Origin of the sequence: Nocardia aurantiaca (genome assembly GCF_009708175.1) — a bacterium.
GTDB classification, from domain to species: Bacteria; Actinomycetota; Actinomycetes; order Mycobacteriales; family Mycobacteriaceae; genus Nocardia; species Nocardia aurantiaca.
Genome location: NZ_WMBB01000003.1, coordinates 173,014 through 588,854, shown reverse-complemented (window position 1 = coordinate 588,854; position 415,841 = coordinate 173,014). Strand labels below are relative to the sequence as shown.

352 protein-coding genes, 4 tRNA genes, 1 other RNA gene, 6 pseudogenes and 1 riboswitch (1 of these 364 running past the window's edge) are annotated in these 415,841 nt (G+C 68.0%); of the genes and pseudogenes, 179 read left to right on the top strand and 184 right to left on the bottom strand.

Translation table 11 applies throughout. From position 1 onward, the window contains the following. Positions 1-417 precede the first annotated feature (417 nt). Positions 418-1,011: a DUF7691 family protein gene (locus GLP40_RS08775; protein ID WP_154787272.1), complete on the top strand. Its 594-nt coding sequence runs from the start codon at positions 418-420 to the stop codon at positions 1,009-1,011. Positions 1,012-1,233: 222 nt separating this feature from the next. Continuing rightward, positions 1,234-1,593, top strand: a complete 360-nt coding sequence (locus tag GLP40_RS08770; protein ID WP_196054586.1) for a hypothetical protein — start codon at positions 1,234-1,236, stop codon at positions 1,591-1,593. A 195-nt stretch (positions 1,594-1,788) separates the two neighbouring features. Here GLP40_RS08770 and GLP40_RS08765 read toward each other — a convergent pair whose 3' ends face one another. Beyond that, complete coding sequence (locus tag GLP40_RS08765) at positions 1,789-2,547, bottom strand: SDR family NAD(P)-dependent oxidoreductase (RefSeq protein WP_154787271.1); 759 nt, start codon at positions 2,545-2,547, stop codon at positions 1,789-1,791. An 86-nt stretch (positions 2,548-2,633) separates the two neighbouring features. Between GLP40_RS08765 and GLP40_RS08760 the strand changes: the two genes are divergently transcribed. Both GLP40_RS08760 and GLP40_RS08755 read left to right on the top strand, forming a co-directional pair. Then, entirely contained in the window at positions 2,634-3,236 is a 603-nt protein-coding gene (locus tag GLP40_RS08760) for a TetR family transcriptional regulator (protein WP_154787270.1), read from the top strand. A gap of 390 nt (positions 3,237-3,626) precedes the next feature. Continuing rightward, positions 3,627-5,063 carry a caspase family protein gene (locus tag GLP40_RS08755; protein WP_154787269.1) on the top strand — a complete coding sequence of 479 codons (1,437 nt, stop codon included), beginning with the start codon at positions 3,627-3,629 and terminating at the stop codon, positions 5,061-5,063. 144 nt (positions 5,064-5,207) lie between these two features. Here GLP40_RS08755 and GLP40_RS08750 read toward each other — a convergent pair whose 3' ends face one another. Continuing rightward, the gene (locus GLP40_RS08750; protein WP_154787268.1) at positions 5,208-6,080 is read right to left on the bottom strand and encodes a hypothetical protein; all 873 of its coding nucleotides are present in this window, start codon (positions 6,078-6,080) and stop codon (positions 5,208-5,210) included. 392 nt (positions 6,081-6,472) lie between these two features. Continuing rightward, positions 6,473-7,345, bottom strand: coding sequence for an alpha/beta fold hydrolase (locus GLP40_RS08745; RefSeq protein WP_154787267.1), 873 nt, complete (start codon positions 7,343-7,345; stop codon positions 6,473-6,475). 87 nt (positions 7,346-7,432) lie between these two features. Here GLP40_RS08745 and GLP40_RS08740 point away from each other — a divergent pair, with 87 nt between their 5' ends. Continuing rightward, complete coding sequence (locus tag GLP40_RS08740) at positions 7,433-7,993, top strand: CGNR zinc finger domain-containing protein (protein ID WP_328289879.1); 561 nt, start codon at positions 7,433-7,435, stop codon at positions 7,991-7,993. A gap of 102 nt (positions 7,994-8,095) precedes the next feature. Further along, a complete protein-coding gene (locus tag GLP40_RS08735) occupies positions 8,096-8,524 on the top strand; it encodes a VOC family protein (protein WP_154787266.1) in 429 nt (142 codons plus the stop codon). 313 nt (positions 8,525-8,837) lie between these two features. On the opposite strand, the gene GLP40_RS08730 is transcribed toward GLP40_RS08735, so the two are convergent. Beyond that, positions 8,838-9,728 (bottom strand): LysR family transcriptional regulator, encoded by an 891-nt coding sequence (locus GLP40_RS08730; protein ID WP_328289878.1) that lies wholly within the window; start codon positions 9,726-9,728, stop codon positions 8,838-8,840. Between the two features lie 78 nt (positions 9,729-9,806). Between GLP40_RS08730 and GLP40_RS08725 the strand changes: the two genes are divergently transcribed. Both GLP40_RS08725 and GLP40_RS08720 read left to right on the top strand, forming a co-directional pair. After that, positions 9,807-11,234, top strand: coding sequence for an MFS transporter (locus GLP40_RS08725; RefSeq protein ID WP_196054585.1), 1,428 nt, complete (start codon positions 9,807-9,809; stop codon positions 11,232-11,234). Between the two features lie 79 nt (positions 11,235-11,313). Continuing rightward, positions 11,314-12,885 (top strand): molybdopterin-dependent oxidoreductase, encoded by a 1,572-nt coding sequence (locus tag GLP40_RS08720; protein WP_154787263.1) that lies wholly within the window; start codon positions 11,314-11,316, stop codon positions 12,883-12,885. A gap of 67 nt (positions 12,886-12,952) precedes the next feature. Here the strand turns inward: GLP40_RS08720 and GLP40_RS08715 are convergent, their stop codons facing one another. Both GLP40_RS08715 and GLP40_RS08710 read right to left on the bottom strand, forming a co-directional pair. After that, positions 12,953-14,449: a DHA2 family efflux MFS transporter permease subunit gene (locus GLP40_RS08715; protein ID WP_328289877.1), complete on the bottom strand. Its 1,497-nt coding sequence runs from the start codon at positions 14,447-14,449 to the stop codon at positions 12,953-12,955. A gap of 12 nt (positions 14,450-14,461) precedes the next feature. Then, a complete protein-coding gene (locus GLP40_RS08710; protein WP_328289876.1) occupies positions 14,462-15,154 on the bottom strand; it encodes a PadR family transcriptional regulator in 693 nt (230 codons plus the stop codon). Positions 15,155-15,405: 251 nt separating this feature from the next. On the opposite strand from GLP40_RS08710, the gene GLP40_RS34385 reads away from it, so the two are divergent. After that, positions 15,406-15,534 carry a hypothetical protein gene (locus GLP40_RS34385; protein WP_268867078.1) on the top strand — a complete coding sequence of 43 codons (129 nt, stop codon included), beginning with the start codon at positions 15,406-15,408 and terminating at the stop codon, positions 15,532-15,534. Positions 15,535-15,793: 259 nt separating this feature from the next. On the opposite strand, the gene GLP40_RS08705 is transcribed toward GLP40_RS34385, so the two are convergent. Next, positions 15,794-19,561 carry a multifunctional oxoglutarate decarboxylase/oxoglutarate dehydrogenase thiamine pyrophosphate-binding subunit/dihydrolipoyllysine-residue succinyltransferase subunit gene (locus GLP40_RS08705; protein ID WP_154787261.1) on the bottom strand — a complete coding sequence of 1,256 codons (3,768 nt, stop codon included), beginning with the start codon at positions 19,559-19,561 and terminating at the stop codon, positions 15,794-15,796. 111 nt (positions 19,562-19,672) lie between these two features. Then, complete coding sequence (locus GLP40_RS08700; RefSeq protein WP_154787260.1) at positions 19,673-23,383, bottom strand: ABC transporter ATP-binding protein; 3,711 nt, start codon at positions 23,381-23,383, stop codon at positions 19,673-19,675. 414 nt (positions 23,384-23,797) lie between these two features. Here GLP40_RS08700 and GLP40_RS08695 point away from each other — a divergent pair, with 414 nt between their 5' ends. From GLP40_RS08695 to fadD11, 6 genes are all read left to right on the top strand, one after another. Then, positions 23,798-24,691 (top strand): metal-dependent hydrolase, encoded by an 894-nt coding sequence (locus GLP40_RS08695; protein WP_154787259.1) that lies wholly within the window; start codon positions 23,798-23,800, stop codon positions 24,689-24,691. 35 nt (positions 24,692-24,726) lie between these two features. After that, a complete protein-coding gene (locus GLP40_RS08690; RefSeq protein ID WP_154787389.1) occupies positions 24,727-25,731 on the top strand; it encodes a PDR/VanB family oxidoreductase in 1,005 nt (334 codons plus the stop codon). A 188-nt stretch (positions 25,732-25,919) separates the two neighbouring features. Then, a complete protein-coding gene (locus GLP40_RS08685) occupies positions 25,920-27,383 on the top strand; it encodes a flavin-containing monooxygenase (protein WP_328289875.1) in 1,464 nt (487 codons plus the stop codon). Then, entirely contained in the window at positions 27,380-28,264 is an 885-nt protein-coding gene (locus GLP40_RS08680; RefSeq protein ID WP_154787258.1) for a short-chain dehydrogenase/reductase, read from the top strand. Before GLP40_RS08685 ends, GLP40_RS08680 begins: the two co-directional genes overlap by 4 nt. Continuing rightward, positions 28,261-29,259 carry an alpha/beta hydrolase gene (locus GLP40_RS08675; protein ID WP_154787257.1) on the top strand — a complete coding sequence of 333 codons (999 nt, stop codon included), beginning with the start codon at positions 28,261-28,263 and terminating at the stop codon, positions 29,257-29,259. Before GLP40_RS08680 ends, GLP40_RS08675 begins: the two co-directional genes overlap by 4 nt. A gap of 25 nt (positions 29,260-29,284) precedes the next feature. Then, positions 29,285-31,081 carry a fatty acid--CoA ligase FadD11 gene (gene fadD11, locus GLP40_RS08670; protein WP_154787256.1) on the top strand — a complete coding sequence of 599 codons (1,797 nt, stop codon included), beginning with the start codon at positions 29,285-29,287 and terminating at the stop codon, positions 31,079-31,081. 156 nt (positions 31,082-31,237) lie between these two features. Here fadD11 and GLP40_RS08665 read toward each other — a convergent pair whose 3' ends face one another. The 3 genes from GLP40_RS08665 to GLP40_RS08655 all read right to left on the bottom strand — a co-directional run bounded on the left by GLP40_RS08665 (position 31,238) and on the right by GLP40_RS08655 (position 33,934). After that, positions 31,238-32,023: a hypothetical protein gene (locus tag GLP40_RS08665; RefSeq protein ID WP_154787255.1), complete on the bottom strand. Its 786-nt coding sequence runs from the start codon at positions 32,021-32,023 to the stop codon at positions 31,238-31,240. Between the two features lie 250 nt (positions 32,024-32,273). Beyond that, positions 32,274-33,221 carry an ABC transporter ATP-binding protein gene (locus GLP40_RS34380; protein WP_154787254.1) on the bottom strand — a complete coding sequence of 316 codons (948 nt, stop codon included), beginning with the start codon at positions 33,219-33,221 and terminating at the stop codon, positions 32,274-32,276. Next, complete coding sequence (locus tag GLP40_RS08655; RefSeq protein ID WP_154787253.1) at positions 33,218-33,934, bottom strand: hypothetical protein; 717 nt, start codon at positions 33,932-33,934, stop codon at positions 33,218-33,220. Before GLP40_RS08655 ends, GLP40_RS34380 begins: the two co-directional genes overlap by 4 nt. A gap of 127 nt (positions 33,935-34,061) precedes the next feature. Here GLP40_RS08655 and GLP40_RS08650 point away from each other — a divergent pair, with 127 nt between their 5' ends. Then, a complete protein-coding gene (locus GLP40_RS08650) occupies positions 34,062-34,901 on the top strand; it encodes a helix-turn-helix domain-containing protein (RefSeq protein WP_154787252.1) in 840 nt (279 codons plus the stop codon). Between the two features lie 4 nt (positions 34,902-34,905). Beyond that, positions 34,906-35,325: a VOC family protein gene (locus GLP40_RS08645; RefSeq protein WP_154787251.1), complete on the top strand. Its 420-nt coding sequence runs from the start codon at positions 34,906-34,908 to the stop codon at positions 35,323-35,325. Positions 35,326-35,331: 6 nt separating this feature from the next. Here the strand turns inward: GLP40_RS08645 and GLP40_RS08640 are convergent, their stop codons facing one another. Then, a complete protein-coding gene (locus GLP40_RS08640; protein WP_328289874.1) occupies positions 35,332-36,357 on the bottom strand; it encodes a glutathione S-transferase family protein in 1,026 nt (341 codons plus the stop codon). Between the two features lie 218 nt (positions 36,358-36,575). Between GLP40_RS08640 and GLP40_RS08635 the strand changes: the two genes are divergently transcribed. Beyond that, positions 36,576-37,370, top strand: coding sequence for an enoyl-CoA hydratase/isomerase family protein (locus tag GLP40_RS08635; RefSeq protein WP_154787249.1), 795 nt, complete (start codon positions 36,576-36,578; stop codon positions 37,368-37,370). A gap of 335 nt (positions 37,371-37,705) precedes the next feature. Next, on the top strand, positions 37,706-38,944 hold the full coding sequence (locus GLP40_RS08630; protein WP_154787248.1) for a class I adenylate-forming enzyme family protein: 1,239 nt from the start codon (positions 37,706-37,708) through the stop codon (positions 38,942-38,944). A 6-nt stretch (positions 38,945-38,950) separates the two neighbouring features. On the opposite strand, the gene GLP40_RS08625 is transcribed toward GLP40_RS08630, so the two are convergent. After that, positions 38,951-39,685 (bottom strand): tyrosine-protein phosphatase, encoded by a 735-nt coding sequence (locus GLP40_RS08625; protein WP_328289873.1) that lies wholly within the window; start codon positions 39,683-39,685, stop codon positions 38,951-38,953. Positions 39,686-40,129: 444 nt separating this feature from the next. Between GLP40_RS08625 and GLP40_RS08620 the strand changes: the two genes are divergently transcribed. Next, complete coding sequence (locus GLP40_RS08620; RefSeq protein ID WP_230329337.1) at positions 40,130-40,615, top strand: TetR family transcriptional regulator; 486 nt, start codon at positions 40,130-40,132, stop codon at positions 40,613-40,615. A 234-nt stretch (positions 40,616-40,849) separates the two neighbouring features. Further along, on the top strand, positions 40,850-42,028 hold the full coding sequence (locus GLP40_RS08615) for an amino acid deaminase/aldolase (RefSeq protein ID WP_328289872.1): 1,179 nt from the start codon (positions 40,850-40,852) through the stop codon (positions 42,026-42,028). A gap of 3 nt (positions 42,029-42,031) precedes the next feature. Here GLP40_RS08615 and GLP40_RS08610 read toward each other — a convergent pair whose 3' ends face one another. Beyond that, the gene (locus GLP40_RS08610; RefSeq protein WP_230329336.1) at positions 42,032-45,616 is read right to left on the bottom strand and encodes a bifunctional RecB family nuclease/DEAD/DEAH box helicase; all 3,585 of its coding nucleotides are present in this window, start codon (positions 45,614-45,616) and stop codon (positions 42,032-42,034) included. Positions 45,617-46,122: 506 nt separating this feature from the next. Between GLP40_RS08610 and GLP40_RS08605 the strand changes: the two genes are divergently transcribed. Together GLP40_RS08605 and GLP40_RS08600 are read left to right on the top strand one after the other, a co-directional pair. Further along, on the top strand, positions 46,123-46,845 hold the full coding sequence (locus GLP40_RS08605; protein ID WP_154787247.1) for an alpha/beta hydrolase: 723 nt from the start codon (positions 46,123-46,125) through the stop codon (positions 46,843-46,845). 10 nt (positions 46,846-46,855) lie between these two features. Beyond that, entirely contained in the window at positions 46,856-47,020 is a 165-nt protein-coding gene (locus GLP40_RS08600) for a hypothetical protein (protein ID WP_154787246.1), read from the top strand. Here the strand turns inward: GLP40_RS08600 and GLP40_RS08595 are convergent. Together GLP40_RS08595 and GLP40_RS08590 are read right to left on the bottom strand one after the other, a co-directional pair. Continuing rightward, positions 47,014-47,661: a phosphoribosyltransferase gene (locus GLP40_RS08595; protein WP_154787383.1), complete on the bottom strand. Its 648-nt coding sequence runs from the start codon at positions 47,659-47,661 to the stop codon at positions 47,014-47,016. The genes GLP40_RS08600 and GLP40_RS08595 overlap by 7 nt on opposite strands. A gap of 207 nt (positions 47,662-47,868) precedes the next feature. Further along, positions 47,869-48,666: a carbon-nitrogen hydrolase family protein gene (locus tag GLP40_RS08590; RefSeq protein ID WP_230329395.1), complete on the bottom strand. Its 798-nt coding sequence runs from the start codon at positions 48,664-48,666 to the stop codon at positions 47,869-47,871. A gap of 278 nt (positions 48,667-48,944) precedes the next feature. On the opposite strand from GLP40_RS08590, the gene GLP40_RS08585 reads away from it, so the two are divergent. Then, on the top strand, positions 48,945-50,732 hold the full coding sequence (locus GLP40_RS08585; protein ID WP_154787245.1) for a DEAD/DEAH box helicase: 1,788 nt from the start codon (positions 48,945-48,947) through the stop codon (positions 50,730-50,732). A gap of 319 nt (positions 50,733-51,051) precedes the next feature. Here the strand turns inward: GLP40_RS08585 and GLP40_RS08580 are convergent, their stop codons facing one another. Further along, positions 51,052-51,798, bottom strand: a complete 747-nt coding sequence (locus tag GLP40_RS08580; protein ID WP_154787244.1) for a hypothetical protein — start codon at positions 51,796-51,798, stop codon at positions 51,052-51,054. Positions 51,799-51,959: 161 nt separating this feature from the next. Between GLP40_RS08580 and GLP40_RS08575 the strand changes: the two genes are divergently transcribed. From GLP40_RS08575 to GLP40_RS08565, 3 genes are all read left to right on the top strand, one after another. Continuing rightward, a complete protein-coding gene (locus GLP40_RS08575; protein WP_154787243.1) occupies positions 51,960-53,129 on the top strand; it encodes an acyl-CoA dehydrogenase family protein in 1,170 nt (389 codons plus the stop codon). A 9-nt stretch (positions 53,130-53,138) separates the two neighbouring features. Beyond that, positions 53,139-54,266, top strand: a complete 1,128-nt coding sequence (locus GLP40_RS08570; protein WP_154787242.1) for an acyl-CoA dehydrogenase family protein — start codon at positions 53,139-53,141, stop codon at positions 54,264-54,266. Positions 54,267-54,503: 237 nt separating this feature from the next. After that, positions 54,504-55,604 carry a hypothetical protein gene (locus tag GLP40_RS08565; RefSeq protein ID WP_154787241.1) on the top strand — a complete coding sequence of 367 codons (1,101 nt, stop codon included), beginning with the start codon at positions 54,504-54,506 and terminating at the stop codon, positions 55,602-55,604. 34 nt (positions 55,605-55,638) lie between these two features. On the opposite strand, the gene GLP40_RS08560 is transcribed toward GLP40_RS08565, so the two are convergent. Further along, positions 55,639-56,121 carry a hypothetical protein gene (locus GLP40_RS08560; protein ID WP_154787240.1) on the bottom strand — a complete coding sequence of 161 codons (483 nt, stop codon included), beginning with the start codon at positions 56,119-56,121 and terminating at the stop codon, positions 55,639-55,641. 303 nt (positions 56,122-56,424) lie between these two features. Here GLP40_RS08560 and GLP40_RS08555 point away from each other — a divergent pair, with 303 nt between their 5' ends. Further along, on the top strand, positions 56,425-56,670 hold the full coding sequence (locus GLP40_RS08555) for a hypothetical protein (protein WP_154787239.1): 246 nt from the start codon (positions 56,425-56,427) through the stop codon (positions 56,668-56,670). A gap of 15 nt (positions 56,671-56,685) precedes the next feature. On the opposite strand, the gene GLP40_RS08550 is transcribed toward GLP40_RS08555, so the two are convergent. The 3 genes from GLP40_RS08550 to GLP40_RS08540 all read right to left on the bottom strand — a co-directional run bounded on the left by GLP40_RS08550 (position 56,686) and on the right by GLP40_RS08540 (position 59,875). Further along, positions 56,686-57,609, bottom strand: coding sequence for a beta/alpha barrel domain-containing protein (locus GLP40_RS08550; RefSeq protein WP_154787238.1), 924 nt, complete (start codon positions 57,607-57,609; stop codon positions 56,686-56,688). Beyond that, entirely contained in the window at positions 57,606-58,817 is a 1,212-nt protein-coding gene (locus GLP40_RS08545) for a CaiB/BaiF CoA transferase family protein (protein ID WP_154787237.1), read from the bottom strand. Before GLP40_RS08545 ends, GLP40_RS08550 begins: the two co-directional genes overlap by 4 nt. Before the next feature lie 287 nt (positions 58,818-59,104). Continuing rightward, positions 59,105-59,875 (bottom strand): deoxyribonuclease IV, encoded by a 771-nt coding sequence (locus tag GLP40_RS08540; protein WP_154787236.1) that lies wholly within the window; start codon positions 59,873-59,875, stop codon positions 59,105-59,107. A gap of 225 nt (positions 59,876-60,100) precedes the next feature. Between GLP40_RS08540 and GLP40_RS08535 the strand changes: the two genes are divergently transcribed. The 6 genes from GLP40_RS08535 (at position 60,101) to GLP40_RS08510 (ending at position 69,133) form a co-directional block, all read left to right on the top strand. After that, a complete protein-coding gene (locus GLP40_RS08535) occupies positions 60,101-61,978 on the top strand; it encodes a protein kinase domain-containing protein (protein WP_154787235.1) in 1,878 nt (625 codons plus the stop codon). Positions 61,979-62,176: 198 nt separating this feature from the next. Then, the gene (locus tag GLP40_RS08530) at positions 62,177-63,892 is read left to right on the top strand and encodes a serine/threonine-protein kinase (RefSeq protein WP_328289871.1); all 1,716 of its coding nucleotides are present in this window, start codon (positions 62,177-62,179) and stop codon (positions 63,890-63,892) included. A 101-nt stretch (positions 63,893-63,993) separates the two neighbouring features. After that, positions 63,994-64,767, top strand: coding sequence for an ABC transporter ATP-binding protein (locus GLP40_RS08525; protein WP_230329335.1), 774 nt, complete (start codon positions 63,994-63,996; stop codon positions 64,765-64,767). Further along, positions 64,767-67,295 (top strand): ABC transporter permease, encoded by a 2,529-nt coding sequence (locus GLP40_RS08520; protein WP_196054584.1) that lies wholly within the window; start codon positions 64,767-64,769, stop codon positions 67,293-67,295. The genes GLP40_RS08525 and GLP40_RS08520 overlap by 1 nt, the downstream gene beginning before the upstream one ends. Before the next feature lie 173 nt (positions 67,296-67,468). After that, positions 67,469-68,455, top strand: coding sequence for a LysR family transcriptional regulator (locus tag GLP40_RS08515; protein WP_328289870.1), 987 nt, complete (start codon positions 67,469-67,471; stop codon positions 68,453-68,455). A gap of 111 nt (positions 68,456-68,566) precedes the next feature. Further along, positions 68,567-69,133 carry a hypothetical protein gene (locus GLP40_RS08510; protein ID WP_154787233.1) on the top strand — a complete coding sequence of 189 codons (567 nt, stop codon included), beginning with the start codon at positions 68,567-68,569 and terminating at the stop codon, positions 69,131-69,133. Between the two features lie 376 nt (positions 69,134-69,509). Here GLP40_RS08510 and GLP40_RS08505 read toward each other — a convergent pair whose 3' ends face one another. Further along, a complete protein-coding gene (locus GLP40_RS08505) occupies positions 69,510-70,169 on the bottom strand; it encodes a TetR/AcrR family transcriptional regulator (RefSeq protein ID WP_154787232.1) in 660 nt (219 codons plus the stop codon). A gap of 124 nt (positions 70,170-70,293) precedes the next feature. On the opposite strand from GLP40_RS08505, the gene GLP40_RS08500 reads away from it, so the two are divergent. Genes GLP40_RS08500 through mhpA form a run of 5 tightly spaced genes read left to right on the top strand, consistent with a single transcriptional unit; the run spans position 70,294 to position 76,184 of the window. Next, a complete protein-coding gene (locus tag GLP40_RS08500) occupies positions 70,294-71,427 on the top strand; it encodes a VOC family protein (RefSeq protein WP_154787231.1) in 1,134 nt (377 codons plus the stop codon). Beyond that, positions 71,424-72,362 carry a fumarylacetoacetate hydrolase family protein gene (locus GLP40_RS08495; RefSeq protein WP_154787230.1) on the top strand — a complete coding sequence of 313 codons (939 nt, stop codon included), beginning with the start codon at positions 71,424-71,426 and terminating at the stop codon, positions 72,360-72,362. The genes GLP40_RS08500 and GLP40_RS08495 overlap by 4 nt, the downstream gene beginning before the upstream one ends. After that, entirely contained in the window at positions 72,359-74,275 is a 1,917-nt protein-coding gene (locus GLP40_RS08490) for an acyl-CoA synthetase (RefSeq protein WP_328289869.1), read from the top strand. The genes GLP40_RS08495 and GLP40_RS08490 overlap by 4 nt, the downstream gene beginning before the upstream one ends. Beyond that, on the top strand, positions 74,272-74,628 hold the full coding sequence (locus GLP40_RS08485) for a DoxX family protein (RefSeq protein ID WP_154787229.1): 357 nt from the start codon (positions 74,272-74,274) through the stop codon (positions 74,626-74,628). The genes GLP40_RS08490 and GLP40_RS08485 overlap by 4 nt, the downstream gene beginning before the upstream one ends. Further along, a complete protein-coding gene (gene mhpA / locus GLP40_RS08480) occupies positions 74,625-76,184 on the top strand; it encodes a bifunctional 3-(3-hydroxy-phenyl)propionate/3-hydroxycinnamic acid hydroxylase MhpA (RefSeq protein ID WP_154787228.1) in 1,560 nt (519 codons plus the stop codon). Before GLP40_RS08485 ends, mhpA begins: the two co-directional genes overlap by 4 nt. Before the next feature lie 204 nt (positions 76,185-76,388). On the opposite strand, the gene GLP40_RS08475 is transcribed toward mhpA, so the two are convergent. Next, positions 76,389-76,787 (bottom strand): PPOX class F420-dependent oxidoreductase, encoded by a 399-nt coding sequence (locus tag GLP40_RS08475; RefSeq protein ID WP_154787227.1) that lies wholly within the window; start codon positions 76,785-76,787, stop codon positions 76,389-76,391. Between the two features lie 275 nt (positions 76,788-77,062). Here GLP40_RS08475 and GLP40_RS08470 point away from each other — a divergent pair, with 275 nt between their 5' ends. The 4 genes from GLP40_RS08470 (at position 77,063) to GLP40_RS08455 (ending at position 79,059) form a co-directional block, all read left to right on the top strand. Beyond that, a complete protein-coding gene (locus GLP40_RS08470) occupies positions 77,063-77,380 on the top strand; it encodes a hypothetical protein (protein ID WP_154787226.1) in 318 nt (105 codons plus the stop codon). Positions 77,381-77,477: 97 nt separating this feature from the next. After that, on the top strand, positions 77,478-77,909 hold the full coding sequence (locus tag GLP40_RS08465; protein WP_154787225.1) for a pyridoxamine 5'-phosphate oxidase family protein: 432 nt from the start codon (positions 77,478-77,480) through the stop codon (positions 77,907-77,909). A gap of 183 nt (positions 77,910-78,092) precedes the next feature. Beyond that, complete coding sequence (locus GLP40_RS08460) at positions 78,093-78,494, top strand: hypothetical protein (protein ID WP_230329334.1); 402 nt, start codon at positions 78,093-78,095, stop codon at positions 78,492-78,494. Then, a complete protein-coding gene (locus tag GLP40_RS08455) occupies positions 78,478-79,059 on the top strand; it encodes a hypothetical protein (protein WP_196054583.1) in 582 nt (193 codons plus the stop codon). Before GLP40_RS08460 ends, GLP40_RS08455 begins: the two co-directional genes overlap by 17 nt. Positions 79,060-79,288: 229 nt before the next feature. Here GLP40_RS08455 and GLP40_RS08450 read toward each other — a convergent pair whose 3' ends face one another. Both GLP40_RS08450 and GLP40_RS08445 read right to left on the bottom strand, forming a co-directional pair. Further along, positions 79,289-80,212, bottom strand: coding sequence for an NADP-dependent oxidoreductase (locus tag GLP40_RS08450; RefSeq protein ID WP_154787223.1), 924 nt, complete (start codon positions 80,210-80,212; stop codon positions 79,289-79,291). A 72-nt stretch (positions 80,213-80,284) separates the two neighbouring features. Beyond that, positions 80,285-81,010: an SDR family NAD(P)-dependent oxidoreductase gene (locus tag GLP40_RS08445; protein WP_328289868.1), complete on the bottom strand. Its 726-nt coding sequence runs from the start codon at positions 81,008-81,010 to the stop codon at positions 80,285-80,287. A gap of 48 nt (positions 81,011-81,058) precedes the next feature. On the opposite strand from GLP40_RS08445, the gene GLP40_RS08440 reads away from it, so the two are divergent. After that, on the top strand, positions 81,059-81,955 hold the full coding sequence (locus GLP40_RS08440) for a LysR family transcriptional regulator (RefSeq protein WP_328289867.1): 897 nt from the start codon (positions 81,059-81,061) through the stop codon (positions 81,953-81,955). A gap of 326 nt (positions 81,956-82,281) precedes the next feature. Here GLP40_RS08440 and GLP40_RS08435 read toward each other — a convergent pair whose 3' ends face one another. The 3 genes and pseudogenes from GLP40_RS08435 to GLP40_RS35025 form a co-directional block, all read right to left on the bottom strand. Continuing rightward, a complete protein-coding gene (locus GLP40_RS08435) occupies positions 82,282-82,722 on the bottom strand; it encodes a hypothetical protein (RefSeq protein ID WP_154787222.1) in 441 nt (146 codons plus the stop codon). Between the two features lie 327 nt (positions 82,723-83,049). After that, positions 83,050-83,436, bottom strand: a complete 387-nt coding sequence (locus tag GLP40_RS34745; RefSeq protein WP_328289866.1) for a hypothetical protein — start codon at positions 83,434-83,436, stop codon at positions 83,050-83,052. 120 nt (positions 83,437-83,556) lie between these two features. Next, positions 83,557-83,868: pseudogene (locus GLP40_RS35025) on the bottom strand (acyl-CoA thioesterase domain-containing protein); the annotation flags it as partial. Positions 83,869-84,435: 567 nt separating this feature from the next. Between GLP40_RS35025 and GLP40_RS08425 the strand changes: the two are divergent. Beyond that, positions 84,436-85,524, top strand: coding sequence for an alpha/beta hydrolase family protein (locus tag GLP40_RS08425; RefSeq protein WP_196054582.1), 1,089 nt, complete (start codon positions 84,436-84,438; stop codon positions 85,522-85,524). A 652-nt stretch (positions 85,525-86,176) separates the two neighbouring features. On the opposite strand, the gene GLP40_RS08420 is transcribed toward GLP40_RS08425, so the two are convergent. The 3 genes from GLP40_RS08420 to GLP40_RS08410 all read right to left on the bottom strand — a co-directional run bounded on the left by GLP40_RS08420 (position 86,177) and on the right by GLP40_RS08410 (position 89,023). Further along, positions 86,177-88,231, bottom strand: a complete 2,055-nt coding sequence (locus tag GLP40_RS08420; protein ID WP_154787219.1) for a WD40 repeat domain-containing serine/threonine protein kinase — start codon at positions 88,229-88,231, stop codon at positions 86,177-86,179. Positions 88,232-88,364: 133 nt separating this feature from the next. Then, positions 88,365-88,583, bottom strand: coding sequence for a hypothetical protein (locus GLP40_RS08415; RefSeq protein WP_154787218.1), 219 nt, complete (start codon positions 88,581-88,583; stop codon positions 88,365-88,367). Beyond that, positions 88,580-89,023: a DUF4254 domain-containing protein gene (locus GLP40_RS08410; RefSeq protein ID WP_154787217.1), complete on the bottom strand. Its 444-nt coding sequence runs from the start codon at positions 89,021-89,023 to the stop codon at positions 88,580-88,582. Before GLP40_RS08410 ends, GLP40_RS08415 begins: the two co-directional genes overlap by 4 nt. Positions 89,024-89,152: 129 nt before the next feature. Here GLP40_RS08410 and GLP40_RS08405 point away from each other — a divergent pair, with 129 nt between their 5' ends. Both GLP40_RS08405 and GLP40_RS08400 read left to right on the top strand, forming a co-directional pair. After that, positions 89,153-89,998 (top strand): helix-turn-helix domain-containing protein, encoded by an 846-nt coding sequence (locus GLP40_RS08405; protein ID WP_154787216.1) that lies wholly within the window; start codon positions 89,153-89,155, stop codon positions 89,996-89,998. 19 nt (positions 89,999-90,017) lie between these two features. After that, complete coding sequence (locus GLP40_RS08400; RefSeq protein ID WP_196054581.1) at positions 90,018-90,263, top strand: DUF397 domain-containing protein; 246 nt, start codon at positions 90,018-90,020, stop codon at positions 90,261-90,263. A gap of 39 nt (positions 90,264-90,302) precedes the next feature. Here GLP40_RS08400 and GLP40_RS08395 read toward each other — a convergent pair whose 3' ends face one another. The 5 genes from GLP40_RS08395 to GLP40_RS08375 all read right to left on the bottom strand — a co-directional run bounded on the left by GLP40_RS08395 (position 90,303) and on the right by GLP40_RS08375 (position 99,670). After that, positions 90,303-91,724, bottom strand: coding sequence for a serine/threonine-protein kinase (locus GLP40_RS08395; protein ID WP_154787215.1), 1,422 nt, complete (start codon positions 91,722-91,724; stop codon positions 90,303-90,305). Between the two features lie 175 nt (positions 91,725-91,899). Beyond that, positions 91,900-93,072 (bottom strand): VWA domain-containing protein, encoded by a 1,173-nt coding sequence (locus tag GLP40_RS08390; RefSeq protein WP_154787214.1) that lies wholly within the window; start codon positions 93,070-93,072, stop codon positions 91,900-91,902. 267 nt (positions 93,073-93,339) lie between these two features. Next, positions 93,340-95,628, bottom strand: coding sequence for a DUF5682 family protein (locus GLP40_RS08385; protein WP_328289891.1), 2,289 nt, complete (start codon positions 95,626-95,628; stop codon positions 93,340-93,342). Positions 95,629-95,660: 32 nt separating this feature from the next. After that, complete coding sequence (locus GLP40_RS08380) at positions 95,661-96,761, bottom strand: ATP-binding protein (RefSeq protein WP_328289865.1); 1,101 nt, start codon at positions 96,759-96,761, stop codon at positions 95,661-95,663. Then, positions 96,758-99,670 (bottom strand): SWIM zinc finger family protein, encoded by a 2,913-nt coding sequence (locus GLP40_RS08375; RefSeq protein WP_154787213.1) that lies wholly within the window; start codon positions 99,668-99,670, stop codon positions 96,758-96,760. Before GLP40_RS08375 ends, GLP40_RS08380 begins: the two co-directional genes overlap by 4 nt. Positions 99,671-100,075: 405 nt before the next feature. On the opposite strand from GLP40_RS08375, the gene GLP40_RS08370 reads away from it, so the two are divergent. Beyond that, positions 100,076-100,366, top strand: a complete 291-nt coding sequence (locus GLP40_RS08370; protein WP_154787212.1) for a SelT/SelW/SelH family protein — start codon at positions 100,076-100,078, stop codon at positions 100,364-100,366. Here GLP40_RS08370 and GLP40_RS08365 read toward each other — a convergent pair. Next, positions 100,363-100,581, bottom strand: coding sequence for an FmdB family zinc ribbon protein (locus GLP40_RS08365; RefSeq protein ID WP_328289864.1), 219 nt, complete (start codon positions 100,579-100,581; stop codon positions 100,363-100,365). The genes GLP40_RS08370 and GLP40_RS08365 overlap by 4 nt on opposite strands. 111 nt (positions 100,582-100,692) lie before the next feature. Between GLP40_RS08365 and GLP40_RS08360 the strand changes: the two genes are divergently transcribed. After that, positions 100,693-102,252, top strand: a complete 1,560-nt coding sequence (locus GLP40_RS08360; protein WP_407671552.1) for a carboxylesterase/lipase family protein — start codon at positions 100,693-100,695, stop codon at positions 102,250-102,252. An 11-nt stretch (positions 102,253-102,263) separates the two neighbouring features. On the opposite strand, the gene GLP40_RS08355 is transcribed toward GLP40_RS08360, so the two are convergent. The 3 genes from GLP40_RS08355 to GLP40_RS08345 all read right to left on the bottom strand — a co-directional run bounded on the left by GLP40_RS08355 (position 102,264) and on the right by GLP40_RS08345 (position 105,979). Continuing rightward, on the bottom strand, positions 102,264-103,559 hold the full coding sequence (locus tag GLP40_RS08355; RefSeq protein WP_154787370.1) for a cytochrome P450: 1,296 nt from the start codon (positions 103,557-103,559) through the stop codon (positions 102,264-102,266). 255 nt (positions 103,560-103,814) lie between these two features. Then, positions 103,815-104,531, bottom strand: coding sequence for a TIGR03089 family protein (locus GLP40_RS08350; RefSeq protein ID WP_154787210.1), 717 nt, complete (start codon positions 104,529-104,531; stop codon positions 103,815-103,817). Continuing rightward, the gene (locus GLP40_RS08345) at positions 104,519-105,979 is read right to left on the bottom strand and encodes an LCP family protein (protein WP_154787369.1); all 1,461 of its coding nucleotides are present in this window, start codon (positions 105,977-105,979) and stop codon (positions 104,519-104,521) included. The genes GLP40_RS08350 and GLP40_RS08345 overlap by 13 nt, the downstream gene beginning before the upstream one ends. 204 nt (positions 105,980-106,183) lie before the next feature. Here GLP40_RS08345 and rfbD point away from each other — a divergent pair, with 204 nt between their 5' ends. The 3 genes from rfbD to manB are packed head-to-tail and all read left to right on the top strand — an operon-like array spanning position 106,184 to position 109,136. Next, positions 106,184-107,083, top strand: coding sequence for a dTDP-4-dehydrorhamnose reductase (gene rfbD / locus GLP40_RS08340; protein ID WP_328289863.1), 900 nt, complete (start codon positions 106,184-106,186; stop codon positions 107,081-107,083). Further along, positions 107,080-108,000, top strand: a complete 921-nt coding sequence (locus GLP40_RS08335) for a glycosyltransferase family 2 protein (protein ID WP_328289862.1) — start codon at positions 107,080-107,082, stop codon at positions 107,998-108,000. The genes rfbD and GLP40_RS08335 overlap by 4 nt, the downstream gene beginning before the upstream one ends. A 44-nt stretch (positions 108,001-108,044) precedes the next feature. Continuing rightward, the gene (gene manB / locus GLP40_RS08330) at positions 108,045-109,136 is read left to right on the top strand and encodes a mannose-1-phosphate guanylyltransferase (protein ID WP_154787208.1); all 1,092 of its coding nucleotides are present in this window, start codon (positions 108,045-108,047) and stop codon (positions 109,134-109,136) included. Between the two features lie 119 nt (positions 109,137-109,255). Here the strand turns inward: manB and GLP40_RS08325 are convergent, their stop codons facing one another. Next, complete coding sequence (locus tag GLP40_RS08325; protein ID WP_154787207.1) at positions 109,256-109,678, bottom strand: DUF4267 domain-containing protein; 423 nt, start codon at positions 109,676-109,678, stop codon at positions 109,256-109,258. Positions 109,679-109,769: 91 nt separating this feature from the next. Between GLP40_RS08325 and GLP40_RS08320 the strand changes: the two genes are divergently transcribed. Together GLP40_RS08320 and GLP40_RS08315 are read left to right on the top strand one after the other, a co-directional pair. Next, positions 109,770-110,348 (top strand): TetR/AcrR family transcriptional regulator, encoded by a 579-nt coding sequence (locus tag GLP40_RS08320; RefSeq protein ID WP_154787206.1) that lies wholly within the window; start codon positions 109,770-109,772, stop codon positions 110,346-110,348. 47 nt (positions 110,349-110,395) lie between these two features. Next, positions 110,396-111,877 (top strand): phytoene desaturase family protein, encoded by a 1,482-nt coding sequence (locus GLP40_RS08315; protein ID WP_154787205.1) that lies wholly within the window; start codon positions 110,396-110,398, stop codon positions 111,875-111,877. A gap of 59 nt (positions 111,878-111,936) precedes the next feature. On the opposite strand, the gene GLP40_RS08310 is transcribed toward GLP40_RS08315, so the two are convergent. The 5 genes from GLP40_RS08310 to GLP40_RS08290 form a co-directional block, all read right to left on the bottom strand. Continuing rightward, a complete protein-coding gene (locus GLP40_RS08310) occupies positions 111,937-112,863 on the bottom strand; it encodes a cation diffusion facilitator family transporter (RefSeq protein ID WP_154787204.1) in 927 nt (308 codons plus the stop codon). Between the two features lie 74 nt (positions 112,864-112,937). Next, complete coding sequence (gene manA, locus GLP40_RS08305; RefSeq protein ID WP_328289861.1) at positions 112,938-114,179, bottom strand: mannose-6-phosphate isomerase, class I; 1,242 nt, start codon at positions 114,177-114,179, stop codon at positions 112,938-112,940. After that, entirely contained in the window at positions 114,179-115,360 is a 1,182-nt protein-coding gene (locus GLP40_RS08300; RefSeq protein WP_154787203.1) for a tobH protein, read from the bottom strand. Before GLP40_RS08300 ends, manA begins: the two co-directional genes overlap by 1 nt. 73 nt (positions 115,361-115,433) lie before the next feature. Next, complete coding sequence (locus GLP40_RS08295) at positions 115,434-116,810, bottom strand: phosphomannomutase/phosphoglucomutase (protein ID WP_154787202.1); 1,377 nt, start codon at positions 116,808-116,810, stop codon at positions 115,434-115,436. Between the two features lie 213 nt (positions 116,811-117,023). Continuing rightward, positions 117,024-117,437, bottom strand: a complete 414-nt coding sequence (locus tag GLP40_RS08290) for a DUF3499 domain-containing protein (RefSeq protein WP_328289860.1) — start codon at positions 117,435-117,437, stop codon at positions 117,024-117,026. Between the two features lie 209 nt (positions 117,438-117,646). Here GLP40_RS08290 and GLP40_RS08285 point away from each other — a divergent pair, with 209 nt between their 5' ends. Beyond that, complete coding sequence (locus tag GLP40_RS08285) at positions 117,647-118,126, top strand: metallopeptidase family protein (RefSeq protein ID WP_196054580.1); 480 nt, start codon at positions 117,647-117,649, stop codon at positions 118,124-118,126. A 162-nt stretch (positions 118,127-118,288) separates the two neighbouring features. On the opposite strand, the gene GLP40_RS33200 is transcribed toward GLP40_RS08285, so the two are convergent. Further along, positions 118,289-118,519, bottom strand: coding sequence for a WhiB family transcriptional regulator (locus tag GLP40_RS33200; protein ID WP_196054592.1), 231 nt, complete (start codon positions 118,517-118,519; stop codon positions 118,289-118,291). 629 nt (positions 118,520-119,148) lie between these two features. Here GLP40_RS33200 and cofD point away from each other — a divergent pair. The 4 genes from cofD to GLP40_RS08260 all read left to right on the top strand — a co-directional run bounded on the left by cofD (position 119,149) and on the right by GLP40_RS08260 (position 122,727). Then, positions 119,149-120,108: a 2-phospho-L-lactate transferase gene (gene cofD / locus GLP40_RS08275; protein ID WP_196054591.1), complete on the top strand. Its 960-nt coding sequence runs from the start codon at positions 119,149-119,151 to the stop codon at positions 120,106-120,108. Continuing rightward, the gene (locus GLP40_RS08270) at positions 120,105-121,469 is read left to right on the top strand and encodes a coenzyme F420-0:L-glutamate ligase (RefSeq protein ID WP_328289859.1); all 1,365 of its coding nucleotides are present in this window, start codon (positions 120,105-120,107) and stop codon (positions 121,467-121,469) included. The genes cofD and GLP40_RS08270 overlap by 4 nt, the downstream gene beginning before the upstream one ends. After that, complete coding sequence (locus tag GLP40_RS08265) at positions 121,466-121,984, top strand: NUDIX hydrolase (protein ID WP_328289858.1); 519 nt, start codon at positions 121,466-121,468, stop codon at positions 121,982-121,984. The genes GLP40_RS08270 and GLP40_RS08265 overlap by 4 nt, the downstream gene beginning before the upstream one ends. A 51-nt stretch (positions 121,985-122,035) precedes the next feature. Continuing rightward, positions 122,036-122,203, top strand: a riboswitch (FMN riboswitch). A 77-nt stretch (positions 122,204-122,280) separates the two neighbouring features. After that, a complete protein-coding gene (locus GLP40_RS08260; RefSeq protein WP_154787200.1) occupies positions 122,281-122,727 on the top strand; it encodes a 6,7-dimethyl-8-ribityllumazine synthase in 447 nt (148 codons plus the stop codon). 126 nt (positions 122,728-122,853) lie between these two features. Here the strand turns inward: GLP40_RS08260 and GLP40_RS08255 are convergent, their stop codons facing one another. After that, positions 122,854-124,218 carry a cation:dicarboxylate symporter family transporter gene (locus GLP40_RS08255; RefSeq protein ID WP_154787199.1) on the bottom strand — a complete coding sequence of 455 codons (1,365 nt, stop codon included), beginning with the start codon at positions 124,216-124,218 and terminating at the stop codon, positions 122,854-122,856. 129 nt (positions 124,219-124,347) lie between these two features. Between GLP40_RS08255 and GLP40_RS08250 the strand changes: the two genes are divergently transcribed. The 4 genes from GLP40_RS08250 (at position 124,348) to ahcY (ending at position 129,524) form a co-directional block, all read left to right on the top strand. Next, entirely contained in the window at positions 124,348-125,904 is a 1,557-nt protein-coding gene (locus GLP40_RS08250) for a sensor histidine kinase (RefSeq protein WP_328289857.1), read from the top strand. Further along, positions 125,901-126,644, top strand: a complete 744-nt coding sequence (locus GLP40_RS08245) for a response regulator (protein ID WP_230329333.1) — start codon at positions 125,901-125,903, stop codon at positions 126,642-126,644. Before GLP40_RS08250 ends, GLP40_RS08245 begins: the two co-directional genes overlap by 4 nt. 213 nt (positions 126,645-126,857) lie before the next feature. Then, positions 126,858-128,015, top strand: a complete 1,158-nt coding sequence (locus tag GLP40_RS08240) for an alkane 1-monooxygenase (RefSeq protein WP_154787198.1) — start codon at positions 126,858-126,860, stop codon at positions 128,013-128,015. A gap of 33 nt (positions 128,016-128,048) precedes the next feature. Continuing rightward, positions 128,049-129,524: an adenosylhomocysteinase gene (gene ahcY, locus GLP40_RS08235; RefSeq protein WP_154787197.1), complete on the top strand. Its 1,476-nt coding sequence runs from the start codon at positions 128,049-128,051 to the stop codon at positions 129,522-129,524. A 67-nt stretch (positions 129,525-129,591) separates the two neighbouring features. Here ahcY and GLP40_RS08230 read toward each other — a convergent pair whose 3' ends face one another. Both GLP40_RS08230 and GLP40_RS08225 read right to left on the bottom strand, forming a co-directional pair. Continuing rightward, entirely contained in the window at positions 129,592-129,861 is a 270-nt protein-coding gene (locus GLP40_RS08230) for a hypothetical protein (protein WP_154787196.1), read from the bottom strand. Positions 129,862-129,940: 79 nt separating this feature from the next. After that, positions 129,941-131,035 carry a glycerophosphodiester phosphodiesterase gene (locus tag GLP40_RS08225; RefSeq protein WP_230329332.1) on the bottom strand — a complete coding sequence of 365 codons (1,095 nt, stop codon included), beginning with the start codon at positions 131,033-131,035 and terminating at the stop codon, positions 129,941-129,943. Between the two features lie 101 nt (positions 131,036-131,136). Here GLP40_RS08225 and GLP40_RS08220 point away from each other — a divergent pair, with 101 nt between their 5' ends. The 8 genes from GLP40_RS08220 (at position 131,137) to GLP40_RS08185 (ending at position 140,130) form a co-directional block, all read left to right on the top strand. Further along, complete coding sequence (locus GLP40_RS08220; RefSeq protein WP_154787195.1) at positions 131,137-131,784, top strand: dTMP kinase; 648 nt, start codon at positions 131,137-131,139, stop codon at positions 131,782-131,784. Between the two features lie 78 nt (positions 131,785-131,862). Beyond that, positions 131,863-132,540, top strand: coding sequence for an MtrAB system response regulator MtrA (gene mtrA, locus GLP40_RS08215; RefSeq protein ID WP_029931579.1), 678 nt, complete (start codon positions 131,863-131,865; stop codon positions 132,538-132,540). Continuing rightward, positions 132,537-134,477 (top strand): MtrAB system histidine kinase MtrB, encoded by a 1,941-nt coding sequence (mtrB, locus tag GLP40_RS08210; RefSeq protein WP_407671551.1) that lies wholly within the window; start codon positions 132,537-132,539, stop codon positions 134,475-134,477. Before mtrA ends, mtrB begins: the two co-directional genes overlap by 4 nt. Then, complete coding sequence (gene lpqB, locus GLP40_RS08205; protein WP_154787194.1) at positions 134,474-136,273, top strand: MtrAB system accessory lipoprotein LpqB; 1,800 nt, start codon at positions 134,474-134,476, stop codon at positions 136,271-136,273. The genes mtrB and lpqB overlap by 4 nt, the downstream gene beginning before the upstream one ends. A gap of 16 nt (positions 136,274-136,289) precedes the next feature. Continuing rightward, positions 136,290-136,934, top strand: coding sequence for a ComF family protein (locus tag GLP40_RS08200; protein ID WP_154787193.1), 645 nt, complete (start codon positions 136,290-136,292; stop codon positions 136,932-136,934). Between the two features lie 249 nt (positions 136,935-137,183). Further along, entirely contained in the window at positions 137,184-137,837 is a 654-nt protein-coding gene (gene hpf, locus GLP40_RS08195; RefSeq protein ID WP_407671556.1) for a ribosome hibernation-promoting factor, HPF/YfiA family, read from the top strand. Between the two features lie 283 nt (positions 137,838-138,120). Beyond that, positions 138,121-139,413: an acetyl-CoA C-acyltransferase gene (locus GLP40_RS08190; RefSeq protein WP_154787192.1), complete on the top strand. Its 1,293-nt coding sequence runs from the start codon at positions 138,121-138,123 to the stop codon at positions 139,411-139,413. A gap of 291 nt (positions 139,414-139,704) precedes the next feature. After that, positions 139,705-140,130, top strand: coding sequence for a hypothetical protein (locus GLP40_RS08185; protein ID WP_154787191.1), 426 nt, complete (start codon positions 139,705-139,707; stop codon positions 140,128-140,130). Between the two features lie 421 nt (positions 140,131-140,551). Here GLP40_RS08185 and bluB read toward each other — a convergent pair whose 3' ends face one another. From bluB to GLP40_RS08155, 6 genes are all read right to left on the bottom strand, one after another. Beyond that, positions 140,552-141,184, bottom strand: a complete 633-nt coding sequence (gene bluB, locus GLP40_RS08180; protein ID WP_154787356.1) for a 5,6-dimethylbenzimidazole synthase — start codon at positions 141,182-141,184, stop codon at positions 140,552-140,554. Between the two features lie 113 nt (positions 141,185-141,297). Then, positions 141,298-142,548 carry a fatty acid desaturase family protein gene (locus GLP40_RS08175; RefSeq protein ID WP_154787190.1) on the bottom strand — a complete coding sequence of 417 codons (1,251 nt, stop codon included), beginning with the start codon at positions 142,546-142,548 and terminating at the stop codon, positions 141,298-141,300. 95 nt (positions 142,549-142,643) lie between these two features. Beyond that, complete coding sequence (locus tag GLP40_RS08170; RefSeq protein WP_328289856.1) at positions 142,644-144,071, bottom strand: fatty acid desaturase family protein; 1,428 nt, start codon at positions 144,069-144,071, stop codon at positions 142,644-142,646. Between the two features lie 206 nt (positions 144,072-144,277). Next, positions 144,278-145,441, bottom strand: coding sequence for a ferredoxin reductase (locus GLP40_RS08165; RefSeq protein ID WP_154787189.1), 1,164 nt, complete (start codon positions 145,439-145,441; stop codon positions 144,278-144,280). A 157-nt stretch (positions 145,442-145,598) separates the two neighbouring features. After that, positions 145,599-146,117, bottom strand: coding sequence for a DUF6912 family protein (locus GLP40_RS08160; protein ID WP_154787354.1), 519 nt, complete (start codon positions 146,115-146,117; stop codon positions 145,599-145,601). 52 nt (positions 146,118-146,169) lie between these two features. Continuing rightward, entirely contained in the window at positions 146,170-147,591 is a 1,422-nt protein-coding gene (locus GLP40_RS08155) for a WS/DGAT/MGAT family O-acyltransferase (protein WP_328289855.1), read from the bottom strand. Positions 147,592-148,160: 569 nt separating this feature from the next. On the opposite strand from GLP40_RS08155, the gene secA reads away from it, so the two are divergent. From secA to GLP40_RS08140, 3 genes are all read left to right on the top strand, one after another. Beyond that, positions 148,161-151,001: a preprotein translocase subunit SecA gene (gene secA / locus GLP40_RS08150; RefSeq protein ID WP_328289854.1), complete on the top strand. Its 2,841-nt coding sequence runs from the start codon at positions 148,161-148,163 to the stop codon at positions 150,999-151,001. A 393-nt stretch (positions 151,002-151,394) separates the two neighbouring features. Next, on the top strand, positions 151,395-151,634 hold the full coding sequence (locus tag GLP40_RS08145; protein ID WP_154787187.1) for a hypothetical protein: 240 nt from the start codon (positions 151,395-151,397) through the stop codon (positions 151,632-151,634). A gap of 360 nt (positions 151,635-151,994) precedes the next feature. Further along, positions 151,995-154,616: a helix-turn-helix transcriptional regulator gene (locus tag GLP40_RS08140; protein ID WP_154787186.1), complete on the top strand. Its 2,622-nt coding sequence runs from the start codon at positions 151,995-151,997 to the stop codon at positions 154,614-154,616. 42 nt (positions 154,617-154,658) lie between these two features. On the opposite strand, the gene GLP40_RS33195 is transcribed toward GLP40_RS08140, so the two are convergent. Together GLP40_RS33195 and GLP40_RS34740 are read right to left on the bottom strand one after the other, a co-directional pair. Then, on the bottom strand, positions 154,659-154,976 hold the full coding sequence (locus GLP40_RS33195) for a hypothetical protein (RefSeq protein WP_196054579.1): 318 nt from the start codon (positions 154,974-154,976) through the stop codon (positions 154,659-154,661). Positions 154,977-155,074: 98 nt separating this feature from the next. Next, entirely contained in the window at positions 155,075-155,275 is a 201-nt protein-coding gene (locus GLP40_RS34740; protein ID WP_196054578.1) for a hypothetical protein, read from the bottom strand. Here GLP40_RS34740 and GLP40_RS08135 point away from each other — a divergent pair. Further along, positions 155,178-158,258: an AAA family ATPase gene (locus tag GLP40_RS08135; RefSeq protein WP_328289888.1), complete on the top strand. Its 3,081-nt coding sequence runs from the start codon at positions 155,178-155,180 to the stop codon at positions 158,256-158,258. The two genes, GLP40_RS34740 and GLP40_RS08135, sit on opposite strands and share 98 nt — an antisense overlap. 57 nt (positions 158,259-158,315) lie before the next feature. On the opposite strand, the gene GLP40_RS08130 is transcribed toward GLP40_RS08135, so the two are convergent. From GLP40_RS08130 to aroA, 4 genes are all read right to left on the bottom strand, one after another. Next, positions 158,316-158,840, bottom strand: a complete 525-nt coding sequence (locus GLP40_RS08130) for a nitroreductase family deazaflavin-dependent oxidoreductase (RefSeq protein ID WP_230329331.1) — start codon at positions 158,838-158,840, stop codon at positions 158,316-158,318. 26 nt (positions 158,841-158,866) lie between these two features. Further along, positions 158,867-159,073, bottom strand: a complete 207-nt coding sequence (locus tag GLP40_RS08125) for a hypothetical protein (RefSeq protein ID WP_154787184.1) — start codon at positions 159,071-159,073, stop codon at positions 158,867-158,869. 80 nt (positions 159,074-159,153) lie between these two features. Next, positions 159,154-160,194 (bottom strand): ribosome small subunit-dependent GTPase A, encoded by a 1,041-nt coding sequence (rsgA, locus tag GLP40_RS08120; RefSeq protein WP_154787351.1) that lies wholly within the window; start codon positions 160,192-160,194, stop codon positions 159,154-159,156. After that, positions 160,155-161,447, bottom strand: coding sequence for a 3-phosphoshikimate 1-carboxyvinyltransferase (aroA, locus tag GLP40_RS08115; protein WP_154787183.1), 1,293 nt, complete (start codon positions 161,445-161,447; stop codon positions 160,155-160,157). The genes rsgA and aroA overlap by 40 nt, the downstream gene beginning before the upstream one ends. Before the next feature lie 195 nt (positions 161,448-161,642). Here aroA and GLP40_RS08110 point away from each other — a divergent pair, with 195 nt between their 5' ends. Next, positions 161,643-161,936, top strand: a complete 294-nt coding sequence (locus tag GLP40_RS08110; RefSeq protein ID WP_230329330.1) for a hypothetical protein — start codon at positions 161,643-161,645, stop codon at positions 161,934-161,936. A gap of 142 nt (positions 161,937-162,078) precedes the next feature. Here GLP40_RS08110 and GLP40_RS08105 read toward each other — a convergent pair whose 3' ends face one another. After that, positions 162,079-163,587, bottom strand: a complete 1,509-nt coding sequence (locus GLP40_RS08105) for an aldehyde dehydrogenase family protein (RefSeq protein ID WP_154787181.1) — start codon at positions 163,585-163,587, stop codon at positions 162,079-162,081. Between the two features lie 154 nt (positions 163,588-163,741). Here GLP40_RS08105 and GLP40_RS08100 point away from each other — a divergent pair, with 154 nt between their 5' ends. Next, entirely contained in the window at positions 163,742-164,509 is a 768-nt protein-coding gene (locus GLP40_RS08100) for an SOS response-associated peptidase (protein WP_154787180.1), read from the top strand. Positions 164,510-164,582: 73 nt separating this feature from the next. On the opposite strand, the gene GLP40_RS08095 is transcribed toward GLP40_RS08100, so the two are convergent. The 4 genes from GLP40_RS08095 to ybaK form a co-directional block, all read right to left on the bottom strand. Continuing rightward, entirely contained in the window at positions 164,583-164,936 is a 354-nt protein-coding gene (locus GLP40_RS08095; protein ID WP_196054576.1) for a hypothetical protein, read from the bottom strand. Between the two features lie 173 nt (positions 164,937-165,109). Further along, on the bottom strand, positions 165,110-166,726 hold the full coding sequence (locus GLP40_RS08090) for an MDR family MFS transporter (protein WP_154787350.1): 1,617 nt from the start codon (positions 166,724-166,726) through the stop codon (positions 165,110-165,112). Positions 166,727-166,797: 71 nt separating this feature from the next. Further along, the gene (locus GLP40_RS08085; RefSeq protein ID WP_328289852.1) at positions 166,798-167,349 is read right to left on the bottom strand and encodes a MarR family winged helix-turn-helix transcriptional regulator; all 552 of its coding nucleotides are present in this window, start codon (positions 167,347-167,349) and stop codon (positions 166,798-166,800) included. Between the two features lie 156 nt (positions 167,350-167,505). Further along, positions 167,506-168,000, bottom strand: coding sequence for a Cys-tRNA(Pro) deacylase (gene ybaK, locus GLP40_RS08080; protein WP_154787178.1), 495 nt, complete (start codon positions 167,998-168,000; stop codon positions 167,506-167,508). Positions 168,001-168,312: 312 nt separating this feature from the next. Between ybaK and GLP40_RS08075 the strand changes: the two genes are divergently transcribed. Together GLP40_RS08075 and rsrA are read left to right on the top strand one after the other, a co-directional pair. Beyond that, positions 168,313-169,044, top strand: coding sequence for a sigma-70 family RNA polymerase sigma factor (locus GLP40_RS08075; protein WP_230329387.1), 732 nt, complete (start codon positions 168,313-168,315; stop codon positions 169,042-169,044). Between the two features lie 8 nt (positions 169,045-169,052). Then, positions 169,053-169,310 carry a mycothiol system anti-sigma-R factor gene (rsrA, locus tag GLP40_RS08070; RefSeq protein WP_154787347.1) on the top strand — a complete coding sequence of 86 codons (258 nt, stop codon included), beginning with the start codon at positions 169,053-169,055 and terminating at the stop codon, positions 169,308-169,310. A 222-nt stretch (positions 169,311-169,532) separates the two neighbouring features. Here the strand turns inward: rsrA and GLP40_RS35020 are convergent, their stop codons facing one another. Continuing rightward, positions 169,533-169,607 (bottom strand): 50S ribosomal protein bL37, encoded by a 75-nt coding sequence (locus tag GLP40_RS35020; protein WP_154787346.1) that lies wholly within the window; start codon positions 169,605-169,607, stop codon positions 169,533-169,535. Between the two features lie 91 nt (positions 169,608-169,698). On the opposite strand from GLP40_RS35020, the gene GLP40_RS08060 reads away from it, so the two are divergent. Next, positions 169,699-169,914, top strand: coding sequence for a biotin/lipoyl-binding carrier protein (locus tag GLP40_RS08060; protein ID WP_154787177.1), 216 nt, complete (start codon positions 169,699-169,701; stop codon positions 169,912-169,914). Positions 169,915-170,000: 86 nt separating this feature from the next. Beyond that, positions 170,001-171,515, top strand: coding sequence for a sensor histidine kinase (locus GLP40_RS08055; protein WP_154787176.1), 1,515 nt, complete (start codon positions 170,001-170,003; stop codon positions 171,513-171,515). A gap of 288 nt (positions 171,516-171,803) precedes the next feature. Here GLP40_RS08055 and GLP40_RS08050 read toward each other — a convergent pair whose 3' ends face one another. Continuing rightward, the gene (locus tag GLP40_RS08050; protein ID WP_011211115.1) at positions 171,804-172,058 is read right to left on the bottom strand and encodes a WhiB family transcriptional regulator; all 255 of its coding nucleotides are present in this window, start codon (positions 172,056-172,058) and stop codon (positions 171,804-171,806) included. Positions 172,059-172,314: 256 nt separating this feature from the next. Further along, positions 172,315-173,253 carry a diacylglycerol/lipid kinase family protein gene (locus GLP40_RS08045; protein WP_328289851.1) on the bottom strand — a complete coding sequence of 313 codons (939 nt, stop codon included), beginning with the start codon at positions 173,251-173,253 and terminating at the stop codon, positions 172,315-172,317. Between the two features lie 209 nt (positions 173,254-173,462). On the opposite strand from GLP40_RS08045, the gene GLP40_RS08040 reads away from it, so the two are divergent. Next, a complete protein-coding gene (locus GLP40_RS08040) occupies positions 173,463-173,900 on the top strand; it encodes a hypothetical protein (RefSeq protein WP_328289850.1) in 438 nt (145 codons plus the stop codon). 141 nt (positions 173,901-174,041) lie between these two features. Here GLP40_RS08040 and GLP40_RS08035 read toward each other — a convergent pair whose 3' ends face one another. The 4 genes and pseudogenes from GLP40_RS08035 to GLP40_RS08020 form a co-directional block, all read right to left on the bottom strand. After that, entirely contained in the window at positions 174,042-174,521 is a 480-nt protein-coding gene (locus GLP40_RS08035; RefSeq protein ID WP_154787174.1) for a GNAT family N-acetyltransferase, read from the bottom strand. Continuing rightward, a complete protein-coding gene (locus GLP40_RS08030; RefSeq protein WP_230329329.1) occupies positions 174,518-175,135 on the bottom strand; it encodes an acid phosphatase in 618 nt (205 codons plus the stop codon). Before GLP40_RS08030 ends, GLP40_RS08035 begins: the two co-directional genes overlap by 4 nt. A gap of 171 nt (positions 175,136-175,306) precedes the next feature. After that, positions 175,307-176,530: an Rv3212 family protein gene (locus GLP40_RS08025; protein WP_328289849.1), complete on the bottom strand. Its 1,224-nt coding sequence runs from the start codon at positions 176,528-176,530 to the stop codon at positions 175,307-175,309. 1,152 nt (positions 176,531-177,682) lie between these two features. Continuing rightward, positions 177,683-179,239 (bottom strand): annotated as a pseudogene (locus tag GLP40_RS08020) (DEAD/DEAH box helicase); the annotation flags it as partial. Positions 179,240-179,665: 426 nt separating this feature from the next. Between GLP40_RS08020 and GLP40_RS08015 the strand changes: the two are divergent. The 3 genes from GLP40_RS08015 to GLP40_RS08005 all read left to right on the top strand — a co-directional run bounded on the left by GLP40_RS08015 (position 179,666) and on the right by GLP40_RS08005 (position 181,968). After that, positions 179,666-180,700: an alpha/beta fold hydrolase gene (locus GLP40_RS08015; protein ID WP_328289848.1), complete on the top strand. Its 1,035-nt coding sequence runs from the start codon at positions 179,666-179,668 to the stop codon at positions 180,698-180,700. 146 nt (positions 180,701-180,846) lie between these two features. After that, a complete protein-coding gene (locus GLP40_RS08010) occupies positions 180,847-181,548 on the top strand; it encodes a ferritin-like fold-containing protein (RefSeq protein WP_154787172.1) in 702 nt (233 codons plus the stop codon). Between the two features lie 192 nt (positions 181,549-181,740). Further along, positions 181,741-181,968, top strand: coding sequence for a DUF3107 domain-containing protein (locus GLP40_RS08005; RefSeq protein ID WP_181584114.1), 228 nt, complete (start codon positions 181,741-181,743; stop codon positions 181,966-181,968). 154 nt (positions 181,969-182,122) lie between these two features. Here the strand turns inward: GLP40_RS08005 and GLP40_RS08000 are convergent, their stop codons facing one another. Beyond that, positions 182,123-182,788: a TetR/AcrR family transcriptional regulator gene (locus GLP40_RS08000; protein ID WP_154787170.1), complete on the bottom strand. Its 666-nt coding sequence runs from the start codon at positions 182,786-182,788 to the stop codon at positions 182,123-182,125. Between the two features lie 298 nt (positions 182,789-183,086). Between GLP40_RS08000 and GLP40_RS07995 the strand changes: the two genes are divergently transcribed. From GLP40_RS07995 to GLP40_RS07985, 3 genes are all read left to right on the top strand, one after another. Beyond that, on the top strand, positions 183,087-184,268 hold the full coding sequence (locus GLP40_RS07995) for a DUF3152 domain-containing protein (RefSeq protein WP_407671548.1): 1,182 nt from the start codon (positions 183,087-183,089) through the stop codon (positions 184,266-184,268). Positions 184,269-184,506: 238 nt separating this feature from the next. Further along, the gene (gene moeZ / locus GLP40_RS07990; RefSeq protein WP_328289847.1) at positions 184,507-185,691 is read left to right on the top strand and encodes an adenylyltransferase/sulfurtransferase MoeZ; all 1,185 of its coding nucleotides are present in this window, start codon (positions 184,507-184,509) and stop codon (positions 185,689-185,691) included. 234 nt (positions 185,692-185,925) lie between these two features. Next, positions 185,926-186,777, top strand: a complete 852-nt coding sequence (locus GLP40_RS07985; RefSeq protein ID WP_154787341.1) for a TIGR02569 family protein — start codon at positions 185,926-185,928, stop codon at positions 186,775-186,777. A gap of 161 nt (positions 186,778-186,938) precedes the next feature. Here the strand turns inward: GLP40_RS07985 and GLP40_RS07980 are convergent, their stop codons facing one another. Continuing rightward, on the bottom strand, positions 186,939-188,399 hold the full coding sequence (locus GLP40_RS07980) for an MFS transporter (RefSeq protein ID WP_154787168.1): 1,461 nt from the start codon (positions 188,397-188,399) through the stop codon (positions 186,939-186,941). Positions 188,400-188,572: 173 nt separating this feature from the next. Beyond that, positions 188,573-189,256, bottom strand: a complete 684-nt coding sequence (locus GLP40_RS07975; RefSeq protein ID WP_328289846.1) for a FadR/GntR family transcriptional regulator — start codon at positions 189,254-189,256, stop codon at positions 188,573-188,575. 131 nt (positions 189,257-189,387) lie between these two features. On the opposite strand from GLP40_RS07975, the gene GLP40_RS07970 reads away from it, so the two are divergent. From GLP40_RS07970 to GLP40_RS07940, 7 genes and pseudogenes are all read left to right on the top strand, one after another. After that, the gene (locus tag GLP40_RS07970; RefSeq protein ID WP_154787339.1) at positions 189,388-190,614 is read left to right on the top strand and encodes an MFS transporter; all 1,227 of its coding nucleotides are present in this window, start codon (positions 189,388-189,390) and stop codon (positions 190,612-190,614) included. Positions 190,615-190,883: 269 nt separating this feature from the next. Continuing rightward, positions 190,884-192,371, top strand: a complete 1,488-nt coding sequence (locus GLP40_RS07965) for a nitrate/nitrite transporter (protein WP_154787167.1) — start codon at positions 190,884-190,886, stop codon at positions 192,369-192,371. A 40-nt stretch (positions 192,372-192,411) separates the two neighbouring features. Further along, entirely contained in the window at positions 192,412-194,964 is a 2,553-nt protein-coding gene (gene nirB / locus GLP40_RS07960; protein ID WP_328289886.1) for a nitrite reductase large subunit NirB, read from the top strand. Between the two features lie 65 nt (positions 194,965-195,029). After that, entirely contained in the window at positions 195,030-195,443 is a 414-nt protein-coding gene (nirD, locus tag GLP40_RS07955; RefSeq protein ID WP_154787165.1) for a nitrite reductase small subunit NirD, read from the top strand. Next, a pseudogene (locus GLP40_RS07950) lies at positions 195,440-196,585 on the top strand (uroporphyrinogen-III synthase); the annotation flags it as partial. The gene nirD and the pseudogene GLP40_RS07950, both read left to right, overlap by 4 nt. A 521-nt stretch (positions 196,586-197,106) precedes the next feature. Further along, a complete protein-coding gene (locus GLP40_RS07945; RefSeq protein WP_328289845.1) occupies positions 197,107-197,919 on the top strand; it encodes a sirohydrochlorin chelatase in 813 nt (270 codons plus the stop codon). A 133-nt stretch (positions 197,920-198,052) separates the two neighbouring features. Next, a complete protein-coding gene (locus GLP40_RS07940) occupies positions 198,053-198,271 on the top strand; it encodes a hypothetical protein (RefSeq protein WP_154787164.1) in 219 nt (72 codons plus the stop codon). A gap of 303 nt (positions 198,272-198,574) precedes the next feature. Here GLP40_RS07940 and GLP40_RS07935 read toward each other — a convergent pair whose 3' ends face one another. Beyond that, positions 198,575-199,231, bottom strand: a complete 657-nt coding sequence (locus GLP40_RS07935) for a TetR/AcrR family transcriptional regulator (RefSeq protein ID WP_328289844.1) — start codon at positions 199,229-199,231, stop codon at positions 198,575-198,577. Between the two features lie 116 nt (positions 199,232-199,347). Between GLP40_RS07935 and GLP40_RS07930 the strand changes: the two genes are divergently transcribed. The 12 genes from GLP40_RS07930 (at position 199,348) to GLP40_RS07880 (ending at position 213,476) form a co-directional block, all read left to right on the top strand. After that, the gene (locus tag GLP40_RS07930) at positions 199,348-200,730 is read left to right on the top strand and encodes a flavin-containing monooxygenase (RefSeq protein WP_154787163.1); all 1,383 of its coding nucleotides are present in this window, start codon (positions 199,348-199,350) and stop codon (positions 200,728-200,730) included. 62 nt (positions 200,731-200,792) lie between these two features. Then, entirely contained in the window at positions 200,793-201,932 is a 1,140-nt protein-coding gene (locus GLP40_RS07925; protein ID WP_328289843.1) for a serine hydrolase domain-containing protein, read from the top strand. Positions 201,933-202,062: 130 nt separating this feature from the next. Continuing rightward, positions 202,063-203,724, top strand: a complete 1,662-nt coding sequence (locus tag GLP40_RS07920; RefSeq protein WP_154787162.1) for a class I adenylate-forming enzyme family protein — start codon at positions 202,063-202,065, stop codon at positions 203,722-203,724. 6 nt (positions 203,725-203,730) lie between these two features. Further along, positions 203,731-205,494: an N-acyl-D-amino-acid deacylase family protein gene (locus GLP40_RS07915; RefSeq protein WP_154787161.1), complete on the top strand. Its 1,764-nt coding sequence runs from the start codon at positions 203,731-203,733 to the stop codon at positions 205,492-205,494. Positions 205,495-205,538: 44 nt separating this feature from the next. Continuing rightward, positions 205,539-206,318 carry an SDR family NAD(P)-dependent oxidoreductase gene (locus tag GLP40_RS07910; RefSeq protein WP_154787160.1) on the top strand — a complete coding sequence of 260 codons (780 nt, stop codon included), beginning with the start codon at positions 205,539-205,541 and terminating at the stop codon, positions 206,316-206,318. 479 nt (positions 206,319-206,797) lie between these two features. Next, complete coding sequence (locus GLP40_RS33185) at positions 206,798-207,202, top strand: hypothetical protein (RefSeq protein ID WP_196054575.1); 405 nt, start codon at positions 206,798-206,800, stop codon at positions 207,200-207,202. 17 nt (positions 207,203-207,219) lie between these two features. Continuing rightward, a complete protein-coding gene (locus GLP40_RS07905; protein WP_196054574.1) occupies positions 207,220-208,131 on the top strand; it encodes an SGNH/GDSL hydrolase family protein in 912 nt (303 codons plus the stop codon). Positions 208,132-208,260: 129 nt separating this feature from the next. Next, complete coding sequence (locus tag GLP40_RS33180) at positions 208,261-208,689, top strand: hypothetical protein (protein WP_196054573.1); 429 nt, start codon at positions 208,261-208,263, stop codon at positions 208,687-208,689. 18 nt (positions 208,690-208,707) lie between these two features. Next, the gene (locus GLP40_RS07895; RefSeq protein ID WP_154787158.1) at positions 208,708-209,610 is read left to right on the top strand and encodes an SGNH/GDSL hydrolase family protein; all 903 of its coding nucleotides are present in this window, start codon (positions 208,708-208,710) and stop codon (positions 209,608-209,610) included. Beyond that, positions 209,607-211,016: an acyltransferase family protein gene (locus GLP40_RS07890; protein WP_230329328.1), complete on the top strand. Its 1,410-nt coding sequence runs from the start codon at positions 209,607-209,609 to the stop codon at positions 211,014-211,016. The genes GLP40_RS07895 and GLP40_RS07890 overlap by 4 nt, the downstream gene beginning before the upstream one ends. Positions 211,017-211,199: 183 nt before the next feature. Beyond that, complete coding sequence (locus GLP40_RS34735; RefSeq protein ID WP_196054572.1) at positions 211,200-212,687, top strand: alkaline phosphatase family protein; 1,488 nt, start codon at positions 211,200-211,202, stop codon at positions 212,685-212,687. A 120-nt stretch (positions 212,688-212,807) separates the two neighbouring features. Further along, positions 212,808-213,476: a hypothetical protein gene (locus GLP40_RS07880; RefSeq protein ID WP_154787156.1), complete on the top strand. Its 669-nt coding sequence runs from the start codon at positions 212,808-212,810 to the stop codon at positions 213,474-213,476. On the opposite strand, the gene GLP40_RS07875 is transcribed toward GLP40_RS07880, so the two are convergent. The 6 genes from GLP40_RS07875 to GLP40_RS07850 all read right to left on the bottom strand — a co-directional run bounded on the left by GLP40_RS07875 (position 213,416) and on the right by GLP40_RS07850 (position 221,089). Further along, on the bottom strand, positions 213,416-213,658 hold the full coding sequence (locus GLP40_RS07875) for a hypothetical protein (RefSeq protein ID WP_154787155.1): 243 nt from the start codon (positions 213,656-213,658) through the stop codon (positions 213,416-213,418). The two genes, GLP40_RS07880 and GLP40_RS07875, sit on opposite strands and share 61 nt — an antisense overlap. Before the next feature lie 7 nt (positions 213,659-213,665). Next, a complete protein-coding gene (locus GLP40_RS07870; RefSeq protein WP_230329327.1) occupies positions 213,666-214,073 on the bottom strand; it encodes a hypothetical protein in 408 nt (135 codons plus the stop codon). Next, a complete protein-coding gene (gene narI, locus GLP40_RS07865; protein WP_154787154.1) occupies positions 214,070-214,804 on the bottom strand; it encodes a respiratory nitrate reductase subunit gamma in 735 nt (244 codons plus the stop codon). The genes GLP40_RS07870 and narI overlap by 4 nt, the downstream gene beginning before the upstream one ends. Next, on the bottom strand, positions 214,801-215,499 hold the full coding sequence (gene narJ / locus GLP40_RS07860; protein WP_154787153.1) for a nitrate reductase molybdenum cofactor assembly chaperone: 699 nt from the start codon (positions 215,497-215,499) through the stop codon (positions 214,801-214,803). The genes narI and narJ overlap by 4 nt, the downstream gene beginning before the upstream one ends. After that, on the bottom strand, positions 215,496-217,256 hold the full coding sequence (narH, locus tag GLP40_RS07855; protein WP_154787333.1) for a nitrate reductase subunit beta: 1,761 nt from the start codon (positions 217,254-217,256) through the stop codon (positions 215,496-215,498). Before narH ends, narJ begins: the two co-directional genes overlap by 4 nt. 71 nt (positions 217,257-217,327) lie before the next feature. Further along, on the bottom strand, positions 217,328-221,089 hold the full coding sequence (locus GLP40_RS07850; RefSeq protein WP_154787152.1) for a nitrate reductase subunit alpha: 3,762 nt from the start codon (positions 221,087-221,089) through the stop codon (positions 217,328-217,330). Positions 221,090-222,610: 1,521 nt separating this feature from the next. Here GLP40_RS07850 and GLP40_RS07845 point away from each other — a divergent pair. After that, the gene (locus tag GLP40_RS07845) at positions 222,611-223,393 is read left to right on the top strand and encodes a helix-turn-helix domain-containing protein (RefSeq protein ID WP_154787151.1); all 783 of its coding nucleotides are present in this window, start codon (positions 222,611-222,613) and stop codon (positions 223,391-223,393) included. 46 nt (positions 223,394-223,439) lie between these two features. On the opposite strand, the gene GLP40_RS07840 is transcribed toward GLP40_RS07845, so the two are convergent. Then, positions 223,440-225,188 carry an NTP transferase domain-containing protein gene (locus GLP40_RS07840; protein WP_328289842.1) on the bottom strand — a complete coding sequence of 583 codons (1,749 nt, stop codon included), beginning with the start codon at positions 225,186-225,188 and terminating at the stop codon, positions 223,440-223,442. A 346-nt stretch (positions 225,189-225,534) separates the two neighbouring features. Between GLP40_RS07840 and GLP40_RS07835 the strand changes: the two genes are divergently transcribed. Next, on the top strand, positions 225,535-226,344 hold the full coding sequence (locus GLP40_RS07835) for a helix-turn-helix transcriptional regulator (protein ID WP_328289841.1): 810 nt from the start codon (positions 225,535-225,537) through the stop codon (positions 226,342-226,344). Positions 226,345-226,431: 87 nt separating this feature from the next. Here GLP40_RS07835 and GLP40_RS07830 read toward each other — a convergent pair whose 3' ends face one another. Then, positions 226,432-227,307: an alpha/beta fold hydrolase gene (locus tag GLP40_RS07830; protein ID WP_154787150.1), complete on the bottom strand. Its 876-nt coding sequence runs from the start codon at positions 227,305-227,307 to the stop codon at positions 226,432-226,434. A 179-nt stretch (positions 227,308-227,486) separates the two neighbouring features. Between GLP40_RS07830 and GLP40_RS07825 the strand changes: the two genes are divergently transcribed. Together GLP40_RS07825 and GLP40_RS07820 are read left to right on the top strand one after the other, a co-directional pair. After that, positions 227,487-227,969, top strand: a complete 483-nt coding sequence (locus tag GLP40_RS07825) for a hypothetical protein (RefSeq protein WP_196054571.1) — start codon at positions 227,487-227,489, stop codon at positions 227,967-227,969. 48 nt (positions 227,970-228,017) lie between these two features. Next, the gene (locus tag GLP40_RS07820) at positions 228,018-228,302 is read left to right on the top strand and encodes a WhiB family transcriptional regulator (RefSeq protein ID WP_328289840.1); all 285 of its coding nucleotides are present in this window, start codon (positions 228,018-228,020) and stop codon (positions 228,300-228,302) included. Between the two features lie 126 nt (positions 228,303-228,428). Here GLP40_RS07820 and GLP40_RS07815 read toward each other — a convergent pair whose 3' ends face one another. From GLP40_RS07815 to GLP40_RS07805, 3 genes are read right to left on the bottom strand one after another with little or no spacing between them, the layout of a single operon-like run. Continuing rightward, positions 228,429-229,187, bottom strand: a complete 759-nt coding sequence (locus tag GLP40_RS07815; RefSeq protein WP_154787149.1) for a VOC family protein — start codon at positions 229,185-229,187, stop codon at positions 228,429-228,431. A 35-nt stretch (positions 229,188-229,222) separates the two neighbouring features. Continuing rightward, on the bottom strand, positions 229,223-229,525 hold the full coding sequence (locus GLP40_RS07810; RefSeq protein ID WP_154787148.1) for an MGMT family protein: 303 nt from the start codon (positions 229,523-229,525) through the stop codon (positions 229,223-229,225). 14 nt (positions 229,526-229,539) lie between these two features. Further along, on the bottom strand, positions 229,540-230,325 hold the full coding sequence (locus GLP40_RS07805; RefSeq protein ID WP_154787147.1) for an alpha/beta fold hydrolase: 786 nt from the start codon (positions 230,323-230,325) through the stop codon (positions 229,540-229,542). Between the two features lie 107 nt (positions 230,326-230,432). Between GLP40_RS07805 and GLP40_RS07800 the strand changes: the two genes are divergently transcribed. From GLP40_RS07800 to nudC, 4 genes are all read left to right on the top strand, one after another. Next, positions 230,433-234,284 carry an ATP-dependent helicase gene (locus GLP40_RS07800; protein ID WP_154787329.1) on the top strand — a complete coding sequence of 1,284 codons (3,852 nt, stop codon included), beginning with the start codon at positions 230,433-230,435 and terminating at the stop codon, positions 234,282-234,284. A gap of 41 nt (positions 234,285-234,325) precedes the next feature. After that, the gene (locus GLP40_RS07795) at positions 234,326-238,237 is read left to right on the top strand and encodes a UvrD-helicase domain-containing protein (RefSeq protein WP_328289839.1); all 3,912 of its coding nucleotides are present in this window, start codon (positions 234,326-234,328) and stop codon (positions 238,235-238,237) included. Between the two features lie 118 nt (positions 238,238-238,355). Beyond that, the gene (locus GLP40_RS07790; protein WP_407671545.1) at positions 238,356-239,414 is read left to right on the top strand and encodes a potassium channel family protein; all 1,059 of its coding nucleotides are present in this window, start codon (positions 238,356-238,358) and stop codon (positions 239,412-239,414) included. Positions 239,415-239,434: 20 nt separating this feature from the next. Beyond that, the gene (gene nudC / locus GLP40_RS07785; RefSeq protein ID WP_328289837.1) at positions 239,435-240,355 is read left to right on the top strand and encodes an NAD(+) diphosphatase; all 921 of its coding nucleotides are present in this window, start codon (positions 239,435-239,437) and stop codon (positions 240,353-240,355) included. 60 nt (positions 240,356-240,415) lie between these two features. Here the strand turns inward: nudC and GLP40_RS07780 are convergent, their stop codons facing one another. Then, a complete protein-coding gene (locus tag GLP40_RS07780) occupies positions 240,416-240,646 on the bottom strand; it encodes a mycoredoxin (protein ID WP_154787326.1) in 231 nt (76 codons plus the stop codon). A gap of 149 nt (positions 240,647-240,795) precedes the next feature. On the opposite strand from GLP40_RS07780, the gene GLP40_RS07775 reads away from it, so the two are divergent. From GLP40_RS07775 to GLP40_RS07750, 6 genes are all read left to right on the top strand, one after another. Beyond that, the gene (locus tag GLP40_RS07775; protein ID WP_154787146.1) at positions 240,796-241,218 is read left to right on the top strand and encodes an SRPBCC family protein; all 423 of its coding nucleotides are present in this window, start codon (positions 240,796-240,798) and stop codon (positions 241,216-241,218) included. Next, positions 241,215-241,637: an EVE domain-containing protein gene (locus tag GLP40_RS07770; RefSeq protein ID WP_154787145.1), complete on the top strand. Its 423-nt coding sequence runs from the start codon at positions 241,215-241,217 to the stop codon at positions 241,635-241,637. The genes GLP40_RS07775 and GLP40_RS07770 overlap by 4 nt, the downstream gene beginning before the upstream one ends. After that, complete coding sequence (locus GLP40_RS07765) at positions 241,637-242,104, top strand: MarR family winged helix-turn-helix transcriptional regulator (protein WP_154787325.1); 468 nt, start codon at positions 241,637-241,639, stop codon at positions 242,102-242,104. The genes GLP40_RS07770 and GLP40_RS07765 overlap by 1 nt, the downstream gene beginning before the upstream one ends. A gap of 96 nt (positions 242,105-242,200) precedes the next feature. Beyond that, positions 242,201-244,357, top strand: a complete 2,157-nt coding sequence (locus GLP40_RS07760) for an ATP-dependent DNA helicase UvrD2 (protein ID WP_196054590.1) — start codon at positions 242,201-242,203, stop codon at positions 244,355-244,357. A 207-nt stretch (positions 244,358-244,564) separates the two neighbouring features. Further along, entirely contained in the window at positions 244,565-244,927 is a 363-nt protein-coding gene (locus GLP40_RS07755) for a hypothetical protein (RefSeq protein WP_154787143.1), read from the top strand. A gap of 113 nt (positions 244,928-245,040) precedes the next feature. After that, on the top strand, positions 245,041-245,382 hold the full coding sequence (locus GLP40_RS07750) for a WhiB family transcriptional regulator (protein WP_407671544.1): 342 nt from the start codon (positions 245,041-245,043) through the stop codon (positions 245,380-245,382). Between the two features lie 238 nt (positions 245,383-245,620). Here GLP40_RS07750 and GLP40_RS07745 read toward each other — a convergent pair whose 3' ends face one another. From GLP40_RS07745 to GLP40_RS07735, 3 genes are all read right to left on the bottom strand, one after another. Next, complete coding sequence (locus tag GLP40_RS07745) at positions 245,621-247,009, bottom strand: ABC1 kinase family protein (RefSeq protein WP_154787142.1); 1,389 nt, start codon at positions 247,007-247,009, stop codon at positions 245,621-245,623. Between the two features lie 44 nt (positions 247,010-247,053). Continuing rightward, entirely contained in the window at positions 247,054-247,914 is an 861-nt protein-coding gene (locus GLP40_RS07740; protein ID WP_154787141.1) for a TOMM precursor leader peptide-binding protein, read from the bottom strand. 80 nt (positions 247,915-247,994) lie between these two features. After that, the gene (locus tag GLP40_RS07735; protein ID WP_154787140.1) at positions 247,995-249,407 is read right to left on the bottom strand and encodes a zinc-dependent metalloprotease; all 1,413 of its coding nucleotides are present in this window, start codon (positions 249,405-249,407) and stop codon (positions 247,995-247,997) included. A gap of 85 nt (positions 249,408-249,492) precedes the next feature. Between GLP40_RS07735 and GLP40_RS07730 the strand changes: the two genes are divergently transcribed. After that, positions 249,493-250,518: a YlbL family protein gene (locus tag GLP40_RS07730; protein WP_328289835.1), complete on the top strand. Its 1,026-nt coding sequence runs from the start codon at positions 249,493-249,495 to the stop codon at positions 250,516-250,518. A 2-nt stretch (positions 250,519-250,520) separates the two neighbouring features. Here GLP40_RS07730 and GLP40_RS07725 read toward each other — a convergent pair whose 3' ends face one another. Further along, entirely contained in the window at positions 250,521-251,129 is a 609-nt protein-coding gene (locus GLP40_RS07725; protein WP_328289834.1) for a PPA1309 family protein, read from the bottom strand. Positions 251,130-251,309: 180 nt separating this feature from the next. On the opposite strand from GLP40_RS07725, the gene GLP40_RS07720 reads away from it, so the two are divergent. Beyond that, entirely contained in the window at positions 251,310-254,294 is a 2,985-nt protein-coding gene (locus GLP40_RS07720; protein WP_328289833.1) for a UPF0182 family protein, read from the top strand. Between the two features lie 865 nt (positions 254,295-255,159). Here GLP40_RS07720 and GLP40_RS07715 read toward each other — a convergent pair. Continuing rightward, positions 255,160-255,699 carry a transglycosylase family protein gene (locus GLP40_RS07715; protein ID WP_154787137.1) on the bottom strand — a complete coding sequence of 180 codons (540 nt, stop codon included), beginning with the start codon at positions 255,697-255,699 and terminating at the stop codon, positions 255,160-255,162. Positions 255,700-256,234: 535 nt separating this feature from the next. Between GLP40_RS07715 and GLP40_RS07710 the strand changes: the two genes are divergently transcribed. Next, positions 256,235-256,308, top strand: a tRNA-Met gene (locus GLP40_RS07710). Between the two features lie 46 nt (positions 256,309-256,354). Here GLP40_RS07710 and GLP40_RS34375 read toward each other — a convergent pair. Further along, a complete protein-coding gene (locus GLP40_RS34375; RefSeq protein ID WP_268867077.1) occupies positions 256,355-256,477 on the bottom strand; it encodes a hypothetical protein in 123 nt (40 codons plus the stop codon). A gap of 285 nt (positions 256,478-256,762) precedes the next feature. Between GLP40_RS34375 and GLP40_RS07705 the strand changes: the two genes are divergently transcribed. The 5 genes from GLP40_RS07705 (at position 256,763) to GLP40_RS07685 (ending at position 263,145) form a co-directional block, all read left to right on the top strand. Further along, the gene (locus tag GLP40_RS07705) at positions 256,763-257,512 is read left to right on the top strand and encodes a PP2C family protein-serine/threonine phosphatase (RefSeq protein WP_328289832.1); all 750 of its coding nucleotides are present in this window, start codon (positions 256,763-256,765) and stop codon (positions 257,510-257,512) included. A gap of 94 nt (positions 257,513-257,606) precedes the next feature. Then, positions 257,607-259,601 (top strand): YhgE/Pip family protein, encoded by a 1,995-nt coding sequence (locus tag GLP40_RS07700; protein WP_196054569.1) that lies wholly within the window; start codon positions 257,607-257,609, stop codon positions 259,599-259,601. A gap of 64 nt (positions 259,602-259,665) precedes the next feature. Continuing rightward, a tRNA-Met gene (locus GLP40_RS07695) sits at positions 259,666-259,739 on the top strand. Positions 259,740-260,287: 548 nt separating this feature from the next. After that, positions 260,288-261,511, top strand: a complete 1,224-nt coding sequence (locus GLP40_RS07690; protein WP_154787135.1) for a GAF domain-containing protein — start codon at positions 260,288-260,290, stop codon at positions 261,509-261,511. Between the two features lie 260 nt (positions 261,512-261,771). After that, entirely contained in the window at positions 261,772-263,145 is a 1,374-nt protein-coding gene (locus tag GLP40_RS07685; RefSeq protein ID WP_154787134.1) for a cutinase family protein, read from the top strand. Between the two features lie 516 nt (positions 263,146-263,661). Here GLP40_RS07685 and GLP40_RS07680 read toward each other — a convergent pair. Next, positions 263,662-264,867, bottom strand: coding sequence for a L,D-transpeptidase (locus tag GLP40_RS07680; RefSeq protein WP_154787133.1), 1,206 nt, complete (start codon positions 264,865-264,867; stop codon positions 263,662-263,664). Positions 264,868-265,085: 218 nt separating this feature from the next. After that, positions 265,086-266,627, bottom strand: a complete 1,542-nt coding sequence (locus tag GLP40_RS07675; protein WP_230329326.1) for a DUF4185 domain-containing protein — start codon at positions 266,625-266,627, stop codon at positions 265,086-265,088. Between the two features lie 167 nt (positions 266,628-266,794). Here GLP40_RS07675 and hrpB point away from each other — a divergent pair, with 167 nt between their 5' ends. Together hrpB and GLP40_RS07665 are read left to right on the top strand one after the other, a co-directional pair. Continuing rightward, positions 266,795-269,254 (top strand): ATP-dependent helicase HrpB, encoded by a 2,460-nt coding sequence (hrpB, locus tag GLP40_RS07670; protein WP_196054568.1) that lies wholly within the window; start codon positions 266,795-266,797, stop codon positions 269,252-269,254. A gap of 292 nt (positions 269,255-269,546) precedes the next feature. Beyond that, the gene (locus GLP40_RS07665) at positions 269,547-270,524 is read left to right on the top strand and encodes a quinone oxidoreductase family protein (protein WP_154787132.1); all 978 of its coding nucleotides are present in this window, start codon (positions 269,547-269,549) and stop codon (positions 270,522-270,524) included. 215 nt (positions 270,525-270,739) lie between these two features. Here GLP40_RS07665 and GLP40_RS07660 read toward each other — a convergent pair whose 3' ends face one another. Next, entirely contained in the window at positions 270,740-272,302 is a 1,563-nt protein-coding gene (locus GLP40_RS07660) for an FAD-dependent monooxygenase (RefSeq protein WP_154787131.1), read from the bottom strand. Positions 272,303-272,357: 55 nt separating this feature from the next. Further along, the gene (locus GLP40_RS07655) at positions 272,358-272,978 is read right to left on the bottom strand and encodes a TetR/AcrR family transcriptional regulator (protein ID WP_154787130.1); all 621 of its coding nucleotides are present in this window, start codon (positions 272,976-272,978) and stop codon (positions 272,358-272,360) included. A gap of 451 nt (positions 272,979-273,429) precedes the next feature. Between GLP40_RS07655 and GLP40_RS07650 the strand changes: the two genes are divergently transcribed. From GLP40_RS07650 to GLP40_RS07630, 5 genes are all read left to right on the top strand, one after another. Then, positions 273,430-274,089, top strand: a complete 660-nt coding sequence (locus GLP40_RS07650) for a phosphate signaling complex PhoU family protein (RefSeq protein ID WP_196054567.1) — start codon at positions 273,430-273,432, stop codon at positions 274,087-274,089. 121 nt (positions 274,090-274,210) lie between these two features. Beyond that, complete coding sequence (locus tag GLP40_RS07645) at positions 274,211-276,706, top strand: MFS transporter (protein WP_154787128.1); 2,496 nt, start codon at positions 274,211-274,213, stop codon at positions 276,704-276,706. Positions 276,707-276,839: 133 nt separating this feature from the next. Beyond that, on the top strand, positions 276,840-277,742 hold the full coding sequence (locus GLP40_RS07640) for an SGNH/GDSL hydrolase family protein (RefSeq protein WP_154787127.1): 903 nt from the start codon (positions 276,840-276,842) through the stop codon (positions 277,740-277,742). Between the two features lie 270 nt (positions 277,743-278,012). Further along, the gene (locus tag GLP40_RS07635) at positions 278,013-278,417 is read left to right on the top strand and encodes a hypothetical protein (RefSeq protein WP_154787126.1); all 405 of its coding nucleotides are present in this window, start codon (positions 278,013-278,015) and stop codon (positions 278,415-278,417) included. A 241-nt stretch (positions 278,418-278,658) separates the two neighbouring features. Next, entirely contained in the window at positions 278,659-279,438 is a 780-nt protein-coding gene (locus GLP40_RS07630) for a DUF6319 family protein (RefSeq protein WP_154787125.1), read from the top strand. Positions 279,439-279,515: 77 nt separating this feature from the next. Here GLP40_RS07630 and GLP40_RS07625 read toward each other — a convergent pair whose 3' ends face one another. Further along, on the bottom strand, positions 279,516-281,036 hold the full coding sequence (locus tag GLP40_RS07625) for a GGDEF domain-containing protein (RefSeq protein WP_328289831.1): 1,521 nt from the start codon (positions 281,034-281,036) through the stop codon (positions 279,516-279,518). Between the two features lie 271 nt (positions 281,037-281,307). On the opposite strand from GLP40_RS07625, the gene galK reads away from it, so the two are divergent. Further along, complete coding sequence (gene galK, locus GLP40_RS07620) at positions 281,308-282,417, top strand: galactokinase (protein ID WP_154787123.1); 1,110 nt, start codon at positions 281,308-281,310, stop codon at positions 282,415-282,417. 88 nt (positions 282,418-282,505) lie between these two features. Here galK and GLP40_RS07615 read toward each other — a convergent pair whose 3' ends face one another. From GLP40_RS07615 to GLP40_RS07590, 6 genes are all read right to left on the bottom strand, one after another. Continuing rightward, the gene (locus GLP40_RS07615; RefSeq protein ID WP_154787122.1) at positions 282,506-283,228 is read right to left on the bottom strand and encodes a hypothetical protein; all 723 of its coding nucleotides are present in this window, start codon (positions 283,226-283,228) and stop codon (positions 282,506-282,508) included. Between the two features lie 131 nt (positions 283,229-283,359). Further along, positions 283,360-284,838 (bottom strand): PepSY-associated TM helix domain-containing protein, encoded by a 1,479-nt coding sequence (locus GLP40_RS07610; RefSeq protein WP_407671543.1) that lies wholly within the window; start codon positions 284,836-284,838, stop codon positions 283,360-283,362. A gap of 237 nt (positions 284,839-285,075) precedes the next feature. Beyond that, positions 285,076-285,651 carry a hypothetical protein gene (locus tag GLP40_RS07605; RefSeq protein ID WP_328289829.1) on the bottom strand — a complete coding sequence of 192 codons (576 nt, stop codon included), beginning with the start codon at positions 285,649-285,651 and terminating at the stop codon, positions 285,076-285,078. Positions 285,652-285,802: 151 nt separating this feature from the next. Beyond that, complete coding sequence (locus GLP40_RS07600; protein WP_154787120.1) at positions 285,803-287,464, bottom strand: acyl-CoA synthetase; 1,662 nt, start codon at positions 287,462-287,464, stop codon at positions 285,803-285,805. A 243-nt stretch (positions 287,465-287,707) separates the two neighbouring features. Further along, complete coding sequence (locus tag GLP40_RS07595; protein WP_154787119.1) at positions 287,708-289,369, bottom strand: acyl-CoA synthetase; 1,662 nt, start codon at positions 289,367-289,369, stop codon at positions 287,708-287,710. 350 nt (positions 289,370-289,719) lie between these two features. Next, entirely contained in the window at positions 289,720-290,556 is an 837-nt protein-coding gene (locus tag GLP40_RS07590) for an SDR family NAD(P)-dependent oxidoreductase (RefSeq protein WP_154787118.1), read from the bottom strand. 106 nt (positions 290,557-290,662) lie between these two features. Between GLP40_RS07590 and GLP40_RS07585 the strand changes: the two genes are divergently transcribed. Then, on the top strand, positions 290,663-291,448 hold the full coding sequence (locus GLP40_RS07585; RefSeq protein WP_328289828.1) for a helix-turn-helix transcriptional regulator: 786 nt from the start codon (positions 290,663-290,665) through the stop codon (positions 291,446-291,448). A gap of 189 nt (positions 291,449-291,637) precedes the next feature. Here the strand turns inward: GLP40_RS07585 and GLP40_RS07580 are convergent, their stop codons facing one another. The 3 genes from GLP40_RS07580 to GLP40_RS07570 all read right to left on the bottom strand — a co-directional run bounded on the left by GLP40_RS07580 (position 291,638) and on the right by GLP40_RS07570 (position 295,724). After that, positions 291,638-292,585, bottom strand: a complete 948-nt coding sequence (locus tag GLP40_RS07580; protein ID WP_230329325.1) for a serine hydrolase — start codon at positions 292,583-292,585, stop codon at positions 291,638-291,640. A gap of 421 nt (positions 292,586-293,006) precedes the next feature. Then, positions 293,007-294,257 carry an acyl-CoA dehydrogenase family protein gene (locus GLP40_RS07575; RefSeq protein WP_154787116.1) on the bottom strand — a complete coding sequence of 417 codons (1,251 nt, stop codon included), beginning with the start codon at positions 294,255-294,257 and terminating at the stop codon, positions 293,007-293,009. A gap of 78 nt (positions 294,258-294,335) precedes the next feature. Then, complete coding sequence (locus GLP40_RS07570; RefSeq protein WP_407671542.1) at positions 294,336-295,724, bottom strand: acyl-CoA dehydrogenase family protein; 1,389 nt, start codon at positions 295,722-295,724, stop codon at positions 294,336-294,338. Positions 295,725-295,956: 232 nt separating this feature from the next. Here GLP40_RS07570 and GLP40_RS07565 point away from each other — a divergent pair, with 232 nt between their 5' ends. Then, a complete protein-coding gene (locus GLP40_RS07565) occupies positions 295,957-296,220 on the top strand; it encodes a hypothetical protein (RefSeq protein WP_154787114.1) in 264 nt (87 codons plus the stop codon). A gap of 658 nt (positions 296,221-296,878) precedes the next feature. On the opposite strand, the gene hisN is transcribed toward GLP40_RS07565, so the two are convergent. Further along, positions 296,879-297,664, bottom strand: coding sequence for a histidinol-phosphatase (hisN, locus tag GLP40_RS07560; RefSeq protein WP_328289827.1), 786 nt, complete (start codon positions 297,662-297,664; stop codon positions 296,879-296,881). 116 nt (positions 297,665-297,780) lie between these two features. Continuing rightward, on the bottom strand, positions 297,781-298,377 hold the full coding sequence (locus GLP40_RS07555) for an NADPH-dependent FMN reductase (RefSeq protein ID WP_154787113.1): 597 nt from the start codon (positions 298,375-298,377) through the stop codon (positions 297,781-297,783). Positions 298,378-298,520: 143 nt separating this feature from the next. Here GLP40_RS07555 and GLP40_RS07550 point away from each other — a divergent pair, with 143 nt between their 5' ends. The 12 genes and pseudogenes from GLP40_RS07550 (at position 298,521) to ssrA (ending at position 308,707) form a co-directional block, all read left to right on the top strand. Next, positions 298,521-299,378, top strand: a complete 858-nt coding sequence (locus GLP40_RS07550) for a helix-turn-helix transcriptional regulator (RefSeq protein ID WP_328289826.1) — start codon at positions 298,521-298,523, stop codon at positions 299,376-299,378. Positions 299,379-299,534: 156 nt separating this feature from the next. Next, entirely contained in the window at positions 299,535-300,653 is a 1,119-nt protein-coding gene (prfB, locus tag GLP40_RS07545; RefSeq protein WP_328289825.1) for a peptide chain release factor 2, read from the top strand. 158 nt (positions 300,654-300,811) lie between these two features. Beyond that, positions 300,812-301,675: a mechanosensitive ion channel family protein gene (locus GLP40_RS07540; protein ID WP_154787111.1), complete on the top strand. Its 864-nt coding sequence runs from the start codon at positions 300,812-300,814 to the stop codon at positions 301,673-301,675. 1 nt (position 301,676) lies between these two features. Further along, complete coding sequence (locus GLP40_RS07535; RefSeq protein ID WP_154787110.1) at positions 301,677-301,838, top strand: hypothetical protein; 162 nt, start codon at positions 301,677-301,679, stop codon at positions 301,836-301,838. A 57-nt stretch (positions 301,839-301,895) separates the two neighbouring features. Next, positions 301,896-302,585 (top strand): cell division ATP-binding protein FtsE, encoded by a 690-nt coding sequence (gene ftsE / locus GLP40_RS07530; RefSeq protein ID WP_033090942.1) that lies wholly within the window; start codon positions 301,896-301,898, stop codon positions 302,583-302,585. Beyond that, positions 302,585-303,490 carry a permease-like cell division protein FtsX gene (gene ftsX / locus GLP40_RS07525; RefSeq protein ID WP_154787109.1) on the top strand — a complete coding sequence of 302 codons (906 nt, stop codon included), beginning with the start codon at positions 302,585-302,587 and terminating at the stop codon, positions 303,488-303,490. Before ftsE ends, ftsX begins: the two co-directional genes overlap by 1 nt. A 180-nt stretch (positions 303,491-303,670) precedes the next feature. After that, positions 303,671-305,494, top strand: a pseudogene (recQ, locus tag GLP40_RS07520) (DNA helicase RecQ); the annotation flags it as partial. 549 nt (positions 305,495-306,043) lie between these two features. After that, positions 306,044-306,364 carry a MazG nucleotide pyrophosphohydrolase domain-containing protein gene (locus tag GLP40_RS07515; protein WP_154787108.1) on the top strand — a complete coding sequence of 107 codons (321 nt, stop codon included), beginning with the start codon at positions 306,044-306,046 and terminating at the stop codon, positions 306,362-306,364. A gap of 126 nt (positions 306,365-306,490) precedes the next feature. Next, positions 306,491-306,563: transfer RNA gene (locus tag GLP40_RS07510), tRNA-Glu, on the top strand. A 359-nt stretch (positions 306,564-306,922) separates the two neighbouring features. Next, positions 306,923-307,600, top strand: coding sequence for a slipin family protein (locus GLP40_RS07505; protein ID WP_154787107.1), 678 nt, complete (start codon positions 306,923-306,925; stop codon positions 307,598-307,600). Between the two features lie 133 nt (positions 307,601-307,733). Continuing rightward, positions 307,734-308,210 (top strand): SsrA-binding protein SmpB, encoded by a 477-nt coding sequence (gene smpB, locus GLP40_RS07500; RefSeq protein WP_154787106.1) that lies wholly within the window; start codon positions 307,734-307,736, stop codon positions 308,208-308,210. A 124-nt stretch (positions 308,211-308,334) separates the two neighbouring features. After that, positions 308,335-308,707: a transfer-messenger RNA gene (gene ssrA / locus GLP40_RS07495) on the top strand. A 482-nt stretch (positions 308,708-309,189) separates the two neighbouring features. Here ssrA and GLP40_RS07490 read toward each other — a convergent pair. Together GLP40_RS07490 and GLP40_RS07485 are read right to left on the bottom strand one after the other, a co-directional pair. Continuing rightward, the gene (locus tag GLP40_RS07490) at positions 309,190-310,191 is read right to left on the bottom strand and encodes a hypothetical protein (RefSeq protein WP_154787105.1); all 1,002 of its coding nucleotides are present in this window, start codon (positions 310,189-310,191) and stop codon (positions 309,190-309,192) included. 94 nt (positions 310,192-310,285) lie between these two features. After that, a complete protein-coding gene (locus tag GLP40_RS07485) occupies positions 310,286-310,489 on the bottom strand; it encodes a hypothetical protein (RefSeq protein WP_154787104.1) in 204 nt (67 codons plus the stop codon). A gap of 680 nt (positions 310,490-311,169) precedes the next feature. Between GLP40_RS07485 and GLP40_RS07480 the strand changes: the two genes are divergently transcribed. The 5 genes from GLP40_RS07480 to GLP40_RS07460 all read left to right on the top strand — a co-directional run bounded on the left by GLP40_RS07480 (position 311,170) and on the right by GLP40_RS07460 (position 313,967). After that, positions 311,170-311,523 (top strand): hypothetical protein, encoded by a 354-nt coding sequence (locus tag GLP40_RS07480; protein ID WP_154787103.1) that lies wholly within the window; start codon positions 311,170-311,172, stop codon positions 311,521-311,523. Positions 311,524-311,642: 119 nt separating this feature from the next. Beyond that, positions 311,643-311,978 carry a WXG100 family type VII secretion target gene (locus GLP40_RS07475; RefSeq protein WP_196054566.1) on the top strand — a complete coding sequence of 112 codons (336 nt, stop codon included), beginning with the start codon at positions 311,643-311,645 and terminating at the stop codon, positions 311,976-311,978. Between the two features lie 14 nt (positions 311,979-311,992). Continuing rightward, positions 311,993-312,295, top strand: coding sequence for a WXG100 family type VII secretion target (locus GLP40_RS07470; RefSeq protein ID WP_154787101.1), 303 nt, complete (start codon positions 311,993-311,995; stop codon positions 312,293-312,295). After that, the gene (locus tag GLP40_RS07465; RefSeq protein ID WP_154787100.1) at positions 312,292-313,665 is read left to right on the top strand and encodes a hypothetical protein; all 1,374 of its coding nucleotides are present in this window, start codon (positions 312,292-312,294) and stop codon (positions 313,663-313,665) included. The genes GLP40_RS07470 and GLP40_RS07465 overlap by 4 nt, the downstream gene beginning before the upstream one ends. Continuing rightward, complete coding sequence (locus tag GLP40_RS07460; RefSeq protein ID WP_154787099.1) at positions 313,665-313,967, top strand: hypothetical protein; 303 nt, start codon at positions 313,665-313,667, stop codon at positions 313,965-313,967. Before GLP40_RS07465 ends, GLP40_RS07460 begins: the two co-directional genes overlap by 1 nt. Positions 313,968-314,412: 445 nt before the next feature. Here GLP40_RS07460 and GLP40_RS07455 read toward each other — a convergent pair whose 3' ends face one another. Next, positions 314,413-314,661 (bottom strand): hypothetical protein, encoded by a 249-nt coding sequence (locus tag GLP40_RS07455; RefSeq protein ID WP_154787098.1) that lies wholly within the window; start codon positions 314,659-314,661, stop codon positions 314,413-314,415. Between the two features lie 218 nt (positions 314,662-314,879). Here GLP40_RS07455 and GLP40_RS33660 point away from each other — a divergent pair. Further along, positions 314,880-315,599 (top strand): annotated as a pseudogene (locus tag GLP40_RS33660) (DUF5753 domain-containing protein). Continuing rightward, a complete protein-coding gene (locus GLP40_RS07440; RefSeq protein ID WP_154787095.1) occupies positions 315,589-315,798 on the top strand; it encodes a DUF397 domain-containing protein in 210 nt (69 codons plus the stop codon). Before GLP40_RS33660 ends, GLP40_RS07440 begins: the two are co-directional and overlap by 11 nt. 917 nt (positions 315,799-316,715) lie before the next feature. On the opposite strand, the gene GLP40_RS07435 is transcribed toward GLP40_RS07440, so the two are convergent. The 5 genes from GLP40_RS07435 to GLP40_RS07415 all read right to left on the bottom strand — a co-directional run bounded on the left by GLP40_RS07435 (position 316,716) and on the right by GLP40_RS07415 (position 326,273). Further along, on the bottom strand, positions 316,716-318,377 hold the full coding sequence (locus tag GLP40_RS07435) for an FAD-dependent oxidoreductase (protein ID WP_154787094.1): 1,662 nt from the start codon (positions 318,375-318,377) through the stop codon (positions 316,716-316,718). Then, complete coding sequence (locus tag GLP40_RS07430) at positions 318,377-318,844, bottom strand: hypothetical protein (protein ID WP_154787093.1); 468 nt, start codon at positions 318,842-318,844, stop codon at positions 318,377-318,379. The genes GLP40_RS07435 and GLP40_RS07430 overlap by 1 nt, the downstream gene beginning before the upstream one ends. A 55-nt stretch (positions 318,845-318,899) precedes the next feature. Next, entirely contained in the window at positions 318,900-319,928 is a 1,029-nt protein-coding gene (locus tag GLP40_RS07425; RefSeq protein ID WP_154787092.1) for an AraC family transcriptional regulator, read from the bottom strand. A 447-nt stretch (positions 319,929-320,375) separates the two neighbouring features. Further along, a complete protein-coding gene (locus tag GLP40_RS34730) occupies positions 320,376-323,741 on the bottom strand; it encodes a hypothetical protein (RefSeq protein WP_196054565.1) in 3,366 nt (1,121 codons plus the stop codon). 1,092 nt (positions 323,742-324,833) lie between these two features. Then, positions 324,834-326,273, bottom strand: coding sequence for an MFS transporter (locus GLP40_RS07415; RefSeq protein ID WP_154787090.1), 1,440 nt, complete (start codon positions 326,271-326,273; stop codon positions 324,834-324,836). Positions 326,274-326,375: 102 nt separating this feature from the next. On the opposite strand from GLP40_RS07415, the gene GLP40_RS07410 reads away from it, so the two are divergent. Beyond that, the gene (locus tag GLP40_RS07410) at positions 326,376-326,798 is read left to right on the top strand and encodes a MarR family winged helix-turn-helix transcriptional regulator (RefSeq protein ID WP_154787089.1); all 423 of its coding nucleotides are present in this window, start codon (positions 326,376-326,378) and stop codon (positions 326,796-326,798) included. Between the two features lie 3 nt (positions 326,799-326,801). Here the strand turns inward: GLP40_RS07410 and GLP40_RS07405 are convergent, their stop codons facing one another. After that, positions 326,802-327,302: a hypothetical protein gene (locus GLP40_RS07405; RefSeq protein WP_154787088.1), complete on the bottom strand. Its 501-nt coding sequence runs from the start codon at positions 327,300-327,302 to the stop codon at positions 326,802-326,804. Positions 327,303-327,513: 211 nt separating this feature from the next. Further along, positions 327,514-327,648, bottom strand: a complete 135-nt coding sequence (locus GLP40_RS34370; protein ID WP_268867076.1) for a hypothetical protein — start codon at positions 327,646-327,648, stop codon at positions 327,514-327,516. Positions 327,649-327,778: 130 nt separating this feature from the next. Here GLP40_RS34370 and uraD point away from each other — a divergent pair, with 130 nt between their 5' ends. Both uraD and uraH read left to right on the top strand, forming a co-directional pair. Continuing rightward, a complete protein-coding gene (gene uraD / locus GLP40_RS07400; RefSeq protein ID WP_154787087.1) occupies positions 327,779-328,276 on the top strand; it encodes a 2-oxo-4-hydroxy-4-carboxy-5-ureidoimidazoline decarboxylase in 498 nt (165 codons plus the stop codon). Further along, complete coding sequence (uraH, locus tag GLP40_RS07395) at positions 328,273-328,608, top strand: hydroxyisourate hydrolase (RefSeq protein ID WP_328289824.1); 336 nt, start codon at positions 328,273-328,275, stop codon at positions 328,606-328,608. Before uraD ends, uraH begins: the two co-directional genes overlap by 4 nt. A gap of 24 nt (positions 328,609-328,632) precedes the next feature. Here uraH and GLP40_RS07390 read toward each other — a convergent pair whose 3' ends face one another. Continuing rightward, on the bottom strand, positions 328,633-329,424 hold the full coding sequence (locus GLP40_RS07390) for a VOC family protein (protein WP_154787086.1): 792 nt from the start codon (positions 329,422-329,424) through the stop codon (positions 328,633-328,635). Positions 329,425-329,706: 282 nt separating this feature from the next. On the opposite strand from GLP40_RS07390, the gene GLP40_RS07385 reads away from it, so the two are divergent. The 4 genes and pseudogenes from GLP40_RS07385 to GLP40_RS07370 all read left to right on the top strand — a co-directional run bounded on the left by GLP40_RS07385 (position 329,707) and on the right by GLP40_RS07370 (position 333,037). Continuing rightward, the gene (locus GLP40_RS07385; RefSeq protein WP_154787085.1) at positions 329,707-330,393 is read left to right on the top strand and encodes a VC0807 family protein; all 687 of its coding nucleotides are present in this window, start codon (positions 329,707-329,709) and stop codon (positions 330,391-330,393) included. Then, the gene (locus GLP40_RS07380; protein ID WP_154787084.1) at positions 330,386-331,045 is read left to right on the top strand and encodes a TMEM175 family protein; all 660 of its coding nucleotides are present in this window, start codon (positions 330,386-330,388) and stop codon (positions 331,043-331,045) included. The genes GLP40_RS07385 and GLP40_RS07380 overlap by 8 nt, the downstream gene beginning before the upstream one ends. A gap of 37 nt (positions 331,046-331,082) precedes the next feature. After that, positions 331,083-331,583, top strand: a complete 501-nt coding sequence (locus tag GLP40_RS07375) for a VOC family protein (RefSeq protein ID WP_154787083.1) — start codon at positions 331,083-331,085, stop codon at positions 331,581-331,583. Next, positions 331,580-333,037, top strand: a pseudogene (locus GLP40_RS07370) (FAD-binding protein). Before GLP40_RS07375 ends, GLP40_RS07370 begins: the two are co-directional and overlap by 4 nt. Here GLP40_RS07370 and GLP40_RS07365 read toward each other — a convergent pair. The 3 genes from GLP40_RS07365 to GLP40_RS07355 form a co-directional block, all read right to left on the bottom strand. Then, complete coding sequence (locus GLP40_RS07365; protein ID WP_154787082.1) at positions 333,013-334,188, bottom strand: DUF4132 domain-containing protein; 1,176 nt, start codon at positions 334,186-334,188, stop codon at positions 333,013-333,015. The pseudogene GLP40_RS07370 and the gene GLP40_RS07365 overlap by 25 nt on opposite strands. A 110-nt stretch (positions 334,189-334,298) precedes the next feature. After that, positions 334,299-334,898 (bottom strand): TetR/AcrR family transcriptional regulator, encoded by a 600-nt coding sequence (locus tag GLP40_RS07360; RefSeq protein ID WP_328289823.1) that lies wholly within the window; start codon positions 334,896-334,898, stop codon positions 334,299-334,301. Between the two features lie 130 nt (positions 334,899-335,028). Next, positions 335,029-335,649: a TetR/AcrR family transcriptional regulator gene (locus tag GLP40_RS07355; RefSeq protein ID WP_154787080.1), complete on the bottom strand. Its 621-nt coding sequence runs from the start codon at positions 335,647-335,649 to the stop codon at positions 335,029-335,031. Between the two features lie 75 nt (positions 335,650-335,724). Here GLP40_RS07355 and GLP40_RS07350 point away from each other — a divergent pair, with 75 nt between their 5' ends. Together GLP40_RS07350 and GLP40_RS07345 are read left to right on the top strand one after the other, a co-directional pair. Next, entirely contained in the window at positions 335,725-337,068 is a 1,344-nt protein-coding gene (locus GLP40_RS07350) for a YhgE/Pip domain-containing protein (protein WP_154787079.1), read from the top strand. A 118-nt stretch (positions 337,069-337,186) separates the two neighbouring features. After that, on the top strand, positions 337,187-337,873 hold the full coding sequence (locus tag GLP40_RS07345) for a GAF and ANTAR domain-containing protein (protein ID WP_154787078.1): 687 nt from the start codon (positions 337,187-337,189) through the stop codon (positions 337,871-337,873). A 79-nt stretch (positions 337,874-337,952) separates the two neighbouring features. On the opposite strand, the gene GLP40_RS07340 is transcribed toward GLP40_RS07345, so the two are convergent. From GLP40_RS07340 to GLP40_RS07305, 8 genes are all read right to left on the bottom strand, one after another. Next, positions 337,953-339,503: an MFS transporter gene (locus tag GLP40_RS07340; protein ID WP_328289822.1), complete on the bottom strand. Its 1,551-nt coding sequence runs from the start codon at positions 339,501-339,503 to the stop codon at positions 337,953-337,955. Positions 339,504-339,579: 76 nt separating this feature from the next. Then, positions 339,580-339,975: a large conductance mechanosensitive channel protein MscL gene (mscL, locus tag GLP40_RS07335; RefSeq protein WP_154787077.1), complete on the bottom strand. Its 396-nt coding sequence runs from the start codon at positions 339,973-339,975 to the stop codon at positions 339,580-339,582. A 193-nt stretch (positions 339,976-340,168) separates the two neighbouring features. Next, positions 340,169-340,444 (bottom strand): hypothetical protein, encoded by a 276-nt coding sequence (locus GLP40_RS07330; protein ID WP_154787076.1) that lies wholly within the window; start codon positions 340,442-340,444, stop codon positions 340,169-340,171. A gap of 215 nt (positions 340,445-340,659) precedes the next feature. Beyond that, positions 340,660-341,049, bottom strand: a complete 390-nt coding sequence (locus GLP40_RS07325; RefSeq protein WP_154787075.1) for a hypothetical protein — start codon at positions 341,047-341,049, stop codon at positions 340,660-340,662. Between the two features lie 13 nt (positions 341,050-341,062). Next, positions 341,063-341,269, bottom strand: coding sequence for a hypothetical protein (locus GLP40_RS07320; RefSeq protein ID WP_154787074.1), 207 nt, complete (start codon positions 341,267-341,269; stop codon positions 341,063-341,065). Between the two features lie 70 nt (positions 341,270-341,339). Then, positions 341,340-342,638, bottom strand: a complete 1,299-nt coding sequence (locus tag GLP40_RS07315; RefSeq protein ID WP_154787073.1) for a D-arabinono-1,4-lactone oxidase — start codon at positions 342,636-342,638, stop codon at positions 341,340-341,342. A gap of 33 nt (positions 342,639-342,671) precedes the next feature. Beyond that, entirely contained in the window at positions 342,672-343,346 is a 675-nt protein-coding gene (locus tag GLP40_RS07310) for a TetR/AcrR family transcriptional regulator (RefSeq protein ID WP_328289821.1), read from the bottom strand. A 499-nt stretch (positions 343,347-343,845) separates the two neighbouring features. Continuing rightward, positions 343,846-344,046 carry a hypothetical protein gene (locus GLP40_RS07305; RefSeq protein ID WP_154787072.1) on the bottom strand — a complete coding sequence of 67 codons (201 nt, stop codon included), beginning with the start codon at positions 344,044-344,046 and terminating at the stop codon, positions 343,846-343,848. Positions 344,047-344,173: 127 nt separating this feature from the next. Between GLP40_RS07305 and crcB (GLP40_RS07300) the strand changes: the two genes are divergently transcribed. From crcB (GLP40_RS07300) to GLP40_RS07280, 5 genes are read left to right on the top strand one after another with little or no spacing between them, the layout of a single operon-like run. Then, complete coding sequence (crcB, locus tag GLP40_RS07300) at positions 344,174-344,605, top strand: fluoride efflux transporter CrcB (protein WP_328289820.1); 432 nt, start codon at positions 344,174-344,176, stop codon at positions 344,603-344,605. Continuing rightward, complete coding sequence (locus GLP40_RS07295; RefSeq protein ID WP_230329324.1) at positions 344,598-344,942, top strand: DUF190 domain-containing protein; 345 nt, start codon at positions 344,598-344,600, stop codon at positions 344,940-344,942. The genes crcB (GLP40_RS07300) and GLP40_RS07295 overlap by 8 nt, the downstream gene beginning before the upstream one ends. An 11-nt stretch (positions 344,943-344,953) precedes the next feature. Continuing rightward, a complete protein-coding gene (gene crcB, locus GLP40_RS07290) occupies positions 344,954-345,301 on the top strand; it encodes a fluoride efflux transporter CrcB (protein WP_328289885.1) in 348 nt (115 codons plus the stop codon). A gap of 47 nt (positions 345,302-345,348) precedes the next feature. Then, positions 345,349-346,989, top strand: a complete 1,641-nt coding sequence (gene pgm / locus GLP40_RS07285; RefSeq protein WP_154787069.1) for a phosphoglucomutase (alpha-D-glucose-1,6-bisphosphate-dependent) — start codon at positions 345,349-345,351, stop codon at positions 346,987-346,989. Positions 346,990-347,026: 37 nt separating this feature from the next. Further along, positions 347,027-348,247: an MFS transporter gene (locus GLP40_RS07280; RefSeq protein ID WP_328289819.1), complete on the top strand. Its 1,221-nt coding sequence runs from the start codon at positions 347,027-347,029 to the stop codon at positions 348,245-348,247. Here the strand turns inward: GLP40_RS07280 and GLP40_RS33645 are convergent. Further along, positions 348,234-348,413, bottom strand: a complete 180-nt coding sequence (locus tag GLP40_RS33645) for a hypothetical protein (RefSeq protein ID WP_230329323.1) — start codon at positions 348,411-348,413, stop codon at positions 348,234-348,236. The two genes, GLP40_RS07280 and GLP40_RS33645, sit on opposite strands and share 14 nt — an antisense overlap. Between GLP40_RS33645 and GLP40_RS07275 the strand changes: the two genes are divergently transcribed. Continuing rightward, positions 348,406-349,143, top strand: coding sequence for a DsbA family protein (locus GLP40_RS07275; RefSeq protein WP_328289818.1), 738 nt, complete (start codon positions 348,406-348,408; stop codon positions 349,141-349,143). The genes GLP40_RS33645 and GLP40_RS07275 overlap by 8 nt on opposite strands. A 16-nt stretch (positions 349,144-349,159) precedes the next feature. On the opposite strand, the gene GLP40_RS07270 is transcribed toward GLP40_RS07275, so the two are convergent. Both GLP40_RS07270 and GLP40_RS07265 read right to left on the bottom strand, forming a co-directional pair. Beyond that, positions 349,160-349,480: a hypothetical protein gene (locus tag GLP40_RS07270; protein WP_154787067.1), complete on the bottom strand. Its 321-nt coding sequence runs from the start codon at positions 349,478-349,480 to the stop codon at positions 349,160-349,162. Between the two features lie 206 nt (positions 349,481-349,686). Beyond that, positions 349,687-351,579 (bottom strand): DUF222 domain-containing protein, encoded by a 1,893-nt coding sequence (locus tag GLP40_RS07265; protein ID WP_154787066.1) that lies wholly within the window; start codon positions 351,577-351,579, stop codon positions 349,687-349,689. A 129-nt stretch (positions 351,580-351,708) separates the two neighbouring features. Between GLP40_RS07265 and GLP40_RS07260 the strand changes: the two genes are divergently transcribed. Continuing rightward, a tRNA-Ala gene (locus GLP40_RS07260) sits at positions 351,709-351,781 on the top strand. A gap of 245 nt (positions 351,782-352,026) precedes the next feature. Here the strand turns inward: GLP40_RS07260 and GLP40_RS07255 are convergent. The 4 genes from GLP40_RS07255 to GLP40_RS07240 are packed head-to-tail and all read right to left on the bottom strand — an operon-like array spanning position 352,027 to position 356,110. Next, positions 352,027-353,079 carry a polyprenyl synthetase family protein gene (locus tag GLP40_RS07255; protein WP_154787065.1) on the bottom strand — a complete coding sequence of 351 codons (1,053 nt, stop codon included), beginning with the start codon at positions 353,077-353,079 and terminating at the stop codon, positions 352,027-352,029. Continuing rightward, positions 353,076-354,089, bottom strand: coding sequence for a terpene synthase family protein (locus tag GLP40_RS07250; protein ID WP_154787064.1), 1,014 nt, complete (start codon positions 354,087-354,089; stop codon positions 353,076-353,078). Before GLP40_RS07250 ends, GLP40_RS07255 begins: the two co-directional genes overlap by 4 nt. Continuing rightward, positions 354,086-355,486: a cytochrome P450 gene (locus tag GLP40_RS07245; protein ID WP_154787063.1), complete on the bottom strand. Its 1,401-nt coding sequence runs from the start codon at positions 355,484-355,486 to the stop codon at positions 354,086-354,088. Before GLP40_RS07245 ends, GLP40_RS07250 begins: the two co-directional genes overlap by 4 nt. 60 nt (positions 355,487-355,546) lie before the next feature. Further along, entirely contained in the window at positions 355,547-356,110 is a 564-nt protein-coding gene (locus GLP40_RS07240) for a TetR/AcrR family transcriptional regulator (RefSeq protein ID WP_196054564.1), read from the bottom strand. Positions 356,111-356,340: 230 nt separating this feature from the next. Between GLP40_RS07240 and GLP40_RS07235 the strand changes: the two genes are divergently transcribed. After that, on the top strand, positions 356,341-357,396 hold the full coding sequence (locus GLP40_RS07235; RefSeq protein ID WP_154787061.1) for an AfsR/SARP family transcriptional regulator: 1,056 nt from the start codon (positions 356,341-356,343) through the stop codon (positions 357,394-357,396). On the opposite strand, the gene GLP40_RS07230 is transcribed toward GLP40_RS07235, so the two are convergent. The 34 genes from GLP40_RS07230 to GLP40_RS07065 form a co-directional block, all read right to left on the bottom strand. Further along, complete coding sequence (locus GLP40_RS07230) at positions 357,357-358,514, bottom strand: FAD-dependent oxidoreductase (protein WP_154787060.1); 1,158 nt, start codon at positions 358,512-358,514, stop codon at positions 357,357-357,359. The two genes, GLP40_RS07235 and GLP40_RS07230, sit on opposite strands and share 40 nt — an antisense overlap. Positions 358,515-358,523: 9 nt before the next feature. Beyond that, entirely contained in the window at positions 358,524-360,173 is a 1,650-nt protein-coding gene (locus tag GLP40_RS07225; protein WP_154787059.1) for a long-chain-fatty-acid--CoA ligase, read from the bottom strand. A gap of 10 nt (positions 360,174-360,183) precedes the next feature. Next, positions 360,184-361,389, bottom strand: coding sequence for an acyl-CoA dehydrogenase family protein (locus GLP40_RS07220; RefSeq protein ID WP_154787058.1), 1,206 nt, complete (start codon positions 361,387-361,389; stop codon positions 360,184-360,186). Beyond that, positions 361,386-361,631 (bottom strand): acyl carrier protein, encoded by a 246-nt coding sequence (locus tag GLP40_RS07215; RefSeq protein ID WP_230329322.1) that lies wholly within the window; start codon positions 361,629-361,631, stop codon positions 361,386-361,388. Before GLP40_RS07215 ends, GLP40_RS07220 begins: the two co-directional genes overlap by 4 nt. Continuing rightward, a complete protein-coding gene (locus GLP40_RS07210; protein WP_196054563.1) occupies positions 361,628-368,710 on the bottom strand; it encodes an amino acid adenylation domain-containing protein in 7,083 nt (2,360 codons plus the stop codon). Before GLP40_RS07210 ends, GLP40_RS07215 begins: the two co-directional genes overlap by 4 nt. Beyond that, the gene (locus GLP40_RS07205) at positions 368,703-370,061 is read right to left on the bottom strand and encodes a phthiocerol/phthiodiolone dimycocerosyl transferase family protein (RefSeq protein ID WP_196054562.1); all 1,359 of its coding nucleotides are present in this window, start codon (positions 370,059-370,061) and stop codon (positions 368,703-368,705) included. Before GLP40_RS07205 ends, GLP40_RS07210 begins: the two co-directional genes overlap by 8 nt. Next, positions 370,058-371,491, bottom strand: a complete 1,434-nt coding sequence (locus GLP40_RS34725; RefSeq protein ID WP_154787055.1) for a cytochrome P450 — start codon at positions 371,489-371,491, stop codon at positions 370,058-370,060. Before GLP40_RS34725 ends, GLP40_RS07205 begins: the two co-directional genes overlap by 4 nt. Positions 371,492-371,493: 2 nt before the next feature. Continuing rightward, entirely contained in the window at positions 371,494-372,390 is an 897-nt protein-coding gene (locus GLP40_RS07195; RefSeq protein WP_154787054.1) for an SDR family oxidoreductase, read from the bottom strand. Between the two features lie 274 nt (positions 372,391-372,664). Next, on the bottom strand, positions 372,665-373,294 hold the full coding sequence (locus GLP40_RS07190; RefSeq protein ID WP_196054561.1) for a hypothetical protein: 630 nt from the start codon (positions 373,292-373,294) through the stop codon (positions 372,665-372,667). Between the two features lie 244 nt (positions 373,295-373,538). Then, the gene (locus GLP40_RS07185) at positions 373,539-376,343 is read right to left on the bottom strand and encodes a DUF5682 family protein (protein ID WP_328289817.1); all 2,805 of its coding nucleotides are present in this window, start codon (positions 376,341-376,343) and stop codon (positions 373,539-373,541) included. Beyond that, positions 376,340-377,458: an ATP-binding protein gene (locus tag GLP40_RS07180; RefSeq protein ID WP_154787053.1), complete on the bottom strand. Its 1,119-nt coding sequence runs from the start codon at positions 377,456-377,458 to the stop codon at positions 376,340-376,342. Before GLP40_RS07180 ends, GLP40_RS07185 begins: the two co-directional genes overlap by 4 nt. Before the next feature lie 13 nt (positions 377,459-377,471). Further along, a complete protein-coding gene (locus GLP40_RS07175) occupies positions 377,472-378,806 on the bottom strand; it encodes a vWA domain-containing protein (RefSeq protein WP_328289816.1) in 1,335 nt (444 codons plus the stop codon). A 41-nt stretch (positions 378,807-378,847) separates the two neighbouring features. After that, positions 378,848-380,224 (bottom strand): hypothetical protein, encoded by a 1,377-nt coding sequence (locus GLP40_RS07170; RefSeq protein WP_154787051.1) that lies wholly within the window; start codon positions 380,222-380,224, stop codon positions 378,848-378,850. Continuing rightward, positions 380,224-380,667 (bottom strand): hypothetical protein, encoded by a 444-nt coding sequence (locus GLP40_RS07165; protein ID WP_230329321.1) that lies wholly within the window; start codon positions 380,665-380,667, stop codon positions 380,224-380,226. The genes GLP40_RS07170 and GLP40_RS07165 overlap by 1 nt, the downstream gene beginning before the upstream one ends. A 332-nt stretch (positions 380,668-380,999) precedes the next feature. Then, on the bottom strand, positions 381,000-383,198 hold the full coding sequence (locus GLP40_RS07160) for an MMPL family transporter (protein ID WP_154787049.1): 2,199 nt from the start codon (positions 383,196-383,198) through the stop codon (positions 381,000-381,002). Between the two features lie 5 nt (positions 383,199-383,203). Next, complete coding sequence (locus GLP40_RS07155; protein ID WP_154787048.1) at positions 383,204-384,136, bottom strand: SDR family NAD(P)-dependent oxidoreductase; 933 nt, start codon at positions 384,134-384,136, stop codon at positions 383,204-383,206. After that, the gene (locus GLP40_RS07150; protein WP_154787047.1) at positions 384,133-384,636 is read right to left on the bottom strand and encodes a DUF2505 domain-containing protein; all 504 of its coding nucleotides are present in this window, start codon (positions 384,634-384,636) and stop codon (positions 384,133-384,135) included. Before GLP40_RS07150 ends, GLP40_RS07155 begins: the two co-directional genes overlap by 4 nt. 2 nt (positions 384,637-384,638) lie before the next feature. Further along, entirely contained in the window at positions 384,639-386,447 is a 1,809-nt protein-coding gene (locus GLP40_RS07145; RefSeq protein ID WP_196054560.1) for an AfsR/SARP family transcriptional regulator, read from the bottom strand. A 66-nt stretch (positions 386,448-386,513) separates the two neighbouring features. After that, entirely contained in the window at positions 386,514-386,987 is a 474-nt protein-coding gene (locus tag GLP40_RS07140) for a DUF1772 domain-containing protein (RefSeq protein WP_154787045.1), read from the bottom strand. A gap of 205 nt (positions 386,988-387,192) precedes the next feature. Continuing rightward, a complete protein-coding gene (locus tag GLP40_RS07135; RefSeq protein WP_154787044.1) occupies positions 387,193-387,600 on the bottom strand; it encodes a hypothetical protein in 408 nt (135 codons plus the stop codon). Then, positions 387,590-388,576 carry an NADP-dependent oxidoreductase gene (locus tag GLP40_RS07130; protein WP_328289815.1) on the bottom strand — a complete coding sequence of 329 codons (987 nt, stop codon included), beginning with the start codon at positions 388,574-388,576 and terminating at the stop codon, positions 387,590-387,592. Before GLP40_RS07130 ends, GLP40_RS07135 begins: the two co-directional genes overlap by 11 nt. Beyond that, positions 388,573-389,280 (bottom strand): bifunctional 2-polyprenyl-6-hydroxyphenol methylase/3-demethylubiquinol 3-O-methyltransferase UbiG, encoded by a 708-nt coding sequence (gene ubiG / locus GLP40_RS07125; RefSeq protein ID WP_154787043.1) that lies wholly within the window; start codon positions 389,278-389,280, stop codon positions 388,573-388,575. The genes GLP40_RS07130 and ubiG overlap by 4 nt, the downstream gene beginning before the upstream one ends. A gap of 1 nt (position 389,281) precedes the next feature. After that, positions 389,282-390,499: an FAD-dependent oxidoreductase gene (locus GLP40_RS07120; RefSeq protein WP_328289814.1), complete on the bottom strand. Its 1,218-nt coding sequence runs from the start codon at positions 390,497-390,499 to the stop codon at positions 389,282-389,284. Beyond that, a complete protein-coding gene (locus GLP40_RS07115; RefSeq protein WP_154787042.1) occupies positions 390,496-391,035 on the bottom strand; it encodes an ester cyclase in 540 nt (179 codons plus the stop codon). The genes GLP40_RS07120 and GLP40_RS07115 overlap by 4 nt, the downstream gene beginning before the upstream one ends. Continuing rightward, complete coding sequence (locus tag GLP40_RS07110; RefSeq protein WP_154787041.1) at positions 391,022-392,152, bottom strand: 3-oxoacyl-ACP synthase III family protein; 1,131 nt, start codon at positions 392,150-392,152, stop codon at positions 391,022-391,024. Before GLP40_RS07110 ends, GLP40_RS07115 begins: the two co-directional genes overlap by 14 nt. 11 nt (positions 392,153-392,163) lie before the next feature. Continuing rightward, positions 392,164-394,575, bottom strand: a complete 2,412-nt coding sequence (locus GLP40_RS07105; RefSeq protein ID WP_154787040.1) for a beta-ketoacyl-[acyl-carrier-protein] synthase family protein — start codon at positions 394,573-394,575, stop codon at positions 392,164-392,166. Between the two features lie 18 nt (positions 394,576-394,593). Next, on the bottom strand, positions 394,594-395,871 hold the full coding sequence (locus GLP40_RS07100) for a beta-ketoacyl-[acyl-carrier-protein] synthase family protein (protein ID WP_154787039.1): 1,278 nt from the start codon (positions 395,869-395,871) through the stop codon (positions 394,594-394,596). Further along, on the bottom strand, positions 395,868-396,326 hold the full coding sequence (locus GLP40_RS07095; RefSeq protein ID WP_154787038.1) for a 3-hydroxyacyl-ACP dehydratase FabZ family protein: 459 nt from the start codon (positions 396,324-396,326) through the stop codon (positions 395,868-395,870). Before GLP40_RS07095 ends, GLP40_RS07100 begins: the two co-directional genes overlap by 4 nt. Further along, entirely contained in the window at positions 396,323-397,648 is a 1,326-nt protein-coding gene (locus GLP40_RS07090) for a beta-ketoacyl-[acyl-carrier-protein] synthase family protein (protein WP_154787037.1), read from the bottom strand. Before GLP40_RS07090 ends, GLP40_RS07095 begins: the two co-directional genes overlap by 4 nt. Further along, positions 397,645-398,097, bottom strand: coding sequence for a hotdog family protein (locus tag GLP40_RS07085; RefSeq protein ID WP_154787036.1), 453 nt, complete (start codon positions 398,095-398,097; stop codon positions 397,645-397,647). The genes GLP40_RS07090 and GLP40_RS07085 overlap by 4 nt, the downstream gene beginning before the upstream one ends. A gap of 21 nt (positions 398,098-398,118) precedes the next feature. Next, positions 398,119-398,901, bottom strand: a complete 783-nt coding sequence (locus tag GLP40_RS07080) for an SDR family NAD(P)-dependent oxidoreductase (protein WP_154787035.1) — start codon at positions 398,899-398,901, stop codon at positions 398,119-398,121. After that, entirely contained in the window at positions 398,901-399,326 is a 426-nt protein-coding gene (locus GLP40_RS07075) for an acyl carrier protein (RefSeq protein WP_154787034.1), read from the bottom strand. The genes GLP40_RS07080 and GLP40_RS07075 overlap by 1 nt, the downstream gene beginning before the upstream one ends. Before the next feature lie 78 nt (positions 399,327-399,404). Further along, a complete protein-coding gene (gene fabD, locus GLP40_RS07070; RefSeq protein ID WP_196054559.1) occupies positions 399,405-400,394 on the bottom strand; it encodes an ACP S-malonyltransferase in 990 nt (329 codons plus the stop codon). Positions 400,395-400,735: 341 nt separating this feature from the next. Further along, positions 400,736-403,018, bottom strand: coding sequence for a LuxR C-terminal-related transcriptional regulator (locus GLP40_RS07065; protein ID WP_196054558.1), 2,283 nt, complete (start codon positions 403,016-403,018; stop codon positions 400,736-400,738). A gap of 412 nt (positions 403,019-403,430) precedes the next feature. Here GLP40_RS07065 and GLP40_RS07060 point away from each other — a divergent pair, with 412 nt between their 5' ends. From GLP40_RS07060 to GLP40_RS07050, 3 genes are all read left to right on the top strand, one after another. Then, positions 403,431-404,393: a DNA polymerase domain-containing protein gene (locus GLP40_RS07060; RefSeq protein WP_154787304.1), complete on the top strand. Its 963-nt coding sequence runs from the start codon at positions 403,431-403,433 to the stop codon at positions 404,391-404,393. 355 nt (positions 404,394-404,748) lie between these two features. Next, positions 404,749-405,258 carry a DUF3558 family protein gene (locus tag GLP40_RS07055; protein ID WP_230329362.1) on the top strand — a complete coding sequence of 170 codons (510 nt, stop codon included), beginning with the start codon at positions 404,749-404,751 and terminating at the stop codon, positions 405,256-405,258. After that, positions 405,258-405,770, top strand: coding sequence for a DUF3558 domain-containing protein (locus GLP40_RS07050; RefSeq protein ID WP_154787031.1), 513 nt, complete (start codon positions 405,258-405,260; stop codon positions 405,768-405,770). Before GLP40_RS07055 ends, GLP40_RS07050 begins: the two co-directional genes overlap by 1 nt. 24 nt (positions 405,771-405,794) lie before the next feature. Here GLP40_RS07050 and GLP40_RS07045 read toward each other — a convergent pair whose 3' ends face one another. The 6 genes from GLP40_RS07045 to GLP40_RS07020 form a co-directional block, all read right to left on the bottom strand. Further along, on the bottom strand, positions 405,795-405,986 hold the full coding sequence (locus tag GLP40_RS07045; RefSeq protein ID WP_230329320.1) for a hypothetical protein: 192 nt from the start codon (positions 405,984-405,986) through the stop codon (positions 405,795-405,797). A 258-nt stretch (positions 405,987-406,244) separates the two neighbouring features. Next, positions 406,245-407,237 (bottom strand): AraC family transcriptional regulator ligand-binding domain-containing protein, encoded by a 993-nt coding sequence (locus GLP40_RS07040; RefSeq protein ID WP_154787030.1) that lies wholly within the window; start codon positions 407,235-407,237, stop codon positions 406,245-406,247. Positions 407,238-407,362: 125 nt separating this feature from the next. Next, positions 407,363-408,283 carry an AraC family transcriptional regulator ligand-binding domain-containing protein gene (locus GLP40_RS07035; protein ID WP_196054557.1) on the bottom strand — a complete coding sequence of 307 codons (921 nt, stop codon included), beginning with the start codon at positions 408,281-408,283 and terminating at the stop codon, positions 407,363-407,365. Between the two features lie 125 nt (positions 408,284-408,408). Then, entirely contained in the window at positions 408,409-408,600 is a 192-nt protein-coding gene (locus GLP40_RS07030) for a hypothetical protein (protein ID WP_154787028.1), read from the bottom strand. Positions 408,601-408,640: 40 nt separating this feature from the next. Next, positions 408,641-410,398: an AMP-binding protein gene (locus GLP40_RS07025; protein ID WP_154787027.1), complete on the bottom strand. Its 1,758-nt coding sequence runs from the start codon at positions 410,396-410,398 to the stop codon at positions 408,641-408,643. Next, entirely contained in the window at positions 410,395-411,987 is a 1,593-nt protein-coding gene (locus GLP40_RS07020; RefSeq protein ID WP_154787302.1) for an AMP-binding protein, read from the bottom strand. The genes GLP40_RS07025 and GLP40_RS07020 overlap by 4 nt, the downstream gene beginning before the upstream one ends. Before the next feature lie 160 nt (positions 411,988-412,147). Between GLP40_RS07020 and GLP40_RS07015 the strand changes: the two genes are divergently transcribed. Then, positions 412,148-413,008: a helix-turn-helix transcriptional regulator gene (locus tag GLP40_RS07015; protein ID WP_154787026.1), complete on the top strand. Its 861-nt coding sequence runs from the start codon at positions 412,148-412,150 to the stop codon at positions 413,006-413,008. A 108-nt stretch (positions 413,009-413,116) separates the two neighbouring features. Here the strand turns inward: GLP40_RS07015 and GLP40_RS07010 are convergent, their stop codons facing one another. From GLP40_RS07010 to GLP40_RS07000, 3 genes are all read right to left on the bottom strand, one after another. Further along, a complete protein-coding gene (locus tag GLP40_RS07010) occupies positions 413,117-413,464 on the bottom strand; it encodes a ribosomal subunit interface protein (RefSeq protein WP_154787025.1) in 348 nt (115 codons plus the stop codon). A gap of 153 nt (positions 413,465-413,617) precedes the next feature. Next, a complete protein-coding gene (locus GLP40_RS07005; RefSeq protein WP_154787024.1) occupies positions 413,618-414,826 on the bottom strand; it encodes a UDP-N-acetylglucosamine--N-acetylmuramyl-(pentapeptide) pyrophosphoryl-undecaprenol N-acetylglucosamine transferase in 1,209 nt (402 codons plus the stop codon). A 480-nt stretch (positions 414,827-415,306) separates the two neighbouring features. Continuing rightward, a protein-coding gene (locus GLP40_RS07000) for an SAM-dependent methyltransferase (RefSeq protein WP_328289813.1) crosses the window boundary here: on the bottom strand, positions 415,307-415,841 show its 3' portion. Its footprint extends 278 nt past the window's final position; 535 of the gene's 813 nt are visible here — the last part of the coding sequence; its start codon lies off the right edge, out of view — the gene reads right to left on this strand; its stop codon occupies positions 415,307-415,309.

Here is a 415,841-nt window from a genome sequence, read left to right as displayed (position 1 = left end):
GGCACCGGCCTGCTGCTGACCACCCTGGACCGCCTGCAACCCGGCTGACCAGCCCAAACCATCCCTACAACCACCGAAAGGACTTTCCCTCCGGGCCCGTGGAACCCGGCAGCCACCCGCTGACCGGGCCATCCCGCGTTGCCCACCGGTCGCCGATCGACGACCGGAAACCAATCCGAAACCGATCACGCCGGGCCGAAGGCCCGGCGAAAGATCGAGGCTAACTAGCCGATTTTCGTATATCTGACACCGGTGTGTGCACGTGTCCCGACATGGCCCAGTGAATCGATGCCGGGTTCGCGCACACCCGAGTCTGAACATGAAGGGCCACTGAGGGGTTCGGAAGCTGCGTCCTTACAGGACGTGTCGGAGACGGGTGTTACGGTCTGGCCCGGTGGTTGAAGGGATGGGTAACCCGTGGGTGCCGATATGCAGGCCTATAGCGTCGATGTAGAGGCGCTTCGTCAGATGGTTGGTAGCGGCGACCGTGAGTTGCTGGAGCAGTTGCTGACTCAGCTGGAAGGTGGGCTCGATCGTCTGGAAGCTGGAGCCGCAGGATGGGGAGAGTCGGTTCCCGCCCGGCAAGCGCTGACGAAGATGATCCTGGAGCCCGACTACTTGGATGGCGTGCCCAATCCTTCCGATGATGCCGCGATCTACATCTACGTCTTCAAAGAGATGTGTGAGCACTACGGCAAGTCGTTGGACAACGAATACGAGATGAGTTCCGAGTGGCTCGGTGAAGTCGAGGAAGCGCTCAACTCGGTGGGTGTGTATTGCGAGCCGAGTGAGTACTTCGTGGCTGGAGACGACTTGCCGCTGCCCGGTGCGTTTCCATACCCGATTGCTGGCTGTATCGACCTCGAGGTTATGGCCGAACTGCGGGACGAGCTGGAACCAGCCCTGTCAGCGGATGTTGATTCTGACGTGCTCGAGACCGTCACCGAGCTGTCGGAGTGGGCACATGAGTGCCTGCGAGAGCGTCGGGGACTCGTCTGGTTCTTTTACTGACGGCCATCTCTTGTAACAGCATTCCGGGTGGCGCTGCGATTGGCTCGCAAGCATCCGCTCATGCCGCATACCGCGTGCTCGGCAGACATGTCAGAGCGTATTCGCTGCCCCAGATAATGGTCTGTTATCCGGGGTAACATCGGAGTCGTGCTGCGGCGATCACGCTGCCGCGCAACATGAACCGGCCCCGTTATCCGGGGCAAGCCAGGAGAAGCGGGGGCGATGGCTGCGAAGGTGACCCGGCTGCGCACTCCGCCGGCGCGGACCCTGCGGACTGCCGCCGAGGCGTTCCTGGACACCATCGGATCGCCCAACACCCGCCGCGCCTACGGCATCGCGATCGTCAAGACCGTCGATGCCCTCGACGGGCCCGGCCCGGGGCCCGGCCCCGACGGGCTGATCGGCCGCTCGCGCGCCCTGGACTCGGTCACCGACGCCGAGATCGGCGCGGCGCTGAAATCGCTGTGGGGCCAAGCTGCGGTCATACTTGCCGAGAACCTGCGCCGCTACTTCAAACCATCGCCGCAGGCGATGCGCGATCTCACCGCGCTGCTCGGCCCGGGATCCGACCGCCGACGCTGAGCTGCAGCGTTTCCATCCGTTGTTTTTCGGCGATTGCTACCGGGACCCCAACACCTCCCCGGCTCCGCGCTCGGATTCCGCAACACCATCGACTACAGCGCCAGGTCCCTGCTCGAGACCGGCGGCTTCAGGCCATGACTACGCCCTGGTCTGTGAAGAGCCGGTTTCCGTGGCCTGGGACCGGGCTGCTCTTCATTACCACGGAACGCGTGTCCCGTCCCAGGACCATAGGGCGCCGGTGGGGCCGTCGTCGGGCAGGAGCGCGAGACGGACGGCTCCTGTGGCGGCTTCGGCGGGGTCTCCGCCGACGGTCATGCCGGCGATGAGGTTGGTGAGACGGAGGCCGGGTGCGAGGGCGTTGACCTTGACGTTGTCGCCGAGTGTCTGGGCCGTCAGAAGTGTGACGGCATTCACGGCGGTCTTCGAGCTGCGATAAGCGAGGCCGCCGCCCCGCACGCGTTCCCAGTCGAACTGCGGATTCGGGCCGCTGTTCCAGGTGAGCGACCCGGTGCCGCTGGAGACGTTGACGATACGAGGGTGCGCCGAGCGGCGCAGCGCCGGAAGGAAGGCCTGGGTGACGGCGATGAGCCCGAAGACGTTGGTCTCGTAGGCGATCCGCAACTGATCGAGTGTGGTGCCGGTGATGTCTGCGCCGCCGGGGTTCACTCCCGCGTTGTTGACCAGAATGTCCAGGTCGCCGACCCGACTTACTGCCGCGGCGACCGATGACGGGGCGGTGACGTCCAGATGCACGACGTGCGCGGTGGGGCCGAGCTCGGTCGCTGCCCGCCGCCCCTTGTCAATGTCGCGTGCCCCGATCCAGACTGTGAGGCCACGGTCGAGCAGCTGTCGTGCCGTGTCGAATCCGATGCCGCTGTTTCCTCCGCTCACCAGCGCGACCAATCCGGGCGCCGGCGGGCGGATCTGTGTGGGAAGACGGACAATGTCGGTCATGATGCTCCTTTCAACTCCAACGTTGCGGTTGGAACCGTACTCCGCTTCCCCTCCATCTCCAACCGGGGCGTTGGTATCCTTGTACGATGGCGTGGGACACGGATGGAACGCGGCGGCGACTTCGCGATGCCGCACTAGTCGAATTCGCCGCCCGAGGGTTCGACGGAACGACGGTCAATGCGATCGCAGCCCGGGCCGGGGTGAACAAGGAACGGCTCTACAGCTACTTCGGAGACAAGAAGGCCCTGTGGGACCTCGTCCTGTCCACCGAGCTGGAACGGCTCGCCGCCGCCGTCAATCTCGCGGGAGTCGGTCTCGGCGACATCGGGGAGTTCGCCGGAACGACCTACGACTACCACGCCGCCCACCCCGAACTGAGCCGCCTGCTGCAGTGGGAAGGCCTGCAGGGCGGCCCCCCTGCTGATGCGGCGGCGCGCACGACGCACTACCGCGAGAAGGTCGCACAGTTCGCCGCCGCCCAGCGCGACGGCATCCTCGATGACTGCATAGAACCCGCGCACCTCGTCTTCGCGCTCATCGCCCTCGCCGCCTGGTGGCAGACCGTGCCACAGCTCGCCGAGATGATCACCGGAACCGGACCGGATGACCAGCAAGAGCGTGCGGCACGCCGACGATTTATCGTCGAAGCGGCGAAACGGCTCGCTACGGCGCGCCGCCGACCGGCTTAGCAGCATCGTCATAGCGGAAACACCCCATCGTGACCGGGGATTGGGATCAGCGTCGTCTGCGCGGACCGCGCCGGCTCATCCAGCAACAGGTCATCGGCATCTGGATCGAACCCAGCCTGGCTTTGTCAACCTCCTGCCGGCTCGCAGGCCGCAGACTTCGACTACTCAGAGGCGAGACGACTCGGGGAGCTTCGCGATTCGCCGGCCTGCTGACAGTGGTCCCTCTACGGCCGAGGTCCGGCTGCCGGTCCATATCGACCATTCTGCTCCCCGGCCGTGCGCCGAGTGCCCGACCAGGGGCAACCATGAGGGCGGTCGCCTGTCCGTTGATGTCGTCAAATGGTCCTTTAACGACCTTCCCTCAAAGCCCGCCTTCGGCCCACCGGAATCATGCGGAAACAGCCCAGCACGCCAGACCCGGAAGCAGGTGGCGATCAGCCCGCCTGCGGCGGTCAGTACGGCGGCATTCGCTGCTCCGGCGACGACCAGGACAACGACGGTTGCAGCAATAACGGAGAGAGCAGCGAGGTCCAACACGCTGGAGTTTGCGCGTGGCGAAGGGTCTTTGTCGAGGTCATTGAGTGCCATGCACACATCGTCGGATTGAGCATCAATGGTTCTAACGTTGGTTTACAACGGTTTCCAACGTTCGAATGGGATCGGCGAATGCCCCGGCCGCTACGCTTTCCGAACCTTCCTGACGGCCCCCATCGGGAGCTCGTGCTGTTCCTTCACACCTTGCATCAGCAAGCGGGGAAGCCTGCCACCCGCGTGATCGCTGCGGGGATAGTCGCAGCTTCCCGGGGTGAAGTTCAGTGCAGTCATACGACAATTCACGCGCTGCTCACCGGCAGCAAGCTGCCTACCAACGGTGACCTGCTTTTCGAGTTGGTCAAGTTCCTCAACGACCGGAATCGACACCGCCGGGCCGACGAAGAGGCGCTTTTGGATGAACTGGATACCCTGTGGCGACCAGCCACCCGCCGGTACATGCTCGAGCTACCGACGACGGTATCAGTGCCGGTTGATAGTGGTATCGGCGGCGGGTCGAGGTCCCGCGTCGCGCAGGAACTCGCTAAGGCCCCGCTGGCTCACGGTTCAGCGGTGTTCCCAAACCCTGCAAATTCTCGGGCTATCCTGCTGGCCTGCGACTCCTTCACCGCAGACCCCGACCTGCCGTCGTTGCCCGCCGCAGGGCCCAGCATGTTCGATCTTGCGGGTCTCTTGGAAGTCGGCGGAGTGTTTGGACGGACCGAGCCTCTATTGAATCCGACGACGAATCAACTGCTGGCAGCCATCCAAGATGCAGCAGACCAAACTACGGACACACTGCTCCTCTACTACTGCGGTCATGGAGTCCTGTCGCGGACAGGCGAACTGCACCTGGCCACCCCAGATACCAGTGTTAGATTCCCTCACTCCGGTGCCGCCTACTCCGTGGTCCGCGATTTGCTGTCGGGGAGCCCATCGATCCGCGCCACCGTAATTCTGGACTGTTGTTTCTCTGGACGAGCTGCAGAGGCCATGGGGCCCTTGGATGGCATGACCGATATCCCCTCCACATACGTGCTGAGTGCAACCTCGCGCAACTCCGCCGCGTTGGCCCCAGCGGGTGCGCGGTACACAGCCTTTACAAGCGCGATCATCGACACTTTGCGTGACGGCGCGCCACCAGACCAGCCGGTCGTAACCGTCCATGACCTCTACCGCGGAACCCGACGGCTTCTCGAACAACGGGACGCGCCCCGTCCGTCGAATAGGTGGACAGGCCCGTCAGAGATCCCGATCATCCGTAACCCCAACTACATTGAGGGCCTGCCAAGCTGACCTACGAGACCTGGAAGACCAACTCCGGTCGCCACGCCGAACACCGGATTGGGGTCGTCGCGTGGGTCACCCGCTGCTGAAATCCATTCGGGGGCAAGCCAGCACAGCTGGCGCGGCAGCCTGGTGATCGCCGCAGAGGTGTGGTCAGCGTCCGTGATCGCGGTCGTGGCGTCGGTCCGGCTTGGAGGCCCGGTAGGGCTGGTACTCAGGGTGCTCGGTCTCCGGCGTACGGCCCGGTCCTGCAGAGGGTTTCGGCGCCGCATCGTCCGGGTTCGCGGAGTAGGTGTGTAGTTCCTCGGTGCCGTCGCGCATCGCCGCCCAGTCACCTGGCCGCCTCGGCTTGCCGAACAACGTCGGATCCACACCCCGCAGGCGTGACCGCCCCGTCGACGGAGTCAGTGGTCCGCTCGCAGCGTCCAGCGCCTCCTGGACGTCGGCGGTCCGCCGCGCGTCGCTCGGCCCTAGGATCCGGCCCTTCTCGTCGTAGCGCTCCCCGCCCGGCCGCACCCTGGACATGAGCCGCTGGATATCCCACTGCTTGGCTGCCTCGGCGATGACGCGCTCGTTCTCGCCCCGATCGCCGCCATCGACGACGACGGCCGCGCGCATCGCGCACGCCCACGCCGGCGACCCGGTCTCACGCCGGTACGGGCGGGTGGGGTCGATACCCTCGGCGCGCATATGGATCTCGGTCAGCGCGCGCCGCGCCGTGGACGCCATCGCCGCCGCCGCGTGCGCGCGGTCGCTGGCTTCGAGCATGCGCCCGATCTCGGTCAGGCACTCCACCAGCGCCGTAGCCAACGCGACCTGACTGGCCTGTGGCGACTGGGCCGCCCACAGCATCCGCGCCACCGACCGCAGCCCCGACCCGTGAACGTTGTGCGGGCGGCGGGTGTGGGCGGGCTGCTGCCCGGCGCGCGCCAGCCGCCGCGACAACCGGTCCAGCGGGCCCGGCCGGACTTCGGTGCGCATGCTCAGCGCCGCGAACGCGCCCGCGGACTGGGGATAGTGGCGCAACCGCTCGGTATCCGGCGCTAGTAGCGAAATATGCTGTAGCGCAACAGGATTCCAGGTCGCATGGACATTCGCGTGAAATCCGGCGATAAGGCCATTACCGCAGATAATTTCGGCACTATCTGTGGTAGCTCGATGTGCGACCTGCGGAAACGTGGTCCGCGCAGCGGCGCGACTCGGTGACTTATCTGTGGTAGTGGTGCAACCGCCGGATTCCGGGCAGTTGCACCACTACCCCCGGCCTCCAGGCATGCGGGCCTGGCCTGGAAAGCCCTCGGGAGATGGTTCGCCGGAGTCGGGGTCGGGCTTGTGACCGAGAAGGCATGGGGATCACAGGCTTTCGCTGACGACTTCTTCCGCCCGGGCTGTGTCGGGAGGGGTGGGATCGGGGGCGATTACGCGGCGGGGAGGCGGTCGAGGAAATCGGCGATGAGTGGGGCGATGTGGGGTAGGTGGGTTTCGAGGGCGAAATGGCCGGTGTCGAAGAGGTGCAGTTCGGCTTCGGGGAGGTCGGTGAGGTAAGCGCGGGCGCCGGAGGCGGGGAAGAAGGGGTCGTCGGCACCCCAGGTGATGAGGGTGGGTGGAGTGTATTTCCGGAGCCAGGACTGCCATTCGGGGTAGCGGGCCACGTTCGACTTGTAGTCGAAGGCGAGGGCTACCTGGGCCTCTTTGCGGCCGGGTAGGTCCAGGTAGTGCTGGTCCAAGGTCCAGGCGTCGGGATCGAGCAGGGCCGGGTCTGGGACGCCGGTTTCGTACTGGCCGCGGGTGCCCTCGAGGGTGAGGAGGCCGCGGATGACGTCCTCGTCGCCCGCGTGGTCGGGGCGCAGGGCCACGAAACCCTGTGCGGCCTCGGACAAACCGGCCTCATAGGCATTGCCGTTCTGGACGACGAGGCCCGCGATCCACTCCGGGTGCCGCGTGGCCAGGCGCAGCCCGATGGGGGCGCCGAAGTCGAAGATGTACATGGCGAACCGGGTCAGGCCCAGCCGCTGGACGAAACCCTCGGTGATATCGGCCAGCCGGTCGAAGCTGTACTCGAAATCCGCGGGGGCGATGGTGTTTCCGAAGCCCGGATAGTCGGGGGCGATGAGCCGGTAGCGGTCGCCGAGGGCGTCCATGAGCCGGCGGAACTGGTGGGACGCGGTGGGAAAACCGTGCAGCAGCAATAGGACCGGGGCCTCCGGGCGGGCGGGCACGGACTCGCGATAGAACACCTCGACGCGGTCGACCTCGAGGTGGCGGTGCAGGACCTGGGTGGGTGCGCTCATGGTTTCACATGCTTTCTGGCGGAGATGTTGCGTTAGTTGTACGTCAGCTCGGTCTAATGTGTCAACGCCTCGAGGTAGCATTAGCGCGTGGCTGGTCTCGAACCGTTGATCGGTGAACCCCTCGCGCTGGACCTGGTGAACACCCGGCCCGTCGGCGCCGACCTGCTGGAAACCCCTGAGCGGCTGGCGGAGTGGCTGCGCCTGGAGGCCGATCGACTACCGGAGCCGCCGCCGGACCATCTCACGGGAGCGGATCTGGCCGCCGTCCACGCGGTGCGCGACCACACCGCCGCGGCCCTCGACGCCCTGCTGCACGGCCGCCGCCCACCGGCCGCCGCCCTACGCGGACTCGCCGAGGCCCAGTCGGCCGCGCCCGCCATTCGCCGCCTGGATTGGAACGGCGATGCCGTCACCGAGACCGTGGCGCGCCTCGGTGATCCGGGCGCCCGCCTGGCCGCGCACCTGGCCGACGCCGCCGCCACACTGCTCACCGATCCGGCCATCGACCGTCTGCGCCGATGCGGCGCCGAGGACTGCGTCATGCTCTTCCTGCCTGCGCACCCCCGCCGCCAGTGGTGCTCGCCCGAGCGCTGCGGCAACCGCGTCCGCGTCGCCCGGTACTACCAGCGACACAAGGCAACCGACTGAATCGTCGAGATTCTTCTGGTGCGGGCCGATGATTTTCACGCGGTCCCCGCGTCCTATCTTCGGGTGCCGCAGCACCCGCCGATCACGATCGAGGAGGAATCCATGCCCGCTCTGAACCCGTACCTGCTGTTCAACGGCAATGCCGAAGAGGCCATCACCTTCTACCAGTCCGTCTTCGGAGGTGAGGCGAGCATCGTCCGTTTCCGCGACATGGGTGAGACCTCGCCCGACATGCCCGAGGACGTGCGCAACCGGGTCGCGAATGCCCAGCTGCCCCTGAGCGAGACCAATATCCTCATGGTCTCCGACTGCCCGCCCGGCTCCGAGATCGACAACTCCAAGCCCGGCTTCACCGTGCAGATCGAGGTCGAGTCGGCCGCCGAGGCCGAGCGCCTCTTCAACGAGCTCGCCGCGGGCGGCACCGTGACCATGCCTTTCGGCCCGGTCCAGTGGGCTGAGGCGTTCGCCATGCTCATCGACAAGTTCTCGGTGCCGTGGATGGTCAACTACACCGGTAACGCGCAGATGTGACTCACTCCGGTGCGCCGGGCCGGTTCCGTGGAAGCTCTCGGTCGCCAGGTCACGAAACCGCCCGGCGGCCAAGGAGAGACAGGTGTCGGTGCGGCAAATCAGCCACAGGTTGACCGCGGTACGGGTCGAGCGCCGTGTGAACGGCGTCCAGGCATGCAGGCCCGGCCTGGAAACCCCTTCGGGAAGTGATTCCTCCGAGTCGGGGTCGGGCTCGCGACCGAGAAGGCCGGCAGATCACGGGCTTTCACTTGCGCCTTCTTGCACCGGGATCGTGGCGGGCAGGTTGCATCAGGGGCCGGTTACGCCTGCCAGGCTACGGGTCGCCCGGCCGATCCCGGGCGAAGCGTTCGGCCGCCATCTCCCGAAAGCGTTGCGCCGCCACCGGAAGATAGGCATCCTGCCGCCACACCAGGTGCAAAGTACGGCGGCAGTGGATGTCGTCGATGCGCAACCAGGAGACGGGCGGCCCGGGATAGTCACGCGACATGGCCGGGAGCAGTCCGATGCCGAGACCCGTGGCGATGAGATGGCGGATAGCGGCGGGCTCATCGCCCTCGCAGGCGATGTTCGGCGATAGCCCTGCCCGGCAGAACACCCGATCGAGGAGCGTGCGCTGCCAGTAGTCGGCCGATGTGGTGATGAAGGATTCCTCCGCCAGCTCTGCGACCGCGACCCGATCCCGGTGTGCCAGTGGGTGGTTCAGGGAGACGGCCAGCAGCACCTCCTCGTCCAGCAGCTTCCGCTCGGCCAGTCCGGGGATGTCCAGCGGCTTGGACACCACCCCCAGATCGATCTCCCCGGCACTGAGCCGGGCCGCCACCTGCGCGGCGGTGCCGGAGAACAGCTGCACGCGCACACCGGGATACCTCTGTACGAAATCGGCGACCACATGCTGGACCACGATCAGGTTCTCCGCGCCGATCGCCACCGAGCCCTGATCGGGTCCGGCCAGGTCGGCGAGTTCGCGCCGGGCACCGTCGAGTTCGTCCAAGGCCCGCTCCACCCGTTCCAGGAACGCGGCCCCGAATCGGTTGAGCCGCAGCCGCCGCCCCTGCCGATCGAACAGCGGCACGCCGAGCTCGGCCTCGAGCCGGGTAATGGTGCGGCTCAGCGACGGTTGCGCCACCCGTAGCTCCTCCGCAACCCGGGAGACGTTCTCGGCATGCGCGACCATCCGGAAGTACCGAAGCTGCAAGAGGTCCACGCTCATAACCCTAAAGGCATTGCCGTGTTAGCAGATTTGGTCGTGGAAGGTGTCGTTTCACACTCCTACCGTCAGAGTATGACCGTCATGCACCCCGCCGAATCCACCCGCGATCTCGGCTTCGCCGCCCGCCACCCGGCTGGAGACGCGGCGACCGGCAATCCCTGGCTGACCCTGCTGGCCGTCACGGGCGGCCAGTTCCTGGCCGTGCTCTCTACCACGGTGATCAGCGTCGCCCTCCCGACCATCGGTCGTGACCTGCACGCCGACTCCGCCGCGGCCGAATGGATAGTGAACTCCTACGTCCTCGTTTACGCCAGCCTGCTCGTGCTCAGCGGTGGTCTCGGCGACCGCTACGGCCGCAAGGGCGTGTTCCTCACCGGCATGGTTATCTTCGGGCTCGGCGCGCTCATTGCCGGGCTCGCCCCGAGTATCCCGATGCTGTTGGTGGGCAGGGTTATTCAGGGCATCGGCCCCGCTCTGCTGGTGCCCACCAGCCTGGCCGTGGTGCGCGCGGCCTTCCCGGACGAGCGGGAGCGGGCCGTCGCCATCGGCGCGTGGTCGACCTCCTCGGGCCTGGCCCTGGCCGTCGGCCCGGTGGTGGGCGGCGTGGTGGTCAACGGCCTGGGCTGGCGCTGGGTGCTGCTGCTCAATGTGCCGCTGGTCGCGGTGTTCGCCGCGGCGGCGGCGCTGGTGGTGCCGCGGCTGCCCCGCACTGCGGCGCGGGACCGGTTCGACTGGCAGGGAGCGGTATTGACCACCGCCGCCATCGCGGCGCTGTCGTTCGGCCTGATCGAGGGCCACAAGCGCAGCTGGGATTCCGCGCCGATCCTCGCTGCCTTCGCGCTCGCGATCGGCGCGGCGGCGGTATTCGTATGGTGGGAGCGCCGCCACGGCGACCCGCTGGTGGATATCGCGCTGTTCCGCAACCGGCATTTCGTGGCGGCGAACCTCGCGGGCCTGGTGGCCTTCTTCGCCTTCATCGGATCGATCGTCTACCTGAGCGCGTATTTCCAGCAGCTGCAAGGACATTCGGCGGTCCGCGCCGGATTCGACGTGTGCGCCATCGGAGTCGCTTTCGCGACCGCGACGCCGATCTCCGGCCGTCTGGTGGCCCGCTTCGGCCCGCGCCTGCCCATGGTGACGGGGCTGGCGCTGGCCGGGATCGCGACCCTGGGCCTGCTGAGCCTGGACCGCGCGACCGGTATCGGCTCGATCTGGTGGCTTCTGGCGCTCGGCGGTTTCGGCATCGGCCTGTGCCTGACCCCCATGACCGCGACCGCGCTGGCCGCCGTGCACCCGCACCGGGCGGGCATGGCCTCCTCGGTGCACAATGCGATGCGGCAGCTCGGCCAGGTGCTCGGGGTCGCGGTGCTGGGCACGCTGGTCTATTCCGGGCCGGTTCTCGGCATGGCCGGGCTGCACCACGCCTTCCTGGTGGCGGGCGGCAGTCTGCTGGCCATGGCGGTGCTCGCCGCCGTGGCGCTGCGGGAACGGGCCCGCTGATCGGGCGCGAACCGGGTGTCATGGTTCCGTAATCCTTCGATCGACGTCACGAACCGACCCGCGCAATAGGGTCGGTTTCATGGCGAATCGCGGATTACGGATGGCCAGCGGAATCGTCGCCGGTGGAGTCACCCTGGGCCTGGCGGAGCTGGCGTCGGTGCTGGTCAGTCTCGACAGCACACCCTTGCAGGCGGTCGGAGCGTGGATCATCGACCACACGCCGGACGGGTTCCGGGAGTGGATCATCGGCATTGTCGGCACCAATGACAAATTGCTGCTGTTCGTGTCCATGGGCGTGGTCGCGGTGGTGCTGGCCGCGGTCGCCGGGATCGTGGAGCGGGAGCGCCGGCCGCTGGGGTCGATCCTGTTCGCGACCTTCGGGCTGCTCTCCACCATTGCCGCGCTCGGCCGCCCCCATGCGGCCTGGACCTGGGCCTTGCCCTCGATTATCGGCATAATCGCCGGAATCCTGGTGCTGCGCAGCCTGATTGGGCGGGTCACCCGGTTCGACGAACTTGCCGAGACCGCTGCGGACGCGGAAATAGCCGAGCCGCAGCGGCTTTCACCCGCCGAGCTGGCGGTGGAGCGGCGGCTGATGGTGCGTGCGATCGTGACCGCCGGCGTGGCCGCCGCGGTCGGCGGTGTCGCGGGACGGATTATCGGGCTGCGGTCGCGGGATGTATCGGCCGAGCGGGCCGATGTCCAGCTGCCGTCACCGAGCGTCACGCCGTCGGTCGAACCGGGCGCGGATCTGCGGATCCCGGGCCTCACGCCGTATCTCACGTCGAACGCCGACTTCTACCGCATCGACACCGCGCTCACCGTGCCGCAGGTCAGCAAGGACGACTGGTCGCTGCGCATCCACGGCATGGTCGATCGCGAGATCCGTTTGAGCTACGCCGATCTCGCCACCAAGACCCCCATCGAACGGCTGGTCACGCTGGCCTGCGTCTCCAATCCGGTCGGCGGCGAACTCATCAGCAATGCCCGCTGGCTGGGCTACCGGCTCGACGAGCTGATCACCGCCGCCGGACCGCATCCCGACGCCGACATGGTGCTCTCGCGCAGCATCGACGGCTTCACCGCGGGCAGCCCGCTCGCGGTGCTCATGGACGGACGGGACGCCATGCTGGCAGTCGGCATGAACGGCGAACCGCTGCCCACCGCGCACGGCTATCCCGCGCGACTGGTGGTCCCCGGCCTGTACGGCTACGTGTCCGCCACCAAGTGGGTGACCGAACTGGAGATCACCAGATTCGATCGCGCCGAGGCGTTCTGGACCAAGCGCGGCTGGTCGGCCTACGGCCCGATCAAAACCGAATGCCGCATCGACACGCCCCGCGGCCGCGGCACCATCGCCCCGGGCAAGGTCACCGTCGCCGGGGTGGCCTGGGCGCAGCACCGTGGCATCCGCGGCGTGGAAGTCCGTATCGACCAGGGGAACTGGCAGCCCGCCCGCCTGGCGGTGGCCCCGTCCATCGACACCTGGGTGCAGTGGGCCTTCGACTGGGACGCCACCGGCAGCACCGGCGTGCACACCGTCTGGGCGCGCGCCACCGACGGCGCGGGGGAGACCCAGACCGACAAGGTGCAGGACGTCGTCCCCGACGGCGCGACCGGTTACCCCTCGCTGACCGTGCGAATAGGCTGAGGACACAGCGAAAAGCGCTGCCCACCGGGAAAATACCGGCGGACAGCGCTTTTCGACTATCAGCGGATCAGTGCGCGCCGACGTTCGCCTTCGCCAGATCGTCGCGCTGACCGCCCGCCGCCTTGCCGTGCCCGATGAACAGCGCCGAGGCGGCGACACCGATCAACAGGATCAGGGCGGGCAGGTACATGGACTGACCCAGCGCGGTGCTGAGTTTGTCCAGGATGGGATCGCGGACCACGGCCGGCAGATCGCTCAGGCTCTTGCCTCCGGAGCCCTCGCCGATCGGCCCGCTCTGCAGACCCTGCGCCGAGATACGGGCCGACAGCAGCGCGCTGATCGCGGCCGAACCGAGCACCGAGCCGACCTGCCGGGTGGTGTTGTAGACGCCCGCGCCCGCACCGGCCTGTTGCACCGGCAGGTTGTGGGTTGCGGTGGTGGCCAGCGGGGCCCAGATGCAGGCGTTGGCGATACCGGCGATGCCGCCCATGATCATGAACAGCGGGATCGAGCCGTCCGGCTTCATCAGCAGCGCGAAGCCGAACAGGCTCGCCGAGAAGACCGCGAAGCCGATGGTCGGAATGACCCGCGGCGCGACCTTGTCGGAGATCTTGCCGATGATCGGCGCGAACACGCCGGTCAGAATGGCCATGGGCGCGAACACCAGCGCCGACTTCGTCGGCGTCATGTCGTGCACCTGCTGCAGATAGAAGTAGGCGGGCACGAACACGCCCGTCACCGCCGCGCCCATGGACGCGATAGCCAGGTTGGACAGCGCGAAGTTGCGGTCGGTGAACAGGCTCAGCGGCACCAGCGGCTCACCGGTATTGCGGGCCTGGTTCGCGATGAACAGCGCCAGCACCACCAGACCGGCGGCGATCATGGCCCAGATCCAGGCATCCCAGTGGTGGGTATTGCCCTCCTGAATGCCGAACACCAGCAGGAACATGCCGACGCCCGAGAGCGCCACGCCGACCAGATCGAACTTGTGCTCATGTGTGGGCAGTGTCGGCACCAGCCAGAAAGCCAGCGCGAAGGCGACGATGCCGATCGGCACGTTCACGTAGAAGATCCACTGCCAGCCCTGCCAGTCCACCAGCACGCCGCCCAGGATGGGGCCGACCAGGGTGGCCAGCCCGGCCACGCCGCCCCACAGGCCCATGGCCGCGCCGCGCTTGTCCGGCGGGAAGGTGCGGGTGATGACGGCCATGGTCTGCGGCGTCATCAGCGCCGCGCCCAGGCCCTGCACGGCGCGGGCCGCGATCAGCATGTTGATGCTGGTCGATTCGGCGCACCACAGCGAGGCCAGGGTGAACACGGCCAGGCCGCCGAGGTAGATGTTCTTGGGGCCGAAGCGGTCTCCGAGCCGACCGGTGACCAGCAGCGGCACCGCGTAGGCCAGCAGGTAGGCGGAGGTGACCCAGATGACCTGGGAGACGTCGGCCTGCAGGTCCTTCATGATCGCGGGATTGGCCACCGCGACGATGGTCATGTCCAGCAGGATCATGAAGAACCCGACGACCAGCGCGTAAAGCGCTAGCCACGGATTACGTTGAGTGGACACGGATCAGGGTTCCTATCTCGGATGGTTGGTGCGGTCGGCGGCGAGGTCCTCGGCGGTGAGTCCCACGCACAGATCGGGGCCTTCGGTGGTGTCAGGGAGGCAGCTGCGTTCGCCGGTCTCGGGATCGAAACTCGTCCATTCGAGTTCGCCGCTCTCGAGTTCGACGACGAATCCGCGCAGCCATTCGGCTTCGGAAGCGGCCTGGGCGCAGACGAAGTCGACGCGGAACCAGTACCGGCGGGGCACATCCCCGGCCGCGGCCAGATTGCGGAGCGCCGTGAGATCGGCGAGCCGTGATTCGATCCAGACAATGCGGTCGCGGAGGGCGGCGATGACCTCGGCCGCGGGCAGATTGTGCGCTTCGGCCAGTGCGGACACCACCGCGGGCTGCTCCTTGGCCGGTTCGCGCAGCAGCTCGGTGATCCTGGTCCGTAAGGCCTCGCGTCCGGCCGTGCGAATTCGGTAAGTGGTGCGTTCCGGCCGGTTACCGGCCCGGTCGGTGCCCTCGGCGGCCACCAGTTCCTGGTCGGCCAGCCGGGCCACGGTGTGGTAGAGCGAGCCCGGTTTGATCTTCACGAACTCATCCTCATGCCGGCTCAGGAGCAGTTGATACATCTCGTAGGGGTGCATCGGACGTTCCTCCAGCAGTGCGAGGACCAGCATCGCCAGGGGCGTGAGTGCCGGCACCGACTGCTTCTTCGTCACTGAACCTCCGTCTCCGGCGACGCTACCGCTCGCCGCCGACATCCTCCGTATCAAATATTCCACGTGGAATATACGATACGGAGCATCCCCGGCACAACCCCCTGTCCTCCGCTAGCCGAAGAGGTATCCGCTGTGAGACCCGTCACCGCGCGATGAAATGCCTTGTCGCAGGTGAATTCCCGGCAAGCCGCAACCAAAACTGGCCGGTAGCATCGGATTTCGCTAGGGAGTAGCAGAAAGAGGTACACGCAATGTCCGATCAGGAATCGAACACCCAGGACACCGCCGCCGCCGACGGCATCGCCGCGATGATGGCGGCCTGGGACATCAAGGGCACCAACGATTCCGCCGAGGCCGAAGGCAACGCGCAGGGTCAGTAATCCCTGGCTCCATCGTGACGACTCCGCCCGCCCGATTCCACGATCCGGCGGGCGGAGCCATGTCGGTCTCGGAATACAGGATCGAGCTACATCACAGTCGGCTGTGCGAGCAGCGCATCATGTCCGAACTGTTCGATCGGGCTCTCGATCTGCGTCTCGTCAGGAAGAGCGGCTCGCCGACATCGAGTCACGATATGTTCGCAAAACGGCGCGGGGCCGGATCTCGTGAGAGATCCGGCCCCGCACTGGGATTCGGTGATCAGACGGTCGGTGCGAACGCCTCTTCGATGATCTCCGCCTGCTCCACCGCGTGCACCTTCGACGAACCCGAGGACGGGGCCGACATGGCGCGGCGCGAGATGCGGCGCAGCTTGCCGAAGCGGGCCGGCAGGATCTCCGGGAGATTGAGGCCGAAGAAGGGCCATGCGCCCTGGTTGGCCGGCTCCTCCTGGACCCACGCCAGATCGATGGCGCCCGGATACTGCTCCAGGGCCTCGTTCAGACGGAACTTCGGAATCGGGTACAGCTGCTCGACGCGCACAATGGCCACGTCGTCACGGTTGTGCTTGTTCTTCTCGGCCACCAGCTCGTAGTAGATCTTGCCGCTGGTGAGCAGCACGCGCTTGACCTTGGAGCGGTCACCATCGCCCGACTCGTAGGTCGGCTCCTCGAGCACGGTGCGGAACTTGTTGTCCGTGAAGTCCTCGACCTCGGAGACCACGGCCTTGTTGCGCAGCATGGACTTCGGCGTGAAGACCACCAGCGGACGGCGGATGCCGTCCAGGGCGTGACGGCGCAGCAGGTGGAAGTAGTTCGACGGGGTGGACGGCACGGCCACCGTCATCGAACCCTCGGCGCACAGCTGCAGGAAGCGCTCGATGCGACCGGAGGTGTGGTCCGGGCCCTGGCCCTCATGACCGTGCGGCAGCAGCAGCACGACCTCGGAGAGCTGGCCCCACTTGGCCTCACCGGAGGAGATGAACTCGTCGATGATGGACTGCGCGCCGTTGACGAAGTCACCGAATTGCGCCTCCCACAGGACGAGCGCGTCCGGGTTGCCCAGCGAGTAGCCGTATTCGAACCCGACGGCCGCGTACTCCGACAGCGCCGAGTCGTGCACCGCGAACCAGCCCGGGTTGTTGGACCCGATGTTGTGCAGCGGTGTGTACTCGTCGCCGTTCTTGCGGTCGATGATGACCGAGTGGCGCTGCGAGAAGGTGCCGCGGCGCGAGTCCTGACCGGTCAGGCGGACGGCCTTGCCCTCATCGATGAGCGTGCCGAAGGCCAGCAGTTCGGCCATGGCCCAGTCGACCTTGCCCTCGTAGGCCATCTCACGGCGCTTCTCCAGCACCGGCTTGACGCGCGGGTGCACGGTGAAGCCGTCCGGGACGTTGAGGAACGCGTCGCCGATGCGCTGCAGCACCGTCTTGTCCACGGAGGTCACGAGATTCGGCGGCAGCTGCTGCTCGTCCTCGACCGACTCCGACGGCTCCGGCGGGAACTTCTCCAGCTCGCGCACCTCGTTGAAGATCCGCTCCAACTGACCCTGGTAGTCGCGCAGAGCGTCTTCGGCTTCCTTCATGGAGATGTCGCCACGGCCGATCAGGCTCTCGGTGTACGCCTTGCGGACCGAGCGCTTGGTGTCGATCACGTCGTACATGCCCGGCTGGGTCATCGACGGGTCGTCGCCCTCGTTGTGGCCGCGACGGCGGTAGCAGATCATGTCGATGACGACGTCGCGGTTGAACTTCTGCCGGTAGTCGACGGCCAGCTTGGCCACCCACACACAGGCTTCCGGGTCGTCGCCGTTCACGTGGAAGATCGGCGCGCCGATGAACTTGGCGATGTCGGTGGAGTATTCGGTGGAGCGCGAGTACTCGGGAGCGGTGGTGAAACCGATCTGGTTGTTCACCACGATGTGCACGGTGCCGCCGGTGCGGTAGCCGCGCAGGCCCGACAGGTTCAGCGTCTCGGCCACGACACCCTGGCCGGCGAAGGCCGCGTCACCGTGCAGCATGAGCGGCACGACCGAGAACGACCGCGCCTCTTCACCCTTGGTGACGATGTCTTCCTTGGTGAGCAGGTCCTGCTTGGCGCGGACCAGACCCTCCAGCACCGGGTCGACGGCCTCGAGGTGCGAGGGGTTGGCGGTCAGCGAGACCTCGATCTCGTTGTCGCCGAACATCTGCAGGTAGGTGCCGCGCGCGCCGAGGTGGTACTTCACGTCGCCGGAGCCGTGGGTGGCGGCCGGGTTCATGTTGCCCTCGAACTCGGTGAAGATCTTCGAATAGGGCTTGCCGACGATATTGGCCAGCACGTTCAAGCGGCCGCGGTGCGGCATACCGATGACGACCTCGTCGAGGTTGTACTCGGCGCACTGGTCGATGACGGCGTCCATCATCGGGATGACCGACTCGGCGCCCTCGAGCGAGAAGCGCTTCTGGCCCACGTACTTGGTCTGCAGGAAGGTCTCGAACGCCTCGGCCGCGTTGAGCCGGGACATGATGTACTTTTGCTCGGCCACAGTGGGTTTCGCGTGCTTCTGCTCCACGCGGTCCTGAATCCACTTGAGCTGCTCGGGATCCAGGATGTGGGTGTACTCCACACCCACGTGGCGGGCGTAGGCGTCGCGCAGGATGGACAGCACGTCGCGCAGCTTCATGCGCTCCTGGCCGTGGAAGCCGGCGACATTGAATTCGCGGTCCAGGTCCCACAGGGTCAGGCCGTGCTGGGTGACATCCAGGTCGGGGTGCGAACGGAACTTGTCCTTCACCAGCCGCAGCGGGTCGGTGTCGGCCATCAGGTGGCCGCGGCTGCGGTAGGCGTTGATCATCTCCTGCACGCGGGTCGACTTGTCGATGCCGCGTTCCTGAATGTCCTTGCGCCAGCGCACCGGCTCATAGGGGACACCCATGCCGTGGAAGATCTCGTCGTAGAACTCGTCGGAGATCAGCAGGTTGTGGATGGTGCGCAGGAAATCACCGGACTCCGCGCCCTGGATGATGCGGTGGTCGTAGGTGGAGGTCAGCGTCATCAGCTTGCCGACGCCCATCTCGGCCAGCTGCTGGTCGCTCATGCCCTGGAACTCGGCCGGATACTCCATGGCGCCGGCGCCGATGATCGCGCCCTGCCCCTGCATGAGGCGCGGCACCGAATGGTTGGTGCCGATGGTGCCGGGGTTGGTCAGCGAGATGGTGACACCGGCGAAGTCGTCGGTGGTGAGCTTGCCGTCGCGGGCGCGGCGCACGACGTCCTCGTACGCATTATGGAACTGCGCGAAGGTCATGCCCTCGGCGTTCTTGATGGCCGCGACCGCGAGCGAACGGTTGCCGTCCTTGCCCGGAAGATCAATCGCCAGACCGAGATTGGTGTGCGCGGGGGTCACCGCGTTCGGCTTGCCGTCGATTTCGGCGAAGTGCCGGTTCATGTTCGGGAAGGCCTTGATGGCCTGCACGATGGCGTAGCCCAGCAGGTGGGTGAAGGAGATCTTGCCGCCGCGGGTGCGGGCCAAGTGGTTGTTGATGACCAGGCGGTTGTCGATCATCAGCTTGGCGGGGATGGCGCGCACCGAGGTCGCGGTGGGGATGGCCAGCGACGCCGACATGTTCTTGACGATGGCCGCGGCGGGCCCGCGTAGCACCTTCGCCTCGTCGGCGGCGGCGGCCTTGGGGCCGCCCGAGGTCGGGGCCGCGTTGGAGGTGGGGGCGGGAGTGGTCTGGGGGGCGCGCACCTGGGCCGGGGCGGGGGCGGCGGGCGCGGGGGTGGTGATGGGGGCGGGCGCGGGGGCCCGGGTGGGTCCGGGGGCCGGGGGCACTGCGGCGGGGGCCGGAGCGACGACGGCGGCGGCCGCCTGGCTGTTGTTACCAATCTCGGCAGTGTTCTCCGGCGTGTAATCCGCCAGGAACTCGTGCCAGCTCTCATCGACGGACGAGGGGTCCTGTTTGTACTTCTGGTACATCTCGTCGACAAGCCACTGGTTCTGTCCGAACTGGTCTGTTGAGCTGCTCACAGCAGGTGTTCGCCTCATTTCGTTCTTCGCGCTGCGACGTTTGTGACGTGCCCGGCACGGGTAATCGGCGGATGCGCGCCGATGCGCCCCCACTGAGGATATGCCCACCCCGTTCGCCGTCGGGCATGGCTACCATCGAGCGGACACATTCTCTCGTGACGACTCGTCCGCGCCCGAGAATATTCCTTCGGTTGCTCGCGCCGCAGCCCACAGCCGGGAGTACGGGCCGCGTGCCGCGAGCAGTTCGTCATGGGTGCCGATTTCGCTGATCCGGCCGCGCTGCACGACCGCGATCCGATCGGCCTGCGCCGCGGTCGCCAGCCGGTGCGCGACGATGACCGAGGTGCGCCCGCGCGTCACCGATTCGCTCGCGACCAGCACCGACGCCTCGGCGGCTGGATCCAGCACCGCGGTGGCCTCGTCGAGCAGCAGCAGATCGGGGCGGACCAGTTCGGCGCGGGCCAGGGCGATGAGCTGCCGCTGCCCGGCCGACAGTCCGCGTCCGCGTTCCCCGACCGGTTGCCGCATCCCCTGCGGCAGGGCGGCGATGGTGTCCAGCGCCCCTACCGCCGCCGCGGCCGCCTCGATTTCCGCCGGGCTCGCAAATGGTTTGCCAAATGCAATGTTGCTGGCGATGTCGCCGGTGAAGAGGTGAGCTTCCTGGGGCACCACACCGAGCCGGGCGCGGAACTCGGAGAGCCGATAGTCGCGAATATCCACGCCGTCCACGCGAATTGCGCCGGTGCTGCTCGGATCATGGTCGCTGTCATGCATTTCCGCTATGAACAACGGCCCGGCGTCATCGGAAAGTCCGTGATCCCCGTCACCCGTCGTCCGGGGCATGTCATAGAGCCGGGCCAGCAGTTTCACGATGGTCGACTTGCCCGCGCCAGTCTCGCCCACGAGGGCCAGGCTGCCGCCCGCGGGGATGGTCAGGGTGACGCCCTCGAGCGCGGGCCGCACCGCACCCGGGTACCGGAAGTGGACATTGTCGAAGACGACCTCGCCGCGCAGATGCCCGTCGATGGGCGTCGCGTCCGCCGGATCGGGCGCGATGGACGATCGCGTCCGCAGCAGTTCCCCGATGCGCCGCAAGCCCACTCGCGCCTGCTGGTATCCGTCGAACAGCTGCGACAACTGCATGATCGGTCCGAACAGCAGTTGCAGATAGAGCACGAACGCCACCAGCGTGCCCGGGGTGGTGGACCCGTGCGCGACCGCCCACGCCCCGGTGAAGACGACCGATGCCAGCGCCAGATCCGCCCACATGCCGACGAAGGCGAAGAAGGTGGCGATGGCCCGCTGCGCCCGTATCCGGCTGACCCGGAAGTTGTCGGAGTAGCCCGCGAACCGGCGGGCGGAGCGGGCCTCGTGCCGATTGGCCTGCACCACGCGCAATCCCGCGACATTCTCCGCGAAGTCGGCATTCACGGTCGCCGAATGCTCGCGCGCGGCACTGTAGGCGGCGTCGGAGACTCTGCGGAACCGCCAGGTGGCCAGGAGCAGCGGCGGCAGTGTCACGAACACGACGATCGCCAGCTGGAAGTCGATCACCAGCAGCGCCACGGCGATTCCGGCCACGGTCAGCAGCGCGACCAGCGCGTCGGGCAACCCGGTCTGCATGAAGGTGGACAGCGCGTCGATGTCGGTGGTCATCCGGGTCATGATGCGGCCGGACAGTTCGCGCTCGTAGAAGTCGAGGCCGAGGCGCTGCAGGTGGGCGTAGCTGCGCACCCGCAGGCCGAAGAGCACGCGCTCCCCGGCCCGATTGCTCCATAGCAGCGAGGCGGCGGCGACCAGCCAGCCGAGGACGACCAGGACGACGCCGACGGCCGTGGCCCGCACCAGCGCCCAGCCGTCGTGCTTGCCGACGCCGGAGTCCACCGCGTACCGAACCACCGACGGGAACCCCACGCCCACAATCGCATTCAGGGCGAGCAGCGCCATCGTGCCGACGACCAGCCATTTCACCAGCCCGAGCGCATGCCGCAGCCGGAATCCCGGATCCGGCTCGCGCAACGCCGCGGCGTCCAGCCCGGGCTGCTCGGTGGCGGGCGGCAGATCGCCCAGCACCCGCCGCACCTCCTCCGGTGTGTCCCGATCGACCGGCTTCTCCCCGGCGGCATGCGTATGCCGAGCACCCGCCGTCACGAGTGCGCGCTCCTCGCCGGATTCCGGTGCGGGCAGCCGGATCACGCGGTCCGCGTGGGACAGCGTGGATTCGCGGTGCGCCAGGATGAGGGTGGTGCGTCCGGAATCGGTCGGCAGGGACGCGAAGATGGCGGCCTCGGTGACGGCGTCCACGGCGGAGGTGGCGTCGTCGAGGATGAGGATGCGCGGGTCGGCGAGGAGGGCGCGGGCGAGGGCGATGCGCTGGCGCTGGCCGCCGGACAGGGTCAGGCCGCGTTCGCCGACCACGGTCTGGTAGCCGTCGGGCAGGGCATCGATGAAGTCGTCGGCCGCGGCCTGTGCGGCGGCGGCGTGGATTTCGGCCTCCGTGGCGTCGGGACGGCCCAGGGCGATATTGGCGGCGATGGTGTCGGAGAGCAGGAAGGCCTCGTCGAAGACCACGCCCACCGCCTCGCGCAGGTCACCGGCGCGCAGCTCGGCGATATCCGCGTGGGAGTCCTTGCCGTACAGGGTGATTCGTCCCGAGCCGGGCGAATAGAAACGGGGCAGCAGCAGACTGAGCGTGGATTTGCCGGACCCCGCCGGGCCGATGATGGCGACCGTCTCGCCGGGGGCGACGTTCAGGGTGAAGTCGCGCAGCACGGGGCGTCCGGGTTCGAAACCGAAGGTGAGATGGTCGATTTCGATGCCGAGCGGCCCCTCGGGCAGGTCCACCGTGCGCTCGGGATCGACGCGTTCGGGCGCGCTGTCGATGACCTGGTTCACGCGTTCGGCCGCCGCCCGCGTCAGCTGCGCCATGACCACCACGTAGGACACGACGCGGGTGGAGTTGGTCATGGTCGACACATAGGCGACGAAGGCCAGGAAGGTGCCGAGCCCGATGCTGCCGTGGAAGGCGAGCAGTCCGCCGACGGCGATCACCGCGACCAGCCCGGCCTGGGGGATGGTGGCGAGGGTCGGGCTGAACCGGGCATCGATGCGCGCCGCGCGCATGCGCTCGGCGTACAGCCCGCGCCCGTGCTGCTCGAGCAGGTCGACCATGCGGGCCTCCTGCCCGAAGCCCTTCACCACGCGCACGCCGGTGACGGTCTCCTCGACGTGCTGGGCCAGGTCGGCGGCGCGCTGCTGTGCCGACCAGGTGGCCGCGTAGAGCCGGGGCCGCACCCGGTAGACCACCAGCGCCAGCACCGGCACCACCAGCAGCGCGGTCAGCGCGAGCGGCGGGGAAAGCCACAACATGACGCCCGCGGCCAGCACGAATTGCAGGGCCGCCACCGAGGACCAGGGACCCATGGCGAGCAACCCCTGCACCAGGGTGAGGTCGCTGATCGAGCGGGAGATGACCTGCCCGGTGCGCAGACCGTCCTGCCCCGGCCCGTCCAGTCGTTGCAGCGCGGACAGCAGGTCCACGCGCAGTTCGTGCTGCACGTCGAGGGCGAGTCGGCCGGCCAGCATGCGGCGTCCGAAGGAGGCGAGGAAACGGCCGGCCGCGAGCACGCCCAGCGCGGCGGCCATGGCCGCGATGATGCCGGTGTTCCCGGCGGTCGCGCCGTCGAGGGCGCGCTTGGCCAGCAGCGGCCCGGTCACCTCCACGATCGCGCCCAACACGATCGCCAGTCCCAGTCCGGCGAGCACCCACGGGTGCTCCGCGCACCGTCCCCACAACCTGCGCAACCAGCCGCGCGCGGTCTCCGCATCCTCAGAACTCATCCCGGAGAACAACGATCTCCCCACCCTCACTTTGTTCCCGTCGTCGTGCCGCTTCTCCAGTGTGCCGGGACAGCGGCTCGTGCCTGGAGCGGGCGGAGGACTCAGCGGTGACGTGTTCGCCGGCGGTGGATGTATCGGCGGCTGCCTGCCAGGGCCGGCTCGACATGGTTTGTCGGGCCATGCGACCCAGCTGCGGCGGATGACGCGCGAGCACCGGTTGGCGGTGCCGGCCCTGTCAATGCCGCGTCGAGGATGCGCGCGTCGACCCGGTCGACGGCGTTGTCCGGGTAAAGGCTGTCTTCGACGCGTGATCGAAACTTCCACGCTAGGAGGCGGACCTGTCTCTGCAACATTCTCAAGGAAAATGTTGCGCGCAACATTGCAATGGAAAATGTTGCGATGTACGGTCCCTATATGGCTCAGACAGCTGGCGCAACGAGGCGCCCCTACCGCGAAGAGGCGCATGCGATCAACCCGCGCGACGTGCACTTCGACTTCGCCACCGTGCCCATGCACTACATCCCCGGTGAGGCGCTGGCCACCCACATCATCAACGTGATGCATCTGCTGCTGCCGGAAGGCGAGCGGGCGATGGCGCAGGCCCTCGCCGAGTCCCTGCCCTACATCGACGACGAACGCCTGCGCGAGGAGGTGACCGGATTCGTCGGCCAGGAGACGATGCACGCCGCCACCCATGAGGCCGCGCGCAAGCACCTGCAATCGATCGGGCTGGACGTCGACTCCTACGTCGCCAAGATCGGCTGGGCCGTCGACCGGATACTCGGCGACCACGGCCTGACCGGCCGCGCCAAAGAGGAATGGCTCAAGGAACGGCTCGGACTGTTCGCCGGCATGGAGCACTACACCGCCGTGTTCGGCGAGTGGCTGCTCAATGCCGAGATGCTCGAGCAGAAGGGCATGCATCCGGCCATGCTCGACCTGGTGCGCTGGCACGGCGCGGAGGAGGTCGAGCACCGCAGCGTCGTGTACGACGCGTTCATGCACGTCGACGGAAGCTACGCCCGCAAGGCGCGCACGGCGGTGGTCGCCAGCGCGACGCTGCTGCCGCTGTTCGTGCTGTCCGCCGGATACATGTATCGCAAGGACCCCTCGGCCGACAAAGGCCGGTTCTGGGGATGGCAGTTCGTCAGCGCCACCCGCCGCAAGGTGATCCCGAGCTGGACGACGTTCTTCACCGAGATCCCGCGCTATCTGCGGCCGGGATTCCATCCCTCCCAGCTCGGTCCGATGGACGACGCGTTGCGCTACCTCGCGCACTCGCCCGCGGCCAGGGCGGCACAGCAGTGACGCGCGCGGCGACCGGCGTGCCCGCCGGGCTGCGGATGCTCGGCGGCGTCATCGACGTCTACAAACGCGTGTTCGTCTCGGGACCGGCCGCCACCGTGCTGTCGCGGCCGAAGCCGGTGCGGCGCACCGGCTTCGACCTGAACGTGGTGATCGAGTCCGTCGAGCAGGAAGCCGATGACGTGATCGGGCTGACGCTGCGGGCGCCCGGCGGCGATCCGCTGCCGAGCTGGCGTCCCGGCTCGCACCTGGACGTCTTCCTGCCGTCCGGCCGACAGCGGCAGTACTCGCTGTGCGGCGATCCGGCCGACCGCCGGCGCTACCGCATCGCGGTCCGCCGCATCGCCGACGGGGAAGGCGGCTCCCCGGAGATCCACGAGACGCTGCGCGTGGGCGACCCGCTGCGCATCCGCGGGCCGCGCAACGCGTTCACCTTCGTCGAGGCGCCCTCCTACCTGTTCCTCGCGGGCGGCATCGGGATCACGCCGATCCTGCCGATGGCCACAGCGGCCGGCGCGCGCGGACAGCTGATCTACACCGGCCGCACCCGCTCGGCCATGCCATTCCTGGCCGAGCTGCCCGCGCACGCGGAGGTCCGGCCCGACGACGAGCACGGCGTGCCCGTGGTCGAGGAGCTGATCGCGCGGGCCGAGCCCGGCGCGGCGGTCTACGTCTGCGGGCCGCCACCGATGCTCGAGGCCGCCCAGCGCTGCATGTTCGAGCTCAATCCCACCGGTTCCCTGCACACCGAACGGTTCTCCGCCCTCCCGGTCACCGACGGGAAGCCGTTCCGGATCGAGTTGGCCCGCTCCGGCAAGACGGTGCGGGTGGAGGCGAACGAGACCGCGCTGAGCGCGATCCGGCGCGTGTCGCCGGACGTGACCTATTCCTGCCGCCAAGGGTTCTGCGGAACCTGCAAGACAGGCGTGCTCTCCGGCGCCGTCGACCACCGCGACCGGCTGCTGCCCGACGCCCAGCGCGCCGACCAGATGCTGATCTGCGTCTCACGCGCGGCGGGCGACCAACTCGTGCTCGACCTCTGACACCGAGAAGGGACGACGTTGTCCAAGCTTTCCCCCAATCCGGCGGACGGCCTCCAGGAATTCGCCTACGCCAAAGCCACCACCCAGCAACGTGTTCCGCCGCTGCCGTTGACAACGTCCCGGCGGACCAGTGCCGTCGACGTTGACCTCGACACGTCGATCGCGGTACTGCACGGAAGGAACCCCCGGTGAGCGCAGCCATCGAGCACACCGACATCGCCATCGTCGGCGCCGGATTCGGCGGCATCGGCTTGGCCGTCAAACTCCGCGAGGCCGGGTTCGACGACCTGGTGATCCTGGAACGCGCGGACGACCTCGGCGGCACCTGGCAGGCGAACAACTACCCCGGCTGCGCGTGCGATGTCCCCTCGAATCTGTACAGCTATTCCTTCGCCCCCAACCCGAACTGGTCGCGCACCTACGGCAAGCAGCCGGAGATCCTCGAGTACATCCGCTCGGTCGCGCAGCGGTTCGACGTGGTCCAGCACATCCGGTTCGGCGCCGAGGTACTGGACGCCCGCTGGGACGAGGACGCCTCCGTCTGGCGGATCGAGACCTCCCGGGGCCTGCTCACGGCCGATTTCCTGCTGTCAGCGGCCGGGGTCTTCGCCGAAGCGAAGTATCCGGACCTGCCGGGGCTGGACACGTTCGCGGGCAGGGCGTTTCATTCGCTGCACTGGGACCACGGTCACGACCTCACCGGTGAACGAGTCGCGGTGATCGGCACCGGCGCTTCCGCCGTGCAGTTCGTGCCCGAGATCCAGCCGAAGGTCGGCGAGCTCCTGCTCTTCCAGCGCTCCGCCCCCTGGATCGTGCCCCGGATGGACCGCGCCACGCTCGGCGCCGAGCGATTCCTGTTGCGCACTCTGCCCGTGGTGCAGAAGGCGATTCGCGGCGGCTGGTACGCCACCATCGAGACCTTCGGCCTGATCTCATTGGTGGACAAGCGCTTCCGCCACCCCTACGAGGCCATCTCCAAGCTGCACCTGCGGCGGCAGGTGCGCGACCCGCGACTGCGCGCGAAACTGACCCCGGACTACGTGATCGGCTGCAAACGCGCGATCTTCTCCGACACCTATTTCCCGGCGCTGGACCAGCCGAACGTCGACGTGATCACCGAGTCCATCGCGGAGATCCGGCCGCACTCGATCGTGCTGCGTGACGGTTCCGAGCACGCGGTGGACACCATCATCTTCGGCACCGGTTTCAAGCCGATCCCGTCGGTCTTCGACCGCTACCACGGACGCGACGGCAGCACGCTGGCGCAGCTGTATCACCAGCAGCCACAGAGCTACCTCGGCATCGCGCTGGCCGGATTCCCCAACTTCTTCTGCACCCTGGGCCCGTTCGGGGCGGCGGGCAACCAGTCGGCGATCTACATGATCGAATCCCAGATCGCCTACATCGTCGACGCTCTGAGCACGATGCGCCGCAACGGCGCGCGCCGGGTCGAACTGCGGCCGCAGGTCCAGGAGCGATTCGTCGAGGAGATGCGGGAACGCAGCACCTCGACGGTCTGGCTCACCGGCGGATGCCAGACGTACTACACCACCCCCGACGGCCTCAACGCGGGCCTGTACCCGAACTGGAGCTTCGAATACCGCCGCCGCACCGCCGGTTTCGACGCCGAGTCCTACGCGGTGAACGCATGATCGACATCGGAGGGCTGCTCGGGCTGGTCGGTCTCGGCGGCGCCCGCTACGACGTGGACGGACGGGTGGCGCTGATCACCGGCGCCGGTCAGGGCATCGGCCGGGAACTGGCCGCGATCCTGCATCGGCGCGGCGCACGGATCGCGGTGGTGGACATCGATGTCGCTGCGGCCGAGGCCGCCGCGCGGGACCTCGGCTCGCACGCGCTCGGAGTCGGGGCCGACGTCGCCGACCGGGAGGGGATGGAGACCGCCGTCGCCCAGGTGATCGACCATTTCGGCCGCCTGGACATCGTGGTCGCCAACGCGGGTGTCGTGCCCGAGCCCGCGACCTTGCGGACCATGACCGGACCCGCGTTCGACCGGGTGATGGCCATCAACCTCACCGGCGTGTACAACACCGTGCACCCCGCGCTGGACCAGATCGTCGCCAATCGGGGACACGTGGTGGTCGTCTCCTCATGCGCGGCGTTCGCGCCGGGAATGGCCGGATCGCCGTACATGATCAGCAAGGCCGCCGTCGAGCAGCTGGGCCGCGCCTTGCGGGTGGAGCTGGCCGCGTTCGGCGCGAGCGCGGGCGTGTCGTACTTCGGCGTCGTGGAGACCGAGATGACGCACAGCACTCTCGACCGCGACAGCGTCGGCCGCGAACTGGACAGCCTACTGCCGTGGCCGCTCAGCGTCAGGATCACCGCGACCGAAGCGGCCGCCGTCATCGCCGACGGCATCGCTCGCCGCGCGCCGCGGACCATCGCCCCGCTGGGGTGGGAGCCCTACGCCCTGCTGCGCGGCGCGGTCAACGTCGTGCTCGACAGCCGTCTCGCCAAGGACGCGCGAATGCACGACTTGGTGCGGCGCGTCGAGCAGCGGGCCCGGCCGTGACCGACCGGGGCGGTGAACACCGGGAGGGGCACGAGGAACTCGTTACGGTGGGTGTGATCCCGCGGGATCACACCGTCACCGCGGCGCCGGCCTCGCCGGCGGCCCGGGCGCTTCGTCAAGTCTCGGTTCTGCTCGGTGTCCGGCACGTGCTGGCCGCCGTCCCGGTCGACCAGCGCACCCTCGCTCCCGCGCGCACGCTGCTCGAGCACGGCATGCGGGCGGCCGCGCCGGTGCTCGGCGGCACCAGCGTCGACGACGTCGCCGACGGCCCGGTTCGCGGCGAATGGGTGCGCGGACCGCGTGCCACACGCGACGACGCCGCCGTGCTCTACGTGCACGGCGGCGGGTTCGTCGCCGGCTCATCCCGGTCCTACCGCGGCGTCGCCGCGCGGCTTTCCACGGCCACCCGGCTGCCGGTGTTCACGCTGGATTACCGTCTCGCTCCGGAGCATCCGCACCCGGCCGCGTCCCAGGATGTCGTGGCGGCCTACCGATGGCTGCTGAATCGGGGCTGTCGTCCCGACCGCATCGTGCTGGCCGGCGACTCCGCGGGCGGATACCTGGCCGCGGACTTCGCGATAACCCATGCGGCGCAGGGTGATCCGCGCCCGGCATGCCTGCTGCTGTTCTCGCCGATGGCCGATCTCTCCTTGGACATCGCGGAACGGTCTGCCCATCGGGACACCCTGATCGGTCCTGGGGCGGCCCGCGCGGCCGTCGCGCAGTTCACCGCGGAACCACTGCGGCTGCGGCCCGTCGCGGGAACCCCGCTGCCGCCGACCCTCATCCACGTGGGCGACGACGAGTTCTTCACCGCCGACGCCGTCGCGCTCGCCGCCGGGCTGCGCGCCGCGGGAGCGCACTGCCTGCTGCACATCTGGCCCGGCCAGCTGCATGTGTTCCACACGCTGCCGGCCGTCGTGCCCGAATCACGATCCGCCTACCGCGCGGCGGCCCGTTTCGTCGCCGCCCATCTCGATCCCGCCGCCGCGTAGGCGGTCTGAGCCCGAGGACCACACCATGAGCACCCGTTTCGGTACCCTCTGCGCGGCGTTCCAGTACAACGCCGCGCTCGCCCCCGACGCCGTCGCCCTCCGCACGCCCGGCGACCGGCAGACCCTCACCTGGCGGCAGTACGCGGCGCGTGTGCGCGCGGTCGCGGCCGGGCTCGCGGGTCTGGGCGTGCGCCACGGCGACACGATCGCGCTGATGATGGCCAACCGAACCGAGTTCTATCCGCTCGAGGTCGGCGCCCAGCATCTGGGCGCCACCTCGTTCTCGGTGTACAACACGCTCTCCGCCGAACAGCTGGCCTATGTGCTGGACAACGCGGGCGCGCGGGTGGTCGTCTGTGAACCGCAGCATGTTCCCCGGCTGCGGGCCAGCGGCGCGAAACTCGACCACATCGTCTGCCTCGACGAAGCCCCCGCCCATGCCATGTCGGTGTCCGACCTCTTGGCCTGCGCGACACCGGATTTCGATTTCGAAGCCACGTGGCGGGCGGTGCGCCCCGAGGACGTGGCGACCCTGATCTACACCTCCGGCACCACCGGCGACCCGAAGGGCGTCGAGACGACGCACGCGAATCTGATGTTCGAGTGCTACGCCGTCGCCGAGGTCCTCGACATCGAGTTCGGCGACACCATCACCTCCTACATGCCCAGCGCGCACATCGCCGACCGGTTGACCTCCCTGTACTTCCAGGAGGTGTTCGGCACCCAGATCACCTGCGTCGCCGACGCCAAAGAGATCGGTTCCGCCTTGGCCGACCTGCACCCCACGATCTGGGGAGCGGTCCCGCGGGTCTGGGAGAAGCTGAAGGCCGGCATCGAATACGCGGTGGCGAACGAACCCGACGAAACTCGCCGGGCGGCGATGCGCTGGGCCCTGTCGGTGGCCGCCGAACGCAGCCACCACCTACTCGATGGACGGCCGCTCCCCGAGAACGCGGCCGCGGAATGGGCCAGAGCCGACGACCTGGTCCTCTCGGCGCTGCGCGCGAAGATCGGGCTGGACCAGGTGCGGTGGGCGATCTCGGGCGCCGCGCCCATTCCCCGGCAGACCTTGGGTTTCTTCGCCGGTCTCGGCATCCCGATCGCGGAGATCTGGGGCATGTCCGAGCTGACCTGCCTGTGCAGCGTGAGCCATCCGCGCGACGCCAGACTGGGCACCGTCGGCAGGCTGCTGCCCGGCATGGAGGCGAAGCGGGCCGACGACGGCGAGCTGCTGGTCCGCGGCCCGCTCGTGATGAAGGGCTATCGCGGCGAGCCGGAGAAGACCGCCGAGGCGGTGGACGACGACGGCTGGCTGAGCACCGGCGACGTGATCACGATCGATGCCGAGGGCTTCCTGAGCGTGGTCGACCGGAAGAAGGAGTTGATCATCAACGCCTCCGGCAAGAACATGTCGCCCGCGAACATAGAGAACGCGGTCAAGGCCGCGACTCCGCTGATCGGGGCGATGGCGGCCGTCGGGGACGGCAAGCCGTACAACACCGCGCTCATCGTGCTCGACGCCGAGACCGTGGGGCCCTACGCCGCGCAGTCCGGCCGCACCGACGTCTCTCCCGCCGCCCTCGCCACCGACGAGCACGTCGTCGCGCAGATCGCGGCCGGCATCGCCGCGGGCAACGCCACGCTCTCGCGGGTCGAGCAGATCCGCCGGTTCCGTATCCTGCCCACCTTCTGGGAGCCCGGTGGCGACGAGTTGACGCCGACGATGAAACTCAAGCGCCGGGTCATCGCGGAGAAGTATGCCGAGGAGATCGCGGCGCTCTACGCACAGGAACGTCCCGCGCACGTGCACGAGCCGGCCTGATCGCGGACTGCTCCACCTCCGCCGAGCAGAGGGGCCGATGAACCGATGAAGACCAACCACCGCCATCGGCCCTCACCGCGACGTACGGTGCGGACACCCGGCGGTCCGGGCACCGATCACGAGGTGTGGCGCCGGCCCTTCGCCGACCGGGTCCGATCAGATATCGCGGCGGGTGAGGAACCACCAGGCGCCCGCGCCCGCCGCGGCGCTCCACAGCACCATCAGCGCCATGGCGGCCGGGGTGGGCGCGATGAGTGCGTTCTTGGCGTAGCGGCCGCCGCTGATCGCCCCGACGGTGGAGGACACCGGCAGGAGCGCCGCCAGCCCGCCGAATCCGATGGCGCGCGCGGTGATCCAGACCAGCGGTTCGAGAACGGCCCACCCGAGCACGGCGGCCAGCGCCTGCGTCGGTGAGCGCAGCACGAAACCGACGGAGGTGCCGATCACCGCCCAGCACAGGGCCGCCAGCGCCACCCCGATCAGCACGCCGAAGAAGCCGCCGTCCATGGGCACCCGGGAGCCGCCGGCCAGCCGCATGGCGGCCCAGCCCAGCACCTCCATCACCAGTACGGTGCCGAGCGAGAATGCCGCCGCCACCGCCAGTTTCGCGCCGAGCAGCAGGGTCCGGTCGGGCGTGAACAGGGAACTCACCGCGAGCGATCCGTAGCGGAACTCCGATCCGGAACCGAGCGCCCCGAAGGCGGCGGCGGCCGCCACCGTCAGCACCAGCACCCAGGTGGTCAGCAGCGCGGCCCAGCCGGATCCGGTGGCGAACCCCTGCGCGTGCTCGCCGGGCTGGAAGCCGGTGCCGAGCGCCAGGAACGCCAGCAGTCCCGCCGCGACGACCCCGCCGCCGATCAGCCAGTTCAACCGCACCGAAGTCACCTTCCGCACTTCGGAATTCGCGGCCCGGGCCACCTCCGGCGGCACACTGAGGATCATCGAGCGTCCTTTCGTGGAAGGTCATCGGTCCGGCGTATCCGTGCGGCCCGGTCGAGCAGCCGACGGCCGGCCCGCCCCGGCCCGCACCTCGCCGTTCCGGTGTGGCCTCGGCTGGAACTCACGGCGGTGGCGGAGGTCCCGGCCGAGACCGGGACACGATGACGAGACGGGCTCCGCGAGCCGGGCGGGGAGGGGCTCTCACCCGTGGGCTCAGCCGGCCGGTGGCGGATACCGATGCGGCACAACGGCTTCACCGATAGGTCCGGTAGGCGGCCGGACCCGGGTAGGCGGGGGCCGGAGGCCCGGTGTGGGTGAGTGCGGCCAGGACCTGGTCGGGATGAATATGTTCGGGGGTGATCTCGGTGAGCTGGACGCGGGCGGTCGAGGCGGCCGATTCCAGTTGGGACAGTGAGGTTTCCGCGACGGCCAGGCGGCCGTCGGGTCGCATGACCGCATCGGTGAAACCCTGTGCGGCCAGCGTGGTCGCCAGCGCGATCGGGCTGGACGCCTTGACCAGCAGCCGGTCCGGGTGGCTGCGGCGCAGCCGGGCCGGGCTGCCCTGGAAGGCGATATGGCCGCGGTCCAGCACGATGAGCTCGTCGGCGATGGGCAGCACGGTGCTCAGCGTGCGCGAGGTGAGCAGCACGGTGCCGCCGCGACGGGCGTGGCCGCGCAGGTAATCGTTGAGCCAGGCGGTTTCGCCGATATCGAGACCGGCGGCAGGATCGTCGAGCACCAGCAGCGGCGGCGAGCCGAGCAGCGCGACCGCCAGCGCCAGCCGGGTCTGCATGCCCTCGGATAACGTGCCGATGCGCCGGCCGGAGGCCTCGGTGAGCCCGACCAGTGTCAGCAGCTCCTCGACCCGGCTCGCGGAAACGCCTGCGGCGCAGGCGTATACGCGCAGCTGGGCTTCCACCCGGCGGGCCGGATGCAGGCCGCGCGGGACGAGCATGGCGCCCACCACCTGGCGTCCGGCCCGTATCCCGGAGCCGGGGCCGCCCACGCTCGCCGTGCCGGAGGTGGGGGTGAGCAGTCCGAGCAGCATGCGCAGCACCGTGGACTTGCCCGCGCCGTGCGGGCCCACCAGGGCGGCCACCTTGCCGGCGGGCACCACGAAACTCACGTCCTCGACGGCGGTGACGGTGTCGAAGGTCTTGGTCAGGCCGCCGGCGGCGAAGGCGAGCGGGCGGGCGCTCATGGCTGCCGGTTCCAGGTCGGCGCCTCCACCGCGGGCAGCGGATCGGCGTCGATGATCAGGGGCTGCGGCCAGGTCAGCGGCGGCGCGCCGAAGGCCTTGCGGGCATTGTCGACCACGCCGCGGCCCAGCGCCCGGTTGCCCAATCCGCCGATCGCCGCGCCGATTCCGGCCGGGATCACCTTGCCGACCATGAGCGCGCCGCGTTTGGCGATGAACTGGATCATGAACCGCTTGAGCAGCGAATCGTTCATCGCGCTGAGACCCGGGATCTTGCCGGCCAGCAGGCTGCCCCAGTTCTTGGCCGAGTAGCCGACGCTCTTCTCCACGATCTCCATGCCGCTCTCGCCGAGCACCACGGCCAGCACCAGCGCGCGGCGGCGCTCCTTGTCGTGGGGCGCGATCCCGTGCACGGTCGCCACGGCCAGGGTGAACACCGCGGACGCCTCCAGGAAGAAGGCGGTCTCCGCGCTCATGGCCGCCACCGAGGCCACCGTTCCGACGCCCGGCACCGCCGCGGTCGCGCCGACCGCCGTGCCGGAGGTGGTCACGGTATTGAGGTAGAGCTTCTCGATGCGGGCGATGATCTGCCCGGGCGTTTCATCCGGGTGCGCGTCCCGCAGCTTGCCCACGTATTTCGCGACAGCGGGGGCCTGTACCTGGGACCCGTTGTCGAGCAGCGAGACGACCGCTTTTTCGAGCCCGGCCTTGAACATCGACGACAACCCTTCTCCGTGCGGTCCTCCGACCGAAACTCTATGGCACCCCGACAACGATTCGCGAGATAGACCGGTTCCGGGCGGGAGCTTCGCGCACCGGGGTGATCGTCCTAGGGTGGACCACATGGCAGGCGTGTCCGAAGGCGCGTCGGGAGTGCCCGACCCGCGATTGCGCGCGTACGTCCTCGGCTACGAGGGCTACCTGCTGCACGGATTCGCACCGGGCACGCATGTGGGCATGCCGGGGTCGGTGCTGACCGTGATCATCACCATCGACGAACCCATCCACGTGCCGGTGTCCTCGCATCCGGAACAGGCGGGCGGCCACTGGGACATGCTGGCCAGCGGGCTCACGGTGCGGCCCGCGGTGATCGCGCACCACGGATTCCAGCACGGGGTGCAGCTGAACCTGACTCCACGCGGCTGCCGCGCGCTGTTCGGGATGCCCGCGGCTGCGCTCGGGTCGTGGATCGTGAATCTGGCGGACGTGCTCGGGCCGCGCGCCGCGGAGCTGCGGGAGCGGCTGTCCCTGTTGCGCGCGTGGTCGCAGCGGTTCGCCGTCATCGACGAAATCCTGCTCCGCCGTGTGGATCCGGTGCACTGGGACGGCGAGCTCGCCCACGCCTGGACACTACTGTCCGGTCCAGACCCGGCGGTGCGGGTCGCCGAGGTCGCCGACGAGATCGGCTGGAGCCGAAGGCATCTGGGCAGTCGGTTCAGCGCCGAGTTCGGCATCACCCCCAAGGACGCCGTCCGGGTGGCCCGCTTCGAACGCTCGCACCGCCTGCTGCGCGAGTCCGTGCCGCCTCCGCTCGCCGAGGTGGCGGCCGTGGCCGGGTATTACGACCAGGCGCACATGGCCCGGGAGTGGCGGGAGCTGGCCGGCATGCCGCCGTCGATGTGGCGGGAGAGCGAGGAGTTCCCATTCGTCCAAGACCAGCGGGCCGCCGAGATCGGAGACTAGTCCCATGAGCGAAACGACAACCCCCACCAAGACCGGCACCGTCGTCTGGCCGACCCTGGTTTACCGCGACGCCCCGGCCGCGATCACGTTCCTGGAGCGGGCCTTCGGCTTCGAGACCACCGCCCGCTACGACGAAGGCGACACCGTCGCGCACGCCGAACTCGCCTGGCCGGGCGGCGGCGCCATCATGCTCGGCGGCGTCCGCGAGGGCATGGCGCTGGAATGCCAGCCGCCCGGGGTCGGCTCGGTATACATCGCCATCGACGACGCGGACGCGCTGTATGCCCGGGCCAAGGCCGCGGGCGCGATCATCACCCGCGAACTGCGCGATGAAACAGACTATGAGTCAAGGGGTTTCACCTGCCGCGACCCAGAAGGGGTCTACTGGAGCTTCGGCACCTATCGGGGTGCGGCGGGTGAGTAGGCGGTCTCAGGCCGGGGCGTGACCCGCGGGCACACGCTCGGCAACCGGCGGCGGGGGTGGCGGGGTTCCGTCCCCGAAGGGCTTGCCGCCCAGGGCTTCCCGGCCATGCGGGGTGAGCCAGTTCTCCAGTTCGGGCCCCTTCGGGACGACCCGCGTCGGATTGATGTCGGTGTGGACGATGTAGTAATGCTGTTTGATCTGCGTGAAGTCGACCGTGTCCCCGAAGCCCGGGGTCTGGTACAGGTCGCGGGCGTAGGCCCACAGCACCGGCATCTCGGTGAGTTTCTGCCGGTTGCACTTGAAATGGCCGTGATACACCGGATCGAACCGGACCAGCGTGGTGAACAGCCGCACATCGGCCTCGGTGATGGTGTCGCCGACCAGATAGCGCTGCCCGGCCAGCCGTTCCGACAGCCAGTCGAGGGCCGTGAAGAGCCGGTCGTAGGCGGCGTCGTAGGCGTCCTGCCCGCCGGCGAAGCCGCACCGGTACACCCCATTGTTGACCTCGGTGTATACCCGGCGATTCACCGAATCTATCTCCGCGCGAAGGTCTTCCGGGTACAGCCGCGGCGCGCCGGGCCGGTGGTGCGCGGTCCACTCGGTGGAGAAGTCGAGGGTCATCTGCGCATAGTCGTTGGTGACCACCGCGCCGGTGCGCTCGTCCACGATGGCGGGCACGGTGATGCCGCGCGGATAGTCGGGGAATCGCGCGAAGTAGGCGTCGCGCAGGAAGTGGATGCCCAGCACCGGGTCCACCTCGCCGGGATCCAGGTCGAAGGTCCAGCTGCGCTTGTCATGGGTGGGACCGCACAACCCCAGCGACAGCACCGATTCCAGCCCGAGCAGCCGCCGCACGATGAGCGTGCGGTTGGCCCACGGGCAGGCCCGCGCGGCCACCAGCCGATACCGTCCGGGCTCGACGGGATAGCCGTCGCGCCCGTCCGCGGTAATCCGCGTGTCGATGTAGTTGGTATCGCGCTTGAATTCGCCGGGTTCGACATAGGTGCCCGGCTCGGATTTGGACGTGGTCACTGTGCCATTCTGCCCACCGTTTCGCTCCGGGCGGGTTCGCAAGGACCCAAGTCTCGACTCGTCCCTCCTCCGAGACGAAGGTCTCTCGAGCCGCGGTCCAGAATCGAGCGATGCGCCTCCCGCGCGCGACCGCGAACATCGGGCGATCCCCACGGTCGCCGGTCTCGATGTCGTGCCCGCTCTTTTGCGAAAGTAAGCGGCCGCATACATTCAGGGTCATGACTGACTCGAAGCCCACGCGCCTGGAACGCATCGTCACCGATGGCGGCGCGGACGCGGCGATCCTGACCATCGACAATCCGCCGCTGAACCTCTTCGACAAGGCCCTGATGGAGACGCTCGGCTCGGATCTCGAGGAGCTGTCGGCGAATCCGCCCCGCGCGCTGCTGGTGCGGGCCGACGGCAAGCTGGTCTCCGGCGGCGTCGACGTCCACGTCTTCGACGGTCTGTCCGAGGCGGAGGGTGCGCAGTTGTGGCGAACCCTGTTCGCGCGCATCATCCACCCGCTGGAGGCGCTGCCCTGTCCGGTGATCTTCGCCGCCCACTCGCTGACCCTGACCGCGGCCTTCGAGATGGCGCTGGCCTGCGACATCATCCTGGCCGCGCCCAAGGCCAAATTCGGCCTGGTGGAGACCGTGGTCGGCCTGACCCCGTCTATGGGCGGCCCGCAGCGGCTGGCCGAGCGTGCCGGTTCCGGCCGCGCCCGCGAGTTCGTCATGACCGGTGACACGTACGACGCCGCGACCATGGCCGAGTGGGGCGTGGTCAACGCCGTGCACGAGGATGTCGACGTGGCCGCCCGAGCGCTGCTGGCCCGGCTCGCCGACGGCCCGACCCGTGCGCACGCCGCCACCAAGGCGATCATCGAGGCCTGGCGTTCCGGCGGTGTGGCGCACGCGGATTCGGTGACCCCGGATGTGTCCGGGCGACTTTTCGGCACCGAGGACCTGCTGGGAGCGGTGCGCAGCTTCCTGGAGGTCGGCCCCGGAAAGGCCGTGTACACGGGCAAGTAGGCCCCGGTCCGGCCCTTCGGCGGCCGATCGATCGTGCGCGCCCGGGCGTGTCTTCTGCCGCCCGGTCGTGTCAAGCCCGCCGATTGCGCCGGTGTGGGATCAGGGGGCGATACGAGACCGCCCGGCGGGGAATCCCGGATGCGGCTGCGCCGAGGACGCCGCGAATCCGATGTTTCCGCGGGCTCGGTCGGGGGAAGGCTGGGTTGACCGGCGGCGATCTGGCTCCGTGGTGTCAAAGCGTGACATCCGTTTGCCGACAATCCGCCCATCGCTGTGATCTGCATCATATAGTCACTCTTGCCCGGCAGGGCTTCGAGGTACTCGGAGGGACGACGATGTCGCAGTTACTCGTGGAATATCCGCAGACGCGAAACAGCTGGTGCGACAACCCGCTCGCACGCGCTGCCGATGGCGTCCTGCGCTATGGCAACCTCACGCCGGCGCTCACCGAATTCCTCGACGTCCAGGTCCATGCCTTCGCCGCTCGTGAGGCCGTCGTGGAGATCGGCGGGCCCCGGCTCACCTACCGCGAACTCTGGTACTCGGCCTCCCGCATCGCCGGCGGTCTCCAGGAACACGGCATCGGCTACGGCGACCGGGTGGCGGTGCGCATGCCGGTCGGCGCCCGCTGGGTGCAGGCGTTCCTGGGCGCGCTGCTCTCCGGGGCGGTGCCGGTCCTGGTCCACGACGGCCTGCCGGATGCGGTCGCGGACCGGGTGATTCACGACGCCTGCGCGGACTTCGTCCTCGACGGCGGTGGCAGCGCGGCCGGTTTCCGCGAGGCACTGCCAGACGGCGCGGCCTTCATCGACGACGGCGCGTCCCTGGGCGAGCTCGCGCTGCTCTGCTACACCAGCCCGGGCGCCGAGGCGGGCCCGCGCGGGGTGGAGCTGACCAACGAGAACCTGCTCTCCGCTATCCGTTCCGTGGTCGGCGCGCTGGATCTGCCCACCGACGGGCTGCGCAATCTGGTGCTGCTGCCACTCGCGCATGCCAGCGGCTGCGTCGACCAGCTGCTACCCACCTTCGCGGTCGGCGGCACCCTGGTGCTCACTCCGGACCGTTCGGCGGTGCCGCGGGCCCTTGTCGCCGAACACATCGACATGGTCGCCGCGACTCCGCGCATCTTCGCCGGTCTGCTGCCTTGCCTGGCCGGACTGCGGGTCGAGCACGTGCGCCAGCTGTGCACCGCCGGTCACCGCGCCGAACTGGCCGCCGGCGATCCGGCCACCTCCGAATTCGTGGCGAACGTCCTGCGCGAGGTCTTCCCGGCGGCCCGCCAGTGGTCGGTGTGGGGCGCCACCGAGACCTCCGGCATCGGCCTGGCCCGCGACGACGACGCCCCCGCCCGCGACGCCCTCGGATTCGCCTTCGGCGGCACCGAACTCGCGCTGTGGGGCCCGTGCGCGGACGCCGGCCATGGCGAATTGCTGTGTCGCGGGCCGAACATCACCCCCCGTTACTGGAACGACCCGCTCACCACCGAATCCCGGTTCACCGGCTCCTGGTTCCACACCGGGAACCAGGTCAGCATCGATGCGAGCGGCCTGGTCCGCCGGTCGGCCGGGGACTGAGCGGACTCAGCCGAGCAGCCGGGCGCGCAGGGAGTCGCGCAGTTCGGGTGTGATGCCGATTTCGGCGAGGTACCCGTCCAGGCCGCCGTACATCGCGAGCATGGAGTTGGTGGCCGACTCCAGGTATTCGGGCCGGACGCCGAGCAGGTCGTCGGAGAGTTCCTCGTCGGTGTCCCCGGCCATGAACGCGCGCAGGGTCGGGACGGCGTCGTTGCTGAGCAGGTAGTCGGCGTAGATCTCCTCTTCGGTGACGTCGACCGCGCGCAATATGGTGGCCACCGCCCAGCCGGTGCGGTCCTTGCCCGCGGCGCAGTGCACCAGCGCGGTGCCCGCCAGCAGGGATTCGGCCAATGACTTGATGGCGACGTGCGCCTCGGGCATCGCGGGGAAGAGCCGGTAGACCTCGAGCATGTGGCGGGAGGCGGTGACGTGGCGGCGTGCCTCATGCGGCGGGGTCTCGCCGATACGGGGGTCGAAGGGGGTGATGTTCAAGCGCACGCCGTCAGGGATGAGGTCGTGGCCGATGTAGTCGATCTCGGCAAACCCGCGCAGGTCGTGGACGTCGGTGACGCCCAGCTCGCCCAGGGTGGCCAGGCCCGCTTCGTCGACGCGGCTGAGTTGGGCCGACCGCAGCAGCACACCTTCCCGGACCGTGGAACCGCCCGCTGTGCGGGCTCCGCCGAGGTCACGGAAATTGAAGGTGCCGGAGATCAGGAATTGGTCGTAGCGCGCAGAAGTCACCCGCTCAGGCTATCGGTGGGTGGGTGTCGCCATGGTGTCCGCGGCCGATCGAACCGGCGAATTGTGCGCTGTGAGCGGGGCGCGTTTGTGTGTGGCGAGGAAGGATCGGAATGCGTGCGGCGTTGTGGGTTCGCACACACACGCTATGTTTCGTCACGCACGCGTCACCGAAAATACCGTTCGGTCCCAACAACGTCTTTACCGGGCGATCGTTCAATTTGATCATTCCTATCCGGTCGCGGGTCTGTTCCAATTGGGTAACAAAACATTCCTGAGGTATGGAATCGGCTATCGAAGCTGGTTACGGGGATAGGAAACGGCGTAGCATTAAAACCCGTTGAACGGGTACGCCGGTGTACTGCCGGAGATCGGCACTGGTCTACTACCCGTTGAGCGAGCCGCGCAGGCGAGGTGCGCGAGTTCTTTCGCCAGAGGGAGTCGTCGTTGAGCGCAAGTGGAGAAATAATCACCCAGGTCGGACTTCGTCCGGCCATGACCGAGGCCATCGAGACCGCGGCCGGGTCGCTTGATTTCAGGGGTAATCGCGCGCTTCGTGTCCTGCTGCATGCGGGTGTCAGCACGCTGTGGCCGATCTTGAAATCCTCGCCGGACCGTCAGTTGCGTGCCTATGAGTCCACCCTGGCGGTGTTGCGGCGGCGCTGGGAGAACCAGTCGGCCTGCATTCCGGACCCGGCCGCCACGGCCATGTTCCGCGAAATGGATGCGGACGTGACCGACTTCCTGGATCTGTGCGCCCGCCGCTCGGGCACCCAGTGGCTGGAACCGGTCGACGCCATCGCCGCCTATCTGCTGGCCGTCATCCAGGGCATGGTGCTGCGCTGGCTCGCCGACTGTGATGACGAGACCACGCTGGTGGTGCTGGACGACCTGGTCTCGTACCTGTCGACCAAGGCCGTCGACCTGCCCTGAACATCGCTCGAATGGTTCGCGGTCGTATCGATTCTGGACCGCGCTCCGCCTCCCCGTGCTTGGAGCGGGGAGCGAACGGCCCATAGACCTGCGCCTTGGGGGGAGCGGAGGGCGGAAGAATCGAGACCTTCGGCTCGATGGACCCGCGCCTTGTCCGCGAACCCGCCCGGAGTGAAGCGAAGGGCGAGATAGACACCACTGGACGCATGACCAGGTTCGTGGTCGAATGATCCGGTGACCGATTCGTCGCCGATCAGCGGGCTGCACGCGGCCACCGCCGACCTCGAACCTCCACTGGCCGCGGTCGACCTGACCGCCCTGCGCGCCAATGCCGCCGATCTGGTGAGCCGCGCCCGCGGCGTGCCGATCCGGGTGGCCAGTAAATCCGTGCGCTGCCGCGCCGTCCTCGAGGAAGTGCTGGGTCCTGAGCTCACCGCGTCCGGCGGGTTCGCGGGCATCATGGGTTACTCACTGCGCGAGGCCATCTGGCTGGTCCGGGAGGGCGCGCGCGACGTCCTGCTCGGCTATCCCACCGTGGACCGGCACGCGCTGGCCGAACTCGCCGCCGATCAGCTGCTGCTCGACTCCATTACCCTCATGGTCGACGACACCGACCAGCTGGACCTGATCCGCGATGCCGTCGGCAGCGAAAAGGTCGCTCCCCGTGTGTGTCTGGATGTCGACGCCTCCCTGCGCATCGGCCCGCTGCACCTGGGCGTGCGCCGCTCGCCCATTCGCACGCCCGAGCAGGCCGCCCGGCTGGCCGCCGAAACCCTTTCCCGCGGTTTCCGGGTCGTCGGCATCATGACCTACGAGGCGCAGATCGCCGGCCTGCCGGACACCAATCCCGCTGTGCGCCTGGTGAAGTGGGCCTCGGCTGCGGAGATCGGGAGGCGCCGCCGCCAGGTGCTGGAGGCCGTCCGGTCGACGGTCGGCGAGCTCGAGCTGGTCAACTCCGGCGGCACCGGTTCCATCGAGGTCAGCATCACCGACCCGGATGTCACCGAGGTGACCGCGGGTTCGGGCCTGTACCTGCCGACGCTGTTCGACGGCTACCGCAATCTGGCTTCGCGGCCGTCCATGTACTTCGCCACGCCGGTACTGCGCCGACCGGCGCCGGGCATTGCCACCGTGTTCTCCGGCGGCTACATCGCCTCCGGCCCCGCCGGGGCCTCGCGGGTGCCGAAGCCGGTGTGGCCCTTGGGATTGAAGCTGATCGGGACCGAGGGCGCGGGCGAGGTGCAGACGCCGCTGACCGGAGCCGACGGCCTCGGGATCGGTGATCGGGTCTGGTTCCGGCACGCCAAGGCGGGCGAGCTGTGTGAACGCTTCACCGAGGTGCACCTGGTCGACCAGGATGGCAGCCGCACCACCGTGCCCACCTATCGCGGTGAAGGGCATTGCTTCGGCTGAGGCCTAGACGCGGTCGAGTTGCAGCACCGCGGCCAGGTCGGACAGTTCGACGGTGGTGGCCGGGAGGTATTCGGTCAGCAGCGGCGAGCGCACGATGATGGCCGACCACATGGCGCGCGAGATCGCGCTGGTGAGCCAGTGCCGCGACAGCAGCGCGCCGATGCCGTGCGGGGCGTCCTCGGGCGCGGAGGTGGTCATGGAGACCAGCACCATCGCGGCCTCGCGGCCCTGGAAGTGGTCGGGGGTGCCGACCAGTACGTCCTCGATGCGCGCCCGTGACAGCAAGGTCCGGATGCGCGCCACCTGGGCGTGGTAGGGCGCCACCACCAGGATGTCGTGCGGGTGCAGGCGGCGGGTGAGCGCGCCGGTGTGCCAGGGCAATCCGAGCAGGGTGCGCACCTGGCGCACGATTTCCCGGGCCTCCTCGGCGGATTCGGTGCTGTTGCCGTGGTGCTCCACCGGCACGGTGCGCACGCCGGGCGGAATGCCGTCGAGTTCCCTTGCGAGGGTGACTGTTTCATTGGAACGCAGTCGGTTGTCGTAGCGCAGCCGCGACACCGGGCCGCATATGCGCGGGTGCATGCGCCAGGTGCGGTCCAGGAAGTAGCCGTAGGCGGCGGGCAGGGTGCGGTGCGCGCCCAGTAGGCGGCCCAGCACGGATTCAGCGATGGGCTCCGGATGCAGGCCGTGCCCAGCGGGCGGCGCGGGGTCGCCCACCAGCAGCAGATTGCGCGCGCACACGGCCACCGCCAGCGCCTCGGCCAGCGGGAATTTCCCGGCGTCGACGATGACCAGCAGGTCCAGGCTGTGGCGCGCGATGCGCTCGGGATCGGCGAAGTCGCTCGACAGCCCGCCGACCACGCAGCCGTTCACGGCATTGTCGAGGAAGCGCGGATAGCGCGACGCCTCGATGGGCAGCCATTCCGGCGCCACCGCCCGGCTGTCGGCCTTGGCCACCAGCTCCGGTAACACGCCTACCCGCACCACGGCGTCGAGCACGTGTTCGACCACCTGGTGCGAGCGCGCCACCACGCCGACCCGCCAGCGGTATCGGGTGACGAGCCGTTCCACGGCCCGCGCGGTGGCGTCGGTCTTGCCGGTGCCGGGCGGACCCTGCACGGCCACATAGGAATTGTCGAGGTCCAGCACGGCCGCGGTGACCGCGGCGGCGTGGTCGCCGAACACCTCGGGCAGCGCCGCGCCCGCGCGCAGCCGGGGCGGGCGGCGGCAGAGGATGTCGAAGACGGCCGTCTCGGGCACCTGAGGAAGGGTCACCAGCAGCTGATATGCGGTGTCCTCCAATGCTTCCGCGAGATGGACGTCGTGGTCCGGCGGGCAGGGTGCGATGGCGGAGGGCAGCTCGCCGTAGGGTTCACAGCCCTCCGGCAGCATTTCGACCACACGCACGACATCCTCGAAATTGGTGTCCAGCGCGCAGCCGAGGACGGTGGCATACGTGGTAGCGCGCAGGCCCGGGGCGACGGTCATGCCCGGGGCGGGACGGTCGTAGAGGGCGAGAACCGGGGTACCGGGTGGCGGCGCGTTGCCGGTCCCGAGCCGCCCGGTGAGGGTCAGGTAGCGCCGCATGGGCCGCTGCCCGGTGCTGTGCCAGTCGGTGTCCACCGAACCGGAGTCCGCGACGAGAACGCCCGCGGTGTCGGCCCATTCGGCGACCGGGTGGTCGAGGCGGTCGTCGTGCGCCCAGCGCAGCGGCCGCCGCTCGCGCCGGTGATAGCCCAGGGCGGCGGCCGTGAGCCCGGCCGCCTCCTGCGCCGGGCCGCGCTGCGCGCCGTCGCTCTCGGCGAATTCCCGTAGCGCCGCCTCGATTTCGTCGGGTCCGGTCTCGGCGTAGTCGTAGCACCACCGTCGGCTCGGCCGGACCCCATGCTGTGCGGCCAGCTCCAGTAGCCAATCTCGCAGTCGTAGTACGGCTTCCGCGCCGCCGTCGTTCTCCTCCTGATTGGGCGGCAGCTGGTGCAGGTCATAGGACCGCTCACCGACGACCAGGGCGGCCCGCACCACCGGGTACAGATCGACCAGGGCGGGGAGCAGTTCGGCCACCACGTCCTCACCCTCGCAATCACGTTCGCCGATGGCGTCCAGGAGTTCGCGCAGAGCGCCGCGGTAGTGATGGATTCGCAGGTCGGGGCATTCGCGCTGCCGTTCCATCAGGAAATCCAGCAGCGCGTCCGCGTCATCGCGGCGGCGGGTGATCGTGCCGCGCCCGAGCGGGTCCCGGTCGTCGGCTCGGATGACGAAGGTGCGCTCGGGTTTCGGCGACGCGGGCGCGGGAACGAACCCCAGCGCGACCGTGCTCACCCCGGGGCCCTGCTCGAAGGTCGCGACCGCGGCGCTGCCGCGCTGTTCGGCGACGTGTTCTCCTTCGGCCGATTCCGTCGTTTCGGAACCGGATATCACTGGCGCGGAGGAGGTTTCGAGCAGCCGGTGCGCCGGCATGCCGCCGTGATCCGCCTGCCGCTGATCGGGTAGCGCGAGGGTGCTGATCTGCACGGTCAGATCGCCTGCCGGACGGACGATTCCGGTCGCCGCACGCGGGAACTCGCCGCTCTCGGGAGCAACGGCAGCGGTGACGGACACGAACAGATCGCCCCGGGTCGGCGCGGGGAGTGCGGCGAGGGCGGCCGGATCGATGAGGGCGTGCACCGGACGGCCGGTGCGCTCGCGCAGGATCTGGACCTCGGCCTGGCGGCGCAGCGTGGTCAGGGTGGTGGCCGGAATGCCGGTGACGGCGGCGTCGGCGACGGCCAGCCGGTCCAGCGTGGTGATGCCGGCGTCGCGCAGATGGGCGCGGGTGGCCGGGCGCATGCCGGCCACCAGCAGCAGGTCGCGGCGGGCCTCGAGCTCGGCCGTGCAGGTGGGGCAGTGGCCGCAGGCCAGATAGCGCCGGTCTCCCCACTGCACCGGAAGCAGCTCGCCGAGCTTGGTGTCGACGATGAGGTTCAGCCGGGCCCGCCGCGCCTGGTACACCACCGCCATGTCGGCCAGCGTGTAGGTGACCGCGACCCCGTCCTCCCATACCCGCGCCAGCGGTGCGGCTCGGAATCCATTGCGCCGCAGGGCCTCCGCCGCCGCGGCCAGTCCCAGCAGGGTCGCGATCCCGCCCCGCCGTCCGGCCACCCCGGCCACGAGATAATCGTGTCCCTCGGGCGCGTGATCGCGCACCAGGAACTCGCACCGGGCCACGAAGTCACCGTCGAACATCACGCCGCCGGCGACGGCCTCCGCGTCCGCCCGCAGGGCGGTCAGCGTCTGATGGTGGGCGTCGCGCAGTCCGGCCAGCGCCTGCTCGCGCAGGTCCTCGGAGAACAGCGCGCCGGTGGCGAGCGCGTCGGCCGCGGGCCCGGACAGGCGGATGCGGGTGACGTCCGTACCGTAGCGGTCGCGCAGATCGGCGAGGCGGTGTTCGACGGCCGGGCCGGGGGTGCGCGTGAGCGTGCCGGGCGACGGGAACTCGACCGGTGTCACCAGTCCCAGTTCGGCGTCGAGTGCGCGCAGCAGCGCGAACTCACAACGCGCCGCCGCCACCAGGTCACCGGTGCTGCACACGACACGATCACCGAACAGCATCAATCGCGGCCCTCCTGCGCCTCTCCTCCGCCGACACCCGCACCCGGCGGGGGTCGTTCATCACGTGGCCGAGTCGGGCATAGCGTAATGATTGCGGGCGGTGAGATGTGCCGCCAGGTGCGGCCCGCGCGCCGGTTCGGACACGCCGCGACTCGCCCACGTCAGCACGCGTGTGCGGGCGATGTTGGGAGACAACGCGACTCGCGCGCACAGATTCCGCCGGCGGCGGCTCGAGGCCCGGTCATACGCCCCAAATCGCCTCGCCATTCCGGCGTGTCGCCCCTTGTCGGAGGGCGAGGAAACGGCCCCGGCGCACAACGGCGAACCGAGCTGTCCGAACTCGGCGCTGTCCGCACCCCGGTCGGGTCACCGTCCTGCTATCGCGGCAGTTTCGACGCCCTGGGCCGCACCTACTCCGCGCCGCCGTTCGGCAACGTCGGTAATTACTCGCCAGTCGCTTGTTCCGAGTGCCCCCGTAACGCGTCCGGGTCTGTCACAATCTGCCGATGCTCTACCTCGCGGGCGCTCGCGGCCGCCTTCACTACCGCCGATGGCAGCTCGACAATGCGCAGGCTGTCCTGGCTTTCTTACCCGGGATCGGGCAGCACAGCGCGCACTACCACCGGTTCGCTCGGGCGCTCGCCGCCCACGGCATCGAACTGTGGGCCTTGGACACCTCCGGGCACGGTCTCAGCGAAGGGGACCCGGAGCGTCCGGGCACCATCTACGAACTCGCCGCCGATGCTCGGCTGTTCCTGGATCAGGTGCGCGCGCACGCGAATTCCACGCTCTTCCTGATGGGCCATTCGCTGGGTGCGGCCACCACCCTGGCCGTGCTCCGCGAGGCCGAGCCGGGCGAGTTCGCCGGGCTCGTGCTGTGCGGGACGCCCGAGGCGGTGCTGGAGGGCAGGTCGCCCAGGTCCGCCCGCGGCGCCGAGGCCCCGAATCGCGCACGCGCGCAAGGCGGTTCCCGATCGCGGGCCGCGCTGGCGACCGAGCAGGAGTCGGACTGGCCGGGCCCCCGGCTACCCGAGGGCCTGCCGGTGCTGATCGTGCACGGCGCGGACGATCGCCGCGCCCCCGTCGATCCGGTGCGGGACTGGTCGGCGCAGGTCGGCGCGCGATTGCACACCTACCCCAATGCCGGGCACGACCTGCTGCACGAGCCCGTGCACGCCGAGGTCACCGCCGAGATCGTCGATTTCGTGCACGCTCGTTCCCTGGCCTGAGGGCGTCGCGGTGAAGGGCGTGCTCCGTGGCGACGATGTGCCGGCCGCGGGCTCGCCCGCCCAGGTGCGGAAGCCGCTCGAAGGCACCCCCGCCGAGCCGTGGGTCGAGACCGATCCGAGTTTCTACGCCGGCCTCGCGCAGCGACACCGCAAGGGCATCACCGAGGTTCACTGATCCGCATCCCGGGAAGCGGTGGGGTGCAACAACTCCACCACTTCCTGGTCGGTGAGCTGATGGAAATCCCGGTACGCCCCGCCCACCCCGCCGAGGGATCGCGGTACCAGCGGGCACACCACCTCATCGGCGATCGACCGGATCCGGTGCAGCGCTTCGACCGATGACACCGGCACCGCCGCCACCACCCGGCGCGGCTCGTGCAGTCGCGCGATCTCGCACCCCGCGGCCATGGTCGCACCGGTCGCCATGCCGTCGTCCACGATCACCACGGTCCGGTCCTTCAGCGCGAGCGGCGGATCCGTCCGCAGCACCCGCCGCCGACGCTCCAGCTCGGCCCGCTCGACGGCCTCGATGTCCGCCAGCTGTTCCGCCGTCACTCCGGTCTGCCACATGACGTCGTCATTCAATACCCGGACGTCATCCTCGCCGATGGCTCCCATGGCCAACTCCGGGTGCCACGGCACTCCGAGCTTGCGGACCAGCAGCACATCCAGATCCCCGCCGATGACTTCCCGCACTGCCACGGCCACCGGCACCCCGCCCCGGGGCAGCGCCAGCACCACAGGATCCGCCGCGCGCAGGTGCACCAGTGCCCCACCCAGCGCGCGCCCGGCAGCCTCCCGATCCGGATAGAACATCGCTTCGTCCATTTTGCCCCTCCGCTCGGCTCCGGGGCGGGTTCGCGAGCCCGAGGTCTCGATTCTCCGCTCCTCAGCTCCCGAGTCACGGGTCTACGGAGCCGTCCGCGCCCCGCGCCGACGCGGAGGCCGAGGCGGAGGTCTATCGAGCCGCGGTCCAGGATCGAGCGTTCCGCTTGGCTCGTGACCGCGAACCTCTGGGCGTCCCTACTCTCCGCGGATCGTGTACCGGCGCAGCGCGAGGCTCGGATTGGTGGCGCGGACCTCGGCGAGATGGCGCAGATCCACGTGGGCGGTGGCGATGCCCGGCTGGTCGCCGAGCTCGGCCAGCACCGCGCCGGTGGGGGAGACGATCATCGACGTGCCGGAGCCGCGGGGAGCGGCCTGGTCGGCGGCGGCCACGTACATGGTGTTCTCGATGGCCCGGGCGCGCAGCAGCGTCGTCCACTGATCCACCTTGCCAGGACCGGGAATCCATTGGGCGGGCAGCAGCAGCACGTGCGCACCCGCGGCGGCCAGGCGGCGAATGCCTTCGGGGAAGCGCAGATCGAAGCAGGTCTGCATGCCGAACACCACGCCGTCCACGGTGAAGGTCTGCGACTGCTCCAGGGGGCCGGCGATGAGCAGATCGGATTCGCGAGAGCCGAAGGCGTCGTAGAGATGCACCTTGCGGTAGACGGCCGCGAACTCGGCATCGGGCGAGGCGGCGACGAGGGTGTTGTAGACCTGCCCGGCGGGCTCGTCGGGGCCGCCGGTCTCGACCACCCCCGCGACCACGTACACGCCGAATTCCGCTGCGATACCGCGCAATCCGGTGACAAACGGTCCGGTCAGCGGTTCCGCGGCGGCCAGCACCCGCTCGTCCAGGCGCTTGGTGGCGAACATCGAATATTCCGGCGCCACCACCACCTTCGCTCCGAGTTCGCTGGCCGACTTGACCTTCGCGCGCAGGGCGGTGAGATTGGCCACGGTGTCGGTGTACGGATCGAACTGCACCACCGCCATGTCCACCGACCCGGCGGCCTCGGTGCCGGTGGGCAGCCCCGTCGCCGCGGCCGGTTCGTGCACGGCCATCGCCACTGCTCCGGAGCTGCCCGCATCGGGGGTGGCCAGGGTTGCGGTGACGTAATTGCGGACGGGAGCCGGTTCGGTATTTCCGGGTCCGGACGGGGAACTCGAGGGCGTCGGGACGGAGGGCGCGGGCGGGTTGTCCGGTTGCACGACCCCCAGGGTATTCACCCGATGGTCAAGCCCGCAGCTAGCAGGCAGTAAAATCCCTGGCAATGAGTACCTCACCGGCCGACAGCGCTCCCACTGACGACGAGAGGGACGTTTCCGGCCCGTCCTTCGCCGATCTGGGCATCGATGACCGCATCCTGCGGGCCATCGCCGATGTCGGCTACGAATCGCCGTCGCCCATTCAGGCGGCGACTATTCCGCCGTTGCTGGACGGCGCGGACGTGGTGGGCCTGGCCCAGACCGGTACCGGCAAGACCGCCGCCTTCGCCATCCCGATCCTGATGGGTATCGAGATGCAGGGCAAGGCGCCGAAGGCCCTGGTCCTGGCCCCGACCCGCGAGCTGGCCATCCAGGTCGCCGAGGCGTTCGGCCGATACTCGGTGCACATGCCCGGCCTGCACGTGCTGCCCATCTACGGCGGCCAGAACTACGCGGTGCAGCTGTCGGGCCTCAAGCGGGGCGCGCAGGTCGTCGTCGGCACGCCGGGGCGCGTCATCGACCACCTCGAGCGCGGCACCCTGGACCTGTCGCAGCTGCAGTATCTGGTGCTGGACGAGGCCGACGAGATGCTCAAGATGGGCTTCCAGGACGATGTCGAGCGCATCCTCGCCGACACTCCCGATGAGAAGCAGGTGGCGCTGTTCTCGGCGACCATGCCGCCGGCCATCCGCAAGATCTCCAAGCAGTACCTGAAGAACCCGATCGAGATCACCGTCAAGGCGAAGACGGCCACCAACACCAACATCTCCCAGCGCTGGGTGCTGGTGTCCTATCAGCGCAAGCTCGACGCGCTGACCCGAATCCTCGAGGTCGAATCCTTCGAGGCCATGATTATTTTCGTGCGCACCAAGCAAGCCACTGAGGAGCTGGCCGAAAAGCTGCGCGCGCGTGGGTATTCCGCGGCCGCCATCAACGGCGACATCGCGCAGGCGCAGCGTGAGCGCACCATCGGCCAGCTCAAGTCCGGGGTGCTCGACATCCTGGTCGCCACCGACGTGGCCGCGCGCGGCCTGGACGTGGAACGCATCTCGCACGTCGTCAACTACGACATCCCGCACGACACCGAGTCCTACGTGCACCGCATCGGCCGCACCGGTCGCGCGGGCCGCACCGGTGAGGCGCTGCTGTTCGTGGCCCCGCGCGAGCGCCGCCTGCTCGACGCCATCGAGCGCGCCACCCGCCAACAGGTCACCGAGATGCAGCTGCCCAGTGTCGAGGACGTGAACGCCCAGCGTGTCATGAAGTTCCACGACGCCATCACCGAGAACCTGAACTCGGCCAACCTGCCGCTGTTCCGCAAGCTCATCGAAGAGTACGAGCGCGAGCACAACATTCCGCTGGTGGACATCGCCGCGGCGCTCGCGGTGGGTGGCCACGACGGCGACAACTTCTTCATGGAGCCCGAGCCGGAGCCCGCCGAGCGGCCGCGTCGCGACCGCGAACGAGCCCCGCGCTCCTTCGACGAGCGTGGCCCGCGGGAACACCGCGAACCGTCCCGCCACCGCCAGACCGGTGCGGAGCTGGTGACCTACCGGATCTCGGTCGGCAAGCGGCACAAGGTCGCGCCGGGCGCGATCGTGGGCGCCATCGCCAACGAGGGCGGCCTGCGCCGCAGCGACTTCGGGCACATCAGCATCCGGCCCGACCACTCGCTGGTGGAGCTGCCCGCCGACCTGTCCAAGGAAACGCTGAATGCGCTGAGCCGCACCCGGATCAGCGGTCAGCTCATCGACCTGCAGCTGGACCAGGGCCCGCCCGGAATGCGCCCGATGAGCCGCGCGCCCCGGCGTGAGGGCAAGCGGCCCGACAACCGCCGCAAACCGCGCTTCTGAGCGCGAGCCCCTCGTCATTCCGGGTCATTCCGGCATGCCGCTGGGCAGCAGAATGTTCGACGAAATGTGCTGGGGCACAAAGTTCGGAAACGGCCTGCGGTCTTCCTAGAAGTAGTCAGTGAGCCGTTGCAGCGCACCGCGATCCGGGTTGCGCGCTGGGTGGACATCGCGGGACGCGGCCGATCCGCGGTGTTCTCGGCCGGAATCCGCGCGGTGGCCGTGGATCCCAGAATGCCGGGGTGACCTGAGGACTTGTACGGTCGCCGAGAACGACCGACGCCCGCACCCGAAACGGGTGCGGGCGTCGCGTTTTCGGGAATCAGTTGGCGGCGCCGCCGGAACCGGAGTCGGCGGAGACATCGGGAGTCTGCGCCCGAGTCGTCGGTGCGGGCGAGGTGGTCGGGGTCGAGGCATTCGGTGCGTCCGGGGCGGCCTGCTGGGCGGGTGCGGTGTCGGACACGGTGAACAGGCCGACGGTGGGCAGCACCACGCAGCGCGCCCCCGGGTAGTCGATGGTTCCCCACAGCGAGGCGACGACCGTGCCCGCGCCGGCGTCCACGGTCTTGGTCAGCGAGGGGAGGTTGTACTCGGTCCGGTCGTCGAGCGGCGTGACGCCGCCGCGGCCGTTGTTGACGTTCAGCCAGGCGACGGTCAGACCGGAGGCGATCGGAAAACCGTTCTGCTGCACCATGGCCTGGAAGCTGACATTGCCCGGCGGCAGCGCCACCGAGGCGTTCGGGCCGGTGACACCGGTGACGGCCAGGGCCGAGGTGAGGCTGAACGGCATGTTGAATCCGCAGCCGAGGGTGGGCGCCAGGTACGAGAACGGCGTGAACTGAACGTTTTCCAGCTTCGCGGCGGCGACCAACTGGGCGGCCTTGGCGATGTCGGCGACCGCGGTCCTGCCCGCCGCGTCGTCGCCGACGGCCCGGGTGAGCTGGTCGAGGCCGTTCGCGGCGGGCGGCGTCGGCTCGTCGGCGGTGGCCGTGGATGTCGCGCCGAGGACTGCCGTGGCGGTGAGGGCGGCGATCGCCAGGGCACGCTGGGACAGGGTCCAACCGTTCACTCGTGCTGCTCCTGCGTCGGGTGTGGATTCCACGGCAACGTACCAGCTCGGCCCGGACGTCGCCCCGGCGAGCCGCCCGGCCGGTGCGATCCGGGTGACGGCCGGATCATTACCGGGGGGTAGGTTTGATGGCGACATCACAGCGACGCTCGGGAGAAGCAATGAAGCTGGCCCTATCACCCGATGAGGTGAAGTTCCGGGATGAACTGCGCGAGTTCTACCGGACCAAGATCCCGGCGGAGATCCGCGACCGCGTCAAATACGGCCTCGAGCTCTCACGAGATGACATCGTCACCACCCACCGCATCCTCAACGAGAACGGCTTGGCGGTGCCGAAGTGGCCGGTCGCCTGGGGCGGGCGCGACTGGACGCCCATGCAGCGCCACATCTGGGAAGACGAGATGCAGCTGGCCTCGGTCCCCGAGCCGCTCACCTTCAACGCCCAGATGATCGGACCGGTCATCGCCCAGTTCGGTTCGGAGGAGCTCAAGCAACGCTTCCTGCCGCCGACCGCCAACCTCGACATCTGGTGGTGCCAGGGATTTTCCGAGCCGGACGCGGGCTCGGACCTGGCCTCGCTGCGCACCACCGCGGTGCGCGACGGCGACTCCTACATCGTCAACGGCCAGAAGATCTGGACCACCCTGGCCCAGTACGCCGACTGGATCTTCTGCCTGGTGCGCACCGACCCGAATGCCAAGAAGCAGGCGGGCATCTCGATGCTGCTCTTCGATGTGAACACCCCCGGGGTGACCATCCGGCCGATCAAGCTCATCGACGGCCACCACGAGGTCAACGAGGTCTTCTTCGAGAACGTCCGCGTCCCCGCCGATCAGCTGGTCGGCGAGGAGAACATGGGCTGGACCTACGCGAAGTTCCTGCTCGGCAACGAGCGCACCGGCATCACCGGCGTCGGCCGCACCAAGGTGAAGCTGGGCGTCGCGAAAGAGTACGCGGCGCAGATTCGTTCGGGTAGCGGCACGCTGCTCGAGGACCCGGTGTTCGCGACGCGCGTGGCCGAGATCGAGAACGAGCTGCTGGCGCTGGAGCTCACGCTCATGCGCGTGATCTCGAATTCCAGTGACGGCAAGCCGAATCCGGCCTCCTCGGTGTTGAAGCTACGCGGTTCCGAACTGCAGCAGGCCGCCACCGAGCTGCTGCTGGACATCGCCGGCCCGGATGCGCTGCCGGTGAACGCCGGCGACATCGCCTCGCCCGGCTGGGCGCAGCGCAGCGGCCCCGGCTACCTGAACTACCGCAAGACCACCATCTACGGAGGCTCCAGCGAGGTGCAGCGCACCATCATCGCCTCCACCATCCTCGGATTGTGAGCCGCCGCCATGGATTTCGAACTCACCGATGAACAGGTCATGCTGCGTGACACGGTCCGGGATCTGCTGGGCCGCGCCTACGACCCGGAGACCCGCCTGAAGGTCACCGACACCGATCTCGGCTGGAGCCGCGACGTCTGGCGTCAGCTCGCCGAATTGGGCGTCCTCGGACTGGCTTTCGACGAGGAGGACGGCGGCGTCGGCGCCGGGCCGGTCGAGACCATGGTGGTCATGGAGGAGATCGGCCGCCGCAACGCGCCCGAACCCCTCCTCGACGCCGTGCTCGTCCCCGGCGGGCTGGTGGCCCGCGCCGGTACCGCCGAACAGCGGCAGCGGGTGCTGCCCGCGCTGGTCGGCGGGGAGACGCTGCTGGCGTTCGCGCATGAGGAACCCGGCACCCGATGGCCCGCAACCGAACTCGCCACCGCCGCGATCCCGGACGGCGACGCCTACCGGATCACCGGCGTCAAGAACCCGGTTCCGCACGGTGACTGCGCCGACCAGCTGGTCGTCAGCGCCGCCCTCCCCGGCGGTGGCGTCGGCCTGTTCCTGCTGGCGGCGGACGCCGAGGGCGTCACCCGCACCGCCTACCGCACCTTCGACGAGCGTCGCGGCGCGCAGATCGAATTCGCCTCCGCCGCGGCCGAACTCCTCGGTGCGGGCGGTGACGCCCAACCGGTGGTGGACGCGGTCACGGTGGCGGCGCAGGCGAGCCTGTGTGCCGAATCGCTCGGTGCGATGGAGGAGGCCATGCGGCTGACCACCGACTATCTGAAGACGCGCAAGCAGTTCGGCGTCACGCTGTCCAAGTTCCAGGCCCTCACCCAGCGTGCCGCCAATATGTACGTGTCGCTGGAACTGGCCCGCTCCATGAGCCTGTACGCCACCGCCGCCGTCGCCGACGGCTCCGCCGACCAGGTCGCGGCCTCCCGGGCCCGGCTCCAGGTCGGCCGCTCCGCCCGCCATATCGGCCAGGAGTCCATCCAGATGCACGGCGGCATCGGCATCACCACCGAATACCCGGTCAGTCACTACGTGGCCCGCCTCACCGCCATCGCCCGCACCCTGGGCAGCGACCTCGAACATCTGCGCGTTCTGAGCGACCGCGTGGGCGACTACACCCTCGTGGAGTTCTGACTCGTCCGGCTGACGCTGCGCCCCGCTCCGGATCGGAGCGGGGCGCAGCCATTTCCACCCGACGTCAGCTCGCGTCCCCGCCGAGCGGTTCCGCGGCGCGCACTCACGCGTGCGACCCACGAGAACCTACCGGCGCGGGAGGGTTCTCGGCATTCGTCTTCTGGCGGCGGTGGATTGGGGGTGCGAAGGTCGAATTTCGGTGTCGGGGAGGTGCGGAGCGGGCGTAGGGTGCGGAGCATGGGAGGAGAGGCAGTACGGCTGGACGGGAACACCCTGGTGTTGCCCGGTGGGGTGGGAGTGCGGTTCATTCGCACGCTGAGACTGCCCGAGCAGGGGACGCATCCCTTGCCGCCCGGGCTGGGAGATTTCCCGGTCCGGCGGGTGGCGGACTACGCGGACTCGGTGCCCGAGGAATGGAGCAAGCGCGGCGGCGTCATGCTGCCCATGTATCTGCGGGAGGCGATGTGGCTGTCGTTCTCCGCGAAAGAGCCTGCGGCGCTGCAGATCGGCGTGGGCAAGGTGTGCGCGGTCTCCGGGAAGCCGTGGAGTGATCGCCTGGCCCGCGACCCGCAGAACTATGTGGTGCTGCCCAAGCAGCCGTGGCTGGACGGTATCAACTCCGGCAAGGGCACCATCCGCCAATTCGTCGCGGTACCACTGGGATCGGGTGCGACGGTGGAGGGCCAGGTCACCGGCGAGGAGACCCACGGCGGCATTCAGCTCCAGAACTTCGCACTGAACGAGGTCGAACTCGCGCGCTGGCGCAAGGCGATGGAGGAGGATCGCGAACGGGTGCGGGCGATCTCGCACGGGGAGACTCCCGTCCCGCTGTCCCTGCCGCCGCAGGGCATGCCCGCCCCGGGCGGCGCCATGCCGCCGGGCTACGGGGCGCCGCCGCCCGCGCCGGGCAGTGGCGGGCTCGAGCGATCCGCGCGCGCGAGGTCGAGCCGTCCGGCTGTCGCGATGGGGCTCGGCGTCGGCGGCACCATGCGGCAGGAGATCTACAAAGACGAGCGCGCCCTGGCGGATTGGGCCACCAACCCCTCCGGCCGCATCTTCGTCCATTTGGTGACCCCGCCCGACTGGCGCCGGATCACCGGCGAGGCCGCGCCCCCGTCCCCGGTCGACCGTAAGGCCTACACCGAGGCGGGCCTACCCTGGTTCGACTACTTCGACTCGGACGCAACGGATCTGGCCCCGGCCGCCTCGCTCGCGGCAGTGGTCCCGGTCGGGGATTGGCTGGGCGACGACCACGAACCCTGGCAGGACCCGACTCCCGGTCAGGTCCATCAGCTCGGCGACACGAAGGGCACACTGGTCGAAGACGGCGACTGGTGACCCGCCGGGCCATTGCCCGCAGCGACCGACCGGGTCACCCGTCGGAGTCGTCGGAGGCCGCGTGATCTGTGGTCGCGAGGGTGGTCGCCGGAACCGTGGTGGCCGGGAGTTCGGTTGTGGGGCGCGTGCTTTCGGTGGTGGTCGGGCGCGACGGCGTCGTGCGGGCGCTCGCGCTCGGGTCCGCGGCCGGGTCCTCCGGGGTCGCGGTGACGGTGGAGATGGGGGCGCGCCGGGAGGGCATGTCGGCGGCTACTCGCCAGGTGGGGGACGGCGGGATGATGACGCCGGGGGTGGTGCTGGAACCGCTCTTCGTCGAAGTTGACGGTGCCGCTTGCAGATCCGCGCTGATGGGCGGGGGAGCAACGTAGGTGTCATCGTGGCCTATGCCACAGGCGCCGAGGAGAATGAGCCCGGCCGACACCGCGCCGACCGCCGCGGCGGCGCCCGCCACAGGCTTGGGCAGGTGGCGCAGCGGGGTGACCGCGCGCTCGTCCGCGCCGGCGTTGCTGCCGTCCATTGGTGGCACTCCTGATTCGTGTCGAGTGGGCTCACCCTAACGGAGGCTGCGAGGCGGGGCCAGGCGGGTGGTCGGTTCGATCACGCGAGGGCGCAGGCGATTCCGTAGGTCTCGGAAATATCTCAAACAGCGATGATTCAGATATCGAATTAGTAAACTCGGCGCGTTTTGCGTACGTGTCGTCTGGACTTTCCGTTGCCGAGCCGTAATGTGTGTCCAAAGTTACACGTGAGACGCTCGAAATTAGCCGAGGGGCGCGCCGAAGAATCGCGAGACCCGGCGGGCGTCATCGAGGAGTGGATGATGGGTGCATTCTCGGCATCTCCGCTGCGCACGTCGGCGCGCGCGGGAGACCCCGCGGCCTCCGGGCTGCGGATGTCGGCAATTCTGGCCCGCGCCGTCGCCTGGCTGATCTTCCTGGGAGGGCTCACCGGCGCGGTTCTCGGCATTGCCGGGCTACGCGTCGAAATCACCGTCGCCGGACTGATTCTCGCCTGCACCGCCGGGTTGGTATTGCTCAAGCTGAGGGCCGACGCGCACGCTGGCTAATTGTCCGCGAATTGCTCAGCGAGCGGCAATTACCCATTCGAACGCTTCGGCTTTGGACCTCGCGCCCTCGGCCGTCCGTGATCGATTGGGCTCGCCGAGTTCTTTCAGCAACTCCTCGGAAAGCCGCACCAGATCCGACAACACAAGCGGCGTAAGCCATTCCGGGCGGGTGGCGAACAACAGGTCCTCGCTCGAGGTGTTCCCGGATGCGCCCGGCGCGAACGGGCAGCCGCCCAGTCCGCCGAGCGAACCGTCCACCACCGCCGCACCGGCGGCCAAGGCCGCGAGCGAATTCGCGACGCCCATGCCCCAGGTGTCGTGGCCGTGGAAGACGATGCGGTGCTCCGCCGTCCCCCAGTGCCCGGTCTCGGCCACCGCACCCACCAGGGCTCCGACCTGACCCGGATGCGCCTGGCCGAGGGTATCGGCGATCACGATGTCCGCCGACCCGGCGGTGCGCGGATCGGTGGCGATGGCCAGCACCCGCGCCGGATCCACGGACCCGTCGAACGGACAGGTGAAGGCTGTTGCCAGGCAGAGCTGAATGCGCCCGCCCGCTTCCGCCGCGAGGCGGACCGCCTCGGGCATGGCGGCCAGGCTGTCCTCGGTGGTGCGGCCGATATTGGCCTTGTTGTGCGCGTCCGACACCGAGAAGCAGTACTGGAAATTGCGCACGCCCGCCTCGGCGGCCCTGGCCACGTGCCGCGGCGTGGCCACCCACACCCAGCAGCGCTCCAGTTCCGCGGGCGTCAGCTGCGCGACCAGCTCGAGGGTATTGGCCATGGGCGGCACCAGATCCGGCCGCGCCATGGATCCGATCTCCAGCTCCGGCACGCCCAGCGCAAGCAGTTGGCGGGCGATCCGCACCTTGCGCTCGGTGGGCAGGACCTTCCCGGTGAGCTGCAAACCATCGCGCAGCGTGACATCCCGCAGGGTCATGAGTTCGCCTCCAGGGCATCGATATCGGCGTCGGTCATGCCGAGCAGGCCGGAGAGCACCTCGCGGGTGTGCTCGCCGAGGTCGGGACCGACATTGCGGATGGGCAGCGATTGTCCGCCGATGACGGGGACGATGCCCGGGAAACCGACCTCCCGGGGCTCCGGCTCGCCCACGTCCACCCGGAAGGGCTGGATCATATTGCGCGCCTTGTACTGTTCATCGGTGACGATATCGGCGGCCGTGTAGATGGGGCCGCACGGAATCGCGGCCGCCTCCAGCACCCGCAGCGCCTCCGCGCGGGTGTGCACCCGCGTCCATTCGGCGATCGAGGCGTCCAGCCGCTCGCGGTGGCGCCAGCGACCGGCGTTGTCCTGCAGCTCCGGATCGGCGGCGAGATCGGGACGGCCGATGACCTGCATGTACCGCTGGAAGATGGCGTCGCCATTGCCGCCGATGATGATGCTGGTGCCGTCGCTGCACGGGTAGGCGTTGCTGGGCGCGATGCCCTCCATGCGACCGCCCACGCGCTCGCGGTTGATGCCGTACGCCAGATAATCGGGCACCAGCGATTCCATGACCGAGAGGATGGATTCGTTCAGCGCGACGTCGATGACGCGCTGCTCCAAGGGAACCCGCTGCACCCGTTCGCGCTGGAAGAGTGCCATGACGGTGCCGAAGGCGGCGTAGATCCCCGCAATGGAATCGCCGATGGACACGCCGACGCGCACCGGTGGCCGGTCCGGATCGCCCACGAGTTCGCGCAACCCGCCGACCGCCTCGGCCACCGCAGCGAAGCCTGGGCGCTGCGCGAGCGGACCGGTCTGCCCGTACGCGGAGATGCGCGTGATCACCAGATTCGGATTGACCTCGTTCAGTACCTCGGGCCCGAGCCCCCACTTCTCGAGCATTCCGGGGCGGAAGTTCTCCAGCAGCACATCGCAGTGCTCGAGCAGCTCCAGCACGATCCCGCGCCCGGCCTCGGTGCGCAGATCCAGCGTGATCGACTTCTTGTTCCGGTTGACAGTCCGGTACAGCATCGAGGTATTCCCGCCGTACAGCCGCCAATTCCGCAGCTCATCACCGGTTTTCGGCCGTTCGACCTTGATCACCTCGGCCCCGAAGTCCCCGAGTATCCGCCCGGCCGTCGGCGCCGCGACATAGTTACCGAGCTCCAACACCCGCACGCCATCCAGCGGCCGAATATCCATGCCCACAGTCTGGCCTAGACACCCGCGCCGTGGGACAGACACCCACAGGTTCGGGCCGAGCGCGGGGAGGCCGGAGTGCGGGGCTGGTGGAGCGCGGAGCGAAGCGGAGGACGAAGAGCAGAGCCGGTGCGACATCGGGAGAGGTGAGAGTTGTCATGGCGTCGGCCGGCCATCGGTTCACGGTGTGCGCAGGTGCACCGCGACCGACGAGCATCGAGTTGTGCCGGGCCGTGAGTCCGAGCGGCGCGTCCGCCGAAACAGGTTCAGGGTCAGCGGATCGGAAGGCCTCAGCCGACGTGTTCCCTCAGATAGGCCAGGTCGTCGGCGACACCCTCGGCCGGGGTCTCCAGAATCACCGGGGCCCCGGCGGTGCGGCACACTTCGGCCAGCAGCTGCGGATCAATGGTCCCGTCGGCGAAATTCGCGTGCCGGTCCGCACCCGAGTCGAAGGCGTCCCGTGAGGAGTTCAGGTGCACCAGGTCAATGCGCCCGGTGATCTGCTTGATCCGCTCCACGATGCCGACCAGCTCCTCACCGCCCGCCCAGGCGTGGCAGGTGTCCAGGCAGAATCCGGCCCCGAAGTCGCCGACCGCGTCCCATAGCCGCCCGATATTGTCGAAATGCCTGGCCATGGCGTGGTTTCCGCCGGCCGTGTTCTCGATGAGGATGGGCACCGGGAACCCGCCCTTGTCCGCCTGCCGCTCGAACAGCTTGCGCCAGTTGACGAATCCCTCCGCCATCTCCTCGTCCGAGCGCACGTGGCCGCCGTGCACCACCAGCCCGAACGCCCCCAGCTCGGCCGCCGCCTCGGCCTGCTGCGCCACCGCGTTGCGCGAGGGCATGCGCAGCCGGTTGTTCAGGCTGGCCACATTGATCTGATAGGACGAGTGCACCACCAGATCGATATCGCTGGCCTTGATCTCCTCGGCCCGCGGGTGCGGTGCGGGCTTGTCCCAGCTCTGCGGATCCACCACGAACATCTGGATGACATCGGCCCCCAGCTTCTCGCCGAAGCCGATCGGGTCGCTGTCCATTCGGACGTGAGCTCCAATGCGCATGCGGCCAGCGTATCGCCGACCCCCGACACCGCACGCCGCGTCATCCAGGGTTGCAAGCAAACATTGAGTGTTGCGTAAGCGGGCTCGGCGTAGATAGTTCGGTAGGCCGCGAATCGGCTACAGTTTCGGTGTTTTCGGATCGGCCCGACACGATCACATCGATCGTCTGTGGTACCTCGCGCGCTGGTGGGTCCCGGCACACGGAGTGGGAAGTGGGAGATCGTCATGCTGTCCAACGGTGACGTTTTTGCAGGGTATGTCATCGAGCGGCAGCTCGGCCGGGGTGGCATGGGTTCGGTGTACCTGGCCAAGCATCCGCGACTGCCCCGGATGACGGCGCTCAAGCTGCTGAACCGGGAGATGGTCTTCGACAAGGAGGTCCGCGCCCGCTTCGAGCGCGAGGCCGACCTGGTCGCCCAGTTGGACCACCACAACATCGTCACCGTCTACGACCGTGGGCTCGAGGACGGCCAGCTGTGGATCTCCATGCAATATATTGACGGCATCGACGCCGCCAGCGTGAATCCGCAGACGCTGCCGCCCGAACGGGCCGTGCAGATCGTCGCCGAAATGGCCGACGCCCTGGATTACGCGCACCGCAACGAGGTGCTGCACCGGGACGTGAAGCCCGCCAATATCTTGCTGGCCCGCTCCACCGGCGGTAAGGGCGAGCGGGTGTACCTGACCGACTTCGGCATCGCGCGGCTGCGTGACGACAGCGGTCACCTCACCCAGACGGGAACGTTCACCGCGACCCTGGCCTATGCCTCGCCGGAGCAGTTGACCGGTTCGGCGCTCGACGGCCGCTCGGACCAGTACTCGCTGGCGTGCACGCTGTTCTGGCTGTTCACCGGTTCGGGCCCGTTCTCGGCCACCAATCCGGCCGCGGTCATCCAGGGGCATCTGCAGAATCCGCCGCCGCCGCTGAGCGGTTCGCGCTCCGGCCTGCCGCCGAGCCTGGACCTGGTGATCGCCAAGGCCATGGCCAAGCGTCCCGAGGACCGCTTCGCCAACTGCAGCGACTTCGCGGCCGCCGCCCGGCGCGCCCTCGCGCATCCGAGCGCACCGGCCATGCCGCTGGTGCAGCGCACCGCGCCGCCCATGCCGGTGATGCCGCACACCGCCGGGCCGACCCAGGTGGCTACGCCCATGACCAGCGGTGCCATGCCGACCGGTATGCCTATGTATACGAGCGGCGCCATGCCGATGGGCGGCCCGATGCAGACCGGTGGCCCACTTCCGACCGGAATGCCGATGACCGGCGCGCCCATGCCGACCGCCGGGCCGCGCCCGCACACCGCGCCGCCGTCCCCGGCCGTGCCGTATCCAGCTTCGACGCAGGTCAATTCGGTCCCGCCCAAGCCGGTGACCGGCAACTACACCGGGCACGGGACCGCTCAGTACACCCAGTCGTCGTCCTACGCCTACGCGAGTCCGGGCCAGCAGCGCCCGCCGGTCGCGGCGCCGCGGCCGACGCCGCCGAACAAATCCAATACCGGACTCATCGTCGGCATCGTGCTGGCGGCGGTGGTGCTGCTCATCGTGGTGATCGTCGTGGTCGCCGCGGCGGGCAGCAAGGCCGGTGGCAAAACCAAGGCCGCGCCCAGCGTGGTCACCACGGCGGGCGCCGCGCCGGCCGACGACAAGCAGATCGACTGGTCGGTCGCGGCGCAGGAGTTCCCGAAGCTGTTGCCCGCCGTCAAGACCGGCGGCAAGGGCTTCAACGGCGCGACCTGCTGGGTCGCCGACTCCCCGGTCTCCACCGACGCCACCGACGGCACACCGGACTTCGGCGACTGGGAAGTGCAGTGGCGCTGCTACGGCGGCGGCAATAACAACGACCCCTTCTACCGCATCTTCGCCTACTCCTCGGCCGCCGACGCGCAGTCCGTGCTGAGCGACCTGACCCCGGACGCCAAGTCGCAGGACGCCAATGGCGGCAAAACCTACACCAACTACCAGATCACCAATGACAGCCACCCGCGCCTGGTGACCGCCTTCACCGGCGACAACAATCGCACCCAGTACCTCATGTACACCGACGGCCTCACCGGCAGCATCGATCCGGTCCTGAAGTGGTGGAAGAACGCCCCTCTCAACTGACCTGGGGGATTCGAAACCCCGGTCCGATCAGGCTAGGGTCGGCGAAGTATCTGGTTCGCGGCCCCAGCACAGGTCGATGGAGCGCTCGTTCTGGTCCGACGTAGCGGGGAAACGAAGCGGAAGAGGGAAGAACGAGACCTACGGGTCCGCGAACCCACCACAGCGAAGCGGAGACAAAGAGATTCGGGAAGGGTTCACGTGCTGCGCGTTGGGGAAGTGTTCGCCGGTTATGAGATCGAACGCGAACTCGGCCGCGGGGGTATGGGATCGGTTTACCTTGCGCGGCATCCCCGCCTACCCAGGCTCATCGCGCTGAAGCTGCTGAGTCAGGATCTGTTCGGCGATATCGAGATCCGGCGGCGGTTCGAGCGTGAGGGTGATCTCATCGCCCGGCTCGATCACCCCAATATCGTGCCGGTCTACGACCGCGGCATCGACGACGCGCAGCCCTGGATCGCCATGCGCTACATCGACGGTCCCGACGCGTCCCAGCTGGAGGCGGCGAATCTGCCGCCGCGCCAGGCCATCCGGATCATCGCCGAGACCGCGCGGGCGCTGGATTTCGCGCACCGGCGCGGCGTGCTGCACCGGGATGTGAAGCCCGCCAACATTCTGCTCGAACAGGTGGACGGCGAGGAGCGAGTCTTCTTGGCGGACTTCGGCATTGCCCGCCTGCGCGATGACGCCACCAAGCTCACTCAGACCGGCTCGTTCACCGCGACGCTGACCTATGCGTCCCCGGAACAGCTTTCGGGTCAGCCGCTGGATCCGCGCTCGGATCAGTATTCGCTGGCCTGTACGCTGTTCCGGTTGCTGACCGGGGACGTGCCGTTCGCCGCGGAGCATCCGGTGGGCATCATCCACGGTCACCTCAATCAGCCGCCGCCGCCGGTCAGCGCGCTGCGGGCCGGACTGCCGCAGGCGCTGGACGCCGTGCTGGCCCGCGCGCTCGCCAAATACCCTGAGGGACGGTTCGACTCGTGCGGTGAGTTCGCCGCGGCGGCCCAGCAGGCGCTGGAGAATCCGGCCGGAGCCACCGTGGTGGCGCACTCGCCGTTCGTTTCGCAGTCCGGCGGATCACCGGCGGCACCAGGGCAATTCGGTCCCGCGTCGACCACCCCGTACGGTGTCGATCCGAATCGCGTTCCCGGACAGCAGCCGGCCGCGACCATGCGCTACACCGCCCCGGCGCCGGCGCCGGCGCCCGCCCCGTCGCCGCCGCCGCGGGAGAAGCGTTCGAAGTTGCGGGGCTGCCTGCTCGGCGTCACGGCCGTCGTGGTGTTGACGCTGATGGCGGTCGGTGGCCTCATTGCCTGGCTCGATGAGAACGGGACCTCGCACACCTCGGCGACCACCTCCGAAGCGCCAGTGCCGACCACCGAGGTGGACGTCACGCCGACCGAGACCACCGATCCCGCCGCTGGCCTTACGGAGCACTCGGGCGCCGACGCCCAGGTCCTCAGCCAGCGCTTCCCACAGATGCTGCCGCAGGCCGACCCCGCTGCCGACGCCAACACCGGCACCGGCTACCAGGGCGCGGCCTGCTCGACCTATCAGCATTCCTCGCCCCCGCCCGACACCGGCTCCGGCGACCCGGACCTGGGCAATTGGGCCGTCGCCTGGAACTGCGTGGGGGGTGTCGGCCACCCGGCGTACCGCTTCGTCATGTACCGCTCGGCCGCCGACGCCGAGGACGCGCTCAACGCCCTGTCCGGCTACACCAAGACCGACATCAAGGTGCACGGCAACCTGTACACGAATTACCAGATCAGCGGCAGCGCCCTGCTGCGTCCGCGTCTGGTGACGGAGTTCCACTCGCAGGACGGCAAGCACGCCTTCCTCATGTACAGCACAGGTTTCCTCGCCACCGACGACCAACTGCTGGATTGGTGGCGGTCCGCCCCCATCAATTGAGGGCTGTTCGCAGCGGGCTTTTGTGTGGAGTCTGTGAGGACACGGCGCCTCAGGGACCTCCCGGATGGCATCGATCTCAGAACCTCGACACACTGGACACCATGACTTCGAACGTCTCGGAATCCGCCATCCTCGAAAAGGGCATGGCCGCGGTCGCCGCCCGAGCGACCGATCTTGTGAAGATCTATGGATCGGGCGACACGCAGGTCCGCGCGCTGGCCGGGGTGACGGCCGAGTTCGAGAAGGGTGAGTTCACCGCGATCATGGGGCCCTCGGGCTCGGGCAAGTCGACGCTCATGCACTGTCTGGCCGGCCTCGACGCCGCCACTTCGGGCACGGTCCACATCGGTGACACCGATCTGACCAAGCTCTCGGACAAGCAGATGACCCAGCTGCGCCGGGACCGCATCGGCTTCGTCTTCCAGGCGTTCAACCTGGTCCCCACCCTGACGGCGCTGGAGAACATCACCCTGCCGCTGGACATCGCGGGCCGCAAGGCCGACGAGGAGTGGCTGTCGACCGTGGTCAAGCGGCTGGGCCTGGGGGACCGGCTCACCCACCGACCCGCCGAGCTGTCGGGCGGCCAGCAGCAGCGGGTGGCGTGTGCCCGCGCGCTGGCGGGCAAGCCGGACATCATCTTCGGTGACGAGCCGACCGGCAACCTGGACTCGCACTCCTCCGGCGAGGTGCTGAACATCCTGCGCGCGGCGGTCGACGAATTCGGGCAGACGGTGGTGATCGTGACCCACGATCCGCGCGCGGCCGCCTACGCCGACCGCGTCGTGTTCCTCGCCGACGGCGTGATCGTGGACGAATTGCGCGAGCCCACGGCCGATTCCGTGCTCGACAAGATGAAGTCGCTGGAGACGCTCTGATGGCAGCCAACCCGATGCGCAAGGTCGCCTTGCGCAATCTCGCCGCGCACAAGGTGCGCTTGGTGCTGACCGTGCTGTCGGTAGTGCTCGGAACCGCCTTCATCTCCGGGTCTTTCATCTTCACCGACACGCTGCAGAGCACCTTCGACGGCATCTTCGCCTCCCAGGCCAAGGGCGTGGACGTTCGGGTGCAGCCCAAGGAGCAGCAGTCGCTGGGCGTGCCGAACGACGTGGTGGACAAGCTCTCGCATATGGACGGCGTGCAGACTGTCGCGCCCAGCGTCAACGGTCCCGTCGTGCTGCTGAAGGACGGGCACGCCGTTCAGACCGGTGGTGTACCGAGTTTCGGCCAGTCGTATCTGCCGCCGGGCAAGTCGGTGGCCGAGCCGGAAACGTTCATCGAGGGCGCGCCGCCGAGCCAACCGGGTGAGATCGCCGTCAACAAGGGCGGCGCGGAGCGGGCCGGGCTGAAGGTCGGCGATCACACCACGGTGCTGGTGCCGTCCAAGGGCAATATCGATGTGACCGTCTCCGGCGTCTACGACATCGACGCCTCCGATACGGGTGGGTTCATCTCGCTGCGGTTCGAGGATTCGCAGGCGCGCCAACTGTTCACCGACGGACTGCATGTGGCGTTCGTGGACATCGCGGCCCAGCCGGGTGTGCAGGCCGACGATCTGCGTGATCAGATCAAGGCCGCACTGCCCGACTACAAGGTGCAGGACGCCCAACAGGTCCGCGACGACTTCAAGCAGCAGTTCGGCAATGCCCTGAAGTTCATCAACTACTTCCTGCTGGCGTTCGGATCGATCGCGCTGCTGGTGGGCACGTTCATCATCTACAACACCTTCTCCATGCTGGTGGCGCAGCGACTGCGCGAACTGGCGCTGCTGCGGGCGGTCGGCGCGAGCCGACAGCAGATCTCGCGGTCGGTGGTGGGGGAGTCGCTGATCGTCGGATTGATCGGCAGCGCACTGGGTTTGGCGGCAGGTGTCGGTCTGGCTTTCGGTTTGTCCGGACTCTTGAACGCGTTCAAGCTGGGTCTGCCCACCGGGACGATGTCATTGGAGCCGCGCACGGTGCTGGTGGCCATCGGCGTCGGCACCCTCGTGACCGTGCTCAGCGCGTACGCGCCGGCGCGGCGGGCGGCCAAGGTGCCGCCGGTGGAGGCCATGCGCTCGGAGTCGAACTCGGCCGGAGAGTCGTTGCGGCTGCGCACCATTATCGGCGCCGTGCTGGCGGTGGCCGGTGTGGTGCTGGTGGTGCTGGGCGCTCGCGGCACCGGTGGCGGAGCGGCCACGGTGGTCGGAATCGGCGCGGCCGCACTGATCTTCGCGGTGCTGTTCGCCTCCCCGGCGCTGTCGCGGCCGGTGGTGACCGGGCTCGGCGTCCTGGTGCGCCCGTTCGGGACGGTCGGAAGGATGGCGCGCAATAACGCGATTCGCAATCCGCGCCGCACCGCGGCGACCGCTTTCGCCCTGACGCTGGGCCTGATGCTGGTGTCCGCCATCGGCATGCTGGGCTCCTCGGCCAAGGCGAGCGTGAGCGACCTGGTCGACAAGGGCGTGAAGGCCGACTACATCCTGGCGGGCCCGCCCGGCGGCCTCATCGGCGTCCCGCTGGCGGCCACCGGCACCATCGAGCAGGTGCCGCAGGTCAAGGATGTGGTGGCCTTCCACGGCGTGGCGCTGAAGGTCGACGGTAAGCAGGTGATCGGCACCGCGCCCGAGGGCCAGACCGCCAGGGTGCTCAATTACACCATGAAGCAGGGCACCGACCAGCTCGGCGACAATGACATCATGGTCTCGGAAACCTATGCCTCCGACCATGGTTGGAATCTCGGCGACAGCGTCGAGATCACCAGTATGGACTACAAGAAGTTCGAGGTCACCGTCGCCGGCATCTACAAGGACACCCAGCTCCTGCAGAACATGGTCACCCCCATGGCCCTGTACGAGAAGACCGTTCCGGTCAGCTACCAGTCCAGCTTCCTGGTCCTGGTCGCCGCGCAACCGGGCGCCGATCTCCCCGCCATGCGCAAGAACCTGGAGAAGGCCACCGAACAGTACGTGATCGTCCAGGTCCAGGATCGCAACGACTTCAAGGGCGCTCAGGGCAAACAGATCGACACCCTCCTGGCCATCTTGTACGGCCTGCTGGCCCTGGCAGTGGTCATCGCCATCCTCGGCATCGTCAACACCTTGGCCCTCTCGGTCGTCGAACGCCGTCGAGAAATCGGCATGCTCCGTGCGGTGGGCATGCAACGTCCCCAGGTCCGCCGCAGCATCTATCTGGAATCCATGTTGATAGCCATCTTCGGCGCGGTGGTAGGCGTAATCCTCGGCATCACCCTGGGCTTCGGCTTCCTCCGCACGCTCGCCGACCTCGGCATCGCCACCATCGCCATCCCCTGGGCTCAAATCGTGCTGATGCTCTTGGCCTCCGGTTTCGTGGGCATCCTCGCGGCCCTCTGGCCCGCGGTCCGCGCCGCCCGCACACCCCCGCTGGCCGCCATCGCCGACGTCTAGCTCGGTAGGCGGCAAACCACCTGGGCCCCTCGGGTTTTCGTCCCCGAGGGGCCCGCCTCTATCTCCGATGTCTCGAGAAGCGCGCCGCAACGAAGTCGATGATCAACGCGCGGAGACTGTTTCGAGGCGCGGCGCCGTGCGCACCGCCCGCGCCGGCCACAACCGTGGGTTGTGTGAGTAGGGTTCGCGGGGTGGATCTCAATGCCGTGCGCACCTTCGTCGCCGCTGCGGACGCCGGCCAGTTCCAGGAAGCCGCCGCCACGCTGGCGATCACTCAGCAGGCGGTGTCCAAGCGCATCGCGACGCTGGAGAAATACCTGGATGTACGGCTGTTCGCCCGGACGGCCCGCGGCGCCGAGCTCACGATCGACGGCCAGGCCTTCCTGCCTCACGCGCGTGAACTGCTTCGGGTTGCCGAGCGCGCCGACGCGTCGGTGCGTCCCGGGCGGCGGGTGCTCCGGGTCGATGTCGTCGCCCGGCGCATCGTCACGGCGGTGCTCCTCCAGGACTTCCACCGCGCGCATCCCGATATCGAGCTGGACGTCGTCACCCTCGATGTCGACGTCGACGCGGCGATCGCCGCGGTCGAAGCCGGGACGATCGACGCCACCTTCCACGCCGTCCCCCCACAGCGGCCGCTGCCCAGGGGGATCAGCACTGCCCGAGTGATCGACGAGCCGCATGAGCTGCTGGTCGGCCCCCGTCACCCGCTCGCCGATGCCCGCTTCGTCACACCCTGGCAACTGGCCGGATACCGAATCTGGATGCCCGGCCTGCCTGTCCGTGGCGAGGTAGCGGACTATTACGCCGAACTCACCGCCACCTTCGGGTTCGCCATCGACATGCTCGGCCCGGTCTTCGCCAAAGAGGCCCTGCTGGACGACATCGCCGACTCATCCGACCTGGCGACCCTGATCGGGGAAGGCTCGCGGTATCTGTGGCCGGACAGCTATGACCTGCGGCGCATACCAGTGTGTCAACCGACGCCTATCTACCCGATGTCGATAGTCTGGCGTGACGACAATCGGCATCCGGCGCTCGTCGAACTCCGCGAGTACCTGGATTTCAGGCGAGCGGACACATCCGACATCGAGATCTGGATCCCGACATGGGCGCAGGATGGCCTGAGCGGCGCATCTGGAAGGGCCACTCGGTCCTGAGGGAGAATACGGACGTGAGCGACGTAATCACGAAGAAGTTCAGAGATCGGCTCGGGGTACCGGCGGTCGTGGAGCCGACGGGTGCCGAGGCACCCGTCGGAGGCTAGTTCGATGTCGGACCGGGAAGTGCCGGGACGGGGATCCTTGCCGGGTCCCGGCGGCAACAGGTTCGATGCGGTGGAACGGTTACGCAGGAAGCTGGAAGAGCTGAGGGCCGCCGAGACGGGCTCTCCCGAGGCGGACGAGGGCAACTCGAAACTCACCCGGCTGCCGCGTCGCCCGCGGCGTATGACGGAAGAGGTCAGCGACCGCCCACGCAACGCGTGGCGCCCGGATGGCGGTTCCATCTACGATCCGGCACCGACCAGGCCGGTACTGCGATCCGAACTGCAACGCGAGACCGGCTGGTGGCCGGTCGACCCTGGCCCGGCCCGCCATCCCGCCCCGGCACATGATCCGGGCAGAGCCGACAATGACGGCAATGTCATCGACCTCGGCGCGGCCCGGCGGAAACGAGCTGGTGACGACGCCCCGGTCACCGGCGTTCGACGCCCGGCCAGACCGCGCCGAATCGGATCCGGTGCGGCCGAGGGACGCGACGCCAGCGGTGATCAGGACAATGACCGCACCGATGACCCTGATTCCCCACGCCCGGATGGACCAGCTCCGCGGCACTGACTCTCCGCGCTGCCGTCGCCGGTCGTCACCCCATGTCTCCTGGAGATCCGCGCCCACTGCGTGAACTCACGCGCGAGAAGCCGATCCCGATATGCGGGTTCGGCTCGGCACAGCGAAAATTGTTGCAGCACAACAGTTATCGTTTCACGCAGGCCGACGGTCGGAACCGGGCAGCGGCAACTTCGATCGAACCCTTCCCGCCTGACCGTCGAGCATGCCATCGGCATCGAGGGTGATTCCTCATGTCAGCAGCGGTCGACGCGATGTGATTTTCAGGCCGTCGCGTATGTCATGTCCGCGGTGGTCGGTCCGGGGCTGCCGCGTCGCACGCCGACGGCGGCTGTTGACCGGGCTTCCCGGCAATTCGGTTTCGAGCCTAAGTGGCCGAGCCGTCTCGCGGCGGGTCCACAGTGGGCAGCGGGCGCTGGCAGATTTCGTGGGCTTCCGCGGGCGAGAGACCGAACATGCGTAGCAGATCCTCGGCGACCTGGTCGGTGGCCGCGGCGTCATCGCGTTCCGGATGCTCGTGGAGCAGCCGTCCGAGGCACAGGGCCGCGCCGGCGACGACGGTCATCGACAGTTCCGGGTCTCGAATGTCGAATCGCCCGGCTTCGGCTGCGGCCTCGATATCACGACGTGCGCGGGGCGCGAGCCCCCGGTCGGAGTTCGCGAGGTTGAGCCCGTCGTTGAGCAGGACCTTGCTGAGGGTGGGATGCAGGCGGTGCAGGCGGCCGGTGAGGCGGAAGCTCTGCGCGAAGATCTGAGCCGGATCGTCGATGTCTTCGCACAGCAGGTCGAGGAGCGCGCCGTGACGGTCCAGCGCCTCCTCGACGGCGGCTTGGAACAGCTCCTCGCGGCTCTGGAAATGGTTGTAGAACGATCCCATGCCGACGTCGGCGGCCTGGGTGATCTCGAGGATCGGCACGTTGAGTTTGCCCTCGGCAAGCAGTGATTGCGCCGCGCCGACCAGCGCGGCGCGCGTGCGGGCCTTGCGGCGTTCCAGGCGGTTGGGTTCCGACCCGTTGCGTGCGGTCATCTATGCCCCTCTCCTTCCGATTCATCGTAGCCGCCCGGATCAATATTGACGGAATCGTCAGACATGCTTGACTGAGGCCCTTCTCGTAAGTGACGATATCGTCAGCAAGTGAAGGGAGTGGTCGATGAGCGGCCATCACGATGTGCACAGCGGGGTGCACAGCGAACACGGGGCATCGGCGGGCGAGCATTCCGGCCGGGCACGCAATCCCGTGGTCAAGGTGCTCGATCTGGCCTGGCTGGAGTTCGAGAAGCCCGATCTGGACCGAGCGGAGGCTTTCGCCCACGCCTTCGGCTTCGCGACCGCGCTGCGAACGGCCGACGGGTTGCAGCTGCGCGGGACGGATCCCGGCTCACCCTGCGTGCTCATCCGCCGCGCGGCCCGCTCGCGTTTCGTCGGTCCGGCCTTCCGCGCCGCCGATGCCGCCGATCTGCGGCGGCTGGCCGAGGCGACCGGCGCGCGGCCCGTGCCGTTGCCGGAAGCATTGGGCGGACTGACCGTCGATCTCGCGGATCCGAGCCGCCTGCGGGTGCGGGTGGTCGCCGGGACCCACGAATTGGCGTCCTTGCCGGCCCAGCAGCCGCACCTGTTCAATTTCGGGCACGACTTGGTGCGGGCCAATGCCACCCAGCGACCGCCGCGGGCACCGGCGCGCGTGCAGCGACTCGGGCATGTCGTGTTCCAGACGACGAGGTACCGGGAGACCCTCGACTGGTACCTGCGGAATCTGGGCCTGATCGTCAGCGATTTCCTCTACTATCCGGGCCAGCGTGAGCGCGGACCCGTCATGAGCTTCATCCGTTGCGACCGGGGCGCGGTGCCCGCCGATCACCACACGCTCGCGCTGACGCTCGGGCCGTCCAACCGATATGTGCACTCCGCGTATCAGGTCGCCGACCTGGACGCGCTCGCGGCCGGTGGCGAATACCTGCGCGAGCAGGGCTATCGCCGATCGTGGGGGATCGGACGCCATATTCAGGGCAGCCAGATCTTCGACTACTGGCGCGATCCCGACGGCTTCATGGTCGAGCATTTCAGCGACGGCGACATGTTCGACTGCACGCTCGAGCCTGGCTGGGCGCCGATGAGCGCTTCCGGTCTGGCGCAGTGGGGCCCGCCCGCGACGAAGGACTTCCTCGGCCTCGAGCCGGGTGTCGAATCGCTGCGCGAACTGCGCGCGATCGTCGGCGCGCTGCGCCGGGACAACGAATTCGATCTCCGCCGCCTGCGCGGCCTGTTGAAAGTGGCCAACTCATGAGCACATCCGTACTCCGCACCGCCGACGCCTGGTGGGTGCAGACCCCTGCGGGCGCGGCCCGCATCGACACCGCGGCGACGACCACGCGGGAACTACTGGCCGATCGTGACGCGATCGCCGCCGCGGCAGCCGGCGCGGACGTCGTCGCAGTGGACGGTCTGTCGCTGATTTCGCCGGTGACCGCGCCGTGTCGTGTGGTGGCGCAGATGACGAACTTCGCCTCGCACGTACAGGACTCGGGCATGGACCCCGAGTCGGTGCCGCTGACGTTCTTCCGGAAGTCGTCCGGATCGATCAGCGGGCCCTACGACGATGTCATCCGGCCCGCCCACGTGCGACTTCTCGACTACGAAGTGGAGATCGGCCTCGTCTTCGGCCGCGACATGCCCGTCGGTTCGGACGTCACGGCGGAGAACCTCGCGGACTACATCGCGGGGCTGGTCATCACGAACGATGTCTCCGCGCGCGATGTCCAGTTGCCGAAAACCCAGTTCTACGAGGCGAAGTCGTACCCCACCTTCACTCCGGTCGGACCGGCGCTGGTGCTGCTGGACGCCGACGAGCTGACGCGGTTCGGCGACCTGCGGCTGCGACTGTGGGTCAACGGTCAAGCGCGCCAGGACATGACGGTCGCGGACATGATCTACCGGCCCGTCGAGACGCTGGCCGCGCTGACCCGGTTCCAGCGGATGGACTCCGGGGACCTCCTGCTCACCGGCACCCCGGTCGGCACCGCGATCAGCGCACCGCCGAAGGCGGTGGAGATCATCGCCTCGCTGCTGCCGCCGAAGGTCAAGTGGAAGCTGTTCTTCCAAGGCCAGGCCAAGAATCCGAAGTATCTGAAGGACGGGGACGTGGTCGAGGCCGCGATCGGCACCGATGACGGCGCCATCGACCTGGGGCGCCAGCGCACGGTCGTGAGGCACGCGCGGTGACCGACAACGCGACCCTCGCGACCGCCTCCGAGGAACTGCTGTGGCCCCGCTACGCCGACCCGGAGGACCTGGCGGACATCGAAGCGGTGCCCCTCGCGGCACGTGGTCTGCCCGAATCGACCTACGCCCTGCTCACCCGGGCGGCGGCGCGATGGCCCGAACGTATCGCGCTCACTGTGCTTCCGGAGGCAACACGCTGGCGAGAACCATTGCGGCGCAGCTACTCCCAACTGCTGGCCGACGTCCACCGGTACGCGAACCTGCTGCACGAGTTGGGGGTGCGCCGCACCGACGCGGTCGCGCTCATCGCACCCAACTGCGCGGAGCTCATCCCGGCGACTCTGGCCGCACAGCTGGCGGGCATCGCCGCGCCGATCAACGGCGGCCTGTCACATGATCACATCGCCGAACTGCTGCGCCGCTCGGGTGCACGGGTCCTGATCACCGCCGGCCCGGAGCTCGCCCCCGACACCTGGGTCGCCGCACGGGAACTGGCCGCCCGCGGTTTCTTGGATGCCCTGCTGGTGGTGCGTCCGACCTCCGCCCCGGCGCTGCCACCGGCACTGCCTACGATCGCGGACCTCAGGGTCGGCTACCTCGATGCCCTGGCCGCCGACCAGGATTCGACTCGTTTTCGCGGAAAGCCGCCGGCTGCCTCGGATCTGGCGGCGCTGTTTCACACCGGCGGGACGACCGGGGTGCCGAAGCTTGCCGCGCACCGCCATTGCGGCGAGGTCGCCAACGCGTGGATGATCGCCGCCAACTCCCTGTTCGACGAGGAGTCGGTGATCTTCGCCGCGCTGCCGCTGTTCCACGTCAACGCGCTGGTCGTGACCCTGCTCGCGCCGCTGTTCCGTGGTCATTCGGTGGTGTGGGCCGGTCCGCTGGGGTACCGGGACCTCGCGCTGTACGCGGAGTTCTGGAATATCGTGGCGCACTACCGGATCGCCGCGATGAGCGCGGTGCCGACGGTGTACGCGGTGTTGGCCCAGTGCCCGATCGATGCCGATATCTCGAGCTTGCGCTATGCGATGGTCGGCGCGTCGCCGCTGCCGCTCGCGGTTCGTGAGGATTTCCAGGGGCATACCGGGATCACTCTGGTGGAGGGATACGGCCTCACCGAGGCCACCTGCGCGACCGCGCGCAGCTTCCCCGAAGCTCACCGAATCGGCGCGGTGGGGCAGCGTATGCCCTACCAGCAGGTCGCGGTCGTCCGCACGGCCGAGGACGGGCCGTGGGAGCGACTGCCCGCGGGAGAGACCGGCATGTTGGTCATCAGCGGCCCCACGGTTTTCGCCGGATACGTGGCCGGCCGTGACGAACACGGCTATCGCCTCGACGGTCTGGGCACCCTGGTCGAGGGCTGGCTGAGCACCGGCGATCTGGCCCACATCGACGACGACGGTTTCATTCATTTGCACGGTCGCGCAAAGGATCTCATCATCCGCGGCGGCCACAATATCGACCCCGCGAGCATCGAGGACGCCTTGCTGAGCCACCCGCAGGTCAGTGCGGCCGGGGCGGTCGGCCGACCGGACGTGCACGCCGGCGAGATCCCCGTCGCCTATGTCGCGCTGACCACGGGCGCCGATGTCACCGAGCGCGAACTGGTGGCGTGGGCCGCCCAACGGGTACATGAGCGCGCCGCCGCGCCCAAGACGGTCACCATCCTCGACGCGCTGCCCGTCACGGATGTCGGCAAGCCATACAAGCTGGGTCTGCGCGCGGATGCTACCCGCCGTGAACTGCTCGACGCGCTCGCCACGCTCTCCGGAGTCGCAGGTGTCGCCACCGCGGTGGAGGACGGCGCGATCGCCGCCACCGTCACGCTCGACTCCGATGCCGAGCGCGGCACGGTCGAGGCGGTCCTGGGTCGCTATGCGATCGACTGGAATGTCGAGGTGCGGCGATGAAAACCGTGTCGAAAGTGCTCGCGGGCGTGCTGGCGGCCGAGTTCCTGTCCCTGGGGGCGGCCAAGCTCGCGGCTGTCGCGTCAATGCGCGAACGCGCGGAGCATCTCGGGTACTCGACAGCCGCCTATCGCTGGATCGGCGCGGTCGAGATCGCCGCGGCCGGCGGAGTACTGCTGGGGCCGGTCCGGCCCGCGATCGGCAGGGCGGCAGGGATCGGACTGGTCATGTTGATGGCCGGTGCGGCCGCGAGCCACCTCCGAAACGGTGACGGTACAACGGAAGTCGCGCCTGCCGCCGGTACGGCGCTGGCGGTCGCGGCATACGTTCTCACGTTGACGGGTGAGCCCTCATGAGCTCACCGACAATTCCGGTCGTGATCGTCGGTGCGGGTCCGGCCGGGCTCACCGCGGCCACGCTGCTCGCGCAGTACGGCATCGAATCGCTGGTGCTGGAGCGGTGGGAGGGCGTCTACCCGCAGCCGCGCGCGGTCCACCTCGACGGTGAGATCCGGCGGATCGTCGAATGTCTGGGTATCGGCGAGGAATTCGATGCGATCACCCGGCCCGCGCTGGGGCTGCGCCTGGTGGATCCGAGTCATCGGGTGCTGGCGCAATTCGATCGCGATCCGACCGGGGGACGCAACGGGTTCCCGGAGGCCAACCTGTTCGACCAACCGGAGCTCGAGGCGCTGCTGCGCGCCAACCTCGAGCGCTACCCGGCCGTGACGCTGCGAGGCGGCGTGGAAGTCGCCGCCGTCAAGTCGGAAAATGGTTGTGTTCGAGTAGATTTCGATGATCGGATCACTGGGCGCGCTGAATCCGTTCGGGCGAACTATGTCCTGGGGTGCGACGGCGCGAACAGCCTGGTGCGCGACGCGATCGGCGCACGCATGCAGGACCTGCGATTCGAGCAGCGCTGGCTGGTCGTCGACATCGCCACGACGGCCGAACCGGGACACTGGGAAGGCGTGCACCAGGTCTGCGACCCGAGGCGCGCAGCGACCTATATGCGCATCGGCGGGACCCGCTACCGCTGGGAATTTCGATTGCGGCCCGGCGAGACCGCCGCCGATTACCCTGATCTCGCCCGACTGTGGCCGCTGCTCGCACCGTGGCTCGAGGAAACCGACCGCGAGGGACTGGAATTGGTGCGGGTCGCGGAATACACCTTCCGCGCACAGCTGGCCGACCGGTGGCGCAGCGGGCGCGTCTTCCTGCTCGGCGACGCTGCCCACCTCACGCCGCCGTTCGTCGGGCAAGGCATGGGCGCGGGTTTGCGCGATGCCGCCAACCTCAGCTGGAAGCTGGCCGGAGTGCTGCGCGGCGAGCTGCCCGACAGTGTGCTCGACACCTACGAACCCGAGCGAAAACCGCACGCGCGCGCGATGATCCGGCTGGCGAAAGTCACCGGTGTGACGATGACCGAAGGCGGCGAACTGGGCAACCGGCTGCGCGACCTCATCGCGCCGCGACTGCACCTGATGCCCGGACTCACCCGAATGGTCACCAGCGGCGAATCCCCGCCTCTGCACCGTTCCGCGTTGGTGGCCGCACCGCGGATACGGCGGGGTCTGGCCGGCCGATTGATCCCGAACGAGCGACTGGCCGAGGGGCTGCGAGTCGACGACATCATCGCGGGGCGCTACGCCGTCATCACGACGCTCGACCTGTCGCCACGCGACCGCACGATCGTGGAACAACGCGGCGGTGCGGTGCTGCGCCCCGAGCCGGGTACGGCACTGCATCACTGGCTTCGCCGTGCCCGCGCGGTCGCCGTCCTGGTTCGGCCGGACGGCACCGTGCAGAACTGCGCGGGAACTCCGTCGGCCCTGTGCGCATCGCTTCCGCGGTTCGCGCCGAGCGCGCGGCGGGCACACACCAGCTCGGCGTCACCGGAAGGAACCGACTGAGCCACACTCACGAACATTTCGTCAGGTGCAGGGGAATTGTGCCGTCAGTGATCGATGGTCCTGCTGGATCAGATCCCCACTACGTACCGAAGGTCGACGTAACCGATGTCGTGGTGGCCGGTCTCACTCGCCGACGTGGTCGATTCCGTGCACTACCGGATGGCCGGTGACGGCCTTTCTTACGGGATCGCCCACGATGGCTGACTAGTCGACGCCGCGACTGGTGAAGTCGAAGGATCCGCCGTCGATGCCCCAGGAGATGACCCGTTCGGGGTGAATTCGGATGACCGCGCGTTCCTGGGGTTGGAACGGTGGCTCCTCGTCATCGAGCGCCTCTGCCGTGCCGCGTACCTCGATGCCGCGAATCACATACGGCTCCAATGAAACCTGTTGGTCGATGACGAACGATACCCGGCTGCCCGCCTCGACATTGCGGTACTTTCGGCTGGCACGCATCCGCATGCCCCCGATGTCGATCGTGCCGTCGGCGTTCACCCGATAGCTGGTCGGGTTGTTCTGCACAACGCCGTCGGACGAGACCGTGGCCAGCCGACCGATCCCGGCCTCCGCGAGGAACTGTAGTTCGTTGATGGTGAAGGTCATGTCAGTTACTCCTCAGTGATTCGATATCAGGTGTGCCCCGGCGATCATCCGGAAGTTGTTGGGCGGGAAGCGCACGCTGTTGCCTGCCGCGTCCCGCGCGTCTTGCGTCGGCGGTTCGGCGGCACTGCCCAACCCGTGCCCTGAGATCAGAACAGGATCAGCGCGGCGCAGTCCGGCAATGGCAATGAACCGGTGCCAATGAGCATTTTCGGCCCCCCTTCCCAAAGTCTAGCGGAGCTAGAAACTGGAGCGACGTTAACATTCGTCTCAATGGCTTGTCCAGCGTTGCTGGATTTCAGATCGCTCCCGCAGGATCGCGCTCGGATCAGCAAGCTGCACATGCCGTTTCGGCCGAGAGGACGCTATCGCCCGGCAAGCCGGTCGCCGAACGCTGGCAGATCGTCGGCCTGGTGGTTCCGCTGGGGCTCATCGCGGTCCCGGTCCTCGTCGACCGGGTCGCGGGCAGCCTGACCGCGTCGCGGTCGGCGCCTGGCAACCCCCGCCCTGACTACGGTGAGCTGACCCGCCGCCCGTCACCGCCACGTACCGAGGCCACCCGCGGAAACGCACTCATCTGCCGCGTACTGCGCTGACCGAACCGGCCAGCGCGCGTGGCGGGCAGCGAGACCAACTGCGGCCCAGGACATCCTATTCTGCCGATGACACGACGGCAGGTAGTGTCCAGACATCATGCGCCGTCTGGAAGTCGCCGAGATCGGGGAGCTACTGGGTCTGGATGTCGTCGCGCATCTGTCGACGATCGACTCGCAAGGGTATCCCCACGTCACCCCGATCTGGTTCTTGTGGGAGGACGGGCGTATCTACCTGACCAGTTATCCAGGCCGTCCGCATCTGGGCAGGATCATGCGGAATCCCAAGGTGGGGTTGGTGATCGACGTCGAGGCCGAACTGCGCGCCGACGGCGAACGGCCGAACAAGCAGGTGCGGCTGGTCGGGGATGCGACCGTCTCGGTAGATCCGGATGAGACCTGGACTCGGCGTATTCAGGCCAAGTACATCGACAACACTGTCGCGCCGGGGGCGGTTGATCGTGCGATGGCTCGGGGGAGAGTGGTAGTTGCGATCGCCCCGCGCAAGATCACTGCGGTTGCCAGCGTTTGATGGGACGAACGCACTATTCTGCCGCGACCCGGGCGTTCAGAACCAGCTGCGGGCCCGGCTGGCGGGAGCACGCACATGCTGAGTTCGGTGCGCTGCGCTGCGTCCGGGGTGGACTGGCAGTGGCGAGCTCTCATGTATCCACGGTCACCGTCGGCATGGTGAACTCGCGGAATGGAGAAACCCATGGACATCGATACTCACTTCGCCCGGCGAGCAAGAGAGATCGAGCCGAAGCCGATGGACCCGAACAGCCTCACCGAACGTGAATACCTCCGTCAGTTCGCTGCGCGCCCAGGCTTGTTCATCGGCTTCACAAGTGTTCGTGGCGTGACGTGCTTCCTCGACGGTTACGACTACGCCGCGCGTCGGTCGGGCGGTGCAGGACTGGATGGCTTCCGTGACTGGCTTGTCGCCAATCACCTTCGTCGCCAGAGCAGCTTCGCCTGGCCTGTTTTGATCAAGCAGATCGCGCTGCCCGAGTGGGACTTTGTCACAGATCTCAGTCCCGGGCAGGAAATCCGCATCCTCGAAGTGCTGTTCGACCTGCTCGATCGATTCCTTGCAGAACGTGAAACTGTCGGCTGAACATCTGCTCATGCTGCTTCCCGCGCTGACCACACCGGCCAGCGCAGTGAGGCAATGGTCAGCCGTTCATGCCGATCCGAAGGGGCTCGATGATCAACGGCCCGGCCGCATCCGGGTCGTTGCCCGATGGTGGTCGCGGTGGCACGAAGATCTCTCCATGCATGTTTTCGCGAGTTCGCGCACCTTCGAGGTTTGGCAATGGGGTCCGGGGCATACCGGGCTATTGCTGCGCAGCTGGGGCGGCTCCGCTGACGAGCCCCGCATCGAAGTTCTGTTCAAGCCCGCCGACTTTGTATGCCTGCCGAATAGGTTGACCGGCATCGACATCGCCATGGTGACCGACGGTGACGTGTATGCAACCGTCACGAGGGTTCTCGGACGCGATCTGAAGCGGTGGGAGAACCTGTTCGTTGTGACATCCGAAGAAGTGCCGGGTTGGGTGGTCGGAGGCTCTGCGAATGGCCGCAGCGGTCCTGAATCCGGCTCCCGTGAGCCGATGTTCGACGGGTGGGAGGCCAGAGAGCCGGTCAGGGACCTCTTCACCACTAACACCGCTCCACGCTGACGGTCCGGCAGAACGCACTAATCTGCCGCATACCGCGCTGACCGAACCGGCCAGCGCGGCGCCTCGAAAGATCAACGAGCTCTAGGTCTTCGACGTCGGCGGAACGCACGGTGCTGCCGAATATCGGATGTGTCGTCGGGTTGTAGCGGTCCCCAGGGTGGCCGACTGGACAGTCCCGACGGGATTCATCCTGCGGTTCTTGGAGCGGGCTGCATTGTGTTGGTACAGGTTAGGGCTCGAGCACGATTTTGCCGTGAGTGTGTCGGCGTTCGAGTTCGGTGTAGGCCCGGCGGACCTGTGCCAACGGGTAGACGTTCGCGATAGGAACTTCGAGGTGTCCCTCGGCGATCAGGGCGGCCAATTCGGCGAGTACCTCGGCGCCCGGCCTGGCGTTGGTTCCGGGTTCGGTCTTGACTCCGTACTTCGCGGCCGCTGCGAAATCGGCGATGGTGTCGATCCGCTCGACCGCGACGCCGAGGGCAAGGGCCAGTTCGACGTACCCGCCGCCGTGGGTGTCGATGAAGGCGTCGATGCCGCCCGGTGCGGCGGCCTCGATCCGGTCGAGGGCGCGGTCACCGTATGCGACCGGGATCACGCCGTGGCTTTGCAGCCACTCGTGGTTGTGATGGCTCGCGAGGCCGATGACCGTGGCTCCGGCACGGCGAGCGAGCTGAACGGCGAGCGAGCCGACTCCTCCGGCTGCTGCGGAGACGACAACGGTCTCCCCCTTGTCGAGTTGCACGGAATGTACTGCCCCCCAAGCGGTCACCCCGGCGACGTACAAGCCGCCGGCCACCTCCCAAGGGACGCCGTTCGGTTTGGGTGTGAGGTTGTCGACGTCGACCAGGACCAACTCGGCCTGGGCGGCCCGCTTCTCGGAGAACCCGATCACCTTGTCGCCGACCGAGAATCGGTCGACTCCGACACCGACCTCGGCGACAACCCCGGCGAGATCGCTGCCTTGCCCGGACGGAAACGTCGAGGGAAAGATGCCGGCCATCGCGCCGGTTCGAATGGCCGCCTCACCAGGGTTGATGCCTGCCGCCTTGACCCGAACCAGGACCTGCCCGTCGTCGGGTACGGGGCGGTCGACATCGTCGACCCGCAAGACCTCGATTCCGCCGAACTCGTCGTATCTGACTGCCTTTGCCATGGTCTTTCTTGTCCTCCGATGTGTGACGCGCGGCTGATCTCGAGAACGGGAATGGTGGCGCCGGTGTGCCCGTCACCAGGGCACCGTTCCGGCGTCGTCGAAGAATCCGCCGGTCGGTCCGTCGCCGGGCAGGGTCGCGAGGCGAATCGCGATGGCCGCACCCTCTTGCGGTGTACGGACGCCGCGAAAGCCGTTGAGGTCGGTGGCGGTGAAACCGGGACAGCCGGAGTTGATCAGGATGTTGGTATCACCCAGTTCCTTGACGTATTGGATAGTGAGGGCGTTGAGGAAGGTCTTCGAGGCCAAGTAGGCGGCGGGAACCGGGCCCATGTCGATGTCGGGTGTGGTTTGCAGGGCGAGCGAGCCGACGCTGCTGGACATGTTGACGATCCGCGGTGAGGCCGAGGCGCGCAGCATCGGCAGCATCGCGTTGGTGACCCGGATGACCCCGATCACGTTGGTTTCCACGACAGCTCGCACGGTCGCGGGATCGAGCGTGGTCGGTGTCTGCGGCGAACCGCCGGTGATCGCGGCGTTGTTGACCAGAACATCGAGCCCTCCGGCATGGTCGGCGATCAATTCGGCCGCCGCGGCCACATTTGCGTCGTCGGTCACGTCGAGCGGCACACCGAACGCATCGGTCCCGGCCGCGCGCAGCTTCTCCACCGCGGTGTCGCGGCGTTGCCGATCGCGCGCGCCTACACCGATTCGCCAGCCGAGCGCGCCCAGGCCAGCGGCGATCTCGTATCCGATTCCCTTGTTCGCGCCGGTCACCAGCGCAATCGTCTGTTCACTCACATCGCCGATCCTGCTGCGGCTCCGGGTGCAGCGTCCAAGACCGATCGGGTGGGCGGCGATACCGCACGGGTATTGGTCGTGGTCATCGCCGGATACCATGACCTGGTGGAGACGCGGGAGATGCGATACTTCGTCGCCGTCGCCGAGGAGTTGCACTTCGGGCGGGCTGCACAACGGCTCGCGATCGCGCAACCACCACTATCGCGAGCCATCCAGCAGCTCGAACGGCGGCTCGGAGTCGTCCTGCTGCACCGCACCGCTCGCGCCATCGCCTTGACCGAGGCCGGGGCGGTGCTGCTGCGGGAGGCCCGGACCGCGCTCGACGCGGTCGAAGCCGCCGAGCGGCGAACCCGCCGTGCCGCGGCCGACCAGCCCGGTGTGGTGCTGGCCACCAAGGCCGGAGCGTCCAGCGAACTGTTGTCGAAGCTGCTGCACGCCTACGCCGCCGAACCGGGCGCCGTGGCAGTCGAGGTGATGCTGTGCGGGCCAGGCCAGCCGGAAAATCTGCTACGCAACGGGCGTGCCGACGTTGCTCTGCTCCACCGGCCTTACGACACGACAGCCGGATTCGACACCGAGGATCTGCACACCGAACAGCAGGTCGTGGTCCTGCCTGCGGGTCATCCCCTCGCCAACCGGAAGCATGTGCCGTTGGCCGAGGTCAACACCCTGACGAACCCGCCCCTGCCGCGCTGGCCTGGACGGGATGGCAGCTATCCGGACGGCCCCGGCCCGCAGGTGCGCGACCATACCCAACTATTCCAACTGATCGCGCTCGGACTGGCCTGCGCGGTCGTGCCCGAGTCGCTGCGAACCCAGCTACGCGACGATCATGCCGTCGTGCCCGTGCCAGACGCACCGGCCGTCACGACCGTCATCGCTTGGCCACCACACAGCAGATCCAAAGCCGTTGCCGACCTCGTCCACACCGCGACACGCCTCTAACCAGGTCGACACCACTGTTCGCCCGCCGTATCGAGCATCACCAATCTTTCGGAATACATCCGGATTCGGCATACATCCGCAAATGCCGGCCGGTGAATCCTGATGTCGGCTATCGGGGAATTCGGACGTCACCAGCGAGCGTGTTCCGGGGCTGCTTGGGCGCGTCATGCGAACGCACGGCGACCGGAGAGCCGTTGGGCCACATCAACTCTGGGACCGCATCACCAAGTTGTTCTTGCTGGTGGAGCGTCTGCGGTCCGGCTGGCGCATGCCGGCCGGGTCGGTAATGCCTCACATCGAGATCACTGCGGTGGCAGTGGTGAACGTCAGCCCGTGACAGCGCGGCGGACCAGGGCCAGATCCCACTGGCCATGCTCGTCGGACCACAAGGTCACGACCTCGCCGACACCGACCGGATTGTGCTGTGGCGCCGTATCGGTCGCGTAGTCGCCATCCTCCTCGACCACCGCCATGACCCGCAGTGCATCCTCGTGGGTCCCGTCGGTGGCCACCAGGATCTGCGCCACCTGCCAGCGCGCGTCGCCCAGATCGCGTCCCACCAGGTCGCGACCCTCGACCCGCTGCCCGTCGACGGTGAAGATCGTGCCCGGTCCGTCCACCCGCAGCGTCTCGGTATCCCCGATCATCAGTTCCTCGCTGACGACGTCCCGCTCGCCCCGCAGCAGCGCTGCGTCGAGCCAGCCGGGGTCCCGGTCCAAACCGACTTCGTCGATGAAGTTCCCCCAGGCATACAATGCATACGTCATGGCGAGATCATAAGCACGCCTGACGCTTTCGCTTCTTGCGCACCGGCCCCGATTGGCCGGTCCGAGCGCAGAGCGCCACTTGCTGGCCTACCGCGCCGCCGCCGGAGACATCAGCTGTAACCACCTTCCTGGGGCATGTTGTCGTGTACACCGATTCGCGCAGCCGGAACACCTGCGGCTCGGTCATCGCCGCGCAGTGTCTCGCGGCATACCGCGCTGACCGAGCCGACCGGGGCGAGGTGGCGGAGGATCAACGGGTTGCGTCGAGCCGCGGTCGGCCAAACGCACCATCATCGATGAGTGCATCCGTGGAGTCTCGCGTGAGTGCTAGAAGCGAACCCGGCGTTGGGTGTTGGCCACTGCGGTAACGGAAGAGACTCCGAGGACGCCGAATTCGTCATAGAGCGTAGCGGAACCCACTGCTACGCCGTGTGCCGCATGCTGACCGTTCGATTCCAAACCCAATCCATCGGATTCAGGCATGCGGCACAGGTTCAGAGTGACATCGGCATTGATGAAGGGCACGCCGTCCCCGCTCCAGTTGGTGACGAAACTCGTGGCCTCGGCCAGGGTGGCGACACGTGTGAAGGGGGTTGCTTTCTCACCTGCGACGGCGGGGATCATCGTGGCGGTCCACATCCGTTTGCGGGCGTTGTTTCGGTGGTCGGCGAAGTCGGCCGACCAGTCGTCGGGATATCCCGCGCTGCTGATCATCGAGGCCGGTGTAGTTGCCTCCGGAGGACTCACAACGATGCCAGGACGGGAGAAGTCCAGGGCGGGTGTCCAGGCATTGCCGTCGGCCTGGTCCGTCTCTAATGGACGCACGAACAGCGCCGATGCTCGGACAACGACGTGATCGGACTGGAGCAGGTCCAGATGTAGGAGCGCCAATCGCGTGCTCGATCGGATGAGTTCGGTCCGTGCTTGGATCGCGTCGAAGGTGGTGGGTCTGATGAAGTCGAGGGTGAGGCGACATCCGGACGACTCGATCGGACAGTGTCGTTCCAGTTCCCGGGCCGCGAGCGCGGTCAGGGCTTGGCCGCCGATCGAGTCGGGTCTCCACGGCCCTCGTGCTGCTTCGAGTGCAACGAACCCATCGTCGAGAGATTCGAAGAACCCGGTTGGCAACTCATCAGCATTCGACATCTCGCGCCCCTACCTGCCACGTTCTGTATCGCTACGATGCGTATCGCCATACTAGAACACGTTTCAATATCTCGTTGTTGCGCCGACTTGAACGCCTTGCAACACAACGAAATCCGGATGCTGTAGCACCTCGCCGGAACAGACACGAAGACGATCGACTCGCAGTCTGCGTACACCGCCAAGTCATCGGCTCCGCGCCGGGAACGCACTACTTTGCCGCATACCGCGCTGACCAAAGCGGTCAGCGGGGGCCTCGGAAGTTCGACCGGCCGTGCTCGATCTGTGGCCCAAGCCAGTTGGGCGGACTACCTCGCAGGCGAGGTCATCGAAAGTCATGGTTACGCCGGGTCTTGATCTGAACTCGACGATCAGTGGCCCCATGTCGATATCCGATCTTGTATGGTGGCCAACCGAGGCCCATACCTACTCGGGGGAATTATGTTGGAGCACAGGGGTTTACGTCGTCGTATTCTGGCCGTTGCCGCAGCATCGATAGCTGCCACAGCTGCCGCTGGCGTCGCGGAAGCGAGCCCCGGCACACCCACAGGTCCGGCTATCACGATCACTTTGCCCGCTCCGACCGGGCCCGATCCGGTTGGCGTCACCGAATTGCATCTCATCGATGCCAATCGCGCCGATCCATGGGATCCCAGCCGCCGACGCGAACTGATGGTGCAGATCTGGTATCCAGCTGACGACGCCAACTCCTCACCTCTAGCACCGTGGATGCCGCCGGGCGGTCGAGAAGAACAGAGCTACTACCTCACCCAGAGCGGTGTCGCTTCCGGCAGCTGGGCGCTCGCGCCCAGCCATAGCCGCAGCGATGAGCCGGCCCGAGCCGGCAGCGGGCAGTTTCCGATCCTGCTGAATTCTCCAGGAATGGACGACACCACCGGGTTGAGCACCGCCCAAGCCGAAGATCTTGCCAGCCATGGCTACGTCGTGGTTGCCATCAACCACACTCACGAAGCGTTCGCCGTTCAATTCCCCGATGGGCGCACCGAACACAGTGCGGTGCCATTGGATTCGCCGCCGGACATCCTGCCCGACCTGTTGGTCCCAACCCGGGTGGCCGATGCGCGATTCGTTCTCGATCAACTCGCTGCCGCGGCCGGACACTCCACCGATGCGGGTCCTGCGCTACCGCCGCGCCTCGCCGATGATCTGGACCTGACAAAGGTCGGCATGTTCGGCCATTCTCTCGGCGGGTCGACCACCGCTCAAACCATGCACGACGACTCGAGGGTCGCCGCCGGCGTCGATCTGGACGGGCCGATACTCGGCTCCGTTTCCACCGACGGTCTGGATCGGCCGCTGCTGATGCTTGCCAGCGACACCTCGCCGTGGTTCGGACACGCGGGCTGGGAACCGTATTGGGTAACCAACACCGGATTGAAGCTGCCCCTCCGCATCACCGGCACCCGGCACATGTCCCTCACCGACGAACAGGTGATCGTGTCAGCGCTGGCCACGGCGGGCCTTCTGAGCGCAGACGTGAAGAACGAGGCGATCGGCTCGATCGATGCAAGCCGCTCGGTCGACCTCCAACGCTCCTGCCTACTGGCCTATTTCGATGCTGTTTTCGGTCGCAGCGATACGAGCCCCGCGGAAATCATCAAGCGACTCGCGCAGCCCGAGATACTTCCGCATCTGTGATCTTCTGCCATGCGTATCTCGACAACCATTGCCCCACTCCGTGTCCGGACCGCGCTGCAAGCTCCCGTCACCTTCGCGCCGAAATAGTGCCGGGCACGAATATCTACCCTCCACTGGTTGGCGACGGCCGCGGGAACCTCGAAGTGCGGCAATGGGACACACAACGCGCCTTCACACCCGACCAGCAGACCGGCCCAAAAATTCTTGTTACGTTCTTGAAGCGACACGCCACTAGTGCAGACGAACATCCTGTAATGACCGGAAGAGCCGCATCCACGCTGTCGCCATGGGGGCTAGCTTTTGCACGTGCCGGTGCATATCGAGCTCCGCTCGTGGGTGAGATGGTTTGCGGAAATTATGTGTGAATTGCCGACGCACGAACGACACTGGCGAAGTTCTCGATGGTCGGCTGGCCTGTGAAAGCTCCGTAGCTCGGCAACGCCCGATGAACGACCACCAGCACATGCCACATGGCGCGCTGAGCGAACCCGTCAGCGGCCTTCCGGAAGATCCATGCACCGTGCCCATTTGGCGGTCAGCAGCGCCCCGTATTGCACGGTGTCCGTGCCCGTCTCATGGCCTGACTACACCATAGGAGGCACATTTTCATGAATTGATTATCGAAATATCGGCGATCTTGTACAGAAGCTTGTCAAAGCTTCCACAATCGCACCGTTTTGTCGCGGCTGCCAGTGGCGAGAAGAGTACCGTCCGGACTGAATGCCACGGACCATACTTCGTCTGTGTGGCCGGTGAGTGGTGTCCCGGCAGGTTCGCGGGTGAGTAGATTCCAGAGTCGAACTGTTTTGTCGTGGCTGCCGCTCGCGAGAAGGGTGCCGTCCGGGCTGAATGCTATCGAGTTCACGGTATCGGTGTGGCCGGTGAGGGGTGAGCCGTCCTGTGCGCGGCTGCGCTGCTTCCATACGCGTACCGTCTTGTCGGTACTGCCGGTGGCGAGCAGGGTGCCGTCTGGGCTGAACACCACGGATGAGACGGTTTCCGTGTTGTCGATGAACAGCGGCGAGTCGTATATACGGGATTGCACGTTCCACACCGGCACCGAATTGTTCCTGTCGTAGGGGGCGACGTCCGCGAGGGCTGTGGCCAGCTCGGTGCCATCCGGACTGAACGCGACCGACATTATTACGCGGCCTTCGTAGGAAAGCGGCCGGCCGTCGGGTTGACCGGTGCGTGTATTCCATATGCGCACTGTCTTGTCCCCGCTACCAGTGGTAATCAAGCTACCGTCTGGGCTGAACGCCACCGACGTGACACCGTCGGTGTGACCGGTGAGAGGTGATCCGTCGGGTTTGCCAGTGTGTACGTTCCACAACCGGGCGGTTCTGTCGCCGCTGCCTGTCACGAGCATTGTGCCGACGACCGGATTGAATGCCACCGAGTTGATATCACTGGTATGGCCAGTGAGTGGGGGACCGGCGGGCTGGTGGGTATGTACGTTCCACAACCACACTGTTTTGTCCCAGCTACCTGCGGCTAGCAAGCTACCGTCCGGGCTGAACGCCACCGACACGACCGCGTCGGTAGGGCCAGTGAGAGTGGCGATCAGGCTTGGCGATTTGCGGGTGTCGGACCGTGACGCGATAAGTGCGCCCGTCACTCCGGCCGCAGTGGCGGGGATTCCAACCACCCCGGCTATCAGCAGTCGCCGCCGGCTGATCTGGTGTCGTCCGTATGGTGGTGTCTCGGCCGCCGCGCGGACCTCAACAGTGGGTGTGATCCTCGCAGCTGCATCCGGAGGGAGAATGACTGTCGGCGAAGAGGTTTCGTGCTCGCCGTCATGATGCCGATGATCAACCACGAGTGCCATTGGGGCAGTGGATTTTACAGCACGAGCGGCGTCTTCGGCGAAGGCGACGCAGCTGGGATAGCGGTCTTCTGGGTCTTTAGCCATGGCGGTAGCGATCACTGTGTCCAGAGCAACAGGCAGCCCTGGCCGCCGGGCGCTGGGGGCTGGGGGCGGCTCGGTCAGATGGGCCGTGATGACGGCCGCCTGGTCTGCGCGCGGGAAGGGCGGTTGACCAGTGAGCAGTTGGAATAGGGTGCATCCAAGGGAGTAGATGTCGGCGCGATGATCAACAGGCCGATCGGTGAGCCGTTCTGGCGCAACATAGGCGAAGCTGGCTGCCATTCCGGACAAAGTAACTGTGTCGTCCAGGGTCCGGGCGATCCCGAAATCGCTCAGCAGGGCACGCTCGCCGCCGCGAGGGTCGTGCTCCACGAGCAGGTTCGCAGGTTTGACATCACGGTGAAGAACACCCCGCTGGTGAGCGAAATCCAGGGCGTGTGCTGCGTCGCTGATCAACCGGACGGCTCGTTCGGCCGCCAAACCCTCTGGCTCGGACGCCAGCAACGCCGTCACATCACCGCCATCGATATAGCGCATCGACAGCCACGACATTGAATCGTTGGGGCCGCTGCGGTCATAGACCGCAACGATGTTGGGATGATCCAGCCGAGCGGCGAGAGCCGCCTCCCGGTCGAACGCAGCACGAGCCTTCGCGTCCACTGGACCGCCATTACCGAGAACCTTCAATGCCACGAGCCGTTCCAGCCGCGGATGCTGTGCCAGATACACCCTTCCCATACCGCCAGTGCCCAGGAGCCGTTCGATGGTGTAGCCAGCGAAAACCCTCCCCCTTTGAAACTCCAACCCCCGACTCCCGTCCATTTCCGATATCACCACCATGAGACCAAATGTGGTGTAGCTCAGCGGGAATCTAGCGCAGTCCCCGTCGACCGGCGAGTCACCATCGCCCGGTGGAGGCGAGCTTGTGCGGTGACGGCGGGTGGATCGATCGGAATGGGGGCGGAGGTTGGGTTCATGCTCGTACTCGCCTCGGCGGGCGGGAGTTTGCGGGCGCGGGCTTGGGGCGGCGTTCGCGTTCCAGGCGGGCGGTGATGGTCGCCACGGTGTACTGGTTGTGGGGAAAAGTGTTGCTGTGGGCGGGTTTCGGGGTAGAGGGGAGATGGTGCAGGAGCCAGGCGCAGAGGGCTGCGGTGGTGGCGCCGGTGGGGAACGGGATCAGCATGGCGGTCATGAGGGGTTCCGTTCGGGTTCGGGGGTGGGGAGGCGGCGGCGACCGGTGGAGACCTCGAAGGCGAGGTCGGTGTAGCCGATCGTGAGTTCGGCGAGGCGGTGCCAGGCGTCGTGAAGTTCGAGGTCCGAGATGTCGTGGCGTAGAGCGGCGTAGGCGGCTACCGAGAGTTCGGCCAGGCGGTCCACCACCGTGCCGATCGTTTCGGTATGGAGGAAGGATGCCGCGGCGCGGGCCGGTATCGCGGTCGCGATCCAGCGGTCGATGTCATGCACCAAACGTAAACGACAGCAGTCTATTTCGGCGGCAGTGCCGGGATCGGCGTTGGCTCGCGCTTCGTGGAGGCTGGCTAACTCATAGGCGGCCAAGAGGATTGGGTGGGGCTCATGGATGGCCCCGGCGCAGGCTTCGAGAATCAGGTCCTTCGATGGCAACAGCGTCATGGTGACGACTCCGGAATGAGGATTATGCCAAGCGGCTGAGCCTCCAGTTTTGCTCGAGCTGTGCAATTTTGCAAGCGCGGCGCAATGTAGACTCGAGCGGCGAGGCGCGGTGACGACGGAGGTTGTGAGATGGCGGGGAAACCGGGTCCGACACTGCGGGCGCAGTGGCTCGGCCAGCAGCTTCGGCAGTATCGGGACGAATCCGGCATGACATTGAAGGATGCCGCCGCCTACCTCAAAAGGGATTCTTCGACGGTCAGCCGATTCGAGGCCGGGCTGTACCCGCCGCGCGAGGATGATGTGCGGGAGCTACTGACCCTCTACGGCGTGGCCGACGAGCATGTGCGCGAGGCGCTGCGGAAGTTGAGTCTGGAAGTGTGGCAGAAGGGTTGGTGGGAGGGCTACGCCAAGGACATCGATCCTTCGATCATCGATTACGCATGGCTCGAGGCTCGGGCCTCGGAGATCAAGTCGTTCAATACGATTGTGGTGCCCGGACTCCTGCAGACGCCATCCTATGCCGAGGCGGTGATCCGTGCGGTCGATCCGGACGCCGATGACGCTCAGATCGATCGCTGGCTCGAGGTTCGGATGATCCGGCAGCAGGTCCTTACCAGGCCGCGACCAGTCCACCTGACGGTCATTCTGGACGAATCAATCCTGCGCCGACCGATCGGTGGAGCCAATGTTCATGTCGAACAGCTTGCGCACCTCGCGAATATGAGTGAGCGACCGAACGTCACCGTTCGGCTGCTGCCCGAGGCGGTCGGCGCGCACGCGGCCCCGGATGGCTCGTTCAAGATCTTCGACCTGCCGGACCCGTATCCGACCCTCGCCTGCGTCGAGACGCCGGCGGGTGTCATCTACGTGGAAGCCGATGGAATTCAACGATTCATCGCGGCCTTCGAGCGTCTCGAAGCCGTCGCCCTGAGCCCGAAGGAGTCCGCCGCCATCCTGCGCAAGCAGCGCCGTTGAGTTTGAAACGCGCTCGCTTATGCTGGGTGTGGTCATGAGTTACGAGCGTGGATGGCGGAAGAGCAGCCGCAGCGGAGACGGCGGTGGCGGCAACTGTGTGGAAGTGCTGCTCACCGATGAGGCGGTGCTGATCCGCGACAGCAAGTACTTGCGCGACCCGGCGAACGATCCTGCACACCAGCCGGTTGTCAGCGTTCCCGGGCCTCAGTGGGATGCGTTCCTGGCCGGAGTTCGGGCGGGTGCGTTCGACCTTGTAGTTCGGTGACGCACGGCGTTCGCGTTGCGAACATGTTCGATCTCTGATTCAGAGCGTTATGCGGAATGCCTTGTCGCCGAGAGCACTGTCGGGGGTCAGGTAGTTCGCGAAGGCCAAGGTTACGACTGTGTCGGGGTGCTGGGGGGCGTCGGCCTTGGATTTGCTGCTCTTGATGATCACCGCTATCACGATGATGACGATGACCAGGACCGTGACGATGGCGGCGATGAGCCAGGCGGTGGTGTTCGAATTGCCCTGCGGGGGAGTGTAGGTGGGACGGGGCACATAGGTGGGGGGTGGGGTATAGGTGGGCGCCTGGTTCGTGAAGGTCTGGGGGGCTTGCTGATTCGGGTAGGCCGGGGTGGAGATCGGCTGGTTCTGAATCGGCTGGTTGGGGTAGGACGGGGTCGACGTGGGTGGGACAGGGTACATCGGAGTGGGGCCCTGGCTGGGATAGGACGGGCCCGGGCCTACCAGGGGCCGGGGGGTCGAGGGCGTGGGGGTGGGCGGGCGCTGGATCACCGGCTGCGGGTGGACCGGGGTCGGCGGACGCGGGGTGACGATGGGCTGGGGGTGCGCGGGGGTCGGCGGGCGCGGCGGAGCAGCCGTGGGCGGGGCCTGGAGGGCGCGTTCGGCGGCCGTGGCGAATTCGACGCAGGAGCGGTAGCGATCGGCCGGGCGCTTGGCCAGAGCCTTCGCGAGGACGGCGTCGATGGTGCGGGGGAGGGCCTGGCGCAACGGGCTCGCCGGAGGCGAAGGCTGCTGGAGATGGCCGCGGATGACGGCGGCGGGGCTGGTGCCTTCGAAGGGGACCGTGCCGGTGAGTAGCTGGAAGAGGGTGCAGGCCAGGGAGTATTGGTCGGAGCGGCCGTCGAGGGACGCGCCGGTCAACTGCTCGGGGGAGGCGTAGGCCAGGGTGGCGGTGACCGTGCCGGTCTGGGTGAGGTGGCCGGTATCGTCGCGGAGACGGGCGATGCCGAAGTCGGTCAGGTAGACGCGTTCGCCGGCACCGGTTTTGGACGAGGAGCGGGCCAGCAGGATATTGGCGGGCTTCACATCGCGGTGCAGGACGCCCAGGCCGTGTGCGTAGTCGAGCGCCTTGGCTGTCTCGGTGATGATCTGGACCGCGCGCAGCGGCGGGAGCGTGCCGGGGGTGATCGAGGAGGCGTTGATGCCGTCGATGTACTGCATGGAGATCCACAGCTGTTCGCCCTCGTCACCGCGGTCGTAGACGGTGACGATATTCGGGTGGTCCAGCCGGGCGACGAGATCGGCCTCGCGGATGAAGCGGGCGCGAATCTCGTCGTCGGAGAACATCTCCTGATTCAGCAGCTTCAGCGCTGTCATGCGCGGCAGCCGTGGGTGTTTGGCCAGATACACCGAGCCCATGCCGCCGCGACCGAGCTCGCGTTCGATGACGTAACCGGCGAACACATCACCAGAGCGCAAAATCGAGCCCTCCGTATCCATTTGCCCTCCGCTTCGCTCCGGGCGGGTTCGCGGCCTGGAGGTCTTGTTCTGCCCTCCTCCGCTCCTCCGCTTCGCTCCCACGCTCCGTCAGTCCAGAACGAGACGGGCCGCGAACCTTTGGGCTTTCCATCATTCGGTGCATCTCGTGGCCGGGTCTCCACATGGTGCGTGCCCATTATGTCTGGCAGTGCAAAGCCTTGTGTGCCCACGCCCCAACATCGCCGCGGTCGAGCGCCACCGCGAGCAGGTCGGGGAAGCGGTCGGGCGTGCAGGCGAAAGCGGGCACACCCAGGTCGGTCAGCGCTGCCGCATTGTCGCGGTCATAGGCCGGGGCGCCCTCGTCGGACAGCGCCAGCAGCACCACCACCTGAACCCCCGCCTCCTTCATGGCGCGTACGCGCCGCAACATCTCCGCGCGCACCCCGCCCTCGTACAGGTCGGAAATCAGCACGAACAGCGTGTCGGCCGGGCGGGTGATGAGCGACTGCGAGTACGCGATGGCCCGATTGATATCGGTGCCGCCGCCCAGCTGCGTGCCGAACAGGACCTCCACCGGATCCGACAGCTTCTCGGTGAGATCGACGACCGCCGTATCGAAAACCACCAGCGAGGTGCGCAGCGACCGCATCGACGCCAGCACCGCGCCGAACACCGAGGCGTAGACCACGCTCGACGCCATGGATCCCGACTGGTCGATGGCCAGCACCACATCGCGTTTGACCGCCTGCGCCTTGCGTCCGTACCCGACCAATCGTTCGGGCACCACGGTCCGATGCTCCGGCAGATAGTTCGCCAGGTTCTTGCGAATCGTCCGGTCCCAGTCGATGTCCCGCAGCTTCGGCCGCGACACCCGCGCCGCCCGGTTCAGGGCACCGCCGACGGCGGCCACCGTCTGCGCCGCGATCCGCCGCTCGATCTCCCTCACCACCTTCTCCACCACCATGCGCGCGGTGGCCTTGGTGGTCTCCGGCATCACCCGGTTCAGGCTCAGCAGCGTCCCCACCAGATGCACATCCGGCTCGACCGCCTCCAGCAGCTCGGGCTCGAGCAACAGTTCGGTGAGATTGAGCCGATCCACCGCGTCCCGCTGCATCACCTCCACCACTGTCGACGGGAAGTACCGGCGAATATCGCCCAGCCACCGCGACACCTGCGGCGCGGAACCCCCGAGCCCACCGGAGCGCCGCCCGCCCCCGCCCTGGCCGCTGGAATCGTAGAGCGACCCCAGCGCCCGATCCATGGCCTGGTCGTCGGCATTGCCCAGCCCGCCGCCCCCGAGCCCGGCCTCGCCGGCGCTGCCCAGCACCAGCCGCCAGCGACGCGCCTGCGCCTCATCGATCTCGTTCATCGCATTCCCCTCGAGCTGCTCGAATCAGATCCGGCCACGGGCCGCGGATTTCTCTCGGGCGCACCGAGCGCCCGCGCGAATCCACTCCCTGTACTGCGGCTGTTCGCCCTGTCATCCCGGCGTGCTTCTGGCCGGAATCCAGCGCGCAAACTTGTACCCCGGCCACACGCATGCCGAGATGACGAGCGACCGTGCCCGGGCGACGGGTGAGTGTGCCGGGATGACGAGCCGAATTCTCGGACCTGCGCTCAGATGCGTTGGCTCGGCTCATCCCATGACCCCGAGGATCTCCGCGGTGGCCCGCATAGCCAGTACGCCGCGGCCAGTGTCGTAGTCGGCGCCGCCGGTGGCCGAAGCCGTTGGCGCGCCGTGCCGGACGGCCTGGCCGATGGCCTGCCGCTCGCCGGATTCGAACGCGCCGAAGGTCCGGCGCAGCAGGGGCAGGGTCGCGACGAACTGCCCTTCATCGAGCCCGCACAACCAATCGTCGATGAGCGACAACAGGTTTCGGTCGTGGACCAGGAGCAGGCCCCGCCCGCCCAGGAAGCCGTCGATCCAGGCCGCCTTGTCGGGCGCCGTCCGCCCGACCGACAGCGCCGCGGATAGTCGGCGACCGGATTCCTCACCATTGATGCGCTCCGCGTCGCAGAGCAGGCGCACGGCCCGGCCCACGATCGCGCCATTGACGTCGTCGCGGTCGGCCAGCGTCGCCAGCGTGGACAGCCATGTGCCGGTGGCCCATTCGTCGTCGCGGGCAGACAGCGCCAGGTGGACGGCGTCGATCTGGGCGCGTAGCGCGGCGGCCGCGGCGGCATCGAGCCCGGTGACCACGCCCGGCAGACCGGCGCAACTGCGGACCAGCAGGCTGTCCGCCACCCGCGTCAGCGCGGCGGTGTCCGTGCCGCGCACATCGCCGTAGCGCATGATCCGCAGCAATCCGGGCAGCGCCGACATCAGGTGCGTGACGTCGTGATCCAGTGCCGCAACCGATTCCAGCCGGGCGATCAGCCCGTCGGTCGCGCCGCCGAGATCGGCGAGCAGCGCCTCCTCCAGCGCCGACGCGACCTTGCCGACCGTGGCGTCCGGATCCTGAGCCGTATCAAGGATTTTGGCCTCGGCCGCCGACCGCAGCGTGGTACCCCACCGCGACGCCTCGACGATCGAGATCGCCAGCTCCGGCCGCCACCGCAGCGTCCAGGTCTCCCGGAAGGTGCCCGTACTGCGCACCTGACTGTCGGTCAACCGCCCCCACCCGATGCCCAGCAGCCGGAGTCGGTGCAGCAGACGCGATCTCGCCAGCCCGCCGTCGGTGCGCAGATCCAGATCCACCGTCCGTTCCAGCGCCTGCTGCTTCAATCGCAACGTCTTGATCTGGGCCCGCAGATCCGCCTCGAGCGGCACGGTCGGCGTCCCGTCCGGCACCGTCCCCAGCGCCTCGCCCACCACCAGTTCGGTGCTGACCAGCCGCAGCAGGGTCTCGTCGCCGTCGCACAGCACCGACCGGGTGGCCTCGGTGACCTCCGACAGCCCGGCCAGCGGCCGCCCCCGCAGGGTCGCGAGAGTGTCGGCCAGCCGGACGGATTCGATGATGTGCGCGCTCGACACCGGCAGATCGTGGGCCCGCAGCGTGCCCGCCACCTTGGTCAGCCAGCGTGCGATGGGCTGCTCGGTCTCGGTGAACAGATGGTGATACCACCCCGGCGACGTGATGCCCGCCCCATACCCGGACGAACTCGCCAGCCGCGAATGCGTCCACGGCACCCAGGTCAGCGTGGCCTTGACCTTCGGCATGCCCTTCAGCATCCGGGCATCGGCCGCAGCGGGACCCAGCTTGCCCTCCAGCGCCGGCGCGTGCCACGCACCGCACACCACGGCCAGCCGTCGCGCCCCGTCCTTCAAGGCCTTTCGCATGAGCTGCCGCATGTGCGCCTCACGCCGCAGCGTGTGCGCGTCCACCGTGATCCGCGCCGATTCGACCGAGACCGGCTCGTCCTCCTCCGCTGTCCCGGACCCCACGACCGGGACAGCGGAATCGGATTCCTGACCGGCGCCCTCGCCGTCCAGGTGCTCGGCGTGCTCCCGCAACGCGGCCATCGCCTCGTTGACCGCACCGAAGATATCGGCGTCCGAGGCGGATTCGACGATGGCGTCCCACCAGCGTTCGGCGTCGTCGTATCCGGCCGCCGCGGCCAGAATGGCCAGTGGATCGGTCCGGTCGCCCGGCTCGTCGGCCACCGCGAGCGCGACGGTGGCGGGCAGATCGCAGAACCCCACGGCCACACCGTTTTCCGTTGCGTACCGCAGCGCCACCCACTCCGGCGAGAAGGTCGCGAAGGGCCAGAACGCGGCCTTGGCCGGGCTGTCGGGCTGATAGGCCAGCAGCGCCACCGGTGGCGACATGCCCTCGGCCGCGAGGTAACCGATGAGCGGATCGGCGTCCGACGGCCCCTCGATGAGGATGGCGTCGGGCCGGAACCGCTCCAGCGCCAGGGCCAGCGAGCGTGCCGAACCCGGACCGTGGTGGCGAATGCCGAAGACGCGGGTCTCGGTCGCCACCGTGGTCCCGATCGACACCTCGACGGTGGCGGTCACTCGTGCACCTCGCGGCAGGCGCGGTAGAAGTCGGCCCAGTCGGGGCGCTGGCGCACCACGGCCTCCAGGTATTCGGTCCACACCACCTGGTCGGCGACCGGATCCTTGACGACCGCGCCCAGCACCGCGCCCGCGATATCGGCGGGTCGCAGCACGCCGTCGCCGAAGTGCGCCGCCAGCGCCATGCCATTGGTGATCACCGAGATCGCCTCGGCCGTCGACAACGTGCCCGTCGGCGACTTGAGTTTGGTGCGCCCGTCCTCGGTCGTGCCCGAGCGCAGCTCGCGGAAGACCCGCACCACGCGCCGGATCTCCTCGGCGGCCGCGGGCACGGCGGGCAATTCCAATGCGGCGCCGAGCTGTTCGACCCGGCGGGTCACGATGGCGACCTCTTCGTCCTCCCCGGCCGGCAGCGGCAGCACCACGGTATTGAAACGGCGGCGCAGCGCGGAGGAGAGCTCGTTGACGCCGCGGTCACGGTCATTGGCGGTGGCGATCACATTGAAGCCCTTGGCCGCCTGCACCTCCATGCCCAATTCCGGCACCGGCAGCGTCTTCTCCGACAGCACCGTGATCAGCGCGTCCTGCACATCCGAGGGAATGCGGGTGAGCTCCTCGAGCCGCGCGATGGAGCCGGCGCGCATGGCGGTCATGATGGGCGAGGGCACCAGCGCGGCCTCGCTCGGCCCCTCCGCCAGCAGCCGGGCATAGTTCCAGCCGTAGCGGATGGCCTCCTCGGCGGTGCCGGACGTGCCCTGCACCAGCAGCGTGGAGTGCCCGGCCACGGCGGCTGAAAGGTGCTCCGAAACCCAGGTTTTCGCGGTGCCCGGCACGCCGATCAGCAGCAGTGCGCGATCGGTGGCCAGGGTGGCGACCGCGACCTCCATGAGCCGGCGCGGGCCCACATACTTGGGGGTGATGACGGTACCGTCGCTCAGCGTGCCACCCAGCAGGTAGGTGACCACCGCCCACGGCGACAACTTCCAGGAGGGCGGACGCGGGCGATCGTCGGTGGCGGCCAGTGCCTTCAGCTCGTCGGCGAAGGCCTGTTCGGCGTGCGGGCGCAGCAGGGCGTCGCGTTCCTGAGTGATGATCACTGCAACTCCTCGAGCATCGTCTTGCGTTCAATGAGGTCATGGGCGAGCTGGTCGAAGGCCTGCTCCCAGTACGGATCCGCGCAGCGGCGGGCGACGCCGGACACGATGCCCGCCACCCCCACCGGAAAGTGAGCGGACGCCGCGCGGAACAGCGTCCGGTAGGAGCCGGGCACCAGGCTGGGCGCACCCGGCCGATCGGCGCACAGCTGGGCGCGCTCGGTGAGCAGCCGCAGCACGTGCTCGGCCATCGGGCCGGGCCACGGGTGCGGCACGGCGCGCAGCATGGATTCGATCTCGGCCAGCCAGCTGGAATCCAGGCCGCGCAGGTAGCGCACCTGATCGGTCTCCGGCTGGAGCGCGAACAGCTCGCGCAGTTTGTCGGTGTCGGCATCGCGGGCGTCGGTCCCGGAGATCGCGGCGAACAGCGCCCGCGCCCACTCCGGATTCCGTTGCGCCAGTGCGGCATCCGACCATCCCGCGATCATGGGCCCGCGCACGCCCTCGGCCATGGAAGCCCGCACCGCCTCCTCGGCGGAACCGAGCAGCCGCTCCCAGTGCCGCAGCGGAGTGGCGGCGACCACCCGGTGCAGCCATCCGGTGGCCAGATCGGGTGCGCCGTCGGCGCGATAGGCGGTGTAGCCGAAGGAATCCCCGACACCGTCGCGGCGAGCCGCGTCGTCGAGCACACCCGGTCCGGTGGTGACCAGCTGCGGGCGCACCAGCCGGGGACCGAAACTCAGCCAGGCCGAGGCGCGGTCGGCCATGCGCCGGGCGAAGGCCGACTCCGGCAACTGCCCCAGCAGATCCGCGGCCAGCCGCCGCACCTCGGCGCGGCGGTCGTCCAGTGCGGTCTCCAGCAGCGCCTCGTCCTCGAGTGAGAGCCCGTCGGCCAGCACCGCCAGCAGTTCCGCCTTGCCCGGCCCGGACTCCTTGCCCCAGGACCCGGCCAGCGCCGTCCGCGCGGCCGCTGGATCGCGCCGACGCAGCTGGGCCAGCCAGCCGCGCCGCTCCGCCGCCCGGCCGTGCGACCACACGCTCTCGTCCTCGGCGGCGGCCCGCACCAGCGACCGCCAGCCCGGATGCTGCGCGGCCAGCCAGCGACCGCGCGCTCCCGCGAGCCGCAGCAGCGGTTCCCGATGCGGCGCCAGCGCTTTGGCCCGATCCAGCAGCACGCTGACCAGTCCGTCCGGAGCGCGGAAGTCCCGCGGCCCGGCCAGCGCGAACCACTCGTCGAGGAACGGCGAATTGTCCGCCAGCATGTCGATCAGTCGCGCAGCCGCCGCGGCGGGCAGCTGCGACCGCTCATCATCCGCGGCGGTCTCGCTGCGTTCCGCCGACGTGGCGGTCACGCCGCCGCGTGCGAAACAGTCCTGCAGTGCAATGGATTCCAACAGCACCGCGGCGGGATCCCCGGTCAGTCCGGTCGCCGCGGCGGTTACCGGCGACGCCAATCCTGACATGTCGGCCTGACGTCGCGCCGTGCCGACGAGCGCCGCCGAAACCAGCTCGGCACTCCCGGCGTCCTCGAGGCCACCCCGCACCGGAATCGGATTCCCCTGCGCCACAACGACATCCACCATGGTGCCAGCGGCAAGCGCCGCCACCGGCACCAGCCCGTCCACAGTCCACTCCCCGAGCACGGTGACCGGATGGCCACCGGAGAGCCCGAGCAGCCGCCAGGGCTCACCCTCCGCGGTCGACATCGGCAGCGCATCCCCACCGGACTCCACGACGTACCAGCCCTTTTCACCCCGAACCGGCACGACCTCGGCCAGCAGCACCGGCCAGGACCGCAGGAACGGATCCGCGCCCAACGCCCGCGCCTGCTCGGTCAGAGCGGCGGCGATGCTGCCCGGCTGCCCGGCCGCCCGCACCGCACCGGCGTTCAGGGAACGGTCGGTGTGCAGCGGGACGGTGGTGAACGGTTCGGGGATATCGTCATGGCGCTCGCCCCAGAGGGCGCGCAGCGGTGCGGCACCGGGATAGAAGTGCACGCTCGCGTCCACCTGGAAGCCCGGGGCCGGAGTGTCGTTCGGGAAGGCCGGGCTGCCGTAGTGGTGGTCGACGACCAGGGCCCAGCGGCCGGATGCGCGGCCGCGCAACCAGACTCGGCGGGTGTAGAGGCCGTCCTCGGTGGTGGTTCGGATGCCCAGGACCAGCCAGTGGTCGCGGACCGCGGGCTCGGCGCGGACGGTGTCGGCCGGGGTGGGGTATCCGATGTGGGTGCGCACGCTGGCGCGCAGTCCGGGGGAGAGGCCGTCGAGACGGGCGTGCGCGGTTGCCAGCACATACAGCCGGGCGTATTCGCGCAGCAGTAGCCGGGGCCAGTCGGAATGTGTAGTGGCGAGCGGTAACTGGCGCAGGGTTGCGGCGATTCCGGGTGCCTGCGCGTCGACCATGCGGGCCGCCACGGTTTCGAAGGCCCGCAAGGAGCGGTCCGACTGCGCGAGACCGGTGCGCACCTGATCGGTGAGCCAGGTGTCCAGATCGGCCAGGCCCGCGGTGACGCGGGCGCGGCGCTGATCGGCGGTGGCCCCGGCGCCCCGGGCGGGTTTGGCCTCGGGCGCGGTCTGCCCGGCGGCGCGGGCGGCCCGCCCGCTCAGCCAGTCGGCCGCGAAATCGGCCACGGTGTCCGCGGCGGGCACCTCGCCCGCGCTCCACGACAACAGGAGCGACAGTGCGTGTTTGCACGGAAACTTGCGACTCGGGCAGGTGCATTTATAGGCGGGCCCCGACAGATCCACAATGGTCTGATACGGTCGGCTGCCACTGCCCTTACACAGCCCCCACAGCGCGGTGTCGTGAACGCCGGTGCCGCTCCACTTGCCGCGCAGCTTGCGGGCGGCGGTCAGCGACGCTGCGTCCGGTGCGAGCGATCCGACGTGATCGGCGGTCCAAGCGGTGGTCATCCATCCCCCTTCCTCGGTTGAGCAAAGTTGTATCCGAGGGCACCGACAGGTCCCGGCCGCGCGGCGGCCGTCTGTGAATGCCGGCTATTTGCCGATGAATTCGATTCCTGTAGTGCTGACATTTCGCTGAACAATCTGAGACATCGAATCGAGATGTGAATTCATTCTGTCAACGCCGATTCGAGCACTCGGGGTACGCCCGATCTACAGCGGCGGCGTAGCCCAGACCTCGCGCGATCGAAGGAGCGCGACGCGGACCCGTCGAATTCCACGCTCGATGCCTCGAGCCTCGGTTCGTCCGTCGCTCGGAATATTCTCGGCCTCCGCAGTCATGTGCCGGGCCTGCTCCGCTTGTTCGACCACGCACGCGGCTGCACGCGGCGGCGGCCCGGTATGGTCCCGGATATGCCCCGCGTCGCGATCGAATACTGCACGCAGTGCCGCTGGCTGCTCCGCGCGAGCTGGATGGCCCAGGAGTTGCTCACCACCTTCGCCACCGACCTGTCCGAAGTCGCCCTCGTCCCCGGTGAGGGCGGTGTCTTCCGCATCACCGTCGACGGCGACCAGATCTGGGAACGCAAGGCCGACGGCGGTTTTCCCGATATCGCCATCCTCAAGCAGCGTGTCCGCGACCGGGTCGCGCCGGACCGCTCGCTCGGCCACGCCGACCAGAAGAACGCCGAACCGGCGAGCTAGCCGCAGCAGCCCCCACCACAGCAGCCGCCACCACCCGACGGGGCCGGCGCGGGGGCGGAGCCGCCGCCGCGGGTGACCGTCCCGAAGGTGGTCAGCAGCTTGACGGTGTCGTCATGGCCTTCCGGGCAGGTCGCGGGTGCGGACGCCTCGGCCATGGGGCGAGTCAGCTCGAAGGTGTCGCCGCAGCCGCGGCATCGATACGCATAGCTCGGCACCTGCCCAGCCTAGACGACTCGCACCGCACCCGGCGGCGCGCTGAGGTCGATCCGACGGCGCACTCCGGGCAACCCAGTACCCTCGGTTTACGGAGTACGAGGAGGTGTGGTGTGAGCACTCGGTTCTTCGACACGCTGCCGGAACAGGATGGCACGCCGGTTGCGCGGACCGTGAACGGTGAGGTGTCCGGCGTGCTGGAGGGCACGGTGGCGGTGTGGCGCGGCCTGCCGTACGGGGCCAGCACGGCCGGGCCCAATCGGTTCCGGCGGCCCCAGCCCCCGCAATCGTGGACCGGCATCCGGGAATGCGTGCGCTTCGGCGACGTCGCTCCGCAGAGTCCGGGCTTCGTGCCCGTCGACGCCAACCTGCGCATGGGCGAGAACTGCCTGTGGCTCAATATCTGGGCCCCGACCGCAGCCACGGACGAACTCCGACCGGTCCTGGTGTGGCTGCACGGCGGCGCGTACTGCTTGGGCACCGCGGCCCAGGCCATCTACGACGGACGACGGCTCGCCGAGACCGGCGACGCCATCGTGGTCGCCGTCAACTACCGGCTGGGTGCGCTGGGCTTCCTCGACCTGTCCTCGCTCGGCGAGGAGTTCACCCCGAATCTGGGCCTGTACGACCAGATCGCCGCCCTGCAGTGGGTACGCGACAATATCGCGGCCTTCGGCGGCGATCCGGGCAATGTCACCATCTTCGGCGAATCCTCCGGCGCGGGCTGCGTCACCGCGCTGCTCACCTCGCCGCTGTCGGCGGGTCTGTTCCACCGTGCCATCGCCCAATCCCCGCCCGCCACCACGGTTTTCGGTCCGGAGCGCGCCGCCGTGGTGGCCAAGCGCTACCTGGAACTGCTGGAACTGTCGCCCGATCACGCGGCCGATCTGCTCACCATGCCGATCGAACGCATCGTCACCGCCGCCGGGACCCTGCTCGACGAAGTGCCGCTGCGCGAACCCGGCCGCCTGGCCGCCGCGCCCGTGGTGGACGGCAACCTGCTCCCCGCCTATCCGAGCGAACGCTTCCGGCAGGGCCGTTCGCACCGGGTGCCGCTGATCATCGGCACCAACAAGGACGAGGCCTCGCTGTTCCGGCTGTTCCGCTCGCCCATCATGCCGGTCACCCCGGACGCCGTGAACGCCATGCTGCGCGGGGTTGCCGCCGAACATCCGGGCCTGTCGCCGGAGCGGCTGGCCGAGATCGCCTCCGCCTACGAGTCCAGCACCCCGCGCGGCGCGCTCACCATGTCCACCGACGCCGCCTTCCGCATGCCCTCGCACTGGGTGGCCGACGCCCACTCCGCGCACTCGCCGACCTGGATGTACCGCTTCGACCACGCCACCCCGATGCTCAAGGCGGCCCGGGTCGGCGCCGGCCACGCCACCGAATTGCCCTACGTATTCGGCAACTTCGGCTCGTTCGACTACGACCCCACCTTCTGGCTGGGCGGACGCAAAGCGGCACAGGAGGTTTCGGGCCGCGTGATGCGCCGTTGGCTGGCCTTCGCCAGGTACGGCGTGCCCGCCGCCATCGATGGATCCAAGCACTGGCCGCCCTACAGCGCCGTGACGCGCACCACCCTGGTCATCGACAATGCGGACCGTGTCATCGACGATCCCGACCGCGATCGCAACACCGTGTGGGGAGATGACGTGGTCGGGTTCTACTGAGCCGCAACCGATCACACGGCAGCGGTGACCCGGCGGCCCAGCCGGGCGGGCATATGCGCGTACCCGTGCAGGGTGTAGAGCGGGCGGCGCTCCGGCGTGCCCGCCAGCGCCAGATCAGGGAAATTGTCGAACAGCGAGCGCAACGCGTACACGCCCTCCATGCGGGCCAGGCTCGCGCCCAGGCAGGTGTGTATGCCGCTGGAGAAGGTCAGGTGTTCGCGGGCATTGGCGCGGGTGATATCGAAGCGATTGGGGTCCTCGAACTTCTTCGGATCCCGGTTCGCGCCCGCGAGCGACATCACGATCACGGCGCCCTCGGGCAACCGGAAGTCACCGACCTCGGTGTCGCACAGGGCGATTCGCGCCGTCATGGTGACCGGTGGATCGAAGCGCAGGATCTCGTCCACCGCCTGCGCCCACAAGTTCGGGTCCGCGCGCAGCATGGCCAGTTGCTCGGGATGCGAGAGCAATTGGACGACGCCGTTGCCGATGAGATTCACGGTGGTCTCGAAGCCCGCGCCCATCAGCAGGCTCGCGGTCGCCTTCAACTCGCGCTCGTTCAGCTCCCCGGCGGTGACCAGGCTGGAGAGGATGTCCTCGCCAGGCGTGCGCCGCAGCGTGGCCAGGTGCTCGTTCAGATACTCGTCCATGACGCCCATGGCCGTATAGGCATCGCGCCACGACCGCCAGGAGATGCCGATGTCCAGCAGCGGGCTGGCGGCGTCACCCCAGCTCAGGAACTCGTCGCGGGAGGCGTGCGGGAAGCCCAGCATCTCGGTGATGATGGCGATCGGCACCTGCTGGGCGAAGGCCCCGACGAGATCGGCGGAGCCGTTCGGCGGCAGCGCGTCCAGCAGTTCGGCGGTCACCGACTCCACGCGGTCGCGCAGGCGGCCGATGGCACGCGGGGTGAACGCCGCCGACACCGACTTGCGGATGCGGGTGTGATCCGGTGGATCGATCATGAGCATGGACGGCGGTTCCACCGGATTCGGCGGAGTCTGCGCGCGCTTGAGCCGATCGCGCAGCCAACCCGGCACATCCACGCCGTCCGGCCCGAACGCGCCGAAGCGGCTGTCGCGCAGAATGGCGCGGGTCAGCTCGTAATCGGCGGTGGCCCAGGTATACGGGTTGTGCACCAGACGGCCGCGGCGGCGAATCTCCTCGATCTGGGGATACGGATCGTGCAGCGCGCCGGCGGTGGTGATCAGTTTCGCGAACGGATTGTCGCGGCGGGCCTGCAGCCGCAGCGCCCACCGCGGCGCACCGTGTTCGACCATCCATCGGGCCCAGTACCGGGGACTCATCATCGCGGGACTCCCTCGTCGTCGGATGGTTCCACGGTACGGAACCCCTCGAGGCCGAGGAACATCCCGAGGAGGGAAACAGACCTCCTACTCCGGTATGAGGCGACCCTCGTAGCTCTCAGCGGCAAGCCCGTGAAACCGCGGGAAATATCCGGGGGACAAGCCCCTGCGACCACGACTCTCCGAGGCCGAGCGTGCGGCCCGCGGGACTTTCGAAGGTGAGCGAGGCAAGCCCCGCGGGTGCGGCGTATTCGGTCAGCGGCGTTGGGCGGTTACTCGCTCCGAGGTGATGCGGCGTTCCTGGGCCGCCGGGTCGGGGTTGGCGACCTGGACCAGGGAGGCGCCCGCGGCCAGGACCGCGACGAAGCCGTCGATCAGTTCGGCCGGGGTGTCCCAAGCGGTCGTGGAGAGAACACGGTCCTCGGCCGTGAAGCCCTGGCGGGCAGCGGATTTGCGGGCCTCATCGAGCACGGCGGAGACCGACGTGCCGTCGAGGGCGCAGCCGATGCCGCGCGGATGGAACTGATCACCGTGGACGCGCACGGAGGTCGCGTAGTCGGTGACGCCGACCGGCAGGTCGCGCACCGGCATGCCCATCGGGTCCAGGGAGAGGGCGGCGACCTCGGCGATGCCCTCGGCCTCATCGATCCGGTCCGCCGTGACCAAGGCCAGCTCGGCGTCCGGGTCGGCGTGCAGCACCACCTCGACGCCGGCCCACCAGCAGCCCAGCAGCACGGCCGCGGTCTGCCAGTGCGCCGGGAGCAGCACCGCGACCCGGGCGCCGGAGGTCAACCCGAACTCGTCGCGAATCATATTGGCGGTCTTGGCCGCCCAGTTGGCCAGCGTCAGCGCGGACAGTTCGATCCGCGCGCCGGTGGCGTCGTCGTAATAGGTGATGCGCGGCCCCGCGGGGTCGCGGGCGAGGATGGGGTCGAGTACCGCTTCGGTGAGGGTCTCGTTCAATTCACGCATTTCGGTCCGTTCGTACCGGCGTCGATGGGTGGGGCGGGCGGCACCGGTGTCGCGGTCGTACTGCTTCCGGAGAAGTCGAACGTGGCGCCGCCGGTCGCCGAACCCGGACCAGAGTAGTCACTCGCCAGCACCACGCGAACCGAACCCTCGGGCAGACCAGCCTGCGCCAGCACCGGCAGCCCGCCCAGCACCTGCGCCACCGCGCGCGCCCTGGGATCGCCCGCGGAGGCCGCCAGCACCCGGCTGCTCTGCACCGGCCCGCCGATCCAGTTGTCCACCGTGCCGGTGCGGAAGCTCTTGGCCGCCAGCGCCTGTGCCGCCTGCGCGGCCAAGCCGCCGGTGCCGGAGGCGTTGTAGACATCGACGGTGACGGTGGACGGGTCCACCCCGCCCTGGCTCGGGGCCTCGTCGTCGCCGACCGCCTTGGCCACGAACCTGTGCACCGCGGCCGGATCCACCCGGACCACGGACTCGCCGTTGTCGGTCCAGCCGTTGAGGTCCTTGACGGGAATGGTCTCGAACTTCACCTGCCCGCCGGACAGGTCCCGCAGCTCGTGCAGGAAGCCGAGCACATCCCAGCCGTCGTCCAGCACCACCGTGCGCCCGACCGCATTGCTGAGTTCGGTCAACCGGCCGGGGCTGGTGAGCATCTTGGCGCTGAGCACCTGATGCACCAGCTGCGCCATGTACACCTGCTGGCGCACGATCCGGTCCAGGTCGCCGCGCGGCAGCTCATGACGCTGGCGCACGAAACTCAAAGCCTGTGCGCCGGAGAGCTTCTGCGATCCCGCCGGGAAGTCCGCGCCCGAAAGCGGTTCGTCCACCGGACTTTTCAGGCACACCTCGACGCCGCCGACGGCATCGGTGAGCAGCACGAAGCCCAGCAGCCCGACCTCGGCGTAATGGTCGACGGTGATGCCGGTGAGGTTGGCCACGCTCTTGACCAGCGCCTGCCGCCCGGCCTGCGTCGACCGGCGATCGGCCTCAGCCGGATCGGCGCCCTTGTCGATCAATTTCTGCTGCGTGGTCGCCTTGGTCACGCCGTACGCGGAGTTGATCTTTCCCATGCCGAGGCCGGGGATGTCCACGTAGGAGTCGCGGGGGATCGAGATGGCGGTCGCCGAGCTGCCGTCGTTGGGCACCCGGATGAGCACGATGGTGTCGGTATTGAGCCCGCCCTCGCCGTCGTCGCCGGCGTGCAGCATGGCCAATTCGTTCGAGGAGAGCGGATTTCCGTGCGCGTCGGTGCGGGAGTCGATGCCGACCATCAGGATGTCGGTCGCGCCGTCGGCCTTGTCGCCGCCGAGCCCCAGATTGCCGATCCGCTCGATGCCCGATATCAGGCGATCGACGCTGTGCCAGCCCAGCCCGGTCACCGTCAGCACCAGCACCGAGATCACGGCCACGAGTACCCGGCGCGCGCCGCCGCGCCCCGGTCGCGATCCCAGAGTGGAGCGCGACGGTAACGGCACGGATGCCCAGCGGTTGTCCGGCAACCCGATCTCCCTTTCGCGTGCTCGGCCGAGCGAACCCCGACGAACGAGGTCGCGTCGATGGAAATACCCCCGCTATGCAGGCTAGTGGCGGTAGCCGTGATGTTGCCGTATCGCCGGCTCCGTGAGTCGTGCGGGGGGCGTGCCAGACTGGCAGCCGTGACCGCCGATGACGTGACCTCGACCACCGATCGACCGCGCCCGGATTCCGCGCGGCTGCTGGTGACGGGTGGGCGCGGTCAGCTCGGCCGCGCACTCACGACCCTCGCGCCCGCCGCACGCGGGCTGGCTCACGCCGACCTCGACATCACCGATCCCGACGCCGTGCGCGCGTTCGTGAATCCCGGTGACGTGCTGATCAACTGCGCGGCCTACACCGCCGTCGACCGGGCCGAGACCGAGGTGGAAGCCGCCTTCGCGGTGAACGCCACCGGGCCCCGCGTACTGGCTCAGGCGTGCGCCGAGAAGGGGGCGCGGCTCATACACCTCAGCACGGACTACGTCTTCCCCGGCACCGGTGCGCACCCGTATGAACCAGACGATCCGACCGGACCGGCGACGGTCTATGGACGATCGAAACTGGCTGGGGAGCAAGCGGTTCTGGAGTTCGCGCCCGACGCGCAGATTGTGCGCACCGCGTGGGTCTACACCGGCGTGGGAGCGGACTTCGTGGCCACCATGCGGCGGCTGGAACGTGAGCGCGACACCCTCACCGTGGTGCGCGACCAGATCGGTTCGCCCACCTACGCGCTCGATCTCGCGGCCGGTCTGCTGGAACTGGCGGGCAAGCCCGGTACACCCCGGATCCTGCATGCCACCAATGCCGGACAGGCCAGTTGGTTCGACCTGGCCCGGGCGGTTTTCGCGGGCCTGGGCGCGGACCCTGAGCGCGTACAGCCCTGCGGCACCGAGGATTTCCCGAGACCCGCTCCGCGCCCGGCATATTCGGTCCTTTCGGGCAATTCGTGGGCCGCCGCGGGTCTAGCTCCCCTGCGACACTGGAAGCTGGCACTGAACGACGCACTGGCCGCCGTCTCCGACTATCCTGGCCCTCCGTGAGCCCCTCGGATTCTGTCGGACAGCCCCCCACCGCGGAGAAAAAACCGCAGCTGGCCGTCGTTACGGTGACCTACTCGCCCGGCGAGCACCTGGAACACTTCATCAGCACGCTGGCCACTGCGACCAGAGAGAAGCCGCAGGTCATCCTGGCCGACAACGGCTCGGTCGACGGCGCCCCGGAAATGGCCGCCGAGGCCAACGCCCATGTGCGCCTGCTGCGCACCGGCGGCAATATCGGCTACGGCGGCGCCATCAACCGCGCGGTCGCCGAGATCGACCCGGACATCGAATTCATCGTCATCGCCAACCCGGACGTGCGCTGGGGCACCGACTCCATCGACGAACTGGTGGCCGCGGCCCGCCGCTGGCCGCGCGCCGGCGCGCTGGGCCCGATGGTGCTCGAGCCGGACGGCAGCGTCTACCCGTCCGCCCGCTCGGTGCCCGGCATCGCCGACGGGGCCGGCCACGCCATTCTCGGCACGATCTGGCCCAAGAACCCGTGGACCCTGCGCTACCGTCAGGACAACGAGGAGATCTCCGAGCGTTCGGTCGGCTGGCTGTCGGGCTCCTGCCTGCTGGTGCGTCGCGCGGCCTTCGACTCCATCGACGGCTTCGACTCCCGCTACTTCATGTACATGGAGGACGTCGACTTCGGTGATCGCATGGGCAGGGCCGGCTGGCACAATGTCTTCGTGCCGTCCGCGGAGGTCACGCACGCCAAGGGCCACGCCGCGGGTCGCCACCCGGAGACTATGCTGCCAGCGCACCACGCCAGCGCCTACCGTTTCCAGGCCGACCGGCATCCGCACTGGTGGCAGGCCCCGCTCCGGGTCGCGCTGAAGGCTGGACTTGCGATCCGCTGCCGGCTTGCGGTTCGATCCGCACTGCGCGAACGTGATCGAAACGAGACTGTTTAACATCGCGGGCGCGCAGTCCTGACAACCTGACAACAGGGGAGAAGATGGCGAACAGCGGTAACACCGCCGGGTCTACGGACGCGGTGATCCTGGTCGGAGGCCAGGGCACCCGCCTGCGTCCGTTGACCTTGTCCGCCCCCAAGCCGATGCTGCCCACGGCCGGTCTGCCGTTCCTGCAGCATTTGCTGGCCCGCATCGCCGATGCCGGCATCACCCATGTGGTGCTCGGCACCTCCTACAAGGCGGAGGTGTTCGAGGAGCACTTCGGCGACGGCTCCGACCTCGGCCTCGAGCTCGAATACGTCACCGAGACCGAACCGCTCGGCACCGGCGGCGGCATCCGCAACGTGCTGCCCAAGCTGCGCGCCGACACCGTCATGGTCTTCAACGGCGACGTGCTCGGCGGCACCGACCTGGGTGGGGTGCTGGAAACCCATCACACCTCCGGCGCGGACGTGACCCTGCACCTGGTGCGGGTGAGCGATCCGCGCGCCTTCGGCTGCGTCCCCACCGATGAGAACGGCCGGGTCACCGCGTTCCTGGAGAAGACCCAGGATCCGCCGACCGATCAGATCAACGCGGGCTGCTACGTCTTCCGGCGCGAGTACATCGAGAAGATCCCCGCGGGCCGTCCGGTCTCGGTCGAGCGCGAGACCTTCCCGTCCCTGCTCGCCGAGTGCGCGCACATCCAGGGTCACGTCGACACCTCGTACTGGCGAGACATGGGCACCCCTGAGGACTTCGTCCGTGGTTCGGCGGACCTGGTCCGCGGCATCGCCCCGTCCCCGGCGCTCCCGGGCCAGCGCGGCGAATCCCTCGTCCACCCCGGTGCGGGCGTCGCTCCCGGCGCGCTCCTCATCGGCGGCACGGTCGTGGGGCGCGGCGCCGAGGTCGGCGCGGGCGCCCGCCTCGACGGCGCGGTCCTCTTCGACGGCGCCCGCGTGGAAGCCGGTGCCACCGTGGAGCGTTCGATCATCGGCTTCGGCGCCCGGATCGGTCCGCGTGCCCTCGTTCGCGATGCCGTCATCGGTGACGGCGCGAACATCGGCGCCCGCTGCGAGCTCCTGCGCGGGGCCCGCATCTGGCCCGGCGTCGACATCCCCGACGGCGGCGTCCGCTTCTCCACCGACGTCTAGCCGGCGCGAAAACCCTTGATCGGCCGTCCATCTTCCGGGATGGGCGGCCGATTACGTTGGCGCGGTGCGGCATTCGCCGCGCGCGCTCACCGATCGGTCCGAATCGGGTGCGACGCGGGTCATGCTGTGACGGCACGTCTTTCGGTGGCGGTGCGCTCGTTCACCAGGAGCAGGCCGGTGGCGGCGACCAGGGCGGCGGTCGCGCCGTGGACGCCGAAAGCCGTTGACGATGAGCCGTCGTGGCGCAGGATGGTGAGCATGTCGCCGGTGGGGATGGTGGCCATGACCAGCATGGCGATGCCGAGCGAGTAACGCTGGCGGGCGGCGAGCAGGGCGACGATGAGCAGGCCGGAGGCGACATCGCGGACGCCCTTGACGTTCAGGAAGTCGGCGGCTTCGCCGGTGGGGGAGACCCGCATGCCGAAGGTGGGCGCCATGGCCTGCGGGTCGGCCAGGTAGCGGACACCGATGTAGGTGATGAAGCCGGCGCCGGTGACGGCCAAGGTGGTGGCGATGCGGGAGGCGAGGCGCGAGGTGAACATGTCCGGTGCTCCAATTGCTAGTGACGCTAACTGATAGAGCAACGCTAACTTATGCGCCGGTAGCTTGTCTAGCGATGCTAGAGTTCTGACCATGAGCGCCATACAGACCCGCAAGGAACGCGAGCGCGCCGAACGCCGACAGCGCATTGTCGACACCGCCCGCGAGATCGCCGAGACCGAGGGCTGGGACGCGGTCACCGTGCGCAAGCTCGCCGACCGCATCGAATACAGCCAGCCCGTGCTGTACAGCCACTTCGCCGGCAAGGATGCCATCGTCTCGGCCGTCGCCGAGGCGGGCTGCGCCGAATTCGCCGCCACCGTACGGCAATTGCGCGCATCCGCCGCAACGCCGGAACAGGCGCTGCGCGCGGTCGCCCAGGGCTACCTCGACTTCGCCCGCGACAGCGCAGCCCTCTACGACGCCATGTTCCTTTTGCGCACCGACCTGAAGTTCGGCCCGGACGCGCCGCAGCCGCTGAAGGACGCCTTCGGTGAACTGCTGCACACCTTCGCCCCCTTCGCCGCGCCGCACGATGTCGAGACCTTCACCGAGGTCGCCTGGAGCGCCCTGCACGGCCTGGCCACCCTGGACCGAGGCGGCCGCCTGCGGCCCGACTTTCGTGACCAGCGACTGGAAATCCTGGTCGCCCAATGGGTTCGCGGAGACTGACCCCGCGGTTGCGCCGCCATCCGCCCGACCCGGCCTAGGCTGAATCCATGGCTGACGCTGTAGTGGTCGGATCGGGTCCCAACGGGTTGGCGGCGGCGGTGATCCTGGCCCGCGCCGGACTCGACGTCGAGGTATACGAGGCGTCCGAAAGCATCGGCGGCGGTTGCCGCACCGGCGAGGTCACGCTGCCCGGCTTCCACCACGACCTGTGCGCGGGCGCGCATCCCATGGCGGTGGCCTCCCCGTTCTTCCGCGCCTTCGACCTGAAGGCGCACGGCGTCGAACTGCTCACCCCACAGGTGTCCTACGCGCATCCCCTCGACGGCGGCCACGCCGGTCTGGCCTGGCAGGACCTCGATCACACCGTGGACGGCCTGGGTCGCGACGGCGGCTCCTGGCGTCGGCTGTTCGGCCCGCTGGTGCGCAAGTGGGAGGACCTGGTCGGCCTGGTCATGTCGGATCTGCGGCATCCGCCCATCGACCCGGCAAGCTTGCTGCACCTGGACCCCGGCGTCGAACTGCGCTTCGCTCGGCGCGTGCTCGAACAGTCGACGCCATTGTGGAATATGCGTTTTCGCGAAGACATCGCCCCGGCCCTGCTGACAGGCGTTGCCGCGCACGCCATCCGGCCCCCGCGCGGAATTCCGGGCGCGGGCGTCGCGATGCTGCTCGGCACCCTCGCCCACGTGGGCGGCTGGCCGGTCCCGCGCGGCGGCAGCCAGGCCATCGTGGACGCCCTCGCCGGTGATCTGAAAACCCACGGCGGCCGCGTCTACACCGGCCATCGCGTCGACTCGCTCGACGAGTTCGACGAGGTCCGCGTGGTTCTGCTGGATGTCGCCCCCGCCGAACTCCAGCGCATCGCCACCTTGCCCGCCCGATACAACTTCGCGCTCAACCGGTTCCGCTACGGCGGCGCGGCCTGCAAGGTCGACTTCGCGCTGTCGGGTCCGGTCCCGTGGCAGGCGAAAGGCTGCGATCGCGCCGGAACCCTGCACCTGATCGGTACTCGCGCCGAAGCCCTCGCCGCCGAGAAGGCCGTGGCCGCAGGCCGTCACGCCGAGCGGCCCTTCGTGCTGGCCATCCAGCCCGGTGTCGTCGACCCCACCCGGGCCCCCGAGGGCAAGCACACGCTCTACACCTACGCCCACGTTCCCAACGGTTCGGTCGAGGATCTCACCGCGGCCGTCACCGCGCAGGTCGAACGCTTCGCCCCCGGGTTCCGCGAGCTGGTCCTGGCCACCCATGTCCGCACCGCCGCCACCATGCCCGCTCACAACCCGAACTACATCGGCGGCGATATCTCCGCGGGCGCGATGACCCTGCGCCAGACCCTCTTCCGCCCCGCACCCCGCTGGAATCCGTACTCGACCCCGCTGCCCGGCGTCTATCTGTGCTCCTCGGCCACCCCGCCCGGTCCCGGAGTGCACGGCATGAACGGCTTTTTCGCCGCCCGCCACGCGCTGCGCACCGAGTTCGACATCCGCAACGATCCGCTCGAGCTGCTGACCGACCACTGGCGAATCTGATTGCCGCGCCCCCGGGCGCCCGGTCGGACCCGCGGTTCGTGGTCCGCTGGGATCGCCGACTACCGCTGAACCGGTTGTGTCCGATACAGATCCGGTTCCAGGTAGATGACCCGGGCCGCCGGGACCTCCGCGCGCACCCGGGCCTCGGCATCGTCGATGGCGGTCGCGATATCCGCGATCGCCAGGCCGGGCACGATGGAAACCTTTGCCGCCACCAGCATTTCCTCCGGCCCCAGGTACTGGGTGCGCAGGTGGATGACCCGGTCGATGTGCCGGTCGTCGACCAGCGCGGTCCGGATCTTGGCGTCCTCCTCGGGAGTCGCGCCCTCACCGATGAGCAGGCTCTGCATCTCGACGATGAGGATGACGGCGATGACGCCGAGCAGCAAGCCGATGGCCAGTGTGCCCACGCCGTCCCACACCGGATCGCCGGTGATCATGGTCAGGCTGATGGCCGTGAACGCGAAGATCAGGCCGATGAGCGCGCCCGAATCCTCCAGCAGCACCACCGGCAGTTCCGGATTGCGGGAGTTGCGGATGAACCGCCACCAGCTCGAATTGCCCCTGAGCGGCTTGGATTCCCGCATGGCGGTGATGAAGCTGAAGCCCTCGAGCCCGATGGCGATGCCGAGGATCACGATCGCGACCAGCGGACTGGACAGCTCCTCGGGGTGCTGGATCTTGTGGATGCCCTCCCACACCGCGTACAGCGAGCCGAGCGCGAAGATGACCAGCGCGACCACGAACGAATAGAAGTACCGATTGCGCCCGTAGCCGAAGGGGTGCAGCTGGTCGGCCTCCTGCTCCGCGCGCCGCTGCCCGAGCAGCAGCAGCGCCTGATTGGAGGTGTCGGCCACTGAGTGCACCGCCTCGGCGAGCATGGACGCCGATCCGGTGATGGCCGCGCCGACGAATTTGGCTGCCGCGATACCGGCGTTCGCGCTCAGCGCCGCCAGGATGGCCTTCTTACCGCCGCCCGCAGACAATGAACCGCCCTTTCCCGAACCGATGTCCGTTTTGCCCTAAACGCGTGTGATCGGGAGAGCCTACAGTCCGACCGTCACTCCTCGCCGACCGCGGCGCAGAACAGCTGCGCCGAACCGTCCGCGTCATCGTCTCCGGCGACCGCCCGCGCGCGAATCCCGCCGTCGGCGGCCGAGATCCACGCCGCGTGCCCGCGTTCCACGATCAGTTCGTGGTTGCCCTGGGACAGCTTCACCCGTCCGCGCGTGACCAGCGCGATCACCGGCCCCGATTGCACCGCCCGCACCGGCTCGGCGCCCGCGGCCAGTTCGAAACGGCTCAGCGCGAATTCGGGCGCGGGCGTGTGATAGCGGAAGACGCTGTCCGACACCCGCTGCGCCTCCACGATGGGCAGGTCCAGCGGCTCGAAGTCCAGCACCCGCAGCAGCTCCGGCACATCCACGTGCTTGGGGGTGAGCCCGCCGCGCAGCACGTTGTCGGAGTTGGCCATGATCTCCACGCCCACCCCGCGCAAATACGCGTGCAGGTTCCCGGCATCCAGGAACAGTCCCTCGCCGGGCTCGAGCGTGATGCGGTTGAGCAGTAGCGCCGCCAGCACTCCGGCATCGCCCGGATACGCCTCGGCGAGCTCGAGCGCCGTGCGCACCTCGGCTACGAACTCCTTGCCGTTGCTCCGGGCCTCGGACAGATACCGCACACAGCCGTCGAGCACCTTGGGCAGCAGCATGCTCAGGCTGCCCTGCGGCAGCGCGATCCAGGTGGTGAACAGGGTGCGCAGCCCCGCCGAGTCGGGCTGGGCGGCAAGCAGTTCGGCGTACTGGCTCAGCTCCGGCACGCCCAGGGCCTCGAGCAGCTGCACGGTCCGGCGCGGATCGCGGAACCCGGCCAGCGCCTCGAAACGGTCCAACGCCACCACGAGCTCGGGCTTGTGGTTCTCGTCGCGGTAATTGCGCATGGGAGAGTCGATGGCGACCCCACTGTGGTTCTCCCGCGCGAACCCGGCCCGGGCCTGTTCGATGCTGGGGTGCGCCTGCAGTGAGAGCGGCTCCTCGGCGGCCAGGATCTTCAGCAGGAACGGCAGCCGTCCGCCGAATTCGCCTGCCACCGGCCCGAGCTCGTGCTGCGGGTCGGCGTTGACCAGCGCCAGCAGGGATTCGCTGTGGCCGTTGATCTGTACGCGCGCCGGATCGGCGGGGTGTGCGCCGAACCAGAGTTCGGCTTCCGGGTGTGCGGACGGGACCGGTCCTCCGCGCAGCTGAGCGAGCGCGGTGCGCGAACCCCAAGCGTAAGAACGCAGCGCACCAACGAGTTCGTGCACTAGTAATTGCCCCCGTCGTAGGGTCCCGGTCCGGTGGCCGGGCGGGAACCGAGTAGTCGGAGATAGGCGGCCGCCATCTCCAGCCGAAGTGCGAGTACCGCAAGCCTTTCCAGCTCGCCGCTCTGGGTGGCGGGCGCGGTCGGCCCGGGCGCCTCAGCACTCGCGGCGCCGGCCGCCTCGGTGTCCACGGTGATCAGGTCGGTGTCGACCAGTCCGGCGTCGGAGCCGAACACGGCGAGCCGCCGGCGCACCGCCGCCTCGTCCGAATCGGCGCTCACCACGAATACGCGCACCTGCTCCACCGGCACCGGCCCGTCCAGCTGCTCGTCGTGGAACAGCGGATCGAATCCGGGCGCGGCGATCCCGGCGGCGCCGACCAGCTGGGCATGCGCCGCAACGGCTTCCGACAGCGTGACGGCCGTGGCGGTCTGCCCGGCCGTAGCCAGCAGCACCTCGGCGCCGTGCTCGGCGAGCGCGGCGGCGGCGCCGGAATCACCGGCCAGCACCAGGCGCTTGCGTTGCCGCATTCGGGTGGCCAGGGTCTTGGCGGGATTGTGGAAAACCTCGTTCTGCGGGCCGTCGCGCAGCGCCTCCTCATCGAGCAGGTCTGCGAGAGCGTTCAATTCGGGCACCAGCGGCCCGGTGCGATGTGGGTCGATGGTGGTCAGCACGGCCATGCCCGCCGCCAGATAGCGCAGCATGCGATTGTGGTCGAGAACTCGCACCCGCGGCGCGAGAACAGTGGCGCGCCCGGCGGCCGCCGCCCGGACGGGTCCCTCGTCCGGTGCCGCGACGATCACTTCGGCACCCCGTCGAAGCGCTCGGTCCACCGCCTCGGACAGCCGCGGATCACCCGCGTCGTCACCGGCGACCAGCACCACGTCCAGCGGCCCGACCCACGGCGGGATCGACGTCGCCGGCACCAGCGGCATACTCGTGCGATCACCCAGGGCCGCGATCAACAATGAGGCCGCGCGCGCGGCGCGTCCGCTGCCCGACACCAAGACCAGACTGCGCGGCCGCAGATCGGTCAGTCGGGATAGCGCATCCTCGGAAAGCGCCGCGGCGGTTGCCCTTACCTGGGCTCCCCCCGATGCGGCGGAGCGCAAGACACCCCCGGCGTCCGCCGCCTCCAGCGAGGCGACGTCATCGAGGTCGAGTACCGGTGTCCCAGCGATCATCGGGCGTTGCCACCTCCCCTCATCGGGTCACCAGACGCTGGTGAATCCAAGCTCTGTGATTCCACTATTCCAGTCAGGCGCGGACGATGCTCAGGATCTCGGTTACGAGTGCGTCTACTTCCTCCTGCGAACGCGCCTCGACGTTGAGCCGCAGCAGCGGTTCGGTATTGGAGGCGCGCAGGTTGAACCACGCGCCGTCGGCGAGCTGCACGGTGACGCCGTCCAGCCGATCGACCGATTTCGCTCGCTTGCCGAAGGCCTCCAGCACGGCGGTGGTCCGTCCCGCGGCATCCGCCACTGTCGAGTTGATCTCCCCGGAGGCCGCATATGTCGCGTAGGCGGAGGCCAGATCCGACATCGGGCGGTCCTTCTCGCCCAGGGCGGCCAGCACGTGCAGGGCCGCGAGCATGCCGGAGTCGGCGCCCCAGAAGTCGCGGAAGTAGTAGTGGGCCGAGTGTTCGCCGCCGAAGATCGCACCGGTGGCGGCCATCTGCTGCTTGATGAACGAGTGGCCGACACGGGTGCGCACCGGAGTGCCGCCCAGCTCGGTCACCAACTCCGGCACCGCCTTGGAGGTGATCAGGTTGTGGATGACGGTCGCGCCCGGTTCCTTGGTCAGCTCGCGCTCGGCGACCAGACCGGTGATGGCCGACGGCGAGACCGGGTCGCCCTTCTCGTCCACCACGAAGCAGCGGTCCGCGTCGCCGTCGAAGGCCAGGCCGAGGTCGGCGCCGGTCTTGCGGACGTGGTCCTGCAGATCCACCAGGTTCTTCGGATCCAGTGGATTGGCTTCGTGATTGGGGAAGGTGCCGTCGAGTTCGAAGTACAGCGGCTCGATGGTGAACTGCGGCAGCGTGCCCAGCACCGCGGGCACGGTGTAGCCGCCCATGCCGTTGCCGGCGTCCACGGCGATGCGCAGCGGGCGCGAACCGCTCAGGTCCACCAGCTTGTGCAGGAACTCGGCGTAGGCCGAGAGCAGGTCCTCGCGGGTCTCGCTCCCACGCGGGCCGTCGAAGGCCGGGACGCCCGCGATGACTTCCTCGGTGATGGTGGCCAGACCGGTGTCCTGGCCGACCGGCAGCGCCTTGGCGCGGCACAGCTTGATCCCGTTGTACTCGGCCGGATTGTGGCTGGCGGTGAACATGGCCCCGGGGCAGTCCAGGTGGCCGGAGGCGAAGTAGAGCTCGTCGGTGGAGGCCAGGCCGATGTGCACCACATCGAGTCCCTGGGCGAGCGTGCCGTCGGCGAAGGCGGCGGCCAGTTCCGGTGAGGAGTCGCGCATATCGTGACCGATGACGATGCGCTGGGCGCCCTCGGCGCGCATCAGCCGGGCGAAGGATCCGGCGACGTCCCGGACGAAGTCCGCGTCGATCTGTTCGCCGACCACTCCGCGAACGTCGTATGCCTTGATGACTGCTTGAACTGACTCGGCGGACCGGGCAACTGTCATGGGGACCACCCTAATAGCAGACTCCGGCGACGACTGACTTCCCCCGCCCCCTGCCGTCTGGACCACTGATTTCGTGAGGCGAGGGTAACTCGCCGGGTACGTCCGAGATGGGCAGCGCACCCCACCGCGGCGGGGAATGCCAACCGTTCACGGCTCTCGGCTGCCCGCTGAAGCGAGGGGAGGCGGAATCGTTCACGGCTCCCGGCCGCCCGTTCAACTCTCGGAGAGTCGGTCTGGCGGGTCGGGTAGGACGCGTAGATGGCCGCGTCTGCCGGTGCGACCCGCGCGGGTCGGGCGCTGCGGGGCGGGAGCGTACTCGGTATAGCCACGCGGATCGGGTTCTGGTGCGCGGCGGCGCAATCCGGCCTCACGAACGGCTTCGGCGAGCGCGGTGAGATCGTCGTCATCCGGGGTCGAGGAGGAAAACCCGCCCTCATGACGGACCAACTCCCATCCCTTGGGCGCGGTGATCCGGGAGGCGTGCGTTTCACACAGGTCCCAGGAGTGCGGCTCGGCGACCGTGACCAGTGGACCCACGACCGCCATCGAGTCGGAGTACACATAGGTCAGCGTCGCGACGGCCGGGTTCTTGCAGCCTGGACGGCAGCAACGACGCATGGGGATCACGCCATGCAGGGTAACCCCCCTCACGCGGTCGTGGACACAGACACGCTCAATGAACCCCGTCTCACTCGTGCCATGAGGGCCTCGGGTACCTGTGCGCTTGCGTGTCGCAAGCGGGTCGCGAGGGTGTCGCGGAGGCGTCGCCGCGCCGACCGCCGGGCCCCGCGAGCCGGGTGCGCGCACCCGCTCGGGGCAAGGGTTAGATTCAAGGTATGACCCGTTCACGTAAGAGGCGGCCGCCCACCGCGCGGTCGATCATCCGTCGCGGGCGGGGTGTGCGCGGGCCGATGCTGCCGCCGACGGTGCCGGCCCGGCGCACCCGCGGCCAGGAGTTCGACCGGCTGGTTCTGGAGGCCTTCGCGCCGCTGGAGAGCCGCTGGCACGAGCAGCTCACCAAGCTCGACATCGCGGTCGACGATGTCCCGAAAATCCGTCCGCTGCACCCGGATTCGGTCACCTGGCCGGAAGAGGTGGTGGCCGACGGACCGGTGCCGCTCTCACGCCTGATCCCGGCCGGTGTGGACCGCTACGGCATGGCCACCCGCGCCCGAGTCGTACTGTTCCGCAAGCCCTTGGAGCTACGGGCACAAGATCCCGACGATCTGGTCGACCTGCTGCGCGAGGTGCTCGTACAACAGATCGCGACCTACCTCGGGGTCGAACCCGACATCATCGACCCCGAGCCGGAGTAACGCCGAAGTCGTTGGCGGCCTTGCTTTTCCAGGTGGTGCCGCCTTCCGGCCGTGATCGAAGGCTCTCCCCGTCATTCCGGCGTGCTCTCGGCCGGAATCCAGCACGACCCGTGGATCCCGGCCGAACACGCCGGGATGACGAGGGGAACTTCTGTCCGGCCCCTAGATGATGCCGCGCTTCAGGCGGCGGCGCTCACGCTCGGAGAGGCCGCCCCAGATGCCGAAGCGCTCGTCGTTGGCGAGGGCGTACTCGAGGCACTCGTCGCGGACCTCGCAGCCCATGCAGATGCGCTTGGCCTCGCGGGTCGAGCCGCCCTTTTCGGGGAAGAACGCCTCGGGGTCGGTCTGGGCGCATAGCGCCCGTTCCTGCCACTGTTCGGCTTCGGTCATCATGCGACCGCTGCGCGGGAAAGTGTCGAGCGTGTCCTCACCACCGGTGACGATCAGGCTCAGCCGCGGTGGTTCGGGCTGGTAGGCAGCTCGCGCCCACTGTCCGCCCCCTGGCCGCGCGTTCGTCATCGGTTCACCCCCCTCGTATCCGATCCGATCGTCGGCGCAGAAACCAGGTGCTGCGCCAGTCGTGGAATCGGTTTGCGATACACCGCCCGGAATGCCCGACGGGGCCAGCTCTTCGGCCATCGCTCCGCCTCCTCACTGTGTGTTAGCGCAGAATGATTAATCCGCCGGAGCCGATCCCACCGACGGCCCAACACCGCGGCGTAGTCCCGCGGCCATCCCCGAGCTTGACGTCACTCCGGTGCGAACACCTGTTCGAAAACCCGTCCGCGCCTTGCACTCTCACGCGGACCCGGAATGACATGCTTGTGATTAGACACGCCGGTAGCGGCGATGGTCAAGCTGCCGAAGCAATTCCGTTACCATCTGTGACCCCTTCCAGACGCGTTCTCGCAGTTCAAATAGCAAATTCGTAGCAAATGGACTGCGGGCCATCTTCCCGCTCCGACCGCATAGGCTGTGCGGATGTGACTCGAGAACAAGCGGACACCGCGCCCGGCACCGGGCTGCGGATCGCCGTCCTGGTCGGCGGAGTCGGCGGCGCGCGGTTCCTGATGGGCGTGCGTGAACTGCTGCCCGGAGCCGACACCACGGCCATCGTCAATGTCGGTGACGACGTCTGGATGCACGGACTGCGCATCTGCCCTGACCTGGACACCTGCATGTACACCCTGGGTGGCGGCATCGATCCGGAGCGCGGCTGGGGGCATGCGAACGAGACCTGGAACGCCAAGGAGGAGCTGGCGAAATACAAGGCTCAGCCTGATTGGTTCGGGCTGGGGGATCGCGATATCGCCACCCATCTCATCCGCACCGAAATGCTGCGTCAGGGATACCCGCTCTCGGCGGTCACCGAGGCGCTCTGCAATCGATGGCAACCGGGTGTGAAACTGCTTCCGGCAACCGACGATCGATGTGAAACACATGTCGTAATCGGCGACCCGGAGAACCCTGGCGAACGCCGCGCGATCCATTTCCAAGAGTGGTGGGTTCGATACCGGGCCAATGTCGAGACCCATGGATTCGTGACTATTGGGGCAGATGCCGCCAAACCGGCTCCCGGTGTGACAGAGATCATAGATTCGGCCGATGTGATCCTGCTCGCTCCGTCGAACCCCGTCGTGAGCGTGGGCGCCATCCTCTCCGTTCCGGGTATTCGGGGCGCACTGCGCACAACGGCTGCGAAGGTGATCGGACTGTCCCCGGTGATCGGCGGAAAACCGTTGCGCGGCATGGCCGACGAGTGCCTCTCGGTGATCGGTGTGGAGACCACCGCCGAAGCGGTCGGCAACCACTACGGCGCGCGCTCGGGCACCGGCATCCTGGACGGCTGGCTCGTCCACACCGGCGACACCGCCGACATCCCGGGCGTCGAGGTACGCAGTGTCCCGCTGCTCATGACCGACCCGGCCGCGACCGCCGACATGGTGCGCGAGGCCCTCGATATCGCGGGAGTCAAACCGTGACAACGGATTCCATCCAGGCGCTGGGCGATCACGCGTCCGGCGGCGAACTGCGCATCCTGCCCATTCCGGGCTTGCCGGAATTCCGGCCGGGCGACGATGTCGCGGAAGCCATCGCGGTACAGGCGCCCTGGCTGCAGGACGGCGACGTGCTGGTGGTGACCAGCAAGATCATCTCCAAGGCCGAGGGCCGCATCGTGACCGTGCCCGGCGATCCGGACGAGCGCGACGCCGCCCGTCGGCGGCTGGTGCTCGAGGAGTCGGTGCGAGTCCTCGCGCGCAAGAACCGCACGCTCATCACCGAGAACCGGCTCGGCATCGTGCAGGCCGCCTCCGGGGTCGACGGCTCCAATGTGGAACAGGGCGAACTGGTCCTGTTGCCGGAGGATCCGGACGCCAGCGCCAAGGCGCTGCGCACCGCGCTGGCCGAACGCCTCGGCGTGCAGGTGGCCGTGGTCATCACCGACACCATGGGCCGGGCTTGGCGCAACGGTCAGATCGACGCCGCCATCGGCTCCTCGGGCATCCGCGTGCTGCACGACTACAACGGCGCGGTGGACAGGCAGGGCAATGAACTGCACGTCACCCTGGTCGCCGTGGCCGACGAACTGGCCGCGGCCGCGGATCTGGTGAAGGGCAAGCTGGGTGGCGTCCCGATCGCCGTGGTGCGCGGGCTCGACTACACCGACGACGGGTCCACCGCCGGTGACCTGCTGCGGCGCGGCGAGGACGATCTGTTCTGGCTGGGCACCGAGGAGTCGATCGACCTCGGCCGCAAACAGGCGGTGCCGCTGCGGCGTTCGGTGCGAAAGTTCGCCGAGACGCCGGTGGCCCCGACGATCATTCGCGAGGCCGTCGCCGCCGGGCTCACCGCGCCCGCGCCGCACCACACCCGCCCGGTGCGCTTCGTCTGGCTGCGCAAGCGCGGCCTGCGCGCGCAGCTGCTCGAGGCCATGGCCGAGCAGTGGCGCACCGACCTGACCGGTGACGGCCGCACGCCGGAGAGCGTGGAGAAGCGGGTTGCGCGCGGCCGCATCCTCTTCGACGCCCCCGAGGTGATCATCCCGTTCTGCGTGCCCGACGGTGCGCACGACTATCCGGATGAGCGCCGCCGCGCCGCCGAGAAGACCATGTTCACCGTCGCGGTGGGCGCGGCCGTGCAGGGGCTGCTGGTCTCGTTGGCCGTGCGGGGCGTGGGCAGCTGCTGGATCGGGTCGACCATCTTCGCGCCCGAGATCACCCGCGAGGTGCTGGGCCTGGAGGCGGACTGGAATCCGCTGGGGGCCATCGCCATCGGGTATCCGCTCGAGGAGATCGCTCCGCGCCAGGTGCGCGAGCCCGGCCTCGGGCTCGTCGAGCTGTGAGCGCGGAGTCGCTGCACGAATCGGCGACGGAACTGCTCGAAACCTGGTCCCCGGCACAAGGGCCGGAGCAGTCCCTCCGGGAGGCCATGCTGGCGTTCCTGGGTTCCGCGCCGCGCGGGTGCCTGCGCGAGCACGCGGCCGGGCACATCACGGCCTCGGCCATCGTGTTCTCCCACGACGAGCGCGAGGTGCTGCTGACCCTGCACCCGCGGGTAGGCCGGTGGATCCAACTGGGCGGGCACTGCGAGGAATCCGATCATTCGGTCGCGGCCGCTGCCTTCCGCGAGGCGACCGAGGAGTCGGGCATCGACGGCCTGGTGCTCGAGCCCGGCCTCTATGGCGCGCAGGCGCATCCCATCACCTGTTCGCTGGGCCTGCCGACCCGCCACCTGGATCTGCTGTTCAAGATCACCGCGCCGGAAGGCGCTGTGCCCGTGCGCAGTTCGGAGTCCACCGACCTGCGCTGGTGGCCGGTGGCCGGCCTGCCCGCGGATTCCGACGTGCTGTTGCGCTGACCGCCACGGGGGTTCCGCGTCGCGGAACCCCCGTGTTAATGTCCGCTGCGTACACGTTCTCAGGGCGGGGTGGAATTCCCCACCGGCGGTAATGGCGTCCGGACCGATCCGGAGCGCACGAGCCCGCGAGCGCCACGCGGTTTCCCGATCGCGTGGGTCCAGCAGATTTCGGTGCGATCCCGGAGCCGACGGTCACAGTCCGGATGAAAGAGAACGCGGCGTCGGCACGCCCGGACCGTCGGGCGGGCCCTGTTCGCGTCCTGCCCTGGGTGACATCGCGAACAGGAGGAATCCCCATGTCACCCAATCCCATTCGGATCGCCCTCGTCGCCGCGCGCTGGCACGGTGAGATCGTCGACAAGGCCGTCGAATCCTGCCGGGCCGGACTGCTCGAGCGCGGCTATCCCGAGATCGACGTGATCGAGGTGCCCGGCGCGTTCGAAATCCCGTTGCGCGTCAAGCGTTTGGCGACCAGCGGCGCCTACGCCGCCGTCGCGGGCTGCGCTCTCGTTGTGGACGGCGGCATCTACCGGCACGACTTCGTGGCTTCGGCCGTCGTCGATGCGCTCATGCGGGTGCAACTGGAGACCGACGTGCCGGTGTTCTCGGCCGTGCTGACCCCGCACCACTTCCACGAGCACGACGAGCACCTGGCCTATTTCGCCCGGCATTTCGAGGTCAAGGGCGCGGAGCTGGCCACTGCCATCGCCGCCACCCTGGCCCTGGACACGGTCGACGCCTAGACACAAGGGAAACCCTGCCCGCACGAGCCGGGAGGCGGCTGGACGTGCGGGCAGGGTGCGGGTTCCGTACGGCGCGTACGGGGGGACAACGCGCCGAACGGTCCGGGTTCCGCCTGGGGGTTGGGTTCAGGCCGGAACCAGGTCTTTGTCCTGCGAGTCCTTCTCTTGCGGAGCGGCGGGCGCCGCGTGGTCGTCGACCATGGCCTGCTCGTCGAAGGGGATCTCACGATCCAGCACCGCGCGGACGCGGGCCGGGTCGATGGTGCGGGTCCAGGTGCCGATGAGCAGCGTGGCGACCGCATTGCCCGAGAAGTTGGTCAGCGCCCGGGCTTCCGACATGAACCGGTCGATGCCGACGATCAGGCCGACGCCGTCCAACAGCTCCGGGCGATGACTCTGCAGGCCGCCGGCCAGCGTCGCCAGGCCCGCGCCGGTGACACCCGCCGCGCCCTTGGAGGCCACGATCATGAACAGCAGCAGGCCGATCTGCTCGCTCCACACCAGCGGCTTGCCCATGGCGTCGGCCACGAACAGGGTGGCCATGGTCAGGTAGATGGCGGTGCCGTCGAGGTTGAACGAATACCCGGTCGGGACAACCACACCCACGGTGGTGCGGTCCACGCCGACGTGCTCCATCTTGGCGATGAGCCGCGGCAGCGCCGACTCCGAGGACGAGGTGGCGAAGATCAGCAGGTATTCCCGGGCGAGGTAGCGCACCAGCTTGAGGATGGAGGTCCCGGCGACCAGGCGCAGCAGCAGACCGAGCACGCCGAAGATGAACACCACACAGGTGAGATAGAAGGCCACCATCAGCAGCGCCAGCTGCTCGACCGCGTCGAGTCCGGTGCGCGCCACCACATTCGCCATGGCGCCGAACGCGCCGATCGGAGCCAGCCACAGGATCGTGGTGAGGATTCGGAACACCAGCTTCTGCACCGAGGCGACGCCGCGCAGGATCGGCTCGCCCGCCGGACCCATGGCCTGGATGCCGAAGCCCACCAACAGCGCCACGAACAGCGCCTGCAGTACCTTGCCCGAGGTCAGCGAGGACAGCAACGTGGTCGGCACGATGTCCTCGAGGAATTGCCAGGTGCCGCCCGCCGCCTTGGCGTCGGTGGCGTACTTGGTGATCTCCTTCGCGTGGGCGGCCACGTTCAGGCCCGAGCCCGGGTGCAGCAGGTTGCCGACCAGCAGACCGATGGCCAACGCCACCGTCGACATGATCAGGAAGTAGCCGATCGCCAGGCCGCCGACCTTGCCCACCTTGGCGGCCGCGCGCACCGAGCCGATGCCCAGCACGATGGTGCAGAAGATGACCGGGGCGATCATCATCTTGATGAGGTTGACGAAGATCGTGCCCAGTTCACCGACGCTCTTGCCGAAGCCCGGGGCCAGCCAGCCGACCAGGACGCCGGCGATGACGGCCGCGATGACCGCCAGATACAGCCAATGGGTACGGTCTCGGCGCTGCCGTGTTGTCGTGTCGCTCATCTCGTCGGTGCCTCCGGGTCGCTGCCCGCGTGACGTGCTCCGCGCGGGTGGGTCGGAGAGAATCATCATCCGCCGAGTGACGCGGGTCACTGTTTCGTAAATTATGTTCATGAAGTACCCGGAGGAGTCGTGAGAGGTCGAAGAACCCGGGCCCGTCGCACGCTGGCCGGGCAGGTGTTCGTGGTGCAGGTGCTGGTGCTGGCGGTGGTGATCGCCGCCGCGGCGATACTGGCGTTCCTGCAAACGCGCCGGGTGCAGGATGACGCCACCCGCGCGGAGGTCATCGACACCGCGGTCGCGGTGGCGCAGTCGCCCTCGACGCTGGCGGGTGTGCGGAGTCCGGATCCCACGGCCACGTTGCAGCCGGTGACCGAGGCGATCCGGAAGGCGACCGGCATGGACTTCATCGTGGTGATGGCCCCCGACCGCACCCGGTTCACCCACACCGAGACCGACCGGATCGGAAAACCGTTCAGCGGCAATATCGACCGCGCGCTGGCGGGGGAGACCTTCACCGAGACCTACACGGGCACACTGGGCCCGTCGATCCGGGCGGTCACCCCGGTGCGCGATGCCGAGGGCCGCATCGTGGCGCTGGTGTCCGCGGGCGTCACCCGCACTCACATCGGCGAGCAGGTGCGCGCCCAGTTGCCGCTCATCCTGGCCGCGGCGGCGGGTGGTCTGGCGCTGGCCATGCTGAGTTCACTATTGTTGCGGCGCAGGCTGTTACGGCAGACACACGGTCTCGGACCGGCCGAATTGCGGGCCCTGTACGAGCATCACGACGCGGTGCTGCACTCGATTCACGAGGGCTTGCTGGTTTTCGACAGGTCCGGTGAGCACGCCGAGGTGGTCAATGATCAGGCCCGGCTGCTGCTGGATCTGCCGGACGGGTCGATCGCGCTCTCGGATCTGCCGGTGTCGTTGCAGCGCTTGGGAACCGGCGTGGTCCGCGATGAGATGCACGTGACGGCGGACCGGGTGCTGGTCGTCAACCAGGATGTGGTCGAGCACGCCGGTCGCCGTATCGGCACCGTGCTCACCCTGCGCGATCACACCGAGTTGCGGGACGTGCTGGGCGAATTGAATTCGGTGCGCGGCTTCGCCGAATCGCTGCGCGCCCAGGCGCACGAGGCCGCCAATCGGCTGCACACCGTGGTCACCATGGTGGAGTTGGGGCGTCCGCGCGAGGCGGTGAACTTCGCGACCGCGGAACTCGAACTGTCCCAGGCCCTCATCGACCGGCTCGCCGGCGCGGTGGCCGAACCCGCGGTGGTGGCGCTGCTGCTGGGCAAGGTGGAGCAGGCGGCCGAGTGCGGGGTGGAGTTGACCATCACCGGTGACACGCTGCTCGACGCCACCGACCCGCTCACCGCGCACGAGATGGTCACATTGCTCGGCAATCTCATAGACAACGCCCTGGACGAGGTCGGACACGAGGAGGACGCGTGGGCGGAGGTCACGGTGCGCCGGGACGAGTCCGAGCTGTACATCCGGGTGGCCGACAGCGGTCCGGGCATGTCCGAGGAGCTTTTCACCCGCGCCACCGAACGCGGCTACTCCACCAAGACCGACCACCACGGGCTGGGCCTGGCACTGGTGCGCCGGTTGGTGGCCCGGCACAACGGTGAGCTGCGGGCCCGCCGGGAACCGGAGTCCGCGGTGATCGTGAGGTTCTCGCGATGAGCGCCGCCGCGATGAACCCCGGCGCGATGAGCCCCGCCGCCGCTTCCGCGATCCGGGTGCTGATCGTCGAGGACGAACCGAAAATCGCTGCGGCACACCGTTCTTACGTGGAGCGGGTGCCGGGCTTCACGGTGGTCGCGGCGGCGCATACCGGACGTGATGCCATCTCGATCGCGAAACGGTCACAATCTTCCGGCGTCCCCGTTGATTTGGTGCTGATGGACATCGGCTTGCCGGATATGAGCGGGCTCGCGGTCGCCGCGGCGATGGCGGTGCTGCGGCCGCGCCCCGACGTCATCGCCGTCACCTCCGCCCGCGATCTGGCCATGGTGCGCTCCGCCGTCTCACACGGCGTGGTGCTGTATCTGTTGAAGCCCTTCACCTTCGCGGCGTTCCGCGAGAAATTGGACCGCTATGTCGAGTACCGGGCGGCGCTGCCGGCCGGGGAGACGGCGATCTCGCAGCAGGACATCGATCGCGCCTTCGGCGTGCTGCGCACTCCGGACCAGCGACCGACCTCGCCGAAAGGCATTGCGCCACAGACGATGGACGAGGTGTCGCGGGCGGTGCGGGCCGCCCCGGACGGTCTGTCGGCGGGTGAGGCGGGGCGCGCGGTGGGGGTCTCCCGGGTGACGGCGTGGCGCTATCTGGAGCGTATGGCCGAAGCCGGCATGGTGGAACGGAGAACCGACTATGGTCGGACCGGCCGGCCGCAGGTTCGGTATGTATGGTTGCGCTGAGTTTTGCGTGGTTGCGCTGGGCTCGGTTTCGCTACCCGTTTGCGCGCGAGGCGCAGTGACGCGAACCACATGGTCGGTTGCGCTAGAACCGACTGCTCATGATGTAACGGTTGCCACCTTTCGGTCCGACGAGGTGCTGTAACACTGACTAAGTTCCAAGATATGTAGCTGCGAAGTTCGACGTGGTATTTGATTAGCGGGGCAAACGTGCAAATGGTCGGCAAACGGTTGGGTTCGCCGGATCCGAAACGCCACCTGTGGGTATTAGGGTTGATCGCCCCCGGGTGCGCGCTGCTGCCTTCGCAGCTGGTGCTCCACACCAAGCTGGAGGTGTTCTGGTGGATCGGACCGATCATCATTCTGATCGTCATTCCGGTGCTGGACTGTGTCGTCGGGGAAGACGGCACCAATCCACGCGACGAGGACTACGAATTACTCTCCAATGACCGGTATTACCGCTGGTGCACCTATATGTTCCTGCCGATCCAGATGATCGGCTTGATCATTGCCGCCTACATGTGGGCCGGCGACGATCTGTCGGTGGTGGACAAGCTCGGGCTGGCGACCACCCTCGGGTTCGTCAGCGGCATCGGCATCAACGCCGCGCACGAGCTCGGCCACCGGGTCGAGCATCTGGAGCGCTGGCTGTCGAAAATGGCGCTGGCGCAGTCGGCCTACGGGCACTTCTTCGTCGAGCACAACAAGGGCCACCACGCGCGCGTCGCGACGCCCGACGATCCGGCCAGCGCGCGCATGGGGGAGTCGCTGTGGGAGTTCCTGCCGCGCAGCGTGATCGGGGGCTTCCGCTCGGCCGTTCACCTGGAAGGCGAGCGGCTGCGGCGAAGAGGCCACCGCTGGTGGAGCGTCCACAACCACATCCTGCAGGCGTGGACCATGACCGCCGCGCTGTTCGGCGCGCTGCTGGCGGTGTACGGCTGGCATATCCTGCCGTATCTGCTGCTGCAGGCGGTGATCGGCGCGGGCCTGCTCGAAACCGTCAACTACGTCGAGCATTACGGCCTGCTGCGGCGCAGACGGCCCAACGGCAACTGGGCCCGCTGCTCCCCGCGCGACAGCTGGAACAGCGACCGGCTGGTCACCAATATCTTCCTGTTCCATCTCCAGCGGCACAGCGACCACCACGCCAATCCTGGACGTCGGTACCAGACGCTGCGCACTTCCGAGGAGGCCCCGCAGCTGCCCGCGGGCTACGCCACCATGATCCTGCTGGCGTTGTTCCCGCCGCTGTGGCGCTCCATCATGGATCCGCGCCTGCTCGCCCACTACTCGGGCGATGTGAGCCAGGCCAATATTCAGCCCCGCAAGCGGGAGCGCATCCTCGCCGAGTACGCGTACCCGGCCGCCGCGTAGGGTTTGGGGGAACCAGCCGACCAGGAGAGGCAGATGACGACCGCAGTGTCCAGCAAGATGACCCCTGACGTCCGCAATGGGATCGATTTCAAGGTGGCGGATTTGTCACTGGCCGAGTTCGGCCGCAAGGAGATTCGCCTGGCCGAGCATGAGATGCCGGGCCTGATGGCGCTGCGTCGCGAGTACCACGACGTGCAGCCGCTGAAGGGCGCCCGCATCTCCGGCTCGCTGCACATGACCGTGCAGACCGCCGTGCTGATCGAGACCCTGGTGGCGCTCGGCGCCGAGGTGCGCTGGGCGTCGTGCAACATCTTCTCCACCCAGGACCACGCGGCCGCCGCGGTCGTGGTCGGGCCGCACGGCACCGTCGACGAGCCCGAGGGCACCCCGGTCTTCGCCTGGAAGGGCGAGACCCTGGAGGAGTACTGGTGGGCCGCCGAGCAGATGCTGACCTGGCCGGGCGAGCCGGCCAACATGATCCTCGACGACGGCGGCGACGCCACCATGCTGGTGCTGCGCGGCGCGCAGTTCGAGAAGGCCGGTGTGGTGCCGCCCGAGGACGAGACCCACTCGGCCGAGTACAAGGTGTTCCTGAACCTGCTGCGCGCGAGCCTCGCGGCGGACAAGAACAAGTGGGGCACGATCGCCGCGAGCGTCAAGGGCGTCACCGAGGAGACCACCACCGGCGTGCTGCGGCTGTACCAGTTCGCCGCCGCGGGTGAGCTGTCGTTCCCGGCCATCAATGTCAACGACTCGGTCACCAAGTCGAAGTTCGACAACAAGTACGGCACCCGGCACTCGCTCATCGACGGCATCAACCGCGGCACCGATGTGCTCATCGGTGGCAAGAAGGTGCTGATCTGCGGTTACGGCGATGTCGGCAAGGGTTGCGCGGAGTCGATGGCCGGCCAGGGCGCGCGCGTGCAGGTCACCGAGATCGACCCGATCAACGCGCTGCAGGCGCTGATGGACGGCTTCGACGTCGTCACCGTGGAACAGGCGATCGGTGACGCCGACATCGTCATCACCTCCACGGGCAACAAGGACATCATCCTGCTCGACCACATGAAGGTGATGAAGGACCAGGCCATCCTGGGCAATATCGGCCACTTCGACAACGAGATCGACATGGCCGCCCTGGAGCGCTCGGGCGCGACCAAGCTGAACATCAAGCCGCAGGTCGACCTGTGGACCTTCGGTGACTCGGGCAAATCCATCATCGTGCTGTCCGAGGGCCGCCTGCTGAACCTGGGCAACGCCACCGGCCACCCCTCGTTCGTGATGTCGAACTCGTTCTCCAACCAGGTCATCGCGCAGATCGAGCTGTGGACCAAGCCGCAGGAGTACGACAACGAGGTCTACCGCCTCCCCAAGCACCTCGACGAGAAGGTGGCTCGTATCCACGTCGAGGCCCTCGGCGGCACCCTGACCAAGCTCACCAAGGACCAGGCCGAGTACATCGGTGTGGACGTGGAGGGCCCGTACAAGCCGGAGCACTACCGCTACTGACGCAACAGACGACTGTGCCGCCGACCTCGGGAAGGTCGGCGGCACAGTGTTTTTCGCGTTGCCTCTGCTAGATGCAGACGTCGAGCAGCGGTATCCATTTCTTGCCCTGGATGGTGCAGATGGCGGCGTTGATCAGTTCACTGGCGCTCGAACCGGTGCCGAGCACATTGCTCGAGCCCGAGCCGCCCGAGCCCGACGTGGGCGAGGACGAACCGGAGTCGGCGATCGGGGCGGCGGGGTCCAAGGAGACCGGAGCAGCTGTCGCGGTCCCGGCCGTGGAAAGGGCCGCGGCGGTGATCGCGGCGGCGGCGAGGGAGTAGGTGAAGCGAGACTTCATCAGGTTGCGCTCCTTGCGGGGGGAGTGGTGGATCGGACCCTACAAGAGTTGAATGGCGAGCGTTTCGGATTTGCGCGGGTTATCTGTGAAAGGATTTCGGGAGGGGATAGCCCTTCTCCCGCATGACTTCCCGGGCGCGGTTCGGATAGTCGGTGATGATGCCGTCCACGCCCTGGTCGAGGATCAGGCCGATGGCGGTCTTGTCGTTCACGGTCCAGGGGATGACCTTGATGCCGCGATCGTGGGCCTTGCGGACGTATTCGGCGGTGGTGGTGAGTTCGACGTCCTCGTCGCCGACCTTGGCCGCACTGTCCCGAGGGTTCGCGTAGGCGGGCGACGAGATGTTCGCGCCCAGGGCCTTGATCGCGCCCAGCGGGTCGCCGGGGTGGTCCGCATAGCGAATGGGGCCGAGCCATGGGCTGTTCGGTGTGAATGTCGTGTCGTCGTAGAGGGCGACGGTGGGGATGGCGGAGTTCTTCGCCTTCACCAGCGGCAGGCTGCGCCAGTCGAAGCTCTGGATCTCCACGTTCCCGGTGGCCCCGGCCCGCTCGACGGTGTCGAGGATGACGTCGACGAATTCCCCGGGTGTGGCCGACTGTTCGGGGTGCGCGGCCTCGATCTTGGTCTCCACGTTGTAGCGCAGCGTGTCGAACGCGCCCGGGTAGGTCCGCACCAGATCGAACAACTCGGACAGCCTGGCGATCCTGTTGCCCGGAAGTGCCTGCGCCTCCGGGAAACCCGCGAGCTTCGTGCCGCAGTCGAGGGTGTGGACCTGGTCGTAGGTGAGATCGTGGACGACCTTGCCGACGTAGGGGTACTGCGGATCGCTCGGAAACGCCGGTGCGGTGTCGGCGCACTTCTCGGCCTGGACGATGGGGTCGTGCCAGATGAGCGGTACCTGATCCCTGGTCAGCACGATGTCGAGCTCCAAGGTGCTGACGCCCACTTCGATGGCCTTGGCGAAGCCCGGCAGGGACTCCTCGATGGTCAGACCGCGCCCGCCGCGGTGGGCCTGGAGGTCGAAGGCACGGTTCGGGTCGGGCGAGGCGGTGACCGAGGAATTCTCGTCACTCGAGCCACTCCCGCAGGCCGCCGTTCCGAGGATGGCAACCGCTGCTCCGAAGACCGCAAAAGTGCGCTTGAACTGCATCGACATGACATCGACGGGAGCCATGGTCCGGACTATAGCAATCGATCGGTTCCGGCAGATCCGGGCCTTTCGAATAAACGGGATCCCGCCGGGGCTCGGCGCGGCGGATTCGGTAGTCTCTCGGCATGGGTGCACTGGTTCCGGTGGAAGGCCTCGACGGCGCGGGCAAACGCACGCTCACCGATGCCGTCGTCACCGCCCTGCGCGCCCGCGGACTCCGCGTCGCCACCCTGGCCTTTCCGCGCTATGGCGTCTCCGTGTACGCGGACCTCGCCGCCGAAGCGCTGCGCGGCGGCCATGGAGATACCGCTCGGTCCGTGAACGCCATGGCGCTGCTGTTCGCCCTCGATCGTGCCGATGCCCGCGACGAAATCTCGAAACTGCTGGCGGACAACGACATCGTGCTACTGGACCGCTATGTCGCCTCCAACGCGGCCTACTCCGCGGCCCGCATGGAACAGGACGCGCACGGCGAAATCGTGGCCTGGATCGAGGAATTGGAGTTCGAGCGCTTCGGATTGCCCGCCCCGGATGTCCAGATTCTCCTGGATGTTCCGGTCGATGTCGCCGAGGAGCGCGCCCGCCTGCGCGGGCAGGCCGATGCCGCACGCGCTTTGGACGCCTACGAGAAAGACGGGGGACTGCAGCGTCGCACCGGTACTGTCTACCGTGAGCTGGCCGAAATCAACTGGCACGGACCGTGGTGGGTACATCGGAGCGGTGACGATCCGGCAACACTGGCCGCGCGCCTCGCGGAAATTGTTGCTGGATAGGGTTGGATGTGCGCCGACAGGTCACGAGTGTTGGCGTGGCGGCCGAATCAGAACCGGAGAGGTGACAAACTAGACGTTATGAAGCCGAAGATTCTGGTCGTCGACGACGATATGGCACTCGCTGAGATGCTCACGATCGTCCTACGCGGTGAGGGTTTCGACCCCCACGTCGTCGGCGATGGCACGCAGGCGCTGACCGCGGTCCGGGAGCTGCGTCCGGACCTCGTGTTGCTGGATCTCATGCTGCCCGGCATGAACGGCATCGATGTGTGCCGGGTGCTGCGAGCCGACTCGGGAGTGCCGATCGTGATGCTGACGGCGAAGACCGACACGGTCGACGTCGTCCTGGGTTTGGAAAGCGGTGCGGACGATTACATCGTCAAGCCGTTCAAGCCGAAGGAACTCGTGGCCCGGGTGCGGGCCCGTCTGCGCCGCACCGAGGAGGAGCCGCAGGAGCTGCTGTCCATCGCCGACATTGTCATCGACGTGCCCGCGCACAAGGTGACCCGCGGCGGCCAGCAGATCTCGCTGACTCCGCTGGAGTTCGATCTGCTGGTGGCGCTGGCCCGCAAGCCGCGCCAAGTGTTCACCCGCGAAGTGCTGCTGGAACAGGTCTGGGGCTATCGGCACGCCGCCGACACCCGCCTGGTCAATGTGCACGTGCAGCGGTTGCGCGCCAAGGTGGAGAAGGATCCGGAGAACCCCGAGATCGTGCTGACCGTCCGAGGTGTGGGCTACAAGGCCGGACCGCCGTGATCGCTGGCTCCAGAAACCGCGTTCAGCGGTGGCTGGCGGTAGCAGTGGCCTGGTTCCGCAATCTGGGCGAGCAACTGGGCCATGTGTGGCGGCGTTCGCTGCAGTTGCGTGTCGTCGTGTCCACACTCACCCTGTCGCTGATCGTCATCACGATTCTGGGCGTTGTGCTCACGAGTCAGATCACCGACCGGTTGTTGGACGCGAAGATCAACGCGGCCGTGGAGGAAATGGGCCGCGCCCGCAATACCGTTCAGAATCAACTGACCGGTGTGCACGATTCGGGCACTCAGCAGAGTCGTCTGGACGATGCCCGCCGCGCGCTGTTCAGCAGCGCCGGCGGGACCCAAACCGGCGGCGCCGCAGGCAGTTACGAGGCGGTCCTGGCCATGACGGGGGACAGCGGGCAGGAGATCACCTCGGGCGCCATCCAGGAGATCCCCGCCGAGCTACGCCAATTCGTCAAGCAGCGGCAGGTCTCCTATCAGTTCGCCACGGTCTCCAGCCCGGATGGATACAAGGGTTCGGCGCTGATCATCGGCAGCCCCTCGGCCGATATCGACTCGCTGGAGATCTACCTGATCTTCCCGCTCACCAATGAGCAGCGCAGCCTCGCGCTCATGCGCGGCACCATGCTCATCGGCGGCATCGTGCTGCTGGTCCTGCTGGCGGCCATCACGGCGCTGGTGACGCGGCAGGTGGTTCTGCCCATCAGATCCGCGGCGCGGATCGCGAGTCGTTTCGCCGACGGACGGCTCAAGGAGCGCATGCTGGTGCGCGGTGAGGACGACATGGCGAGGCTCGCCATGTCGTTCAACGAGATGGCCGAGAGTCTGTCCAATCAGATCACCCAACTCGAGGAGTTCGGAAATCTGCAGCGCCGCTTCACCTCCGACGTCAGCCATGAACTGCGTACACCGTTGACCACGGTGCGCATGGCAGCCGACCTCATCCACGGATCCAGCGACGATCTGGACCCGGCCCTGGCGCGCTCGGCCGAACTGCTCGTCAACGAACTCGACCGCTTCGAGGGGCTGCTCAACGACCTGCTCGAGATCAGCCGCCACGACGCGGGTGTGGCCGAGCTGCAAGTGGAATCGCTGGACGTGCGCATGTGCGCGCGGGCCGCGGTCTCCACGGTGCGGCACCTGGCCAAGGAGACCGGCGTCGAACTGGTGGTCGACCTGCCCGAGGAACCCCTTGTGGCCGAGGTGGATCCGCGCCGCGTCGAACGCGTGCTGCGCAATCTGCTCGCCAATGCCATCGACCACAGCGAGGGCAAGCCGGTGCTCATGCGCATGCGCGGCGACGCGGACGCCAACGCCCTCGCCATCGTGGTGCGCGACCAGGGCGTGGGTCTGCGGCCCGGCGAGGAGAAGCTGGTGTTCAACCGCTTCTGGCGCTCCGACCCCTCGCGCATGCGCCGCTCCGGCGGCACCGGCCTGGGCCTGTCCATCAGCGTCGAGGACGCCAACCTGCACGATGGCAAGCTCGAGGCGTGGGGCGAGATCGGCGTGGGCGCGAGCTTCCGGCTCACCCTGCCGATGGTCCGCGGCCGCAAACTCGGCCCCAGCCCACTGTCGTTGGAACCGCCCAGGATTCGCGGCGCGGTCTCGCCCGAACAGCTGGCCCTGGATATCGCGGGCTCGGACGCCGCCCCGGCGGCCATCGCCTCCGTCGCGGCGGTGCTCGAATCCGCGCCCGCCGCACTGGAACCGGGATCCGCGCCCGAGAGCGCCCCGGCCGAACGCGGATCCGAGGCGCCGAGCGCGGAAACCGGGGACGGGGAACCGGGATTCGACACCATCGCCCCGGAATTCCCCTCCGCCGTCGGAGAAAGCCATGCCGCAGAGGATGATTCCGCCGCAGACGGAACCGCTTCGGGCCGTGACGCTTCCGGCGGCTCGGTGCCGGCAGCTCAGGGCGACGGCCAATCATGAGGCGGCCGTCGGCGGGCCTACGCCGGGCCCTGGTGGTGCTCGGCTGCCTGCTCAGCGTCAGCGCCTGCGCGAGCATGCCGGATTCCTCGGCTCCGCAGGCGCTGGGCAGCCTGGATCACCAGACCACCAGCGCCGCGCCGATGCCGCCCGTCGCCGGGCGGGAGCCCGAGCAGTTGCTGCTGGACTTCATGGCCGCCACGGCCGATCCGTCCAACCGGCATCAGGCGGCCCGGCAGTTCCTCTCGCCCGCGGCCGATGCGCAGTGGGACGACTCGGCGAGCACCACCATCATCGACTCGCAACCCAACACCCTGCGAGAATCCCGCAGCGGTGACACGGCCACCTATGTGGTCCGAGCGCGCCGGATCGGCGAACTGGCCGCGGACGGCTCCTACCGGGTCAGCGATGGCACCCTGGAAACCAAGATCGACATGGAGAAGATCGACGGCGAGTGGCGGATCAAGGATCTGCCGTCCGGCGTGATCGTCGAACAGGCCGCGTTCGCCAAGTCCTACCACCGCTATTCGCTGTTCTTCCCCAATCTGACCGGGCTGGCCATGGTGCCCGACCTGCGCTGGATCTCCGCCCGCAAGGACCAGTTGGCACAGCGGCTGCTCGGCCTGCTCACCGAGGGCCCCCAGTCCGCCCTCGCGGCCGCCGTGCACAACCCCATGGGCGCGCCGGTGGCACTGCGCGCGCCGATCACCAAGGCCGATGGCGATCGCGACAATGTCGGCGTCGGAGGCGGCGGCCTGAGCGTCGACTTCTCCGGCGCGACTGCCCTCGACCCGGCGACCCGGAACCTGCTGGCCGCGCAGGTGGTGCTCACCCTCTCCGGCGCCGACGTGCTCGGGCCCTACCTGCTCAATGCCGACGGCAAACCGCTCGACGACAGATACGCCAACGGCTGGCAGCACAGTGACGTGGAGGCGAAGGGCCCGGACGCGATCGCGCGCAACCGCGTCGGCGTGCACGCCGTGCGCGACGGATCGCTGGTGGCCGTCACCGACAGCGGAATAACGCCCGCCCCGGGCTTCTTCGGCGCCACCCACACCCTGCAATCGGTGGGCCTGTCGCCGGACGGGCAGCTGGTCGCCGCGGTCGCCAAGTCCGGCCGCCCGGACCCGGAACCAGAGCGCACCCTGATCATCGGAACCTATGACGGGCAGGGCTTTCCGGTCGCCACCGGCGACACCTTCACCCGGCCCACCTGGCCCGCCGACGGCAGCTCGGCCTGGTCGGTGGTGGACGGCGACCGGGTGATCCGGGCCGTGCACGACCGCACCACCGGCAATGTGTCGGTGCAGGACGTCGACACCACCGCCTTGATCGCCGCGGCGTCCACATCGGCCTCGCCGCGCACGCCCATCACTGAGCTGCGCATCTCGCCCTCCGGGGCGCGGGCGGCCATCATCGCCAACGGCAAGGTGTACGTCGCCGTGGTGGTGCCGCAGGCGAACGGGAAGTTCGCGCTGTCCTCGGCGCTGCCGCTGGCGATCGGGCTGAGCACGCCCGCGGTGTCCATCGACTGGCTCACCGATGAGAAGGTCATCGTGGGCCGCGACGGCACTGTGGACCCGGTGGCCGGGGTCCTGGTGGACGGCTCCGAGTTCCGGGCCCAGACCTCCCAGAACCTCACCCCGCCGGTGCGCGTGCTGACCGCCTCCCCGGACCAGGAGTACGTGGCCGACTCGCGCGCCGTGCTCGAGTTGACCCGCAATCCCGAAGGGCGCGAGGACTACTGGCGCGAAGTTCCGGGATTGGGGGCCAACGCGATTCCGGTGCTGCCCGGCTAGGCGCAGACTGAGGGGCATGGGGGAACTGTTGGATCTGATCCTGCCGCGCGCGTGCGGCGGATGCGGGCGCGCCGGGACGGGGTGGTGTGCGGACTGCGCCGACGCGCTGTCCGGCCCGCCCATCAGGATCCGCCCGCGCGCCGATCCCGGGGTGCCGTGCTGGGCGCTGGCCCCCTACGCGGGCGCACCGCGGCGGGCCGTACTGGCGGTCAAGGAGCAATGCCGTCGGGATCTGGCGCGGCCGCTCGGCGCCGGATTGGCCAGGGGGCTGGATCATTTGCGGGACACCGCCCGGCCCCTGGTTCTGGTGCCGGCGCCGAGTCGCGGGGCCGCGGCCCGGCGGCGCGGAGGGGATCCGGTGGTGCGCGCCGCGGACGTCGCGGCGAGTTGGCTACCCGATTGCCGACTGGTGCGCATGTTGCGCATGCGGCCAGGTGTGCGCGACTCGGTGGGACTCGGGCACCGCGATCGTCAGCACAATCTGCACGGGCGGATCATCGTATCCACCACGTGCCCGCCGGATGTCCTTTTTCCGGCAAATGCCGAGGTAGTGGTGATCGATGACGTGTTGACCACCGGTGTCACCATGCGGGAATCGGTGCGTGCGTTGACCGACGCGCACGTGATGGTTCGTGCCGCGCTGGTTACTTGCGCGGCTTGATTCTCCAAAATTTGCGTGAACACTGGCGGACAGGTCGCTGGCGCTATAGGTTGGCGGTCAGACACCCGAACCGCAAGTTTGGAGGTGGCGCCTCGGACATATGTGCCGAGCGAGTTCATCGATCGGCACACGTTTCAACCCCGCCGCACGAGCGGCTTGTGCGGCCAGATCCGGGAGGTACGCGTGACGACTACTTCACGACTCTCAGCGAAAAACGCAGACACCACGGTGCTGCTCGATGACGAGGTCATCTCAGACGATTCATCCACTCGGGCCACCAATGCGGATGTCGTGGTCAAGGGCAGGACCCTCGGCTTGGGCGGAGTGCCCGACCATTTCCGAATTCACGTGGGGGACAAGCTCTCTCGTTTGGAGCGCTTCGACCCCACCATCTATCTCTTCGACGTGGAACTCACCCACGAACGCAACCGTCGTCAACGCAAGAATTGCCAGCGTATAGAGATCACCGCCCGCGGCAAGGGCCCCATCGTCCGGGCGGAAGCCTGCGCGGACAGCTTCTACGCGGCCCTCGAGTTCGCGGTCGAGAAACTGGAGAGCCGATTGCGCCGGCTCAAGGACCGCCGTCGCGTCCATCATGGCGACAAGTCGCCGATCTCGGTGTCGGAAGCGACCGCCGGTCTCATCGACGAATCCCTGTTCACTGCGGGCGAATCCGCTGCGCACGACCACACTGCCGATGAGAAGGCAGACGAATCCGCCGGTCCCGGCCATGTCGTGCGCACCAAACAGCACCCGGCGATCCCCATGACCGTCGATGACGCCCTGTATCAGATGGAACTCGTCGGCCACGATTTCTTCCTGTTCCAGGACAAGGAGACCGACCGACCGTCGGTCGTCTACCGCCGCCACGCCTTCGACTACGGGCTCATCAGGCTCGCGTGATCAGCGGCTGAGGAACTTCCCTTTCACCTTTCGACCGGGGTCGCGAACATGGCCCCGGTCGCAGTACCGCTTCCCCGCGATTTCGGCGGGTGGCTGGGAGCCGTTGGAGGGGGCGCCCATGCCGGCGGTCGGGGAGTGTCTGAATTCTGGGCGTATCCGCCGAGATGCCTCTGGCGCAACGAAATCAGTGGTCGCGTTCCGGGCGAAGCCAGCACTCGCTGTGACGTTGGGGTAATCGAATTCGTCACTTGCTGTGACGCTGTGTATCAGTTAAAACTTCCTTATGGCTACCAAGGGCGCTCGCCGTGCTGTCATCGTCGCCGGGGCGCGGACCCCGTTCGTGCGGGCATTCACCGATTTCACGCGGATGGACTCCATCGACCTCGCCGACACGGCCGTGCGCGGTCTGCTGGAACGGACCGGCCTGCCCAAGCAGGATGTCGAGGCCATCGTGTGGGGCGGGGTGATCCTGCCCAGTGCCGCACCCAATATCGCGCGCGAGATCGCGCTCGATCTCGCACTGGACCCGGGTTGCGAGGGCTACACCGTGACCCGCGCGTGCGCGTCCGGGCTGCAGGCGGTGGTATCGGCGGCCGCCGCCATCGAGCGTGGCGAGTACGACATCATGATCGCGGGCGGCAGCGACTCCACCAGTAATGCCGAGGTCAAGCTGCCGCAGAAGCTGGTGCACGCCGCCGCGCCGCTGGCGCTGGGCAAGCCCAAGGCCAAGGACTATCTCACCGCCGCAACGCAATTGGCTCCGTTCTTCGACCTCATGCCGCGTCGGCCGCAGATCGCCGAGCGCACCACCGGCGAGGTGATGGGTGAGTCGGCCGAGAAAATGGCTCGCATCCACGGCATTTCGCGCGGCGCGCAGGATCGGTTCGCTGCCGCCTCCCACCACCGGGCAGCGGCCGCCATCGAATCCGGTCGCTTCGACCGCGAGGTGCTGCCGGTGCGTACGCCCGACGGGGTCGCGGTCTCCCGCGACGGGCTGGTGCGCCGCGACACGAGCCTGGCCAAACTCTCCGGACTGGCGCCGGTTTTCGCCGCGGACGGCACCGTCACCGCTGGCAACGCCAGCCCCCTCACCGACGGCGCCGCGGCCGTGCTGCTCATGAGCGAGGAGAAGGCGCGCGCGCTCGGCATCGAGCCGCTGGCCGCCTTCCGCTCCTGGAGCTTCATCAGCGTCGACCCGCGGGACCAGGTCCTCATCGGCCCGGCCATCTCCATGCCGCGCGCCCTCGACCAGGCCGGAATGTCGCTCGCCGATATCGATTTCGTCGATATCCACGAGGCCTTCGCCGCCCAGACCCTGTCGGTGGTCTCGGCGCTGGCCAGCCACGAATGGGCCAAGACCCGTCTGGATCGCGACACCGCGGTCGGCGAAATCGATCCGGCGACGCTCAATGTCCACGGCGGATCGATCTCGCTCGGCCACCCCTTCGGCGCGACCGGCGCCCGCATGGTCACCACCATGGCCAACGAGCTCGCCCTCACCGGCAAGTCCACCGCCCTCCTCGGCATCTGCGCCGCGGGCGGCATCGGCGCCTCGGCGGTGCTGGAACGGGTCTAGCCGTCGCCCACCTCGAGCGCCGACACGCGCACACGCCCATTCATGTCTTGAGGCTGTGAATCGAATGCCACCGTCGACAGGTGCCCCGGCGGACGCGATCCGGGTGCGGTTTCGCGAATGCGCCGCTGTGCCGCGAATCGGCGCGAACACGCCTTTGCGCAGGTGAGGCCCCACACCGCGAGAGCGGGCCGCGGCTTTCGCGCACTACGCGGAGATTGGTGGTGGTGACCTGATGCCGAATGGGTATCCCTGGGGAAACGAGATGGGCGGAGGCGGATCATGGTCGGAAGAATGACAATGGCCGGTGCCGCGGCAATCGTGATCGCGGCCGGAATCGGCGGGACGGGAAGCGCTGTGGCGCTGCCACTTCCGGTGACCGGATCGGACGGCGGGCAGCAGCCGGTGGCGGACCATGACCTGGATACGCGGCTACGCAATGCCGAACAGCACGCCGGAGAACGGTATCCGGTGTACGGGTTGGTGTATTCCGATGCGGCCGTGTGGACTCTGGCGTTCGTGAACGGCGGGCCGACCGAGTACTACACCATCGACGGTGCGCGAGTGGAGCTCACCCGACCCACCAGCGCCGCGATCGCACAGGGTGACGTGTTCACCGGCACCATCACCATTACCGGTGAGCACGATTCCGGGGATCCGGTGGTCACCCTGGACGACGTCTTCGTCATCGGACACCGTCCGGCCGAAGCGCTGCGCTGACGGAAGGGGCGTTCCGCGGAGCCGCCGACCTTCTCGAATGATCGCAGCCTGAAGCACATCCGGTACAGAAGTTCGCTATGGGATTCCCGCTGGACACATTCGCGCTGCCGACCGGATCGGCGGTGGCTTGTCGAATCGGCGGCGCAAGCGCCGGTCCGGGGCGGTCGGTGGGCCAGCACGGGCAGGATGCGCGGGCCGGAGCCGGAACCGCCTCCGCCGCAACCGTTCCGCCGAACCTGCGCCCCTTCGGCGATGTGCCGCGTGACCCGGCCACCGGCATTCCCATCGACACCCTGAAACTCATTGCTGGGAACGCCGCCCTGGGCGCGGTCATCGGCGCCGTGGCCGGTGGCGCTCGTCGGCGGCGCCATCGGTGCGGGTGTCGGCTACGCCACCGTCCCGCAGCATTGACCGCCTCGGATCAGTCGTCCGCGCGGGCGGTGAACTGCTCCCAGTGGACGGCCGATTCGAGCGGGCGGCGATTGCGCCAGCCGAAGCGCTCCAAGTCGGGGATCCGCTGGAACTCGTGGACCGGACCGACACACAGCCAGGCGACGGGCTTCACCCCGGCGGGCAGGCCGAGCAGGTCGACCAGGAAGGGCTCGTCGTAGAAGCTCACCCAGCCCACGCCCACACCCTCGGCGGTGGCGGCCAGCCAGAGATTCTGGATGGCCAGGATGGTGGAGTAGATGCCGGTTTCCGGGACGGTCGCGCGGCCCAGCACGTGGGTGCCGCCGCGCGCCTGATGGTGGGTCACCACAATGCCGGTGCCGCTCTCCACGATTCCTTCGATCTTGATCGGATTGAAGGTCTCGGCCCGATCGGACGGCAGCGAGTCGTGGAACTGCTGCCGCTTCTCGGCCACATGGTCGGCGAACTTGGTCAGCGTGGCGGGGTCTCGCAGCACCACGAAATCCCAGGGCATGGAATTGCCGACGCTGGGCGCCCGATGCGCCGCCTCGAGAATTCTGAGCAGGGTGGCATCGTCCACCACCTCACCGGTGAATTCGGCGCGGACGTCCCGGCGCAATTTGATGGCGTCGTAGACGCTCAGACATTCGGTGGGGCTTTCGGGACCTGCGGAACACACGGCGTCCAGTCAACCATGGTGTCCGATCGGCAAAGAACGCCCCCGCCGAATCCTCGGCGGGGGCGTTCGGGCTTTGCTCAGTTCGCCATGGCGGGTTCGCGACGGGAGAGCTTGCGGCGGCCCTCCCGCAGCGCGGTGCGCAGACCGCGGCGGCGGCCGGTCATCGGGTCGATGCTGGCCTCGCCGCCGAAGATCTTCTCCGACTTGGTTTCCGGTGCGTCGTCGGTGGAGCGGCGGAGGTACTTGTTGGGCAGCGACAGCTTCATGATGGTGCGCCACGACTTGGCGTACTGCACCGGCAGCGAACCGGTGGTGTAGGGCAGGTCGTACTTCTCGCACAGCGCGCGCACTCGCACCGCGATGGCGGACAGATGGTTGGACGGAATGTCCGGGTACAGGTGGTGCTCGATCTGGTGCGAGAGGTTGCCGGTCATGAAGTGCATGACCGGGCCGCCGGAGATATTGGCCGAACCCAGCATCTGGCGCAGGTACCACTCGCCCTGCGTCTCGTTGTCGCAGTCGAACTTGGTGAACTTCTCCGCGCCATCCGGGAAGTGGCCGCAGAAGATGACCGCATTGGTCCACACATTGCGGACGATATTCGCGGCCAGATTGGCGGTCAGCGTGCCCAGGAAGGCCGGGCCGGTGAGCAGCGGGAAGATCAGGTAGTCCTTGGCGGCCTGCTTGCCGATCTTCTTCAGAACGGTCTTGCGGTCCTCCTCGAACTGAATGCGCTCGGGCGAACCCGGGGCCCACTTCTTCTTGACGACCTTGCCCAGCTCCAAATGCTGAATGGCGACGCCGTATTCGAAGAACATCTGCAGCAGCAGGTTGTAGACCGGCTGTCCGAGATAGAACGGCGACCAGCGCTGATCGCGGGTGACGCGCAGCAGGCCGTAGCCGATGTCGTCATCCATGCCCAGCACATTGGTGTACTTGTGGTGCAGGAAGTTGTGGGTGATCTTCCAGTGTTCGGACGGGCCCGCGTTGTCCCATTCCCATTTGGTGGAGTGGATTTCCGGATCGTTCATCCAGTCCCACTGCCCGTGCATCACATTGTGGCCGATCTCCATGTTCTCGATGATCTTGGCGGTGCCCAGCAGGGCGACGCCGGCCAGCCACGCGGGCGGGAAGAGACTCGCGAAAAGCACTGCGCGACCACTGATCTCGAGGCCGCGCTGGAGACGGATCACATTGCGGATGTAACGGGCATCCTTGTCGCCCAGGGACGATTCGACCTCACGGCGGATGGCGTCGAGCTCCGCCCCGATCGCTTCGACATCCTCCGGGGTGAGGTGCGCGTATTCCTTGACATCCGAGATCGCCATGGTGGTTACAGTACCGTAGGTTACGGCTCCGTAGGTTGGCTCGGATCGAAACTCTGGCGTGTCGAATCACGCATTGTTTTCGAGACCGGAGTCTGCTAGCGATTGCGACGCAGTCTACGCGAGAACCTGCCCTCACGCTGCGCTTTGGCCTTCAGCGATTCCTTTTCCTGCCTGGCCTTTTCCTGCAGCGCCAGCTTGGCCTCGCGCAGCACCGCCTTCTCGTGCCGTGCCTTCTCCTTGAGCACCACCCTCGCCTCCTGCAACGCCGACCGCAGTCCGCGCCGCCGGCCCGTCACCGGGTCCACGCCCCAGTTCGGCTGATGCTCGGCCAGCCATTCGCCGGCATTGTGTTCGGCCAGCCATTCCCCGCCATTCCAGGATGGCAGCGAAATACCGGCGAACTTACGCTCCGAGGAAGTTTCGGGCGCATCGTCGGACGTGCGCTTGAGCCACTGGTCGGGCAGTGCCAGCTTGTGGATCGTGCGGAATGCCAGCAGGTATTGCTTGCCCAGCGAGCCGGTGGTGTAGGGCAGGTCGTACTTGTCGCACAGTTCGCGCACTTTCACCGACACCTCGGCATACCGATTGCTCGGAATGTCGGGGAACAGGTGGTGCTCGATCTGGTAGCTCAGATTGCCGCTCATGAACGCCATGGCCGGCCCCGCGTCGAAATTCGCGCTGCCCAGCATCTGCCGCAGATACCACTCGGCCTGCGTCTCGTTCGCGAACTGCTCCTCGGTGAACTTCTCCGCGCCGTCCGGGAAATGGCCACAGAAAATGACCGCATAGGCCCACAGATTCCGGACCAGGTTCGCGGTGGCGTTCGCTTTCAGCGTCGACTTCCAAGCCGGGCCGGTGAGCGCCGGATAGATCACGAAGTCCTTGGCGACCTGTTTACCGGCCTTGCGCCAGAACGCCTTGTTGGGCTCGGAGAAGATCTGGCTGCGCGGCACGCCCATCTGGTCCTTGGTGGCCGACAGGTCGTGCAGCGCGATGCCCCACTCGAACAGCGCGGCCAGGATCAGATTCGCGAACGGCTGCACCAGGTTGATCGGCTTCCATTCCTCGTCGCGCGTCATGCGCAGGATGCCGAATCCCAGGTCGTCATCCATGTCGAGGATGTTGGTGTACATGTGGTGCGAGTAGTTGTGCGCCGCTTTCCACTGCGCCGACGTCCCCGTCATATCCCACTCCCACGTGGTGGAGTGAATCTCCGGGTCGTTCATCCAGTCCCACTGCCCATGGCTGACGTTGTGCCCGAGCTCCATGTTCTCGATGATCTTGGCGACCGACAGCAACGCGGTGCCGGCCAGCCACGCCCACCGCTTGCGCGAGGCGAACAGCGTCGCGCGCCCGGCCACCTCCAGAATCCGTTGCGCCGCAATGGTGCGCCGGATGTACTTGGCGTCGCGCTCACCGAGCGACTGCTCGATATCGCGCCGAATAGTGTCGAGCTCCTGGCCCAGGGCTTCGATATCGGCCGCCGTGAGATGGGCGAACGCCTTGATGTCGGTGATGGCCACGGTGTCTGATTTGCCCTTCGCTTCGCTCCGGGCGGGTTCGCGGCCCTGGAGGTCTCATTCTTCCCTCCGCTCAGTCCATAACGGGACCCCGCGAACGATTGGACGTGGCCGCTGGGCCTTCCGATTGCTCGGGTATGCGTGAGTGGGAGGAGATTGCTATCGAGAGTAGCGGTCGCCGGTCTGGCCGTGCTACCGGGTGGTGTGTGTCACACCTCCAGAGTGCAGTCGCCCGCGGCGGCCGAGATGCAGGTCTGGATCTTGTCCCCGGCCCGGTGTTCCTTGCCGTTGCGCAGGTCCCGCACATGGCCCTCGGTGACCGTGACCACGCAGGTCTGGCAGATGCCCATGCGGCAGCCGAACGGCATCTGCACGCCCGCGCTCTCGCCGGCCTGCAACAGCGTGGTCGCGCCGTCCACCTCGGCGGTGCGGCCGGCCTTGGCGAAGGTGACGGTGCCGCCCTCCCCGGTGGCGCTGCGCTCGATCTCGAAGCGCTCTACATGCAGCTTGTTCTCCAGACCCGCTGCGGCCCAATGCTTCTCGATCTCGTCCAGCATGGGCAGCGGGCCGCAGGCCCAGACCTCGCGCTCGCGCCAGTCCGGGACCACCTCGTCCAGATCGGTGAGCGCGAACTTGCCCTTGTCGCCGGTGAGGTGCAGGTGCGCGGTGAAACTCGGGTGCCGGTCGTGCAATTCCCGCAGCTCGTCGCCGAACATGACGTCGTCGGGGGTGCGGGCGGAGTGGATGTGCAGGACGTCCGGGACCGCGTTGCGGCGATCCATGGTGCGCAGCATGGCCATCACGGGGGTGATTCCCGAGCCCGCGGTCAAGAACAGCACCTTGCCCGGCGTGGGATCCGGAAGCACGAACCCGCCCTGCGGCGCGGCCAGCCGTACGATGGTTCCGGCCGGCACGCCGGAGACGATGTGGCTGGACAGGAAGCCCTCCGGCATCGCCTTCACCGCGATGGAGATGAGCCGCTTGCCCCGGTGGGCGCTGTCGCCGGTCCAATCCGGTGGACAGGTCAGCGAATATGAGCGCCAATGCCAGCGGCCGTCCACCAGGACGCCGATGCCGATGTACTGGCCGGGCTCGAAGCTGAAGTTGAACCCCCAGCCCGGCTTGATCACCAGGGTGGCCGAATCCGCGGTCTCCTTGCGCACCTCCACGATGCGGCCGCGCAGCTCGCGCGCCGACCACAGCGGGTTCACCAGGTGCAGGTAGTCGTCGGGCAGCAGGGGAGTGGTGATCCGCGCGGCCGCACCGCGCAGCGCGTCGAGGGGCGTCCGTCCGCCGGTGCCGCCTTCGGCCACGGGGGCTTCCAGCCAGTCCCGCAGTCCTCGCACGGAGAACCCACCACTCTTCGATGCCATATCCCGGAACGCTTCCTGTCATCGTGCGCGCTGGTCAGCGCGTCGTCGTACGCCTGCCGCTGCTGTGATGAGCGACCGTCACGACAAGGTTACGGCATCGTAGGTTACGGGGCCGGTACGACCTATTGAAGTTCGAGAGACCTCGTGAGCTCCGGGATCACAGCAGGTCGAGAAGGAACGGGAGCTCCTGGGCGGCATACCAGGCCAGCTGGTGATCTTCGGCGTCACCCAGCACGAATTCGGCGTCGGCGTCGCCCATGTCGGCGGCATCGATGACCTCGACGGCCTTGGCGACCTCGGGCTCGGCCTCGGCCAGATCCACGTGGATCGAGGCGATGCGGTCGTAGGGGATGGGACCGGACAACCGGACCACCGCGTCGTCCAGATCCGGGCGCAGGGTCGCGCCGTCCACGTCCGCGGCGATGACCGCGCGCCGGAACACCGGACCGGCCGGGGCCGCGCCGGATTCGTCACCAGCGTCGTCGTCACGCAGATCCGCGGCGGCCTGTTCCTCGGCGAGCAGCCGCAGCGAGGCTCGCGCGGCCTCGGCCATGGCGACCTCGGCGAGTTCCTCGTCGTCACCGGAGGCGTAGGCCTCGCGCAGCGCCGGCGTCACCGCGAAGGCGGTGTCGTTGAGCGCGCGAATCTCCCGGTCGGCGACCAGTTCCCGCAGCATCGGCACGGTCGCCGGAACGTAGACCCGTAGCTTCTTCGATACGCGGGACGACTCACTGGACGCAGGCACCGAGCATCTCCTCCATCGACTCGTGCACCGAAGCGGTCAGCACCGCGATGTCCGCCATGGCGTCGCGATCGGCGGTGAGCCCGTAGAACACCCGTCCGTCATAGGACGTGAGCCCGATGCTCAAAGCCTGAAAGCGCAACAGCGGCGACACCGGGTACATCTCCAGCATCCGCGCGCCGCCGATGTACATGGGCTGCTGCGGACCCGGCGCGTTGGTGATCACCAAATTGAACGTGTGCTCTGCAAAAGTACTCGCCGACCGCACGCTCATGGCATGCAGGCTCGCCGGGGCGAATCCGGCCATGTGCACCAGCGTGCGCGCCCGCACCCCGTGCTGGTGCCGGGAGTGCGCCTCGGTGGCGTGTTTGATGTGCTCCATGCGGATCACCGGATTCGGTTCGCCCACCGGCAGATCCAGCAATAGCGAGGTGACCTCGCCCGCGGGCTTCAACTCACCGTTCGGTCCGTCGGCGTACACCGACATCGGCACCACCGCCCGCAGCGCGTCGGCCTCGGTCAGCACCTGCCCGCGCGAGAGCAGCCAGTTGCGCAGCGCGCCCGTCACCACCGCGAGGATCACGTCGTTGATGGAGCAGCCGAACCGCTTGCGGATCTTGCGGTAGTCCTCGAGATCGGTGCGCACCACCTCGAACCGGCGATTGCGTGACGTGCGGGTGTTGAGGGGGCTGTCGGGCGCGCCGATGGCCGCGGTGCGGACCATGGACACCAGCTTGTGCACGGCCTTGCCGGTGGCGTCGACCATGGCGAACGCCTCGGCCACATGGTGGCGGGCCACCTCCAGGCCTTCACGCGGCTGGGTGGCCAGGTGCAGTACCGCGCCGAGAAGAAGTTCGATGTCGGCGGGCTCGTGTTGTGCGATCCAGGCGTCGTCGGCCACCTCGCGGGGCGCGGTCGAGGTGTCCAGGATCACATGCCCGATCTCGAGCGCGCTGTTCCCGTCGACCAGCGCCGAATGGGTCTTGGTGAAGATGGCGCAACGGCCCTCGGACAGGCCTTCGACCAGATACATCTCCCACAGCGGCCGGGTCTGGTCGAGCGGGCGGGAGGCCAGCCGCGCCACCAGGTCCAGCAGTTGTTCGTCGGTGCCCGGCTCGGGCAGCGCGGACCGCCGGATGTGATAGGTGATGTCGAACTGGCTGTCGTCCACCCATACCGGGCGGCCCAGCGCGAAGGGGATCTCGCGCACCTTGCGGCGGTACAGCGGCACCAGCGGCAGCCGCGATTCGACCAGTGAAACCAGGCGGTCGTAATCCAACGGACCGTGCCCTGAGTTACCGGTCGGCGCGGGATTGCGCAGGATGGCCAGGGAGCCGATGTGCATGGGGTTGCTGCTGGACTCCAGCCGGTAGAACGCCGCGTCCTGCGGCGTCAGTCTGGTGATCACGCTGCCCGCTACTTCCTAGTCCCTGCCTGCGCCCGCAGTGTCCCCCTGCCGAGGCGTCGGCGGTTCTTGTGTCAAATGCTGCCGCGGTATTCGCCGTCTTCGAAGGCAAGCTATCGCAATCCGATCACCTGAGGGGATGGATGGGCCGCACTGCCCGAGATCACACACCGTCTTCGGTGTCTCTGTTCCGGTGTGCGGGCGCAAGCCTCCGTACGCCGGAACTTATATATCGTACGTCAGGGGTAACGAAACAGCCCTGGACACAAAGGCATCGGCGTTTGATTGCCTCCGCTTCGCTGCGGCGAGCCGCAGGGTGGTCGCGGCGCTCGTGACCCCGGTGTTCCCTCCTCCGCCGCGAGAGTGGGGGCGAGTGCGGTCCAGACCCGGGCGGGCCGCGAACCCGCGTGTGCTCGTACTTTCCTGTGAGTCGCCTCCGTGCGCCGCTCCGTATTGCGCCTAAGCACCTACGATGGGCTCCGGATTACCATGGCTAGTGATTGCGCCCCGCGCGCAGGCTTCCCGCCATGGTGGGGGCTACCGACAACACCGACCAGAGGACTACAAGACCCGTGCCTGCGCTGAGTTTTTCAAGGTTGCTACGGATTGGTGAAGGTCGCACGGTCAAGCGGCTGTCAAGCCTGGCGGACGAGGTCATCTACCTCGACGAGGAGTACGCGGCCCTCACCGACGCGGAACTGCAGGCCAAGACCGCGGAGTTCAAGCAGCGCCACGCCGAGGGCGAGAGCCTCGACGAGCTGCTGCTGGAGGCGTTCGCGACCGCGCGGGAAGCGTCCTGGCGAGTGCTCAACCAGAAGCACTACAAGGTGCAGATCATGGGTGGCGGCGCCCTGCACATCGGCAATGTCGCGGAGATGAAGACCGGTGAGGGCAAGACCCTGACCTGTGTGCTGCCCGCCTACCTCAACGCCATCTCCGGCAAGGGCGTGCACGTCGTCACCGTCAACGACTACCTGGCCAAGCGTGACGCCGAGTGGATGGGCCGTGTGCACCGTTTCCTCGGTCTCGAGGTCGGTGTGATCCTGGGCGGCATGACCCCGGCCGAGCGCCACGCCGCCTACGCCGCGGACATCACCTACGGCACCAACAACGAATTCGGCTTCGACTACCTGCGCGACAATATGACCCACTCGCTGGACGAACTGGTCCAGCGCGGGCACAACTTCGCCATCGTCGACGAGGTCGACTCCATCCTCATCGACGAGGCCCGGACCCCGCTCATCATCTCGGGTCCGGCCGACGCCTCCTCCAAGTGGTACGCGGAGTTCGCGCGAATCGCGCCGCTGCTGAAACGGGATCTGCACTACGAGGTCGACATCAAGAAGCGCACCATCGGTGTGCACGAGGCCGGCGTCGAGTTCGTCGAGGACCAGCTGGGCATCGACAACCTGTACGAGGCCGCCAACTCGCCGCTGGTGAGCTACCTGAACAACGCCATCAAGGCCAAGGAGCTGTACACCAAGGACAAGGACTACATCGTCCGCAACGGCGAGGTCATCATCGTCGACGAGTTCACCGGCCGAATCCTGGTGGGCCGCCGCTACAACGAGGGCATGCACCAGGCCATCGAGGCCAAGGAAGGCGTCGATATCCAGCCGGAGAACCAGACGCTGGCCACCATCACGCTGCAGAACTACTTCCGCCTCTACGACAAGCTCTCGGGCATGACCGGCACCGCCGAGACCGAGGCGGCCGAGCTGCACCAGACCTACGGCCTGGGCGTGGTGCCGATCCCGACCAACAAGCCGATGATCCGCCAGGATCAGTCCGACCTCATCTACAAGACCGAAGAGGCCAAATTCGCCGCGGTCGCCGACGATATCCAGGAGAAGCATGAGCAGGGCCAGCCGGTCCTGGTCGGCACCACCTCCGTCGAGCGCTCGGAGTACCTGTCCAAGCTGCTGACCAAGCGCGGCATTCCGCACAACGTGCTGAACGCCAAGTTCCACGAGCAGGAAGCGCAGATCGTCGCCGAGGCCGGCCGACCGGGCGCGGTGACCGTCGCCACCAATATGGCGGGTCGCGGTACCGACATCGTGCTGGGCGGCAACCCGGACATCATCGCCGACATCCTGCTGCGCCGGCAGGGCCTGGACCCGGTCGACACCCCGGACGAGTACGAGGCACAGTGGCACCCGACCCTGGAGCGGGTCAAGAAGCAGGTCGACGAGGACGCCGAGGCCGTGCGCGAAGCGGGTGGCCTCTACGTGCTGGGCACCGAGCGACACGAGTCCCGACGCATCGACAACCAGCTGCGCGGTCGGTCCGGGCGTCAGGGCGATCCGGGCGAGTCCCGCTTCTACCTGTCGCTGGGTGACGAGCTCATGCGGCGTTTCAACGGCGCGGCGCTCGAGTCGATCATGACGCGGCTCAACCTGCCCGATGACGTGCCGATCGAGGCCAAGATGGTCTCGCGCGCCATCAAGTCCGCGCAGACCCAGGTCGAGCAGCAGAACTTCGAGATCCGCAAGAACGTCCTCAAGTACGACGAGGTCATGAACCAGCAGCGCAAGGTGATCTACGCCGAGCGCGCCCGCATCCTCAACGGTGAGGATATGGAGGGCCAGGTTCAGGAGATGATCACCGACGTGATCACCGCCTACGTCAACGGCGCCACCGCCGAGGGGTATGTCGAGGACTGGGATCTGGAGAAGCTGTGGGGCGCGCTGAGGACGCTGTACCCCATCGGCATCGACTACAAGGACCTGACCGGTGAGCGCGAGACCGGTGAGGTGGGCGAGTTGTCCCGCGAGGAACTCCTGGACGCCGTCCTCGACGACGCGCACGCCGCCTACGACAACCGCGAGTCCGAGATCGACGGTCTCGCGGGCGCGGGCAGCATGCGCAACCTGGAACGCCAGATCCTGCTGAGCGTCCTGGACCGCAAGTGGCGCGAGCACCTCTACGAGATGGACTACCTCAAGGAGGGCATCGGTCTGCGCGCCATGGCGCAGCGCGACCCGCTGGTCGAGTACCAGCGCGAGGGCTTCGACATGTTCGCGGCCATGCTCGATGGCCTCAAGGAGGAGTCGGTCGGCTTCCTGTTCAACCTCCAGGTCGAGGTGCAGCAGCCGCAACCGGTCGGCGTGAACGTGGCCGCGGGTCTGCAGTCGCCGGTCGGCAACCGCCCGCTCCCGACCGAGGAGGACGCGGCCCTGGCCGGCAGCGGCAATGGAGCTCCGGCGGCCCTGCGCGCCAAGGGCATCGACGAGTCCGGCCCGCGCGGCCTGTCCTACTCCGGTCCGGACGAGGGCGGCCACGCCGCCATTCGCAGTGACCGCGACGAGTACGGCGTCGAGGACGGCCAGGGCGGCACCCGCCGCGAGCGCCGCGAGGCCGCCCGCGCCCAGGGCAAGGGCGAGCGCGCCCCGCGGTCCAAGCGCCGGCATTAACCGCCTCTCTGGGACTTCGGCGGGTTGACCTGCCTTCCTGCGGGTTGACCTGCCTCCCGGGACTTCAGTGGGCGGCTTGGGTGCCGTCGGAGTTTGGTATCCGTGCCGGCGGTTGGATCGGTGCTCGGATTTTGGACGTACCCGGCGAGTTACCCACTCGCAGCGAGACCAGCGGTCACGTTCCGAAGGGATGCGCCGCAGGTGAATCGTCACCTGCGGCACATCCCCTCTCAGCTTTCTGTTTGTGCCCCAGTGTGTCCTGTCACCCCGGGGAATCTGTTTCGGGCTGGGGGCCAGGACATTTGGGGTGGTCATGAAACGGTCATGATGCGTTGGCTGGAATGGTTCCGGTTCGGTCGCCGAGGGGCGGCCGCGTAGGAAGGAATCACGATCATGCGCAAGATTTTCGCCGTCACCGCCATGGCTCTGGGAGTCGCGGGGCTGGGCGCCGCGACCGCGCACGCGGAGACCCTGACCGTGGATGGCAATTACGCCTCCGTCGAGGCCTGCGCCGCGGACGGCAACAACGGCCAGTTCCAGGCCGGCGGTGTGCAGCTGCGCGGCGAGGACGGCTGGCAGTGGCGGTGCGACCAGGGCAACGACGGTCTGTGGTACATGACCATCTTCCGTTGATCGACGGTCCCGGCTCGAACGGATCACCGCGCCCCCGGCGAAATCGCCGGGGGCGCTGTCGTTTTCGGGGCGGACAATCGGCTCGCTGCCCTGCGCCGCGAATTCTCGGGACGAAATTGCCTGCCGCTCAGGTGTTTCGACCGCTCGATCGTGGGTATTCCGTTTGCGACGGGCTGATCTTATTCGCCTCCCGCGCTTCACCGGAGCGCCCGGAGCGAGCGTCTTATATCGCCCGAACATCATTGTGCGTTAATCGAATTGCTCCTATTGAATTTGTGATGTGTGTCATTCAGGACATTTTGTGCCAGTTGCTCGTCTGCGTCTTGGTTGCACGCTATTAGCTGAGCTAAATTCCCGAACGTGCGGGAGGATCTGAAGCTCTATGGGCGGGAACGAGAACACAGTCGGGTGGATGGGGTTCTCGCGGCGGCACGGTCCGGGCGGGGTTCGGCACTGGTCCTGCACGGCGATCCGGGCATCGGCAAGACCGCGTTGCTGCGCGCGGGCGCGGATCGCGCCACCGACTTCCGGATCCTGCGCTGCCGGGGCATTCGCACCGAATTCGAACTGAATTTCGCTGCCCTGCACGAACTTCTGCTGCCGGTGGCCGACCGGCTGCCGATGCTGCCGCCCACCCAGGCCCGTGCTCTGGGCGTGGTGCTGGGCCTGCGGGCCGGTCCCGTCGATGTGTTCCTGGTCGGCGCCGCACTGGTGCGGCTGCTGTCGGCGCTGGCCGCCGAGGGGCCCCTGCTGCTGATCGTCGACGAGGCCGGGCTGGTGGATCCGGAGTCGACGCAGGCGCTCATCTTCGCCATCCGCCGCTTGACGGCGGTTCCGGTGACCCTGCTGGTCGGACTGCGCGACGATCCGGCCGACACGCTCTGGCGCGAACTGCCCGCGCTGCCGATCAGCGGGCTGCCGGACGCCGAGGCGCGCCGTCTGATCGCCGAGCGACACGGCCGGCTGGGCGCGTTGCGCCTGGCCCGGATCCTCGCCGTGGCGGGCGGCAATCCATTGGCCCTGCACGAATTGCCCGACGTCGTAGGTGATCTCGCGGGCACCGCGCCCGAGCCGATGACACTGGGGCCCGGACTGCGCGCGGCCTTCCGCGATCGCGTCGCCGCGCTACCGGCGGGGGTGCGCGCGCTGCTGACCGTGGCCGCCGCCGAGACCCGTGGCGTGCTGGGCATCGTGACCACCGCCGCCGCGGCCCTCGGGGTCGACTCGGGAGCGTGGGAATTCGCCGGCGCCGCAGGCCTGCTCACCGTGAGCGACGGCCGGGTGGAACAGACCCATGCCCTGCTGTGCGCTGCCGTCCACGATGCCGCCACGGCTGCCGAACGGCGCGCCGCCCAACTGGCGGTCGCGGCCGCGCTGACCGGGCCGGGTGAGGCGGATCTGCGCACCTGGCACCGGGCCATGGCTGCCGAATGCCCCGATGAGGAGCTGGCGGCGGCATTGACCGAGCGCGCCACCGCCGCGGATCACGGGTCCATAGCGGCCGCGGCCATGCTGCGCCAGGCGGCTGCCATCACGCCGGATCCGGAGCGCGCGGGGGAGCGGCTGGCCGCGGCCGGCCGATTCGCCTGGGCGGGCGGCGATATCGCCTCCGCGCGCGGCCTGCTCGACCGCGCCACCGCCCGGATCGGGCCGGAGCGGGCCGCGGCGGCCGGGCGCGGGCTGGCCGGGATGCTGGAATTCGTTGCGGGAGAGCCGGAACGGGCAAGCCGGCTGCTGCTGCGCGACGCCGAACTCGTGGATCCCGAGACTGCCGCGAATCTGCGCGCCGACGCCGAACGCGCGCGCTGGGTGGCCGGGCACGAGGCGCTCGACCTCGATCCCGCGGAAATTACTGTGCGCGAGGATATTTCGTGCTTCCACGCCATGGTCCGGCCGCTTCCGCCGGCGCCGCTGGTGCTGCTGTGGGGTCTGACCGACGTGGCGCTGGAGCCGTATACCCGGGCCGCCGCGTACCTGCGGGGCAGTTGCGCCCCGGCCGCAGTGTCGCTGCTTCCGCAGCTGGCGATCCTACAGTTCGCCAATGGCAGGTTCGAGGCCGCCGAGCAGACCCTCGCGGAGGCGTTCGAGCTGGCCGAGGCCGGCGGTGTGGAGAACGTGCTCGCCCAGTGCTGGGCGTTGCGTACGAAAATCGCTGCGCTGCAGGGTGATTCGGATGCGGTTCTGGACAGCGCGGATCGGGTGCTGGCGCTGGCGCGGCCGCGGCGATCGCACGCGCTCATCGCCGCCGCGCACTGGCATCTCGGCTTCCACGCGCTGAGCCTCGGCGATCCCGAGACGGCGTATCTGCGGCTGCGCACCCTGGTGCAGCCGGGCCATGACGCCCGGCATCCGACCTACGCGCGGCTGGCCGCGGTGGAGCTGGTGGAGGCCGCCGCCAGGGTCGGCCGCCAGGCGGAGGCGATCGGGTACTACGAGGAGATCCGGGACTGGGCGGTGCGTTCTCGCGCCGACTGGGCGGTCTCGGCCGCGTACACCTGTCGGGCCTTGCTCTGCGCCGACGATCGGGCCGACCGGTACTTCCGGCGGGCGCTGGCCGCCCGGCGCACCCGCCGCGACCTGGACCATGCGCGCACCCAGTTGCTCTACGGCAAGTGGCTGCGCCGGGCCCGTCGCCGCGCCGACGCCGCTGAGCAATTGCGGACTGCGGCCGAGTCATTCGAGCAGATGGGGGCGGCCCGGTGGTTGTTTCGCGCCAGGCAGGAGCTCGAGCTCACCGGCCGCCGGGTCGCACCGGTCACCGCATACGGTGAGACTTCGGTGCTGACGGCGCAGGAACTGCGGGTCGCCCGGCTGGCGGCCCGAGGCCTCACCAATCGGGAGATCGGGACGGATTTGTTCCTCAGCCCGCGCACGGTGGGGCACCATCTCTCGCGGGTGTTCGGCAAACTGGGGCTCAGCGGTCGGACGGATCTGGTGGACGTCGATTTCGACAATGGCATGCGAATCGTGCGCCCACGCTGAGTTTTCGGTCGACGCGGGGCTTTTCGGGTAGTGCGCTCCGGGTCATTCCCAATGGACCGACTCTCCCCAATAGCGCGGGTCCCAGTTGATGAGAATCATCCCGGCCACACTTCCGGCGCAGCCGCCGCAGGCATTCACCTGGATCAGACTGTCCACATCGGTGTCACCGGCGAGAACCGCCCGGGTGGAAAGCCACACCGCCCTCAGGTGCAGGGCGGCGGGCCTACCGCAGCGCACGCATTCCGGCAGCGTGCTTTCCGGGTCGTTGCGCCCTATCCGGACTTCCGGGGTGACGGGTGCTCCCGGGCCGAGGGCCGCGTCGAGGAGCGGCGAAAATTCCTTGCGCTCGCGGTCTTCCACCTCGGCAGGCTAACGACTTCCGGCACCATCCGCACCCCGTGCGCTCCGGATCGGCGACCCCCATCGGCGCCGATCCGCGTCGGCGCGCGAATGCCGGATCAGTTCCCGGTGGTGGTCGTGGTGGTGCCAGGGGTGGAGGCGCTGCCGGTGATCAGCGTCTTGATGACGTTGGTGAGGTTCTCGGCCGAACCGGTGGCCGGCGTGGTGGGTGTGGCGGTGTCAGCCGAAGCCGGGCCCGCACCGGCGACGAGCAGACCGGCGGCCGCGGCGGCCATACCCAGAACACGGATCTTGCGCACGGAAGCCCCTGGGAATCAAACGAATCTACGGAGATTTCTGACCTCGGATGTTTATCACTCTTTCTTCCGGGGAAGCAATGGATATCGATTGCGGAGAGTCCTTCGATTGCGGGGTCGAATTCGCGCCCGCATTTTAGCGGATGACGCGTGGATCAAAATCGGTCGCTGTATCGGTCATCGAATCTGTCATTGCCGAAGGTCGGAATCTCATACCCCCCTTGGCATCTCAGTCGCTGGGACGGTGAGCGATATCAGGTTTGTCTATTTCCCGCGAGTCGAGGTAGCTTGCGTCGTGCACGAGATCCGGGTTCTCCAGGGAAGGGAACGAGAACAGGCCGAACTGTCTCGTATATTGAGCGAGGCGCGCGCGGGTCGCGGCGGGGGATTGCTCCTTTGGGGTGAACCGGGGATCGGAAAAACCGCGCTACTACGAGATTCCGAACTGCGCGCCGCGGATTTTCGAGTGGTGATCTGTCGCGGATTTCCCGCCGAATCCGAATTGGATTTCGCGGCCCTGCGCGAACTGCTGCTTTCGCTGACCGATCGGATCACCGCGCTGCCCGGCCCGCAGGCTCGGGCACTGGCCGCTGCCCTCGGTCGGGAAACCGGCCGGGTCGACCGTTTCCTCGTCGGTGCGGCGCTGGTGACCCTGCTGGCGGCGGTCGCCAGGGAGCGGCCGGTGCTGCTCATCGTCGACGACGCCCACTGGGTGGACCTCGCCACCGCGCAGGCGCTGACCTTCGCGCTGCGCCGCCTGAGCGCCCACCGGGTGGCCCTGCTGGCCGCCATGCGGGAGTGCCCGGCCACCTCGGTGTGGCAGGCGCTGCCGATGCTGCGCGTCGCCCCGCTGTCCGATGCGCCGGCGCGCCGGCTGCTGGCGCTGCGCTCCGGCGGCATCGGCGCGCCCCGGGAGGCCCGTATGCTGCGGCTCGCCGACGGCAATCCGCTGGCGCTGCGGGAATTTCCCATCGACTCCGAGGACGGCGCCGGAATCGGCTGGGGGCCGATGCGTTTCGGACCGCGCTTGCGGGCCGCCTTCGCTGATCGGCTGGCGGCCTTGGACGAGCCGGTGCGCATTCTGCTGACCGTGGTGGCCGCCGAGGACCGGGGCACGCTGTCGCCCATCGTGACGGCCGCGACCGAACTCGGTGTCACCGCCGCGGATTGGGAGTCGGCGCTGGCCGCGGGACTCCTGAGCGTCACCGACGGACGCATCGAGATGCGTCACCGCCTGCTTTGCGGCGCGGCCTACGATGCCGCGTCCCGCGCGCAGCGCCGCGCCGTCCATGTGGCCCTCGCCGATGCCCTGCAGGGCTCCGAGAATGGTGATCTGCGCACCTGGCATCTGGCCGCCGTGCTCGACGGCCCGAATCCCGCCCTTGCCCAGGCCCTCGCCGACGGCGCGGAACGGGTGCGCGCCCGCGCCGGAGCGCTGGCCGCGGCGGCCGTGCTGCGCCGCGCCGCCGCCATCACCCCCGATCCGGATGCCGCCGGGGTCCGGCTGGCGACCGCGGCCCGATTCGCCTGGGCGGGCGGCGATATCGAGTCGGCCCGCCACCTGCTCGCCCTCGCCGCGACCCGCATACCCCCGGCCGAAGTGGCGGCGGCCAGTGGCGGGCTGTCCGGCCTGCTCGAATTCGTCACCGGCGATCCGGCCAAGGCGCACATCCTGCTCCTGCGCGACGCCGATGCCATTGCCGCGCCCCTCCCTCCGTCGGAAATCGCTGCCGCGGAACCGGATTCGGCGTGCCTCGGCGGCGGCGCCGATCTCGCGGCCGGGCTGCGGCTGCTGGCCGACCGGGCGGCCTGGTCGGTGGGCCGCGCCGCGGATCTGCCGCTGGCGGGTCAGCTGGAGGCGGTGGCGGCCGCGTCCTCGCCCATCGTGGCCGCCCATCTGCTGCCGCCCGCCGGGCAGCTGCTCGAGTGGGGTCTGGCCGAACGGGCTCTGGAGCCGTACCTGAAAGTGGCCGGGGGGCTGCGCAATTCCAGGGACCGGCCGGCGGCGCTGGGGGTCCTGCCGCAGCTGGCCGTGGTGCAGTTCGCCACCGGCCGCTGGGAGGCGGGGGAGACCACACTGGCGGAGGCGTTCGAGCTGGCGACCGGCGCGGGCGCCGACAATATCCTGGCGCACTGCTGGAATCTGCGGGCCCGCCTGGCCGCCCAGCGCGGCGACGGGGACGTGGTGGCCGACAGCGTGGATCGCGCGCTGTCCCTGTCCCGCCCGCATGCGGTGTCCGTGCTGACCGGCGGCGCGTACTGGCATCATGGCTTCCACGCGCTGACCGCCGGTGATGCCGAGTCGGCCTATCGCCGCCTGCGCGCCCTCTCTCAGCCCGGCCATGAGGCGGCGCATCCGACGATGGCGCGGCTGGCCACTCTCGATATGGTCGAGGCCGCCTGCCGGGTGGGCCGTTTCGACGAGGCCGCCGAGTACGCCGAGCTGATCGCGGCGTGGGCGCGGCGGTCGCGGGCCCGCTGGGCGCTGAGCGCCGCCTATTCCTGTCGGGCCCTGCTGGCCGATGAGGACCGCGCCGAGCGGTACTACCGCCGTGCCCTGGCGGTTGGCGACACCCGGCACACCAGCTTCGGCCGCGCCCGTACCCAGCTGCTCTACGGCAAGTGGCTGCGCCGGGTCCGTCGCCGCGCCGACGCCGCCGAGCAGCTGCGCACCGCCGCCGAGGCTTTCGACCTGATCGGCGCCACCGCCTGGGCCGCTCGTAGCCGCACAGAACTCGAGCTCACCGGCACCGGGGCCAAATCCGGCGGCGCGGGCGCCACCCCGCTCACCGCGCAGGAATCCCAGGTGGCCAAGCTGGCCGCCCAGGGCCTCACCAACCGTGAGATCGGAGCGGAACTGTTTCTCAGCCCGCGCACCGTCGGCCACCATATGTCCCGGATTCTGGAAAAGCTCGGTCTCACCAGCCGTTCCGAGCTACGCGGGATCGACTTCGACAATGGCATGCGCCTGAGCGGGCCGCACTGAGACGCGCTTGTGGCCGGCTGGAACAGCGGCAGTTAATGTTCAGCACTCTTCTATCGGTCAGGTCCGGGTGAGCTCGAACAACCGGAAGCGGCGGGCGCCCGCCAGCCGCTGCTCCATGGCGTAGCCCGGCCAGAAGTCCAGGGCCCGCCGCCAGGCGCGGTCGCGCTCGGCGCCGGTCAGCTGCCGCGCCCGGACCGGGAACCGTTCGCCTCGAACCAGCAGCTCGGCGCGGTCGGCGGCGCGTAGATTGGCCGACCAGGCGGGCTGTCGCGGCCGTCCCCAATTCGACGAGACGATCAGGAAGCGCTTCTCGTCGTACGGGTCGGGTACATAGAGCAGGCTGACCGTGCGCGGCAGGCCGGTGCGGCGGCCGGTGACTGTCAGCTCGAGTGCGGGCAGGCCCGCGACATCGAGTAATCCCTTGCGGCCCTTGGTTACTCGCCGCGTGAGCTGTTCCAGCGCAAAGACCGCCCGTGCGGTGTGCATGACGGCTCGGCGGCGGGCCAGGGCCCGGCCCAGCCGAGGCAGCGGATTCCAGCGGGCGGGCGCCTCGGGCCGACGCCGCCATTGCGCGAAAGACATCCCCCGATTATGTTGTGCTCGCGCCGCTAGGGGGCCCAACGCGCCCGATCCCAGTCCTCCTGCCAATCATTGGGGTCTACCGGTGATCGATCCTCATCGTGCTCCTGCGGCAGTCTTCCGTCGCGGTCCCGCGGCGACTCGTCGGCCCGGTCCCGTGCGGGCCGGGCATCGTTGTGCCGCCGTCCTTCGGTCGGCGGCATCTCGGGGAAATCCTCGCTGAGATCCTCGCTCATGACATCCCTTCGTGCCGGTTATGCACAAAAGGTATCGAATGGGCGATTTCTCAGCTACCTCAGGGTTGATTTCGGTCCGATCAGTCGCTGCTACCCCGGAACCACGGGTCGTTGGAATTCAGGGCGGTGAGCAGGCGGCGAATGGCCGCTACCCGCAGTTCCTTGCCCGGCAGCTCGTCCAGCGCGCACTCCGGGTCCGCGGGCGGGCCCAGGTGGGTGCACCCGCGCGGGCAGTCCTCGATGGCGTCGGCCAGATCGGAGAACGCCCCGATGACATCATCGGGTGTGATGTGCGCCAGGCCGAACGAGCGCACGCCGGGTGTGTCGATGACCCAGCCACCGTCGGGCAGCGGCAGCGCCACCGACTGGGTGGAGGTGTGGCGGCCCTTGCCGACCCCGGACACCTCGCCCACCGCCCGCTCCGCGTCGGGCACCAGTCGGTTCACCAAGGTCGACTTGCCCACTCCGGAATGCCCGATGAACGCGGTCAGCTTGTCGTCCAGCAGGTCCAACACCGGCTCCAGCGGATCCTCGATACCGCCGTAGACGATGGTCAAGTCCAGATCCTCGAAGGCCGAGGCGAATTCGGAATCGGCAGCCAGATCATGCTTGGTCAGGCACAGAATCGGTTGCAGCCCACCGACATACGCGGCCACCATGGCCCGTTCCACGAACCCGGTGCGCGGTGGCGGGTCGGCCAGCGCCACCACGATGAACAGCTGCTCGGCATTGGCCACCACCACCCGCTCGAACGGATCGGTGTCATCGGCGGTGCGGCGCAACACCGTTCGCCGATCGGCCACCCGAACGATGCGGGCCAAAGAGTCGGGCTTGCCGGACAGGTCCCCGACCACGTCGACCTGATCGCCGACCACGATCGGGGTGCGGCCGAGCTCGCGCGCCCGCATGGCGGTCAGCGGCCGCTCCGGATCCCCGTCCAGTACGCACCCCCAGCGCCCGCGGTCCACCGAAACCACCATGGCCGCTTCGGCATCCAGATGCTGCGGCCGGGTCTTGGTGCGCGGGCGCGAGCCCTTGCCCGGGCGCACCCGGACATCGGACTCGTCGTACTCGCGCCGCCTCAGTGTCCTGCTCCCGGCCCGCCGAGCATGCCTTCCCAGAGCTCGACGAAGTTCGGCAGCGTCTTGGCGGTGGTGCCGATGTCCTCGATCTCGACTCCCGGCGTCACCAGGCCGATGATCGCCCCGGCGGTGGCCATCCGGTGATCGGCGTAGGAGCGCCACTGTCCGCCGGTGAGCGGGTTGGGCACGATGGCCAGCCCGTCCTCGGTCTCGGTGACCTTGCCGCCGAGTCGGTTGATTTCGGTGGCGAGTGCCGCCAGCCGGTCGGTCTCGTGCCCGCGCAGGTGCGCGATGCCGCGCAGCCGCGACGGCGAATCCGCCAGTGCCGCAAGGGCGGCCACGGTCGGGGTCAGCTCGCCCATGTCATGCAGATCGATGTCGATGCCCGCCAGTCGCTCGGGCCCGCGCACGGTGAGTACCCCGTCGAAGATGCGCGCCTCGGCGCCCATGCGCACCAGGATCTCCCGGATCACGTCGCCCGGCTGGGTGGTGAGCCGCGGCCAGTGCGGAATGCTGACCTCGCCGCCGGTGATGGCCGCCGCCGCCAGGAACGGCGTGGCATTGGACAGGTCGGGCTCGACCTCCCAATCCACCGCCCGAATCGGGCCCGGCGCCACGGTCCAGGTCTGCGCCTTGCGGGGATCATTGGGCGCCTCCACGCGAACATCGGCCCGCCGCAACATCTCCACGGTCATCTCGATGTGCGGCATGGAGGGCAGCGCCGCGCCGTCGTGGTTCACGGTGATGCCCTGCTCGAACCGTGCCGCCGATAGCAGCAGTCCGGAGACGAACTGTGAGGAGCCCGACGCGTCGATGGTGACCGGCCCGCCGCGCAGCTTTCCCGTGCCGTGCACCACGAAAGGCAGCTGGTTGCCGTCGATGTCGAGGCCCAGCGCGCGCAGTGCGTCCAGAATCGTGCCGAGCGGGCGCAGCCGGGCCTGCTCGTCGCCGTCGAAGGCGACATCGCCGCGCGCCAGCGCCGCCACCGGCGGCAGGAACCGCATGACGGTGCCCGCGAGCCCGCAATCGACCATGGCGCTGGTGAATTCGGTCGGCGGGGTAATGGTGAGCGTCTCACCCTCACCCTCGATGCCGGCGCCCATGGCCCGCAGCGCCGCGATCATGAGGTTGGTGTCCCGGCTGCGCAGCGCGCCGGTGATGGTGGACGGCCGATCCGCCAGGGCGGCGAGGATCAGCGCCCGATTGGTAATGGATTTGGACCCGGGCAGGGTCACGGTCGCGTGGACGGGAACTTGAACGTGGGGCGCGGGCCAGAAAGTCACAAGGCCCATCTTCCCATCTCCGCCTCGCCGCGCCTTGTGCCGACCGATGATTCTCACGGCAAGTTGTGTTGCGGACCGGCGGACGGGTGCGGTGCCCAACCCGGCCCGTATCCGATGAGTTACCCCGGACTCACGAAGTCCGTTCATCTGGCGGGCGCGAGCAGATCGTGGACGCATGCGTATACGGGTACGTATATTGGATTGGTGATCGATCCTCTCAGCATCGTCCTCGGTGGCGTGCTCGTCGGCGGCGGCTGGCTTGCGGGCCGATTCGGTTCCAGGCCCATGAAGCCCGGCGCGACGCAGGGCCCGGCGCTCTGCGGCTGCGGCCACGACCTGGCCCTGCACGACCGCGAAGCGGGCCACTGCCACGCCGAGACCTTCCGTAAGACCGGTGTCGGCTTCAAGGCCTGGGCGCGGTGCAATTGCCAGCGGTACACCGGCCCGACTCCGCTCGAGGACTTCTTCGCCCCGCCGCCGTTGCCGCCGACCTCATGAGGCGCGATGCCGGTCCCCTCGGTGGGGGACCGGCATTGTGGCGGTTGAGGTTTCGTGGGTCACCTCCGGACACCAGCGGTTCGGAGTCAACCCGGCTTCGGGGTTTCCAGGATTGCCCCTGGACGCTCCGAGAGCGACCGAACTACTTGGCGCGCCCGTGAATCAGCGGCACGATCTTGCGCAGCAGCTTCATGGTGCGGTTGGTGCGGGTGTAGGACAGCAGCGCCATGCCCGGAATCGTGAAGCGCTGCACCGCGATCGAGTGCGGACGTGAGAATTCCAGCAGGCCCGGCGCACCGTGGATGCGGCCGATTCCGGAGTCGCGCACGCCGCCGAACGGCAGGCCCGAGATCGCCGCGTAGGACAGTACCGAGTTCACCGAGGTGCAGCCGACCTCCAGGCGACGGGCGATCTCCATGCCATGCTTCTTCGAGTACACCGCCGACCCGAGCCCGTACTTGCTCTTGTTGGCCAACTCCACCGCCTCGTCGACGCCGTTGACGGTGCGGATGGTGACGGTCGGCCCGAAGGTCTCCTCGCACACCGCCTCCGAGGACTCGTCCACGTCGACCAGCACGACCGGCTCGATGAAGGCCCCCTTGACCGATTCGGGCCCGCCCAGCACGGCCTTGCCGCCGTTCTTCAGCGCGTCCTCGATGTGTCGCCGCACGATGTCGACCTGGCTGGGCATGGTCATCGGGCCGTAGGCGGCGTCGGCGTCCGAACCCGGCTTGATGTCGGTGAGGATGCGCTTGACCTCGGTGACGAACTCGTCCGCGATGGACTTGTCCACGTACACCCGCTCCACACCAGCGCAGGTCTGGCCGGAGTTGGAGGTGGCGCCCCAGGCGACCGCGTCGGCGGCGGCCTTGATGTCGGCGTCCGCGGCCACGATCACCGCGTCCTTGCCGCCGCACTCCAGCAGCACCGGAGTGAGGGACTCGGCGGCGGCGGCCATGATCTTCTTGCCGGTCGCGGTGGACCCGGTGAAGGCCAGCTTGTCGACCCCGGACTTCACCAGCGCCGCGCCGGTCGCGCCGTAGCCGTTGACGGTGACGAAGACGCCGTCCGGCAGCTCCGGATTCGCCTCGGCGAACGCCTCGGCCACGAAATTGCCGATGCCGGTGGAGAATTCGCTCGGCTTGAAGATCACGCAGTTGCCCGCGGCCAATGCGTAGGCGATGGAGCCGTTCGGAGTGTAGATCGGGTAGTTCCACGGACCGATCACGCCGACCACGCCCAGCGGCCGGTACTCCAGGTGGGCGGCGAAGTTGGCCATGAAAGCGCCGGGCGCGACCTTTTTGGGCTTGAGCACCTTCTCGGCATTGGAGGCGGCCCACTTGATGTGCTCGAGCGCCAGCATGAGCTCGAGGAAGGCGTCGTCGAGAGGCTTGCCGTTCTCGGCGTGGATGAGCTCGCTCAGCTCATCGGACTTCTCGACCAGCTTGCTGCCCCAGCGCAGGATGTGCTTCTTGCGCTCGGCGTAGGTCAGCGCACCCCAGGTGGCGGCGGCGGTCCGGGCCTTGGCGACGGCCGCGCGCACCGCCGCCTCATCATCGATCTTGTAGGTGGCGAGGGTTTCGCCGGTGGCGGGGTTGACGGAAGTCAGCGTGTCGGCCTGATCGAGCGGGGCGGTTTCGGTTGCAGTCATAATTGGCGGCGATCCCTTGATGAGAGTGTGATGAGACGAACGTCTCATACCGTCCAAGTGATGTCAATTGCCATCACATCGAGGGCGATTCATGTGGGGGCGGCTGCCGGCGTCTTCCTGGTAGCCGTCGGTCCGCAGTGGCAGCATGGTCGGCATGTGCGGTAGGTACGCGACCACGACGAATCCCGCGAAGCTGGCCGTCGAGCTCGATGCCATCGACGAGACCGACGACAAAAGGTTTGGTCCCAACTACAACGTGGCCCCGACCAATCAGGTGCTCACGGTCGTCGAACGGCACGACCATGACCATCCCGAGGATCCGGCCACACTGCGCATCCGAGCCATGCGCTGGGGCCTGATCCCGCCCTGGACGAAGGCCGCCGAGCCGGGAGTCCCGGTCAAGGGCAAACCCCTGTACAACGCCCGCGCGGACAAGGCCACCACCACACCTTCCTTCCGCGACGCGGTGAAGAAGCGCCGGTGCCTGGTGCCGATGGACGGCTGGTACGAGTGGGTCACCGAAACCGATGCGCTCGGAAAGGCCGTCAAGCGGCCGTATTTCATGTCCCGCGCCGATGGCGGACGCCTCTATATGGCGGGCCTGTGGTCGGTGTGGCGTGATCGTGACCAGGGCGATGCGGCGCAGCCGCTGCTGTCCTGCACGATCCTGACGACCGACGCGGTCGGCGACCTGACCAAGGTCCACGACCGCATGCCGTTGCCCATGCCGCGCGAGCACTGGGACGCCTGGCTGGACCCGGATCGCCCGGTCCCGGAGGAACTGCTGGAAACGCCCTCCCCCGAACTGGTTTCGGACATCCTCATGCGCGAGGTGCCGTCGCTGGTCAACAGTGTCAAGAACAATGGCCCCGAACTGCTGGGCCGCGTGGACGAACAGGCCGGCCAGATCACTCTGATCTGAACCTCTTCATCGCTTGTCGAATACGTTGCCGCGCTGTGGACCGCAGCGGCGCAAGGAAGTCCGAAGGTGCGTGTCACCCGCACTTCACAGTCGGCAGGATGATATTCAGCGTGCACTTCAAGGTGTCGGCCCACGTGTCGATCATCGTGGTGATCACCCCGCCGCCGAGCTTCTCCGCCTTTTCGACGTGCTCGTCCTTCTTCCGCTGCCCGCCGCCTGAGGCTCCCGGATCGGGATAGCTCGAATCGGGGGCTCCGGGATCGGGGTAGCTCGGACTGGGCGCTCCAGGGTCGGGGTAGCTCGGGCCGTTGAGTGCTGCGGGGGTCGGTAGCGCGGTCGCGCTGGCGACCATCGATGGGCCGGTTTCCAGCGCCAGTACCAATGCTCCGGCGGCGACAGCCGTGCGAATACGCCGATGGTGGGACATAAACCGCATCACATCCTCAGGTTCGAATAGGACGTTGTGGACAAAGGGTTCACAACAAGTTCACTGCTCGCTCCCAAGTAACTCACAGAAAATAGCCCGAATTGTGAAATGAAGATGCCCCCGCCGCGTCTCCGCGACGGGGGCACCCTCACACTTCGATTTCCTTCGGGCGGTCAGACCGTGGCGGCGTCCGCCTCTTCGATGGCTTCCTTCCGGGCCTGGATGCCGCCCGCGGCGCGCAGCGGCACCTCCTTCCAGAACAGCACCAGGATGAAGCCGAGCAGCGCCACGACGGTGGCCGACATGAACACCCGGTCCATGGACTTGGCGAAACCCTCCTTGAACGGATGCGCCAGGGTCGGATCCAGCTTCTGGACGACCGAGCTGTCGTTGAGCACCTGGCCGGCGACCGCCGGATCCTTGTGCACCAGACCGGTGGCGACCTGCTTGTCGACCGGGTTGTCGCTGTTCACGCCGTCCTTGATGGCCTGCACGAAGGCCGGCTGCGCAGCGGCGCTCTCCAGCGAGCTGGTGATGTTCGGCGCCAGCTGAGTGAACAGCACCGACAGGAACACCGCCACGCCGAGGGTGCCGCCGATCTGCCGGAAGAAGGTCGCGGCCGCGGTGGACACGCCCATGTCCTTCGGCGGCAGCGCGTTCTGCAACGCCAGGGTCAGCGGCTGCATCAGGTTGCCGAGACCGAAGCCGGTGATGGCCATGAAGATCATGACGATCCACAGGCCGGTGTCCGCCGACACGAAGTGCAGCAGGAACAGGCCCGAGGTCAGCAGCGCCGCGCCGACCGGCGGGAAGAACTTGTACCGCCCGGTCCGGGCGATCAGCTGGCCGGCCAGGATCGAGCCGCTCATCATGCCCGCCACCAGCGGCAGCATCAGCAGGCCCGCCTTGGTCGGGCTCGCGCCCTGCACCACCTGCAGGTACTGCGGCAGCAGGGTGATGCCGCCGAACATGGCCGCACCGACCACCACCGAGATCACCACACCGAGGGCGAAGGTGGAGTTCCGGAACATGCGCAGCGGGATCAGCGCCGCGTCGCCCTGCTTGGCCTCGACGGCGATGAAGGACAGCACGCCGACCGCGCCCAGCACGTAGCAGAGGATGGAATGGCCACTGGTCCAACCCCATTCACGGCCCTGCTCGGCCACCACCAGCAGCGGCACCAGGCCGACGGCGAGCGCCGAGATGCCCATCCAGTCGATCGGCACCTTGGTGGCCGGGCGCTTGGGCAGCTTGAGCACGCGGGTCACCACGGCCAGCGCGATGATGCCGACCGGCACGTTCACCAGGAACACCCAGCGCCAGCCGGTGACGCCCAGGATCTCGTTGGTGCCCGACAGGATGCCGCCGACGACCGGGCCCACCACACTGGAGGTACCGAACACGGCCAGGAAGTAGCCCTGGTAGCGGGCGCGTTCCCGCGGCGACACGATATCGCCCATGATGGTCAGCGCCAGCGACATCAGACCGCCGGCGCCCAGGCCCTGGAAGGCCCGGAAGGCGGCCAGCTCGTACATCGAGGTCGCCATCGAACAGGCCAGCGAACCGATCACGAAGATGGTGATGGCGGCCAGGTAGAACGGCTTGCGGCCGTACATGTCCGAGAGCTTGCCGTAGAGCGGCGTGGCCAGGGTCGAGGTGATCAGGTAGGCGGTGGTCACCCACGCCTGCGCCGAGTAGCCCTGCAGCTCATCGGCGATGGTGCGGATGGAGGTCGACACGATGGTCTGATCCAGGGCCGCCAGCAGCATGCCCATGATCAGGCCACTCATGATGACCAGGATCTGTTTGTGGGTGAAGCCGGCCGAATTGGTTTCCGGCTCCACCGCTTCCGCTTGTGTAGTCACGAATTGCTCTCCGCGGGTTCGTAATAGGACTGAAGGTCTTTGTGCGCCGCGATATCGGCCAGCATGCGCTGGCGGGTCTCCTCGTAGCCGTCGACGAAGCGCCGCAGCAGCTCGGCGAAGATGTCCCGTTCGCCGGGAGCCCAGTCGGTCAGGATGTGGCGCAGGGAGTCGTTGCGGCGGGCCCGGAGCTGGGCGGCCACCTCGCGGCCGGCGTCGGTGACATCGAGGACGCTGACGCGGCCGTCGGCCGGGTCGGCGCAGCGCTCGATGAGTCCGCGCTTGACCAGCCCGGCCACCTGCCGGCTGATGGTCGAGGCGTCCGAGTAGAGGGCCTCGGCCAGCGCGCCCGAGCGTTTCGGGCCGCCGTGGATCAGCTGGAACAGGATGCTGAACGCCGCCGGTTCGATCTCGCCCTGGGTCATGGACGCGATCTGCGCATTGGTGCGATCACGCAACTTGGTGAGCCGGGCGATCTCGTAGGCGATGGCGTCGACAAGGCCGTCGTCGATGTCGGTCTTCGGGGTAATCGCCGGGTCATCGTCGGTCACGGTCGGTCTCACCTCCTTGCATCGGTCAACTGCTTGTATGTCTCAACTAGTTGTACGAAGCAAGTATTCCGACTGGGTCGTGCCACGGCAAGTCTTTTCCGGAGGTTGTGTCTCCGCTCACGCCAAAATTGGACAATTCGCCCTAAGATCGGCAGGTCAGGCCATCGCGACCGGGGCGGTCACCGCACCTGTGAGCCGCACCAGATCCGCGGGGGCGAGCTCGATCTCCAGCCCGCGCTTGCCCGCGCTGCACAACACCCGATCCCACTCCAGGGCCGACACGTCCACGACCGTGGGCAGCCGCTTCTTCTGCCCCAACGGCGAAATCCCGCCCAGCACATAGCCGGTCGTCCGCTCCGCCTTGGCCTTGTCGGCCATCGCCGCCTTGCCCCCGCCCAGCGCCGCGGCCGCCGCCTTCAGCGACAGTGTGGTCGGCACCGGCAGCACCGCCACCGCCAGTCCGCCCGACCCCAGCTCGATCACCAGCGTCTTGAAGATCTGCCCGGCGGTAACCCCGAGTTCGCCCGCGAGCGCCGCCACCGCCTCCGCCCCGTACGAATCACTGCGTGGGTCATGGGTATACGCGTGCACCCGGTGGTTCACCTCGGCCTGCACCAAAGCCTTGATCGCGGGGGTCGAAGCAGCAGCCATGGGCTCACCCTAACCATCGGGCGCAACCCGATTTCCCGTGCTGGGAACAGCGCGGGCATTCACCCTGTTGCATGCGGTACGCGCTTCGCAGCAACCGCAGGGCCCACGGTTCGCGGGCGCAGGAATCCATTCAGTCGAGGAGGATCGGTGACCGTTCTGGTCGAGGAGCCCCCGGTGCGGACCGGGCCGCTATTGTTCCGCAGGGGTTTCGCCGTCGTCGCGCCCCCGGCCGGTTTCCTGGCCGAATCCCTGTTCGCGGTAGATTCAGGTGCTACGGCGATCGAAGGGATTAGCGTGACGAGCGACGACGACATGGTCGATCGCCTGCGTGATGACGACGCGGACAGCGAGGGCATCGACGCCGGCGACGACCTAGCGGTCGACTATGACGAGGTGAGCGAATCCGGCGGTAGGAGCGCCGAATCCGCTACGGAACTGGCGGCCCGGTTCGAGCGGGACGCCCTGCCGCTACTGGACCAGCTGTACGGCGCGGCCTTGCGCATGACCCGCAATCCGGCCGATGCCGAGGATCTGGTGCAGGAGACCTTCGCCAAGGCCTACCAGGGATTCCGTTCCTTCCGTGAGGGCACGAACCTGCGGGCGTGGCTGTACCGCATCCTCACCAACACCTACATCAACTCGTATCGGAAGAAGCAGCGCCAGCCCGCGCAGTATCCGACCGACGAGATCACCGACTGGCAGCTCGCCTCCACCGCCGAGCACACCTCGACGGGTCTGCGCTCGGCGGAGATGGAAGCCCTGGAAGCGCTGCCCGACGACGACATCAAGGCCGCTCTACAGGAGCTTCCGGAGGAGTTCCGGATGGCGGTGTACTACGCCGATGTGGAGGGCTTCCCCTACAAGGAAATCGCCGAGATCATGGGAACTCCGATCGGTACGGTCATGTCCCGCCTGCATCGTGGCCGCAAGCAGCTCAAGGGTCTGCTCGCGGACGTTGCGCGGGAACGTGGATTCAATCGGTCAGGCGGTAATGACTCGAGCCGCTCCGCGGCGGATGCGGCGCGTGAGGAGGTAACCCAGTGAGCGACGAGATGGAAGAACTGGACTGCTCGGCGGTGCTCGCCGATGTCTGGCTGCTCCTGGACAACGAGTGCGACGACACCGTGAAGGCACGGTTGCGCGAGCACATCGACCGTTGCTCGCCATGCATCGAGGCCTACGGCCTCGAGGAGAAGCTGAAGTCGCTGCTGAACCGCAAGTGCGGCGGCGACCGCGCGCCGGATTCGCTGCGGCAGCGCCTGACCATGGAGATCCGCACCAGTTACACGCGGGTCGAGATGCGGGACTGACCCGCCTTCCGCGATCGCTTCGCCTCCACTCGCGGTGCACGGCCGAGAGCCGTCGCAGGTCGCGTATGCGTGCAGGTCCGGGTGCTACACCCGTTCCGGGCGTATCGGGTGAGTCACCCAGGTCGACGCGAAATCGGCTGTCTCGTTCCCGAACGACTGAGCGGCATGGCCTCCCCGTGGGAGACCATGCCGCTCAGCGGTTTTCGAGCTTTTCGCTACGGCTCAGGCGTTCGGCCGCTTGCCGTGGTTGGCGGCACTCTTCTTGCGGCCACGCTTCTTACGTCCACGCTTACCCATAGGTAATCTCCCTTCAGTCGGCCGCCATTCTTTCATGTGTGGTTGGCTGTACCTTCAGGGGCTACAGGTCACTCGAAAGCGAGAGGTGTTCATGGCTGAGGAAGTGCTGGCCGAGATGGTGTCGACCGTGCAGGAGATCCTGGTCTCGGTCGGCGACGAGGTGAAGGCCGACGACCCGGTGGTCATGCTCGAGTCGATGAAGATGGAGATCCCGGTCATCGTCGAGGAGGCCGGCACGGTTTCCTCGATCAGTGTCAAGCCGGGTGACGTGCTGCAGCCAGGCGATCTGATCGCCGTCATCTCCTGATCTCGAGCCCCCGATTGCTCTTGACGCACCCTGCGGGTGTCGCGTGGGAACATACACCCGACGTGGGAACAGAGGAGCGTGGGTGAATGTCGACACTGAGTGAGCTGCTGGCCGAGCACACCGATCTACCGGGTGCGGCCGTCGACCATTTGCAGCGGGTGGTGGGGGACTGGCAGCTGCTCGCGGATCTGTCGTTCGCGGATCTGCTGCTGTGGGTGGGTACGGGCCCGATCAGCGAGGGTGCGGAGGTGGTGTGCGTGGCCCAGTGCCGCCCCACCACCGCGCCCACCATCCACCCCGAGGACCTGGTCGGCACCTACGCCACCAAAGAGGCGAATCCGCAGGTGTTCGAGGCCCTGCTGACCGCCGACATCTCTCGTTTCGAGGCCGATACCGCCCTGACCGGCGTCTATCACCCGCATCCCGTGCACGCCATGCGCGAGGCGATTCCGGTGCGGGTCGGCGACGACATCATCGCCATTCTCGGCCGTGACACCGACACCCAGCGCCGAAAGATGCGCTCCAGCCTCGAGATCGCCTATATGTCCTGTGCCGACGACCTGTGCCAGATGGTCGCCGACGGCACCTGGCCGGCGCTCGAGGACCGCACGGGCTCGCACTCCAGCCCCCGAGCCGGCGACGGCTTCATCCGCCTCGACACCGAGGGCACGGTCGTCTACGCCAGCCCCAATGCCCTGTCGGCCTATCACCGCATGGGATTGCAGAACGATCTGGTCGGCCAGGATCTGGCGCTGACCACCCGTTCGCTCATCACCGACCCGTTCGACGCGCAGGAGGTGGTCGGCGACATCCAGGCGGCTCTGGCCGGAAAGGCCGGGCGCCGAATGGAAGTCGAGGCGCGCGGCGCGACCGTGCTGCTGCGCACCCTGGTGCTGCGCCCGCACGGCGAACTCGCCGGTGCCGCGGTGCTGGTCCGCGATGTCACCGAGGTGAAGCGGCGCGACCGCGCGCTGCTGTCCAAGGACGCCACCATTCGCGAGATCCACCACCGGGTGAAGAACAATCTCCAGACGGTGGCCGCGCTGCTGCGCCTGCAGGCCCGCCGCACCGAGAACGAGGAAGCCCGACTGGCATTGACCGAATCGGTCCGCCGGGTCACCTCGATCGCCTCGGTGCACGAAATGTTGTCCATGTCGGTTGACGAAGAGGTCGATCTGGACGAGGTGGTGGACCGACTGCTGCCGATCATGGCCGACGTCGCCACCGTGCACACCGCCCGGATCAAGGTGCGCCGCGCCGGATCGCTCGGCGTCTTCTCCGCCGAACGCGCGACGCCGCTGGTCATGGTGCTGACCGAGCTGGTGCAGAACGCCATCGAGCACGCCTTCGACGCCGGTGAGAACGGTACGGTCACAATCCGTTCCGAGCGCTCGGCCCGCTGGCTCGACGTCATCATCAGCGACGACGGCCGCGGCCTGCCCGATGGATTCAGCCTGGAAGCCTCCGACCGGTTGGGCCTGCAAATCGTCCGCACTCTCGTCACCGCGGAATTGGGCGGCTCCATCGGACTTCACCCCGGCGCCGATGTCGGCACCGACGCGGTCCTGCGAGTTCCCCTCGGCCGCCGCTCGGCCCGCTGATCGAAACATAAGGCCGGACGCTTAAGTCGGGCGCGCTGGAAATCTGCGGCTTTCCGCCTGTTCGCGCCTTTTGCCGACAAGCGGGTGCCCAACCATTCGCATTGCGGACAGGCGGTTGGTGCCCGCTTGCCTTCTGGGGCGTACCCGCGCCTACGAAATCAGTTGTCCGGGACGGCCCAATACGTTCGGACCCCGAACACATTGAAGCCCGGCACCGATATTGGTGCCGGGCCGAATTGCGCTGCGGCCGCGAGGCTGGGGTCGACCGAACGCCTGCCGTCTAGCTGGTTAGACGACGGTGCGGGTACGCGTACGCGCGTTGCGACGCTTCAGGGCGCGACGCTCGTCCTCACTCATACCACCCCACACGCCGGCATCCTGGCCCGACTTCAGGGCCCAGGAAAGGCAGTCAGCGGTGACGGGGCAGCGAGCGCAGACCAGCTTGGCATCGGCAATCTGCGCGAGCGCCGGACCACTGTTTCCCACCGGGAAGAACAGCTCGGGGTCCTCGTCGCGACAGATGGCCTTGTGGCGCCAGTCCATTCCTCTGCTCCTTTGCTAGGGCGCGCATGGCGCTGCCCCTTCGGGTTTGTGGTCCGTTCACTTGTGCGACTCGAATGTTTCCGCACGGTTGCTTGTGAATGCTTTCACGAACACCGTAGATGTCAATAGATACCCGGTGCACCGTGGGGAAGCTCACGCTGTAAGACCCCTACAAGGGGGTCCGCCGTGTCATTTGTACTCGGTCGAGCCAGTTTTCGCAGCGCAACAACGATGTTTCTCAGGTGTGTCGAACCGGCTAGGGCTTCGGCGCGACCACATCGAGGATATCCGGGACGGCTGTGAAATTCACCATGTTGCGGCGTCCGATGAAGTCGCCATCGATTTGCAAGCCGATCGGTTCCTCTGCCGTGATGGTCACGGCCGGAACATCGTCCTCGCGAAACAATTTGTGGCCCTTGGGATCTGCATCGGCCGACAGCAACTGCCGCGCGACCATCAGGGTGGGCAGGACATCCATGGTTCGCATGGCAAACACCCCGAGACCCGATTCGAACGCCGTCCCCGGGTTGGTGACCACGGGCGTGTTGTCGAGATAGGTCCAAGGACTGGCATTGGTGACGAATGCGTAATGCACATCCGTGACCGGTTCGTGACCTGGAATATCCAGACGTACGTGCGGGGCATGGCGTTTGGCGCGGAAGAACTGCCGGACCGTGGTGCGCAGATAGCGAGCGGGCGTGGCGGCCTTGCCATTCGCGCGCTTGGCGTCGATGGCCTCGCACACGTCCGCGTCGAGTCCGACGCCGGCGCTGAAGCAGAACCAGCGATCGTCGGCGACGCCGAGTCCGATGCGGCGGTCCGCCGCGTCGGCCACCAGATCGATGAGCTGATTGGTGGCGGTCACCGGATCCGGCTCGATGCCGAGTGAGCGCGCGAACACATTCGCCGAACCGCCGGGAATGATGCCGAGCCGCGGCAGCCATTCGCGCTGCGTCTCACCCGGCAGCGGCAGGAAGCCGTTGATGGTCTCGTTCACGGTGCCGTCCCCGCCGTGCACCACGATCAGATCCATCCGGGCGTCGGCGGCCCAGCGCGCCAGTTCGGCGGCGTGCCCCCGATGCTCGGTGTGGCGAACGGTCAGCTGGGTGCGGCTCTCCAGCGCGTGGGCGAGCAGATCGCGGGTGGATCGGGTGGTCGAGGTGGCATTGGGGTTCACGATCAGCAACGTCCGCACAGTGCCCATTTTGCCTTCGCTTCGGTCCGGTGGGTTCGCCGCCCCAAGGTCTCGTCCCGCGCACCTCCGCTCCGCTCCCCCTCCGAGGCGGAGGTCTGTCGAGCCGCTGTCCAGGACGAGACGGCCGCGAACCTTGAAGTGCCAGTTCCCAACTGGCGTACGGCAGTGCAGGTGCACTCGGCAACGACACTCGGTCGTAGGCTGGGACCGTGGCTGAGCAGAACAAGGGCGAGCAGAAGTCGGCGGACGAGACCGAGGCCGTGCCGGTGACGGTGCGCGTCGCGGGCGCGCTGGTCGCCCTCGAGGGCGCGTTGGGTCTGGTCGCGATGGTCGTGCTGATCATCGTCGGCGTGAACGGGTCTGCCCAGAGCCCGAAGAACAGCTACCTCACCGCCGGGTACGCGGCGATCCTGGGCGGTGCGGTGTTCGCCGCGGGGATCGGGCTGCTGCGTGGCAAGCGGTGGGGGCGGGCCATCGCGACCTTGACGCAGTTGCTGCTGCTCGGCGTCGCGTACTACATGTTCACCTCGGACCGGCCGGAGTTCGGGGCGCCGCTGGGTCTGCTGGCGTTGGGCGCGCTGGGCGGGTTGTTCGCGCCGGCCTCGAACCGATGGATGGCCGCGGGGTACGGCTCTCCGGCCGAGTGAGCGCCCGTTCAGTCGGGCTGCGATGCGCCGTGGCGCTCGCCGATGGGGCCGCGAAGGTCGCTCGGTGGCCCGTGAGCGACTTTTCGGACGCTTGCCCACCTCACGGGCGAGCGAGCGCTTTCCGGCGCTGCAGCGGCGAGATCAGTCGTCGGCGTGCGTCGCCAGGCGGGCCAGCGCCGCGCCGGCGAGGCGGTAGCCGGTCCACTCGTGCTGGTGCTGGGCCCCGATGGACTCGTAGAAGTCGATGCTCGGGGTGTTCCAGGTGAGCACCGACCAGTCGACGCGGGCGTAGCCCTGCTCGACCGCGTCGCGGGCCAAGGTGGCGAGCAGGCTCTTGCCCAGGCCGCGGCCGCGGGCGTCCGGCTTGACGTAGAGATCCTCCAAATAGATCCCGTGCACGCCCTTCCAGGTGGAGAAGTTCAGGAACCAGATCGCGCAGCCCACCACGCCCTGATCGCTCTCGGCCACATGGGCGTACAGCGCGGGCTCAGGGCCGAACAGGGCCGTCTCGAGCTGGGCCTCGGTGAGGGTGCACTCGTCGGATGCCTTCTCGTACTCGGCCAGGTCGTGGACGAGCTGCACGAGCGCCGGAATGTCGGCGGGTGTGGCGCGGCGGATCATTCGGCGGCCCCTTCCTGCGGGTCGAGCGGCGCCATCAGGTTGTGCGCGAGCACGGTTCGCTCCTGATGGTCGTGTCCCATGACGGTAACCGCGGCCGTGGACAGGAAGAATCGGCGGCCTTCGATCACCTCGAATTCGGCCCAGCGGGCGATGAGCGCGCGGGAGAAGTGGCCGTGGCCGACCAGCACCACATCGCGGGTGTCGAGTTCGGGGACGACGGTCGCCAGTATGTGGTCGGCGCGCTTGCGGACCTGCTCGGCGGTCTCGCCGCCGGGGGTCTCGCCCGTCCAGATGGTCCAGCCGGGAGACGTCCGCTGGATCTCGGGCGTGGTGCGGCCCTCGTAGTCGCCGTAGTCCCACTCCACCAGGTCGTCGTTCACGACGACCCCGGTGAGTCCGGCCAGTTCGGCGGTGCGCAGCGCGCGCTGCCGGGGGCTGCTGAGTACCAGCGGATTCCGCAAGTCCAAGTCGCGCAGCAGTTTTCCGGCGGCCCGGGCCTGGGCCTGGCCGGCGTCGGTGAGCGGCACATCGGTGCGGCCGGTGTGGCGGCGCGCGGCCGACCACGCCGTCTCCCCGTGCCGCAGGACTATCAATCGGAATTCGTCGCCGCTCATGAAACCGATCATGCTCCACCGCCTCCCCGAACATGTAGCGGGCGCCGCAGAGCCCTCGGGATCGGGCACCCGTGCCGGCGGTTGAGAGCGAACCGGTGCCGGCCGTACCCGGGAATTACCCGGTGCCTCGCGAAATCAGTTGTCGCGACGGCACGCCGAGGACGGTCGGGGTCAAGAGGCCGCGCCGACGCCGTACACCTGGGTGCCCCGGCGTTCCAGGAAGACGGTGCCCGAGACGCCCAGCGTGATGGGCTCATTGTGGTAGTCGCTGCGCTGCAGCGGGATTCGGGAGATCTGCGCGCCGGTGGCGGGATCCAGGATCCCCAGGCCGTCCGGGACCGGGACGACGAGCTGGCCGGACATCATGGCCGCGGTGCCGAGCACATGCTGGGCCTCCCACTGCGGGTCGAGGGTGGTGGGGTTGAGGGCGATCAGATTGTCGCCGGTGTAGACGAAGAAGGCGGTCGACAGCCGCGCCACGGCGGCGGTGTTCGCGAAGGCCGGAACCTGGTGGGTGGCAAGCAGATTGCCGTTGACGTCGTAGACGGTCAGCATCGGCGCAGTGGTCTGCGTAGCGGGTAGGTAGAGCGCGATCCGGGTGTCGGATACCGCGACGACCCGCGCCCCGTCCACCGCGCCGCCGGGCTCGTTGAGCACGTGGGAGCTGTACTCCTCCGGCGCGGTGCCGTCCTTGGGCGCGGGATTGAGGATGGACAGCCGGTCGGCGTTGTCCTTCGGGCAGCGCTCCAGCACCGCGACCCGGCTGGGGGCCGAGCCCGCGGACAGCAGTCGGCAGTCGCTGCGCGGCTGGGTGTGCGGGTTCACCGGGGCGTCGACATAGCCGTACTCCAGGGTGCGGACCAGATCCGAACGCCACATCTCCAGGCGATCGTCGCCCAGCGCGAGCACATAGGTGCCGTCCGGCGCCAGGGTGATCTGCTTGTCCATGTAGCTGGACCGCGCCGCGACCCGAGACCCGTTCTCGGCGTTGAGCAGAGTGGTCTGACTGCACCCGCGCTCATCCCGATAGGTGGCGATGACCGTTCCGAACTGCACCTCCACCGCGCACAGCGGCAGGTCCCGCTGGTACTTCCAGATCTCGTCGCCGGTGCGCGGGTTCCGCCCGGAGACGGTGCCGCCGTCGGCGGTGACCGCCACCCCGCCCACCGCGAGCGAACGCATGGCCGCCCCGTCCGGCGCGTGCCACAGTTCCTTGACCTGCGTGGGCACGGGTTCGTTCGAGGCCGGCGGGGCCACGGTGCGGCTCGCGGTCTGCGAATGGGTGCCGCGTACATCACTGGTCAGCACCACGACCACTGTCGCGATCGCCACCAGAGCGGCGATCGCGACAGCGGTGAGAATATCGGCGCGCGTCCGCCGCTCGGGTGCGAGCACGACAGCGAGAGTAGCCGATCCGTGCGGCTACGCCGAGGCCGCGACCGCGGTGTCGGTCACCACCACGGCGGTCTCGGCGTCCGCGTCAGCCTTCTTGCGCCGCGTCCGTCGCACCGGAGCCGCCGCCGCGGCCTCGTCGGAACCGCTTGCCGCAGCACCCGCCTCCGCCTCGACCTCCGCCTTGACGGCCTTGCGGACGCGCTTGCGGGGGGCGGCCTTCGGCGTTTCGGCGTTGTCCGCGGTTTCCGTGGTGGCCTCGGCCGATCCGTTCGCGTCCGTGGTGGCGGCTGCGGCCTTGCGGACGCGCTTGCGGGGGGCGGCCTTCGGCGTTTCGGCGTTGTCGGCGGTTTCCGTGGTGGCCTCGGCCGATCCGTTCGCGTCCGTGGTGGCGGCTGCGGCCTTGCGGACGCGCTTGCGGGGGGCGGCCTTCGGCGTTTCGGCGTTGTCCGCGGTTTCCGTGGTGGCCTCGGCCGATCCGTTCGCGTCCGCGGTCGCCGCTGCGGCCGTTCGAGTCCGCTTGCGCGGCGCGCTCGTCGGGGCCTGCGCCGTGACCTCGGCGTCGGTGCCGTCGGCGGACTCGGCGGCGGTCTGCGCCGTGCTCGCGGCACGGCTGGTGCGCTTGCGCGGAGCCCGCAGAGCGGGCTCCGCCGAGTCGCCGTCGGCGGCGGCAGATTCCACCGAAGCGGCGGAATCGTCGGCGCCGGTGGCGGATTCGGCCACGGCGGGCTTGGCTCGGCGGGTGCGCTTGCGCGGCGCGTCCGCTTCAGCGGTGACGGGCGCGTCGGCGACGACGGGAGGCTCGGCAATGACGGCCGCCTCCGCGGTGGCCGTGGCCTCGACGGCGTTCTTGCTCCGGCGGGTGCGCTTGCGGGGCAGGTCGGCCGTGACCGCGCCGGAGCCGGAGTCCGGCTCGACCGGCGCGGTGGCCACGCTCGCCTCGACAGACGCGGGCGCCTCGGCGACCGCGGGCTCCGCGACGACGTCGGCGGGCGTCGCATCGCTCACGGCGTTTGCGGCCTCGACGGAATCCTTGCCTGCGCGGCGGGTGCGCTTGCGTTCGCGGCGGGCGCCGTCCACGGCATCCGCCGGGACATCGGGGGAAACCTCGACGGGGCCGTCGGTGCCGAGTTCGGTCTCGACCGTCGTCGCGGCGGTGGCGTCCACCGGGGTGTTGCCGCCCTTGCCGCGGCGGCGACGGCGACGGCGACGGCCGGACTTCTCCGGGTCGCCGACGGCCGAATCGGCCTCGGCGGCAGGGGTTTCGGTGGTCACCACGGCCGCGTCGCCCTCGACCGGCCGGCCGCCGCGGGTGCGGCGGCGGTTCCGGGAGCGGGTGCCGCGGCGTTCGCGCTCGACGACCACGGCGTCCTCGTCGCGCTCCGGCTTGCGCTTGCGGACGACGCCGGTGACGCCCTCGGGGATGCCGAGCTCCGCGTACAGGTGGGGAGAACGGGAGTACGTTTCCACCGGCTCGGGAATGCCGAGGTCGAGGGCCTTGTCGATGAGGGCCCAGCGATTCAGCTCGTCCCAGTCGACCAGGGTGACCGCGACGCCGGTGCGGCCCGCGCGGCCGGTGCGGCCGATGCGGTGCACGTAGGTCTTCTCGTCCTCCGGGCACTGGTAGTTGACGACGTGGGTGACGTCGTCGATGTCGATGCCGCGGGCGGCCACGTCGGTGGCGACCAGCACGTCGATCTTGCCCTCACGGAACTTCTTGAGCGCCTTCTCGCGCGCGATCTGTCCCAGGTCGCCGTGTACCGCGCCGACGGCGAAGCCGCGCTCGGCCAGATCGTCGGCCACCTTCTGCGCGGTCCGCTTGGTGCGCGCGAAAATCATTGTCGCGCCGCGGGTTTCGGCCTGCAGAATGCGGGCGACCAGTTCGCTCTTGTCCAGCGCGTGCGCCCGGTAGACCAACTGGGTGATCCGGTCGTGCACCGCGGAATCGTGCGGCTCCTCGGCGCGGATGTGGGTGGGCCGGTTCAGGAAGGTGCGGGCCAGGGTAATGATCGGGCCCGGCATGGTGGCCGAGAACAGCATGGTCTGCCGGTGCTCGGGGACCATGTTGAGGATCCGCTCGATATCGGGCAGGAAGCCCAGGTCCAGCATCTCGTCGGCCTCGTCGAGGACCAGCACCTCCACCTTGCCCAGGATCAGATGCTGCTGCTCGGCCAGATCCAGCAGGCGACCGGGGGTGCCGACGACCACGTCGACGCCGGCGCGCAGTGCCTCGATCTGCGACTCGTAGGGACGGCCGCCGTAGATGGCGGTCACGCGGACCGCGGTGCCGTTGTCGTCCTTCAGATACTTGCTGGCGTTCTCCAGATCCTGGGTGACCTGGATGCACAGCTCGCGCGTCGGCACGATGATCAGGGCGCGCGGGGTGCCGTCCAGGGTCTTGGTGCCGGAGCCCTCCGAGGCGATCCGGTGCAGCAGCGGCACGCCGAAGCCGAAGGTCTTGCCCATTCCGGTGCGGGCCTGGCCGATGAGATCCTCACCGGCCAGCGCGAGCGGCAGGGTGAGTTCCTGAATGGCGAAGGTGCGTTCGATGCCGATGTCGGCGAGGGCCCGGACGATTTCGGGCCGCACGCCCAATTCGGCGAAGGAGGGAGCGGTGTGGGTCTCGTCGAGTTCCGCGGTCAGCAGCGTGTCCGCCACACCAGGTTCCTGCTCTACGGTGATCTTGCTCAGGTTCTTGCCTTTCCTCGTTATCGCGTCTCGCGCGCACGAGGCGTGGGGCGGACCCGGTCGGTCCGCGACGACCACTTGATCCGTTTCTCGCCGCTGCGGGATGCCTCTCCGGTGGATGGGCGTCGACCTGGCGCGGCGGTGCAGTGCTGCGGATCGGAGTGCGCGCACATTTTCCAAGGACTACGGGCATGAATTTCCGCCGTCCGCAGAGATTGTAGCGTGATACGGCCTTCGCCCTGTTTTCCGCCACCGCTAATGTGCAGCGTTATTGCGCTGGTAGCGCGCTTATCGATGGTGGAAGGCGGCCTGATCCGGGGTTTCGCATTGCCGTTAATGATTGCGGCGCACCATAATTCGTCCGGGGGCAACCGTGTGGACCACATCGGTGACCGTTGAGTTGCTCACATATGTGTTACATCATGTACCACTACCTGCGAAGGTTGTGCCGTGAGTTTGGCAGACACCGTGACCACCGCTGCGCGCAACGCGTGGGCCCTGACCTTCGGCGACGGCATCGAAGCCCCCGAACCGACCCCGTCGACGGTGCTGTCGGACGCGCCGCATCGAGAGCTGCGCCGCTACGACGGTGCGAGTGCCGAGGATCCGGCGGTGCTGCTGGTGCCGCCGCTGGCCGCGCCCGCCTTCTGCTTCGATCTGCGCCCCGACCAGAGCATGGCCCGCTTCCTCCTGGAATCCGCGCGCGCGCCCTACCTGGTCGACTACGGCGACATCACCTTCCAAGACCGCCGCATGGGCTTCGAGACGTGGATCGACGACATCCTGCCCGAGGCGGTCCGCGAGGTGTCCGCCGACCGCGGCGGCTGTCCGGTGGATCTGGTGGGCTGGTCCATCGGCGGCGTCCTGGCCCTGTTGACCGCCGCGGCCGACCAGACACTGCCCATCCGGTCCATCACGGCAGTCGGCGCGCCGCTGAGCTACGACCACATGGTCGGCGCGCGAGAACTGCGCACGCTGGCCCGTCTCGACGGCGGTCGCACCGCGACCGCCGCCATCCGCGCGGTCGGCGGCGTCTCGGCACAGCTGACCAGGATCGCCTACCGCGCCACGGCCTGGGATCGGGAACTCGAGCGCCCGTTCTTCATTGCGCGCAATCTCGCGGATACCGCGACCCTGGCCCGAATGGAGACCATCGACCGGTTCCAGAATTCGCTGCCCGGGTATCCGGGGCGCTTCTACAACCAGCTGTGGGGCCGGTTCATCCTCAATAACGACATCGGCAAGGGCGTCGTGCGCCTGGGCGAGCGAGAGATCGCGCTGGCCGACATCACCCAGCCGGTGCTGCTCGTCGGCGGGCCGAACGACGTGATCACCGCGGCCGCCGCCGTGGAGCACGGGACCAAGACGCTGACAGGCTCGCAGGAGGTGCGGTACGAGACCGCGCCCGGTTCTCACCTCGGCATTCTCATCGCCCGCGACACCACGTGGACCTATCTCGACAAGTTCCTGCGCGACCGGACCTGACCGCGCGGTCCCCGCAGTCCCGACTCGCCGGTTCGATCATGAATTGCGTTGTATAGCAAGATTTTACGAACGGATCGAAGGTGTGCCGCGGGTGTGGTCGCCGATGGGCGAATGCGCCGGGTGTCCGGCGGCTAGGGTGGGGAGCCATGGGAGCAAACTCGTCCACCGCGCTCGGCGCTGCCTCGGAGTCCTCCGACGGCCGTATCTCCGCCGAACACTCCGGAGTCACCGACCTGTTCGCGGTCCTCGCCTACGGTGAGATCTCCGCCTTCTATCGTCTCGCCGAAGAGGCCAAGCTGTCGCCCACGCTGCGCGGCCGGGTGGCCGTCGCCAAGATGGCCGGCAACGAGATGGAACACTTCAAGACCCTCGAGCAGGCGCTGGCCGATCGTGGCGTGGACGTCTTCGACGCCATGGCCCCGTTCGTGCGCGCCCTGGACGCCTACCACGCCTCGACCGACCCCTCCACTTGGCTGGAGTCGATGGTCAAGTTCCATGTCGGCGACGGTATCGCCGCCGACTTCTACACCGAGATCGCCGGCGCCCTGGCTCCCGAGGTCGCCGACGTGGTGCGCGACGTGCTGGCCGAGACCAGCCACTCCGAATTCGTCATCGAGGAGGTGCGCACCGCGGTCGCCCGGAATCGGTCCGAGCGGGATCGGCTGGCGCTGTGGGGCCGCCGCCTGCTGGGCGAGGCCATCACCCAGGCGCAGTACGTGATGGCCCAGCGCGACAGCCTCACCGAGCTGGTGCTCACCGCCACCGGCGATCTGAACGGCATCGCCACGCTGTTCGAACACATGCAGAACAGCCACGCCGAGCGCATGCGCATGCTCGGGTTGTCCTGAACGCCGAGGTGACGGCTGATTTCGCAACGATTGGGACTACTCGTCGGGTACGTCCAGAATCGGGTTGGCTCCCAACCGCCGGCACGCGTGCGCGACCGTCAACGGCTCTCAGCCGGGCGCTGAGGTTCCGGGGAGGCGGGATTGCGCTAGCGTGATCAGGACAGCACAGGACTCTAGGTTCGGAGGTTGGCCGTGGAGGTCAAGATCGGCATTTCGGATAGCCCGCGTGAGCTCGTCATCAACAGCTCGCAGACCCCCGCCGAGGTCGAGGCGCTGGTCACCGGCGCGCTCCAGGGCGACGGCGGCGTCGTGGCGCTGACCGACGAGAAGGGCCGCAAGTTCCTGATCCAGGCCAGCAAGGTCGCCTACGTCGAGATCGGGACCCCGTCCTCGGGTCGCGTCGGCTTCGCCGCCGTCTAGTCGAACCCGCTGGAATCTCTGGCGTTACGCCCTGAACCCCCAGGGACATAAAAGAATTGCCCCGCCGAAGTCGCTCGGCGGGGCAATTCTTTTGCTGTTGTCGGGTTTCAGGGGTTTACCTCCGAGAGCCCCGAGAGTCGAGAGAATTTCTCTCTCAATCGATCGGGTGCAGCGGCACGTTCTTGAGGCCGCCCCAGCACAGCGCGACGGTCGTATCCACGGCGTCGTCCTTGGGAATCGGGCGATCCGCCTCCAGCCAATACCGCGCGCTCAGCTGGCTTGCGCCGACCAGGCCGACGGCGAGCACGCGGGCGCGGTAGGGGTCCAGGCCGGAATCATGGGCGACCAGATCGAAGACCGCGTCCACGCACGCCTCGGTGGCCTGCTCGACCCGGCGTTGCACCTGCGGCTCATTGGTCAGATCGGATTCGAAAACCAGTCGGAAGCCCTGGGTTTCGTGATCGACGAAGTCGAAGTAGGACTGCACGGCGGCACGCACGCGCTGCTTGTTGTCGGTGGTGGAGCGCAGCGCCTGGCGCACGCTCGACACCAGGGCGTCGACATAGTTCTGCAGGACCGCCAGGTACAGCTCGAGCTTGCTCGAGAAGTGCTGGTAGAGCACCGGTTTGCTGACGCCGGCGCACTGCGAGATCTCATCCATGCCGGAGGCGTGATAGCCGCGTAGCACGAAGACCTCGCTGGCTGCGGCGAGTAGCTGCGCGCGGCGCGCCTCGCGGGGCAGGCGGGTACCGCGCTTGCTCGTCGCCATGGCCTCGGACGACATGCGGTGCGACGTCATCCGGTCCACGAGGTCAGTCATTGCCTTTTCTCCCAGTTGATTCCCGGTGGGAAGGATGTCACCGGTATCCCACGAACGATACTCGCTCATAGGGCCCGTGCCGATCCAGGTTCCGAATTTTGGTGTGCTGGTTGTTGTCGGTCAGCACCTGTGATGGTCGAGTGGTACTCGCGTCGATTATGCGAGGCCGATCACAACTGTGTAGCACATGTTCCGATTTGTGAGCTCTGCCGCATTATCGTGAGATATCTCGCAGCAATAGCGCCGCCTGACCACGGCCCTTCCGTGCGCGGAACCGGGCTGTGAGAGTCTGTCAGGCGTGACCGACCATGGGGGCAGTAGTTCCGGCGGGCGCGATTCGCGCCGCCCCGTGGGAACCGGTGTGCCGAAGGCGGCCGGCGACAAGCGACGGGGAAGACCCACCGGGCCGATCTACGATCCGCTCGGTTTGTACCCCGACCCCGACGCTTCGCAGACCGGCGCGCCGGTATCTTCCGAGCTCATCACCCCGCCCGATCCCAGCCTGCCCGCCGGTGATCAGCTGCCGCTGCCGCATCAGCCATTGCGCGCCCGCTGGGATCCCACCGCCCCGCCCGCCGACACTCGCAACCGGCAGCGCCCCGACCGTGAGACCAAGAGGCAGAGCCCGCTGGGCCGCTTCGTCAACACCTATGGCTGGCGCGCCTACGCGCTGCCCGTGCTGCTGATCATCACCGTCTTGGTCGCCGTCGACGCGCTGCGCCACAGCGGCGACAGCGATGCCGGACTGCCCGGCTTCGGCCGCCTCAGCGAGCACACCGACAAACCCAGCGGCATCATCGGCGGCGCGCCCAAGGGCGACGGCAAGTACGCGGCAGACCTGCCCACCGGTGCGGTCCCGCCCGGCGGTCCCTACACCGATACCGCGGCGGGCGCCTGGCATGTGGTGCCCGGCAATACCGGTCAGGTAGGCACCGGCTCCCAGCACGTGTTCACCTACACCGTCGAGATCGAGGACGGCGTGGACACCGCCAGCCTCGGCGGCGATCCGGCCATCGGCCAGATGGTGGACGCCACGCTCGCGAATCCCAAGTCCTGGACCCATGATCCGCGATTCGCCTTCCGCCGCGTGGACACCGGCACGCCGGATTTCCGCATTTCGCTGACTTCCCGCGACACCACCCGCAAGTCGTGTGGCTTCGAAATTCCGGTCGACTCCTCCTGCTACAACGCCGATCTGGGCCGCGTCGTGCTCTCGGAGGTGCGCTGGGTGCGCGGTGCGCTGGCCTTCGAGGGCGATGTCGGGTCCTACCGGCAGTACCAGATCAATCACGAAGTGGGACATGCCATCGGCTACCACGAGCATCAGCCCTGCGAGATCGACGGCGGCCTGGCCCCGGTCATGATGCAGCAGACCTTCGGGACCAAGAACAACGACATCGCGAAGCTCGATCCCGAAGGCGTGGTGCCCATGGACGGCAAGACCTGCCGCTTCAATCCCTGGCCCTACCCGAGGGCCTGAGCCGCCTCCGGCGCCGGCCCGGGCACGCCGAGGGACAGCAGCCCGCCGACCCGACCCGCCGCCTCAGACCTCCCCGCCCGGCTGTGTCTCTTCCGCGGACCTCGGGGGTTTCAGGGGCGTGAGCCCCTGAGAGCTTCGAGAGCCGAACCTCACCTAGGCTGGGGAAGAACGCCCCGCCTTGCGGTGTTGCAGGAATGGCCGCGAGTATCCGGCGAATTCGATTGAGGAGTCCGAAGACGTGTCATCGCATCCCTCCCTGCCGCCCCTGGTGGAGCCGGCGGCGGAGCTGACCCGGGACGAGGTCGCCCGCTACAGCCGCCACCTGATCATCCCGGACCTCGGGGTGGACGGTCAGAAACGCTTGAAGAACGCCAAGGTACTGGTGATCGGCGCCGGTGGTCTCGGCTCCCCGGCGCTGCTGTACCTGGCCGCCGCCGGTGTCGGCACGCTCGGCATCGTGGAGTTCGACGAGGTCGACGCCTCCAACCTGCAGCGTCAGATCATTCACGGCGAGTCCGATATCGGCCGCTCGAAGGCGGACAGCGCCCGCGATTCGATTCTGGAGATCAATTCCGGAATCACCGTGGAGCTGCATGAGATTCGCCTCGAACCCGACAATGCGGTGGAGCTGTTCAGCCGCTACGACCTGATCGTCGACGGCACGGACAACTTCGCCACCCGCTACCTCGTCAACGACGCCGCGGTCCTGGCCGGCAAGCCCTACGTGTGGGGCTCGATCTACCGGTTCGAGGGCCAGGTCTCGGTGTTCTGGGAGGACGCCCCCGACGGCCGCGGCATCAACTACCGCGACCTCTATCCCGAGGCTCCGCCGCCGGGCATGGTCCCCTCCTGCGCGGAGGGCGGCGTGCTGGGCGTGCTGTGCGCCTCCATCGGCTCGATCATGGTGACCGAGGCGATCAAGCTGATCACCGGTATCGGCGACCCGCTGCTGGGCCGGCTCATGGTGTACGACGCACTGGACATGAGCTACCGCACCATCAAGCTGCGCCGCGATCCCGAGCGCCAGCCCATCACCGAGCTCATCGACTACGACGCGTTCTGCGGCGTGGTGTCGGAGGAGGGCCAGGCCGCGGCCATCGGCTCCACCATCACCGCCCGTGAGCTCAAGGAGATGCTCGACGCCGGCAAGGATGTCGCCATCATCGACGTGCGTGAGCCCGTCGAATGGGACATCGTCCGCATCGAGGGCGCGAGCCTGATTCCCAAGGACCGCATCCTCTCCGGTGAGGCACTGGCCGAGCTCCCCCAGAACACCCCGATCGTCCTCCACTGCAAGACCGGAATTCGCTCCGCCGAGGCCCTCGCGGCCCTGAAGAACGCCGGTTTCTCCGACGCCACTCACCTCCAGGGCGGAATCATCGCCTGGGCCAACCAGATCGACCCCTCGCTGCCGGTCTACTGAGCGCCAACCGAACAGGCCCTCAGCATCGTGCTGAGGGCCTGTGTGCTCTCGGTTCTATGCACCGCCGAGTCTGTGCGCCACCGAGCTCGGTGTCGGACTCCGTGAGCGAGCATAGGCGTCGGCGGTTGGACTCCGAACGAGTCGGCGACTTCGCACCCCCTGGAACGGCGTGTGGGATGCGCGGCGCGGCTTCTGATCTGAAAACCTGGCCAGCGGTACCGTACGCGCGTGACCATGACTGCTGTGGAACCCCCCGAGCATGTGCGCTCGACCTTCGGGTTGCGCGAGGAAGCGCCGGTTCCGCTGGGGAACTGGGACGGCGGCTGGCGGTGTGGCGATGTGGTGTTGAGCCCGGTGACCGATCACGCGCGAGCGGCGTGGTCGGCGAAGGTGCGCGAGACCCTGCGGGTGGACGGGCTGCGCCTGGCGCGACCGGTGCGGGCCACCGATGGACGGTATGTCGTATCCGGTTGGCGCGCCGACACCTACCTGGACGGTGTGCCGGAGCCGCGGCACGACGAAGTCGTGTCGCTGTCGCTGCGTCTGCACCAGGTGACCGCGCATCTGGAGCGCCCGCGTTTCCTGGCGGCGCAGCCGGTCGCCCCGTGGGCGGACGTGGATGTCTTCGCGGCCGCGGATCGTGCTGCGTGGGAAGCGGTTCCGCTGCGCAGTCTCAAGATCGGCGGCATGCTCCCGTCGACCTCACCGGACGGCGATCACAGCCTGACCCTGATCACGCAGCTGTCCACCCTGCGCAAGCCGGTGACCACGCCGTCGCAGTTGGTGCACGGGGATCTGTTCGGAACCGTCCTGTTCTCGGGCAATTTCGCGCCCGGCCTCACCGACATCACCCCGTACTGGCGACCCGCCCCGTGGGCGGCGGCGGTCATCGTGGTCGATGCCCTGTCCTGGGGCGGGGCCGATGACGGTCTGCTGGAGCGCTGGGGCGATCTCCCCGAATGGCCTCAGATGCTGGTGCGCGCGGTCATGTTCCGCCTTGCCGTGCACGCCCTGCACCCGCGTTCCACTCCCGATGCGTTCCCGGGCCTGGCGCGCACCGCCGACATGACCCGCCTGTTGCTCTAGGGGTGTGAACAGACGAAAAGGCCGCGCCGGGCGACGAATCCGGCGCGGCCTTTTCGCTCCCCTGAGGATGGGGATCTTCGGAAGGACGCGCTTCCGAAGCTCATTGCCTGGGCCCACGTGTTTCAGGGTTCAGCCCTGAGAGTCCCGAGAGTCGGGCCTGCTCAGACGTTGGCGTGGGCCAGGGAGGGCACGCGTCCGACGGCGAAGGACGAGCGCAGGTAGAACCACCAGCAGATCGCGCCCATGCCGAGATAGGCCACGACGTAGCCCCAGAAGGCCGGGTTCATGCTGTGGTAGTGGGTGTTCGACAGTCGCAGGGCCTGCTGTAGCACCCAGCCGCCCGCCGCGCCGATCGCGCCGATGACGCCGATGGCCGCACCCGCCTGGCGCTTCGCCGAGATCAGTGCCGTGCCGATGTCCTGGCCGGTCTCCGAGGCGTGCCGGCGCGCCTCGGCGGTGAAGATCATCGGGATCATCCGGTAGGTCGAGCCGTTGCCGACGCCGCTGAGCACGAACAGCAGCAGGAACGAGATCAAATACAGCGGAAAGTTCTTGGCGGACAGCGAGGCCACGATGAGCGCGGTGGCGATCGCCATCGCGCCGAAGACGTACAGCGTGATCTTCGCGCCGCCGAGTTTGTCGGAGATCCAGCCGCCGAACGGACGGCTCATGGAACCCACCAGCGCGCCGAGGAAGGCCAGGTTGCCCAGCGTGCTCATCCAGCCGATCTTGGCCAGGTCCGGGAAGTTCGCTTTGAGCAGCGTCGGGAAGGCGAAGGAGAAACCGATGAAGGAGCCGAAGGTGCCGACGTAGAGAATGGCCATCACCCAGGTGTGCCGGTTCTTCAGGGCCAGCTTGTAGGACGTGCCATCGGATTTCGCACCGGACAACGAGTCCATGTAGCGGAGCGCGCCGGCCAGGGCGACCAGGATGAACGGAATCCACACCAGCACGGCGAGCGTGATGCCGAACCGGTAGCCGCCCGCGTCCTTCGCCATGATGTGGGTGCCCAGCGTGATGATCAGCGGTACGAACAACTGTGTCTGTGCCACACCGAGATTGCCGCCCGCGGCATTGATGCCCAGGGCCGCGCCCTTCTTGCCCTCGGGGAAGAAGAAGTTGATGTTGGCCATCGAGGAGGAGAAGTTGCCGCCGCCGACACCGGCGATGGCGGCCAGCACCATGAACACCCACATGGGGGTCGAGGGCTGATTGATGAAATAGGCCAGCCCCAGGGTGGGGACCAGCAGCATGGCGGCGCTGAATGCGGTGAAGGCACGGCCGCCGAAGCGTGGGATGGCGAAGGTGTAGGGCACTCGCAGCGCCGCCCCGACCAGGGTCGGGGTGGAGGTGAGCAGCAGCGCGTTGTTGACCGCGTCGGGATTGTTCTTGCCCAGGAAGGCGAATCCGGCCGAGCCCATGGCGGTGACCACGCTGGCCCACAGCACCCAGACGCTGAATCCGAGGTTCTCCGCGAATACCGAGAAGATCAGGTTCTTCCGGGCGGTCTGTTTGCCGCCGTCTTCCCAGAATTCCTTATTGTCCGGTTCCCAGTGGTCGATCCACCGTCCGCGTTTCCGATAGCTGAAGGTCGTATGCGGCGCGTCTACTACGGTTGCCATGAGCGGCTGTCCTCTCGGCTGTCGCGACCGCCCTCATCATGGGTTCCCGATTGTCGGTGAACCGCTGCGGTCGCGTCCAACCGTAGGAAGCGCGTTTTACGTCCGAGTGTTTTTCCGTGACGGAGAAGGTAATTCGGCCTCACCTAGCGGCGTTTCGCGTGGTGACCTTTCGGTTACTCGAAATTCGTATCAAGTGTCCGGTATTCGGCCATGAGCGAGTCGAGGAAGCAGTTGGCGGCGCGGGCCGCCCGGTCGGGATCGCCGTCGATCACCGCCTGCACCAGCTCGGCGTGCTCATCGTGGTACGTCTCGCCCTCGCGCTCGGACCGGAAGCGGATACCGGCCGCGATGACGGGCAGCAGCGAGTCGTAGAACTCCAGGTATACCGCATTGTGGCTGGCGACCACGATGGCGCGGTGCAGTTGCACGTCGGCCTCGATGGCGGCGTCGAAGTCGGTGTCCCAGTTGCGGGTTCGGTCCTCGAGCAAACGCCGCAGGGTCGCGATGTCGGTGTCGTCGCGGCGTGTGGCGGCCAGCCGGGCGGCGGTGGTGTCGAGGGCCTGCCGCAGTTCCAGGACGTCGCGTTGCTGGGCGTCGGCGAAGTACTCGGTGAGGGTGCCGCCGAGGGTGGAGGTGGAGATGACATAGGTGCCCGAGCCCTGTCTGCGTTCGAGCATGCCGGCGTGCACGAGCGCTTGGACGGCCTCGCGGACGGTATTTCGGCCGGTGCCGGTGAGTTCGGTGAGCTCGGGTTCGGTGGGGATACGCGAGCCGACGGCCCAACGGCCGGAACGGATTTCGGCACGAAGCTGCTCGGTCACCTGGGCGATGAGGCTCGTGCGACGGACTGGTTGCACGGCTGACAGCGTACCCTGCCTCACATCCGTTGCATCATATCATCGGGTCATCCTATGATTTGTCGGTGACTGTGGCGATGAATGAGACGACGACCCCGGCGCGGGGCCTTGCCGATGCCCCCGGCGAGACGATGACAGGGCTCCGCCCCCAGCTGTCGAAGCGCGCCCTGTTCGAGGGCCGCCTGCTCGTGTTCGCCGCCATCGTCATGTCCGCCCTCACCCTTCGCGTCGCCGTCACCGCGTTCACTCCGCTCGCCGCCCGCATCGGGCGAGACATCGGCTACTCCACCGCGGTGGTCGGCGTCTTCGGCATGCTGCCGACCGCCATGTTCGCTCTCGGCGGGCTGTTCACCCCGGGGCTGTCACGTCGCCTGGGCCTGGAGCTGACCGCCCTGGTGGCCATGCTCATGACCGGTCTCGGCTCGGTGATCCGCGCGCTGGTGCCCGAGACCTCCGAGCTGCTGGTCTTCTCGGCTCTGGCCCTGGGCGGCATGGGAATCGGCAACGTGGTGATCCCGCCACTGGTCAAGCGCTACTTCTCGGATCGGTTGGCCGTGCTCAGCGCGGTCTACATCGTGATGGTCCAGTTGGGCACGGTCTTCCCGGCGCTGATCGCGGTGCCGATCGCCGACGCGCACGGCTGGCGGCTGTCGCTGGGCATGTGGGCCGGGCCGGCCTTCGCCGCCGCGCTGCCGTGGATCGCGGTGCTGCGGGTCCGGCGGGACCACGCTCGCGTGGACACCACCGCATTGCCCTCGGACGCGGTGGCGTCCACCGGCGCGGTGTGGCGCTCGCCGCTGGCCTGGGGCATGGCACTGATGTTCGGCATGACCTCGCTCATCACCTATTCGCTGTTCACCTGGATGCCGACGATCTTCAGCGACGCCGGGGCCAGCGCATCCTTCGGCGGCAGCATGGTCGGCGTCTTCGCCCTCATCGGCCTGGTGGCGGCGCTGAGCGCGCCGATCGTGGTGGGCCGCATGGCCAATCCGTTCCCCGTGGTCGTCGGTTGCGCGGTGTTCTTCGTCGTCGGATTCGCCGGTCTGCTGCTCGCGCCCATGAGCGCCCCGCTGGCGTGGGTCCTGGCGGTGGGCCTGGGCCCGTCGACCTTCCCGATGGCGTTGACGCTGATCAACCTGCGCACCCGCACCGGACCCGGTTCGGCCGCGCTGTCGGGCTTCACCCAGGGTGTCGGCTATTCCGTGGCATGCGCGGGCCCGCTGCTGTTCGGCGCTCTGCACACGATGACCGGCGATTGGCCGGCCTCCTTCGGCTTCCTGATGGTGGCCGTCCTGATCCTGATGGCGGGCGCCTGGGTGGCGTGCAAGCCGCAGATGCTGGAAGACACCTGGGTATAGCGCGGAGATTTCACCGCTCGAGTTGCCGAGCCGTGAGGTTGGGGTCATGCTGTGTGGCAAGGCTCTCACCTCACGGCTCGGATTCGTGTTGTGGGGCTTTTCGTGACGAGCGGAAACCGTTGTGTCACATGGGCGAAACATGACGTCACTTCTCACGCCGTGTGCCGGGTAATCGTGAGCAACCGTTGATTTGACGGTCATTTCACGCAGCATCGCCGCAATACCCGTTTCTTACCTTGGGTCCCATCCAGATTTCAGGAGGGCCCTTGTTGACGACGCTGACTCGCAAACACGACATCGAGCACTGGGATGCCGAAGATGTCGAGGCTTGGGAAGCCGGTGGTAAGGACATCGCGCGCCGCAATCTGATCTGGTCGGTGTTCGCCGAGCACGTCGGGTTCTCGGTGTGGTCGATCTGGTCGGTCATGGTGCTGTTCATGCCCCAGAACGTCTTCCACATCGACACCGCGGGCAAGTTCTTCCTGGGCGCGGTGCCGACCCTGGTGGGCGGCTTCATGCGGATTCCCTACACCGTCGCCACCGCGAGGTTCGGCGGTCGCAACTGGACCATCTTCAGCGCGCTGGCGCTGCTGGTGCCGGTGCTGTTGACGCTGTACTTCATCAACCAGCCGGGCACTTCGTTCACCACATTCCTGGTGGTGGCGGCCTTCGCGGGCCTGGGCGGCGGCAACTTCTCGTCGTCGATGTCCAACATCAACGTCTTTTACCCGCAGCGGCTCAAGGGCTGGGCGCTGGGTATGAACGCCGGCGGCGGCAATATCGGCGTGCCGGTGATCCAGCTGGTCGGTCTCGCGGTCATCGCGACCCTGGGCAATACCTACGGCAATGCCTCGGTGGTGTGCCTGGTGTACCTCGCGCTGGTCATCGTGGCCGCGCTGGGCGCGGCGCTCTACATGGACAACGTCAAGAACCAGAAGGCCGACCTGTCCTACATGATCACGGCGCTGAAGGTGCCGCAGTCGTGGGCCGTCGCCTTCCTGTACATCGGCACGTTCGGTTCGTTCATCGGTTTCAGCTTCGCATTCGGTCAGGTGCTGCAGATCAACTTCAAGGCCGGTGGCGCGACCGTCGCGGCCGCCGCGCTGCACGCCGCGCAGATCGCCTTCATCGGCCCGCTGCTGGGCTCGCTGGCCCGTCCTTACGGCGGCAAGTGGGCCGACCGCATCGGCGGCAGCAAGGTGACCGCGTACATGTTCGCCGCGATGACCGCCGCCACCGTGCTGGTCGCGGTGTCCAGCGCGCTGGGTGACCGGACGGGCCGTCCGACCGGTGCGGTGCTGGTGCTGATGATCATCGGATTCGTCGCGCTGTTCGTCATCTCCGGTATCGCCAACGGTGCGGTCACCAAGATCATTCCGTCGGTGTTCGAGGCGAAATCTCGCGGCCTGGAAGGTGATTCGGCCACCCGGGCGGCGTGGGCGCAGAACACCTCGGGTGCGCTCATCGGATTCGTCGGCGCCATCGGTGCGCTGGGCGGCGTCGGCATCAATCTGGTGCTGCGCTCGTCCTACGCCGCGACCAAGTCCGCGACCACCGCGTTCTGGGTGTTCATGGCCTTCTACGTGGTGTGTGGCCTGGTCTGCTGGGCGGTCTTCATGCGCCGCCCGAGCCTGCGCTCGCTGACCGCCGAATCCGCCGACTCCGATGTGGTGATCGAGGCCGAGGCGCTGGTCCTCGAGGCCGAATCCGACTCCACCGCAACCGATTCCCAGTCCACCTCGTCGGCGCGAGCCTGATCTTCCCATAGCTGAGAAAGGGACCGTCATGACCCACAGCATCGAACGCAAGACCGTCGTAGTGGTCGGCCACGGCATGGTCGGACACCGCTTCGTGGAGGCGCTGCGCTCCCGTGACGAGGCCGGAACCTGGCAGGTCATCGTCCTCAGCGAGGAGAAGCTGGCCGCCTACGACCGTGTCGGCCTGTCCTCCTACGTCGGCATCTGGGAGGCGTCCGCGCTGGCGCTGCCCGGCAACGAGTACGAGGGCGACGACCTGGTCGACGTCCGGCTCGGTGTGCGGGCCGACGGCATCGACCGCGTCGCTCGCAAGGTCACCACCTCCACCGGCGAGGTGATCGGTTACGACGCACTGGTTCTCGCGACCGGCTCCTACGCCTTCGTGCCGCCGGTGCCGGGCCACGACGCGGCGGGCTGCTTCGTCTACCGCACCGTCGAGGACCTGGACGGCATCCGGGCCGCGGCCGAGGCGGCCGGTCCGGGCGCGGTGGGCATCGTGGTCGGCGGCGGTCTGCTCGGCCTGGAGGCGGCCAACGCGCTGCGACTGCTGGGCATGACCCCGCACGTGGTCGAGTTCAACAAGTGGCTGATGCCCGCCCAGATCGACGAGGGCGGCGGCGCCATCCTCGAGAAGCTGGTCACCGAGCTGGGGCTGGCGGTGCACACCGGCGTCGGCACCTCGTCGATCGAAACCGTCGAGGGCGCACCGGCTTCCGACCGGCTGTTGGTGAAGTTCTCCGATGAGAGCGAATTGCGCGCCGGGGTCGTGGTTTTCGCGGCGGGCGTCCGGCCCCGTGACGAGATCGCCCGCACCGCCGGGCTGGACGTCGGTGAGCGCGGCGGCGTCCTCACCGATCTGGGCCTGCGCACCTCGGATCAGAACATCTACGCGATCGGTGAGGTCGCCGCGGTGGAGGGCGTCTGCTACGGCCTGGTCGCCCCCGGTTACAGCACCGCCGAGGTGGTCGCGGACCGCCTGCTCGGCGGTGCGGGCGAGTTCCCGGGCGCGGATCTGTCCACGAAGCTGAAGCTGCTGGGTGTGGACGTGGCCTCCTTCGGTGACGCGCACGCTCGGACCGAGGGCGCGCTCTCGGTGGTGCTGCACGATGCGGCCAAGGGCACCTACGCCAAGCTGGTCGTCTCCGATGACGCCCAGACCCTGCTCGGCGGTGTCCTGGTCGGTGACGCCACCCAGTACTCGGCGCTGCGCCCGCTGGTCGGCCGCCCGCTGCCCGCCGATCCGGCGGCGCTCATCTCCCCGGCCGGCGCCGAACTGGGCGCGGACGCGCTGCCCGACGACGCGCAGATCTGCTCCTGCAACAACGTGTCCAAAGGATCGATCTGCGGCGCCATCGCCGCCGGCGCCTGCGACGTTCCGGCCATCAAGAGCTGCACCAATGCCGGAACCTCCTGCGGCGGCTGCGTTCCCATGCTCAAGAAGCTGCTGGAGCAGTCGGGCGTGGAGGTCTCCAAGTCGCTGTGCGAGCACTTCTCGCAGTCGCGGGCCGAGCTGTTCCACATCGTCCAGTCGACCGGCATCCGCACCTTCTCGGCCCTGATCGCCAAGTACGGCAAGGGCACCGGCTGCGACATCTGCAAGCCGACCGTCGCCTCCATCCTGGCGTCCACCTCGAGTGATCACATCCTCGACGGCGAGCAGGCCTCGCTGCAGGACACCAACGACCACTTCCTGGCCAACCTGCAGAAGAACGGCACCTACTCGGTGGTGCCGCGCATGCCCGGCGGCGAGGTGACCGCCGAGCAGCTCATCACCATCGGTGAGGTGGCCAAGGAGTTCGACCTGTACGTGAAGGTCACCGGCGGTCAGCGCATCGACCTGTTCGGTGCGCGGGTGGAGCAGCTGCCGCTGATCTGGAAGCGACTGGTGGACGCGGGCATGGAGTCCGGCCACGCCTACGGGAAGTCGCTGCGCACCGTGAAGTCCTGCGTGGGCTCCACCTGGTGCCGCTACGGCCAGCAGGACTCGGTCGGCATGGCCGTGCTGCTCGAAAAGCGTTATCGCGGTTTGCGTTCCCCGCACAAGCTGAAGCTGGCGGTCTCCGGCTGCGCCCGTGAGTGCGCGGAGGCGCGCGGCAAGGACGTCGGCGTCATCGCCACCGAGAACGGCTGGAACCTGTACGTCGGCGGCAACGGCGGCCTGACCCCGAAACACGCGGTGCTGCTCGCCGGCGAACTCGACGACGAGACCCTGATCAGGTACATCGACCGCTACCTGATGTTCTACATCCGCACCGCGGACCGGCTGCAGCGCACCGCGCCGTGGCAGGAGGCCCTGGAGGGCGGCATCGACTATCTCCAGCAGGTCGTGTGCGAGGACAGCCTGGGCATCGCGGCGGATCTGGAGGCGGCCATGGCCAAGCACGTCGAGGGCTACAAGGACGAATGGGCCGCGGTGCTCGAGGACGAGGGCAAGCTGTCGCGCTTCGTGTCCTTCGTGAACGCACCGGAGGAGTCCGACCCGACCATCGGCTTCGACGAGACCGGCGAGCGCAAAGTGCCCGTCCTGCTCGGAATTCCGGACATTCCGGTCGGTGCGGTCGGCGCCGCGGAGACCGCCACGCACGGGAAATGACTGCTTAACCGCGAGGAAACAGGACGCCGGTACCAATAGGTAAGGCGTTCGGAGGAGAGTTACCGATGACCGTGATCGACACAGCCGGCACCGCAGTCACCACCGCATCTTTTGACGAAGCTACAGCCGGTTGGACCCAGGCCTGCCGACAGGACTATCTGATTCCCGGCCGCGGCGTGGCGGTTCTTTTGAAGAACGGCCGCCAGGCGGCGCTGTTCCTCACCGACGACGGGACGCTGTTCGCCGTCGGCAATATCGATCCATTCGGCCGCGCGGCGGTCATGTCGCGCGGCATCGTCGGCGATCGCGGCGGCGTGCCCGTCGTGGCGTCGCCGCTGCTCAAGCAGGCGTTCTCGCTGATAGACGGGCGCTGCCTGGACGACGACACCATCTCCCTGCCGATCTACGCGGTCCGCGTGTCGGACGGTGTGGTCTCGGTGTCCAACGACCCCGTGCGATTCGTCGGCGGTACGGCATGACCGAGGTTGACGGCGGTACCCCGCTGGCCGGCTTCACGGTCGGCATCACGGCGGCCCGGCGCGCCGAGGAACTCGGCACGCTGCTGGCCCGCAGGGGCGCGAATATCGTTTCCGCCCCGGCCATCCGGATCATTCCGCTGGCCGACGACACCGAGCTGGAGCGGGTGACGCGGCAGCTGGTCGCGGCTCCACCGCAGACCACCGTGGCCACCACCGGCATCGGCTTCCGCGGCTGGATGGAGGCCGCGGAGGGCTGGGGCCTGGCCGAGGAGTTGCGCGCCACCCTGTCCTCGACCCGTATGCTGGCCCGCGGTCCCAAGGCCAAGGGCGCCATTCGGGCCGCCGAGCTTCGCGAAGAGTGGTCTCCCGCTTCGGAATCCAGCGCCGAGGTGCTGGACCACCTGCTGGCCCAGGGGGTCGAGGGGGTCCGGATCGCGGTGCAGTTGCACGGCGCCACCACCGAGTGGGAGCCGGTGCCGGATTTCTGCGAGGTATTGCGTTGCGCCGGAGCGGATGTGGTTCCGGTCCCGGTCTACCGGTGGATCCCGCCGGACGACCGCACCCCCATGGATCGCCTGATCGAGGGGATCGTCACCGCCGGACTGGACTGCGTGACCTTCACCAGCGCCCCGGCCGTGGCGTCACTTCTCATGCGCGCCAAGGAAACCGGTCTGCTGGAGGCGGTTCTGCACGCCTTCCGCACCCGGGTGCTCCCGGCCTGCGTCGGTCCCATCACCGCCGCGCCGCTGGAGGAGCTGGGTGTCTCGACGTCCATGCCCGGCCGCGCCCGCCTGGGCGCGCTGGCCCGCCACGTCGCCGAGGAACTTCCTCGACGCGCCAACCGGATTCAGGCCGCCGGCCACATTCTCAGCGTCCGCGGCGGCTGTGTCGTGGTGGACGGTCAGGTTCGTCAGCTGGCCCCCGCGCCCATGGCGCTCATGCGCTCGCTGGCCCGGCAGCCCGGTCGCGTGGTCTCCCGCGAGGACCTGCTCGCCGCCCTGCCCGGCGGCGGTGACGACACCCACGCCGTGGAAACCGCCATTGCCCGCCTGCGCGCGGGGCTGGGCACGCCGAAGGCCATCCAGACCGTCGTCAAGCGCGGCTACCGCCTGGCCCTCGACCCCGCCGAGTGCACCGACAATCCGCACCCGGATGCTTCGAGTACGGCTGTGCGCCAAACGGTTCCGGCGCGATCCTCCGGGTTGGGCACCCGTCGGGACGTGCCCCCGCGCATCCCCGGCACCCGCCCGCCTCTCACCGAGACGCCGCCGGTCTCGGGCGGCCCCCGCCGCCCGGGCGCTCCGTCCGCGGTCAACGGCGCCGCCCGCCCGGCGGTCGTCGCACCGTCTGCGAATGCCGTGCGTCCCAACGGATCTCCGGTGAGCGGTGTCGGTCGAACGCTCGCCGGCACGGCGCCCGCAACGGCCCACTCCGTGCAGTCGGCGACACCCGGCCAGCCCACGGCCAACGCCCGGCCCGGCGCGGCTCAGGCGGCCAACGCGGCCCGCTCGGCCGCCGCCGCCTCCCGGCCGGCCGCTACCGGCCGGACGCAGCCGGATGGTGCTGCCCGCCAGGCGTTTCCGACCCGGCCGCTCGGCTCTGCGAGCGCCCTGCCGGGATCCGGTGCTGGGATTCATCCCGTTCGTCCGGCCGGAGGTGTGTGGTGAGCGCGCCGACGCTGGTCCTGGTCGCGCACGGCACCAGGAGTGCGCGGGGCGTGGAGATGATCGCCGAACTGGCGGGGGCCGTGACGCGGGAGCTGGGTGCGTCGGCGCTCGCGCGCGAAGTCCGCGGCGGGTTCGATCGGACAGGTGCCGGTGCCGATTTCGGGGCCGCATCGGCATCGTTGCGTGAGTTGGCGATCGCGGGCGCGCCGCGGGTGCGCACCGCGTTCGTGGACGTGCTGGGGCCGACCCCTGCCGAGGTGTTGCGGGATCTGGATCCGGGTCCCGCCGTGGTGGTTCCGGCCTTCCTGGCCTCGGGCTACCACGTGTATCAGGACGTGCCGCGAGAGGTGGCCGCGAGTGCCCATGGGGCGGTCGCGGTCACCCAGGCCATGGGGCCGGACCCGGCGCTGGCCGAGGTCATGCACCTGCGGCTGCGAGCGGCGGGCTGGCGGCCCGGCGACGCGGTGGTGTTCGCCGCCGCGGGGTCCTCGGACGCGCGGGCGCGCCGGGATGTGCAGCGCGCGGCGAACCTGCTCTCCGACCGCATCGGCTCGACCGCCCACCTGGCCTATATCGCGACCGGCGAGCCCAAGGCGCCCGACGTGGTCGCGGCGGTACGGGCCTCCGGTGCGCCTCGGGTCTTCGTGGCCTCCTACCTGCTGGCTCATGGCCTGTTCCACCAGCGCCTGCATGAGGCGGGCGCGGACGGTGTCGCCGAGCCGATCGGTGCGCACCCTTCCGTGGTGCGATTGCTCGCTGATCGCTACGACGCCGCCATCGACACGCTCACGGCCGCCAGGGTGGCCTGAACCGGGCGAGCCGGGCCCGAGCGGATTCGGGCCCGGCTCGGCTGGAAACGCCGAATTCCCCTACCGCTTGGCAATTTTCGGATTCACGTGGCAATCTGTACCGAATTTCGGTCACCTTTCGGAGGATTCCCACGTGAAGAAGTTTGTCGTCGCCGCGCTGATCGCGGGCGGTATCGCCGGTCCGGCCGCCACCGCCGCCGCCGATCTCCCGGCCCCGGGTATTTACGACCCGTGGACGGCCTGCATCCAGTCCGGTCAGACGGTCGAGCAGTGCCAGGCGCTGACCAACAACACCCAGCCGACCGATCAGGGCGCGGGTTTCGGCTGGACCGGCTCCGCGGCCGCCCGCTGATTTCCTAAACAATTTAATTTCAGATTCCGGGCCGACGCCGAAAGGGTGCCGGCCCGAAGTCGTCTTCCTGTGCGGCGCTTCTAAATAGCCATGCGATGACCGGAGGCGCGATCGCGGCTTGTGTAGCGTCAGCCCGTCCGCATCCCGGTCCGTCCATCGGGATGCGCCGTGAATGGTCGTCGAGGTCGATCCGATTGTCGTTCACCGCGCGAATGCCGACGGGAGAATCCTTGCGCTGCGCGCGTTCTGGGGATTGGAGCGCGCCCGCGTCGCGCCGATTGCGAACCGATCCTCGGGATCGAATCAGCCCTTCGGGGTTTGCAGCGCCGGATACCAGATGTCGGTGAGGACATTCGCGGCTTCCTCGGCCGAGACATCGATCGTGCCCTGCATGGCCCAGCGCGTGAAGAACCGTTCCAGCTGAGCCACCAGTAGTTCGATGCGCAGTTTCGCCTCGTCCTGCCGGTCGATGGGCCATCGGGACAGGTACGAGGTCATGACATTGGGCAGCGACAGCATGCCCTCGCGCGCCACCTCGCGGAATTCGGGTTCCAACGTGGTCGCCTCGTCCCAGGCGGGCAGCAGATCCTTGTATTCCTGGAACCAGTCGATGGCCCGCCGCATCCAGGCGGCGAATTCCTTCCGCGAGCCGGTGTCGAGCACGTGGTCGAGGTCCTCGTAGAAGTGCTGGACGCTGGGCAGCGTGCCCTGTTCGGCAATTGCCCGCAGCACATCGGGTTTTCCGGTGAAGTGCAGATAGAAGGTCGCGCGGCTGCATCCGACGGCCGCGGCGATGTCGTCGACGCGGACCGGCGCGTAGCCCTGCGTGGTGAACAGCTGCTTAGCGGCGTCGATGAGCCGACTGCGGGTCAGCCGCTTCTGTTCGTCGCGCAGCGAGGTGCGGCGTGGCGGTTCGCTGTCGGCGGGCGTCTCGATGTGGTCTACGTCGGATCGGGTCACGCCTGAATGATAGACGCAAGTTCACTCACTAGACACTCTGTCTAGCGAGTGTTAGCGTGTGTGGCACATCACGTCCGGCCGGGCCCCGTGGCCCTTCGCCGAACCAGGAGAGTGAATTGGCTGCGCAATCTGCACACGATCGTGAGCTGCCCCGGGTCGCCGTCATCGGCGCCGGTCCTTCGGGCATCACCGCCGCGAAGCGGCTCGCCGAGTACGGCATCCCCTTCGACTGCTACGAAGCCTCCGACGAGGTGGGCGGCAACTGGTACTACAAGAACCCGAACGGGATGTCGGCCTGCTACCAGAGCCTGCACATCGACACCTCGAAGTTCCGGCTCCAGTTCGAGGATTTCCCGGCGCCCGAGGAGTGGCCGGACTTCCCGCACCACAGCCAGTTGCACCAGTACTTCAAGGATTACGTCGACCATTTCGACCTCCGGGACCGAATCATCTTCGGCAACAAGGTGATATCGGCCGAGCGGGCCGCCGACGGCCTGTGGACCGTTGCCACCGATCGCGGCCGTGTGGAGACCTATGACGCGCTGATCGTGGCCAATGGCCACCACTGGGATCCGCGCATTCCCGACTATCCGGGCGAATTCGACGGCACGTTGATGCACTCGCACGCCTACAACGACCCGTTCGATCCGCTCGATATGCGCGGCAAGCGAGTCGTGGTGGTAGGCATGGGCAATTCGGGCCTGGACATCGCCACGGAGCTGTCGCAGAAGTTCATCGCCTCGAAGCTGTGGGTGTCGGCCCGCCGGGGTGTATGGGTGCTGCCCAAGTACGTCAACGGCAAGGTCGGCGATACCCGGGTGGTGCCGTCGTGGATGCCGCAGAAAGTGGCGCTCAAGCTCAAGCAGCGCTTCGTGGTCAAGAACCGCGGCCGCATGGAGGATTACGGACTGCCCAAACCGGATCACCTGCCGTTCGAGGCGCATCCGTCGGCGAGCGAGGAGTTCCTGCACCGGGTCGGTTGCGGCGATATCGATTTCAAGCCCGCCATCACGAAGCTGGACGGCACGACCGTGCACTTCGCGGACGGCTCGTCCGAAGAGGTGGACGTGGTGGTGTGCGCCACCGGGTATCACATCAGCTTCCCGTTCTTCACCGATCCGGCGCTGCGGCCCGACGAGAACAACCGACTGCCGCTGTACCGGCAGATGGTGAAGCCCGAGATCGACAATCTCTTCTATCTCGGTCTGGCCCAGCCCATGCCGACCCTGGTGAACTTCGCCGAGCAGCAGTCCAAGCTGGTCGCGGCGTACTTGTCGGGCAACTACCGGTTCCCCTCGCAGGCGGATATGGCAGCGGCGGTGGCGAAGGCGGAGGCCGAACGTGCCGCGCGCTACTACAACTCGCCGCGGCACACCATTCAGATCGACTTCGACATCTATGTCCGCGAGCTGAAGAAGGAACTGGTCGAGGGTGCGCGCCGGGCCGATGCGGCCGGGAACGCCCTGCCGGTTCGCAGCCGCGCGCTGGTGCGGGCGTAGAGGGGACGACAGTGAACACGGCATCGGGAAGCGATTCCCGCGGGGATGGCTGCGGGCACACTGTGACTGGATTCTGTGCCGACGAATTCGACTCTGTCCGCGCGGCTTTCGCTGAGCAGGTGGAGTCGGGCGCGGAGCTGGGAGCATCACTGTGCGTGACCGTGGACGGCGAACCGGTGGTGGATCTCTGGGGCGGCTACGCCGATCCGGAAAAAACGCGGCCCTGGGCCTCGGACACCCTGGTGAACACCTTCTCCATCACCAAGACCATGGTCGCGCTCAGCGTCCTGCTGCTGGTCGACCGCGGCGAGCTGGACGTGCGCCAGAAGGTGGCGCACTACTGGCCGGAGTTCGCCGCCTATGGCAAGGCCGATATCGAAGTGCGGCACCTGCTTTCGCACACGTCGGGCGTCTCCGGCTGGGAGGCCCCGATCGTGCTGGCGGACATCTACGACACCGACGCGGCAGCGGATCGCCTTGCGGCGCAGCAACCCTGGTGGGTGCCGGGCACCGCCTCGGGCTATCACGCCATGAACTACGGCCACCTGCTGGGCGCTGTCGTCAAGCGCGTCACCGGCCGTCCACTGGGCCGGTTCTTCGCCGAGGAGTTGGCGCAGCCGCTGGGCGCGGACTTCCACATCGGCACCGCCGCTGAGGATCTCGGCCGCATCGCCACCCTGGAGCCGCCGGAACTGCCGGAGTTCGATCAATCGCTGCTGCCGCAGGACAGCGTCATGTTCAAGACGCTGTTCCAGCCGCTACTGGACTTCGCCGAGTGCGGCACGCCCGCCTGGCAGCAGGCCGAACTGGGCGGTATGGGCGGCCACGGCAATGCCCGCTCCATCGCCCGCCTGCAGTCGCTGGTCAGCAATGGCGGCGAGCTGAGTGGCCGGAAGTTCCTGTCGGACAAGACCATCGACCTTATCTTCGAGCAGCAGTCCGACGGCGTGGACCTGGCCATCATGCTGCCCTTGCGCTTCGGCATCGGCTACGGCCTGCCGCAGCCGCAGACCGCCCCGCACGTGCCGGACGGGCGGGTGTGCTGGTGGGCCGGGCTTGGCGGCGCGATGGTGGTCAACGACCTCGACCACCGCGTCACCTTCGCCTACGCCATGAACCGGATGGCGCCCGGCCTGATCGGCTCCGATCGGGCCGACGGTTATCTGAAGGCGACCTTCGACGCGGTCCGGGGGCCGGCATGAGGCGCGCCGGGAGTGCCATCATCCCAGAAAATGGTACGCCTGCACCAAAAGTTTGCGGTTCACTCTCGCGCCACCGGTCGGCTGGGGCAAGCTGCGAAGGTTGGCGCATCGACACCCGAGGACTTGATTCATGACCAATACTGTTGACCTGCAGGCACTGGCCGCGCAGGTGGCCGGGAAACTGACCGGGCCGGGTGGGCCGTTCGAGATGACGATCGAGCCGGTCCTGGGTGCTGCGCTGCCGGTGTTCAAGCATCGCCACGGTTCGCTGCTGGAGCTGCTGGAAGCCTCTCGTGAGCTGGGCGATCTCGATTACCTGGTGTCGGCGCGCACCCGCTACACCTTCGACGAGCATTACGCGGCAGCGGGTGCGCTGGCTGCGGCGCTGGCCGAACGGTACGGCGTCGGCAAGGGCGACCGGGTCGGCATCCTGGCCGCCAACGCCCCCGAGTGGGTGCTGACGTTCTGGGCCGCGCAGCGGCTGGGTGCGATCCCGGTCGGGTACAACGCCTGGTGGGTGCCGCGCGAGATCGCCTACGGTCTCGAACACGCCGCCCCGAAGGTGGTGATCGCCGACGCCAAACGGGCCGCGCTGGCCGCGGAGACCGGTACCGACATCCCGGTGCTGACCATGGAGACCGATCTGCCCGCGCTGATCGCCGAATTCGCCGGCGGCAACCCCGGTGCGGAAGTGACCGAGGACGATCCGGCGGTCATCCTCTACACCTCCGGCACGACCGGCCGCCCCAAGGGCGTGGTCCACACCCAACGGAACATGGTGGCCGTGGCCGACTACCACCGGTTCATGGATGCCCTCGCGACCGGTTTCCGCGGCCAGGCCTGGAACGGTTCCCCGGCGGGCCGCCGCTACCTGGCAACGATGCCGCTGTTCCACATCGCGAGCCTGCACAACCTGTCGATCCCGCGTCTGACCACCGGTGACGCGGTAGTGTTCCCGACCTCGGGCGAGTTCGACGCCGCATCGCTGCTGAAGCTGGTCGAGACGGAGAAGGTCACCAACTGGGCGGCGGTGCCGACGTTGGCGAGTCGCATTCTGGGCGTGGACATCTCGCAGTACGACCTGTCGTCGCTGACGGCGTTCTCGCTCAACTCCGCGCCGTCGTCCCCGGCGCTGGTGCAGCGGCTGCGCGAACGGTTCCCCGTCGCGTTGCAGGGCCTGACCACCAGCTATGGCTGCACCGAGTCCGGCACCGCCGCGACCGTGGCGACCCCGCCGGAGCTTGCCGCTGACAATGAGACCGTGGGTCGTGCGGTGGTCGGCGTCTCGGTCGAGGTGCGCGATCCGGACGGTAAGCCGGTACCCGACGGCGAGGAGGGTGAGATCTGCATCCGCAGCCCCTACGTCATGCTCGGCTACTGGAACAACGAGGAAGCCACCAAGGCCGCGATCGACGAGAACCGCTGGCTGCGCACCGGCGATTACGGCACCTTGCGCCAGGGCAAGCTCTACATCTCCGGCCGCCGTTCGGATCTCATCCTGCGGGGCGGGGAGAATGTCTATCCGCAGGAGATCGAGAACGTCCTCGACGAGCACCCGCTGGTGCGCGAATCGGCCGTCATCGGCGTCCCGCACGAGGATCTGGGCCAGGAGGTCGCCGCCATCGTGGTCGTCGACGACCCGGAGTCGTTGTCGCAGGACGAGCTTCGCGATCACGTCGCCCAGCAGCTGGCCTATTTCAAGGTGCCCGCCCGCTGGCTGGTCACCGCGGACCCCCTGCCGCGCAATGCCACCGGCAAGGTGCTACGCCGCGACCTGACCCTCGGAAAGTGAATTCCTTTGTACGACACCATCATCAAGAACGGCCGCTGGTTCGACGGCACCGGCGCGCCCTCGGCCATCCGCAATCTCGGCATCCGCGACGGCCGGGTGGCGACCGTGTCGGCCGCGCCGCTGGACGAGACCGGCTGCGCGCGGGTGATCGACGCGACCGGGCGCTGGGTCGTGCCGGGCATGATCGACATCCATACCCACTATGACGTGGAGGTGCTGCTGGACCCGACGCTGTCGGAGTCGCTGCGGCACGGCGTCACCACGCTGCTGCTCGGCTCATGCTCGCTGTCGACCGTGCACGTGGACGGCTCGCAGGCCGGTGACCTGTTCGGCCGGGTGGAGGCGATCCCGCGCAAGCACGTGGTCGAGGCGGTGGACGCGCTGAAAACCTGGAGCAGCGCGCACGGCTATGTGGCGGCGCTGGAGTCGCTGCCGCTGGGGCCCAATGTCGCTGCCTTCATCGGCCATTCGGATATCCGGGCCTCGCAGCTGGGATTGCGGCGGGCCACCGATCCCGATGTGCGGCCGACCGAGTCGGAACTGACGGCCATGGAGCACAAGCTCACCGAGGCGCTGGACGCCGGTTTCGTCGGCATGTCCTCACAGCAGCTGCTGTTCGACAAGCTGGACGGCGAGGTGTGCCGGTCGCGGACGTTGCCCTCGACCTATGCCGGCACCGGGGAGCGGCGGCGGCTGAATCGCATTCTGCGCGATCGCAAGCGGGCCTTGCAGGGCGGTCCCGACGTCGCCAAGCCGCAGAGCCTGATCGCCATGGCGGCCGGCAGCCTGGGCATCTTCCGGCCGAAGCTGAAGGTGAGCCTGCTGTCCGCGGCCGACATCAAGGCGATTCCCGGTGTGGTGAAGGTGTTCCCGCTGCTGGGCAAGATTGTCAACCGGCTGGGCGGGGACTTCCGCTGGCAGCATCTGCCGGTTCCGTTCGAGGTGTACTCCGACGGCATCGACCTGCCGGTGTTCGAGGAATTCGGTTCCGGCGCAGCCGCTCTGCATCTGTCCAATCAGTTGGAGGCGCGCCGCGAGCTGCTGTCGGACGAGAACTACCGGCGCTGGTTCCGCAAGGACTATGACAAGAAGTGGGGTCCGCGGGTCTGGCATCGGGACTTCTTCGACGCCGAGATCACCGAATGCCCCGACGCGAGCGTGATCGGCAAAACCTTCGGTCAGGTCGGCGTTGATCGCGGCGGCGTGCACCCGGTGGACGCCTTCCTGGACCTGGTGGTGGAGCACGGGCCCAAGGTGCGCTGGCGCACCACCATCTCCAATCATCGGCCCGAGGTGCTGGATGTGCTGGCCGCGGATCCGAGTGTGCAGCTGGGCTTCTCGGACGCCGGCGCGCATCTGCGGAACATGGCCTTCTACAACTTCGGGCTGCGGCTGCTCAGGCGCGTGCACCAGGCGCAGCAGGCGGGGCGGCCGTTCATGACGGTCGAGCGCGCCGTGCACCGGGTGTCCGGTGAGCTGGCGGATTGGTACGACCTGGACGCCGGTCATCTGCGCGAGGGCGACCGGGCCGATGTGCTGATCATCGATCCGGCGCGTCTGGACGACAGCCTGGAATCCTATGCCGAGAACCCGATTCCGGAGTTCGACAACCTCTCCCGCATGGTGAACCGCAATGACGACACCGTCACCGCGGTCCTGGTGAACGGCGAGTTCGTCTTCGGGCTGGGGGAGAAGGCCGACATCCTGGGCCGCGAGCGCACCGGCGAATTCCTGCGCGCGGGCCGCCGTTCCCGCGTCGGTTCCCACTGAGCGCCCGCCCGCTCCGATCCGAGATCCCCTGAGGAGCAACAGCTATGAACGCCCGCAGATTCGACGGCCGCACCGCGGTCGTCACGGGTGCGGCCTCGGGCATCGGCGCGGCCATCGCCGCCGCGCTGATCACCGAGGGCGCGCACGTCGTCGGCCTCGATATCGACCAGGCCGGTATCGGGAGGAAGGCGGCCGAACTCGGCGACGCCTTCGTCCCCGTGGTCACCGACGTCACCGACGAATCCCAGGTGGAAGCCGGGATCGCCACCGCCGCATCGCGCTTCGGCCGTCTCGACGCGGCCTTCAATGTGGCGGGCGCGTCCCGCATCGGCGCGGTCACCGATCTCACCGAGGCCGACTGGGACTTCACCATCGACCTGATCCAGAAGAGCGTCTTCCTGTGCACCAAACACGAAGCGCGCCTGATGAAGTCGAACGGCGGGGGCGCGATCGTCAATATCTCCTCCCTCGACGCCCGCGTCCCCATGCCCGGCGGCAGCCCGTACTCCACCGGCAAGGCGGGCGTGGTCATGTTCACCAAGAACGCGGCCCTGGAACTGGCCCAGCACCGCATCCGCGTGAACGCCATCCTGCCCGGCCTGGTGGACACTCCGTTGGTCGCCGCGGTCATGGGCTATGAGCCCGCGAAACAGATGTTCCTGGAACGCATTCCGATGGGCGCGCCCGCCACCCCGGAACAGATCGCGGCCCCCAGCCTCTTCCTCGCCTCCGACGACGCCTCCTACATCACCGGCATCGACATGGTCGTGGACGGCGGCTGGGAACTGAGCAACTTCCCGAACTTGGCGAAGCTCGCGGGTTGAGCCGAGAACCTGCCCCGGGTACCGAAACGCGTTGCTGCCCCGGGCGGGTCTGTGTCGATTGACAACCGCGGCCTGTCATCGGCCGGGCGATCGGGCCTGTGGTGAATCCTGTACCGCGGCGAGCGCGCCGGTCAGCGCAGGGATCCCACCGGTTGGGGTGGGCGCGTGATGGCAGTGCGACAGAGCTGGGTCACGGGGGTGCGGGTCGGGCCGTCGAGCCGAGGATCTCGATAGTCGGCCCGCGTGGGCGGAATGTGTGCTTGGATACGCGGATTCGGATGGCCGGTCCGGCCGGCTCGAGGCAGCCTCCCGTTGTAACCTGTTTCACCGAGCTGGGTAGCTCTGACCAGGGGATATCGAATCGGATGCCCTGAGATTTCGGGGCAGTTTGCCGAATCGGGGTGGGTTGGGGGAGTGGGTTTTGTACACTGCCCGCTGGAGTGAATTGACAGCACTTCAAATTCGGATTCGAGGTACCCATGAAGTCTGCTACACCCGGGGTGTTCACCCTTCGTGCCGCCGCGGCTGTGATCGGCGGGGCATTGCTGTTCGCGGGGGTCACGGGGTGCGGCAGCGACAAGTCATCGGACGGGTCGCAGGGCGGCGCCACCAGTACGGTCGCCACTCCGGCGGGTGCCTCGAGCTCCACCGCCGCGCCCGCTCCGACGACCGTCGCGCCCGCGCCCACCACCGCGGCGCCCGCACCGCAGCCCGCGGCCACCGAACCGGCCGCACCGCAGCCGGTGGCACCGGAAGCCGTTGCGCCGCAGCCGGTTGCGCCGCAGCCTGCCGCGCCGAAACCCGCGCCGCAGACGCAGCAGCAGGAGAAACCCGCACCACCGACCCTCGACGCGCCGGGATTCGAGCCGCGCGCGGGCTACTGAGAAAGCTGGACGATCTGGTGCTGGGTAATGGTGGGCGGTGGCTGTGCGCCGCCGCGGTAGCGCTCGCGGCCTCGGTGTCGGGCGCGGGCGGCGCGGGCGCCGATCCGGCCCCCGCGGGCAAAGAGCTCGTGGTGCTGGGTGATTCGTTCTCCGCGAACGCCTGGGACTTCTTCGACGAGGGCAACAGCTGCCTGCGGCACGGCCGCACGGCCTGGCCGGTGCAGCTGGGCAAGCTGATGGGTGTGTACGGGACCGACGAGATGTCCGATCCGTCCTGCCCCGGCGCCTCGATCGACAGCGGGCCGGGGTGGAGCCTCGCCCAGGAGGCTCAGAAAGCGGACAAGGCGGGCGCCTTCGGGCCGAACACCAAGGTGGTGACACTGCAGTTCGGGCTCAATGACAAGTGGGGCAAGTCCGATCAGACGCTGTGGAAGTCCTTGCAGGTCTGCGTGTTCAACCTTGTCGACGGCTGTGATCCCGAAGCGATCGACCAGGGCCGGATGCCCGACTACAACGGCGTGTCCGGCACCCTGATGGCGCAGCGCATGCGCAATGCCGTCACCTATATCAAGTACTACGCGCCGAACGCGCACATCGTGTTCGTCGGCTACCCGGAGTTGTTCACCCCGGGCAGCAGCACCGTCTGCCTCAGCATCGGCGGCATCGTGCCGTTCATCCAATCGCGCGGCCGCGCGGTGGTCGAGTACTTCGACCGGATCGATCAGGCGCAACGGGAAGCCGCCCAAACCCTCGGTATCGAGTTCCTCGACGCCCGCGCGCTCACCACCGGCCATGGCCTCTGCTCGTCGCAGCCTTGGCTGAACGGGGTATTCGACCCGCGCACCGATCTCGACGGCCTGTTCTTCCACCCGTCGAGCCAGGGCGACGCCGTCGTCGCCAACGCCATCTATGACCGCTACGGACACTGATGCGATCGGATCGATCGCGATTTGACCGCCGATAGCTTCCTCGTCGAGTCTGCCGATTGCCCAGGGGTTTTGCGGTTTGCCAAATCCCGCGTCTGGGCCCTCGCGGTCTCTTGTACACTCCGCGCAAAAGTGAAAATTCCGCAGTTCAATTTTCCATTCGAGGGTTCCATGAAGTTCCGTAATCCAGGCGCGCCGACCGCGCGCACCGCGGCGGCCGCCATTGGCGGGGTGCTGCTGATCGGCGCGCTCGCGGCGTGCGGAAGCGACAAGGCAGCCGACACGCCCGCCACCCCCGTCAGCACGACCGTCGCCGCCGTGAGTAGCTCGACGGCCCCAGCCCCGGCGCCGAGCCCGGCCCCCGCGCCGGCCGCGGCCCCCGAGACCACTACCGCGGCGCCCGCGCCCAAGCCGGAGGCCCCGGCGGTCCAGCCCGCCGCGCCCGAACCGCCTGCGGCACAACCGGTCGCGCCCAAGCCCGCGCCGCAGACCCAGCAGCCGGACAAGCCCGCGCCGCCGACCCTCGACGCCCCCGGGTTCGAGCCCCGCGCAGGCTACTGACGAAACCGGAGTAGGCACGTGTCGGGAAACAACGGACGGTGGCTGTGCGCCGCGGTGGTGGCGGTCGCGGCGGCCATGACGGGAACGGTGGGGGCGCAGGCGGATTCGGCTCCGCAGGGCAAAGAACTTGTGATCCTGGGTGATTCGTTCACGGCGAACGGCTGGAACCCGCTGTCCAAGGAAAAGAAATGCGACCACGGGGACACCGCCTGGCCCGTACAGCTGAGCGGGCTGATGGGCGTGCAGAACGATGATCTGTGGAACCAGTCGTGCCCGGGCGCGTCGCTCGACACCGGCGACGGCTACACCCTGAAGGTCCAGGCGAGCAACGCCGACAAGGCGGGCGCGTTCGGGCCGCGAACCAAACTGGTGACGGTGCAGTTCGGTCTCAACGATGTCTGGGGCGGCGCCACGCAGTCCCCGTGGGCCTCGATCGAGCACTGCTTCTACGACGTGGCCGGTGGCTGCGGGACCGACGCGGTGGCCGCCGGGCGAATGGCCGACCCCCAGAATGTGACCGGTGCGGAGTACGCCACCCGCATCAGCAAGGTCATCACCTATATCCGGTATTACGCCCCCAACGCGCACATCGTGATCGTCGGTTACCCGGAACTGTTCCGACCCGACCAGGACTCCATCTGCTTCGATATCGCGGGCGTCCCGGTCACCCAGCCGCGCGGACGCACCGTCGTCGAGTACCTCAATCGATTCGACCAGGCCGAGCGGGAAGCCGCCGCGCAGCTGAACCTGGAGTATCTCGACACCCGCGCGCTCACCGCCGGGCACGGCCTGTGCACGCCGGAGCAATGGGTCAACGGAGTGTTCGATCCGAAGGTCAACGTCACAGGTCTGCCGTTCCACCCCGCTCCGCAGGGCGACGCCGTGGTAGCCGACGCACTGTACGAGAGGTACGCACGATGACCCGCCCACCCGAACTCGCCCCGCGCGAGGCGTCCGCCCTCGCGGTGGAGCCGCTTCCCGCCCAGCTCATCCAGTCCGCCCAGGCCACGCGGACCGCCGAGCCGATCCGGACCGCTGAGTCCGTCCGGACCGCTGAGCCCAGCCGGACCGCGGGCCTCACCGAGACCGCCGCCGAGAGCGCACGGCGAGAGCGGCCCGCGCTGCCCTCGCTGACCGGGGCGCGGTGGTGGGCGGCATTCGCGGTATTCGTGTTGCACGCCTTGGTATTCCTGCCGGTGTACCCGTTCCAGAAGTCGGAGCTGTTCCGCCACATTCACGAGTGGATCCCGATGCAGCTCGGGGCCGCGGGCGTCACCTTCTTCTTCGTGCTGTCGGGCTTCATCATCTACTGGTCGTTCCGGCCGGGGATGTCGGTGAGCGCCTTCTACCGGCGGCGCGTGCTGAAGATCTATCCGACGCATCTGCTGGCGGCCGCCGCGTTCATCGTGGTGGCGAGCGTGCCGCTGCACCGAGCCGTGGTGTGGGTGCCGAACCTGCTGCTGGTGCACACCTGGGTGCCGAAGTGGACCACGGTCGGCGGTTTGAACGTGCCGTCCTGGTCGCTGGCCGCGGAAATGCTGTTCTACCTGAGCTTTCCGCTGTTGCTCCCGCTGATCATGCGGATCCCCACCCGCCGGCTGCTGCTGGCGGCGGGCCTGTTGATGCTGGGCATCATCGCGCTGCACACCTCGTACTTCCTGTGGGTCGACGGCCCGAAGGGCATCGCGAACGCCTTCGCGCCGCGCCTGGTTCCGGGCAACGCGTCGCCGTACTACGAACTGCACGCCTCCCCGGCGTGGTTCAAGCAGCCGGACATCCCGGTGTCCCTGTCGTATTGGCTCAGCTACACCTTTCCGCTGTCCCGTCTGCCGGAGTTCTTCCTCGGCGTGCTGGCGGCCCGCATGGTGCTCGAAGGCCGTTGGCGGAACACGAATCTCGCCTGGCCGCTGCTGGCCCTGACCGTGTCGTACGCGGCGACCTGGGTGGTGCCGGTCAACTACAAGATGTCGGTGCTGATGCTCGCCCCGATGACCGCGGTGGTGGCCACCATGGCGGCCCGGGATCTGGCCGGCATCCGCGGCCTCAATGCCCATCCACGCATGGTGTGGCTCGGCAATGTGTCCTTCGCCTTCTACCTCATCCAGTTCCCGGTCATGGTCCTGGTCACCCGATACCTGATCGGCGGCAAGGAGTTCGGAATTCTCGGCTGGGCGGGTTTCTCCCTGCTGTGCCTGGTTGTCGCCACGGCCATCGCCGCGGTGCTCTACCACTGGGTGGACCTGCCGATCATGCGCAATTTCGCCCGCTCGAAGCGGGACTCTCGAGCGAAGGTCCAGCAGTCGTCGCGGGAATCGCCTGCCGCATAACTGTTTCCGTACGGTGAGCGCATGTCCATTCTGCGGGCGGTGTTCACCGTCCGGCCATTGGTGTACGGGTGATTCGACACCTGAAACTTGTTCTATTTGTGGCGCATCTCGGTGTCGACTCGCAAAGGAACACGTATGCGCCACAACGGCGTTGGAAACTACCGCAGCAAATCATTCGCGATCGTGACTGCGGCCACGCTGGCCGTATTGGGGGTCTCGGCGGTCACGCCGACCGGGGCCCACGCCGCGGTCACGAGTCCGAATCTGATCGTCGACGGCGATGCCGAGGCGGTGGCGCAGTGCTCGCCGAAGGGGCTGGACGGCATGACGCTGCCGGGCTGGAACATCGGCAAGGGTGAGCCGAACGCGGTGTGCTATGGACAGTCCGGATGGCCGAGCGCGTCCTCACCAGGTCCGTCGAACCGGGGTTCGAAGTTCTTCGCCGGCGGTGGCACCGGTAACGCCGAGATGGATCAGACCGTCAGTGTCTCGGCCGCGGGTGCGGCCATCGACCAGGGCGGCGTGAGCTTCGATCTCAACGGCTGGCTGGGCGGATTCGGTGCGCAGGACGACCGGGTCAATATGACGGCGATTTTCCTGAGCGCGTCCGGGTCCCAGCTCGGTTCGGCCGAGTGCGACGACGTGAGCAGTATCGATCGCGGACTGCAAACCGGTCTGCTGCAGCGTGATACGAAGGGCACCCTGCCGAAGGGTACGCGCGCGGTGAAGATCCAGCTGAACTTCAGCTGGACCGATGGCGACACCAATGACGGCTACGCCGACGACCTGTCGTTCACCATCGGCGCCGCACTGCCCGCTCCGGGGCTGAGCGCACCCGCCTCCGCCGTGCCGGGTTACGACCACGTCTTCGTGGTCTACATGGAGAACCAGGATTACGACGGCCTCACCGGAATCATCGGCAATCCGCTGGCCCCCTACATCAACGGCCTGCGGCCGCAGGGCGCGACGCTGAGCCAGTCCTACGCCACGACGCATCCGAGCGATCCGAACTATGTCGCGCTGGCGGCGGGCGGACTGTACGGGTTGGTCGACAACAGCGTGGGCGCCACGACCCTCGACGCGCGCCACATCGGTAACCGAGTCGACGCGGCGGGCAAGACCTGGAAGGGCTACGCCGAAGACGCCAACGGCAACTGCGACCAGGCCGCCCACGGCCAGTACTACCCGGATGACCTGCCGTTCTTGTACTTCAAGAACATGAAGTCCGATCCGTCCTACTGCGCGGCGCACCTGCAGCCGCTCACCCAGATGACGACCGATCTGACCTCCGCCGCCACCACCCCGAACTTCGTGTGGTTCGCCGCCAACGAATGCCACAACATGGAAGGCTGCGGCGTCGCCTCGGGTGACAGCTGGCTGAGCACCACCCTGCCGACGATCCTCAACTCCCCGGCCTGGAAGCAGCAGCGCTCCCTGCTGATCCTGACCTGGGATGAAGGCGCTACCAAGTCGTTCGGCCCGCTGTTCTCGAACCGGGTCCCGACCATCGTGCTCGGCTCGCAGAACTCCGTGAAGTCCGGCTACACCAGCTCCCAGCGCACCGACCAGTACGGTTTGCTGCGCACCATCGACATCGCCCTCGGTCTGCAACCCCTGACCAACAACGACGGTTACGCGGCGACGGTGAACGACATCTGGCCCGGCCACTGACGACCCGATCGCGCAGGCACACCCGGTGTGCCTGCGCGGCGTGTTCCGCGCGGGCGCGCGGCATCCTGGACGGATGGTGAGTTGCGGGATCCTGTCGGTTCGCGCGACTACTCTGCGGGGATGGTCAAACCGGAGTCGGCGCTGCGCCGCCTGATGCGTGATACGGGGAAATTGCTGCAGCCGTACGGGTTCGAAGGTGCCGAGCCCACCTGGGTGCGGGTCATGCCGGGCGGTGTGGCCACGGTGGCGCGGACGCGGACATTCCGCAGTTTCACCGGCGGGCAGCAGGTGCTGCGCTTCGGCCTGGGCGCCTGGGCGACGCCGACCGTGTGGTGGGAATTCCGCAACTGGCGAAACGAGCGGCTGGGTCTGCCACCCGTCGCGATCGAGACGGCCGCCGGACCCGGTCTGCTCCCCGACGAGGGCCTGCCGGAGGATCCGGACCGGCTGTGGTCGGTGCGCCTGGACCCGGATCAGCCGGGTCACCTCCTGCCCGGCGATATCGACGTCGTCCGAGAGGAACTGCCGCGCCGTGTGCACGCTCATGCCCGCCGCGCCCTCCGCCTGCTCGAACCGGACAGTTATCTCGAAGAGCTACTGGCCCAACCGAATCCGACGGCCGGCGTCCGGGAGGTCATCGCCGTTCTGCTCGCCGATCACGGCCCGAGCGCCCGCCTCGACGACGCCCTCGACCACCTCTTGTGCGCCGCGAGGGAACAGTCCGCGCCCTACCCCCAGGACGTGGTCGACTTCATCGCCGCCCGCACCTTGTCGAGCCGATCGGCATAGAAGAACACCCGCCCGCACCCCAGACACAGCAGGGCGGTCAGGTCCGAGAGGGCCCGCCCGCCATTGCGCTGCACCAGGTACATATCCATACATCCGCTCACCCGCACCCGCCGCTCTCCGCAGTCGGGGCAGGGCGTGGACGGCGGCGTAACCCGCTCGGGCTCCGTCTTTTTCGAGAACATCGCGCTATTATCGCCCGGCGGAGCGCTGATATTCGCGCCAGGCCTTCTGCGTTTCGGTCAGCTTCGGCTGTGGGGTGCGATTGCGGAAGAAGTTCACCACCATCACCACCGGCAGGATGAACGCCTGAAAGAAGATCAGGTAGGAGCCGCCGTCGAAAAGGAAAGCGAGATAGAAGGCGTACCCGAGGTAGACGGCGCCGAAAATGCCGTTGACGGTTCGCGACGTATTGCTCTGTCCCTGTCGCAGCGCCGCCAGCGCCAGCATGATCACGCCACTGAGTGCGAGCAGCCCGACATACCAATTGAACATGGTTTCCCCCGAAAATAATTCAACGCCCAACCGGTTCGGCTCGGCCGCGCCGAACGATAGCACCGGCCCGGAACGGGCGCCATCGATAAAGCGAGGCACGTTCAACGACGCGGGATGGCGGGGGTTTCCCAGGCGCGAGCGTAGCGGGTCTTGTCCGCGGACTTGTTCGGCTTGGCGCGGTAGACGACGTAGGGGCGTACGAGGTAGCCGATGGGGGCGGAGAACATGTGGACCAGGCGGGTGTAGGGCCAGAAGGCGATGAGTGACAGCACGATCAGGCCGTGGGCTTGGAAGGTCCAGGGGGTGCCGACCATAAGGTCGGGGTGGGGGTGGAGGGTGAAGAGGCTGCGGAACCACGGGGAGACGGTTTCGCGGTAGTTGTAGGTGCCCCAGAGCAGGTTGCTGCCGACGGTGTTGAGCAGGCCGGTGATCAGGGCGGCGGCGAGCAGGATGTACATGGCCTTGTCGTTGGTGGTGGTGGCCTGGCGGACGGCGGAGACGGTGAGGCGGCGGTAGAGGAGGATGGTGATTCCGGCGATGACCGCCAGGCCCGCAACCGATCCCGCGGACACGGCGACCACGTGGTACAGGTGCTCGGAGATGCCGATGGCGTCGGTCCACGACTGTGGGATGAGTACGCCGAGCACGTGCCCGCCGATCACGCCGAGCATGCCGAAGTGGAACAGTGGGCTGCCCAGGCGCAGCAGCCGGGACTCGTAGATCTGTGAAGACCGTGTGGTCCAGCCGAATTGGTCGGTGCGGTAGCGCCACAGGTGCCCGAGTACGAAGGATGTGAATGCGATGTAGGGCACCATCAGCCAGAGCGTGGAGCTCATCGGCGGGCCTCCGATCCGGTGAAGGCGAGCGGGTCCATGGCGAAGGGATCGAGACCGGCGGTGCCGCCGATGCCTACAGCCTCTTCTGGCGGGCCCTGGGCGGCGAGTTCGGCGATGCGCCGGCGGTCGGCGGTGGTGACCGGTGGCAGGGTCGCCACCACCGACGCCAGCACCCCGGAGTAGGGAGATTCGCTGTCGGACAGTGAGAGTCGCAGCAGTTCCAGCACCGGGACGTGTTCGCCCAGCAGTCGTTCGCCGCCGACGGGATCGACGGTGGCGGCGAATTCGAGCAGGACGGGCAGGTGGTCGGGTAGTTCCTGGTCGCCGAGTTCGACTCCGGCGTGCCGGTAGGCGTGCTTGAAGCGCAGCAGCGCCATCCCGCGCTTGCGGGTGTCGCCGTAGGCGTAGAAGGTCAGGTGCAGGCTGGCGCGGCGGCGCATATCGAAGGTCTCGACATAGTCCTGGGCCAGCGCGATCGGATCGGCGGTACGCAGGTGGGCCAGGAACCCGGCCAGCAGCGGACGCACCGAATCCGGCAATTCCGCTGTGGCGGAGTCGAGTTCATCGAGCATGGCAAGGGTCTGCGCGCTCGGATAGTCGAGCAGCAGCGCGCTCAGCCGCCACACCAATCGGCGATCGCGTTCACTCATGGCGACGGCGGGTTCGGGCCGCCGCCGCAGTTTCAGCAGGCTCATCGTGTGGCTCCGGTGGGTTCCGGCTCGGCGGCGGCAGCGCCATTGCTGACGCCGTCGATGCCGGAACCATGGTGGCCATCGCCGTTCCCGGACGTGGCGATGGGTGCGCCGGCGCCGCTGCCGTTCGCCCCGTTTCCGCCATGGCCATCGGCACCGGAGCCATTGGCACCGCTTCCGTTGGGCACCAAGCCTTTCGTGCTCTTGCCGTCCCAGTTCAACAGGTTGATGCGGTTGGTTTTCTGGTCGGGGGTGGCGCCGTTGGTGTCGGTGAGGTGGAATTTGTCGGCCATGTAGTCGAAGGCCGTCATGCCGGGCCCGCCGTCGGTGTCGAGCGAGCAGCCGGTGGCCAGCGAATCCAGCTCGTGGGCACGGGAAGTCGCGCCGGAGGGGATCACGTAGCGGTGCTCGTATTTGGCGATGGCGAGCAGCCGGTACATGGCTTCGATTTCCTCGGGCTCGAGTCCGACCGCGTCGGGGATGGTCAGGTTGGGTTCCTGGCCGAGGTTGATCGAGCGCATGAACGATCGCATCCCGGCGAGACGCTGCAACGAAGCTCGGACCGGGCCGATTTCACCGGCGGTGAACAGTTCGGCCAAGTACTCCAATGGGATTCGCAGGGCATCGATGGCCCCGAAGAGGTTGTTGTGGTTCTCCCCGTCGTGGCCGGTCTGGGTGAGGGTGTCGACGACCGGGGACAGGGGCGGCACGTACCAGACCATGGGCATGGTGCGGTATTCCGGGTGCAGTGGCAGGGCGATCTGGTAGTCGACGATCAGTTTGTAGACCGGTGAATCCTGCGCGGCGGCAATCCATTCCGGTGAGATGCCGGCGCGTTCGGCTTCGGCGATGACGCGGGGGTCGTGGGGGTTGAGGAACACGCCCAGTTGCGAGGGGTAGAGGTCCTGGTCGTTCTCGACCGACGCGGCTTCGAGGACCTTGTCGGCGTCGTAGAGCATGACGCCGATGTAGCGCAGGCGTCCGACGCAGGTTTCCGAGCAGACGGTGGGGATGCCGACTTCCACGCGTGGGTAGCAGAAGGTGCATTTTTCTGCTTTGCCGGTTTTGTGGTTGAAGTAGATCTTCTTGTAGGGGCAGCCGGTGACGCATTGCCGCCAGCCGCGGCATGTGTCCTGGTCGACGAGGACGATGCCGTCCTCGGCGCGTTTGTAGATCGCACCCGACGGGCAGGAGGCCGCGCATGAGGGGTTGAGGCAGTGCTCGCAGATGCGCGGCAGGTAGAACATGAACGTCTGCTCGAACTCGAGCTTGACCTGCTCGGAGAGCTTGGCCAGCAACGGGTCCTTGCCCACCTGCTCGGGTCCCGACCCCAGCGAGTCGTCCCAGTTCGCGCCCCAGGTGACCTTGGTGTCCTCACCGGTGATCAGCGACTTCGGCCGCGCCACCGGCGTGGTGTCCATCTGCGGCGCGGACAGCAGGTTGTCGTAGTCGTAGCTCCACGGGTCGTAGTAATCGCTGACCGTGGGCAGGTCCGGGTTGGCGAAGATATTGAGCAGCCGCTTCATTCGCGACCCGGACTTCAGGGTCAGGCGGCCCCTCTTGTCGAGGGTCCAGCCGCCCTTCCACTTCTGCTGGTCCTCGTAGCGGCGCGGATACCCTTGTCCCGGACGGGTTTCCACATTGTTGAACCACACGTATTCGGTTCCGGAGCGGTTGGTCCAGGCCTGCTTGCAGGTGACGCTGCAGGTGTGGCAGCCGATGCACTTGTCCAGGTTCATGACCATGGCCAGTTGCGCCATGACGCGCATATCAGTACTCCACTTCCTGCGAGCGCAATCGGATGCCGTGTGGTGGCCTCGTCGGAGTCATGTCAGTACTCCACCTCTTGGTCGCGTTTGCGGATCGTGGTGACCTCGTCGCGCTGATTTCCGGTGGGGCCGTGGTAGTTCAGCGCGAACGACTGTTGCGCGTAACCGCCGATGAGATGCGAGGGCTTGATCATGATCCGGGTCAGGGCGTTGTGGATGCCGCCGCGTTTGCCCTTGCCGACGAAGTCGGAGCCATCCGTCGCGGCCCCGTTGACCTTCGCGGTGCCTTCGACGCGGGGCACGTTCACCGTGCGGTCCTGGGCGTGGTACATGAAGACCGTGCCCTCGGGCATGCGGTGCGAGACGATCGCGCGCGCCACGACGACGCCGTTGCGGTTGATGGCCTCGATCCAATCATTATCGGCCACACCGATTTTCGCGGCGTCCTTCTCCGACATCCAGATCGCCTGCCCGCCGCGTGAGAGCGTGAGCATGTGCAGGTTGTCCTGGTAGGCGGAGTGGATCGACCATTTCGAGTGCGGGGTCAGGTACCGCACGGTCACCCCGTGGTCGGACACGTCGCCGATGCCCGGCTCGGAGAACAGCGCTGTCATGTCCAGCGGCGGCCGGTAGATGGGCAGCTGCTCACCGAGTTCGATCATCCAGTCATGGTCGAGGTAGAAGTGCTGCCGTCCGGTCAGGGTGTGCCAGGGCTTGGAGCGCTCCACATTGATGGTGAACGGCGAATAGCGGCGCCCGCCCGTCTCGCTCCCGGACCATTCCGGTGAGGTGATCACCGGAACGGGCCGGGCCTGCGTGTCGGCGAAGGTGATTCGCTTTCCCTCGTGTTCGGCGGCCAGGTCGGCCAGCTCGGTTCCGGTGCGCCGTTCCAGCGCATGGAACCCTTCCACCGCGAGCCGGCCGTTGGTGGTACCGGACAGTGCCAGGATCGCCTCGGCCGCGTGGATGTCCTTGGCCAAGGACGGACGGCCTTGCGCGACACCGGAAACCACAGTGCCGTTGACGCCGCGCAGGTAATCTACCTCGACATCGGGCAGTGTGGTGACACCCTTGGTGGTGAGTCCCAGTGTCTCGACCAGCGGTCCGAGCGCGGCCATCTTCTCCGCGACCTTCGGGTAGTCGCGTTCGACGACAACGAGTTTCGGCATGGTGACACCCGGTACGGGCTCGCATTCGCCGTGCTTCCAGTCCAGTACCCGCCCGCCGGCCTGCGCCAGCGCGTCGGCGGTGTCGTGCTGCAGGGGCACCGCGACCAGGTCCTGGCGCACGCCCAGGTGCTTCTCCGCCAGCCAGGAGAACCCGCGGGCGATGCGGTGGAACGCCTCGAAGTCGGTCTTGGCCTCCCAGGGTGGGGAGATGGCCGGGGAGAAGGCGTGCACGAAGGGGTGCATGTCGGTGGAGGACAGGTCGTGCTTCTCGTACCAGGTGGCGGCGGGGAAGACGATGTCGGAGAACAGGGTCGTGGAGGTCATGCGGAAGTCCAGCGACATCAGCAGGTCCACCTTGCCGGTGGCGGCCTGCTCGCGCCATTGCAGTTCTTGCGGGCGTACGCCGGTGGTCTCGGTGGTCTGCAGGTTGGAGTCCGCGCCGAGCAGATGCTTGTGGAAGTACTCGTTGCCCTTGCCGGAGGAGCCGAGCAGGTTGGCGCGCCAAACGGTGAGTACGCGCGGGAAGTTCTCGGGCGCGTCGGGGTCCTCGCAGGCGAAGCGCAGCCGGCCCGACTTCAGGCCGTCCACAACGTAATCCGCCGGGGTCTTGCCCGCGGTCTCCGCCTCGTCGACGAGGTCGAGGGGGTTGCGGTTGAGCGTCGGGTAGGAGGGCATCCAGCCCAGACGCGAGGCGAGCGCGATGTTGTCGGCCGCCGTGCGCCCGGCGAACGCCCCCTTGCTCAGGGGGGAGGCGAACGACTCGCTGGTGAACGGGTCGTAGCGCCACTGGTCGTTGGCCAGGTACCAGAACACGGTGCCCTGCATCTGGCGCGGCGGGCGTTGCCAGTCCGAGGCGAAAGCCAATGTGGCCCAGCCGGTCACGGGACGGCACTTCTCCTGGCCGACGTAATGCGCCCAGCCGCCGCCGTTGACGCCCTGGCAGCCGGTGAGCAGGGTGAGGGTGAAGAAGGAGCGGTAGATCTGGTCGGAGTGGAACCAGTGGTTGGTGCCCGCGCCCATGAGGATCATGGACCGGCCCCTGGATCGTTCGGCGTTGTCGGCGAATTCGCGGCCGAGGCGTTCGGCCTGGTGGGCGGGGACGCCGGTGATCGATTCCTGCCAGGCGGGCGTGTATGGCCGGGTCGCATCGTCGTAGCCGGTCGGCCAGTCGCCGGGCAGCCCGGACCGGGCCACGCCGTACTGCGCCAGCAGCAGGTCGAACACCGTCGTCACCCGTCGCCCCGCCACCACGGTGGTCGGCACGCCGCGGGTGAGGACATCCGCTGTGGCGCCATCGCGCCCGCCGCCGTCGAAGCGGGGGAACTGCACGGCCGCAACATCATCGGTGCGCTCGTGCAGAGTCAGCAGGGGATCGGTGTCCCCCAGATCCAGGTTCCAGCGTCCCTTGCCCGCCTCGGTGAAGCGGTGACCGAGGGACCCATTGGGCACCCGCGGAACGCCGTCCGCGTCCAGCAGCACCGTCTGGTGCTCTACGCCCTCGCCGGTGTGGCCGAGGTCGGCGGCGGTGAGGAACTTACCGGGGGTGAAGGTGCGGCCGCTGTAGTCTCCCTCGGTGGACCAGCCGCCCTCGTGCTCGTCCAGCACGACCAGATACGGCAGGTCGGTGTAGCGCTTGACGTAGTCGGTGAAGTACGGAGTCTGCTTGTCCACGAAGAACTCTCGCAGCACTACGTGGCCCATCGCCATGGCCAGGGCGGCATCGGTGCCCGGGCGTGCGGGCACCCATTCGTCGGCGAACTTGGTGTTGTCGGCGTAGTCGGGGGAGACGACCACGACCTTCTGGCCGCGGTAGCGGGCCTCGGTCATGTAGTGGGCGTCCGGGGTGCGGGTGACCGGGACGTTGGAACCCCACATGATCAGATACCCGGCGTCGAACCAGTCCGCGGACTCGGGCACGTCGGTCTGGTCGCCGAACACCTGCGGCGAGGCCACCGGCAGGTCGGCGTACCAGTCGTAGAACGAGAGCATCGACCCGCCGATCAACGAGATGAATCGGGCGCCGACGGCATGGGAGACCATCGACATCGCAGGAATCGGCGAGAATCCCGCGACACGGTCCGGCCCATAGCGCTTGATCGTGTAAACGTGTGCGGCGGCGGCGATTTCGGCGGCTTCCCACCATTCGGCGCGCACGAACCCACCCTTGCCGCGCGCGGACTTGTACGCGGTGGCCTTGTCCGCGTCCTCGACGATGGATTCCCACGCCAGCACCGGATCCTTGAGCCGGGTCTTGGCCTCGCGGTACAGCTCCAGCAGCGTGCCGCGCACGTACGGGTAGCGGATGCGCGCGGGGGAGTAGGTATACCAGGAGAACGACGCGCCACGCGGGCAGCCGCGCGGTTCGTACTCGGGCTTGTCCGCGCCCACGGACGGGTAGTCGGTCTGCTGGGACTCCCAGGTGATCACACCGTCGGAGACGTAGATCTTCCACGAGCACGAGCCGGTGCAGTTCACACCGTGGGTGGAGCGCACCACCTTGTCGTGCGACCAGCGCTCCCGGTAGAACTCATCGGCCTCGCGCCCGCCCACCTTGTGCAGGGTACGCAGGTCCCCGGACACCTCGCCGCGATTGAAGTACTTCCCCAGTCGAAGCAGCGCATCGGCGGACGAGTGTCCGTTCTGCGAAATAGCCATGACGCCCCCTTCGAGCTGGATAACCGGGCTGCTGGCTCGACTGTAGGGACGCCGGGGGGAGGCATCAAAACGATTTGCTCACAGTGCTCGGGACGAGATTGTGAGCTGTGAGATCGCCGCAATGTTCCGGTCACTGCGGGGTAGCGGCCGAGGTCACACCTTCCGGACGCGACCTGGGAAAACTCCTTACTGAGCGGTGAAACATGTTCCCGGAAGGGTGTTTCGGAGCAAGACGGTGAAGCTTCGGAAACGGTCGGTTCTCGGTTACTTAATATTTGTTAACACACCTTCGGATTGCTGAACGATCGCTATGGGGCATGCACGCATGCAGCGGTTCGACGGCGTCATCGAAGCCGCCAACGGCGGCGCCCACATCCGCGTCCCCGCGAACGTCATCGCCGCACGCGCCATATCGGTTGGGGCGTACTGCGGATCGAATGAGTGCGGGAACTGCGCCTGCGTGGGCGGCATGGGTGGGATGGGTGCCTGCGGGTCCCAGCTGCCCCCTTATGCCGTAGGAGCGGGCCCGAATCCCCCGCCCTTGCTTGGTCCCTGTTGAAATCCACCGCTGTACCACCGCCGACCGCCACCGGCACCACCCCGTCCGCCCAGGCCGGGACCCGCCGCCGATCGCAGTTCTGTTCGGGAGCTGGCTGTCGGCGAGCGCTCTGCCGGGACCCTGCTGTCGGTGAGTGTTCTGTCCGCGACCCGGCTGTCGGTGAGTGCTCTGCCGGGGAGCCGGCTGCCGGTCAGTGTTCTCTCCGAGAGTCAGCCGCCTTCGTACAGCCACCCCAGCATCGGGATATGAGAATCACCCCCGGCAGCGACCCCGGCTCACGGCTTCAAAGGCGTGTGGGCTGGTAGGCGAGCTTCGGCCTCCCGAACCCGCCCCCTCCCTCCTCCTGGCGTCTTTTGTCTTTGGTCCTTTGTCTCTCCTTCTTGACCTCGCTACTCCGCAATCACCCCGGTTTCCGAATCCAGCGCTCGCCGAGCCTCTTCCGACAGCCCAACGACCCCAAGCAGGTAGGCATCCGACCGGAGAACCCGGAATACCGCAAGACCCCTCGGCGCTCGCGAAGATCCCAGGAACGTCGCGCATCGAGGCAAACAAACGCTCCAGGAAGACACGCCCACCGCCGCGATCGCCGACCGGGCATTGGCTACGCGGGCAAATGAAATCGTCGAAACCCGACCGTACGAGAGCTTTTCAGCACCAAGCGCTAGGATTGCACCCGTCGCCTGCTCGACTCAGTGCCCGCCCCGATCCGGCCCGCGGGCCGCGACGACAACCGGCCCTGGCATTGGGTGCATGAGAGTAGTTTGGAGAGCACCCCTCCACGCCGCCAGCCACGGACACACCGGAACTCATACCGATAGGAGCATCCGGTGATACTGATTGGATTCGCCGCGCTGAGCGGTTCGTATCGAAGTCTGTGTAAGTATCCCTCCCGAAGGAGATCTCGGCGGTGCCTCCACGGGGAGGCGAGTTGGGCCGCTGGGGTTCCGTGAGGAGGACACCAGGTGGGCGCGAGAGCGGTATGCGGCCGGGATTTTCAGGAACTCGAAGCACCCACGTTCGGAAACCTGCTCCGCCGCCTGCGTGACAATCGCGGTGTCTCCCGCGAAAGGCTGGCATTCAATGCGGGTGTAAGCGCCAGTTACATAGCGCATTTGGAGAAGGGCGACCGCGGCAACCCGACTCGTGAAGTGGTCGAGGCGCTCGCCCGCTACCTGAACCGGCTGCACCCGCTCTCCACCGAGGACCGCCGCCAGCTGGGCGATCTGGCGGGCTTGGGCACAGGCGGGCTTCCCAGCGCACGGGAGCTGCGCGCCGCCGTCACCCCGGAGATGAAGCGGACCCTGGAACTGCACAGCCCGAATATGGCCGGCCTGCTCGATGCCCGGGCCAACCTGCTGGCCAGCAATGGCAGTTGGGACGCCGCCTTGCCGGGCCTGACCGCCGACGGCAATATGCTGCGCTGGTTCTTCGGGAATGAACTGGCGACCCGCGTCATAGTCCACTGGGACTCCGATGCCCGCCGGATCGCGCACTGGATGCGCGGATTGATCGGACGGTCGGGCAATGCCGACGGATTCACCGAACTCATCCGCGAACTCGGGAAATTCCCGAAATTCCGACAGGCATGGTCCGAGGGCGGCGTGGAATTCGCGCCGCATGTGTGGACCCTGCATCTGCGCAATCCGGTGACCGGCGCACGGCGTAAGGTTGTCGCCCAGACCGGCTGGCTCGACAGCGGCGTCCATCACGGACAATTGCTGACAGTTCTTGGATTGCCCGTGTGAGACGGTGTGGTATGCGGTAGTCGTCGCGGCGCTGTCCTGGACCGAATCACCCACGCAGCGGGATGAATTCGGCCATCGCGCCGTCCTCGGCATCGGCCGGGACGACCACCACGCCCTCCCGGTGCAGCAGATCGGCCAGGTGGGCCGTGCGCAGCCGCAGATCGCCCTCGAAGCCGCCCGTCGGGAGCGCCCGGGCCGGGACGATGCGGGCCACCGGCGCGGTCAGTTCGGAGGCATTGACCAGCGGGCCGATGATCGGACGGGCCGGAACCGCGCCGGTCATGCCCTCGACGGTCGCGCCGATCAGCGTCAGCAGCGTGGCGACCGCCGCGAACGGATTTCCCGGCAGGCCCAGAACGACTGTGCCGGAAGACAATTGCGCGGCCACGGTGGATCCGCCCGGCCGCAGCCGCAGCCGGCGCAGCAGCATCGTGGCGTCGGTGCGGTCCAGGGACGAGCGTAGCTGATCGGCCGCGCCCGCACCGGTCGCGCCGACGACCAGCAGCAGATCGCAGTCAGTGGCCGCGGCCAGTACCCGGTCGAAGGCATTCGCGGTATCGCGCAGGTGCACCCGGTCGACGGTGGCCACGCCGTACCAGGCCAGGACATCGGGCAGGATGGGACCGATCGAGTCACGGGTCTGGCCGGTGTGCAGTGGACCGTCCCCGCGAATCTCGTCGCCGGTCATGACGATTCGCGCCCGTACGGGGCCACGCACATCGGCCGCGGCGACCTCCGCGCTGGCCGCCACCGAGATCAGCGCCGCTGTCACCGGCATGCCCGCTGCGGCGACTTCCGCACCGGGGAGCCAGTATTCGCCGCGGCGGCGCACATCCTCGCGAACCGGGGTGTCGGGTAGTCGGTACAACGTGCCGTTATCGCCGATGCGGATGAACTCGTCGCGCACCACCGAGCTGGTCCCATCGGGCACGTGCGCGCCCGTGGCGATCCGCACCGCCTCGCCGTCCAGCAGACCTACCGGCCGCTCGCCGCCCGCGAACCCGATATCGCGGCGCAGCCGCCAGGGTCCGTCACCGCTGACCGCGTATCCGTCCATGGCCGAGACGTCGAACCGCGGCAGGGCGTCCGCCGCGAGCAGGGGCGCGGCCAGCGTCGCACCGCGCGCCGAGCGCAGCACCGCCCGGCGCACCGGCAGCGGGGAGATACTGCCGCGCAGCACATCCCGCGCTTCGTCCAGCCACAGCGGCGCGGCGGTGCGCGCCGCGCCGGTCCGGGCCCGCCGGACGTCCTCGGCGGTGTCGCAGTCGTCCACCCCTGGCAGCGCCACCATCGCCGTGTCCACCGGCACCAACGCCTTCATCGGCCGATTCACCAGGGAGTCCAGGCCTTTCAGCGCGTCGGCCAGCGCGGCGCGGCGCCACACCCCGACCAGATACTGCGGGCGGCCCGAGGCATCGGCGGCGAACACCGCGTCACTGCCGGATTCCCTTGCATGGGAAAGCAGTTCGTCCACGGCCCGCGCGGTGAGGAACGGCAGGTCGGCGGCCAGTACCACGATCAGTCCGGCCGGGAATTCGCACCCGGCCAGAGCGCCCGAGCCCGCGGCGATGGCCGCCACCGGACCGGCTCCGGCCGGTATTTCCTGCGCCTGAAGGACTTCCGGCGGCAACTCGGGCCGATGCGGACCCACCACCACGATGCGCGCGCACCCGGCCACCGCCGCGAGCGCCGCGTCCAGCATGGACCGCCCGCCGACCACGATGGCCGGTTTGTCCACCCCGCCCATCCGGCTGGCCTTTCCGCCGGCCAGCACGATGGCGTCCACGGGTGTCACGAGCCCGATCCGGGGTAGGGGCGTGTCCTGGGTTCACTGCGCATGGTTGAAGATCGTAGTGGCAGGCTGTTCGCAGCTTGCCGGGCACGCCGGAAACCTGCGCTTGCTCAGCAATTGCCGATACTCGTTACGTTATGAGATGTGGCGCGACACATAGTAGGAATGGTCTTGTTTTAACCTTTGGAACAATCACATATGGCAGTATCCGACCTGAGAACTGGCGGAGTACGCGGCGTTCGTCACAGCTCAACACCAGGCGTCACACCGGGTCCCACTGTCCGGTACCGGGAGGACTCAGGGCGATGAAGGTTGGTTGGCTGAATGTTTGCGGAGAGGGAGTGGCGTGGTGCTGGGAGTGAAACCGGATAGGGACTCCGACGATCTGAAGCCGCCGACATTCGGACTGCTGTTGCGCCGGCTGCGTGATGCACGAGGCGTATCACGAGAAAGGCTGGCCTTCAATGCCGGGGTGAGCGCCAGCTACATCAGCCATTTGGAGAAGGGTGATCGCGGCCACCCCACCCGTGAAGTGGTGGACGCGCTGCTGCGATATCTGGACCGAATAGCCCCGCTGTCCGCCGTCGAGCGTCGTCATCTGCTCGATCTGGCCGGACTCGGCGTGGGCGAATTTCCCACCGTGGAACAACTGCGCGCCGAAATCACCGACGACATGCGCCGCGCCCTGGAGCTGCACGAGCCCAATCTCGCCGCCTACGTCGACACCCGCTGGAATGTGCTGGCCTGCAACGAAAGTTACTCCCGTGCTTTCCCCGGGCTGGAACGCGATATCAATATCCTGCGCTGGTATCTGGGCAACGAGGCCGCCCGGGATGTCATGGTGGAGTGGGAGGAGGAGGTCCGGTTGACCGTGCACTGGCTGCGCGGTCTGATCGCGAGCTCAGGAGATACCGCCTGGTCAGTTGAATTCCTTGCGGAACTCGGGCGTTTCGGACTTTTCCGCGAAATGTGGGACGAGGGCATCGCGGCCTACGGCCGCCCCCGTGCCACCATGCGGCTGCGCGACGGCGAGAGCGGTCGCCGCTTCGATATCGCGGTCCAGTTGTTCAGCGTCTTCAATGCGGCCTACCCCAGCCAGATTCAGATCTTCCTCGGCATTCCGAGCTGGCATGAGGCTGGGGAACCCGGCCGGCCGTGACCGCCGTGGGCACGGCCTGCGTGGCTCCAACCATCGGATAGCGGGTGGTGCGTGGCGGCAGGCGTCACTGCGCGTGGCGAGCAAGCGTCACCGCGCGGCCTGGATCTCGCGCCCCCCGCGCGCCCGCGGCGCCGACACCGTCCGGGCCGGCCTGTTCTCCCGCCGGGTGGTGCACCGCTCGACCAGCCGGATCAACAGCGGCGCAACCACTTCCGGATGAGTCCAGGCGGCGCCGTGCCCTGCGCCCGGAATGGTGACCACGCCGTCCGCGCCGACCAGACCGCCGGCCAGTGCCTCGGACTTCTGGGCGGTGCTGTTGCCGTCTTGACTGCCGCGTATCACCAGCGCCGGCACGGCGATCTCGGGAAGTCGATGCAGGATCGAGCGCCGTTCCATCAGACACTGGGCGGCCGGCATTATGGCCTGGCGGTCGGAGCCGTACCAGCGACTGGTCCAGGTGCGCCACAACCGCGGATCGGAGCCGCCGATGAGCTGCGGAGCCAATTCGGCGACCAGCGGGGCCAGCGGCTCCGGACCGGTCCAGCGGTCGAAGAATTCGCGGTAGTAAGCCAATTCGGCCGGACTGCAGGCCGTGGCCTCGGTATCGATCAATGCCAATCCCTGCACCCGTTCCGGCGCCAGCAATGCCGTGCGCAAAGCCGCATAACCGCCCTGACTCATTCCGCCCACGACCGCCTTCTCGATTCCGAGTTCGTCGAGGACGGCCAATCCGTCGGCCGCCAGATCCCAATAGCTGAACGGTTCGCCATCGGGTGACTGGGTGCGTCCGTGGCACCTCGCATCGACCGTTACGAGATTGATACCGCTGGCTGCCAGAGGTTCGCGCAGGGGCTCGAACATCGACTCGTCCATGAAGAAGCCGTGGGCGAGCAGCAAGGCCGGGCCGTCGATCTGGCTGGATGTGAAATGGACTGTGGCTGAACCTGATCGCGCATAAGGCATGGTCAGACCCTAAACGGCGGAAGCGTCGATGCCCTAGTCGTTTGCCCGTGTGGTGCCGGGCACCGTGTGGTGCGGTTCCCGACGGGTACCCACACTGGTCAGTGTCAGTACTGCTAGGGGTTTGCCCCAGATTGCCCCAAAACTGGACAACAAGATCACGCGGCATTTTTAATCAGGCCGTGGCGCTTTTGGGACAAGCGCATTTTCAAGGGAGGAAACTAATGTTCGACGTCACCACCGCAACCCGCCGGAACGACTTCCGGGTCGATCGCGGCGCGGGATTGCGGGAGTCGCTCGAAGGTCTGTTGCTGCACGATGGGTCCGGCCTGGATGCGCGCATGCGCCACGCGATTTCGGCGGTGGTGCATCTCGCCGTCGACGCCCCGCTCGGACTTCCGGAAGACGCCGAAGAATTCCTTGGCCGGCTGGATGCATCCTGGCTCTTCGCGGCCTGGAATGACAGTGATCAGGAACTGTCTCTGCTGAATACCCTCGCGATCGGCGAGGTTCCGGCATTGAGCTGGTGCGAACTCATGTTCACTACGGCGCTCGCGCCGTGGTCGGGCGCTCCGGCCGCCGTGCACGCCCGTCGCATCTTCGTCAATGGTGAGCAGGCCCGGCTCGCTGCGGTCAGTGGTGACTGCGGCATGGGTCGCGCGTAAAACAAACCGCACGTTTTCTTTCTGAATCGAATTGAAGGGATAGAAAAAGTGAAGCTGCTTTTCACCAATTTCGACGCGATGTTCGAATCCCTGGCCCGCCGTGATGGATTCGAGAGCGAATCCTGGCATCAGCAGGCGCTGTGCACACAAACCGATCCGGAGGCCTTTTTTCCGGACAAGGGCGGCTCCACCCGCGAGGCCAAGCGCATTTGCTCCTCCTGTGAGGTGCGCAAGGAATGCCTCGACTACGCGCTCGTCCACGACCAGCGCTTCGGCATCTGGGGCGGACTCTCGCCGCGCGAGCGACGGCGCTACGAACGCGGCGCGGCCTGAGGGGTCACCGCGACGCGGCCCGAGGGTAGCGGCCCGAGGGTAATCGGACGCTCCGGGTAATCCGGCTCAGCGCGGAGCACGGAATTGCGGATCCTCCGGCGGGGAAGCGGACAGGATCGGCAGCGTTCAATCGATAGTCTCCCGGAACAGACGGAATTCATTGGTCTCCGGATCGGCCAGGACCAGGACCGGCTCGACGGCCGGGGATGTGCCGCCTGCGGGCGTCGCATCGGGGCCGACCGGGACCGCGCCCGCGGCCCGCAGCCGGGCCGCCTCCTCGACGGGATCGTCGGTGGGAAAGGCGATCAGATCCAGATGCAGGCGGCTGCGCCCACTGGACGCCTGCGGCTCCAGCAAGAACTCCAGCCACGGGCCCTGCCCGGTGGCGGCCCGGATGCCCGCATAGCGCGGCGTCCGGTGCGTGAGCGGCCAGCCGGAGGCCGCGGACCAGAACTCGGCCAGCCGCAACGGGTCCCTGGTATCCACCACGATGGCCGCGACCGCGCCGGTGTCCACGTACTGCTCGCGCGGCTCCAGCACACAGAACTCGTTGCCCTCGGGATCGGCCAGCACCGTCCAGGGCACCGCACCCTGACCGATGTCCAGCCGCCGGGCGCCCAGGGCCAGCGCCCGGTCCACCTGCAGACCCTGATGATCCAGCGAGCGGCTGGACAGATCCAGGTGCATACGGTTCTTGGCGGTCTTGGGCCGCCGCGCGGGGAGGAAGGTGAGCGCCACGTCCGAGCCGTCCGGGTCCGGTGCGGCGACATCGACCTTGCCGGGCCGATCCACCGTCACCTCCCAGCCCAGCAGCTCGGCCCAGAACCGGGCCGCTGCCCTGGGCTCGACCGCATCGAACACCACGCACGCCAGCCGGGTGGACATGTCTTCACGGTAACCGCCGCGCGGGGTGGCAGGTATCAGCTTTCGGCGAACCGGAAGCGAGCGCGCCGCAGCTCCACCCGGCCGTCGGTGATCGGACAGCCCTCGGCGGCCAGCTCGGCCAGTTGCCGATGCGCCAAATGTGGTGCGGGCGTACCGTTCGCGCGCAGCACCCGATGCCACGGCAGGTCCGCGGAATCGGTGCGCATGATCCAGCCGACCGTGCGCGGGGTGGACAGGCCCGCCGCGGCCGCGATATCGCCGTAGGTGGCGACCCGGCCGGGCGGAATGGCCGCCACCAATTCCCGCACCCGCTCGACTTCGGCATCGGTAGTTGGCATTTCGCGCCTTCCGGTCAGAGGACGGAACGGATCAGGGCGGCCGTCTCGGCGGGCCGGGACTGGGCCACCATGTGATCGCAATCGAATTCGCGCAGGGTGAGGTGCTCACCCACATGCGCGGTGAGCGCCGCGCGGAAAGCGGGCGACACCAGCGGCGGGTCCACCTTCATCGCCTGCACCATGACGGTCGGCAGCTCCCGCGGGGGCAGCACGAACTCACGCGCGATCTCGCCCCAGAAGGCGATGATCGCGGGCAGGGTCATGCGCCAGCCGACGCGGCCGTTGGCGGTGGGCACCAGGTGCTCGGCCAGCTCGGCCTCCAGGATCGCCGGGTCCACCTCGGCCCAGGAGGTTTCCAGCTTGTCGGAGCGGGCCTGCTCGACACTCGCGTAGTCCGGCGCCGCCAGCATGGCATTCGCGATCTGCAGCATGCGCTCGGGCTCGAGGCCGATGGCCGGGTCCAGCAGCACCAGCGCGCGCACCAGCTCCGGCCGGCGATGCGCCAGATGCACCGCGGTGGCCGCGCCGAACGAATGGCCGACCACCACCACCGGTTCGCTCGTCTCGCGCTCCAGCACCGCCGCGAGATCATCGACCAGGGTTTCGAAATCCCAGGGCGGCACGCCGGGCGACCTCCCGTGCCCGCGCAGATCCGGTGCGATGACCCGGACATCGGGGAGATGGTCGCAGGCCAGCGCCTGCCAGCGCCGACCGTGGCCCGTCAGCCCGTGCAACGCCAGCACGGCCGGACCGGTCGAGGGACCGAAACGATGAGTATGAAGCTCCACCACGCGGCCCATTCTGCTGCCTGCGCCCGACCTGAACGGCTCGCGGACTGTGATCGGCGGCACGGACAACTCATGGCAAACGAAATCTGTCGGGGCGGTCTGTTGAAATAGCCGACGTGATGCGATCGGATAGCTCGGTGCAATTGGTGCGCCGAGCCGAGTCGACGGAAACCTCCTCGCGGGAGTGGGACGCCGACCTCCGGCCGCTCTTCGACGAGCTCGGTGCCGACCCCGGCTGGCGGCCGTGGCAGGTGCTCGGCGGACCCGGGACCGGCAAGACCGCGCTGCTCGTAGATGTGGCCGCAGCCCGCATCCTGGCCGGGGCCGCGCCGGAATCGGTGCTGGTGCTCACCTACACCAAGCACGCCGCCACCGCCGTGCGCACCGCCATCACCGCCCGCGTCGCCGAGGCCGACCCGGACCTGGGCGGGGTGCCCGGAGCCACCCGAGGGCCGCTGGTGCGGACCATCCACTCCTACGCCTTCGGACTGCTGCGCTCTTTCGCGGCGGCGCACGGCAATCCGCCGCCGCGGCTGCTCACCGGGTCCGAACAGGACATCGTCATTCGCGAACTGTTGCGCGGCGACCTCGCCGACGGGGCGCACGGCTGGCCCGAACGGCTGCATCCGGCGCTGCCCACCGCCGGGTTCGCCGAACAATTGCGGGATCTCATGTTGCGGGCCACCGAACGAGGCCTGGGCCCCGAGGATCTCATCGAACTCGGCCGCGTCCACCGCCATCCCGAATGGATCGCCGCCGGCCGCTTCGCCGAACGCTACGAACAGATCATGATGTTGCGCTGGTCCGTCGGCATGGACGTGCCCGAGGCCAGCGCCCCCGCCCTCGACGCCGCCGAACTCGTCACCGCCGCCCTCGACGCCTTCCACACCGACCCGGAACTCCTTGCGGCCGAACGCAATCGCCTGCACTGCCTCCTCGCCGACGACGCCCAGCACCTCGATCCCCATGCCGCCCAACTCATCCGCCTCCTCGGCTCCGGCGCCGCCACCACCGTCATAGCCGCCGACCCCGACCAGGCCGTGTACACCTTCCGCGGCGCCGACCCCCGCTTCGCCTCCGACCCCGGGGCTCCCACCGACCGCCGCATCATCCTGCGCCGCAACCACCGTTCCGGCCCGGCTATCCAGGAAATAGCCGACCGTGTAGCCGCCCGCCTCCCGGGCTCCGCGGCGCACCGCACCCCACCCCCCGGCCACCACCCCACCCCGGCCGCGGCCGACTTCCTCCATGAGCTCGCCGCCGACCTCACGGTCGGTGACGGATCTCGCGATGCCACGGCCCGGCCGCAACGTGGCGGCCCCGGCGATGCGGTAGCACCGGATGGGGCGCGCTCCGGCACCGCCGATGGCGGCGTACGCCGTCCGAGCGCCGAGGCCCACGCGGGCGTTGACTCCACGGGCGCGAGCGGGAGCGGCGGCGCACCCACCGCATCGGACGGTGACCCGCTCACACGCACCGGCGCGGCGCGCGGCCGGGTCGTCGGCGATTCGGGACGGCGTTCGGCCGATCGGATCGGTGCGCGCGGTATGTCCGAGAACAGCTGGGGCGATACGCAATCCGCTGGCGAGGCGCGGGTGCAGGTGCTGACCACGCCGGCCAAAGAGGCGGCGCTCATTGCCGACCATCTGCGGCGGGCGCATCTGACCTCCGGGGTGCCGTGGTCTCGGATGGCGGTGATCGTGCGGTCGGTGCCGTTGTCCTTCGCGCCGCTGCGGCGAGCGCTGCTGGCCGCCGGTGTTCCGGTGCGGCAGCCACCCGCGGATGTGCCGTTGGCTCGCCGCCGTGGCGCGGCGTGGATGCTGCTGGCGCTGCGGGCGGTTACCGCGGGTGATCCGACGTCGGTCCGGCATCCGCGGCCCATCACGTTCACCGCGGACGAAGCGCTGGACCTGCTCTCCGGTCCCCTAGGGGGTGCGGACCAGATCAGCTTGCGGCGGCTGCGCCGCGGTATCCGGCGCACGGTCATGGAATTGGGCTACCCGGATCGCGCCGCGGAGCACGGGTCGGGCGAGAGCATGGAATCCACTGTGGCCGAATCGAATTCGTTTGACGGGCCGTCTTCCGAGTCGCCCGGACCGAATATCGGATCGCCGACGGCTCCTGCCGGGGCGGCGCCGCGCGGCGACAGCCCGGCCCGGCCCCGACAGGACGCCGAATACGACGGGGAGGCGGCGTGTTTCGCTGATCTGGATCGGTCGTCGGCCGAAATCCTGCGGGATCTGCTGGTAGGGGTCGGGAATCGGGTCGTGCTGGAGAAGCTCACCCCGGTGGAGGCCGCGCCATTGCGGCGGGTGCTGAAGGCGCTGGGGCGGGCGCGGAAAGTACGGCGCGATGGGGGTGGGCTGGAAGATGTGATGTGGGGGGTGTGGACGGCCTCGACGCTGGAGCGGCGGTGGGTGGGGCAGTCCGAGCGCGGGGGAGCGGTCGGGATGCAGGCCGATCGGGATCTGGACGCGGTCGTCGCGTTGTTCGAGGCGGCCGCGTCGTATGTGGATCGGCTGCCGCGCGCCACCATCGAGGGCTTCGTGGAATACCTGGAGCAGCAGGAGATTCCGCACGACACCGCCCCGGTCACCGATCCGGGGGAGGCGGTGACGATTTGCAGCGCGCATGCGGCCGCCGGGCGGGAGTGGGACACCGTCGCGGTGGCGGCCGTGCAGGAGGGAATCTGGCCCAATCTGCGGCCGCGCGGCACGCTGCTGGGCGTCGAGGATCTGGTCGATGTGCTCGCGGGCGTGGGCGGTTCGGGTGAAAGGGTGAGCCGTGTCGCACCGCTGCTGGCCGAGGAGCGGCGGCTGCTGTTGGTGGCGTGCAGCCGCGCGCGACGCTCCTTACTGGTGACGGCGGTCGAATCCGTCACGGGGGACCAGGATCTGGCGCCGTCCCGATTCCTGGCCGAGATGGGCGCCGATGCCGCCGACGGTCAGCCCGGCCGGATCCCGCCGCCGGTGGATCCCGGTCGCGCCCTGGCCCTGCACGCCCTCATCGCCGAATTACGCGCCGCCGCATGCGATCCCGAAACGACGCCGGAGCGCCGCATGCGTGCCGCCAGGCAGCTGGCCCGGCTGGCGCAGGCCGGGGTGCGGGGCGCGCACCCGGACGACTGGTACGGCGTCGCGGAGCTGTCCTCCGCGAATCCGTTGTGGGACAGCGAAGATGGAGCCATATCGCTCTCGCCGTCCACGGTGGACCAGCTCGAGACCTGCCCGCTGCGCTGGGCCCTGGAGCGCCACGGCGGCGGGGACGGCGAGAACCCGCACGCGCTCAAGGGCAATCTCGTGCACACCCTGGTGCAGGCGCTGGCCGGTCAGGTCAGCGAGGACCAGGTCAAGCAGGCCCTGGCGAAGGCATGGAAGAAGGTCGACCCCACCGCCCACGCCGGCGAGAACTGGCACTCCCGAGCGGAACTGCGCCGTACCGAGACCATGGTCGACACCTTTCTGGCCTGGCTGCGCAATACCCGCGACGAGCTCACGGCCATCGGGGTCGAGGTGCCGGTGGACTGCCTCCTGCCCGCCCGCGGCCCCGGCGAACAGCCGGTGCTGATCAGCGGCCGGGTGGACCGGGTGGAGCGAGACGCCCTGGGCCGCTTCGTCATCGTGGACGTCAAGACCGGCAAGACCCCCATCTCCAAGCAGGCCGCCGCGGAGCACGCGCAGCTGGCCACCTACCAGGTCGCCGCCGCCGAGGGGGCGCTGGGCGAGGGCGAGCCCGGCGGCGCGCGCCTGGTGTACGTGGCCAAGCCCAGCACGAAGGAGGGCGCGACCCAACGCACGCAGCCGCCGCTGGACGCCGCCGGAATCGAAACCTGGCGCACCATCGTTCACGAGGCCGCCGGTGCCTCCAAGGGCCCCAGCTACCTGGCCATGCGCAATGACGGCTGCCGCCACTGCAAGGTCGCCGGCAGTTGCCCCGTGCAGGACACCGGTCGGCAGGTGACGGACGAGTGAATGCGGCATCGCGCAGCGATTCCGTGGGGGGTGGTGGCAGGGTGACAGGTGGGCGCATCACCCCGCGTCAGCTCGCCGACGCGCTGGGCCTGCCCCCGCCCACCGACGAACAAGCCGCCGTGATCGCCGCCCCGCCAGGCCCAACCCTGGTGGTGGCGGGCGCGGGAGCGGGCAAGACCGAGACCATGGCCGCTCGGGTGGTCTGGATGGTCGCCAACGGCCTGGTCGAACCCGAACAAGTGCTGGGCCTCACCTTCACCCGCAAGGCCGCCCAGCAGCTCACCCAACGCATCCGCACCCGCCTGGCCCGGCTGGCGGGCTCCCCGGTGGTGCGCGACATCGACCCCACCGGCCGCCTGCGCGCTCAGCTGACCGCCTCCGAACCGGAGATCAGCACCTACCACTCCTACGCGGGCCGCTTGCTCACCGAATACGGCCTGCTACTGCCGGTCGAACCCACCGCCACCCTGCTCACCCAGACCCAGCTGTGGCAGCTCGCCTACCGTGTCGTCTCCACCTGGGACGGCGACCTCGAGACCGACCGCAGCCCCGTAGGCGTCACCGAGGCCGTGCTCGCCCTCTCCGGCCAGCTTGCCGAACACCTGGTGGAGCCGCGCCAGTTGGCCACGGCCCACGTGGAATTGGAGCGGCTCGTCCACACCCTCCCCGCCGGACCCCGGCAGAAGGGCGGCCCCAAGAAGGCGCTGCTCGACCTGCTCGAAGCCCAGCACGAGCGCGTCGCCCTGCTGCCCCTGGTGGATCGCCTCGCCGAGGAACTGCGCCGCCGCGGCGCGCTGGACTTCGGCGCCCAGATGTCATTGTCCGCCCGCCTCGCCGCCACCCACGCGGAAGTCGGTGCCGCCGAACGCGATCGCTTCCGCCTGATCCTGCTCGACGAATATCAGGACACCGGCCACTCCCAGCGCATCCTGCTGTCGTCCCTCTTTGGCGCGGCCCGCGTGGCGGCGCCGCAGGCGCGGGACGCGGCCTCGGGGCCGGAGGCGTCGCGACCGGTCGGCGCAACCGAGACACGCGGTGGCGATGTGGAGTTCGACGTCGATCGGCACGGCGACACAGGCGCCCGCGCACCGTCGCCGGGGCGCGGTCAGGGGGCCTGCGACGACCGGGCCGCCTCAGGTGGGCGCGGTCGGCCGCAGCCGCTGGCTGTCACGGCGGTCGGCGACCCCATGCAGTCGATCTACGGTTGGCGTGGCGCGTCGGCGGCCAACCTGCCGCGCTTCGCCACCGACTTCCCCAGTGCCCCAGGGGTTCCCGCGCCGATCCTGCCGCTGCTCACCAGCTGGCGGAATCCGCCGGAGGCCCTGCATCTGGCCAATCTGGTCTCGGACCCGCTGCGGAAACGAGCGGCCCGCGGCGGGGGCGTGACAGTCGACGCGCTGCGGCCCCGGCCGGATGCCACACCCGGCGTGGTGGCGTTGGCGCTCACGGAAACCGTCGCGGTGGAACGGGAATGGGTTGCGGAGCGGATCGCCGCCGAATGGGCGGCCGCGAGCGACGAGGGTGACCCGCCACCGACCTCCGCCGTGCTGGTGCGGCGCAATGCCGACGCCGCCCCGCTCGCGGAAGCCCTGCGGGAGCGTGGACTACCCGTGGAGATCGTGGGTCTGGGCGGGCTGCTGCACACACCGGAGGTCGCCGATATCGTCGCCACCCTGCGCCTGGTCGCCGATCCCTCGGCCGGCAGCGCGGCGGTGCGCATCCTGACCGGCGCGCGCTGGCGGATCGGCGTCTCCGATATCGCGGCCCTGTCCCGTCGTGCCCGGGAACTGTCCATCCGGCGGCCAGCCGGGCAGACCGATGCCATCACCGACAGCGCGACCCTGGACGAGGCGCTGCGCGAGGTCGCGCCCGAACCCGCCGAGAAGGCAGGACTCGGCGATGCCATCGCGGATCCCGGTGAGCCGGAGCAGTATTCGGAGCAGGGCTTCGCCCGTATCGTGGCTCTCGGCCGGGAACTGTCCGCCCTGCGCGAGCGGGCCGGGCAGCCGTTGGCCGAACTCGTCGCCGATGTGGAACGCACCATCGGCGTCGGGGTGGAGACCCAGGCCCGCCGCACCCACGCCGCCGCAGGACGCGAGCACCTCGACGCCTTCGCCGAGGTAGTGGCCGGATACTCCGCCGACCACCGCTCCTCGCTGTCCGGCCTGCTCGACTTCCTCGCTGCCGCCGAGGAGGTCGAGAACGGTTTGGAGCCAGGCGAAGTGGAGGTCGCGCACGACCGCGTGCAGGTGCTCACCGTGCACGCCGCCAAGGGCCTCGAATGGGAAGTGGTCGCCGTCCCGCACGTCGTCGACGGCACCTTCCCCTCCGGCACCGGCACCGCCACCTGGATGGGCGCGCTCGCCGAACTTCCCACCATCCTGCGCGGCGATCGCGAACAGGAGGACGCCGCCGACGGCGTTCCCGTCCTCGACTTGACCGGCCTCTATGACCGCGCCGACCTGGAACGCGCCCTCGACCAACACAAGAAGGCCCTCGCCGCCCGCCGCCTCGACGAAGAACGCCGCCTGTTCTACGTGGCCCTCACCCGCACCGAGCGCGCCCTGTTCGTCTCCGCCCACCACTGGGCCGAAACCGGATCGAAACCCAAGGGCCCCTCCGCTTTTCTGCTCGAGCTCAAAACCGAGACCGAGACCCCCGGCTCGGAGCTGGCGCGCGGTGTCCGCATCGACCGCTGGGACGATCCACCCCTGCCCGACACCCCCAACCCCTTCACCGACAACCCGCAGTCCGCCACCTGGCCGCGCGACCCTCTCGGCTCCCGCCGTGAATTCGTGGAGGAGGGCGCCACCCTGGTCAAGGCCGCCCTCGCCACCCTGCGCGCCGAATCCCGGCCGCAGCAGACCGAACTCGACTTCGGACCCGAATTCGGCGGCGCCGCAGCGGAGACCGAACCGGAACAGGGCGAGGATCCCGAAGGCTGGGCCGAGGACGTCGATGCTCTCATCGCCGAACACCGTGCCGCCGAACAGGCCGTGCGCGAGGTCGAACTGCCCGGCCAGCTCGCCGCCACGGCCCTGGTCGACCTGCGCGCCGATCCCGCGAAACTCGCCGCCCGCCTGCGCCGTCCGCTGCCGTATCCGCCGAGCCCGTACACCCGTCGCGGCACCGCCTTCCACGCCTGGCTGCAACGCTGGTTCGGAGGCGCGCGCCTGCTCGGTTTCGAGGAACTGCCCGGCGCCGCCGACCTCACCGAGACCGACGCCGATCTCATGCGCCTGCAGGAGGCATTTCTCGTCTCCCCATGGGCCGACCGCAATCCGGTCGAGGTCGAGATCTCCTTCGAAACCACCATCGCGGGCACCGTGATTCGCGGCCGCATGGACGCCGTCTTCCGCCGCCCCGACGGAGTCTGGGTCATCGTGGACTGGAAGACCGGCGCGGAACCTCAACGCGCCGACATGGATTCGGTCGCTATCCAGCTCGCCGTCTACCGGCTGGCCTGGGCCCGGCTGGAGGCCGCCCGCGCCGGCCGCCCCGAAGCCGACGTGCTGGGCGAGACGGTCGCCGCTTTCCACTACGTGCGCACCGGCCGCACTATCGCTCCCGAACACCTCCCCGGCCCAGCCGAACTCGCCGCCATCATCACCGAGGCGGCCCCGCGTCGGATCCCCCCGACCACGTTCGAGCCGTACTCGGACGACCCGGACCCGCCCGAACCCACCGGTGTCGAAATGCTGCGTCTCCCGGCCGCTTCCGTGCGACCCGAGCCCGCCGGGTTCGACGGCGACCCCGCGCTCGCCTCGGAGCCGCCTCCGGACACAGAAGCGCCAGGGGGCCCCGATGCGCCATCGCCCTTCGCGCCGTTACGGCCCGCGGGTTTTCCCGAGGCCGCGGTCGATGGCCGGGAACCGCTGCCCGCCTTCGACTTACCGCCCGATTTCGAGCCGCCGCCGGACCCGGAAACGCTGCCGCCGGACCCGCTCGGCTGAATTTGTCTGCTCCAAGACTTCGCGACGCGCCCCAGCGCGAACCCCGTGTGCACCGATTCGCCCGGTACGCTCCGGACCGTGCCGCAGCCAGAAGTGCCCGAAATGACCGGTGATTAGCGTGTTCGGTGATTCCTCCCGCGGACTGGCGGGGCTGACCGACCGGCCCGATTTCGCGCTCGTCGGAGTTCTGCGGATCCCGGCCGTCCAGGCCAGTCCCTGGTATTCGCTGCTGCGGCGGCTGGGCCTGGCGGTGGCGCTGCTGGTGGCGGCCACCCTGGTGGTCTACATCGGCCGCGACGGCTACCACGACAATGCCCGCGACAAGATGGACCTGCTCGACTGCGCCTACTACGCCACGGTGTCGCTGTCGACCACCGGCTACGGCGACATCACACCCGTCACCCCCACCGCACGGCTGATCAATATTCTCGTGGTCACACCACTGCGGATCCTGTTCCTCATCGTCTTGGTCGGCACCACCCTGGCGGTGCTCACCGAACGGTCCAGGCAGGCGTTCAAGATTCAGCGATGGAGGCGCACCGTGCGTAATCACACCGTGGTAGTCGGCTACGGCACGAAGGGCCGCACCGCCGTGGACGCCATGCTGGCCGACGGCGTACAGCCCGGCGACATCGTGGTGGTCGACACCGATCCGCAGGTGCTCGACTTCGCCGCCAATGCCGGACTGGTGACGGTGCACGGCTCGGCCACCAGGTCGGATGTGCTGCGGCTGGCCGGAGTGCAACACGCCTCGGCGGTCGTCGTCGCCGCCAACCGCGACGACACCGCAGTCCTGGTCACCCTCACCGCCCGCGAAATCAATCCCAGGGCAAAGATTTCCGCGGCCGTCCGGGAGGCCGAGAACACCCACCTGCTGCGCCAGTCCGGCGCCGACTCGGTGGTGGTGTCCTCCGAGACCGCGGGCCGACTGCTCGGCATCGCCACCACCACCCCGGCCGTGGTGGACATGATCGAGGATCTGCTCACCCCCGAGGCCGGCTTCGCCATCGCCGAACGCGACGTGGAAACCGAGGAGATCGGAGGCTCGCCGCGCCACCTGCGCGACATCGTGCTGGGCGTGGTCCGCGACGGCCGGCTCATCCGCGTCGGCGATCCCGAGACCGACGCTCTCGAAACCGGGGACAAACTGCTCTATCTGCGGCGGGTCCACGCGTGAGCACCGTCTAGTCTCGAGGTGTGTCAGGTTTCCAGCTGAATGCCGTTCCGGTGCTGTCCCGTACCTCCCTCGACCGGGCCGAACACCTTCGCTCCGACGAGCAAGCCCTGAAAGAGGGCTGGGCCCAGGCGAAACTGCTCCGAATGAACAAACGCGGCCAGGTCCGCATCGACAACGGGACCGTGGTGCTAGAGGCCGCGCTCACCATCGCTCCAGAACGCGCGCCCGAGGCCGTCTTCCTCGGTGTGGACGGCGAGACCCACCTGTGGGCCGTGCGCGACGACACCATCGAGGGCACGCTGGCCGATCTGCGCGCCTACGGCTCCACCCTGGAGCTCGACGATTTCGGCACCGGCCTGCTTTCCACCGCCATCGCCCTGCTCAACTGGCACGACAAGGCGGCCTTCAGCGCCGTCGACGGCAGCCCCACCACCTCTGCCAATGGCGGGTGGTCGCGCATCAGCGAAGCCGGGCACGAGGACTTTCCGCGCACCGACCCGGCCGTCATCTGCCTCATCCACGACGGCGGAGACCGAGTCCTGCTTGCCCGCCAGCACACCTGGCCACAGGGTTTGTTCTCGCTGCTGGCCGGTTTCGTGGAGGCGGGGGAGTCCCTGGAACGCTGCGTCGAACGCGAGATCAAGGAGGAAGTGGGCGTCGACGTCCGCGAGATCCGCTACCTGGGCAGCCAGCCCTGGCCGTTCCCCCGCTCGCTCATGCTCGGCTTCGCCGCCGTCGCCGACCCGGACCAGCCGCTCGCCTTCCACGATGGCGAGATCGCCGAGGCGCACTGGTTCACTCGCGGCGAGGTGCGGGACGCGCTGGCCGCGGGTGCATGGGGCTCGCCCACCGGGGCCACCGGCGGCGAAGCGAAACTGCTACTGCCGGGCTCGATTTCGATCGCGCGGACCATCGTCGAATCCTGGGCCGCCGAAGGCTGAGCGGGCGCAACATGAAGCCGCACACCTGCTGGTGTGCGGCTTCTTCTTCATCCCCGGGGCTCAGCCGATGGAGGCGAGGGCTTGCTTCACCTGAACCAGGGTGGGGTTGGTGGCGGTCGAGCCGTCCCGGTACTTCACGGTCGGCACAACGTGATTGCCGTTGTTGACGCTGCCCACGAATTCGGCGGCATCCGGGTGCTCTTCGATGTCGATCACTTCGTAGGTGATGCCGGCCTCGTCGAGCTGCTTCTTGAGACGGCGGCAGTAGCCGCACCAGGTCGTCGAGTACATGGTCAGATCGGTAGCAGTCACGGTCGGTGCAACATACTCGCCGCTGATCGTGTTCCCGCGCAGGGGCGGTTGTGAGCCGATCGACGCCGCTTCGAACCGATCGGGGATCCGGGGTTGACGGGAAGATAGTAAGCGCGCATACTAAATTCATGACGTTCATCGCTGAAGCCACCGCCACCTCGACCGCCGCTCCCGCCGCCTTCTTCGTCAAATGGGCCGACATGGCCACCTGGCCGGAGTGGAACCAGGACACCGAATGGGTCACCCTCGACGGCCCGTTCGAGCAGGGTGCGACCGGCACCCTCAAGCCCAAGGGCGGCCCCAAGACCAAGTTCGTCGTCACCAAGCTCACCGACACCGAATTCGTCGACTCCTCCAAGCTCGTCGGCGCGCGGCTGATCTTCGCCCACGAGGTCACCACCGACGGTCGGCGCACCACGGTCAAGGTCCGCATCACCATGGAGGGGCCGCTGCGCGGTCTCTGGATCAAGATCATGGGCGGCGGTCTCCGCGACTCCCTGCAGCGCGATGTCGACGCGCTGGTCACCGCCGCCGAGGCGGTGCTGGTATGACCAGGTACTGGCTCGCCGTCGTCTCCCGCGATCATGTCCGGCGCGGCGTGGAACTCGGCTTCGCGCAAGCCAATCACGGCAAGCGATCCGCCGTGGAACGCATGAAAGCCGGTGACGGACTCGTCTACTACTCGCCCCGCACCGGCATGCGCGAGGGTGAACCGATCAAATCCTTCACCGCCATCGGGACCATCGCCGATGGCCCGGCCTGGCAGGTCGAGGAACAGGGCGGATGCTTCCGCCCCTGGCGGCGCGCGGTCGACTACGACCGCACGGCCCGCGAGGTCGCCATCGATGACCTGCGCGCCGAACTCGACCTGACCAGCGTCCCCAACTGGGGTATGGTGCTGCGCCGCGGCCTGGTCGAGCTCACCGCGCACGATTTCGACGTCATCTCCCGCGCTATGGTCGGACAGTGATGGCGAATGAGGGATTACACACCGAATTCGAGCACGCCGACGAAAGTCCCGGTCTCTTGCTCTGGCAGGTGACCAATCGCTGGCAGGCCGCGCAGCGCGCGGCGCTGGCCCCCTTCGACCTGACCCACGTCCAGTTCGTCCTGCTCGCCTCCCTGACCTGGCTCACCGGCCGATCGGGGGGCGAGCCGGTCACGCAGCGCGATGTCGCCGACCAGGCCGCCACCGACCCCATGATGACCTCCCAGGTGCTGCGCGCCCTGGAACAGAAGGGCCTGCTGGAACGCCGCGACCACCCCACCGATCGCCGCGCCAAATCCCTGGTCCCCACCGAAACCGGTGCCGCCCTGGTCAATCGGGCCATCGGCGTCGTCGAAGCCTGCGACCGCGACTTCTTCGCCCCGCTCGGCGACCGCACCTCCCGCTTCACCGCCGCCCTGCGTCAACTCCGCGACCGCGAGCACGGCTGAGCGCTTTCCGGAGCCTCGGCAGGCCTGTGCCGGGAGTCCCTAGATTCCACGCCGCCAGGCCGACGGCTGCCCAAGCTGTCGGTGGGCGCTGTCATGATGGAGCGCGTGACTGCCGTCCCCACCCACGCCCAGCTCCGGCTCGACGACCTCGATGCCGAGCAGGCGGCGGCCGTGCGTGCGCCCCGGGGACCGGTGTGCGTGTTGGCGGGCGCGGGCACCGGCAAGACGCGCACCATCACCCACCGCATCGCGCACCTGGTCTCGGCCGGGCACGTGCGGGCCGACCAGGTGCTGTCGGTGACCTTCACCGCCCGCGCGGCGGGGGAACTGCGGAATCGGTTGCGGGCCCTGGGCCCGGGCGGTGAGGCTGGGCAGGTACAGGCGCGCACCTTCCACGCGGCGGCGCTGCGGCAGCTCAAGTACTTCTGGCCCCAGGTCGTCGGCGATGTGCCGTGGCGGCTGATCGATGGCAAGTTCCCCATCGTGGCCCAGGCCGCGGGGCGCGCGGGCGTGCCCACCGATACCGACAGCCTGCGCGATCTGATCAGTGAGATCGAGTGGGCGAAGGGCTCGCTCATCGCGCCCGAGGACTATGCGGGCGAGGCCGCTCGCCGCCACCGCGACGTGCCGTACGAGGCGAAGAAGGTCTCGGCGGTCTATACCTACTACGAGGCGCTGAAGAACACTCCCGACGGTCTGCTGCTCGATTTCGACGATCTGCTGCTGCACACCGCGGCCGCGCTCGAGGACTATTCGTCCGTCGCCGAGGAGTTCCGCGGCCGCTACCGGTGTTTCGTGGTGGACGAGTATCAGGACGTCACCCCGCTGCAGCAGCGGGTGCTCGACGCCTGGCTCGGTGACCGCGACGATCTGACCGTGGTCGGGGACGCCAACCAGACCATCTACTCCTTCACGGGAGCTACTCCCACCTATCTCCTGGACTTCTCCCGCCGCTTTCCCGACGCCACGGTTGTCCGCCTGGAACGCGACTATCGCTCGACGCCACAGGTGGTGTCGCTGGCCAACCGCGTGATCGGCGCGGCGCGCGGCCGTATCGCCGGCACTCGATTGCAGCTCATCGGCCAGCGCGCCGACGGCCCGGAACCGGTGTTCGCCGAATACGACGACGAACCCGCCGAGGCCGCCGCCGTTGCCAAGGCGGTCGCCAAACTGCTCGGAAACGGTGTTCCCGCAGCGGAAATCGCGATCCTCTACCGCATCAACGCGCAGTCGGAGGTCTACGAGCAAGCGCTCACCGAGGCCGGCATTCCGTATCAGGTGCGCGGGGGCGAGGGCTTCTTCAACCGCCCCGAAGTGCGCCAGGCGGTGTCCGCGCTGCGCACCGCCGCCAATCGCGACGATCTGCCCAACGCCCGCGGCGAACAGTTGGTCACCCTGGTGCGCGCCGCGCTGGCCCAGGTCGGGCTCACCAGAGAGGAGCCGATCGGCGCCCAGGCCCGGGAACGCTGGTCCTCGCTGGTGGCGTTGGTCCGGCTCACCGAGGAACTCACCGCGCAGGATCCCGACCTGGAACTCACCGGGCTGCTGCGCGATCTGGCCGCTCGCGCCGAGGCCCGGCACCCACCGACCGTGCAGGGCGTCACCCTGGCCTCTTTGCACGCGGCCAAGGGTTTGGAGTGGGACGCCGTGTTCCTTGTCGGCCTGGCCGACGGCACTCTGCCCATCCAGCACGTATTGGGCTCGGACGCAACGGTTTCCGACGAGGCCGCCCTCGAGGAGGAACGCCGCCTGCTCTATGTCGGCGTGACCCGGGCGCGGGAGTATCTCCAATTGTCCTGGGCCCTGGCCCGTTCCGAGGGCGGCCGCAAGGTGCGCCGCCGCTCGCGCTTCCTCATCGGCCTGGTCCCCGACGACTCCCCGGCCTCGCGCATCGCCACCCACACCACCGATCGACGCAACGGGCCCAAGCGCGCCCACCCGACCTGCCGTATCTGCGGCCGTCCACTGCTCAACACCACGGCCACCATGCTCGGCCGCTGCTCCCGGTGCCCTGCCGACATCGACTCGGAACTGCTGGAAGCGCTTCGGGAATGGCGCAAGGAGAAGGCCGACGAGCTGTCACTGCCACATTTTGTGGTGTTCAGCGACACGACCCTCACCGCCATCGCCGAACAGCGTCCGACCGATGACCGAGCCCTCGTGGCGATCCCGGGCATCGGCGCGAAGAAGCTACGCACTTACGGCGCGGATGTCCTGGCCATAGTCCGATCCACGCTTCGCGACCCTTCCTGACGCCACCTCGCATCACTCTCGACTCGTGCCCCGCCGCCGACAGACAAGCGGGACACGAGAGCCTCGACATGAGCAAGCCCCTAAAAGCGCAGGTCAAAAATGGGTTGTGCGCATCCGTACGGATACCTACTGTGGTTCTCAGCACCGGGGAAGAATCCGCGTGCACAAAGCACTGATCGCATACGAGTGAAGGAGGGAGGCAGACCGATGAACAACATTTCGAGCTTCGTTTCGACCGGCAGCATCGCCGGCCGTTTTGCGACGGCACGTGTCACGTCCGTCGCGTCCGTCTCCCGGGGGATCCTCGCGTCCAAGGGGATTCGTATGTCCGGCGTGAATGGCGATCTTGGTCTTCAGGTCTTTGCAAGCAAAGCCCAAGCCGATCAGCAGATCGTGATCAAGCAGGACAAGCCCAAGGGTGGCTGGCACCCGGCAGCCGTGTACGCGGCCGTCGAAACCCTCGCAGCCGCAACCGGAACCGAGCGTCCGGTGCATCTGCCGACAGTCCGCCCCAACACCACCGACCCAGCGACCGTGATCAGGAGTCGACACCGAAGTCGACTCAGGTAGGGAACCACTTCCAGACCTCCTGGCCACGGATCGCGAAACCCGCGAAACCGTGGCCATAGTTTTTACCGGCCCTCCAGCCGCCGGCACCGGTTTCGCGACACACCGAACGACCGATGCACGAGCTGAAGGAGCACGACGTGTCCACCGCGGTCATCCGTGAACGAGTGACATGCCGCAACACCGTGGCCAACACGACTTCCCGCACCCGCCGGGGAGTCACCATGACTCTGCCCTGCCGAGTCGGCAACCCGGACCTGTGGTTCGCCGAGTCTCCCGCCCAGTTGGAGGAGGCGAAGGCGCTGTGCGCTTCCTGCCCGATCCGCCAGGGCTGCCTGTCTGCCGCGCTGGATCGTGGTGAGCCCTGGGGTGTCTGGGGCGGTGAGATTTTCGACCAGGGTGTCGTGATCGCCCGCAAGCGCCCGCGTGGCCGCCCGCGCAAGGTCGCGGTGGCATGACCGCCCCGGCTTCCGGGGGAGTAGAACGCATACGACCCGCTTACCAGACGGTAGGCGGGTCGTCTTGCTTCCGAACGACTCTCGTAGCTCAGACGACTCCCGTAGCTATCAAGAGCTTCTCCTCGAACCCTTTTCAACCAGGGTCTCCAGGGTTCTCCTGGAACGCCGTTCGGCGAGAGTCTTCTCCAGGGGGCCTTCTCCTGAAACCCCTTTCAGCCCAATCGAATCGGGTTCGAGTTCAGCTCGCGGCGCGGAGGGTTTCGGCGTAGCCGGGGACCCAGTCCTCCATGAGCTTCATGAAGGGGACTTCGGCGTCGAGCTGGGCGCAGATGCCCACGGAGCCGCCGAGGACGCGGAAGATCATCACATGTTCCGCCGGGAGTTGCAGGGAGCGGGCGGTTTTCATCATGTCCGAGTTGGAGATGTCGGTGGCCTTGCCGGCCACGCGCTGCATCCAGCGACGGGTGAAGTGGAAGGTCTCGGTCTTGATGGGATCGGTGAAGGGGCGCAGGTAGTCCTGAATTTCCTGGATGCTCACGGACTTTCCGGGGATGACCCAGCCGTTGTCGTGCAGCAGCGCCGTCAGTTCGTCGTAGCGCTCCTCGACCCCGAGCGCCACCATCTGGCCCAGGATCGCGGGGAAGCCATTGGGCAAAGAAGCGCAGGCGCCGTAGTCGATGACCGCGAGGCGGCCGTCCTCGAGCACCATGAAATTGCCGGGATGCGGATCGGCATGCAGCAGGCCCGCGATGGCCGGTGAGCTGAAATGGAATTCGCCCATCAGCGTGGCCGTCCGGTTGCGCAGGTCGAGCGTGCCCGCCGGATCCTCCATGCCGCGCTGAATGATCTTCGAGACCGGCGTGGCGTCGTCCAGCCACTCGGTGACGATCACCTTCGGCGCGCTGGCCACCACCTTCGGCACCAGAAAGCGGGGATGGCCGTCGAAGGCCTTGGCGAACTGGCGCTGATGCCCGGCCTCGATCCGGTAGTCCAGTTCCTCCTCGGTGCGCTCGCTGATCTCGGCGAGCACCGGCTTCACATCCGCCCCCGGAATGAGCGAGCCCATCATGCCCGCCATCCGGTTCAGCGTCTTGAGATCGGCGCGCAGCGCCTCGTCCGCACCCGGGTACTGCACCTTCACCGCGACCACGCGGCCGTCGGACCAGACGGCCTTGTGTACCTGGCCGATGCTGGCCGACGCGGTGGGCGCGTCGTCGAATTCCCGGAAGCGTTGCCGCCAACCAGTTCCCAGCTGCTGATCCAGCTGCCGGTGCACCGCCGCGGCCGGCATGGGCGGCGCGGCGGCCTGCAGCTTGGTGAGCGCCTCGCGGTAGTGCTCGCCGAACTCCTCCGGGACGGCTGCCTCCATCACCGACAGCGCCTGGCCGAACTTCATCGCCCCGCCCTTGAGCTCACCGAGGACCGCGAAGAGCTGCTCGGCAGCCTTCTGGTTCAGCTCGGCGTTGATCTCCTGCTTGTCTCCCCCGGCAAGTTTGCGGCCGAAACCCACGGCTGCCCGCCCTGCGATGCCAAGTGGAATCTTGGCCAGCTTGGCATTGCGGGAAGAGCGCTTGCTCACAATCTCTGACACGTTCCCATCATGCCGATGTCCCAGACGGTCCGCCATGGGATTGAGGTGTTCTTCCGGGTGAGGAAGGATAGTGCTTTCCGTCACACTCGTGCGCTTTCGCCGCAACCGCAGTTCGGATGGGCCGGCCACGGCCGCCGATCCAGGTGCGGAGTATCCAGATCCACTTCCAGCGTGGCATTCAACGTGGCCGGTGGATGCTCCACCCGGCCGAAGGAGACGGTCTCGATCTCCTTCAGCGCCAGGGCCGCGGTCATGGCCACGCCCGCCGGGGATGCGTAGCCGACCCGCCCCAGCAGCTGCGCGGCGAGCTGAGGCCAGGCCGGTTCGAATTCGGCGCGACGCAGGTCCGCGCAACGCAGGCAGCCGGTCTGGCCCGGCAGCACCAGCGGGCCGACGATGCCGCGCCCGTCGCGGACGCGGACCTGCAGGTGGGGTACGCGGCGGCGCATGAGCCCGGTGACCAGACCCGGATCCGGAACCAGGGTGTCGGAGAGCACCAGCAGATCCGGGCGCTCGGTGTCGAGCTCCGCGATTCCCGGCTCGCACGGCCGCCCGAGGGAGTGCTTGGCCCGCAACCCGATGCGGCGCAGACCCTCCAGCAGTGCGTCCGCCAGCGGCCCGCGCCCGTGGACGCGCACCTTGCGCAGCCGGGCGCGCGGTTCGTCGGCGGCCAGCAGCTCGGCGGCGGCCAGCTGTGTCAGCAGCGACTGCGCGACCTCCGGTCCGAACCCCAATTCCCGTGCCCGCCAGAGAATCTCGCCCTCGGTCCGCGATCCGTCCAGCAGTCGCAGCAGCGCGGGCACCGCCTCGAGCGGCCCGGGCGGTTGCACGATGACCGCCTGCTCCGGATCCCACCCGAGCTGCACCGTGCCATTCGGGCGCACCAGCACGGTGATTCGAGGGTGGAGCATCGGTCCGCGGGTCGGCGTCACAGTCGTCATGCCACCAGCCTGCCCGCCCCCGGAAACGCGAAAACCCGCGAAAACGCTTGCTCATCAGCGCTTTCGCGGGTTATCCACAACTAGGCCGTGGCGTTGCCCTCGGGCTTGTCTCCCTTTGAATCCTCGCCCTTGCCTTCCTTCTCGGCCCGCTCCCGGGCCTCCGTCTCGGCCAGCTGCGCCAGCGGATCGTCGAATACCGTGGCGCCGCCGCCCAGCACCGAGTCGATGAAACTCGCCGGGGCGTCCAGGCTGGAGGAGTCGGGCAGCAGGTCCGGGTGCGCCCACACGCCGTCGCGCTTCTCCAGCCCGGCGTCGGTGGTCAGCCGCCGCCACAGTGCGGCGGCCTCGCGCACCTTGCGCGGTCGCAGCTCCAGCCCGACCAGCGTCGCGAAGGTCTGCTCGGCCGGGCCGCCGGTGGCGCGGCGGCGGCGCAGCGTCTCGGCCAGCGCGCCCGCCCCGGGCAGCCGATCGCCCACCGCGTCGGCGACCACGGTCTCCACCCAACCCTCGATCAGGGCCAGCAGCGTCTCCAGCCGTTCCAGCGCGGCCTTCTGCTCGGGAGTGGTCTGCGGTTCGAAAGTGCCCTGCGACAGCAGTTCTTCCAGCTTCGACGGATCCTGCGCCAGCGCCATGGGATCCAGGTTCTGGGCGGCCTGCTCGATGGCCGAGAAGTCCATTTTGATGCCGCGCGCGTAATCCTCCACCGCGCCCAGCACCTGCTGCCGCAGCCACGGCACATGCGCGAACAGCCGCTGGTGGGCGGCCTCGCGGGCGGCCAGGTAGACCAGGATCTCGCTCTCGGGCTGCTCGAGCCCGGCGCTGAACTCCGAGATCGCCGCGGGCAGCAGCGCCGCGGTGCCGTCGGGGCCCAGCGGCAGGCCGATATCGGTGGAGGTCAGCACCTCCTTGGCGAGCTGGCCCAGGGCCTGGCCCAACTGCGAACCGAAGGCGAGTCCGCCCATCTGGCCGAGCATGCCGAACATCGGGGCCGCGAATTCCCGGGCCTCGGCCGGCAGCGTCGCGGTCCACATGCCCGAAACCTGTTCGGCCACCGGATCGCACAGCCGCTTCCAGGTGGGCAGCGTCTCCTCGATCCAGTCGTTGGCGGTCCACGCGACGGTCTTGCTCGCGCCCGCGGGGAAGGTGGTGGCGGCGTCGAGCCACAGCTCCGCCAGGTGCGCCGCGTCGTTGACCGCGCTCTGGGCGCCGGAGGAGACGGGCGGAACGCTGGACCCGAGCTGCTGGCGGGCCAGCCGCTTGGCGATGTCGTAATTGACCGGACCGGTCTGCGTGCCCGGCTGTCCCATGCTCGAGAACATGGCACCCAGCTGCGTCAGCATCTGACCGAGTTGCGAGGGATCGAATCCGCCGCCGCCCGGACCGCCCATAGCGAATCCGAACGGGTTGTTCGCACCAGAATCGCTCGACTGGTCCCCGGGCTTGCGCTCCGGATCGTCGTCGCGATTCGAGAATCCGAACGGGAAATCACTCATACCCACTACGGTACTGGAGCCACGGATCACGCGAACCGCCGAGCGGAATGCGGCAATGGCCTCGATGACCAGTACCCTTGGCCGCGTGAACCGTCGGATATTCACCCTGCTCGCCGCTTTGGTCCCGATTCTGGCGCTGGTCATACTGGGCAGTGTCGTCACCGTTCCGTTCGTGGCGCTCGGACCAGGGCCGACGTTCAATACGCTGGGCGAAGTCGACGGAAAACAGGTGGTCGACGTGCGGGGCGCGGAGGTGAAACCGGCCTCCGGCAATCTCAATATGACCACCGTCTCCGTTCGCGATCGGCTGAATATCTTCGAGGCGATCGGCTTGTGGATCGACGGGCAGCATGGATTGGTGCCGCGTGCGGAGGTCTATCCCCCGGGACAGTCGCGTGACGATGTAGACAAATCCAATCAGCAGCAGTTCAAGGATTCCGAGGATTCCGCCGAATTGGCGGCCCTCAACTTTCTGAAGCTGCCGACCGCGGTGCAGCTGGCGAATGTCGCCGACGACGGTCCGGCCAAGGACATGCTGAAGAAGGGCGACGAACTCGTCACCGTCGACGGCAAGCCGATCGCCACCGCCAAAGACGTTGTGTCCGCGGTCTCCTCGGCCAAGCCCGGCACCACCATTCCGGTGGTCGTCCGCCGTGACGGCGTCGAGCAGACCGCCGAGATCACCCTGGGCGCGCGCCCCGACGACTCGAACAAGGGCTACCTCGGCATCACCCCCGACGAGATCTCCAAGGGCCCGATCAAGGTCGACTTCAATCTCGGCGAGATCGGCGGACCCTCGGCGGGCCTCATGTTCACCCTGGCCCTCATCGACAAGCTCACCACCGGTGATCTTTCCGGCGGCAAGTTCGTCGCGGGCACCGGCACCATCGATCCGGACGGCAAGGTCGGACCCATCGGCGGCATCCAATACAAGATGATCGCCGCCCGCGAGGCCGGCGCCGAGACCTTCATGGTCCCGGCCGCCAACTGCAACGAGGCCGCCCAGCGCACCCCGGCCGGCCTGCGCCTGGTCAAGGTCGAAAACCTGTCCGGCGCAGTCCAATCCCTCGAGGACCTCAACTCGGGCAAGGACGCCGCGAGCTGTAGCTGAGCTCAGTACTCGTCCGGATCGTTCTCGAGGGTGTGGCGCAGGGCCTCGACCAGGTTCGGGGCCAGGTTGGGCGCGGTGCGCAGGTCGAGGTCGCCGAACGGATCCTCCTCGTCCTCGCTGGGACGGACCTGGAGCAGCGACAGCGACGTGCCGTCGCGCAGGACACCGACGAACAGGCGGGCGTCGCGGCGCTCCGCGTGCGTCATGGCCGCGCGGCGCGCGGCCTGGTCGGCGGCGTCACGGTCGGCGAGCAAGGGCGCGATGGCGTCGTCGAGGGTCTGCTCGGCGGCGGGCGGCAGCACCACGATCTGCTGCACGAGAACGCAGCCCTCGACCGACGGCGGCCAACTGGTGGTGGCGAGGAACTCGTCCAGCGCCATGGCGTCGGCCTCACCCGCGATGTCCTCCGGGAAGGGCTCCTGCGCGATGGGAGTCAGCGCGTCCTGCTCGTCGAGCTGATCCAGCAGGGCGGGTTCGGCGGCGACCAGGTCGGCGGTCGGCACCAGCGCGAACATCTGCGGCGGGCGGTCCCAGCCCTCGCCGTCGACATACTCCGCGACTTCCCGAATACACCGGTACAGGGCCGACGCCGCCCACTGCTCTGGATTCACCCGGCAATCCTCGCATCCCGCCCGGGCGCATCCCACGCGGCAGGTGTTGGGTCGCGCGGCGGGCGTTTTACGTAGAGTGGGGCGCGAACGGTCCCCTGGGACCAACTCGCATCATCGGACTGCGACGCTGCGTGCCGGTATCCCGGCCGGGGCGTCGCCGGACCCTGGGAGAGTGGCATCGTGGGCATGCGCCCCCCGACCGGCTTACCTTCGCTGTCGCGACGCAGCCGCATTCTGCTCGTCACGGCCCTGGTGCTGGCCGCGCTGTTACTGGTCGGGCCCCGGCTCACCGACGCCTACACCAACTGGTTGTGGTTCGGGGAGGTGGGATTCCGCAACGTCTACAACACCGTGCTGCTCACCCGGATCCTGTTGTTCCTGGTGGTCGCGGTGGTCGTGGCGGGGATCATCTGGTTGGCACTGCTGCTGGCGTACCGCTCGCGTCCGGTGTTCGTGCCGATGAGCGGACCCGGCGATCCGATCGCCCGCTACCGCGCCACGGTGATGAGCCGGCTGCGCCTGTTCGGCATCGGCATTCCGGTGCTCATCGGCGTGCTGTCGGGCCTGGTGGCGCAGTCCAGCTGGGTGACGGTGCAGCTGTTCCTGCACGGCGGCTCGTTCGGGGTCAAGGATCCGCAGTTCCATCTGGACGTCGGCTTCTACGCCTTCGACCTGCCGTTCTATCGGATGGTGCTGAACTGGCTGTTCGTCTCCGTGGTGATCGCGTTCTTCGCGAACCTGGTAGCGCACTACGTCTTCGGCGGGCTGCGGCTGTCCGGCCGCGAGGGCACGCTGAGCACCTCGGCGCGCGTGCAGCTGGCCGTCCTGGCCGGAATCTTCGTGCTGCTCAAGGCGGTCGCGTACTGGCTGGACCGCTACGCGCTGCTGTCGAGCACCCGCAAGGAGCCGACCTTCACCGGTGGCTCCTACACCGATATCAACGCGGTGCTGCCGGCCAAGCTGATCCTGCTGTCCATCGCGGTCATCTGCGCTCTGGCCTTCTTCGCCGGAGTCGTGCTGCGCGACTTGCGGATTCCGGCCATGGCGGCGGCGCTGCTGGTGCTGTCCTCGGTGCTGGTGGGCGCGGTGTGGCCGCTGCTGGTGGAGCAGTTCTCGGTGCGCCCGAACGCGGCCACCAAGGAACAGACCTACATCGAGCGCAATATCGAGGCCACCCGGGCCGCCTACGGGCTCACCCAGGACAAGGTCGAATACGTCAACTACAAGGGTGAGGCGACGAAGGACCCGGTCACCGTCCCCGCCGACCAGCAGACCATCAAGAACATCCGGTTGCTGGACCCGAACCTGTTGACCCAGACCTTCATTCAGCGCAACCTGCAGCTGCAGAACTTCTACGGCTTCCCGGATCCGCTGGACATCGACCGCTACACCATCAACGGTGAAATCGGCGATTACATCGTGGCCGCGCGCGAGCTGCAGCCGCAGAACCTGTCCGGCAACCAGACCGACTGGATCAACAAGCACACCGTGTACACGCACGGCAACGGCTTCGTGGCCTCGCCGGCCAACAAGGTGAACGCGGCCCCGCCCAAGGAATCCCAGCAGGCCGGGCAGACCGCGGGCAGCGATTCCGGCGGCGGCTACGGCTACCCGGTGTTCAACGTCGGTGACCTTTCGACGGTCTCGGATCTGTTCACGCCCAAGGACAAGCAGGCCATCCCGGTCGATCAGCCGCGCATCTACTACGGCGAGCTGATCGCCAAGTCCGATGCCGACTACGCCATCGTGGGCGGCAACAACCAGCCCAAGCGCGAATATGACACTCCCACCAACCAGTTCACCTATGACGGCGCCGGCGGCGTGCCGATCGGCAACTGGTTCAACCGGCTGGCCTTCGCGGCCAAGTACGCCGAGCGCAACATCCTGTTCTCGGGCGCCATCGGGCCGGATTCGAAGATCATCTTCAATCGCAATCCGCGCGACCGCGTCACCCAGGTGGCGCCGTGGCTGACGGCCGACGGGGATGTGTACCCGGCGGTGGTGAAGGGCCGCATCGTCTGGATCGTGGACGCCTACACCACCCTCGACAGCTACCCGTACGCGCAGAAGACCTCGCTGGATGGCGTCGTAGAGGACAGCATCGACCAGACCACCGGGCGTCTACTGCCACGCAAGGAGGTCTCCTACATCCGGAACTCGGTGAAGGCCACCGTCGACGCCTACGACGGCACCGTCACCCTGTACGAGGTGGACAAGACCGACCCGGTGCTCGAGGCGTGGATGGGAGTGTTCCCGAACGCGGTGAAGCCGGAGAGCGCCATCTCCGACGAGTTGCGCGCGCACTTCCGCTATCCCGAGGACCTGTTCAAGGTGCAGCGGGAGATGCTGGCGAAGTACCACGTGGACGATCCGCGGGAGTTCTTCACCAACAACGCCTTCTGGTCGGTGCCCAATGATCCGACGCAGGAGGGCGCGGCCAGCGGCGCGCATCAACCGCCGTACTACGTCCTGCTCGGCGATTCGAAGACCGGCAAGCCCGCGTTCAACCTGACCAGCGTGATGGTGGGTTACAAGCGGAACTTCCTGTCCGCCTACATCCAGGCGCATTCGGATCCCGACAACTACGGCAAGATCACCGTGTTGAAGCTGCCCGCGGATTCACAGACGCCGGGCCCGGGCCAGACGCAGACGTCCATGACGACGGCCGATCAAGTGTCCCGAGACCGGAACCTGCTGACCGGCGGCAATGTCAACAAGATCAAATACGGCAATCTGCTGACCCTGCCGGTCGGCGACGGCGGCATTCTCTACGTCGAACCCTGGTACCTGGAACGCAATACCGGCGGGCCCAACGCGCCGTCGTTCCCGCAGCTGGTGAAGGTGCTGGCCAGCTACCGCGACAAGGTCGGCTACGGCTCGACGGTCAAGGAAGCCCTCGATCAGGTGCTGCCCGGAACCGGCAGCGCCGCAACCGATCAACCGGGGCAGGCGGGCACCCCGCCGACCCAGGGCGCGACCCCGCCGACCACGCCGGTGACCCCACCGGCCACCGGGTCCACCGGCAGGGACGCGGCGGTGAAACAGCTCGACGACGCCTTGAAGGCGGTTCAGGACGCGCAGAAGTCCGGCGACCTGGGCCAGTTGGGCAAGGCGCTGGAGCAGTTGCAGAACGCCGTGAACAACTACGAGAAGGCGGGCGGGTAACCAACTCGCGAGCGTGAAGGCGCTGTCACCCACCGGGTGACAGCGCCTTTCGCGTTCCCGAGTAGCCCCGCGATTCCCGAGCAGCCCCGCGATGTCTGGGGACTGGTCCCGGGTCGTGTGCCCGGGGCGGTTGGGTGACCGGGGCGCTTCGGATTTCAGGGCCACGGTCGAACGACAGGCGTGATCGGAGGCGCGGGTCCACCCGACGGTGTAGAAGGCCGGGGTGGTCTCGAGCGAGTGGACGGCATCGAAGGATCCCGGGTCGCCCGCGGGCGAGGATGCCGTCCGTGCGAGCGGGATCGCGTGGACCATGGTGTGCCCCTGCCGGATTCATATCCAGCGCACTGCAGTGGGCGCATTCGGTCCGCGAATCCGACACTGTGCGTGTGCTTTTCGGTCGGAACGCATCTCGGTCATCGATCCGCGCGGTCGCCGCCGTCGCGGTGGCGGCGCTCACCGGGCCCGGCCACGCTGGACACGTCTACGCGGGTGACCGGTCCCGCGGTGCTCTCGCCGCGAGACCGATGCCCTCGCCGAAATCCTCGGCTGCCCACTGCGATTCGAGGAGCTCGCGGGTGAGCGGTGCGCGGACGAGCCTGCTGCGCTTCGGCATCGACGCCGAGATGGCCGCGGCCATCATGGGCGTGCGCGCGACAGCGCCCGCAGTCCTTCGCCTCGGTGGTGCACCGGACCGTCGCGGAGGCCACGGGCCGGTTACCGCGAATCTTTCAATAATGGTCTTTCGATTATCGTGCGAAATTTACTGCCGCATAATAAGAATTGCTGCCCTCGAATAGCGAAAGGTGCTGCGTCGCCATTGACGCAGCACCTTTCGGTTTCTTCCGGTGCGGGAAGGAGATTCGGGTTACTTGTCCCAGGATTCGATGAGGGCGGCGTTGGACTGGAGGACCTGGTTGTACTGGTCCTGCACGCCGAACTGCTCGGCGAGGCCGCCGGCGACGCTCTTGGCCTGGTCGATCAGGGCCCGGCGGTCGGTCGGGGCGATGGGGGCGGGAGCGGGGGCCTCGGGCTCCGGGGCGGCCTGGGGCTCGGGCTCGGAGGCGCCCGCGCGCAGGTACTGGCCGCACACCGGCCAGGCGCCGACACCCTGGGTGGCCAGCACGTTCTCGGCGACGCGGATCTGCTCGGCCTTGCTGGCGTTGCTGGCCAGGCCATTGCCGCCGTTGGCGGCCCAGGTGCTCTGCGAGAACTGCAGGCCGCCGTAGTAGCCGTTGCCGGTATTGATGCCCCAGTTGCCGCCGCTCTCGCACTGGGCGACGCCGTCCCAGTCATGGGTGGGGGCGGCGGAGGCGGTTGCGGTGAAGCCGAACGGGACGGCAACAAGTGCGCCGGTGACGGCGGCGAAGCCGAGGGCGCGAGTGTTGATCTTCCGGTTCTGTTTCATGGTGTTTTCCCTCCCTGTGCCAACCGGCCCGGCGCAAGTAGCTCCGCCGTGTCCCTGTCCCCAGGAGTCGGGGTGCCCGACCGCGGGACAGGGTTTCCGGAATGCAGCGGTTCGGGTCGGAGCCCATCTCAGGTTTGATCCGGGCCGGAACTGACGATAACGAGGAAATCTCGGTAGATCACGTCTTGATAACTCTAGAATTGCATGAAGCGAATGACTGAAAAAACGGCGTTGATGCAGGTTGGCTATGCTGTAAATGCCAAACCCGAGCGGTCTGTTATCCCGTCGTGATGTGATCCAACTCACCGGGATTTTGTGACCTCAGTCACGTTTTATGGCGATTTCTGCGGCCGAACGCGCGCGCGAGTTTCTCAAATGGAAGATTTTCACCCTGATTGCTCCGGTTGGCGGGCAACCGTCCGGTCTGGTTCGCGGTGCCAGGCCCGTCGAACCTGCCGTCTCCATCCTCCGAATAGCCCTCTGGCCTGGCGATTTGGTGCACCTCATCGCCCGTGTGTAATGTTGTGTTCACCGACGCGGGGTGGAGCAGCTCGGTAGCTCGCTGGGCTCATAACCCAGAGGTCGCAGGTTCAAATCCTGTCCCCGCTACTACAGCGAACGGCCCGGAACCACACTGGTTCCGGGCCGTTGTCGTTCAGTCGGCGCCGAGCAGTAACCGCACCCGCGCCGAGAGCGCGACGGACAGTTCCTCGCGGCCGTAGAGGCCGCGGCTGCTGAGTGCGTCGAGCCTGAGCCCGTCGACCGTGGCGAGCGGCATCGTGGATCGAGTCGACGGGTCGGGGATAGTTCGCTTCGGTCAACTGGGCCGTCAGTTCCCGCCGTATCTCGGTCGGGGTGCGGCGCCGGATGTCGGCGAGGGTCTCGTGGGTCGCGGCGCGGGTGGCGAAGGGCAGCATCACCCGGGCCTCGCGTTCGCGTTCGATCGTTCCGGTTTACTTAGCAAGAACACAGGCGATTCGGGAGCGGCGCTCGGGCTTCGGCCGTTGAATGGGTAGTGCTGATTGGCAGCACGCCGTGAGGCCGAGTCCCAGGAGGTCGGGTCGTGCACACCGAAGCCATCGAGGTCGGAGATGTCGACGCCGACGCGCAGGTGCGGCTCGGCCTGGTGGCCGGGGCGGGGGCGAGCAGGCTGGGTCGGCGGACCATCAATGCCGACGCGTTCGCCACGTTCACCGATGCGCGCCTCGGGCGGAGCGCGTTCGTGGCGGCCGACGGGGTCGGTGATCATCTGGCGGCGGCCCGGGCGGCCCGACTGGTGGCGCGGGTCGCGGCACGGGTGGCGGTGAGCGAGGGTGCGCACACTGGAATCCTGGCGGCGCAGCGGGAATTGCTGCGGGGGCTACCCGAATCGAGCGCGGACAGCGTACTGGTGGTCGCGGTGCTGCCGAGCTCCGGACAATGGGATGGTCCCTGTGACATCGCGTGGGTGGGCGACTGCCGGGCCTACCGCTGGAACGGCCGCGTGCTGCACCGCATGACCACCGATCACACCGTGGCCGAGTACTTCAGGGCGCGCGGGCGCGATCCTCTGCCGGGCATGCGCCATCTGGTCACCACCTCGGTGCGGACCGCGCGGCCCGACGATATCGGGCGCACGGCCACCGGTTCCAGCGCGGGTCGATTGCTGTTGTGCACCGATGGGGTGGGTAAGAAGCTCGGCATGCCGATCATCAAATCGATTCTGGCCCATGGAGCTTCGGCGGGCCACGTCGCGGAGATGCTGGTCGGCGCGGCGCTCGGCCGCGGCGGCACTGACAACACCACGGCGCTGGTGGTGGACGCGACCCGTTGATCCGGGACGGTGTTTCCCGAATCCACCCAAGCTGGACGTGTGACCAGGTAGCTTGGGGTCCGAGATTGGCAGCATGCAGTATCGGGGATTCGCCGTGGCAGACAGATCGACATCCATTCGCGGTCGCATCGGCGGCCTGCTCCGGAAACCACCGGCAGGCAAGCCCGCGCGGGTCCTGCTCGTGCTGCTGCTGGTGGTGCCGACACTGGTCTCGGCCGTCTACATGTGGATCATGTGGGATCCGGAGTTGTACCTGAAGCAGATCCCGGTCGCCGTCGCCAGCGACGACGTCGGCGCGATCTCCGACGGCAAGGCCCAGAACATGGGCAGCGAGATCCTCGACACTCTCATCTCGAGCGGCGAGCTGCAATTCCATCGGGTCAGCAGTGCCGAGGCGGTACGTGGGCTGCGGGAGAGCCGGTATGCCTTCTCGGTCGTGATTCCCGCCGACTTCACCCGGAATGTACTGAGCGTGACCGATCCGGCGCCGCAGCACGCGCGAATCGCGGTCTGGTACAACGACTTCAACGGCACCATCGGGCCGGCGGTGGCCAATAGCGTTGTCACGGAAGCGCAGAATCAGATCGCGGCCACGATCGGACGAGGCTATGCCGGTCAGATCCTCGTCGGCGTCAACAGTCTCGGCTCCGGTCTCGGCGACGCCGCCAAGGGCGCGACCCAACTCGCCCAGGGCACCACACAACTCGCCGGCGGCGCCGGCCAGCTGTCCAACGGGCTCGACCAGGCCGTCACCGGCGCGGCGCAGCTCGCCGCGGGCACGGGTGAACTCCACACCGGTGCCGTCCAGCTCGCCGACGGCGCGAACCAATTGGTCACCGGCACCGACCAACTCGGCTCCGGCGCGACCCAGATCCGCGATGGCGTCGACCAGGTCGTCTCCCCGCTGCTGGCTGCCCTCGAACCCGCCGGGCGGTTCGCGGCCCAGCTCGATCCGCTGCTCGACCAACTGGGCAAGAATTCCGACCCCGCGGTGGTCGACGCGGTCACCCAGCTGAAGAACGTCATCGGTCAGGTGCGCCCCGGCGATCCCGACTCGCTGGTCGGGCAACTGACCCAATTGCGGGACGGCATCGAGGAATTGGCCCGCCAGCTCACCGACCCCAAGGCCGACTATCGCGCCGGGGTGCTCGCCCTCGCCGACGGCGCCGCCCAACTGCGTGACGGCGCAACCCAGCTCGGCAGCGGCGCGAACGAACTCTCCACCGGCCTGAACCAGCTGGCAGACGGGGGCCGCGAACTCCGCGCGGGTGTCACCCAACTCGGCGACGGCGCAACCCAACTCGACTCCGGCCTCCGCGACGGCGTGGCCGCCGCGCCCCACATCGCCGACCCCCATGCCTCGGCCGACGTCATCGCCCAGCCCGTCACCATGGACATCCGCAACCAGGAACCCAGCCAACTGGTTCGCGGCGGCGACCGCAGCCACAAGGACATCGCCCGCGGCGCGGGCCCCGCCCTCGTCGTCATGGGCGCCTTCCTCGCGGCCATCATTCTCTGGATGCTGTTGCGCCCCTTGCGCGGTGCCGCCACCGGCCGCTCACCCTGGCATCGCGCCGCCACCCCCATCCTCCGTGGCACCGCGGTCGGCGGCGCCGGCGTCATCGCCCTGTCCGCCTTGGCCGCCGGCTATGGCAGCCGACTCGGCTGGTCCCCGCAGCAGTGGCCGGTCATGGCGGTCGTCATCGCCCTGGTCGGTCTGGTGGCCGCCGTGACAACCCAACTGTTCGTGGTCCTCTTCGGGCGCGTGGCCGGTTCCATCGCGGCCTTCTCCTTCTATATGTTCCAAATCTTCGCCTTCGGCGGCGTCTTCCCGGCGGGCACGACACCAATGCTGTTCCGTCCCTTCAAGGACATCGCCCCCATGACCTACGCCCGCCGAGCCGTCATCCGCACCGACATAGCCCTCTACGACCGCATGTTCTGGACCTCGATCGCCGCCCTCACCCTCATGCTCGTGACCGCACTCGGGATCATGGTCGCTGCCCGATACCTACGGGCCACCGACAAGCCCCGATTCCCGTCCCCCGAACCCGCCCTCGACACCCCTCCGGCCCCCTCCGCGCCCTGAAAACCCCTTCTGACCAGTCGATTAGGTTCCCTGGCCCACCCGTGTGTAATGTTGTATTCACCGACGCGGGGTGGAGCAGCTCGGTAGCTCGCTGGGCTCATAACCCAGAGGTCGCAGGTTCAAATCCTGTCCCCGCTACTAAGCGGAAGGGCCCCGGAACCACTGGTTCCGGGGCCTTTTCGTATTGATTTCTGCCGGGATCGATATTGGCCGGCACCGATTACACGCCGACGCGTTGTGTGCCGAATCGCCGCTGGCCTCGCCGACGCTTCCCAGCTCACCGATGTAGGACAGGTCGTAGCGGGCCGGAATCTCGTTGCCTCACTTCATGACTGTGCGGATGAGACGGTGCTGGTGGTGTTCATTGGTCTCCGGGGTCGGCGGTCACGCGCTGGAAGATCACCGAAGGCGAGGACACGATCAAACGGACCGAGATCGCCCTGCTGGCCGGTCGAGTCGAGGCGGTGTAGTAGTGCCGGCCCCTCGTGGCGGGGTATTCGGAGTGTCCTCCTACACCTGGTGACCGGTTGGCGAGCGGACCGTAGACCAGAGGCATGTGCCCGGTGATCCGGCCGATGTCGGCGGTGCACCAATGCGTCCGCGTTCGGGCGGTGGTCGCACACGATGTGGTGCGGTGTGATGCATGATGGAATTCGCCGAGAATGTGACGAGGAAGACATCGCGAGATGGCAGACCGCAGCACCCTCTCGCAGCAACGAGCTGCATTGGAACAAGAATGGGCCCGCTGGATTCCGGGCCCGGCACCTGAGCCGCCGTCCACGGTCGGCTCCCTGGTGCGTGGCGAGGTGGCGCGATCGTGGATGCGTTCGCTGCCCAATGTCGATCCGGGAAGAGACTGCGCGCCCATCGAACCGGGTGATATCGCACCGCGCTGGGCCGAGTCGCCGCTGCGCGGGCCGGTGACCCAGCTGGCCGACCAGTTGCACGGGATAACGCACGATGCCGGCTACGTCGCCGCGGTGACCGATGAGGCGGGCACGATCCTGTGGTCCGACGGCGGCGCGGTCATGCGCCGCCGCGCCGAGCAGGTCAACTTCGCACCCGGTGGCCGGTGGGACGAGATCCATATGGGGACCAATGCGCTGTCGCTGGCCTTGCATACCGGTGAGCCGAGTCAGGTCTTCTCGGCCGAGCATCTGGTCGCCGCCCTGCACGGATGGGTCTGCTACTGCGCTCCCATCCGGGCGGCCGACGGTCGCCAGCTCGGTGTTCTCGATCTGTCGACGACCTGGGATCGTGCGCATCCGCTGGCGATGTCCATGGCACGGACGCTGGTCAGCGCCATCGAGACGCGGTTGTGGATGGGCGGTGAGGTGAGGCCCGAAGCCGGAATCCGGCTGACCAGTCTGGGGAGTGCGCGCGTGACCCGCGACGGCCGGCCGGTGCGGTTGCGCCCCCGGCAGATCGAGATCCTCACGCTCCTCGCGCTCGAGCCGGAGGGATTCACCCACGAACGGTTGCACTACGCCATCTATGGCGACCGTCCGGTCACCTCGAGCACCTTGAAGGCGGATGTCTCGCATCTGCGGCGGGCGACCGGCGGCGAGATCGCCAACCGCGTCTATCGACTGACAGTCCCGTTGGCATGCGACGCGGTCGACTTGGCCGCCGCGCTGGATGCCGGCGACACGGCCGAGGCCGTGCGCCTGTATCGCGGGCCGTTGCTACCCGATTCGGAGACGCCCGGAATCGTCGAGTGGCGAGAGTATTTCCAGGTCGGGGTGCGAACGGCGGTGCTGGCCGACGCCGATCCCGAGCATGCGCTGCGCTACGGCGAGCGGACGCCGGACGATGTCGCCGTGCATGAGCATGCCCTGCGGTTGCTGCGCCCGGACGATACGCGGCGGGCGGTCGCCGTGGCGCGCCTGCACGCCGCGTCGCGGGTCTGACCGGCCGGATCGCGCGACCAAGCCTGCTGTCGACCCACGCTGAGGGCGAGTGGTGCGCATCACGGCCCGCCGGGAGTTCTCACAAGGCGAAGGCGGGCGATGACGGCAGTCCGCGGCGCCGTGCATGGATCTGAAATGGGTATGTGTCTGAAAAGCCTGCGAAACCGCCGGTGAATGGCGAGAATCAGCCATGACTGTGCTACGGACCGAGCAGCCGTCGCATTGGCCCGAAAACCCATCGGCACCAGAGGAATTGGATAATGAGCAGGCTGGCGACATCGTGCGTGGCGATCTTGGTCGCCGCGACCGTCACGGTCGGGACCGCGGTTGTCGGCGATGCGCGGGCGGAGACGTCCGGCGCGCAGCCCTGCACCCCGTACACGGCGATTCTCGCGCCTGGGACCTGGGAGACGCATTCCGACGCGGATCCGACCGTGCCGGTCGGCATGCTCAGGCCGGTCGGCGATGGCCTGCAACGGCAGTTCGGCAACGACATCACCGTGCTGTATGCGCCGTATGCCGCGAGTGCTTTCGACCAGGGCCTGAGCTATGCGCAATCCCTGAGCACCCTCGAATCCCGATTGCACCGAATGGCGAGCAGCCTGTGCGGCTCGACGCGGGTCATACTCGCCGGGTACAGCCAGGGCGCGGACGGCATCGGCGATCTCGCGACCGAGATCGGCAATGGCGAAGGCCCGATCAGTGCCGATCGGGTGGTCGGCGTCGGGCTGCTCGCCGATCCGCATCGCGATCCGAATACCACACTCTCGCTGGGCAACCCGCAACCCGGTCATGGTATCGCCGGAACGCGGAGTCAGGATTTCGGTGCGCTGACCGACAGGGTGCGCACCCTGTGCGCCGACGGCGATCTGTACTGCTCGCTCAATGCCGCCGCCTCCCCGTTCCTCGCGGCGCTCGGCCGGGTACTCAGCGGCGATCCCGCACCGATCGCATCACTGATCCCGGCCGGCACCGACCCCGGCACGCTCATCGCGCAGGCCGTGACAGTAGGAGCGGGCTGGGCGGCGACCGCGGCGAACCTTCCCACCATTCTCGCCGGCCTCACCGACCTCCCGGCTTCGATCCAGGCGGGTGATATTCACGGCGCGCATCAGATCGCGAGCGACCTCAACGTCGCCTTGGCTCCGATAGTCCAGGCGGCCGCGGGCGTGAATCTGCCTCTCATCGGCTCGGTCATCCGTGCGGCGGCCACCGTCGACCCCTCGGGCTGGACCGCCGCCGAAAGCGTCATCGCCGATGTCCTGACCCAGATCGACATCCTGCGAATCGCCGGGGATGTCGGCCAAATGCAGGAAACCCTCTGGCGCGCAGTCGAATCCCTCGCCCGTAACGACCCGCTCGCCGCCGCCGCCGAAATGGCGACCCTCACCACGCCCGGACTCGACCTGGCCGACGCCGTCGTCGGCCCCTTCACCGCCGCCGTTCGCGGTGACCTCCGGGTAGCCGCGCAAACCCTGCTCAGCATCGGCGGCCCCGACTGCGTCAACGATCTGCTGCAACTGAGCCGTCAGGGCCTGGACATGGCCACCTTCTACGCTTCGAACGCCCACGTCGACTACGGCGACGACGCACAGATACTTCTGAGCTTCCTGGGCTCCCAAGCCATCTCATAGGACGACCGACCGCCTCATACGGTCCCGAACCTCGCCGAACAGCGATGCGGCGTAGAAGGACTCCCGCTGTTCGACTGAATCCTGGCCGCTCGCTGGAGTTCCTTCATGATCCGGGCCCGAGAGCGCAGGCGGGCGTGGGTCTTGCAATTCGAGCCGACCATTCTGGCGCGAAATGTCCCCTATCGGGCGCGTTCGATCCCCCCTCGGCTGCGTGAAGGCGATTAGATTTGCCCGGTCCGGGCCCGACGAGGGGTGGGTCCGCACATTCGTCACCGGGCCACGGAAGTGGAGGCTCGATGCCCGGCCGGGCGATGCGGGACATGATGGAGGAACGCCCGGCCGGGCACGCGGCGCGGACGGCCATCCCACTGGCATGAAAGTCTCCTCGCCCGGCGGCGACCGCGTCGGCCCGCCGTGGACGCAATAACCCGCCACTCCAACCGATTTCGCGACCATCATTCGGGAGGACCGGCGGTGCCGCCGATCACCGCTCCCGGGCCCGCTGACCCGGCCGGGTCAAGCGAGGGCGCTGCCGTGCTGCCAGTCGGGCCAGGATATGGTCCAGTCGCCGCCCTGCCAGATGTCGAGGGGGTTGCCGCCGGTGTTGCGGACTTCGACGATGTCGCCGGGTTCGGCGAAGTCGAAGTACCAGGCGGCGTCCGCGGGGCTGAGGTTGAGGCAGCCGTGGGAGACGTTCGTATTACCCTGGGCCCAGACGGTGGCGGCGAGTTCGTGCAGGTAGATGCCATCGTGGCTGATGCGGACGGCGTTGTTGATGGATTCGCGGTAGCCGAGGCCGGAGTTGACGGGTAGGCCGTAGCTGGAGGAGTCCATGCTGACGACGCTCTTCTTGTCGAGCACGGTGTAGACCCCCGGATGCGTCCAGAAGGAGAGGAGCCGGCCGCCCACCACGGCGGTGCCGCCCCTGCCCATGGAGGTGGGCATGGTGCGGACCAGGTTGCCGTTCTCGAAGACCTGGATGTGTTTGGTGTTGTCGTCGGCGATGGCGACGTGGGACGGGCCGATCACCACGGAGACGCGCTGGTCGTCCCGGCCGTACAGGCCCTCGCCGAGGCGGACGCCGAACAGGTTCGCCGCCACTGTGATTCGGGTGCCGGGGGTGTGATAGTTCTCCGGACGCCAGTGCGCGTTGCGGTCGTCGAGCCAATACCATGCGCCGGGCACCGCGGGCTCGGTGGCGACCTGGAGGGCGCGTTCCGCGGCGGCCCGATCGACGGCCTCGTCGAAGTGCGCGACCAGCACCAAGCCGACGCCGTAGGTTTCGCCGTCCTGGAGGTCGAGGAGATTGTTCGAGCGGAAGGCGACACCGGTCAGCGCGTCGGGCCGCACAGTGGTGAAAACGGCGGTGGCGTTGACCTCCCCGGTCTCGCCGTTCGCCACTGCCGACGCCGTGTAGGTATGGCCGTAGCCGAGTGGTTCGGAACTGATCCAGGTCCGGAGATCCGGAGAGAGCGCGCCCGGTAGCGGCCGACCGGTCTCGTCGATCCAGGCGACCGAGGTCAAGGTCCCGTCGAGGACATCGACCCGGCCGGGTCGGCGCGGACTCAACTCACGTCCGGCGGTCACCGGCGGAAAGACGAGGCGCGCGGGCCGCGAGCCGTATGGCAGCAGCCCATTGCCCCGATTCGGCACGCTGCTCGCGACGAAAAGTCCGCCCAGCCCCATGATCCCAGCCAACACCTGACGACGCCGCAACCCCATCGCCCGCTCCCTTCGGCCTGAGCCCGAACCCGGCTCGGTCGTGTCAGCATCGCCCCACCCGGCGACAAGATCACGGCGCCGGACGGAACCTCGACCGATCCGTCGCGGAACCGACACCTCGCGGCAATCCAGCCGGACCGCGGCGGGGCCGCGCTACACAGGAGCCCAGCCCACGAGGGCGCGGGTAGGAATCTCCGGCCTTCAGGCCGCGGCGGACATCAATTCAATGTCGCGTGCATGAGGTAGACGTTGTAGCTGTTCCAGGCCGACATGGTGAAGTACAGGTCCTTACCCGCGGACCACGGGTGAATGAATCCGCCGTAGGCGGTCGGGTAGTCCTGGGTGTTGAGCAGCGGCACCGGATCGGTCCATGCGCCCTGGGGTTCGGCGGCGGTGCGAAGGACGATCTGCTGGCGGACCGTGTCCAGGTACACCATCTGCCACTGGCTCGACTCGGGGTCGTAGTGCACGGACAGTTCGCTGGCGGTGCCGGAAACCAGTGGCGTGGCGAGCAATTCGTTGGCGCCGTCGGCCGGGATCCAGGCGCCGTTCACCCAGTACTGGTACGCGGACTTGTTGAGCACCTGATCGGCGGGGACGCGGGCCAGCCCGATGACGCCGAGGCGGCCGTTGGGGGTGCCGAACATGTAGACGTAGTCCCCGTGCGGAACCATGGTCGCGACCTGGAAGCGCCCGAGCCCGAACAGGTTGTCCCAGCGGGCCCACTGGGATTTGGTCCAGGTGCGCCCGTTGTCGTCGGACCAGGCGATGCCGCCGAGATTGGTCCACCACATACCGGGGATCTTGCTCCAGCGGTTGACCGACATGTAGGTCAGATACTGCCGGTCACCGACCGCGAATCCCGAGGTGGGAATGGTCGTGGTCTCGAAGTTCTTGATCTTGCGGCTGTCGAGGATCTCGGCGGCGTGGCAGCGGCTGTTCTGCACGAAGTCGTCGAGGACCAGGCCCTGGGACAGATCGCGATTGCTGCTGTAGGCGATGACGTTGCTGCGCCAGTCCTGCTTGTCGGTGCCGGCCCCGGTGGGTTTCCACCCCTTGCCGAAGGTGTCGCCGAACACGACCGCGACCTGACCGGGCTTGGTCTCCCACATGAGTCCCAGATCGGTGCCGTCGACCGACCAGCGGGTGTCGGTGCGGTTGACGGACCCGTGGCCGGTGACCTGATTGACCAGCTCGACGGAGTCCACCCGCACCGGGGCCACGGGCGCGGAAACCGGTGCGGGCGTGGCGGGTTGCACGGCCGGGGTGGGGGAGGCCTGCGGCTCCGGCGATTCGCCGCCGGGCACCACGATCGGGATGGGCTCGGGTTCGGTGGCGATCTCGAGCCGCGGGAGCGACGCGCTGCCGCCGCCGGGCTGGTCGGCCGGGCTCGGAGTGGTGTCATCGCGGATGTCCGGGCACGGGCTGGCGCACGGATCGGCGGGCAGCGTCACGGAATCGACACGCGTGTCGTCGGGTTTGGGACCGGGCACCTGGACCGTCACGATCTGCGGCACCGGAACCGGGATCCGAATGGTCACATTGCCCTGCGGTTCGGTGTCATGGGGGTTCGACTGGCGATCCAGCGGATCGAATCCCGTTTCTCCGCAGCTGTTCATGGGCGCCGGGGCCCACGGGTGCGGCGTGGCGCCGGCGGGCGTCGCGGGCAACAGCATCGCGCCCAGCGTGACCACCCCCGAGAGCGCCAGTGCCGCAGGAAGTTCGGTACGGCTCGACTGGCGCCAGGATCCAATTCCCATATGGTCTGCGGCTCCTCGTCCCAAGATCGGCTCACTCACCTTAGTCCGGTCAGTGGGACGGCGCGCGCAATGGTGAATCGGTCGCCGTCGAGCGGGCGGGGTGGGCGTGTCCCGTTGATCGCGGTCGCCGTCGGCGGTGTGAGACGGAGGCGGCAGACTGAACGGTAATGAAACTGCCTGATCTTCCCGACCTTCCCGTGCGTGCGGCCCTCGACGAGGTCACGGAGACCCTCGTCGAGCGTGGGACCGCCGTGCTGGTCGCCCCGCCGGGTACCGGCAAGACGACCCTGGTGCCCTTGGCCCTGGCCGCGAGCGCGACGGGGCGCGTGGTGGTGGCGGAGCCGCGTCGGCTGGCGGCGCGGGCGGCGGCCGCGCGGATGGCCGCATTGCTGGGAGAGCGGGTCGGGGAGACGGTCGGGTATGCAGTGCGCGGGGATCGCAAGGTGGGGCCCGCGACCCGGATCGAAGTGGTGACCTCCGGGCTGCTGGTGCGGCGCTTGCAGAACGATCCCGAACTCGGCGGCGTCGATGTGGTGGTGCTCGACGAATGCCATGAGCGGCACCTCGACGCGGATCTGCTGCTCGCGCTGCTGCTGGATGCCCGGGCCGGGCTGCGGCCGGATCTGCGGGTGCTGGCCACCTCGGCGACCGTTGCGGCGGAACGGCTTTCGGTACTGCTCGGCGGTGAGGGACAGGCCGCGGCACCGGTGCTGGAGGTGCGCGGGCGCGCGTATCCGGTCGAGTTGGAGTATGTGCCGGCGGCGGCCCGGGAGCGGACCGAACAGCAGGTCGCCCGAGTGACGCGCATGGCGCTGGCGGGCAGCGTGGGGGATGTACTGGTCTTCCTGCCGGGCGCGGGCGAGATTCGGCGGACCGCCGAACAGTTGTCGGGGCTGCCCGATGTGGATGTGATGCCGTTGCACGGCAGGCTCGCCGCCGCGGCACAGGACGCGGCACTGCGGCCGGGGCCGCGGCGGCGGATCGTGCTGTCGACGGCGGTGGCCGAATCGAGTCTGACCGTGCCGGGGGTGCGGGCCGTGGTGGATTCGGGATTGGCGCGGGTGCCGCGGATCGATCACCGACGCGGGCTGTCGGGGCTTGCGACCGTGCGGGTTTCGGCGGCGGTGGCCGAGCAGCGGGCGGGGCGCGCCGGTCGTGAGGGTCCGGGATGGGCGTGGCGGTGCTGGCCGGAATACGAGCACGCGACGCTGCCCGCCTATCCGGAGCCGGAGATCCGCACGGCCGATCTGACCCGGCTGGCCCTGGAATTGGCGTGCTGGGGGACCGGGGACGGGCAGGGGCTGGCGTGGTGGGACGCGCCGCCGGCGGGCGGTCTGGCGGCGGGGCGGGCGGTGCTGCGGGCGCTGGACGCGGTGGATGACGATGGGGCGGTGACGGATCGGGGGCGACGCATGGCGGCGGTGGGCCTGCACCCGCGGCTGGCGCGGGCCCTGCTCGACGGGGCGAGCGCGGTCGGCGCGCGGTCGGCCGCGGAGGTGGTCGCGATGCTCGATGACGACTCGCTGGCCTCGGGCATCGATGTGGCGGCGGCCATGCGCGGCCTGCGTCGTGAGCGGCCCGGCGGCTGGCAGCGCGAGGCGCGGCGGCTGGCCGAACTCGTCGACGGCGAGGGCGTCGACGATCCGGCGCTCATCGCGGCACTGGCTTATCCGGAGCGGCTGGCCCGCCGCCGGGGGCCGGGCTCGGCCAGCTATCTGATGGCGGGCGGCACCGCGGTGAGCCTGCCGCCCGGCAGCGGGCTGGGGGATGCGGAATGGCTGGCCATCGCCGTGGCCGGACGCGATCCCGGCCAGTCGGAGGGCCGGATCAGATTGGCCGCCAAGGCCGATGAACGGCTGGCCCGTCACGCCGCCGCGAATCTCGTGGACACCGCGGACGAGGTCGACTGGGTCGACGGCGATCTGGTGGCTCGCCGTGTACAGCGCCTCGGCGCGATCGTGTTGTCGCAGAAGCCGCTCGAAGACCCCGACCCGAACCTGGTTTCCGCCGCTCTGCTGCGTGGCCTGCGGGCCACCGGGCTGGACCTGTTGCGCTGGGACGAGGATGCCCGCAACCTGCGGCAGCGCCTGACCTTCCTGCACCGCACCCTCGGCGCGCCCTGGCCCGCCGTCGACGATGACACCCTCTTGGCCGCGGCCGAAACCTGGCTCGCCCCCGAGCTTTCCAGCGCCCGCCGCCGTGCCGACCTGGAACGCGTCGACGCCGGTCAGGCCCTGCGCCGCCTGCTCCCATGGCCGGAGGCCGCGCGACTGGAGGAGCTCGCCCCCGAACGCCTGGAAGTCCCGTCCGGCAGCCGGATTCGCCTCGACTACTCCGTTGACCCGCCTGTCCTGGCCGTCAAGGTGCAGGAGGTCTTCGGCTGGACCGAGCCACCGCGACTCGCGGGTGGCCGTACGTCGATTCTGCTGCACCTGCTTTCCCCGGCCCAGCGCCCGGTCGCCGTCACCGCCGACCTGTCGTCCTTCTGGCGCACCGGCTGGTCCCAGGTCCGCGCGGACCTGCGCGGCCGCTACCCCAAGCACGCCTGGCCCGAGGACCCCACCACGGTCACCGCGCACCGCGGCACGGCCCGCAATGCCGACCGCCCCTCATCACCGCCCAGGTGAACAGCCCGCGGGCCGCGCGTGATGCGGCCGGGTGGTGGGTGGCGTGGCCGCGTGGTGCGTGATGCGGCCGGGATCGTGTCGACGCGGCTGAGGCATGTGTGAGGCGGCTGGTCGTGTGTGACGTGGCTGGGCTGCCGTGCACAGTGCCATGCACGCGGAAGCTCCTGTGCGGGACCGATTTCCGGCGCCACGGAATAGCGTGTGACCCGAGAATGCTGGCTACCGGTGCGTCCGGTGTTCGGACGAGTGGTTCGACCCGCCCGGTGAGAGGGTGGAGAGGGAGTGTGACGGCATGCGTGCGATTCGATTCGACGAATTCGGCGGGCCGGAGGTCCTGAAGTCGGTGGAGCTGGAGGTGCCGCAGCCGCGGTCCGGGCAGGTATCCATCGATGTGGCCTACGTCGGCGTGAATTTCGCTGATTTGCAGGCGCGAGCCGTGGGTTACCGGGTGCCGGGGCTGCCGTTCGTGCCGGGCCTGGAGCTGTCCGGCCGGGTGCGGGCCGTCGGTGAGGGTGTGGAGGGTCTGAGCGTGGGGCAACCGGTGGCCGCCATTACCGAAGGCGGCGCCTACGCCGATGTCGCGGTGGTCTCGGCCTCGACCGTGTTCCCGGTGCCGGAGGGCGTCGATCTGCGCACCGCCGCGACCCTTCCCACGGTGCTGCCGACCGCCTACGCGCTGGTACACACCGTCGGCCGCCTGCAACCGGGGGAGACCGTCCTGGTGCAGGCCGCGGCGGGCGGCGTCGGCACGGTGGTCGCGCAGATCGCCAAACTGGCGGGCGCGGGCGCGGTGTACGGTGTGGTGTCCAGCCCGGCCAAGGCCGAGTACGCCCGCGAATATGGTTATGACGAAGCGTTTCTGAACGAATCCTTCGCCGCCGATGTCGCCGCCGCCACCGGCGGGCGCGGCGTGGACCTCGCGCTCGAGTCCATCGGCGGTGAAACCCTGCGCCGCACAATGGATTCCCTGGCTCGCTTCGGCCGCCTGGTCTCCTTCGGCAATGCGGGCGGCGAGGGCCCGTGGCAGATCGGCTCGGCCGACCTCTATCCGCAGGGCCGTTCGGTGGCCGGGTTCTCCATTCTGGGGCTGAGCGTCGCCGCCCCGGATGTCCTGCACGAGATCGCCTCGCAAGCATTCGAACTGGCCACCTCCGGCAAGGTGCAGCTCCCCATCACCGCCGAGTTCCCGCTCGCCGAGGCCGCGGAGGCGCACCGGCTGATGGAGGGCCGCGCCTCGACCGGCAAGTTGGTGATCGCCGTCAATCCCTGAGCGGCTGCGGCGAAGCGCCTACCACCGATACGCGGCGGTCCGGAGGCCGCCGTGCGCGGCCGGGTGAAATCATCGGCCGGCCAGGCCACGTAGCCGGCCGACCGGATCGACAGCACCCGGCCGAAGCAGTGGCAGCGGTCGCCGAGACGCGGTGCGGCGATCCGTTCAGCTTGCTGTGCGGGCCGTCGGATCCGCGGCGTCGCGGGAAGATTCCGTCATACGGCCGAGTGCGGGATATCCGGTGTGCCGAACCAGCGCCGCAAGGCGGTGCGGAGTGCGTCCTGGTCGGCCGGGGTGAAATCGTCGGCCGCCCAGGCCACATACCCGTCCGGGCGAATCAGCAGGGCCGCTGCGGGAGGTTCGGCGGCGGTAGCGGCAACGGGCGTGACGCGGTCGGTCCAGCCCGCGACGGCGGCCGCCGGATCGACGGCGCCGCCGAAAGCCAGCAGGACGGGGCGCGCGTCACGCAGAAGTTCGGCGATTCGGGTCGGGCCATCGTCTGTTTCGAGTGCGCAGTCGGGGAAGAAGTGGCCCGACAGCCGATGGCCGTCGCCGACGTCGTAGCGGACATCCGAGCCCGCCAGCAGCCCGGCGACATGGGTGGCTGCCGCTGGAAGCCGGAGCAGCTCACCGAAAAGCTCTCGGAGAGCGGTGATTTCCGGACCGGGGGAGACCAGCGCCGCCTGTGAGAGCGAGTACATCACCACGCGCTCGGCCACCGGGCGGCGTTCGGACTCGTAGGTGTCGAGCAGGCCCTCGGGAGCCCAGCCCCGAAGTTCGGCCGCGAGTTTCCAGCCGAGATTGACGGTGTCCTGCAGGCCGAGGTTGAGCCCGGGTCCGCCCATCGCCGAATGGACGTGCGCGGCATCGCCGAGCAGGAAGACATTGCCCTGCCGGTAGTGCTGGGCCACCCGGGTGTTCTGGCCGATCGTGCGGCGCAGGGTGTGCGGACCCGGGCCGGACGGCGGCGTGATGGGCAGCGGCACGCCCAGGACGCGCGCGACGCTGTCGTGCAGTTCATCGAAGGCCAGGGGCTCGTCCTCGGAACATTGTTCGCCGCCCTGGAATTCGATGGTTCCGACGATCGGCCGGCCCGGATCGAGTTCGGCGAAGATGAAGATGCCGCGTTCGAGCCGGTGATGCCCGAGTCCGAATCGGCCCACCCCGGGCACGTCGATGCCGCCGTCGCCGGCGCGGAACTCCTCCGGCAGGGTGGCGTGGCCGACCCGGCTGACGTGTCCGGCGCTGGTGATCCCCGGGAACTCGATGGCGGTTCGTTTGCGCACCGTGCTCTTACCGCCGTCCGCCCCGACCAGGAAGCGGGCGGTGAGCCGGTAGGGTCCGTCGGGGGCGGACACCGAGACCGAGATGTGGTCACCGGCGGGCTCGAAGTCGGTCAGCTCGTGTCCCCAGCGCAGGTCCACGCCGAGATCGACGGCGTGCTCGGTGAGAATCGTCACCATCTCCGGTTGCGGCTTGAAGACGAGGTGGACCGGATTCGGTTGTACCGCCGCGAGATCCAATGGCATCCCGCCGAAGATGTACCGCGGTGTGGGAGCGGGTGCGGCCGAACTTCCGCTGAACGCGCTGTACAGCCCCCGCATATCCAGCACCCGGACCACCTGTCCGGCCAGGCCGTTGGCCTTCGGTTCGGCGCTGGGCGCGGGCAGCCGGTCCAGCACGATCGGGCGGAGTCCGGCGAGTGCGAGTTCGCAGGCGAGCATCAGGCCATTGGGTACGGCTCCGGCGATGACGATGTCGACGGTTTTTTCGGGCATGGCAAATAGACCTCTTGTCGTTGAGGGTGTTCGAAGATCCGACGAAAGCGGGCTGCTAGGCCGGTGGTTGGGGCAGGCCCGCGGCGAAGGCGGTCAGGGCCTGCCGGAGCAGATGGGTGACGGGCACCGGAGGGGCGGTGCGCACATAGACCTCGAAGGCGGCCTGTTGCGCGGCGGCGACAGCCCCGGCCACCAGCCGTGGGTACAGGTCGAGTTCCGGGTCGGCGCCGCTGCGTTCGGCGATGGCGGCGACGAGACTGTCCTCGATGCCTTTGGACAGCAGGGCCCGAGTCTCCGGGGCGGCCAACAGTTTCCGGACTTCGGAGAGCTCCGTGGGGGAGGGCGCGTACCCGGGCGACTCGGCCAGTTCGTCCTCGAGCGGCTGGAGCAGGGCCGCTGTCAGCGACTCCCACAGTGGCTCGTTCGCCGGGCGGGAGCGCAGGATCTCGACGGCGCTGCGGATACGGGCGAGGTGCCGGTAGGCGAGGGCGTCGTACTTTCCGGAGAAGTAATTGTTGAAGGTGCGCACGGACACTCCCGCGCGTGCGGCGATATCCTCGCGCACCACGTTCTCCAGGCCGCGTTCGAACATGAGCTGAAGGGCCGCGTCGCTCAACGCTTTCCGAGTGTCGAGCTTCTTGCGTTCGCGGAGACCGAGGGGCTGTTCGTCCGGCATGAGTTCCAGTATGCCCAAAAGATTCCCGGTGGGCAATGTTTCCCACTGGGAAAGTTTTCGACTGCTCGTGGCTCGGCTGTTCCGACACCCAGCGGGCCGCATCGGCAGCGCCGTGTGGCTCGAAAGTCCTTCCCGTGGATGGCAGCCCATTGGGCGGGTTCGACCGGTCCGAGCATCATGGCCTGGGTCGGGCATGGATCCGGGTGGGCGTCTCGGTGCTGTCGGTGTCGCCCCTCGTCTCGGTATTCGTTTCGGCGGCGGGGTTGTCGGTGGCCACGGGCCCGGTGTCGGGCACGGGCATGGGTTTACCGGGATGACGCGCCGGGGTGGCCGAAACGTACAAATCTGGACAGTCGGTTCCCGACTGACGAAGAGGGCCGAGAGCCATTCGGGGATAAGGTTTTTGCCGCGATAGTGTGCAGGTATGCGGGTTGGCGGCCAAGATATGCGAGTGCGCACGAAATTCTCCAGCGAACTGATCGCGCTGACCGATGAGCTCGCGCATATGGCGAGACTGACGCGTGAGGCCTCCGAGCGGGCCACGGCGGCGCTTCTCGGCAGCGACCTGACGGCGGCCTACGAGGTGTTCGCGCTCGAGGAACAGGTGGAGATCGAGCACGCCAAATGTGAGGATCGGTCGGTCATTCTGCTGGCTCTGGAGGCGCCTGTCGCCCGTGACCTGCGCCAGGTGGTGACGGCCATGCAGATCGCCGACGACCTGCTCGCGGTCAGTCGAGCGCTGAGTCGGGTGGCCGACGTGGTGGTGCGTCGCTTCCCCAATTCCGTGGCCCCGCAGCATGTCCTCGACCTGATCTCGGAAATGTCGGACGCGGTCACGGATCTCACCGACCTGGCGGGGAAAGTCATTGCGGCGCCGAACCCGCCGCGCGACCGCGCGCTGGTACCGCGCGATGAGAACCTGGAGCGCCTGCGCGGTCGGCTGGTGGAGTTGGCGGCCGACGACGGATGGCAACACGGGTCCGCCATGGCCATCGACATCGCGCTGCTGGCCCATCACTTCGAGCGCGGAGCGGACCACTGCGTGCGCATCGGGCGGCTCATTCGCTTCTTCCACACCGGCATTCCGCTCTACGCGCAAACGGAGTCGTAACCACCACCTCCTGTGAGGGGCCCCGATCGGCGGGAGTAAGCTGCCCGAATTGCTTCATGGCGAGGTCTTTTCGAGTAGCACCGCACGCACGGACAGCCGAAATCCGACAAGGGCCCCAAACATGACCAACATCTCCACCCAGGCATCGGTGTCCACCCAGTCGCGGGTGGCGGCGCCGGTCCGGGTCGCCCCGGCACCGGCCGAAACAACGGCACCGACCGAGACGACACTGTCGCACCGCCAGATCATGACCATCCTGTCCGGCTTGCTGCTGGGTGTCTTCCTGGCGGCGCTGGACCAGAACATCGTGAGCGTGGCGATCGTCCGCATCGCCAACAGCCTGCATGGCTTCGACAAACAGGCCTGGGCCACCACGGCCTATCTCATCACCGCCACCATCTCGACGCCGCTCTACGGCAAGCTCGCCGACATCTACGGTCGAAAACCCTGCTATCTCATCGCCATCGGCGTGTTCGTGATCGGCTCGGTGGCCTGCACCTTCACCACCTCCATGTACCAGCTCGCGGGATTTCGCGCGGTGCAGGGCTTCGGCGCGGGCGGGCTCATGTCGCTGGCTTTCACCATCATCGGCGATATCGTGCCGCCCCGTGAAAGGGTCAGATACCAGGGCTATTTCATGATGGTCTTCGGCATCGCCACGATGCTGGGGCCGGTGCTTGGCGGGTTCTTCTCCAATGCCGACCACATTCTGGGACTCTCCGGCTGGCGCTGGGTGTTCCTGGTGAACGTGCCCATCGGCGTGCTGGCCCTGCTGGTGGTCGGCAAGGTGCTGGACGTGCCGTTCGACCGGCATCGCCACCGCACCGACTGGCTCGGCGCGATAACCCTTGCGGCGGGCACGGTTCCACTGCTCATCGTGGCCCAGCAGGGCCGGGACTGGGGCTGGCGCTCGGACCGCGCGCTGCTCTGCTACGGGATCGCGGCAGCCGGGCTGGTTCTGTTCCTGATCGTCGAATCCCTCATGCGGGATGCCGCGCTGATTCCCTTGCGGCTGTTCCGCAATCGCACCTTCAGCATCGCCATCCTGGGCGGCTTCATCGTCGGTGTGGCCATGTTCGGCGCAATCGTGCTGGTGCCGCTGTACTTCCAGGTAGTGCGCGGGTATTCGCCCACGCGCTCGGGGCTTTTCATGCTACCGCTGGTGATGGGCATCATGCTCGGCGCGCAATTGTCCGGGCTCATCACCAAGTTCACCGGTCGATACAAGGTGCTACCGATCCTCGGGTCACTGGTGATCGGCGCCGGATCGGTGCTGTTCGCGCTGGTGCACTACGACAGCCCGCTGTGGCAGCCGCTGCTGTACTGCGGCGTCATCGGTTTCGGCCTGGGCGGCTGCATGCAGACGCTCATCATCGCGGCCCAGAACGCGGGCCCGCGCGCCGATATGGGAGTGTCCACCGCCTCGGCCACCTTCTTCCGGCAGATGGGCGGCACGCTGGGTGTCGCGGTCTTCCTGACCATTCTGTTCAACCTGCTGCCGCACAAGATCCTGGCGGCCTTCGGCGGTCAGCTCCCCCCGGGGTTCGACGTCGGGGAGCTGGGCCGGATTCAGAGCAATACCAGCGGCATCGCGGCACTGCCGGAGCAGGTGCGCACGCCCATCCTGACCGGGTTCACCCATGCCATGGGCGGTGTGTTCTTCGTGGCGGCCGCGGTGGCCGTGGCAGCGGCGTTCGTACTGATGTTCATGAAAGAGGTCCCGCTGCAGGATGTTCCGGTGCGAGCGGCCGAGGAGATCGCCGAACCGCTACCCGAGTTCGAGCCGGAGCCGGAATTCCACTTCGTCGAGCCGTCGGGCCTGTCGGTGTCGGGCTGTGTCCACCGTGAGGACGGGCAGTCGGTGCCCGACGCGGTGCTCACTCTCATCGACCAACATGGACGCCAGGTCTCGCGGGCGATCGGCGAATCGGACGGGGCGTATGTCATCGGGGTGCCGCGGGCGGGCGAATACGTGCTGATCGTCTCGGCCTTCGGGTATCAGCCCGCCGCGGTGACCATTTCGGTCGGCAGCCGCCCGCACCGCCTGGATGTGGCCCTGCTCGGATCGGGCGAGGTGTCGGGCGTGGTGCGGTCGGCGGGACAGGGTGCGCCGCTGGGCGATGCCACCATCACCCTCACCGACGCGTTCGGCGATGTCGTCGGCTCGACCGTCACCACGGCCGAGGGCGACTTCACCTGCCGGGGCGTGCTGGCGGGCACCTACACGCTGGTCGCGGTGGCCGAGCACATGCGACCCTCCGCGGTCACCCTCACCGTGCCGGATAGCGGAATGCTGCGCCACGACATCGAATTGGCGCCGCGCGCGGTGCTGGCGGGGTCGGCGTGCAACGAGCATGGGACCGGCATCGCCGACGCGCAGATCACGGTGCTGGACGAGGCGGGGGATTTGATCGCGGTGACCCGCACCGACGACAGCGGCCACTATGTGGTGCCGGATCTCGCCGAGGGCCGCTACACCGTCATGGCCCGGGGCTATCCGGCGGTCTTCAGTCGCGTCACTGTCGCCGACGGCGAGGTCGCCCACGATGTGCTGCTCGGTTACGAGCGAGTGCAGTCGCGGGGGCGGGAGCGGGTGGAATCGGTGGACCGGGTCTGAACGGGGTGCGGCGGGAAACCTGGCGAATCGGAATCGATTCACTTCGCTGAGCGGGACGTGGTGTCAGCTGTTAGGTTTCGCACCGAAAGTGGTCCAGCATCCGGTGTTGGGCTGATCCAGGGGAAGAACGGACATGAAGACCTCGCGTGCCCTGCTGACCGTCGCCGCCCTCGTCGCTGTCCTCCCCGCCGGAGCAGCCCAGGCCGAACCACCGTCTCCCGGCACTGGTGCCCCGGCCGTCGACGAGTATGTGGCCCTGGGTGATTCCTGGGCCGCCGACGCCACGCTGAGTCAGCTCACCACCGCCTTCACGCCCGTGCCCTGCGTGCAGAGCGTCCACAACTACGCCAAGCAGGTGGCCGCGGCGCTGGCCGTGCCGGTGTTCCGTGACGCCACCTGCGGCGGCGCGGTCACCGCCGACATGACCAGGCCGCAGCACACCCCGCTCGGCGACAACGCGCCCCAATTCGACCGGCTGACCGAGTCCACCGATCTGGTGACACTCGAAATCGGCGGCAATGACGCGGATCTCGCCGCGATCGTCACCGACTGCATCACCTTCGACCCCGCCGTCAGCCCCTGCCTGAACGATATGGTGGTGGGCGGCGTCGACCGGATGTCGCAGAATATCGCCGGGACCGAACCGCGGGTGGCAGCCACCATCGCCGGCATCCGCGGACGCGCGCCGCACGCCCGCATCCTGCTACTCGACTACTTCGAGGGCATCGGCCTCGACGGCGGCTGCTGGCCCGAGATCCCCATCTCCGACCCGGACGCGGTCTGGCTGGGGCAGAAGCTGATCGAACTGCACGACATGCTCGGCCGCGTCGCCGCCGACACCGGGGTCGAGTTCGTGGACACCTACGACGGCAGCGACGGGCACGACGCCTGCAAGCCCGTGGGCACGCGCTGGGTGGAGGGTCTGCTGCCCTACTCCGGCAACCCGATCGGGCTCGCGGTGCCGTTCCATCCGAACCAGCTCGGCGCGGACTATCAGGCGCGCAGGGTGCTGGAGACGCTCGGCCGCATGGCCTGAGCGGTCCGGCCGCACGGCCGTCGCGCACGTCCACCACGCGGGAGCGGGCACCGGGCAGTCGAGGGCGCATGCTCACCACAACCGTCACCCGTTCGATCGTAGGCATGTGATCGCGAGCACGCGAAAGGCGAGCGTGCGGCTGGTTTCCGGGTGCGACACGCCTATGCCGTCATGTGACGACACGCGGGCGAGCTGGGGTAGTCTCGGCGCGCGGCTGATCAGCCGCAACAGGAGTGCGGGGGCGGAAGTGCGCGGTGGAATGGGAGATTCATGATCACCCCCGGCCGAGGTCTCGTCGGTGTCGTCTCGGGATGTGTGGCACTGCTCACCGGATGCAGCGGCCACGACGACGCCGCGCAGGTGCGCCAGTCCAATACCGGGGTGGCGGTGGCCGATACCGCCGAGATGCAGCGCAGCGCCTTCGTCACCGCCTGTGCGGGGACCTCCGCGGGCTGGCAGGCGACGGCCGTGGTGAGCAATCGGGATGTGGTGGAGCACAAGTATCTGGTGGTGATCAGCTTCATGACGCCGGAGGCCACCGATCTGGAGCGGACCCGTACCGAGGTCCTGGTGGCGCCGGGCTCGACGCAGGACTTCACCACCGAGACGCTGTTGGATCCGGTAACCCGGCCGCAGACCGTCCGGTGTGTGCTGCGAGGAGTGGAGCAGCTCTGACCGAAGTTCGTGAATCGGGCGTACGCGCGGCAGCACCGACCCGAAAGTTGCGTGGGGACAGGGGCGGACGCTTAGGATCACCAGCGCCGGCCATGCTCTGTGGGCCGCACCTCTAGGAATAGCCGAAGGTTCACTGGCCCCTGCGTCGGTGGCGATGCGCGTTCTCCGGATGTGGATTTGTCGGTGCCATGGTGCATGCTCTTGGCACGCAGATGTCCGCCCCGTCCGCTCGGAGTGCCCCATGTCGACCCGTACCAAGCCACAGCCCTTGTCGGATACCGAGATTCGGCAGATCGCCGAGGAAATCGACGCGGGCCGGCCACCGATGGTGTGGTTCACCGCGGCAGCGGTCGGCGTTCCGGAAGGTCGTTCCGGAAAGGTGATGTCCCTCGGGGATCCGTCCGAAGGGGACTTCCTGCAGGTGAAGCCGACGGGCTCGAAGGATGTGCTGTCCTTCGGTCCCACCGAGGTGACCCTGACCAAACCGGGCCGCCAGACCCAGGCCAAACCGGCCGCTGCGCCGGTGGCCGGTGCGAAACCGGCCAGTGCTCAACCGAAAACGGCAATCAGGAAGGAACCCACCGTGACGATGTCGTCCCCCACGACGGCGCCGGCCGCCGCGCCTAGCGCCCCCGCTCCGGAAGCCAAGGTCGAGACCTCGCAGCCGGCCGCGGATTCCGCGCCCGAGACCAAGGCCAAGCCCGCCGGCTCGCGCCCGGCCCGCGGTGCAGCCACCGCGGCCGCGGCCCGCAAGCCCAAGGCTCCCGAGGTGACCGTCACCCTCAGCGGCACCGCCGACGGGGAGTGGACCATCGATGTCGTCAATGGGAAGAAGCGCACGATTCGTGGCCTGTCGGTCCCGAGTTCGGCTGTCTCCCAGGCGGCCAAGATCCTGCACCCCGAGGTGTCCGAGGTCGTCGACAGCATCCTGGAGTCGGTGCGCTCCGCGCAGCGCGCCAAGGTCGAACAGCTGCAGGCCGAGCTCGAATCGGCCCGTCGGCTACTCGAAGACCTGGCCTGACGAATCCCCGCCCGAGCAAACCCGGCCCGAGGGCAAATAGCCCAACCCTTTTCGTGCCGGGTTGGCCTTCCTCCGGCTCACACGGCGGATTCGCGCTGCCAGGTGCGAGGGCCGGATTCGGGACGGCTGCGGCGCAGATCGTCGTGGAAGATGTAGCCGAGGGAGTATTCCTTGGCGTGATACATGGCCGAATCCGCCTCGCGCAGTAGCTCGTAGACCGTGGTCTCGGTCTCGCGGTGCTTCGTGCAGGCGATGCCGATACTGGCCGCGATGCGCACCTCGGCCGCGCTCAGCTCGAACGGTTCCCCGAGCGTGGCCAGCAGCCGCTCGGCCAGCTGGCGGGCCTGCTGCTGGGCCAGCGGAGCCAGCACAACGAATTCGTCACCGCCGTAGCGCGCGGCCGCGTCATCGCGGCGGATCACCCGGCGGATGCGGGCGGCCGCATTGGCGATGAGCTCGTCACCCACCGCGTGCCCGTAGTTGTCATTGACCCGTTTGAAGCCGTCGAGGTCGATGAACAGCAGTGCCAATGGTTGTCCGGCCCAACGCTCCCTATTACGATGCAGCGCCCGCAGCAGGGCGGCGCGGTTCAGGAGTCCGGTCAGCATGTCGTGGTCTGCCTGATACTGCGCTCGCCGTTCGCTGCGGGCGCTGCGTTCGATGGCGCGTTCACTGCGTAGCAGCACGCCCGCTAGTAGTAGGGCGAACAGCGAGGAGACCACGATGCGGTCCAGGGTATTGAGGCTCGAGCCCACCACCGGCACCAGCGAGGCCACGATCATGACGATGGCGATGATGCTGGCGCGCTGGCGGGATCGGTGCGGGTGGATGTCGCGCGGCCCGCCCAGCACCACCATGCTCGGGTGCAGCGCGGCCGCGCCGATCAGGGTGAAGCCCAGTTGCAGTGGCAGCAGTTGGATCTGACGGCCCAACACCGCCGAGCCCGCGGTCTCCAGGTTATAGGCCAGGTCACCGGCCAGAATCACCAGCATGGCCAGGTGTACCAGCCGCAGCGAGGTCTCCGAGCGCGCCGCGGTGATCACCGAATGCACGATCACGGTGAGCAGCAGGGCGTCCACGATCGGATCCGCGACGCAGGTGACGGTCGTGAAATCGATGCGGTGCGCCATGTGCAGCACCGGCGAGATGAGGAAGGTCCACGACAACAGCAGCGCGCCCAGGCCGATCAGCCCGGAGTCGAGCAGCAGATCGTGATCGGTGCTGTTCTGGCGTGGGCGCAGCCACAGCAGCGCGGCCACGCCGACACAGCAGTAGGCGCTCAGGGTGAACAGATCGTCGAAGGGGTGGCGCTGGGATTCGGAGATGTGGCGCAACGCGGTGCCGATGGTGAATTGCACGGCGGCCGCGGACAACAGATACCAGGGCAGGGGATGCCGGGGCCGGTACCTGCGCACCCCGAGGCCGATCATGGTGAGACTGATGGCCACCGAGGCGAAGAGGGTGCCCAGGGCCACGGCTCGAGTGTTGATCACCAGGGGCAGGCCGAGGATGAGTACGCCACCGATGAACAGCGTGGTGCGCCAGCAGATCCTGAAGCGTCGGCCGGACTGTTCGGCCGGTTGTGCGTCCGTTCCCACCAGCCCCCCTGTCCGAGCAGTACTCGAAAAGACACCGCCGATCATCAACCGTGTGTGTTGCGGTACGAGCATAGGTCCCCACGCAGCGGTGGCAGAGTGCCCGGTCGAGAAAGGCGCTGCCACTATTTGGGCAACCGAACCGATCATGACATGAAAAGGCCCGCTCCGGAGCGGAGTTCGTCGAACTCGCAAGACCGCTTTTCGCGAGACTCGTTATGCTCCCTGCGAATCGAACCCTACGGCCTGCACGACCCTGTGAACAGGAGCCCGAATGGAATCGACGGCGGGACGCTGGTGGGCTCCGGGCCGGGTCAATCTCATCGGCGAGCACACCGATTACAACGACGGCTACGTGCTCCCGATGGCGCTGCCACTGGGGATGACCTGCACGGCTCGCGCCAGACCCGATGGCGCCGTGCGGCTGAGATCCAGACAGGCGCCAGCGGAGGTCGACACCACCACGACCGCTCTGGCCACCGCCGGCTGGTCAGAATTCCCCACCTGGTCGCGCTACCCCCTCGGCGTGATCCGCGAATTCGAGCGCCGCGGCCATGAGGTCCCCGGCATCGATCTCGACCTCGACAGCACGGTCCCGATAGGCGCGGGCCTGTCCTCCTCCGCCGCCCTGTCCTGCTCGGTCGCGCTCGCCCTCCGCGACCTCTTCGCGCCCACGATCACCGCCATTGAGCTCATCGACATCACCCGCACCGCCGAAAACGTCTACGCCGGGGTCCCCACCGGCACCCTCGACCAATCGGCCGCCCTGCTCTGCACCCCCGGCCATCTCCTCTTCCTCGACACCCGCACCGCCGCCACCGAACAAATCCCCTTCGACCTCGAAGCCTTCGCCCTTTCCCTGCTGGTCCTCGACACCGGCACTCCACGCCAACTCGTCGACGGCGAATACGCCACCCGCCGCACCGAATGTGCCGCCGCCGCAGCCCAACTCGGCGTCCCCTCCCTGCGCGACATTCCCTACCCCTCCGAAGTCGGCCGCCTCCCCAACCCCCTCCTCCGCCGACGCGCCCGCCACGTGATCACCGAAAACGCCCGTGTCCTCCAAATTGCCGAACAATTGCGCAAACGTGCCGACCCTCGCCGAATCGGCCCCGTCCTCACCGCCGGCCACGAATCGTTGCGGGACGATTTCGAAGTCTCCGCCCCGCCTTTGGATACAGCTGTCGACGCGGCTTTGGCAGCAGGCGCCCACGGCGCCCGCATGACCGGCGCCGGCTTCGGCGGCAGCGTCATCGCCCTCGTCGACCGCGACCGCGCCGGCGCAGTTTCGTCGTCGGTCCGAGAAGCTCTCACCGCCAAGGGATTCCCTCCGCCTCGCACCTTCACGGTCACGCCATCGGCGGGCGCCCACCGCCTCGATTGACGAGGTGCGGACGCCGCTGAATATGGCTGTGCCGCTGCCGTCATCCGATCGCGAGTGACGAGACCGGATGACGGCAGCGGGGTTCGGGTTACTTGGCGGGGGCGATGGAGGGCTGGGTGATGGTGGTGAAGTACTGGACTGCGGCGGCGATGGCCACCGGTGCGGTGACGAAGAGTTGGCCGGCGACGGTACCTACGAAGCCGACTGCGCCGGCACCGATGAGGCAGCCGGTGCCTGCGGCGCCGAGGAGGGGAACGAACATGGCGGCCAGGACGCCCGCGGAGCCCAGGGTGACCAAGCCCGCGCCGCCGATGGCGCCCAGGAGGCAACCGAGCGCCGCGCCGCCCAGACCGCCGGCGAGGGTGCCGATGGTGGCGCCCATGGAGATGGTGCTGGTCATGCGGCTCCAGGCGGCCTGTTCACGTTCGTAGTCGGACTTCCAAGGGGCGCTGTTCTCGAAGGGGAGGGCGACCGGCTGGTAGACGGCGTGGGCGGTGTCGAACCGGGGGGTGAGGGTGGCCACGCGGTCATGGATGTCGGCTGCGATCGGGAAGACGTAATCATCGACACGGAAGGACAATTCGGTACCGGCGACGGTGGCGCCGTCGGCCGCCTTGATCTTGAAGACGCCGTCCTCCACCACCAGCGAGCCGGCATCCGTGCGGATGACCAGGTCCCTCTCGCCGACGGTAGCGGTGTAGTCGATGACACCCGCGTCGGCGGGGGTGGGTGCGGCGTTCACGGTTCCGGCGGTGATCCCCAGAGCGGTCGTCACGAGGGCGGCGGACACGGCGAACTTGTTGAGCTTCATCAGTTTTCGTCTTTCGTCGGTGCGGGTCAGGGTCCGCACGATCGGAAGCAGCTCCCGTTCGCGAGAGCTGCGAAAGGGTGTGGAAGGTCGGCGGCACGGCCCGGAGGCCGTGTCGCTCAGCGTTTCGGTGCCTAGGCGGTGGTGGCGCGCAGGCGGGCTCCCACACCCACCAGCACGTCGATCACCAGGAAGGCCAGCAGTGGCAGGCCGATCATGGGCGCGAACCAGCCGATCACCAGGGCAGCCGCTGCCAACGGCGCCAGGAGGATCAGCGGGGTCCGCGCCAGCGCCCGGCGCGGGGGCTTGCCCGCGGCGAGCTTCGACTCCCTGGTCGGCCGGCGTCGCCACCACATGAGGTAACCGCGCACGATCACCGTGACCAGCCCGGCCATGATGGCCAGCAGCAGCAGCTGATTGGCCGGGCCGAACATCAGGCCCATGTGGAACTGGATTCCCCAGTTGGTGAGCTGAGCCACGAGCGGCCAGTCGGCGTACGGCAGCTTGTCGGTGACATTGCCGGTCGCGCCGTCCACCGCGATGGCGTCGCGGGTGTACTGGCCCGGACGCCGCAGCTCCTGCGCGACGAAGGCGGTGCCGTCCTCGGCCGGAATGCTGATCTCCAGCGGCCCGGTCAGGCCATTGGCGCGGGCGACGCCGAAGACGGTGTCGACCAGTGCCGCCTTGTCGGCCGATGGCACGGCGGCGGGCGCGCCGCCACCGTGGTGATCGTGCTCACCACCGGCGGGCATGGCAGGTCCGGTCGACCCTGGCAGTGTGGCGCTCACCGCGGGAGTCGTCCAGCTCATGGTCTTCCGCAGCTGGGTCACGTTCTCGCCCGCGTACTTCGACCAGGTCATCCCCGTCGCCGACAGCAGCAGGAGCACAGGCAGGATCCAGACCCCCACCACCGCATGCCAATTCAGCGTGCGGGCCCGGGGCCGCGAGCGGTCGGGCCGCACCAGCCAACCGGGCGAACGCTTCTCGCGCCGCGCCCGCACCCGCCGGTACCAGAGCACCAGCCCGGCCAGGGCCACCAGCCACAGCCAGGAGGCCGCGATCTCGCTGTAGTAGCGGCCGAACGCGCCCAGGTGCAGATCCTTGTGCAGCTTGTCGATCCAGGTGCGCATGGGCAGCGCGCCCGAGCTGCCGTAGACGACACTGTCGCCCACCGGCTGCGCGGTCACCGAATCCACGAACACCGCACGGCGCTCGGACTCACCCAGCGACGGATCGCTGAAGATGACCCGCGTGGTGTCACCGGCGTTCTGGCCCGGAGCCACCGCCACCGGTGCCAGGTTCGGCTCGACCGTCTGTGCGGCCGCCACCTGCTCTCGCAACGGCTTGGCCGGTCCGGTCGAATCGGTATGCAGCAGACCGCTGGAGGTGATGTTCTCCAACGTCGGCGAGATCGCGTACAGCGCACCGGTCACGGCCGCGATCAGGATGAACGGCGCCACGAAGACGCCCGCATAGAAATGCAGTCGCAGCATGAGCGCCTGAAAGGCATTGCCCACGCTCCGTTTCGGAGATCTCCCGGGCGACGGTGGCTCCGTCTCCGGGGTAGGGGAGGGCGGCGGTGCCGTATCGACACCGCTGTCAGTGATTGTCACCAAGAGTCTTTCGGGTTCGAGGGAACACCCGGGACACGCGGCACAGGGGAAGGACACGTCGCAGCGACGCTGGTCCGGGCATGCCATGACCCCCTCATGGCGCGTACGCGACTGCCACCGCGTGCGCACAGCGGTCATGGGGATACCGGGACGCGCATGACACCACCGCGACGGCCGCGGACGTACAGCGCCGTCACACGGACGCGAAAGCCCGTGTGCCCGGGTGAAATAAGGGAATCAGCCTCGAACGAGCGCGGGTGGACCGCGGGTGTGGAAGACGTCGGCCGCGAAGATGCGCAGCACGACGAGATCCCGGTGCGGGATGGGCAGCAGCGGCGGCCCGGTGAGCACCGGCAGTATGATCGGCCGCGGCAGCGCCCAGGCCAGCACCGTGGTGCCGATCCGATAGGCCGCCTCCGCGCCCAGAATGACGACGGTCGCCGCGCAGGCCGCCACGATGTGCGCGGCCAGCATGGCCGGACTCCACATCGAAGCATCGTGGTGCTGATGGTGCATGCTGCCCGGCGAGCCCCACATCATGCTGAAGTGACCCAGCAGCTGCCCGCCGATCAGAGCGACCACCAGTCCGGCCGCCGTGGTGCGCAGCGCGTGCACGCTCGCGACCACCGCGCCGACCGCGGCCGAGGCGGCGACCAGCAGTGTCAACGGCCCCGACTCCAGGGGCGCGGCCCCCGAGATCCAGCCGTGCGCCGCCACCGCGAGCGCCCCGGAAACCGAACCGGCCGCCCCGCCACGCAATACCGCAGCATCGCTGCTGGTTTGCGCCGCACGGCGGCCGGACTCGAAACTCACGCGCTGATAATAGCCAGCGCTGATTCCCCGAGCTCTCGTGCCCCACCGCGGGGGCGGCGGGGCACGAAAGGAACTGGTGTTCAAGGTTTCTGTGCCCCTGCTTCGTGCACAGAAACCGCTGACCGATCGGCGACCGCGGTGGCGAGGCGCGCTAGTTCTCCGTGACTTCCATCTCGATCAGCGGCTTGCGCAGCAACTTGCCGGTGGCATTGCGCGGCAGCTCATCCAGGAAGATCACCTCGCGCGGCACCTTGTAGCGCGCCAGGTTCTCCTTCACGTAGTCCTTGATCTCCTGGACGTCGCGCTTGGAGTCCGGGCCCGGAACCACGATGGCGCGCAGGCGCTTTCCGAAATCGCGATCGTCCACGCCGACCACCGCGGCCTCCAGGATGTCCTGGCGGTTGGACAGCAGGTTCTCGACCTCCTGCGGGAAGACGTTCTCGCCGCCGGAGATGATCATGTCGTCGTCGCGGCCGTCGATGAACAGCAGACCGTCGGTGTCGAAGTGGCCGACATCGCCGGAGGACATGAAGCCGTCCACGTATTCCTTGGTGCGGCCGTCGGTGTACTGCTTGAACGAATGCCCGTTCTCGATGAAGATCGTGCCGGTCACATTGGGCGCGGTGATGCGCTTGCGGTTCTCGTCGTAGAGGGCGACGCGGATGCCGACCGGCGGCTTGCCCGCGGTGGTCGGGGCCTTGCGCAGTTCCGGCGGGGTTGCCACGGTCATGACCGCGCACTCGGTGGAGCCGTACACGTTGTAGAGCGTCTCGCCGAAGTAGTCGAGGGTGCGGGTGACCACATCCGGCGGGATGGCCGAGCCGGCGGCGAAGATGACCTTCAGCGTCTGCTTCGGGTCGTACTTGGCCAGGGTCTCCTCCGGCAGGTCCAGGATCCGCTGCAGCATCGTCGGGACCACGGTCAGGCCCTGGGCGCGGTACTTCTGGATGTTCGCCAGCGTGCCCTCGGGATCGAAGCGGCGCTGCTGGAACACCACGCGATTGCCCAGTGCGATCGACAGCGTGAACTGCGACAGGCCGGTGGCGTGGAAGATCGGGGCGGCCATCACCACGGTGCTGTTGCGCGGCAACGGAATTCGATCCAGGAACTGGGCCGTGATGAACGGGCTGACCTTGTCGCGCGGCGCGCCCTTCGGGGTGCCGGTGGTGCCCGAGGTCAGGATGACCATGCCGCCCGGCTTCTCCGGCGGGGTCAGCGGCGCGGTGGACTGCCCGGCCGCCACCGAATCGATGGTCGGAATCGACGGGTCGGCATTGTCCTTCTCGTCGACCCAGGTCAGGATGCGCGGGATCTCGGCCGGAATAGCGCTCATCAGGTCGAAGAACTCGCTGTCGTGCAGCACCGCCTTCACCTTTTCGCGGGCGGCCACATCGGTGAACTGCGGCTTGGCGAAGCCGGTGTTCATCAGCACCGCGCGCACGCCGAGCTTGCCGGCGGCGACCAGGCTCAGCACCATGCCGCGATGGTCGCGGGCCAATACACCGATCACATCGCCGGGGCCCAGGCCCTGGGCGGCCAGGCCGCGCGCGAAGGCATTGGACTGCTGGTCGAGCTGTTCGAAGGTCAGCTCGCCGCGCTCGTCGACAATGGCCGCGGATTTCGGATTGGTATTGGCCGCGTGCACAACCGCACCCGCGAACGGTCCGAACTTCAGCACATTGAGCGCCGAGCGCACCGCGTGATCCGGGCGCAGCGGATTGAAGAGTCCCCCTCGGACCATGGCGTTGACGCTGAGCGCCGTATCGCCGGCCTTGCGTAGAACCGTGCCAGCCGATGGAAGGGCAAGTGACATGGGTACAACCTTCCGCGATCGCCCGCCGGACGAGTCGCCGGACGGACCGCAACATCGAGATCCAGTGCGGTGCTAACACTAGCAAGCGCAGGCAGTCGCGGTGTGGCCGAGGTCTCCGTTACCGGTAGTAACGAATAGACCGTCCAGCTCGTGGCCGAGATCCCAGGATTGCCGCCGTATCGCGGCGGCCATTCGGGTCGACGTCAGGAGCGGACATGGGCCCGAATGTGAAGAGCGAGGCGCCTATTGGCGCGCGACAGGAGGTTCGTACTCCACGAGGACGCGGCGCAGGAGTTTGCCGGTCGCGTTGCGGGGGAGATCCTCGAGGAAGAAGACGTCCCGCGGGACCTTGTAGCGCGCCAGGTTGGCCTTCACATAGGTCTTGATCTCGTCGGGAGTGAGCGCCGCGCCGGATTCAGGAACGATGAACGCGCGCAGGCGCTTACCGAATTCCACATCGTCCACGCCGACCACCGCGGCGTCGAACACGTCGGGACGCTCCAGCAGCAGGTTCTCGACCTCCTGCGGGAAGACGTTCTCGCCGCCGGAGACGATCATGTCGTCGTCGCGGCCGTCGATGAACAGCAGCCCGCGATCATCGAAGTGCCCGACGTCGCCGCTGGACATGTAGCCGTCGATGACCTCTTTCTTCCGCCCGTCGGTGTAGCCCTTGAACGGTGAGCCGGAACGGATGAAGACCCGGCCGGTCACATTCTTGGCGAGAACGCGCCGCCCATCGTCGTCGAACAGCGCCACCTCACAGGTCAACGGCGCGCGCCCGGCCGTCCCCGGTGCGACGGTCAGATCCTCCGGCCGGGCGACCGAGGCGATCGCGCACTCGGTGGAGCCGTAGAGGTTGTAGAGCACCGGGCCGAACACCTCGGCCGTGCGCACCGACAGCTCCGGCGACAGCGCCGAACCGGCCAGCACGATCCCCTGCAGTGACGAGGCGTCATACTTCTGGCGAATCTCCTTGTCCAGCTCCACGATTCGATGCAGCATGGTCGGCACCGCCACCAGCATGTCGGCGCGATGCTCGGCGATCAGGCGCAGCGTCCGCTCTGCGTCGAAGCGGCGCATCACCACCACTTTGTTTCCGAACGCGCATCCCGTCAGCCAGGTCGCGAACCCGGTGGAATGGAAGATGGGGGAGACGATGACCATCGTGCCCCGCTGCGGGAAGTCGATGCGATCCACCATCTGCACCGTCGACAGCGGTCCGGTGCGCTCGCGCGGGGCGCCCTTGGGCAGGCCGGTGGTACCGGAGGTGAGGATGATGAAGCCGCCCGGCTTCTTCGGGGCCGGCAGCGGCGTCGGTGCGTTGGATTCGATGAGGTCGTCCAGAGTCTTTGCGCCGGAAGGTATTTCGATGCCTTCGTCGACCCAGGTCAGCACGCGCGGCAGATCCTCGGGGAGGGCGTCGAGCAGACCGAGGAATTCGCTGTCGTGCAACACCACTCGTACGTTCTCGCGCTCACAGACCTGTGCGAACTGCGGTTTGGCGAAGCCGGTGTTCATCAGCGCCAGTCGCGCCCCGAGCTTGCCCAGCGCCGCCATGGTCAGCACCAGGCCCCGGTGATCGCGTGCCAGCACGCCCACCACGGTGCCGGGCGTGATCCCCGTCCGCTGCAATCCGCGGGCCAGCGCGTTCGACCGCTCGTCGAGCTCCCGATAGGTCAGTTCGCCGCGCTCGTCGGCGAGGCCGGGCTGGTCCGGGAATATGCGCGCCGCGCGCCGCACGGCCGTGGCCGGGGGCCCGAAAACCCTGGAGTCCTTCAGTAACCGCATCGTCTCCACCGGATCGGATGGATCGCTCAAACCCAGTTCCCGCAACCGCCTCAGCCCCTTGAGCGCCTCACCGGTGTGCGCCATGCGCTGCCGAGCGGAATGCAGAACCGAGGCCATGCGGACCACCTCCATTGACGAGCCGCCCGCCGTCCGTCCCGACGGCGGTAGCGCCACCGTAACAGCGCACTGTGACGGTCGTTACACAAATTCGGTCACAACCGGCATAGCCGACGATGTGCGAATGGTCCGCCCCCGTTCACCTGTTGATCGCCAATCGTTAACCATGGTGGCCCAGGCTGCGGGTTCCTTCCCGATCAAAATGAGGTACCCAGATGGAATTGCTCGCTGTGCTTGCCAACATCGTCGCCACCATGAGCAGCGGCAGCGCGTCGCTCGCGTCGCTGTAGCCTGGCGTTTCGTGCGAACAGCCCGCCGGTCGACCGGCGGGCTGTTCGCGTTCCTGGAGCTCAGGCCTGGTCGAAACCGGTGTTCAGGCCCAGATCCGCGGTGGCATTCAGCTCGGCGGCCATGCTCGCCAGCTTGCCCCGGATGGCGCCCACGGCGTCGGGGCCCAGGGCCAGGCGCAGCGGCGGGTTCGCTTGGCCGACGGTGGCGAGGACCGCGGCCGCGGCTTTGCCGGGATCGCCCTGCTGCTGTTGATCGGAGGCGGGTAGGCCGTCGCGAACGGCGCCGACGGTATCGGCGTAGTCGGGGATGGCGGAGCCGATGGTGAGGGCGGCGGGCTTGGCGAAACCGGTTCGGAATTCCCCGGGTTCGACGATCAGCACCTGGATGCCGAGCGGATTCACCTCGGCGGCAAGGGCTTCGCTGGCCAACTCCAGCGCGCCCTTGGCGGCGCTGTAGGCGCCCACGCCCGCGAAGGACAGGAAGCCGCCCATACTGGTCAGCTGAACGATGGCGCCGGCGCGGCGCTCCCGCATCTGGGGGAGGACCAGCTGGGTCAGGCGCAACGGCCCGAAGAACATGACCTCCATGGCGTCGCGCAGGTCGGCCTCGGTGGTCTCCTCTATCGCGCCGACGATCCCGTAACCGGCATTGTTGACCAGCACGTCAACGCGTCCGGCCTCCTTCACGGCCCGCTCGGCGGCGGCCGGGTCACGCACGTCCAGGGTCACCACCTGAACTCGATCCGGGTGCGCGGCAACCACCTCCGCCATGGTCTCGGGGCGGCGCACCGCGGCCACCACCTCCTCCCCGGCGGCCAGTACGGCCGTGGTGAAGGCCGCGCCGAAACCGCTGTTCGCTCCGGTGATCAGCCAGCGGCGGGGGTTCTGTGCAGTCATGGTCGCTTCCTTTCGTCGTGTCTCCCCCCGGGTGCGCCGGGGCGTTGGCACAAGACTGCCCATGCGCGGCGTGTCCCGGTATGGCCCAAAGGTGGAATATGGACGGGTGACCGGAGCCCTCACCGACCCCACTCGCCGCCCGCGCCCGCTGCCCGAGGGCGACCCGTTGAGTGCCGAGGACCATCGGCGAGTGATCGGCGTGCTCGAATCCGTGGATCGCGCCGGGGATCTGACCGAGTTCCGGGAGCGGCTGCTGCTGGCATTACAGAGCTGGTTCGGATTCACCGGAGTCGCGGTGCTGCACGGTGATTCGCTCGGCGAGGCGATCCGGGAGGGCTGCGGAATCCAGGGCGGCTACACCTCCGAATTCATCGCCGAGTACGCCGCGCGCTGGATCGACATGGATCCCCTGCGTGGTGAAGGGGTCATCGAGATGCTGCGCGCCCGCGGCGTCATCCGGCTGAGCGAGGTGCCCGAGGCCACCCCGTTTCTCACGGACTTCCTGCGCCCCAATGGGATCGGCGACAAGGCCGCCACGCTGGTGGACGGCGGTCCGGCCGGTGTCCTGTATGTCGGTGTGGCCGTGGCGGACTCCCCGCGCGTGACCGAACGGGACGTGGCCGTCCTGCACGCTCTGCGGCGGCATCTCGCGCCGCTGGTCGCCGATCAGCTGGCCCGGGACCGGGAGCGGCGGGACGCCACCGCGAACTGGCGGCTGACGCCGCGGGAATGGGAGGTCGCCGACCTGGCCGCGCGCGGATTGACCAATCGGCAGATCGCCGAGCGGCTCTTCATCGGCGTCGACACCGTGAAGAAGCACCTCAGCCGGGTGCTGGCGGAGACCGCCTGCACCAGCCGGACCCAGCTGGCCGTCCGCTTCACCGCCGCCTGAGCCCGCCACCATCCGGTATCGAACCGGCCGATTGTGCGCTGATCGCCACGACATCGGATGATGAGAGACCTCTTCGCTTCGGGCCGGCGTCCCCGCTTGGCCATCTACGTCAACGACGGCTGGTCCCTGGGCGGCGCCTCCGAGGTCTTCAGCGCCATGCGGAACCCGCTGGCAGGCTGACGCTTCCGCTCAATGCCCGCCGGAGGCGATCTTCTTCGGATCGATGAACGACTGCAACGGCGACAGATGCGTATAGGTGTCGATCAAGGCCCGTCCCAGGGTGGCGTGCGCCTCCACCACCGGATTCGTGGCCCCGTAGTTGTCCGCGTCCGGCGCCTGATCGGCGAAGAACGAGAACACCACCAGCGGCGCGCCCGCCGCATCGAACATGATCCCCGTGTCGTGCCGCTTGTCCTCGGACGCACCGTGTTTGGTGGCGAACCGGGCCCGCTCGTCCGACGACATGTTCCGCCGAATCCCGTCCGTGTACCCCACGGCCGACCACGTCATGATGCGCAGCACCGCCTGCGTCGACTCCTTCGACAACAGCGTCCCAGACGCGAGCCGGTACAGCAGATCGTTGTTCTCCCGGGCCGTCGTGTTCCCCAGATAGAACCGGCTCTCCCCGGGCAGCGGCACCACCCGGGTCTGCTTGAACCCCAGCCGATCCAGCGTCTCGTTGATCTGCTCCCCCGACACGAACCGCGACATCAACCGCACCGCGGTGTTGTCCGACACCTGCAGCATCGTGGTCAGTAGATTCGCCACCGTGAGCTGATCCCCGAACGCCGCCTGATTCAGATACAGCCCACTGCCCTCGGCCACCATATCCGCATCGAGAGTCGTGGTGTCGGACAGCTTGATCCGCCCGGCGTCCACCTCACTCATCAGAGCCGTCATCACGGCCAGCTTCTGCACACTGGCCCCCTCGACGACGAAGTCCGCATCCTCCTCCACCACCGGCACCGGCTTCCCCGACCCCAAATCACTGACCAGGCAATGCCACCGCCCCCCGGCCACCTTCGCAATGGCCCGATACTGCGCATCGAACGCCGGCCCCACCACCGGCACACCCGCCCGGGCCGCCCCCGCCCGCATCATCCCCCCGGCGGCAATAGCGCCGGCCCCCAATAGCATCCGCCTACTGAATCCACGCACCGGCGAAACCTATCCGCCTAGATCACATTTCGGCAACCACAACCCCAATACTCCCAGTTTGCAGCCATTTCGGCAGTTCGTCGCGCCACATCCGCCTTGCTCCCCGAGCGCGGAGTGTCAACCGATACGCCTACCGATTCGTTCGGCTTCCCCTTGTCCTCTGGGGTGCCGGCATTCGCCAGCCCTTGCCTGGGCTGAGGAGATACAGGAGAAGAATGAGCACAACAGCACGCGGCCGTTGGATCGGCGGGGGAGTCGCGTCGGCGCTGAAGGCGCTCGGAGTCTGACCCGACCCGAATCAGGGTGATCTGATCCGACACGGATCAGAGCTAGCCGGAAACGAGAAGACCGGTGCGAGCCACGAACGCGGTCCGCACCGGTTTTCTCGTTGTGCCGCTTGCTACTTCAGCTTGTCGCTCGACAGCCCCAGCACGCGCCGGGCCACGATGAGCTGCTGGATCTGCTGGGTGCCCTCGAAGATGTCGAGGATCTTCGAATCGCGGCCCCACTTCTCGAGCAGGGTGCGCTGCGAGTAGCCGGTGGCGCCGGCCAGCTCGACGGCCTTCAGGGTGACGTCGGTGCCCATGCGGCCGGCCTTGGCCTTGGACATGGAGGCCTCGAGGGAGTTGGGCTTCTTGTTGTCGGCCATCCACGCCGCGCGCAGCGACAGCAGGTAGGCGGCCTCCCAGTCGGCTTCCAGGCGGAGGAATTCCGCCGCCGCGGCGTGCTGGTTGTTGGCGGGCTTGTCGTAGGAGATCTCGACGCCCGCGTCGGTCAGCACCGTGCGGAGTTCCTCGAGGGCGGCTCGGCCGACGCCGACCGCCATGGCGGCCACTAGCGGGCGGGTGTTGTCGAACGTCTGCATGACGCCCGCGAAACCCTTCTCCACGTTGACTTCCGGCGAACCCAGGATGTTGTCCTTGGGGATGCGGCAGTCCTCGAGGCGCAGCTCGGCGGTGTCGGAGGCCTTGATGCCGAGCTTGTGCTCCAAGCGGGACACGGTGAGGCCCTTGGCATCCCGCGGGACCACGAAGGACTTGATGGCCGCGCGGCCCAGCGACTTGTCGACGGTCGCCCACACCACGATGTGGGTGGCGCGCGAACCGGCGGTCACGAAGATCTTGGTGCCGTTGAGCACCCACTCGTCGCCGTCGAGCACCGCGGTGGTGGACACGGCCGCGGAGTCGGAGCCGAAGGACGGCTCGGTGATGGCCATGGCGGCCCACACCTTGCCGAAACGCGACAACTGCTCGTCGGTGGCGACCGCGGCGATGGCGGCGTTGCCGAGGCCCTGGTAGGGGATCGACAGCATGAGGCCGACATCGCCCCACGAGGTCTCCAGCGCGTTCAGCAGCGCGGACATATTGCCGCCGTTGGTGTTACCGAGCAGCTCGGTGGCGTGCGCGTCCTTGGTGGACCCAGCGCCCTCGGTCTTCTCGCCGGCCTTGCGGCCGCCGGTGGCGCCCGAGACGTCGGCCGAGCCGGAGTCCGACAGGCCCTCGACCATGGCGGCCATGGTGTCGAGCTCGACCGGATACGCGTGCTCGGCCAGGTCGTACTTGCGCGACGCGGGACGGAAGATCTCCTGCGCGACCTGGTGGGCCTGATTGGCGCTGGCCCGCAGCTTCTTGGGGAGTTCGAGATTGATCATTGGTGGTCTCTCCGGTTGAGGTTCAGCCCCGCGACGCGCAGCGTCTCGATTGAGGGTGGCCGCGGGGACGAGGCGGGCTCAGATGAGGACGACGCCTTCGGCCACGCCGACACCGCGCAGATCGCGGTACCAGCGCTCGACCGGGTGTTCCTTGGTGAAGCCGTGACCGCCCAGCAGCTGCACGCCGTCCAGGCCGATCTGCATTCCCTTGTCGGTGGCCAGCTTCTTGGCCAGCGCCGCCTCCCGGGCGAAGGACAGCCCCTGCTCCGCGCGTGACGCACCCCGCAGAGTCACGAGACGAAGACCGTCCAGCTCGATCGCCATATTGGCGACCATGAAGGCGACGGCCTGCCGGTGCGCGATCGGCTCACCGAACGCCTCGCGCTCCTTCACATACGGAATCACGTAGTCCAGCACGGCCTGACCGGTGCCGATGGCCAGCGAGGCCCAGCCCAGGCGGGCCAGCCGCACCGCGTCGGCGTACTCCTCGGCCCGCTGCGCGCCCTCGGCGTCACCCAGCAGGGCGGTGGTGGGCACGGCGACATTGTTCAGCACCAACCTGCCCAGGCTCGCGGCGCGCATACCCATGCTCGGGTCCGCCTCGATCACGACGCCTTCGGTATCGGACTCTACGATGAAGAAGGTGGGGCGACCGTCCAGCTCGGCGGCGACGATGAACAACTCGGCGTCACCGGCGGCGGGCACCAGGGTCTTCACGCCGTTGAGGCGGAAACCACTGGGCGAGCGAGTGGCCTTGGTCTTCAGGGCGAACGGATCGAACAGGGCCTGCGGCTCGGAGATGACCACCGACGCCTGCGGCACGTTCTCACCCGTGAAGGCGCCCAGGTAGGTCCGCTGCTGGGCGTCGGTGCCCCACTGCGACAGCGCGATCGCGACACCACTCGGCGCCAGGATCGGCAGCGCCAAGCCCATGTCGCCGTGCGAGAGCGCCTCGGCCACCAGCGAATTGGTGACCGCGCCGCGCTCGGACGCCGCACCCTCGAGCTCCTCGGGCACGTTGATCAGGGTGATGCCCAGTTCGGCGGCGCGCTCGAGCAGGTCGCGCGGGGCCTTGGCGGCATTGTCGGCCTCGTACGCGGCCGGGCGCAGGATCTCCCCGGCGAACTCGCGCACCGTCTCGACGATCATCTGCTGCTCGTCGGTGGGGGTGAGGTCGAAGTAGTCCTTCTTGCGAGACTCGTTGGCGGGCAGCCGCTTCGGAGCGCCACCGCCGGCGACCTTCTCGAACACACGGGTCGCCGCGCCCAGGGTGCGGAACCCGGTCTTGGTGCCCTCGTAAGTGATTCGTTCGATCGGCTTGCGCAGCTTGTACTTCTCCGCCAGCTCCGATCCCGTGATGGTCGTCATGACCCGCATCGCCGCGCCCATCCAGTCGCGTTTGACCGGGTTGAGGCCAACGGCGGAGGTATCCCGCTTTGGTGCGGTGTCTCGAGTGCTCATAATCACCAGTTTTCTATCGAGGAGGTGGGTGATCCTGCCCAGCAATCTTACTCCTGAGTAAGGCTATCTTACTTCAGAGTAAGAACTGTCGTCGAGGGTTGTCGAACCGGCAGGTCAGGGCCGTGGTTCGAACCTACCGATCGGTTTACTCGAATCTAGTGAAACAAACACGCTTCAGAAGCTCGCGGAGTGGGCTAGGGTGTCGGCGCATAACCCGCTCCTGATGGAGGTTGTACTTATGAAAATCGTGCTCGGCACCGCGGGCATCATCGCCGCCGGTCTCTTCCTCACCGCCCCCAACGCCAGCGCCGAAGCGCTGCCACTGCAGAACGTCGACATCGGCATCACCGGTTCCGGCATCGGCCCCACCGGTTCAGGCGCGGGTGTGGACTCGGGCGCCGGTCCCGAAGCCGTGCTGGGCCTCGGCTCGGTCAATGTGGGTTCGTCCGCTCTCACCGGGCCGTTCATCGACTTCGGCTCGGTCCGCGTGCCGCTCGGCTGATACATGAGGGCGTAGCAACGCCTCCGGCGTCGGGACCGCAGCCCGCGCCGGGTACACCCGCTGAACCGGTGGTCCGGCCGCCCCGGAAATGCGACCATGACGGGGATGGAAGAGCGGCCGGCCGATGCCGTGGGTGGCGAAACCTACTGGACAGCGGGGATTTTCGCGGCATTCATGACCGCATTCTCCGACCGTTGCGGATACCACCGAGACGAGCTCTACTTTCTGGCCGCGGGACGGCGATTGGACTGGGGTACCCCGATCAGCCGCCGCTGGTGCCGCTCCTGGCCCGCGCGATGTCGGCCATCGATCCGAATTCCGTTCTGCTGCTGCGTCTCCGGCAACGCTGGCCGCGGCTGTCACAGCTTCGGCGGGCGCTACGGCCTGCCGACCCCGCACAGCGTCCACAATGCGTACTGGTGGTGGGGCCCGCCGGCGGATTCACGCGCGGTGATCGTCGTCGGCATACCCGCGGAGCGAGTGAGCCGCTTCTGCGCCGACGCGGAACCCTTGGGGGACATCGACAATGGCCTGAACATCCACAATATCGAGCAGGGGCGCGCGATCATCCTCCGCCGCACGCCCCGCCGCCCCTGGTCCGAGATGTGGCCCGCCATGCGGCACAACTCGGCTGAGGCGCAACCCGCTAGAGGCCCGATCAGGCCTGCAAGGCCGCCAGCACCTGGTCCTGCAGGTGCGAATTGGTCGCCACCGCGCTGCCGCCGTGCGGCCCCGGAACGCCGTCCAGCGAGGTGAAGGTGCCGCCCGCCTCGCGGATCAGGATGTCCAGCGCCGCCATATCCCACAGCGACAGTTCGGGTTCGGTGACGATGTCGACCGCGCCCTCGGCCAGCAGCGTGTAGCCGAAGAAGTCGCCGTACCCGCGCACCCGCCATACCTCGTCGGTGAGCGCGATGAGCTTGGCCCGCCGCCCGATCGCCCGCCAGCCCGACAGGCTGGAGATCGCCAGGCTGGCCGCGCCCAGCTCGGCCACCTCCGACACCGAGATGGCCCGGGGCTCGGCCTGCTCGAAGGTGCTCCACGCGCCGTGGCCCGAGGCCGCCCACCAGCGCCGCGCCAGCGCCGGGGCGCTGACCACGCCCACCACCGGCACGCCGTCCTCGAGCAGCGCGATGAGCGAGGCCCACACCGGCACGCCCCGCACGAAATTCTTGGTCCCGTCGATCGGGTCGATGACCCACTGCCGCCCGCTGAATTCGACGTTCCCGCCGAACTCCTCACCGAGCACCAGGTCGCCCGGCCGTTCGGCCGCGAGAATCTCCCGCACCGTTTGCTCGACCGCCAGATCCGCGTCCGACACCGGCGTCAGATCCGGCTTCGAATCGATCTTCAGGTCGAGCGCACCGAACCGCTCACGGGTAATGGCGTCGGCCGCGTCGGCCAGCTTCAGCGCGAGTTCCAGGTCAGCGGAGTATCGGGTCACGCCCCAGCACGTTAGTCCGTTCCCGTTAACAAGTGGTGTCCCGCGTCCCCAACGCCGAGTGGCACATCGGTGAGGAGATTCGTCCGGAATCCTCGCGATGGTATGCCGCTCGACGATCAGGCGGCGAGGGTGGCGCCGCGGGCGGCGGCGAGGGCGGTTGCCCACCAATGCAGTTGGTCGAGCATGCGATTGGCGGAGTCCTCATGTTCGGCGGGATCGGACAGGCTGCCGTCGGGGGCGAAGTGGAGGTAGTAACGGGGGAACGCGACGTTGTCGCGGACGGTGTGGGCGTTCAACTCGTTGAAGACCGCGCGCAGGTCTTCGATGGCGAGAAGGCCGCCGGTATTGCCGCCGTATCCGACGAACCCGATGGTCTTGCGATCCCACTGGGTGTAATGCCAATCGATCGCGGTCTTCAGAGAGGCCGGGAAGCTGCGGTTGATATCGGGCGTGACGACCACGAAGGCGTCCGCAGCGGTCAGCCGCCGGGCAAGCTCCATGCCATTGCCGGGTCGTACCGGGTTCGGCTCCATGCGCGGTGACACCGCGGGCAGGGCGTGCGGCAGGTCATACTCCGCCAGGTCGACGAGATCGATCTCGAACGCGCCGTGCAGCCTCGCCTGATCGGCGAACCAGTTCGCCACTACGGGTCCGAATCGCCCCTCACGGACGCTGCCGATGATCACCGCGAGGCGCAGGGGACTGCTGGTCATTGTGGGTCTCCTTCGAGATTCGCGCGACCGGTCGGCCGCTCGAGATCAACTCTGCGAGCCGGCGAGGGCGGTAGGGAGACCACGCTGAGAGTGGTAGTGGCAGGGACATCATAAGAGCCGCGTCCGTTGCTAGCGTCGAAATCGTGAGCGAGAACGAGCTGGGACTGTTCCTGCGCCTGCGCCGGGAAGCGGTCACGCCTGCCGAAGTGGGCCTGCCGACCGGGCCGCGCCGCCGCACGCCCGGGCTGCGCCGCGCAGAATTGGCCACGCTCGCAGGGGTTTCCGTGGAATACCTGACCCGGCTCGAGCAGGGACGCGACCGGCATCCCTCCGCGCCGGTGCTGATCGCGCTGGCCGAGGCGCTGCGGCTGACCCCGGCTCAACGCGTCCACCTGCTCGGCTTCGCCAAGGCGGGCGACCCCAACTTCAACTGCCGCGGCGGTTCCGGACCCAATCGCCGCATCCGACCGGCCGTGCGGGCCATGCTGGACCAGCTCGAACCCGCGCCCGCCGCGCTCATGAACCGCCTCACCGAGATCCTCGCGGTGACCGACGGCTACCGCGCCCTCTTCGGCCCGACCGGTCTGCTCGACGGTGGCCTCCCCGGCAGCTACGCCCACTATGTCCTGTCCGACCCCCGCGCCCGCGACGTCTATCCCGACTGGGAACACAAGGCCGACAAGGTCGTCGCCACACTCAAACAGGGCCCCGGCCGCGCCGACCCGGACGTCAACGCCCTCGTCGACGAACTCGCCGCCACCGTCGGCCCCGAATTCACCCGACGCCTCGACACCATCCCCGGTCTCCCCGACACCAATGGCGTCGGCCGCCTCACCCACCCTGAAGCCGGCCCCCTCCGCCTGGCCTACGAAACCCTCCACCTCTCCGCCGACGACGACCAGTACCTCATGGTCTACCTCCCCGCCGACGACGCCACCGCCGCCGCCCTCGACCGCCTCGTCGGCCGCCGTCCGGGCGGCCTGCGCGCCGTCGCGGGTTGATTGTCGCCGTCCGGGCCTGCGGCGGGGCTATGGGCCGATGGGTCGTCAAAAATCGGTTCGGCGCTCAACCGCTGGTGCCTGATCAGCTACGGCCCTCAGCCGTCCGCCGAAGGCTCGAAGAGGCGGCGGAGCGGCGGAGTAGTAGATTTGAACATCGTGCATCCTGACGTCTCCGCTGACTTGGCCGAACTCGACACGACTCTGAAGACCATCGAGTCTGTGCTCGACATCGACGAGCTGGCTCGCCGCATCGACGAGCTGGAACAGCAGGCGGCCGACCCGGAGCTGTGGAACAACCAGGAACACGCGCAGAGCGTGACCAGTGAGTTGTCGCACGCCCAGGGCGAACTGCGACGGGTGCGGGATCTGCGGCAGCGGCTCGAGGACCTGCCGGTGCTCTACGAACTCGCCGAGGCCGAGGAGGGCGCGGACCGCGCCGCGGCGCTCGCCGACGCCGACGCCGAGCGGACCAGCCTGCACACCGATGTCGAGGCGATGGAAGTCCGGACCCTGCTGTCGGGCGAGTACGACAAGCGTGAGGCGCTGGTCAACATCCGCTCCGGCGCGGGCGGCGTGGACGCGGCGGATTGGGCGCAGATGCTCATGCGCATGTACATCCGCTGGGCCGAGAGCCACAAGTACGCGGTCGAGATCTACGACACCTCCTACGCGGAAGAGGCGGGGATCAAATCGGCCACCTTCGCGGTGAAGGTGCCCTACGCGTACGGCACGCTCTCCGTTGAAATGGGCACGCACCGACTGGTCCGCATCAGCCCGTTCGACAACCAGGGCCGCCGCCAGACCTCCTTCGCCGAGGTCGAGGTGCTGCCCGTGGTCGAGACCACCGACCACATCGAGGTGCCGGAGGGCGAGATCCGCGTCGACGTGTACCGCTCGTCAGGTCCCGGCGGCCAGTCCGTCAACACCACCGACTCCGCGGTCCGCATCACCCACATCCCGACCGGCATCGTCGTCACCTGCCAGAACGAGAAATCGCAGCTGCAGAACAAGATTTCGGCCATGCGCGTGCTGCAGGCCAAGCTGCTCGAACGCAAGCGCCAGGAAGAACGCGCGCAGATGGACGCGCTCAAGACCAATGAGGGCGCGTCCTGGGGCAACCAGATGCGCTCCTACGTGCTGCATCCGTACCAGATGGTCAAGGATCTGCGCACCGGCTACGAGGTCAATAACCCCTCCGCCGTGCTCGACGGCGATATCGATGCTTTCATCGAATCCGGCATCCGCTGGCGCATGCGTGAGCAGGCGACAAACTAAACCTTTGTTCGGTTGCTCACTCCGATGTTCGCGGCCCGCCCCGATCTGGACCGCGGCTCCATAGACCTGTGCCTTGGAGCGCGAGCGAAGCGGAGTAGCGGAGGAGAAAGAACCGGGGTTACGAGGGCCGCGAACCGCCGGAGCGAAGCGGAGGCGAAATGGGCACACTTTTGGCCGCGGGCACCGGAGCCGATCTCGGGAACTGGCTTCGGTCCAGCGGCCTCGAGATCGTGCTGCTGATCGTCGGCGCCATGCTGTTCAGTCGCGCCGCGAATTTCGTGCGCGACAGGATCACTCGCCGGATCGACGCCGGATTCCACAGCAGCGACTCGCTGGTGCGGTCCGAGGCGGCCAAGCATCGGCACGCGCTGGCGCAGGTCATCACCTGGGTGGTGCTGTCCCTCGTCTACTTCCTGGTCTCCCTGGAAGTGCTGCGGCGCTTGGGTTTCGAGCTCGGCGGACTGGTGGCCCCGGCGGCCGTGCTCGGTGCCGCGCTCGGTTTCGGGGCGCAGCGGATAGTCCAGGACCTGCTCGCCGGATTCTTCCTGATCACCGAAAGGCAGTACGGCTTCGGCGATGTCGTGCGCATCGCGGTCACTGGCAATTCGACCGATGCCGAGGGTACGGTCGAGGACGTCACGTTGCGCATCACGACGTTGCGTAGCGCCGACGGCGAAGTGATAACCGTCCCGAACGGTCAGATCGTGAAAGTGACCAACCTGTCGAAGGATTGGGCACGCGCCGCCATCGACGTGCCCGTACCCGCGACCGCCGACATCAACAAGGTCAACGAGATCCTGCACGAGGTGGGGGCCAGTGCCTTCGCCGATCGCAAGCTCAAAGCGCTGCTGCTGGACGAGCCGAGTGTCATGGGTGTCGAAGATCTCACCGTCAACCAGATGAACATCAAGATGGTGGCCCGGACGCTACCGGGCAAACAGTTCGAAGTGGGGCGCGAGCTGCGGGTGCGGGTAGCCGCGGCACTGCGCCGGGAGGGTCTCAGTGCCGGTGTTGATCAATAGAATGCGTAAGTCCACGGCGATCCTGATCGTCGTGTGGGTAGCAACCTTCATTCTCTACATCCTCGTCAAGCCCGCCCAACACGAGACCAACAGCACCCCGCCGATCGTGAACACAATGCTCAGCAACTATCTGCCGAATACTTCGGAGCACACCCGACGCTGAAACCGAGTCAGCGCGGTGTAGTCGGCCGCGGCGTCGTGCTGGCTACACTGGCTCCCCGTGATAACCCTGCGCAACGTCACCAAGTCGTATCAGACCTCGACGCGGCCGGCGCTGGACAATGTCTCCGTCGATATCGGAAAAGGCGAGTTCGTCTTCGTTATCGGGCCCTCGGGCTCCGGAAAGTCCACGTTCATGCGACTGCTGCTCAAGGACGAGAAGCCGACCACCGGTGAGGTGTGGGTCGCCGACTTCCGGGTCGACAGGCTGCCCGGGCGCAAGGTTCCCAAACTGCGCCAGCGCATCGGCTGCGTCTTCCAGGACTTCCGGCTGCTGCAGCAGAAGACCGTCGAACAGAATGTGGCGTTCGCGCTGGAAGTAATTGGCAAATCACGAGCATTCATCAACCGCTCGGTGCCCGAGGCCCTCGACATGGTCGGCCTCGCCGGGAAGGCCGACCGGCTGCCCGGCGAACTCTCCGGCGGTGAACAGCAGCGGGTCGCGCTCGCACGCGCCTTCGTGAACCGGCCGCTGGTACTGCTGGCCGACGAACCGACCGGCAACCTCGACCCGGAGACCAGCCAGGACATCATGACGCTGCTCGAACGCATCAACCGCACCGGAACCACGGTGGTCATGGCCACCCACGACAACACCATCGTCGACGCCATGCGTCGGCGCGTGGTCGAACTGGACCGCGGGCGCATCGTGCGCGACGACGAGATGGGCGTGTACGGGGTGGGCCGGTAATGCGCGCGGGGTTCCTGTTCAGCGAGGTCTTCACCGGCCTGCGCCGCAACGTCACCATGACCATCGCCATGATCCTCACCACCGCGGTGTCGCTCACCATGCTGGGCGGCGGTCTGCTGGCGGTGCGGATGGCGGACAAGATCCAGGACTACTACGTTCAGCGCGTCGAGATCCGGCTGTATCTCGACGATCAGGTCTCGCGGACCGACCCGGACTGCACCGGGCAGCCGTGCGCCTCGCTCATGACCGATCTGAAGAAGCACTCGGATGTGGCGAGTGTGCAGTTCGTCAACAGCCAGGACGCGGTGAAGGAGGTCAAGGAGACCACCTTCAAGGATCAGCCCGGGCTCGCCGACGAGGTGAGCAAGGACGGGCTGCCCGCCTCGTTCCGGGTGAAGCTGGACGATGTCACCAAATACCGGTCCATCTACGACGATTTCTCCAAGCGGCCCGGTGTCATGACCGTGCTCAATGACATGGACATCGTGGACCGGCTGGTCAGCTTCTTCGTCGGATTGCGCAATGCCGCCTTCGGTTTGGCGGCGCTGCAAGCGCTGGCGGCGCTGCTGTTGATCGCCAATATGGTTCAGGTGGCGGCGCTGGCGCGGAAGACCGAGGTCGGGATCATGCGACTGGTCGGCGCGACGCGGTGGTACACGCAGCTGCCGTTCCTGCTGGAGGCGGTGCTGGCCGCGCTGGTGGGATCGGTGCTGGCGGTGGCCGGTTTGTTCGTGGCACAGCCGCTGGTGATCAACCGAGCGCTGGGGTCGCTGTTCAACGACCAGGTGCTGCCGCGGATCTCGGGCGACGATATCGCGGCCGTCGCGATGATCGTCACACCGATCGGTATCGGATTCGCCGCTCTCACGGCGTATGCCGCATTGCGGTACTACGTTCGCGAGTGACTTTCATTCTGTGCCATTCGTGGAGTGCCCGCATTCATGTGGGCACTCCACGAAGACGTTTCTTCCCGTACGGGGCGCGAAGTTCGGCGCATACAGGCCAACGAGGTTCGGGTGTCGGATGGTGTCCGTAGGATTGCGGGCGTGAGTGCGCCGGAGGTCGAGACCGTGGTCGGAAACCTGATGGACGCCGGAAGTGATCCGGCACACCAGGTTTTGCGAAAGACCTTCGGGTACGACAGTTTTCGCGGGCCGCAGCGGGAGATCGTCGACCAGGTGATCTCCGGCGGCGATGCGCTGGTGCTGATGCCCACCGGCGGCGGTAAGTCGTTGTGTTATCAGATTCCGGCGCTGGTGCGGCCGGGTGTGGGCGTGGTGGTCTCGCCGCTGATAGCGCTCATGCAGGACCAGGTGGACGCGCTCAATGCCGTCGGTGTGCGGGCCGGCTTCCTGAACTCGACGCAGTTCCCCGACGAACGGCGCACGGTCGAGGCGCAATTCGTGGCGGGGGAGCTTGATGTGCTCTACCTCGCGCCGGAACGGCTGCGGCTGGAGGCCACGGCGCAGCTGCTGGACCGCGGCAAGATCTCGGTCTTCGCCATCGACGAGGCGCACTGTGTCTCGCAGTGGGGCCACGACTTCCGGCCCGACTATCTCGGCCTGTCGGTGCTGCACGAGCGGTGGCCGGATGTGCCGCGCATCGCGCTCACCGCGACCGCGACCGAGGCCACCCGCAAGGAGATCGCCGAGCGGCTGGATCTCACCCGTGCCAAGCACTTCGTGGCCAGCTTCGACCGGCCCAATGTCCAGTACCGGATCGAGGCCAAGAATCGGGCCGAGCACCAGCTGCTTTCGTTCATCCAGAGCGAGCACGCCGGTGACGCGGGCATCGTGTACTGCCTGTCGCGGAACTCGGTGGAGAAGACCGCCGCGTTCCTGACCGCGAACGGCGTGGAGGCGGTGCCGTACCACGCGGGCCTGGACAATCGCACCCGCGCGACCAACCAGGCGCGGTTCCTGCGCGAGGACGGTCTCGTCGTGGTCGCCACCATCGCGTTCGGCATGGGTATCGACAAGCCGGATGTGCGTTTCGTCGCGCACCTGGATCTGCCCAAGTCGGTGGAGGGCTACTACCAGGAGACCGGCCGCGCCGGGCGTGACGGGCAGCCGTCCACCGCGTGGATGGTCTACGGCCTCAGTGACGTTGTGCAGCAACGGAAGATGATCGACTCCTCCGACGGCGACGCCATGCACCGCCGTCAGCTGCAGCTGCATCTGGACGCCATGCTCGCGCTCTGCGAGACCGTGCAGTGCCGCCGCGTCCAGCTGCTCGCCTACTTCGGCCAGCAGGGTGAGCGCTGCGGCAACTGCGACACCTGCCTCAACCCACCAGAGGCGTGGGATGGCACCGTGCCCGCCCAGAAGGTGCTGTCCACAGTGTTGCGGCTGAAGCGGGAACGCGGCCAGAGCTTCGGCGCGGGACACATCGTGGACATTCTGATCGGCAAGCGCAATCCCAAGGTGGAGCAGCATGCCCATCACGAGCTCAAGGTCTTCGGCATAGGCACCGAACTGCGCGATATCGAATGGCGCGGGGTGATCCGCCAGCTGTTGGCCCAGGGCCTGCTCGCCGTGCACGGCGACTACGGCGTGCTCACCCTCACCGAGGCCAGCAACCAGGTGCTGTTCGAGAAGCGCCAGGTCATGTTCCGCCGCGAACCCGAACGCGCCAAGGCCGCTCGAACATCCAAGCCCGCCAAGGCATCCCGCCTCGCCGCCGGCGACCTCGGCCAGTCCGACACCGACCTGTTCGAAAAGCTCCGCGCCTGGCGCGCCGCCACCGCCAAGGAGCAGGGCGTCCCCGCCTACGTCGTCTTCCACGACGCCACCCTCCGCGAAATCGCCACCCGCAAACCGGCCACCCTGTCCGATCTCGCGGGCATCTCCGGCATCGGTGAGAACAAGCGCGCAAAGTACGGCGAGGGAGTGCTGGAAGTGGTCGCCGCCGCGGATGGCTCAGCGCGTGCCGGCGCCGGCCGCTCTACCGCTGTCCAGAGCGGTTCGGCCGAGCCCGCCCGGGGAGACTCGGTGGGGCCCGCCGGCGGCGCTGTGGATACTGCCTCGGATGGCTCGGCTGGTGCTGTCGCGACGGGCACAGCAGCGCGTGGTTCGGCCGGCGGCGGCCAATCCGCGGGCACGACGATCGAAACAGCAAGCCCCGCACCGGCTTCCAGAGGCTCGGCGGCCGCTTCGACCGGTTCGCCGACGGCTTCGTCCACCGGATCGAGGTACGCCACCGCCGCAGGCTCCGCCCGCGAGTCAGGTGCGCGGGGCACCGCCGCGCGGCAGGGCGGGACGGCTGCCCGTGGGTCCGCACCCGGCTCCATTGCGTCCGAACCGCGACCGTCCCGTTTCGGCGCACTATCCGCCGCAGGCCGGGGTCCGAACTCCGTGGCGCCGTCCGACTTCGCTCCGGCCGACGACATTCCCTGGCCCGACGAGGCACCGCCGGACTACGACGAGCTGCCGCCGGACTACCAGTAGACAGTCGTGGCCATGAAACTCCACATGTCGCAGGTCGCGGCCGAGATCCTGGCACACCTGCGCGACGCCGGGTTCCCGGCGGAGGGCGCGGCGAATCGCCAGGTGCTCGCCCTGGCCGAAGAGGCGGGCGAGTTCGTCGGCGCCTACCGTCGCTGGTCCGGACAGGCCCGCCGCACAGGCACATTCGACGAGATGAAGGCCGAGCTGGCGGATGTGGTCATCACCGCGTGGGTGGCCGCCGCCGAACTCGGAATCGATCTCGACGCCGCGGTGGCCGACAAGCTCGCCGTGATCTACGACCGGGGCTGGCGCGAGAAAGGCCCACCGAGCTGATCGTCCGGGTGCTCGCGGCAGTATCGGTGAGCTCGCGCACGTCCATTAGCAGGCGATTTGGTTGCTGGGCGGCGGCAGGATAAGCTTTCGGAGCTGCCGCGGTCCACGGATCGCAGTGAGCGACCTGGTCCCGTCGTCTAGCGGCCTAGGACGCCGCCCTCTCAAGGCGGTAGCGCGGGTTCAAATCCCGTCGGGACTACTGCGAAAGGCCCTTCAGTGAATTCTGAAGGGCCTTTCAGCATTTCATCGTCTCCGTCTCGCGCACGGAAAATCATTGGCGCGCATGCGGTGCGCTGGCTACTTTGATCTCGGCCGTTACCAAGGGGCGCTCCGGAATCTCCGGGCCGCGTTCCCCGCATCGGGGCGGTCACTCACTGGTAACGCAGATTCGATCTGCCGAGGTTCGACTCCTTGACGTGATGCGCCCTGTCCGGTCGTGGGCGGTATCGCGGCTCTGCGAGCTCTCCGTCCCTGGACGGGGGAGGCTCCCGCCGCGTGCCGTGACCGGGCAGGGCGTATCCGGTCGTGCCCGATGCCAAATGGGGGAAGGAGATTGGAATGTTCATGACGACGATGTTCACGAAGACGTATGTGACCGTCATGGATTGGCAGCGCACCCTGCTGTACCGCGACGGGGTCCTGGCGGAAGTATTGGAACCGGGCCGCCACCGCTACGACGACAAGCGCTGCACGCTGGTCACGGTCGATATGCGTCCCCGCATGCTGCACGTCGGCGGCCAGGAACTGCTGACCGCGGACGGCCTGACGTTGCGGGTGAGCTTCGCCGCCGATTGGGTGGTCACCGATCCGGTCGCATTCACCACCGGCGCGCAGAACGCCGAGGTCGTGCTCTACGGCGCGGTGCAGGAGGTGGCCCGCGACCTGGTGGCCGCGCGCACCCTCGACGAGCTGATCGCAGACCGTGCCGTGCTCGGCAGCGGCAAGGAGGCGGTCGCGGCCGCGGTCGACCCGCTCGGCATCCGGGTCGAGGCCGTGCGCGCCAAGGACCTCATGCTCCCGGGCGAGCTGCGCAAGGCCGCCCTCGAAACGGTGCTGGCCCGCGAACGCGGTCGCGCCGAGCTCGAGCGCGCTCGCGCCGAGGCCGCCGCCCTGCGCTCGCTGGCCAATACCGCCAAGCTGCTCACGGACAACCCGGTCCTGCTGCGCCTGCGTGCCCTCCAGGTCGCGGCCACCCCGGGCGCCAAGGTCGTCCTCGACTCGCGCGTGGCCGAGTGAGCCACGAATCGGAACAAGGTACGCGGCGGCGCGGTTGATATACGAGGCTCGATCCCGCGACCGTGCGAGACCGAGCCGGAGCATTCGTAAGCTGGTTGGGCACTCCGGGCAGTGACGGGACGATTGAGGAGACATGAAGGAAAAGGGGCGCAAGGTCATCGCCAGCAACAAGAAGGCGCGGCACAACTACGCGATCCTCGAGACCTACGAAGCCGGGGTCGCGCTGGTCGGTACCGAGGTGAAGAGCCTGCGCGAGGGTAAGGCCTCGCTGGTCGACGCCTACGCCTCCATCGACGACGGCGAGGTGTGGCTGCGCGGACTCCACGTACCCGAGTACGGGCACGGCACCTGGACCAACCACGCGCCGCGGCGAACCCGCAAGTTGCTGCTGCACCGCCGCGAGATCGACAAGCTGCTCGGCAAGACGAAGGAGTCGAGCCTGACTCTGGTCCCACTGTCGATGTACTTCTCCGACGGCAAGGTGAAGGTGGAACTGGCTCTGGCCAAGGGTAAGCAGGACTACGACAAGCGCCAGGACCTGGCCCGACGCGACGCCGAACGTGAGGTCACCCGCGAACTGGGCCGCCGGATCAAGGGCATGCGCGGCTGAGCCCGCGCCGCCCCCGGGGATCCCGGTCGGTGGTGCGTCGAGGGAATGAATCAAGGTTTGTTCGGTGTTAGGATAGGTAGCCCGGTGAGAGCCGGGTAGTTCATCTGAATCGGTGAACACAGACGGGGCTGAACGGTTTCGACTGCGTACGTTGATTCAGGGGAAGCGTGTCGGTGCAGGCAGAAGACCACCGTATAAGCGTCGCTGTAACCCTATAAGCGCCGATTCCAATCAGCGCGACTACGCTCTCGCTGCCTAAGCAGTAGAGCGTGTCTGTCAGCCCGGGTTCGCCCTCGACCCGGTCCCTGGCATCAGCTAGAGGGCTCTACCGTCCGACCCGGTCGCGGGGCCGGACGGGACATCTCACAGCGACTGGGATCGTCATCTCGGCTGGTTCGCGTGACCGAGAGATCCGAGCAGAGACATAGCGAACTGCACACGGAGAAGCCCTGAAGATGCGGCGGAGGACCCGGGTTCGATTCCCGGCAGCTCCACCAGGTTTGCCATTGCGCGAACACTGTTTCTCAAGGCCCTGGCTGGCGGTTTACCGCCGGTCAGGGCCTCTTTCTTGTCTGCAGTCCCCCGCTGCCGTCGCATCGGTCGGGAACCATCGTCCCCTCGGGGGCGCCTCTGTTCCGGCGGGATCGAGGATCACCAACCGGTCGGCGCACTCGGCCGGTAGCCGGTCCAGGACGTGGCAGGCCAGGTCGCCTTGGCAGTCCAGCAGCACCATTCCGCGCCCGGCGGCGGCTTCGGCGAGGGTGAGATTGGCCGGAAAGTCGACTTGCCGGCCCCGGTCACTTCCGACACGTGCATATGGTGGCGGGCATCGGCGACTCGCAGACCAATGAGCTCACCACCGTTGAGGCTCAACGGTTTCGGGTCGGCGCGACGCAAGTCACTCGGTGAAGTCAGGCACAACCGCCGGGCGGATGCGTGCTCGCCCGTCTGGTCGGGCGGGGGTCGGGCTGGTTGGGGTTCATCGCACACCTCCGGTGCTGCGCTGGATGGGATTGGGGTGTGGTGGGCGTTTGCGTCGGGCGAAGGCGAAGTCAGGCAAGGGGAAGCTGCAGACTGCCGGGTGGGGCCGGAGTCGCCTGATTGGCCGTGGCCGGGCCCGATGCCGCTGGTGCGGATCGAGGCAGTGTGGGGCGCGGCGGGTGTTCACAATGACCGGAGGGGATGTCGGGCACCGGAAGCTGCAGACCGCCGGTCGCGGTCGGGGAGGGCGTGGCCGGTCACAGCTGGCTGGGTTGGATACGGTCATGGCGGATCGGGGTGGTGTGGGGTGGGGCGGGTGGCCCGCTGCAGGCCGGGCTGGTGGAAACCGCCGTATAGGCCGGGAGAACGCTGGCAGGTGCCACAGCGAGGCCAGCTCTGCCACAGTCACCACGAACCCCTTGCCGGCGGCTCTGGTCGTGGTCTGCGTGCGGGCGTGGTGGGTGCGGCGTGTGAGCAATCCGTTTCCGCCGGTGACGACCGGGTCGAAGCCAGCAGCGATCTGGTCGACCTCACCGCGTAGGTAGCGGGCGGGCACCGGCGCGGCGACCGCGACCCGTACCGTCACCCGCAGATGCGGGCGGGCGGCTTGCTTGGCCTCGACCTCACGCTGCCAGCGCACGGCTACCGGATCCATGTCCGCGCTCGTGCGAGCGATGTGGCCACGGGAGGCGTAGCCAGAGATGAAGAATCCGGCCGCCTCCCGCATGCTCACCATCACCAGGTTGCACAGCAGCAGTACGGCGTGGGCAGAAAGCGGTTGGGGTGAGCGGGTGCCGCGTTGGGAGGTCACGATCACCTGCACCAGCGCGGTCCGCCCAGTCGACCGCTCGGCGAGCTTGGACAGCACACCGGCGAGCGGGTCGGGATTGTCCACATCGACGACCACGTGTCGGTGTCTGGTGGAGGGTTCGAGCAGCGGTGCCCAGTCCCCGGCCCGCGGCATGATCTCCCGTGCGCACACGGCGCTCCCGCCGGACACGACCGGTGGGGTAGTGGCTTCGACACGGGCACCGGGCCACGCCTCGACAACGCCGTCGGTGACCGCCTGCACCGACAGTCGTGCGATTCGTGCGCTAGCCGGCCGGACTGCTGGGCCGCACTCGGTGTCGGCCGTGGCAGGCCCGCGCGGTCGCATTGGAGTACGCGGCCACCGACACCGGAACACTGGTGGACCGGTAGCGGCGCATCTGCCAGCCCGCAGCCAGCCGCACCGGTACCGAGCAGATGCCGAGCACGCCCAGCACCGGCCACCAGCTACAGTTGCCGCCCCACACCATCAGTGGTGCGTGTGAGAGGAACGCTCACACGTCCTCGATGGTCTGAATAATCATGTCGTCCTCCCAAAGCCATGTGGAACCGAGAGCCGGGTTCACCCTTCTACCGACCGACCCCGCGTCAAGGGCCGAAATCAACACCACCTTCTCGAAAGCTGATCGAAGCCGTCACTTTCTCCACGCGCGGGAAAAGGATCCGGCACCTCCGAGTTCGACCTTCTGTACGAGAAGTTCTTTCTCATCCCTTGCACTAGGGGACTGCATGCGGTGAGCCTGAAAATCGCGTTCACCTCCTCGATCGAGACCGAACTGTTCCCGGGAGCCTGCAGCCTCTTCTAACCAGACAGATGCATCACCTCCCTCCATTTGCGACATGTGCACGCGATCGAATCCGTGCGGCGGCTCCCCGGCGGGTGGGACACCGCGCTGACCTCGGGTCGGACTCAGCACTCTCGTGTGCTGAGGATCCTCGTCCGCCGAAGAGCGGACCGGGCAGCCGTAATGCTGGTCAGGTTGGCTCGAAGCACCCCTCGTTCGCGATGTAGGGTGTGAAAGACCGTGTCAGGATGGAACTCTCATCTGCACACCAGCGTTCGAATCGGGGGCTCATGCGAGGCAACGGGAAGGCGGCGGCCGGTGGTTCGCCGAGAGTTTCGGGCGCGGATGTCGAAGCAGTGCGGGCCATGTTGGCGAAAGAGGTTGCCGTTGCGGCATCGCCCGACGGCTCGCTCTCGGTCGCTGTCGGTGCCGATGGCAAGGTCCATCGATGGGTCGTAACCGATCGCGCGCGCAGTTCCGATCCAGAGCGGGTTGTGGCCACTGTCATCGAGCTGATCGGACAGGCCCGCGCCGCAGCGTACGATGCAGTCCGCGCGGGTCTTGGACGCATAGGCGCAGACGAACCCCATTCTGGTCCAAGTGGTTTCGCGTCTCCCAACGCGAGCGGCACATCCGTCTACGTGGATGCGGTGCAGTACGAGGACTGGCAGCGAGAACAGAGTTTGAACTCGCCCATCCGGAACTCTACAAACTGGTGACGATTCGCGATCGGCGCTCGTTGGCGATGGGAACCACCGGGCCCGTGGTCGAGTTCGCTCGACGCCTTCCCTGGAGGTAGGGTTACGTCTCGTTGGATAGTGGCCGTCAAGGGGGATATGTGACTTCGGAATCGGAGAACTCCACCGAAATATTTCAAGTGGTGCCCGCTGAGGTCACGGATGCGGGCCAGTTCATGCGAATGACAGCCGAAGAATTGATCAATGGCGTGCGGTCCTTGGACAACGAAGTGACTGATCTTCTGAAAACGTGGCGGGGTCGTTCGGCCACCGACTACAGCAACGGTTGGACAGAAGTCCACAAAGGTGCGAACGAGGTGCTTCAGGCATTACAAGACATGGCCGAGTTGCTGGGAGTGGCTGGCACGGTCTTCGCTGACATGGATCAGGACAATGCCAGCGGATTCGGATCGTTGCTCAATCTCCCGCCAGTCTGACCGAAGGAACCCGCATGAGTGATGATTTATCATACCAAGTGAATCTTACCGAGTTGGACGATATTGCCAATCGCCTAAAGGGGTTCGTCGGTTTTCTCTCTGACAGCCTAACTGGACTTGAGCAACGCATCAGCTCGCTACATATGACGTGGACTGGCCCGGCTGCAACGAAACATTCCGATGCGTTCAATAAATGGCTAGCGGGAACGGCTGACGTCTCCGACGGTATCGAGAAGATGCGCCAGGCCGCCGTGGCGGCGCACGGCCGTTACATCTCGGCAATCGAAGCGAATCTAAATATGCTGGGCAGGAAATGACAGCCCCGACTGCGACAATCAATGTGGATCCCAGCGTCTACTATGACGCCGCGACAATCATTAATAAGGCAGGAGCGGCCTACTTCTCAGTATTTCAAACCCAGCTCGGAGTACTCCAAGATACCAAGGAGATGTCCGGTACTGTTGGCGACTGTGCGGAGTGGGGGAAGTCCTACGATCAGAAAGCTGACAGCGCCTATGGCCTGATCTCCAACCTCCTCGCGGCGATCGACAGCTATACGACGATCCTTATTGACGCTGGTTACAACCACGCCGTGGCGGACTATCCGCCCGACAGCGGTTCGCTCGCACCGACGAAACCTGCGACTCCGCAACCAGCAATGTCGGTCTGCCCTCTAATGCCGGCCTCGGCCGGTGGCAAGGGCAACGGACTCATCGATGACGGACTCGATCTGGTGGCCAAGATCGGCGTTCCGGTTCCCGACGGCGACACCGGTAAGCTGCTCAAAGCTGCAGGCGCTTGGACGGAGATGGCCACCTCTGACGCGGCTGTCAAGCTCTCCAGTGAACTGGAACGCGCTGCGGCACTGTTTCAGACGGTGACCGCGCCGGAAGTCGAATTCATCAGCGGCGATATCCGTTCGATGAAAGATGCTGCTGGCGATGTGATCGCTACATGTAATGATATCGCCAAGGCATGCCAGGATCAGAAGATTGCACACGACAATCTTCGGGAAGACCTGAAGCATACCCTCGAAGATTTCCGGGATGAACTGATCAAGGAACTCGCAATCAATGCTGCCGTCAGCGTTGCGTTGTCCTTCGTTACCTTCGGTGTCGGTGCCGCTGTAGGGGTCGCGAGAACTGCCAAATGCCTGGAGAAGTTTGTCAAACTTCTGCGTAAAGTGCTCGATCTAAGGAAGATCAATAAAGCGGTTAGTGTCGAGAAGGAAACCGAACAGACTCGCGCGGAACTGCAACGCATCGCGGACCTCCTGAGCAAGCGCGTTAATGACCTCAAGCAAGCGGCTGAACGCGCGAAGGCCAAGCTCGGCAGTACCATGGAGAAGTATCTACGGCCGAACGAATTGGAGACGGCTAAGCGTCTAGCTGACGATCCGAGGTTCGCTGGGCGAACTTTCGAATCCCCTCCGCCTCCGGACCCCGGTTACGACTGGTACGACGACCTCGGGCGCAAGTATGATGCTTTGGGGCGTGGGGACAAGTCGGAATTCCACAACTTCGAAAAATTCAAAGATTCAATTGATCACCACCTGGTAAAGCAGGGGAACGATTTTACCGTGATCGATATGACGGGGTATACTCCTGAGCAAATCGCAGAGGTTCGGGGCTATGTCGATTCACTGCCGCCGTCATCACAACAAAAGATCATTAGGATGGGATTCTGATGCTATCGGTTCGTTTTGGGTCGGAAAATGAGTGGTGGGTGTCGGGTTCGGTTTTTGATCGGCTCTTCGATGCAGCCATCGGGTATGGGGTTATGCCTGGCGATCTCGAGGATTGGCGCTATGTGGTGGACGCCAACGGCGGGATGGATGTGAACAAGGAGAAACCGCAGGACGCTGGTCGTTTCAAGGACGCACTGCTGGAGTCTGCCCAGCGGGAGTTGAACTCGGTAGAACGGACGCAAGACAATTGGACGTATACTACGTCTCTCGAGAAACTGGTCAAGCTTCTAGGCAAGGATTGAACGACTGCGCACCTTTTGGTTGCGATCCTTATCGTCGACGCAGCTGCTTGTCGCGACAGCGTTGAATCGTCGAAGACCTCCTCTGTCTAAGCGCGATGCCGTCCATGTAGACGGTGTAGATTGCCCACCGAGACTCGGTGGAGCGTACGACCGTCCGCCATCAGCAACGATTCGCCATGCGCTGAAGTCGCCTTCGATGGATTATCGGAGATACCCCAACTAACGGCGACTTCTACAATGACGCAAGTCAATACTGCCGCAACGAACTCGGCCAGTGCGTTCACGTAAACTCCTCAAACTCAATATCTTTCGATGCCGGAAGTCTGGACGGCTTCTTCTCGCCAAGTGGTGGTGGATAATCGGGATTGGCGATCTATTCGGGAGGTCGCTCAGCACCGATACTGTCGGGTGGTCAGTTCGCTCAGTCCCTTCAATCGAGGGTGGTTCAGCGGCAAGACCGCATCCCATTACTCGGCACGTACCGCGTCCCACAGGGGAAGTACCTCGGGAACCATTCGCGCACCTGTGCCAGGTCGGGTTGCGGTGCCGGCGACACCGCCGACACCACCGTCGCGGAGCCTTCGCTGAAGTAGACAGTGCCGGGCGCACCGCCGGGGAAGTCGGCAATCGATTCGTCCGCGCGAACCTGATATGCCGCCCGGTGAGCAGTTGCCTTGTCGGCGAACGACACCATGACGATACGGTCGTCGACGAGTAGTCAATTTGGCTGATAGATCGGCGATCTCGTTGATATGGAACATGTTTCGGTCCAACTATTGGTAGTAACGGCCGCGCGTGGAGAGCGTGCGTCGGCTACGGTCGGTAATCTCCCAGGCACCGCGCCCGCCGCGTCGCCGTCCCACGATCAGCCCGCGCGATGTCAATTTCGACACCGCTTGACGGGTGCGCCACATGGTCAGTTGCGCTGATTGCGTGATCGATTCGATGCCGAGAATCCCGCCGGGCGCGAGCGAAGCTAGCACCGCAGGCTCCGGTGCGGTCGGGTGGCACGCCTACGGTGACCTGATCCCGGCGAACTTCAACCTGTTCGTCGGATTGGAAGCCAGCGCAAGGGAACTGGCCTACTACCAGCCCGTGATCGTGCCCGGAATTTTCCAGACCGCCGACTACGCTCGAACACTGGACCGCCGGTTCTTCCCCCACGAGACCGACACCGAGCTGGACCGCCGTATCGAACTGCGCCAGCAACGCCAGAACGTCATTCTGCGTAAACGGCAGCCCGCCAACTTAATCGCGGTCCTGCACGAGTCCGCGGTACGAACCCGCGTCGGTGATGGCCACATCATGTCAGCACAACTGCGCCGCTTGGCCGACCTCGGCACCCAATCCAACATTGAGGTGTAGTTACTGCCGTATCGGGCAGGGTTTCCGCTAGGAATGCCGCTGCCGTCCTTCATGGTCCTGGATTTTGGCCGTGACCAGCGCGGGAAGGACGTCGAGCCATCAGTGGTGTTTGCCGAGAGCTATACCGGTGCCATGTACTTCGAGCGGGTTGCCGATGTAGGAAGGTTCCGCAAAGCGTTTCAGGAGGTCCTGAAAGCAACTTTGGACGTGCGTCCGACCCGAGATCTGTTGCGAGAGAAAGCAAGGGAGCATGAGAATGACCGCTGATCTGACCGGGGCCACCTGGTTCAAATCGAGCCACAGCTCTGGCGGGCAGGAGTGCGTGGAGGTCGCCTGGCTGGATGCCGGTGCGGTCGGCGTTCGCGACTCGAAGAACCCGACCGGTCCGGCGCTGATCGTCACAGCCGGTGAGTGGGCCGCTTTCACAGCTGGCGTCAAAGGTGGAGAGTTCAACCGCCCCAGCTGATTTCGAGCGTCGTTGAGAAGAATGGATATTCGGCCCCACTTCGATCGAGATGCCGAGGGGGGCGGATCTCATGTCCGGCAGAAGCCTGTGTGCCGGTGGGGCTTTATCCGGTCGAGGCTGTCAGTACGGTCGGCGGCGATATGCAATCCGGCTGCGCGCCACCGTTCCAGCACCCTTGCCTGTAATTGTTCGTCCCGGCGATGCGCTCCAACTCCGCACATGACGCCGTGTAGCCGTCGGCCCGTAGATGCGCATGCAGGGGAGGAGTGAGGCGCAGATCGAGGAGGCCGTGCGGCTGTACTTCGATCAGAAGTGGTCGCTGGTCAGTATCGCCAAGAAGAGCGGGTTGACCATGGGACGGTGTGGAGACGGCGACGGGAGCTTGGTATACGGATGCGAGATCCGCAGGCGCACAAGGACAGGCCGACTCCGAACAGAAACGCCAGCCAGGCAACCCACCGATGCCGACCGCTGCGGGGTCTGCCACAGTTCGACCGTGGCGATCGTCATCATGCCGTCCACGAGCAGCGGCCAGATCCTGGCCGTGGCGTCATCGGCCCCGAACCGCAGCGCGAACTATCGGCCGTGCCGATAGGAAACATACGCAGACCCAAGCACACCAGCGCCACACACGCGCACTGCACCCACAAGCCCCGTTGAGGCGTCATCTGGCGATCCTGGTTACCCGTTGCCATCACCGATCACCACCGTTGGCGATGCGGCGGTGCCCACGGGCTTGATCCGGATCTCCGGCCCGTCCGCGGTCAGGGTGTTCGGGTTGTGGAGCGTCAGCTCCACCAAAGCCCTTCACTTGCGACAGCAGGTGAAGGGCTTTTTTCATACCACCATGAGATGCGGTGTCGTGGGCACATTGTGGGCATTGTCGAAGTTGGCTCGGCCGTACATGGTTCGCTCGATCATGTTGATTCGGTTGACGTCGCCTTCGACTGCGCCGCTGCTCCAGTCGAGAATGAGGCCGCTGCGGACCGCTTCGTAGTCGAGCAGCCATCGTGGGGTGTGTGTTTGGTCGGAACGTGGCTGAGCGCTTCCTCGGCCATGGCGGTGATGGTGAGACTGGGGTTGACGCCCACGTTCGCGGGCACGGCCGATCCGTCGGTGACCAGGAGGTTCTGATATCCGAAGACCCGGCGATGCCGGTCGATCACGCCTCGGCTCGGGTCGGCCCCGATCACGGCACCACCGAGGATGTGGGCGGTGGTGGGTGAGCTGCGCAGGGATTCGACGACCGAGCTCTCGGGGTAGCCGTCCACGTGTCGTGCGGCCAGCGCCGTGAATCGGTTCGCGATCGGTAGGTAGCTGGCCGGCGGCGTGTCGGCGTGGCCGATGGCGGTGGTCATACCGGAGCCGAACCGTTTGGGGCGCAGCTCGAGCGAGCTGTCGAGGCTTTGCATGACGGTGAAGATGACTGTGCGGCGGGACCAGCCGCGGATGCGGGCCGGGTTCAGCCAGCGTGACGGATGGCGGAGCACCTCCCGCATGAACTGCAGGGCCCGTCGTCGACCTCCGGTGAACGGACCGAACGTCAACGCCAAGGCGTCGCCCACCGACGAGTAGGTGTTGTTGGTGACGTGGGTGTGCTCGTCCGGGTGCACGCTCATGGTGATGGTCAGGTCGGTGCTGAGGTCGGCCGAGCGGTCGTGGGCGGTGACGGCGGTGATGGCCTCGCTATTGGTGCGTACGAGGTGCCCGACGCGGTCCGAAAGTCGGGGCAGGGCGCCGGTGGCGCGGGCCCGGGCGAGCAGTTCGGTCGTTCCCATCGCTCCTGCGGCGAGCACGACGCCGCGGGCGTGGACGACTTGGCGGTCACGCCGCGGCCACGCGCCGGAGCGTTCGGTGGTGACGGCGTATCCGTCGGAGCCGTCGGCGGCGCCGAGTGGTCGTATGCCGACGACGGTGCGTTCTGCCTGGACGTCGACTCCGAGTCGTTCGGCGAGGTAGAGATAGTTCTTGACCAGGCTGTTCTTGGCGCCGTGCCGGCAGCCGAGCAAGCACTGGCCACAGCGTAGGCACCCGGTGCGTTCGGGCCCGGCGCCGTCGAAGAACGGGTCCGGCACGGTTTTGCCCGGTGCGCCGAGGAAGACCCCGACCCGCGTGTGGTGCGCGGTCTCGGGCACGCCGAGATCGGCCGCCACAGCGCGCATCATCTGTTCGCTTCGGCCGTCGCTGTCACAGTCCACGACCCCCAGCATGCGCTCGGCGGTGGCGTAGTGCGGGGCGAGAACCGATCGCCAGTCCGCGAGTTCGGCCCACTGCTCGTGTCGGTAGAAGTCGTCCGAGTGCGGCACGTACAGCGTGCTCGCGTACACCAGCGAGCCTCCGCCGACGCCGACCCCGCAGATCACCGACACGTGCTTCATCGGACGTACTTGGAGGATGCCCTTCAGACCGATGCGTGGGGCCCAGAGCATGCGCTCGGCCTGCCAGGTACTCGTGGCGAAGTCCTCGTCACGGTAGCGGCGCCCTTTCTCGAGCACGGTGACGGAATAGCCCTTCTCGGCCAGTCGCAACGCGGCGACGCTGCCCCCGAAGCCGGATCCGATCACGACCCAGTCCCGCATCACCGGACCTCCCGTCGCAGCAGGAACGGTGAGCCGTCGCGCGGAGTGAACGGCAAGCCGAAGGTGAGCCCCAGCACGGTCCCGTCCGCGAGGGTCCGCAGTTCGTCGACCACCCGGCGCCACGGAAAAGGGGCATCCGGCGGATAGGTGAGCACCACGGCCGGCCGGCCGTCCAGGCGCGAGGGACCTACCGTCCCTCTCAGCGCGAGCGTGGTCCGCTCGCCGCGTGGACCGGCGAGGTTGTATCCCGCCAACACTTCGCCCGTTCCGGTGGACCGCAGGTCCTTGCCCCACCAATCCCCCAGGCCGGTGAGCCGGAACGCGAGCGGGGCCACGGCACGCACGAGTACGGGTCCGGTCAGCTCGGCCTCGAGACGTCCCGACACATCCGCGAGGTCGGGACAGGCCGCTGTCCGGAACAGAGCGCGCAACTCTCGGCTGCTGCGTCGTGCGAGGTTGTTGTCCATAGCAGGCAGTGTGCGCACCCTGACTTGCGGGGTCTTGCCCACCAGCGACAGGAATTTACCTTTGGACGACAGCATCGTCGACGCCGCCCGCGCGGCGTACAGCGCTCGGGGTGGCCCCGAACCACCGCAGGCAGCACCGCGTCAGCGCCGACTGCTCGGCCAGTCCGACCGCGGTAGTCACGCGCGAGAGGGCCAGATCGGAGTCGATCAGGTGGCGTAGTGCGGCGTCGCGGCGGGCGGCGTCCAGAATCTGAGCGTAGGACGTGCCTTCTGCCACGAGCCGGCGCTGCAACGTACGCGCGTGGATACCGAAGGTTGCCGCGACAGCAGCCAGCTCGATCGCACCGTTGCCCAGCGCCTGGTCGAGGTAGCCGCGGACCCGGGGTACATACGCCTGATGCGGGTCGGGATATCGCACCGTGAGGTAGTCCAAGGCGAGCTGTCTGAGCAGCGGATTCGCCGCCGTCATCGACAACGCCAACCCCTCGGCCGGCAACCTCAGGGTGGCCGTGGGCCGACCGAATCGGACGGGGGCCCCGAAGCACTCCGCGTACCGCTCGGGCGGGCTGAGCCGAGAATGCGGGAAGTCCACGCCGATCGGCCCCGCCGCCGCACCGATGTCGAGCCGGCCCACCCGATGGGCCACGAGCAGCGCCATTTCGACGACCTGACGCGTCGGTGGGGGCGAGTTCAGCGAGTACCGTAGGCCGACCACGTCCGGGCTCCCGTCCGGATCATCGGTCAGCGTGAAGGACACTGCCGGGCTGTGCACGAACATGAACCGAGACGCACTCTCGACAGCTTCACGCAATGTCGCCGAGTGCAGCATCACCACCGCGAGCGGGCCGAGAATCGAGATGTCCTGGTGCTCAGCGACTCGCAATCCGATGTCGGGGACCTTCAACTCCGCGGATGCGTGTTCCAACAGCCGCACCAGGCTGTGATGGGAAATGACGGCGTCCTCGGAATCCAGCAGCGCGGGTTCGATCCCCACGCGCGCGAGCAGAGCGGCGAGATCACCGCCACACTCGGCGATCACGCTGCTGAAACCACGAAGCGCGGCAGCCCGGACCACATCGCTCATGTCGCGCAAGGATAAATCATGTGGTGCAGCGTATTTGTCGGATTTCGAAGCGCTGGCGGCGGCAGCTCGTAGGTTCTCATTCTGGTCCTCGTCGCGCGAGCCCTTCGACCGGCTGCGGGCTGCGTCAATTCCGGTGCGATGAGCGGCGACAAACTACACGTCCTGATGTCGCTGGCGGTCCACCACACGCACTGGATCAGCTTGGGTCGGCCACTGGTTGGAGCAGCACCCGATCCAGCCGCCAGGATCTCAACAGGCTCGGGTTCTGGCTCGGCACGGGCGCTCAGGTTCCCGGGGCGTGGCATTCTCCCGGATGCGCAGGGCTTTTGAGTTCGTTCCGAGGGGAAGTTGTCGAGTGCGGGGTCGATGACGGTGTCGTCGTTGGGCACGAAACGTCACAAGCCGAACATTCCCAGAGGTAATCACCCATTGGGGTGCATCGGCAGTTCAGTTCCTGATCGGGCGAAGGCAGGCACATCCCGCCGGACCAGCCAGGAGAATCTCGCCGGTCGATGTGATCGCGATGCTCTGCACAACGCTGCCGATAACGATTGGCATCGATGTTCTGATGTCGCGTGCGAGGTCGTCCCATACTCTCAGCGTTCCGTCGGTAGCTGCTGTGACGAGGACCGGTCGGTCTGCCACTGTTCCGATCGCCATAGAGGTGATCGCACCGGTGTGGCCTTCCAAGGGAGGCTGGCGTAGAGCACCTTCGGTTGCATCCCAGATCCGAATCGTCCGATCGTTGCTGCCGCTTACGACGGTGACGCTGCCGTCGACGGATAAAGCGGATACGGCGCGGATCCAGTCATGGTGTCCACACATCGCCGGACCGTGTGGGCGCATGGTCGCGAGGTCCCATGTCCTAACGGTTCGATCGTTGCTCGCGGTGATCGCGACCGCTGCCCCCGCGTGCCGACTGATGGCCAGCGCGTTGATTGCGCCCTTGTGTGCTCGGTCCACCGCGCCCCGCGACGTTCCGTCATCGAGACGCCAAAGTCGAATGGCGCGGTCGTCGCCGACCGAAATGATCGTCTCCACCCCGAGATCCACCACTGCCAGGCCGTTCACTTTGCCTTTGTGCGCAGTTCGTATCGTGGTGAGCAAATCCCGACCGGCCAGGTTCCAGACCTCGATCGTGCCATTGCGATTGCCGGTGACGGCAATGGGCCCGAAACGACTCTGCGCGACGGTGACAGCCTGCAACCCGCTATCACTCGCCATATTCGGGCCGAAGGTCTGCCCTAGATCGGTGTCCCACACCTGAAGCGTTCGATCGTTGCTCACGGTGATCGCAATGCGCTTGTGACCGGAATCCCCCACCGCGATGGCATTGATCCCGCCGGAATGCGCCAGACCTTCCACAGACCGCCGCGGTTCTTCGGCGGTGAGGTCCCAGAGTCGAACCGTTCGGTCATTGGAGGTCGTGATGGCCGTAGGGCGGCCGTGCACATCGGCCAGTGCCACGTCGGTGATCTTCGTACGATGCCCCGTGCGGGCTAGTCCGATCTCTTTGCGGGTCAACAGATTCCACATCCGAACGGTACGATCGTTGCTTGCGGACACCGCGATCGGAGTATTGTTCAGTCGACCGACGGCAACACCGTTCACCCATCCCTGATGTCCGCGTAGCGATTTCGAGACGAGTGTGTCTGCGGTCCAGGTCCAATACCTGAGAGTGCCATCGGTGGCGCCGCTGACCACAGCGATTCCATCCGGATCCGTTACTACCGCCAGGCAGTTGATGGTTCCACTATGCCCCTCGCCCGCATCGCTCAGGGGAACACACGTTTTCGCGTCCCAGCAGCGCAGGGTCCGGTCCGCTCCGGCGCTGAATACAACGCACCGATTGTCGATGGTTGCGGAGGCGACTGCATTCACGGAGCCGGTATGGTCTGTGAACGGTTCAGCGAGAGGGGTGCCGGAAAGCAGATCCCGGATCAAGACGGTGCCATCGGCTGACCCAGCGATCACCACTGTGTTGCCGTCGATTTCGGCGCAAGCGATGGTATTGACCGGACCTGATCGTGGCGTCGAGGGGGCGCCGATTGCCATACCGGTAAGCAGGTCGCGGACGCGGACGGTTCCATCGCTCGAACCCGTTATCACGACCGGGCATTCGTTGAGTTCGGCGCAGGCGATCGCGGTGACCGGGCCTACGTGTCCGGCCCATGGATCGCCGATCATCGTGCTCGAGTGCAGATCCCAGATACTGACACTTCCATCAGCGCAACCGATGATCGCTACGGGGAACTCCCCGAGTTCGCTGACCGCGATCGCGGTCGTGCCGGCCTCATGATCGGGCAGACAGCGATGCCTTCCCGGTGGCTTCCATTGTGTCCATTTGACTTCCCACTCCATCTCGCTTGTCGCGGCGAGTTCCTCGGCGAGGAAGTCGACGCCATACAGCTTCGCGGTGACGCCGAGTACTGTTGCACGTCTGCTCTCATCGGCGTCTCGCATACCGTGTGAGGACAATTCGTAGACATGTGCGGCCGCGAGCGCTTTGGGGTCGCGGAGATCCTGGAGCAGGGGGATCGTATGTTCGGGATCGGTCATCAATAGGAAGCCTGCGTCGACGACCAGCTCGTCCAGCCGCTGTGCCTTTGCTGCGTGTCGCGCGAGATTTGCGCGCGAATAGGCATCACAGGCACGCCATTCCAGGTGGCCGGATCCATTGAGAATCAACCGATTCGACAGAACGTCGAGAATGCCGGACTGCGCCGCCACGGTGGATCCGTGTAAACGCGCCGCGTCGTCTCGGAGATATTCGGCAAGCGCTTCGTGGAAGAGGGACCACGACGGCCGTTGTGTGAACTCGACAGATCGGAGCAGGGCGAGGGCAGGCGTGTTGTCCCGCAGTTTGCGCACATCGACTGCCTCGTAACGGCCGACTCCGAGCTGCGTTGCCAATTCGGCCCAGAGGTCATCATCATTGAGGCCCTCGCCTTCGGCGAAAGCCAAGGGGCGCAGGAGATCTCTCACCCATTGAGCGCAGGCTTCGGGTGCAGCCGCGAGGATTCCATTGCGATGCATCGATTGGCCTGCGGAGGCAAGGTATCGCTCCATTGCGTCGGCCACGGTGGACGGGAAGGCGCCGACGGAATACGGGTCTATGACGTCGTCGCGCTGGATCAGGTCGAGCGCGACCAACTGAGCGATCAAGAAGCTGTTGCCTGCCCGATCGGCGGCTTCGTGTCCGATCGCCTTGGCTAGCTCGATCCGCCCGCGATACGGGGTGTCGGCAGTGGGATCGCTTTCGCCGAGCAGGTAGCTGGTGATGTACGCGCTCACCTCGTCGGAGGAGAAGTACTCCGCGTTGTCCAAGTCGATGCGCAGGTTGGACGCCCGAAGGAAAGGAAGTAGTTCCCGCCGTGTGCCGAGTACCAGTCGGATCCCGGGGCGAATGTTGTTGCGGATGAGCGGGATCAACAACTCCCGGACCAGCTCCCTGGGCTGTGCTGCCTCGTCGAGTGCGTCGATGACGACAACAGCGGGCTCACCGCGTCGGTCCAGTAAGTCGATCAGGTCCTCGGTGTCCGAAACATGTTCTGCTCCTAGCGCATCGCCGATCAGTTTGGTTATGTGCGCGGTCGACTTGCCAGCCGCATGCACTGCGGCGTCGACTTGGCCGACGGCGGCGACCGTTCCGACCGCAGCATCGTCGAGGACTCGCGGCGGGATCATCGCCCGATATTCGGGGTCTGTCGGCACGATGAGCCGTGATAGCACCGCTGACTTACCGGATCCTGGATCGCCCGTGACGATTGCCGCTCCACGCGCGGTGCCGGACGCGGTTTCGATCCAGGTCACCAATTCACGAAGGGCCCGAACCCTGCCGGTGAAGTACCATCCTGCGTGAGTGGACCTTTCGACACCGCGACTGCGTGGTTCCCAATGTCGGCGGAACGCGGGATCCAGGTGCCAAGTCGCACATGCGGTGGGCGTCGCCGAGGCGACGCCCACCGCGGCGGATCGGTTTCGTGCGGCGAGTTCCTCCCGGAAGTACCCCAGTGCCTCGGTGTAGTCGTCCGATCCGCCGCCGAGTGCGGAGACGAGAAGCTTCAACTGCTGTTCGTCCGCAGGTAGGCAACCCTGCACTCCACGCAGCAAACTGTTCACCCGAGATCGGGCCGTGAGTCCCATTCGTTCGGCGATCTGCTGGGCTGACTGCATACCGTTCTCGGCGTGGACTTGATCGAGTATCTCGAGTAGTCGGCGGTGTGGACCTGTGGCAGGCCAGCTCGACCGGTTCACCCTCTTGCCGCGGCCCATTCGACGTCTCCATGCCAGATGCTCTGTGTACTGGATGTTCTCATACGTTCTCCGGCTGTTCTGCCTTTCCCGCGCGAGCCTGTCCACCGACCAGCAACGTTGCCGGCGCGCCGCGTACCGAAGACATCGGAGAACACTTTCGATCGCGATTCTTCTGCATTCTGGCAACGCTCGCGGGAACCCGGCCGGATCCCTTGGAACTCGAAAGGGAGCTATTCCATGCAGGAAGCTACTGCATATCTGATGGTGACGGCCGCTGGCCTCAATCTCGTTGCCGCTACAGCGACACTCGGTGCCGCAATCATGAACATGGCTGCGATCCGTCGGAGGACCGGCCCGGATAAGAGCTGAGGCGGCGGTCTGGCAAACCGGGCAGTGGGTGGTACCCACTGCCCGGTTTTCTTTTGCGGCGAGGTTGGTGAGTATCCGCCGCCACAGGGGAGGGTTGGTGGGCGGTCGGGGCGAGCAGGGTTGCGATGGCGGCGCCGATGGAGATTGAGTTGTCGGGTACCGGGCTGATGGTGGGGCCCAGACGCAACTGGCCTTGGATCGTGCCCGGGTGCGCTGGCCGCGGCTCGGGGAAGACCGATGATCCCGGACTCCATTGGAGCCCGGGATCTGGTTTCTCGGTCAGGAGACGGGTAGTGGGTCCGGGCGGGTGGCGCCGGTCGTGGCGGTGATGCCGACGGCGGTGAGAAGTGCTGTGAGGGTGAGGATTACGGCGCTGATCAGGTAGGTGAGTTGGAAGCCCTGAGTCAGGGCCTGCTCGGGGGAGGCGCCCGCGGCGAGTTGGGTGCTGCGGTGGTGGAGTGCGATGGTGCTCAGGACGCCCAGGCCCAGTGCGCCGCCCAGTTGCTGGGTGGTCGTGACGAAGCCGGAGGCCAGACCGGTGATATCGGCATGGGTCTCGCCTACGGCGGCGATGGTGATGGAGACGAAACCGAGTCCCATGCCGAAGCCGGCGGTGAGCATGCCGGGGAGGAGGGCGGGGTAGTGGGCGGTGGCGGGGACTCGGGAGAGCAGCAGCATGCCGACGGCGCCGGAGGCCATGGCGGCGACCAGGATCGGGCGGACGCCGAGGTTGGGGACGAGGGCGGCGGCGGTGGCAAAACCGGCTATGACCAAGGCGCAGAAGGGGAGCCAGGCCAGGCCGGTCCGGAGGGGAGTGAAGTGGAGGACCTGTTGGAGGTGCAGGGTCAGGAAGAACAGCATCGACAGGATGGCCGAGCAGAAGAGGATGTTCGCGGTGTTGGCGACGGCGCGGTCGCGGTCGCGGAAGAAGCTGAGGGGAATCATCGGGACACGGGAACGCCCGGCGCGCAGAAGGAATGCGGCCAGCAGGGTCAGACCCAGGGCGATCCGGGCGGCGGTGGCGAGGCCGGAGGAGTGACCGCTGTCGATGAGGCCGAGGTCGAGGGCGGCGATCGCGCTGGTGATCAGGGCCGCGCTGAGGCCGTCGAGGCGGATGCCGGTACGGGCCGCACGGCGGTCGGGGAGCAGCCGGTGCGCCAGGACGAGGGCTAGGACCGCAACCGGCACATTGATGAGGAAACACCAACGCCACCCGGCATATTCGGTCATGACACCCGAGAGGACCACTCCGAGGGTTGCCGCGAGCCCGCCCAGCCCGGCCCAAATGCCCAGGGCGCGACTGCGTTCGCGCGGGTCGGTGAAGAGGGTCGCGACAATGCTGAGCGCGGCGGGACTGGCGAAGGCCCCGCCGATCCCCTGACCCGCCCGGCTTGCGATGAGGATGGCCGAGTTCTGGGCCAGACCGGTGGCCAGCGACGACAGGCCGAAGACGGTCACGCCGATCAGGAAGACGTGCTTGCCGCCGAACAGGTCCGCGCTGCGTCCCCCGACCAGCAGGAAACCGCCGAATAGCAGCAGGTAGGCATTGATGATCCAGGTGAGGTCCGTTTCGGACATATGCAGATGTCGCTGGATGGTGGGAAGGGCGACATTCACGATGGTGTCGTCGAGATTGAGCATCATCTGGACCGAGCAGAGCAGGCCCAGGGTCAGGTAGCGCAGGGTGGCCCGGTTTGCCTCGGGTGGTGCGGGTGTCATTACTCTCCATTTATTGGTGGTGTACCACTAATGAATGAGAGTGTGCGTCCAAAGCTGTTGGTGGTCAACCACTAATTTCAATAGGGCCGATAGGGTGGGCGGATGATCGACGAGCAGCGCCAGCCCACCACCGCGGAACTGGTCGATGTGCTGCAACGTGCGGTAGCACTGGTGCGAAACCATTTCGCGGTCAACACAACCAGGCTCGGAGTCACCCCGGTGCAGGCCAAGGCGCTCGGGCACCTCGCGGAGCCGCTGACACTCAAGGAACTGTCCGCACGGCTCGGGGCAGACCTGTCCAACACGGCCACCTCCGTTGACCGGCTCGAATCACAGGGCTTGGTGCAGAAGCAGATTCACCCGGCCGACCGCCGCGCCCGCCTGGTGACACTCACACCGGCGGGCGAGGCGCTCCGCGTGCAGCTGGAGGAGCAGGTCTTCGGCTCGGTACCCGCGTTGGCCGTACTCGACGCCGAACAGCAGCGCGAGCTCTACGCGCTGCTGGAACTAGTGGTGTCTCACTAGGGCTCAGCCGGGCTGGGCCGTCGGGGCCGGGTTGAGGAGACCGTCCGCCGCGCCGACCGCGGCTCCGATCCCCGCGCCCAGGGCGGCGAAGGGCGCCGCGATCACGGCGTAGCCGATGGCCGAGCTGATGACCGGAACGACCACCAGGCCGATCGGGGCGAAGGGAAGTCCGGCGATCAGACCCGAGACGACTCCGATCAGCGCACCGGTCCAGGCGATCGGGCTGGCCAGGGCGGCTCCGGCTGCCGCGCCGATCGTCGCGTCACCAAGGACGGCCTTCGAGACGCTGGTGGCGCGGGCGTGGTCGAGCCCCGCCGCTTCGAGCGACTGCGCCAGCGCGGTTTCCGCGCCCATGGTGGCGGCATTGATCTGCTGTGTCTGGTCGGGGGTCAGGAAGAAAGGCTGGTCGAGCCGGAGAGTGCCGATGTGAATCGCCGAGTCTGGAATATCCGTGGTCGGCTGGGTGGCCGCGGGCGGTGCGTCCTCGGCTGACGCGGGTGTCACTCCCAGAAGAACGAGTGAGAGTGGAAGAGCCCCCGCGACGGCGAACCGGGCGGCACGCCGACACAGGGGACGAACCGATCTGGTGGGCTGGATTGTGCCCATAGAGAACCTCATTCCGAAACGACAATGACTTCGCATCGAGATTCGAAACCGGAACGCCTTCGGATCGATCCCGACCGTGGGGTTTGTGGGCGGAGTTCGACGATGGGGTCTACGGGGAGAGATTGGGGGCCATACCGTACTGGAGGTCGTCGGACAGGGCCGCGGCGACCGGTACGCCGAGACCGTGGCCGCGGCGCCGGGCGTCAGCGGCTTCACCGTCCACAACCGCCCCAACCGTGAGCACGCCTGGATCCACCGGTCAGGCGGCCGGACTCTGTATATCTTCAACAAGATGTTGACGAGCTGTTGCGGCCCGTGACACTAGTTTTCGAGTGGCGGGATCACCCTTCCGCCATCCGAGGGAGGTAGCGCCGATGGTGACGTTGAGCGAATTCAATACGACAGCCGGTGAACAACTCCGGCCGGACCTGCTGACCTGCTGTGATGTGCCCGCCTGGGCCGACGCCGTGCTGGCGGCCAGGCCCTATGCCGATATCGACAGTGTGCTCGCCCGGGCCGCCGAGCTCGCCGGCGCCCTGGACGCCGCGGACGTGGACCGCGCGCTGGCCGCGCACCCCCGCATCGGCGAGCGGGTGTCCGGCGTCGACACCGGCTCCGCGTGGTCGCGACAGGAGCAGGCCGGAGTCGGCCAGGACGCGGCCATCGCCGCGCAGTTGCTGGACGGCAACCGCGCCTACGAGCAGCGTTTCGGCCGGGTCTTCCTGATCTGCGCCACCGGGCTGTCGGCCGAGCGAATTCTGGCGAGCCTGTACCAGCGCCTCGGCAACGACGACGCCACCGAGGCGGCCGTGGTGGCCGAGGAGCTGCGCAAGATCGCGGTTCTGCGACTGCGAAAGGTGTTCGAGCAGTGAGCACCATTACGACGCACATCCTGGACTCCGCGCTGGGCAAGCCCGCGGCCGGCGTCGAGGTGCGGCTGGAGCAGGTCGGCCCGGAGCTGCGGGTGCTGGCCGCGGGCAAGACCGATGACGACGGCCGGGTCCGCGATCTCGGCCCCGAGGGGCTCGAGGCCGGTGTCTACCGCCTCACCTTCGACATCGAAAGCTATGCCGCCGCAACGAATCAGACCTACTTCTACCCGTCGGTCTCCATTAGCTTCAAGGTCGCCGGGGAGGCGGGCGAGCACTACCACGTGCCCCTGCTCATGAGCCCCTTCGCCTATTCCACCTATCGAGGAAGCTGAACTCTTCGCCGTGTCGTCCGTTCGTCAGGACTTGTTGCCGCCCAGGCTGAATCGCGCACCGGTGGCATCGGCCACCGCCGCGAGCCGGCCGTACGGGGTGTCCTCCGGCGGCCGCACCACGGTGCCACCCAGCTCGGCCACCTTGCGCACGCTGAGATCGACATCCTCGACCCCGAAGTAGACGGTCCAGTACCCCGGCACGCCCGGCGGCAGGAAGCTGGTCGAGTCCATCACGCCGCCCAGCATCGGGGTGACGGAATGGATTGTGGTGTACCGGAATTCGGGAGTGTCGGCAATGGTGAACGGATCCTTCCAGCCGAACGCCTCGCGGTAGAACGTCAGCGCGTCGTCGTAGCCGCGGGTATGCAACTCGAACCACGAGGGCGCTCCCACGTGCCCCTCCCAGTGCCCATCGCCCACCACACCACGCTGCTCGAAGCCGGCCATGGTGCCTGCCTCCCAGACACCGATGCCGACCCCGCCGTTGTCCCCGAACACGCCGAACCTTCCGACATCGCCGACCGCCGTGACCGGCACCGCGGTCATACCGCCCGCCGCCATCACCGCCGCGGCGGTCGCCTCCGCGTCCGGGCTGGCCAGGTAGACGGTCCATTGATCGGGCCCGCTGTTCCCGTCATTGCGCATGCCGCCCGCGACGGCCCGGCCGTCCTTGCGGAAGGTGATGTAGTCGCCGTGCTCGGGTGCGATATCCGCGGTCCAGCCGAACAATTCGCCGTAGAAGGCGATCGCGCCGTCGGTATCGGTGGTGAAGAGATCGGTCCAGACCGGATCGCCCGGCTGCGTTGCGTAGTCCATGATCAACTCCTCGAATCGGTATTCGGTCCCCCGGGAATGCAGACGATGCGGCCCCCGGAAACTCATCGCAAGAGCAACCCCGGCTCGTCGTCGAGTTGTTGTGTCATCGAGATCGAATCCACTCTACTGGCGGTGGAGGCGTCGACTCCGGTGTCCGAGGGCCGCGCGGATCCGGCATGACGATTGTCATGCCCGGGGGGTGATGGTTGGCAGATTCGGCGCGGTGCGGGCGACCGTAGCGTCATTCCTGTAGCGCAGAAACCGATTACAGGAGTTCCGATCATGGCCGATACCGCCACTGTCAGCGCCCCCCGGTCGCAGGACCGGCTGAGCCTGCTGCGCGTGCTCGCGCCGACCGCCCGCGATATCGCGGTGCCGCTCGCCGCGTACTACATCCTGCATTGGGCCGGGTATTCCGATTTCCTGGCGCTGTTGGCGGGTGCGGTGTTCTCCGGTGTCCTGGTCCTCGTCGAGGTGATCCGGGTCCGGCGCGTCGACGCCATGGCCGCGCTCATCCTGGCCGGCTTCGTCTTCGGCATTGTCAGCTCGCTGATCAGTGGCGATGCCCGGATGATGATCGTGCGAGATTCGCTCACCACCGCTGTCATCGGCCTGGCGTTCGGGGTGAGCGTCCCGCTGGGCAAGCCACTGACCTATGTGGCGGCGCGCAAGGCCTTCGCGAACTCGCCGGCGAAGCTGGCGGAGATGGAACTGAGGTTCCGCACCGATCCGCTGGTGCGTCGTCTGCACAACCGAATCGCCGGAATGTGGGGCGTGGGACTGATCGGTGAGTCCGTGCTGCGGGTGGTGCTCGCCTACCGGCTGCCCATCCACACCATGGCGTGGCTGTCCAGTGTGCTCATGGTCGGTATCACCGTGGTGCTGATGGCCGTCACGATTCGAACCATCAAGCGGGTCAAGCGAACTGAATCGATCGCGGAACCTGGCTACGCTTCGGTTCATGAGTGAGGGGCCGGTTCCGAACGGCACACTGACGGGAACGGCACGGGTCGAGGCGTTCAGCGACGGGGTGATGGCGATTGCCATCACCCTGTTGATTTTGGATATCCGGGTGCCCGAGCATGAGCCCGGGCATCTGCTGCGGGCCCTGGGGCATATCTGGCCGTCGTATGTGGCGTATCTGGCGTCCTTCATGACGATCGGCGTCGTATGGATGAATCACCACACCTTTTTCGGGCGGCTGCGGCGCATCGATCATGTGCTGCGGTGGTGGAATCTGATGCTGCTGCTGGGGATTTCGCTGGTGCCCTTTCCGACGATCGTGGTGGCCGACAATCTGGTGAACGGCACGCGTCGGGACGCCGTGGTGGCGGTGGCGCTGTACGGGATCGTCGGGGTGATGATGACCGTGCCGTGGGCCCCCATGTGGTGGCGGCTGGCGAAGCGGCCGGAGATGCTGAAGCCCGGTCTGGGCGCGGATTACGCACGTCGTGAGAGCTGGCGGGCCTGGCCGGGGATTCTGGTCTACGCGGCGTGCGTCGGCGTCGGATTCTTCTCCCCGATAACGGCTCTGGTGCTGTATTTGCTGGTCTCGACGTTCTACGGCCTGAGCAACAAGGGGTGGACGGCGCCGACCGAACCGGATCTGGACGTCGAATAGCCCTTGCCAATTTAAGCGATTGTGATTAACTGCCGGGGTGGACAGCACGAGTGTGGCCGGCGGCCCGGTCACCCAGATCGCCTGGGTGGTCGAGGACATCGCGGCCGGTGAACAGTTCCTGAAGACGACCATGGGCGCGGGCGGGTGGATGCGCATGCCCGAGGTCCACTTCGGGCCGCAGACCTGCGTCTACCGCGGCGAGCCCGCCGACTTCACCGCGCACATCTCGCTGTCCTACAGCGGCGACACCCAGCTCGAACTCATCCAGCCGGTGCGCGGCCGTTCCATCTACACCGAATTCCTCGAACGCGGCGGGTCCGGTCTGCACCACGTCTGCCTGGAACCCGCGGACTTCGAGGCCGCCCTGAAAGATGCTGCGGCACGGGGAATTCCGGTGGTACAGCAGGGCGATATGGGCGGGCAGATGCGTTTCGCCTACCTCGACGGAGCGGCCTCGGGCGTGCCGTTCATCGAACTCGCCGAGATCGGGCCGAACATGCGGCTGTTCTTCGAGCAGATCAAGAAGGATGCGCAGTGAGCACTGGGATTCCGGAAACCGTTGCGGCGCGGTCGATAACCGACTGGTCCGATGAGGTCGACGTGGTCGTCGCCGGATTCGGCATCGCGGGTGGGTGCGCGGCGGTCGAGGCGGCGGCGCGCGGGGCCCGCGTACTGGTGCTGGAGCGGGCCGGTGTCGCGGGCGGCACCACCGCACTGGCCGGCGGACATTTCTACCTCGGCGGCGGCACCGGCGTGCAGCGGGCGACCGGTCACGAGGATTCCGCCGAGCAGATGTACGAGTACCTGCTCGCGGTGGCGCGCGATCCCGAACCGGAGAAGATCCGCGCCTACTGCGACGGTAGCGTCGAGCACTTCGACTGGCTGGAGAGCCTGGGTTTCGAATTCGAGCGCAGCTACTACCCGGAGAAGGCCGTCATCCAGCCCGGCACCCAGGGGCTGATGTATACCGGCAACGAAAAGGTCTGGCCCTACCGGGATCAGGCGATTCCCGCGCCGCGCGGGCACAAGGTCCCGGTGGCGGGCGACACGCAGGGCGCGGCCATGATCATCGACCTGCTGGTGAAGCGGGCCGCCGCGCTCGGCGTCGAGGTGCGCTACGAGACCGGCGTGACCAACCTGATCGCCGACGCCGACGACGCCGTGGTGGGCGTGAGCTGGAAGAACCTCGGGAAAACCGGTGCGGTGCGGGCGAAGTCGGTGGTGCTGGCCACCGGTGGGTTCGTCATGAACTCGGAGATGGTGGCCGAGCACGTGCCATGGCTGACCGAGAAGCCGTTCGTGCTGGGAACGCCGTTCGACGATGGGCTCGGCATCCGGCTGGGCCGCTCCGCCGGTGGCGAGACCTGCATGATGGACCAGGCGTTCGTCACCGCACCCGTGTACCCGCCGGCGAAATTGCTGACCGGGATCGTGGTGAACCGCAATGGTGAACGCTTCGTCGCCGAGGACTCGTATCACGCGCGCACCTCCGCGTTCGTGCTGGATCAGCCGGGCGCGATCGCGTACCTGATCGTGGACTCCGAGCACATGGAACGGCCGAACTTCCCGCTCGCGCCGTTCATCGACGGGTGGGAGACCGTCGAGGAGATGGCCTCCGCGCTCGGAATCCCCTACGAGGCATTGTAATCCACGCTGGACCGCTACAACGCGAATGCCGCCCGCGGTGAGGATCCCGACTTCCGCAAGGCGGCCGAATGGCTCGAGCCGCAGGACCACGGACCGTGGGCGGCCTTCGACCTCACCCTGGGCAAAGCGCTGTACGCGGGCTTCACCCTCGGCGGCCTGCGCACCTCGGTCGACTCGGAGGTGCTGCGGGACAACGGATCACCGATTCCCGGCCTCTACGCGGCGGGCGCCACCGCCTCGACCCTCGCCCAGGACGGCAAGGGCTACGCGAGTGGCACCCAACTCGGCGCGGGCTCGTTCTTCGGCCGCCGGGCCGGGCGTCATGCCGCCAGTCGCTCGAGCTGACGGATCAGCTCCGAGGCGGTGACGGCGTCGAACACCCCGAATGTGCCGCCCCGGAGCTCCACCGCCAGAATCCGCTGTAGCTCGGGCTCGTAGCGATAACCGCCCTCGAGTCCAGGTTCCAGCGTGACGGTCACCTCACGGGTGGGACCGAAGCGGCGAAACAGGGACTCCCGCACCAGCTCCCAGCCCAGCTCTTGCAGACCGAACACCCGATCGGTGCGGACCTGTCGATCGGTGAAGCGGGACAGGCGATTCGACTCCGCCTCCTCGGGCGCGAATACGTAGGTCGCCCGCTCCAACTGTTCGAATGGTTGTCGTAATCGATTGTCGGCGAACGAGTTCTGCCATGTCACGACGGAATCCCCGAGCTGTGCCGGATGGGCGACGCCCACCAGCGTTTCGTCCGATAGCTCGATCGGGTCGTCGTCCGCGCCGCGAAGCACACCCTCGGCATCGACCCGGAACGCACCGGTCACCGTGCCGCGGCCGTCGAAGCTCGCCCACACCAGTCGCCGCGCGAGCTGCCCGAGCGCCGGATCCTCCAGGACCAACCGCCGATGCGCCGCGGCCCGCCATCGCCGACCGTCCACCATGGCCGCCTCCAGCCGCCGAATCTGATCGGTGGTCACCGATCTCGGATCCGCCGCGGGTCGCGGCGGATCGTCATCCGATCGCGGGGGTCCGGCTCCGAGGCGGGCGCGAACCCGCAGTTGCAGGGTTTCGGCGGCGGGCTCGGCGTCTTCGTCCGGCGCGGTGGTGCGCAACCAGGGCGTCATCCGTCCAGCACGCGGATCCGGGCCCTCCACCCGCAGCCGAACCCGCGCTTCGGTCACCGCGACCGTGAACGCATGACCGTGTTCGTTCATCCAGCTGTCGATGAACCGATCCATGAATTCCCGCTCCCGCTGGGCCCCGGTCCGATACGCGACAGCCGCGTGCTGCGCGATGGCGAACACCGCCGCCGCCCCGCCCGGCGTAACCGGCCCTTCCGGTGCGGCGGCGTATTCGGCCGCGGCATCGGCGATTTCGTCCAGTCCGTCCAGCCGGGCGGCGGTCAGTACGATCTCCACGGCCCGACGGTGCCGACGCAGAAACTTCCGCACCGCCTCGGTGGCGTGCGGATCGGCCCAGCGCCGCTCCTCGTCGGTCATGACCGTCATCTTGCCGCTACGCACCGACAGTGGTACGTCGGCTGGGTGATACCGACACGCTGCTGGTGTCGCGGGAATGGCGGCCGGAGTGAAGACCAGCGCGGGAGCGACTAGCTCGGGTCTCGCACGATCAGCGACACCGCCATGGGGACGAGCACTTCCACCAGATCGGTCACCGGCGGCCGGGGCACCGACAGCAGCCATTCGTGGGCAAGGCCGTTGATCGCGCCGATCAGGGCGCTGCCCGCGAGTTCGCCGGCGCCGCGCACGCGCGCACCCGACCCGGCCAGTGGTTCCACCGCCCTGTACAGGATGGAGATCCAGGCGTGGCGGCGTTCGCGCCGATGCTGCTCCATGCGCTCGCTCACGCCGACCACCTCGACGAAGGCCACCTTGGCGCGGAACGGGTCCGTACCGATCGAGTCCAGGAACGCCGAAAGCGCCTGTGTCACAGTCTCGGTCGGGTCCGGATCCGGCTCCACGGCGCTCAGGGCATCGGCGAGTGCGACGGCGGCCTGGTCCTGGATCTGGTCGTAGGCGGCGACCAGCACGTCCTCGCGGGTCTGGAACTCCTCGTAGAACTGGCGTTTGGATAGTCCGGCGGCGGTGCACACATCGGCCAGCGAACAATTGGCGTAGCCGCGCTCACCGAATATCTGGATGGCCGCGTCGAGGAAACGCTGCCGGCGCTCGGCTTTTCGTTCGGTCACGGCGCGCCCGCCGTACTGCCTGCCTTCGATCGTCACTGTCGTTTCTCGATCGTCACGCCTCAAAGGTTACGGGTGGGGGCCCACGGATTCCGCTGCGCGGGCGTCCCGGTCCCGGTCCGTGGATACGGCCTCAGCGTCGCGGACGCAAACCATTCATCATGTGGGTGACCATCTCGTCGAAGAGACCGTCCGCCTCCTCGGCGTCGACCAGGCCCGAACCCAGGATGGCGGCCAATCCTTGCAGCGCGGCGACCGCCGACAGGCAGATGCGCCGCGCGTCGCCGGGCACCACTTCGCCGCTGGCCTGCGCGTCGGTGACCATCTCGATGGGCACGGTGAAGGCGCGCGCGGCGGCCTCGCCGATGGCCGGGGTAGGACTGTTCTTGCGCGCGAACATGAGTGCCAGCAGCGCCGGATTGTCGATGGCGAAGCGCAGGTAGGTGTGGGCCATGGCGCGCAGTCGCTCCGGGAACGTGCCGGTGGCCGCGGCCCGCTCGAATCCGGCTCCGAGCCGCTCGAATCCGGCTACGGTCAGTGCGTCCAGCAGCGCCTGCTTGTCGCGGAAGTGCCGACTGGGCGCGGCGTGGCTGACACCGGTGTCGCGGGCGAGCTGCCGCAGCGACAGGCCGTCGACGCCCGTGCCGCGCAGGGTCTCCTCGGCGCGCCGTAGTAGTTCGGCGCGCAGGTCACCGTGGTGGTAGGACCGCGCGCGCTCCACCACCTCGCGGGCTTTGCGCTTGGCGATGCTCATGGTGAGAGCAGGATATCGGACACATCCGAGGATGTTGACGTTGACTACTTTGTTGTCGATGCCTACATTCGTCGCATGGCGAACGACAATGCCTCCTCGACCGGCCCGGAGGCCACGGCGACCCCGGCGGCGACCCCGGTTCGGTCGGCCGTGCCGCTGCGCGGCTGGATCGGCCCGATCCTGGTGCTCACGTTGCTTGCGGCGCTGATCGGCACCATGTACCTCGGCTACACCTCCGACCCGGAGAAGAACCTGCACGACTTCCCGGTCGCTCTGGTCAACCAGGACGTGGGCGACGTGATGGACGGCAAGACCCTCAATATCGGCGACCAGATCACCGGTGCGCTGACCGAGCAGATTCCGCGGGACAAGATCGACCTGCGGCTGGTCGGCATCAACGACGCCCGTCAGCAGCTGAGCAACGGCCAGATCTACGGCGCCATCATCATTCCGAGCGATTTCACCAAGCGGCTGTCCATTCTGGCGGCGGCCTCCGTGGTCCCCGGCGACGTGGAGCGCCCGGTCATCACCGTGCAGACCAATCCGCGCGCGGGCACCTACGCGTCCTCGATCATGCAACGCGTCACCGATCGCGCCATGGCGCAGGTCAATACGACAGTCGGCGCGCAGCTCACCGGTCAGGTGAAGGCCAAGCTGGCGTCGCAGGCGGGCGCGCCCGCCACCGAATTGGCCGGTGCCGCCCGGCTGCAGCTGGCCAAGCCCATCGACATCGTCGTCAGCCCGTACCGACCGCTGCCCGCGGGCACCGGTCAGGGGCTGTCCGCGTTCTTCTACACCCTGGTGCTGCTGTTCGCGGGCTTCAGCGGCGCCATGATCATCCACGCGATGATCGACAACGTGCTCGGTTACGCCCCGGCCGAATACGGCCCGTGGTTCCGCGCGCCGGAGCCGGCGCCCATCAGCCGCTGGCGCACCCTGCTGGTCAAATGGGCCATCGCCACGATCACCGCACCGTTCCTGTCGGGCATGTTCATGGGCATCGCCAGGATCTTCGGCATGCCGATCGACCAGCCGCTGCCGCTGTTCCTCTACGGGACCCTGGCCGTTATCGCGGTGGCGGTGACCGGCCTGTCGGTGCTGGCCGCCTTCGGCACCGCGGGCCTGCTGATCAACATGATCGTCTTCGTGGTGCTGGGCCTGCCGTCCTCCTCGGGCTCGATTCCGGTCGAGGCGATTCCGCGTTGGATCGCCGCGCTGTCCAGCTTCGAACCCATGCACCAGATCTACCTGTCGGTACGCGCCATCCTGTTCTTCGACGGGCATCTGGAGGCGGGTCTCAGCACCGGCATCTGGATGACGGTCGTCGGCCTGGGCCTGGGCCTGCTGCTGGGCGCGGTCGCCACCCATGCCTACGACCTGCGCGGCCTTACTCGCCTCGGCGTGTCGCACCAGCCCTGACCATCGTCCGCCACAGTGACTTTCGGCCCTGTTCGTTGTCGAGCTGTGACGGTGATACTGGCCCCGGGGCACCGAATAACTCATCGCCGGGCGATGAGTGTGGGGCGGTTCGATGGTGATGGCTTCGTCGCAGTTCGATCAGCTGATAGGACAGTTCCTGCGCGCCGTGCGCGATGGCGGTGGCGGGCTGTGCGCGGTGTGCGGCGCGTGCGTGCGGGTGCTGCCGGTCCGCCGGGCGGCCATCGTGCTCGAGGAACGCGACGCGGGTATGCAACCCTGGTGCACCAGTGACGAATTCGCCGAGCGGGTGGAGCTCGCGCAGGCCACGGCGGGCGAGGGGCCGGCGGTCACGGCCGTGGCCGACGGTGTACCGGTGGTGGTCACCGATCTGAGCGTCGACTGCGAGCATTGGCCCGGATTCGCCGAGGCGCTCGGCCGGGAGCCGGTGTCGGGCTCGCTGTTCGCGGTGCCGTTGCGGCTGGGTGCGATTCGGCTCGGCGCGGTGGATCTGTACCGCGATTCGGTCGGTCGGCCCGGGCCGCGGCTGCTGTCGGCGGCGCTGCACATCGCGGATCTGGTCACCGCCAGCCTGGTGCTGGGCACCGGCGACGATGCCCGGCAGTGGGCACAGCCGTTGTCCAGCCGCTGGATTCATCAGGCGGCCGAGATGACCAGCGCCCAGCTCGGCATCGAGATCGCCGATGCCTACGCCCGTCTGCGCGGATATGCCTTCACGCACGGGCTCTCGCTGGTCGAGGTGGCTCGGCGGGTGGTGGAACGCAGCATTCGGATCGAGGCCGAATGAGCGAAACTGTTCCGCATCACCCCGCCCGCCAAGGACGGTACTGAAAATGTCACTGGCATAACGGAATACGTTATGCGGCTCAGTGCGCGGCGGTGGCCTTGAAGCCGCGCGGGACCAGGATCGCGGTGAGTACCGCCACCGTGCCCACCATGGCTGTCGAGATCCAAGAGGTGGTGGTGAGCGCGGCGTCGTAGGCGTGCTGGGCGATGTGCAGCACCTCGGTTCCGGTGGGGCCGCCGATCTTCTCGGCAACATAGGCCGCGCCGCCCACCGAGCCGCGCGCATCGGCCAGATCCTCGCCCTGCAGCGGCAATCCGGTCATGTGGCCGGTGAAAAGACGGCCGTGAATGCTGCCCAACAGCGCCACGCCCAAGCCGATGCCGAGTTCGTAATTGGTCTCCTCGACCGCGCCCGCCTGCCCGGCGCGCTCGGCCGGGACCGCCGACACCAGCACCGCGGCAGCCGTGGTGATCGCGATGCCGTCACCGATGCCCAGGCACAGCAGTACCAGCGCGACGATCGGGTAGGTGGTTTCCGGCACCGCCGCCAGCACCGCGAAACCCGTTGCCAGCGCGCCCAGTGCGAAGCCCATCAGCGCACGCACGCCGACATGCTGCATGAGCCACGGGGTGGACAGCGAGCCGAACAGGGTGGCCAGCGCCGCGGGCAGGGTGCGCATACCCGCCTCTGAGGGCGAGTAGCCGTGAATGTACTGCAGCCACAACGAGATCAGGAACAAGGCCGCGCCGATGGCCAGCATTGCCAGCAGGGTGGCCAGCGCCGCCGCGGTGAAGGCGCGATTACGGAACAGTCGCACGTCCAGCAGCGGATCCGCCGACTTCAACTGCCGATAGGCGAACAGACCCAGCAGGATCACCGAGGCCGCCATGATCGCCAGATCGATCGGGGCCGGGCTGCCCTTGGCCACATGCTTGATGCCCCACGCCAGCGCCACGACGCCCAGCACCGACAGCGCCGCGCTCGCCCAGTCCAGGCTGCCGTGCTGTGGCGCCTTGTATTCCGGCAGCAGCCACAGCCCGGCGCCCACCGTGATGATCACTACCGGCACATTCAGCCAGAAGGCCGCCGACCAGCCGAAGGCCTCGACCAGATGGCCGCCGACCAGCGGGCCGATGGCCGCGCCCGCGCCGGCCACCGAGGCCCAGATGCCGATGGCCAGGGTGCGTTCCTTGTCATCGGTGAAGATATTGCGGATCAGCGAGAGCGTGGATGGCATGACCATGGCCCCGCCGACACCGAGCAACGCGCGTCCCGCGATGAGTTGCGCGGGCATGTGCGCGGTCGCCGCCACCACCGAGGCCAGGCCGAAAAGCACGAAGCCGGACAGGAACAGCCGCTTGCGCCCGTACCGGTCGCCGATCGCGCCGCAGGTGATGAGCAAGCCGCCCAGCACCAGGCCGTACAGGTCGACGATCCAAAGCTGTTCCATGGGACTGGGTTCCATGTGATCGATGAGCGACGGCAGAGCGACATTGAGAATCGTCGCGTCCATCGCCACCAGCAGCAGGCTCGCGCACAGTACGGCGAGCATGGCCCACCGGCTCGCCGCCGCGGGCGTCACCTGGTTCGGCGGATTCTCCGACTGTTCCTGCGGTGGGATGCGGCCCACGGTTTCCCGCCTCCTCGATCAGGCGTTGGTCACGCTGCTGGCAACAACATGGCTAAGCCTACCTGCGGGTCACGGGTCACTTGTCGGCGTTCTGTTTCGCCAGCAGGTCGCGGATCTCGGTGAGCAGCTCCAGTTCGGTGGGGTCGGCCTTCACCTCGGTGGGCTTGCTGAGCCGGTTCTTGATGGTGTTCATCGGCAGGATGAGCACGAAGTACAGGACCGCCGCCACGCACACGAAGTTGACGCCCGCGCTGATGATCGGACCGAGGGCCACGAAGGTGGCCGGCTTGTCGGACAGGATCTGGAAGCCCAGCCCGTATTCCCTGTTGCCGCCGAGGACGGCGAGCAGCGGCTCGATCACACCCTTGGTCACCGAGGTCACGATGGCGGTGAAGGCCGTACCCATGACGACCGCCACCGCGAGATCTATGACATTGCCCCTCTTCAGGAAGTCTTTGAAGCCCTTGATCATGGTCCGCGCTTAATCCAATCCGAGACGTTTTCGTTATCTTTTGGATGGAAGTTTAAAGGCTGAAGCAGGTGTGTCGGGTACACGGCCCAGCCCCCTTGACGGGGGTCACTCCCACCCGTGATAGCGGGATGGCACACAATGGGCAAACCAGACGGGTCGAATCAGCTCCCGCGCTCGGCCCGGAAGGTCTTCCTCAGCGCCGCGCATGCCCCAGTGCAGAAACGTCGGCACGATGGCCGAATCCGCGCTCTGAGCCGGGGGCCGACACCCTGACAGTGAACAGCGGCTCGGCCACGCTCCAGACGCTGTACCCGTGGCGAGGAGCATGGAAAGCCAAAGCGCCGAGCGCGTATTCGGTCCGCTCGCCGTGCGCGCCCGGGGTGATGTCGCTTGATCGGAACAACCACGGTCGGATCGCGAACACCACGTACGGGTTCACGATCGCGATATAGCCGAATCCACCGATCATGTTGTCCTGCAGCGTATTCGCATTCCGGGCGGCGATATCGGGCGTACACGGTGAATGCCGTCACCAGATCGACGAGCCGGAAACACCCTGGGGGCCAGTGCCGCTCGATGATGGCAGGAACCGGATCGCGATGTCGTCTCGGACGAACGAGACTGCCGAACACGAGCGAACAACGCCGGTTCCGGGCCGCGTGGCCCGGAACCGGCGTTGGTGGACTACTTTCCGCCGGCCCTGTTCTTCAGGGCGTTGACGATCTCGTTGACCGCCGCCAGCACGTCCTGTGCGGCGTGGTCGAGGTTGGCGCGCACCGACTCGAGGGTGCTCTGGAGATCGTCGGGAGTGATCCTGTCAGCGAATGCCTTCGCCATATCGGCGAGCTCGGCGGCCGCGGCCTGCGCCCGGTCGGCCAGGTCGGCGGCGGCCCCGCTGGCCCGTTCGGCCAGTTGCCCGGCCGCTGACTCGGCCCGCTCCCGCAGGTCGGCGGCGGTGACCCCGAGGTCGGTGCTCAGGTCATCGGCGGTGGTGCGCAGGTCGTCGGCCAGGCGTTCGGTGGTGTCGTCGAACTTGGCGCCTGACTTGTCATCGGAGTTTTCATTCGTCGGCATGGTTGTGTGGTCCTTACTTCGATCCGCCGCCGAGGTCTTCCTTCATCCTGCCCATGAAGCCGCCGACCTTCTCCTTCACATCGTCGGTGGCCTGCTCGAGGTGCTCTTCCATGCGTTTGGTCATGCCCTCGGCGTTGCCGGATATGTCGCTGGCCGCGCCACGGGCTTTCTCGGACATGTCCGAGCCCGCCTCGTTCATCCTGTCGCCGAAAGAAGCCATCGGAACCTCCCTACGTCGGTCACGCCCGGGCAGTTACAGCGATCTTTCAGCAATCGATACTAGTCCTCTTTCAGTGCACCGGACCGAGTACGCGTGCGATGTAGGCGTTGGTGAAGCGCCCCTTCGGGTCGAAACGGCGTCGGACCTCGGCGAACCTCTCCCAGTCCGGGTAGCGCTCGCGCAGGGTTTCGGCGGTCTGGAAGTGGCGCTTGCCCCAGTGCGGGCGGCCGTTGTAGCGGTCGAAGACGCGTTCGCAGGCGCGGAAGTAGGGCTCGTAGTCCATGCCCTCGTACTGGTGCACGGCGATGTAGCAGGTCTCGCGGCCACCGGCGGGGGAGAGGAAGGCGTCGTCGGGGGCGACCCAGCGCACCTCGATCGGCATCGGGGTGTCGAAATGCCTGGCGACCTCCTTGATCTCGCGGATGGCGTCGGCCGAATGCTCGCGCGGCAGCGCGTATTCCATCTCGGTGAAGCGGAACAGCCGGGGGCTGGCGAAGACCTTGTAGGAGCGCTCGACCTGGCGGCGGTAGCTGCCCGCGTAGGCGGCGCTGCGCTGCACCAGCGGAATCAGGCTGGGGCGGCGGCGGGTGAGCCGGCAGAGCGCGTCGAAGGTGTAGTTGGTCATCAGGATGTCCGAGAACCAGTCCACGGCCCTGCCCCGAGGTTGCTCGGGCAGGTCGACCCTGTTGTTGCGCTTGGTCATGGCCAGTGGGCTGTGGGCGAACATGTAGAACTCGAAGTGTTCGTTGCCCTCGACGAAGCTGTCCAGATCGCCGAGCACATCCTCGACCGGCACCGGCCGCTCGATGCCTTCCAGCACGAAGGATGGCACCATCTGCAGTGTCACGGCGGTGACCACGCCCAGCGCGCCCACGTTCACGCGCGCGGCCCGCCAGCCGTCGGGGTCGGTCTGCTCGTTGAGCTCGACCCGGCTGCCGTCGGCGAGCATGAGCTCGACGGAATGCAGTGCGGCCGAGAGGTTCTGCAGCCTGGATCCGGTCCCGTGGGTACCGGTCGCGGTCGCGCCCGCGATGGACTGCACGTCGATGTCGCCGAGGTTGGGGAAGGCCAGGCCCAGCGGGTGCAGCGCGGTGCTGGCGGCATTGAGCGTGATGCCCGCTTCCACGCGGACCAGCCCGGATTCGCGGTCCACGTTCAGGATCTTGTCCAGCTTGTTCAGCCGCATGAGCGTGCCGTCGGTGAGCACGGTCTCGGTGAAGGAATGGCCCGATCCGGCGACCCGGACGGTGTGTCCGTTCGCTTCGGCCTGTGCGAGTACTTCCGCGACGTCCTCGGGCGAGCTCGGTTCGGCGATAGTTGCCGGGGTGCAGCTCTGATCCCCGGCCCAGTTCACCCAAGAGTTGGTCATGCGACCAACTTTAAACCGCGAGTGTGATGCGCGCTACCGTTTGCGCGGGGTGCAAGCCGCCGCCTTGGCCCGTTCCACCTCGTCCTCGGTCAGCGGCGGCTGCGTGAGCGGCAGGCGGGGCACGCCGTCGCCGCGCACGCCATTGAGAATCAGCGCCATGTAGCGCTCCCAGACATCGGGATTGACCGGCCGGGCGAATCCGGCCATGCCGTCGACCATGTTCACCATCGCGAAGAAATCGGCCGGCTCGATATCGGGCTGGAGTGCGCCCGCGTCCTTGGCGCGCTGGATGACCGCCTGCATGCCGGGTCGGATCTGGTCCTTCATGCACACGAAACGGTCCATGCTGTCGTGCAATTCGAGCAGGACCTCACCGAAGCCGCGATTGGCCGCGATGTGCCGGCACGAGTACTCGAACAGGGCGACCAGTCCATCCCAAGGGTCGGGATGGTGTAGCGCCGCGTCCACGGCCCCGGCGAGTTCGGTGACCATCTGGTCGAAGACCTCGGAGATGAGTTCCTGCTTGTTGGCGAAGCGCCGGTAGACGGTACCGACGCCGACGCCGGCCTGTTCGGCCACATCGTCGAGGGTGACCTCGAGCCCGCGGTCGGCGAACAGTTCGCGGGCGGCCGCGATGATGCGCTGCTGATTGCGGGCAGCGTCCGCGCGCAGACGGCGAGGTGGAGGCGCGGTGGTGACGTGATTCACACCATAATCCTAACAAGGCGGCAGAGTTATTCGGAGGGTGGTTCTCCGTTTTGTGGCGTGGGTTATGTTCTCGAATCCTCTCCGCAGGGCGGCGGAGATTTCCGGCTGGAACTGCCTGACCGCTCGGCGAGCCCGCGGGCCTTACGCTCTCGACGCCGATAGGGGCGAAATATACTTCCCGAATTCGGGAAGGCCACCTCGACGCTTCTGTGACACACGGGATTTGCGGTCCTCGAGTGCTTTCCAGCGCGACCGTCCGAAGTCTCGGATGATCTGTTGTCGAGGTACGGAAGATCCGGCAACCAGCCGCGCTCAGCCCGCCGCTGGTCAGCCTCCTGCAGGGCGTGGTCCGATCGCATCCTTGATACGGTATGGGGCATGGGATTCGGCGACGCATAGGTTTCACACCCATCGACGGCGGCCCCATTCCGCGTCGAGTGCTTGCCCTGCTGCAGCGGACCACGCGAAGGAGTAGCGGCTCGCGTGTGGAGCGCGGGGGCTAGCGGGACCTGGTCGTCGCCGTGCCATTCGTAGAGGGTCCGGCGGACAAGCTCGGTACGATCTCGAGCGCATTGGCGCGCATGGTGCGGATCAGGACCGACTCGTTCTCCATACCCAGGTGGAAGACCTCGCCGATGCTGTGGTCGGCGCCGACCGAAATGATGCCGTCCACACGGGAATTGGCGATCCGGTCGCGCATCCGACTCGGCTCCTCGGGGCCGATGGGACAACTCCCGGCAAGCCGTTCTATCCTCGCTGTTCCGGGCCGCTGTCCGGCTTCAGCAACACGCGAGTAGCAACTATTTCGCTAATTGAAGGGAGGGGTGGTGGCTGCGAACGTCGCGGGCGTGGACGCCGCCCTGCTCGGTGTCATCGCGGTGGGCGGCGCGATCGGCGCGGAGGCGCGGTACGCCGTGAGCCTGTGGGTGCCGCACCGGGGCGCGATTCCGTGGCAGACGTTGGCGGTCAACGTGTTCGGCTGCTTCCTCATCGGGGTACTGATGGTGTGTATCACCGAGATATGGGTGGCGCATCGTCTGATGCGGCCGTTTCTCGGGGTCGGTGTCCTCGGCGGTTTCACCACTATGTCCACCTACGCCGTGGAGGTTCGTACACTGCTCGAATCGGGCCGGGTCGGCGCGGGATTCGCCTACCTCGGGGGAACGGCGGTGGCAGGGCTGATTTCGGTCGTGCTCGGCGTGAGTGCGACACGATGGGTATCGGGAACGGCACGACGATTGGGGGCAGGCGATGAGTGACATGGTTCGGCGGTGGGTATCGGCGTCGCGGTTGACCGTGCTGCTGGGTGAGGACGACACATATCGGCACCGGCCCCGCTACCACGAGATCGTGCGGCGTGCCCGGGATGCCGGATTGGCCGGGGCGAGCGTGTGGCGCGGCGTCGAGGGCTACGGGGTGTCCTCCCATATTCACACCACCCGCCTGCTCGACCTCGCCGAGCGGCTGCCGGTGCTGGTGATGATCATCGATGACACTGCGCGGCTGCGGGCCTTCGTGGAAACCAATGCGGACCTGCTGGATTCGGTCATCGTGGCGCTCTCGCCCGTCGAGGTTTTCGACGGGGTGCGGCATTGACAGCGTTGCTGGTGATCCTCGGCGCGATCTTCGGAGCGCCTGCCCGGTATCTGGCGGATCGCGCGTTGGCCCATCGATTCGATAGTGTTCTCCCCCTGGGCACACTGGCGGTGAACGTGGGCGGTTCGGCTGTGCTGGGCGTGTTGATCGGTGCGGGAGCAAACCATTGGCTCCTCGCTGCCGTGGGAACTGGGTTCTGCGGCGCGCTGACCACGTTCAGTACGTTCGGGTACGAAACGGTTCGATTGGCCGAGGAGGGCGCTTACAGCTATGCGGTGGCGAACGTCGTGATCGGCGTCGGCGCAAGTCTGGCCGCGGCCTACCTCGGTGCCTTCCTCGGGCAGTGGGTGTGGCCGTGATTCTCATGACCAGCCGGGCGCAGGCGATACGGAAAGGAGGTGCGAGCATGGCCCACGATCGAGCCGGACGACCGGCCCGGGCCACGGACCTCGAGGACATCGCGCATGTGGTGACGGCCTACTACAGCCGGATTCCGGATCCGTCGGATCCCGCGCAGCTGGTGTCCTTCGGCACGTCCGGTCATCGCGGGTCGAGCCTGGACTGCGCGTTCAACGAGGCGCACATCCTTGCCATCACCCAGTCGATCGTGGAATACCGTGCCTCGCGCGGCATTACCGGGCCGGTATACCTAGCCCGTGACACGCACGCGTTGTCCGAGCCCGCCTGGACCACCGCGCTCGAGGTGCTGGCCGCCAATGACGTCACCGCCGTCATCGACTCCCGCGACAGGTACACGCCCACACCGGCTTTGAGTCACGCCGTGCTGCGGCACAATCGGGGCGGGACCCGGCATCAGGCCGACGGCATCGTGGTGACGCCCTCGCACAATCCGCCGCGCGACGGCGGGCTCAAATACAACCCGCCGCATGGCGGCCCGGCCGACACCATCGCCACCGACGCCATCGCCGCGCGCGCCAACGAGCTGCTGCGCACCGGACTCGCCGACGTCAAGCGCACCTCGCTGGCGCAGGCCCTGGCCACCAATGTGGAGCGCTACGACTATCTGGACCGCTACATCTCGGACCTACCCAATGTGCTGAATCTGGACGCCATTCGCGGCGCCGGGATCCGGCTGGGCGCTGACCCCATGGGCGGGGCATCGGTGGACTATTGGGAGGAGATCGGGCAGCGGTACGACCTCGAGCTCGAGGTGGTGAATCCGTTCGTCGATCCGACCTGGCGGTTCATGACGCTGGACTCCGACGGGCGCATCCGGATGGATCCGTCCTCCCGGTACGCCATGGCCTCGCTGGTGGCGATTCGCGACGACTACGACATCTCCACGGGCAACGACGCGGACGCGGACCGGCACGGGATCGTGACTCCCGATGCGGGACTGATGAATCCGAACCACTACCTGGCGGTAGCCATCGAATACATGATCGCCAACCGGATGGGGTGGGACGCGCTGACCAAGATCGGCAAGACGGTGGTGACGTCCTCCATGATCGACCGGGTGGTCGGGGTGCTGGGGCGCGACGTGTACGAGGTGCCGGTCGGGTTCAAATGGTTCGTGCCCGGATTGTTCAGCGGCAGCCTGGCTTTCGGCGGAGAGGAATCGGCGGGGGCGTCGTTCCTGCGCATGGACGGCACCGTGTGGACCACCGACAAGGACGGCATCCTGCTCGCCCTGCTGGCCGCGGAGATCACCGCCGTCACCGGGCAGAGTCCGTCGACCCGCTACACCGAACTCGAAAAGCGCTACGGCTCACCGGCCTACGCCCGTATCGACGCCACCGCCACCCCGGAACAGAAGACCCGCCTCGCGGTGTTGACGCCGGACATGATCACCGCGACCGAAATCGCCGGCGAACCCATCACCGGCATTCAGACCCGCGCCCGCGGCAATGGCGCAGCCCTCGGAGGCGTCAAGGTCACCACCGAGAACGCCTGGTTCGCCGCGCGTCCTTCGGGCACCGAGGACAAGTACAAGATCTACGCCGAGTCCTTCCAGGGGCCTGAGCATCTGGCACAGGTCCAGGCCGCGGCCGAGGAGATCGTCGGACACGCCCTCGCGGGTGAGTAGCGCGGCTCGGTCAGGTTGCTGATGAACGGTTCGGCGCGTGTCGGTGAGTGAGGTGTCGGTGGGCGGGCGGCATCGGCTGCCGGTGGAGATCTGGGTGCTGGTGGGGTCGGCGTTCACGATCGCGATCGGGTTCGGGTTGGTGGCGCCGGCGTTGCCGCAGTTCGCGCGGAGTTTCCATGTGGGCGTCGCGGCGGCCTCGTTCATCGTGAGCGCATTCGCGTTGATGCGGTTGATCTTCGCGCCGATGGCGGGGCGGTTGTTGCAGAGGCTGGGGGAGCGGCCGGTCTATCTGACCGGGCTGCTGATCGTCGCGGTGTCGACCGGTGCTTGCGCGCTGGCGCAGAGTTATTGGCAGTTGCTGGTGCTGCGGTCGCTGGGCGGCATCGGGTCGACCATGTTCACGGTGTCTTCGCTGGGGCTGGTCATTCGCATGTCGCCGCCCGCCGAGCGAGGGCGGGTTTCGGGGGTGTACTCCACGAGCTTCCTCATCGGTTCCATCAGCGGGCCGCTGGTCGGCGGTGCGCTGTCCTTCCTGGGCCTGCGCGCGCCGTTCGTCATCTACTGCGTGGCGCTGCTGATCGCCAGCCTCATCGTCTACGCGGCGCTGCGGGATTCCCCGCTGGCGCTGCCGGAAAAGTCGAATGGCGCGCCTGTGATGACCCTCCGCGAGGGGCTGAGCCGGCCCGCGTACCGGGCCGCGCTGTGGGCCAACTTCGGCAATGGCGCAGCCGTTTTCGGTGTGCGCATGGCGCTGGTGCCGCTGATCGTCGTCGAGGTGTTGAAGCAGGACGCCGCGCTCGCGGGCGTGGCGCTGACCGCCTTCGCCCTCGGCAACGCCTCGGTCCTGTTCCTCTCCGGCCGCTGGTCGGACACCCTGGGCCGCAAGCCCTTCCTCATCGCGGGCACGCTGGTGTGCGCAGTCGGCACGGCGGGCATCGGACTGGCCCCCACGCTCGTATGGCTCTTGGTCGCCTCATGCGTGGCGGGCATCGGCTCCGGCATGTTCACTCCCGCCCTCCAGGCGGCGGTCGCGGACATCATCGGCCCCGGGACCCGCGGCGGCCCGGTCCTGGCGGGCTACCAGATGTCCGCCGACCTCGGCACCTTCCTCGGCCCCTACGCGATCGGCATGCTCGCCGACCGGGTCTCCTACGGTGTAGCCCTGGGCGTCACTGCCCTGCTGCTGGCCTCGGCCTCCGCGATCTGGCTGGTCGTCCCGGAAACTCTGCGCCATAAGGAACCTGTCACCGCCGGCTAGGGCCGCTCAGCCAGCGGTCCATCGGATCCGACGGTTCGGGCAGGACGATGGCGGCCGCGTCGTCGAGTTCGCATGCCGGGTGGAAGAAGCGGTGCGCGTCGATCTCGGGCGGCGGGGTGGGTGTTGCTCGGGTGGGAGCGTCGGGCAGAGTGTTGCGGGTGAGCAAACCGACTTCGAATCACACACCGCGGCCGGTCTCGAGCAAGACCACCTACGCGCTGGCCGGTCTGGCCGTTGTCGTGGTCGCGGTGATCGTGGCGGCCGTCTACCTGTGGAATCGCGGCGGCGGGGACAAGGTGCGCAACGACGGGTACGGGCCGGTGCACGATCGCGGGGTGTCGGTGGCGCTGGACTCCGATGGAGCCATCGTGCTGGGCAAACCCAATGCGAAAACCATCGACATCTACGAGGATCCGCTGTGCCCGGCGTGTGGGCAGCTGGAGAAGATCTATGGGCAGGAGATCGCTCAGCAGGTCGACCTCGGCAAGATCGCGGTGCGGTACCGCCTGGTGAACTTCCTCGACCCGCAGTCGCGGAGCAAGGATTACTCCACCCGGGCTGTCGCCGCCAACGAGTGTGTCGCCCAGGCCGGTGACGGCCCGGTCTACTCGAAGTACCACTCGCTGCTGTTCACCACCGAGCAGCCCTCCGAAGGCGGCCCCGACCACGACAACAAGGAACTGGCCGCCATCGCCAAGGAGGCGGGCGCCGACGACGACGTCGCCAAGTGCATCACCTCCGGCGACCGCGCCGACACCGGTCGCGCCCACGCCGAAGCGGCACTGAAGGCCCTCAACGACGCCCTCAACAATCGCGCCGCCACCCCGTCGGTCTTCATCGACGGCAAGAAGGTCGACGTGAACAACGAGAACTGGGTCCTCGACGCCGCGAAATAGACTGGGCGGTAAGGCTTCAGGCATCGAGGACGGGCCGACGCAGGCGACCCGTGTAGGCGGCTGCCCGGCCCAGCGCGTCATTGGCGGCATCGAGTTCGATGAGGGCCTCGTCGAATACCTCCGTGGCGCCGGCGACGCAGTAGGCCGGGGTGGTGAGTGCGCCGGTGCCCGGAGTGTCGAGCAGCAGACCGGAGTAGGGGAGATCGCGGTAGGCAGCGGTCAGGTCTGTCAGGTCCGCGCGGAGGGTCCGCAGCCGATCCTGCAGTAGCTGCCGCCGCTGCTCCAACAGCAGTGGATCCCGCGGGTCGGCTTGCGCGCTCGGTTCATGGTCGTTCATGCGACCAGCATGCAGTGGTCCGCGAAAACATGCGGTGATCTGCGAGAACATGTGGTGGTGCACTGGAGTTCGGATCTCCCTGTGCACCATCACAAGGGTGGAATGGGTGGGGTGCGGCCCATCGGGGGAACGGAGAGGTGAGCCGCACCCCGGGGAGGAGGCCGGGCTGGCTGCCCGGCCCCTGGGTTCGGGGCAGACCTCGAAGTTCAGCGGGTTACGGCTCGGGTCGGGGATTCGGGGATGTCATTGTCGGCGGTGGTGCGGGACAACTGGGGGTGGATGAGGATGTGGTTCTCCATTGGATATGCCAGGTCCGCCTTGAAAGGACCTCCGGGCGCGGGGGTTTCGGTGGAGTCGGGGACCGCGCGAAGCTGGGGTGGACGCCTTGGGGCGTCAATGTCGGTGTGCGGGAACAGATAGCGGGCGCCCTCGCGGACCGTCTCGTGGGATTCACCGCTCGGGTCGATCCAGCGCATGCGGTCAGTGTCGGCGAGATAGACCCGCCAAGGGTGTTTTCCCTTGTCCGCCAAGAGCTTCAGGCGGTGGTGGTGTGTGCACAGCACGGCGCGGTAGGCGGTGTTCGGCTGGGGTGCGGGGTCGTTGGGCAGCGAGGCGAACTGCACCAGGGAGGTTTCCGCGGCGGGCATGGTGCAGCCGGGGAAGCGGCACAGCCCGTCGATGGCGCGCACCTCGCGGGCCGGAGCGCCCGAGAAGGGCCGCACCGCTACGACTTTTGCGCATCTGGGTTGTGGCTCAGCCGGTGCGGGAGCCTGTTCGGCGGCGGATTGCGCCGAGGCGGAGACGGGAATGAGCCGGCCGCGATCCACGCCCGGCGTGGACTCGGATGCGCCCTGTCCTGCACGGCTGTCAGTGGCAAGCGCTCGTTCCCAGGGCGCTTCGGGTGCAACGGCCGGTGCGCGTTTTCGCCGCGGGCGTGGAGTCTTCGGGGCACCCGTCAAACCCGCGGCTCCCGCCGAATCCGCGCCACCCGCTGAATTCGTGTTACTCGCAGCACCCGCCGAATCCGCAGCGCCTGACGTGTTTCCATCCGCGGCGATGTGCCCTGCGGTAGAAGTGGTCCTCGGCGAGGCGTCCAGGGTGGCCTGCGCCGTTGCCCGCGCGTCCTGCGGGGCAGGGTCGGCGGGCTCCGCTGTCACGTTCCCGGCCTCCCGGGTCCCGGAGACGGCGTCGCTCGGGAAGTACTCCGGGATGACCTGGAAGCGCGCGTGTTCGGCGAGTGTGCGGGCGAGCGCGGCGTCGACGGGTCCGTATCCGGACAGAAAGGCCGGATCATCGCGCAGACCGAGCAGTGTTTCGGCCGAGACCCCGACCTGGATGAGCGGGCGGCGCGGCGTGGTGGGGGCATCGGCCTGCGGGCAGTCGAGACCCCGGCCGCAGCCGCACCGCAGTCGGCCGGAGCCGTCGGCGAGCGCGATCAGCGCGTCGGCCCGGCGCTGTGACATGGTGCGGGGATCGGATTCACACACCTGCAGGCTCATTTCACGCAAGCGCATGGCGAGCGCCTGGGCCCCGGCGGCGGGCAAGAGGCCGTCGAAGACGGCCATGCCGTCCTGCACCGCGCGAATGCGGACATCGCGGTCCTGCTCACGTTCCTCGCGGCGGCGGGTCTCACCCCCGGGATCCAGGCGCGTGACCCAGCGCTGCGCGGTTTGACGTAATCGGGCCGGATCCGAGCGTAATGCCGCCTCGATGAGCTTGGGCTCCAACACTTCTCGCACCTCGTGCGGCAGGCCGCGCAGACTGTCCGCGATCACCTGCACCCGCGGCAGGTCGATCCGCCCGTCCGCGAAGGCGTGCTTGGTCCGTGGTAGGGAATCCAGCGCCAATCCGATATCGATGAGCGCCGCCGCCACCGCCTCCGACACGTGCACCGCCACGGCGATCTCCGCCGCGGCGAATTCCCCAGCACGCACTCCGCCCGCCCCCGGCGCGGCATTCCCGGCCCGATGCCGGCGATACACCTCCCGCACCGCTGTGATTTCCGCCGCCTGCGCGAACGCCGCCGCCCCGTGTGCCCGCCGCAGCGCGTCGATCAGCCCTTCGTCGCCCATCGCCTCCACCTCTCGGCTATCGAACATGCGTTCGAGACTACCTCCGGAAGATCGCCACCGCCAGCCTCTATCCAGGCGATTTGGTTTGTTCGACACCGGTCGTGTAACTTCGTTCAAGCAAGCAGGGCAACGCCCCGCTGGCGCAGAAGTGAACACGGGGCTATGGCGCAGCTGGTAGCGCACCACACTGGCAGTGTGGGGGTCAGGGGTTCGAGTCCCCTTAGCTCCACTTCAACGAGTCAGGCCCGGCGAAGCGCCGGGCCTGACTCGTTTGTCCGGACCAATGACATGCACGTCCTGGAAGCGCGAATTGTGAGTTCCCCTGATGGATTTCGCGGTCGAGCGGCGCGTCGTTCGGTCTGCGGCTGGGTGAATGGGTTGAGCAGATGTGACACCCGTGGGCATCACATCTGCGACGTTGCGGGTGACGAATGGTTCAGAAGGTCCCGGCGATACGGTCGGATGAGGGCGGTGTCAGATCGGGTTACGCCGAGACAGTTGGTCCCAGCGCAGCACCGCGTCGGCAATCGCCTCGAGTGCTCGGCGCGCCTGTGGGTCGGTCGAGACGGTGTCGAGTTCGGTCATTGCGGCGCAACGGAATCGGTCGGCTTCGGTGCGGGCCCAGTCGAGAACTCCCGACTGCTCGACAAGGGCGACGATGTCCGCGGCTTCCCGGCTCGAAGGGGGATGTGACCGGGTGTACGCGGTGGTCAGGATGGTCGCGAGCCGGGGGTCGCTGTGCAGGGCTCGGACGATCGGGGCGGACTTCTTTCGTCTGAGGATGTCGCCGCCGACGGTCTTTCCGAGACGGTCGGGATCGCCGACCAGTCCGAGTACGTCGTCGACCAGTTGGAAGGCCAGCCCGAGGTGGCGACCGACATTGCGCAATGCCTCGATGCGGCGTCCGTCCGCCGACGCCGCTCTGCCTCCGAGCACGCAGGCGAGCCCGAACAGTGCACCCGACTTGCCGCTCGCCATGGACTCCCACTGCTCGAGACCGATGTCCATGCGATTCTCGAACTGCATGTCCGCCGATTGGCCGTTGACCACGTCCAGCAGGGCCGCGGACAGATCTGCCGCGACCGCGTGCCGGACGCGCGATCGATCGGCGGCCACTTCGAAGGCGAGGGACAACAGGGCGTCGCCGGTGAGAATCGCCTGCGCCCTGCCGAATACCACCCACGCACTGGGACGACCGCGTCGCCGCAGGTCGTCGTCCATGATGTCGTCGTGCAACAGCGAGAAGTTGTGGACCAGTTCGACGATGACCGCGGCGGGCACCCCATCGCTGTCCTCGCCGCCGGCCGCGACGGCGCTCGCGATCGCCAGGGCACCACGCACGCCTTTGCCCGAACCGGTGCCGGTCGGCCTGCCGAACTTGTCGGACCAGCCGAAATGATAAGCCGCGACGGTTCGTAGGGGATCCTCCAGCTGGTTCACCGACTTCCGCAACTCGGGTTCGGTCAACTGCCAGGCTCGATGGAGGACTTCTCGTGCCGTGGCGATGTGGGGTTCGGGATTGCTCACAGGTCATGCTCCCGGCGGTCGCTTGCGGGATCGGCCATGGATGTCGAGAACGCCGGCGCGTGGCCGTATCTCGCCGTCCTGCTCGACCAATCGAAGTTTCCGCGCATCCACGTGCGCATGCCCTCGAGGCAGCAGCCGATGGGATCGTGGTCCGGCCCCGATCGGGTGAGCAGCTTCTTCTCGAAGGCGAGGTACTGCTCTGTGCGCGTGTCTATTTCAGCGCAGACACGCGACACCGCTTCGGCCTCGCTCAGCTTCTCGTGATGTCCGACGATGAAGACGAGATTGTGGACTTCGCCGAAGGATCGTTCCTTCTCCAGCGAATAGACGTCATTGGTCCAGCACACCACATCGCAGGCGGCATCGAGGGCGCCGGAGAAGTCGGCATCGCGATACCGTGCCGGGGGCACCTCGAAACCCCCGAAGGTCTCGATCAGATCCATGCAGACGTAGATCGCCCCGGTGTGCCGACGGCGGTGGACGTAAGTGTCCTTGTCCGGGACGATGCCGGCGATCCGGTTTCCGGCCTCCCAGAACGCGGCGGTGTGCAGGCACTGCTCCAGATGGTCGACGAATCGCGCACGCCAGGCCGCCGAGCCGTGTGCGGCAGTTCGATCCCACAGATCGGAAAGCGCCGCCAGCAGAGCCTGATTCGCGTCTCCACGGTCTCCGTTCCCGCCGCCGCGCAGGACCCCGCGAACCCCATGCGCCAGCGCCGCGGCCGCCACGGGCGTTCTGCCGATCGCCCCGTCGTCGAGTTCGTCGTCGACCAGGAACAGCCAGGCGAACCAATCGGCGGCCAGTTCGAGGCCGCGCCGGTCGGCATGCGGATGGACCAGTGCCACGAAGTGTCCGAAGTCGGCCGCGCTGAATTTCGCTCTGGCGCGGTGCGAATGGATCAGATCGAAGCGGTCCACCCACGCCAGCAGGTGTTCGCGCGCCTGGTCGAGGTTCGGGTTGAGCTGGCTGGGGAAGCGACCGAAGGCGGTCCCGAGCGCGCCGGTTCTCATCGTGCGCGTGCCTTCCGTCGTTGCGGTCGCAAATGGACGCCGCCCTTGGGGTGCAGCGTGATGAGCGCTTCGGGAGTTATCGGCGCCGCGCCGTCCGGCAGCCGCAGCCGGTACCTGCTCGCCACGGTGGCCAGTACCAGCACCAGTTCGGTCAGGGCGAAGTGTTTGCCGACGCATACCCGGTGCCCGCTGCCGAAGGGGATGTAGGCATGCTTGGGGCGGGCCGTGGTGTTTTCTGGCGTGAATCTTTCGGGATCGAACCGCTCGGGGTCATCCCAGAAATCCGGATGTCGATGCAGCAGATAGCTATTGATCAGAACGTTGGATCCTTTTCTCAGACGATATCCGCCCAGCTCGTCTTCCCGACGTGCACGTCGCATGAATTGGTATGCCGGAGAGTAGATCCGAAGCGTTTCGTCCACGACCATCCGTGTATAGGGAAGTCGCGGGATGTCGTCGATATCGGGAATTCGGTCGCCGATGACCCGGTCCACCTCGTCGTGTAGCCGTCGCTCCGCATCGGGATGCCGGGCCAGGAGATAGAAGGCCCAGGACAACGTGTTCGTGGTGGTCTCGTAAGCGCCGATGCAGATATTGAGGACTTCGTGATGGAGTTGCTCGACATCCATTCCCCGGCCGTCGGTTTCGTCGACCGAGTTCATCAGCAGCGTCAGCAGATCGGTGTTGTCCGATGAACTCGGCGGTTCGATGCGCGCTTTGATGAATCCCGAGACGAATTCGTCCATCTCGGCGATCGCGCGGCGCAGACGCCGATGGCTGCGCGTGGGCACGGACAGTGGAGGGAACGGAAAGCGGAAGAACGATCCCAAGATGGTATTGGCCTCACCGAAGGCGCGTTCGAATGCCAGGGCGGTGGCGTCGACGTCGGCGCTGAACAACGACCGGTTCACGATGCGCAGTGCGAGCTGGCCGATCTGATCGGTGATATCGAGAATCGGCGCATCGGAGCCGTCCCAGCGTTCCAGCATGCGCATAGTTTCCGCGGTCATGTTCCCGGCCAGGTCGCGGATGGCGCGAGGCGTCAGGTGCGGCGCGATCATGCGTCGTTGCCGCAGCCACAGTTCGTGATCGGCATTCGCGATCAGGCCCTTGCGCAGCACCGGGCGCACGATCTTGAACAAGACCGCGTTCTTGTCGTAGCCGGCGCTGTTGTCCACCAGGATGTGCCTGATGTAGTCGGGGTGGTTGACCAGAACCATCGGAAGACCCAGCAGCCGGAATTCGAAGACGTCGCCGTGGCGCTCGAGCCCGCGGGACAGGAAGTCCAATTGGTCGCGGCGCAGGGCGAGTCCGTTGTCCAGCCCGTCCGGGCGGCCCAAGCGGGGGAGCGGCCGCAGGGGGGCGGATCGGACGCTGATCATGCGCTGACTGGACATGGCGCGACGCTAGCCGGGGGCGGTTAGAACCGGGTTAGGGGTCGGTGGCGCCATCGGCCCTCAGCCGCACTGGCTTTCGAGATAGAGCTGCAGTACCAGCCGCCCTTGGCTGACGACCCACTCGTTGCGAGGGATGTCCCGGTAGGCGTGTTCGATGGTGCCTTCGGCGATCGCGATCGCGACACCGAACACTCGGGGATCGGTGTGCGCGGGCATCACCCCCGATGTCAGCAGCAGGTGGCCGAATGACTGTGCGCACCGTCGCTGATGGGTGCGGACCAGCTTGCTGTCGCCGAAGGCGAAGTAGAGTGCCACGAATTCGAGATGCCGCAGGAAGTGTGTGCGGTGCACGGTCGCGAACACGGTGATCGCGTGGGCGATGTCGTCCGCCCGCAGGGTCTCGATCTCCGCCGCGACCCGCCGGTCGATCTGTTCCATGTCGCGGTCCAGCAGCTGCCGGAACACCGCCTCCCGGTTGGCGAAGAACTGGTAGAGCGTGGCGATGGGCACGGCGGCGCGCTCGGCGATCCCGCGGGTCGTCACCGCATCCATCCCGTGCTCGTCCACGAGTTCCCTTGTGGCGTCGAGGATGCGCTCGACTCGTTCTCTGCTGCGTGACTGCACGGGTGTGCGTCGAAGGCGTCCTAGCTCAGACACCGGGTCATGATCGCAGACGGCGCGACGGCGGCATCCGCGCATCCGGTCGGGCGGTACGTCGGTTCCGCCGGATCTGCCCGCGGCGGCAAACATGAACCGGACGTGATTTCTCGCCCGATCCGCCAGGTAGCGGCGCGACAAGAACATTACTGTGTGTTTCGAAAGGTTAGTTGGCAGGCGGATCGTGAAACGTCCACTTGCGCAGGCCTGTTGAGCGTGCAAACATAACCGCCAACGAAAAACGGGGCTTGAGATCGGTTGCTACGCAACGAACTACAAATTTTCGTGATCTCTGGTATCGCGACGCAATTGCCATCGATATCGACAGGCATATGCGAATTGTCGTGTGGAGAAATGTATTTGGACTTGTCGTCGATTCTCGCATGATGCAAGGAGTGTCAATGAAGGCATCCGGTGAACGGTCGGTGCATGTCAGACTATTGGGTGAGTTCGCTATTACGATCCCCGGCGAGAGTTGTGTTCGGTGGCGCGCGAGCAAGGCTCGATCGCTGTTCGGAGTGCTGCTCGTCAACCGGAATATCGTCGTGGGCAAGGAGCGGTTGCGAGAGCTGTTGTGGCCGGACATCGAGGGGCCCAGCACCTCGTTGAAAGTGGCGGTGCACGCCTTGCGCAGAACGCTGGACAACGACCTGGGAACCGATCGTGGGCACCTCCGCGTCGAGTTCCGGGATTTCGGCTACATCATGGACGCGAGCGATGACGTGGTCGTCGACTCCCACGAGTTCGAGCGGTGTACGAAGGCCGCTCGCGAGGCCGCGGCGCGGGGCCTGCACGGGGAGGCGCTGGATCTGTATCGGCGTGCTGCCGCCCTGTATTCGGGCGAGTTCCTCAGCGGAGGATCGGACAGCTGGGTGATCGAGCACCGCCATTGGCTGCGCTCGATGATCTTGGGCACCTTGGACGCGCTGGCCGAGTACGCGCTCGAGGCGGGCGAACTCGCCGACGCGGCCGACGCGTGTCGGCGCACGCTGACCATCGATCCCGTGAACGAGGCCGCGTTTCGCCGATTGATGATGATTCACGCCCGGCGCGGCGAGCTGCAGCAGGCGGAACAGTGGTACGCCCTGTGCGCGCAACGCCTGCGTGAGCAGTTCGAAGTCGACCCCGACCGTGACACGCGGTCGCTGCGGCGTCGCGTGCTCAGCCGGGAATTCGTGGAGGGGGTCAGGCCCGGCCGCACCGGCCACCGGGTTCACGACGGCATCTCGAACCGCATGGGCTCGATCGTCTGACCGCGGATGACACCGTCTGGAGCGTATCGGAAAGCCAACTCGCGCAGGCGAACCGCGACAGGGTTGGCCAGCTGCTCGAGCCTGCTGAGTCGTCGCGACGCCGCCACGAGGGTCCGGGTCCGAGCCCGGCGCGCATCCTCGTAGTCGCGCAGCGCGGTGGTGACGGCGCCGTCCCGGCGCAGATGACGGGCGAGGACGCAGGCGTCCTCGATCGCCGAGCTGCCGCCCTGGCTCAGGCTCGTCAGCATCGGGTGGGCGGCGTCACCGATCAGTGTGACCGGACCGCGGCCCCAAGCCGGCAGGAAGGGGCGGTCCTGCGCGGGCACGGTGATGATGGCGTCGGCCGGTGTGCGCGCGATGACCGCGCCGATCTCGGGCGCCCAGCCGCGGTAGCTGTCGAGGATGTCGGCTTTCCCTCCCGACCAGTCGGCGGCCCGGCCCGCCACATTGCGTGTACCCCACCAATAGACTTGTCCCGCACCGAGATCGGCGAAGCCGAAACGCCGGCCCGCGCCCCAATAGTGGGTCGCGGCGCCCGGGTGGAGGTTCTCGTGCTCGAACGCGGCGGTGGCCAGCCAGCAGACGTAGCCGTGGTCGGTGACCGGTGCGGGCCCGGCCAGCTGGGCCCGCACCGCCGATCGGATGCCGTCCGCGCCCACCAGTGCGTCTGCCTCGGCGGCGTACCCGTCCGTGCAGGTCACACGAACACCGTGCGCGGTGATGTCGAAGCCCTTCACCTCCGCGCCGAATCGGATGGGTACCTCGGGCGCCGCCGCGCGCAGACCCGAAAGCAGTTCGCCGCGATGCATGTTCACCAGTGGATGTCCGATTTCCGCGGCGATGTCGCGGTAGTCCACCGTGCGGATCGGCTTGCCGTGCGCGGTCCGGAGCACGAAATAGTCCATCGGCCGGCCCATGCCCGCCGCCATCACATCGACGCCGAGCGCCGCGAGCGCCGCGACCGCGTTGCAGGCCACGCCGATTCCCGAGCCGGATGCCCGTAGCTCCGTGCGGGATTCGAGGATCTCGACCTCGATTCCGTGGCGGTGCAGAGCGGCCGCGGTGGACAGGCCTGCGATACCGGCGCCGGCGACGATGACACGAAGTGCTCGGGACATGGCGCGACGCTATCGTCCGGCGGTTAGCGCGGGGTTAGTGCCCAGCAGGTCCGCCGCGGCGGACCTGCGCAGCTTGCCCGAGGGGGTCTTGGGCAGCGTGCCGGGCGGTACCACCTCGACCCAACGTGGCGTGACACCCAGGCGGTGCTGTACCGCGGTGGCGATGTCGGCGCGCAGCTCGGCGAGGAGCGCTTCGTCGGTCGGCTCGGATCCGGCCCGGATGGATTCGGCGATGATGACGAAACCCTCACTGCCCGTGGCGGTCCCGATCCGTACCGCGACGACGTTGCCAGCGCGCACGCCGGGCACCGCGGCGCAGATCCGCTCGATGTCGGTGGGGTAGATATTGCGTCCGGCGATGATGATGATCTCCTTGGCGCGACCGCAGACGACCAGGTCGCCGTCCTCGGTGCGGTAGCCGAGATCCCCGGTGGCCAGCCAGCCGTCGACGTCGCGGGCCGGGACCCTGCCTTCCGAGGTGAGGTAGTAGTCGGTGACGGCCGCGCCGCGAATCCGGATCTCACCGACCGCGCGCGCGGGCAGGATGGCTCCGGCGGCATCGACGATGCGTAATTCCATTGCGGCGTACGGACTTCCGAGCCGCACCAGACGCCGACCGGAGGACGCGGGTTCGGCGATCGCGCGATGTTCGACCGCTGCCGGATCGATTGTGTCGACGAGCGTTCCGCTGCCGCGTGACAGTGACACCAGCAGGGTGGCCTCCGCCATTCCGTAAGCGGGCGTGATCGTCGACGCCGACATCCCGAATCGCGCGGCCTGCGTGATGAACTCGTCGATGACCTCCGGGTCGATGGGTTCCGCGCCGTTGACGACGACTCGCAGGCTCGACAGGTCGTAGACCCCGTCGGGCGCTGCGCGCAGGCGTCGCGACAGGATGGCGTAGGAGAAGTCGGGACCGGTGGTGACCGTTCCACGGTAGGTGCTGATCAGCTCCAGCAGCAGCAGCGGTCGGCGCAGGAAGTCCTGGGGCGTGACGAAGACCGCGGGCACGCCGTGCTGCATGAGCGTCACCAAGCTGATCATGCCCATGTCGTGGTACAGCGGCAGCCACATCACGGCGACATCCCGTTCGGCCCGGAGTTCGAAGGCGTCGGTGATGGCGGCCGTGCCCGCGTAGAGATTGCGATGGGTGATGGCCACCGCCTTCGGCGCGCCGGTGGAGCCCGCGGTCAGCTGCAGCAGCGCGACCGTGTCCTCATCCGGGTGCACCGGTTCGATCGCCGCGGCGTCGGCGAGTTCGGAAACCGTCGTGATCCGCACTCCCACAACGGCATTCGCCAGTTCTTCCGGATAGGGCTCGCCGATGACGAGCAGGCTCGCTTCGATCATTTTCAGCACTCGGCCGGTGGCCCGCGCCCACTCCGCGAGATCGGTGCGGGGCGTGGGCGGATGCAGCATGGTGACCGAGGCCCCGCGCATCCAGCACGCTTGCGCGACCCGTGCGACCTCGCTCGGATCACCGGCCAGGACGGCCACGGCCGAGTTCGGGATCACTCCGCGTTCCGCCATGCCGCCCGCGGCACGGCGGGCGGCGTCGTGGATCTCGTTCCAGGGCACCCGCTGTAGCCGATCGGGGTCGCCGCACACCAGGCCGGTCGTGGCGGACGGCCGCAGCAGGTCGTCGGTGAATCTGCTCATCTGTCGTCACTCACTCGTGGATCAGCCGGTCGTAGCGGTCGTGGTCGGGAACCAGGCCCGCCGCGACCAATTCCCACAGCACTTCGTCGGTGCCGCCGCCGACTCGAGCGAGCTTCATGTCGCACCACCACTGCCCCAGCGGCGACTGCTCGGTGAGATAGCCGGTGCCGCCGAAGATGTGCATGCACTCGGAGAGCACCTCGGATCCGAGCCGGGCCGCGGTGACCTTCATGGCGGCCGCGGTGCGGGCGTCGGGGCGCGCACCGCTGAGCGCCAGACCGCGTAATGCCCACCGCAGCACGCCGACTCGCGCGTCCAAGTCGGCGACGCGCAGGCGCAGCGCCTGATGCTCGAGCAGCGGCACGCCGAATTGCCGCCGGCGCTTCATTCTCGCCACGGTAAGCCCGAGCGCGTTGTCGCACGCGCCGAGCACCTGGCCCGCGATGGACAGCCGCTCATGGCTGATCCCCCAGGTGAGCGCGGCCATTCCGGTGCCGGGACGGGCGATCAGGTGATCCGCGGGCAGCCAGGTGTCGACGGTGATGGGCGCGGTGACGAAGCCGTGCGCACCGACCTTCGCGTAGATCGGGCCCACCTCGAGCCGCTCGATCGGCACGGCGAAGAGCGCCAGATCGCCGAGTCCGGAACCGGGGGTGTTCCCGGGCACCCGGACAACCAGGATCGCGGCGTCGGCGACCGGCGACAGGGACAGGAATTTCTTGTGCCCCACCAGTCGATAGCCGCCCTTCTCGGCGGTGGCGGTGGACGTCACGCCCTGCAGATCCGATCCGCCGCCGTTCTCCGTCGCACCGATGCACAACAGTGTGCGTCCCGCGACCGCGTCGTCGGCGAGCCGCGTGAGGTAGTCCGAGCGGCCGAAGCGGCGCAGGATGGCGATCGAGGAATCGTGCAGGCTCACCCCGGCCGCGACGCCGGCCGAGCCCAGCCGCCCGAGCCGCTCGGCTAATGCCAGCAGGTGGTACAGCTCGCCATGTGCTGGTGAATGCCGCTGCGTGCCATTCCATTTCATGTCGAACACGCCGGACTTCGCCAGGATCTCCACGATCCGGCGGGGGAATGCCCGCGCCGTTTCGGCCTCGTCGGCCAGCATCTGCGTCTTCTCGTCGAAGGCCGCGTCGAGTGCCTCGGCGAAGGCGCGCTGCTGCGGTGTCGAGGCCAGCGCCGACAGCGGCTCGGCCGTACCGGGCCGGGTCATGCCGGGATTCCCGCGGCCTCGACGATCGCGACGATGTCGCCGAAGGTCCGGCAGCCGAGCAGTCGTTCGGTGCTGACGACGACTCCGAGCCGTTCCTCGATGGCCACCACGCCCATGGTGAAGGCGATCGAATCGAATCCGAGGTCCGCGATCAGGCCGGCGTCGTCGTGTACCCGTTCCGGCGCGATCGACATCTCCTCACTCAGCATCCGTGTCAGTTCCGCGCGAATGTCCCGGTTCATCGGTGTTGTCCTTTCATCGGCACCCGGTCGAGTGCGTGGTCGAGCAGTGTGGCCACCTCGGCGACGTGCGGCGGCCGCATCATCGACAGGTGGTCACCGGGGATTTCGATCACCTCGAAGGCCTCGCGGGCCAGCGGCCGCCAGCCGTTCGCCGGATCGTGGTAACTGCTGCCGGTCTGCCGGTGCACGGCAGCCAGCGCCGCGGGCATCTCGCCGTGCGCGCGCATCAGCACCAGATCGCGGTCCAGCGCAGCGGGCCGGTAGCCGACCATCGCGTCGAAGTTCGCGCAGAACACCGCGTACAGCCGTCGGATCAATTGCGCCGCACCGTGTTCGGAAATGATTCCGGCCGCGATGGTATGTGCCAGCAGGGCCTCGAACAGCTCCTCGTCGGTGGCCGCGGGCAGTTCGAGCTCGGTCAGGTTCCCGTCCGCGTGCCAGAGCAGCTCACCGAAGAACCATGCGATCCGGTCGCGCTCGCTGATCGGAGCGGCGGCATTCTCCGCCAGCTTCATGGTGTCGAGCAGGACGACGCGCGCCTCGCAATCCGCGGGCAGTTGCCGAGCCATCTCGAAGGCGACGTGGCCGCCGAAGGACCAGCCGGCCAGCAGATACGGACCCTCCGGCTGGATGCGGCGGATCGCCGCCAGATACGCGGCGGCCAGCCCCTCGACCGTGGTCACCGGCTCGGTCCCCGGATCGGTGCCCGCGGCGCGCAATCCGTATACCGGTCGGTCCGTGGGCAGCAGGCGGGCGAGGTCCAGGTAGCACAGCACCGACCCGCCGATCGGATGGATCAGGAACAGCGGTGCGCCCGATCCGCCCGTGCGCAGCGGAACCAACGGGTCGTACACCGCGGCGGCGTCGCCCGAACGCACGAGCGCGGCCAGAGCGGCCGCCGTGGGCGCGGCGGCGAACGTTTCGAGCGGGATGTGGACGCTCCACCGCTTCGCCACGGTGAGCATCACCCGCACCGCCCCGATCGATGTTCCGCCGACGTCGAAAAAGTCGGTGTCGGCGGCGAATTCACCGGTACCGGCGCATTCGGCCAGGATCGCGGCCATGGCTCGCTCCTCGGCGTCGGCCGGGGCGCGACCCAACCCGTCGGGCGCGGCGGTGCTCTCAGGGGAGGCCATCGCGCGCAGTGCCGCGTCGTCACGTTTCCCGCTCGGCGTTCTCGGCAGCGAGTCCAGTCGGTAGGCCCGCGTGGGCACCAGGTGCGCGGGCAGTACGCCGCGCAACTGACCCAGCACCTCCTCCGGCCGCACCTGATCGGGATCACCGGCCAGGAAGGCCGCCAGCAGGGAGTCGGTTCCGCGCTGCGGCAGCGCGATGACGGCGACCTCGCGCACCGCCGAACCCGAGGGCAGCGCACGCATCGCGTTCTCCACCTCGGCGCACTCGACTCGGAAACCGCGCACCTTCACCTGGGTGTCGTCGCGGCCCAGCCAGCGCACGCGGCCATCGGGCAGTTCGACGCCGAGATCGCCGGTGCGGTACCGGATGCCGCCGCCCTCGTCGGCGACAAAGCGCTGGGCGGTCAGCCGCGGCCGGCGCTCAAAACCTTGTGCCAGGCAGTCACCGGTCACGTAGATCTCGCCGACCATGCCCGGCCGGACCGGGCGCAGCAGCGGGTCCAGCAACTGCACACCGGTGTTCGCGACCGGCGTGCCGATGACAGGAAGTCGCGGAAGTTCCTGTGCCGCAACGGTCATCGGCTCGGCCACGGCGACGTGCGTTTCGGTGGGGCCGTATTGGTTCTCCAGCACCAGGCCGGGCGCGGCCGCGCACAGTGACCGGATCTCCTCGGTGATCCGCAATTGCTCGCCGGAGGAGATCAGCGCGGTCAGGCCATCGGGATAGGCGCCGGTGGCGGTGGCCGCCTCGGCCAGCGCCTGCAAGGCCACGAAGGGCAGGAACAACCGCCGCACACCGGATTCCCGGACGGCCGCCAGCAGTGCGACGGGGTCGCGGCGGTGCCGCTCCGACAGCAGTCGCAGGGTGCCCCCGCCGACCAGCGTGGCGAAGATCTCTTGGAAGGCCACATCGAAGCCGATCGGCGCGAACTGCGCGGTGACCTGGCCGACCGCTCCGCTGGGCCGGCGATTCTGCCACTCGATCAGGTTCGCGAGACCGCGATGCGGCATCGCCACGCCCTTCGGCTCACCGGTCGACCCCGAGGTGAACAGCACGTACGCGATGTCGCCCGGCCGGATCCGGGGCAGCGGTGACGGCGGTCCGGGCGGTGTCGCCGCCAATACGCGTACCGGGTCCAGCATGTCGAATCCCTCGACCGACTCGGTCACCTCGTCGGTAATCACCAGGCGGGGCCGCGCGACAGCTAGCACGACCTCCCGCCGGGCCCGCGGATAGGCCGGGTCCACCGGGACGACCGCCGCTCCCGCGCGCAGTACGCCGAGCACCACGGCGATCAGTTCGGCGCCACGGTCCATCTGCACCGCCACTCGGGATCCGCGCCGCACACCGGCTCGGATGAGATTGCGGGCCACCCGATCCGCGGTCGTGGTGAGCGTGCGATAGCTCCACAGCGACTGTCCATCGGTCTCGAGGAGGGCAGGGTGATCCGGTCGTACACAACCGATCGATTCCACGGCCGCGGTCACGTCGCCGACGGCGACTGCCGGATCGGCGGGCGCGTCCGGCGTTCGGACCATCGCGGTCAGGATCGCCACGAATCGGCGCGCATAACGCTCCCGCTGCGATCGGGTCAGCGACCCGCGGGCACTGGCGAGATGCAGTGCCAGGCTGCCGTCGCGCGGGTCCACCAGCGCCGAGACCAGCAGCGCGAAGTTCGTCTCCTCGTGAGCGGCGAAGTCGCGCAACTCGACGGCCCCCGTGTCGAATTGCCCAGCGACCCTTCGATAGTCGACGTAATTGAAGACGGCGTCGAAGATCGGCCCACCGTGGTCGGCGATCATCGACCGCATCGGGTAGCGCCGGTGCCGATGCTGACGCCGCTCCCGACGGACCACCTCGTCGACGGTGTCGAACCACGAGCCGGCGGTGGGCGGCAGCCGCAACGGGACCGTGTTCAGGAACAGCCCCGCACAGCTGTCCGCGCCTGCCAGACCGGGCCTGGTATGGGTGACGACACCCGTGGTCACCTCGTCGATTCCGGCCAGATCTCGCAGTGTGAGGCAGTGCGCCGCCAGCAGCACCGCCCGCACCGGTACGTGACGACGGCGGGCCACATCGGTGGCACATTCCTGCAGCCACGCGGGTACGAGTGCGACCGTCGTGGCGGCGTCGATCGGTTCGGGTGGTTCGTACGCCCGGCTCGACTCGAGGCGCGTAGGCGGGGCCCCGGTTAGTTCATCCATCCAGAACTGCCGTGCCGCAGGGGTGTTGCACGCCGCCTGCTCGGCTCGAATATGTTCGGCGAGAACGGAGCTCGAGTAGCGATCGAGGACGGGGCGGGCGTTCAGATAGTCGGCGACCAGCTCCGCGATCAGGCCCGCCACGCTCCAGCCGTCGAGAATCGCGTGGTGGAAGGCGAACACCAGCTCCACCTCGCCGGGCCGCACACAGACTCGCATCCGGTGCAATGGCGCGACGGCGAAATCGTAACGGGCGCCGCGCATCCGGGCGAAGACGGAGTCCGCGTCATCATTGGCCTCGACCTCCAGGTCCAATGGTGTGTCCCGGTGCACTACTTGCAGCGGGATCGAGCGGCCGGTGAGATCGAAGGTCGACCGCAGCGCCGGGTGCCGCGCCACCAACCGCGCATAGGCGTTTCGAAAGTCGTCCTCTCGCCACGGCATCGCCAACCGGTAGCGGAAGACATCGTGGTACTGAGCCGAATCGGCGCGTTCCACGCTGTGGAACAGCATGCCCAGCGCGAGCGCTCCGGCCGGGAACGCATCCTCCGCGCCGACCAGCGACGCTCGATCGAGCAGCGGAACCAGCGCGAACGGTTCCGGCACGCCGGGCCCGTCCGCCACGCCGATCGTGGTCGCCAGATCGGCGATCGTCGGCTTGGCGAAGAGCACGTCGATATCGAGCCGCACGCCCCGGCGCTCGGCGGCGGTGCGCAGGGCGAGCGCGAGGATGGAATCGCCGCCGACGGTGAAGAAGTCGTCGTGCCTGCCCGGTGTTTCGCCACCCAGCACCTCTTGCCATGCCTCGGCGAGCGCGAGTTCGATCTCGCCACAGGGTGGTGCGGTGTCCGCGCCGAGTGTGAGGGCTCGCTCCCGGCGCAATCGGCGCAGTGCGCGGCGATCGGCTTTGCCGTTGCGGGTCAAGGGGATAGCGGACAGCGGGACGAACTCCGAAGGCACCATGTACGCCGGTAGACGCCCGGCCAGGAACTCGGCCGCCTGCACCGCCGTCGCCGGACCGGTGTAATACGCCACGAGGGCACCGGTCCCGTCGCGCTGTTCGTCGACCACCACGCAGGTCTCCACGCCCGCGCAATCGGCCAAATGATTGGTCACCTCACCGAGCGTCACGCGGTTGCCGCGCACCTTGACCTGATCGTCGATCCGCCCCAGATACTCCAGGGTGCCGTCGGGCAGCCAGCGCGCCAGATCGCCGGTGCGATAACGCCTCCCGTCCGGAGCGGCGGGATCGGCGACGAACGCGGCGGCGGTCAGTTCGGGCCGATTGTGGTACCCGCGGCCGACCCCGACTCCTGCGATGTTCAGCTCACCCGACACGCCGACCGGGCACCGGTGTCCGTCGGCCGACAACACCGTCAGGGCGATATTGTCGATGGGCCGGCCGATGGGGACCCGCCGCAGCGTGCGGGCGGCGTCCGCGGGGATGTCGTACCAGGACACGTCCACGGTGGCTTCGGTCGGCCCGTACAGGTTCACCAGCAGGATGTCCTCGCGCCCGGCCGCCGCGCACAGGTCGCCGAAGCGGCGGACCAGCGCGGGGGCCAATGCCTCACCGCTGCAGAACACCAGGCGCAGGGAGGTGGGCACCGAGGCCGTGGATTCGAGCTCGGTCAGGAACGGTCCGAGCATCGACGGCACGAAGTGCACGACCGTGACGTGATGTCGTTCGACGGTCTGCAGGATCGCGCGCGGATCGCGTTCGGCGCCGTCGGGCAGCAGGGCGACGCTCGCGCCCACCTGTGCCCACCACAGCAGCTCCCACACCGAGACGTCGAAACTCGCCGGAGTCTTGTGCAGGATGACGTCGTCGGGGGTGAGCGGATACCGCCGCTGCATCCACGCCAGCCGGTTGACCACCGAACGATGCTCGATCATCGCTCCCTTCGGGGTTCCGGTGGAGCCCGAGGTGTAGATCATGTACGCCAAATCCGTTGGCCGCGCAGTCGATTCGACGGCGAACGCGAATTCCTCGGCGTCGCAGTCGATCAGTTCGACACCCGGCGTCGCGGAGGCGAGGCCGGGGTGTCCCACCGCGAAACGCGCACCGCAGTCGGAGAGGATCGTGGCGATGCGGGCTCGAGGCAGGCGCGGATCGACCGGAACGTAGGCCGCGCCCGCGGCGAGCACGCCGTGCACGGCGACGAGCAACTCGGCCGATCGCGGCAGCAGCACCGGCACAAACTCCTGCGCGCGCACCCCGCGCGCCCGCAGCCGGGCGGCGAGGGCGCGGACCCGTGCGGCGAAGTCTGCGTAGGTCCATTCCGCGAGCGAACCCTCGGATTCCGTCCAGCGCAGGGCGGGGACGGCGGGTGTCGCCGCCGCTTGCCCGGCCAGCAGCCGGTCGAGCGTGGTCCTCTCGTCGAAGGCGACCGGGTTCGGCCCCTCGAACGATGCCAACCGGGTTCGTTCGGACTCGGACATGATCTCCACCGCGCCGAGTGGCTGCTCGGGCGCGGTGAGTGACGCGTCGGCCAGACGCAACACGTGAGCCGCGGCGGCCTCGATTCGGAAACCGTCGTCGAAGACGTCCTCGGCGTAGAACAGATCGACGTCCAGATGCCCGGCACCGGCGTAGTCGCGAACGACGATATTGACCGCGTCCAGTGAATAGCCGGTGGACAGAACGGCTTCCTCATGCGGGATCGAATCGAGCTCGCCGGGCTGAATCCTGTTGTAGGACAATGTGACGTCGAACAACATCGGCGTCGTGCCGGTTTCGGCCCGCACGGCGGCCGTCAGCGCGCCGAACGGATACCGTTGTTGCCGTTGCAGTTCCAGAACTTCCGTGGCGACTCGATCGCACACCCGCGACAGCGGTGACGACTCGTCGACCGGGATGTGCAGCGGCAGGATGTTGCCCAGATCGCCGATCATGCGCAACTCCTCGCGTGTCCGCCGGTTCAGCAGCGCGATGCCGAGCACGATGTCGCCGTCGCGGTGCACCCGGCGCAGATACCCCGCGACCGCCGCGGCGACAACGGTGACGACGGTGTGACCGGTGGCGCGGATCCGGTCCACGTCGGCTCGCTCGAGGCGCAGACTGTGCCGGTGGCGGCGGCGCTCGCGCAGTGTGCCCGATCGGGTGAACAGGGCCGGTTCGAGCCCGGACACCCGGTCCCACAGCGCCGCGTGATCAGCGGCCCACCGCGCCGAATCGCGGTACTCGGACCAGCGCTGCGCGAAGTCGAGGTAGCTGGGCGCGGGGTCGGTGCCGAGGGGTGCGCCGTAGTATTCCGAACACACCTGGGCCAGGAGCAGATTCGCCGCCCACCCGTCGGAGACCGCGTGGTGATACTGGTAGTACAGGCCCCACTCGTCATCGGCGGTCAGCACGGCGAACCGCACCAGCGGACCGTCCGGGTGCAGCGGCGTGGCGGTGGCGTGTCGCGGCCACCGCGTCGAATCGCCGGGCCGGTCGCAGTTCACCACCTCGAGCGGAGCCACGGTGTCGGCCGCCCACTGGACGAACTCGCCGTCGTGCTGCGCGAATCGCAGACGCAGCGCGTCGTGGCGCCACTGCGCTCGTTCGACGCATTCACGCAGGCGCTCGATGTCGGCGGTGCCGGGAAAACGCAGGTGCAGCGCGCCCTGTACGACCGCCAGGTCCGGATACCGTGCGCCGACCGCCACCACATCCTGCTGGTAGCCGGTCAATCCGATGTATTCGACGCCCCGTTCCATCCGGTCCCGAGCATCGGGTCGCTGGTCGACTTCAGTCATGTGCGTGCTCCTCATGGTGGGGGCGGGCCCGCGTCAGCAGCATGGCGAGAGCGTCGTCGACTATCCGATCGGCGCGCGCGGGCGACATCAGACCTTCGACGTAGGTCGAATTCCACCGCAGCACACCGTGACTGGTGTTGACGGCGCTGACCAGGTGGCCGATGCAGGAGATCCCTGCGGCGAATTGCGCTCCCGACAAACGCCATTCGCCCATGCGGTCCGGAAACCCGTGGCGGCCGACATTGGTGAGGCACACATTCCACGGTCCCCTGGTATTGATCAGGTCCACGACCCGGCCGCTGCGGTCCACCGAATCCGGGCACAGCAGCCGCAGGCCGGCTATCGCGGTCAAGTGCTGATGGAATCTTCTGCGGCGGTTCAGATTACGGATGACGGTGCGCGCGGTATCCCAGAAATCGATATCGGCCCCCACTCTCGGGTGGGTGGGGACTGTGGCGACGAAGCTTCCGAGTTCTCCATCGTCGACTGCCATCTCGGATCGGAAGTCGATCGGCGATCCGACGGGTACCCGCACGGTGCGTCCGGGCGTCATCTCCCGGGCCACCGCGGTCGCCAGCGCCGCGGTGAGCGCGCCGTGCACGGTGACCCCGCGCTCCCGGCAAGCCGACGTCACGGCCGCCAGGTCCGCACCGCAGATCTCGCGGGTGAGCAAGCGGGTACGCCGGTCACCGGGCGGGACCGGGACTTCGGCTGGCATGCGCACCGGACGCGCGCCGGCCGCGATCAGTTGGTCGGCCAGCATGGATGCGGTGATTCGCGCCGTGCCCCGGGTGCGGGCCGGGAGCCGATCGTCGACAGCGGGTCCCGGCGGGCGAGATCCCGGCGACGCGGCTGTGGCGGTCGCGTACTCGAGAATCCGCCGCAGCAACGTCAGGATCGAGGTGCCGTCGCAGATCACGTGCGACATCGTCAGGATCAGTTCATGCGATTCATGCGGCGTCCCAGCGGCTTTGACGACGTCCACCAGCCTGGCGAGTGTTCCCGAGGCGGGGATCGGGGCGCACAGTTCGACGGCATCGACTTCGCGAGTCGCGGCGGTGGTGTCGCAGGGGTCGGCCGCCACGGTCCGGATCGGCAGCGCAGGCTCGGCGAGCGGGACGAAGCGTGGGTTGGTGCCCTCGGTATCGGCCGCGATGCCGACCCGCAGCAGCGGATGTTCGGCGACGGCCGCCGCGGCGGCGGCGCTGAGCTGCTCCGGCGTCACGCGGCCCGCGACGGTCACCCAGGCGACCACGTTCAGCGGTGAGATCGCGTCCAGGATCCAGTACCAGCGTTCGGAGTGGCTCAGCGGACGGTCGATGTCGGACGGCGGGCACGACAGGCGGCTCATCGGGACCGCCGTCGCAATGTCACCGGCAGTCCGTCGATGGGGCCGAGTTCGGTGTAGGACCAGGACATCTCGTAATCGGCGGGCAGTTCCCAGTCGAAGGTGCGCAGCATCGCGTCCAGGGCCGCCGCCACTTTCAACAGTCCGAAATCCATGCCGATGCATTTGTGGTGCCCGCCCCCGAACGGGATCCAGGCCGCACGGTGACGGCGGTCCTCCCGTCGCTGTGGGGAGAACCGATCGGGATCGAAGTGGCCCGGGTTCGTCCAGTACTCGGGCATCATGTGATTGACCAGCGGCGATACCGCGACCAGCGTGCCCGCTGGAATGAAGTGCCCCACCAGGGCGGTGTCGGTGACCGTGCGGCGCAGCTGCGCCGGTGACGGCACGACCAGGCGGATGCTCTCGCGGATGACCCGATCCAGCAGCTCCAGCCGTTTCAGCGCGGGCGCGTCCAGCGCGGGCGCGTCCAGCGCGAGCGTCTCCGCGCGACAGCGGTCCTGCCACTCAGGGTGTTTGCCGAGGAAGTAGACCGCCGCCGTCAATGCGGACCCGGTCGTATCGTGCGAAGCGAACAGCGTGTGCAGCAGGTGCATCGCGAGCTCGTCGTCGGTGAATACGACGCCGTCGTCGTCGGTCGCGCGGCTCAGCACCGACAGGAAATCGTCGCCGTCGCGGCGGCGGGCCGCCGGTATCGCCCGCCGGAACACCTCGAGCAGATGGCGGCGGGCCCGCAGACCGGACCACCACGTGAGGCCCGGAATCGGCAAGCGCAGCACGGCCGTCTGGGCGTCGACGAACCGCTGGATCGCCGCCATAGTTGCCTGTCCGCCCGCCGAAGCGGGTTGTGCCAGAAAAGCTTCCGACGACACGGCGGCGGATAACGCCCGGCTCGCGTCGCGCATGGACAGCGGACGATCGGCCGGCCAGCCGGTGATCTCGGCGGCGATCGCGCGCGTCATCGGCCGGAGGTACCCGGTGATCGCGGACTCGGTGAACGCCGCCTGGTTCATTCGGCGGTGGCGGCGGTGCTCGTCGCCGTCCATCCGGGTCAGCCCGCCCAGGAAGAGCGGGTCCAGCAGGTCCCAGCCGGTCTCGAACGCCTTGTCCCGGTTGGTCAGCACAGCGTGCGCGGCGTCGCCGCCCGCGGCTGTCACGAGTTCGACGCCCAAGCCGCCGAACCACGACACCGGCCCGAAGCGTCGATACATGGCCAGTTGCAGCGCCGGGCCGTATCGCACGAACGCCGGAAGCATTCCGAGGATCGGCACTCCCCGCGCACCCGGGACCGGTGCGAGGTCGCTGGCGGACGGCGGCTCGGCCAATATCGCGGGGCGCCAGGGCATACGGGCGAGCAGGCGATCGAATGAATCGCGATGGGGGATTTCGGAGAGATACCCGTGGGAGATGCCGGCAACGGATCGGGTCGTCACGGTCACTCGCGTTCGGCGGCGAGCGCGCCGGTCGTCATGCCGAGGTTTCTCATGACCGCGCGGTCCAGCAGCCGCTCGGGCGCGAACCGCACCACCGGCCCCATCATCGCGGAGTCGGGGCCGACGCGGTAGCGCAGCCGGGGCCGGCGCGCGGTGAGCGCGTGTTCCACGGCGCGGGCCACATCCTCGGGGCTGGTCCGGCTCGACATGGCCCGGGAATTGTTCTCGGACAAGAACTTCCGGAAGGACGTGCGATACAGTTCGGGCGCGGCGGCCGCATCGGCGTGCTCGGCGATCTTGTCCCAGATCGGTGTGCGTACCGCACCCGGCTCCACTTGGGAGACCGCCACGCCCGTGGGCGCCAGCTCACGTCGCAACGCATCCGCCATACCCCGCTTACCGAACTGCGAGGCCGCGTACATCCCCAGGAACGGCGGTGCGACCCAGGCGACGCCAGAGCCGATCATGACGATCCGGCCTCGGATCGGAGCCTTCCCGCCCGGGGCGGCAACCCGCAGCAAGGGCAAAAATGCCTGGGTCACCGCCGCCACGCCGACAACATTGACCTCGAGCTCGGCGCGGAAATCGTCGATGTTCGCGCATTCCAGCGGCGCGGCCAGGCAGGTGCCCGCGTTGTTCACCAGCCCCGTCAGCCCGCCGGCACCGGTGTGCTCACGAATCTCCTTCCGCGCGAGCGTGATCGAATCGACCGACGTCACATCCAGCTGGACCGGCCGCAGCGCGGTTCCGGCGGCGTCGCGGCGCAACCGCGCCGCGCTCTCCTCGGTGCGCACACCCGCGAAGACGACCCATCCGTTCGAGGCCAGGCGCAACGCCGTCGCCCGGCCCAGTCCGGAGGACGAACCGGTGACCAGCACCGCACCCTTCTCGCCTGTCATCTGCTGCCTTCCTCCCTGGCCGTCGTGGACACGACAGCCGCGTGGCCGAGGAGACTAGGCAGCAGCGGTTAAGGATCGAGCACAACGATCGCGGCGGCAGCGCGTGCCGCCGCCTCGACGCGGTGGGATCGGGCGGTCGACGCCGGTTCGCTTGCGGGAGAGGGTGGGCCGATGGGCGAATGCGTTCGGATCGGACCACGCGAAGCGGCAAGCCGGTCGTAACAGAAAACTGCAGATCAGAGGCCTACAGGTTCATCTTCGCGGTGGCCGGTTCTCAGAGGGTGCCGTTTTCGATGTCGCGTTTCAGGGCGGCCTGGTAGGCCTGGTGGGATGAGACGCCGTTGTCGACGGTGAAGGAGATGAGCAGCGGGTTCGCGATGAAGGTGATGTGCTCGTTCACCGTCGTGGTGCCGTTGCCGTTGTCGGTGAAGGTGATCTTCTGATGGGTGATGATGCCGGGCTGGTCGTAGCTGTCGGTGAGGTAGTAGTGATCGGCCGGGTAGAGGCGTTGTTCGGCTTGGGTTTTCGCGGGGTAGTCGACCGAGCCCATGGGAACGTTCTCCAGCGCGGTGAAATCGATGGTCTGCGTGATGCCGTCGGTGCAGGTGCGATGCGTGATGATGTCCTGAAGGAAGGGATGCCGACCGATGTCGTTGCGCAGGTTCGAGTACACCGTCCACACCTTGGCGAGTGGGGCGTTGATGGTGATCGGCAGATCGACCGTTCGCGACGACTGGCCGGACGACGGACTCTTCTGCTCGGCCTGATAAGCAGCCCAGCCGGTTTGCCAGCCGGCGGTGTAGGCGTTCGGTGTATCGGTACAGGTCGGTGCGGAATCCGCTTGCGCTACCGGCGAACCCGTCGCGAATGACAGGGCCATTGCGCAACCCACAAGATATTTCACGGGCGGACTGTAACGCGTTATCGCCCCCTTCGCTTGACGCCCTCGAATTCGAGACCGAACCGTATGAATCGTGATGTGCGGCCGACCAGCAAGGCACCCTTCATATGCTGAAACGTCAGGCCCACGTAGATATGCAGGGTAGGCCCGGCGGATCGCCGGGCCTACCCTGTTTTGTTCGAACCGACCCCACGTTTACCCCTCGTTCTTGCTGAAACGGGGTCTGGGGCGATCCGGCGGGGACGCGTCAGCTCCGCGCGGCCGACGCTGCGAGCCGGGTCGCCAGTGCGGTGGCGGTGGCGGGGAACCGTTCGAGCAAGCCGGTCAACTCGTGGTTTCCGGCCGGTCCGGCGTCCTGCCAGCCACCCTCGATGCCGAGCAGTCCGGCGAGCGCGTCGCAGGCGGCGGGGTGGGCGGCCAGCAGTTCGGTGACCGGACCGCGTGGCGCCGCCACCACCGGCGTTGCGACCGTGGTGAATTCGACCGACCAGGGCGGCACGAAGGCGTCTACGGCGGGCAGCGTGCCGGGGAAAGTGCGGCCCGCTTCCCGGACCAGTCCCGGGATCAGCTCGCCCGCCTGATCCTTCAGGGTGGTGATGAGCTTCGGCAGCCACGGCAGCAGCACCGCGTCCGGCAGCGTGCCGAATGCCTTCGACAACAGCTCCACCACAAAGGGTTTCAACGCCGGAGCCGGATCGATGGCCTGCACGAAGCCGCTCACATACTGCGGAACCGTCGGCAGCACCAGCGGATTGGCCAGCATCGAGTCGCATCGCTCACGCAGCTCGGCCATGGTCAGCATGCCGAGCTGGAACCGCGCCGCCCACAGCAGAGCCACCTTGGCCGGCGTCTCCGGATGCGATTGCAGCACCGCCAATTCCAGTTGGGTGTGATCGCAGCCCAACGACAGCGCCAGGTTCTCCATCCCGAACAGGAAGCCCAGCATGGCCGCCACCTGCGCCGGTCCGGTCTCCTCGGCGGCGAAGGCGGTGGGCAGTAGGGTGCAGTAGTGCGCGTACCCGGCCGTCACGAACCGTTCGCACCAGGCCGGCAGGCCGTCTCCAATGGAACGGAAGTAGTTGAGCAGCACGCGGATTCGCCGTAGCACGGCGGGCGCGTCGTCCACCGTTCGTTCGGCGGCGAGAAGCTCGACCGCGCGATTGCCCAGCTCGTCGGCGAGCCGCACCGATCCCAGATAGACCAGCGCGTCCTCGACCGCACCGAGTGCGATGGCCGCTGTCGCGTCCGGTGCGGCGACCGCCCGGCGCAGGCGCTGCTCCAGCACCTGCTCCACCGACACGCCCTCATAGCCGAGTTCCACCAGCGAGCGCTGATATTTGCCGAGCCCGATATCCCAGCTCTCCTGGATCGAGGTCTCACCCAGTCCGCGCGAGCCCATGATGGGGCGCAGCGCGTCTTGCGGCAGCAACCTGCGCAGCAGCCACAGCAGATCCGAGCACCGCCGCAGGTCCGGATTCGCCCGCAGATCCAGCAGCGCGCGTTGCAGCGTCCGCCTGGACAGGTCCAGTCCCAGCGGTTCCAGCCGGTCGAGCACGTCGCGCGCCAGCGGCGGCAGCGCCGCGTATCCGACCTGGCCGACGCGGTCGCCGCCGAGCAGGATTTCGCACAGCCGCCGCACATCGCGCCGTCCCGGCACCCGGTCCTTCTCGAGGCAGGTGACGGCCGCGTCCTGGAAGTCGTACGGCGTCGGGCGGGCTCGATTCCGCAGGCCGGCCAGCAGGATCGAGGTCTCGAAGACGGCGATGGCGTCAGCGGTGCTGGCCAGGTAGCCGTTGCGCCGGGCCAGCCGGACGATATCCACCGACCACTCCAGGAGTTCGGCCTCATCGAGTGGGTCCAGTGCCGGCGGCCGGGACAGGAAACTCGAAAGCTGGTCCGTCACTTCGACTTCCGGTGCGGCCGGGAGCAGCGGCGGCTTCTTGGCGCGCTTCTTCGTCCCCTGCTGGCCTTCCAGCTGGAACGACTGCAATCGGCCGCGCCGCAACCCCTTCGCCCAGGTGGCCGCCGCGATCGACACCGCGCCGCCGGCCAGTCCGAACTGCGCCTCGATGGCGGAGTGGCTCGACGGGATCAGCCCGTAGTGCCATTTCGTGGCCGAGCGCGGCGAGATCTCGAACGGCGCGTCCGAATCCAGCCCGAACTGTTCGACCGGGCTGGCCGCATGGGCCGCGCCGCATACGTACAGCGCCTGTGCCGGGTCGATGTCGCCTGCGGCCAAGTGTTCCCGCATGCGCGTCCACATGTATCGTTCGCGGTCCTCGTCCTCGACGGTGCCGCCGCGCCGCAGCCGCCGGAACAGGCTGCCGATCATCACCATGACCTGGCGGTAGGTGTCGTAGTCGGCGTCCACGAGGGGCTGCTCGACATACTGGTCCCACCATTCCGACCAGTGCCGGACCTTGCCGTGGTGCAGCAGGTGTTCTTCCAGTTCGGCGAAACGCGGTCGCAGATCACCGATTTCGATGCCGACCGCCTCGCCGTGCAGGCCATCGTCCTCGGGTTGCTCATCGTCGGCCGGTATTTCGGACTCCGCCTTTCCGGGAGCCCACTGGAAGACGTGATCGGTGGACCGGTCCACCAGCACCAGTTCCACGCCCGGCGTATCGAGCGCGTAGGCGATGGCCTGGTACTCGGCCGACGATTCGGTGATCGGCGCCACCACCGACAGCGGCGCCCACTCCGCCGGGAAACCCTCGATATCGGTGGCGAAGGCCTGCAGGGCGACCGGCAGCCGGCAGTTGCGCAGTTCGTCCAGCAGCGGCCGCAGGTCTTCGCACAGTTCCAGGTAGATGACGCTCGGCTGCTTGTCGCGCAGCCGCCGCACCATAGCCAGTCCGGAGGCTGGTGAGTGGTGACAGACCGGGAAGATCTCCAGCCGCTCCGACAGCGCCCGGTCGACATCGTCGACCATGCCCGCCAGGATGTCGCCCGCCGCCCCGGGCGCCCCGGCGAAGGCGACGGCCGCCTCGGCCAACTGATCCCGCAGCGCGGCAAAGATATTCGGTGTGGACCGGGTATCGGAGACGATCACGACAGTCTCGCGATCGCCGCCCGGCCGCCCTCCAGGAATTCGCCCCAGGCGCCATCGCCCTTCTTGTCCTTGCTGCGCGGCTCGACCACCCCGTGCAGGTACTTGTTGAGAATGGCCAGGTCCTCGGGCGTGCGGCGGGCCAGAGACCCGACCAGCGAACCGGCGAGGGTCTCGGCGCGCAATTCCTTCTCGCCGAAGAACCGGCTGTGCAGGATGGCGTCCTCGAGCACGCCGATCTGCTCGGCGGTGGACAGCGCCGACTCCAGCTTGTCGTCGTCGCTGGTGGCGGCGGCCGCGGCGGCGCGCAGATCGGCGAAGCTCTCCAGCAGGATGTCCAGCAGCGTGGGCGGCAGTTCCAGTTCGATGGAATGGCGGCGCAGCAGTTCCGCGGTGCGGAAGCGCACGATCTCCGCCTCGCTCTTCTTGCTGGACACCACCGGAATGCGCACGAAGTTGAAGCGTCGCTTGAGCGCCGAGGACAGGTCGTTCACGCCTCGGTCACGGCTGTTGGCGGTGGCGATGATGGAGAAGCCCGGCTGCGCGAACACCACATTGTCGTCGTCGAGTTCGGGGATGGAGACGTACTTCTCCGACAGTATGGAGATCAGCGCGTCCTGCACGTCGCTGGTGGAGCGGGTGAGTTCCTCGAAGCGGCCGATCACGCCTTGTTCCATGGCGGTCATGATCGGGGACGGGATCATCGACTCCCGCGACTGGCCCTTGGCGATGACCATGGAGATGTTCCACGAGTACTTGATGTGGTCCTCGGTGGTGCCGGCGGTGCCCTGCACCACCAGCGTGGAATTGCGGCTGATGGCCGCGGCCAGCAGCTCGGCCAGCCAGCTCTTGCCGGTACCCGGATCACCGATGAGCAGCAGACCCCGGTCCGAGGCCAGGGTGACGATGCTGCGCTCGACGAAGCTGCGGTCACCGAACCACTTCTGCTCCACCTCGCGGTCGAGTCCGTCGGCGCGTTCGGAGCCGAGAATGAACAGCCGCACCATCTTCGGGCTCAGCCGCCATGCGAACGGCTTGGGACCGTCGTCGATGGACTCCAGCCAGTCCAGTTCCTCGGCGTACTTGACTTCGGCGGGGGCGCGCAAAACGTCGTTCATGATGGCTGGTCTCCTAGTCGAGAAAGTTCTTGAGTTCGTGCACGAGCTTCTGGATGCGTCCGGAAATCACCGGGGTGCCAAGGTTTTTGAACCGTTCGCGGAACCACGGGTTGACGCTCTGGTGGCCGGAGCTGTTGACCGAGCCGACCGGGATGAGCTTGACCCCCGAACGGTGCACCGCCTCCATGGCCTCGAACAGCGGCTGGGAGCGGTCGAACTCGTAGAAGTCCGAAATCCACACCAGCACGGTGTTCTTCGGGTCGGTGATCTTGGGCTGGGCCATGGCCATGGCGACCGGGCCGTCGTTGCCGCCGCCGAGATTGGTGCGCAACAGCACCTCGAACGGGTCGTGCACCCACGGGGTGAGATCCAGGGCTCGGGTGTCGTAGGCGATGAGATGCACATCCACCTTGGGCAGCCCCGCGAAGATCGACGCCAGAATGGTGCAGTTCACCATGGAGTCGACCATGGAACCGGACTGGTCCACCACCACGATCATGCGGGCGGGGACCGTGCGCTTGGCGGTCTGTCGGTAGTAGAGCCGGTCGACGTAGAGGCGCTCGTCCTCGGGGTTCCAGTTGGGCAGGTTCTTCCAGATGGTTCGGCCCACGTCGAGGTTGCGCAGGATCCGCTTGGGCGGGACCGAGCGGTCGACGGTCCCGACGCTGGTCTGCTGCACCTGGGTGCGCAGGACTTCGGCGACCTCGTCGATATAGCGGCGGATGAGGCGTTTGGCATTGGCCAGGGCCACGCCGGACAGATTGTGCTTGTCGCGCAACAGTTGTTCGATGAGCGACATGCTCGGGGTGAGCTGGGCGGCCAGGCGCGGGTCGGCCAGCACTTCGCGCAGGCGCATGCGGGACACCAGTTCGCCTTCCAGACCGGTGAGCACGCCCTGCACGGCGCCGGCCTGCTCCTCACCCAGGCAGCGGCGCAGCCAGTTGGCATCGGACTGCCAGCCCGCCAGCTGGGTGGCGCTGACCTGGCCGGAACCGGTGGCGAAGACGTTCAGCAGCAGCTTGGAAACCAGTGCTGCGGTGCGGACGTCGCCCGCGCCGATGGGCTGGGGATCCTCGGCTCCGGCCTCGTTTGCGGCGTCCTCGTTGCCGGCATCCCCGGTCTCGGAGAAGTCGAGGCTCTCGAATTCCGCCGTCATCTCCGGATAGCGTTGCACCACATTGTCGATGGAAATGCCCGGGTCGAGCACGGCCAGTGGCAGGCCCAGATCGTCGACGATGCCCGCGCTCGCCTGTTCCAGCGTCGGTTGCTGATCCCCATTGAAGACACCGGCCAGGAGACGCCAGTACAAGATCTGGCGTCGCGTCTCGTGATTGGGCCCACCCGTCACCCGACCGCCGCCCCCTGTGGAATCGCTTGGCGATGCGGTAGTCATTTGCGCAGCAACCGTCCCGCGCGCTCGCGCAATACCGCCACGGCATCACCCGACTTGGCGTGCGCCTTGGCGACTTTCGGATCGGTCGGGCCCAGCGCCCAATCACCGTTGTGGAAGGCGGTGAGCGCGCTCTTGACCTTGCGCCGCACGGCCAGCGGTCGCATCGACCAGCCGCCGACATCCCAGCGCAGCAATCCGATCATGCTGCTGGAGCCGGTCACCCCGGCCGAGGTGAGCGGACCGGCGAACGGCAGCGCGTCCAACTCCACCCGAATCCGCTGCTCGCCCAACTCCAGCGCGCCATCGCGGAACCGGTACCCCTCGAGCGCCACCGGTTCGGCGATGTGCACCGGATCGCGATCCAGCGGCGCGACGGCCGGGGCCTGCGCCTGCGGCAGCTGCACGGTGGCGGTGACGAACGGATCGGCGGCCTCCCCGGCCTTCGCCCGATCGTCATCCCACAGCAGGTCGCCGGTCGCCGTCAGCGGCATGTCGGTGAGTTCCAACGCACGGTGCTCGGCCAGCGCGGTGAGCAACTGCCGATGCGCGCCGAGCAGCTGCCACACCGCCGGTCCCACAATGGTGTCGACCTTGGCCGCCGCCACCGACACCCGCACCCGGCGGGCCGGTGCGCCCGCGGCCTCCAGCACGCCGTGCACCTGTGCCTGCACCGCGGTCCCGTGCTCGTGCATGTCTACGCCCAGCGGCAGCAGGCGACCCGAAACGGATTCGCACGCAGTGGATTCCGCGCCACGCCAGGACAGCAGTAGCGCACGCGTCCACAGATCGGCCCAGCGTCGCGCGGGCACCCGGTCCATGGTGGCGATCGGCGCGGAAGCGCCCAGTTCGGCGGTGAAGCCGTCCAACAGCATCGCCAGCCGTCGCAGCGCGGGGTCGGCCAGCAGCGACTCCACGGTTTGATCCGCGGCCGCCACCAGATCGTGGTCCACGCCGCGCCATCCGGCAATGGCCAGTTCGCCCAGCCAGGCGCGGGAACCCGCCGCGAGCGGGCTCGGGGCGGCCGCATCCGGTGTGGCCGTCCACTCCGATCGATTGCGGCCCAATGCCGTATCGGCCTGGTCGATCAGCGCGTCGTGCACCGCGCCGAGCAGGGCGGCGCGGGCGGCGGCCAGCGCCGACAGCTCATCGGCGCCGATCGCCCCCGTGCTCACCTTCGACACCGCCGCCGCCACCGTCTCGGCCAGTGGCGAACCCGCCACGGCCGCGGCCAGCGCCGCCAATGCCGCGCTCTGCGGTTCGGAAATCCGGGCCAGGCCATTGACCAGCGCGGTGTCGAAGCCGCTCACCGCGTCCAGGGCCGCCGCGACGCCGGCCGGCGCATCCATCAGCGCGGCCAGTTGTACAGCCTGCATCAGCGCCCCACCCCCGCCGGAAACCAGTGCAACTCCGGGATCGGCGCCGCGCTACCCGGCAGCTCCAGGTAGGTCAGATGCCGCAGGAACCGGCTGAACACCGCGGCGGCCGGAGCCGGATCGCGAGTTCCATTGAGACAGTTCGTGAGTCGTGCACCCTCGGGGACCTCGACCCGCAGGAACCGCGCCACCCGGTCCTGCCCGTACTGGAGCACCGCCTCATCGATGAGCGCATCGAGATGCTTGCAGGCCCACCCCTGGTTCAATCCGCCGCACGGCCGGTTGTTATTGGTGCTGCAGCTCAGCCCGTGCGTCCCCGCGGTCACCGATGCCACGTACACCCGTGAGATATCGGAGCCACTCGACACCACGCCCTGCAGGCGCCCGTCGGCCAGTTCCACGAACGGCACCTTGTTCAGTTTGCGCGGTGCGATAGCGGGCAAAACCCTTACCACAGAAGCGCTTTCCCAAGCCGGTTCATCCGGCGTGACACTCGGATTCGAGGCCATCGTTCTCCCTCCCGGTCGATCACGATGCGCACAAGTTATGTGACGGCACCGACAAGTGCCGTCGCGACTTTGAACCCGCTGGTGAAGACCATTTCCGTGGCACTTCCAGGTTGACCGGCGGCGCGCCGGTGTTCACGCCGAAGCGGGCACGACATCCCATCAGCGATCGATGTCTCCCAGCCGCCGGTGGGCCACGCAGGACTCACGGTCCGTGTGCTCACCCGCCCGCGACCACCACTTGGAAGCTCGAAGGTGCGGACCGTGTCTCAGGCGGTTCGGGTCGGTATCTCCTCTCGTAGGCGGGCTCTTACGCGGCTGCGGCCGGGCGCCCACCAGTTGAGGCGGCCCATGGTTTGCATGAGGGCGGGGACGAGGATGAGTCGAATAATCGTGGCGTCGACCAGGACGGCGAGGGTGAGGCCGAGGCCGAAGAGTTGGACGAAGGACACGCGGGCGGAGACCATGCCGACGAAGGCGATGGCGAGCAGTGCGGCTGCTGCGGTGAATATTCTTGCGGTGCGGGCGATTCCGACTGCCACGGAGCGGGCGGTTGCGCCGGAGGTGAGGTATTCCTCGCGGATGCGGGACAGGAGGAAGACCTCGTAGTCCATGGAGACGCCGAAGGCCAGGCAGAACATGAGAATCGGCATGGTGGGGACGAGAAAGCCGGTCGGGGTGAAACCCAGTGCGCCCGATAGGTGTCCGTCCTGGAAGATCCAGACCATCGCGCCGAAGGTGGCCGTCAGGGAGAGCACGGTCAGCACCAGCGCCTTGATCGGCAGCACCACACTGCGGGTGAACATCAGCAGCACCAGAAACATCGACAGCGCGATCAGTCCCAGCGCCAGCGGAACTCGTTCGGCCAGCGCGGCCACCGAGTCGGCGTTGCGGGCGGCCGGTCCGCCGAAGAGCACCCGCCCCGGTGCGTGCAAGGCACGCAATTGGTCGAGCTGGTCGGTGGCCGCCGCCGAATACGGGTCGAGGCGTGTTCCGATGCGCAGGTAGCTGCCCGCGTCCCCGGTCAGCGCGGATTGCGGTCCGGCTATTCGGAATCCACCGGCGTAGACGCCGCCACTGGACAGCACCGACGTGACACCCGGCAGCTGTGAGAGGGCGTGCGCGTAGTCCGCGATCGCCGCGTTGTCGCCATGGGTGTCGGGCAGGACCGCGAGGATGCCCGAGGTCAGGTTCTCGGAGAACCCGGTCCGCGAGGCGTCGCCGACCTCCCGGCTGGATCCGGAGGTCAGCACCCGATCGTCGGCCCAGCCGAAATGCACTGACAGGAATGGTGACCCGAGCAGCAGCAGGGCGGCCACCACCGCCACGATCGCGAGCACCGGGCGGCGCATCACGCCCACGGCGAAGCGGTACCAGCGGTCCTGCTCCACCGGGACGGCCACCGGTTCCGGGCGTCCGAGTCTGCGGCGCAGGTACTTCCGAACATCCAGGGCCTCGACCCGGGAACCCATGAGCGCCAGGGCCGCCGGCAGCACCAGCAGCGTGGTGAATACCGCCGCCGCGAGCACCGCCAGCCCCGCGTACGCGAACGAGCGCAGGAAATACAGCGGGAACACCAGCAGCGCGGCCAGCGACAGGGCCACGGTCGAACCGGAATACAACACGGTGCGTCCGGCCGTGCGCACCGTCCGCACCACGGCCTCGGAGGTGTCGGCGCCCGCGGCGAGCTCCTCCCGGAACCTGCTCACCATGAACAGGCTGGAGTCGAGGGCCACCGCGAACCCGAGCGCGGTGGTCATGTTCAACGCGAATATCGACACGTCCGAGATGGCGGACAGACCGCGCAGCACGGCCAGCGCCGCGCCGATGGTCACCACGCCCACCAGCAGCGGCAGCGCGGAGGCGACGAGACTGCCGAATACCAGCACCAGCGCGATTCCGGCCACCGGCACAGCGATCGATTCGATGGTTACCAGGTCGAGGGTGACCTGGTTGCTCATCTGTGCGAGCGCGACCGCCTCGCCACCCGCCCGTATCCGCACGCTGTTGTCGCTGCCGTTGTACTTGTCCGCGATCTTCCCGGCCAGCTTCGGCGCTTCGGTGTCGTCACCGCGCGCGTACGCCACGATCACGGCGCTGTTGTGATCGGTGCTGCGCAAGGCGGGCCGCATCTCGGTGGCGACGCTCCAATATGATTGCACGCCTTGCAGATCCGGATTCGCCCTCAGCTCGTCAGTGAGCCGTTGTCCGACGGCCGTGGCAGCGGGACCGTCGATGCCGCCGTCCGCGGTGAGCAGCAGCACGACATTCGGAGCGGCGCCGGGGAAGTGCTGTTCGAGATAGTCGTCCACCCAGGTCGATTCGGAGTCCGGTGCCTGGAAACCGCCGGACTTCAGGTGCATCGGCGCGGTCCCGCCCACGGCATAGCACAGAACCGCGGCCAGCCCCGCGAGTATCAGGATGGCGCGCGCCCGCCGCTGAGCGAACTCGGCGACGCGGATGAGCATGCTCCTCACCGCCGTTCGACGGGTGGAACGCGACGCGCGGTGGCGATCAGATCTTCGGAGACTCGCCAGAGCTCCGCGGCCCGATCCTGGTCATAGGACTCCGGTGCGCTGGGCACCTCGGCGGCGCCGGTGAAGTATTTGCCCGTAACGTCCGCGAGTTCCGGGGCCGTGGCCAGCCGGGCGAGATCCGCCGCCGACCGGGTGACGGTGCGCGCGATGGGCATCACCCGGATGAGTAGAGGTGCGAGCAGTCGGAATCCGATGCGCGCCGGGGCCGGGTAGCCGCGCGACAACCCGGTTTCCGGCATCAGCCCGGGATCGAAGGCGGTGACGGTGATCCCGCGCTCGCCCCACCGCCGCGCGAGCTCGTAGGCGAAGTAAACGTTGGCGAGTTTGCTGGTGGAATAGGCGATTCGGCCGTCGCGCCCGGCCGCGCCGCGATCGTCCGGGGATGCCAGCTCTCGCGGATCACGCCACTGCGGGGCCGGAAAGCCCATGGACTTGCGCGGGCCCTGGTGCACATCGCTGGACACCATCACCACCCGCGCGCCCGCCTCCAGCAGGTCGGCGCATCCGGTGACGAGCGCGAAATGGCCGAGATGATTGACGGCGAAGGTGAGTTCGTAGCCGTCCTGCGAGGTGCGCACGCGGTCCACGATCTGCAACCCGGCATTGCACACGATCGCGCCGAGCCGCGGCTGCTCGCGTCGGTGCAGTGTTTCGACGGCCGCCCGGACGGCATCAAGTGAGGCCAGTTCCAGATCCAGCAGCTCGATCTCGGCTCCCGGGGCATGTTCCCGGATGCACCGCACCGCCGCCTTGGCCTTCTCGTCGTCGTGGCATCCGAGGATCAGCGGGAAATTCTCGGCGGCAAGCACTTTCGCGGTTTCCAGGCCGAGACCTGAGGATGCGCCGGTAATGAGGACGGGGAGGTTCATGCCGCGTTCTCCAGCCATTTCATCGTGAACTCGTCGATGGCGGCGGCGGTGCTGGTGAACGTTTTGCCCATGTCGGCCTCGATCAGCCTGCCGATCAGGGGAACTCGCGCCTCGATCGAGCCGGACATGGAGAATTCGCATCCGGCGTCGGTGCGGCGCACCAGCAGGTCCGCGCCGAGCGAGATGGTCATGCCCTCGACCTGCCCCTGCATCCGACCCCGCGCGACACCGTCGGCGGGATCGGACCAGCTCTCGCTGTAGCGGTAGCGCACGCCGTTGGGCCGGAAGGTCGCGGCCGGGCCGGGCAGAGCCGAGGCCGGGATGACGGTGCTCACCGTCACCAGAGCGCCGCTCGGCGTGATGTCGAAGGCGGCCAATTCCGCTTCGGGGCCGTCGATTTCGCGGATGCGCTGCTCCCAGTAGTCGCGGGAGTGCAGGGCGCGGTGGAATAGCTCGTCCGGGTACGGATACGGGGTGGTGTGGTGCACGGAACGCGACATGGTCAGTCTCCCAGATGTTTTGCGTAGATGCGGTGGATGTCGAGCATTCGGTAGATAGTGCGGTCGGTGTCGTCGCGGCCGACCTCGGACAGCAGGTAGGCGTCGACGAGCCGGTCCATGGCATCCTCCACCTCGTCCGCGCTCAGGCCGGGTAGCTCCGGGGCGGTGAAGTCGGTTCCGCCCGGCATCCGACGGCCCAGCTCCCGGAACAGCCGGGCAGCGATGCCGTCGAGCCGCTCGAAGGTGAGGTCCAGGCTCGCTCGCATGTCCAGTGCCTGATAGGACACCAGTTCCAGACGTCGCTGCTCATCGCTGATCCGGGCGAGCATACGGGCGAAGGTCCAGTGCGGCCGCGCCGTCATGCGGCAGGCGACGGCGCGCAGGGCCAGCGGGATGCCCGAGCAGTGGTCGGCGACGGTGCCCGCGTCCTCCCATTCGGGCAGGACGCGCGCACGCCCGACGGTGGCGACCAGCATCTGCAGGCCCTGGGTGCGGGAAAGCTCGTGCAGCACGAAGGTCCGAACGGTAGTCAGTCCCAGGGCGAATCGGCTGGTGATGAGGGCGGTGCTGGCGCCGCCCGCGGGCAGCAGCGGGATGATCTGGGCTTCGGTGGCGGCATTGTCCAGGATGACCAGCGCGCGCCGACGCGCCAGGCGCGCGCGGTAGAGGTTGACGCGTTCGGCCAGGTTCTCCGGCATGGCGTCAGCGGGTATGCCGAGCGCCGTCAGCAGCCGGCCGAGCACCGTCTCCGGGGTGGTGCTCGACCCGTCGGCGAGGTCGGCGTACAGCAGTCCGCCGGGGAACTGATCGCGCAGGCAGTCGGCCGCCTGCAAGACCAACGCCGTTTTGCCGACTCCCGCGCCACCGGTCACCAGTACGGGCCGGGGCGCCGGATCGTCGGTGAGCATGCCGGTGAGCGTCGCCAATTCCGTGTCCCGGCCGCTGAATCCGAGCGGAGCCAGCGGCAGGGTGTCCGGCGCCACGGCGAGCCCGCGCGGCCGGTGCCCTGTGGATTCGGCGCGGACGGTGACGGTCGGTGGAACCGGTGCTTCCATGGCGGGCGGGTCGCCGCGCAGGATCCGGCTGTGCAGCTCGCGCATGCTCGGACTGGGATCCGCGCCCAGTTCGTCGGCGATCAGCCGACGGGTCAGCTCGTACTGCCGCAGCGCCTGCGCGGTCTCGCCGTTGAGGAAGTAGGCACGAATCAGCCGCTCCTGCAACCCTTCCGCGAGCGGCTCGTCGAGCAGAGCGGTTTGCAGCCGGTTGATGACCAGCGAGTGGTTGCCGCGGCGGAACTCGGCGTCGGCCCAGTCGGCGGTCACGTCGTGCTTGAGCCGGTGCAGCGATTCGCTGAGCCGCCGGGCCCATTCGCTGTCCAGGCCCGTCATGGCGCTGCCGTTCCACAGGTTCAGGCCCGCGGCGAGTTGCTCGACGCGACCGGGATCGTCGATGTCGGTGGCGCGGGCCCGGTCCACCAGATCCATGAAGTGCCACAGGTCGACCGAACCCGGCGGGGTCGACACCAGGTATCCGCCGGAGCCGCGGTTCACCTGGACGGGCGGGGCATCCGTGCCGGCCGTCGCCTCGGTCAGCAGACCTCGCAGTCTGGCGACATAGGTGTAGACGGCGTCCCGCGCGGCGACCGGCGGCGAATCGCCCCAGACCCGGTCGATCAGTGTGTCGATGGACAGCGGGCGGCCGGGATCCACCAGCAGCGCGGCCAGCAGGCTGCACTGCCGGGGCGGGCCGAGATCCACGATCTTGCCGTGGACGTGCAGTTGCACGGGGCCCAGGAGTTTGAACTGAATCATTGTCAAGCCTTCGCTTCCCGCCGACGCACGCCGCAGCGCGAACGGGATCGAGTGTGGCGCTGTCATTTACGCCGACAGCGCCGCGAGAAACAATGCGACCAGGGCGATCCCTTGCAGGACCACCCGGACGACGATGACGCTGTCCCAGGTGCGCTGCATCTCCCGGACGTCGGCCGGGACCCGGTCCGCACGGACCGCGGCGGTGAGTTCCTTGTTGACCGGCGCGCTGATCCGGGCGTAGATGCCGAGCCAGACCGCCAGCGTCGCGACGGCCAGGGCCGTCAGGCTGCCCGCGGCCACCCGGCCGTCCAGGAACGCGAGGCCCGCCGCGACGACGGCGGCGACCACGCCGACCGCGCCGGGTATCGGCATGCGCCGGTCGGCGACCTCGTGAATGCGTCCGGTGGTGGCGGTCAGGGCCCGGTCGTCGATGCGGGCCAATGCCGTGCGCAGGACCAGGGCACAGAAAAAATCGGTACCGTAGACGACCGCGGTCGTCATGATCGAAATACCGATGGCGGACAGGAACAGAATTTTCATATGCGATTCCTCGGCGAATGACGGTGGGCGAGAAGGGCTGCGGTCGTGCCTCCACGTCGGGGTCGATGGTGGTTATCGTCGCAAAATGACGTGAACATTATCTTGCACTCTGCGCCGCACGCCATTTCACTGAACTGTGATTGTGGTGACGGCCAATTTCCGCCTTCTGCCCGCTGTGATCGGATATAGGCGAGTCCGCCGGGCGTTACTCGCGCAATGCCGTGGCAACCAGAATTCCGCCGGCCAATCCCGCTGCTGTGAGCATTTCCCAGGTGTCCGGCCGCCCGGTGACACCGAGCCGTTGGCGCTTGCGCAGCGTCACCGTGGCATCCACGAGTTCGAGTGCGACACCGAGCACGAACCAGTGCCGCACCGGATGCCCGCGCCGCAGCGACCAGATCGTGCCGAGGCCGATCACCACGTCACGGGTGCCGAAGGCGCGGGTCGGCAGCGAGGACGCGTCCTCGTCGTATTCGCCCGACCACGATTTCGCGACGGTCGCCGGTGCGGTGAGCATGCCGGCGCCGATCGCGATCCGGGCCAGCCCCTGGGACCAGGCCATCTGCCGGACCATCGCCTGCGTGGTGCGGGCCATCATCGAATCACCGCTCATCGTAGGGCCTCTCGGTCTCGCTGCCGGTCGGTTCGTTCCCGCAGGCGGCCTCGTCCACGGCGACCACCACCTTGCCGCGGGCATGCCCGCCCTGACTGAGCAAATGGGCCTGCGCGGCATCGCGCAGCGGGAAGACCGCACCGACCGGCACCCGGAACACGCCCTTGGCCGCCAGCGTCGCGACGATCGGCAGATCGCCGGTGTCCGGCCGCGTGAAGACGTAGGCGCCGCCGAGTTCGCGGGCCTTCGGATCGACCACCGACGCGAACCTTCCGTGCGGTGCGAGCAGCGGCAGCACCGTGCGCTGGATCCGCTTGCCCACCGCGTCGAGCAGGACGTCGACTCCGCCGGGCGCGAGCGTGCGCACCGAATCAGCCAGCCCCACCGCGTAATTCACGGGTTCGGCGCCGAGCCCGCGCAGGAACTCGTGGTTGCGCTCGCCGGCCGTGCCGATCACCCGCGCGCCCAGGTGCGCCGCGAGTTGCACCGCTACACTGCCGACCCCGCCGGCCGCGCCGTGCACCAGCACCGTTTCACCGCGCCGCACATCGAGTACCCGCACCAGCGCCTGGTAGGAGGTGAGGGCGGCCAGCGGCATGGCGGCGGCCTCGGCCCAGCCCAGATTCGGCGGTTTGAGCGCGAGCGCGCGCACCGGGGCCGGCATGATCTCGGCGAAGGCGCCCCGGCTCAGATAGTCCTCGCGGACGCAGCCCACGACCTCGTCGCCGGGGGCGAATTCGGTGACGCCGATACCGATTTCGCGCACCACGCCCGAGACGTCGGCGCCGGGGACGATGGGAAACACGGTGTCCGCGAACGGATCCAAGTAGCCCTCCCGCGCCTTCCAGTCGATCGGGTTGACCGAGGCGGCCTTGACGTCGAGCAGCACCCCGTCGAGGGCCATCTTCGGCGTCGGTAGTTCGCCGTACTCCAGCACCGATGCGTCACCGTAGCTCCGGTAGAAGACCGCCTTCACGATCGCACCGCCGCGCCGATGTAGGTCGAGGACAGGTCCGCTGTGGTGAACATGATGAGGTCGCCATCGCGCCGCTTGCCGAGAATGGTGAGGCCGCGCTGCTTCGCCAGCGGTCGCAGGCTCGCCGCGTCGAGGTACCGGCGCAGCTCCGCCGGTTTGATGAACTGGTCATGGTGGTGGGTACCGCGGGCCACCATGCCGGTGAGGTACTCCGGGATCCAGATCATCACGATCCGGGCCAGTAGCGTGCGATTGATGGTGTCGTAGCAGAAGATTCCGCCCGGGCGCAGCACCCGCGCGATCTCCTGCACGGCCAGTGCCGGATCATCGACATGCTCGAGCACGTCCACGCAGGTGACGACATCGAAAGACGCGTCTGCGTAGGGCAGGGACTCGGCTCGCCCGACGGAGTACTCGATAGCCTTGCCGGTCGCTTCGGCGTGCGCGCGGGCGGCGGCCACCAGGCGCGCGGACGGGTCCATCCCGCTCACCTCGGCCCCGCGCCCGGCCAGGAACTCGGTGGTGAACCCGCCGCCACAGCCGACGTCGAGCACCTTCTTTCCGGACCAGTCGTCAATGAACCGGTCGAAGTACTCGAAGCGCGGGCGCTGGAAGGAAGTGAGCCCCTTCATGGCGGAGTCGTCGTCCCACCAGGATTCGGCGAAGTCGCCGAAGAAGTCGCTCTCCGTTTGGCTTTGTCTCATGTCATGCTCCGTCTATCTGAAAAATGTTGTCCGGCAGCGTGTTCGGCGTGCACCAGCGGGCGGCGTAGGCGATCTGATCGCGCTCGGCGATCCGGAACACCAACCGCGGCCACACCATCCGCATGCCGAGTTCGCGCAGCCGGATGAGGAGGGGGTCCTCGAGCGCGCCCAATCGGCCGATACGCCAGGCGACCCGCTGCAAGCCGGCCGTGCGGGCGCGGCGCTGACGTTCGTAACGGCGCAGTGCGCCAACCGGATCGGCGGCGTCGAGTTCCTCCGCCAGCACCAGGGCGTCCTCGAGGGCCTGGCAGGCGCCCTGTCCGATATTGAAGGTGATCGGGTGGGCGGCATCGCCGAGCAGCGTGACCCGGCCCGAACCCCAGCGCCGATCCGGTGGCCGGTCCATGACGTCGCCGCGGATGATGGCCTCCGGCTCGGTCGCGGCGAGGATATCCGTGACCGGCGGCATCCAGCCGCCATGGCGTTCGATCAGCATGCTTTGGACGTCCTCGCTGTCGCGACCGCCGGGTGCGCCGTTGGCCACGCTCATCCAGTGCACGACACCGGGTGCGACGTCGTAGAAGGTGAACCTGGTGCCGGGGCCGAACAGCGCGTAGAAGGTGCCCGGCGGGATCTTCTCGTGCCGCAGTTCGGCTTTGCCGCGCCAGGCGATGTAGCCGGTGTAGCGCGGGGGCCGCGTGCCCAGCAGTCCCGGACGCACCGCGCCATTGATGCCGTCCGCGCCGATCAGGATGTCGCCGCGTACTCGGTCGCCGTCGGACAGTTCCGCGGTGACGCCCGCGGTGTCCTGCTGGAAGCCGATAACTGCTGCGCCCGTGCGTATCTCGGCGTCATCTTGGTACGCCGACACCGCTGCGCTGAGCACCCGGTGCAGCACCGACCGTTCGACCGCGATGGTCGGGCAGCCGTACCGGTCGATGAAGTCGCCGACCGGCCAGGCGCCGAAAAGGTCTCCGCGCCAGGTTCCGAAGTGAGTGACGTGCTGGACCGGAGCGGTGTCGAGCACCTCGCGCAGCACACCCAGCCGTTCCAGGGCGATGGTGCCATTGGTCCAGATGTGCAGTCCGGCGCCTCCGTCGCGCAGTTCGGTGGCGCGTTCGAAGACTCGGACACGAATGCCGCGCTGCCGCAGGGCGAGTGCCGCGGCCAGGCCGCCGATCCCGCCCCCGGAGATGATCGCGGTCAGCGGCCGGGTCACGGTCGGTCCGTTCCTGTCAGCGCGGCAGCGGCCGCCGCCAGATCCGCGAGATCCGTGCCGCCCCCGCGACGGCGGCCCTTGCGGGCCAGCGCGCCGGACATCAGCCAGCCCAGACCCAGCGCCTCCAGCATGGCGGACTCGACCCCGATGCCCCAGCGTTCGGTGATCAGGCCGTTCGCCAGACGCCACACCACGACACCGCGGAATTCGATCCGCTCGCCGGTGGGGTCCATGCTCAGGAATTCGCCGGTGAAGGTGCCGCGCCAGGTGTTGTGGATGACCACGTAATCGGCGTGCGCGCTGAGCGCCTCGATGGTGACGTGCAAGTCCGGAAAGCCCTGGCGCAGACCGGCGATGGTGTATCGGACGCCCTCGGGGCCGTCGGGCGCGCCGGGCAGCGGCTGATGGTCGACCATGTCCGGGGCGTAGATCTCGTCGACCACCGAGAAGTCGCCCTGGTTGACGAACTCGTCGAACACCCGCCGGATGATCCGGGCATTGTCCTCGGGGGTGAAAGCCGGCTCAGTGGTCGACATCGGCGTTCCCCTCGCCGGGCGCGGGCGCTTCCCACCGCAGCGACAGACCGGCGTAGAGATACCGGCTGGCCTCCACGGCCAGCAGCAGCACCTGGTCGCCGGGCCGGACACGGCCCTGCACCCAGCCCTCGTCGAGGGCCAGCGGCACCGCCGCGGATCCGGTCGCGCCGACGGTGGCGAGGTTCTCGACGATGTTCTTGGCGAGCACCGCCTGGTCCTCGGCAGAGACTCCGGCGGCGTCGAATTCGGCGGTGAAGTACTCCGCATTGCCCTCCGGCAGCACGCAGGCGTCGATCTCGGCCACGGTGAGCCCGGTGCGCGCCAGCATGTCCCGCATGCCCGCCACAAAGACCTGCGGCCCGAAGGTTGCCGTCCCGGCGACGTCCAGCTTCATCTCCACCAGCCGTTTGCGCTTGGCCTGGTCGGCCACCGGCTCATGGGTGCCGCCGCCGACGATCTGCATGCCGGGCTTGCGGTCGCCGCCGAGACAGGCGGTGGCGAAACGGAATTCGCCGGCGGGATCGGCGCTGCCCGGTTCACCGGCACGCAGCACGACCGCCCCGGCCCCGTCGCCGAAGGAGTTGATCACCAGCCGGTCGCGCATGCGCACCAGTTCTGGATCTTGGCCGAGGTACATCGGGACCAGCAGCGGCGAGATCGCCTCCGCGCCGATCACCACGGCCGTGCGATACGTGCCGTCCGCGAGCAGGCGGCGCGCGTAGTCCATCCCCTGCACGAAACCTGTACAGGCGGCACGGAATTCGATGGCGGCGCACCGGGCCAGCCCCAGCTGCTCCTGCACGTAGGTGACCGCCGCGGGCAGCTGGTACTCCGGACTGGCGGAGGACACCACCAGCAGATCCACCTCGGCCGGATCGACGTCCGCGCGGGCGAGAGCGCGCCGCGCCGCGGTGGCGGCCATGGCGTTGGTGCCTGTGGTGTGCCGTCCGGTGGCGGGGTCGATCATCCAATGCCGCTGTCGCACTTGGATGTTGTCGAGCACCTCGGGCGGCAGCGTGCCGCACAGGCGCTCGAGGGTGGCGTTGTCGATCGGGTCGCCGGGCAGAAAGGAGCCCGTGGACAGGATCGAGACATGACGTGGCCCAGGGTTCGGCATGGTGTCTCCGTTCAGGATCGGATGGGTACGGCGGCCGGGTGCCGCAGCACGAGACTGGTGTGGGTGCCGCCCAGCGAGGAACCGTTGACCAGCACCGGGCCGCGCTCGCCGCCGTGCCGCCATGCGGTGACGGCCAGTGCGGCGGCCAAATGCGCGCCGGCGCCGATGGGATCGCCGAGGACACGCTTGGGTGCGTGGCGGGCGCAGTTCGCGCTCAGCCCGAGCCGGTCGATCGCCCGCCGTTCCGGACCGTCCACGGTCGGCAGTCCCGCCGCCGCGGTCCAGACGGCGGTGAGATCGGCGGGGGACGACGCGGCCTCGGCGAGGGCATCGCGCATGGCCCGTTCGATGCCGTGGCCGCGCGGGTCCCACCGGGCGATGCCGAGCGCGTCGGAGGTGGTGGCGTACCCGGCGAGCACCGCGATCGGGGTGACGCCGCGCTGCCGCGCCGCCGCTGCCCGCTCCAGCAGCAGGGTGACGCTGCCCTCGGCGAGCAGATAGTCGCGGCCGTGGCGGCCGGTGAAGAGCCCGGCGCCTCGGTACGCGTCGAGGGCGTAGGGGGACAGCTCGTCCACGCCCGTGCACAGCACGGCATCGGCGCGTCCGGCCCGCAACAGGTCGAAGGCCGTGCCGAGGGCGGCGGCCCCCGCGGCGTGGCCCGCGGTCAGCGTGGAGGTCGGCCCCTTCGCGCCCAGCACCATCGCCACCTGCCCGGCGGCGGCATTGAAGACGGTATTGGGGAAGATGGCGGGATTGCCCTGTGCGGGACCGCCCGCCACGGTCGGCTCGAAGAAACGGGAGATACTGCTCATCGGGCCGATGCCGGTGCCGACGACCACGCCGACGCCCTCGTGGGCCCTGAGTCCCGCGGCGGCGAGGGCCTGGTTGCTGGTCGCGACCGCCATCTGGCCGAGGCGATCCATCCGCCGCCGCGCCTTCGCCGGGATCTCGGCACCGGGATCGATCCCGACTCGGGCGAGCCGTAATCCGTTGTGCCGCTCGGTCTCCGCCGCGTTCGCGCACCAGGCGTCCCACAGTTGATCGGTGTCGGCCGCGTCGCCCATGAGCACTCCGATCCCGGTGACGACGACCTCGTCGGCCTCGTGGGCAACGGGTTCGGCCCGGACGCCGCCGGGGCGACCGTAGACGACGCAGGCATTCGCTCCGGCGAAGGCGAAGTTGTTCGAGGCCGCCACCCGCAGGGGCAGCTCCCGCGCCGCGTTCGGTGCCGGGTCCAGTCCGCAAGCGGGGTCGGTCTCGGCGAAACCGGCGGTGGGCGGCGCCATCTCGTCGCGCAGCCCGAGAATGGTCACGATGGCCTCGACCGCGCCCGCCGCGCCCAGCAGGTGGCCGATCATGGACTTGGTGCTGCTGAGCACCACCTCCGATGCGGCCTCGCCCAGGGCGGCGCGCACCGCATTGCTCTCCGCCGCATCGTTCTTCGGGGTGCCGGTGCCGTGGCCGTTGATGTAGGGCACGTCCGCCGGTGTGAGACCCGCGGTCTCGATGGCGGCGCGGATGGCCCGGGCCGCGCCCGCGCCCTGCGGATGCGGGGCGGTCGCGTGGTAGCCGTCCGCCGACATGCCGTAGCCGAGTACCTCGGCGATGATCGGCGCACCCGCCGCCAGCGCCACCTCGGCGGCGGCCAACACCATCATGCCCGCGCCCGCACCGAGCGAAAGGCCGTCGCGGTCCCGGGAATACGGCCGGGCCGGTCGCGCCGACAACGATTCGACGCTGGTGAATCCGTAGTACGCCATCTCGGTGAGCGCGTCGCTGCCACCGACCAGCATGGCGTCGGCGCGGCCCGCGCGGATCTGTTCCACCGCGTGCGCCAGCGCGTGAGCACTGGACGCGCATGCCGTATTGACCGACAGCACCGGGCCTTTCAGGCCGAAGGCCGCGCTCAGCGCTTCCGCGCAGAACTGCGGCGGCACCAGCAGCAGATGCCGGTCGTCACCGAGGCCGAGCTCTCGCGCGTCGACCGTCCGCCCGGCCTCGACCGCGCGGCGCACCGCTTTCTCGGCACTGCGAATCCCGCTGTTGCAGCTGCCGAATGCCACACCCCACCGGTGCGCGGACAGCGCGTCGGACCGCGGCGGCGCGCCCTCCTCGAGGACGCCCAGTCCCGCGCCCGCCATGGCCTCCTCGGCGGCGATGAGGGCGTAGTCCACGGCCGGTTCGGGATCGGTGAGGCCCAGCGGGGCGAGGTAGTCGTATTTGGGCCGGGGCGGGTCGAGGATCTCGCCCCCGATGGCCGCGGCGAGACCGGGCACGGCGAGTTCGCGCAGCGGCCGGATCGCCACCTCGCCGCCGCGCACACGTTGCCACAGTTCCTCCGCGCCCACGCCGTGCGCGGTGATCGCGCCGAGCGAGGTGATCACAATGCGCCGGTGCGGCGCGGGATGAGGGGTTTCATGCATGGCCGAAAGTCCTGTCGGTCAGTTCGATGCGGTGAGGGTGAGCGCCACGGCCTGGCCCTCCAGACCGCGGGCCAGGGCCAGCGCGACTCTCGGCCGCGACTGGCGCGCCGCGCCGGCCACGATGTCGAGATCGCAGCCGGGGGCCGGTGTCTCATGGTTGGCCGTGGCGGGGACGACGCCGGAGTCGAGGGCCAGTGCCGCGAGCGCGGCATTGAGCGCGCCCGCGCCGCCGACCAGATGTCCGGTCTGCGGTTTGACGCTGGTCACCGCGGCCCGGTCGACCTCGGCGCCGAGGGCGGTGCGCAGCGCCCGCACCTCACTGGTGTCGCCGAGTGCGGTGGCGCAGCCATGAGAGAGCACGCACTCGGCCGGGGTGGTCGCGCCGGCGTCGGACATGGCCGCCGAGATGGCGCGGGCCAGTCCCCGGCCGTCCGGGGCGGAGGCGGGCGGGCGCACGCAGTCGTTGCCCATGCCATAGCCCGCGAGCTCGGCGTAGCAGTGCGCGCCGCGCCGCCGCGCTCGCTCGCGCTCCTCGAGCACGAGGATGGCCGCGCCGTCGCCGATCACCGATCCGGTGTGCTCCCGGTCGAAGGGACGGAAAGCCCTGGCGTCCAGATCGTTTCGTGGTGAGAGGACGCCGAGACAGTCCAGTTTGGCCATCGCCCACCAGTTGGTGGCGTCGTCGTACCCGCCGGCCACGGCGATATCGGCCTCGCCGCGGCGGATGGCGCGCATGGCCCGCCCGATGGCGGTGGCACCGGAATCCGCTGCGCCCGCGTAGAACGCATTGGGTCCGCGCAGGCCGAATCGGGACGAGATGTGATAGGTGCCGCCGTTCTGCAAACCCTCCACATACGCCAGCGGCGGGACGATCGAGCGGGCCAGTTCCCCGAGCCGCCGCATGTCGGGCGCGCCGTCCGCGCCGCGGATGGCCTCCATATCGGCGATGGAGTCATCGCGCTGGCAGATGTCCTTGTTCCCGCCCAGATACAGACCGGTGCGATGGCCGAGGTCGCGCTCCCCGAGTCCGGCGTCGCGCAGCGCGAGAGTGGCCGCCGCGACGCCGTATTGGTCACCGCGGGTGGAGGTGCGCATGGCGCGCGGCGACAGGAACCGGCTCGGATCGAAGTCCGGGATCTCCGCGCCCAGCCGGGTCCGCAGCGGCGCCGGATCGTAGGCACGCAGGGGGGCGATGGCGGTGCGGCCCGCCACGAGCGCGGACCAGGTGTCGCTCGCGCCCTCGCCGAGCGCCGTGACCAGGCCGATCCCGGTGATCACCACCCGCCGGGCGTTCATGAGTTCGCCTCGGCGATGGGCCCGCGTACCAGACGCAGGTTCCGGATGGCGGCGACGATGACCTCGTCCACGCGAGCTGTTGCCCGCCAACGGGATTCGGCACCTTCCTGACACGGGTCGGCCGCTTCGACGGTGATCCGCACCTGGTCGCCCGGTGTCACGAAGCGGCGGAACCGCAGCCCGTCGGCGGCGCGCAGCCGCAGCAGAGGATCGCCCGCCGCGAGCACCGCCAGGGCGACCATGCTCTCGGTGAGCAGCACCCCTGGCAGGATGGGCCGGCGCGGGAAGTGGCTGTCGAAGAACGGCAACGTGCCGGTCACGTTGAGCAGGGCCTCGGCGCGAATTCCGGGACTGACCTCGAGAATTCGATCGAATCCCGGGGCGCCGATCCCCGCCGCCGGGAGGTCGGGACGCCCCACCGCAAGATCGGCGGGCGCGGTGTGGGACACGGTCATGGGTGCTCCTGGGGTGCGCCCACCACGAGGCAGGTATTGGAACCGCCGAACGCGAGGGCATTGATCATGGCCGCGCGCACCGGCATCCGACGCGCGCGATGGGGGACGTAGTCGAGATCCAGTGCCCGGTCCGGGGTGTCGAGATTGAGGGTCGGCGGCACCACCGAATCCCGGATGGCGCCGAGCGCCGCCAGCAGGTTGAGCGCCGCGGCCCCGGCGGTGAGGTGCCCGGCCATGGACTTGGGGGAGGACACCACCAGCCGGTAGGCGTCGTCGCCGAAGACCTTCTTGATGGCCCGGGTCTCGGAGACGTCATTGCCCGGCGTGCTGGTGCCGTGCGCGGCGATGTAGTCGATATCTCCGGCGCCCAAACGGGATTCGGCCAGCGCCGACTCCATGGCCTCGATCGCCCCCGCGCCGTCCGGCGGCGAGTCGGTGATGCGCCAGGCATTCATGGTGGAGCCGTAGCCGAGCAGTTCGCCCAGGATCGGTGCGCCGCGCTCCAGCGCAGAACCCAGGTCCTCGAGCACGAAGGCCACCGCGCCCTCGCCGATGACGAACCCGCTGCGGTCCGCGTCGAAGGGCCGCGACGCCGCGGCGGGATTGTCGTTGTAGCGGTCGGTCATCGCGCCCAGCAGCCCGAAGCCGAGGATGTCGGCCCAGGTGGTGAGCGAGTCGTAGCCGCCCGCCACCATCATGCGGGCATCGCCCTCCTGAATCAGCCGGAAGGCCTCGCCGATGGCGTGCCCGGACCCGGCGCAGGCGGTGTGGATGCCCACCATCGGCCCGGTCGCTCCGGTCAGCCGGGCCATGGCGTTGAGGGCCAGGTTCTGGTTCCCGGTCAGCGTCGCCGATGGCGCGGGCCGCACGAAGGCGTCGGGTTTGCCTGTCCGGGTGCGTAATTCGGCCACCCGCAGCACCAGGTTCAGATCCGGGCGGCCCACACTCGCCCCCATGGCGACACCACGATCGAAGGGCGGATAGGGCTCCTCGGTGAGCGGGTCGAGGTCCGCCGACCGCAGAGCCTCGCCGACGGCCGCCAGACCGAACAGCCCGGGCCGCGACACCCAGCGGCGGTCGGCGGCCGCCGGGATGGCGGTGGCCGGATCGAAGGAGCCCGGGACCAGCCCGGCGATCCGGACCGGGAAGGTGGTGCAGTCGAAGGTGGTCAATTCGCCGATGGCATTGCGGCCCGCCACCATTGCGGCCCAGGTGGACGGCGCGTCCACACCCAGCGGGGTGACGGCGCCGACGCCGGTCACCGCCACCCGCCGGCGTCCGGCCGCGTCCGTGAGCGATCCGCGATCACAGGCGTCGCTCATGGGATCAGCTCCTCACCCAGCAGCGCCCGCGCCATCCGTTCGGTGTCCACCGGGTCGTCGAGCCGGTCGGCCTCGATGAGGGCGCACATGATGTTGCGGGCGAACAGGATTCGCTCGCCGTCGACGTCGATCCAGCCGTCCACCACCGCCGCCTCCGGCGTCGCGTGCACCACCTGTGCCGTCATGCGCAGCACGTCACCGGGCACCGCGTCGCGGTACACGGTCACGTCGCCCACGGTGAGCAGCGCGGCTCGTCGGGTGTGCCCGGAACTGAGCAGCACCAGCCAGGCGCCGGCCTGGCAGAGCGCCTCCAGGGCCAGGCCGAAGGGCAGCACGGGGCCGGTGGCGGACGGCTGCCAGACGTTCTCGTAGACCGAGGTGAGCTTGCGAGCCGTGATGTGCTGCAACGGTTCCCAGGACTCGATTCGGTCGATGAGATGAAATCGCATGGCAGTCAAATCCTTTCCGATTCAGCGGGAGACCAGGCGTCCATTGCTGAGCTGCACCGCCAGGCCGCCGTCCACGCGCAGCAGCTCACCGGTGACGTAGTCGGCGGCGGGGCTCGCCAGGAAGGCCACTGCCTCGGCGACCTGCCGGACATCGCCGTAGCGGCGCATCGGGACATGGGTGCGGCCGCGGCCGCCGTCGCGTTGCAGCAGCTCGCCGATGAGATCGGTGGGGATGACGCCGCCGAGGACGGCGTTCACCCGCACCCCGAACCGGGCCATCTCCACCGCGCAGGCCAGCGTGAAGGCATTCAGCGCACCCTTGGAGGTGGAGTAGTTGGACTGCCCGGTGAGCCCCTTTTCGCCCATGATGGAGGAGACGTTCACGATCGCGCCGTCGCCCTGCGCCATGAGATGGCCGGCCGCGGCGTGGGTGCAGTTGAACGCGCCGCCCAGGTTCACCCGGATGACCTCCCACCACACGGCGGGATCCATGTCGTGCAGCAGGCCGTCGCGGGTGATGCCCGCGTTGTTGACCAGGATGTGCAAGCCGCCCAGCTGTTCTCGCGTCTGCTCGACCAGGTCGCGGGCCGCGCTGACGTCGGCGACGTCGGCGCCTATGGCGACCGCGCGTCCGCCCGAGCGCTCGATCTCGGCGACCGCCTCCAGGGCTTCGTCCTTGTGGGATCGGTAGTTGACCGCGACGGCGGCGCCGCGGCTCGCCAGCGCCAGGGCGACGGCCCGGCCGATACCGCGGGACGCGCCGGTGACCAGCGCGACCCGGCCCGCGAAGTCCCGGCCGGACATCAGGCGACCTCTTCGGCGTCGGCCGGTCCGGCGGCCGCGCGCTGGGCGACCAGGTCGACCAGATTGCGCACGGTGACCAGGCCCAGCACCTGCTCACCGCGGAGCGGGCGGTTCAGCTTCGCCCGATCGAACTGGGGCAGCACCTTTTCCAGGTGCGCGAGACCGATCTCGGAGACGATCTCGTTCTCGTCGCCGAAGACGTCGTCGGGGATACCGCCCTGCAGGAGGTCGCGGACATCGGCGACGGCGATCTTCACACCCGTGTCGCGGTGGATGCGGAACAGGATGTCGAGCAGGTCGATCGATTCCGCGCCGAGCTCGTCGATGAGGGTGGCATCGAGGGTCACCTCGGACGGGTCGATGCCGAGGGCGTCGGCGATCGCGGCGGTGACGGCGGGCGCGAAATCGGTGCTGGTTTCGGGCATGGTTATCTTCCTTCGTGAGGGGAGGGTTCGGGCCCCCGTGGCTCGAAAACACCACAGAGGTCCGGTCTTTCAGAGAAGTCAGCTGTATTCGGCGACGGCCGCGGCGATGCGGCGGGCGTCCTGGGTGCTGCGCACCGTGGCGCCGCCCACCATGCGGTTGGCGAGTCCGGACAGGACTCGGCCGGGACCGATCTCGAGGTAGTCGGTGCAGCCCGATTCGGCGGCGGTCCCGATCACCCCGATCCAGCGGACCGGGGCGGTGAGCTGGCGGCGCAGCAGGTCGCGAGCCGCGTCGCCGCTCGAAACAGATTGTGCGGTAACGGAACTGATGACGCCGATGGTCGGATCGCGAAAGTCGACGGCGTGCAGGTCGGTTGCGAAACGCTCCTCCAACGACGCCATGAGCGAGCAATGGAACGGGGCGCCGACCCGCAGCGAGACCAGGGAGCCCGCGCCCTGCGCGCGCAGCAACTCGGCGGCGGTGTCCACCGCGTCCGCCGTGCCGGAGATGACCGACTGATCGGGAGCGTTGTAGTTGGCGAGTTCGACCACGCCGTCCACTCCGGCGCAGATCTCCTCGATCCGCGCGGCGGGCACCCCGGAGACTGCCGTCATGGCGCCGGGCACCGCCGCCGCGATTTCCGCCATCAGCTCGCCCCGCCGCCGCACCAGGGTCAGTGCGTCGGCCAGGTCCAGCACCCCGGCGGCGGTGAGCGCGGCGAACTCGCCGAGGCTGTGCCCGGCCACCAGATCGGGCGCGAAGCCCTCGGCGCGCAGCACCTCGAATGTGGCGAGGGCGGTCGTGAGTATCGCCGGTTGCGCTGTCTCGGTGGCGCGCAACTGTTCTGCGTCGCCCTCGGTGCACAGTTTCCGCAGCGGCAGTCCGAGGACGTCGTCGGCGAGTTCGAACACCGCCCCGGCCGTCCGGGGGTGTTCCCGGATCAGGTGCGCGGCCATGCCCTCGCGCTGTGAGCCCTGCCCGGGGAACATGGCCAGGACCCGCGGCCGGCCGTCCTGGGCGGCCGGCCGAGGCTGCTGCTCGGCCGCCGTGATCACACTGGCGTTCATGATGTCTTCCGAATCGTGCGGTAGCCGTGGCTACTTCGAGACAGATCACGAACGTCGCCGTTCGCGTCTCGAGTATGTGAAGTCCGGCTCGAGCGGTCCTCGAGGAAAACCAAACACGCAGTATCTATCCGGGTGTAGCCGGCGTTCCGGGTGGGAATGCGCTGTCGCGAATACATGGTGAGAACCCCTCGCCATCGGTGGTCGGATTCGAATACCCGACGGCTAAATCTGTTGAACGACAGCATTATTGCGATCGTCCGCTGCATTCCGGACGATTTGCGAGCGGGCAGGAAATTGCTATCCGGCCGCGGCGGGGCGCGCCGATAGCATGGAGCGAGTCCTCAGGCGGACTGCTGGGTCTCGCGCTCGATCACAAGCGCGACGTGGGTGCGCGAGGGGCAGTCCAGCTTGGTCATCACCTGGCGCAGATGGTTCACCACCGTCCACTCGGCGATGCCGAGCCGGGTGGCGATCATTCGATTGGTCATGCCCTCCGCGACCAGGTGCGCGATCTCCAACTGGCGCTTGGTGAGCCGGGACACCGGCGAGTCGATGTCAGCCGCGGACAGCAGCGGCGCCGACAGCGCGTAGGCGATCGCCGTGTCGATGTCGTGTACGGAATCAAGCGCTGTCATGGCCGGATCGTCTGTCTCACTGCGTGATTCGCTGATTCCGAACATCGGGTCGGCAGGCTGCGGCAGTGCGTAGGCATCGCGAATCCAGCGTGCCGCCGCCCGGAGCCGGTGGATCTGTTCGGAGTACTCCGTTCCCGCGGCGTGGTAGGCGCTGACACAGCCTTCGAGTGCTCCGATCATCTCCAACAGGTGCTCGGCGGGCCGTGGCGTGCGCAGCGCCTCGTGGAAAGTCTCCAGCGCGCGATGGGGTGCGTTGACGCGAAGAAGCGTGCGCCCCAGCATGTTCAGGACGGTCAAACGGTCCTGCCGGTGCGGCAGCGCCATCGCCCGGTCGCGAATGTCGGACCAGTTCTCGTGTCCGGCCGACGATGTCTCCGCGAGTTCGGTGAGCGCCTCGGCGATATCGATCAGCGTGCGGGAGTCGGCGGTCGGCGGTTCCCGGCGGGCCCGGGCCAATTGGGCGCGCGCCTGTTCGTGATCACCGGTCTCGTGGTAGGCCGCGGCCAGCTGTCGGGCGAGGCGGTGCCCGAGGCCGGGCTCGTCCTCGTGGAAATCCGCGGCCGCCTGCTCGAGCAGCGCCACCGCGTCGCGAAAGCGCCCGGAGCGCAAAGCCCAGCGGCCCAGGACAGCCCGGCAACGGACGCCCAGTGCGATGTCCTCGGCCCGGGAGTCGTCGACGTGCAGGATCGACGCCACACTGGCCTCGGCTGCCGTCAGCAGTCCCCGCTCGACCCAGACGTCCTCGAGCAGCGACAGCATGCGCACGGCCCGGCCCGGCGCGTCCCGGGCGATCAGCTGATCGATCGTGGCCCGCAGGTCGGTCAGCCAGCGGTCGATCAGCACCGTGGCGGCGGGCCTGCGCTCCGGATCCTCCAGCATCCGCGCGATGCTCGCCGCGACCCGGTACAGGCCCTGTTCCCGGAACAGCCGGGTCCGTTCGCGCCGCTCGGGATCGGCGTGCAGGAGCTGGCGGCAGTAGGTCCGGGTGAGTCCGGACATGGTGTAGCGGTAGTGGCCGTCGCCGTCCGCGGTGTGGTCGAGCAGGCTGTGATCGACCAGCATGGCCAGTCGCTCCTCGATGAGCTCGCTGTGCTCGCCGCTGAGCAGCAACACGTCCTCGAGATCGGCGACGGCGCTCGAGAGCGAGATGTGCAGCAGCAGTTCGGTGGCCGCGTCGTCGAGGTGGCGCGGCCCCCACTCCACGCAGTCCCGGATGGTGCGATGCCGGAGCGGGGTGTCGACGAAGGGCGCGGGCAGCAGCGGCTGTCCGGAGATGATGCGGTCCAGCGTGCGCCGGGCGCCGATCCGGCCGATCGAGCTCGCCGCCAATTCCAGGGCCATCGGCACGCCGCCCAACTCCGCCGCGATCTCACCGAGGAGGGCGGCGTCGAGGCAACCGGTGGCACTGCGGTGACGGGTGCCGATGCTGTTGCGCAGTAACCGGATCGCCGGGGGAGTCTTCGAGGGGCAGTCGCCGGGTGCGCTGTGCCACGCCAGCGGCGCGACCTGGAGCAGGCACTCCTGATAGAGGGCGAGGGCATGCCGGCTGGTCGCGACGATGACGAGCTGCGGGCATCGGGCCAGCAGTTCGGAGACGTCGGCGGCGATCTCCGCGGCGACCCGATCACAGTTGTCCAGTACGAGAATGACGGGCTCGCCGATGATGTCGGCCGCCAGCGCGGCCAGGACCTCGCGGGTCTCGGCTCCTCCGAGGCGACTGGCCGCCGCGGGATGGGCGGTCGCGGCCAGCACTGTCCGCCACGTGTCCATCGCGCTACTGACTTCGCTGAGATCGACTGTCGGCGTGTGTATTTCGTGGTACTCGGGCGTGGCGAGCGCCTCGGTCACCAGTCGGCTCTTGCCCACTCCCGCGAGTCCGGTCACAGTGAGCAGGCGGATCCCGGGCTCATGAAGCAACCGGCGCAGCTCGGCCACCTCCGCGTGACGTCCGGTCAGCGTCGATACCCGGTAGCTGAAAACATCCGACAATTTCTCACCTGATCTCGTGAAATGTTGACGCGCGGAACCTGCACGCGCTCGGGACAGGCGGCGTTGCCTATGCGGCAGGGAGTTTAGAACACATCCGAACGAATTATGAAAGAGGTCAACATAATTCGCGTCGGTCAATCACATGGACCATGAAGTGATGTATATCACGATCGGGTACGGATCTGCAGGTCGATCGGTTCGCCGGTATGGCAAGAAATTGCCGGTGCTCGCACCCGTGCACGCCGGGTATCCGGCCGTCGACGGGATGGAAAGAAATGAATCGGAAATTCACCGCAATCGTTGCCCATTAATGCATTTCCGAAATAATCGTGCGGCGGCTTCTTTCACGGTCTTCGGCCGAATCGCGGCCCCGATGGTTGACCGTGGTTCAGGGGTGGCGCATCGTGGGGCGATGGGCGAAGACGCGCGGGCCGGGTTGAAGTTCTCCAGTCTCGACAGTCCCCTGTTCGACGGGGCCGAGGCGACCAAGGGTGACCTGATCGACTACCTGGAGGCGGTCGGCGACCGCATGGTGCCGTCGCTGCGGGGCCGGCCGCTGTCGGTGGTGCGGGTGCGGTCGGGGCAGGAACCGTTCATGCAGAAGAACCTGCCCAAGTACGCGCCGGACTGGATGAAGCGGGTCACCCTGTGGGCGGGGAGCTCGAAACGCGAAGTGTCCTACGCGGTGTGCGATGACGTGCGGACCCTGCTGTGGTTCGGAAACCAGCGGGCGGTGGAGTATCACGTGACGCTTCTGCTCGCCGAGAATCTTGCCGACTATTCCGGTGGCCCAACGCATCTCGTCCTGGATATCGATCCCGCGCCGGACCGGCCGTTCGGTCAGGTGGTCGCGGCCGCCGAACTCATCCGGCAGGCGCTGGCGAACGACGGTCTGTCGGGGGCGGTGAAGACCAGCGGCTCCAAGGGCGTCCACATCTTCGTCCCCGTGCGCGCCGGCGTCGACATCGAGGACGCGGCGGCGGCGACCCGGGCCATCGCCGCCCGCGCCGAGCGTCTCGACCCGGACCTGGCCACCACCGCCTTCATTCGAGAAGACCGGGGTGGCAAGGTCTTCCTCGATTCCACGCGGGCGGGCGGCGCGACAGTGGTGTCGGTCTATAGTCCGCGCATCCGCCCGGGCGCGACCGTCTCGTTTCCGGTCAGCTGGGCGGATCTGCCGAGTATCGACCCGCGCGACTTCACGATCCGCACAGCGGCCGAGCTCCTCGGCGACCGCGATCCCTGGGCCGAGGCCATGCCCGAACCCCAGCCTCTGCCAGCAGATTTGATCGCCGAGGGCCACACCATTCCGGTGGCCCGGGTGCAGGCCATGCACGAGGGCAAGCGCCGCGCCCGAGCCCGCCGCGAGAGTTGACGGTCAGCCCTCCGGGTCGCGGGTGAGCGTGTGCTCGGCGTAATGCAGGCGTCCAGGTCACATGCCTCCCGATGCGTCCCGCCCCGCCCAAACCACCTCGCCGACCAGAGTGGTGTTCCAGGCGCCGCCGCATACGCGGTGACGGCGCCGACCACATGGCCCGGGACGATCACGGGCGGTATCAACGACTCCAGCGCTCCCACCCGCGCGCCCAGGTCCTCCGTGTCCTCGCGCAGATCGGTCGGACGTGTGTTGGACCGCATCTGTTCGATAAGAAGGCGCGCGGAAATAGGCGAACGCCATATGGCGTCGCCGATCGCACGATTCGGGTGGGTCGCCTACGCTGGTCGGCGTGATGAGAGCGGTAGGTGCGGCGGTCGGGATCGCCCTGATCGGGGCGGTGATCGCGGGCTGCTCGGGTGCAACGGATCAGCGGGCGGCGCTCACGACCACGACGGCGCCCAGGCCGGTGATGCCGTCACCGAACACCATCGGCCTGTGCGGCGGGGTGACCGACGCCGATGTCGTCCAGGCCGTGGGCCTCGCCGGTGTGCGACGGGTATCGGCGAACCCCGTGAGCTGTGCCTGGCAGCCCGCCGCGGGCGGCGACTACGCCGTCACCTTCCACTGGTTCCGGGGCAGCTCGCTGGAAGAGCGCCGCGGCCAGGTCACCGCGGGTAAGCCCGCCGCCGTCCAGGTCGCCGGGCAGCCGGGCATCGAATGGCAGGGCGCGCAGTCCTGCGAGGTGGCCGTCGCGTTCGGGAACTCCGATTTCATCGACTGGTCCGAGCGCGCGAGCGCGCAATCCTGTACAGGACCGGAGCGGCTGGCGGCGGCCACCTTGACGAAGGCGGGACAGGGCTGATGGCGGGTCTGCGGGTGCGAATCACGGTGGCGGCGTTGCTGATCGCCGCGCTGTCCGGCTGTTCGCACAGCGGTCGGCAGATCCAGGTCTCACCCGCTGCCGATCCGAACCTGCTGGCGGGCTGCGGCCCGCTGGAGGATCAGAAGCTGGCGAACGCCATCGATGTCACCGACATGAAGCAGCAGAGCGCCCCCACCGTGTGCAACTGGACCGCCACGAATTCCGGCGGCGGCACGGTCGACATCACCTATGCCTGGCTGCGTGGCGACACCCTCGCTCGCGAAGTGCAGATCGCTGACCAATTCGGTTACCAGATCGAGCGTTTGGTCGTGAAGCACTTCGGTGGCATGTACTGGCGCGATCCGAAGGATCCGGGCAGCTGCGCGGTGACGGTGGCCGACACCGGCACCGTCACCTGGTGGGTGCAGAACCGCGGCCATACCGCGCAACCCGATCCGTGCGCGGCCGCCATGAACCTGATGAACGCCACGCTCTCCGTCGACGGTGTCTAGCGCACCCGCAGCGCTGGCGCGTCCTCAGTGCTCGAGGAAGGTGGCGACGATGTTCCAGAACATGTTCGGATCCACGCTGTTGAAATCCCAGCTCTCGGTGAGGCTGTGGGTGGTGCTGACGATGGACGGGATATCGAAGTCGTGCCGGGTGGCGGTGCCCTTGGCCTCCACGGCGGTGACGACGTAGGCGGTGGCGGTTTCTGCGGTGTGGGGCACGAGGAAGCTCCAATCGAGTACCGGGACCGGATAGGGACGCGTGGCCGTGGACAGCGTCGGCCACAACCACACATCGCAAGCGCCGTGGCGAGCCTCGCGGTCGGCACGTCATGGCGGTTCCGTCCAGTTTTGTTTCCCCCCCGCGCCGTGCGGGAGTTCCGAAGACGCCAAACCGGTCCGGCGCACGCCAACCCTGCTGCGTGGTTGCCGAATACCGTATGGTAGGTGCGATTCAGGCCCGCGAGCGGGGTCGGCTTTTCATGAATCCTCGCGTTCGCGCCAGCGGTGCACGGCGCGCCGCAGGCTCGCGGGATCCGCGTAACCGAGGAATTCCGCCTGCTGGGCGCGCGGAAGGTGTTCGGCCCGCCGCAGTCTGCGGCGGCGTGCGCGGTCCACCTCACGGCGCCAGCTGGTTCCGGCCTCGGTCAGACGGCGCTGTAGTGATCTCGGCGAGGTCAGCAGTCGCCGCGCTACCACTTCCAGTGTGGCCGAGCCCTCGTCGAGGGCGGTGTCGAGTATGTCGCCGAGCTGATCCAGCCAGGTGGCCTCGAACTCCGCAGTGGCGGGCAATGTCGCCGCGTAGGAGAGCAGGACCGCCGTCAACTCGGGATCGGCCGACTTCATGGGCAGCGACAGATCCGCGACCCGCAGCGTCAAGGCGTCGACCGGGCTTTCGAAATCGATTGCGCGGGTGCCGAACAGTTCGGCGACGGCCCCCGGGCCGTCCGGTGTGGTCTGCCGGAAGCTCACCCGCACAGGCGCCACCGGGCACCGGGTGGCCGCCCGCCCCCGGCCCACCAGCAGCGCGAAAGCGGCCTGCACCAACAGTTCCCGGCCGCGGCGGTCCTCCACGCCGGACAGCACCTCGTAGCAGACCTCATGCTCGGTGCTGCGCGCGATCCGGAATTTGTAGCTCGTTGTGAGACTGCCGGTGTACCGCACGCAGGCGTCCAGCGCCGCGCCCAGCGTCTCCGCCGACAGGAAAAGGTATTCCAGCAGGCCGAATTCGCCGGTGGCGCTGTCGTCGGAGACCCGCAGGGCGATATCCGGGTCGCCGGTCTCCTGTTCGAGTAGCTCCCACACGCGCAGGCAGTACCGCGACGACACCCGCCTGCCCTCACCGCCCTCGCGCCAGTGGGGGACACCCGCCAGCCGGGCGATCCGGTCCGGGTCGAGCCCGACCCGGGCCGCCCGTTCCAGTGCGAACCGGGCCATCAGAATGCTGTCGTGATAGTCGGATCGAGTAGTCACGGCCGCTCATCACCACGCGGCCCAGCGGCGAGCGCTCGCCGGCTCCCGGACCGTTCGGCCGCTCGCGGTCCCACGTGCGGCGATTCCGCCCTTCGCTCGAACAATTCCCACCGCCGCGTGGCAGGTCACGGCGTTTCGCCGTCGCGGTCGGCGGCCCAGCCGAATTCGAGGTACTCGAGGTGGCGTTTGCGGGCGCGGTCGACCTCCAAGCGCCAGGTGGTGCCGGATTCGGCGAGGCGGCGCTGGAGGGTGCGCGGACTGGTGTAGAGGCGGCGGGCGACCTGGTCGAGCAGCGCGTCGGTGCCGTCGAGGACCTCGGCCAGCACCGCGGCAACCCGGTCCGGCCATTCCGTGGCCCGGGGCGGCGGGGGCGGCATGGCGGCGGCGTGGCGGCGCAGGACCGCCGCCAGCAGGGGATCCGCGGTGATCTGCGGGAGGTCGAGGTCCGCGGTGCGGTAGGTGATCCGGTCGACCGGCGCGCCGAAATCCAGCCGGGCCGTGCCGAACTGGTCGGTGAAGGCGTCGAGGCGGCGCGGCGCGCGTTCGCGCAGCTGGACGTGCACCGGATCCATGGGCCGCCCGGTCGTCTGACGCATGCGCGAGACCAGCGAGGCCAGCGCCATCTGCACCGACAGATCGCGCCCCCGGCCTTCGTTGTTGACGGTGTAGACGGCGAAGGTCGATTCGGTTTCGGTCTGCGCATCGGGCTCGATGCGGAAGTTGGTGGAGACCGAGCCCAGATGCGGCGCCAGCACGCCGAGCCCCGCGCCGACGGTGTCGGCGGTCGAGATCAGGTAGTCGATCAGCCCGAACTCCCCGAGCCGGTAGCTGCCCGTGGCCCGCAGAGTGGCCGCCGGGTCGTCGAGTTCGTGCTCGAACAGCTCCCACAACCGCGGGAAGTAGTCACTCGGTACCCGGGCGTCGCCGTCCGTCAGCAACCAGTCCGGCACCCCGGCGGCCCGCGCCAGACGGGTCGGGTCCAGGCCCGCGGCCGCGGCGCGCGAGAGGACGAATCGTGGCAGCAGCACGGAGTCGGAGGTGTGCATGAGCCAATGGTGCGGCGAATTCGCGGCCGGAAACCGCGAATTCGCCGAACTGTGAGACAGCCCGCTCGCCCCCCGACTCGTGCGAGTGCGGGGCGAACGGGCGTCGTTCCCTGTCTTTCCGCGGGTCAGGCGCGTAGGAAGGCGGCCGCGATGCCCCAGAACCGGCGGCGGTCCACCACCTGGAAATTCCATGTCTGCGTGATGCTGTGGGTCGTACTGACGATCCCGGACACGTCGAAGTCCTCGCGCGTCGCCGTCCCCTTGGCCTCCAGGGCGGCGATGACGTAGGCGGTGGCGGATTCCATGGTGTGGGGCATGGGAACTCCGGTCTGTCGTAGGGGCGTGGGCGGTGCGGGTTCAGCGGATGGTGTCGCTCAGAACGTCCTCGTAGCGGTACTCGGTGGGGATGGTCTCGCCGTCCGCGTGCGCCTGCTCCTCACGGCGGCGCAGGTCGACGCGGCGGATCTTGCCGGAGATGGTCTTCGGTAGCTCGGTGAACTCCAGACGACGGACACGCAGGTAGGGGGCCAGGTGATCGCGGGCGTATTCCAGTATGGTGCGGGCGGTTTCGCGGTTCGGCTCCCATCCTGCCGCGAGCGCCACGTACGCCTTGGGCACTGCGAGCCGCGTGTCATCCGGCTGCGGCACCACGGCCGCCTCCACCACGGCAGGATGCTCGATGAGCACGCTCTCCAGCTCGAAGGGGGACACCTTGTAGTCGGAGGACTTGAAAACATCGTCGGTGCGGCCGATATAGGTGATATAGCCGTCCTCATCCCGGACGGCCACGTCGCCGGTGTGGTAGTAGCCGCCGTCCATGACCGCGGCATTGCGCTCCGGATCACCGAGGTAGCCGGTCATGAGATTGACCGGCGCGGCGGCCAGATCCAGACAGATCTCGCCCTCGTCGGTGAGCTGCCCGGTGATCGGATCCACCAGCACCACCGGCACACCCGGCGCGGGCCGCCCCATGGAGCCCGGCTTGAGCGGCTGTCCCGGCGTATTGCCCACCTGCAGCGTGGTTTCCGTCTGGCCGAAGCCGTCACGGATGGTCAGGCCCCACGCCTTCTCCACCTGTGCGATGACATCGGGATTCAACGGCTCACCGGCGCCGAGGATTTCGCGCAGCCCGGCCGGACGCTCGCCCAGGTCGGCCTGAATCAACATGCGCCACACCGTGGGCGGCGCGCAGAACGTGTTCACCTCCGCTCGGCGCAGCTGCGCCAGCAGGGCGGCGGCGTCGAAACGCGCGTAGTTGTAAACGAATATGGTCGCCTCGGCCAGCCACGGCGCGAAGAAGCAACTCCAGGCGTGCTTGGCCCAGCCGGGCGCGCTGATGGCCAGGTGCACGTCGCCGGGCCGCACACCGATCCAGTACATGGTGCTCAAGTGACCGACCGGATAGCTGATCTGGGAGTGCTGCACCATCTTCGGCTTGCTGGTGGTGCCGGAGGTGAAGTAGACCAGCAGCGGATCGCTCACGTCGGTGACGGCCCGGAACGGCCCGGCCGACTTCATGGCCGCCGCCTCTGCGTAGTCGTGCCAGCCGGACACCGACTCGCCCACCACGATCCGGGTGTAGTCACCGGGAACCTCGTCGAACTTGCCGGTGTCGCCGTGGTTGGCGATGACGAATCGCGCTCCGCCGCGCTCGATCCGGTCGCTCAGATCGGCCGGACCCAGCGCCCCGGTGGTCGGCATGATGACCGCGCCCAGCTTGGCCACCGCCAGCATGGCCTCCCACAGCTCGGCCTGGTTGCCCAGCATGAGCACGACCCGGTCGCCCTTGCCCACGCCCAGCCCGGCCAGCCAGGTGGCCACCCGATCCGAGCGCTCGGCCATGTCGGCGAAGCTGATTCGCTGCTCGGACCCGTCCTCCTCGACGATCCACAGCGCGGGCCGCTCGTTGCCGCGGGCGATGTGGTCGAACCAGTCGGTGGCCCAGTTGAATTCACCGGTCAGCTGGGGCCACTCGAAATCGCGCAGCGCGGCTTCGTAGTCCGTCGACGCGGCCAGCAGCCCATCGCGGGCGCGCCGGTAGGCCTCGGTATTGCCGGGACCACCCGTCGCCCCGCCGACGCCCTCGACGGAATCGCTCTGCGATGATGCATTCATTTCTGCTCCTCGATCAGGCCGAGCAGTCGTGCGCCGATCTCGCGCATCTCGACCTTGCGGATTTTGCCGGTCACCGTCATCGGGAATTCGTCGACGAGGTGCACATAGCGGGGAATCTTGAAGTGGGCGAGCCGGCCGGCACAGAACTCGCGCAGGCTCTCGGCGGTCAAAGGCGTTGCGTCCGGCCGCAATCGGATCCAGGCCATCAGCTCCTCGCCGTACTTGGCGTCGGGCACGCCGATCACCTGGGCGTCGACGATGTCGGGATGGGTGTAGAGGAATTCCTCGATCTCGCGCGGATAGATGTTCTCGCCGCCGCGGATGACCATGTCCTTGATGCGGCCGGTGATGGCCACGTAGCCCTCGTCGTCCATGGTGGCCAGGTCGCCGGTGTGCATCCAGCGCGCGGCGTCGATGGTCTCGGCGGTCTTCTCCGGTTCGCCCCAATAGCCGAGCATGACCGAATACCCGCGGGTGCACAGTTCACCGGCCGCGCCGCGCGGCACGGTCACCCCGGTCACCGGGTCCACGATCTTCACCTCGATATGGGGCCCGGCCCGGCCCACGGTGGCGGTGCGCTGCACCAGCGAATCGTCGCGGCGGGTCTGGGTCGAGACCGGGGAGGTTTCGGTCATGCCGTAGCAGATGCTCACCTCACGCATGCCCATACGCTCGATGACCTGCTTCATCACCTCCACCGGGCACGGCGACCCGGCCATGATGCCGGTGCGCAGCGAGGACAGATCGTAGGTGTCGAATTCCGGATCGGCCAGTTCGGCGATGAACATGGTCGGCACCCCGTACAGGGAGGTGCAGCGCTCGGCCGCAACGGCTTCCAGGGTGGCGCGCGGTTCGAAGGCCGGGGCCGGAATCACCATGGCCGCGCCGTGCGTGGTGGCGGCCAGATTGCCCATGACCATGCCGAAGCAATGGTAGAAGGGCACCGGAATGCAGATCCGGTCCTGTTCGGTGTAGCCGCACAGCTCGCCCACGAAATAGCCGTTGTTGAGGATATTGTGGTGGCTCAGCGTCGCGCCCTTGGGGAAACCTGTTGTGCCGGAAGTGTATTGGATATTGATGGGATCGTCGGTGGACAGCGCCGACTGCGCCGCCGTCAGCAGGTCCGGATTCGCGGCCCGGCCGGTGTCGAACAGCCCGCACCATTCGATGCTGTCCAGTAACACCACCTCATCGAGCTCCGGGCATTCCGGCCGCACCTCGGCGATCAGGGCCGCGTAGTCGGAGGTCTTGAACGACGGCGCCGCGACCAGCAGCCGGATCCCGGCCTGGCGCAGCACGTAGCGCAGCTCATGGGCCCGGTAGGCAGGATTGATATTGACCAGGATCGCGCCGATCTTGGCGGTCGCGTACTGGGTCAGCGTCCACTGTGGGCAGTTCGGCGCCCAGATGCCGACCCGGTCGCCCTTGCTGATCCCGGCGGCCAGCAGGCCCAGCGCCAGCGCGTTCACCTCCGCGTTGAACTCGCGGTAGGTCCAGCGGGTGTCGGTGGTGTAGTCGACGAGGGCCTCGCGGTCCGGATGCGCGGCCGCGGTCCGATCCAGGTTGGCTCCGATGGTGTCGCCCAGCAATGGGGCGTCCCAGACCCCGAAGGTATAGCTCGCCCCTGTGGGGTAGCTCGCCGCAGCGCCGGCGGGGTGGTCCGTCGCTTCGTGTCGGCCCGTGCTCTCGCTCACACCAGTAGGATCTACGTCACACTGACCCCCGACTACCCCCGAAAGGGGCTGACCGATGACTTCGGCCGCCGACGGGCTCCTGCGCCCCAGCGACGGTGATGCTCTGCGCTCTGAGCTGCGCACTCTCGCCTCCGTCAGCAAGCTTCCGGTCGTCTTCGGTGGCGAGGTGCGCGCGGGCACGCTGATTCTCAGTGAGTTCGTCGGCACCCGCACCAATAGCATGCGGGGGCTGGTCGTGGCGCGCAGTTCGGGGCTGGGAGGCTCGGCGGTGGCGACCGGCAGACCGCACTCGGTATCGGACTATCGCTCGGCCTCCACCATCACCCATCACTACGACGGACCCGTTCTCGGGGAGGGCCTGCGCGCGGTGGTGGCGGTGCCGGTGGTGGTGAAGGGCGAGGCGAGGGCCGTGATCTACGTGGCCAACCGGGACTCGGGGGTCATCGGCGACCGCATCGCGGACGAGATGATGCAGGCCGGACGGCGGCTCGCCATGGAACTGGCGATCCGCGACGAAGTCGATCGGCGGCTGCGCCTGACCTTCGCGCGGGAAGCTGTTTCCAACGCGAATACCATTGTCACCGAACAGCTTCGGGATTTGCACGCGGAACTGCGCGGCATCTCCCAGGCGGTCTCCGACGCCACGGCGCGCATGCGCCTGCGCGAAATGACGGAGAAGCTCGCGCGCCTGGTGTCGGGCGTCGCGGCGCCGGACGAGGCGGTGAGTCTCGCGCCCCGGGAACTGGACGTACTCGCCCACATCGCACTGGGCTGTACGAATCTGGAAGCCGCACAGCGACTTTCGGTGCGGCCGGAAACGGTCAAGAGCTATCTGCGTAGCGCCATGACCAAACTCGGCGCGCATAGCCGCCACGAGGCGGTCGTGCGGGCACGCCGCCTCGGGCTTCTTCCGTGATTGATTCACCCCCGCCGAGTTTCGAAGGTGGGGGCCCTCGGGCGAAGATCCTCGGCCTTCATCGGGATTTCAGGGGGCGCCCCCGAGAGTTCGAGAGTCGGCCGACTCTCAGTCCGCCACCAGGTGGCGGATCGATTCGCCGCCCTTGGCGTGGTGTAGACGCCCGAACCTGCTGTCGAGCAGATGAGCCATGCTGTCGGCCGCTCCGGTGTAGGCATCCTCGGCGGTGGCCGCGCGGTGGGTGGTCGCCACCGGTGGCTGGCCCTTCGGCCGCGCCTCGAGGGTGCACTTCTTGTCCTCGGAGCCGCCCTTGTGGCCGTTCACGTCGGTGATGTGGGCTTCGACCCGGGTGAGGTGATCAGCGAATCGATCCAGGATCGAAGCGATGATGTCGGTTGCTTCCTGGGCGATCGCGCCGCCGCCGATGTGCTTGTCGGCGAAGACCTGGATTTGCATGGCATCTCCAATCTCTCGGAATAGCAAGCCCTCTGGGTAACCGCGGGCTTGCCGACACTTCCGACACTACCTGGTCTCCGGAGCCGCCGCGGGTCGCGAACATCACTCCCATTACCGAGGTCGCCGCGTATAGGGTCTGAAGCGAGTGAGTGCTCAGCGGGTCGCCAGATCCAGTACGGTCAGCGCCAGGTCCTCGGCGGCGCGCGGGTGGCCCAGCGCCTTCGCCGCAGCGGAAACCGCTGCGCGGGAATCAGATTCGGTGAGCAACTCGGTGAGTGCGGTGCGCAGGTTGGCCACCGTGGCATCGTCGCCCACGAGCGCGCGGGCCGCGTTGTGGTCGGCCAGGATTCGGGCGTTGCGGATCTGCTCGCCGCCGACCGAATGCGGATACGGAATCAGCACCGAGGGCTTGCCCAGGGTGGTGAGCTCGGCGAGAGTCCCTGCGCCGGAACGGGATACGACCACATCGGTGAGCGCGAGCACGTCGGGCAGCTCGGGTCCGATGAATTCGCGCACCAGGTAGCGTCCGCGCACGTCCGCCGGGAGCCCGGCGGCGTGGTCGCGGACCTGCTGGTAGGACAGCCGTCCGCATTGGTGAATCACATTGGCGGAGTGCAGGAGTTCGGGCAGCAGTTCCCGGATGAGGTCGTTGATCTGCACCGCGCCCTGTGCGCCGCCGGTGATGTAGACGGTCGGCAGGCCGGGAGTGTAGCCCTCCCAGTCGAGGGCCTTCACCGCCGCGGCCGGGTCGCCGGCGCCCAGGGTCGGCCGAATGGGATTGCCGGTGACCAGGGCCCGGCTCCGGACCCGGGCGGGCAGCAGGTCGATCGAGGCCTCGGAGCTGAGCGCGATGCGGTCGGCCATCCGGGCGAGCAGCAAATTGGCCTTACCGATGCCGGTGGTCTGCTCATGGATCACCAGCGGCCGCCGGCGCAGGGCCGCGGCCATCCCGATCGGGGCGCACACGTAACCGCCGGTGCACAGCACCGCGTCCGGCCGGAACCGGCGCACCACGCGCTGGGCGGTGAGGACGCTGACCGGCACGCGCAGCGCGTCTCGCGCATTGTCCTTGTTGAGCATTTTGAGCGGATTCCGGTCGCGGCGCAGCTTTCCGGCCTTGATGCCGGTGAACGCGATGTCGTTCTCGGCCGCGACCCGCTGCTCCAGGCTGTCGGGCACGCCGACCCACAGGACCTCGGCCGCCGCTCCGGCCTCGGCCGCCAGATCTCGCAGCGCCCGCACGGCCGCCACCGCCGGATAGGTGTGGCCGCCCGTGCCGCCACCGGCGACGATCACGCGCACCCGGCCACGGTCGCGCAGCCGCTGCAGGATCGGGGCGCGGTCGGCGGCGGGTTTCGGCATGGACGGATCCTCCTGGTGTCGGTGGCGTGGTGGGGCAGCGCCCAGGCTATCTCGGTCGGGAGCGGGATGACTGGTCCGGGAGGCGGCCGCTCGGAGAAGATCGCGCGGTGTGAGCTAGACCGTGGGGGACTATGACGCTGATCACGTTGTCCGCCATCTGGCGCGCCTCGAGCAGTTCATGGCCGAACCCGGCTGTCCCGCACCGGAACCCGGGACTGTCGCGGAAGCGGTTCGGCCGACTGCTGGGCCTCCTGGTCAACGGCGATAGCCTCGCCCACCTGGTTCGTGCGCACAAAAGTTGCGAGGGCGTGGTCGTGGTGATGGTGTGCCGCGAGTCGGTGCAACTGCGCGTGCTCCTCGCGCGGACCCGCCGGGTGCTCCGAGCACATCGGTAGCCTCTGAGCGGGCCCGCGCCGTGGGCGGGTCGTGGACGAAAGGTCAACGGCCCGTTCGACATCCGATAGCAGGCGGGTTGCCCGATCAGGCAATGTGACCCACCGCGCCCAGCATGGACACCGCCTCGGGGCGCGGATGCGGACGGTACTCCTCGGGTCGCCAGAGGGTGACGGCGGTGATGCCGGGGGGAATCAGGGTGAAACCGTCGAAGAACTTGGCGAATTCGGCGCTGGAGCGCAATTGGAACGGCACGCCGCTGCGCACGTTGGCCTCGGCGGAGCGGGCCAGATCGTGTTCGTCCATGTAGTCGTTGGTGGCATGCGACATGACCAGGTAGCTGCCGGGAGCGAGCGCGTCGGTGAGTTGGCGGACCAGCTCGTAGGGCCGGTCATCGTCGGTCATGAAGTGCGCGACCGCCACCACCATGAGCGCGACCGGCCGGCTCAGATCGAGGGTGGAACGCAGGTCCGGGTGCGCGAGGATGTGCTGCGGGTCGCGTAGGTCGGCGTCGAGATACGCGGTCCTGCCCTCGGCGGAGCTGTTGAGCAGATCGCGGGCGTGCACCTGCACGATCGGATCGTTGTCGACGTAGACGATGCGCGATTCCGGGGCGATGCCC

Bases quoted from the DNA above. Each gene is read 5' to 3' on its own strand.
- ftsX (WP_154787109.1), top strand. From the start codon at position 302,585: ATGCGCGCGGGGTTCCTGTTCAGCGAGGTCTTCACCGGCCTGCGCCGC.
- GLP40_RS07850 (WP_154787152.1), bottom strand. From the start codon at position 221,089: ATGGCTATTTCGCAGAACGGACACTCGTCCGCCGATGCGCTGCTTCGA.
- GLP40_RS07205 (WP_196054562.1), bottom strand. From the start codon at position 370,061: ATGAGCCGCCTGTCGTGCCCGCCGTCCGACATCGACCGTCCGCTGAGC.
- GLP40_RS07080 (WP_154787035.1), bottom strand. From the start codon at position 398,901: ATGTCCGGCCGGGACTTCGCGGGCCGGGTCGCGCTGGTCACCGGCGCG.
- GLP40_RS07740 (WP_154787141.1), bottom strand. From the start codon at position 247,914: ATGACGACTGTGACGCCGACCCGCGGACCGATGCTCCACCCTCGAATC.
- GLP40_RS34385 (WP_268867078.1), top strand. From the start codon at position 15,406: ATGTCCGATCAGGAATCGAACACCCAGGACACCGCCGCCGCCGACGGC.
- GLP40_RS07875 (WP_154787155.1), bottom strand. From the start codon at position 213,658: ATGTTCTCGAAAAAGACGGAGCCCGAGCGGGTTACGCCGCCGTCCACG.
- GLP40_RS07015 (WP_154787026.1), top strand. From the start codon at position 412,148: ATGACTTCGGCCGCCGACGGGCTCCTGCGCCCCAGCGACGGTGATGCT.
- GLP40_RS08555 (WP_154787239.1), top strand. From the start codon at position 56,425: ATGGGTGCATTCTCGGCATCTCCGCTGCGCACGTCGGCGCGCGCGGGA.
- GLP40_RS08705 (WP_154787261.1), bottom strand. From the start codon at position 19,561: ATGAGGCGAACACCTGCTGTGAGCAGCTCAACAGACCAGTTCGGACAG.
- GLP40_RS07055 (WP_230329362.1), top strand. From the start codon at position 404,749: ATGAGAGCGGTAGGTGCGGCGGTCGGGATCGCCCTGATCGGGGCGGTG.
- GLP40_RS08105 (WP_154787181.1), bottom strand. From the start codon at position 163,587: ATGACTGCAACCGAAACCGCCCCGCTCGATCAGGCCGACACGCTGACT.
- GLP40_RS08500 (WP_154787231.1), top strand. From the start codon at position 70,294: ATGAGCGGCCATCACGATGTGCACAGCGGGGTGCACAGCGAACACGGG.
- GLP40_RS07970 (WP_154787339.1), top strand. From the start codon at position 189,388: ATGACAGGGCTCCGCCCCCAGCTGTCGAAGCGCGCCCTGTTCGAGGGC.
- GLP40_RS07100 (WP_154787039.1), bottom strand. From the start codon at position 395,871: ATGAACGCCCGGCGGGTGGTGATCACCGGGATCGGCCTGGTCACGGCG.
- GLP40_RS08285 (WP_196054580.1), top strand. From the start codon at position 117,647: ATGACCCGTTCACGTAAGAGGCGGCCGCCCACCGCGCGGTCGATCATC.
- GLP40_RS07150 (WP_154787047.1), bottom strand. From the start codon at position 384,636: ATGTCGCGTTCCGTGCACCACACCACCCCGTATCCGTACCCGGACGAG.
- GLP40_RS08035 (WP_154787174.1), bottom strand. From the start codon at position 174,521: ATGATCCGCCGCGCCACACCCGCCGACATTCCGGCGCTCGTGCAGCTC.
- GLP40_RS07415 (WP_154787090.1), bottom strand. From the start codon at position 326,273: ATGACACCCGCACCACCCGAGGCAAACCGGGCCACCCTGCGCTACCTG.
- fadD11 (WP_154787256.1), top strand. From the start codon at position 29,285: ATGAGCACCCGTTTCGGTACCCTCTGCGCGGCGTTCCAGTACAACGCC.
- GLP40_RS07680 (WP_154787133.1), bottom strand. From the start codon at position 264,867: ATGGGGTTGCGGCGTCGTCAGGTGTTGGCTGGGATCATGGGGCTGGGC.
- mscL (WP_154787077.1), bottom strand. From the start codon at position 339,975: ATGATCAAGGGCTTCAAAGACTTCCTGAAGAGGGGCAATGTCATAGAT.
- GLP40_RS07250 (WP_154787064.1), bottom strand. From the start codon at position 354,089: ATGAGAACCGGCGCGCTCGGGACCGCCTTCGGTCGCTTCCCCAGCCAG.
- GLP40_RS07230 (WP_154787060.1), bottom strand. From the start codon at position 358,514: ATGTCCCGAGCACTTCGTGTCATCGTCGCCGGCGCCGGTATCGCAGGC.
- GLP40_RS07355 (WP_154787080.1), bottom strand. From the start codon at position 335,649: ATGAGCATCGCCAAGCGCAAAGCCCGCGAGGTGGTGGAGCGCGCGCGG.
- GLP40_RS07455 (WP_154787098.1), bottom strand. From the start codon at position 314,661: ATGGTGTCGTTCGCCGACAAGGCAACTGCTCACCGGGCGGCATATCAG.
- GLP40_RS07115 (WP_154787042.1), bottom strand. From the start codon at position 391,035: ATGTCGACCACTGAGCCGGCTTTCACCCCCGAGGACAATGCCCGGATC.
- GLP40_RS08765 (WP_154787271.1), bottom strand. From the start codon at position 2,547: ATGACCGACATTGTCCGTCTTCCCACACAGATCCGCCCGCCGGCGCCC.
- GLP40_RS08735 (WP_154787266.1), top strand. From the start codon at position 8,096: ATGCCCGCTCTGAACCCGTACCTGCTGTTCAACGGCAATGCCGAAGAG.
- GLP40_RS08605 (WP_154787247.1), top strand. From the start codon at position 46,123: ATGCTCTACCTCGCGGGCGCTCGCGGCCGCCTTCACTACCGCCGATGG.
- GLP40_RS08355 (WP_154787370.1), bottom strand. From the start codon at position 103,559: ATGAGTCCCCGGTACTGGGCCCGATGGATGGTCGAACACGGTGCGCCG.
- GLP40_RS07655 (WP_154787130.1), bottom strand. From the start codon at position 272,978: ATGCCGGACGAACAGCCCCTCGGTCTCCGCGAACGCAAGAAGCTCGAC.
- GLP40_RS08325 (WP_154787207.1), bottom strand. From the start codon at position 109,678: ATGTTCACCTCGCGCCTCGCCTCCCGCATCGCCACCACCTTGGCCGTC.
- GLP40_RS07075 (WP_154787034.1), bottom strand. From the start codon at position 399,326: ATGCCCGAAACCAGCACCGATTTCGCGCCCGCCGTCACCGCCGCGATC.
- GLP40_RS08575 (WP_154787243.1), top strand. From the start codon at position 51,960: ATGAAGCTGGCCCTATCACCCGATGAGGTGAAGTTCCGGGATGAACTG.
- GLP40_RS07425 (WP_154787092.1), bottom strand. From the start codon at position 319,928: ATGAGCGATGTGGTCCGGGCTGCCGCGCTTCGTGGTTTCAGCAGCGTG.
- nirD (WP_154787165.1), top strand. From the start codon at position 195,030: ATGACCGTGATCGACACAGCCGGCACCGCAGTCACCACCGCATCTTTT.
- GLP40_RS07480 (WP_154787103.1), top strand. From the start codon at position 311,170: ATGTTGGCGAAAGAGGTTGCCGTTGCGGCATCGCCCGACGGCTCGCTC.
- GLP40_RS08645 (WP_154787251.1), top strand. From the start codon at position 34,906: ATGAGCGAAACGACAACCCCCACCAAGACCGGCACCGTCGTCTGGCCG.
- GLP40_RS07410 (WP_154787089.1), top strand. From the start codon at position 326,376: ATGATCGACGAGCAGCGCCAGCCCACCACCGCGGAACTGGTCGATGTG.
- GLP40_RS07305 (WP_154787072.1), bottom strand. From the start codon at position 344,046: ATGCGCGACCGGATCGCCAATTCCCGTGTGGACGGCATCATTTCGGTC.
- GLP40_RS07760 (WP_196054590.1), top strand. From the start codon at position 242,201: ATGGAGCGCGTGACTGCCGTCCCCACCCACGCCCAGCTCCGGCTCGAC.
- GLP40_RS08300 (WP_154787203.1), bottom strand. From the start codon at position 115,360: ATGATCGCTGGGACACCGGTACTCGACCTCGATGACGTCGCCTCGCTG.
- GLP40_RS08405 (WP_154787216.1), top strand. From the start codon at position 89,153: ATGGCGGGGAAACCGGGTCCGACACTGCGGGCGCAGTGGCTCGGCCAG.
- ubiG (WP_154787043.1), bottom strand. From the start codon at position 389,280: ATGAGACAAAGCCAAACGGAGAGCGACTTCTTCGGCGACTTCGCCGAA.
- GLP40_RS07295 (WP_230329324.1), top strand. From the start codon at position 344,598: ATGAGTGACATGGTTCGGCGGTGGGTATCGGCGTCGCGGTTGACCGTG.
- GLP40_RS07640 (WP_154787127.1), top strand. From the start codon at position 276,840: ATGAAGACCTCGCGTGCCCTGCTGACCGTCGCCGCCCTCGTCGCTGTC.
- manB (WP_154787208.1), top strand. From the start codon at position 108,045: ATGGCGAACAGCGGTAACACCGCCGGGTCTACGGACGCGGTGATCCTG.
- smpB (WP_154787106.1), top strand. From the start codon at position 307,734: ATGAAGGAAAAGGGGCGCAAGGTCATCGCCAGCAACAAGAAGGCGCGG.
- GLP40_RS07690 (WP_154787135.1), top strand. From the start codon at position 260,288: ATGGCAGACCGCAGCACCCTCTCGCAGCAACGAGCTGCATTGGAACAA.
- GLP40_RS07775 (WP_154787146.1), top strand. From the start codon at position 240,796: ATGACGTTCATCGCTGAAGCCACCGCCACCTCGACCGCCGCTCCCGCC.
- narH (WP_154787333.1), bottom strand. From the start codon at position 217,256: ATGGCGCAACTGGCCATGGTCATGAACCTGGACAAGTGCATCGGCTGC.
- GLP40_RS08650 (WP_154787252.1), top strand. From the start codon at position 34,062: ATGGCAGGCGTGTCCGAAGGCGCGTCGGGAGTGCCCGACCCGCGATTG.
- GLP40_RS08090 (WP_154787350.1), bottom strand. From the start codon at position 166,726: ATGAGTGGCCTGATCATGGGCATGCTGCTGGCGGCCCTGGATCAGACC.
- GLP40_RS07025 (WP_154787027.1), bottom strand. From the start codon at position 410,398: ATGAATGCATCATCGCAGAGCGATTCCGTCGAGGGCGTCGGCGGGGCG.
- GLP40_RS08535 (WP_154787235.1), top strand. From the start codon at position 60,101: ATGCTGTCCAACGGTGACGTTTTTGCAGGGTATGTCATCGAGCGGCAG.
- GLP40_RS07220 (WP_154787058.1), bottom strand. From the start codon at position 361,389: ATGACCCGGCCCGGTACGGCCGAGCCGCTGTCGGCGCTGGCCTCGACA.
- GLP40_RS08100 (WP_154787180.1), top strand. From the start codon at position 163,742: ATGTGCGGTAGGTACGCGACCACGACGAATCCCGCGAAGCTGGCCGTC.
- galK (WP_154787123.1), top strand. From the start codon at position 281,308: ATGGAATCGACGGCGGGACGCTGGTGGGCTCCGGGCCGGGTCAATCTC.
- GLP40_RS07460 (WP_154787099.1), top strand. From the start codon at position 313,665: ATGCTATCGGTTCGTTTTGGGTCGGAAAATGAGTGGTGGGTGTCGGGT.
- GLP40_RS08165 (WP_154787189.1), bottom strand. From the start codon at position 145,441: ATGGCATCGAAGAGTGGTGGGTTCTCCGTGCGAGGACTGCGGGACTGG.
- GLP40_RS07575 (WP_154787116.1), bottom strand. From the start codon at position 294,257: ATGATCAATCTCGAACTCCCCAAGAAGCTGCGGGCCAGCGCCAATCAG.
- GLP40_RS07095 (WP_154787038.1), bottom strand. From the start codon at position 396,326: ATGACCGTGTCCCACACCGCGCCCGCCGATCTTGCGGTGGGGCGTCCC.
- GLP40_RS08565 (WP_154787241.1), top strand. From the start codon at position 54,504: ATGGGAGGAGAGGCAGTACGGCTGGACGGGAACACCCTGGTGTTGCCC.
- narJ (WP_154787153.1), bottom strand. From the start codon at position 215,499: ATGAGCCTGCTGAAACTGCGGCGGCGGCCCGAACCCGCCGTCGCCATG.
- GLP40_RS08145 (WP_154787187.1), top strand. From the start codon at position 151,395: ATGCGCAAGATTTTCGCCGTCACCGCCATGGCTCTGGGAGTCGCGGGG.
- fabD (WP_196054559.1), bottom strand. From the start codon at position 400,394: ATGAACGCCAGTGTGATCACGGCGGCCGAGCAGCAGCCTCGGCCGGCC.
- uraD (WP_154787087.1), top strand. From the start codon at position 327,779: ATGGTGACGTTGAGCGAATTCAATACGACAGCCGGTGAACAACTCCGG.
- GLP40_RS08630 (WP_154787248.1), top strand. From the start codon at position 37,706: ATGTCGCAGTTACTCGTGGAATATCCGCAGACGCGAAACAGCTGGTGC.
- GLP40_RS07485 (WP_154787104.1), bottom strand. From the start codon at position 310,489: ATGGTGTGGGGCGGCAACTGTAGCTGGTGGCCGGTGCTGGGCGTGCTC.
- GLP40_RS08410 (WP_154787217.1), bottom strand. From the start codon at position 89,023: ATGACGCTGTTGCCATCGAAGGACCTGATTCTCGAAGCCTGCGCCGGG.
- GLP40_RS08220 (WP_154787195.1), top strand. From the start codon at position 131,137: ATGGGTGCACTGGTTCCGGTGGAAGGCCTCGACGGCGCGGGCAAACGC.
- GLP40_RS08595 (WP_154787383.1), bottom strand. From the start codon at position 47,661: ATGTTCTATCCGGATCGGGAGGCTGCCGGGCGCGCGCTGGGTGGGGCA.
- GLP40_RS07010 (WP_154787025.1), bottom strand. From the start codon at position 413,464: ATGCAAATCCAGGTCTTCGCCGACAAGCACATCGGCGGCGGCGCGATC.
- GLP40_RS08545 (WP_154787237.1), bottom strand. From the start codon at position 58,817: ATGGATATTCGGCCGCTGGATGGCGTGCGGGTGTTGGAGCTCGGTAAC.
- GLP40_RS07465 (WP_154787100.1), top strand. From the start codon at position 312,292: ATGACAGCCCCGACTGCGACAATCAATGTGGATCCCAGCGTCTACTAT.
- GLP40_RS07780 (WP_154787326.1), bottom strand. From the start codon at position 240,646: ATGTACTCGACGACCTGGTGCGGCTACTGCCGCCGTCTCAAGAAGCAG.
- GLP40_RS07565 (WP_154787114.1), top strand. From the start codon at position 295,957: ATGAAAATCGTGCTCGGCACCGCGGGCATCATCGCCGCCGGTCTCTTC.
- GLP40_RS07685 (WP_154787134.1), top strand. From the start codon at position 261,772: ATGAGCAGGCTGGCGACATCGTGCGTGGCGATCTTGGTCGCCGCGACC.
- GLP40_RS07600 (WP_154787120.1), bottom strand. From the start codon at position 287,464: ATGTCACTTGCCCTTCCATCGGCTGGCACGGTTCTACGCAAGGCCGGC.
- GLP40_RS08435 (WP_154787222.1), bottom strand. From the start codon at position 82,722: ATGACGTATGCATTGTATGCCTGGGGGAACTTCATCGACGAAGTCGGT.
- GLP40_RS07085 (WP_154787036.1), bottom strand. From the start codon at position 398,097: ATGCGATTTCATCTCATCGACCGAATCGAGTCCTGGGAACCGTTGCAG.
- GLP40_RS07320 (WP_154787074.1), bottom strand. From the start codon at position 341,269: ATGGCTTCTTTCGGCGACAGGATGAACGAGGCGGGCTCGGACATGTCC.
- GLP40_RS07330 (WP_154787076.1), bottom strand. From the start codon at position 340,444: ATGATCGGTGGATTCGGCTATATCGCGATCGTGAACCCGTACGTGGTG.
- GLP40_RS08745 (WP_154787267.1), bottom strand. From the start codon at position 7,345: ATGAGCGCACCCACCCAGGTCCTGCACCGCCACCTCGAGGTCGACCGC.
- GLP40_RS07590 (WP_154787118.1), bottom strand. From the start codon at position 290,556: ATGACTGCACAGAACCCCCGCCGCTGGCTGATCACCGGAGCGAACAGC.
- GLP40_RS08495 (WP_154787230.1), top strand. From the start codon at position 71,424: ATGAGCACATCCGTACTCCGCACCGCCGACGCCTGGTGGGTGCAGACC.
- GLP40_RS08415 (WP_154787218.1), bottom strand. From the start codon at position 88,583: ATGACCGCCATGCTGATCCCGTTCCCCACCGGCGCCACCACCGCAGCC.
- GLP40_RS08010 (WP_154787172.1), top strand. From the start codon at position 180,847: ATGGGAGCAAACTCGTCCACCGCGCTCGGCGCTGCCTCGGAGTCCTCC.
- GLP40_RS08560 (WP_154787240.1), bottom strand. From the start codon at position 56,121: ATGGACGGCAGCAACGCCGGCGCGGACGAGCGCGCGGTCACCCCGCTG.
- GLP40_RS07515 (WP_154787108.1), top strand. From the start codon at position 306,044: ATGAAACTCCACATGTCGCAGGTCGCGGCCGAGATCCTGGCACACCTG.
- GLP40_RS07435 (WP_154787094.1), bottom strand. From the start codon at position 318,377: ATGCGGGACTGGGTCGTGATCGGATCCGGCTTCGGGGGCAGCGTCGCC.
- GLP40_RS07745 (WP_154787142.1), bottom strand. From the start codon at position 247,009: ATGGCGGACCGTCTGGGACATCGGCATGATGGGAACGTGTCAGAGATT.
- hrpB (WP_196054568.1), top strand. From the start codon at position 266,795: ATGAAACTGCCTGATCTTCCCGACCTTCCCGTGCGTGCGGCCCTCGAC.
- GLP40_RS07815 (WP_154787149.1), bottom strand. From the start codon at position 229,187: ATGTCCACCCGGCTGGCGTGCGTGGTGTTCGATGCGGTCGAGCCCAGG.
- GLP40_RS08690 (WP_154787389.1), top strand. From the start codon at position 24,727: ATGCTCGGCGGCGTCATCGACGTCTACAAACGCGTGTTCGTCTCGGGA.
- GLP40_RS07770 (WP_154787145.1), top strand. From the start codon at position 241,215: ATGACCAGGTACTGGCTCGCCGTCGTCTCCCGCGATCATGTCCGGCGC.
- GLP40_RS07035 (WP_196054557.1), bottom strand. From the start codon at position 408,283: ATGCACACCTCCGACTCCGTGCTGCTGCCACGATTCGTCCTCTCGCGC.
- GLP40_RS08695 (WP_154787259.1), top strand. From the start codon at position 23,798: ATGGCTCAGACAGCTGGCGCAACGAGGCGCCCCTACCGCGAAGAGGCG.
- GLP40_RS08540 (WP_154787236.1), bottom strand. From the start codon at position 59,875: ATGCGCATTGGAGCTCACGTCCGAATGGACAGCGACCCGATCGGCTTC.
- GLP40_RS07160 (WP_154787049.1), bottom strand. From the start codon at position 383,198: ATGCTCATCCGCGTCGCCGAGTTCGCTCAGCGGCGGGCGCGCGCCATC.
- GLP40_RS07735 (WP_154787140.1), bottom strand. From the start codon at position 249,407: ATGAGTGATTTCCCGTTCGGATTCTCGAATCGCGACGACGATCCGGAG.
- GLP40_RS07715 (WP_154787137.1), bottom strand. From the start codon at position 255,699: ATGAAACAGAACCGGAAGATCAACACTCGCGCCCTCGGCTTCGCCGCC.
- GLP40_RS07555 (WP_154787113.1), bottom strand. From the start codon at position 298,377: ATGACCAGCAGTCCCCTGCGCCTCGCGGTGATCATCGGCAGCGTCCGT.
- GLP40_RS07215 (WP_230329322.1), bottom strand. From the start codon at position 361,631: ATGAACCGGGACATTCGCGCGGAACTGACACGGATGCTGAGTGAGGAG.
- pgm (WP_154787069.1), top strand. From the start codon at position 345,349: ATGGCCCACGATCGAGCCGGACGACCGGCCCGGGCCACGGACCTCGAG.
- GLP40_RS08315 (WP_154787205.1), top strand. From the start codon at position 110,396: ATGGCTGACGCTGTAGTGGTCGGATCGGGTCCCAACGGGTTGGCGGCG.
- GLP40_RS33185 (WP_196054575.1), top strand. From the start codon at position 206,798: ATGAAGTCTGCTACACCCGGGGTGTTCACCCTTCGTGCCGCCGCGGCT.
- GLP40_RS07245 (WP_154787063.1), bottom strand. From the start codon at position 355,486: ATGTCCAGTCAGCGCATGATCAGCGTCCGATCCGCCCCCCTGCGGCCG.
- GLP40_RS07470 (WP_154787101.1), top strand. From the start codon at position 311,993: ATGAGTGATGATTTATCATACCAAGTGAATCTTACCGAGTTGGACGAT.
- GLP40_RS08590 (WP_230329395.1), bottom strand. From the start codon at position 48,666: ATGGCGGTGGTGCAGTTCGATCCGTACACCGACACCGTGGCCAATCTC.
- GLP40_RS33200 (WP_196054592.1), bottom strand. From the start codon at position 118,519: ATGATGACCGAAGCCGAACAGTGGCAGGAACGGGCGCTATGCGCCCAG.
- GLP40_RS07615 (WP_154787122.1), bottom strand. From the start codon at position 283,228: ATGAAGCTCAACAAGTTCGCCGTGTCCGCCGCCCTCGTGACGACCGCT.
- narI (WP_154787154.1), bottom strand. From the start codon at position 214,804: ATGAGCTCCACGCTCTGGCTGATGGTGCCCTACATCGCATTCACATCC.
- GLP40_RS08475 (WP_154787227.1), bottom strand. From the start codon at position 76,787: ATGACCTTCACCATCAACGAACTACAGTTCCTCGCGGAGGCCGGGATC.
- GLP40_RS08225 (WP_230329332.1), bottom strand. From the start codon at position 131,035: ATGGCTCCCGTCGATGTCATGTCGATGCAGTTCAAGCGCACTTTTGCG.
- GLP40_RS07540 (WP_154787111.1), top strand. From the start codon at position 300,812: ATGGGCACACTTTTGGCCGCGGGCACCGGAGCCGATCTCGGGAACTGG.
- GLP40_RS08000 (WP_154787170.1), bottom strand. From the start codon at position 182,788: ATGACTGACCTCGTGGACCGGATGACGTCGCACCGCATGTCGTCCGAG.
- GLP40_RS08485 (WP_154787229.1), top strand. From the start codon at position 74,272: ATGAAAACCGTGTCGAAAGTGCTCGCGGGCGTGCTGGCGGCCGAGTTC.
- GLP40_RS07135 (WP_154787044.1), bottom strand. From the start codon at position 387,600: ATGAGCGGTGATTCGATGATGGCCCGCACCACGCAGGCGATGGTCCGG.
- GLP40_RS07270 (WP_154787067.1), bottom strand. From the start codon at position 349,480: ATGAACGACCATGAACCGAGCGCGCAAGCCGACCCGCGGGATCCACTG.
- GLP40_RS08570 (WP_154787242.1), top strand. From the start codon at position 53,139: ATGGATTTCGAACTCACCGATGAACAGGTCATGCTGCGTGACACGGTC.
- GLP40_RS07110 (WP_154787041.1), bottom strand. From the start codon at position 392,152: ATGCCGAACCCTGGGCCACGTCATGTCTCGATCCTGTCCACGGGCTCC.
- GLP40_RS07660 (WP_154787131.1), bottom strand. From the start codon at position 272,302: ATGCCCGAAAAAACCGTCGACATCGTCATCGCCGGAGCCGTACCCAAT.
- GLP40_RS08260 (WP_154787200.1), top strand. From the start codon at position 122,281: ATGTCACCCAATCCCATTCGGATCGCCCTCGTCGCCGCGCGCTGGCAC.
- GLP40_RS07170 (WP_154787051.1), bottom strand. From the start codon at position 380,224: ATGCAGGCTGTACAACTGGCCGCGCTGATGGATGCGCCGGCCGGCGTC.
- GLP40_RS07225 (WP_154787059.1), bottom strand. From the start codon at position 360,173: ATGAGCAGATTCACCGACGACCTGCTGCGGCCGTCCGCCACGACCGGC.
- GLP40_RS08460 (WP_230329334.1), top strand. From the start codon at position 78,093: ATGGACATCGATACTCACTTCGCCCGGCGAGCAAGAGAGATCGAGCCG.
- GLP40_RS08320 (WP_154787206.1), top strand. From the start codon at position 109,770: ATGAGCGCCATACAGACCCGCAAGGAACGCGAGCGCGCCGAACGCCGA.
- GLP40_RS08390 (WP_154787214.1), bottom strand. From the start codon at position 93,072: ATGAACGAGATCGATGAGGCGCAGGCGCGTCGCTGGCGGCTGGTGCTG.
- GLP40_RS08395 (WP_154787215.1), bottom strand. From the start codon at position 91,724: ATGGATACGGAGGGCTCGATTTTGCGCTCTGGTGATGTGTTCGCCGGT.
- GLP40_RS07050 (WP_154787031.1), top strand. From the start codon at position 405,258: ATGGCGGGTCTGCGGGTGCGAATCACGGTGGCGGCGTTGCTGATCGCC.
- GLP40_RS08525 (WP_230329335.1), top strand. From the start codon at position 63,994: ATGACTTCGAACGTCTCGGAATCCGCCATCCTCGAAAAGGGCATGGCC.
- aroA (WP_154787183.1), bottom strand. From the start codon at position 161,447: ATGGGCCTTGTGACTTTCTGGCCCGCGCCCCACGTTCAAGTTCCCGTC.
- GLP40_RS08550 (WP_154787238.1), bottom strand. From the start codon at position 57,609: ATGACCCTGCGGGATGTCACGCTGCGCGATGGTTTGCAGCTCACCGGG.
- GLP40_RS08510 (WP_154787233.1), top strand. From the start codon at position 68,567: ATGTCGGACCGGGAAGTGCCGGGACGGGGATCCTTGCCGGGTCCCGGC.
- GLP40_RS07350 (WP_154787079.1), top strand. From the start codon at position 335,725: ATGGCGAACGACAATGCCTCCTCGACCGGCCCGGAGGCCACGGCGACC.
- GLP40_RS34375 (WP_268867077.1), bottom strand. From the start codon at position 256,477: ATGCCGCTCGCCACGGTCGACGGGCTCAGGCTCGACGCACTCAGCAGC.
- GLP40_RS08240 (WP_154787198.1), top strand. From the start codon at position 126,858: ATGGTCGGCAAACGGTTGGGTTCGCCGGATCCGAAACGCCACCTGTGG.
- rsrA (WP_154787347.1), top strand. From the start codon at position 169,053: ATGGAAGAACTGGACTGCTCGGCGGTGCTCGCCGATGTCTGGCTGCTC.
- GLP40_RS07365 (WP_154787082.1), bottom strand. From the start codon at position 334,188: ATGACCGACGAGGAGCGGCGCTGGGCCGATCCGCACGCCACCGAGGCG.
- GLP40_RS07630 (WP_154787125.1), top strand. From the start codon at position 278,659: ATGTCGACCCGTACCAAGCCACAGCCCTTGTCGGATACCGAGATTCGG.
- GLP40_RS34380 (WP_154787254.1), bottom strand. From the start codon at position 33,221: ATGAGCGCCCGCCCGCTCGCCTTCGCCGCCGGCGGCCTGACCAAGACC.
- GLP40_RS07380 (WP_154787084.1), top strand. From the start codon at position 330,386: ATGAGTGAGGGGCCGGTTCCGAACGGCACACTGACGGGAACGGCACGG.
- GLP40_RS08370 (WP_154787212.1), top strand. From the start codon at position 100,076: ATGCCCCGCGTCGCGATCGAATACTGCACGCAGTGCCGCTGGCTGCTC.
- GLP40_RS08505 (WP_154787232.1), bottom strand. From the start codon at position 70,169: ATGACCGCACGCAACGGGTCGGAACCCAACCGCCTGGAACGCCGCAAG.
- GLP40_RS08655 (WP_154787253.1), bottom strand. From the start codon at position 33,934: ATGTTCAAGGCCGGGCTCGAAAAAGCGGTCGTCTCGCTGCTCGACAAC.
- GLP40_RS07145 (WP_196054560.1), bottom strand. From the start codon at position 386,447: ATGATTCAGTTCAAACTCCTGGGCCCCGTGCAACTGCACGTCCACGGC.
- GLP40_RS08610 (WP_230329336.1), bottom strand. From the start codon at position 45,616: ATGCTGTTCGGTGATCGTGTCGTGTGCAGCACCGGTGACCTGGTGGCG.
- GLP40_RS08720 (WP_154787263.1), top strand. From the start codon at position 11,314: ATGGCGAATCGCGGATTACGGATGGCCAGCGGAATCGTCGCCGGTGGA.
- ybaK (WP_154787178.1), bottom strand. From the start codon at position 168,000: ATGGCTGCTGCTTCGACCCCCGCGATCAAGGCTTTGGTGCAGGCCGAG.
- GLP40_RS07880 (WP_154787156.1), top strand. From the start codon at position 212,808: ATGGTCAAACCGGAGTCGGCGCTGCGCCGCCTGATGCGTGATACGGGG.
- GLP40_RS07210 (WP_196054563.1), bottom strand. From the start codon at position 368,710: ATGACTGAAGTCGACCAGCGACCCGATGCTCGGGACCGGATGGAACGG.
- GLP40_RS08055 (WP_154787176.1), top strand. From the start codon at position 170,001: ATGTCGACACTGAGTGAGCTGCTGGCCGAGCACACCGATCTACCGGGT.
- GLP40_RS08585 (WP_154787245.1), top strand. From the start codon at position 48,945: ATGAGTACCTCACCGGCCGACAGCGCTCCCACTGACGACGAGAGGGAC.
- GLP40_RS34745 (WP_328289866.1), bottom strand. From the start codon at position 83,436: ATGATCAGCAGCGCGGGATATCCCGACGACTGGTCGGCCGACTTCGCC.
- GLP40_RS07800 (WP_154787329.1), top strand. From the start codon at position 230,433: ATGCGATCGGATAGCTCGGTGCAATTGGTGCGCCGAGCCGAGTCGACG.
- GLP40_RS07060 (WP_154787304.1), top strand. From the start codon at position 403,431: ATGGGCGAAGACGCGCGGGCCGGGTTGAAGTTCTCCAGTCTCGACAGT.
- GLP40_RS08350 (WP_154787210.1), bottom strand. From the start codon at position 104,531: ATGCGTGAATTGAACGAGACCCTCACCGAAGCGGTACTCGACCCCATC.
- GLP40_RS07345 (WP_154787078.1), top strand. From the start codon at position 337,187: ATGGCTTCGTCGCAGTTCGATCAGCTGATAGGACAGTTCCTGCGCGCC.
- GLP40_RS08245 (WP_230329333.1), top strand. From the start codon at position 125,901: ATGAGCGCCGCCGCGATGAACCCCGGCGCGATGAGCCCCGCCGCCGCT.
- GLP40_RS07140 (WP_154787045.1), bottom strand. From the start codon at position 386,987: ATGAAAATTCTGTTCCTGTCCGCCATCGGTATTTCGATCATGACGACC.
- GLP40_RS08075 (WP_230329387.1), top strand. From the start codon at position 168,313: ATGGTCGATCGCCTGCGTGATGACGACGCGGACAGCGAGGGCATCGAC.
- GLP40_RS08760 (WP_154787270.1), top strand. From the start codon at position 2,634: ATGGCGTGGGACACGGATGGAACGCGGCGGCGACTTCGCGATGCCGCA.
- GLP40_RS07580 (WP_230329325.1), bottom strand. From the start codon at position 292,585: ATGCTATTGGGGGCCGGCGCTATTGCCGCCGGGGGGATGATGCGGGCG.
- GLP40_RS08185 (WP_154787191.1), top strand. From the start codon at position 139,705: ATGACAATGGCCGGTGCCGCGGCAATCGTGATCGCGGCCGGAATCGGC.
- GLP40_RS07030 (WP_154787028.1), bottom strand. From the start codon at position 408,600: ATGCCCCACACCATGGAATCCGCCACCGCCTACGTCATCGCCGCCCTG.
- GLP40_RS08230 (WP_154787196.1), bottom strand. From the start codon at position 129,861: ATGAAGTCTCGCTTCACCTACTCCCTCGCCGCCGCCGCGATCACCGCC.
- mhpA (WP_154787228.1), top strand. From the start codon at position 74,625: ATGAGCTCACCGACAATTCCGGTCGTGATCGTCGGTGCGGGTCCGGCC.
- GLP40_RS07910 (WP_154787160.1), top strand. From the start codon at position 205,539: ATGAACGCCCGCAGATTCGACGGCCGCACCGCGGTCGTCACGGGTGCG.
- GLP40_RS07315 (WP_154787073.1), bottom strand. From the start codon at position 342,638: ATGACCAACTCTTGGGTGAACTGGGCCGGGGATCAGAGCTGCACCCCG.
- GLP40_RS07005 (WP_154787024.1), bottom strand. From the start codon at position 414,826: ATGCCGAAACCCGCCGCCGACCGCGCCCCGATCCTGCAGCGGCTGCGC.
- GLP40_RS08770 (WP_196054586.1), top strand. From the start codon at position 1,234: ATGGCTGCGAAGGTGACCCGGCTGCGCACTCCGCCGGCGCGGACCCTG.
- GLP40_RS07765 (WP_154787325.1), top strand. From the start codon at position 241,637: ATGGCGAATGAGGGATTACACACCGAATTCGAGCACGCCGACGAAAGT.
- GLP40_RS08520 (WP_196054584.1), top strand. From the start codon at position 64,767: ATGGCAGCCAACCCGATGCGCAAGGTCGCCTTGCGCAATCTCGCCGCG.
- GLP40_RS07595 (WP_154787119.1), bottom strand. From the start codon at position 289,369: ATGGCCTCGGTTCTGCATTCCGCTCGGCAGCGCATGGCGCACACCGGT.
- GLP40_RS07985 (WP_154787341.1), top strand. From the start codon at position 185,926: ATGACTGCTGTGGAACCCCCCGAGCATGTGCGCTCGACCTTCGGGTTG.
- GLP40_RS07920 (WP_154787162.1), top strand. From the start codon at position 202,063: ATGACCAATACTGTTGACCTGCAGGCACTGGCCGCGCAGGTGGCCGGG.
- GLP40_RS08175 (WP_154787190.1), bottom strand. From the start codon at position 142,548: ATGGCGATCTCGGATGTCAAGGAATACGCGCACCTCACCCCGGAGGAT.
- GLP40_RS07535 (WP_154787110.1), top strand. From the start codon at position 301,677: ATGCGTAAGTCCACGGCGATCCTGATCGTCGTGTGGGTAGCAACCTTC.
- GLP40_RS07265 (WP_154787066.1), bottom strand. From the start codon at position 351,579: ATGTTCGATAGCCGAGAGGTGGAGGCGATGGGCGACGAAGGGCTGATC.
- GLP40_RS08255 (WP_154787199.1), bottom strand. From the start codon at position 124,218: ATGAGCGACACGACAACACGGCAGCGCCGAGACCGTACCCATTGGCTG.
- GLP40_RS07805 (WP_154787147.1), bottom strand. From the start codon at position 230,325: ATGGGCCGCGTGGTGGAGCTTCATACTCATCGTTTCGGTCCCTCGACC.
- GLP40_RS07390 (WP_154787086.1), bottom strand. From the start codon at position 329,424: ATGGACTACGCAACGCAGCCGGGCGATCCGGTCTGGACCGATCTCTTC.
- GLP40_RS07675 (WP_230329326.1), bottom strand. From the start codon at position 266,627: ATGGGAATTGGATCCTGGCGCCAGTCGAGCCGTACCGAACTTCCTGCG.
- GLP40_RS07195 (WP_154787054.1), bottom strand. From the start codon at position 372,390: ATGACAGGCGAGAAGGGTGCGGTGCTGGTCACCGGTTCGTCCTCCGGA.
- GLP40_RS08200 (WP_154787193.1), top strand. From the start codon at position 136,290: ATGGGGGAACTGTTGGATCTGATCCTGCCGCGCGCGTGCGGCGGATGC.
- GLP40_RS08635 (WP_154787249.1), top strand. From the start codon at position 36,576: ATGACTGACTCGAAGCCCACGCGCCTGGAACGCATCGTCACCGATGGC.
- GLP40_RS07325 (WP_154787075.1), bottom strand. From the start codon at position 341,049: ATGCCGACGAATGAAAACTCCGATGACAAGTCAGGCGCCAAGTTCGAC.
- GLP40_RS07090 (WP_154787037.1), bottom strand. From the start codon at position 397,648: ATGAGCGACGCCTGTGATCGCGGATCGCTCACGGACGCGGCCGGACGC.
- GLP40_RS07810 (WP_154787148.1), bottom strand. From the start codon at position 229,525: ATGCCAACTACCGATGCCGAAGTCGAGCGGGTGCGGGAATTGGTGGCG.
- GLP40_RS08160 (WP_154787354.1), bottom strand. From the start codon at position 146,117: ATGCTGCGGGAACTGGTCGCCGACCGGGAGATTCGCGCGCTCAACGAC.
- GLP40_RS07105 (WP_154787040.1), bottom strand. From the start codon at position 394,575: ATGCATGAAACCCCTCATCCCGCGCCGCACCGGCGCATTGTGATCACC.
- GLP40_RS08755 (WP_154787269.1), top strand. From the start codon at position 3,627: ATGCGGAAACAGCCCAGCACGCCAGACCCGGAAGCAGGTGGCGATCAG.
- GLP40_RS07980 (WP_154787168.1), bottom strand. From the start codon at position 188,399: ATGGCAACCGTAGTAGACGCGCCGCATACGACCTTCAGCTATCGGAAA.
- GLP40_RS08050 (WP_011211115.1), bottom strand. From the start codon at position 172,058: ATGGACTGGCGCCACAAGGCCATCTGTCGCGACGAGGACCCCGAGCTG.
- GLP40_RS08665 (WP_154787255.1), bottom strand. From the start codon at position 32,023: ATGATCCTCAGTGTGCCGCCGGAGGTGGCCCGGGCCGCGAATTCCGAA.
- GLP40_RS08375 (WP_154787213.1), bottom strand. From the start codon at position 99,670: ATGACCACCGCTTGGACCGCCGATCACGTCGGATCGCTCGCACCGGAC.
- GLP40_RS08725 (WP_196054585.1), top strand. From the start codon at position 9,807: ATGACCGTCATGCACCCCGCCGAATCCACCCGCGATCTCGGCTTCGCC.
- GLP40_RS07180 (WP_154787053.1), bottom strand. From the start codon at position 377,458: ATGAACGACGTTTTGCGCGCCCCCGCCGAAGTCAAGTACGCCGAGGAA.
- GLP40_RS08700 (WP_154787260.1), bottom strand. From the start codon at position 23,383: ATGAGTTCTGAGGATGCGGAGACCGCGCGCGGCTGGTTGCGCAGGTTG.
- GLP40_RS07635 (WP_154787126.1), top strand. From the start codon at position 278,013: ATGATCACCCCCGGCCGAGGTCTCGTCGGTGTCGTCTCGGGATGTGTG.
- GLP40_RS07440 (WP_154787095.1), top strand. From the start codon at position 315,589: ATGACCGCTGATCTGACCGGGGCCACCTGGTTCAAATCGAGCCACAGC.
- GLP40_RS07385 (WP_154787085.1), top strand. From the start codon at position 329,707: ATGGCCGATACCGCCACTGTCAGCGCCCCCCGGTCGCAGGACCGGCTG.
- lpqB (WP_154787194.1), top strand. From the start codon at position 134,474: ATGAGGCGGCCGTCGGCGGGCCTACGCCGGGCCCTGGTGGTGCTCGGC.
- GLP40_RS08125 (WP_154787184.1), bottom strand. From the start codon at position 159,073: ATGAGCGAGGATCTCAGCGAGGATTTCCCCGAGATGCCGCCGACCGAA.
- GLP40_RS07505 (WP_154787107.1), top strand. From the start codon at position 306,923: ATGTTCATGACGACGATGTTCACGAAGACGTATGTGACCGTCATGGAT.
- GLP40_RS08030 (WP_230329329.1), bottom strand. From the start codon at position 175,135: ATGAGCGGCGACGAATTCCGATTGATAGTCCTGCGGCACGGGGAGACG.
- GLP40_RS08450 (WP_154787223.1), bottom strand. From the start codon at position 80,212: ATGGCAAAGGCAGTCAGATACGACGAGTTCGGCGGAATCGAGGTCTTG.
- GLP40_RS07665 (WP_154787132.1), top strand. From the start codon at position 269,547: ATGCGTGCGATTCGATTCGACGAATTCGGCGGGCCGGAGGTCCTGAAG.
- GLP40_RS07645 (WP_154787128.1), top strand. From the start codon at position 274,211: ATGACCAACATCTCCACCCAGGCATCGGTGTCCACCCAGTCGCGGGTG.
- GLP40_RS08680 (WP_154787258.1), top strand. From the start codon at position 27,380: ATGATCGACATCGGAGGGCTGCTCGGGCTGGTCGGTCTCGGCGGCGCC.
- GLP40_RS08400 (WP_196054581.1), top strand. From the start codon at position 90,018: ATGCTGGGTGTGGTCATGAGTTACGAGCGTGGATGGCGGAAGAGCAGC.
- GLP40_RS08130 (WP_230329331.1), bottom strand. From the start codon at position 158,840: ATGTCTTTCGCGCAATGGCGGCGTCGGCCCGAGGCGCCCGCCCGCTGG.
- GLP40_RS08190 (WP_154787192.1), top strand. From the start codon at position 138,121: ATGGCTACCAAGGGCGCTCGCCGTGCTGTCATCGTCGCCGGGGCGCGG.
- GLP40_RS08295 (WP_154787202.1), bottom strand. From the start codon at position 116,810: ATGACAGTTGCCCGGTCCGCCGAGTCAGTTCAAGCAGTCATCAAGGCA.
- GLP40_RS08060 (WP_154787177.1), top strand. From the start codon at position 169,699: ATGGCTGAGGAAGTGCTGGCCGAGATGGTGTCGACCGTGCAGGAGATC.
- ahcY (WP_154787197.1), top strand. From the start codon at position 128,049: ATGACGACCGCAGTGTCCAGCAAGATGACCCCTGACGTCCGCAATGGG.
- GLP40_RS07750 (WP_407671544.1), top strand. From the start codon at position 245,041: ATGCACGAGCTGAAGGAGCACGACGTGTCCACCGCGGTCATCCGTGAA.
- GLP40_RS07830 (WP_154787150.1), bottom strand. From the start codon at position 227,307: ATGCCTTATGCGCGATCAGGTTCAGCCACAGTCCATTTCACATCCAGC.
- GLP40_RS07755 (WP_154787143.1), top strand. From the start codon at position 244,565: ATGAACAACATTTCGAGCTTCGTTTCGACCGGCAGCATCGCCGGCCGT.
- mtrA (WP_029931579.1), top strand. From the start codon at position 131,863: ATGAAGCCGAAGATTCTGGTCGTCGACGACGATATGGCACTCGCTGAG.
- GLP40_RS08465 (WP_154787225.1), top strand. From the start codon at position 77,478: ATGCGCCGTCTGGAAGTCGCCGAGATCGGGGAGCTACTGGGTCTGGAT.
- GLP40_RS07430 (WP_154787093.1), bottom strand. From the start codon at position 318,844: ATGGACAACAACCTCGCACGACGCAGCAGCCGAGAGTTGCGCGCTCTG.
- GLP40_RS08420 (WP_154787219.1), bottom strand. From the start codon at position 88,231: ATGGTGGTGATATCGGAAATGGACGGGAGTCGGGGGTTGGAGTTTCAA.
- GLP40_RS08095 (WP_196054576.1), bottom strand. From the start codon at position 164,936: ATGTCCCACCATCGGCGTATTCGCACGGCTGTCGCCGCCGGAGCATTG.
- GLP40_RS07155 (WP_154787048.1), bottom strand. From the start codon at position 384,136: ATGAACCTCCCCGTCCTCATTACCGGCGCATCCTCAGGTCTCGGCCTG.
- GLP40_RS07890 (WP_230329328.1), top strand. From the start codon at position 209,607: ATGACCCGCCCACCCGAACTCGCCCCGCGCGAGGCGTCCGCCCTCGCG.